Below are 339,372 nucleotides of genomic sequence, written 5' to 3'. Positions count from 1 at the left end.
ATTACAGTGAACATTAACACTGTTTATAGTGAACATTCTACTGGCTATAGTGAATAAAGTGCTGATTACAGTGAATACTTTGCTGATTATAGTGAACACGATCACCTTCTCAGCCCTTGTCCGGTGCGGCCTGCGACGATCCGGGATCTCTTAGGATCTCTTTAAGATCTATCTATGATCTTTCTTAGAGATCTAATCACTGTATAACTGAATAACTCTCAGAAAAATCCGCTGCATAGCAGACCAATCGCATATTCAGAAGCGGCAATGTCAGGGCGATATATTCAGGATCCAAACATTAGCGCGCTGCAAGCGACACTTCATCGTATTCATTTGCAGAGAAGAACTTCCTCATTAATATTCATTTTTCATCACTCCTGCCCAGGCGTAAGGTGGTTGCCAATCACCAGACAAACTTACGATGAAGGCACTTATGACTGACAATGTAATCTCACGCAATCCCACCAACGGCGAGATCCTTGCAAACTGGCCGCTGCAAAACCCTGCTGAACTGGAAACAGCATTACAACAAAGCGCTCAGGCCTTCAGCCAGTGGCGTAATACCAGCATGGAACAGCGCGTGAAAGTCCTGCGTCAGCTTGGCGAGCAAATTCGTCAGCGCCAGGACGAACTGGCGAGAATGGCAACGCTCGAAATGGGCAAACCGATTGCGCAAGCGCGTGCTGAAGTCCTGAAATGCGCCAACCTGTGTGACTGGTATGCTGAGCAAGGCCCGGCAATGCTGGCAGACAAACCTACGCTTGTGGAAAACCAACAGGCATGGCAGGCATTTCGTCCACTGGGTGTGATCCTGGCAGTGATGCCGTGGAACTTCCCTTACTGGCAGGTTCTGCGTGGAGCCGTCAGCATGTTGCTGGCAGGAAACACCTACCTGTTGAAACATGCACCCAGCGTAATGGGTTGTGCCAATCTGATCACCAGCCTGTTTGATGCGACCGATTTGCCTGAAGGAGCCTTCACTGTCATTAACGTGGATAACGATGGCGTCTCCATCGCCATCAAAGATCCACGTATCGCTGCGGTGGCGGTCACCGGCAGCGTACGTGCCGGGGGAGCTATTGCCGCACAAGCCGGAGCTGCACTGAAAAAAACCGTGCTGGAATTGGGTGGTGCCGATCCCTTTATCGTCCTTGCCGATGCTGATTTGGATGCCGCAGTGGCCTCAGCGGTCACAGGACGCTACCAGAACACCGGACAGGTGTGTATGGCAGCCAAACGCTTCATCATCGAAGAAAGTGTCTCACAAGCCTTTGAGGCGCGTTTTAGCGCAGCGGTACAGGCACTGAAAATCGGTGATCCGCTGGAGGAGACAACCTATATCGGACCGATGGCGCGTTATGACCTGCGTGATGAGCTGGATCGACAGGTACAGCAAAGCATCGCTGAAGGTGCACGCGTGGTGCTGGGTGGCCATAAAATTGAAGGAGTGGGTAACTACTATGCCCCAACGATCCTCGCCGATGTCACGCCTGAGATGACAGCTTTCCGTCAGGAGATCTTTGGTCCCGTGGCCGCCATCACCGTTGCCCGCGATGCGCAACATGCGCTGGAGCTGGCAAACAACAGCGAGTTTGGCCTCAGCGCCACCATCTGGAGCGGTAACGAAGCACTGGCAAACGAACTGGCAAGCCAACTGGAAACCGGTGCGGTATTTATTAACGGCAATGGCGCATCGGATCCGCGTGTCGCTATCGGTGGTGTGAAGAAAAGCGGCTATGGCCGTGAATTGTCCAGCTTTGGTGTCTACGAGTTCTGCAACATCCAGACGGTATGGAAAAATCGTCGCTAATCATAACGGGGCGCGCGATACTGTGCGCCCCGACTCAGTCATGATAGATCCTCAGATGAACACACCCGGAATTATCATTCTTGCCGCCGGATTGGGGGCTCGATTTGCTCGCGCCGGAGGGCTGGGCAATAAGCTGCTGGCTCCACAGCAGAACCAACAACCGCTGCTGGCCTTAACCCTGCAACAGGCGCAGAACTCTGGTTTGCCATTGCTGGTGGTTACCCGTCCTGAATATCACGCGATCCTCGATCTTGCACAACAACGCCACATTCCGGCGATCACCGTTGCCAGCAATGGCAGTGGCGAAAGCATCGCGGCGGCGGTTCGCCACACCAGAAACTGGCAGGGTTGGCTGATTCAACCGGGCGATATGGCATGGGTAACGGCAGAGGATCATCGTTGTGTAGCCGAGGCGCTGGCCGCAGGTGCTCAGCAGGTTCGGTTATGCTGGGACCAACAGCCAGGGCACCCGGTGGGATTTGCCACGGGTTATGGTCAGGCGTTGAGTGAGTTAACCGGTGATAATGGCGCACGCGCACTGCTGGAGCCGGGCATCCTGCAAACCATCCGCGCGCACGCCGGTGTCATTCGGGATGCAGACCTGCCGGAACCTACAAACCGTTCCTGACGCGAACAATATCTGCCAGCGTTGCCAGCGCAATCTCACCAGGGGTTTTGCTGCCAATTGGCAGGCCGATCGGCGCATGAATGCGCGCCAGCGCCTGATCCGATAATCCCCCCAGTTCAGCCAGACGTTGCAGACGTTTCTGGCTATTTTTTGCCGATCCCATCGCGCCAATGTAAAACGCCGGGGTATGCACCGCTTCCATCAGCGTTAAATCATCAACCCGTGGATCGTGAGTCAGGCAGAGGATCGCCGTTCCTGCCGACGCCCCCGACTGCTCCAGATAACGTGCCGGATGCAGCTGAACGCAATGGAGATTTTCACAGCTTCCCAACGCCGCCTGGAGTTGTTCGAATTCAGCATCACGATGTTCACACACCACCACGCGGAAACCGAGCATCAGCGCCAGACGGATACAGTCACTGGCGACAGCAGAATATCCGGCGATCAACACCGTGGTCACTGCGCCAACCGGGAGCACCACGCTGTCATCGTCATACCTGAGCGAGGGCAGGGGAGCGCCTTGCGCCAGGGGCTGCCACTCATGATCGCAGCCGAGGGTGATATAACGCGTCAGCAACGGACCGCCACTCAATGCCTGCTGCATGGCACGCAACAACGCCAGAGAATGTTCCTGCGGTTCAAGGCGTTCCACCAGCACATCCAGTACGCCGCCACAGGGAAGCTGAACCGGAGGCGCCAATCCCTCTGCGCCATAACGCACCCGTTCACTGGCGCGCGGATACGCGCCCTGTTGTACCCGTGCCAGGAAATCTTCCTCGATACAGCCGCCCGAGAGTGAACCGCTCCAGTGACCGTCAGCATCTGCCACCAGCATCGCCCCTGGCGAACGCGGCGCCGATCCCCAGCTATGCAGTACGGTGCACAGCCAGATCACCTTGCCTTGTTGCAACCACAGCAGCCCCTGGTCAATCACACGTTGATCGAGTGACAACATACCTTTCCTCCACCTCAGTGACTGCTGGGATTCGCGCGTACCTGCGCCACTTTTTCCGTTAAGTCAGCCCAGGCGGGTTCATCCGGGGCGTAACGCTGGCGCAGATATGCGGCGATATCAGCGACCTGCTTATCGGAAAGACTGGCGGCGAAGCCCGGCATATAACCCAGATCATCGGTGGCCGGTTTATCAATCCCGTGTAGCACCACCTGCAACAGGTTATCCGGTGTGGCGCTGGTCAGACTGCTGCTGTTCGCCATAGAAGGACTGACGCCAAACAGCTTCGGCCCCCCTTCGCTGGCACTATGACAGGCCTGGCAAGCACCCTTGAACAGGCGTTCCCCGGCGGCGGTGTTCCATGCGGGTTGCGCCAAAGGTTGTGCCACGGGCGCAGGCGTCTGACCATTGATATCCGCCAGATAGCTCGCCATCGCTCGCACATCCGCCTCCGGCAGCGTCGCCAGATGACTCACCACCGGTGCCATTGGCCCGGCCGCCACGCCATGTTTGTCGTCGTAACCGTTGCGCAGATAGTTGTAAAGTGATGCCGCCGTCCAGGGCTGCGGTGATTTACTCAATTGATTGAGTGCCGGAGCTTCCCAGCCATCAACCCAGCCGCCAGCAAGGAACTGATCGCCGCCTTTTTCTGCCCCCATCACATTGCGGGGTGAATGGCAGGCACCGCAGTGACCCGCGCCATTCACCAGATACGCCCCGCGATTCCATTCGGCACTTTTGCTGGGATCGTTCTGGTATTCGCCGGTGCGCAGATAAAGCGTATTCCAGCCAGCCATCAGGAAACGCATATTAAATGGAAAACGCATCTCATTAGCGGGCGGAGCCTGCTCCACTGCCGGTTGTGACATCAGGTAGGCGTATAACGCCTGCATATCGCCTTCACTCAGCTGACGGAATGACGTATAGGGAAACGCCGGGTAGAGATGATGCCCGTCGCGGCTGATGCCCTGGCGCATCGCCCGGTCAAAGGCGTTAAACGACCAGTTACCGATGCCGGTTTTTTTATCCGGGGTGATGTTGGTGGTGTAGAGCGTGCCAAATGGCGTATCCATCTTCAGCCCGCCGGCATTGGTGGCACCGCCTTCGGTGGTGTGGCACACCGCGCAGTCTCCGGCTGCCGCTACCTGACGCCCTCGTTCCAGCATCTCCAGCGACCAGCTCCCTGCCGCAGGCGGGGTAACCGGCGCGATAGCCGCACGCCACGGCAGGGCGTTAGTGGCGATGCCAATTGCTGCACCAAGTAATCCCGCCGCGCTACCAAACGCCCATTTGCGACGGCGCGTGGTTTTGTTACGCGCCGGCGCAGGCAGTTGTGGTTCAGGCTGTGGATCCGGTCCGTTGAGCGCCTGGCGCAGTTTATCTGAGGTGATCGGCAACTCGCGAAAACGGATACCGGTGGCATCAAATACCGCATTGGCGATGGCGGCGGCACTGGGCACCGAAGCTGACTCACCCGCGCCAAGCGGCGGCTCATACGGACGCGGCATCATCATCACATCGATATCCGGTACCTCCGGGAAGGTGAGGATCGGATAGCTACCCCATTCCTGACTGGCGATCATGTTGCTCTCGATCGTCACCTGTTCTTTCAACACGCGGCTGGTGGACTGAATCACGTTACCGTGGATCTGGTGCTTCACGCCGTCGGGATTGACCATCATGCCCGCGTCATGGCCGACGGTAATGCGCGTAACGGCAATCTCGCCGCTCTGCTTATCAATCGCCACATCGGCGACCCACGCCGCCCAGGCGGCGCCAAAGCCGGGAAATTTGCTGTGAATATAACGTGCATAGGCGAAGCCACGGCCACGTAACACGCCGGGTTCGCTGCTGCTTTGCATCGGTTCGGTGCGTGGTGTCCAGCCTGCGCGATCGGCGGTCGAGCGGATCAGCTCAGCCGCACGTTCGTCCTGGATATAGCGCAAGCGATATTCGACCGGATCGACCCCGGCTGCGTGCGCCAGTTCATCCATATAGGATTCGTGGGCGAAGGTATTAGGCAATGCCGAAACGCCGCGCATCCATGAAGCGCGCACAATCGGTGCCATATCTTCAATGGTGACGCGCATATGCGGAAAGTCGTAGGGTGGGATCGAGGTGCGGTCGCCCATCTCGTAGGCCAGCGCTACCGGGTCCACTCGCCCGGTCAACAGCAACGCCAGGGTTGGTGCGCCGTTGGAAGGGTAGGAGGTGGTGAAATCGTACACCTGCGGATTACCCTCAGCATCGAGGCCGCCATCCACATCCATCAACTGCGCGGTACCTTTCGGTTCCCAGACGTGTTCCTGGGCGCGCGTTAACTGGACGCGCACCGGCTGGCCTACGGCACGGGACAACAGCGCGGCATCGGCGGCGACATCATCGGCGCAGTTGCGGCCATAACAACCCGCCGCCTCCATGCGGTTCACTTCAATGTCACTTTCCGGCATCTCAAACAGCCAGGCGAGATCGGCGCGCAGCAGATGGGGGTTCTGTGTGCCGCTCCACACCTGCAAGCCAACCGCATCAAAGGCGGCGACCGCACAGGAAGGACCGATAGAACCGTGTAGCTGATAAGGCCAGACATAGTTGCGGGTAAAGCGTTGCGCGACATTATCCAGAGCGGCGTCCACCTCGCCAGTGTCGTGTACCACGCGCGAGGTGCGCGGATTATCGCGAATCGCTTTTTCCACGTCGCGCATATCCGGCAGCATATGCTCCCAGGGTTTCCAGCGTACTTTCAGGGTTTCCATCGCGGCGATGGCCTGATCTTCGCGTTCGGCGACTACGCCAACAAAATCGGCGATTTGCACCACTTTGACGATGCCTTCCAGATGGGCAATCGAACTTTCATCGATGCTGAGAAGCGAGGTCCCGACGAATTGCCCGGTGTCATAACCGGCATAAGGTGGGCGGATCACGCGACCATGCAGCATGCCCGGCAGACGCATATCGTGCACCCAGGTCAGTTCGCCGGTGGCTTTGCCCGGAATATCGACACGTTGTGAGCTGGTGCCCACCAGCCGGTATTCGCTGGCGGGTTTCAGCGGAGCATCATCTGAAATACGTAACTGGCAGCGCTGACCGTTAACCAGTTCGGCAAAATTCAGGGCGGTGCCATTGGCCAGGCGGAATTCTCCGGCATCCAGCGATAACTCGGCTTCGCCTACCTGTAAACGCGCTGCTGCCTGTTGCGTCAGCCAGCGGCGTGCTTCAGCGGCGGCTTTACGCAGCGGGACGGCGGATATCTGTAAGGTGGCGCTGGCGATGGTCGCGCCCTGATTGGGTACGCGCAACGTATCGCCCAGCACCATCTGTACCTGGTCCATACGCAGGTTGAGTTCTTCGGCAACGATTTGCGTCAGCGAGGTTTTCACCCCGGTACCAAGATCGACATGGCCGTTAAAAGCCCACACTTTGCCTTCGCCATCGATGGCGATAAACAACGCCAGTTCTTTGGGTTTGAGGGTGGGGGTCTGGCCTTTTGGCACCAGTCCGGGTGGTGGCTGGATCTCATCGACGATCAGCAGCACATTGTCAGCCGCCAGCAGTTGTTGCTGGGTGGGTACATCGGCATGGCTCATGGCTGCTCCTCCGCCTGTTGCAGGCAGAGTTGCACTGCGCGCTTCACCGCGCAGAGGATCTCCTGATGGGTGCCGCAGCGGCACAGATTGCCGCTCAGGGCGGAACGAATTTGTTGGTCGCTGGGGCAGGGGAGATCGCGCAACAACGCGGCGGTGGTCATGATCATGCCATTCAGGCAGTAGCCGCATTGTGCGGCCTGTTCTTCGATAAACGCCTGCTGCACCGGATGCAGCGCGTCACGGCTGCCTAAGCCTTCCAGGGTGGTGATAGCGCGCTGCCGCACGCCAAACGCCGGGATCACGCAGGCACGCGCGGCAACGCCATCAATCATCACGGTACAGGCACCGCATTCGCCCAGCCCGCAGCCATATTTCGGACCGTTAAGGGATAATTCATTACGCAGTACCAGCAATAACGAGGTGTCGCGATAGCTGGTGACTTCTCTCTCTTCGCCGTTAACCTTCAATGAATAACAGCGTAAACCTGCAGGTGAAACTGTCGTGGCAGACTGTTGTGCCATCATTTTCATTATTGACCGCCTTACCGAGGCGGCTCACTCGCCCCGGGTTATGACTGGCTCGTGTCGTCCAGCATTTTCCTGAGCAGATAAACCAGCGCGACTCGTTCGGCTGGATTCAACTGCCCATACGTCATTTCAGTAATGCGAACTGCGTTATCGGTGGTGTGCTGAATCAGCGCCTGTCCCGGCTCTGTCAGCATCACAATCACCTTGCGTTTGTCGGTGGGATCAGGGCCAAGACTGACCAGATCGCGCGCCTTTAAACGTTCAACCACGCCGCGGATGGTGGCCTGATCGACAGCGGTGTAACGCACTAAATCGTTCTGCGCGCTGGGACCGTGGTCGCGCAGTGCGCAAAGCGTAATAAATTGCACCGCCGTGATCTGTGAATCACCCACATGTTGTTGAAAAATCGCCACATGGCGCTGGTAAACCTTGCGCAGCAGATGGCCAACCTGTTGGGTGTAGTCGTAATTGTCTTCCGTGGGGGAAGTGTGGTCGTGCGACATAAAAAGGTCCTTTTTCCCGGATACTGCCAGGCAGTGTAATGCATTGTCACTGCGCTGACAGCCGCTCCCTGCGTATGATTAACGTGCGCGTGAGGCTTCGGGTGCCACCACTTCGCCTTCGGCGACCACCAGCAGATCATCAACTTTGATGTCACAACGGCGCAGCGCGATATCCATATGGCATGGCGTTTTACGTTTGCCGCCCACTTCGGTGTTCGGACCGGTGGAGAACAGGAAGTTGCCGTAAAACGCGCGTGCATCCATACACATGCCGTCGTTTTTGTCGTGCAGGCCCATAGCGGTCCACTGTGCGCGTGGCTGTAATCCCCAGCCGATATGTGAAATGCCATACACTTCCGGGTCGTTGAAATAGCTCATGTAATCACGCAGGTATTCCGCTTCGAAGCCACCGTGAATCTTTGTCACAAAGCCTTTCTCGATTTCCAGCGTGATGCGTTCACGGGCATAGGATTTAAACGGCAGCAGGATATCTCCCACTTCCAGCACCAGCACCCCTTCCGCCTGATCTTCGTTCGGCCAGGTGAACAGGAAACCGCTCGGCCAATGGTCCCAGCGGCCCGGTTCATCGGCATAACCGTACTCGGTCACCGTCGGATACTGTCCCAGCGGGGCACGGAAATCGCTGCCGGCCTGAGATTTCACCGTCATCATGCGCGCTTTCTCCAGCACCGCGGCCGCGGCCAGCACACGCGACTTGTCCTCTTCCGTTGGCAACATTCGTGCCAACACTTCCGGGGGTTCAACTGCCAGCAGGATACGGGTACCGGTTTTCAGGATCTGTTCCTGCTCCGGTGAGTGCAGCAACATCATGGTATCGACAATCAGGTCTGCCGCTTCCAGCGCGCGTTGCGCCGCAATGTTGCCGGTTAACGCGGTATCGCCGCAGTAGGCGGTCATGTCGTTGCCCATCGCGGTGGGATGATTAAAGGCTGGCAGTTCCACGCAATACACTTTCGCGCCCAATCGTAGTGCAGCATCGGTCGCGGCCTGCACGGTGCGTGCATCAGAATAGTGACTTTTCAGAATGGCGACGCTTTGTGTGGCATCGACTTTCGACAGACGTAACACCTGCTCAAACATCTGTCCTAACTGACTCTGGTTAACTGCCATTGCGGGTTCCTCTCGGGTTCGATGTTGTTGTCTAAAACTTCATCTTTTTATAGCGAATACGCTAGATATATTTGTTATAGACGTGTTGCGAAGAAGAGTGCAAGCATTTCTTTTTGTCATAAGAAAAGCCTATTTAACGCAGCCTGTATGCTGTGATTAACATCATGACATGCAGTTTTCACCACAATAACCATTGCAATTCACAAAAAAATAACGCCAATAATTATAGCGTACACACTAGATAATTTGAGCGGGGCTAGAAACCAATACCGCAGGTGTACCTTCAAATCAGCGTGAGTTTTGAGAGGAAAATATGAGCAATATGAAACGCATTGCGATCGTTGGCGCAGGTCTTGGTGGCCTGGCTGCTGGCTCGTTGTTACAGAAAGCGGGCTTCAATGTGCAGGTTTACGAACAGAGTCCGGCGTTTTCACGTCTCGGTGCGGGCATCCATATGGGACCGAACGTCCTGAAAGTGTTCCGTCGCATGGGGATCGAACAACAGCTGGAAGATCTGGCCTCACATCCGGATTTTTGGTTCAGTCGCGATGGCGAAACCGGTGAATACCTCTCGCGCATTCCGCTGGGTGAATTTGCGCGCAAGGAGTACGGCGCAGCATACGTCACCGTTCATCGCGGTGATTTACAGGCGATGCAGATGACCAGCCTGGAGCCGGGTTCGGTCCACTTTGGCAAATGCCTGAGCAGCGTGGAAGACAGCGGCAGCGATGTGGTACTGCGTTTCCAGGATGGTAGCGAAGAACGCGCCGATATCGTGATTGGTGCCGATGGTATCAACTCCAAACTGCGCGAACACCTGCTGGGCGTGGAAGCACCGACCTACAGCGGCTGGGTGGCGCACCGCGCGTTGATCCGTGGCGAACAACTGCGTAAGTACAACCTCGATTTTGAAGATTGCGTGAAATGGTGGTCGGAAGATCGTCACCTGATGGTGTACTACACCACCAAATCTCGCGATGAATACTACTACGTCTCTGGCGTGCCGCATCCGGCGTGGGATTTCAAAGGTAGCTTTGTCGACAGCAGCCAGCAGGAGATGCTGGAAACTTTCGGCCATTACCATCCGGTGGTGCAGGCGCTGATTGAATGCAGCGAAAACGTCACCAAGTGGCCGCTGCTCAACCGCCAGCCGCTGCCGGTGTGGAGTGAAGGGCGCATTGTGTTGTTGGGTGATGCCTGCCATCCGATGAAACCGCATATGGCACAGGGTGCCGCGATGGCGATCGAAGACGCCGCCATGCTGGCACGTTGCCTGACAGAAACCGGCCTGGAAGATTACAGCACCGCCTTCCGCCTGTATGAAGTTAACCGCAAAGAACGCGCTTCGCGCGTGCAGTCGGTGTCGAACGCCAACACCTTCCTGCGCACGCAGGAAGATCCGGCCTGGGTGTACGGCTACGATGTCTTCGCCGCACCGCTGAAAAGCGAGGGGGCGTGATGAGCACGTTTGTCAGCGGTGGCCAGGTGCAGGCGAACGGCATTCGCCAGCACTATCTGCGTTATGGCGGGAAAGGCCCGACTCTGATTCTGGTACCGGGTATCACCAGCCCGGCGATTACCTGGGGTTTTGTCGCGGAAGTATTTGGTCAGCAATTTGATACCTGGGTGCTGGATGTGCGTGGACGCGGTTTATCCAGCAGCGGTGAGGGGCTGGACTACGGCACCGAAAGCTGCGCCGACGATATTAACGCCTTCGCTGAGGCTCTGGGACTGACGCAGTACCACCTGGTCGGCCATTCAATGGGGGCGCGTTTTATCATGCGTGCTGCGGTGAAACAGCCAGACAGCGTGTTGTCGTTGTCACTGATTGATCCGCCAGTGTCGGGACCGGGCCGTCGTCTCTATCCGGGCCAGTGGCCGTGGTATCAGGACTCGATCCGCGAGGCGGAGCAGGGCATGGACGCGGAAGCGATGAAAAAATATTGCCCGAGCTGGACGGAAGAACAACGTCAGTTGCGCGCCGAGTGGCTGCACACCTGCTACGAACCGGCCATCCGTCGTGCCTACGACGATTTTCATCAGCTCGATATCCACCAATATTTTCGCCAGTTGCCCGCTAAAACCCTGCTGATGGTGGCGGGCAAAGGTGGCGTGATCCTGGCGGAAGATGAGGCCGAGATCCGCGAACTGCTGCCCTCAATTGAAATCGCTCACGTTGAAAATGCCGGACATATGATCCCCTGGGATGACTTCCCCGGCTTCTTCGCTGCCTTTGGTACCTTCCTCGGCGCAACCCTGCAACCGGAGATTCAGTCATGACCCGCCAGTACCGTATCGGCCAAATTGTGCCGAGTTCCAACATTACGATGGAAACTGAAATTCCTGCCATGTTGCAGGCTCGCCAGTTGATCCGCCCGGAGCGCTTTACCTTCCACTCCAGCCGCATGCGTATGAAGCACGTCAACAAAGATGAACTGGCGGCGATGGATAAGGAGTCGGACCGCTGCGCGCTGGAACTGTCGGACGCCAAAGTTGATGTGCTGGGATACGCCTGCCTGGTGGCGATCATGGCGATGGGCCCCGGTTATCACCGTCAGTCACAGGCGCGTCTTACCGCGGTCACACGAGAAAATGACGCGCTGGCACCGGTGATCACCAGTGCCGGAGCGCTGGTGGATGCGCTGCATATCATGGGTGCGAAAAAGATCGCTCTGGTCGCGCCCTATATGAAACCGCTTACCGAGCTGGTGGTGGATTATATCCAGCGCGAAGGGATTGAGGTGAAAGTGTGGCGCGCGCTGGAGATTGCCGATAACCTCGCGGTCGCTCGTCATGACCCGAACAATCTGCCGGGCATTGTCGCAGACATGCCGCTCGATGATGTCGATGTAGTGGTGCTGTCGGCCTGCGTACAGATGCCTTCACTGCCGGCGGTCGCCAAAGTGGAAGCACAAACCGGTAAGCCGGTGATTACTGCGGCGATCGCCACCACGTACGCGCTGCTGAAAGCGCTGGATCTGGAGCCGGTAGTACCCGGTGCCGGTGCGTTGTTGTCCGGTGCCTGGTAAGGAGCGAACTGATGACACAAAGCGCCAGTGACAACTATGCCGGTGTCTGGGGCAACCGCATCGGCTTTGGCAAGCGTCCGGCCCTGCTGATGATCGATTTTTTGCAAGGTTACACCACGCCGGGTGCCCCGCTGTTTGCACCGGGGGTGGTGGATGCGGTCCAGGAAGCGGAAGCCTTGCTGGCAACCGCACGCCGCTGCGGCATTCCGGTGATCCATACCCAAATCCGTTATCACCCGCAGCATCAACGTGATGGTGGCATCTGGGTACAGAAAGCGCCGGTGATGCGCGACATGGTGGAGGGCAATCCACTGGCGGCGTTCTGCCCCGGCGTGCTGCCGCTCGCGGATGAGGTGGTGATCACCAAGCAATATGCCAGCGCGTTTTTTGGCACCGCACTGGCATCGCTGCTGGTGACGGAAGGTATCGACACCCTGATCATCGCCGGGTGTTCCACCAGCGGCTGCGTGCGCGCCAGCGCCGTGGACGCGTTGCAGTACGGCTTTCGCGCGATGGTGGTACGTGAATGCGTGGGCGATCGCCACGCAGCGCCGCATGAAGCCAACCTGTTTGATATCGACAGTAAGTACGGCGATGTGGTGTCCAAAGCCACCACGCTGGAATATCTCGGACAGTTCAGCGCCCGTTAAGGGCGCTTATTCACCTGCACGGAGTGCGCAGACACAACAGGTTTCACGGTCAGTGAAACGCATAACAACACGCCCATCAGGGTTTATTGCGCCCGGAGAAAATCATGACTGTTGCTACAACCCGTCCTGCTGTGCTGGCAGCCGAGGACACTGCCGCGATTTACCGCAAGATCACCTGGAAACTGATTCCTTTTCTCTGTTTATGTTATCTGGCAGCGTATCTGGACCGTATCAACATCGGTCTGGCGAAGCTGCAAATGGCCAGCGACCTGTCGCTGAGCGAGACGGCGTTTGGTCTCGGTGCCGGGCTGTTTTTTGTTGGCTACATTCTGTTTGAAGTTCCAAGCAACCTGATTCTGCAACGCGTCGGGGCAAAAATCTGGATCGCGCGCATCATGATTACCTGGGGTTTGCTCTCCACAGCAACCTTACTGGTGCAAACGCCGATGCAGTTCTACATCATTCGTTTTTTACTGGGCGCGGCGGAAGCCGGGTTTCTGCCGGGCGTGTTGTTCTATCTCACTAAATGGTTTCCCTCCTGGCGTCGCAGCCGCATCATCGCGCTGTTTATGATTGGTCTGCCGCTCTCCAGTCTGATTGGCGGACCGCTTTCCGGTTGGATCATGGGCCATTTCCATGAGGTGTACGGGATGCGCGGCTGGCAATGGCTGTTCCTGCTGGAGGGTATCCCGAGCGTGCTGCTGGGGGTGATGACCTTCTGGTTGCTGCCGAATAGCGTGGAAAGCGCCAACTGGCTGAGTGCGGAAGAAAAGCAGGCGGTGCAAAACGACCTCGACAGAGATGAAGGCGAGGCGAAAGGGGTGAAGCATCGCCTGCGTGATGGTCTGCTGAATATCCGCGTGGTGATGCTCGGCGGGATCGACTTCTCCATTCTGCTCAGTGCCTATGCGATGGGCTTCTGGATGCCGACCTTTATTAAAAACGCTGGCACCACCGATATCAGCACCATCGGTTACCTGACGGCCATTCCCAGCCTGGCGGCGTTGATCGGTATGCTGGCCATTGGCAGCAGCTCGGACCGGACGCGTGAACGTCGCTGGCATATCATTGTGCCATTTATCATTGGCGCAGCGGCGATGGGAGCCAGCACCTTTTTCTCCCATAACGTGATGATGACGGTGCTGTTATTCTCGATTGCCCAGGCGATGATCATTGGCGCGGTGCCGGTGTTCTTCAGCCTGCCTGCGACCTTCCTGAAAGGCACGGCGGCAGCGGCCGGGTTTGCGCTGGCCTGCTCCATCGCCAATATCGCCGGACTGGTGAGTAACTCGGTGATGGGGATCGCACTGGATCTTACTGGCAGCGGCAATGGCGCGCTGTGGTTCTTTGCGGTCTGTCTGCTGTTGAGCTGCCTGCTGGTGATCGCTTTACCGGCCAAACTGGTTAACCGTTAATTCCTTCCTTTTCAGCGTGTGATACTGGTTCACACGCTGCCTGCTATAAAAATTCGCGCGATAAATCGCACCGCCACGGGCCAATGCTTACCTGTACCGGCGCGATTTATCGCGCGTTTTATCATCTCCAACCCTGTTAACCATCGGTTAAAATTATGTGGGTGAGGTCAAACTATCAGCTAAAGGTATTATAAAGGTATTGTTAGTGGTGTTAGATTGGTTCTACCAACACCGGGGAGTAAGTTCGATGAAAAATACAATGCCAAAACTGTCGTTCATGATGTTCCTTGAATGGTTTATCTGGGGGGCATGGTTCGTGCCGCTCTGGGCCTTTCTGAGTAAAAATGGCTTCACCCCGATGGAGATTGCCTGGTGCTATGCCTGCACCTCCATCGCCGCCATCCTGTCACCGATTCTGGTTGGCTCGCTGGCAGACCGCTTCTTCCAGGCACAAAAAGTCTTGTCGCTGCTGATGATTGTTGGCGCGATTCTGATGTTCTTCGCTGCGCAACAGACGCACTTCGGCAGCTTCTTCCCGCTGCTGCTGTTATATGCGCTGACCTATATGCCGACCATTGCGCTGACCAACAGCATTGCCTTCTCCCACGTTGGTGATGTTGAACGCGATTATCCACGCGTGCGCGTGATGGGGACCATCGGCTGGATCGCTTCCGGCATTGCCTGCGGCTTCCTGCCGCCGCTGCTTGGTTTTGGCGATATCTCGGCCAGTAATGTTCCGTTGCTGATCACCGCTGCCAGTTCGCTGCTGCTGGGTATCTTTGCCCTGATGTTGCCGGCCACAGAACCGAAAAGCACCGGCAAATTCAGCCTGCGCGTGGCACTCGGTCTGGATGCGTTGCATCTGTTGAAAGATCGTAGCTTCCTCGTGTTCTTTGTCTGCTCGTTCCTGTTCAGCATGCCGCTGGCCTTCTACTACATCTTTGCCGAAGGTTATCTGACCGAAGTGGGTCTGCCGCATGCCACCGGCTGGATGACCCTCGGCCAGGTATCGGAAATCTTTTTCCTGCTGGCGCTGCCGTTCTTTATCAAACGTTTCGGCATCGGCAAAGTGCTGCTGTTGGGACTGGTGACTGCCGCGCTGCGCTATGTCTTCTTCGTGTTCGGCGGCGATCAGAACCTGCTGACCTTCGGCCTGCTGTTTATGGGCATCCTGCTGCATGGCGTCAGCTATGACTTCTACTTCATCACCGCCTACATTTACGTGGATAAGAAAGCGCCGGTAGCGATGCGTAACGCGGCGCAGGGCCTGATTACGCTTGCCTGTCAGGGTATCGGCAGCCTGCTGGGCTACCGTCTTGGCGGCTATCTGATGCAGGAGATGTTTGCTTACGATAAGCCGATCAACGGTCAGACCTTCAACTGGGCCGGGATGTGGATGTTCGGTAGCGTGATGATTGTGATTATCACCCTCGCCTTTATCGTGTTGTTCCGTGACGGCAAAAAACGCAGTGATGAATTAACCGCTTTTGATACTTCAGCACCCGCTGAAAGCCATAAATAAGAGAAGTAGCGATGACAATGACACTCCAGGAAAAACGGATTTTGGGCGCCTTTTATGGCCAGGCACTGGGCGATGCGATGGGTATGCCGTCGGAACTCTGGCCGCGCAGCCGCGTGAAACAGCATTTTGGCTGGATCGATCGCTTTCTGCCTGGCCCGGCCGAAAACAATGCCGCCTGCTATTTTGGCCGGGCGGCCTTTACCGACGACACCTCGATGGCGCTGGCACTGGCCGACGCTATCATCACCCATGATGGCGACATCAATGCCGAAACCATTGGGGCCAATATTTTGCGCTGGGCAGAAGCGTTTGATGCCTTCAACAAAAACGTGCTCGGGCCAACCTCGAAAATTGCCCTCAACGCGTTGAAAGCCGGAACACCCGTCGCGCAACTGGAAAATAACGGCATGACCAACGGCGCAGCGATGCGGGTATCGCCGCTGGGCTGCCTGTTACCGGCGCGCGATCTGGCGGGCTTTATTGATGCCGTGGCGCTGGCGTCCAGCCCGACGCATAAATCCGATGTGGCGATTGCCGGGGCGACGGTTATCGCCTGGGCGGTTTCGCGTGCCATTGATGGGGCAAACTGGGCAACTATCCGCGATGAGTTGCCGTCGATTGCCCGAGCAGCGCAGGAAAAACGTGTCACCACCTTCAGTGCTTCGATGGCGGCGCGCGTGGAACTGGCGTTGCAGGTTGTGGCGCAGGGCAGGGGGACAGAATCGACCCTGCAACAGATTTATGATCTGGTCGGGACGGGGACCAGCACCATTGAATCAGTGCCCGCCGCGATTGCGATGGTGGAACTGGCTGCCTGCGATCCTAACCGCTGCGCCATTCTCTGTGCCAACCTCGGTGGCGACACCGATACCATCGGTGCAATGGCGGTGGCGATTTGCGGCGCCTTGCAGGGGATTGACGGCATCGATCCGGCATTAAAAGCTGAACTGGATGCTGCCAATAATCTGGATTTCACCCGCTACAGCAGTGCTTTCAGTCGTTTCCGTCAGCAGCGTGAGGCCGCCTATGCTGACGCCAGATGATCTGACACGACTGGCTGGTCGCCTGCCGGTTTGCGTGGTGGGTGCGGCGGTGGTGGATGTGATTGCCGATGCTTACTCACTGCCGCATCGCGGCAGTGATATCGAGCTGCATCAGCAGGGCGTCAATGTCGGCGGTTGCGCCCTGAATGTGGCGATTGCGCTGCATCGACTTGGTGTACCGTCGATCAATGCTTTGCCGCTGGGTAACGGCGTCTGGGCCGGGATTGTGCGCCAGAAACTGGTGGAATATGGCATCGAAAGCGTGCTGGAAACGGCATCCGGCGATAACGGTTGGTGCCTGGCGCTGGTGGAGCCGGATGGTGAACGTACCTTTCTTTCGGTCAGCGGCGTGGAAAATCAGTGGGACGCGGCGTTGCTTGATACGCTACCGCAACCGGCGCATCGCTGGATTTATCTCTCCGGTTATCAACTCACCAGTAAAAGTGGCGAGGTGTTGATTAGCTGGCTGGAACGGCAGCCACAACCCTGGCAGCTGCTGGTGGATTTTGGACCTCGCCTGGCGGATATCGCGGATGCACAATTCGCACGTATCATGGCGCTCAATCCACTGATTACAGTGAACAGACAAGAGGCGGAGTTGCTGTGGCGGGAGCGCCTTGGTGCATCTGAACCCTTTGATGCGCATGCGCTGCTGGCGCGCTGGCAGCAACGTTTTGGCAGCGCAATGGTGGTGCGACTCGACAGCGATGGGGCAGGATACAGCGATGCAGCAACCCAGGGTTGGGTGCCTGCGCTGGCGACCACGGTGGTGGATACCATTGGTGCCGGCGACAGCCATGCGGGTGGACTGCTGGCAGGTCTGGCGTCCGGTTGGTCGCTGGCCGACAGCGTGGCGCTGGGCAATGCGGTGGCGTCCTATGTTGTCTCACAGCGCGGTGGGGACTGCGCGCCGGATCGCGCAACGCTGACCGCTTACTGGCAGCAGCGTCTTACTCGGCAATAAACACGTACATATCGCTGCGACAGTAGCTGATGCTGTACTCCAGCGGATTGCCCTGAGCGTCGAGTGCCAGTTGCTTAATCACCAGCACCGGCACATTGGCGGGCAGGGCAATTTGCTGTTGCAGTGCTTCATCCGGCATACGTGCGCTGACACGGCTTTGTGATTTCACCGGCAGGATTTGTCGCTCACGAAAGTAGTCGTACAGCGAGATACCGATATCGTCAGCATCGGCAATCAGCTGGGTTGAAACCCACGACTCTTCCACTGACACCGCCTGTTGATCCACGTAGCGAATGCGTTTCAACTGCCAGACATCGCTGCCATTGTTCAGCCCCAGTTTCTCCGCAATCTCCGCGTTGCAACGGATTTTGCTTTTGTTGATCCACACCGTATCGGGCTTTTTGCCGCGTAATACCGCCTGCTGCGACAAACCTTTGGGTTCTTTCAGCGAATATTCGAACTGGCTACAGATTTGCGTACCGTAGCCACGCGACCGAAACACCACACCCTCTTTTTCCAGTTCATCCATCGCCTTACGCACGGTAATGCGCGAAATTCCCAGCGACTGGCTGAATTCGCGTTCTCCCGGCAGGATCTCTTCATGGACCAGCTGGCCTGCGCGCACCGCGTCTTTAATGGCAGCGGCAAAACGTTTATACAGTGGCGTGCGGCTTTCCTCCGCCAGAATGGCGGCAAGCTGTGCAAACAGGGAACTGTGTTGATGGGTCATACTCAATCCAGAAAACGACAGATCGGGCTATGATACTGAAAATTCGCTGGCTGCGAAGCGGAATTGCGGCGCTACGCATCTTTGTCAGTACAACCGTTACAGCGTTTTAATCATCTCATGCCACGCCATGCCGCCGTGGTCAGATTCCGACGGTTTGATATAAGCGAAACCAAACTTGCGGTACAGCTCGATATGTTGGGTCTTGCACATCAGGTGAATACTCTGCTTGCCCAGCGCTCGCTGCTCATCAATAAAGGTATGCATCAGCTGCGCCGCATAACCCTTGCCCTGCCACTGCGGGTCAACCACCACCGACATAATCACCACATTAGGCGCGGCTGCATCGTGTCCCACCAGTTCCTTAAAGGCTTCGTCGGACATCACCACGTCCCAGGCACAGCCTGAGTTGATAAAACCAACGGCCTGGCCATCCACTTCCAGCAGTAAAAAACCTTGCGGATAGTCAGCGATGCGGGTGGCGATCTTCTCGCGGGTTGCGGCTTCATCACCCTCATAGGCGGTGATTTCAATTTCAAAGCAACGGTCAACATCATTCAGAGTGGGGCGGCGGAACAACGGCAGGGACATTGAGACTCCAGAAGAAAGAAAAGTGCGTGTAGCGGCGTGATTTATCGCGCGGGTTTTCACACCCCACGCACAGAATTGCGCGATAAATCACGCCGCTACGAAGTTGTACAAGTTAAGCGGCCCTAGGGTAGCGATATTTGCAGACGGGATAAAGGTAAGAAAGGGAAATCCCGCCCATCAGGATCATGGGCAGGAGAGGGGGCATCCGTTAACGCTCGTCAAACGGAATGCCACCCTTCGATTTCATATGTAACGGCGTTTCGACAATTGACACCACCACGGAATTGGCATCGATCTCAAACGAATCAGACACGGCAGTGGTGATAGCTTTCAGCAGTTTCTTTTTCTGTTCAGTGGTGCGGCCTTCCGCGGCATAGACAACAACTTCTGGCATAACGTCTTCTCCTGTAAGGGTAAATGCTGCAATTCAGCATACTCCTGACCTTGATGGAAAAGCGTAGCCATTTGTTGCTTTCTGTGCGATTACGCGTCCACGGCGTCATGCTCGAACCATTCCGGCAGCGGATCAGGCATTGTCACCCAACTTGCCGGGCCAGCCGCCATCTCTGCGGGGGTCAGCAGGGCGTGCTCCAGCGCATTGCGTACCTGATCCTCATCCATCTCGATACCGATAAACACCAGTTCCTGACGCGCATCACCGATGCCTTCCTGCCAGTGACGGGCAATAAACGCCAGCGATTCTTCATCCTGCGGCCAGCGTTCACGCGGGATACTGGCCCACCAGTGTCCGGCATAGCCGTGGCGCGCCACGGCTCCAGCCTGTGACCACATTGCCGCATACTCCGGGCGGCTTGCCAGCCAGAAATAACCTTTTGAACGGATTACCCCTTCCAGTTGATGATTCACCGCATGCCAGAAACGTTGTGGATGGAACGGGCGACGCGCACGATAGACAAAACTGCGGATGCCGTACTCCTCCGTTTCTGGCTGATGTTCACCGCGCAGTTCCTGCAACCAACCGGGTGCCTGGGCGGCAGCATCGAAATCAAAACGCCCGGTTTCCAGCACCTCATCCAGCGGTACCTGTCCAAAGTGTGAAAATACAATCCGGGCGCGTGGATTAAGTGAACGCAGCATGGCGTACAGCGTTTGCTGATCGTCCTGATTAATCAAATCGGTTTTATTCACCACCAGCACATCGCAAAACTCAATTTGATCGACTAACAAATCGACCACCGAGCGGGCGTCGGCCTCGCCCAGTGATTCGCCTCGCGCTTGCAGGGAGTCGGTTGAACGGTAATCACGCAGGAAATTAAAACCATCCACCACCGTGACCATGGTATCCAGTCGGGCGAATTGTGACAGGCTCTGACCGTCTTCATCCGCGAATGTGAAGGTTTCCGCGACCGGCAGAGGTTCGGAAATTCCGGTGGATTCGATCACCAACTGATCAAAGCGGCCTGCCTCGGCCAGGCGACGCACTTCCAGCAGCAAATCCTCGCGCAACGTGCAGCAAATGCAACCGTTGCTCATCTCCACCAGCTTTTCATCGGTACGTGAAAGCTCCGCACCACCATTGCGAACCAGCGCGGCATCAATATTCACTTCCGACATATCATTGACGATCACCGCTACCCGGCGGCCAGCGCGGTTATTGAGAATATGGTTAAGCAGCGTGGTCTTCCCGGCACCGAGAAAGCCAGAAAGAACTGTGACGGGGAGACGTGAATCCTGAATTAACGACATAGCATGACCTCTGAAGTGCATATTGTTATGTTATAACATAACAATAATAACCCAGAAATGACAAGGGGGATTGTTTGTCGCGTTGCTGTTACGCCGGGAGCAGACCCGGCACAGACAGGATTACAGCAGACCCCAGTAAGCGCCGAATTCCGGCAGGATATGTCCCTGCAATGCCACCAACGCGCTGTCGTAGTCGTTATTACGCAGCGCGGTAACGATAGTGACGTGCTGATCCCATGAACGATGCATATGTTCGTCGTTACTGCCGAGATAATTACGGATAGTCGCCATGCGCGATGAGATCAGGGTGTAGGCTTGTTCAAGATAGGGATTCTGGCACCAGGTAAACAAGGCCTGATGGAACAGGTTATCCAGGCGGATATATTCGACGCTGGAGCCGTTATTGATGCAGAACTCCATGTTATCGAGGATCGCCGAAATCTCCTGCACCAACTGTTTCGGGTTCTTTTTCAGGGCCAGTTCCATCGCTTTCGATTCCACATAGAAGCGAAACTCGAGCAAATCTTTAAATTCCAGGTCATTAAGACTAAACACAAAGGTGCCGCTTTTGGGCTTAATCTGCACCAGGCCTTCACTTTGCAAACGACGTAAGGCATCGCGTACCGGGGCTTTACTGGCGGCTAAGCGAGTAGCAAGGGCAGATTCTGAAAGCTTACCGCCCATCGGCAGCGAACCATTAACGATCATGTCCTTGATTCGTTTGTACACCACATCTTTCAGAAGATCCTGCGCCATAGTTCTGCTATCTGCTCCACACTGATTAGAGGAGTATGTATACCAGAAATGGAGTCATTCGGACATGGAGGAAATCGCGCTATGTGCAGGCAGATTACGTAGCGACGCGATTTATCGCGCGGTAAAAATACGCGCAATAAATTGCGCTGCTACCGGTGTGTGCCTGCCGCCGCCAACTGCGCGCCATAATGCGCCACCAAAACCGAGAACGTCTCTTCCGCTTTGATGCGATAAAGTTGCTCCGAAGGATGAACACAATCTGGTGATAACAGCGACTGCCAGTTATTCATGTTCAGGATACGTTGGTATTGTCTCGACAATGGTACGGATTCTGCGCGCGCCAGCTTATCCAGTTGTGTGACATAAGGTCCGATATTCCACCTGGCTGCGCCGCCGCAAATAGGGTGGGGTTCCTGTAAAATCACCTCCTTACCGGCAGCACGAGCAATATTCACCAGTTGCGCCATGACCTTAATATATTGATCCGGGCTGACGCGATAGTCAGGTTCAATATCCTGGTAATGGAAATGCCTGGCATCGTTCGTGGCAAAGTTCAACAGGATGATTCTGGCCGGAGACTTTTTCATCTCCTCGCGCCAGCTTTTATTGTTCTTATAAAAGTATTTACCGTTCAACAGATCCATCGCCTGGGATGACGATGCGCCTTTATTCACAACCTGAATCCCATCGCCGTATTTGTCTTTGATAAATTGGTTGATCAGGCCTATTTCATTATTTTTTATAAAAATGGGGTGGACTTTGCCATTTTCCCGCACCGCCATTGCACCCTGAGTGCTGGAACCACCATAAGCTTCAATAATAAACTTATTGTCGGTATTTTTTGCTGCATAAACAAACGGACTCAATGCTGTGATGACAGGAGATAACGCGCTAAAGAAATAAAAAATTGCTTTCATCGCTAATCTGCCTTTTCTGGTGGAGTGTGAATAGCTTCTGATGAAAAGAGTATATATGCCATGTTCAGGCATGATAAATACCATAAGAGCATTCCTAAACCTTTTTGGATTATAAAAATATTGTTAGTTGATCCTGGTGTCCTTTTCCTCATTTGATTTAAAATCATGGTGATACGATTATTTCCCCTTTCCTTTTTGAATTATTTGTTTAGCTGCATTGATTTTTATTATTTTATTTTAATCGAAAACTGATTATATATTCTTTACATTGTCATCATATGCAAACCTATTGTAAGGATACCTGCTTTTTAGTGAAATGCTTTTGTCACATTAGATAAATCATCCAGTTAGTGCGTTTTATCTTAACCCCGGTGATATCACGTTAATTCATTGAGTTACGCTTCGCTTTATCAGTTTAATCTTATCAGGATTAGTTTTTCTTTAGGGTTGGCATGATTTTGCAATAGCGATTTTCCTAAAATGTGTAAACGAAAGGTAAACAACCATACGAGCTGTTAGCATCAATCTCATCAGCATCATGTCCTTTAAATAATTCATCTTCGAGGTGTGAACATGAATACGCCGTCGTTTTTGTCTGGCCGAAATATCGGCCTGGATTTGCTGCGCGCGGGATTAATTCTTGAGGGTGTTCTCTTACATGCTTCAAGAAGTCTTCCGGGTGAAAATGGCTGGTATTATGTTGCGCAGCGTGATCCATCGGAGTTATTTACCGCTTTCCTCAGCATGTTTCATACTTTCAGGATGGAGGTGTTTTTCTTTCTTTCGGGAATGTTTTCTGCCCTGGTGGTACTACGTAAAGGGCAACAGATGTTCCGTGATAATCGCTTGAAGCGAGTTCTGGCTCCGCTTATTACCGCGTATTTATTCCTGCCACCGCTGATGTATATTATTGCCTGGCAAATGAAAGGAACGCCGTTAACGTTAGCGGGCTGGTTACACAGTTATTCAATGATGCATCACTTGTGGTTCCTGGTTTCACTGTCAGTGATGTCATTAGTCATCCCCCCGGCCATATATCAATTTGCTGCCAGACAGCTCGAACGGTTTTCACTGCCGTGGCTACTGGTGACCCTGATTGCGCTTGCCAACATCTGCTTCTTTCTTAAGTTCCTGGTCAAAGGGCAGGGGGAGTTTATCGAGTTGGTGCCGGTGACTGCGCGTTTTATGGTGTATTATGCGGCTGGCTATGCGTTGTACGTTAATCGCGAGAAAATAGCCACTTACGTCAATTCCTGGGTAATAAATAAGTGGTTGATTGCGGGAATGGCGCTGGTTACCTGGCTGGGATTTTACGTCGTTGCTCATCATCATATTGCCAGCGCGTTAAAATATCTGCCGGTGCTGGCAGGTAGCGTTCTCTCGTTCCAGCTTGCTTACTGGCTGGTATTTGTCTTTGAACGCCTGCCGGTAAAGGAAAATCCGTTACTTACCGGCGTGGTCGATTCCGCGCTGATTATTTATCTGCTGCATTATCCGGTGGTGATCACTTTCTCCTGGCTGATGGATGTCTGGTTGCCAGCCAATCTGTCGATTATCTATGTCCTGATCAACTGCTTCATTGGCGTCGCTTTCAGTACCCTGTGCTATTTGCTCATCAAACGATCGCGCATCGCATCGATGTTGTTCGGGTTAAAGGTGAAGACGAAGAAAGCCGCAGTGCCGGTGGCGGCAAGGCTTTGAGGCCGTGCCAGCCCTGTCGAAAGTGGTGAGAACGGGCTGGCACAGGATTTAACGCGCCTGGTGTAAAAAGGCCTCAACCTGCGCACGGGTGGGAATTGGCGCGACTGCGCCATAGCCGGTGGTGGTAAGCGCGGCGGCCGCGTTAGCGTAGTGCAGGGCGTTTTGCGCGGCATCGCCCGCCAGCAATCGAGTCAGGAAGGCACCCGAGAAGCAATCGCCCGCGCCGGTTGCATCGACAGTGGCGACCTGGTGCCCGGTCGCCACCACGCGTTCCTCTGCGCTGGCATACATCGCGCCTTCACTGCCCATTTTCAATACGACGTGTTTCACGCCAAGATGCAGATAAAAATCGGCAATGGCATCGGCATCCTGTAAGCCGGTCAGCAGTCGCGCCTCATCAAGGCTTGGCATGCAAATATCCACCAGACGTGCAACTTCATGGATCACCGCACGAGCGCGGGCCAGCGGCCACAGTTTCAGGCGCAGATTGGTATCGAAAGAAGTCAACGTTTGATGGTTACGTGCCAGTTCCAGTGCGGCAAAGACGCTGTCGCAGGCGTTGTCACTGATCGCCAGGGTAATGGCGGAGGTATGCAGCAGTTTTGCCGCGGCAATCGCGGCTTCCGGTAAGTCCTTCGGACGCAGACGTGAAGCCGCAGAGCCTTGGCGATAAAAGGTGAAATGGTGGCCGCTGGCGTCGTGACTGATAAAATAGATACCGGTCGGCGCCTCTTCGTGGCGCAGCACCCAGTCGCATCGGACATTTTCCTGCTGCCACAACGCGACAAATTGATCGCCAAACACATCGTTGCCGAGCTGTGTAAACATCGCCACCCTGGCACCCTGACGAGCGGCGCTGACGGCAAAGTTCGAGGTGTCGCCGCCATAACCGCTAAGATAGCTGACCGGTTGTTGTGCCTGCGGTAACTGACTGAATTCGTACAGCGGTTCACCGAAGGAGAGAATATCCAGATCTTTCATTATGTTGTCCTGTCAGGCGGCCACAGCAGGGTGCCGGGCCGCTTCTCACGGTTAAATGCGGCCGTATTTAGCCAGGCCTTCGCGCAGCGATCCTGACTGGATAATCAGCTTGGCCTGCTCCAGCTCGCGCTGGTCGATGGATTTGGACAGTTCCAGCACCGCATCAACGTGGGCTTTTGGCACACAAACCACGCCATCAACATCACCTACAATCAGGTCACCAGGGTGAATGGTCACTTCACCCAGCTTCAGCGCGACATTCGCATCAAGGGTTTTGAAACGACCCAGCGTAGTGCCAGGGGTAACGGTTTTGGCGTAAACCGGGAAATCGTAATCACGGCGGATCTCAGTAAGGTCGCGTACGCCGCCCATCAGCACCGCGCCTTCATGTTTATTGGCGACCGCACCTGCGGTCATCAGTCCACCCCAGACGGCAACGTTCTCCAGCGCCGGGCTGCCGCCAATGACAATCACTGAACCCGCTTCGGACTCATCAATGGCATCCAGTGCGTGTTGCGGTGGTAATTTTTCGTCTGTGACATCTTCCAGAATCGTGACGGCCGGGCCAACGATCTTCTTGTCATTGATACGGTTTTTCACCTCAAACGGCAGAAACATGGTTTGACCGACAATCTGGTCGCAGGCATCGGCAATCGATGCGGTAGAAAAAATGGCGCGATAACCGTCAATAATCTCTTTGCTATACATCTTGTTTTCCTCTTGGCAGGGCGGGTGATTAGCGATTCACCCAATTCAGGGGTTTGTTGCCTTCAAAGACACGCAGCACTTCCTGCGCGGCTTTGCGTTGCAGTTCAATCACCGACTCTTCGGTGAACCAGGCGGTATGGTCGGTACAGATCACGTTGGATAACGTCAGCAGCGGATGGTCAGCGCGGATCGGTTCCTGTTCGAACACGTCAAGGCCAGCGGCAAATAACTGACGGTTTTGCAGTGCGTGGAACAGGGCGGTTTCATCGATCAGGCCGCCGCGTGACGTGTTCACCAGCACACTGGAGGGTTTCATCAGCGCCAACTGTTCAGCACCGATCAGATGGCGGGTTTTCTCCGACAACGGGACATGCAGGGAGATGAAATCGGCTTCGCGACACAGCGTTTCCAGCGAGACACGCACCACACCGGCATCTTCAGCGGCTTGCGCATCCAGCAGCGGATCGCACACCAGCAGGGAGCGAAAACCAATGCCACGCGCTTTGGCGGCGAGGCAGCGCGCGATGCGGCCAAAGCCAACAATGCCCAGCACTTTGCCACTCATGCGAAACATCGGTTCGGCCTGACCAATATTCCACTGGCCGTGATGGACCTGATGATCGCGCGAGGTTATGCGACGCGTAGCGGCCAGCAACAACGCCAGCGCGTGCTCGGCCACGTCTTCGGAGCCGTAATCCGGGACGTTCGCGACATAAATACCTTTCGCTTTGGCGGCCACGAGGTCGACGTTATCGACCCCCACGCCGTAGCGCACAATCACCTGACATTTATCGAGTGCGGCGATCAGGCTGCTATCAAGACGCGCTTCACGCAGCATTACGGCATCGGCGTCACGCAGCTGCTCCCGTTTCGTTTCCTGGGAGGCATTGGCAGGGACGACCACAAATTCAGGATAAAAGGCGGCGAGAATGGCTTCTTCTTCGTGGTAATGCTCGTAACCCGGTTCAAGAACCACAATCTTTTTCATGACGACCTTCTTAAAAACTGACATGTTAGTTTTAATTTATGTTGCCGATACCAACCGGTATCAGCAACGGTTTATTCTGATAATAGTGATTTACTTCACATTTATTGTTTGTATCTGAAATGTCAGATTAGTGACCTGGCATGGGGGCGGCGGTGGCCGGTTCGCGCTGGCGTTGCAGCCATTTGATGATCATCACGGTGCTGATCCCCCCGACCAACATGACGATGCTCAGATACACCATCGGTGCGGTCGCGCTTTGCATTTGGTCACGCACCAGTGGAATGGTGTTCTGGGCGAAGAAGCCGCCGAGGTTAGCCAGCGAGTTGATAATTGCGATTCCCGCCGCCGCTGAAGCACCGGAAAGGAATTTGGTCAGATTCCAGAAGCAGGGCTGGATAGCGAACACCGACAGCACCACCCCACAGATAAAGGCGAAACTAATGACCGGCTGGCTGGCGAACCACACCGAACCAATCAGACAGGCGGCGGAAGTGAACATCGGCAGGGCGACGTTAACGAACGGGTTATTGGTGCGTTCCGGTTTGTGCGTCAGCCAACGCAACATGATCATCACCAACGCCCAGGGGATCATATTGACGAAGCCGTTGGTCATATCAGAGACGCCGAAGGATTTGACGATGGTGGGCATCCAGTAGCTGATGCCATAGGCACCGAAGCAGATAAAACCGTACACCAGCGCCAGCGACAGCACGCGTTTATCGGTCAGCGATTTAAACAGGGTATCGACGGACTTATCGCTCTCCTGGCGGCGTTCTTCCTCCAGGCGCTGCGACAGCCACTGTTTCTGCTCGCGTGTCAGGAAGGTGGCATGGGTCGGGCTAATCGGGAACCAGGCCATCACCGGGATGATCAGTAAAATCGCCAGCAAACCGGTCATCAGGAACAACCACTGCCAACCCTCATAACCCATAATGCCGTGCATACTCAGCAACGCGCCGTTCAGCGGCGCGCCAATCATATTGGCGAACATGCTGGCGGTAACCAGAAAGCCGACAATGCGTGGGCGATATTTAGTCGGGAACCACTGCGTTGAGTAGTAAATCAGACCGGGGTAGAAGCTGGCTTCCGCCAGACCTAGCACGAAACGCAGGCTGTAGAACATGGTCAGGCTTTGCGTGAAGGCGAGGGCGACAGTGATGATGCCCCAGGCGGCAAGGCTTAAGGCAAACCAGCGTTTTGCCCCGACCTTCGACAGGATCAGGTTGCCCGGAACGCTAAAAATCAGGTAGCCGATAAAAAATAACGACGACCCTAAGCCAAAAGCCGATTCACTCCAGCCGAGGCTGCTGACCATCTGCAACTTGGCGAAACTGATGTTTTGTCGATCGATATAGGCCACCACATACATCGCCACCATCAACGGGACCAGCATGGTGATGATTTTACGGATGGTACTGTGTTCAAGGTCGCTAACGACGTCGCGCGCCTTATTCTCTGTCAAAGTGCTCATGGCTGCTTTCCTGATTCTTATACGATTGAATGACAGCGTGAGAAGCCGCGAAAAGCGAACGTCTGCTCCCTGGTGGGTGGCGGTACAAAGCAAGGTTGAGGTAATCCCTTTGCTTTGCGCTGACGTTAACTTCGCGCTGAATGTCACTGGGTTAAAACTGACATGTCACAAATCTATCAGGTGGCGGATATAAAGTTAGCTACATGTTAGTCATTTGCTAAATTGATCACAAAAACGGCAGCGGTTGACACGTTAGTGTGATGCTTATCACGCAGAGAGGCGGGTTGAGCATGGATTTTGCAGGATCAGGAAAAACTCAGAAAATCATCAGTAACATGTTAGTTTTGCGATTTCATTAATATCTTTGTTTATCATGTGGATAGATAATTTTTTGTTTCTTTAAATTCCCCGAGCCGACCAGGTGAGCGAATGCCGCCAGCAAACAGAAGTGGGTCCATTCTCTCATATCACCCCGAATGATGGCCGCTATAAGCCACGCTGATGTCTGCAATCGATTTTGTGAGGCCGTATGCAAAATCGCCAGTTACCCCCTTTACCTGTTGCCAATGAATGCTAGATTCTGACATGTCAGAATTCGACAAATAATCACAATAAAACCATCCTTCAGGGGTAAAACTATGTTCTATGCATCTCCCTCCTATCCGCTAAAAAAATGGTCTGCATCTCTCCTGCTGTTGACCGCAGTCGGCGTTGGCTTACCGGCACTGGCGGCGACGCAACCTAAACTGGATGTGGTCGCAGAATGGAATCGCCTGCCGTATGACCTGAGCGATCCGGCAGCGGCGGCCGCGTGGAAAAACAATGACACCAAAGCGATGCTGCACGGCGTGAAGGTTGATGCACAGGGTAACCTGTACGTCAGCACCGCCCGCTGGGGCGGCCCGGAAGTCCCGGCAACCTTGTCGAAACTGGTGAAAAAGGACGGGCAATGGTTGCTGCAACCCTTTCCCAGCGAAGCGATGAACGACGTACATAATCCACAGGGTTTAAAAGCGGTGCTGGGATTTGAAATTGATCGCAACAACGTGATGTGGATTCTCGATCAAGGGCATATTGCGGGTGCACCCAATAAAGCGGGTGATGAAAAGCTGATCGCCTGGGATTTGAATAAAAATAAAGAGGTGGCGCGTTATACCTTTACTAACGATCAAGTCGACTTTACCTGTTCGTTCCTGAATGACGTCGCAGTGGATAACGACGCAGGCGTGGTGTACATCACCGATTCCGGCATCATGTGTCATCCGCTGAAAGGCGGTTTGCTGGTGTATAAAATGAAGACCGGGGAGGCAAAACGGGTGTTATCTGCGCCGGAATGGGTCAACGATCAACCCGGTTTCACCTTCAGCATCCACGGCGAAAAGGTACTGAAGGATAAAGACGGCAAAGCCAATCCGATGTTGACCGGTGCTGACGGTATCGCGCTGTCTGGCGATAAGAAAACGCTCTACTGGACTAACCTTACCGGCAATCGGCTGCTGAAAGTACCGACTTCTGTGCTGCGCAATTTCAGCAACAGCGAAGCGCAAATCGAAAAGGCGATCAAAGTGGACACGGTGCTGCCGTCCAATACCGATGGCATCACGGCAGACCGTCAGGGCAATCTTTACCTGACGGCGCTGACGCTTAACGGCCTGATGAAACGGGATGGCAAAACCGGTAAGGTCACGCCTTTCGTCACCAGCGACGCGATTGCCTGGCCCGATACCATTGGTTGGGGACCGCACGGCGATCTCTATTTTGTCAGCAATCACCTTAACAGCTGGGTCGGTGGCGAGATGAATTTTGATAATCCGCCGGTGCCGAATTTCCGCATCTATAAAGTGCATGTGGGTGGCACACCATATACCGCAAAATAATCCTGTACTGACGGGAAATATTGGCTGATTCCGTAGCGGCGCAATTTATTGCGCAATGCTGTGCACGATGTCGGCAAACCCGCGCGGTAAACCATGCCGCAACGGGCAGAACGAAACCGTAGCGGCGCAATTTATTGCGCGATGCTGTGCACGATGTCGGCAAACCTGCGCGGTAAACCGCGCCGCAACGGGCAGAACGCAACCGTAGCGGCGCAATTTATTGCGCGATGCTGTGCACGATGTCGGCAAACCCGCGCGATAAACCATGCCGCTACGCGTCAGTCATTAATTTTGCTCCGACAACTGCACGGCCAGGGTGTTTGGCTCCAGCGCTTCAAACAGATGCGGTTCATCTGCGGGATAACAAATATAATCGCCGGGGCCGAGCAGCACTGGCGCATCGCTGGGACCGACCAGTGCGCGACCCTGCGCGATAATTACATGTTCCACCGAACCCGGCGGATGCGGTTTTGAGGCACGCGGTGCGCCTGGCTGGCTGGTGATCAGATAAAGATCGCGGCGGCCGCCCGGTGGGCAACTGGCCAGCAATGCGGCCTGATAATCGGCCAGTTCGGCAGACACCACCATCCCTTCACCTTTGCGGATCACCTGCAAACGCTTCACTTCCGGCTCCATCAGTCGGGCAAACGGAATATTCAGCGCGACACATAACGACCACAGCGTTTCGATGCTGGGATTGCCGTTGCCTGCTTCCAACTGAGAGAGGGTAGATTTAGCGACACCGGCGCGGCGTGCCACTTCTGTCAGCGAAAGCCCGGCGCGCTGGCGTTCACGCACTAATCCGGCGGCGATAATGTCAATCGGCGGGGTCACAGCTACTCCTGTTCGTTATATCGAACAAAACGTTCATCTTGTAAAACGGTGTCGGGCCGTTCATTATAACGGCTTTCTTGTTCGATATGAGATGATTTTGTTATGCGTCTGGGAACAGTGCCTCTGGATAAAGGGGTAATAAAAGCGATATTCCTCGTCTGTCTGGCTGACGGTATCGTCGGACTTTCTTATGGTTCACTGGCGGTGGCAGATGGTTTCCCGTTGTGGGTACCGATGGCGCTGTCTACCCTGGTGCTGGCTGGCGCATCCGAATTTCTGTTCATCGGCATTGTTGCCGGTGGCGGGAGTCCGTTTACCGCCGCCGCAGCGGGTTTATTGGTCAATGCCCGTCATCTGCCGTTTGGCATTGCGGTTAAAGATTTGGTTGGACAGGGTGGGCGGGCGTTGTTTGGCTGCCACATCATGAATGATGAAAGCGTGGTCTTTGGCATCTCGCAACCCAAACTGGCGCAGCGTCGCGCGGCCTACTGGATTTGTGGCCTGGGTATCTTCGCGATTTGGCCGCTCAGCGTGATCAGCGGCGCGGTGATTGGGCGTTTTATCCCGGATGTCTCGGTGATCGGTCTGGATGCGGTGTTTCCTGCCATCCTGATCGCATTGATTTTCCCGGCCCTGCGCCAGCGCCGCACCCGTATCCCGGCATCGCTCGGCGCGTTGCTTTCGGTGCTGGCAACCCCGTTTGTCCCTGCCGGTATGCCGGTGCTGTTTTCATTGTTAGGTTTGCTGAGCTGGCGGGAGCGTAAATAATGGAAAACGGATTAGTCATTGCGGGGATTGCGCTGCTGGCAACCGGAACTTACCTGATCCGCTTCGCCGGTTTCCGTCTCGGTAGTCGTATGCAGATGTCAGAGCGGGCGCGCAGCATGTTATCCGATGCCGCCACCGTGCTGCTGCTGGCGGTAGCGGTCACCACCGCGCTGTTTGAAGGTACGCATTTTGCTGGTGTCGCGCGAATCGCCGGGGTGTTGTTTGCGGTGTTCCTCGCCTGGCGCAAAGCCCCGTTGATTGTGGTGATCATCGGTGCGGCGCTGATGACGGCGATCCTGCGTTATCTCGGTGTGCCCTGATCGCGCCAGCTCTGCGCACGTAACTCATAAACCAGACTGGCGGGTGCGCCCGGTATATCTTCAACCCGGTCATAACAGCGCAAACCCGCCTTCTCCAGCACCTGCTGCGAGGCGAGATGATCTTCCCGCACCGCAGCATCAATCACCGGTAGCTGGCAGTGATCAAAGCCATAAGCAATCACCGTACGGGCAAACTCGGTGGCATAACCGTTACCCCACGCCGTTTTTGCCAGCCGGTAGCCCAAATTGTTTACCGGCCTGCCAGCAAACTCCCGCACCGTTAAACCACCAAATCCCAGTACCTCGTCGGATCGCTCGCGCAGGCAAATCGCCCAGTTGCCAAACGGATAGCATTGCCAGTGCGCCAGCCAGCGTGTTAACACTTCTTCGGTAAAAGCGAGATCAGGAAAGGGGCCGGCAGGATTAAACATTTGCGTGCCGGGATCACCATAGATGGCGAACAGCGTATGCAGGTCGCGCGCTTCAACCGGGCGCAAAAACAATCGCGATGACAACAGTTGCATAGGATGGCCTCGTTCATCTTCCTGATAGCGGTTTTCGATTATAGGCACACCAGGAGACACCATGACACCTCGTTTAGCCCGCACCGATGAAACCGCCACGTTGTGGCGGATTCGAAATCTTGCCATCCGTCACGGTTGCCAGTCGGTTTATCCCGCAGAGGTGATCACCGCATGGACACCTGATGCTCTGCCAGAGGGATACTTCGAGGCCGTGCGTGCTAATCCCTTCTATGTGGTGGACGACCCCGATTACGGTGTGGCGGCGACCGGTTTTCTCGATCTGACTGGCGGTAGCGTGGAGGCGATTTTCACCTTGCCGGTGTGCAACGGTAAAGGCTACGCCAGCGCCATTATGCAGACCCTGATGATGGAAGCACGGCAGCGTGGGTTCAGCCAATTGACGCTGGCGGCGACCCCTAACGCTTGTGGCTTTTATCAACGTCATGGCTTCAGCATCGTAAGGGAAAGCCTTTATCATTCGGCGTTGGCGGGGGCGGCGTTGCCCTGTGTTGAGATGATGCGGGAGCTTTAAGACTATGATTACAGGACGTCAGCCCTGGAAGGATCTGAAAAAGATGGTGATTAACTGCGTGGTCTACCGCCACGGACAGCGTGAAGAAAATGTCGATATCAGTGACATCAGTGAGGTGCTGAAAGAAGACAACACCTTTGTCTGGCTCGGTTTATACCAGCCCGATGCGGCCTTTATGCAGACGCTGCAACAGGAGTTCAGTCTGCATGAACTGGCGATTGAGGACGCGCTGGTGGCGCATCAGCGTCCGAAGATTGAACAATACGGCGAATCGGTATTTGTGGTGGTCAAAACGGCCCACCTGGATGCTCAGCAACGGATCAGCTTTGGTGAAACGCACTTCTTCCTCGGTAAAAATTTCCTGATCACCGTGCGACATGGTTCGACTGATGGTTACGGTGGTATCCGGGCGCGTGCGGAAAAAAACCAGGCGATGATGAGCGAAGGTCCGGCGTATGCGATGTACTGCATCCTGGACTGTATCGTAGATAACTACAGCAAAATCACCGCCAGCCTGAGCCAGCGCATCAGCGCGATGGAAGATGAGATGTTCAGCACCCGTTTTCACCGCGATACGCTGGAGGAGGTTTACCACCTGCGGCGCGAACTGCTGTCGCTGCGCAATGCGGCGATGCCGGTGACCGAAATCTGCCCGCAACTGGTGCGCTTCCATGAAGATCTGGTGCCCAAAAATCTGCGTGCCTACCTGCGTGATGTGCAGGACCATGCGCACCATGTCATGATCGATGCTGAAGATATGCGCGAAATGCTGACCAGCGCCATGCAGGTGAATCTGGCGCTGGTGTCGGTGCAGCAGAGTGAAGTGAACAAAAAGCTGGCGGGCTGGGGCGCGGTATTGATTGTACCCACCATCATTTTCAGCATGTACGGCATGAATTTTGCCGATATGCCGGAGTTACATACCCATTTTGGTTATCCGGTGGCACTGGGCGTCACCCTGACGATATGTGGTTTTATGTGGTGGCGACTTAAACGTTCGGGTTGGTTGTGATCGGCCATCAAACGATTTTGTTATCACTGCGCACGGTAAAGCGGCGATTTACGTGTCGCCGCACACTCCGCGCAATTATCCACCCGGCAACAGGCTGACTGACATCTGTCCCGGTCGCTGCCTTCTCGCCAGCGAAACATGCAGCTAACCGTCTCCTGAATAACATTTTCTGCTGTTTCCCGTCATCACCCTTTCTTATTACTCACCTGCAATAAATACAACATATCCCACATTAACAACATAATTCGGTCTTGCATCCTGCTGCGACTATGCCACTATCTGCTCAACAGTTAGTCAGCCGTGAAGAGTGTGAAATATGCAGGATATGCCGGATTTATTGACCGCTGCGGCGCAGATTCGTCAGGGTAAAAGCAGCAGCGTGGCATTGGTGGAATGTTGTTTACGTCAGATAAAAACCCACAATCCCACATTGAATGCGTTTGGCGATGTTTATGACCAGCAGGCGCTGGCGGAAGCGGAAATCTGTGACCGTGAGCGGCAGCAAGGAAAATTGCGCGGTCCGTTGCACGGTGTGCCGTTCGGCATTAAAGACCTGTTTGCCACTGCCGGATTACGTACCACAAAAGGTTCGCTGACGGCGCTGGATAACGTACCGGACAGCGATGCGCCGATTATTGCGCGCCTCAAAGCGGCAGGGGCGATCATTATTGGCAAAACCGCCACCACTGAATTCGGCTGGACTGGTTCCAGTTATTCGCGCGTGTTTGGTCATGGCCGCAATCCGTGGGATCCCACATTGACCAGCGGCGGCTCCAGTTCCGGGTCGGCGATCAGCGTGGCGGCACGGATGGTGCCAGCCGCACTGGGATCGGATGGCGGAGGATCGGTACGCATTCCTGGCGCATTTTGTGGCATTTTTGCGCTCAAAGCCTCGTTGGGGCGAATCCCCACCTGGCCGTGGTCTGCCACCGAGATGCTCAGCCATGCCGGGCCGATGACCCGCACGGTGCGCGACAGCGCGTTGCTGTTTGACTTGCTTTCTGGCCCGGATGCGCGAGATCACCAGGCGCTGCCCGCCAAAACGGAAAGCTGGCTGGCAAGGTGTGATGCGCCACTGCCCCGTCTGCGCGTGCATTACAGCCCGACCTTATTCAATACGCCGGTGGATGATCGCATCGCTGCCTGTGTTGAGCAGGCGGTTGAACACATGGCACACGCGCTGCCCGTGACGCTGACGGCCAAAGCGCTGAGCTGGCAAAGCCCGTTTGCCACCTTTGACACGCTGTGGAGCGGTGGGCGAGGGGTGGCGTATGGCGCGGCCCTGCAACACCAACATCATCAGCTGGACCCCGGTTTTGCCGCGCTGATTGAACGCGCACAACGGATTGAACTGGCGGATTACCTGGATGCGCAAAAACAGCGCGCCGCCTTTGCCGGTCAGGTGCATGCGCTCTTTGACGAAGTGGATTTGCTGATCACCCCGACGCTGCCGGTGCTGCCGTTTGCTGCCGATCGTCACGTTCCTGAAGGTCAGGCGGATGGCGACAGCGGTGTCGAGTGGGCGCGCTGGACGCCCTTTACCTGGCCGTTCAACCTGAGCGGCAATCCGGCCGCCACGGTGCCATGCGGATTTACCCCGGAAGGCTTGCCGGTGGGGTTACAGGTGATCGGTCGTCGTTATGCCGAAGGGGATGTGTTGCAATTCTGTGCCGCGCTGGAAGCGTTAATGCCGTGGGATCAGCATCAGCCCAAATTATAAACGTCGCGCGATAAATCGCGCCGCGACCATAACGCGCTCTTTTGTAATCGCGCCGCGACTATAACGCGCGCTCTTTTGTAGCGGCGCGATTTATCGCGCAAGGCAGAGGCAGGGGACGGGTATACTGCGGTTTTCGCCGCAGAAACAGAAGGGTAAGTATGATTAACCAGCCGCGACTCGATGAGATCAAACGGGTATTGAGCCACGACAAACGGGTGCGCGTCACCGAACTGGCGCAGAAGTTTGTGGTATCGGAAGAGACCATCCGCCGCGATTTGAAGTATCTGGAGGAGCAGGGCGTGCTGCGCCGGGTGCACGGTGGGGCGATTTTGCCGGTGCCAAGCGAGGAACAGCCGCTGCAAATTCGCAGCCGTATCAAACCGCGCGCCAAACTGCGCATGGGGCAGTTGGCAAGTGAGTTGGTGGAGGAGGGCATGGCGCTGTTTCTTGATACCGGCACCTCCACGCTGGCGCTGGCACAGCAACTGACGCGCTTCTCGCGGCTGAAGATTGTCACCAATTCACTGGATATCGCCACGCTGCTGACGCAGCAGAGCGAAAACGCTGTGACGCTAACACCAGGGCGCGTCAGGCGAAACGATAACGCACTTATCGGTCCCCATACGCTGGATTTTGCCCGGCAGTTCCATTACGACATCGCCTTTATGGGGATCGGTGCGGTGGACCGGGAAAATGGCTTTATGGACTACGAAGAACCGGAGGCGTTATTACGGCGCGTGCTGAGCACGCACTGCCGCCAGAGCGTGATTCTGGCGGATGAAGGCAAATTTGGACTGCGCACTTTTATTAACACGTTGCCGTTCAGCGCGGTGGACACCTTAGTGACCAACGCGCCGCCACCGGCAGCTTTTGTAGCAAGTCTGGAGAACGCACATGTCAACATCCTCCATCCCGGCAACGCTGCGGATGACGCCACGCGACTATCAGGCATTTGATGCGCTGTTTGAACTCAGCAGCCGCATTGGTGCCACGGCGGCGGGTGGTCTGCACCGCCTGACCGCCAGCGCCGAAGATCAACAGGTGCGTGATGCTTTTTGCACCTGGCTGAGCCGGCAGGGTTTTGACGTAAAGATTGATGAAATCGGTAATATTTTTGGCCTGATCACGTTGCGGCCGGGGGCACCCTGGTTGCTGTGCGGCTCGCATCTCGACAGCCAGCCGCTCGGTGGTCGCTTCGATGGTGCCTACGGTGTCACTGCGGCGGCAACCACCCTCGCGGCGCTGGCGCGGCAACTGCGTGAGCAGAACGAACCGGCGCAATACAACCTGGCGGTGGTCAACTGGACCAATGAAGAGGGCGCACGTTTCCAGCCCAGCCTGATTGGTAGTTCATTTTTCACCGGCGCGGTGACGCTGGATGAGGCACTGGCCTGCACCGACGCCGATGGCATCACGCTGGATGCGGCATTACAGGCAATTGGTTATCGCGGCACGGCGTTACCCCCGTTGCCGTTGCGCGCCTATCTTGAGCTGCATGTGGAACAAGGCCCGCACCTGGAACAGCAACGTAAGCAAATTGGCGTGGTGACCGAAACCTGGGCGGCGCTTAAATGGCAGGTGACGTTTCGCGGTGAGCAGAACCATACCGGTCCGGCATTGATGAGCCGTCGGCGCGATGCGTTGCTGGCGGCGGCCCAGACTATCGTGGCGGTACGGGCGGAAGCGGATCGTCACGGCGAGGTGCTGCATACTTCGGTGGGGCGTCTCGCCACCACCCCCAATTCGCCCAACGTGGTCACCTCCGAAGCCACGGTCTGGATCGAATTTCGCTCCGCCGACGAGGCGTTACTGCATCAGTTGCGCGCCAGTTTCAGCCAGCAGATGCAATCGATTGCTCTGGCAACGGCGACTGATGTCAGCCTGGATCGGGCGCAGTTCCGTCCCCGCCAGCAGTTGGATAGCCTGCTGGCACAACGCGCCCTGCACCTGGCGCAGCGCAGCGGCCTGAGCGCCATACCGCTGCGCAGCGTGGCGGGGCATGATGCCATCAGCCTGAGTTATCACTGCCCAAGCGCCTTGTTGTTTGTGCCAAGCGTGGGTGGCTTATCGCATAACGAGCATGAATTTACCGCCACCGAAGATCTTCACCGTGGCCTGGATTTGCTGATGGCGTTGTTAAGTGACCTGCTTCTGGAGGAGACGGCATGAACGCGCGTTTAGAACAGGTGTTGCAGCAATGGCAGCCCGGCCAGCGCTTCATTATTCAGCCAGGCACCGCCGGTGTTGCTTCCCCCCATCGTCTGGCGACCGAGTGGGCGGGGTTCTGGCTGGAGAGCGCCGGTCAACGTTTCTATGCCAAGGTGCTATGTGATGACCAACGCGCATTGCTCGACGTACGCCGCAGCGCAGAAATCAGCCGTCAGGCCGGTGAGCTGGGGATTGCTCCGGTACTGTGCCATGCCGATGAGGCGGCGGGCGTCCTGATTTTTGCGGCACTGGATGATGATTTTCGCTGGGCGAAGCTGGCGCACTTCAGCGATCCGAGACAGTTTGGTGCGCTGACCCGTACCCTGGATCGTTTGCATGAAGCGGCATTGCCGCTGCCTCAGCACTCGCGTCAACAGGACATGCTGGCCCTGCGCCAGCAACTTCAGCAGGCACAAGTGGTGCTGCCGGAGGAGATGGTGTGGTTGGGCGAGTGCGTGGATCTCGCCTGGCAGGCGTTAAATGCGTCGGCTTTTACCCCGGTATTGATTCACGGCGACCCGATCGCCAGCAACTGGATGGTGAACAGCCAGGGGGAGTGGCGTCTGCTGGACTTCGATTACGCAGCGCAGGGTGATGCCTGGCACGATATCGCCACCTTAATCCATGAACAGTTGCCAACCGATGACCGCTGGCGCGATGCCATCCGTAGCTGGCGTGGTGAATGCCGCGAAGCCGATGTGGCGCGCTGCCGCCTGTATGCGCTGGTGGATGATTATCACTGGACGCTGTGGGGCATGCTGAACGGTCACACCAGCCCGCGTGGGCTGGAATTTGCCAAGCTGGGTCAGTGGATGTTATTGCGCTGTCGCCAGAGCGCACGCGATCCCCGATTCGAACGTTGGTTAACCCTGACAGCGGAGCAGACAGCATGAGTAAACAACCCGGACAAGCCGTCAGTTGGCAGGAACAGCGTCTGGAACAGGCGATCGCCGCGATGTCAGGCTGGCAGAATAAAACCATCCACTATCGTCCGGTAAGCGGCGGGATTTCCAACGCCAACTGGCATGTTGCGGTGGAAGGTGCGCCCTGTGCTTATTTCGTCAAAATTCCCGGCGAAGGCACGGAACGTTTTATTAACCGCGACACGGCGCATGAGGCCAGCCTGAAAGCGGCACAAACCGGTTACGGCGTGCCGGTGGTCGCTTATCTGCGCGAGCTGGGGGTCGAAGTTTTTGAGTTTATCGACGGCTGGCGTGCCTCTTCCAATCTCGACTTTCAACAGCAGGCGGTTCGCCATCGGGCGCTGCACGCGCTGAAGAGTTTTAACGATCAACCGCTACTCACCGAGGACAAAACGGTGTTTGCTATGTTGAACGAACATATCGAACAGGTGCGCGCCCTGAATGCGCCATTCTCTGCTGATGCGGTGTGGCTGCATAAACAGGCGCAACGTGCACAACAGGCGCTGGAAGCGGCGGGTATCGATCGCGTGCCCTGTATGAATGACACCCTGGCGGGCAATTTTATGCTCAATGCCAGCAATGATATTCGGCTGGTCGATTTTGAATATGCCTCGAATAATGATCGTTGTTATGAACTGGCATTATGGTTCGGTGAGATGTTCTTTACGCCACAAATTGAGCTTGAATTGCTGGAGGATTATTTTGGTAAGGTGGATGGCGCGATATTTGCTCGCGTGCAAATCCATAAATATCTTGCCGATATGAAGTGGTCAACCTGGGCAATTATTCAGCATCAGGTCGCGGATATTGATTTCGATTTTTCTAAATATGGTCGCTGGAAAGAGTTGCGCGCCCGCAGCGTATTAAACCATCCCGACTGGGAAAATTGGTTGCGCGCACTGTAATCATCTTATTTATTTTTTAACACCACAGGGGAAGGCTGTCTGACAGCAGGTAAAGGAGTGCGCACACCGTCATTGTAAATTTCGGAGGGGATTATGAGTACCATGATCATGGCACAACAGTTGCGTGCCCGCATAAGCATCAAAAATAAAATCTTTGCCATCTATCTGCTGGCGTTATTACTTCTGGCGCTTTGTCCACCGTTATATTTAAGCGTCAGCGGAAGCGGTGCGTTATTTCTGGGTGTTCCGTTGCCAATTATCTACTGGCTTTCTATTGCGGTATTTCTTGGCGTCGGATTATGGGTGATGTATCTCGCTGAATGTGCTTTTGGCGAAATTCCCGCGGATGAGGAAGTATCATGAAAATTAGCACCGCAGAACCACATTATTTAATTACCTTTGGCATGATCGGATTATTTCTGGCGATCATGATTGCTGTCCTGTATGCCACGAACCGTAAAAGCACCTCGTTTTCCGATTATGCGGTGGGTGGACGCTCTTACGGTCCCTGGTACATCGCCATGAGCTACACCAACTCCTGGTGGCCGGGCGCAACCTTTACCGCGTTTTTTGCGCTGTCGGTCAGCGGCGTGATTGGCTTCTATGGCGCGGTTTACTCAACGCTCGGCGTCACCGCCATGTACCTGATGGCGCGGCGTGCCTGGAAGTGGGGGCAACACTTTAATTTGACCACGCAGCCCGACCTGCTGGGTATGCGCTACAACAGCCCGGCGGTGAAACGTGTGGCGTCAATTATCGGCATCATTTGTGTCTTCCCGTGGGTGGTGATGGGCATTCAGGCACTGGCGCTGCTGGTGGAGTTCGCCAGCTTTGGCCGCTGGGGCGTGACCACCTGTCTGATCGCCGGCGTGCTGCTGATCCTGGTGCGTCAGTACTGGACCGTCAGCATGGGTATGCGTGGTTTGATTATGACCGATATGTATCAGGGGATTATCGCCTATGGCCTCGGTGCGCTGGTTTGCGTGGTGCTGCTGTTCAGCGGTGATCACAGCTTTGGTCAGCTCTCGTCACTGCCGCCTGCGATGTTGCAGATCCCGGGTGCGGAAGGCTCCCATTACGGCCCCTGGTATATGTTCAGCCTGATTTTTACCGGTGTGGTTGGTTCGATGTGTTGGCCAATGAGCTTCCAGCGCATTTACACCGCCAGCGGTATTCGCGCGGTGAAGAAGGGGACATTGCTGACGATCCTGCTGGTGGGCGGTTTCTACGCCATTTTGATGTTGTTCGCCACAGCGGTGAGCCAGGACCCCAATGTACAGGCCAATCCGCAGAATGGTTTCTTCACGGCGTTGTTTGATCAGGGCGGTCCGTGGTTGCTGGCACTGGCGCTGGTGATTGTGCTGGCGGCGAGTATCGGCCATGTTGATGGTTGTGTGCAGGTGTGCGGTACGCAATTTGCCAACGATCTTGCTACCTGGAATAAGCCGCGCAGCGATCGTCAACTGACGGTACTGGCGAAGTCCGGCATGGTGGTGTTTATTGCAGCGGCAGCGCTGCTGGCTTATTTCACCTTTAACTACTCGCGTTTGCAGTTGCTGGCGCAGATCTCCTATCAGGGGATCATCCAACTGGCGGTGCCGCTGTTCTTCGGTATCTTCAGCCGCTTTGGCAACAAGCAGGGCGCGCTGCTGGGGATGATGACCGGCATCATTATTGCGATCGTGCTGACGGTGTTTTTCCCGGATGACATCCCGGTGCTTGGCTCACTCACCAGCGGCATTGTTGGCCTGGCGGGTAACCTGCTGGTGTTTGTCGCCTGCGGGGTGCTGGTGCCGGTGGATGCAAAAGAGAAAGCGCGGGTTGATGAGCTGTTTGCGCTGGCAGAACGCCCGGCCCAACCGATGGCGAAACCGGTACTGAATTAACGTGTATTGCGTAGCGGCGCGATTTATCGCGCTGTTTAAACAACGCGCGATAAATCGCGCCGCTACGAATGAATACAAATTCAGATCGCGAACACGTCAGGCCCCTTAATCGCCATCGTATTTAGTACCCGCAATGCGGCACCATTAGGTTTTTTTTCACCGCGTTCCCATTTAGATACGGTGACAACCGACATATTTACATACAGCGCCAGCATGGCCTGACTGAGATGGAAGCGATCGCGTAAAGAACGTATGGCTTCGCCGTTCATCTCTTTAATCACCGGGAGACTGGCACGTAGTTCACGTAACTGTACTCGGGCATCAATCTGTTTTACCAGATCATCAGAAATCACACCGATTTCGTTGAAGTCGTGAGCAATTTCCTGCAAATCTTTAAGATGATCAATCATCACACCTAACCTCTCTCATTTTCCCTGCCTTTAAGGCTATTTGTGTCTGCTCTGGCGTCATGCTCAGCATTTGTATCGCGATGGCTTTGTAGAACACCAGAACATCATCAGGGATCTCTTTACAGCCTTTCTTCACGACGTTTTTTATCCAGCCATTAACGAAAAACAAATCGTTGTCTGATTTAAATGCAATGATTGCGCGCGCGCCGCAACTTTTACCACGCATCAGCGGTATCCGTTTTTTGTAGAGATTACCGCCCAGATTCGCTTCAAACTGACCGGCTCTGAGTTCCCGTGCCGCGTTACATAATTTTTCGTCGTCAATTCCAACACTCTTAAGGCTTCTGTCGAACGGACGCAATACGTAATTTGCCATAACGCTTCCTTGTTGAAGTTTGAGTGGAGCTTCCTTGCCCGGGAAAACACATCTATGATACTTAGTATTATAGATGTGTTCAATAGTTTAAAATTCGCCCAATCAAACCAGATGCAACTTTCCCCAAACAAGTCCATGATAAGTCGATAATTCTCTCCCTGGAGTCGCTCATGGCAATGTCCACCCCCTTCAATATTGGTCTGCTGCTTTTCCCGGAACTGACGCAACTTGATCTGACTGGTCCGTGGGAAGTGTTTGCCCGTATGCCAGGCGTCAGCAACTATCTGGTGTGGAAAGACCGTCAGCCCGTGATGTCTGACCGTGGTCTGGCTATGGTGCCGACGACCACCTTCGCGGATTGCCCACCGCTGGATCTGATCTGTATCCCCGGCGGGCCGGGTCAGATTGCCCTGATGGACGACGAAGAGACGTTGGCTTTTGTGCGTCGTATGGCGGAAAACGCGCAGTGGGTCACGTCGGTTTGTACCGGGTCGCTGGTGCTAGGGGCGGCAGGGCTGTTGCAGGGCTATCGCGCCACTTCACATTGGGGATCGATTGATCAGCTCAGTTTGTTTGGCGCAACGCCGGTGCAGGAGCGGGTGGTGCGTGACCGCAACCGTATTACCGGTGCGGGTGTCACCTCGGGTATCGATTTTGCGCTGACGGTGGCTGAGGAACTCCTGGGACGTGATGCAGCGGAGGCTATTCAGTTGCAGATGGAATACGACCCCGCACCGCCTTTCGATAGCGGTTCACCGCGCAGCGCTTCAGCGGAAAGGCTGACACAGGCACAACAGCAGATGGCCGCGTTCATCGCCCGCCGTCGTGCGGCGAGCGAAAAGGCAGGGGAGCGCCTTAAGCGTTAATCAATTGGCCCAGTTCCAGTTTCAGGCAGCGATCGGCGAGGTGAAAATAGCGATCGTCATGGGTGATCACCAGCACCGTCTTGCCGCGGGCTTTAAGCGCAGGCAACAGTTGATGATAAAACACCTCGCGAAACGCCGGGTCCTGATCGGCGGCCCACTCATCAAACAGAAAGAACGGACGATCTTCCAGCCATGCCACCAGCAGCGCCAGCCGTTTGCGCTGTCCGGTGGAGAGCGCCAGCGTGGAGAACACGCCGTTTTCCAGCGTGACTTTGTGCTGTAGCTGCAAGGCTGTCAGCAATTGCTGCGCCTCGTCATTCCAGCGCGTGGCATCAATCCCCTGTAAATCATCAAACAGATGAAAATCGTTAAACACCGCCGAGAACAACTGGCGATAGCGTGCGCGGGTGGCGTCGGTGACGGCGACATTGTCGAGCAGCAACGCGCCGCCATCAGGTTGATACAGGCCGGTGATAAGCCGGGCGAGGGTCGTTTTGCCGCTACCGTTGCCCCCGGTGAGATACACCAACTCGCCGGGGGTGAATTGCAATGAAATCGGCCCAACCTGAAAGCCGTTTGGTGTGCCGTGATGATAGATCAGGTCGCGCAGCGCCAGCGTCTGAAAGGTTGACGGTGGCGTGTCGACGTGAGTTTGCTCCGGCGGCAGTTGCTGCTGCATGGTATTGATGCGTTTCAGGGCAACCTGGGTCAGCGTCAGGCTGGGCAAAGTGGAGAGGGCGCTCTCAATCGGCACAATCATGTAGAGAAACACCATTGCGAAACCCGAAAGCACTGCGCCACGCAGATCCAGCACCTGCGCCAGCAAAAACATCACCACGCCGATAAAAGCAAAAAAGAACACGCTGGCCCAGATGTTCGCCAGCGAGTACAACACATAACCGCGTGTGCGCTCGACGCGTACCTGTTCAATGGTGGTAAACAAGCGGTTGTGCAGAAACGCTTGTTTGCGTGCGGCGTGCAGGCGCAGTTCTTTGGCTCCGCTGAACAGCGCATTAACATCGCCAGTCAGGGTTTCTTCGCGCTGGCGTGACTGACGCATCAGTTGCAGAGCGCGGCGATGCACCCAACTGTAACCCAGCGAGCCGATAAATACGGTCACGATAGCAATCGCCATCACCGGCAGCGACAGATAGCCCAGATACGCCATGCAGCCGACAATCACCGCCAGCGACATAATGAACGCGGGCAGTGAGACAAAAAACACCACCACCTGATCGAGATCCTGCGTCAGGATACTGAGCGCGCGCGGCATGCCGTGTGTCTCCAGATCGGCGTAGCGTGCATCGGCAACCTGCTGCACCAGCATCCGGCGCAACTGTGCTTTGCTACGCTGCCCCATCGCCATAAACAGCGACTGACTCAGGGTGCGGGTGCCAAGCATCAGTAACGCCAGCAGGGCAAATTGCCACGCCAGCTGTAAACGTTGCGCATCGCTGGCGTTGAGTCCCTGGTTGATTAGCGCCAGTAGCCCGGCATTGCTTAAACCGCCCACCACGCTACAACCGAGCGCGAGAAAAAACAGCGCACCGGTGGTGCGCAGTAACATCAGGTAAATCGCCACCTCATCTCCTATGAGTTTGTACTATTCAGCGGACGCCATAGCAGCAGCGCCAGCCACGGGCCGCCAATCAACGTTGCCATCAGTCCGGCCGGAATTTGTCGTGGATACAAAAGATTATTGCCTGCCCAGTCAGCCAGCATCATTAACACTACCGCGATCAGCACTGCCAGCGTCAGTTGTTGGAGTGGTCGGCGCGCGCCCAGTTGCCGTGCCAGTTGTGGACCGAGCAGGCCAATAAACGACAGCGGGCCGACGATTAAGGTTGCGACGCCGGTCATGGTGGCCGCCAACACCATCAACAGCAGGCGCGCCTGCGTCACATCAAGCCCCAGCGAAGGGGACACGCTGCTCAAGGGTAACAACAGTAAGGCCCGCCTCAGCAACGGCGTCAGCGCCAGCAACAGCAGTGCCAGCACCAGCGCAATACCGGCGGTACTGGCGTTAACATAGTAGGTTGAACCGGTCATCAGTTGGCGCAGCATCGCCGCTGCCATGCCGTTATTACTCAGTACCACCGCTGCGACTGACTGGAACAACGCCGTGATCGCCAACCCGCTCAATAACATCCGTTGTGGATTCAGCGCGTAGTGGCGCGCCTGCCACAAGGTCAGCGCCAGCGTCAGTAACGCACCCACCGCACTGCTTGCCAGCATGGCGACGACGCCACCCAGCGGCCACAGCAGCAACTGCACGGTGATTCCGAACGCAGCACCCGCGCCAATCCCCAACAGTTCCGGGCTGGCCATCGGGTTGCGGCTGATGCGCTGAATAATCACGCCTGCTGCCGCCAGCAACATCCCGGCGGAGATCGCCGCCAGCAGACGTGGCAGGCGGAACGGTAGCATCGCCCGCAGTTCGTTAAGGGAACTCCAGTGCCAGCCGTGAATACCACGGGCAAAATCGAGCGACACCGCCAGCATCAGAAAAAAGAGCAGCGCGACCGGCAGCAGCGTATAGCGAGCGCCAGGATAGGGGGGCTGGTGTGGTTCACTGACATCGGGTTGGCAAATATGGCGCAGACGGGGTAAAAACCACAACAGCAACGGGCCACCCGCCAGCGCCGTCATCATCCCGGTGGGCAACAGCAGGCCGCCAATACCGTTAAGACGGCTGACGCCCTGATCGGTTAACCACAGCAGACCGGCGGCCAGCAGCGGTGACCAGATCAGTTTTTGTCGTAAGGTTTTTGCCCCGGCCAGCACGGCAAGATGGGGGGCGGCGAGGCCAATAAAACCAATCACACCCACCACGCTGATGACCAGGCTGCTGATCACTAACGCCGACAACAACGCCACGCCGCGCACGATGCCGGCAGGCAGACCAATGGAGCGGCTCACCTGTTCATTCAGTGTCAACAGCCGCAGCGGGCGCAGAATAAAGCATACCGGCAGCGCGGCTATCACGATCCTTGGCAGTAACCACGCTAGCTGGCTGGCGTTTTCCTGCGCCAGCGTGCCACCCCCCCAGATAAATACGGCGGCCAGCGAACGGTCATAAATCACTGACAACAGCAGATTGACCGATCCGCAATAGAGATTGACCAGCATACCCGCCAGCGTCAGCGCCAGGGGGGTGAAACCCTGGCGCAAACTCAGTAGAAATACCACGCCAAAGGCGAGCAGCGCGCCGCTGAACGCCACCCATTCACGCCCGGCCAGCAACCATGACGGACCAACCAGCGCGGCCAGCGACAATGCCAGCGTGGCCCCGGAGGCGATACCTAACGTCATCGGTTCGGCCAGTGGATTACGTAATGCTTGTTGCATCACCACGCCGGTAAAGCCGAGCGCCAGGCCGCACAGCCACGCCATGCCCTGGCGCGGTAGCCACATCTGGCTGAAGATTTGTTGTGCAAGGCTGAGTTGTGCGCTGCCCTGTAGCGCTTGCCAGGCGGCTGACCACGTCAGTTGTTGATGGATTTGGTGCAGGCTAAGGGCCAGCGCGACGGCAAACAGCAAACCACAGAGCCAGCCTGGATGTCGTCCGGTCATGCGTGGGCTTCCTGTAGCGCGTTCACCAGCGTTTCGGCAAAACGCACCGCCGTGAGTACGCCGCCTTCCGTCGATAGCCCATCTGGCAAAACCACTCTCTGATGGCCGCCACGCATCAGGGTATGCCACAACGGAGAGGTCAGCATCGGGCTAAGATCCACTTCCGGCCAGGACGGCAGCAGCACCAGCCAGCCAGGTGGCATTTGCGCCAGTTGCTCCAGTTCCAGCGTTGCCACGCCCTGCGCACCTACGGCAAACGGGACGTGATGACCCATGCCCAGCAACGCCAGCATGTCATTGAACAAACTACCCGGTCCGAACGCCAGTACATGCAGGGTATCCAGCGGATGCAGCAGATAGAGGGGACGAGGCTGAAAATGTGCGGCGCGCTGACGCGCCTGATCAAGACGTGCCAGCAGGGTGGCCATCACGCGATCCGCCCGACCGGGATCCCCTGCCAGTTCGGCCAATGCGTGCAGATTTTGCTGCGCCTGTTGCCAGGGATGTGGGCTGTAAGTCGCAAAGTAATGCAGCGGGGCGATACGCGATAACTGCGCTTCAGCCATGCGGTGCGCGGGCGTCACCAGCAACTGAGTGGGGCGCAGCTCAAACAAGGTTTCATAGTTGGGCTGAAATAGCAGGCCGACATCGACCACCTGTGACGGCAATGTTGGCTGGCTAAACAGGCGGCGATACCAGTCGGTCGCCGCAACCCCCACCGGTGTGATACCCAGCAGTAGCGCCATTTCGGTTAATCCCCAGTCGAGGATCACCCAGCGGGGCGCGCTGGCGGCCCGCAGTGGAAATGAAAACAGGGCAGCGCTTGCCAGCGCGCCCTGGATCAGTTGCCGACGACGGATTACCACTGATAACTCACCGTGGCGATCAACTGGCGGCGCAGGCCAAAGTGGCAACCAAGATCGTTACAGTTGCTGATGTACTGTTTATCCGTCAGGTTTTGCAGATTCAGCGCCAACTGCCACTCCTGCCAGCGATAACGCATCATCGCATCGTAGATGGTTCTGGCCGGGACTTTCAGGCTGTTGTCGGTGGTCGCGTAGTTGGTGCCGACATAGCGGGCGCCGCCGCCGAGGGTGATGCCATCGAAGATGCCGGGTAACGCGTACTCGGTCCACAGACTGGCGGTCTGGCGCGCAATCGCCACCGGCTGTTTGCCTTCGGTATCATCGTTTGCTGAGATCACTTTCGGGTTGGTCAATGCATATGACGCATTCACCAGCCAGCGCGAAGTAATATTGGCTTTACCTTCCAGCTCGAAGCCCTGCGAACGAATCTCACCGGTCTGCACCGAGTAGTTGACGTGATCCGGGTCAGCAGTCAGTACATTGGTCTGACGCAGGTCGTAAAGCGCAGCGCTGAACAATGCATTAAAGCCATTCGGCTGATACTTGATACCCACTTCCGACTGTTTGCCTTTGGTCGGTTTGAAGGGGTCCCCACCGTAAGTGGTGCCCGACTGTGGCTGGAACGACGTACCGTAGCTGATATAGGGGGCGATACCGTTATCAAAATGGTACATCAATCCGGCACGACCGGTGGTTGCATAGTCGTTCAACTCAGTGCGGGTTGCGGTGTTCCAGTTCTGCGCCCGACTCTGCGCTTGGTCATAACGGCCACCGAGGTTCAGGATCCAGTGGTTCCACTTCATGCTGTCCTGCATGTAAAAACCAAGCTGAGTCATAAAGGAACGGTTGTGATAGTCAATCGATGGACTGGCCACCGGGGTACTGTAATCCGGGTTGAGATAGCTGATATCGGACGCAGTACCGTAGCCGCTGTTTTGTCGCAGATCGTCATGTACATAATCCATCCCCAGCGTGACGGCATGATTAACCGGGCCGGTGTAGAGGTTGCCCTGCACATTGGTATCAACATCAAAGGCGTTAAAGGACTCGATGATGCGCATACTGTCGCGGCTGACGGTGGCCGATCCATCGACGTTGGTGCCGGTGGGATAGACCATCTGATAATCGCTGCTGGTATGCAGATAACGCAGATTCTGATGCACGCTCCAGGTGTCATCGAATTTGTGCATAAAGTCGTAGCCAACACTGGCCTGCTCGCGGCGGTAGTAATCAAAACCGGGCTGACCGCCGTAGAAGTTGTCGGAGAAATTCCCCTGTGCCAGGTGGATCAGGCTGCCTTCCAGCGGCATTTGATTGTAAAAACCGGTGTAAGGGTCTTTGCGGAATTGGGAAAGCAGCGTCAGTCGCGTGTCATCATTGGGCTGCCAGGTCAGCGCCGGGGCGATGTCATAGTGCTTGTATTTGGTGTAATCGACCTGAGTATCGCTGCGTGACCAGGTTCCGGTAATGCGTCCTAACCAATGTTCATCATTATCCAGTGCGCCTGAGAGATCTAACCCGGTTTCAAACAGATTATGGCTGCCGGTACTGACAAAAATCTGGTGGATCGGTTCGGCGGTGGGGCGCTTGCTTACCATATTGACCACACCGCCAGGGCTGGCCTGACCAAAGGTGACGGAGTCCGGGCCTTTGACCACTTCGACGCGATCCAGCAGGAAAGTATCGAAATTCGGACGCGACCAGTACGTCACCGTCGGCAAGCGCAGGCCATCGAGAAACTCATCGGCTGAAAAACCGCGAATGGTGATGTCATCAAAACGATAATCCGCACCGCCGCCCTCTGAGCCGATCCCGCTGTTGTAGCGCAACGCCTGCGCCACGTTCAACGCGCCTTGTGAGGCCATCTGCGCCTGGGTGATCACCGAAATACTTTGCGGCGTTTCGATTAACGGACGGCTGCTTTTGGTGACAGAATCGGCTTTCTTCGCCACCTGGTTCCAGCTATCGGCATCGCCGCCATCGCTATCGACATTATTATTGGCGGTGACGGTCAGCGTGGTGTCGTGCGTATTATTGTTATCTGCGGCCCATGCAGGTGCGCTGCTAAACAGAATCAGCAGCATTGCGCTCAGCGGTGTGCGCTGAAAAGTGCGATGACGCATTAAATTAATCCCCGATATAGTCCAATGCCCTAAAATAGTGATACAAATGATAATCATTCCTATTTTATTTCATAGCGCCCCGCTGGCGGCTTTGCGAGATCACTCACCGGAATGATGCAGAGCAGACAGCAATCGGCAATCTGACAGGATTGGGTGAGATGGTATTGAACAAACCACGGTTAGCTGACGATTCCCCGGCGCTACCGTTATTGACCACACGGGAAATGCATTATCACGCGGGACGTGAGGAGCGCTGGCATGCGCATGAAGTGGCACAACTGGTGTTGTGTTTACAGGGGGTGATGCGGGTACAGACGCACACCGCATCCTGGACCTTAACGCCGGGCAGGGCGTTATGGCTGCCGGGCACGGTTCCTCATGCGCTGACGGCGTTAAGCGATATTCGCAGTTTGAGTTTGTACCTGGAACCGGTAGTGGCACGCGCCTTTTGGCCGGAAGCGCGCAGCATGATGATTTCGCCGCTACTCCAGGCGTTGATGCAGACGCTGGTGGAGATTGGGTTGCAGCCACATCCCGATCTACAGCGTGTTGAACTGGTCACGCCGCTGCTACTGGATGAATTGCGCCGCGCCCCGGAGGGTCCGGTGTGTGTATTACCGTTACCCGCCGATCGTCGCCTGATGAACATTTGCCAGCAGCTACTGCAAAGCCCGGCCAGCAGTGACACGCTGGAGGAGTGGGGCAGTCGTGTTGGCGCCAGTTCACGAACTCTCGCGCGGTTATTCCGCGATCAAACCGGTATCACCTTTACCCAATGGCGGCAGCAGTTACGTTTGTCGGAAGCGTTGGTCCAACTGGCGCAGGGCCAGCCGGTGTTACGCATTGCCAGTCAGCTTGGCTATCAAAGCCCCAGCGCCTTTATCTCCATGTTCCGCCGTTCACTGGGCGATACACCGCAACGCTTTTTACGAATTTCAGGCTGAAATCGCCAGCCTGAAAGTCAGTTGTCCCCACGTATCACGCGGTTGAACCCAGGGATGGCGCTCTCAGGCTCGCCAGCAGTGTGGGATGGATTTTACACGCTGCGCGTCACGCCACCGTCGATAGATCGTGAAATGAGTGGCCGGGCGGGTCCGATTGCGATGGGATTTTTTGTTCAGTAACAAAATCAGAAATGCTGATGATTCCGGGCCAGTTATGAATGTTATAACTGGTTCATTTGCCTGACGTGGGGTTTTATCCTGCTTTCGCAGGGGATTAGCAAAATATCGCGAAAATTCAGCAAGTAACCCGCAAGATTGCGCGTTGCATTCTGCCAGGGGCTGTGAATAAATACAGAGACTTTCTTCATAAAAATGCCATAAAGGCCGGGCGTAAGCCTGAGAAAAGAACACCGCACTTATGACAGACCATAAAGCCACGTTGGCCCGGGAAATCAGCGCCAGAAGTGAAAGCCTCGAAGCGCATCTCATCGCTATCCGCCGTGATATTCACGCCCACCCTGAACTGGGTTTCGATACCATCCGCACCGCAAAAATTGTTGAGCAGGAACTGCTGGCACTGGGCCTGACGCCACAAACCGGCGTCGGCAAAACCGGTGTGATGGTGGATATCAAAGGTGAGTATCCCGGCAAGACCTTGCTGCTGCGCGCCGATATGGACGCGTTGCCGATTCACGAACAAACCGGATTGCCCTTCAGCAGCAACTATCCCGGTAAAATGCACGCCTGCGGGCACGATATTCATACCGCAACCATGTTGGGCGTGGCGGCGATCCTGCCGCATTACCGCCACCAGTTGCATGGCACTGTACGCCTGATTTTTCAACCCGCCGAAGAGACGCCGGAAAGTGGCGCGGAGGCGATGATTGCTGACGGTGCTGCCGATGGCATCGATCTGGCGGTGACGCTGCACAACAAACCTGAGCTGGCGGCCGGTGAAATCGGTCTGACGCGCGGTGCCAGCACGGCATCCAGCGATGAGTTTGATTTGGTAGTGCACGGCGTCTCTACCCATGCGGCACGCCCGCATATGGGGACCGACCCGATTATCGCTGCTGTGCATCTGATTACCCAGTTGCAGACCATCATCTCGCGTGAAGTCGATCCGTCGAACTCAGCGGTACTGACCGTTGGCCATATTCACGGTGGTACCACGCATAATATCGTCCCTGATAGCTGCCTGATTCAGGGCACGGTCCGTGCCAAATCACCGGCCACGCGCGCGCATATCGAGACGGCGTTTAAACGTATTTGTGCCGGGGTGGCGCTGGCGCTGAACACGCGTATCGAGGTCAATTATCAGCGCGGCGTGCCGCCCCTGATGAATGATGATGCGTTGATTGATCAGCTGGAAACCATTCTGTCGCACCAGTTCGGTAAAACGATTGTGGCGAAACCCAGTGCCAGTTTCGGTGCCGAGGATTTCTCGCTGTTTACTGAACGTGCGCCGGGTTGCCAGATCCATATCGGTTCTGGCGCACCGGGTCGCGACGATCATCTGCACAACTCGGACTACCAGCCCGACGAGCGCAGTATTCACGCAGGCACTCAGGCTTTAGCCCGTTTAGCCATCGATCTACTCTCCAACAATCAATAACAAACTTTGAGGTTTTATGATGCGTAAAGGGCTTTTTACTGCTTCCGTTGGCATGCTGCTGCTTGCCTCTTCTGCTCTGGTCCAGGCGAAAGATTTCGGCACCCTGAAATTTGCTACTGAGGCGGCTTATCCTCCGTTTAACCAGTCCACACCGAGCGGCAAAATTGTCGGTTATGAGCCGGATATGGTGGCGGAGCTGGCAAAGCGCGTTGGCTTTAAATATGAGCTGGTGGCGCAGAAATGGTCTGGCATGATCCCAGGCCTGGTAGACGGCAAATATGACGCAGTGGTTGATGCGGTGACCGTTACGCCGAAGCGTGAAGAGGTAGTGGATTTTACCCATCAGTACACCGTGAGTGTTTCAGGTTTCGTGACCCTGAAGGGCAGTGCGCTGGATACCCTGCCGGGTAACAACGAAGTGGTCACGGCGGGCGATGAAGCGGGTATGACCAAAGCCATCGACGCGCTGCGCGCGAAATTCAAGGGCAAAACCATTGCCGTGCAGGTTGCCACCATTCAGGCTGACTTCCTGAATAAATACCTGGCCGATGTTGCCACCATCCGTACTTATCAGGGCGGCCCGGAAACCTTCGCTGACCTGCTGAATGGTCGTGTTGATGCGGTAATGGCGTCACGCACTAACCTCAATGCCTACGTGAAAAAGCACGCGGATACCGTAAACAGCACCGGCTACGGTTTTGTCGGCGGTGTGCTGGGTCAGGGTTCGGCGATTGCCTTGCGTAAAAACAACCCGGAACTGAAAGCCGCGCTGGATGCTGCGCTGGTATCGATGATCAAAGACGGCACCCTGAAACAGCTTTCTATCAAGTGGTTCGGCGAGAACGTCGCGCCTGCGGAGTAATGCCTGACGCTTATGACTATCGACTGGCAACTGTTAGGGTTTGGTGACGAAGGCTGGGGCGGCGTGCTGCTCAATGCTGCCACCGTCACCGTGACCGTTTCTCTCTGCGCCTGGCTGCTGGGCGCAATTCTTGGCAGCCTGTTGTGCTGGATGCAGATTGGTGGATCGCGCTGGCAGCAAAAGCTGGCGGGGGGTTACATCACGCTGTTTCGCGGTGTGCCGGAACTGTTGGTGATTTACCTGTTTTACTTTGGTGGCCGCCAGGTGGTGGCCTTCTTTGGTGAAATCCTCGATATCGCCGGCCCCTACGATGTAAATGGCTTTGTTGCCGGGGCCATCGCTATCGGCCTGATCTCTGGTGCTTATCAAAGCGGCGTGTTTCGCGGTGCGTATCACGCCATTCCGAAAGGCACGCTGGAAGCGGCTACCGTCACCGGTATGGGTCGGTTAATGATGTTTCGCCGCATGATTGTGCCGCAGGCGCTGAAAACGGCGTTGCCCGGCATGGGTAATCAGTGGCAATCGGTGATTAAAGAGTCGGCCCTGGTTTCGGTCACTGGCCTGGTGGAAACCATGAACCAGATTTCGACCGCCTCCAACTCAACGCAAATGCCGTTCTTCTTTTACAGCGTGGGAGCGGTGATTTATCTGATCATCACCACCTGTTCCGATTTTGTCTTCCGCTATGTGGAAAAAGTGGCCATGCGCGGGCAACAACGCGCCCGGTTGTAAGGAGGCCTGATGGATTTTTCCTTTTTGCAGCACACTCTGGTGGCGCTGCTGCGCGGATTACCGCTGACGCTCAATCTTGCCGTGCTGTCGCTGGTTGGCGGTGGCGTGTTGGCGCTGCTGCTGAATCTGCTACGTCAGAACCGAGCAGGCAGCTACGTGGCGCGTTTTTACGTCTGGCTGTTTCGCGGAACGCCGCTGCTGATCCAGATTTTTATGATCTACTACGGACTCGGCAGCTTACCGGCGGTGCGCGAAAGTATTTTCTGGCCGCTGCTGCGTGATCCTTACTGGTGTGGCCTGATCGCGTTAATTCTTAATGATGCGGCTTATACCTCAGAAATTCTGCGCGGTGGTTTGAACGCGGTAAGCGTGCAATCGCTGGAAGCGGCGAAGGTGTGCGGCATGTCGCGCTTTACCACCCTGCGGCGCATCACGCTGCCGATTGCCATCCGTCAGGCGCTGCCGGCGTATAGCAATGAAATCATCTCGATGATCAAATCGACCTCTCTGGTCAGTACCATCAGCCTGATGGAGATGACCGGAATTGCCGATTCGATTGTCTCCGAGACGTTCCGCGCGCTGGAGGTGTTTCTCAGCGCGGCGATTATTTACCTGCTGCTGACCGTGCTGGTGAGCAAAGGTGTGGTGCTGCTGGAGCGCCGTTTGTCCCCTTACTACGCTGGAGCACGTTAATGAGCAAACCGACTATCGCCCTGAGCCATCTCAGAAAAAGTTACGGTGGCCATGAAGTGCTGCACGACATCAGTCTGACGGCGCAGGACGGCGACGTGATTTCGCTGATTGGTGCCAGCGGCTCGGGTAAAAGTACCTTGCTGCGCTGTATTCCGTTCCTCGAAGTGCCGCAGGGCGGTGAAATTGCGGTGGGTGACGAGTTGGTCACCATCGATAACCCGCATGAAAAGCTGAATCGCGAGCAGCGTCGCAGCATCAAATTGATGCGTATGCAGCTCGGTTTTGTCTTCCAGAGTTTCAACCTGTGGCCGCATAAAACCGTGTTGCAAAACATCATGGAAGCGCCGGTCCATGTGCAGAAGCGCAGCCACAAAGAAGCGCTGGAGGAAGCCGAAGCGTTGCTGCATAAAGTGGGCCTGTATGAGAAACGCAACGCCTGGCCGTCGCAGCTTTCGGGTGGTCAGCAACAGCGGGTGGCGATTGCCCGTGCCCTGGCGCAACAGCCCAAGGCGATTCTGTTCGATGAACCCACCTCAGCACTGGACCCGGAACTGGTGGGTGAAGTGCTGCGCGTAATCCGTGGTCTGGCGGAAGAGGGGCGTACGATGATTATCGTCACCCATGAAATGGGTTTTGCCCGTGATGTTTCCAATAAAGCGGTGTTTTTGCATCAGGGTAAAATTGAAGAATCCGGCTCACCGCAGCAGGTGTTCAGTGACCCGATCTCGCCGCGTTGTAAGGCCTTTGTCAGCAGCCATCTGCACCGCAACAGTTAAGTCCTTGTGCTGATCTGTAGCGGCGCGATTTATCGCGCGTTTATTTCCAGCAGTGAGCATGGAATTGCGCGATAAATCGCGCCGCTACAAATTGACACGACTTAAGTCATGAACCCTCTCTCATCTCACCTTCCTGTTGTCTGAAAATTTTCGTTATAAAAAAAAAGTGACATTTATCTCATCAGCGTAGCGCGGAAATAACGCGACCACTGAGGTGCTGGAGTCAGGCACCAACACGTCCATTATTGTTGACCCGAGGCGAAGTCACTGTTTTTTAAGGTGGAGCTATTATTGCGACCGGTTATGGTCACCACGAAAAACTAAGCGCGGCGGTAGGTTGTTTATCTGGTGGAGATGCGGCTACGCGCAGACTATTATCAGCCCTCGCGGCGCGAGATTAGGCTGATATTTCAACTGCGGGGTAGTTTGATGAGTGCAATAATCTGGCTGGTGGATGACGATACGCCATTACGCGAATCCATCGCGTTCCTGTTAAAAACGCTCGGTTACGACGTGGTGGATTTTGCCGAACTCGGCGGATTTGAAGCCTGTCTGCCCGACCCTGATGCGGAGCCTTTTTCGGGGTGTCTGTTACTTGATGTCCCGCTCGCCGATTTTAATGGCCCCGGTTGGCTGGAGGAGAACAAGCGGCGGCATCCGTTGCTGCCCGTCATCATGATGGCCGATCATGATATCCCGGAAGCTTTTCGCCAGGATGCTTTTGCCGCCTTTACCAAACCGCTTGATGTTGAACAACTGCTGGAGAGTATCAAACAGGCGATGGCGGAAAGCGCGCGACGTGTTGAGAGCTGGCGATCGGGATAATGTTAAACCAACACGTTTTTCCCTTGCTGCAACCGTCGCGAAGTGACGAAACACAGCAGCGGCACCGGCAGGGTAAAAAACAACAGCAACCACAACAGCACGTAAACCGCATCGACACCGTCATTTTGCAGGTTGTTGTACAGTTGCACCGGCATGCCCTGGGGAAAGTAAGCAAAGATCATCACAATGCCAAATTCACCCATGGCACGCACCCAGGCGAGGGCGGTCGCTGAAGCCAGACCGGGCGCGGCAATCGGTACTGAAAGCCGCCAGAAACGTTGCCAGGGCGGTGCGCCGAGGGTACGTCCGGCTTCGAGAATCTCTTTTGGCACGCCGGCAAAGGCGGAACGCGCGGCGGTGACGAAGTAGGGCAGTGCGCCATACCATTGCGCCAGCACAAAGGCTGCCGGGTTATTCACCAGCGTCATACCAAAACGGCCAAGCAGTTCGCCGGGCAGGCTGTAGGGCCCATAGGCGCTGACCAGCAATATCCCCATTGCCAGCGGCGGCGTCAACAGAGGGATTAGCACCACCAACTCCACGACCAGGCGCGCTTTGCCACGCGCCTGTGACAGCCACCAGGCCACCGGTAAACCGCTGATAAAAATCAGTAGCAAGGCCACCGCCCCCAAACTGAGCGACGTGGCAATGGCATGGCTATCGCCCCACGCCAGCCGCAGATGTTGCCAGTGCGTCACACCAATCAGGGTGACGAACGGCACCGCCAGCAGCAGTAAGGCAGGGAGGGAGAGCCACAGCGCGGTGGGCTGGCGTTTTCTCATTGCGCGTACAAGGCTCCGCCTTTCGGTGCGGCATAGCCATTCTGTTTAAACAGTGCCTGGCCCGGCTGGCTTAACATAAAGTCGACGAAAGCTTTACCGGCGGCAGTGCCATTCGGGGCATTCTTCAGCACGGCTGCGTAGTACACCATCGGCTGGGTATGCAGCGTTTTATCGTTGCCCTGGCTGTCTTTCACCTGGAAGCTGACGGTGTCATACCACTGTTTGGCTTGATCCGGGTTACTGAGGTTGATCTCATCCGGCAGTGCAATGTAAGGCAGATGGGCGGAGATCACTTCGCTTTCATAACCGGCAGCGGCATCCACCTGTCCACTTTCCAGACGCGCCAGCAGGCCACCTTCCAGATGGGTTTGCGCCGGGTTCTGTACGCCGCCCATGATTTTTTCTGCAATACCCGGCTGATGGTAATACTTCTCAGCCAGCAGCAGGGTAAACACGATGTTCTGACCTTTCGGATCGTTAATGGGGTCGGTGCGGCCAAATTTCAGACCTGGCGTTGCCAGTACCTTCAGCCAGCTGGCATCGCTGCCTTTGGCGTGCGCGAATTGCTGGGCATATTTCCCTTTCGGGCTATAGGCGATCACCATGCTGGTACTGGCGACCGGGACGGCGGTATCAATCAATCCGGCATCCTTCAGAATCTGCATCGGGCCGGGGGTGATGGAAACAAACACATCGGCGGTGATTTTCTTACTCGCCAGTAACCGCGCCATACCGTAAGCGCCCTGACCTTGACCCTGATAGTTGCCATTATGCTCTTTAGCAAAGGCTGGACCTAAAGCCTGGTCCATCACTTTACCCATCGAACCGGCGTAAGTGACGCGAATGTCGGTATTCGCCAGAGCATTGAGACTGACAGTTGCGCCCGCGGTGAGCAGTAGCGCGCTAAGAAGTTTAGATTGCATTCCATTTCTCGCTATATAATTAGGTAAATAACGATTAACAGGATAACCCCTTCAGGGCAAGGGGTAAACTATTGCGAAATATAGCGAAAGGCCCGCACCGGCGGGCCTGGTGGTCAGGCAAGGATGCGTTTTGCCCAGGATTCAATCTCATCACCGCTACCAATATCCAGTTGCACCAGCCCGTTGACAATAAAGGTTGGCGAAACGTGGATTCCGTTCTGGCGCGAATATTTGCAGTGCCATTTAATTTCATTCTGCAATTCGGCACGGTCAAAGGGCGCGCGGGCATTGATGCCGCTGTACTGCTCCAGACGGTCGATGATCTGATTTGGCGTGGTATCCATATTCGGTCCACGCGCGTGATCGGCGAACTCAAACTCTTCACGGTGATCAGCCACCGCTTTTAACACCGCTTTGGCGGCGGCTTTTCCTTCCGGCAAGGTGGATGCCGCGAGGATATAGCGCACAATCAGACCGGAGTACATATGCCAGGGCTGTGATTGCAAACGGATTTTCAACGTCATCTGATCTTCGCCGACCAGATTCAGCAAGGCATCGAACTTATTAAAGGCGCGAACGGAATACGGGCAGGTGGGTTCAAGAAACACTTCAAACACCTTCGGGCCGTGGCCCCACACCAGTGGATCGGCATGCAATGCGGTTGACTGACTCATCATGACTCCCTTGAGTGAGAAAAAGTTTTCCTACTTTGACAAAGCGTTGCGGTGACGACCAGCACAAGCTAAGGCTTTTTTGTTACAAAGCCATTCTCTTCCGTCATAATCCGTACCATAGAAAAATCAGGTTACAGATCCGAGAGCTACGAAATTGTCAGGCACGGCGCCGTCTGGGAGTGGAATAACCAACTATAGTTATCTTACTTTCTCTCTTTCAGACGCCGCGTTCGCCGCGCCTTTTTAACTCACTTGCCCGGAGCCGATAGCAAAAAAGAGGTTTACTGTGTTTGCCGATATTTCCTGGAAAAACATCCATCAGGTAATCAGTCAAACGATCGCGGAGATGGTGGATGAGCAGCAAACGCTGGATGTGTTAACCCTGCGTGGGCGGTTAAGGGAAATGGCCGAAAACGAAACCGATGAAGAGATGGTGCTGTGCTACTGGCAGGCGATGAAGGTGTTAACGCGGTTACCGCCTACGGTGACCGCCAGCCAGTTGATCGAAGCCGCACGTCATGCTTTTCGCAGTCCAATCAACCACGATCCGCTTTAACCCTGCGTGCTTTTCAACGCAACAGCAGCAGGTGCTGACGTAATCGCATGATTATTCGGCATAAAAATGGGCGATGGTTTGATAGACTCCTGTCATCAGAGACCAACCACTGAGGACAGCGATGAAAATTACGAGCTATGCCGCCATGCAGGCGGGTGAGGCGCTGGTGCCTTACGAATACGATGCCGGTCCACTGGCTGCTGAGGATGTGCAGGTCGAGGTGGACTACTGTGGCGTCTGCCATTCCGATCTTTCAATGATTGATAACGAGTGGGGCGGCTCAACCTATCCGCTGATTGCCGGTCACGAAGTGATTGGCCGGGTGGTGGCATTGGGCGACGCGGCGCAGCATAAAGGCTTGCGCCTCGGTCAGCGTGTTGGCATTGGCTGGACGGCCAAAAGTTGTCAGCACTGCGACGCCTGTATCAATGGCGATCAGGTTAACTGCGAGAATGGCAAAGTCTCCACCATTAATAACCACGGTGGTTTCGCCAGCCATTTGCGTGCCAACTGGCAATGGGTGATTCCGCTACCGGATGCGCTGGACATCGCGACCGCCGGTCCGTTGCTGTGCGGCGGCATTACCGTATTCAAACCGTTGCTGATGAACAACATCACCGCCACCAGCCGTGTCGGTGTGATTGGTATTGGCGGCCTGGGGCATATGGCGATCAAATTGCTGCGCGCAATGGGGGCAGAAGTCACTGCCTTCAGTTCCTCTGCGGCAAAAACCGATTCTATTCTGGCGATGGGGGCCGATCGTGTGGTGAACAGCCGCGACCCTGAAGCGTTGAAAGCGCTGGCCGGGCAGTTCGATCTGATTATCAGCACCGTCGCGGTGGATCTGGATTGGGCACCGTATTTCCAGGCGCTGGCGCGTCAGGGCAAGTTCCACACCGTAGGCGCGGTGATGAAGCCGTTCGAAGTGCCAGCGTTTAGCCTGATTGTCGGCGATCGTGCGGTCACGGGTTCGTCGACCGGTTCGCCGGGACAATTACGTGCGCTGCTGAAGCTGGCGTCGCGTGCCGATATTGCGCCAACGGTGGAAGAGTTTCCGATGTCGCAGGTGAATAAGGCGCTCGATCATGTACGCGCTGGTAAAGCCAATTATCGCGTGGTGTTGAAAGCGGATTTTTAACCGTTAAGTTACCTTCTGGCGACGCGATTCATCACGCCACCAGAAGGTATAAAACATTACGGATGATATTTCGTATTATGGCGTGTCAGATTACCTTTATTCTTATATGATAATCCGCATTCTACGCATAGATACTCCTGCCGCTCCTTGTGTGTTTTTTCATGAGCTTGTAAATTATACCGTGTCTTAAATTGTTTATTACACCCGGTCTCTGAGCAGTAAAAATTTTTACTGGTAGTATGTATTTCTGTATGTCGATCTAAATAACTTTCTGTGGTGAATTTCGCACCACATGAGGGCCAGTCGCAAATGAAAGTCTTAATACCATGCACTCTTTTTTCATGTTTCTGACGTAATTCCTGTATCTCGAAACTTTTATGACATCCCTTTCTGCAAGGATACAACTCCTTAATATGATTGATTTCATTATGCTTTATCCTTGCATATTTTGAAGGAAAGGCTTCGTCGCACTTTTTACAAACCCATTTTTTCTTAGTCAGGGAGGAGCCTGCTACTGGACTTGGCTGCGACGTTTCGGTATCTGGATTGATGTCGCCTGATATTCCAGGGAGTGGAGGTTCGAAAGTCGAGGCAGCTGTACTTATAGTATCCGACACGGAAATGTTGGCAGGTAAGACCGTCGCAGTTGGAGGCGATGAAAACAGTTCTGATTCCTGTTCATTGTGCAGTTGTAAGATATTTAGTCTGGCGGTTAAATCCATATGAATGGATCTGCTTAGTGCACCAATTAACCATCTTTCCATTCTCCCATCCCGATCAAACAGGGTGACGGGATTGTTGCTCACCATGCGGAACAGGTTTAGCCCGTCAACGGTGCCCGCCGGATCGCTATTCAACCAACGCATCAGCCAGGGGGCGTAGTAACGCCAGCCGTAAGCCATTAATCCGGTCGCATCGCGTTCTTTTCCCGCATAGCGCTGGAATTTTATCTCTGCGCCCGCCTGACTACCGGTTAACCAACTGGCGGTGCCGCCAAAGGGATACCAGGTTTCCTGGCTGACCCGTTCTCCCTGCGAATCCATGACCAGGCTGATATTACCGAGGCGATCGCACAGGTTAAAATGCGTCCTGGTATCGCTTCCTTGCTGATAAATACGGCAGTTTCCTGACACCAGCACCTGTAGCCGTGACGCTTCTCTGGTGCGGGTGGCGGATGTGCGGATCTCCAGACCTTGCAGATAACGTACCTGCTGTGGTTGGTGTGTGTGATGACGTTTTAAACTGCGCTCGCCGGGTGCGGCATAGCGGTAACACTCCTGATTGTGGGACATACGTTCTCTCCTGATGAGAAAGCAGCAAACGTAAATCAGCGGGTGTCTGTTAAATATATTGAACCGGTCATAGCCACGCGATTTTATCGCGCCGCTATGGCCGGTTAAGTTTATTGCTGTGACTCGTCCTTCTCGCCAAGGAACCAATACCACAATGGGATCGACATCAGCGCGGTAAACACCGTGGTATACAGCGCAATCATAAAGCCCTGCGTCAGATACATTGCCAGCGACCAACTCCCGAACGGAATACCGTATTGATCAATCACCCCACCAATGATGGCATTGCTGATCACCGTCCCCACAATCAGCGCCAGCACGCACAGCCCATAGAGGAAATGGCGCATCTCCTTGCGTTTCACGGCAAAACGCGCACGAATAATGCCAAGCGGAGATTGCTGGGAAGCCAGCAACGTCTGTTGATCAACCGGCTGGCGCTGTTGTTTGCGCCAGCGCAGAATATCGACCAGCAAAAATGCCAGCAGGCTGATCCCCATCACCGGCAACGCATAGCCCAGCGCCAGCGCTACCAACAGGCAGACACCTTGCACGTAATGAGGTAGCGCCAGCCAGGCGGCGGTGAGGGTTTGGGTTGGGCTGGCTTCGGCCTGCTGCGGGCGGCGCAGCCACCACATGCGGTAACCCAGTACAATCATGGTGCACAACCCAAGACCAAACGCCGCTAACAACAACTGATTTGCCAAACCGAACAACACGCCCATATGCGCATCCACCCCCCAGCGCGTTAGCCTGGCAACCAACGGGAAGCGATCAAACCAGACATGATCGACAATGGTGAAATCCTGCGGATTAACCGAAACGGCATCTACCTGAGTTGGCCAGCTACGATCAATTTCGCTCACCGTCCAGGCTTTACCGACGCTTTTCGGCTGACGCAGTTCAACTTTGGCGGCTGAGATACCGTTGGCACGCGCGGCGTTGAGTACGCGGTCCCAGTCAGCATCAGATCGGTTCACCGGTCCCTGTTGTACGGGCATCACCATCGTCGACATATCCATCCCCGGCATACTTTGATGGTCGGCATGGGGATCGGCAGGACGAGTCGGTTCATCGTTATTCAGCGCCGTGTTGACCTGCGGTGTCAACCAGTTCAGTTCGGTACGCCAGCGATCGATATTGCCGCCTGCCCACTGTGACCAGGTCAGCCCGGTTACCGAGAAAAACACCAAACCAAGGAGCAACGTCAGGCCGAGGGTGATATGCCAGTGGCGGCTGAAGGCAAAACGTCCTCGCGGTGCTTTCGCTTTACGGCGCGGGCGCGTACCCAGCCACAACAGCACGCCGCCCACTGCGGCCACCCACAACCAGGATGCCGCCAGTTCACTGTAATTACGCCCAAAATCACCCAGCAGCAGGCTACTGTGAAGCAGGTCCAGGGTGGTGCGCAGCGGCAACACGCCGCTGGTGCCGTACACCGTCATATCGCCTTTCACCTGCAAGGTATAAGGATCGATAAACACCGCCCGCGATTGTGACGCCCCCAGCGTCGGGTCGCTAAATTGCACCCGCGTGGTATCGCGGGCCTCGGGGGCCGGGCGTACCGCATAGATGCGTTTGTTCTCTCCTGCATAAGCACGGGCAGCCGTGATTTGCGCCGACAACGGCTGCGCCTCGCCGTTGGGTTGCACGTACAGCGCATCTTTATACAACAGGTTTTCCAGTTGCGGCGTCAGCACATATAAGGTGCCGCTCAGGGCGGCAACAAAGATAAAGGGAGCGACAAACAGGCCAATGTAAAAATGTAAGCGGCGTAACAGATTAAGCACCGCGCCGCGCGGTGCCGCAGAGTGAACAACAGACAAAGCCGTCTTCCTTCCGATAAAAGAATACGTAAGCGTCATCCTGGCGGATGCGCTGCGGATCAAATCGTATCAGCAGAAGGATGTTGCTGGCGGTGCCCGTGGTCGGTGGATGCCCGTCGGGCGGCGGATCACCGGGGTGATAAGGCAGGGGAGAGGCGGCGCGCGGGAGATCACCAGCATCAACCAGATGAAGGGGATAAATACCCACATCATCAGCGGCACATGTACCAGCAGGTCACAGTAGCCGCAGGCGAACTCACCTTCGTCCATCCTGTGATGGTCCATGCCAGGCATGGCCATATCCGGCATTGCCGCGTGGTGCATCGGCATATCAGCCATCATGCTTTGCGCACGGTTTTCTCGTTCCAACAGCGTTTTCGACACCACCGGGGCGACAAACAGCAGCAACACCGCCACGATGGCGATGCAGGCAGTCAGGCGCTGGCGAAATGTGGCTGAAAACGTCATGGCAAAAACGGAGGTGACTGATTAAATTGGGCGGAAGTGTAACGCGATTACCCTGGAAGGGTTAAAAAAACTGGCGGCATTTAAGAAAAAATTCGCACCTTTTGAAAATAATCACTTAACACCCAGCTTTTGTTAACCTTAATGCAACTTAATCAGATCACTACGGAAACAATAACGCGATGAAGATTGTTACCCTCGACGGCGATACCTTGCCGCATGCGCCACAACGCCCACATTGGTGCACCGACTGGCGCTATCGTGGCACCACCTCGCTGGCGGAGATTGTTCATGTGTTACATGATGCGGAAATAGTCATCACCAACAAGGTGCCGCTGCGTGCAGACACGCTACGCCAGTTACCCGCGTTACGTTACGTGTGTGTCGCGGCAACCGGTTACGACTGTATTGATCTGACCAGCTGTCGTGAACGCGGTGTGGTGGTGAGCAATGTGCCCGGTTACTCGACGCGTAGCGTGGCGGAAGGGGTGATCGGCTTTTTGTTTGCTCTGCGGCGTCATCTGGTTGACTACATAAACCACACGCGCAGCGCCTGGCCGGCCTCAACGCATTTTTGTGTCCATCGTCAGCCGATTCAGGATATCTGTGGCGCAACGCTTGGTGTTGTGGGTAAAGGCGATATTGGCCGCGCAGTGGGGGAGATGGCACAGGCGCTGGGGATGAAGGTGCTTTATGCCGATCGCCAGGGCAGTCAGGAAGTCCGTCCGGGCTATACCCCTTTCGAACAGGTGCTGGCGCAGAGCGATGTCGTGACGCTGCACTGCCCGCTGACGCCTGAAACCAAACAGCTTATCAATCTGGCGGCGCTGGCGCAGATGAAGCCGTCTGCCTGGCTTATCAACACCGCGCGCGGTGGGTTGATTAACGAAACCGATCTGGCCCATGCGCTGCGTCAGGGCGTGATTGCCGGTGCGGCGCTGGATGTGTTGAGTAGCGAACCCCCCGCAGCCTCTCATCCCCTGTTGCAAGCGGATGTGCCCAACCTGCTGTTGACCCCGCATATTGCCTGGGCCAGCCAACAGGGCGTCGCTAACCTGCTGCGCGGCATTGAAAACAACCTGGACGCATTTTGGCAGGGGACGGCGCGGAATGTGGTGAGTTGAAACTCAGAGCGCATACTCACTGTTCAAAATTGTATGTTATATTTAAAACATGTACCATTAACCTGTACATGTCGGAGGGTTTATGAATAAATTCACCTATACCAGCGCTCGTGAGAATTTAGCGCAGGTTTTGGATCAGGCGATTTCAGGAGAAGCGGTTGAGATCACTCGCCGTGGCGGAGACTCAGCAATTGTTATCAGTAAAACCAGTTTTGAGGCATTACGTAAAGCCAAATTAGATGCTGAATTCGCAGAGTTAATTGGTCAATTTGATCAATCTAATAAGGCGCTTACGGATAGATGAATCATGTTTCTGCAGAAGAAGTCATTGCATTACACGATTACATTTTAAAGCATTATGCGGGTATTGCGGGTATTGCGGGTATTGCGGGAATGCAAGACTCAGGTCGTGCTGAGGCCATCGTTACGCGCGTCATGAATCGCCAGTATTATGAAGGCGTTCAGGATATTTTTGAGATAGCGGCCACCTATTGGGTCGCAATTGCGCGTGGGCATATTTTTGCGGATGCCAACAAAAGAACCTCTCTGAATACCACGATGCTTTTTCTGAAGAGAAATAACATTAAGGTTTATGATCGACCAGAACTGGTGGAACTTACCGTTATGGCGGCGACCGGCGAAGCTGACATAGCATTTTTGGCCAGTCAGCTCCGCGTTTTTTTTGCTGCACATTAATCGGCGGATGCTAAAAAATCGATCGCCCCAGTCGCTCCGTTAGCTTCTCCAGCATCACCGTTCCCGCCAGTGAGTTGCCCGAACTATCCAGTGCGGGTGACCACACCGCGATACTCATCACGCCGGGGATCACCGCGACAATGCCGCCGCCCACCCCTGATTTTGCCGGCATCCCCACGCGCCAGGCGAATTCACCGGCACCGTCATACATTCCGCTGGTCATCATCAGGGCGTTCACCTGACGGGCATGGCGGGGAGAAATCACCGTGACATCCTCACCCAGGCTGCGCCCCTGATTGGCAAGATAGAAGAAGGTGCGGGCCAACTCATTGCAACTCATTGCCAGCGAGCAGTAGTGGAAATAGGTTTCCATCACTTTGCTGACATCATTGTGGAAATTGCCGAAGGATTTCATCAGCCAGGCAATCGCCGCATTACGTGCCGAATGTTCATACTCGGAACGTGCCACCACCCGGTCATAGTTGATGTCATTCTGCTGCGCCAGACGCCTTACAATCTCCAGCATACGCAGGCGCGGTGCGGTCAGACGGCTCTCCAGCAGATCACACATCACCAGCGCCCCGGCATTAATAAACGGGTTACGCGGCTTGCCCTGTTCCAGCTCCAGCTGCACCAACGAGTTAAATGCCTGGCCCGAAGGCTCTTTGCCAACACGCTGCCAGATCTCTGGCTCGTCATATAACGTCAGCGCCACCGTCAGCGACAGCACTTTCGAGATCGACTGAATCGAAAAACGCGTATCGGCATCCCCGGCCTGATAATGGTTACCGTCGGCGGTGTAGATTGCCATCCCGAGTTGATCGGGCGAGACGTCTGCCAGCGCCGGAATATAGTCAGCGACTTTTCCCTGGCGGGTAAGTGGCCGAACTTCTTCAATAATTTCTTCCAGCAATGCGTTACTGAGTTCTGACACCGTGATGCTCCATGCATAGCCATTTTCGGCGGGGATGATCGGGATTTGTGTGCTGAACGTCAATTGGTGCAACAAAAAACTGTGAGCAATCAGGGTGAAGCCTGCGTTACAGTGCAGCATATTTGCAGCCATGATGAGATCCCCGCATGTTAACCAACCTGTTGCAGGCATTCCCCGCCGCCGCTCAGGCAGGCAGTGCCGAAACCTTTGAACAACTGTTTTCCGCACCCAATTTGCTTATCGAACGTATCGTGTCGACCGGTCAGGCCAGCCCGCCGGATTTCTGGTATTGCCAGACACAGGGCGAATGGGTGTTGATCGTCCAGGGTGAAGCCGGATTGCAATTGGAAGGCGAGTTACAGGAGCGCCACCTGCGGGTGGGGGATTTCGTTGCTATTCCGCCCGGTTGCCGTCATCGCGTTAACTGGACGTCAGCAGAACCGCCAACCGTATGGCTGGCAGTGCATTACGGAGACATCGCCGACACGGCGGCGTGAAAAAACTGAGGATGGGTATGTCTGTTACAGAAAATTCGGCACAACCGATCATGCGTGAAGGACGCTTTTTGTTGCTGCAACGTTTATTGCGGCGCGATAAAACACCGGTGGCGTTGTTATTGTTGGCGGCGCTGGTTGGGGTGCTGACCGGGCTGGTGGCGGTGGCATTTGATAAAGCGGTGAACTTCATTTTTGCTTCGCGGGTGAACTGGCTGGCTGACCAGGCGGATAATCCGCTGCTGAATGTCTTGTGTGCCTTCTTTGCCGCCGCGCTACTCGGGGCGTTAGGTTACTGGCTGGTGCGACGTTTTGCGCCAGAGGCAGGAGGCTCCGGCATCCCTGAGATTGAAGGGGCGCTGGAGGAGTTAAGGCCGGTGCGCTGGTGGCGCGTGCTGCCGGTTAAATTTATCGGCGGCATGGGTGCGTTGGGTTCCGGCATGGTGTTGGGACGCGAGGGGCCGACGGTGCAACTGGGCGGCAATATTGGCCGCATGTGCCTGGATATGTTCCGGGTGAAGTCTTCTGAATCGCGTCATACCTTGCTGGCAACCGGTGCGGCGGCAGGACTCGCGGCGGCGTTTAATGCGCCTCTGGCGGGTATCCTGTTTATCATCGAGGAGATGCGCCCGCAGTTTCGCTACAGCCTGATTTCAATTAAAGCGGTGTTTGTCGGTGTCATTATGTCGAGCATCGTGTTTCGGTTGTTTAACGGCAATGAGGCGATTATCAATATCGGCCAGTTAAAAGATGCGCCGACGCAGACGCTGTGGCTTTATTTGCTGTTGGGCGTGGTGTTTGGGGGCTGCGGCGTGGCATTTAATCGCCTGATTTTCTGGACGCAGGATCAGTTTCAGCGCTTGCATCACGGACGCACTACCCCGTGGGTACTCTGGGGCAGCCTGCTGGCAGGCATATGCGGTGTGCTGGGGCTGGTGCTGCCGGAAGCGATTAGCGGTGGTATTACCTTGATCCCGGATTTCTCCGCCGGTCATTTCACTGCCCTTAGCTTGTTTGCCTTGTTCGCCCTGCGTGTGGTGATCACCATCTGCTGCTTTGCCTCCGGTGCGCCTGGTGGGATTTTCGCGCCGATGTTGACGCTCGGCACCTTGTTAGGCACCTGTTTCGGCCAGCTGTGCGTCCACTGGTTTCCTGGCTATCAGCTGGAAGCGGCGACCTTTGCTGTCGCCGGAATGGGAGCGTTGTTTGCCGCGTCGGTGCGTGCGCCACTGACCGGGATTGTGCTGGTACTGGAGATGACCAATAACTATCAACTGATTTTGCCGATGATCATCACCTGTCTTGGCGCAACGCTGGCGGCGCAATTCTTCGGCGGCAAACCCCTGTATTCCTCGCTGCTGGCCCGTACGTTGGCGAAAGCGCAACGCAGCGAGAATATGCCTGATAAGGCGTGATGTCACACGTATCGGCGCGATAAATCGCGCCGCTACGGATGGCGACCGATCAGGGGCGTTTACCCACGCTGTGCGTCAATGTGGTCCAGCGCCGCGCCTGTTCGCTCAGGCTGAAGCCGAGGCCGTGGCGGTCAGAGATCCACATCCGCCCGTCACGCAGCTCCAGCTGTTCATTAAACAGCGGATTGAGCCACTCAAAGTGTTCCAGCCAGGGTTCAATCGGATAGGTTGCCGCCAGATGGATATGGATTTCCATGGCAAAATGCGGTGCCAGCTTGCGTCCGTGGCGTGCGGCCAGATCCATAATCTTCAAAAAGGGCGTGATACCGCCGACGCGCGGCGCATCGGGCTGCACAAAGTCGCTGGCGTTACCGAGGATCAATTGTTCATGCTCGCGGAAGCTGGTGAGCATCTCACCGGTGGCGATGGGGGTATCCAGCGCGGCCGTCAGAGCAGCGTGCCCCTCCACGTCGTAAGCGTCCAGCGGTTCTTCAATCCATACCAGATTGAATTGTTCCATTTTACGGCCCATGCGGATGGCGGTTTCCCGATCCCACTGCTGATTGGCATCGACCATCAGCGGGAAATCGTCGCCTAATGTCTGGCGTACTGCCGTCAGGCGACGCAGATCCTCGGCAGTATTGGGCTGTCCGACTTTTATCTTGATGCCGCCAATGCCGTTTTCGCGTGAGATCGCCACGTTCTTGATCACCTGATCAAGCGGGGTGTGCAGGAAGCCACCAGAAGTGTTGTAGCACTGCACCGAATCACGATGCGCACCGAGTAGTTTCGCCAGCGGGAGCTGGGCGCGGCGTGCTTTCATATCCCATAGCGCGATATCGAACGGAGAAATCGCCTGTACCGCCATGCCACTACGGCCTACCGAGGCACCGGCCCACAGCAGTTTAGTGTAGATCTTGTCGATATCGTTGGGGTCTTCCCCGAGCAGGGCATCCGCGATTTCACAGGCGTGGGCATAAATACCCTGGCCCCCGGCACGTTTGGAGTAGCTAAAACCAATGCCTTCAAAACCATCACGGGTGGCGATCTCCGCCACGATGATCGCCACTTCGGTCAGCGGTTTTTGGCGCCCGGTCAGCACTTTGGCATCGCTTACCGGCGTTGCCAGCGGCAGGAAGGCCAGCGACAAATTGACCCAAACAATGCGATCGCCGCTCTCGGCAGCAGTGCCTGAACCCTGAGCTTTCGCATAACTCACTGCGGTGGAATTAACACCTGACATATGATTCTCCCGTTAAATGATTGCGCTAACATTTTTGTATTGAGAGGACTATGCGCCATTGTTACCCGCCATTAATGTCTTGCAGATCACACTTTAATCATTTTTGTGATTTTAATGATAGCCCTAACATTAACCGGGTTGTTTCGTTTTGCGTTATGCTGTGCACCTTCCATTTTGATTCTGAGCTGCCATGAAACAACGCAACCCGGCGCGCAAAAGTGCGCCTACGCTGGAGGATGTGGCGCGAGTCGCCGGCATTTCGCCGATGACCGTCAGCCGTGCGTTAAACTCGCCCCAGCAGGTACGTCCCGCTACCGTGGAGAAAGTGCTGGCGGCGGTGAGTGCCACCGGTTATATCCCCAATGCGCAGGCAGGTAGTCTGGCCAGCAATCGCAGTCGTCTGATTGCCGTGGTGGTGCCGCAAATCAATAACAACATGTTTGTCGATACCATCCAGAGTCTGAACGATACGTTGAGTGCGAACGGCTACCATATGCTGCTATGTGTCACCGGTTATGGCACCGAAACCGAGGCAGAAACCGTCGCCACTTTGCTGTCGCGACGGCCGGATGGCATCGTCCTGACCGGTATCCATCACAGCAGCCAACTGAAGAAAGTGTTACTTCAGGCTGATGTGCCGGTGGTGGAAATTTGGGACATGACGCCGACGCCGATAGATATGCTGGTGGGTTTCTCGCATGAAAAGGTGGGGGAGCGCGTTGCGGCTTATCTTGCGGAGCGTGGTTATCAACGCCCGGCGTTGATTTGGACCGATGACCGTCGTGCGCTGCAACGTAAGCAAGGCTTACTGGAGGCGCTTCAGACGCAGGGTATAGCACCGCTGGCGGATGCGGCGGTCGCGCTTCCGGCATTGATGGTACGTGGACGTGAGGCCTGTGCCGAGTTGCTGAATGCCGATCCGACGGTGGATGTGATGGTGTGCAGTTCCGATACCCTGGCACAGGGGGCGTTGATGGAGGCACAGGCGCGTGGTTTGGCTGTGCCGCAGCAACTGGCGGTGATTGGTTTTGGCGATCTCGATTTTGCTGCTGCAAACTTTCCAGCGATTTCGACGGTGAGAGTTGACCGACAAGCAATGGGACGACTGGCGGCGCAGCAGCTCCTGACGCGTTTGCAGGGGGACGCTGTCGCCACCCCGATTATCGATATGGGCTTCGAGATGATTTCTCGCGCTTCCGGTTAAGCCGTGTGATCCTTTTCACTTATGAAAAATATTTTCCATGTTATAAAATGTGGAAATTATATTTCATATGGAGAGGAAGTCGCTATGTCGTCATCGCCCAGTCTGGAAAGCCTGTTACAGCAGGAAGCGGAACATCGTCTGCCGCAGTTTGATTTTGACCTCGCCTGGCAGATTGGCCAGCGCATTCAGCAGCGTGCGCGTGAAGCGCAGGCACCGGTGTCCATCGAAGTCTATGGGTTTGGTCAGGTGTTGTTTCTGGCGGCCTTGCCGGGTTCCTGTGCGGAAAATCTCGAGTGGATGCGCCGTAAACGTAATACCGTGCTGCGCAGCGGTCACTCTTCGCTGTACGTCGGGCTGCTCAATGAGCAGAAAGGTGAACGGATGGAGAAACAGGCGTTTATTAATCAGGCAGATTACACCGATCACGGTGGTTCTTTCCCACTGCTCAATCCGCAAGGCGCGGTGTTTGGTGCGGTAAGCGTTAGCGGTTTACCGTCGGAAGATGATCACGCGTTAGCGCTGTGGGGCATTGCCCAGCTGCTGTGATGAACATCCGTAGCGGCGCGATTCATCGCGCGTATTTTAATATTTAGCGCGATAAATCACGCCGCTACGCTTCCTGCCTGACAAACTTGATGATTACTTCATGGCGGGTGTTTTTAATTTGTCTCCCGCGCCGGTGGTTTGACGCAATGTTGTGACATCGCTGGCCTTCACTTCCCCTGCCTGGTTACCCCAGGAATTCCGCACGTAATTCAGTACATCCGCCATCTCCTGGTCATTTAACTTCCAGGCGAACGCGGGCATCCCGGCGGCGGTTGGACGGTCTGCGGTATGCGGTGCGCGCGCACCATCCAACAACGCATGGATCATGTTGGTGGGATCGTTCAGCATCGCGCTGTTACCGGCAAAGGCGGGTACCATGCCATGAATCCCTTCACCCGCCAGACCGTGACATGCTGAGCAATCAACTTCATAACGCAGGGCCGCCAGGTCGTGACGGGTTTTATTCATCGCGAAGTGGGTGGGTTGCGGCGTTGTCGAAGCTGGCAGACTGCGCAGATAGGTTGCGATAGCTTTCAGATCCTGGTCGTTGAAATATTGCGTTGAATGTTCAACCGCTTCGGCCATTGGCCCGGCGGCCACACTGGTGCCGTTAGAGCCGGTTTTCAGGTAATCAGCGATCTCTTCGTTCGTCCACTTGCCGATTCCGGCATGGGGATTTGGTGAGATATCCGGTGCATACCAACTGCCAAGATTGCCGCCCTGCAAATACTGGCTACTGATTTCACCGCCAAGAGCATTACGCGCCGTATGGCAGACGCTACAGTGCGCCGGACCATCGACGATATATTTGCCGCGGTTCCACTCATCGTTCTGCGCGCTTTGTGGTTGAAATGCGCGGTTGTCAAAGAACAACAGGTTCCAGCCCGCCATCGCCAGACGGATGTTATACGGGAAATGCATCCCGGCATTTTCGTCGATGGCATTTTTCACCGGTTTCTGCGCGGAGAAATACGCCCAGAGATCGTGCATGTCCTGATCGCTCATCTGGGTGTAGGCGGTGTAAGGCATGGCCGGGTAAAGGAAGCCGTGTTTACCGCGTCCCTGACGTACCGCATTGAAGAAATCGCGTTCGGTCATGTTGCCAATCCCGGTGTCGCGATCCGGGGAGATATTTGACGTCAGTAACGCGCCAAATGGGGTATCGATTTTATATCCGCCGGAGAAGTCTGCGTTGTGGCAGGCGGCGCAGTCGGCGAGACGCATCACGTATTCACCGCGTTTGATGGCAGCATCGTCATTGCTGTGAAAATCCGCCAGTTGCACCTTATTGTCAGCTACGTCCGAGCGTGCGCTATCCAGCACTCCCCACATTCTGCCGGTCACGCCAAGCGCTGCCACCACCGCCAGCGCTGCGAAGGTATAAGTAATCTTTTTCGCCTTAGCCATGATTACGCTCCCACCAGCGGTGCCGGATTTTTGACGTAGGTCTGGTGGATGGCCTGCGCGGCACGCACCGCCAGCGCACCCACGGTAACCGTTGGGTTGTAGCCACCGTTATTCGGAAACGCTGACGCACCGACGACAAACAGGTTGTGCGCATCCCAGCTTTGCAGATACGGGTTCAGGGCGGAGGTGGTAGGATCGGCCCCCATCACCGCACCGCCAATGGTATGGGAACTGTGCTGCATATACGGGTTCCAGCTCTTTTCCGCCTGGTTGTCCACTACCAGATGCTGACCGCCGATCTCACGCATGATGTTGATGGCGCGATCGGTGACATATTTTGCCATACGCACATCGTTCTGATTCCAGTCAAAGGTCATGCGCAGCAGCGGCTGGCCGTGGCGATCTTTGTAGTGGGTATCGAGGTCAAGGTATGCCTCACGCATCGGCATTGAGGTGCCCTGGCAGAAAATGGTGCCTGCGGTCTGGTAATCGCGCGCATAACCGGCTTTCCATTCGCTGCCCCAGCGTTTGGTGCCGGGACGTAAGCCATTCATGTTCTGAATTGGGCGGCCATTGGTGGAGAAGCCCATAATTCCGGCTCCACCGATAAAATCGAGGTCACTATGGTCAAAGTTGTCGCCGTTGAAATCGTCGATTTGCACCGCCAGCGCGCCACCGCCGATAAACGGATTCATATATTCGTTATCAAAGAAGCCGGTGACGCTGGAGCAGGTTTGATAGTTGTAGTTACGGCCAATGGTGCCGCGTCCGGTGCGCGGATCGTATTGCTCGCCAACTTGTGACAGCAGCATCAGACGGACGTTATCCATCTGATAGGCGGTAATACAGACGATATCGGCGGGCTGGAAACCTTCCACCCCTTCTTTGGTGATAAATTTCACCCCCTTCACCGTCTTACCGTCGTCGTGTTTGACCGCGTGCAGCACTTCGGTCTCCGTCAACAACGTAAAGTTGGGACGGCGCATCAACACAGGGAGAATGCAGGCCTGCGGCGAAGATTTAGAGAAGTTGCCGCAGCCGTGAAAGTCACAGAAGCCGCAGTAGGTGCAGGGGCCCATGCTGACACCGAGCGGATTGACATAAGCCTGTGACAGATTGCCTGCCGGAACGGTAAACGGGTTATACCCCATGTTTTCCGTGGTCTGGCGGAATTTGCTCATCCAGTGGGTATCTTGCAACGGCGGAGTGGGATAGTCGCGGGTGCGCGCACCTTCGAACACGTTGCCGCCTTTGCGGCGTTCGCCGTTGAGATTGCCGGCATAGCCGGAGGTGCCCGCGATACGTTCGAAGCGATCGTAGAAAGGGGCCATTTCATCGTAGGTGACGCCCCAGTCCTGCAACTGTAATCCCTGCATTTTTCCTGCACCGTAGCGCTCACGCGTACGGGTGGCGACTTCAAAATCCCACGGGGTAAAGCGCCACGACATCCCAGCCCAGTGTGTACCGGCACCGCCGACGTTCCAGCCATACTGGAAGGCCGACCAGTTACGTACCGGTGCTGCCAGTTGATCGTGGCGATTGCGGAAGGTGGTGGTTTCCACGCTCATCGGTTGCAGAATTTTACGCCGGGTGTGGAAGCGCAGTTCATCGGCATCAATTGATACCGGAAAATCGGTTGAGGTATCACGCCAGGCACCACGCTCAATCGCGACGACATGTAATCCGGCGCGGGTCAGTTCTTCAGCCATCACCGAACCGGCCCAACCCAGACCGACGATAACCACGTCAGCCTTATTTCTGATTTGTGACATTAACTCAGCTCCGGCGTATTAATCGTTGGGAATCAGACTGACAGGAATAAGCGCCAGATTTTCATTGCGACGCGTAATATAAGGACGGTAATCATAGCGGGCGCCGGGGAAGCCAATCATTTTCCAACCCGCCATATTTTTATTGCCGCCGTAAATTGGATCCGCCAAATAGCTTTCGCGTGCGTTTTGTAGCATTAATTCAAAAAAATCCTGGCTGTTCACTTCACGGCCTAAATCAATCTTTCCGTCTTCCATATTTGTCAGGAATTCGTCGATTTGCGGTGCAGTTAAAGTATGAAATGATGCCTGGTGATTTTTTTGCGCCCAATTCTCTAATGCGGTCAGTCCGGTTAAATAACGTTCTTTAGGTGTGGCAAGAAATTGCGGACTACCCATGATTTTCTCTTCATTTTCCGGGTGCAAAGGTGCTGCTAAATAAAGTGCTGCCCCCGAGCCATAATCTCCGGCCAGTTGGTTATCGAGAAATTCGATAGCACCGGCCTCACTGGCCGCAGGGCCCAGGTTGTCGGCAGGGATCAAGCGGTCAAAAATCGCCGCCAGATTCTGGCGATCGAGCGGGCTGATTAAGACCTGATAGCCCTGCTGCCAGGCGGGTTGCGGCAGGTGGTCGGGACTCATTTGGGTGCTTAGCGGGACATTATGCAGTTCCTTCGCGCGCAGTTGCGGTGCCACGGCCAGTGACGCCACAATCGAACTGAGCGAAAAAAGCGCTTCTCTTCGGTTCATACAACTTTCCTTTCATCATTCCGTCTGATGACGGATACGGCAGATAAATTTTACAGAGCACGACGTTCAAAACATTCAGACGTAATTACGCCGCGCGATAATTCGCGTAGAGGCGTGGTGTTTATATTTATTCTGTAGCGGCGAAATTTATCGCACGGTGCGAGGTGCGCGATAAATCGCGCCGCTACAATTTTTGCAGAGAGTATTTAGATATGAGGCGGGCGATTCATCATGTGGTCGCCATTTATATTAATTAATATATTTTCTCATGCTGTCTAAACAACTGCGGGAAATATCCCACAAGTCGTGTTCCCAATGACGCGGGCTTAATAATTCTGGTGACCATACGCCGTCGTAACCGGTGGCTTTGACCGCCGCGACCCAGGCAGCAATATCAACATCGCCTTCACCCGGCGCATAGTTTCGTTGCACCCATTCATCCCAGGCTTCGTCTGGATGAGCCGCACGACCATCACAAAAGTGGACGCCGTAGATCAGGTTTTTATCCATCTGCGCCACCTCGTCAGGAGTGGTTCCACCTCCGGCATGCAGATGCCAGAAGTCGACCACTACGCCGAGGTTGTCTTTGCCGCTGCGGGCGATGAGGTCCAGTGCCTGTTGCAGGGAATTAAACGCGGTGAAGGCCACCACCTCGATTTGGAATTTGATACCGTGGGCTTTGCCGATATCGGCAATGGCGGAGATGTTGTCGAGCAGAATGGCATCACGCTCGGCAGCAGGCAGCTGATCCAGCTCGGTCAGCGCCATAATTTGCACCAACGGGCAGCGCAGCTCCACCGCCGCCTGACAAATCTGTTCCGCTTCGCGCAGCAATTCAGCGCGTGCTTCAGGTTGGTGGCGACCGATGCGTTTTAGCGCGTTGATGCAGGTAACGTCGATGTGATGTTGCGCCATCAGCTGACGAAATGCGGCGTAACTGCCGCCATTGTCGAGATAGCGATACAGATGCTCCGGCAGAATCTCCAGACCGCTAAAACCGGTTTCCTGCGCGATACGTAACTGGGTGACGGCATTGCTGTACCAGATAGAAACGCCATGTAACGACAACTTCATCTCTCCTCCTTTCGCTTACGGCTTCAGGTGAGAGCGTCGTACACGCAATTCTCCCTGAGACCAGGCACCACCCGGTGTGGCATGTTCATCAATCAGCCGGTTAAGGGCTTCTTCAATTAACAGGTCAATCCGCTGGCTCCAGGTGGTCAGTTGCCAGCCGGGCAGGGCGGCTTCGTCAATTCCGTCGAAACCCACCACCGCCATATGTTTGTTACCCGCGCCTTCGCGCAAGGCTTCGAGCGCACCCAGCGCCAGCGCATCGTTTTCGCAAAACAGCGCATCGATGCGATCGGCAGGCGCATGCGCGTTGAGATACTCCGTCAGAACCGCGTAGCTGCGTTCCTGCGCATAACAACCGGCGGTCAGCATCTCTTCCAGTGTCAGCCCGGCTTCGGTAAGCGCCTGCTGTAAACCCTCCAGCCGTTGCAAATGATTGCTGTTGGTCGCCGGGCCGCGCATGTAGCCAAAACGTGTATATCCCTGAGCCAATAGCAACTCGCCAAGCTGCTTACCGGCGTGGTGATCATCGATTTTCACCACATCAATGCCCGGTACATCGTTGTTGCGGCACAGCTGCACCAGCGGGATGTGGTGCAGGTCCTGTGCTATATCCACCAGTTCCTCGGTCAATACCGTGCCCAGAAACAACAAGCCATCAACCTGCAATTGATCGGCCAACAGCATCACCGATTTGTGGTTCTCGCTATTGGTGATGTTGAGCAACAACGCCATGTAACCGCGCTTTTGTAACTGGTTGGTCACTGTGTCGATCAACAGTAACGAGTGCGGGTTTCTCATCTCATCGATCACGACGCCAATAATGTGCGTTTTCTTCTGCGACAGACTGCGCGCCAGCAGATTGGGGCGATAGCCCAGCTCGGTGGCGACAGCCAGCACGCGTTCGCGCGCTTTGTCGGAGATGGATGCACCGGGCGTAAAGGCACGCGAGACCGTCCATTTCGACACACCAGCGTGACGAGCGACATCACTGGCGGTGGCTTTGTGAGATTTTGCGATGGGTTTGCTCATAGCACCTGCATATCGGAGTTGGCGAAAGACCCCTGCATTGAACGTGAATCCCAGTCGAAAATAAACACCCAAAGCGTAAGTGCGTTGAAACCTTATGCGAAATAACCCTGTTTTTATGATGTTGCGATTATGTTTGATCTTTGCACCCGATTGCAACGTTTTTTGCAATCGGGTGCATTTCATCAACATTTTGTGATCACCTCCGCTGATTTTCGTTTTGCCGGATTGACTAAAATGGCTGCATCGCTGACATTTTCGTCAGTAACTCGCCCGAAGATTTGACTGATCGTCTCTTTTTTTTACTTATATTGCACCCGGGTGCAAAAGTAAAAATCAGTAGTGTCTCTCTTCCGGTCGGATCATCACAACATGACCCTACAGGAAACGACCATGAAGACTTTGAAAACCCTGGTGCTGGTATTGAGTGTGCTGTCCATTGGCACTGCGCAGGCAAAAACCTGGCAAGTGGGCGTTGCGCTCGCCAATTTCGATCTCAATTTTGTTTCGATACTGCGTACGCAGATGGTGCATGAGCTGGATGCTTCCGGCATGAAAGGCCAGTTTTCTGATGCCAAAGGGGATGTGGCGCTCCAGGTGCAGCAGGTAGACGATTTTATCAACCAGGGCGTTGACGCAATAATCCTTAATCCGGTCGATACCCAGGGAGTACGCCCGATGATGGAGGCGGCCAAACGCGCCAATATTCCGCTGATCTTTGTCAATCGCAAACCCGAGGTAAAACTGGACGGGCAGATGGCGTATGTCGGATCCGACTCCGCGTTGAGTGGCAAAATGGAGATGGAAGCGCTGGCGAAGCGTATGAATTACAAAGGCAATGTCGCCATCATTATGGGGGCGCTGTCAAATGAAGAGGCGCGCGAACGCACCCGGGCAACGGAAGAAGTGATTGCCGCACATAAAGAGATGAAGGTGGTGGAGAAACAGACTGCCAAATGGCAGCGCAATGAGGCGGTAGATGTGGTTTCCAGTTGGTTGTTGAACGGCACGCCGATTGACGCCATCGCCGCCAACAATGATGAAATGGCGATTGGTGCCATCATGGCGCTGAAGCAGGCGAAGAAAAGCAATGTGCTGGTGGCGGGGATTGATGGCACACCCGACGGACTGCAATTTATCAAAAACGGCGACATGGCGGTAACCATCTTCCAGGATGCAAAAGGGCAGGCGACCGGGGCGGTGCAGGTCACGAAAGCGATGCTGGATAAGCAGAAAACCGCCGCCTATAACTGGATCCCTTACGCTACGGTGACGCAGGCGAATTATCAGCAGTTTGAACAGAAAAACCAGAAATAAACCCTTGTCTCTGACCTCATTTGCACCCGGGTGCAAAAATAATTAAGGAGTGACTATGCTCAATGGTGAAAAGAAAATCCCCCGCCCGTTACGCTGGGCAATGATCGGTGGCGGTCGTTTAAGTCAGGTTGGCTATAAACATCGCTCCGGCGCACTGCGCGATAACACCGCGTATCAACTGGTCGCCAGTGCCTTTGATATCGATGCCGAACGGGGGCGCGATTTCGGCGTCAATCTCGGGCTGGCAGCCGAACGTTGTTACGACAATTATCAGCAACTGCTGGCAGAAGAGGCGAAACGGGAGGATGGGGTGGAGGTGGTCACCATCGCCACGCCGAATGGCACCCATTATGAGATTACCAAAGCGGCACTGAATGCCGGTATTCATGTGATCTGTGAAAAACCGCTGTTTTTTACCACCGCCGAAGCACAGGAAATTAAAGCGTTGGCAGAGGCCAAAGGGCTGATCGTTGGTGTCACCTATGGCTTCTCCGGGCATCCGCTGTTGATGCAGATGCGTGCGATGATCGCCAAAGGCGAGATCGGCGAGGTACGCATGGTTGAGCTGCAATATACCCACGGCTTTAGTGCAAACGACAGTGCCGACAAGTTTAACGATGCGCAGAAGTGGCGCGTTGATCCCAAAATTGCCGGTCCCTCTTTCGTGCTGGGGGATATCTCCACCCATACCTTCTACATCTCACAACTGGTGCTGCCGCATTTGCAGATCACATCGTTGTTATGCGACCGCCAGAGTTTTATCCCGTCGCGCGCGCCGCTGGAAGATAACGCGATGGTGTTGATGCATTACGACAACGGCGCCGTTGGACGCATGTGGGCTTCCTCAATCAACGCCGGTTCTATGGACAGTCAGAGTATCCGGGTGATCGGCTCGCGCGCCAGTCTGGAATGGAGCGATTACAACCCCGGCGAGTTGAAATATGAAGTGCAGGGGCAACCTAATCAGGTGATGCATCACGGTATGCCGTATCTCGATGACAGCGCGCTGGCTGAGGAGCGTCTCGGGGCGTTGCATACCGAAGGGCTGGCAGAGTCCTGGGCCAATATCTACCTCAAATTTGCCATTGCCATCAGCGCTGCGCAGCGTGGCGATCAGCAGACGCTGGCGAACCTGATCTATCCCGACATTAACGCCGGGCTGGAAGGGGTGCGCTGGATTGAAAACTGCGTGCGCTCGGCGGATAACGGCGCGAGCTGGGTTAATTACCAATAAGGAAACGTCATGAGACTCTCATTTTGTACTGACAGCCTCGGGCATCTGCCATTTGAAGCGATGCTGGATAAATTACTCGAACTTGGCGTTTGTGGTGTGGAGATGACCACCGGTGGCTGGTCATCCGCCCCGCATCTGCGTACCGAGGAGTTGCTCGCCAGCGCCAGCCAGCGTCAGCAACTGTTGCGGGCGCTGGAGAGTCGCGGTATGTCGATCGCCGCGCTGAATGTCTCCGGCAATCCGCTCGACGTGGGCGAACTGGGCCAGCGCCATAAACGTGATACCGAACAGGCCCTGGCCCTGGCCGGTGAGCTGGGGGTGAAGAAAATTGTGATGATGAGTGGACTGCCGCCTGCCAGCCCGCATGACACCATCCCCAACTGGATTACTTATACCGTCAGTTGGCCGCCCACACTGAAGAATTGTCTCGATTATCAGTGGAACGAAGTGGCCATTCCTTACTGGCTGGGATTGGTGGAACGTGCCAGAAACCACGGCGTGGAACGTTTCGCGCTGGAGAATTTCAGTTCGATGCTGGTGTGGAACCCGGAAACGCTGTTCCGTCTGCGTGATGCGGTGGGGCCAATGGTGGGGCTGAATCTCGATCCGAGCCATCTGCTATGGATGGGGGGGGACCCGATTGCCGCGGCGCGGGCGCTGGGCCCGGCGATCCACCATGTGCACGGGAAAGATGTCCGGCTGGAGCGCGGGTTGGTGAATATCAACGGCTTGCTGGAAACCAAACCGGTGGAGGATGTCGCTAACCGTGCCTGGAACTATGTCGCGGTGGGCTGCGGCCAGGATCTGCAATGGTGGAAGGAATTCTTCTCAGTGGTGCGCATGATGGGATACAACGACTGGGTTTCGCTGGAGATGGAGGATCTCACCATGTCGGTTGAGGCGGGGGTGACATCCTCGATTGCCGCGCTTCAGCAAACGATCAGCCAGTAAGTCACCTATTCCGTAGCGGCGCGATTTATCGCGCGGGTTTTGATTTTCGCGCCAAAAACATTGCGCGATAAATCGCGACGCTACGGAAGGGTTGTTATTGCAACAGACACACGACAGTGTCTGTTGCAAATGCCACTGCATCACTCGCCTGAAATTGTGATGAAACCCAATAAATCAATGTCTTATTCGTACCTCAAAACTGGCATAGCCACTGCATAGCGATATATATCCAAAAGATTTAAGTGGTAATAAATCTTTTGATTTTCGATATAAGCCACCCATCGCATGAGGATTCGCTATGTCTGTACCACAACCTGCCAGTAAACCCCTGCAATTTGCCTATTGGGTGCCAAATGTCTCTGGTGGCCTGGTGATCAGCCAGATTGAACAACGCACGCGCTGGGACGCGGATTACAACCGTCAGCTGGCGAAAATCGCGGAAAATGCCGGTTTTGATTATGCGCTGACGCAAATCCGCTTTACCGCCGGATACGGCGCAGAAAATCAGCACGAATCGGTGACGTTTTCCCAGGACCTGCTCAGCCACACATCACGGTTAAAGGTCATCGCCGCGTTACTGCCTGGGCCGTGGAATCCGGTGCTGGCTGCCAAACAAATCGCCACTATCAGCCATCTTTACGGGCCGCGTATTGCGGTGAATATTGTGAGCGGTTGGTTCCGTGGCGAATTTAAAGCCATTGGTGAACCCTGGCTCGACCACGAAGAACGTTACCTGCGTTCGGAAGAGTTTATTCGCTGCCTGCGTGGTATTTGGGGAGAGGAAAGCTTCACCTTTGCCGGGGATTTCTATCGTTTCCGTGACTACGCGCTGAAACCGAAACCGCTGTCACCACAGCCGGAAATTTTCCAGGGTGGCAGTTCGCGTGCCGCGCGTGATATGGCGGCGCGGGTGTCCGACTGGTATTTCACCAACGGTAATACGCCGGAAGGGGTGCGCCAGCAAGTGGAAGATATCCAGGCGAAGGCGCGCGCCAGTCAGCACAGGGTAAAAATCGGCCTGAATGGTTTTGTCATCGCCAGAGAAACCGAACAGGAAGCGCAGGCGGTGTTGCAGGAAATCATCGCCAAAGCCAACCCGGATGCAGTGAAAGGCTTCCAGCATGAAGTGAAAAATGCAGGCAGCGCTTCGCCGGAAGGGGAAGGGAACTGGGCGAAATCCTCGTTTGAGGATTTGGTGCAGTACAACGACGGGTTTAAAACCAACCTGATTGGCACGCCGCAGCAGATTGCGGAACGCATTATCGCGCTCAAGCGTGCTGGGGTGGATTTGCTGCTGCTGGCGTTCCTGCATTTCCATGAAGAGGTGGCATTCTTTGGCCGCGAGATTATCCCGCGGGTACGCGAGCTGGAACGTCAGGAAGCGGCAGCGCTGGTGTGATCAAATATGACGGTCGCGGCCTGCCAGGGTCGCCACCACCATTTGTAGGGCAGAGATCACCAGCAGCAATGCCAGCGGTAGCATCCAGTTGCCGCTGGCATCATGCAGCATCCCGAAACACAGTGGTCCCAGTGCGGCGACGCCATAGCCGACACACTGCGCCATCCCCGAGAGCTTTGAAGCCTGACGATGATCCTGAGTGCGTAAATTAAACAGCGCCAGACAAGTCACCATCGATGCTCCGGCTCCCAACCCCGCCAACAGCAACCATATCAAGGCCCTTGTGGGGGCCAGCAGCAATCCCGTCACGCCAGTAAAAATTGCCAGCGATGCCAAAAAACCGATGGCGCGTTGATCGCGTAATCGTTTCAGCGCGTTCATGCAGACCAGGTTGGCGACAATCGCCACAATTTGATAGACGAACAGCAACCAGCCCGCCGCCAGTTGGCTGATCCCCTCATCCTGAGCAAAGGGGGTAAACCAACCAATCAGGGTATAAAACACCAACGACTGGCAGGCCATAAATAAAGATACCTGCCAGCCAATGGCTGAACGCCACGGCGAACGTTGCAACGGCTGCGAGACGGCTGGCTGCGCATGTCCGGCGGCGTGTTTGAGTTGCGGCAACCAGGCCAGCAACGCAACCACGCCGGGCACCAGCCAGATACCTAACGACAGAGGCCAGCCCGCGTCAGTGAGCTGCGCCAGTGGCACCGCCACGCCGGATGCGATGCTGGCGGTGATCGCCATAGTGGTGGCATACAACCCGATGTAACGCGCGGTATGCGCAGTGAAATCGCGCTTAATCAGTGGTGGCAATAAGACGTTAGCGGCGGCGATACCGGCGCTAAGCAGCAATGTCCCCGCCCATAACGCATTTTCGCTGCCGGTGATGCGCAGCAACGAGCCGAGGGTGATAAGCAGCAATGCGCTCCACAGGCTGCGTTCAAGTCCGAAGCGGTTGCCCAGCCAGGCGGCAGGTGGCGCAAGAGTGGCGAACATCAGCAGCGGTAAGAAATTCAGCACGCCAGCCGCGCTGGCACTCAACCCGAACGTCTGGCGAATGTTTTCCAGCACCGGACCGGTGGCGGTGATCGGTGTGCGCAAATTGGCCGCGGTCAACAGCAGCAAAAACAGGAAAAAGCCGGAACGACGCAGGACAGGATTTAAGCTAACAATGGTATGGGTCATCTTTTCGCACCATAGAAAAAAAGCAGAGTAATCCTGCACATGGTGCGTTGGTTAACGTTAACGCTTACGCAGCGACAGAGTGGCGCTGGGAGTCGGTCATACTAGCGGGGGATGATCGCGATGTAAAGTCGAGCTGTAACGGCGCGATTTATCGCGCGCCTTTGGCCTTAATGCCACGGGCAAAAGACGCGCGATAAATCGCGCCGCTACTCAAATTGAAACTCAGGCTGTGGTATTAATATTGCGCCCAATAGCCGGATTAGCAGGCAACTGCGGGATTGAGGCGAGGATACTGCTGGCCGCAGACTCCTGGTTATCCAGTGCCTTTTTCAATACCAGGGTATTCACCTGACTTTTCAGATCCAGGTTATCAAGGCCGGAAGCCAGTGAGGTCACTTGCGATACATCCATTTTGCTCTCCTGTTTAGCACAAACAAAAAGGGAACCTATTAAAGCTTCTCGGGTTATCGGCAACGCTGAAGAAGACTTTAGGGCTTATGCAAGAACATGTTCCTGATAGGTTTCAGTTAATTGTGTAATCTGGATTGGCTGCCCGATCAGATAGCCTTGTAAAGCATCACAATTGAATTTCTGCAATTGCTCTTTTTGTTGTAATGTCTCGACACCTTCGGCGGTGATCACCAGAGAATAGGCTTTGCCCAGACTTATCAGATTTTCGACGATTTTCAAGGCATTATCAGATTCATGCATTGCAAGAATAAATGATTTATCCAGCTTCAGACCATTAAATGGAAAGTTGCTCAGATAGCCAAACGACGCATACCCGGTGCCAAAATCATCGACATGGAAATTAATGCCAAGTTTATGTAATTCACGCATCGTTTTTAGGGCATCGTCTGGGTTTTTAACTAAGGCATTCTCAGTAATTTCAATCTCAAGGCGATGGCTTTCAAAACCCGTTTTCTCAAGGATCCTCGTTATCCGCTCAGTTAACCCACGGTCGCTAAACTCCAGGGCGCTGATGTTGACCGACACTTTCATTTGGTCAAAGCACGATTGCATATCAAAACAGGCGCGTTCTATCACCCAGTCAGTAATCTCTTTAATCAGCCCGGTCTCTTCCGCTAATGAGATAAACTGATCAGGCATGACTAACCCACGAACCGGATGGTTCCACCGTACCAGCGCTTCCACAGCGGTAACTTTTGCCAATTTCATATTGAGGCGTGGTTGATAAACAACGGCTAATTGTCCCGAGCGGATAGCTTCTCTTAGCTCGCTTTCCATTTCCCGACGTTGAACAATCTTATCGGTTAACTCCGTATGATAAAATTCATATTTATTACCACCGTTATTTTTTGCTTTATAAAGGGCAAAGTCTGAATATCTCAATATATCCGTAATATTGTCAGCATCTTTGGGGGTGGTAGCGATGCCCATGCTGACCCCAATAGAAATTTCAGTGCCATTGATGTGAAAGGGAGTGTTTATTTTCTCGATGATTTTATCACACAGGTTACTTATTTCTTCCGTGCCCATTGCGGGAACGATAATGACAAACTCATCACCGCCAAGACGAGCGGTAAAACCAACATCATCAACACAGTCGCGAAAACGCAAAGAAACCTCATGCAGAACCGCATCACCCATAGCATGACCATAAATATCATTTACCGGTTTAAATTTATCTAAATCAACCATAATCACAGCCAGGGGGTTGTCGCAGGTATGGTGAATTTCCAATTCGCCGGTTAGAAATTGCTTCATTTGTGTACGATTAGGTAAGCCTGTCAGGTCATCATGTAAGGCGAGGTATTTTGCTTTTTCTTCTGCTTCAACTTCGAGCGTGACGTCTGTCACGGTACCACGGAAACCTTGCCTGCCATTTGCCAGTTCAACCCGGCGGATGGTGAGATCGCAGTAGCGGATGTATTGTTGGGCTGAGAGATAGCGGCAACGTGACAGGTGAGTGTATTCACCGGGTTTGAGCTTGTCCTCAAGTGAGTTAAGCAGTGTATTCCCATTAAAAAGAAAATCTTGCAGGGTACGGTGAATCCATATATCGCTGCTGTAGCCCGTGATGGCAGAAAACCTTGATGATATCCAGTTGAATGCCAGATTGTTGTCAGCTTCCCAAATCCAGTCGGTACTTGTCTCAGCAACATCGCGAAAACGTTTTTCACTGGCCAATAAGGCAAGCTGGCTTTGCTGCAACATAAAGATGTTTTCATCCGAACTTTGGACTATTTTAATAATATGTTTCAATTGCATTATCGCCGCGAATAACATTCCCAAATAAATTACTACGGTTATTGGTAATAGTAATACGATGAGCTGTTTTCCTGGGTTCTCACTCTGCCATGTAAGAATGCCGCGTGCACCGAATTCAGACAGCGGAATCATATTGTTAGCACCATCATACGGAGTTTCTGACTCCTCATAATGAAGGTTATTGATTGTATAGTCAGCACCGAGTTTAATTAACTTCGCATCAGTCATATTAACGACGAATAGCAAAATAGAGTGCTGTTCTGAAACATTTTTGATTGTATTATCGCTACCTGGCGTGATCCATGCAGCGCTAACCAAAACCGGTTTCCCCTTGACCATCATGAATTGCGTTGAGGCCGATCCGTTGCTTTTTCTCAGTTGATGGAGAATGGCAGGCGTTGGATCGGTCTCCATCCATTGTTGGATGGAATCTGTACTTAATTTCCCATTTATTATGCTGTAAACTGTTTTTCCTGCTGGGTTAATCACAAATATCCCATTATAACCAAAATCCTTATATAAGGATGCGCCGAGGTTTTGTTGTTCCCATGCCCAGTTAAGGTTAACCTTCTCATGGAGGTTTTTATAAGATCCGCCCCAAACCGCATTGTCAGTCAAATGAGAACTGATGTCGTCTTGCTGATTCTGGATAAGTTTCCTTATCAGAACGCTATCCTCCGTATCTGAGATGGAATTTAAATCACTGGCGATAAAAAATATCATTCCCAACGTTATTATGAATCCAAAAAACATTAGGAGGATCATGATTATTAATGGTTGCCTGATTAATTTCCGGCTGCTTGCAGATGAAAAGTTCGTGAAGGATTTCAGCATATCGACAACCTTTGTAAGCTTCAGGATTTGAGTAAGGTTGGGATAATAGTCTAATGTTAAAATATATCTTATTGTTTGATAAGAACATTCCCACCTTTGATATCTCGTTATCGGTTTTTCCCCTGAGAACTTTAAGGTTATTGATTGGTGTTGCGTCATTAGTCACAATTTGGCGGGTTTATTATCAGGCTAAATATTTCATCCCTATCTATAACGCATTATCTTTTTTTGCAGCATAATTTATGTATTCCAGAATAAGGTGGAAGTTCCGAACTGAATCGCCGGGCAGCAGAAAATCGGTGCTGGCTAAGGGGGGCATGGTCAATAAATTGATCTGTGGCACGGCATTTTGGATGTTTGTCATGTCGACGGTGGTCATGATTTTCCTGGGCGTTAATGGCCTGTGGCCGTTGCAGGGCAAAGAAGTTTGCGTGTCATTGGGCTTTTTGTGTGCACCGGCATGCAAAAGTTACAAAAATCACTGCGTCAGCACCATGATAAAAAGCCTGCGTAGCTGCAAAGACGTAGTGTACATCGGCATTGTGTTTTACACTGCGCGCTGCAAAACTGAGTAGATAAACGATTAAATAGGCGGTAATGGCGATGAACGGTACGATCACAACCTGGTTTCAGGATAAAGGTTTTGGATTTATCAAAGATGAAAACGGTGATAACCGTTATTTTCATGTCATTAAGGTCGCCAACCCTGAACTGATTAAGAAAGATGCCGCGGTCACTTTCGAACCCACGACCAACAATAAGGGACTGTCAGCGTATGCGGTGAAAGTTGCACCTGAAAGTAAATACATCTTTATCGCCGGGGAGCGCATCAAGCTGACCTCGATTAAGTCTTACCTTGTTTACAGCGAAGAAGTGCCGGTCGAAACTCGCATCGATAAAGACAATGCGGTGCTGTCTGTCGGGGTACTGATGAGTAGCATCAGGCCCAAATCAGCCGCTCAACCAGGTGCCATGCGCTCACTGAAGAAACTGGCGATCACCACTTTCCAGGGCACGACGTTAATTTTCTCGGAAGAGGAGATCGACATAGACAGCACGGTGAAGTTGCTGAAGGTCTGATCCTGACTACCGGGCTGGATGACGAGATTAGCTTTGCTGTTTGTTCCAGGGCATGACTGCCAGCAACTTTGCCATCCCGCACCAGCCCGTCACCCCGGCAAACAGCAAGCCAGCCCCGACAAAACCAGGGATGATATAAAATTCCGGTGCCAGCGCCGCTCCGGCGAGCGTGCCTCCGAGCGCCAGTAACCCGGCTGATATTTGCACCTGCCGCATCAACGGTAGCGGCTGACGACGGTCAGTTATCACCGGATAACCGGCTGATTTCCAGGCGTTCAAGCCGCCCTGCATAATCAGAACCTTTGCCGGATGCACCGCTGCGATCAATTGTGCCTGGTATTGTTCGGTTCGCATGCCACTCTGACAATGAAAAATAACCGTATCAATCTGGCTCAACTCCTCCTTACTTAAACAACCAGGCGTGATGTCTTCTACTGGCAGAGAACGGGCACCGGATATATGTTCCCGACGCCATTCGTCTTGCCCTCTGATATCAATCAGCATGGCATGATCAGAAAGTGCATTTATCTCAGCGGGTGTCGCAAAAGTAGCAGGCATATTATTCTCCGGGACAGTAAATATTTTTAAGCGTTTGCACCACGGCGAATATCGCTTCGTTCTTAATGTGGTAGCGAATAAATCTGGCCTCGCGTATCCCTTCAATCAATCCTTCCGATTTCATTCTCGCCAGATGCTGAGAGGTTGCGGAGGCGCTCAAACCGCTGATCCTCGTCAGCTCTCCGGCTTCGGTCCCGGGTTTATCAATCAATACACATAAGATCATTAAGCGCTGGGTATGGCTCAATGTCTTAAGCAGAGCAGCAGCTTTATCTGCCTGTGTCTGTAGAAGGTTCAGCTCGGTCATAGCGCAACAATTTAGCGTTTTCTAAATTTAGATAATGCTAAAATGTTGCGACGGTTGTCAAGAGGACGTATTGAAGAAGAGGAGGTCAGGGGGTGACGCCGCGATCGCTTTCCCATCTGAGTTGATCCACGCGGAAACCGAGTTTACGCGCGGTGTTAACGTAATCCTGCTTGATGGCTTGCGGGATGTCAGGCGTGCGGGACAGGATCCACAGATAACCTCGGTCAGGACCGCTGACCAGCGCGTACTGATAATTTTCATCCAGTTTGATGACGTTATAGCCGCCATAGAAAGGGCCGAAAAACGAAACCTTAAGCGCCGCAGTGGTTGGGGCCCCGGTAAAGTACGCTTTGCCCTCACTTTCGCGCCATTTTTGTTGCTGCGGATCGTAGCCCCGGTTGAGAACGCGAATTCCGCCATCGCTACGTTTACTGTAGGTCGCCGTGACGTGATCCAGCCCTCGTTCGAAGCGATTTTCCAGACGGGCAACTTCGTACCATTTGCCAAGATAGCGATTGGCATCGAAGCCAGTGATCGGCTCGACACCTTTTGGTGGGGTTGGGGATTGGCAGGCAACCAGACTCAATGCAATGGCAACACCTGCCACAACAGGCCATAACTTCATGAAAACTCCTTTCAGCAGCACAGTTGGGGTTACAGTGTAGTGCAAAGCGCCTGGCGTGAATCGGCAGGGAGTGAAGTCATTGGGTATTTGCCTCGTCTGGGGAATAGCTGTTGCATTAGGACTGGGTGCCGTTATTGCAGCATCAAAGATAGCATTCGATATCATTCGGTTTTGCGGTGCAGCGTATCTTTGCTGGCTGGGTATTAAACTTATCCTTAGTCCACGTCGAGCTTTGACATCAACAGACATGTAAAGCGAACATCAGAACAGCTGGTTCTGGAAAGGCTTTCTTAGCAATCTTCTGAACCCAAAGGTTGGAATCTTTTATGTCTCATTTCTTCCCCAGTTTATCCCTGCGGGGGGAAATTTTATGGAATGGACCTTAACTCTGGTCACCATACATATCGCGGTTACAGCGCTATGGTTCAGTGTTCTGATCTTCCTTATGGCTCCGCTTTCTAATGTTTTACGGAACCCCACTGTCATCGGTGTCATGGACAGGGTCACGGGGTTAGTTTTCATAGGCTTTGCTGCGAAGCTTTTGTTGAGTAAACAATAGTAACAACGAACACAGCTGAGGAGCGTATCAGCTTTGTACTTTAGTAGCGGAAACACCAGCGGACATGCACTCGTAATCCTGCTTGCGCCTTTCGTCAGACATTTTTGCACAGCGGTGCCTTGTTTCATCACGAACATCGGGATGATTGTCATACCAGGTAACGTTGCGCTGATCACATCCCGTAAGCAAACATAAAATTAAGGCAATCAGGGTCAATCTGTAATTTTTCATAATCTCATTTAAGCCAATGTGTAATTATTTTACGGGGGTGTGTTTGAAAACATGAGTGATAAATGGAAGCGTAATCCCCGCCACGTATCTCTACTGTATCTTCAATAATAGTACCTGCTTTTTAAGGTATGCCTGATTGTAAAACCTTATGTAGTAGGCGAAGAGGATGGTTAAATTTTCCGTTAATCGTTAAATCTACCGATTGTGACTTTGAGTTAACAAAATAAACTGACTGAATCTCGATAGAGAAAGTATGTTTCAGTAAAAAAGACCCCTGCTGAAGGGGCCCCCGCCTCCTGAAAGTTTTCAGATTACTATTTTCATACGACTCTTGGTCTCGTATGAACAGCACACGCCAGAAGGGCAAGAATGGCTGCAAAAACGCTGACGGCATCCCACTTTCCATACTGCCATGCCAGACTTGAACCGGCAGAACCTAAAGCACCTCCGATAAACATTCCGCCCATCAGCAGGGCGTTCAGTCTACTCCGCACTTCAGATCTCAGCGCCTGAATGACATGCTGGTTAGATACCTGGGCACTCTGAGCCCCAAAATCCAGAAGGATTACGCCGACTATCATTCCTGCCATAGCAGACCAGATCCCCATGATGAACCATGAAGCAATTATTATGATCGTGGCCATTCCTATCACAAAATGTGGACCTTTTTTATCGGCGATCCTGCCCGCTATCGGTGCAAACACAACGCCGGCGGCACCGACTATTCCAAACAGGCCAGCAACTTCAGCACTGAGTTGATAGTCAGAATCCAGATGATAGGCAAGGGTAGTCCAAAGGGCGCTGAATGAACCAAACACGCAGGCCTGAATACAGGTGGCTCGTCTTAATAAAGGCTCTTCACGCCAAATCACTGCGAGTGATTTCAGAAGCGCTCCGTAGCTTGCATTGGTCTTGGGCGGGCAACCCGGAAGTGTTGAGGCAAGTAAGACGCCCATCAGACCCGCCAAAGCAAGGCCAAGCCAGAACATGGCACGCCAGCCGTAGTGTTCCCCGACATAACCTGACAGTACGCGGCTCAGCAGAATGCCACAAAGCAAGCCACTCATGACGACACCAATCGTTGACCCTCTGCGGGCAGGGGAAGCCAGTTCTGCTGCAAATGGCAGGATTTGCTGAGCAACACTTGCGGTTATGCCCACGCAGGCGGAAACCATTAGCAGGGTCCAGGCACTCTGAGCTGTGGCCATGCCGGCGAGAGAGAGGCCCAATGCAATGGTCTGGATCAGAATCAAGCGGCGGCGGTCGATTCTGTCACCGAGAGGAACGAGCATCAGCAGCCCCAGTGCGTATCCAAGCTGCGTAGCTGTCGCAACCAGGCTAGTCAGCGAACCCTGCCCCGGGAAAGATTGTTCAATGATCCCGAGAATAGGCTGGTTATAATAAATATTCGCAACGGACATTCCGCAGGCGAGAGCCATAATGAGGGTCATGCCCGGGCTGATATGCTTTTGTTCATCCGCAGCTTCCGTCATGGCTGAAAGTGGGCGGCTGTCTGTTTCGTTCATCCATTAATACCTTTTAGTCGCGCACACAGGCGCACCGGAATTTATCCGGGTTTGTTATGTTCTGAAAAATGAATGCCAGTAGGGCATAGCCCAACCAGCAGCTGTGATGAGGCGTCAGAGTGGAGTGGTAAAGCCGGTTACGCCATTGACCTCAAAAAGATTGGCCGTGTCGCCTGTATGAAGGAAGACAACGTTACTGCCTGCCTCAATCTGGCCGGAACGAAGATGGTCCAGCATGCCCGCAAACCCCTTACCCGAATATACCGGCCCCAGGAAAACGCCTTCGTTACTGGCAAGCTCTTTGATTGCAGCCAGGCTCTCACTGGTGGGAACCGCATAATTTTCACCAATGAAACCTCTGTCAACGTTGATTTCGCTGAGAATCTCCTCACGCGCAGGCACCTTTTGCCCCAGACCTGCGATTATGGCTTCAACGCGTTCTGCAATGATGTTTTCGTTGATCCAATATTCAGGACTGTAGTTCGAAATAGAAATTGACCTGAATTTTATAGGGCTTCCGGTCAGCAGTTTTGCCGCCAGCATTCCTGGGAGCGCGGTGCCTGTGCCGGTGGTGTGGTATATGTAATCCACGGAGACGCCTGCTGACTCAGACTGCTCAACAATCTCTTTAAACGTCAACATGTGGCCGACAAACCCACTGGGTAAGGCTCCGCCGGTTGGAACAATCATGACGTTGCATCCTTCAGACTCAAGCTCTTCTTTGCGTGCGAGCATGGCATTAAGAACCCGCTGCTTATCCTCTGGCGTGTTGATATAGGCACTGCCCGGTGCCTTCAGGTAATGCGTTTCGACATCCATCAACCTGTCGAGTAAGAGGTTCCCGCGATACTCTTCAAGCACCCCGTGTCGTGGCTCATCGCGCGTGAGAAACAGAATGGGTGTAATTCCCACCTTACGGCATGCCATAGCGAACTGCATGCCCGAGTTCGTCAGGAAGGCACCCTGCGTGATGATGGTGTCGATCCCCTTTTCAAGGGCATCACCGATGACAAACTCAGCCACACGAACTTTGCTTCCACTGAGCGAAGCAGGACCGGCCATATCCTCGCGTTTCATAAAGAGGTTAACGCCATACTGTCGGGAAAGGTTTTCCAGCTTATGGAAGGGGGTCGGGTAGAACCCGATACGGGCCCGCGGGTATACAGACAGCGCGAGTTCGATTTGATCTAACTTCATATTGGCCTCGGATCTTAGATTTTACTGATTTTGGTAGAAGACAATTTACTCAGGTAGGCTGTTTCCATTTCCCTGTCATGCTCTCCTTCCCATTTAGCGATTATTAAGGGGGCAAGCGCGTTTCCGACAACGTTCAATGCTGTCCTGCCCATATCCATGACTCGATCGATGCCGGCAATGAGCGCCAGTCCCTCAATTGGCAGTCCAGCGCTCGTTAAAGTCGCCAGAAGAATGACGAACATAAACCCGGGTACACCCGCCGCACCTTTACTGGTTACTACCATCGTCAGGACGAGGATGATCTGTTGTTCAAGGCCAAGGTGGATGCCATACAGCTGAGCGACAAAAAGCGTGCCTATACCAAGGTAGATTGATGCCCCGTCCAGATTAAAAACATAACCAGTCGGAACCACAAAGGTGGCGATGCCCCGGGGCGTGCCCAGCTTTTCGACTTTTTCCATAATCTGTGGAAGCACGGTGGCCGAGCTGCAGGTGGTGAAGGCAATCAGCAGTTCTGTCTTAATAACTTTCAGCAGGTTGAAAATATTGATGCCGAATATTTTTGCTGTGGTTCCCAGTACCACGATCGTAAAGAAAATAATCGCTAAATACGTAACGCCAACCAGCTTCAGCAAAGGAACCAGAGAGTTAAATCCAAAGTTTGCTACGGTGACGGCTATCAGAGCAGCAACACCCACAGGAGCGTAGTGCATCACCATTGCCGTCACCTTGAACATGGCATCAGAAATCCCCTTCAGGGTGCCCAGAACCGGTGTTCTCAGCTCGACCGGCGTTTTCTGCAGTCCGATGCCAAACAGTACGGCGAAGAAGATAACCGGCAGCAATTGTGCATTTACCATTGATGAAACGATATTGTCCGGGACCAGGCCCAGCAGGGTGTGCATAAAGCTGTGGCCTCCACCGCTGGCATCCGCGATATGGTTCACCCTGGACATGTCAGCAGCACCAAGTTTACTGATGTCCGTACCGGCACCGGGGGTTAGCAGGTTGCCAAACAGTAATCCTATGATAATGGCCAGCGTTGTTATGACTTCAAAGTAGATGATGGTTTTGATACCGATCCTTCCAAACGATTTACCATCGCCAACGCCCGCTATGCCCACGACCATACTGGTAAACACGATAGGTATAACGACCATCTTTATCATCCTGATAAAAAGATCGCCGGCAGGTTGCAGATAATCTCTTATTACTGCGTCGCGAAATTCCGGGTGCGTATTTAGAATCAGACCGATAGCTACGCCAGTAATCAGGCCGATGCCAATCTGCCAAGCGAGACCTATTTGCAGCCGTTTTGATTTTTTTGGTATAGAAGAGGAGTCTTTATCAATGTAATTGCTCATAGGAATACGGTTCTCTAGTGAAGGTTACATATTAAAATGTCGTATTCAGCCTCAGCGGAAAGTTTGTTGGAGCGTATTCAGTAATCGAGAGTGCCTGTTTTAGAGATGAATATTGACAACAACTGATACTCAGTTGTCTAAGACCGAGCCCTAGGAAAACAGGTGCTGAGATTTTCTTTCATTCACCTTCGGCTCTCAGCATGGCTACCGCACAAAAGTTACCGCCATAACTTCCGTAAAAATTGCTGAACTTCCCTGCTCAAAATCCTTTTTGCAGGTGCATCCCTGCCGATTTGAGGGTTTAGCTTAAGTTAAGGTTGTGTTGCCATCTACTGCTTGATGCGTCTATGGGTGGTGCATAAAATGCAACACAAAACGGGGGGATTAATCATGAAACACATACAAATACTTAAAACAATTAAAGTTATTTCTGAGGTCGGCTCAATCCGGAAGGCTGCTGAGCAGCTGAATATCACGCCTTCAGCTCTGACCAGAAAGGTTCTGGATTTCGAAGATGAGATCGGTATCGCGATTTTTGAAAGGATATCCCAGGGAGTTCGGCTGAACCCCGCTGGCGAGCTGTTGCTACGACACATCAATTTTCAGCTGGCTGATTATGATCTTTTCCGCTCGCAGATAGCCGATCTGTCAAACCTGAAGCGGGGGCATATCAATCTTGTCTGCAGCCAGGCATTTGCGGGTAATTTTGTTCCCGAACAGGTAGCAGCGTTTCGGAAAAAATACCCCGATGTCACCGTCAATGTTCTTGTGCGAGACCATATTCATGGCATTGCGTCACTGATTGATTACGAAGCCGACCTTGCTCTGCTGCTCAACCCGCCGCCATCACCTGAGATCCAAGAGCTTCTGACATCACACCAGCACCTTTGTGCGGTAATGAGTTCATCACATCCACTTGCTGGTCGGGACAGTCCTTTACGCCTGAGGGAATGCTGTGATTATTTGTTTGCATTACCCCTCAATTTTCTGGCGATCCGTTCAAACCTGAATGAAGCGCTGGCGGCGCAGGGGCTCACGCCCAGGACAGGTGTGGAATCCAGTTCCCTTGAGTTTCTTTTCAGCTATATCCTTAAGGAATCAGCGTTAACCTTTCAGATTGCTGCAGGGGTACCGCAAACAGAACCGACGCTCAAAGTAAAAAAACTTGCTGAGAGAGAGACGAGTCCGCTCAGGATTATGCTAGGTCAGCTACGCAACAGAACACTATCCCTGCCTGCAATTAAACTGGCCGAACAAATGGAAAGCGCTCTTGTTTGAGCGCCGCAGAGAAGCAAATGATTCAGAGGAGGCTTGCCTGCTAGACATTTGACCTGCTTCCCGTAATCCACTCAAAATGTTATTAGCAACTTCCGCTTTTGGCACACAGCAGACGTTCAGATGAAACTTTTTCTCCTTCGAGTGTACGATCAGATTTAGTTGTGGATGCTCAAGTAAATTGCCAACCGTCACCAGGTAAATTGCAAATAGCCAGCCAAGTCAGAGGCAATTCCGCCGTCAAGATACGGCGAGTCGTCACCCGCCGTTTACTGCGTTTATTTTGCCAACAACGGCGGAATACTCGGCACTTCCGGCGCATTATCGATATCGCTTTGCGTCATCCGAAATGCCTCCGGGTAATGCTCGCGTTGCGTGCGGCGGGCCGGTTCAGTATCACGCCAGGTGTAGAGGCAGTGCTGGCACTGGAATACCGTCCAGACCCCTTTCACCGGTGAGGTCGCCATGATTTCAATATGTTCTTCGGCACAACGTGGACAGATCATCTTTATCTCCTTATTTACGGTTGGCCAGTAAGGCGGTCAGTTTCTCTACCCATGCACCGGTTTCTGGCAAATCTTTTACCGGCTGGCTGTAGTGACCACGAGTATCCGGGGCGACCGGGGTGGTGGCATCAATAATCAGTTTGTCGGTGATCCCCGCCGGGCTGGAGCCGGGGTCCAGTTCCAGTACTGACATGTTGGGGAGTTGCACCAGGTCACCGGCTGGGTTCACTTTTGATGACAGCGCCCACATCACCTGCGGCAGGTTGAAGGGATCGACGTCTTCATCGACCATAATCACCATTTTTACGTAGCCGAGGCCGTGTGGCGTGGTCATTGCGCGCAACCCGACCGCACGGGCAAAACCGCCGTAACGTTTTTTCGTTGAGATAATGGCGAGCAGGCCGTGGGTATACATGGCATTGACCGCCTGCACTTCCGGGAAATCGGCTTTCAGCTGTTGGTAAAGTGGTACGCAGGTGGCAGGCCCCATCAGATAATCGATTTCGGTCCACGGCATGCCGAGATACAGCGATTCGAAAATCGGTTTTGTACGGTATGAAACCTTGTCGATACGGACCACCGTCATATTACGACCGCCGGAGTAGTGGCCGGTAAATTCGCCAAACGGGCCTTCGATTTCGCGTTTGCGCCCTTCAATCACCCCCTCGAGGATCACTTCAGAACCCCAGGGTACGTCGAAGCCGGTTAGCGGGGCGGTGGCGATAGGATAGGGGCTTTCTCGTAGTGCGCCCGCCATCTCGTATTCAGATTGGTCGTAGCGCAGCGGCGTGGCACCCATCAACGTGATGATGGGATCGTTTCCGAGGGTAATCGCGATCGGCAAATCCTCACCGCGCTCCTCGGCTTTATGCAGATGCAGCGCAATGTCATGCATCGGCACCGGTTGCAAACCCAGTTTGCGTTTGCCTTTGACCTCCATACGGTAAATGCCGACGTTCTGTTTACCAAAATGGTCAGGATCGAGCGGGTCGCGTGACACGACGCAGGCTTTATCAAGATAGAATCCGCCATCGCCGTCGTTCAGGCGAAACAGGGGCAAAATGTCGAACAGGTTAATCGCGTCGCCATCCACGGTGTTTTCTGACCAGGGGGCATTTTCCCGACGTTCAGGAGCAACCGGGAAGTTATCCCAGCGTCGAATAAATTCATCAATTTGCTGTTTCACCGGCGTATTTGCCGGAAGTCCGAGGGAAATGGCGTGGTTTTGCCATGAACCGATGGTATTCATCACCACATGTGCGTGGTTAAAACCCTTAATTTTAGTGAAGGAGATGGCGGGGGCACCTTCGCCGATACGCCCGGTAGCGTTGGCAGCGGCGGCGATATCCGGTTCTGCCTGGACTTCTTCATCGATATTGAGTAGCTGACCCTGTTCATCCAGGGCATGTAGAAAACTACGCAGGTCATCAAAGGCCATTCTTAACTCTCCTTTTGCAGAACATGTTGTGAAGTTGCTTCGCTTAAGCCTTGCCAGCGCCGGGCTTTGGGTGAAGCGATGCCGAATTGATCAAGCACGCGAGCTACGATGTGGTTGGTGACGTCATCTATAGTGGCGGGATGGTTGTACCAGGCGGGCATGGGCGGCACCATCGCCACGCCCATGCGGGACAGGGCCAGCATATTTTCGAGGTGGAGGGTACTGAGTGGGGTTTCGCGTGGCACCAACACCAGTTTGCGTCCTTCTTTCAGCACCACGTCAGCCGCACGTCCGACTAAACCTTCGGCGTAACCCGCGCGGATACCGGCCAGGGTTTTCATGCTGCACGGGATAATGATCATCCCATCGGTGTGAAAAGAGCCGGAGGAGATGGACGCAGCCTGATCCGCTGGGTTGTGTACCACATCGGCCATAGCAGCGACTTCGCGCGCGCTGTAACGCGTCTCCAGTTCAATGGTGGTTTTGGCCCATTTGCTCATTACCAGATGGGTTTCCACCTCTTTGATGGTTTGTAACGTCTGGAGCAGCGCCACGCCTAAAGGTGCACCGGTGGCACCGGTCATTCCGATTATCAGTTTCATCTCGACCCTCAAACATATTGTTCGTATACGAACGTTAAAATTAAAATAACGCCACGTTCAAGGATGCGCAAGGGGTGAGCACGAAAAAAGTTCGTGTACGAATTTTATGATTGCAACGATTGATGCAGAGGTTGTTGGCGCGAATTGTTGTTGCTGCATTACAATCAAACGCTTAGCGATCTTCTTCTTAACGTCAGGCGAACCTCATGCAAAAAGAGTTGGGCAATGTCTTCTTTCACCTGATGCGCGAGCTGCTTCAGGACCATACTGCGCTATGGCAGAAATCGTTGCCGGAACTCACCAAACAGCAATACGCGGTGTTGTGTGCGGTCGAAGCGGAACCGGGGATTGAGCAGCTCGACCTTACCGAAGCGGCCTTAAGCACCAAGGCGACGCTGGCGGAGTTGCTGGTGCGTATGGAGAAAAAAAACCTGATTGAACGACAGCAGGGCACCACTGACAGGCGTCGGCGGTTTATTTTTCTCACCACTGAAGGCAAACGTGTGTTGCAGGAAGCGCGTCCCATCGCCGAGCAGGTTGATACCTTTTTCCTTTCACGCCTTGGGGAGCAGCAGCAAAATGAGGTGGTTGTCCTGTTGAAATCCATGCTGGCGAAGGGGGAAAGTGGGCGATGAAATTACCTGTGGTGCTGATCCCCCGGACTTATCCGCGATCATATTACGCAGCACCCGATTCCTTGTCCGGTTGCTATTATTGCTGCTCAACAGGATCAATTACGTTCTTATCAGGAAGCGCTGGAACTCGCGCAACTGACCGGCAGCGGTGTCGAGTTGATTGAGGAGAGCGGACATATGATCCCATTGGAAAAACCGCAACAACTCGCTGCGCGGGTTGCGGCCTGGCTGAGAAAGGTTGACCTGTAAAAAGGAGGAACCATGATGTGGTTAGTCAATACCCTGATCCTGCTTTTCTCCGTGGTGCTGATGGAAGTCGTCGCAGCCCTGGCGCATAAATACATCATGCATGGCTGGGGATGGGGTTGGCATCTGTCGCATCATGAACCCCACGATGGCGGTTTCGAACTCAATGATCTCTACGCGGTGATTTTTGCGCTGATGGCGGTGGTGATGATTTACCTCGGCGTCAATGGGCTGTGGCCGTTGCAATGGGTCGGTGCGGGCGTGAGCCTGTATGGCGTGCTGTATTTTATGGTGCATGATGGCCTGGTGCATCAACGCTGGCCGTTTAAATACATTCCACGTCGTGGTTATCTGAAACGTTTGTATATGGCGCATCGCATGCATCATGCGGTGCGCGGCAAGGAAGGTTGTGTGTCGTTTGGTTTTCTGTATGCGCCACCGTTGCCGAAGTTGCAGCAGGCGCTGCGCCAGCGACAAAAACCGCCGCGATAAATCGCGTTACTACGGACGTTGCCACAGCCCTTCGGGCCGTTGCGCCGGGCGCGTTAAGCGTGAACTGAGTGCCAGGCCTGCCCCTTTTAGCAGTAAGCCCAGTTTTTCTCCCTTGCTGGTACGCTGGCGTTTGTCCCAGGCGAGTGAGCCGGCCTGCTGGACTTTGACGCCAATCTCACGATACACGCCATGCGCAGTGGCGATGGCCCATGCCGACCGCAGCGATAAACCCGGTAACCCGGCATGTGCTGACTGATAATAGGGTTCCGCCTCTGCCACCAGCCGTGCAGCCAGGGTGGCGAGCGCAGCACGGTGCTGCGTTTCCGCCAGATTCGCAGCGTGCAGACCCAGCGGATGCAGCCACTCTTCCGGCAAATAACAGCGTCCCTGGTGCGCGTCCTCCACGATATCACGGGCGATGTTGGTGAGCTGAAATGCCAGCCCCAAATCACAGGCGTGATCCAGTACGCGTTCGTCACGTACCCCCATCACACGGGCCATCATCAACCCCACAACCCCGGCAACGTGATAGCAATAGCGCAGGGTATCCTCAAAGCGCAGATAGCGCTGCTGGTGCACATCCATAGCAAAACCTGCGAGGTGGTCAAATGCCAGTTGCGGTGGAATCCGGTGCATCAGCGCCACCTCCTGAAAGGCGGCAAAGGCCGGTTCTTCCATAGCGGCCCCGCTGTAAGCTCGACGCGTTTCCAGCTCCAGATGCGCCATGCGCGCCTGTGCATCATCGCGCGGCTGCTGCACGGCGGATGCGCCTAACGTCTGTCCATCAATGACGTCATCGCAGTGGCGACACCAGGCATACAGCATCAGCGTGCTGCGTCGCGTTGAGGCATCAAACAGTTTGGCAGCGGTGGCAAAACTCTTAGAACCAACCGCCATAGTTTGGCTGGCATGTTCCATTAACGGCATACTCATCCTGCAATATCCTCCAGCATCAGTTGTGCAGTGGCTTTGGCGGAACCGATCACGCCAGGCACGCCTGCGCCAGGGTGGGTGCCTGCACCGACCAGATAAAGATTGCGAATCACATCGTCGCGATTATGTGGCCGGAACCACGCGCTTTGCGTCAGAATCGGTTCCAGCGAAAAAGCCGAGCCGTGGTGGGCATGCAGCCTGTCGCGAAAATCAAACGGGGTGAACATCCGCTCCGTCACCAGCTGGGAACGTAAACCCGGCATGTAATGCGTCTCCAGATAAGCAAAAATGCGGTCACGCAGGCGTGGTCCCTCTCGCCGCCAGTCAATATCTGCGGTGCCAAGATGTGGCACCGGGGTCAGCACATAAAAGCTGGCGCAGCCCGGTGGTGCCAGGCTCGGATCGCTATTGCTGGGCGCATGCAGATAAAGCGAAAAATCTTCCGCCAGCTGGCCGCTGTTGAAAATCTCATCAATCAACTGACGGTAGCGCGGACCAAAGCAGACGGTGTGATGCGCAAGCTGTGGATGCGGCTGGTTCAGCCCGAAATAGATCACAAACAACGAGTTACTCATTCGTTTGCGTTTCAGCGCTGCGGCGCGCTTTGCGACGGCTGGATGATGTGCCAGTAAACAATTATAGGTATGGACGACGTCGGCATTCGAGGCGACGGCCTGCGCATGAAAACGCCGACCATCGGTCAACTGCACGCCGCTGATACGATCGCCGGTGATATCGAGCCGTTGTACTTCGGCATTCAGCAACACCTCGCCGCCCAAATCCTGCAATAACTTCACCATGCCATTGACCAGCGCGCCGGTACCACCACGCGGAAACCACACGCCCCATTCACGCTCCAGCGCATGGATTAAGGTATAGATCGAGGATGTGGCAAAGGGATTACCACCCACTAACAAAGAGTGAAAAGAGAAGGCCTGACGCAAGTGGTCATCCTGAATAAACTTCGCCACCATGCTGTAAACGCTGCGCCATGCCTGCAACCGCCCCAGTTGCGGCCCGGCGCGTACCATATCGCGCCACGACAGAAAGGGCACGCTGCCCAGCTTGAGATATCCCTCGTTAAACACCTCGCGTGAATAAGCGAGAAACTGGCGATAACCGGCAACATCTTGCGGGTTAAAGGTGGCTATCTGCTGCTCCAGACGCTGCGGATGGTTATCGTAATCCAGCCTGCGTCCATCTTCCCAGCACAGGCGATAAAAGGGCGTCACCGGCATCAACTCGACATAATCGTGCAGGGATTTCCCCGCCAGGGTAAACAGCGCCTCGATGGCGCTGGGGTCGGTAATGACCGTTGGTCCGGCATCAAAGGTAAACCCCTGATCCTGCCAGACATAAGCGCGCCCGCCGGGTTTGTCGTGCTGTTCCAGTACGGTGGTGGCAATGCCCGCGGCCTGCAAGCGAATAGCGAGGGCGAGACCGCCAAAGCCTGCGCCAATAACAAAAGTCCGATTCATGGTTGCTTCCCTGTGTGTGTCGTCAGTAACGCGCGCAGCGCGGCACCCGGCGGGACCGGCGGTTTACCGCACATAATGCGGGCTTTGTCAGTCAGGGTGAGTTGACCGGCATAAAAGCGGGCGATCAAATCCGCATCAAGCTGGTAAAAACGTTGCATCACACGCCAACGCTGTTCCGGGCGGGCGGCGAGAAACAGCATGCGATTCAGCAGCCGAAAAAAACGCTGTTCGCGCCAGTGGCGGCGGGCGAAAGCCTCGATATGCTGGCTGAGGGTGCTGGCATCGCAGGGCAGCATCGCGACGATGAGCTCAGCCAGCCTGAGTGCGGTTGGCAGAGAATAACCGGTGGTGGCGTGAAACAAACCGGCGCGCAGACCGCTGCACGGCTGGCCGCGTTGTTGTTGCCAGAAAGCATCGATGTCGCCGCTCAGGGTGATGGGCAATGCGCCACGCTCTTCGCGCATCAGCAGGCTCAGACGCCAGCCTTGTTGCTGGGCGTAACCGGCGATATGTTTGCGCGTTTCGCTATCATCCAGCAGCGGGGTATCGATGTAGTGCGTATCTTCAATCAGCACGCGATCCGCGCTGAGCGGCAGGGTATAGACAAAGCGGTATCCCTGTTGCTGCGGCACGGTGGCATCCATCAGCAGCGGTTGCGTCAGGCCATGCGGTTTTGCCAGTTGCCACTCCTGACCGACAAAAACCTGATAGCCGAGACGCACATAGGGCGAGTAACGCACGCCGCGCCCATCAATCACCGCTCTGGCCTGTAACTGGCGGCCATCAGCCAGCGTCACGCTGGTGGGGGTGAGATGGTGTACCGCGCAACCGGTACGCAAATTATCCCCCAGCGCGGCAATCAGTTGACGGGCAAAGTGGGCCGATGAGATGGAAAAGTAGTCACCTGGCAAGTGACGTTGTAGCGCCGGGAAGCGCACCTGATAACCAGACCAGCGTGCGCTGACCAGGGGCGCGATCCAACGGTGCTGCCCGGCATGCAAATCCCCCTGATGAAATGACCAGGTATGATTGCTGTCAGCCTGTGGGCTGCTCTCCAGTAGCAGGCATTGCAGCGTGGGATGTTGTTGACGTAACCGCAGGGCTATCAGGCCGTTTGCCAGCCCGGCGCCCACCAGAATCACGTCATAGTGGTTGTTTAACGGCAATCAGTTGCGCCTCGCCAACTGTTGGTTAAACAACGCGTGCATATATTGGCGGGTAGCCATACCGCGATGGCAGGCGCAGGCCAGATGGGCATCCGCACTCCGCAGATGGTCTCGCAGGCGGCGTTCAGCACCCTCCGCCCCCAACATCGCCACCAGCGTGGATTTACCCTGATCCTGATGGCGATCTTTTCCGGTGTATTTATCGCCATCGGTCAGATCGTCGAGCAGTTGAAACGCCAGACCCAAATCCTGCGCAAAGGAGCGGAGATTTTGCCTTACCGTCGGGGGCGCATTGGCGGCGATCGCGGCCATTTGCAGCGTGGCGCGGAACAGCACGCTGGTTTTGAGCTCATTGGTTAGCTCAATCGCTTCTGCGCTGCGGGCGTGCGCGCCATCATGCAGGTCCTGAAACTGCCCCTGAACCAAACCCTGTAAACCGACCGCCGCAGAAAGCTCGGCGATGGCGTCAGATTTACGCTGTGCCGCCAGGCCCGGGGCCACGGCAATCACCTCAAAAGCGCGGCTCACCAGGGCAATGGCGGCGAGAATCGCGACGTTTTCACCGAACTCGCAGTGCACGGTGGGGCGACCTCGACGCATCTGCGCGTTGTCCATTGAAGGAATATCATCAAGGATCAGCGACGCCGCGTGGACCATCTCCACCGCACACGCCAGGTCAAGCAGGCCCGGTTGTCGGCTGTCACAACCCATATCGTGCGCCGCCAGCAACAGCAGCAGGGGGCGAATGCGTTTGCCCGGCGCCAGGGTGCCTGCCCGCATTGCCGCGCGCACCTGATCCGCCTGCTGCCCGCACGGCAGCAATTGTTCAAGGTGGATTTGCAGCCGCTGTTGCAACTGAGGTAATTCACTTTGTGGGTTCACAGCGGTATCGACACGGACGATCATAACGTCTTCCAAAAGTGGTGAGATCTTTGTGGTTTTTTTAACCGTAGTCTGCCGGGGGAGAGTTCGCCAGATAAGCGAAGCGATTTGTCCCGTGACTCTGGGTTGGGGTGGCACGATACGGCCAGGTCACCACATGGTGTAGCGGCGCGATTTATCGCGCAATCTCATGCACCCGACCAAAAAGACGCGCGATAAAACGTGTCGCTACGCGGCAGGACCAACGTGATCGCTGCGACGAAATAAGTAACCATTCGCCGTAACATAAAATTTATCCGTTAGTCTGACGCTAAATCCATTTGTTAACGCGGAAAGAAAAATGTCAATTACGTTACCTGAAGTTCTGATTATTCAACCGTTGATGCCTCAGTTGGATGAAAAGTTAACGCAACATTTCCACTGTCACCGTTTATATGAATATGCCGATCCGGCGTTATTTCTTCAGCGCCAGGGGAAATTAATTCAGACGATTGTTACGCGCGGTGATGTCGGGGTGGAAAATACCCTGCTGGAACAATTACCGGCTTGTAAAGCAATTGCGGTTTTTGGTGTGGGCACCGACCGTATCGACTTAAGCACCACCAAGGCACGTCAGATTCAGGTCAGTATCACCAAAAATATTCTTACCGATGACGTGGCCGATCTGGCATTAGGCTTGACGCTGGCATTCTCACGTAAGCTGCTGCAATACGATCAATTTGCCCGTTCGGGCCAGTGGGAAACGCAGGGACCGGTGCTTTCCAGTAAAGTCAGTGGCAAAAAGCTGGGGATCGCCGGTCTGGGTGCGATTGGGCTGGCGATTGCCCGTCGTGCAGAAGCCTTTGGTATGGAGGTGGCGTATACCGCGCGCAGTGCCAAAACCACGCCGTATCGCCGTTGTGACAACCTCGAACAACTGGCGGCATTCAGTGATTTTCTGGTGCTGGCCCTGCCGGGCAGTGCGGAGAATCAGCACATTGTCGACCACAACGTGCTGAAAGCGCTTGGTGCTGACGGGGTATTGATTAATGTGGCGCGTGGCAATGTGGTCAATGAAGCGGATTTGATTACGGCATTGCAGCAGGGGGTAATTAAAGGGGCGGCACTGGATGTGTATCCACAGGAGCCGGTTATTAATCCAGCGTTACGGCAGTTGGAGAATGTTATTCTGATGCCGCATATTGCCAGCGCCACGTTTGAAACCCGTGAGCAGATGGCAAATAATGTTTTGGAGAATTTGTTGTCATATTTTTCTACCGGAAAAATTATCAGCCCGGCATAATTTTTTAATCTGGACCCAGAGGAAAAACTTATATCCTTTGCATCATCGTGCGCGGCGGGAATTTCATTCCCGCTGTCTGAGATTGACCATGCTATGGTGAGTTTTTTTTCAGGGAGCCAGATATGACAGCACAGAAAATCGCAATTATTGGCGGCGGCGTCATCGGTATGGCGGTGGCGCGGGCGCTTGCCTTACAGGGGGCACAGATCACCCTTTTTGAACAACAGCACCTCGGGGCGGGCACCAGCAGTACCTCCTTTGCCTGGCTCAATTCCAACGGCAAACAGCCCGACAGTTACCATCAGCTCAATGCGCTGGCGATGGAAGAACATGTCAGGCTGCAACTGTCTCAACCCAACGGACTGCGCTGGCTGGAAACCTGTGGGACCTGGGAATGGGCGTCAGACAGCGACCAGCACGCATTGAAACAGCGAGCGGAGCGGTTGCAGGCTTTGGGGTATCCGGCGCGTGAAGTCACCTTCAATGAGTTGCAGCGCGAAGTCCCCGAATTACGCACTACCGCTGTCAACGGCAGTCTGTGGCATTTCCCTTCCGAATCGATTCTCTATCCATCGCTATATCTGGCGCGCCTGTGGGCCGACGCCCGCAGCTCCGGTGCGGTGCTGCATCAGCAGTGTCGGGTTATCGATGTGCAGGAGAGTGCAACGGAGGTCAGGCTAAGGCTGGATGATGGCGGGCAGTGGCGGGGGGATCGGCTGGTGGTGGCGAGTGGACGCTGGTCAGCGGAAGTGATGCAGCATCTTGGCCTGCAATTGGCGATGACCGACGCCAGCCAGCCGAATAAAGTCGCCTGTAGTTTCCTGGCGCGCACTGCGCCGCAGCCGCTCTCGCTCGCCACCAACCTGATTACCCCGCAGTTGAATGTACGCCCGGATGGCGGTGGGCGTCTGTTGTTACAGGCGCTGGATCTCGACGACCAGGCCGATCCCGCAGCGCCGCCCGCCGTTGATAGCGCCATCGCGCAGCAGATGCAGGCGCGTTACCGTGAATTGTTTGATGACGCCGGTTCGCTGCACATCGAACAGATTGTGGTGGGGCAGCGAGCGCGTCCCGCCGATGGGTTACCGGCGCTGGGCTTTGTCACGCCGCAGCAGCGAGTCTATCTGGCGGTGATGCACAGCGGGATGACGCTGTCGCCGCTGATTGGCCGCCTGGTGGCTGAGGAGCTGGGCAGCGATACTCCCAGCCCGTTATTGCGGGATTTTCGCCCGCAGCGGTTGCTGGGAAAAACCGCTGCCGATTTCCCCACGCCGGTTCATTATTTTCCGGCGGCGCAGTAAAAATATTCCGAAATCACACTTTGTGAAATTTCCGTGTTGTTTGCCAGTGGATTTTTGCTATCGTTGGCAAAGGGTACATCACCCGTCATCACACGGAGGGAGTATGAAAGTCGGATTAGTGGGTTATGGCACTGGCGGGCAGAATTTTCACGCCCCATTTATTAGCGCCGCTGAGGGGCTGGAGCTGGCAGGGATTGTGGCGCGGGCCTCCGCCACTATAGCAAAGGCGCAGGCTGATTTTCCCGATGTGCCGATTTATGCCAGCCTGACCGAACTGCTGGCGGCGGGGGTGGATATGGTCACCATCACCACCCCGCCACAAACGCGACGTGAGCTGGTGCTGGAGGCGATTGCGGCCGGTGTTGCCGTGGTGGCGGATAAACCCTTCGCGCCAGACGCCAAAACCGGACGCGAGCTGGCCGCAGCGGCACAGGCGAAAGGGGTGGTGCTGGGTGTGTACCATAACCGACGTTTTGATTCCGACATGCAGACCCTGCATCAGTTGATTGCACAACAACGGCTTGGCAAGCTGTGGCGCTTGCATAACCGTATGGATCTTGACGAACCTCATACCCTGGAAGGGGGCGCAACCGGCGGTTTATTGCGTGATATGGGTAGCCATCTGGTGGATCAGGCGCTGTGGCTGATGGGGCCGGTCACCTCGGTGCTGGCGCATCTGGATATTGTCGATCGTCCAGAAGGGGCGACCGATGCCAGTTTTGTCCTGACGCTGACCCACAGCAGTGGCGCGCACTCGTACATCTCCTCCAGTAAGATCAATTATCTTTCCTGCCGTGAACTGCGTCTGTATGGCGAGGCCGGTAGCTACGTTGCGCAAGGCTCGGACGTCCAGGCGCGCGATATCTTTGCCGGTAAACGTCCGGCTAACGATCGTGCTGGCTGGGGCTTTGAACCGCCAGAACACTGGGGCACGCTGCATACCGCTGCGGGTTATGAACGTATCCCGGCAGCGCAGGGCGCATACCATGATTACTACCAGGCCTTTGCTGCCGCGGTGAAAAATGGCAGCGCACCTCCGGTCACAACCGAACAGGCGATTCGCGTACTGGAAGTGCTGGATGCCGCGTTTATCAGTGCGCGGGAAGGGCGGATTGTCGCTCTCTGATTCCCACCGTTACGGGCTATTTACCTGCCAGCACCGCACCGCACGGTCCCCTTCCACCCCCCGTAATTGCTGCGGCGTACCACAGGCCTCCTCAGCCAGCGGGCAGCGATCGCGAAAATAACAGCCGCCGGGTAACACGCGATTGCCCGGCAAATCGGTTTTACGTAACGCGATATGTTCTGCCAGCGGTTGATGGATGTCCGGCACCGAGGCCAGCAGCAGTTGCGTATAAGGATGCTGCGGCTGCGTCAGGACGTCGTCGGCCTTGCCCAGCTCAACTATCTGCCCGAGATACATCACCGCCACACGATCGCTCATATGTCGTACCACCGAGACGTTGTGCGAAATCAGCACATAGGTCAGATTGCGCTGCTGCTGGAGCGTGACCAGCAGGTTGAGGATCTGTGCCTGTACCGATATATCCAGTGCCGAGGTAGGTTCATCCAGCACGATGATCTGCGGGTTGGAGGAGAGGGCGCGGGCAATGGCGATACGCTGGCGCTGACCACCGGAGAAGGCATGCGGCAGGCGATCAAGGTATTCAGGGCGAATTCCCACCAACTGAGCCAGTTCAGCGGCGAGCTGGCGACGCGCCGCCTCCTTCATACGCTGCTGAATCCACACCGGTTCCGTGATAATGCGCCACACCGGTAAACGGGGATCGAGAGACGACAAGGGGTCCTGGAATACCATCTGCATGGTGCCCGAGGCGGGTGCAGCGCGTTGGCACTGGCCCTGCTGCGGTTGCAACATCCCCATCAACAGTTGGGCGAGGGTACTTTTGCCACAACCCGATTCGCCCACAATACCCAGGGTTTCGCCGCGCTTAAGCCGTAAATCAAGACCATTCAGCGCATGGGCCTGTTCGGTGATGCGGCCCAGCCAGTTGCGACGCAGCGGAAAATTCACATGCACATCGCGCAGTTCCAACAGCGTCTCAGACATAAGTGTTCTCCCGTTGCGGATACCAGCAGGCGGCAGACTGGCTACCACAAGGTTGCAGTGTTGGCGTTTCGCTACAGCGCGGCCCGGCGGCAAAGCAGCGTTCACGGAAAGCGCACCCGGTGGGGAGATGCGCCAGATTTGGCACGGTGCCGGGGATAGCGGGTAGCGTTGAGCGGGGTTCACGTTGTTCCGGCGCGCACTGCAACAACCCCTGGGTATAGGGATGCACCGGGTGGCGAATCAAATCCTGTGTGGCCCCCTGTTCAATCACGCTACCGGCGTACATCACGTATAAACGATCACACAGCTGCGATACCACGGCCATGTCGTGGCTGATAAATAACACCGAAGTACCGCTGGTGCGGGCTTTCTGTTTCAGCAGGCGTAACACCTGGAGTTGAACCGTGACGTCCAGCGCGGTGGTGGGTTCATCGGCGATAATCAGCGTGGGATCGCAGGAAAAGGCCAGCGCGATCATCACGCGCTGGCGCATGCCGCCTGACAGTTCAAACGGATAACGTTTCATCACCTGGGCGGCATCGGGAATTTGCATCTCCTCCAGCAGGCCGATGGCTTTTTGCTGTGCCGCTTTGCGCGTCAGCGCCTGGTGATGGCGGATCACCTCCACGATTTGCCGCCCGATGCGGCGTGTCGGATTGAGCGCCGTCATCGGCTCCTGAAAGATCATCGCCACGCGCGAACCACGCCACTGTCGCAGTTGTTTCTCACTGGCGCGCAGCACATCTTCTCCGAGCAACGTGACTTCACCCTGCGGCACGCGGTAACGTCCCTCTGGCAGCAGGCGCATTGCCAGCATGGCCGTGACCGATTTACCGGAACCCGATTCACCCACCACGCCAACAATCTCGCCGCGTCCGACCTCCAGTGACACATGATTGAGCGCATGGACTTCACCCTGGTAGATCGGGAAGTTCAACTGCACATCGCGCATGGAGAGTACCTGAGTCACCATCAGTGTTGTCCTCCGGTTTTCGGGTCGAGCAGATCACGCAGACCGTCGCCAAACAGGTTAAAACCAACCGCAGTGATCAGAATGGCTCCGCCCGGGAATGTGCAGTACCACCACTGATCCAGCACATAATTACGCCCTACCGCCACCATCGCGCCCCATTCGGCCGTGGGTTGCTGCGCGCCCAGGCCGATGAATCCCAGCGTTGCCGCCATCAGAATCGCGCTGCCAATATCCAGTGATGCCTGCACAATCAGCGGTGGCAAAGCGTTACGCAGGATATGCCAGCTGATGAGATGCCAGCGTGAAGCGCCAAAGGTACGGGCGGCCTGAACATAGGTGAACTGGCGCACAATCAGCGTCTGGCCGCGTGCCAGCCGCACATAAAACGGAATACGCACGATGGCAATGGCCAGCATGGCGTTGACAAGGCTTGGCCCGAGTGCCGCCGCCAGCGCCATCGTCAGCACCAGCGAGGGAATCGACAGCATGATATCCATCAGCCGCATGATCAATGCATCACCGCGCCCACCGATCACCCCGGAGAAGCAGCCGAGCAGTGAGCCGATGCCGCCCGCAATCACCACCACCATCAAACCCGCCACCATCGATTGCTGGCTACCGACCAGCACGCGACTAAACAGATCACGGCCCACTTCATCGGTGCCAAACCAGTGCAGTGCGGAAGGGGCTTGCAGACGTGCGGTGAGGTCCAGTGCGTTGGGATCATAGGGGGCCAGCCACGGCGACAGGATCAGCAGCAGCAACATCAGCAGCATGATCACGCCGCCCACCAGGGTGAGCGGACTTTGCCGCAACAGCCAGAAGGTGCGTTTCAGGCTGGACCGCCAGCGGTGGTGGTTGCGTGTACGCGGTTCGACTTCCGTCATCATCATGCGTCACCTCCGCGACCGATGCGCGGGTCGATCCACAGGTAGATCAGGTCCACCGCCAGATTGACCAGCACATAAACAAAGGACACCACCACGGCAAACCCCATCACTGCCGGGAAATCAAGCGCCTGGATTGAAGCCACCACCCACGCCCCCATCCCCGGCCAGGCAAAAACCGTTTCGGTCAGAACCGCGCCGTACAACAGATCCCCCAGCGCCAGGCCCAGCACGGTGACGGACGGGATCAGCGCATTCGGCAGCGCATAGCGCAGGATAATCACCCGGTTTGGCAACCCGCTGGCGCGGGCGGTACGAATGTAATCTTCGCTGAGTTGCTCCAGCATCGCGCCGCGTATCTGGCGTGCCACAATGCCGAGATGGACAAACGCCAGCGTCAGCGACGGTAAAATCAGATGCTGCAAAGCGTTGAAAAACACCTCGCTGTCACCCGCCAGCAGCGCATCGATGGTGTAAAACCCGGTGATACGCGCCGGGGGATCAAGCCAGTCATCCAGCCGTCCACCACCGGGCAACAGTTGCAGATGACCGTAAAACAGCACAATCACCCCCAGCCCGAGCCAGAAGGCCGGGGTGGAGATGCCGGTGATCGCCAGCAAACGTACCAGATGGTCGAGCCAGCGATTGCGATACACGGCCGACAACACGCCGAGCGGGATACCGATCAACAACGCCAACAGCAGGGCGCAGCAGGCCAGCTCCAGCGTCGCGGGGAAAAAGGTACGCATCTCCTCCAGCACCGGTCGCCCGGTGCGGATTGAGGTGCCCAGATCGCCATGCAACAACGCCATCACATAGCGTCCAAACTGCACCCATAGCGGCTGGTCCAGCCCGAGTTGCTGGCGAATATGTTGCACAATCGCCTCGCTGGCGCGATCCCCGGCCAGCATCCGCGCCGGATCGCCCGGTATCAGATGCGAGATAATAAAGGTGATCACGCAGACCCCAGCCACCACGAGGAGAAGTCCCCAGCAGCGCTGGCGTAAAATTTGCCAGAGTGTCATCGGCGCTCCCTGAAGGCGTCGTTGTCGACGCCTTACGTTGAGTTGCTTACTTACTCATGTTGGCGATGTTGAACACCTGTTCCAGCATCGGATTAAACACAAAGCCTTTGACCTGTTTGTTCATCGCCAGCTGATAGTTTTTCTGGAACAGATAAACGTAGGCTGCCTGGTCGATGACGATTTTTTCCGCCTGCTGATAATCTTTGGTGCGGGCCTGTTGATCGGTGGTTGCCAGCGCGCTTTTCAGCAGCTTGTCGACGTCGGCGTTTTCATAGAAGGAACGGTTGCCCGGCAGCCCTTTCTTGTCCGACTCAAACCAGTAATTCATAAACATGTAGGGATCGGCAAAATCCGGGCTCCAGTTGCCGATCGCGATGTCGTAATCGCCTTTACCGACGCGTTCACGCATGGTGGCGTTGGCAAGTTTTTCCAGCTTCACATTGATACCGATTTTGCTGAGGCTGGCCTGAGTGGAAAGGGCGATAGGTTCCCAGTTGGGATCGTTATCTGAGTAGAGGAACGTCAGGCTGGCCGGTTTTTGTGGCACTTTGTCCAGCGCGGCTTTGGCTTTGGCCTCATCCATGTTGTATTGCATTGCGGAGGCATCATAACCCCACATGCCTTCGGGGATCGGCCCGCGCATCTGCTTGCCGTAGCCGCTCAGAATGCCTTTCACCATACCCTGATAATCGGTGGCCCAGGAGACGGCACGACGCAGATCCACCTGATTCATCGGTGCCTTGCTGTTGTTGAGGTAAAGGTAAGTAACGCGCAGCGACGGGTATTCCGCCACCTCGACTTTACCTTCCTGTTTCAGCGCGGTGAGTTGGTCAATCGGTAGCGAATCAGCGATATCGATATCACCGCGCGACAGTTGCAGACGGCGTGAGGCGCTTTCCCCAATAATCTTCACCGACACGCGTTTAAACGCCGGCTTATCCCCGGCGTAATGCGGATTAGGCACCAGCACCAGCTGCTGACCTTTCTGCCAGCTTTTCAGCATAAAGGGGCCGGAACCGGCGGTGTGTTCTGCCAGATAACCGCGTGCATCGTCAGCGGCATGTGCCTTCAACACCGCCGGATTAATGATCGATGCGCCATCGTTCGCCAGGGTGTAGAGAAAGGGAGCAAAAGGCTGGCTGAGGGTGAATTTCACCGTATGCGGGTCAACCACATCGATTTTCAAATCGGCCGGATAGGCTTCTGCCGGACCTTGTTTGATTTTGAGCAAACGTTCGAATGAGGCTTTTACCGCATCGGCAGTCACGGCGCTGCCGTCGTCAAATTTTTCATTATCTTTCAGTTTGAAGGTCCAGGTTTTCTGATCTTCCGAAGCCTGCCAGCTGGCGGCCAGATCCCCTTCCACTTCGGTAGAACCTTTGCCATCGACCGTTTTATAGCGCACCAGACGTTGATAAGCCGGGTAAGTGACGGTCCAGTCGTTATTATCAATGGTGACCGCCGGGTCAAGGGTTTGCGGATCGGCGGCTTTGCCGATCACCAGCATATCTTTCGGCACCGCCGCCTGTACGCCAGGGACAGCGAGCGCCAGCGCGCTGGTCAAAAGGGCCGGACGTAACAGCGAACGTAACAGGTGTGTCGTCTTCATCGCAAAGCTCCAGTTAACAGGAAAATAAGGTGTCGTCGTAACAGGAAAAACGATCGTCAAGCAGCGGATAGCGCAGCGCATCGGGCAACTCGAAGTGCCACCATTCGCTGCTCATGCCAACAAAGCCGCCGCCAAACATAATCGCGTTGAGCAACAGGCGATTACGCTGTGCGGCGACCGGCACGGAAGGGTGATATTGATGGGAACGTTCATGCATCTCATCGAAGCCGGCGCCCATATCAAGGATGTGTCCGTCCAGGTCCATCAGGGTCACATCAATGGCGACGCCCCGGCTGTGATTGGAACCCAGGGTAAGATCGGCGACATATTGCGGGTCGGGGCAGGCTTGCCACAGCAACGCCTGCGCCTGGCGGGGGCGATACGCGTCGTAAACGCGCAACTGAAAACCAGCCAGTGCCGCAATAGCGAGACTTTTTTCCAGCGCCGGTACCGCATCAGGATGCAGCAGGCAGCGCGCTTCGCGATAAATCGGACGGCCGGTCAGGTTATCCGCCGTGGCGTATTTCAGATCGATAGTTAATTGCGGGAAACGCGCAGTGAGATCGACCAGTTCACAATTGTCAGACATAGCAACCCTTAACGTTCAAATTGACCAAATTCCTGCTGTAACTGACGATTCGCCGCCAAACGGTTGGCAAGGTTGTCACCCAGTTGATCGACGACGCCTGACAACAGCAGGTTAAACAGGCAGGTGATTGGTGCCAGCGAATCCCAGAAATGGCCGGTATCGGTTTTCACCTGTAATAAATCCAGCGGGTAGTCACGCGCCCACGGACACCAGATATCGGTGATTAACGCCAACTGCACCTGTTGTTCGCACGCTACGCGGCAATACTGGCGGGCAATGGCGGAGTAGGCGCGGGTATCGGTGATCACCACATAGGGGCGTTCAAAGCCAGAATTCAGGGATTCCACCCAACTGCCCGAAAGCCCCTCGGCATAGCTGACGCGCGGTCGCAGGTATTCGAGATGGCTAAAAAAGGCATTAGCGATACCACGGGTGGATTGGATGCCGAGCACAAATACCGCATCGGCGTGCGTCAGTTGCTGCACCACGCGCTGAAACACCTCGCTTTGCGCCAGTTGATAGACATGCTGGATGGCGTCCAGCTCCAGTTCCAGCGACTGCTGCGAGCGGCGCGGCAGCCGATTCTGTTGCTGCCAGGCATCAAGACGTTCATTCATTCCCCAGGCCTGATAAGGGCTGGCGGGTACATCCCGCAGGCTTTGCTTAACGTCGTCCAGGTTGCGATAACCGAGCTTACGCAGATAGCGACCGACGGTAATTCCGGTAGTACCCGTAGCCTGCGCGATGCTGTCTGCCGTTTCAAACGGGATCTGCGCACTGTGCGTCAGCAACCAACTGGCGATGCGCTTCGCACTCGGCGTTTGCTGGTTGAAACTGGCTTCAATGCGAGCAATCAATTCGGGTTTAGCAGTCATCGCGGCCTCAATGTTAGCAAGCTGTCATTGGTTGGCATTTTGTTAGCTGAGTAACAATGCAGAACGCGTGCCAACGCGGCAGGGCGCGTCACACCTGCGGAATCGGTGGCGAGTGAATTAACAACAGATCAACATTTGTGCAGCGTAGTTCACTTTTGGTGCAACACGTCAGGGGATTAAGACGATTCTGTGCTGCGGCTCGGATATTTTTGATTTCACTGAAGTGAAAGTGTGAGTTGGTTATTTTTTGTTCCGAATTAAATTCTAAACTGACCAAAATCAATAAAACTTACTACTGGCGGCTCAAGATGGAGATCGAAACACAGGAGATATAGGAGGCTATGATGCGCACTTCAGTTATGACATTACCGGAAATGGCGCGCTATCTGGGCGTCCCCCCTGCGACCCTGGCTCGAGCAATCTGTAATCGGGGTACGCTGGAAAAATTACCGCTGCCGGAAGCGGTTGATGAGGATGTTCCCCTGTCACGTCGCTGCTGGTACCCGCACGACGTTAGTCAGTTCCGTCATGCGCTACAGCGGGCAAGGCATGGTGGCTAGCCCTCATTCTTACCCTCTCCCGCTTGCGGGAGAGGGTATCAAATGTAAGGAGCGAGACAGCTCTTAACTCCCCTGATTCACCATGATGAATATCTGATTTTTCTAACAAATGCTTCTGATATAGCTTTGTGTGGTTGAAAATTGATCTATCCTCCGCACTGCTAAAACATCCAAACCGCTAAAGCCCCCGTAACAGTAGTGACTACACCATTACGTCAAAGGAGAGATCGATAATCATGGAACAGATGAGATCAGACCTTGGTATTCTCGCTGGAAACTCCCGTGTTAAGAGGGATGGCTGTGGACTCATCACAGTTGAAGCACAATTGTTCGCTTTTGAGGCTGCTCTGAAGCTTGCGCGTCAGGAGTTGGATCGCGGGATGCCTTTGCCAGAACTTTCGGTTGCGTTCGATCATCAGGGTATTTTTCGCCTCCAGTTCCTTGCTGAAAATCTTTCAAATAGCCAAAAACGCCATCCGCGCCTCAGCCATTTGCATTCGTCAATACAACACGTATTTCTTCCCATCGCAGAAAAATACGCAATAGCCCTGAGTGATATTCATGCAATTCATGAAGATTCAGCCCGACAGCATTTGGCCCATCTTTTATCCACGCAAGAAATACCTGAAAGGCTTAGTCGGAGAATCCTCCATGAGTCACCGACACAGACCAATGCAGATAAAAAACTCACTTGTGCAGCCATTACGAAAGAGTATTTCGAGCGTGCTGTTGTGGGTGGGAAAAAATCATGTACGCAACTTGAAGTCTTCTTTGAAGAGTGTAAATGGTCTGAAAGTCTTGCTTATGTGCGAGGGTTGCAATTAAGTCATCTGCTCGGCGTATCTGCCCGTATTCGTCTTAACCTGGTCAATATATCTGGAGAAATCATTCAGGGAGAGTGGGCCTTTCCTCGTTCATTAAGCCAGTAAACGTTAACATCACCTTATGCATGAGAAAGGAGCTCATCATGTACCCATCGTCTCGACCAGTGTATCTGGATAATAATGCCACGACTGCGCTCGACCCTACCGTGCTGCAAACCATGATGCCCTGGTTAACCAATAATTATGGTAACGCTGCCAGTAACAGCCATAGCTTCGGTTGGAAAGCCCAGCGCGCTGTTGAACAAGCCAGAGTGTCAATTGCTCATGCCATCAATGCAGCAAGTCCTGCCGATATTATCTTTACCTCAGGGGCGACAGAAGCGAATAATCTGGCGCTAAATGGGCTTCAGCTTCTGCCGGGTAGAAGTCATATTATTACCTCAATGATTGAACATAGATCGGTGCTGGAGTGCTGTGAGCGCCTTGCAGCACAGGGTATGCCCATCACTTATTTGATGCCTCAATCAGACGGAATTGTTTCCCTGAATGAACTCAATAACGCCCTCAGACCAGAGACGGGTTTGGTTTCTGTCATGGCAGCCAATAATGAGACGGGTACGCTGCAAAAGATTGAGGAAATTGGCGCACTTTGCCGCGATAGAGGAATCTTATTTCACACTGATGCGACACAGGCTTTCGGGAAAATTGCCCTGGATGTCCAACGCATGAACATCAGTCTGGCCGCCTTTTCTGCTCACAAAATCTATGGACCTAAAGGTGTCGGTGCGCTTTATGTGAATACCGCAGATGAACGCCTGCGACTTTCACCACAAATTGTTGGGGGCGGTCAGGAACATGGTTTGCGGTCTGGCACACTTAATGTGCCAGGTATTGTCGGTTTTGGTCGTGCTGCTGAAATAGCAATGATTGATTTACCCAGCGAGTTAGTCAGATTATCTGGACTGCGTAACCGATTAAAACAGGCACTTTTCGATACCGTTCCCAACATCAGTATTAATGGCCATCCCCACGAATGTTTGCCCGGCGTGCTCAACATCGCCTTCTCGGGGGTTGATGCGAGTTCGTTGCTGCTTGAACTACCTGATATCGCGTTATCGTCAGCGTCGGCCTGTTCTTCTAAACATCAGACACCTTCTCATGTACTTCAGGCTATGGGTGCCAGTGTGGCGCAAATACAGGCCAGTGTACGAATCAGCATTGGGCGATTTAACAACGAAAAAGACATTGTCTGGGCGGGTGGGAGGTTGATCGACGCGGTGAGCTTATTAAGGTCAATGGCTCCCATTCCGCAGAAAGAGGGTAAATGATGCGCTGCTTATCTATGTCTTACCTTCTGTTGGGCACGCTGCTCACTGCCGGGGGATACGGAAGTACTTTCCTGATTTCGGCCTGGTTCCGTTTACATGGGGGGAGTGACATTGAAACCGGCCATGCTCTCAGCATGGCTTTAGTGGGGACGCTGATCGGGGTACCTTTAGTGGGCTGGGGGGCGGGTAAGATGGATGCCGCTCGTCTTGCGGCGATTGCTGCTCTGGTCATTGCTTGTGGCTACGCTGTGCTGGGTAATTTGCATGGGCTGGAGCCGGGATATCTCCCCCGTCTCGCAGTTTTACTGATGGGAATAGGGTGGGGGATGTTTTACCTTGGTGCACCATTAGCGTTGTCGGAGCGTCTGAATGATGCTGAACGCGGCAGTGGTTTCACGTTGTTCAGCGCTTTTCAAATGACCGGAATTTGTGGCATTCCGGTGATGCAGAGCATTTTGATTGCTCAGGCCAACTTATCACTGCAAATCACCTTTCTCGTTGTCGCAGCGATGTTGGCCGTCGCCTCATTCTTGTTGCTACTTTTTGGCCGCAGAGAACCACGTCCTTTGTACGAACGCGTTTTTCGCTCTTGGGTACGTAAACTACCGATATTGTTGGCTGGGCCAGCACGACGCCCGGTGATAATGGTTGGCCTGGGTGGGGCGGTATTTTCAGGCATGATGGCGTTCCAGGTCTCTCTGACGGAAGGTACGGATGCCAGTGCCGGGGTCTTTTTCTTCGTGCATGCCGCCACCGCTGTCACCACCCGCCTGATGCTGTTCCGGTACCTTGCCAGTTGGCCGCGCCAGCCGCTTATTATTGGGCTGCTTGGGTGCCTGATCATTGGTCTGGTCTGTCTGTCCGGGGTGGCGCTACACCCGGCATTCCATATTGTAGCGGCTATGTTGACCGGCGCGGGATATGGCCTGTTATATCCGGTCATTCAGACCTGGGCGGTGAACGATTCACAGCCCCAGCATCGGCATGCCGTTTTGACCTGGTTTGTGGTGTCCTACTTTGTGGGGATATTTGGTTTTCCCGCACTGGGTGGCTGGCTGTTGGTGGTTTCAGGAAAAACCTGGCTTATTGGTTCACTGGTCATCCTGGCGATGATTGAACTGGGAGTGGGGGTTATCAGGCGCCCACGGACAGCAAAAGTTGTAGCCTCAACCTTGGAATGATTTAATCCGGGTCACCACTTTTCAGCGGATTGCAGTTATGCGCGGGTAATTAACTGCTGCAATGCCGCTGTGCTGGCCGCATCGTCTGGCACATACACCAATAAACGATCGCCATTACGTGATGCTGACCACCAGTTATTCTGCCGCAGTGTCATTTCACTCACCCCAGGACGCCGGAAACGTTTCACACGGTTTTCCACCTTGCCCAGCTCGTAGCGCTGCCAGGTGCGGCCAAATTCATCGGAACTGGCGAGCAGCCGCGCGAGATAACTTTCCCAATGTGGGTCGCCAAGGTGTTCCCCCATCTGACCCCGAAACATCGCCACCATCTGAGGCATCACTTCATCCCAGTCGGCCATTGCGGCACGCCAGCCGGGATGATTGAACGCCAGCCAGATGCAGTTACGATCTTCCGGCGGAATTTCTGCCAGATCCACCCCCATCAGCGCACACCAGGCCGCGTTATAGCCAAGAATATCGAAACGCGGGGTTTCAATGATGGCGGGTAGCTGAATTGCATCCAGCATCTTTTGATTATGTTCGGCAATTTTGCAGCAAGCCGCCGCCACCCGCACCGAAGGCAGGTTATGCCCGGCAAGGGAAAACAGATGCTGTGTCTCGACATCGTTGCATTGCAACGCCGTCGCGATCGCCGTGAGGGTTTTTGGCGAGGCTTTGATATCGCGCCCCTGCTCCAGCCAGGTGTACCAGGTCACGCCAACATCTGCCAACTGTGCCACTTCCTCACGTCGCAGACCCGGCGTACGGCGATGGCGCATACGCGGCAGGCCGAGGCGATTTGGATCGAGACTTTCGCGTCGCGTGCGCAGAAAAGTCCCGAGCAATTTGCGGTTGTGATTGGCGGCGTTAGTGATGGGCTGCGTGCTGAGCATCGAAGGCTCTCCTGATAAGACGGGTAGAATTTATACCATGATAAACAAGAACTGGTACCCGTTTAATGGTTAGGTGATGCTATGCCTCACAGAAGACAAAAACAAGGGTAAAACCGATGCAATCATCGCAACTTCAACGGGCAGGATTGGTGGTCCTGCTGTCCGGGCAACTGCTGCCCATGATCGATTTTTCAATTGTAAACGTCGCACTCGACGCGATGGCGCATAGCCTGCATGCCACGCCCATTGAGCTGGCGTTGATCGTGGCAGTTTACGGCATTGCCTTCGCCATCTGTCTGGCGATGGGGGGCCGACTCGGGGATAACTATGGTCGCCGCCGGGTATTTCTGGCGGGCGTCTGGACATTTGGTTTTGCCTCACTGCTGTGCGGCATCGCCAGTCATGTCGGGGTATTGATGTTTGCCCGCGCATTGCAGGGGGTTGGGGCTGCATTTATCGTGCCACAGATTCTCGCCACATTGCATGTGTCCCTCAAGGGCAGAGCGCATGCACGCGCCATTGGTCTGTATGGCGGTATCGGTGGGCTGGCATTTATTGTGGGGCAGGTGCTGGGCGGCTTCCTGATTAAAGCCGACATCGGTGGGTATGGCTGGCGCAGTGTGTTTCTGATCAACCTGCCAATCTGCCTGTTTGTTCTGTTAACGGCACGCCGCTTTGTGCCAGAAACCCATAACAGCCAGCGCGTGGCGATTGATGTTAGCGGTACGCTGCTGCTGGCTGGGGCGGTGGGTTGTCTGATGCTGGCACTGGCATTGGGTCCGGTGTTGCACTGGTCGTGGCCATGCATCTTATTGTTGGCGCTGTTCCCGCTGTTTTTGCATCGCCTGCGTCAAAGCGCATTACGCCTGGAGGCCGCACAAGGCGCACCTTTGCTGCCGCCTTCGCTGTTGCGCCTGCCCGGGGTACGGTTTGGTTTAACTATGGCGGTGCTGTTCTTCTCCTGCTGGAGCGGTTTTATGTTTGCCGTGGCGCTGACGTTGCAATCAGGGCTGGGGTTGAGCGCCTTTGAATCGGGTAATGCGTTTATTGCGCTTGGCGTGGCCTATTTTATCGGGTCGATGCAGAGCACGCGCATGGTGGAACGCTTTGGCAAACGTGTCACGTTGCTGACCGGTTGTGCTATTCAGATGCTCGGTTTGCTGTTGTTGATCGCCACGTTGCATTACGCCTGGCCGAACGTGGGTATCGTCACACTGATCCCCTCCACGGTCCTGATTGGTTTTGGGCAGTCGTTTATCGTCAGCACCTTCTACCGTATTGGTATGACTGGCGTGCCGCATCATCAGGCGGGAGCGGGCAGCGCGATGCTTTCAACCGTACAACAATCGGCACTGGGTTTAGGTCCGATGTTACTTGGCGGCGTCTTCACACAAATCTGGTTACAGGGTACGCATCTGATGGCGATCACCGGAACGTTGATGGTCGAATGGATGTTAATGGCGGTGCTGGTGGTGTTAACCAGCCTGAGCCGTCGCTCCTTTCAGCCGGTCGTGACCGAAGGCTAATTGTTTCTGGGGCGTAATTCTTGTGGGGTAATTTCAGCAGTGGATTTTCAGCTTATTGTAAAATAACCGAAAATACGCCTGCTTCACTGAATTTACCTTTGGCTAAGCGGTCTTTTTTCCGGAACATAACGCCACTATCAATGGGCTGAACCCTGTGTTCAGCCCGTTTTTTGTGGTGCGGGAATTAAGGCAATCGCCACAGGCACAGGAATAGCGGCAGGCTCATAGCAGATGAAAAAGATGTTAACCGGGTTACTCTTTATGGTGACCACCACTGCCTTCGGTGCAGATGATTTCACCCTCAGGGATATTCATTTTGATGGACTACAGCGTGTCGCACCGGGTGCGGCGATGCTGAGTATGCCAGTGCGTGTCGGCGATCGTGTTAACGATGACGATATCAAAAATACCATTCGTGCCCTGTTTGCCACCGGCAACTTTGAAGATGTGCAGGTATTGCGTGATGGCGATACGCTGCTGATTAAAGTGAAAGAGCGTCCGTCGATTGCCAGCATCTCGTTCTCCGGCAATAAAGCGATTAAAGAAGATCAACTGAAACAAAACCTGGAAGCGTCTGGCGTCAGCGTCGGGAATGCGCTGGACCGCACCACACTCTCCTCGATTGAAAAGGGGCTGGAAGACTTTTACTACAGCGTGGGCAAATACACCGCCAGCGTCAAAGCGGTAGTTACCCCCTTGCCACGTAACCGTGTCGATCTGAAATTTATCTTTACCGAAGGTGTATCGGCAAAAATTCAGCAGATCAATATTGTCGGCAACCACGCTTTTTCTGATGATGAACTGATTACGCAATTTCAATTGCGTGACAGCGTGCCCTGGTGGAATTTTATCGCCGATCAAAAATACCAGAAACAAAAACTGGCTGGCGACCTGGAGACGCTGCGTAGTTATTATCTCGACCGTGGCTACGCCCGTTTTAATATTGATTCCACACAGGTCAGTCTGACACCGGACCGTAAAGGTATTTACATCACCGTGAATATTCACGAAGGCGATGTTTATCATGTTAGCGGTGTGGTGGTGAACGGTAATCTGGCGGGTCACTCTGCTGAAATCGAGAAACTGGCACAGATCCCAAAAGGGGGTCTGTATAGCGGTGCGAAGATCACCCAGAATGAAAATGCGATCAAAGATCTGTTAGGTCGCTATGGTTATGCCTTCCCGCAGGTCAGCACCCAGCCGGAAATTAACGATACCGATAAGACGGTGAAACTGCATGTCAATGTGGATGCTGGCAACCGTTTCTACGTCCGTAAGGTGCGTTTTGAAGGCAACGACACCTCAAAAGATTCCGTACTGCGTCGCGAAATGCGCCAGATGGAAGGGGCCTGGCTGGCGAACAACCTGGTTGATCAGGGCAAAGAGCGTCTGAACCGTACGGGCTACTTCGAAAGTGTGGACGTCGATACCCAGCGAGTGCCGGGCAGCCCGGACCAGGTTGATGTGGTCTACAAAGTCAAAGAGCGCAACACCGGTTCGTTCAATATCGGTGTTGGTTACGGTACCGACAGTGGCGTCAGTTTCCAGCTTGGCGTCAGCCAGGATAACTGGATGGGTACCGGCAATACCGTTGGCTTTAGCGGCACCAAAAACGATTATCAAACGTATGTTGAAGTCTCCGCCACCAACCCGTATTTCACGGTGGATGGCGTTAGCCTCGGTGGCAAGTTGTTCTACAACGACTATAAAGCCGATGATGACGATCTGTCTGAATATACGCTGAAGAGTTTAGGGGCGGGCACCACATTAAGTTTCCCGATCAGCGAAAATAACAGCATCAACACCGGGTTTGATTACGTCTACAACCGTGTCAGCAATATGGCACCGCAGGTGGCGATGTGGCGTTATCTGGGTTCTGTGGGCATACATCCGCGAGTGATCGAAACCGATGACGACGACGATGATGATTACGCCACCAGTTCCAATACCTTCAGTGCCAATGACGTGTTCTGGAATGTTGGCTGGGGATATAACTCGCTGGACCGTGGCTTCTTCCCGACATCGGGTGTAACGGCGGGTTTTAACACCAAAGTCACTGTACCGGGTTCGACCAACAGCTATTACAAAAGCACACTCAGCGCCAACGCCTATCTGCCACTCAGTAGCGATCACCGTTGGGTGTTGATGGGACGAACCAAAGCCGGTTACGCCGATGGTCTGGGCGGTAAAGACGTACCGTTCTACGACAACTTCTATGCCGGTGGTTCCAGCTCGGTGCGTGGCTTCTCCTCCAACACCATTGGTCCGAAAGCCGCTTATTACAGCTGTAGCGGCAGTGAAAGCAGCTACAGTGATTGTGCGGTGAAAAAATCTGATGATGCGGTGGGCGGTAACGCGATGGCAGTCGCCAGCGCCGAACTGATTGTGCCGACGCCGTTTGTCAGCGAACGCTATGAAAGTTCTTTGCGTACGTCGGTGTTTGTTGATGCCGGTACGGTATGGGATACCAAGTGGGAAAATACCGCCGCAACCCGCGCTGCCGGTATTCCGGATTACGGTGATCCGAATAATATCCGTGTTTCCAGCGGCCTTGCGCTGCAATGGCAGTCGCCACTGGGACCTCTGGTGTTCTCTTATGCCGTGCCGATTAAGAAATATGAAGGCGATAAGTCTGAGCAGTTCCAGTTTAATATCGGTAAGACCTGGTAACGGCGTGATTTAACACGTTGACATCCGTAACAGCGCGATAAATCGCGCCGTTACGGGACATTATGAAAAGGGTTTTACAGTTTCTTTAAACGACCAAGACAGACGAAAACATCTGTACTGGTAAAATAGTAAATCGTGCAATGCTTAGGGAAAGAGGGTTCGCGAAAACATCGTTGTTATGCGTTTTTAATTAACTGAATTTTATTTCGCCACCCTCATATTGAGGGTGGCTTTTTTATTTTTAGTGGCCGGATTCGGTTAAGCGATAACCCGTCTCAGCATCAAACAGATGTATTTTCTCGCTATTAAAACCGAGGATTAATTCATCGCCACTGTTGGCGGCGTGGCGTCCGGCGATCTGCATATGTAACGCGTGACCGTGCCAGTCGAGATGTAACAGGGTCGATTCCCCGGTGATTTCCACCACATTCACCCGCGCTGCGGCACCGTTATCCACTTCGCGCAGGTCGTGTGGACGTAAACCAATGGTAACCGGTTTACCGTCATGCTCGCGCGCCACCGCATGCCAGCGTGGCGGCAACGGTTGCCATAGATCCTGACACTGCACGCCTGGCACACCCTCATGGCTCACCAGTTGCGCAGGCAGCAGATTCATCGGCGGTGAGCCGATAAAGCGCGCCACAAAGGTGTTGGCGGGACGATCGTAAATTTCCAGCGGCGCACCTTGCTGCACGATATAACCAGCCTGCATCACCACAATCTGATCCGCCAGCGTCATGGCCTCGACCTGATCATGGGTGACATACACCATGGTGGTTTTAAAGCGCTGATGTAGTGATTTAATCTCCGCGCGCAACTCCATACGCAATTGCGCATCAAGGTTGGAGAGTGGTTCATCAAACAGGAACACCTGCGGGTTGCGCACCATCGCGCGCCCCATCGCCACACGCTGCCGTTGTCCCCCGGACAAGGCGCGCGGATAGCGCTGCAATAGCTGATCAATGCCGAGAATGGCCGCGATACGCTGAATTTTGCTTTGCTGCTCCTCGCGTTTGACCTTTTTCACCTGCATATGAAACGCCAGGTTTTCCGCTACCGTCAGATGCGGGTACAGCGCATAGCTTTGAAACACCATCGCGATATCACGGTCAGCTGGATCGCGATCGTTAATCTGCACCTGGTCCATCAAAATGGCGCCTTCGGTCAGGCTCTCCAGTCCGGCCAGCAAACGTAACAGCGTGGATTTGCCGCAGCCGGACGGCCCAACCAGCACGGTAAAACTGCCATCGGGAATGGTCAGATCGAGCGGATGCAGCACCGACTGTTTGCCGTAGCGTTTGGCGACTTTGATCAGTTCAACACTGGCCATGATTATTGTTCCTTTGCCGAAAGTTGGAGTTGTTGCCAGTTGGGGTAGCGACGTGGTGCGGTGCTGATCGCCAGCGCGGCTACCGCAATCCCCCATTGCAGAGCCGTGGTAACGTCCTGCTGATGGAGCAGGGCGGTGAGAAACCCGGCGTTAAAGCTATCGCCCGCGCCAATGGTATCCACCACCGTGACCGGACGAGCGGGTTGGCTGAGCTGTTGATCGCGCAGCCAGCAGCGCGCACCCTGTTCTCCACACTTCACCACGCAACCGCCGCGACCACTTAACTGCCGGGCCAGCTGCGTTGCGCTGGTGGAGAGCTGCGCCTGTGCCGCCAGCCCGAGGGTTTCCACTTCGTTCAGCAGCAACCAGTCGCACAGCGGCAGCCAACGGGCGATATCCTGCCGCACTTCCTCCGTCCAACCCTGCGGTGGCCAGCCGGTATCGACAGCAATCAGATAGCCACGCTGGCGCAGCTCAGTGAGTAACGCGGGATAGTCGCCATACAGATGCAGGCAGAGAAAAGTGCCGCACAGCAACACGATATCGCCCTCAGTCGCCTGCTGGGGCAGTTGATCCAGCACCTGCTGCGCGGTGAGCTGCACAATATGACCGTAGTTGCTGATAAAGGAACGCTCGTGGTCGGAGTGGGTGACGCCTACCGTCAGCGAGGTTTCGCACTGGCTACGCGGCCAGTGTGCGGCGCTGTGGGGAAAATGGCTCGCCAGCCACTGGCTGAGGCCATCGTCACCCTGATTGGCGATAGCGCGATGACGCACCTGCATTGCCTCCAGCGCCAGCGCGCAGTTACCGGCTGAGCCGCCGGGGCGCAACTCGCTGTGTTTGACCATGACTTCAGTGCCACGCTGTGGCCACTGATCCAGCGTGCCCATAATTAAATCGACATTGATATTGCCCACCACGTAAAGGGTGGCGGTGGTTGTGTTGATCATCCCTTACTCCCCCCGCTGGCAAGACCGCTTACCAGGGTTTTTTGTAGCCAGATAGCAATAAACAGGGGCGGTACTGAGGCCAGAATCCCGACCGCCGCAATTAAACCGTCATCGGTGGCACGTCCGGCGGTGAAACCGGCAATGGTCACCGGCAGGGTCTGCGCAGCGATGTTGCTGGTGAACAGCAGGGCATAGAAAAATTCGTCCCATGCCAGCAACCAGCCAAACAGCGCCGCAGCGCCCAGGACCGGTTTTGCCAGTGGCAAGGTGATGCGCAGCAATACCTGCCACACGCGCAGACCATCAAGACGAGCGGCCTGCTCGATATCCTGGGGCAGGGTGTCGAACTGGTTTTTCAGCATCCAGGTCAGAAACGGCAAAATCAGCGAACAATAAACGATGATCAAACCGGGTCGGGTGTTGAGCAAATCAAAGTGCTGCAACAGGAAGTAAAGCGGCAGGACAAAGGCGACCGGCGGCACCATATAGATGGCGAGGGAGGCAAACAGCCAGCCATCGCGTCCACGATAGCGTGAGAAGCTGAAGGCGGCCGGAATCGCCAGCAACAGGCAAATCACGGTCGCGCCGGTGGCGACGATCAGACTGTTACCCAGCGCATGCAGAAACAGCGTGCCGGGCTGATCCGGTGCCAGCGACAATAGCCTGCCGTAGCGGGTGAAATCCCACTGGCGCGGCAACCACTCCAGCGGGATGCGCGTCAGATCGCTGGTCGCGCTAACGCTCATCAGAAACAGCCAACTCATGGGTGCCAGTACCGATACGGCGACCAGCAGCGCGGCGAGGTATTTCGCCACCGTGCGTATTTTAGCCTTCATCGGCACTCCCGCGGCGACGCTGCCGCCACAATAACAACATGTAAATAGTGATCAGCACAGCACACAGTAGCGTCATCAGCATGGCGTAGGCGGCACCGCTGCCGGCACGCAGATAGCTGAATGACTCCTGATAGACGTAAAAGCTGAGGGTTTTGGTGCTATCGACCGGGCCACCGCGCGTCATGACGTAAATGATGTCGAAGATCTTGAAAGCATCGATGGTACGCAGTACCAGGGCAACGCTGAGTGGACCCACAATCGCCGGAAAGGTAATGGCGCGAAAACGTCGCCATGCTGATGCGCCATCCAGGCGTGCCGCTTCATAAAGGTCGTCAGGAATGGATTGCAGCGCTGCCAGCACCAGCAACGTCACCAGCGGGTAGTTTTTCCAGATATCCGCCAGCATTACCGCGTTAAGCGCGGAATCAGGTGATCCCAGCCAACTGCGGTAGCCATCAATAATCCCCAATTGGGTCAACAGGGCATTGATGCTGCCGTAGTCCGGGTTGAAATTGAGTCGCCACATCATGGCGTTGACGATGGTCGGTAGCGCCCACGGCAGAATCACCAGCACGCGCAGCATGTTGCGGCCGACAAATTTCTGGTTAAGCAGCAGCGCGACCAGCACGCCAATCACTCCTTCAATCGCCACCGACACCACGGTGAAGTACAGGGTGCGCCACAGCGAGCTCTGAAAATCAGCATCGGTTATGGCATACAGGTAGTTTTCCAGTCCAACCCAGCCGGGGGCTTCACCGCTGCCAATCAGGGCGGCATCGGTGAAACTCAGCCAGATGGTGCGTAGCAGAGGCCAGGCGGTGAGCAGCAGCATCACCAGTAACATGGGTGCCAGCAGCACCCATGCCTGCCGCTGTTCGCGTTGACGCAAACTCAGCATACTGACCCCTTAATGCAGACGTGCCGCGCTTTTATCCACTGTCTGCATCGCCGCTTCCGGCGTCACACTGCCCAGCAGCACCTGTTGCAGTTGCTGTTGCAGGGTATTGGAGAGACGGGAATAGTCGGCGGTTTCCGGGCGTGACAGCATCACGTTGAGTGATTTATCCGCCGCAGCGATCAGGCTTTCCTGATTTTTCAGCACCGCCGGATCCTGATAGGAGCTTTTCCAGATCGGCAGGCTTAGCGTGGCGTATTTATTCTGCACCGGCTGCGAGGTCATATAGCTGATGTATTCCCATGCCTGTTCCGGGTGGCTGCTGCCTTTGGCAATGCCTAAGCCCATTGACCCGTTAACTGCACCGACTTTACCCGGCGCATCGCCTGGTGCAGGCATGATGCCGACCTGACCAGCGACTTTGCTCTGTTTCGGATCATTCGCCATGTTGTACATATAGGTCCAGTTCAGAGCGAAGGCGGCGTCACCGTTGGAGAAGGATTTACGCACATCTTCTTCGAGGTATTCACGCGAAGCCGGATTGCTCAAACCTTCATCCAGCGAGCTTTTCATCAACTTCACCGCTTGCAATGACGCCGGGCTGGAGAAATCCAGTTTGCCGTTCTGGTAGAACTTGCCACCAAAGCCAGAGACCAGGGTGGTGTAATCGCACACCAGCGCTTCTGCTTGCGACCAGCTCCAGACCAGCGGATATTTCACGATGTTTTTCTGTTTGATGGTGCGCGCATCATCCATCACCTGTTGCCAGGTTTCAGGCAGGGTGGTGATCCCGGCTTTTTCCAGCATCGCTTTGTTGTAGTAAAGGTATTTGGTATCGAGGATCCACGGCATCCCGAGGGTTTTCCCTTTGAACACCACGGTATTCATCGCTCCGGGGAAGATCTGTGATTTTTCTTCCGGGGTAATACGGCTGCTCACGTCCTGCAACAGGTCAAATCGGGTGAATTCAGCCGGCCAGATGGCATCGAACAACACCACGTCATAGCCGTTGCCACCGGCACCGCGTGCGGCGACGATTTTATCGTGCAGCGCTTCGTAAGGAACAAACTCCAGATTGACCTGCACGTCCGGGTGCGCTTTTTCAAACTCCTGCGTCATGGCGCGAATATCATTTTCGCTATATGCGGCCTGGGTCATGAACAACGCATTAAGCGTGGTGGCCGCTGAGGCGCTTCCCGCGCTCGCTAACAGCAGGGCTGCAAAACATCCTTTCAGCGTGGGGGTGAATCGGGTTTTCATGGTTTTCTCCGCCTAAATGCAAAAAGAGGGTGTTTAATTAAATCAATTTGATTGATTTAATAACGCGCACAGGTTGTCAGATTGCTGCGGCTGACATCGATTAGCTTAAGCAAGTGACGTGCCAGGGCATACATCTCGCTTGCCACTGCGCTTAACTCTGCACAGATTTTTGCGTCTGTCAGGTGAACAACATGGAAAATGTGTAGCCGATCATAGATATTGATGCGATTGCGTCAGGAGCTTAGGAAGGACGATGAAAACCTCGGGAACCAATCTGGAACACGCGCGTGCGCACAACCGGCGCGTCATCATCGAAGCCATTCGCCTGCATGGTGAACTGACGCGCGCTGAGCTGGCGCGACTTACCGCCTTAACCCCGCAAACCGTCTCCAACATCGTGGCGGAACTGGAAGAAGCGGAGCTGCTCGCCAGTCGGCAGCCGCGTAAGCAGGGGCGGGGACAACCGGCGATCCCGGTGACATTGAATCCAGCCAGTGCCTGGTCGATCGGTATCCATCTTGATCATCAAACGCTACTGATCGTGCTGGTGGATTTAACCGGCGAAATTCATTTCCGTCGCCTTATTCTGGTGCAGAAGCCCCAACCTGATGCCACTTTAGCGCGCATCGCTGAGGTACTGGCGGAGATCAAAACGCAACTGGGCGCGCGCTGGGGGAAAGTATTGGGGATAGGAGTGGTGATGCCCGGACCTTTTGGTGTTGAAGGGATCTCGTCAGTCGGTCCCACCACGCTGAACGGTTGGGAAAACGTCAATATCGAGACAGAACTGGCGGCAATGAGTGGTTTACCGGTGACGCTGGAAAACGATGCCACGGTCGCGGCGATAGGTGAACGTTTCCACGGCGTGGCACGTCAGCTCAACTCCTTTATTTATCTCTACATCGGTACCGGACTGGGAGCCGGTATCTTCACCGACGGCCATATTTATACCGGCCATGCGCACAACGCCGGTGAGGTGGGGCATATCGTGATTGATCCGCACGGGCGTGAGTGCTACTGCGGCAACAAAGGGTGTCTGGAGCGGTATGTTTCGTTGCAGGCCGCCTATGAATTTTGTGGTCTGGACCCGATGAGCGCTCTGCCCGACGATTTACTTGAAGTGGACCCGGCATTGTTTGATCGCTGGATCGACAGCGTGTTAGCTCCGCTGCGCCAGGCGATCAATATGCTTGAGTGCGTTTTTGATGCCGAAAGTGTGATTATCGGCGGCATGATGCCCGCAACCCTGCTGGATAAAATCGTCCAGCGTTTGCCGCCGTTATATCAGTCGGTGCGCGGACGTTATCTCACGGGATCGCGCCTGAAGACCGGGATGACCGGTAGCGATACCGCAGCACTGGGAGCTGCGGCATTGCCGATCTTTGATGAATTTAATCCACAGTTTCAGGTGCTGATGAAATGAGGGTTAAAAGATCTCGGCAAATAACGCGAACATGCGTGTAAAAGCGCGCTCGGCCACCTGCGGATGGTACTGAGCCACGCCAGGATTATTGGCCTGTGGATCGGTAAAGGAGTGGGCTGCGCCAGCGTAGCTGACCAGTTGCCAGTCGATCTGACGGGCTGTCATCTCGCGGACAAACTCATTCAACTGCTCGCGCGGCACCAGCGGATCGGCTGCGCCGTCCAGCACCAGTACGCTGCCTTTGATTGAATCCATCGCGTAGTCACCTTTAGTGTCCAGCGAGCCGTGGAACGACACGGCGGCTTTGATATCGGCACCGCTGCGCGCCAGTTCCAGTGCGCAGTGACCCCCAAAACAGAAACCGACGGCGGCCAGTTTATCGTGTGCTACCGGAGCCTGCTGCTGTTCCAGCAATGCCGTCAGCGCCGCCTGCATGCGCGCCACTTCTGCGGGCGTATCTTTCACTGCCATCATCATGCTGCCCGCTTCTTCACCCGAAGTCGGGCGTTTGCCTTCACCGTAAAGGTCCGCCACCAACACTACAAATCCCTGCGCGGCAATTTTCCCGGCAACGTCTTCAGCCATACGGGTGACACCCATCCAGTTGGGGGCCAGCACGATGCCGGGACGTGTGCTGGTGATGTCGTTCTGGTAAACGAGGGAACCGGTGAAGGTGCTGCCGTTTGCCTGATAGGTGACGGGAGACGTGGTTAAGCTTGCCATAAATAAATCCCTGATAAATAAGTAAGTTAAGATCGAATACGTTGCAGGCAATTGGCAGGTAATGCAATGGTTTTAGTGCGTGACAGCAAGAAATGTTAACGGGAGGAATTCGCTGCGGTTCTGGCGGTTGCGGCGCGATTTATCGCGCTAACAGACAAATGGCAGGATCAGTTTGATGTAATTTAGGGGGAAGAAAAGCCAGTGGAGATTGCCAGATGTTTGCACATATGCGTATTGCTAAACCGGTCACCAACCTCGAACGTGCTTTCCTGATGTACAGCCAGGGATTGGGGATGAAAAAGATTGCTGATTTCACCGATCATGATGGTTTTAGCGGCATCATGTTAGGTCGGGAAGGGTTAGCGTGGCACATGGAGTTTACTGTTTGCCATCATCATCCCGTTCAGCCATTGCAGACAGCAGAAGACTTATTGATTCTTTATTATCCGGACAACGACGAATGGCGAGATGTCTGTGCCAGGATGATCACCGCAGGTTTTACCGTGACAGAATCATTTAATCCTTATTGGGAGGTTAACGGGCGCACGTTTGTCGATGCCGATGGTTATCGTGTGGTGATCCAGAACCGGGCATGGGATGTTGCCAGTACCATGATGGCACATCAGGCTGGTTATCAGGCGCGTGGTACTACAAGTGTTACTACTGGCAAAGAGGGGATAGGACGGCGAACGGTGGTGGGTTGGCACGAAAAAAATGGCTTATTGAACATGAAAGGAAACAGCGCTAAATAAAGGCGTAATGCTAATTAGTTAAGACATATTCTGTAGCGGCGCGATTTATCGCGCGATTAGCCAGCCAACGCGATAAATCGCACCGCTACGAATTAATGCACAAACATAAGTATCAGGCACTGCTATCAATCAGCGAGATAAGGGGGTTTTATGCAGGTATCAGCACGTAATCAACTGGTCGGCACGGTCAGTGCCGTTACCACCGGGGCAGTCAATGATGAAATCGAATTAACGCTCGCAGGGGACGTGAAGTTGGTGGCGGTCGTCACCCACAGCAGTAAAGAAGCATTAGGCCTGGTCGTCGGTAAAGAAGCCATCGCGTTCATCAAAGCGCCGTGGGTGACCCTTGCCACTGAAGAGTGTGGCCTGAAATTCTCTGCACGTAACCAGTTTGCCGGAAGCGTCAGCCGCGTTACCGAAGGTGCAGTTAACGCGACTGTTCACCTTGCAACTGACGCTGGGTTTGAAATTGTTGCCGTGGTCACCAACGAAAGCCAGCAAGAGATGAAACTCAATCAGGGCAGCCGTGTGATTGCGCTGATCAAAGCCTCCGCAATTTTGATTGCGACTCGTGCCTGACGCGTGTTTTAACCTCAGTTCCGTTGCTCAGGCCCTCCGGCCAGAAAGTCTCCACTTTCTGGCCTCTTTTAGTGATTTTCCGAACAGTCTGCGGGTGGGCCGGTTCTGCATTGGAGGGAGCAGCATGATCGGTCATTCAGGCAATTATCGAAGGCAAAATGTATTTGCTAAATACGCATCTAGATGATTATCCCACGATAAGCATAATTTTATGCCATTAAATTTACCCTAACTGATATTGGCAACGATTATTTTGTAAGATTAATCAGACATGCTGCACAATGCTTTAAGAGTACCAGGTCATGGCATAGTTAATTACAAGTATTTCAGGTGAAACTGGCACAAGCGCCAAGGAAACCAGTCCGGCTATTGTCTGTCCTGATCTAAAAACTCTATTAATAAATGGCATTATTAATAATAAATATTTGAAACTAATCTGATTAATTTAAAAAATCCTTCACTGTTTTTATATAAGCAGTCAAACTACCTGGAAAAAATGAATGAAGCGGGGCTGTTAGGATAATTAATACCCAGTCGGGTTTAATATCTTTCATTCATAAGGATATAACCAAGAATCATGTATATGTGAGACGTGAAATGTACACAAACGCATTATGGATCATGCTGGAGAAGTCAGTTAATATTATTGGATTGATATACATTAACTCGCTGATGGCAAAATATATTGGCCCTGACAATTTCGGCAAAATAAACATTTCAACCTCGCTTTTTATATTTGTACAAACATTGTCATGGTTTGGTGGCCAGAGCATTTTGTTTAAACGCATGAGCGAAAATACAAAATCCGGCATCGCAATGGCGATGAATACACAAAATCAACGGCGTTTATTCTTTCTCCTGTCATCAAGCGCAATTTTAATTTATCTTTATTTATTTACTGATTTTGTAGTGTTTTTATTTGGCGTGGCGAACTGCATTGCCACCTACTATATTGTGATGGACTTCTTTTCCATTTACAACAACACTCAGCTTAAGTCAAAAATAAATACGATAACAAATGTGATTGGGCTATCTTTAGCACTATTGATCAGGTTCTATATTTCACACTTCGAGTTGCCAGTTTACTACTTCACCATTCCAATTATCATAATCCCGCTCATACCCTACATCATGCGGCTGGTTTACTTTAAAAATACGACAGAGCTAAAAGACAATGGTAAAGGTTTTGGGCTGTATAATCGGCATATGCTTTATGCCGGAGGAGCGTTGATTTTATCAAGCCTGTCAGTTGATATATACACCCAGATTTCCAACATTTTTTTGGCTAAAATAATTTCTTACTCAGATCTCGGGGTTTATAGCGTAGCATTAACCATAGGAGGTGCCTGGTCATTTATTGTTTTGGCGTTAATAACAAGCTTTTTTTCAAAAATATATAGCGAAAAAAACCCAATAGCTATTGAGAGACTGCTGATTAAAATCAATCGAATTGTAATTCTGCTTTCCCTTATTGCTTTAGGCGGGTTCTATCTTTTTGGTGATTTCTTTATTCATAAGTTGTATGGCGATAAATATATGGATTCAGTGAGTATCATCCCCGTGATAATTATTGCCACCATGTTCTCTGCACTGGGAACGATTTGTTACAGGTATATGATAAAGGAATCCGGGTATAACTACCTGGCTAAGAAGATGTTTTTATGCTGTGTATTAACAATACCATTGTCCTGGATAATGATCAGTGCGTTCGGGATTAATGGCGCTGCATATTGTTTTTTGATTGTTGAAGTTTTGTCTTGCACTTTTCTTAATTACTTCTTCAAAGACAAAACAATCATCAAAATGCACCTTAATATTTTTAAATTGGGGTTGTTAAAATGAACGTGATAAAACAAACAGTAAAATCAGCTCTAAAGGTTGGCGCTAATGTTTTCCCTGAATTTTATGCTAAGACTCACTACCTGATCCGATTCAAGAAAAAATTAAACTTAAGGAATCCTGCCAGTTTTAATGAAAAAATACAGTGGCTCAAGTTCAATGAGCTAAATGATGATATTTACACGCTGTGCGCGGATAAATATAAGGTCAGGGAGTATGTTTCAGCTAAAGGCTGTGGGGACATCCTTAATACCCTGTATGGGGTGTACGATAACCCACAAGACATCGACTATAGTGCGTTGCCAGAAAAATTTGCACTGAAATGTAACCACGGTGCAGGTTATAATATCATATGTGACGATAAATCATCATTAGACATTGAAAAAACCAACAAAAAACTTAATGGATGGTTAAGGCAGGATTACTCAGTAAATTTTGTTGAGCCGCAGTATAAAAAAATAGAAAGAAAAATTTTATGTGAGAAGTATATTGAAAATGAGCGCGGTGGTTTTCCTGATGACTATAAATTTTACTGTTTTAACGGGAAGCCCTACGCGGTAATGGTTTGCGTGGGAAGAGAGAAGGGAACACCCAAGTTCTATTACTTCGATATGAACTGGAAGCCTCTTCCTTTCGAAGATACCATTGAGTTAATCAAAGAAAACCATTGTCCAGAAATGCCTGAAGGATTTAATAAGATGAAAGCCTGCGCGATTAAGCTGGCTTCTGATTTTAAATTTGTTCGGGCTGATTTCTATCTTCTTAATGGTCAGGTGATTTTTGGTGAGCTGACATTTACGCCTTCGGCAGGGTTGGATGTCACCTTACAGGAAGCCGATGTCTTTTTAGGAAGCCAACTGAAGTTATAGTTTGCACGACGTTAGAAAAACTCATCAATGGCACACGAAAAATTTAAAGGTTGAACCCGCTAGAAAATGGCGCAGTCGTGACATTCTCATCTCACAACTGCGCCATTTTTTTGGCTATTTCTCTGATAAATCATAACAGAAAAAACCAACTGAAAATGGTATCATCCCGGCCGAATGCTGCCCCGTAGTGGGCATAGACTGAAATCCCTGGGGGACACCTGATGAACAACGACGTACCGCTTAAATTTTATGACATCGTGGATGAGTACGAAGTAGACGCTGCCAAACCGGTCACAGAGTCAGAGCGAGACGCGCTGGCGCGCTATTTTCAGCTATTGATCACACGTTTGATGAATAACGAAGAGATCAGTGAGCAAGCGCAGCAGGAGATGGCCAATGAAGCCGGTATCGATGCGCTGCGTATTGATGAGATTGCGACTTTTCTCAATCAATGGGGCAATGAGTAGCTTTGTGTGTCGGGTTATAATCCCACAAATTATTCAACAGGTTTAGAAGCGCAAATGACAAAACTTACCTTACAAGAGCAGATGCTAAAAGCTGGACTAGTCACCAGCAAGAAAATGGCCAAAGTCCAAAGAACGGCGAAAAAATCACGCGTTCAGGCTCGTGAGGCAAGAGAAGCAGTGGAAGAGAACAAAAAAGCGCAGCTTGAACGAGATAAGCAACTCAGCGAGCAACAAAAGCAAGCGACGTTATCCAAAGAGTATAAAGCGCAGGTGAAGCAACTGATTGAGATGAATCGAATCGTCATTGCCAAAGGCGATATCGAATTTAACTTCACCGATAATAATTTAATTAAAAAAATTGTTGTAGATAAGTTGACTCAAGCGCAGTTGGTGAATGGCCGTCTTGCCATTGCCCGGTTGGTAGTTGATAACAGTGGCAAAAGTGAATACGCGATAATCCCTGCCGTCGTTGCCGATAAAATTGCGCAGCGAGATGCGAGCAGTATCGTATTAAATAGTGCGCTCAGCCAGGAACAGCAGGATGAAGATGATCCTTATGCTGATTTTAAAGTGCCTGATGATTTGATGTGGTAATCAGGCATCTTCGCATTCAGAACGGGCTACTATGAAGAGCGTTGATCGCCTCTTCACTGATGGGATGCACAAAATGCAGCTCACTGGCGTGCAGCATCAGCCGTGGGGTCTGTTCGGTGCCCGGCAACAAGCGACCACCATACAGGTCGCAGCCTAAAATAGGGTGGCCCAACTGCTGGCAGTGAATGCGCAGTTGATGGGTGCGCCCGGTCTCCGGGGTTAGCTGCACCCGCGTCAATGGCAGTCGAGTCCCATCCACCCACTCATGATAAAAGCGGTCAACCACCTGGTAACGGGAACGAGCAGGCTTGCCGTGAGTGGCACAAATCGACATCAGCGGAAAGCGTGCCGGGTCTTTGGCAATCGGCGCGTCTATCACCCCTTCATCGTCAGCCAGATGCCCACAAAGCAGTGCGCTGTACACTTTGGTCACGGTGCGCAGACTGAACTGCTGGCACAACGCGGCGTTGATCGCCTTATTGCGGGCAATCACCATCAAACCGGAAGTCCCAAAATCCAGGCGATGCACCAGGGTGCAGCCGGGGAATATCTTTACCAGCCGATGATGTACCGAATCGAGATTCTGCGGATTTTTGCCCGACAGACTGAGCAGTCCGGTGGGTTTATTGATCAGCACCAGGTGGTCGTCTTGATAGAGTGTCTCTATCTGGTCATGGCACGGTGGAGCGATAAAGGTATCGTGAATCACAGACATCAGGCCGTCCGGCAGTAAGAGTGGCAGCGGATAATAACGAATTTTCAGTTGAGTGACGATTCTTGTTGGTACAGCAGCCAAAACTCCATGACCGTTTACAGCGAGCACGTAACGGGAATCAGGCGCTTAATACTCATCCGGTTAACGCTTTTGGAGAGGTTATGGCTTATACCATTCGCGGTTTGAACAGCAGCGCATTTACCCATTTGTTTGGTCAGGATGAGAACTATCTGGCGCGACATTTGGCGAGACGGATGCGGGCAGATAAAAACTCGGGTTTTCCGGATCGCATTGCCTTGCGTGATGTGCCGGAGGGGGAGTATGCGATTCTGATCAATCATGCTTACCAACCTGCGGAAACCCCTTATTTTGGCAGACACGCCATCTTTATCCATGAGGGTTGCACCAGGCAAGGTGTCTATCAGGATGAAGTTCCGCCTTATCTGACTACCCGGCTACTCTCGATGCGGGCGTTTAATGCAGCAGATATGATTATTGCGGCGGAGGTTACTCAAGGAAGTGAAGCGGAGTCGTTAATTTTTCAGATGTTGCGTCAGCCTGAAACCGCCTACATCCATGTGCATAGTGCCCGATTCGGCTGTTATCTGTGTGTCATTGAACGCAGTTGAAGCAAAACAAAACCCCGCACCGGCAGGTGCGGGGTTTACGGATTACAGCGCCATATCGTGTTGCGGTGACGGTGCTGCTTTAGCCGGTGCGGCGGCCTGCGGCTGAGTCTCAGCGGCTGGCATATTGATTACCGGAGGTTTGGTCAGTTGCAGTGTCGCTGCGGTGTCATCCCAAACCTGCTGTGCCAGTGCTGGATTGTCGTTCAGCTTCTGGCCGTAGGCCGGGACGATCTGGTGAATCTTCTGCTGCCATTCCGGGCTGGCGAACTCAGTCGGGAACAGTTGTTTGATCACGTTGATGGCGATCGGTGCAGCCGTTGACGCACCCGGTGACGCACCCAACAGCGCGGCCACGGTTTTCTGCTGATCGGTCACGATTTCCGTACCCAGCTTCAGCACGCCACCTTTCTCGGCATCTTTCTTGATGATCTGTACACGCTGACCAGCCTGAATCAGTTTCCAGTCTTCTTTCTTCGCGTCCGGGAAGTACTCTTTCAGCGCGGCAAAACGGTCATCATCATTCAGCATCACCTGACCAATCAGGTATTTCACCAGGTCGAAGTTATCAATGCCCACATGGGTCATCGGCATAAAGTTGCTGGTGGTGGTGGTGCCTAACAGATCAAACAGTGAACCGTTTTTCAGGAACTTGGTTGAGAAGGTCGCGAACGGTCCAAACAGCACCACACGCTTGCCGTCGAGGAAACGTGCATCGAGGTGCGGTACGGACATCGGCGGCGCACCTACCGAAGCCTGGCCGTAAACTTTTTCCAGGTGACGGCTGGTGATGGCCGGGTTTTCAGTCACGAGGAACGACCCCCCCACCGGGAAGCCAGCGTAGTTTTCGCCCTCAGGAATACCGGTTTTCTGCAACAGCTTCAGCGCGCCGCCACCGGCCCCGATAAACACGTAACGTGCATCGATGGTGCGGTTCTCACCACTTTTCACATCCTTGATGGTGACATGCCAGCTGTTGTCGCTGTTACGTTTGAAATCGGTGACTTCAGAAGAGGTTTCCAGCGAGAAATTTTCGTTCTTTTTCAGGCTACCGATCAACTGACGAGTGATTTCACCGTAGTTAACGTCCGTACCCACTGGAGTCCAGGTGGCAGCGACTTTCTGCTGCGGATCGCGGCCTTCCATAATCAGTGGTGCCCACTGCTGAATTTGCGCGTGATCGGTAGAGAATTTCATGCCCTGGAACAGCACGGTTTTCTGTAATGCTTCATAACGCTTGGTCAGATACTCAACGTTTTTATCACCCCAGACAAAGCTCATATGCGGCGTGGAGTTAATAAAGTTGTGCGGAGTATTTAATACGCCACGTTTTACCTGAGCGGTCCAGAATTGACGCGAAATCATAAAGGCTTCGTTAATTTCCAGCGCTTTACTGACGTCAATGCTACCGTCCGGACGTTCTGGCGTATAGTTCAGCTCCATATTTGCGGAGTGACCGGTGCCGGCGTTATTCCAGCCGTTGGACGATTCCAGCGCAACGCCGTCCAGTTTTTCGACCATAACCTGTTTCCAGCTGGGTTGTAATTCTTCCAGCCAGGTCCCCAGAGAAGCACTCATGATGCCCCCGCCAATCAGCAGCACGTCAGTCTTTTCCGGCGTGTCGGCGGCATGAACGGCAGAGCTGACAAGTAATGCGGTGAGCGAAAGCGAGGTGATTAATTTAGTTGATTTTTTCATTGCGATAACAACGTTTCTTGGCGATGAGTAAAAAGTTCGCAACAAATTTAAAACATTGTTATTGAAATTTTAAAATTTATTTAGTTTAAAAACTATTGAATTAACAAGGCGGATTTATTTGGTTACAAATGTATTGCGCTATTTCCGCGTAAAATAAGCGGTTATTTTGTGTTGGCGTACACTATTTATAACCGCTATTTCGGCAGGGTCAATGGTGCAGGAGAAAATTAATTTCGCTTAAGGAAGTGGTGAAGCGGATGTATTTGTTGTCCACGACTGTCCATATTTTCTTCGCCAAGCCAGCGTGTTATTACCTGTTGAATGACGGGCCATTCCGTATCAATTACCGACAACCAGTCAGTGTCGCGGTTACGTTGCTTTCGTGTCATTGCCTGACGAAAACGGCCCTCAAACGTGAAGCCGAGACGTTCCGCTGCGCGACGCGAGGCGTGATTGGTTGAATCACAGCGCCACGCCACCCGGCGATAACCCAGCGTAAAAGCCTGGTTCAGCAACAGATAGATCGCTTCGCTGCCCAGCACGCTGCGCTGCATCAGTGGTGACCAGGTGACATGACCGATTTCAAGGGCACCATTTTGTTGGTCGATATTGGCGAAGCACACCAAACCGACCGCCTGCTGATGGGCATGGCTGAAGACCGCATAACAAACCAGCCCGATATCAGCCATTTTTTCGCCCACCCAGCGGGCCATTGCTGTCAGCGACCGAGGCTGATCCGCGCCGAGCCATGTCCAGTCGCGATCGTCCCCGGCCAGAGAAAAGGCCGCCAACAAGGGTGCGCAATGGGCGTCTTGCAAAGGTTGCAGGGTACAGAAGCGGCCCGTTAAGGCGATAGCCGCGGGACGTGCGACAGGCTGCCAATCTGGCAGGGCAAATCCAATGGGTTGACCGTATTGATTGAACTGAGACACACAACATTCCTCAGGTAATAGGGGGTTAATTTCGCAGCGGCGCGATAAATCGCGCCGCTGCGGAGGTTATGACAGCAGATAACCGCTGACCGCCTCGGCCATCAGTTGGCCCAGCAGTTGTTGCGCGGGATCTGCGCTATTTTTCTGCAACAACGCAACACCCAGCGTTCCAGGCGTCGGCAGTTGTCCGTTGATCACCCGCAATTCGGCAGGCAAGCCAATCTGGCTGCGCAGCGTGACGCCCAGTCCGGCCCGGACCGCCGCCCAGACGCCGCTCAGGCTATGGCTGGTAAACACCACGCGCCACGCCACTCCGGCCTGCTCCAACGCGCCAATGGCGCGCGTGCGCATCAGGCATGGCGCTTCGAACATCACCAACGGCAACGGTTCACCACAAGCCAGCAGCGCAGCCATATCCCATTCGGCAGCCGCAATCCACGCCAGGGGGCACTGGCCCAGGCGTTCGCTGCTGGCGGGCAAATTATCCCCCTGCCACAACAATGCCATATCCAGGCTGTCTGTGGCGATCGCCTGCAACAACGGTTGGTTGCGATCGACGCGCGCGCTAATCCGCACGCCAGCATGTTGACGGCTGAAAGGACCAAGAATTCCCGGCATCAGCGATTCACCAAAATCCTCCTGCATGCCGATGCGCACGTCACCCTGCAACAACTCGCCGCGTACGGCGCGCCAGGCTTCATCGTTCAGCGTCAGCAGACGACGCGCATAGCTCATCAGGATCTCGCCACCGGGTGTTAACACCAGATGGCGGCCACGTTTCTCAACCAACGGCGTGCCGCACTGTTGCTCCAGTTTTTTTAACTGGGCGCTAACGGCCGAGGTCGAGCGACATAACTGCTGCGCCGCCAGCGCAAAGCTACCTGTCTCAATACCCAGCACAAAGCTGCGCAACGCGTCGCTGTCGAGTGAGATCGGAACCTTTTCCATAACTGTCCTTAAAATCAGGATCGTCAGTCCTGAATAATGCGATTTTCAGGATTGTAGCAGCGCGCGAGACTGAGTGTCTGTTAAATCAAGGAGAACAGCTGATGCCCGTAACCCGAATTATGGTACGCGAAGGCTGGTGTGACGCAGATTTGCAAACCCTGTCCGAGACATTGCATGAGGTGCTGGTGGCGGAATTCAGCGTACCGCCAACCGACCGCTTTCAAATCATCGAAACCCTGCCAGCGTCACGATTTATTTATGACCGCCACTATCTGAGCGGCGGACGCAGCGATCGCTACGTGTTATTTAGTCTGGTAGCCGGGAAATCGCGAACGACTGCGCAGAAACGCACCTTTTACCGGGTATTAAGTGAACGTCTGCAACAGCGGCTGAACCTCGATCCTGATGACGTCATGGTGGTCATTCAACAAACCAGCGCCGAGGAGTGGAGCTTTAGCCGCGGAGAGATGTTTGATTTATCGATGATAAAATAACTTAGACCCTCACTCCATCACCCAATGTCCGGCGCTAACTTCGCGATAGCGCCGCGTTTTCGGGACATAATCTAACGGTCGGATCGGGCTTTTCAGCTCGCTGACCTCAATCTGTCGCTTTAACTGGCGTCTGGCGGGATCGGGCACCGGTACCGATGCCAGCAGCTTGCGAGTGTAGTCATGCTGCGGATTGTCAAAAATCGCGGCGCGTGGGCCAATCTCGACAATCTCGCCTAATAACATCACTGCTACCCGGTGGCTGATGCGCTCCACCACTGCCATATCGTGAGAAATAAACAGATACGACAACCCCAGGCTTTGCTGCAAATCCAGCAGCAGGTTGATGATTTGCGCTTTCACCGTCACATCCAGCGCCGAGACTGACTCATCTGCAATGATCATCTTGGGATCGAGCATCAGTGCACGGGCAATGCAGATACGCTGACGCTGACCGCCGGAAAACTCATGCGGATAGCGTTTCATCATCGCCGCCGCCAGCCCGACACGCTCCATCAATGCGGCGGCTTTCTGAATCGCCTGTGCTTTGCTGCCCAGTCGATGCTGCAAATACGGCTCGGTCAACGCTTCCTCCACCGACATCCGTGGGTTCAGGCTGGCAAACGGATCCTGGAAAATCATCTGCATCGCACAACGCAGTTTACGTAATTCGCTGGCGGAAAGGTTCAGCACATCGTAGCCGTCAAACTCGATCTGGCCGGATGTCGCGGCGGTCAGACGGGTGAGGGAACGCCCGGTGGTGGATTTACCACAGCCGGATTCTCCCACCAGTGACAACGTCTCACCCGGCAGCAACACAAAAGAGATATTTTCGACGGCGTGGACAGCACCGGTTTTACGGCTTAACAAACCTTCGCGGATGTCAAAGCGGGTGCTGAGATTTTTGACCGAAAGCAGCGGGGGCGCGGAGGCGGAGGGCAGGGTGTAAGTGGTTGTCGCGTCGTCAGCAAACTTACGTGGCCCGTCAATCCCGCGCATGGCTCCGAGCTGTGGCACGGTGGCGATCAGCGTGCGGGTATACGCCTGTGCCGGGGCGGAAAAAATCTCGGCGGTGGTGCCGCTTTCCACTTTCTCCCCCTGATACATCACCAGCGTACGATCCGCCACCTCGGCCACCACCCCCATGTCGTGGGTGATAAACAGGACAGCAGTGCCTTCCTCTTCCTGCAAGGTTTTAATCAGATCGAGAATTTGCCCCTGGATGGTGACATCCAGTGCGGTGGTGGGTTCATCGGCAATCAACAGCCTGGGACGCAGCGCCAGCGCCATAGCAATCATGACCCGCTGACGCATACCGCCGGAAAAATGGTGGGGATAGTCATCAAAACGTTTGGCCGCATTAGGGATGCGCACCTTTTCCAGCAGGCGGATGGTTTCTTCACGCGCAGCGCGTTTAGTGATTTTGCGATGGGTTATTAACGCTTCCGCAATCTGGTGGCCGATGGTAAAAGAGGGATTCAGGCTGGTCATCGGCTCCTGGAAAATCATCGCCACCGCATTACCACGGATATCGCGCATTGCCGCTTCGCTTAAACCCAGTAAATCCACCCCGTTCAGCAGCACTTTGCCGCTAATCCGCGCATGGCGAGCATTGAGCAGCCGCATGATCGCCATTGAGGTGACACTTTTACCTGAACCGGACTCGCCGACAATCGCCAGCGTCTCACCGGCGTGAATATCAAATGAGACGCCTTTGACCACGTCACGCCAGCCCTCATCATGGCGGAATGCCACCGTCAGGTTTTCAATGCGCAGCACGCTCATTGGTGTGTCTCAGGCACAAAACGGGCGGATAAGGTGCTAACCGGCAGAAAGTCAAAATCGGTGTCGAACGGGTAAGCCGGTTGGGTCTTGCGCTTACGCTCCAGCCGCTCAACGTATTGATCAACCACCCCTTCCGACAACGCCATCAGGTTAGGATTTGCCAGGGGGGCCAGTTCCGGCGACAGGTAGCCGGACTTTACCACCACAATTTTTGCGCTTGCCGGGTCGAGGCCGAGCAGGCTGAAATCCGCAAGATTGTGGTAAGGACGGCGTCGGTCGGCCACCACCAGGGTGATGCCGCCGGTTTGCAGCACCGCTTGTTTCGCGATAGAACGCGCATCATCCACCAGATTTTTTACCACAAATTCGGCGCTGGCTTTACCGCCAGCAGGATCGAGTGTGGCGCCAACGGTAAGCGACAACGTGGCACCCGGGCCGGCTGCAAAGGCCGCGTCGGTGGCCGGTTTATCGGTAATGCCCGCGACGATCACCCCTTGCGCCTGCTGACGGAGCAGTTCGGCCAGCATATCGGCGCGATCGCCGACTCCACCGCCGGTTGGATTGTCACCGGAGTCGGCGAGGATCACCGGATGGGTGGGGCTGGCAATCGCCATACGCACGCACTCCTCGGTGCTGCCGGTGACACAGCCAAACACGAATTCGTCCCGTGCCTGCCAGTAAGCCAGCGCGAGTTTTGCTGCCTGTTCCGCCAGCACATCGGCATCGGTGCCGGTCATGATCGCCGCTGCGGTGGCGCGCGGTTCGTCAGCCCAGACGTAGCCCACCATCAGGGAGGCATCCCACACCGTGTCGATGGCGTTAATCCCGGGCAGGCGTGCATACAGGCTTTTCGCCGGTTCATCTTCGGTACTGGTGCGCTCACCAGGCAGCACCACCGGGATCGGCGCCCAAACTACGCCGGGTTTCACGCCGCTGTGCAGGCTTTTCACCAACATCGACACCGAGCGACGCATGGTTTCTTCCACGTCGATATGCGGCGCGGTGCGGTAGGTGGAGAACATATCGATGGCATCGATAATGCGTTGGGTAACGTTACCGTGCAGGTCATAACTGACGGTGATCGGGCAATCGTCGCCGACCAGCTCGCGGGTAGCGGTAATCCAGTCACCTTCAGCGTCTTCCATCCCTTCAACGTAGACCGCGCCGTGCATCGCCAGATAGACACCATCAACTGGCAGCAGCGCGGCGAGGCGGCTGAGAAAATCCTGTTTAAAATCGTCGTACGTCACCCGCGCTACCGGACCACCGGCAATGGCGCGGGCGTGGAAGGTAGGCAGAAAAGTGGCATCGTAATCGGCCAGAAAGGCAAAGTACGGACTGGCCGTTAATTCATCACCGCGCAGAATGCGGAAGTCATCAGCATAATTCAGCACCGGGTTATAAGTACTGCACTCCGTATGAATACCACCAAAAGCAATGCGCATAGCAGCCTCCGCTACTCGGGTAAATGAATGAGGAATCGATAGGCCGCCACGCTGGCAGCGGCTCTGGCCCAGCTTTCATCGTCCAGTACGATGGTCGAAATCGGTGTTTTGCCCATGATGGAGGGCAGGACATTGGCATCAATTGCCTGCATCACCACCGTTTGCAGCAACCCATCAAACGCACCGGGATGATGGGCAATGACGATCAGTTCCGGGTCGTTCATCTGCACGATATTGGCGATGGCCAGGCCGAGAGCGTTCCCCGCCTGGTGCAGAATGGCAATGGCCGCGCTGCTGCCTTTCGCCGCCTGGATTTCCAGCTCTGGCAACGTCTGGGCCGCGATCGCCTTGTCACGCATGTTCTCGCGGATGGCAGTTAACGAGGCCAGCGTATCGAGGCAACCGCGCTTGCCACAACGGCAGGGGCGGCCACCCGGTTCAATGGTGCAGTGGGCAATTTCACCGGCTGCGCCATGCGCGCCACGGTGCAGTTGCCCCTGAAAAAAATGCGCAGAACCGATGCCGTCGCTGTGCGAAATCAGGGTGAAGTTGCGTACTTTTTTTGCCTGCCCGAAGATTTTCTCGCTGACCGCCAGAGCCTTAGCATCGTTTTCCAGCGATACCTCCAGCCCGGTGCGTGCTTTCAACATCTCCGCCAGTGGCACGTCTTTCCAGCCCAGCAGCGCAGACTGGACGCACACGGCCTGGTGTTCATCGACAAAGCCAGAAAGGGTGACGCCAAGACCGATCAATTGGTCAGTGGAAATCCCCTGTGCTGCCACCAGTGGGGGGATCGCGTCGGCAATCGCGTGGGTTAATTGCTCAGGATCGAGATTCAGTGGCAATACGCGGTTTGCCAGAGCCCGACCATGCATATCAATCAACACCAGGGTTATGGCCTCGCCGAGTAACGAGGCCCCGAGAAAATAGGCGCTGTCGGCACGCATTTTTAACAACACCGACGGACGGCCCTGGCCTGACGCTTCGGGAATACTCTCTTCCACTAAACCGGCATTCAGCATCTCTTTAATCAGGGTGCTAATCGCCGCCTTACTCAGTTTCATGTTCTGCGCGATAGCGGTGCGGCTCATGCCATGTGACGCGATAAGCAGACGGATAATTTGTTGCTGATGGGCATTGAGCATGCAGGACCTCAAAACAAGGCAGTGATGAACTGACAATAATAAGCCATGAAAACAAAGACAAGTTTATTTAGTTAATTTTCTGAACCTGGATCGAGATATAAGTAAAATATATGAACTAACGTATTGGCTTTTGTTTATGAAGTATGCCTTATATAACGCGGTTAATTCACCGATCGTATCTGAGGGCCTTCATGGAAAGCACACTTAAGCGTTTCAGAGTCATTACTCTCGCGGGCTGCATGATGTCGTTATTTGCCAGCGCCTCCGCCTTTGCCAGCCAACTGGTTATTATGCAGAACGAACCTCCGCGCAGCATGGATCCGGGCAACCAGACCGCCACCTTTACCGGTACCGTGTTGGATCCGATGTACGAAGGCCTGACGCGTCTCGGTGATGACGGAAAGATTGTCCCGGCACTGGCGTTATCCTGGAGCACGGATGCCAGCGGCCTGAACTGGACATTCAAACTGCGCCCGAACGTGAAATTCCATGATGGCACGCCGTTTAATGCCGATGCGGTGGTGGAAAACTTCCAGCGCCATCTCGATACCAAACGTGGTCTGGCGGCCAGCGGTAAAATTCGCACCTTTGTTCAGGATGTGAAGAAAATCGACGATCTGACGGTGGCTTTTCAGCTGAAGAAAATAAACCCGGCATTTTTAACCATTCTGGCTTCGGGGCCGGGCTTAATGGTGAGTCCACAGGCGGATAAAGCGGGCAGTATTAATAATAAGGCCGATGGCACCGGGCCGTATAAATTGGTGCAATACAAATCGGGTGAATTTGTGCTGGAGAAAAAGAACCCGGACTACTGGGGTAAATCATCCGGCCCGGACGAAATTAAATGGACATGGAGCAGCGAGCCTTCGGTGATGAATATGGCGTTGCAATCCGGGCAGGTCGATATTATTAACCCGGTGCCGCCTCAATTTGCGGGCATGTTAAAAAACAATCCCAACGTTAACCTAAAACAATCAGCGGGTGCCGCCGTGTTCTGGGTTGATCTGAATACCCAAAGTAAAGCGTTAAGCGATGTCCGGGTGCGTCAGGCGTTGAACTTCGCCACCGATCAGCAGGCGTTGAGTAAGGCGGTGATGTTTGGCTACGCACAACCCGCCAACTCGGCACTGGCCCCGGTCGATGCCAACTACGATAAAGACCTGCATGATTACCCGTATGATGTGCAAAAAGCCAAAGTTCTGCTGAAAGCGGCGGGTTATCCCGACGGTTTTGCCATGTCGATTGCCGTACAGGCACCCGATGCGCGTACCGCGCAGGTGTTACAAGGCATGTGGGCTAAGGTGGGGGTGAAACTCAACGTGCGCCAGATGGAAAGTGGCGTCTGGACCAAAGCGGCTTTTGCCGATGGTAAAGAGAAAACGGCGCAGGGCACCGATGCGGTACTGGCGTCCTGGTCCTCCGGTCTCTATGGCTCCGACCTGCAACTGCGCCCGCTGTACCACACCAACAGCTTTGCGCCTGGCGGTGCCAACTTAGGCTTCTTCACCGATAAGCAAACCGATGATCTGATCGACACTGCGGCGTCGACGATGGATGACGCCAAACGCAAGGCGTTGTACTTCGAGGCGCAAAAGCGCATCAGCGGCCTCGCCCCGCAGGTGTTGCTGTTTTATCAGGATGATCTTTATGCCGCGCGTAAAAATATCAGTGGTGTCACCATGCAGCCCGGCGGTCAGCTGGTGGTGCGCGACGCGGTAAAAAATTAATCCAGGGCCAGCCACATCTCGTAGCGGCGCGATTTATCGCGCTATTTTAAAACCCGCGCGATAAGTCGCGTCGCTACCCAGGGCAATCCGTTATGAAAGCCTATGTCGCGAAAAAGGTGCTGTCACTGCCGCTGATTATCTTTGGCGTGTCAATCATCGTGTTTATCGCCATCCGCGCGTTGCCGGGCGATCCGGCACGCCTGATGGCCGGGCCGGAAGCGCCGCAGGAAGCGGTGGATAATATGCGCATCCGGCTGGGTCTGGATCAGCCACTGCCGCTGCAATATGCCAGATTTGCCCTGGAAGCGTTGCACGGCAATCTTGGCATGTCGTTGCAGTCGCAGCGTCCGGTGATGACTGAAATCAGTGAACGCTTGCCCTATACCTTGTCGCTGGCGGCGCTGGCCTATCTGCTGGCCATCGCCATCGGTGTCCCCGCCGGAATGACCGGGGCAATCTATCGTCAGCGTATCCCGGATCAGGTGGTGATGGTGCTGACCATTGCCGGAGCCTCGATTGCCAACTTCTGGCTGGCATTGCTGGCGATGAACTATTTCGCGGTGCAACTTGGCTGGCTGCCATTGCTGGGGGCGGATTCGTGGCGCAACTACATTATGCCGACGGTGACGCTGGCGATTTTGCCAATGGCGATGATCGCCCGTATGACACGCTCCAGCATGCTTGATGTATTGAGTCAGGATTATATCCGCACCGCTAAAGCCAAAGGGTTATCGGCGCGCAGCATTCACTGGAAGCATGCCTTGCGTAACGCGTTGATCCCCATCGTTACCATTGTGGCATTGAACTTCGGTAGCCTGATTGGCGGGGCGGTCGTAACGGAGTCGGTGTTCAACTGGCCTGGCATTGGCCGTCTGCTGGTAGATTCAGTGCGCTATCGTGATTACCCGGTAATTCAGGGGGTGACGCTGGTGGCGGTGACCGGTGTGGTGTTGATGAACCTGGTGGGTGAGATTCTCATCGGGTTGCTGAATCCGAAAATAAGGTTCGACTGATGAACAGCCTCGAAACGACCGTGCTGCCGCGTCGCTCGCGCAGCAGAAAATTGCTGCACTCTCTGGCGATGTATCCGTCAATCGCGATCGGGGGCGGGCTGGTGTTGCTGGTGGTGCTGGCTGCGTTGCTTGCTCCCTGGATCACCCACTGGGACCCGATTGAACAGGATCTGCTTAACACCTTACAGGCTCCCTCCGCCGCCCACTGGTTTGGCACGGATGATTATGGTCGGGATATTTTCTCGCGCGTGATTTTTGGCGCGCGTATCTCGCTGTTTGAGGTGTGCCTGAGCGTGGCGATTTCGATGGTGATCGGTATTCCGCTTGGCATTATCTCGGGTCTGGCGGGGCGTAAACTGGATGCGGCAATCATGTGGCTGATGGACATCATCTTCGCCTTTCCCGGTATCGTACTGGCGATTCTGATTGTCAGCGTGTTGGGCGAAGGCTTAACCAATATGCTGATCGCCATCTCGTTGTTCTCCATCCCGGTGTATGCACGCCTGAGCCGCAACCTGACGCTGGGACTGAAAAATATGGAGTATATCGAGGCGGCGCATATGCTCGGAGTGCGCTATCCGCGCATTATCACCCACTATATTTTGCGTAACTCGATTGGCCCGCTGATTGTGCAATCCACCCTGACGGCGGGGGCGGTGGTACTCTCTGCCGCCAGCCTGTCGTTTCTGGGATTGGGGGTGCAGCCCCCCATGCCGGAATGGGGCACCATGATGAGCGATGGTCGCAATTTTCTCGGTCTGAATATCTACGTGTCACTTTTCCCTGGTCTGGCGATTTTGATTACCGTACTCGGCTTTAACGTGCTGGGTGACGGCTTACGCGATGTGATGGATAAGCGTTTATGAATACAGTGATTTGTTTCGATTTAGGTGGTTCGTTTATCAAACTGGGGAAAGTGCAGGGAGACGGTGAACTGACCTTGCTCGGTCAGGAGAAGATGCCGACCAGCGCCTGGCCTGAATTTATCCGGCTGATGCGCAGCATGATCGAGCAGCATCACGCGCATTTTAGCGCCAGCAGCCCGGTGGCGATCTCCACAGCCGGTATTGTCACACCGGATAGCGGTGAAATCTTTGCCAGCAATATTCCGGCCTTTCATCAACGTAAACTGGCGCAGGAGTTGAGCGTTGAATTACAGCGTCAGGTGGTGGTGCATAACGACGCTGATTGTTTCACCCTGGCGGAAGCGTTAGCCGGGGCGGGTAAGGGGCATAAGGTGGTGTTTGGTGCCATCCTGGGTTCTGGCGTGGGTGGTGGTCTGGTGGCTGATGGCCGCATTATCATCGGGCAAAATGGTTTAACCGGTGAATGGGGACATGGCCCGATCGCCCTGACCGAGGTAGAAATTGCCGGTGAGTGGCATCGCCTGCCTCGTTTGTCCTGTCCCTGTGGACAAAAAGGGTGTCTGGATAGCTGGGGCGGTGCTCGCGGCATGGAGAATCTGCACCGGGTGTTGCATGGCGAAATGGCGACCAGTATCGATATTATCGCGCGCTGGCAACAACAGGAGGCGCTGGCGGAGAAAACCATCACCGCCTGGTTGCAACTGGTGGGGCAACCGCTGGCGTACTGTATCAATATGACCGGCGCATCGGTGGTGGTGGTTGGCGGCGGGCTGGCATCTGTGACGCTATTGATTGCTGCGCTGGATGAGGTGGTGCAAGGGTATGTGTTACGCCGTAGCACCCAGCCGCTGGTGGTGCCGGGACGCTTTGCTCATGATGGCGGGATGCGGGGTGCGGCGCTGCTGGCAAAGCAAACGGGATGATATTCGTAGCAGCGCGATTTATCGCGCATTCAGTCCGCGTTCATGATGTCAAAGGCGCGCGATAAATCGCACCGCTACGGAATATAGCTACGTTTAAGCCAGCTTCTGCTGCAAAAACGCCATAAAAACCCGGTTCACCTCACTACGCTGACGATGCTGCGGATACAACGCATTCAGGCTCAACGAAGAAGGGTGCCAGTCATCCAGCACCGTCACCAGATCGCCACTGGCGAGGGCAGGGGCGACGATAAATTCAGGTAGCAGAATCAGTCCCAGCCCGGCCATCGCTGCATCGCGCAGCATCTCCCCGTTGTTGCTGACCATCGGTCCCTGCACGTTAATCACCTCACGCTGTTCACCCCGGAACAGTTCCCAGCCGGTCTGGCTCTCGCGACCATAGCGCAGACAGGCGTGATCGAGCAGATCGTCAGGTTTACGTGGTGCATCGGCTCCTTGCAGGTAGCGCGGGCTGGCACAAATCACCCGACGAAACTCACCCAACTTTTTGGCAATCAGGGTGGAATCGGGCAGGGTTCCGATGCGAATCGCCATATCAAAACCTTCGCCAATCATATCGACATAGCGGTCTGCCAGCTCCACCTGGAATTGCAACGCCGGATGCATGCTGAGGAATTCAGCGATATAGGGCGAAAGATGGCTGATACCAAATGACATCGGCACGCTGAGACGGAAACTGCCCTGGAGCACCTGACGGCGTCCGGATACCGCCAACTCCGCTTCCTGCACATCATCCAGAATGCGCTGCGCATGGCGGGCAAACAACTGGCCGTTATCTGTCACCGACAACTTGCGCGTGTTGCGATTGAGCAGGCGCGCCCCGAGTGACTCCTCCAGCGCGGCTATGCGGCGGCTGACATATTGTTTGGAAAGCATCAACTGCTCGGCAGCCGCAGTGAAGTTACCGGCTTTAATTACGGCGACATAAATGCGCAGGTCATCTATCTGCATATTGTCCACTTATTGGTGACAGTCATTGTCAATGCAACGCATTGTTGGGCGTTTCAGTTTACGTATACTGAGTCCCATCAGGAAGCGAAATCGTCTTCCACCAACAAATTTGAGGAGCAGACCATGATTGAACAAAGATTGTCAGCCCAGCGCGGCCTTGGTGACCACGGCTGGTTGCATTCACGCCATACCTTCTCGTTCGCTAACTACTGGGACCCGAAACAAACCGGTTTCTCAGATTTGCTGGTGATTAACGATGACCAGGTGGCACCGGGTCGCGGTTTTGGTGCGCATCCGCACAGCAACATGGAGATCATCTCTTATGTGCTGGAAGGCGCGCTGGAGCATAAAGACTCGATGGGCACCGGTTCGGTGATTGTCCCCGGTGACGTGCAGTTGATGAGCGCCGGTAGCGGCGTGACGCACAGCGAGTTTAACCACTCAAAAGCGGAAAACGTGCATTTCCTGCAAATCTGGATCGTACCGGCAGAACGCGGCACCCAACCTGGCTACCAGCAGATTTCGGTGGCAGAAGGTGACAAACGTGGTCAGCTGCGTCTGATTGTATCGCCCGAGGGTGATGCCGGTTCGCTGAGTATCCGCCAGGATATCCGTATCTATGCCGGATTGTTTGATGGTGCCGAGCAGCAGACCCTGGCGCTGGATGCCGATCGCTATGCTTACATCCATGTGGCGCGCGGCAGCATCGAAGTGAACGGTGTGGTGTTTAACGCCGGAGACGGCGCGCGCGTACGCAACGAAACCGCGCTGCAATTCGCTAACGGCAAAGATGCGGAAGTATTGGTGTTTGATCTGCGTCCGCTGGAAGTGAATCATCCTCAGCGTTAAGTTATAAAGGGGAGGCCTGATGGCCTCCTCTGTTCTCATTTGCGCGATAAATCGCGCCGCTTGTATCTTGAAGTTGTAACTGGTTAGCTACCCGTTACACGAAACGGAGGCAGCTTGTCGCGCCGCTTAAGACTCGATCTTGTGTCGTAGCTTAAAGCCCTCCGTTTCTCCTTTCACGCCAGCATCTACTCTGAACGGTAACCAGAAGCTCTGACTTCGTATGTACAAGGCAAGATGGCGTGATGGTTCATGTGAAAGGGAGCTGTCTTATGATTTATCTCGGTATTGATGTCAGTAAAAACAAACTCGACCTCTGCCTGTTGCCCGGCAACGGGAAAAAGAAAACCAAAACCCTCAAAAATCATCCCGACGCCGACCGGGAGATAAATGACTGGTTAATCAGGCAAAAATGCCATCCTGAACAGGTGATGGTGGTGCTCGAAGCGACCGGCATTTATCACGAAAACGTCGCCTTTGGTCTTCATGAAAATACCCCCGTCACAGTCTGCATCAGCAATCCTCAGCGGGTCAGGGAGTTCGCCCGTGGAATGGCTATCCTGACTAAAAACGACTCCGTTGATGCTTACATCCTGGCCCGTTATGGCGAGCTGAAACAGCCTGATGCCTGGGTGCCCCCCTCCCCGGAGGTCCGTAAACTTCGGGAGCTGGTGCGTCTGCGGGACTCACTTCAGGCTGATGTCCAGCGGGCGGAGAACCGACTGGAAAAGGCCCATTCAACCCGCACAGCGCCTGAAATCATTGACTCGCTGGAGAGAACCCTGAAAGCCCACAGGGACGAGCTGAAGCGTATTGAAGCGCTCATCTCAGACCACACAGATAATCATCCGGGTCTGAAGGAAGACCGTGAGCTGCTGGAATCGATAAAAGGAATAGGCAGCGTGGTGGGCACGACAATGCTGTCGGTGCTGCGCTCGTGTCCGTTCCGGAGTGCTTCACAGGTCGCTGCGTGGCTGGGTGTGGTACCGGTGGAAAAAACGTCCGGTAGCTCAGTCAGGGGGCGTGCACGGATGTCAAAAACAGGCCCGGCAGACGTAAGGGCGAAACTGTATATGGCGGCGATTGTAGCGATCAGGTGGAATGCCCCGGCGAAGGCGCTGTACCAGAGGCTAATCGCGAAGGGCAAAGCCAGCAAGGCTGCGCTTGGAGCGGTGATGCGCAAGCTGGTTCATCAGTGCTTCGGGGTGCTGAAAACGCGGATGAAGTGGGATGAAAATTACGCAGCTACCGCTTGACGTTCAAGACGGTAGCTACATAGGTGCAAAATTTTTTGCGTGATAAATCGCGCCGCGCCATCAGGTGCAAAATTTTATCGCTTATAACAACGATGCCGGTGCTACCGGTTTACCGGTTTTCAACGATGCCAGCGCCGCATCCGCCAGCAGCAGGGCCTGCAAGCCATCATTCCCACTCGGGTATTCTCCTTCCCCTTTTGCCAGTGCCTCAACAAAGGTCGCTAACTCGTTGCGATAGGCTTCGGCGTAGCGTTGCAGGAAAAAGTGCTGCGGTTTTTGCGCCACGACCCCCATCGCCACCGATTTCACCAACTGACTTTCCAGTTGATTGGTCACTGCTAACATCCCCTCGCTACCGTGGACCTCAATGCGTTGATCGTAACCATAGCTGGCGCGACGGCTGTTGGTGATCACCGCCATCTTGCCGCTGGCGCAGGTCAGGGTGACCACGGCGGTATCGACATCGCCTGCCGCTTTGATTTGGGGATCAACCAACGCTGAAGCGGAGGCATATACCGAGACGGGTTCCTCATCCAGTAACCAACGTGCCATATCAAAATCGTGAATCGTCATATCGCGGAACAAGCCACCGGAGACTTTCACGTATTCCGGCGGTGGTGCACCCGGATCGCGCGAGCTGATGGTCACCAGCTCGGTGCTGCCAATCTCCCCGGCGCGCAGGCTGGATTGCAGGTGTGCCATGCTGGGATCAAAACGGCGGTTAAAACCAATCATCAACGGCACACCTGCTTCCCGCACCGTGGCAAGGCAGCTTTGCACGCGCGCCAGGCTGAGATCGACCGGTTTTTCACAGAAGATGGCTTTGTTCGCTCTCGCGGCGGCTTCAATCAAATCGGCATGGGTGTTGGTGGCACTGCAAATCGCCACCAGATCGATGCTGCTGTCTGCCAGGATGGTGGCGAGGTCGGCAACTGTCGCGCCATACTTCTCGGCCAGCGCCGTCGCTGCCGGAACATAGACATCCATAACATACGCCAGCCGACACTGCGGATGGGCAGCGATATTTCCTGCGTGGATCTGGCCGATACGACCGGCACCCAATAAAGCGACATTCAGCATTGGTTATTCCTCGGGGGTAGAAAGGTTGTGGCGTTATTAATCGATGCGGGCGCAGATCAAGTCAAAACAAAGCCCCGGCGGCGTGATGAATTGATGAGGTAGATCACAGGCTTTTTTGATGTAACTAACATCAAATGTGAATAATTCGTTGTATTTCATGCATTTGATTGATTTTGCTTTTTGTCAGGATGTACGGATACTGATTGCCTGTGAGGTAGATGACATCAGGACATGCCATGAAGCAACATCACTGGAAATCGCCGTCGATCAAACAAATCGCGCAGGAAGCTGCCGTCAGTCCCGCCACCGTTGACCGGGTGCTGAATGGTCGCGAAGGCGTAAGGGAAGTGACGCGCAAAAAAGTGGCAGACGCGATGCAGCGGCTGGGATTGAACGCAGCTACCGGCAACCCGAGTGCTAACAGAACGCGCATTGCGATTATTTGCGAATCCGGTTCCAGTTTTCTCCATCAGGTGGAGCAACAGGTACGCGCTGCTATCAATGATTATCCCCAGCTCCATTTCAGCCTCGATAGCGTGCCGAACGTGCAATTCAATGCCGAACGCTTCAGCCAACTGATTACCCGGCGAGCCGCCACAAGTAGCGGCATCATCCTGGTGTGTCGCGATGAGGTAAAAATAAATCGTGCGGTTAAAGCGGCGATTGATGATGGAGTCCCGGTCATTTGTCTGACCAGCGATCTGCCCAATTCGCGGCGCAGCGCCTATGTGGGTATCGATCAGGTCGCTGCCGGAGCCACTGCGGGCTGGTTTATGGGCCGTATGCTGCCCGCACAGCAATCGGGCAATATTCTGCTGATTTGTAGTTCGACCTATCGTACCCAGGAGGAGCGTGAGATTGGCTTTCGCCGCGTGTTGCGCGAGGCATTCCCCTGGTTAACCATTCGTGATCGCGTCAACATTAACGACGAAGCGGAAACCGCGTATCTCAGCGTAAAAAAATGGCTGGAGCGGGGGAACCCGTTGGCAGGGATCTACAACACCGCAGGCGGTAACGAAGGGGTGGCGCGCGCGTTAACCGATTTTGGCGTACAGGATCAGGTGATATTTATCGGCCATGAATTGAGTGAAGCGAGCCGACTGCTGCTGGAGAACGGCACCCTGGATTTGGTGCTCGGCCATGATATTCGTCGGGAGATCGACCTGTGCCTCGCCCTGTTGCAACAGCCGGGCAGCGGTCAGTCGTTCAGTGACAGCAAAATTCCGCTGCTCACCTGGCATCGCTACTCTTATTTTGCCTGACGGCTCAGGGGCAGAACACCACCCACAAAATGATCACGCCGAATACACACACCAGAATGGCTGAAATGATTGAATCAGCACACATAATTTACCTGCCGGATTTCAGGATGAGGGGACGAGAATACGCGCAAATCATGGAGAAAAATGGATGAACCTGAAACAGGGAATTTTTAAAGGTTAGGCTTTGTTGCCGGGCTTACACTTGACGTAGCCTGGCGGCTGCAATACAAATAGACGCGTCGGGGGAGTCTCGCTCAAGAGACTGAGAGGCTAAAAGCGCAGTGCGCGGCTTAGCGACCCTTTGAACCTGACCCAGTTGATACTGGCGTAGGAAGACTGACAGCCTGTCATTGCGGCTGTCTGACATCGGGACGTTTTTCCGTTGCGCGTGTCATTTCCCTCCTCCTGTATCCCGGGTCTCAGTGCGAAAACTGAGAGGCCGATGTGAATTCTCCCCTTTGTATTACGGAATACCCGCTATGAGCCGCTGGTCTGTACTTGGTGGCGGTGTTGCGGGCCTGTGTGTTGCGACCTTACTCGCCGAACGCGGTGAACAGCTTGAAGTGATTAGCGATGACACGCGTCAGCCCGCCTCCTGGTTTGCCGGGGGTATGCTCGCACCCTGGTGTGAAGCGGAAAGCGCACCACGCGCCGTCATCGAGTTGGGACAGCACTCCGCAGCCTGGTGGCAGCAACGCGTCAGTTGCGTTGAACATCAGGGCACGCTGGTGGTGGCACCACCACGCGACAGCCAGGAACTGAACCGCTTTGCCCGCATGACCGAACAACATCAATGGATTGATCCGGCAGACGTGGAGCCAGCCCTCGCCGGGCGCTTTGCCCGTGGTCTGTTTTTTGCGCAGGAGGGGCATCTCGATCCTCGCCTGGCACTGAATGAAATGCGTGAAAAGTTGCAGCAACGTGGGGTGGCTTTTCACCACGGGAAGCCGTCGGGGCAGGTGATTGACTGCCGGGGCATCCATGCGGCAACAGCGTTGCCAGGCCTGCGGGCGGTGCGGGGTGAGATGTTGATTTTACACAGCGATGAGGTGCGCTTCTCACGCCCGATTCGTCTGCTGCATCCGCGCTTTCCGTGCTATCTGGTGCCGCGTCGCGGCGGCCATTTTATGCTCGGTGCAACTATGGTCGAAAGCCATGATGCCAGCCCGATCAGCGCCCGTGCCATGATGGAGTTGCTGAGCGCGGCCTGGGCCATCCACCCGGCGTTGGCCGAAGCGCGTATTGTCGAAAGCGCCAGCGGTTTGCGTCCGGCGTATCCGGCAAATCTGCCGGAAATCCACTATCAAAACGGGACATTTTACCTTAACGGGATGTACCGCCACGGCTTCCTGTTGGCTCCGCTGATGGCGGAACAACTGATGCAGCGTTTAACTTCGGAACAACTTCATGAATATTCAGCTTAACGGTCGCCCGGTGCTGACGGCCGCCGGTACCCTGGCCGAACTGCTGCGTGAGCAGCAGATTGACGCGGCCTGCGTGGCAACCGCCTACAACGGTACTTTTGTCCCCAAATCCCGTTACGACAGTCAGCAACTGGAAGAGGGTTGTCAGCTCGAAGTGTTATCACCGATGCAGGGGGGCTAATGATGTTTTATGGCTTTGAACCGCAATCCCGTTTTCTGCTTGGTACCGCAGGTTATCCCTCACCGGCGATTTTGCAGCAGGCGATTGCGGCTGGCGGCAGCGAGATCATTACCGTCAGCCTGCGGCGTGAAGGGGCCGCCGGGGCCGCCTTCCGTGAACTTCTTGCGCAACTGGATGTGCGCGTGCTGCCGAACACTGCCGGGTGCCACACGGTGCAGGAAGCCGTGACCACGGCGCAGATGGCGCGTGAATTGTTTAACACCCCGTGGATCAAGCTGGAGGTGATTGGCCATGCCGACACGCTACAACCTGATCCCTTCGCGCTGGTGGAAGCGGCGCGCATCCTTTGCGCCGATGGCTTTCAGGTATTCCCCTACACCACTGAAGATTTGATCGTCGGTGAAAAATTGCTTGAAGCCGGCTGCGAAGTGCTGATGCCGTGGGGCGCACCCATCGGTTCCGGCCAGGGGCTACGTAACATTGATGGCCTGCGCGCGATGCGGGCCTGGTTCCGTGATGTTCCATTGATTATCGATGCGGGCATCGGTGCCCCCTCGCAGGCAGCACAGGCAATGGAGCTGGGTTTCGATGCCATATTGCTCAATACCGCCGTGGCTAAAGCGGGTGACCCGGTGCGGATGGCAGGAGCCTTTCGCCAGGCGATCGAGGCAGGAAAAGCTGCGCATGACGGTGGCCTGATGGAGAAACGCGATATGGCTGCCGCCTCCACGCCGATCTTTGGCCTGGCGACCTTCGGCGGAGGGTACTAATCATGGATCGCTACCAACGTCAGATGATGTTGCCGGAAATTGGCGAGCAGGGGCAGCAGCGGCTGAGTCAGGCTCGGGTGCTAGTGGTGGGCGCGGGTGGGCTGGGTTCCACGCTCCTGCCGTTGCTGGTGGGAGCGGGTGTCGGTTATATCCGCCTGTACGATGACGATGAGGTGGCGCTGCACAATCTGCACCGTCAGACGCTGTTTGATATGCAGGATGTGGCGCAACCTAAAGTCATCAGCGCGCAGCGCGCGTTGCTGCGGCGTAACCCACTGGTGCGGGTGGAGCCGTTGCCGTTGCCGTTAACCGCCAGCAATGTGCAGCAGGCGCTACATAACATCGACCTGGTGATCGATGCAGCGGATAACTTCGCCGTGACCTATCAACTGTCGGATGCCTGCCATCCATTGGGTATCCCGCTGATCAGCGCGTCGGTACTGGGGCGACAGGGTTATGTCGGCGGATTTTGCGGCTCAGCACCGAGTTACCGCGCGCTATTTCCATGTTTACCCACCAGCGCAGCCAACTGCAACACCGCAGGCGTGATGGGACCGGCCGTCGCCGCGCTCGGGGCGTTACAGGCGCAGATGGCACTCAGCGTGTTGCTGGGGTTTGCACCTTCGCCGCTGGGTTGCCTGGTCAACTGCGATTTTGTGCACTGGCATTTTCGCCAGTTCCGTTTTGATGGCGCAGGCGAGCCGGATCAACCCGGCGTGCCCTTTATTGATACCCGACTTCTCAGCGCTGAGGATTGCATTGTCGAGTTGCGGAGTCGCGAGGAAGCCCCGGTTAGCGTGGCGGCCTGGGCGCAACGCATTCTGCCGCAACAACTTGATGCCTGGCAGCCACCTGCTGATCGGCGCATTGTGCTGGTGTGCGCCAGCGGTATTCGTGCTGCCCAGGCGGCAAGCGCGCTGGCGCAGCGTGGCTGCACCCGACTGGCGATTCTGGCGGCCAATCGACCATGAACCCGGATATTACGCTGCACGATCTCAGCTTTAGCTGGGGAGGGCACCCGCTATGTCAGCAGCTCGATTTGCGACTGCGTGGCGGTAAAACCACGGTGCTGCTGGGGCGCAGCGGCATTGGCAAAAGTACCTTGCTGCGTCTGGTGGCCGGTTTGCTGCAACCGCAACAGGGCAGCATACGCGGCATCAGCGACAGCGTGGCCTGGATGGGGCAGCAGGATTTGCTCTATCCGTGGCTGTCGGTGCAGGACAACGTGATGTTGGCGGCACGGCTGAATGGCGAAAAGCCAGACCGCGCACGGGCTGAGCATCTGCTCGAGCAGGTCAAACTGGCCGATGTTGCTCATGCCCGACCCGAGACGCTCTCCGGCGGTATGCGGCAACGCGTGGCGCTGGCGCGCACCCTGTACGCCGGACGCGATGTGGTGCTGATGGATGAACCCTTTGCCACTCTGGATGTGATGACCAAACTCAGCCTGCAAACGCTGACCGCGACCTTGTTGCAGGGAAAAACCGTGCTGCTGGTGACGCATGACCCGCTGGAAGCCTGCCGCATGGCGGATGACATTCTGCTGCTGAGCGGCCAGCCGTTGCGGATCGAAGCCTGGCCGGAGCCAGACGGCGCGGCTCCCCGCCCGATCGATGATCCCGGCCTGTTGCAGGCACAGGGCCAGTTGTTTACCCGATTGAATCAAGATGAAGAAAAATCTGTTTAGTGCCATCTACTTATTGGCGGTGTTGTTATGCGCCTGGCTGCTGGCGCGCCACAGTGGCGTGCCAAATTTTCTGTTGCCCGCGCCGCAGGCGGTGCTGGAGGCGTTGTGGCTGCATCGCGCGCTGCTGTGGCATCACTTGTTATATACCCTGGCGGAAATGGTGCTGGCGCTGTTGTTGGGCGTCGGTGCGGGGATAGTTTTTGCCGTGCTGATGGCGGGAAGTCCAACGATACGCCGCCTGCTGTTTCCGCTGGTCACTGCCAGCCAGGCGATTCCGGTGTTTGCGCTGGCCCCGCTGCTGGTGCTGTGGCTGGGGTTTGGCATCGCGTCCAAAGTGGTGGTGGCGGCGTTGATCCTGTTCTTTCCTCTGTGTCTCTCCTTGTTTGATGGCCTGTGCCGCACACCGCCGGGCTGGCTGGAGCTGGCGCAAACCCTCAACGCTTCACGCTTTCGCCTGTTCTGGCAGGTGCGCTGGCCCGCCGCGCTGCCGCAATTTTTCTCCGGTTTACAGATGGCGGTGGTGCTGGCGCCGATTGGCGTGGTGATTGGCGAATGGGTAGGGGCCAGCGAAGGACTGGGCTACCTGATGATGCAGTCCAACGCCCGGCTGGAAACTGCCACCAGCTTCGCCGCGCTGTTGTTGTTACTGATTCTGGCGTTGCTGTTGTCTGGCGGCGTCGCCCTGCTACGTAAGAAAACCCTCTGGCACTCAACATAAGGATGCATTTTGAAAAACCTCGGTACGGTGATAACCGCGTTATTGCTGCTGGTGACCTCCAGCGTTGCTCAGGCGAACGAAAAAGTTCGTCTGCTGCTCGACTGGTTCGTTAACCCGAATCATGCGGCCATTTTTGCCGCGCAATATAGCGGCGCGTTTAAAAAAGAGGGGCTGGATGTGGAGATGATCGCCCCGGCTGACTCCGCTTCAGTGCCCTTGCTGCTGGCGGCCGGTAAGGCCGATCTGGCGATCAGCTATCAACCGCAGCTCTACACGCTGGTGGATAAAGACGTCCCGGTCATTCGCGTGGGTACGCTGATCAATCAACCGTTAAACACCCTGACCACCGTTTCCGCTGATATCCATTCACTGAAGGATTTTGCCGGGAAATCGCTCGGTTATGCCATCCCTGGCTTTGAGGATGTCGCTATTCGCAACATGCTGAAATCGCAGGGGGTTGACCCGGATTCGGTCAAACTGATCAACCTTAATATGGATGCGGTGTCGGCGCTGCTGACGCACAAAATTGACGGGGCCATGACGGTGTACCGCAACTATGAGTTGCTGGACTTGCAAGACAAAGGCGCGAAGCCGGTAGTCTTTAAGCCGGAAGATTTTGGCGTTCCGGCTTATGACGAATTGATCATTCTGGCAAATCAGAAAACGGCGGCGCAGGATAAACGTATCCCGGCGTTTCTGCGCGGGTTGGATGCCGGTGTCGCCTGGTTACGCGCGCACCCTGAGCAGGCATGGCAGGCGTTTATTAAGCAATATCCTGAACTGAATACGCCACTGAATCGTCAGGGCTGGCAGGCGACGTTGCCGTATTTTGCCAGCCACAGCGCAACGCTGGATACGCAGCGTTATCAGGCTTTCGCGCAATATATGAAAGCGAATGGGCTGATTCAGCAGGTGGCACCAATGACGCGTTACGCGTTGCAGTAGCGGCGTGATGTATCACGCAATCATCTCAGGTCAGCAGGTGGCGGGAAAACCGCCGCCTTTTGGCATTGCGTGCGATGAACTGTTCGGATTGCGTCTGAATTCGGAAAATACTGGAATTGTGTGACTGTCATCACTTCTCGTCACACGCTAAAATAAATGCTTCTTATTCAGAATAGGTTTTTCGTCACGATGTTTTCGCGTCTTACACTTGCCAGCCTGATGGCTGCGACATTACTGACTGGTTGCGCGCGCCACGCCACCAGCAACACTGCGTCGACTACGACTCCGGCCCCTATCTCCACGAATGATATCGCGTCGCCGTTCGAGCAAGGCCCGACCATCATCAACGTTACCCATGAAGTGACACGTACCGACGATGGTTCTGCGATTTATGTGACGGTAGATGGTCAGGACGCCGGTCTGTTGACGAAAGGCGAAGATAAATTGATCCACGTTTCAGCCGGTAAACACAAAATCGGTGGCTACGTGCAAACGCTGTTTGGTTTTGGCCGTGTGACAATTCAGTCTGTGGACGTGACAACCGATCCGAAAGGTCCGAAAAACGTCGTTTATTCTGTGTCCAAACAGAAACCGGCGTTCAGTGAAGTGGCCGACAGCAAGCCGGGCAATTCCTGATTTTAAACAAAATTCGTAGCGGCGCGATAAATCGTGTGGGTGAAAAACAGCGCGATAAATCGCGCCGCTACGCAATGACGCCAGTGACTAAGTGCGGCTGAACACCAGTTTCAGCCCGGCAACCGCAAAGCAGCAGGCCAGCAATACGTCGAGACCGCGACGGATTTTACGATAGAATGTCGCCATCGGTGCCGTGGAAAACAGCAGCGCATATCCGCAGAACACCAGCACACAAATCCCCGCACATCCCGCGATAATTATCGGCAAGGTGGAAGCCGCCGCTTCCGGTTTCAATGCCACCGACATGATCGCCACCCAGGTGAGAATGGCTTTGGGATTACCGACATGCATCAGCAGCCCCTGGCGAAACATCCGGCCATAGTGCGCACTTCCACCGCTGCGCTGCGCAAACTCCAGGGCATCTGGTTTACGTAACGCAGAACGCCCGGCTTTGCTTGCCAGCCACAGCAGATACAACCCGCCGCCGATCTTCAGCGCCAGCAGCAACTGCGCAAAGGTTGCCAGTACGGTGAGCACGCCACAGGCCGCCAGCAGCGCCCACAGCATCGAGCCACTAATGACACCGCCCGCCAGTGCCAGGGCCGCACCACGCCCCTGTTTCATCGCTGTGCCCATAATCGCCATGTTGCTCGGACCCGGGCTGGCAGTAGCCACAAAATAGGTGGTGTAGATCAACATCAGTTCGTGTGAAAGCGCCATAATTTCCTCTGTGGCGGATTAAGTCCCGATTTAGGGTTATATCGTGCCAGGTGACATTTTTCTACGCCAGATCTGTTAATTAGGTGTTAATTCGCTATGCTGTGGCTCCACTTATCCGGGGTGTAACGCAGGAGAAAGGCTGTGAATCTGAGCCAGCGCGAACATATCGCCAACGTGGTTGCCAGCGTCGAGCAGGCGACGACGGCGCAGGTGTTGAATCCGCAAGGCAGTGATGCTGTTCAGGCATCCTGGTTACGCTGTGTCAATCACCACGGCCTCGATCCCAGTCGTTTGCAGGAAGCGCGGATTCTCCCTGCGGGACAGCTGCGTGAGCATCGTCAACAGCTGGAAGAACTGCGGTTTGTCGCGCAGCCGGGCCTGGATAAGCTTTATCAGCAGATTGCCCCGGCCGGTTACATTTTGCTGCTGGCCGATGCCCAGGGCGTTGCCGTTGATTATCTTGGCGACGTTGACGCAGAAATCAGCTTGCGGCGCGCGGGGCTGTTTCTTGGCGCGCAGTGGTCAGAAGCGTTATCCGGCACCTGTGCCGTGGGTACGGCGCTTGCCACGCGGCAGGCCATCACCATCCATCAAACCGACCATTTTGATGCGACTCATATTCCGTTGACGTGCAGCGCCGTGCCGTTGTTTGATTCCCAGGGGGATCTGCAGGCGGTACTGGATATTTCTGCGCTGACCTCACCTCAGCCGCGTACCAGCCAGCATCTGGTGATGCAACTGGCACAGCAGCAGGCACAGAAAATCGAAAATGCCTGGTTGCTGCACCGCCATCGTCACGACTGGGTGCTGAAGCTGAGCCGCAATCCTGCCTGGCATGATATTGAACCGGAGTTTTTGCTGGCGTTTGATGCGCATGGTCGTCTGACAGGACTGAATCCGGCGGCGAGGCATTGGCTGAAAGCGCACCCACAACCGCTAGGGTTACCGCTCTCCGCGCTGTTTCCCGGCCCGATGGAACAGTTGCTTTATACCCAGCAGTTGGAAGATATCAACGGACAGCAGCGTTTTTATGCGCAGACGATACATCCGGTGCGGCCAACGCCCGCAACAGGCGTGACGTTGTCACCTGAACTCGCCGCGTTAAGCGGTGGCGACCCGCAACTTGATCAACAGCTGCGCCGTGCCACGCGTTTGCTCGACTCATCGCTGCATGTGCTGGTGCAGGGTGAAACCGGTAGCGGTAAAGAGTATTTTGCCCGCGCTTTTCATCAGGCCAGCCCACGATGCAAAGGCCCTTTCGTTGCGGTTAACTGTGCGGCAATTCCCGCCAGCCTGCTGGAAAGCGAATTGTTTGGCCATCTGCCCGGCAGCTTTTCCGGGGCGGGGAGTAAAGCGCGACGTGGCCTGATCCAGGCAGCCGAGGGCGGTACGTTGTTTCTGGATGAAATCGGCGATATGCCGCTGGAGATGCAGACACGTCTGCTGCGCGTGCTGTCCGAGCAGGAAGTGACGCCCATTGGGGCGCGCCAGCCGCAAAAGGTGGATATCCGCGTGCTGTCGGCTTCGCACCATCCACTGGCGCAACGGGTCGCTGACGGGTTATTCCGCGAAGATTTGCTTTACCGCCTGCAAGGAGCCTGCGTTCACCTGCCGCCACTGCGAGAACGGAAAGATAGCAACTGGCTGATTGAGCAGATGCTGGCAGGGCGGGCGCAACTGAGCGATCGGGCGCGTCAGGCGCTGGTCAACTATCGCTGGCCGGGGAACCTGCGTGAGCTTAATCATGCGTTGCAGTACGCGCTGGCGATGTGTGAAAGCGGGGTCATTGAGTGGGACGACTTACCTGATACGCTGCGCTTTGTCGAGCCATTCCAGCCGCCTGCGAGCGATGACCAGCACCAAGCGTTGTTGCGTCAACTGCGCGCGGTGCACTGGAATATCAGCGCTGCGGCACGCCAGCTCGGTATCAGCCGCATGACACTGTATCGTCGTCTGCAACGGTTAGGTATTCAGTTGCCAGAGCGGCAATAGAGACGGGCCAGCCTGGCTGGCCCGAGGGTTATCACTGCGGTGGGCGCACCAGAATTTTGACCTGCTGTTTCTCTTTCACCAGCGCTTCAAATCCCTGTTCGACCAGGTCGGCCAGTTCAATACGTTTCGTCACCAGTTTGTCGGCCTGGAAGTAGCCCTGGGCCATCAGTTCCATCACCGCCGGGAAAATGTGGCGATAGGCAATGATACCTTTGACGCTACGTTCGCTCAGTACCACTTTGTTGGGATGGAAGGAGGCTTCGCCTTCCCAGATCGAGACGATGATGGTTTCGCCTTCGTAGGTGGTGCTGTCGATACATTGTTTCAGCACCACTGGAACGCCGGTCACTTCATAAGCCACATCCACGCCGCCGTTGCTCAACTCGCGGATCTTCGCCACGGCATCTTCTTTGCTGGGATCGATCACCACTTTGGCACCCAGTTCACGCGCTTTCTCTGCGCGCTGGGGGGACAGTTCCACCACGTAGATCTCGGCAGCGCCTGCGGCACGCAGTGCTTCAATCACCAGCAGGCCAATCGGACCAGCACCAAACACGGCGGCTTTATCGCCCGCTTTCAGTTTGCTCATGCGCACGGCATGCAACGCCACGGCCGCCGGTTCCACCAACGCGCCTTGCTCGTAAGAGAGGGCATCTGGCATACGGTGCACCATATGCTCCGCCACGGTGGTGAAGCTGGCAAAACCGCCGCCACCGCCGGACAGACCGTGGAAGCCGAGGTCGCCGCACAGGTTGTATTTGCCTTCGCGACAGGCCGGGCATTCGCCACAGGAGAGGATCGGCTCGACCACCACGCGGTCGCCGGGTTTCACTTTGGTGACACCTGCACCGACCTCAACAACCTGGCCGGAAAACTCATGGCCGAGGACGATAGGAGCGATGTCATGGCTGATTTTGTGGGGTTTTTCCACTGGGACGAAAATCGGACCCGCGATGTATTCATGCAAATCGCTACCGCAAATGCCGGTCCATGCGACTTTGATTTTAACTTTACCGGCAGTGACCTGGGGTTCTTCAATATCATCGACGCGAATATCGCGTGCTTTATACCAACGTGCCGCTTTCATATTGTTCTCCTTGAGGCTGGCATTATTTCTGTCCATTGCCACGCGGGTGGCCGGTGCAGAAGCTCAGCGTGGCTATAGCGAGAACTGTGCCAGGGTGAAGATGTAAGATAATTGATTGCTATTCAGTATGTTATGTTTTTTTTCGTGGTTCTGTATGTGTCTCATTGTGACAGGTGTAACAGCGACAGGTGTATCAAAAATATCTCATCTGCAAGGATTGTGATGCACATGGAGGGCATGTACTGGAAGAAGTGACGATTGTCGGCGTGCAGACAGGTTAAAGTGATATCGGCTTATGAAGACGGGATGCCAATAATTTGAGGGGGTTCTAAAAAAATCCCGCTCATGGCGGGAATCTGTGGCTATTAAAATATCTTTCGTTTGCCACGCATGCTGTGTGCAGCCAGCTCATAGAAAGTATGAACACTTAATTTAACTACAGCTAATAACCTCCCACAACGCCATACAGACTAAACCCTGTAGCGCTGGAAACGACAACTACATTGCGTCCAGCTCCCTTTGCCTCGTACAGTGCTTCATCTGCACGACGCAGCATGCCATCTCGGTTCCCGGCACAGTCATTCAGTGCTGCTACCCCCGCAGAAATGGTCATTCTTCCTACGAACGGAAAATCTGTAGTACTTACCACTTTACGAATACGTTCGGCTGTCTGTGCCGCATCCGTAAGTGATGTATACGGCAGCAACACAATGAACTCTTCTCCGCCAAACCGGCTGATAACATCACGCGTCCGGCATGTTCGGCGCATCAGGTCGGCCAGGCTTACAAGCACTTTATCCCCTGCATCGTGCCCATATCTGTCGTTTATATTTTTAAAGTGGTCGATGTCGATAGCCACTGCACACTGAACCATCTCGCCATCGAACTGTTTAGCAAGCACACTGAAACCGCGCCGGTTCGCGAGTCCGGTCAGCGGATCGGTCATGACTTCATCGTTGAGCTTCTCTATGTGTAAAGACACCACCTGACGATATTCCTGCATCGCTTCTTTAAGGCGATCGGCTTCATGATACCAGGCCTTCACAGATATGATGGATTCTGGCAAAGCATCAATGCCACCACTACGTACCATATCAGCAAGCTTACCCAGTGGAGAGGCTATGCTTCCGGCGAGAATGGCCATCAACACGGTTGTTATAGTGATAATGCCCAGCAAGAACCATAATGCTTTTTCAATCGTACGAATAAGGATTTCCCGGACTGTCTCTGAAGTACCCGAAATAAAAATATTCCAGTCGGTTTTCGTCAGACTGGCATAGCCCGTGAGCAAGTGCTGTCCGTTATATTCCATAGTGAAACGACCAGAGCGGGTAGTAGCCAGCCGTCTCTTCAACTCAGGACTTATTGCCAAACGCGTCCCCACACGCTCCGGATCTTGGTTGAAAATAACATCTCCGTTATTGCTCACTATGCTGACAACCGAGTCGCTGGAATAAAAGTGCTGACTTAGAATATCACTGAGCATACTCTGTTTTTTAAGATAAATTGTGCCGCCGATATAACCAAGGTATCCACTCTCAGGTGAGAAAAGGGGGTGAGAAATAAACACCACGTAATTACCTGATGCCGAGATATAGGGCGAAGATATGAAAGGCTTGTGAGTGGTGATAGCCTGTTGACTTGCCTCAGAACTCAGCTTCACGCCAACAAGATTAAGGCTTTCCGGCGAGGTGGCGGCGACAACAGCGTTCTGATTGACAACCACAACAGTGTTGAAAAATCCCGACTGAAGCCGAAGACGGTCAGTCTCCGCTTTCAAAAGATTGAGATCGGTAAGCCCTTTTATCTGACTGGCACTCCAGGCAAGTTCACGTTGGGCCGTGGAAAAATAACGATCGGTGGTGTCGGCGAGCTTTCGGGCATAAGCAATGTTATTTTCAAGAAGGGTGTCTTCAATATTTCCCTTCTGAAAAATCAGCAATGCTCCAAGCAGCAGGCAGGAGGTGAGTATTACGCCTCCGACAGAGAGTGTGGTAAGAAGTGTGCGGAGGCGAAATTTTCTCAGAAGCATGTTGGTGGAGTTTAATTGAAAATTTCCGTGAGTCTAGCATGCATCAGAAAAACCTGAACGAGAGAGTAGTCGGCAACAAGTATGCCGCGCAGAGGGATTGATTTGCTCTGGTTGTTAAAAAAACATGTTTTTTTAGCAGCTTACGCTTCACGCACTGATACAGTCAGTGAGCTTTTTATCACTTCATTGAGGGCGAAGATCTCCCGTTGAAAGTCACTAAGTATCTGCCGCTTCGTAACAGGTTATAGCCTTGCAGCACGGGCATTAATGTCTATCCATTTGACCGTTCAGCTTTTGTTGTCAATCAGTCTTTATTATTGATGGTGCAATAAGTGCCTAACCTCAAAGGATGTGAGTCACAGAAGGGCAGTATTTTATCTTAATGGAGGTTTAACTAATAAAAAAAGCCCGGATTTAGACCGGGCGGTATAATCTGTACCATTAACTCGGAACCAGCAAGTTCCTGTAAGTAACCATAGCTGGCAAGCATGAAATAATCAAATGACATTAATTAATTAACCTGACAAATAATTTTATTTGCAGGCGTTACTTTAATCAACATTACCAAATGCCCCGGTTGCTGAAGAGTGATTGATTCGTCAGATCGTAATCACCATGGCAATTATCCGAAATTCCTTCCCTTACGACATTTCGCGAATGCCTACCAGGAATCGCATTGAACTATTGATCTTGATATAGAATTTTAATGAATTTAAAACTTGCAGGGAATTCCGCGAAATGTCAGTTAATTAACGAATTTAAAAATCTGAAACAGCCACATGTGTGTCATAACGCAATACCATGAATTGACAAAATTTAAATGTTGTCTCTACTGATCGTTAGTGATGGCATGATTGTGAAGGTTAGATCTTGTGGAGGGGAACACAACCTGCGAAAAGCGCGTGTGGAATTTGCATCTTACAGGCAAGGAAGATAATACCTTTAACACCCAGGTTAATTCCTTTTAGCCTGTGGTGCTTATTTTTTTTTGACCTCAGTATCCTTATTTAATTTCGACGGGAGTTGGGACTGTATATGTACCATCAATCACTGACTCTCCTGGGCGATAAATACGCATGCCCAGATACCAGTTATCTCCAGGGGTCGGTAACCAGTTCTCAACATTTCCGCACTGTGCTTTAGGTCCGTAGTAAATCGTGAATTTTCCGTCTTTATCCATCTTGATATCACGATTACTTAGGTGCGAGTTTTCACTGTGCAAATATTTATCAGCCCCATACATAGTGAATGAGAAGAATCCACCTGGCTTGAAGTCAGGTTTATTGTAGGTCGCCTTGTAACATTTATTGCCACTCAGGCCAAAGTCTCGATAGATATAAACAGCATGCTCAGGGGGAAGTAGCCCAAGAGCTACGGATGCTCCCAGATTTAATTTCAGCGGGTCTACTTTCCCTCTGGCACCAGATGTTTCATTTAGGTTGGGTAATTTTGCTGCTTCTTTTTCATATTTGTGCCGTAACGCCATCAGGCTTTTCTGATCCCAGTCAACACGCTTGTATTCTTTGACTTTGGTTCCGGTAGGCCAATTGACGGAAATCTTGTCCTGAAGTTGGTGCACGTAGTTAATATCATCCGCGTCGTTTGGGTTGACCTGAGTGCGCACGACAATGGCGACAAATTCTGTCTGGGACTTTATATCAAATGTACCCGGTCCATAAAATACTTGATCCGTGTAGTCATCATTCTGCATGATCATTGCGGATTGATATCGGTCATCTTTCGATTTAGGTAATGTGATTGTTGTTCCTTTAGGAACATAATAGATACCGAAAGAATAAACCGTGTCGCGATTCATTGTTACAGCGGGTTGTTTATCTAAGGGGATAAGATTCCTGTCATGTCGGAATTTATTACTACCTACATCCTTTACGATATTTTGATAAGATAAATCAACTTCAGCTCTGGCATAATTCTCAGGTGTGACTTGCTGGGCTGCAATTGCGCTAAAACTTAGATTTAACCCAACAAAAACAACTGGCAATGTTAGTTTCATGATTATTCTCCCACGCTTGGTGATATTGGCTGGCTACTTTCACCTGGTGTCAATAATGAAAATAATGCTAATTGCATGTTATTGAATCTAATAAGAAACCAACTAACGGGTTTTGTGATGGAAGTATCAGTTTAACCTCAGTAAAGTCTGTAACTGAGGCGCGTCCGTTCTTTTATTTGACTACTTCCACTGTCGGGAATTTATATTCCCCATCCTGTATGGCTTTACTTGGCCCATAAAGGCGCATAATGATATAGGCGTCTTTTTCCGGAATCGGAAGCCAATTCGGGTTTTTCGGGTCCCCTTTGGCACTGAGTTCTATGGTGTACATGCCATCTGAACCTGGTTTGAGGGTACGGTCTCCTCGGCTGTGGCGATTAATTGTATTATGCGCCATCAACTTGTTATCAGTACCGTATATCGTGAATGACCAGAATTGACTTACATCAGGTGCTTTAAAATGCATACGGTATTTTTTACCGTTGGAACCATTGATAGTTTTCCCGTCAGACCCTTTAACTTCCTGTAGATATACGGACTCATCCGGTGGCAACCCCCACTGGCCCAGGTAAGTACCTTCCGCAAAAAGGTCTCGCTGGCCATTTTGTAACTGTTCACGGGTACCAAGCAATTTTCCGGCGTTTTGCATTTTGGGGGCCAATTCAGCCAAATAAGCCATACCCAGTTTTTCTCCTCGTTTTGCCGCATCCAACTGTTCCGTTGTGAAATCCTCTTTACAGGGTGCAATGCCAATATCCTTGAACTTATCAAGCCACTGTTTGTCCGTTGTGCCCATATCGCCTTCACACAACACAAAGTTCACGCGTTGCAACCAGTTAGTTTTTTCCGGATCGGGGAAAGTGCGTTCTTTAGGCTTCGGACCAGGTACGCCGAGATAGGCTGACAAGGTACGGATATTCCATTCATCCATATAATTAAGGGCTTTTTTCTCATCCTCTTTGCCGTTTGCCATTATGCGGCCCATCAGCTTAAGAAAATCAGAATCGACACGGATTACCTCCGTCACGCTGGCAGGCACTTCCCCTTTCCAGGAGCGGGCAGCAAACATAAAGTGTCCCCCTTTGGTGCCGCGCAAACGAGAGCCGATCATTGATGTGGTGTAATGCCCCATATCCATGGTATGTAAAATCCAGTAACGTCCTTTGTCCATATCCGGGATGCTGACAATGACTGGTTCTGCTGCTACATCCAGCCACCCCATAAGATGCAAGGTGTCATTATTGATGGTTGGGTGTGCAGTGTAGGTATCGTCTGCAATATGGCGAATGTTCTGGAACCGGTTCATCGGTGTATCCGTCTTGACCGCGGTTTCATAAAAAAACTTGTACGCTTCATCCATTGAGTACGCATAGATGAAAGCGTCTTCCGCATATTTATCAGGTATTTGCTGAGCGAGGGTAGTGCTACTTGCCATCATCAAAGCAAGGGAAAACATGGTTTTTTTCACGATAAATCCCCCTATTTGTAATAACTAATAAAGCGTAGTGAAAATTGCATACTTTGTGCCGGGGATTAAGAAATATTTCAGAAATTGTCATCTATACACAATCCGATGCTGTCCTGATGTGACAAGCGGGTATTTTGCATACCCTCTACGGGATATCAGCCATCCAAGTATCAGGCATTTTGGACAGCATGGCGTTAAATATGAGGAGAAGGTCAAATCGCGCAAACCCTTTCAGGCCGTTAATTGTTTGGTCAGCGCGCGCAGATGGGTGCGTAACACCTGATACAACGCGCGAATCGCCGGGGAGAACTGTTTGCGATGAGGGCAGATCAGATGCAGTGGGGTGCTTTCGCCAGGCTGGTGCGGAAGCACCACTTCCAGCCGCCCGGCCTGTACATCACCACAGACATCCAGCCAGGATTTATAGGCGATCCCCATTCCTGCCACCGCCCAACGGCGCGCCACGTCAGCGTCATCACATAATAAGCGGCTTTTTACCGTAATCTGACGACGCATGCCTTCCTGAGGAAAGGTCCATTTGTCATACACATGGCCGTTCATGACAAAGAGCAGGCAATGATGGTGGGCAAGATCCTCCAGTTTTTCCGGGCGGCCATGTTGATCGAGCCAGGCGGGCGCGGCCACCAGTACACGACGATTTTCCTCCGCCAGCGGCAGCGCGACGTAGCTGCTATCGTCAAGTTTGCCGTAACGGATGGCGATATCGACCGGATCACGGAATACATCACTGATCTGGTCGGAAAGGGACAATCGCACCGACAGGGACGGGTGTTCGCGGCAAAACTGGGTTATCAGCGGCAGCACGATATTGCGGCCGATATCGGACGGTAGCGCGATCTTGAGCTCACCGGACAACGCATCATCCTGGCTTTGCAAACTGTCAGCACCGGCCTGCATCAGTGCCAGCATCTCCTGTGCATAAGGCAGGTATTTCTCGCCTTCCGCCGTCAATCGCAGGCTTCGGGTGGAGCGAGCAAACAGCCGTTTATCCAACTCGCGTTCCAGGCGTTTAATTGCGGCGCTCACCTGGCCAGGCAACAGGTCGGCCTCACGCGCGGCACGGGAAAAACTGCCGAGCGCGGCGGAGCGTACAAATAAGGTCACATCTTCCAGTCGAATCATTGCATCATCCCAGCGACAGTGGATTTTCACTCTAAAAGTGAAAGTGTTGCTCTGCAAGTGGCGTTTTTAACCCTGCAAAGGCGGCGTAGGCTACGCGTTATTCGCTAAAACCCTTGAAGAATAAGGAACCTCAGCATGAAAGCCATTGTTTACAGCCAAAACGGTTTACCAATTTCTGATGAAAATGCCCTCTACGATCTCGATGTGGCGAAACCGCAGCCGGGTGCGCGTGACCTGCTGGTGAAAATTAACGCCATTGCCGTTAATCCGGTGGACACCAAGGTGCGTGCCGGTGCGCCAACCGATCAACCCCGCATTCTCGGTTGGGATGCGGTGGGTGTGGTGGAAGCGGTGGGCGAAGCCGTAACCTTGTTCAAACCCGGTGATGAAGTCTTTTATGCCGGTGATATCACTCGCCCCGGCAGTTACGCTGAATATGGCCTGGTGGATGAGCGTATCGCCGGACATAAACCGCAATCGCTGAGCGCCGCTGATGCCGCCGCACTGCCGCTTACCGCGTTGACCGCCTGGGAGTTGTTATTTGATCGCCTTGAAGTGCAGCCAGAAGAACATGCGGCGCTGCTGATTATTGGCGCAGGTGGCGGCGTAGGGTCGATGCTGACGCAACTCGCGGCGAAGCTGACCGGGTTAACGGTGATTGGCACAGCGTCGCGTCCGGAAACGGCAGACTGGGTACGTTCACTCGGCGCACACCATGTTATTGACCACCACAAACCGTTAGCTGAGCAGTTGGCCGCATCAGGCATTGCCGACGTACGCTATGTCGCCAGCCTGACCCATACCGACAGCTACTATCCACAGTTAATTGATGTGCTGGCTCCGCAGGGCAAACTGGCGTTGATTGACGATCCTGAGTCGCTGGACGTGGTGCCGTTGAAGCGTAAAGCCATCTCACTGCACTGGGAATTGATGTTTACCCGCTCGTTGTTCCATACTGCCGATATGCAGCGTCAGCATGATATTTTGCAGCAAGTCAGCGCGTTGATTGACGCAGGAACATTGCAAACCACCGCAGGTGCTCATCATGGCACCATCAATGCCGCCAATCTGCGTAAGGCCCATGCCTTAATCGAAAGTGGCCGAGCACGCGGCAAAATTGTGCTGAGTGGTTTTTAACGTATTGAAACACAATTCGTTAACCGCGGGGTTAGCGAAGCGGATAGGGTAGTGCCATCTCAACTGTGACTGTTCTGGAGAAGACTATGACGCTGAATGATGCCGTGGCGCGTCGCCATACGGTGAAAGCCTTTGCTGCGGGTAAAAACCTGCCGGATGCTGAGATCGAAACCCTGTTGAACGTGCTGCGTAACAGCCCGTCATCAGTCAATTCTCAGCCCTGGCACTTTGTGGTGGCTGCCACGGCGCAAGGGCGCGAGCAGATTGCTCAGTCGACCCAGGGGGCGTTCGTCTATAACGGCCCCAAAGTGCTGAATGCCTCGCACGTTATCGCGCTGTGCATGCGCACCGACCTTGATGACGCGCATCTGCAAAATGTGCTGGCGCAGGAAGAGAAGGATGGTCGCTTTCTGAAACCGGAGGCGAAGGCCGGGCAGGATAAAAGCCGTCGTGGCTATGTAGATATCCATCGCTATGAACAACGTGATATCCCGCAATGGATGGAAAAACAGGTTTACCTGGCACTGGGCGGCCTGCTGCTGGGTGCGGCAATGCTGGGTATTGATGCCACGCCAATGGAGGGTTTTGACCAGCGTGCGCTTGATCAGGCGCTGGGACTGCGTGAAAAAGGGCTGACCAGCGTGGTGCTGGTGTCACTGGGCTATCGCAGTGATGAAGACTTCAACGCGGCGTTACCGAAGTCCCGCCTGCCGCGTGACGAGATTTTCACTTTTATTTAATGAAAGTCGCCATCCAGGGAACTGGGTGGCGCGCATTTCTGTGCCGGGCAGAGACAACCGTCACAAAGGATAAAATTGTTGGACCATCTTGCGGATTTTTTCTCCTGACGCGGCACCTGGCAGCCAGGCACCAATTTTATCAGCCAAAATGGCACTGCATGGGAATGCATTCGAATCTCCTGGAAAAAGACACATTTTCCAGTGTTCTGCGGTTATTTTATCTATTATTCCCGGCCAGAATGCCACCAGGTCGTCGATAAGTATATCGGCCAACCTCCGTAACGCCTCGGGAGAGTCTTCTTCTATGCCACAATATCGCTTAGAGGACATTTCGGCGGCCATCCTTATCAGTAAAAGATAGGCGGCAACCTTTTTTTCGTTATCCTGGAGTTCGTTGCTTTTCTGCGCCAGTCGTTCCACGGTGAGAACGATCAGTTCATGGCGTAATTGTCTCGCGACTGCAACTGCGCTTTCTTCAGTGGCATAAAAGCGTCTCAGGACAGAACCTAACAAAAGTTGGTCATCGTGACCCGTAATTTTCATGGGGGCAGTGGATTTCCGGGTAAGCAGCGAAATCAGATGTTCTTTGATTTTCATAGCCCTGGCATTTTCATCATTGTTCCAGGCGAATTGAGCAGAGAACAAAAATGAAATAATCGGGGCGAGGTTCATACCGGCCCGACTCCATAAATCATGTAAGGCTGGGAAGTGAGTGAGGAAACTATGGAGTTTTTCCGGTGTGCAAGGGAAAAAGATGATTTTGTCTTCAGACTCAGGTTGATGCTTTAGCAGGGCATAATGCACCGGAGTTTGACTTTCAGTGATCAATAAGGAAAAATCGCTTGGGGAAATATACATCGATTCCCCATTTATATGGTTAAAGAAAATATTAGGGAAGATGTTTCCTTCATGGTTTGATTCGAAAATATGTTGTTCAATATAGGATTTTATTGCCGATACAGGATGGATTTTGAAGAATCTTTCTCGCAGGTCAGCATCTGTCCCAATGAATTGGTTCACCAGGAATTGATTGTGGATGAGATAGTTGTCATTTTTTTGTCTCAATAAATTTATTATTTCATTATGGAGTGTTTTGGGCAGCACTGACGTTTTTCCATAATCAGACAGCCATTTTTCTCGGAAGGAAATGATTAACGCTGAGTTCGCACATTTTTCGTTAAAGCATTGTGTAATGATGGATTCGCGCAGCGTAGCAGAACGCATCCATGCCTGTTGTAAACCAGCAATTGAACCGCTCCATTCCACAATTTGTTCTAACCAGTCAACCCAAATCGCGTCAATTTTAACGGTGTCCATAATTTTAAATAAAATTGCACCACTTCGTGAGTTATTGATGCTATCCAGGTAAAGGTCAATATTCTCATCATCTTTTACCATTACAGGACTGAGTCGGATGCTGCGAGGTTTATAATTTTCAGCAACCAAACCACTCAGGTCACTCATCTGTAAGAAAAGCAAGTTATCAATATTTGCATCAGTAAAATTGACATTGCTGACCAGCTTCACTTTATCAAACGTGAGGTTGGATGCTGTTATATTGGTAAAGCTTGTGTTCTCAAAGTTATAATATTCGTTATTGCATGTAAACTTGACATTCTCCAGTCGACTGCTGGTGAAGTTTGCGTTTTCTATACAGGTGTCATCATAGTCGACGATTATGATGTTTTTAAGCGAGCCATTAGAAATGTTGATATTGGAAAACTTCACATAATTCATTGTGGAAGGTTTTCCTTTATACAGTCCGTCAATGGTTGTTCCGATCCATAATACTTCACTCATAATAAACTTATGCCAATTTAAAGGCAGCATCCCAGCTTCAATGATGCTGTTCGTTATTTCATTTTTCTTGTTTAGAAAGGTAAAGCAATTAAAATGCATACCTTTGAAGTGATGCTTATTGAGCTTTACCACCCCCTTAAACCTTCCTGGTAGACCATTACCAATTGTGGAAAAATGAATATTGACGAAAATTCGTGTTTTTGTCTCTATTGGTAGAAATTTCTCCAGGTATATAATCAGATGCTTACCCTGCAACTCTCCATGCAAATAAATATCTATGTCGTCCAATCTGTCATCTTGAGTGACGTTGTTTGAGCCGGGCAGAGCTGAAACATTGGTTACCTGTGATACAGGCGTTGATGGTTGACGATTATCTTGTGATGAACAGGCAGGCACATTTACTGTAGGAAAAATTTTAATTCTATCCATGAAATTCGACCCTGAACATATTGTATAGATTTTATATCAACCATCCCTTTATCATCAGCTGACGCAGGCATTCGTGTTCTCAGGCTTATATATTAGACATCATACTTTTATTTGTGGTGAGAGTGGTATGATATTTTAATGATTAAGGAAAATTTAACGGCGTATAAAGCCAGGCTAACTGCCTGACAAATATAAGATTTTACTCTGAGTGGAACCGGGTAATTTGCTGGCGGGAATAACAACGTCATGTTATTTAATCTACATGTCGTGCTGAAACCCACCTGCATTTCGGAGTTTAAAATGAAAAAAAGCCTGTCCATCGCTTTACTGCTTTCGCTCACTGCATTTACCCACCTTGCTCAGGCGCAGCAAACTTTACGACTGGGTGTTGATCCCACATTCCCGCCATTTGAATCGAAAGCCGCCGATGGCTCATTACAGGGGTTTGATATTGACCTCGGAAACGCCATTTGTGCTCAGGCAAAGGTGAAATGCCAGTGGGTAGAAATGGGTTTTGACAGCAGCATCCCGGCGCTTCAGGCAAAAAAATTTGATGCGATTCTGTCCGCGATGGCGATGACCGATAAACGCCGTCAGCAGGTTGCATTTACCGATATGCTTTACACCACACCGAGCGCGTTGCTGGCACCTGCCGCCAGCAAACTGACTACCGATGTTGCCACTTTGCGTGGCAAAACCATCGGCGTAGCGCAGGGGACTATTCAGGAAACCTGGGCTAAAACCAAATGGGCACCGGAGGGAGTTAACGTGGTCTCTTATCCTAACCAGATGGAGGTCTACCCGGATCTGATCGCTGGTCGACTGGATGGTACCCTGAGTGATGCGGTTTCTGTCGAACAGGGTTTTCTCACTAAACCGGAAGGCAAAGATTACGTCATCAAAGGCACGGTGACAGATAAGAAGATCTTTGGCGATGGTGTTGGCATTGCATTACGTAAAGGGGACGAAGCCAATCTGAAAATGATTAACGCGGCATTGGCGGAAATACATAAAAACGGCACCTTCGACCAACTCACGAAGAAGTACTTCAAATTTAAAGTCTATCCCTGATTATCCATGTGACAGATGATCGCGCCGCTACGATCCGCAGGAAACCAAAAACCATGTTACTACCGCAATATTTACCCCAGCGTACCCGCTTCCTGACCGCCGCCGAACGCACAGGCGCGGTTATCTCATCCTACGCCCATCCGCTGCCAGGCCCACAAGGTGAAAACCTCTATACCGATGTGGCGTTGATTGGTCCGGCATCGGCTTCGCGACTGATGCTGGTGGTTTCCGGCACTCATGGCGTGGAAGGTTATTACGGCTCGGATTGCCAAATTGCCTGGCTGGAGGCGTTGGACGTCAATGCATTACCGGCAGACAGCGCCGTGCTGATGGTCCATCTGCTCAACCCGTGGGGGGCCGCGCATCTGCGCCGGGTCAATGAAGACAATATCGATCTCAACCGTAACTTTGTTGACTTCAACCAACCGCTACCGGCCAATCCGGACTACACGCAGTGGCACGATATCTACCACGGCGACCGCACCCGTGCCGACCAACTACTGACGACGGCGCTGGCGCATGACGGCTGGCAGGCGGTGAAACGCGTGGTGGAAGCGGGGCAATACGTTGCCGATGAGGGGTTCTTTTTCGGCGGCTATCAGCCGAGCTGGTCTTATCGCACCATGCAGACGATCATCACGCAGCATCTGTCACGGGCCACCACCATCCTCAGTTTTGATCTGCATACCGGGGCGGGGGCGTGGGGACATCCGATGCTGCTGTCGATCGCCGAACAACATTATCCGGCCCACGACTGGGGCAAAGATATCTACGGTGAGTGGCTGACGTTGTTGTTTACCGGTGCCGGGCGAGAGAGCGCAACCGGTGTGACCGCAACGGCTACCGGGTATCTGTCGCAATTTCTGCTGACCTCATTGCCGGATACCACCCTTCTACCGCTGGTGGTGGAGTGCGGTACCTATGCCGGAGAAGAGATGCATCAGCGGGTGCGGGAGGATCACTGGCTGCATCTGTATGGTGATCCTGCCAGCGCTGCGGGCCAGGTGATTAAGCAGGCGCTGGTGGAAGGCTTCTGGCCAGCGGATGCAGACTGGCGCGCGCTGGTGGCGTTTCGTACTCAGCAGATTTTTCTGCGAGGCTGGCGTGCGCTGAATACATCATTAACATGATGATTTCCCGGTAGCGGCGCGATTTATCGCGCAATCCTGTGCACGATGCAGGAAAAAGCCGCGCGATAAATCGCGCCGCTACGCAAGGGGTTATCGGTTTATAACCGTCCATAAAACGTCATACGCGCGGTTTCCGACAAGGCAATCCCTGGGGCGGTGTTATAAGCCAGCACCGCCAACATACGCGTCACCTCACCTTCGGTTGGGGTAACACGATGCAGTGAATTGCGACCACGAAACAGCACCAGATCGCCAGCGTCAATCGCCAGCGCATCCACCGGTTGACGTTGATCCAGCACGGCGGCAACGCCGTCATAGTTCATCTCACCGGCATCGGCGTCGCGCAGATCTTTCACGTACTGAAACACGCCGCCCGCCAGTGGTTTCTGCACCAGCAGCGTGATGGCAAACGACGAATTATCGAAGTGCCAGCCTAACTCCTGGCCGTGTGGCGCGTAGTGCAGATTGATGGATGATAGCGGATCGGCATAAGGATAGAGCGCCGCTTCGCCCAATACATCGCATAAAAACGACTGGAACAGCGCATCATTGTAAAGCAGGCGCAGGGGGGAATCCGCCTTAATGGCATCATCGGTGATACAGCCTTTGGTACTGATGACATCACGATTGCGAGGATGATCGGCACTCAATGCCTCATCAGGCTTCATCAGATAGACGTTATGTTTGCTGACGGTATGGTAAGCCAGATGGCGCTGCGCGTTACCTTCCTCAATGATCGCCTGTAAAGCGGCGGGCTGTAAAAATTGACGTAACACCAGCGCACCTTGCTGGTTGAGCTGCGTGCGACAGCGTTCACGCCAGTTGTGATCGGCCAGCGGATGCAGGTCCAGACGTACCAGAGACTCAGACATAGCAACAATTCTCATCATTAGCAGGTGTAATGCTACTCTAGCTGCGGCCTGCATAGCTGTGTAACGATAAATACTTAATACCCTGATAAGGAAGCCTTAATGCCTGCACAATCGCCGCGTTTGCCGAAAATCAGCGTCATCCAGTCATTTAAAGTGGCGGCCGAATTAGGCAGCCTGGCAAAAGCGGCTGCGCAGCTGGCGTTAACCCCGGCGGCGGTCAGCCAGCAGATTCGCCAACTGGAAGAACAGTTGGGCAGTGCGCTGTTTCTGCGCACACAAACTGGGGTGATGCTGACCGACACCGGGAAAGAGTATTTGCGCTATGTCACGGAAGCTTTTGATATCTTGCATCTCGGTCAGCAAAACATTCGCCATGCTGCTGTTGCCCCCAGACTGACGGTTTATGCGTTGCCAGCCCTGGCATCGAAATGGTTATTACCGCACCTGGCTGACTGGCGCGCCCACTGCCCTGATATCGATCTCTCGCTCCACGGCACCCACGCGCAAGTGGATTTCACCGCCATGCCTGCCGATTTTGTCATTTGTTTTGGTGAAGACCGTTATCCACAATTGGATAAGCAATGGCTGTTTCATGACGAGGTACTGCCCGTCGCCAGCCCGGCGCTCTTGCAGCGTTATGCCGCGGCTGACATCTTCAGCCACGCGCCGTTGATCCATCTCGACTGGGGCAATGAGGGGCGTTTTCTGCCGGACTGGCGTAGCTGGTTTCAGGCAAAAGGCAGGATAGAACCGACACCACAACCGGCGTTTAGCTTTAACCTGACCTCGCTGGCGATTGATGCCGCAGTGGCCGGTGCCGGATTGCTACTGGGACAGCGTCGCCTGATCGCCGCTGAACTGGCTCGCGGCGAACTGGTGGTGATTGACGAACTGAGCCTGCCCCTCAGTAAGCCGTACTTCCTCGCCTGGCCGCAGCGCACCCTGAGCCAACCCGGGAGCGAAGCCATGATTGGCTGGTTGCGTGAGTTGGGTGCGGCTAAGGGTTCTGGCTGCCGTACACCGCGAAGGTAAAGGCCAGATACGCGGCCAGCGTGGAGGTCATATCGCCGACATCTTTGGTTGGATTGACTTCCGTAATCGCCATCGCCGCACAATGGGGAGCCAACATACTCACCATCTGCAATGCCTGATCCGAGGTAATACCGCCCGGTTCGTGCGCACCTGCACCTGGCGCATAAGCCGGATCGACCGAATCAATATCGAAGGAGAGGAAAATATGATCGGCGTTTTTCACCCGTTCCAACGCTCGTCGTACCGTCTCTTCCGGGCCGATTTTCAGCACTTCGCGGGCGCTGAGGTGGATCAGGTCGTTGTCGTGTTTAAATTTGCCGGAAGCCGGGAAGTTGAAATGCCGTTCACACAGTTGAATACAATCGGTGGGGGCGATGCGTTCCAGCTCCAGTGAACGACGCATACCACTCGACTGGCTGTGGCGACCTTGCATGTCGCTCTCGTCCATCAGATCGAGATGCGCGTCAAAATGGATAATGCCGATACGGCCGGGCAGCGCATCATGCACACCCTGCGCCACCGGGAACAGCAGGCTATCGTCGCCGCCGATCATAATGGGAACCCGGCCAGCCGCAATGGACGCCATTACGGACGCGCGGGTCGCGGCAAAGGTTTTCAGGGTATCGCTGGGCACCACCGCCACATCCCCGCGATCCACCAGCAATTGCTCGCCCACCGTCATTTCACTGTCCGTTTCCAGACAATACACTTTTCCCTGCTGAATACGCATGTTGATCCAGCGTGCGCACTCGCGCACTTTGGCCGGTGCATAACGTGAACCCGGCCAGCCTAATGTGGCTTCTCCGTCAAAAGGGATACCCCACAAATCAAATTGTCGTGTGTTGGTTGTCATATTTTCCTCGATCCAGATTAACTACGCTTACCGTTGAGATAACCTGCGTAGCGTTTTTCAAAATAGCGGAATGCCATTACCAGAATCAGTGTCAGCACCAGATAAATTGCTCCGGCGGTGACATAGGGTTCAAACTGAATGTAATAATTCAGGCTGATATTACGCGCCACTCCAGTCACCTCCATTAATGTCACCGTGCTCGCCAGCGAGGTGGCGTGCAACATCATGATGGTTTCATTGCCATATAAGGAAAGTGAACGGCTTAACATCGCCGGAAATAATATTCTTCGCGCCAGTGTCGGGTAACTCATGCCGAACGCTTTAGCTGCTTCAATTTCCCCCGCTGGCAAGTGATGCAAACCGCCTGCGAATATTTCCGTGGTATAGGCGGCGGTATTAAGGACAAACGCCAGCAATACACAAACCAAAGGGCTGGAGAGCCACGGCCAGAGAAAACTGGCACGTAATAAATCGAACTGCGCCAGACCGTAATAAATCAAAAACAACTGGATTAATAACGGTGTCCCGCGAAAAGCGGTGGTGTAGAGAAAAATCAGCCAGCGCACAGGACGTGGTGCGCTGTCACGCGCCAGTGCCAGCAGCACCGAAATGACAAAGGCAATGACCAGCGATACCCCGGTAAGCAGCAGGGTTAGCGCGGTACCGTGCAGGTACATAGCAAGGTTATCGGCAATAATATCCCAGCTCATGGATTACCTCCACGGACCACCAGCGCATAACGCTGGCTGATACGGTGCAACGCCGCCACCGACAGCAGGGTAACGGCGAGATAAAACCCGGCCGCCAGCAGATAGAAGGTAAAAGGTTTACCGGTGGACTCCGCCGCCCCTTTGGCGCTAAACATGATGTCCTGCAACCCGAGTAACGATGCCAGCGCAGTCGCCTTAACCAGCACCAACCAGTTATTGGTAAAGCCGGGTAAGGCAAGGCGAATTAATTGCGGCAAAATAATCCGCAAGAAAATGGCGCGATGGGTAAAACCAAATGCCTGAGCAGCTTCAATTTCACCGTGGGGAATATTGGTTAACGCGTAGCGAAATGTTTCCGTCATATAAGCGCCAAAAATAAACCCCAGGGTAATCAGGCAGGCAATAAAAGGGCTGAACTCGATGGAGTAATTCAGCCCGACGCTTTCCATTCCACTATTTAACAGGGCGGGTACGCTGTAAAAAACCAGCAGCATCAGCACTAAATCTGGAATGCCGCGAGCCAGCAGGGTATAAGGCGTGACAATCGCCTTCACCCAGCGAATGCCGGATTGTTTTCCCAGTGCGCCCAGCAGTCCGAGAATGACAGATAATAACAGCGAGGCAAACGCCAGTTGCAGCGAAACCCATCCCGCATTCAGGACCATTAAATAGTAATTACCCGACATTGCCTTTACTCAGCTGAAAAATACTTCTTATTGAGTGCGTCCAGATCGCCATCGGCGCGAACTTTCGCCAGACCCTGATTAATCTTTTCCACCAGCGCGGTGTTTTTCTTATTCATGGCAATCCCGACCCCTTCACCAAATTCCGGTGCATCTTTACCTGTCAGGCGAGGGCCAACCAGTTGGTAGTCTTTACCGTCATCTTTTTTCAGGAAACTATAAATAATCTGCGCTTCGTAACTCATAAAGATATCCGCCCGACCGGCGGTTAAATCGAGGTAGGGCGCGCTGCCGCCGTCATAACGTTTGATGGTGCTGCCTGGATAATGTTTGGTGACGTAAGTATCCATCGGCGTGCCGGTCTGGACGGCGATGACTTTGCCTTTCAATGCTTCCGGGCTGGTGTCGGTGACGGTGCCTTTTTTCGCGACAAAGCGGAACACCGGATGATCGTAGATATCGCTGAAGGCCATCACCCGGCGGCGAGCATCGGTAACGGTCAACTGCGAAATCAGCGCGTCATATTTGTTGTTCATTAGGCCGGGGATCATACCGTCCCACGGGGCGCTGATGACGTTGCAATCCAGCGCCGCCGCTTTACAGATGGCGTGCATCAGGTCGACGTCATAACCCACCAGTTTGCCGCTGGCATCGATCGATTCAAACGGTGGGAAGGTGGCATCGGTGGCGATGGTGATCTTGCCGGGCGCGGCATATAACGACCCGGCCAGGCCCGCAGCAGCGAGGGCCAGCATCAATTTTGCTATTTTCATCATTATTCCTCTGGTGTGGTGGAAACGCGGATTAAAAAACAATGACAGGCCCAGGCACGCCTTAATTTCCCGACGGTGGCGGCACGATGACCCAAATGGCGGTACACATTTGGTCAGGGGAAATGTTGTGCCAGGTATGGGGCAGTGACGGTTTAAAGGTGAGGGTGTCGCCTTTTGCCAGCAGGTAGCGCTGCTCCTCCACCACAATCTCCAGTTCACCGCTCAGCACATGCACCATATCGGCGGCAGCGTTGAGGGTGTAAGGCTCCTCCCCGGAACCCCCTTGTGGATCGATCTCGGAGTACAGCACCATCATGTCGTCGTTGACGCCGCCGCTGATCAGATATTCGCGCATCTTTTCGCCCCCGAGGCTGATGGGCGTGCCTTTCCCGGCGGGCACGAAGCTGGTTGCGGGAGGATCGAACAGTTTGGCCGGGGTAATTCCGACCACTTCGCACACTTTAAGCAGGGTGGCGATGGATGCCTGGGTGACGTTGCGTTCCAGGCGGCTGATGAAGGACTTACTGACCCCGACTTTTTCCGCCACTTCCTCAATGCGCATTCCGCGTGCTTTACGCACCGCACGCAGGCGTATCCCGACATTGAAGTCTGCGCTATTATTTGCTTCCTGACCGTGATTATCCGCTTCGTCGTGTGACATATCCTGAACCTGAGTTGCGTATTAGGTAACTTTTTACCTTAAGCAAGGCGCATGCCAGAGGCAGGTTATGCGATGAGTTCTGTGGCGATTAATCAGTAATCAATTGATCTGGCGAACTAATATTCTTTTTTCTGCTTTTCTCGCGCCGCGAACGTTTCACCGCAAAAAGTTACCTGACGGGTAACAAGATCATTTTTGTGCACCTTCTGCACTAAAAGATGGCGCAGCCCCAGCCGCCGGACTGTCAGGGTTTTGGCTGCTTACGCCCCCCCTGATATAGTGTCAGCCTCATCGCCACACTTTTCAGGAGTCGTTATGTCAGCCAGAAATATCAATGCCAGCAACCGCGACTGGGTTGATTTTCGCCGTGATGACGAAACCGGTATCGAAAGTGTTAATGCGCATTTTTGCGGGCACGCTTACGATCCGCACGATCATGACGAGTTGCTGGTTGGCGTGACACAACAGGGGCTGCAACGCTTCAATTGCCACCGCGCACTTCACACCAGCACGCCAGGCCGCTCGATCCTGATTGAGCCGGGTGCAGTGCATGATGGTCATGCGCCGGATACCGCAGGCTTCACCTATGTGATGCTTTATCTACCCCAGACATGGGTGGCGGAGATGATGCAGCAACGTGGTCTTGGCAATATCGCCAATATCGAAGCCGCATTCCGCTCAACCCTTAATGATGATGCGCTCCTCGCCAGTGCCATTCAGCAGGCGTGGTATGCCGTACATCACGCGGAAGGGCGGTTGGCGCGCGACCAGGCGCTGGATCATCTGCTGACGATGTTGTCCCGTCATCTTGATCCGCGCCCTGGTCAGCCGCGTTCGGCTGCGCTGGCGTCAATGCAATTGCTCCGCGACTATCTGCACGATTTTATGGCCGAGGATATCGGGTTAGCGGACCTGTCGCGCTTGTCAGGCATTGATCGATTCCGTCTGACACGCCAGTTCAAACAGGCTTTCGGACAGTCTCCCCATGCGTATCTGGTGCGCCTGCGTCTGCGCAGCGCACGTAATTTGTTGGCGCAGGGCATAGAGCCTGCCAGGGTGGCGTTGCAGGTAGGCTTTTCTGACCAGAGCCACCTTGGTCGCTGGTTCCAGCGAGCCTATCGCATGACACCTGCCTCTTATCAGCGTCAGTGCACAAACGTTCTAGATCGCCTGTCGCAAACTTGACGATGATAGGGCTTTGACCCTAACGGAGAGTTGTTGCAGATGTTTGATACTAAAATCGCCCTGATCGTGCGTGATGATTTGGCAACCTGGCAGCGGTTAAATGTGGTGGCGTTTCTGGCGACCGGCATTGCCTCTGCGGCACCCGAGATGATGGGTGAGCCGTATGTGGATGCGCACGGGCGACCCTACGGCAACATGGCCGGGCAGCCGATGCTGATATTCGCCGGGGACTTGCCGGGTTTACAGCGCGCCCATCGCCAGGGGCTGGAACGTGAATTAACGATTATCCCCTATGTTCACGCCATGTTTTCCACCGGCCATGATGCGGCAAACCGCGAAGTGTTTTTGGCGCAGGACGCGGATAATCTGGACCTGGTGGGCATTGCCTTACGCGGGCCAAAAAAAGCCGTCGATAAAGCGATAAAGGGCTTATCGTTGCATAAATAATTGGGTTACTAACAGGAAAATAACCCATACGCCTTTGAGCTATGGGTCTTATTGCGTGTTATTAAAGGTCATATCTGGTCGATGTTAAGCTATCGACCGATGGCCGCCATCAGCTCCGCCGCCTGCAACAACAGATCCTCGCGACCGCGTAATGCCAGCAACTCCATACCAATCGGCAATCCCTGGGCGGTGAAACCGACCGGGATGCTGATGGCAGGCGCACCGGTGACCGCCGCGACCAGTGCGTTGCTGCCCGGCTGTAGTTCGCCATGTCTGACCGGCGGATGCTTCACTACCGGGTAAGCCAACAGATTGATTTTACGCTGGTTAAATAGCTGAACAAGGGTTTGATATAAGGTGCGCTGGCGCAGTTGCTGGATGGCGTAGCTGTCACTGGCTTTACCGGGATGGTTAGCGCGTGCGGTGAACACCGCTTCCAGTTGCGGATGATGACGGCCAGATGCCACCACCTCGGCCAGCGTGTGGCTCTTGGCCTGCGGTTTGTCGGCCAGCCACTCCGCCAGTGCTTCGGCAAATTCCCACGGGATGATGCTGGCTTCAGCAGCCAGGGTTTCAAGCTGTGGAAAGGCGATCGTCTGCTGATTACCCGTTTCCCCAACCAACGCCGTCACGGCGGTGTACACCGCCTGATTAATCGCTGCTTCCTCCGCGGCAAACCCCTCCTGCCACACACCGATGCGCAGTGGCTCCGCATGAGGCGGGAGCGTCTGTCCACTGAGGATCTCACTGGCAAGGCGCAAGTCGGCCGGATGGCGCACCAACGCGCCAGGGATATCCTGGCTGGGTGACAGCGGCACAATACCGTCAATGCTGATCGCGCCGTGGGTCATGCGCAGGCCATAAAGATGATTGAAAGCTGCGGGAATGCGCACGGAACCCGCGGTATCGCTGCCAATCGCCAGCGGAACATAACCCGCCGCCACGGCCACCGCAGAACCGCTGCTGGATCCTCCCGGTGAATGTCCTGCCAGCCAGGCGTTATCGGTAAAACCACTGAGTGATGATGCGCCGGTAATGCCCGCCGCCAACTCGTGCATCGCCGTTTTGCCGAGTAGAACCGCGCCCTCTGCACGCAGCGCCGTGACTAATGGCGCGTCCTGTTCCGCAATAACGTGGCGCAGCAGCACCGACCCGGCGCTGGTGGGCCAACCCTGCACCGCAATGTTGTCCTTGATGAGCACCGGAATGCCTTCCAGTCTGCGTGGGGCTTCCCCGTGACGACGGCGTGCGTCACTTTCAGTCGCCGCTGCCAGCGCCTGGTCGGCAAACAGCCAGGTGATGGCGTTGTAGCGCGGGCCATTTTGGTCGGCTTCGGCAATGCGCCGCAACGCGAATTCCGTAAGCTCACGGGCCGTCGTGGCCCCCTGTTGTAATGCATCGGTCATGTCGCTTAGCGACGCACGAAGATACTCAGCGTATTGCATCCGGTTCAGCCTCCAGCGGCATCCAGTGGGGCAGCTCAGGGGCAGCAGAAATCACCCTGCCGCATGAGCTGGCGGAAAAATGCGAACTGAACCAGATTGCCTGATGTTGCAGGCACCAGTCTATCGCCAGTTGCCTTGAACGCACGGCGAGCGCTTTATTCTCGCAAAACACCGAGTTCCACCGGGGAAACTGGAATTGCAGAGGATGGTGCATCACATCACCGGAAAAAAATGCCTGTTGGCCGCGGCTGGAGAGCAGCAGCGAAGCATGATCAATGCTGTGTCCGGGGGTTGGCAGATATCGCAGCACGCCAGCAAATAACGGCGAACCATCCACCGCCACTGTCTCAAGCTGGCCGCTGTTGATCAGCGGTAAAATGCTGTCGAGATACAACGCCTGCATGGCGGGATTCTCTTCACATCGCGCCAGTTCAGCAGCGGAGCAGATATAACGCGCGTTGGGAAACATCGGCTGCCAGCGGCCATCCCGCCAATGGGTATTCCAGCCGACATGGTCGGTATGAATATGCGTCATCAGCACCAGGGTCACGGCATGCGGGTCAACCCCCGCCCGTGCCAGACGTTGGGCATAGTCGGTTTGCAACTGATGAAACAGCGGCTTATGGTCGCGATCGCGCTGATTACCGGTCGCGGTATCAATAATGATGATGTCCTTGCCGGTCCTCACCACCCAACTGTGGATCGACAACGTCACCAACTGCGCAGCCAGGCCAACGGGCATCTGCGCAAGATGATCCGGGTACAGCGCGGCGAACGGCAGCGTAGCGGTTTGTTCAGTGACTTTTTCTATCAGGCAATCGCCCACTTGAATCTTCATTTATGCCTCCCGGCTAACCTGTATTGCCACTATACTCAGGCGAATATCATTATTTAAATCGATTAGAATCATGACAATCATCAACGAAAATGATTTAAGTCGCGTCGATCTTAACCTGTTGGTGGTGCTGCTGGTGATGTATGAAGCGCGCAGCGTGACAGGGGCGGCGCAGCGTTTATATCTCGGGCAGCCCGCGCTGAGTGCGGCATTGAAAAGGTTGCGTGCGATGTTTGGCGATCCGTTGTTTGTCCGTTCCTCACAGGGGATGATACCGACCCCGCGCGCCGAACAACTGGTACAACAATTTGCGCCCTTGTTGCAGGGGATGCATCGTGCGATTTTCAGCAAGCCCGCCTTCAACCCGCGTCAGGATCGCTACAGTTTTCGTCTGGCTATGAGCGACTGGATTGAGCAGTGGTTGATGCCGGATTTACTGGCTGAATTGCTGGTGGATGCGCCGCAGGTGGATATCACCGTTCTGACTGCCGATCCCTGGCAGGTCACACCCTTGATGGAGAAGCAACAGGCCGATGTGGCGGTGACGGTCGGCAACCCGGTCAGCCGCGATCTGACGCGCGCAGAGATTGCCAGCGCCGGATTCAGCACCCTGTGGGATAGCCAGCAAATTGCCCTGACTGCTGCGCTGACGCTGGCAGAGTTTGTCCGGTACGAGCATGTGCTGGTGTCATATCGCGGCGCAAATGAAAGCGCGCTGGATGAACAGCTCCAGCAGCAGGGTGTTGCCCGCCGCGTGCGTTACGTCACGCCGCATTTTTCCGCATTGCCGCTGATGCTGAAGCGTTTACCGTTGTTTGCTACCGTGCCGCAGGGGCTGGTGAGCAACTGGTGCGAGCGTTTTGGCCTGCGTGCGGCCCCGGTACCGGTTGCAATGCCCGATTATCAATTGTCCCTGTTGTGGCATAACGCGCGCCACGACGATGATGCGAATCGCTGGATACGAGACAAGCTGCATCAGCTATTGCTGCGCAAACTGTTATAGCCTGGTTACCACGGCACCACGCGACCCAGATAGTCGAGATAATGCAACCCGGTGCGACCTTGCCAGGCTTCCATCGTGTTCAGCAGGTTAGGGATACTTTCGTCAATACTCAGCCGGGCTTCCGGGCCGCCCATATCGGTACGTACCCAGCCGGGAGCCATCAGCAATAAGGTGCGTCCCTCGTCCTGATGACGTGCGGCAAAACTGCGCATCAGCATATTCAGGGCGGCTTTGCTGCCGCGATACACTTCATAGTTGCCATTGGTGTTATTGGTCAGGCTGCCCTGGCCGGATGACATCACCGCGATGGTACCGGAGGAGGTGACGTTATCTTTAAAGGCTTCGATCACCCGCAACGGGCTGAACGCATTGGTCACCATCACGCGAATAAATTCGTCGGTGCTGACATCAGCAATGGTTTCGCCATCGTTGTTTTTCACCCCGGCGTTCACAAACAGCATGTCGAACTCACACCCCAGCAGACGTTGATGCAGTGCCGACACCTGTTCCGGTACGGTGATATCGACGCGTTCCACACGCAACGTTGTCGGATAGCGCGTGGCCAACGCCTCCAGCCGCACCGTTGAATGTTGACGTCCGGTTGCTACCACCTGATAGCCGCGCTGCAACATGGTTTCGGCAAGGGCATAACCCAGCCCGCGCGATGCGCCAATCAGCAATACGCTTGGGGTTGATGATGTGGTCATAGAAATCTCCTGTGATGAGGTTTGCGTCAGTCAGTGTAGCGCTGCGGCATAGCAGGCGGAGCACGCAGGTTATGCATTGATTACTTGCATCAAACGCCTTGTTTCATGGCCAGCAATCAGCGAGGATGGAGGGCATGAATGAACCCGATCTGAATCTCCTGCTCGCGCTCGATGCGCTGCTGGCGGAAGGCAGCGTTATCGGTGCTGCCCGCCGTCTTGGCTTAAGTGAATCTGCCATGAGTCGCACGCTGGGCCGTCTGCGTATCACCACCGGTGATGCGCTACTGGTACGCGCCGGGCGTAAGATGGTTTTGACCCCTTACGCAGAGGCGATCCGGCAGCGTACGCAGCAGAGCCTGGCTGAGGCGCGGGCCTTGCTGCAACCGGCGGAAACCGTGCTGGATCTCGCCAGGCTGGAGCGACAGTTTGTGTTACGCACCAACGAAGGGTTTGTCGAAGCGTTTGGTGGCATCCTGATTGGAGCGGTCGCGCAGCTTGCGCCTGGGGTTCGGCTGGATTTCGTCGCCAAACCAGAGAAAAGTTCCCGCGATCTGCGCGAAGGCCGCATTGATCTGGAAATTGGCGTGCTCGGGAATATGGGGCCGGAAATTCGTATGCAGGCGCTGTTTCGCGACCGTTTTATCGGCGTGGTACGGCAAGGACATCCGCTGACCCAGCAGGTGACACTAAGCCAACTGGCCGCCTTCGGGCATATTGTTGCCTCACGACGTGGCGAACTGGGCGGGCCGGTACATGACGCGTTGGTGGCAGCGGGTTACACGCGCCAGATTGCCGCCGTGGTGCCCGCGTTTTCCGCAGCCGTTGCCATCGCCCAACACTCAGATTTGGTGGCGCTGGTGCCGCGCTCGTTGTTTCTCCATCATCCGTTAATTAAAAATAACCCGGCGCTGGCAAGTTTTGCATTGCCGTTCAGTACCCCGGAAATGACGGTGGCGCAGTTCTGGCATCCACGGCTGGACAATGACGCGGCTCACCGCTGGTTGAGAAGACGGCTACATGAACTGATCTCAGCCTGTTGCGAAACGTAGCGGCGCGATTTATCGCGCGATCCTCTGCGCGTTGCAGGAAAAATCAGCGCGATAAATCGCGCCGCTACCGGGGGAATTTAGGCTGATAACACCCGGCTGTTCGCCACATCCCAGTTCAACGATACCTGATCACCAATGGCCCCGGCAGACACGCCGCTGCTGCGCACAATAAAACGTGCACCGTTTGCAAGTGTCACCACCACACGGGTTTCTGAACCGGCATAGATACGCTCGCTGATCTTGCCATGCAACAACGCCTGGTCGGCAGAGCAGAGCTGAATATGCTCCGGACGGATCACCAGTGCGGCATTGCCACTGGCCGCCATCCCAGGCAGCGCAAAGGCTCCCTGCGGTGTTACCAGGCTGCCATTTTGCACTTCTCCCTGCAAAATATTCGACAGACCAATAAATTCGGCGACAAAGGTCGAATTCGGCTGTTGATAAATGGCTTCCGGTGTATCTATCTGGGCGATTTTCCCTTCGTTCATCAGGCAGATGCGATCCGATAACGCCAGCGCCTCTTCCTGATCGTGGGTGACGAAAATAATGGTCGCGCCGGATTCACGGTGAATGCGCTTAATTTCCATCTGCATGGTTTCACGCAGTTTACGGTCCAGCGCACCGAGCGGCTCATCCATCAGGATCACGCTCGGTTGATACACCAGACAACGGGCCAAAGCGACACGCTGCTGCTGCCCACCGGACAGCGCACGCGGAAAGCGTTTGGCGGCATGACCGAGTTCGACCATCTCCAGTGCCGCGTTAACTTTGCGCGCAATCTCTGCCGCAGGCATCCGCCGCATGCGCAGAGGAAAGCCGACGTTCTCCTCCAGCGTCAGGTGCGGAAACAACGCGTAGTTCTGAAACACCACGCCAATATCACGCTGGTGGACGGGCGTCCATGTCTCGTCGCGACCATCGATTAACAACCGCCCGGCGGTAGGCTCCGTCAGACCGCTGATGATTTGCAGCAGGGTGGTTTTACCGGAACCGGATGGCCCAAGCAGGGTCAGCAATTCCCCGCTGTGTACCGCAAGATCAAGGTTTTGTAACACCGTGGTCTGGCCATAGGCTTTGCCGATCTGTTCAGCCTGTACTTTGGTGGTTGTGGACATATTTTTCTCCTTACAAGGCTTCGGCTTTGCGGCGCGAGCGTTCAGCAACAATAAACAACAGCGTCACCACGGTGAGAATCAACACCGATGCGGCAGCCAGCGTGGGGGTGACTGACAGCAACACGTCATCCCACATTTGTTTCGGCAGCGTTTGTTTCACGCCACCCCCGACGAACAGCGCCACCGTCAACTCTTCAAACGAGTTAAGGAAGCCAAAGATAAACGCCGCCACCATGCTGCTTTTGATCAGCGGTAGGGTGATGCTCCAGATTACCCGCAGCCGGTTGGCCCCGAGCGTGCCCGCGGCCTGATCAAGTCGCCAGTCGTAATGTTTGAAGGTAGTGAGGATGATGATAAACACCACCGGAATCGCCATCACGGTATGGCCGAGAATGATGCCCAGATCCGACCCCACCAGCCCGAGCGTGGCAAATAAGTAAAACAGCGCCACGGCAGTCACGATATTCGGCACAATCATCGGCAACAGGAAGGTCATCACGACCAGGCTGCCGCTCTTGCCCTGATGACGCGCCAGACCAAAGGCGGCGGTGGTGGCAATCATCACCGCCAGCACACCGGTCACCAGCGCGATGCCAAAGGAGCGTGCGGTTGCCCCCATCCAGATCGGGGATGACAGATAGGTTTCCATCCAGCGAAGCGAAAAGCCGGGTGGGGGGAATTGCAGGAAGCTGGAGCTGCTGAACGCCATCGGTAAAAACGACACCACCGGTAACACCAGTACGGCAATCACCAGCGCACTAAATAACGTCAGCAGCCAGCCAAAGCGCGGTTTGCCCGGTAGCCGGTGCAGCAAGGTCGCGACGCCATCAAACAGTCGTGCCACCACCGCAACCAACGCAAAGCCCAGGGCGCGGATCCGCGGGCTGCTGGCGTGGCCTTCGCCACCGGCGATCGACGACATACCAAACAACTTGTCGTAGCAAAAACACACCAGCAACGTCACCACCAGCAGCATCATGGCGATAGCACCCGCCAGCCGCCAGTTAAGCAACTGCTGAACCTGAGTAATTAACAGTTGTCCGATCACCGAATCCTGCGGGCTACCCAGCAGCGCTGGAGTAATAAAGAAGCCGAGCGAACCAATAAAAATCAGCAGACAAGCCGCGACTAACCCCGGCATCGACAGGGGAAAGAAGATGCGCCAGAACGCATTAACGCGTGATGCCCCCAGCGTATGCGCGGCAGGCAGCAGACGACTGTCAACGTTGGTCATGGTCGGGAGCATGGTAATGATTGCCAGTGGCAGCATGCTATGCACCATCGCGAACACCACCACGCCGCGCGTATACAACACGTTGAGCGGTTGGTCGGCACCCAGACCCATCAGGATCTCGGACAAAATGCCACGGCGCGACAGCAGCACCATCCAGGCGAAGTTTTTCAGCAACGCGCTGGTCCAGAACGGCAGCAGGATCAGCCACATCAGACGGCGGCGGGTATTTTCACTGCGTTGCGCCAGCCAGTAAGCCACCGGATAGCCAATCACCAGGCAAGCCAGGGTGGTCTGCAAGGCAATGACGAAGGTGTTCAACGTCACTTTGACGTAAATACCTGCGCCAAACATCTGGCTCCAGACATCCAGTGAGAACTGACCATCGCTATTCTGAAAACTCAGCAACATCAGTTTGAGCGTTGGCCAGGCGAGAAAGATGGCCAGAAACAGCAGGCCAGGCGCGGTGAGCCACAATGGATGCAACCTTGGGCGCTGGCGACGGGCGTTGTTTTTCGCCGCAGGTGTAGCAAATTCAGTCAAGAATAATTCCTCCAGGGTAAGAGGGCGCAAGGCCCTCTACCGGATCAACTCATTACCCATTTCTCGAAGCGTTCAGTCAGCGCGACCTGATGTTCACCCCAATAATCAGCACCAATCAGTTGCAGCTGTTTGATGTGATCGGGCGCGGTCGGTAACAGCGCAGCTTTCTTTTTATCAATAAACTCATAGGCTTTGATGTTGGTCGGGCCGCAAGCCAGGTCGTTGGTGTAGAGTGACTGGCGTTTGGCGTCCATGCAGAACTGAATAAACTGGCGTGCAGCGTCCAGTTTCGGGCTACCGTGCGGGATGGTGAAGCCGTCGATATTGTACAGTCCCTGATCCCAGGCAATGGCGGCGGGCGCGCCACCGTCGATGGCAGTTTGCGCGCGAGTGCTCCAGATGCTTAGCATATCCAGCTCGCCGCTCTGCAACAGTTGGGTTGCCTGCGCACCGCCGGTCCACCAGATATCGATGCTCTTGCGGATTTTATCGAGGCTGCGGAAGGCACGATCAACATCCAGCGGATAAAGCTGTTTCGGATCGACACCGTCTGCCATCAGCGCCACTTCCAGCGTGCAGATCGGGCTGCGCCACAGGCCGCGACGACCTTTGAATTTTTCGGCGTTCCAGAAATCAACCCAGTTCTGCGGGCCATTGTTGCTGGCGAAGGTATCCGTGCGGTAGCCGAGCGCCAGCGCGAAGATGCTGACGCCGCCAAATTGTTTGGTGATGGAACCCGGCACATAGTCCTGCGGATTGCTCACCGTCACATTGATATCTTCCAGATAAGGTTTTGGCTCTTTATTGAGACGCACCAGATGTTCCGGATTAAGCAGTGCCACATCAAACAGATAATTTTTGGTATCGACCATCATCTGGAACTGTGGCACCGGATCGGGGCCGAGCACGGTATTGATGATTTTGATACCGGTGGCTTCCTCGAACGGTTGGTAAAATGCCTTGCTGAAGCCGGTGCCGTAAGCACCGCCCACGTCGGCCACCGTCAGGGTTTTCACCTCAGCAGCTCGCGCCGGACGGGTGATGATCATCGGTGCCAGCGATGCGACGGCCGCGGCCCCCAGACCCAGTTTCAGCGCGTCACGCCGGGTGTACTGACCTTTCTCTGTCATCTTTTTCATTAGTACCCTCTGCATAGCTTGTTGTTATTGGTGTAAATCCCCGGTGTTGGCAGGTTATGCCAGTTCCGCTGCCAAAATGGCCTCGTTAACTTCGTCAATCAGCGCATCCATCACCTGCATGTCAAAACGCTGGCGGAAGCGACGGTCAAAGGTGGTAACAATGCCGACGAACGAGTTGGTGCAGTGTTCCAGCATGCGGTCTGCATCCTGTTCAGAAATATTCAGTTGTTGTTGCAGGAAGCGATTGAAATAGCCACGCGCCAGTGGGTTTTCCAGAATGAAAATCGGCTGGGTATCGCGGGCAATCAGACGGTAGCGTGCCACCTTGTTCAGTGCGGTGACATTGGCCTGCAACGGCAGGTCGCGCGAATGTGGACCGACGCACAACTGCATCGCACCTTCTTCCAGAATCCACTGCTGACGGGCGGTGTCGTAGTAGCGCAAATCATCCACCGGGACGGTAAGGCTGATGCGGCGCGACTCACCGGGTTGCAGCTCCACTTTGCTGAAGGCGCGCAGCTCCTGCAACGGACGTTTCTGACGTGAGTGCAGGTAACGGCTGTAAAGCTGGCACACTTCTTTGCCGCTGCGTTCGCCGGTGTTGGTTAAGGTAAAACTTACCGTGACGTTGTCACCGGTTTTGAGGTTGTCGCGATCAACCGCGATATCGCTGTAAGCGAAGCAGGTGTAGCTCAGACCGAAACCGAACGGGAACAACGGCGCAATACGGCGAACGTCATACCAGCGATAGCCAACAAAAACCCCTTCGCTATACAGATGACGACCATTCTCTCCCGGATAGCTGTGCCAGCCAGGAATGTCTTCAATCTGCTGCGGGAAAGTTACGGTCAGTTTGCCGCTGGGATTGACCACGCCAAACAGCACATCAGCCAACCCGCCGCCCATCGCCTGACCGGCGTAGAAGGTTTCCACCACGGCGGCAACCTCGTTTAGCCACGGCATCACCACCGCGTCCGGGTTCGCCAGCACCACAATCACCTTGTTATTAACCGCCGCGAGGGCGCTGATTAAGGCATCCTGGCCGGCCTGTAAGTTAAGGGTGCGCCGATCGGATCCTTCACCGTCATAACCATCTTCGCTGTTGGCAAACACGATAACGCGATCGGCCTCGCGTGCTGCTGCACAGGCTTCGTCTCGCAGTGCAACGACCTGTTGTTGATCCAGTGAATCGCCCTGGCACCAGCTCAATGTCACGCCACCCGCCGCGAGCTTTTCCATCTCATCCCACGGGATATCAACCCGAGTAGGTAGCGTGGTGGCACAGCCCGACCCCTGAATCACCGGGGTTTTGGCACCGTTGCCGACCACCAGCAGACGCTCACCGCTGCGGCCATCGAGCGGCAACGCCCGGTTGTCGTTTTTCAGCAGCACGATGGATTCTGCCACCATGCGACGCGCAAGCAGATGGTGCTCCGCGTGATCAACCTGGGTTGCACGTTGTTCGCTGTGCAGCGCGCGGTGCACCATCTCCAGCACGCGCACGGCTGAGGTTTCGGCCTCGGCACGCGGTACGCGCTGTTCTTCAATGGCGGCCACCAGGGCGGCTTTACGCGTTTCGCTCTCTGGCATATCGAGGTCATTCCCCGCCAGCAGGGATTGGGGGCGATCTTTCACGCCGTGCCAGTCAGCCACTACCACACCCTTAAAGCCCCACTCATGACGCAATACATCGGTCAGCAACCAGCGATGTTCGGCGGTCTGGATACCATTCAGGCGGTTATACGAACTCATCACCGTCCAGGGTTGCGCTTGTTTAATCGCACGTTCAAAACCCCGCAGATAGATTTCGCGCAGCGCACGCTCATCGACCACCGAGTCCATGCTGGTACGTTCAATTTCGGAGTTGTTACAGGCGAAGTGTTTCAGCGAAGCACCGACACCGCGCTGTTGCAGGCCATTGATCACGCCGCTGGCGATTTCACCGGAGATCAGCGGATCTTCCGAATAGTATTCATAGCTACGGCCACCCAGCGGGGTACGACGGATGTTAATACCAGGACCCAGTAACAGATGGACGCCCATCTGCTGGCACTCTTTACCCAGGGCATCACCCAGTGTCTGGGCCAGTGCGCTATCCCAGCTACAGGCGAAGCTGGAACCATTGGGAAAGCAGGTAGCGGGTTTCATGGTGCCCCACGCCACTTCAACATCTTTGGCGCGCTGGTTGACGACGTTGAGAAAACCGGCGAAGTCCTGGCCGCCTTTCTCGTCCTGATCAATCTGTTGGATCGAATAGCGTACGCCGTAGGTACCATCCGTCATTACCATGCGTGGGATGCCCAGTCGTTCATTGGCTTCTGTTTTCCACATCCCGTGTCCACTGAGAATATCGCCCAACTCTGCCGGGGTCATGGCGTGGACCAGAGAGATAAAGTCTCCATTTTCGAACCGTTCTGAACGCATAGTGTTATTCCAAAGTTAGAGGAGGGTGACTGCCTGTTATCAAATTGTCAGACACTATGGCGGCAGGCTAAGGCAAGAGGCAATTATTAAATTTGTGGCCTTTAAATTGAAAAAAACTATTTAGTGGCTGGCGGGAAGTGAAGCCGATGAAATAGCGGGAAAGCATAACTGGTCTGCACTATCCAGGAGCGTTAAGCGCTTTAATCTGGCGCAGGATGCTAAATAATGGTGCGGTCGGCTGCATTAATTTCCCCCCAGGCTCGTTACTGAACAAATTATTCCTGACCGCCCAGGTTGTTAAGCTAACCAATGATTGCTGCGCAGATCGCATTTTAATGGCATGGAGTTTGCTTTATATACCCTGGATAGTTTAAATCTATTCAACACCTGCATCAGTAAATATTATTTAAATGGTTTTGATATGACGCATTTCACGCTTAAGCAACTCAAATACTTTGTCACCGTGGTGGAAACCGAAAGCATCGCCGAGGCCTCGCGGCAGTTACATATCGCCCAGCCTTCGATTTCGGTTGCGATTAAAAATCTCGAAGATGCCTTTGAACAACAGCTATTTATTCGCCACCATGCCCAGGGGGTTTCCCTCACTTCCAGTGGCCGACGTTTTTACGATAAGGCGAAGGAATTGTTGCGGTTATCCTATGAATTTGAACAAAGTTCGCGCGCGGAAAATGAATTAGTGAGCGGAACCATCGCCGTTGGCTGTTTCGAATCAGCCGCGCCACTCTACATGCCGAAATTGATCGCCGGTTTCAAGAAACTCTATCCAGAAATCAATATTCAGTTGTACGACGGTGAACAACATGAGTTGATGCATGGTCTGCATCGCGGTCGCTTTGACATGGCCTTTCTGTATGATCTGGATCTGGATAATGTGATTAAAAAAGAACCCCTTAACGCCCCGCATAAGCCCTATGCGTTGCTGCCTGCGGCACATCCGCTGGCGCAGAAAAGTGCGGTAACGTTACAGGAACTGGCGCGTGAACCCATGATTTTGCTGGATGCCGTCCCCAGTAAAAATTACTTCATTAATATTTTCAAAGAGAATGGCTATCATCCTGAAGTCGCCTACAGTTCGCCTTCCATCGAAATGGTACGTTGCATGGTGGGGCAAGGATTGGGTTTTTCAGTACTGGTAACACGTCCCTGTTCTGATATTACTTACGATGGGGAACGGTTGGTGCAACTGGATATTATTGATGAAATGGCCGATTCAACGCTGATTATGGCCTATCTGCAAAATAATGAGCCGACACGACCCACGCGTTTATTTATGGACTATTGCCGGAGTGTGGAGTTAACTCCAGTAAGTCATGCGCATTAATAACGTGTTTATACCCGACTGACTGATCGGGTATAAACAACGCTGAAGATTAGCGTAATTCGATCCAGGTGGTTTTTAGTTGCGTGAATTTATCAAAAGCATGCAAAGATAAATCGCGACCAAAACCTGACTGTCGATTGCCACCAAAAGGAACGGTCACATCCAGCGCATCAACGGTATTTATCGATACGGTGCCGACATGCAGTTTTCGGGCAACCCGATGCGCCTGGTTGAGATCGTCGGTCCACACCGAGGCAGCAAGGGCATAAATATGATTATTTGCCAACGCGATAGCCTCTGACTCGTCATCAAACACCATCACCGCCAGAACCGGGCCAAATACTTCATCGCGCCACAGCGAAATATTTTCTCCTGCCACTTCAATCACCGTCGGCTGAATGTAATTAGCCACCTGTTCAATAGTGAGCGATGCTCCGCCAGCGCGTAATATGCCACCATCATCAAGTGCGGCCTGAATAAAACGCTGCACTTTCTCTTTATGTGCTGCTGAAACCATTGCGCCCATTTTGGCGTCTGGATTCAGTGGGTGATCCGGTTGCCAGTCAGAGAGTTTATCGAGCAACTTCGCCATAAACTGGGGATAGATGGCACGTTCAACCAATAAGCGGGAGTTGGCAGAACAGACCTCGCCCTGATTAAAACAGATGCCAAAAGCCGCTTTTTCCGCCGCTAAGTCGAGATCTTTGCAATCGGCAAAGATGATATTGGCGCTCTTGCCCCCGCACTCCAGCCAGACCTGCTTCAGATTCGATTCTCCGGCGTAGGTCATAAACGCTTTCCCGACCGTGGTTGAACCGGTAAAGGTGATGACATCGACATCCCTATGTTTTCCCAGTGCCGCGCCAGCGTCTACGCCCAAACCGGTGACCACATTCAACACACCCGCAGGCAGACCCGCTTCCAGCGCCAGCTCAGCTAAGCGAATAGCGGTAAAAGGGGCATTCTCGGACGGCTTAAGAATCACGCTGTTACCCGCCGCCAATGCCGGGCCAATTTTCCACGCGGCGATATCCAGCGGGAAGTTCCACGGCACAATTGCGGCGACAACCCCGATCGGTTCACGGGTGATGGTTGCCAGCGTGCCCGGTCGGGTAGGGGCGACCTCATCGTAAATTTTATCGATGCTTTCAGCGTACCAGGCGATGACATGCGCCGCGCCAGGAATATCGATGTTGTAGGCATCCAGTACCGGTTTGCCCATGCTGGCGCTCTCAAGCAGGGCCAGTTCTTCACGATGTTCCAGTATCAAGGCGGATAACTTCAGCAACACCGCCTTGCGTTCCTGCAAAGGACGTTCTGACCAGATGCCAGAGCTGAAGGCCTGACGGGCCGACTGCACGGCAATGTCGATGTCCTCGGTCTGACAGGCAGTCACCTCGGCAAGGGCGGTGTCGGTGGCGGGATTTATCACGCCATAGGTGTTTGCGCTGCGTGCAACATAGCGTTTGCCATCAATAATCGCGTAGTCACAAAAAGCCTGCCGTTGCAGCAGCGTTTCCCAATATTGTCGGTTATGCATACGCACGTTCCTTGTTTGACGTTGTACTGGCGAGCGTGCCACCGCGCAGGATCATCTCTGCGGCACGTTCACCGATCATAATGGAAGGGGCATTGGTGTTGCCGCTAATCAAGGTCGGCATGATCGAGGCATCGGCAACGCGCAGATTATCAATGCCATGCACCTTCAGCGTATCCGGGGCGACCACGCTCATCGCATCCCGCCCCATTTTGCAGGTACCGACCGGATGGAACACCGTGGCGCAATACTCCTTCACGTATTGGTGCAACTGTTCGTCGCTCTGCACCTGTTTACCCGGCAGCATCTCCTCACCGCGAAGTGCTGCGAATTCAGGCTGGGCCAAAATTTTTCTGGCCGTTTTTATCCCTTCGACCAGCACCCTGGCGTCATACGGGTCAGCAAGAAAATTGAAATCAATCTCCAGTTGTTTTCCTGCTCCGAGGCGCAGGCTGCCAATCGATTTGGGACGCAACACGCAGGTATGGATGGCATAACCGTGCCCCCATTCGAACAGGCGTCCACGGTGGCTGCGATAACCTGGCACGAAGTGGAACTGGATATCCGGTTCCCCGGTCGCGAGTGGGGTTGAGGCAAAACCACCGGCTTCGACATAGTTGGTGGTTAACCATCCTTTGCGTGCGAACAGATACCTGAAGGGTGCCGTCAGAATCGGTTTCCAGGCCGCCAGAGAGAACCCCAGCGTCAGCGGAGATTTGCTACGCACCGTCACCAGCCCATCCAGGTGATCCTGAAGGTTTTGTCCGACGCCAGGCAGATCATGCACCACGGCAACGTCTGCCGCGGCCAGTGCTGCGCGGGGACCAATCCCGGATTTCATCAGGATATGCGGCGAGCCAATCGACCCGGCAGCCAGAATCACTTCTTTACGGCATCGCAGGGCGGTCGCGTGGGTTTCTCCAGCCGCGATCACCCGCACCCCGTGCACCGTTTTCCCGTCCATGATTAAGGTTTCCACCTGGCAATCGGTCATGACGGTCAGGTTGCTTCTGCCAAGATGAGGGTGCAGAAAAGCGCGGTAACTCGACAGGCGCTGACCCTCCTTCTGCGTCACGTTGTAGATCCCCACGCCGGAGAGCGCAGGACCATTGAAATCGTGGTTTTCAGGCAGACCAGCCCGGACGCCCGCGGCGACAAACAGGGCGGATACCGGATTAGGATCGCGCGGTTTATCGACCAACAGCTCACCCTCAACGCCATGATAGGCCACATCCTGTTGCAGAAGATTTTTCTCCGAGCGTTTGAACCAGGGCAAGACATGCTGCCATCCCCAGCCTTCGCAACCTGCCTGCTCCCAGCGATCATAATCCGAAGGTAAGCCACGGATATAAATCATGCTGTTCATTGAAGAGGAGCCGCCCAGCGCTTTGCCGCGCGGAACATGAATGTGTCGATTGCCAAGCCGTGGTTGCGGGGTGGAGTAATAATTCCAGCTAAACTTCTGACTTTTATACAGCGTGATGGTCCCGGCGGGTGTCTGAATGCGGGGTGTCTCGTCACTACTGCCAGCCTCAATCAGACAAACCTGGATATTTTCCTGTTCAGACAGACGCGCGGCCAGCACGGAACCTGCCGATCCCCCGCCAATAACGATGTAGTCGTATTCGTTGGTGTTGTTCATGGTTGGCTCACTTAACCATTGAGGTTTGGGCAACCGGCTGGCTACGACTCAGCAGATAATAAACCGGTGAGACAATGGCTAAACCAATAATCCAGGAGATGTCGGCTCCGCCTAACATATTCGCCGCCGGACCGGTATAAATGGCGGTCGACATAAATGGAATCTCCACCACAATTCCCAGCAGATAACAGAAAATGGCTTTGGTATTGAAGTAACCATAAATACCGCCGTCACGACGGAAAAATGACGCCACATCATAATTACCGTGCGCAACCAGGTAATAATCCACCAGGTTGATGGCAGTCCAGGGAACTAATACATACAACAGCATCAGAATGAAGTTGGTGTAATTCACCAGGAAGTTTTCCTGACCGTACACGGCAATCGCCACTTCGATAAGGATGGTGATAATCGAGACAACAATACGCGCACCGGAAAGGGGTGACCATTTCGGCAGGAATGTTTGCCCCAGCGTCAGGGTACAGAGCACGCCACAATAAAGGTTCATGGCATTGGTCGCCGCGATACCGATGGCAAAAACAATAATGACGGTTGAAGAGAGCCCGCCAGTCATATTCACAATACCGGCAATTAAATCGCCATCCACAATACAAACCGACACCAGAATGCCGAGAATCATCGGAAACAGTGAACCGAGCACGCAACCGAGATAACTGCACCAGAAGACACTTTTTTCGCTGATATCTTTCGGCATGTAGCGCGAATAATCGGACACGTAAGGGGCATAGGCCAATTGCCATAAAGCCGCAATTGAGATGGCACCGAGGAAGCCACTCAGGTTAAAGCCATTGCGGGCGAGAAAATCGCCGGGCAGGCCATGTACAAAAACAATCCAGACAAAGGCGGCGATCAGCACAATCCCCGATACCCAGGACATGATTTTGGTATAGGCATGAATCAGGTTGTAACCAAAGGCACAGGCAATCAGGCTGAGAATGGCCGAAACCAGAATCCCGGTATTGGTTGAAACCGGGGCGTAAATCGCATGCAGCGATTGACCACCCAGTACCAGGTTCGAGGCGAGAAAGCCGATATACATAATGACCACCAGCGCGACTACCAGTACGGAACCATAAGAACCGAACTGACCACGCGTCTGTACCATTTGCGGCACACCGAGTTGCGGCCCTTGTGCTGAATGCAGTGCCATAAACAAGCCACCGGCGAGGTTACCGATCAATACGGCGAGGGTGGCCCACATAAATGACAGGTGGAAAATGCTGACCGCCAGCGCCCCGGTGATCACCGTGAGTAACATGATGTTGGAACCAAACCAGATAGTAAAAAGATCCCGTGGTTTGCCGTGACGCTCATTTAGGGGAATCGGTTGAATGGTGCTCAACTCAATGGATGCTGCATTCGCATTATCTTTAGGATTGTTTGTCATCATCGTTATCTCAACAATTTTATCCGCAGGTTTTGGCTCCACCCGAAAATCCGGGTCGAAGTAACAGTAAGGTTGACTGGATGTTGCAACAGGAGGCTATTGAGAGAAATGACGAAAAACCGAGGCAAACCCTATAAAAAAAAGAGGCAACGTTGTCCGGCGATGTATTGCACCATAAAAGGTCAAATGGGGCTGGCTGAATAAAAACAATTTCATCGAAATAACTCACTGATTGTTCTTGGGGAATTTACGAGTTGACGTCGGGGTGCACCAATAAAGTGTGGCGGGTGCCTGCCAATGGTGCATTAAAGCGATTAAAAATATTTGCAAATTAATCCACCGATAAGTTTTTCCCTGTCTGTTATCGACTGGTTAAATATTTTCTATTCAGACACTCACTTTATAATATTTTACCGACATCATTCGCTCCCCTAGTCTTGGGTCCTTCTTAAGTAGTTAATTCCCGTCACCATGCGGGACGAAGGACATCAAAATGACGCCATTAAAAACTGAGATAGACACGCTTATTATTGGTGCGGGTCAGGCCGGGGTTGCCATGAGCGAGCACCTGACGCGCCTTGATATTCCGCATCTGGTACTAGAGAAAAATCGTATTGCTGAATCCTGGCGCAGCCGCCGCTGGGATTCGCTGGTTGCCAATGGTCCGGCATGGCATGACCGCTTTCCGGGCATGGAGTTTCCCGGTTGCTCGCCAGACAGCTTTGTGGCGAAAGAACAGGTCGCCGATTATTTTGTCAGCTATGCCGCTATGAATCAGTCACCGATTCGCACCGGTGTTGAAGTGCTGAGCGTAGAACGTAATCAGGGACAGGCCGGTTTCACCGTGACCACCTCTGAAGGCGTGATTAATGCACAACGTGTGGTGGCTGCCACCGGCCCGTTCCAGCGCCCGGTGATCCCGGCGATTGCGCCGCAGCTCAGCCGGGTGCAGCAGTTGCATTCAGCCGATTACAAAAATCCGCAGCAACTGCCGGAAGGTGGGGTGTTGGTCATTGGTGCCGGATCGTCCGGGGTGCAGATCGCGGATGAACTGCAACGTGCCGGAAAACCGGTATGGCTGTCGGTTGGGCCGCACGATCGTCCTCCGCGTGCCTATCGGGGCCGCGATTTCTGCTGGTGGCTGGGGGTGTTGGGATTGTGGGACGCCGCAGCCAGCCAGCCGGGTAAAGAGCACGTCACCATCGCAGTCAGCGGGGCGCGCGGTGGTCATACCGTGGATTTCCGCCGTCTGGCGGCGCAGGGTGTTAACCTGGTTGGTCTGACCGAAAGTTTTGACGATGAGACGGTACGTTTCCAGAACGATCTTGCTGTGAACATCCAACGCGGCGATGAAAACTATCTGGCGCTGCTTGACGCCGCTGATGCGTACATCGCCCGTAACGGCCTGGATTTAGCGCCAGAACCGGCAGCGCGTGAGTTCCTCGCAGATCCCGCCTGCGTCACGCATCCTCAGTTATCGCTGAATCTTACTGACGCCGGGATCACCAGCATTATCTGGGCCACGGGCTATGTTACCGATTACAGCTGGCTGAAGGTTAATGCCTTCAACGAACAGGGTAAACCGCAGCATCAGCGCGGCGTTTCCAGTGAGCCGGGCGTCTACTTCCTTGGCTTACCCTGGTTGTCGCGCCGGGGATCCACCTTTATCTGGGGCGTCTGGCACGATGCCAAATTTATCGCCGACCAGATTGCTATTCAGCGCCAGTATCAACAATACCGCGCACCTTCAGACTCGCTTTGATATCGACAGGAACCGTTATGCCAACTCATCAACGTATTCGTATGTTTAACACCAAAGAAACCTATCCCAATCAGACGCTGGACAACGACCTGTGTCAGGCGGTGCGCGCGGGTAACACCGTCTACGTGCGCGGTCAGGTCGGCACCGATTTTGAAGGCAACCTGGTGGGGCTGGGCGATCCGCGTGCGCAAACCGAGCAGGCGATGAAAAACCTCAAGCAACTGCTGGAGGAGGCGAGCAGCGATCTCAGCCATATCGTTAAAACCACCACCTACATCATCGACCCGCGTTATCGTGAGCCGGTTTACCAGGAAGTGGGTAAATGGTTGAAAGGGGTGTTCCCGATCTCCACCGGGTTGGTGGTTTCGGCACTGGCACAGCCGCAGTGGCTGATGGAAATTGACGTGATCGCGGTGATCCCGGACGACTGGGAGGCAAAATGACCTTATCGATTGCCGCCCGGTGCACCGAGTCTGGTCAGTTGGGTATCGCCATCAGTTCGTCCAGCATCGCTGTGGGCGCACGCTGCCCGTGGCTGGTGGCTGGCATTGGTGCCGTCTCCAGTCAGAACATCACGCTGCCCGCGCTCGGGCAGCAGATCCTCGCGCATCTGGAAGCGGGCCAGGCACCGGAACAGGCGCTGAAAAGCGCGCTGGCGGAAGACCGCTTTAGCGAATATCGCCAGGTGACGGTGATTGACGCCAGCGGCAAGATCGCGGCTTTCAGCGGCGATAAAACCCTTGGCATTTATAACGTGGCGCAGGGTGACAATTGCGTGGCTGCGGGGAATATGCTGGCGGATAAGGCGGTGATTAACGCCATGATAACCGCATTTGAAGCGGCGACCGGCGAACTCACCAGCCGACTGATTGCGGCATTGCAGGCCGGGATCAACGCCGGGGGCGAAGCCGGGCCGGTGCATTCAGCGGCGGTGAAGGTGGTGGATGATTACACCTGGCCGTTGGTGGATCTGCGCGTTGACTGGGCGGAACAGGACCCGCTGGCGCAACTGAATGCGTTGTGGCTGGCCTATGAGCCGCAGATGCAGGCCTATGTGACACGCGCGCTCGATCCGCGTGATGCCCCAAGTTACGGCGTACCCGGCGATGAATAATGCCGTTCGCGAGATCCTGACGGCGTTGCTGGCGTTTGATACCACCAGTCGCGAATCTAACCTGGCCTTGATTAGCTGGATTGAGGACTTTCTCGCCCGGCGCGGTGTTGCGTCTCAGCGCATCATGGATGACAGCGGGCGCAAAGCTAATCTGTATGCACGGCTTGGACCGGCGGGTGCGGGCGGGGTGATGCTCTCCGGTCATACCGATGTGGTGCCGGTCGACGGGCAGAACTGGTCCGTGCCACCCTTTGCCCTGACCGAACAACACGAACGTTATTACGGGCGCGGCAGTGCCGATATGAAGGGATTTCTCGCCTGCGTGCTGGCATCGCTGGATGGGTTTCTGGCGCAACCCTTGCGCATGCCGTTGCACCTGGCCTTCTCCTATGACGAGGAGGTCGGATGCCTTGGGGTGCGCAGCATGGTGGATTACCTGCGCGCTTCGGCTGAGAAACCCTTGATGTGTATCATCGGCGAACCGACGGAAATGCGCCCGGTGTATGGACACAAAGGCAAGATTGGGCTGCGTTGTCAGGTGCAGGGCCACGCCTGTCACTCCGCCTATGCGCCATCCGGGGTGAATGCCATCGAGTATGCAGCAAAGCTGATTAATCGTCTGGGTGAAGCGGCGCAGCAGCTCAAACAGCGCCAGGATACGCGTTTTGATCCACCTTTCAGTACCTTGCAAACCGGGGTGATTAAGGGCGGCAGTGCGTTAAATATTGTGCCGCAGGATTGTCAGTTTGATTTTGAGATCCGTTATCTGCCGGATGACGATGTGCAGGGGGTGATTGCCGAGGTTGAACAGTTTGCCCGGCAGGAATTGCTACCGCAGATGCAGGCGGTGGCGTTGGCAAGCGCAATCCGTTTTCTGCCAATCAGCCAGTATCCGGGGTTGCTGACCGATCCCCGGTCGCAATTCGCACAATGGCTGGCGCAGTGGAGCGGCAGCGATGAATTCTCCACGGTGGCGTTTGGCACCGAAGGGGGATTGTTTGATGAAGCAGGTATCGCCACGCTGATCTGTGGGCCAGGCAGTATGGATCAGGGCCACAAGCCGGATGAGTTTATCGCGGTTGAACAGATTGAGCGTTGTATGGCGATGCTGGCTAATTTGTGTCACTGGATGCAATAAGATAAAAAATGCGCGATAAATCGCGCTGCTATGAAACCGTGCACCTCTTTGGCGCGCGAGACAACAAGTCATAAAGATCTCCCTGACTTAGTGTTTACCCCCCGCGCACCGACCCACGCCACACGACATCCGGCTGATACAGGCGGGTGTCGTGCTGTTGTACCTCCAGCGACTCCTCCCGTTCCGCCTGCATCAGCCAGTCCACCGCATCGCGGGCAAATTGTTCCACCGGCTGGGCAAAGGTGGTGAGGTGGTACGAAGACCAGCCCGCCTGCGCAATATTATCGAAGCCGATCAGGCACAAATCCTGTGGTACGCGTAAGCCAAAACGATGGCGGGCTTCATCCATCAATCCACAGGCGACCAGGTCGGTGACACAGAATATGGCGTCCGGGCGCTGGGGGCGTGTCAGCAGGCGATGCGCCAGAATCTGACCGCTTTCATAGGAAGTAGTACCAAAGCGCTCAACCATCACCGGTAACCCGGCAGCCTGCGCTGCGGTAAGAAAATCACTCTCGCGTTTCATCAGGCTGGGTGTCCCGGCCAGTGAGTTAGCAAACGCCAGGCGGCGACACCCGGCGCGGGCAAATGCCATCACCGCCGTTGCCGCAGCGGCCGCCGAATCGAGATTGATGCAGAGGGAGCCGGGCACTGCCTCATCCCGGTTAATCAATATGATGCGCTGACCGTGTTTGTAGCATTGCCGGGTAATGGCGCTGTCGGGCATGCCTGACAAGATGATTGACGCATCGGCGCGGAAATTAATCGCCTGTTGCAGTGCGCCGGAGACGCTGTTGTCGGAACGATCGGTGTTGATCAGCATCGCCACTTTGCCCGCTTCCTGCAAAAACTGCGTTAACCAGCGCACCAGGCTGGCGCGGTAGGGCGTGGCAAGTTCTGAAACGATCAGGCAGACAATACCGCTGCGATTACGTACCAGGCCGCGAGCCAGATGATTGACGTGATAACCCAGCTCCTCAGCGGCTTTCATCACCCGAGCGCGGGTGGTGGCTGAAACGCTGGCGCCTGGCGTAAAAGCGCGGGATACCGCAGAGCGGGAGACACCGGCGCGATCCGCCACATCCTGGGCGCTGATCACTGTTTTCTCATTTTGCATCGCTCACCTCCCGCCCTTAACTGGTTGCAAAGCAGTCTGCCCGATTTTGCAAAGGTGTGCAAAATGATTCACGTCATAATTGTTTCAATTTTGTGACATGGTCTGTCAATTGCTCAGCAAGGCGATTGACAGGTTATTTTATGTTCTCTACAAATTTGCACACATGTGCAAATAACAAGGTGCCAGTGAAGCACCACCCTGCAAACCAAGGAGAACATCATGCGCTACACCCCTCTGTACGTCGCACTATCCGTCTGTTGCACTGCACTGCCGTTCACCGCCGCTGCGGCGGGTAATCTCAATATGATCTGTTCTGCGGATGTGGTGGTGTGTGAACACATGACGCGCATCTTCAGCCAGTCGCACCCGGATATTCAGGTCAATATGGTGCGGCTCTCGGCGGGTGAAGCCTATGCCCGCATCCGCAGTGAAGCACGTAATCCGCGCACCGATATCTGGTGGGCGGGGACGGGTGATCCCCATATGCAGGCCGCCGATGAGGGATTGACGCAGGTCTACAAATCACCGCTGCTGGACCAGCAACAGCCCTGGGCGCAGAAGCAGGCGGAGAACTCCGGTTACCGCACTGTGGGTATTTATGCGGGCGCACTCGGCTGGGGTTACAACACCAAATTGCTGGCGGATAAAAAATTGCCCGCTCCGGCCTGCTGGAAAGATTTGCTCAACCCGGCCTTTAAAGGGGAGATCCAGATTGCCAACCCAAACTCCTCCGGCACGGCCTACAACACGCTGGCAACGCTGGTGCAAATCATGGGTGAGGATCAGGCATTCGACTACCTGAAAAAACTCAACGCCAATATCTCGCAATACACCAAATCGGGTTCTGCGCCGGTTAAAGCGGCCGCGCGTGGGGAAACCACGGTCGGCATTGTGTTTATGCACGATGCGGTGGCGATGCAGGTGGATGGCTTCCCAATTAAAACCGTTGCGCCGTGCGAGGGCACCGGCTACGAAATCGGTTCGATGTCGATTGTTAAAGGCGCGCGCAATCTGGCGAACGCCAAAGTCTGGTACGACTGGGCGTTAAGCGCCGAGGCGCAATCGCATATGAAAGAAGCCAAATCCTTCCAGCTGCCGTCCAATCGCAACGCAGAAATCTCTGAATACGCGCCACGTTTTGAAAATATCAAACTGATCGATTACGACTTCAAAACCTACGGCGACTCCGCCAAACGCAAAGCACTGCTCAGCCGCTGGGACAAAGAGATCGGCGCCAGCGCGCAGTAACATCCATGCTGAGATGCGGTGGCTCCGGCCTGCTGTCCGCTTCAGCCTGAATTTTCAGGTCGAGGTGATTTATGAATGCGAACAATCGTCGTTTAGTCGGCGCGTTGCTTGCCGGTGCGCTAGCCCTGACGCTGCTCCCCTGGTACAGCCTCGAAAGCGGTTTCTTTTCCGGCGGCTGGATTCTCTCGCTGTGGAGCGATGCGGCTAATGCCCCGGCGCTCTGGCAGATGGTGGCTTTTCAGCATCCGTGGCTGGCGGTGACAGTGGCGCTTTATCTGCTGTGTGCTGCCTGTGGCCTATTGGCACCCGGTGGCATTCGTAGCCGTTTGTTGCTGTTGTTCAGCGCGCTCGGCGTACTGTTTCTGATTGTTGAAGGGCACGCCATTGGCTACAGCGGCTGGAGCTGGCTGTGGCTGGAAAACCAGTTTGGTGCGCTACAGCAGGGGCAACCGGCGATGGGTGCCGGTGCGTTGCTGATGCTGACGACCTTTCTGTTGTTGTTCTCTTTCGCGCTGGCCGAGCGCGGGGTATTGAAAGGCGACGCGTTTGTGGTTGCCTCGCTGGTGCTGCTGACGGCGCTGGTCAGCGTGTTTGTGCTTTATCCGGTACTGAGTATGTTTGTGGTGTCGGTACAGGATGTTGACGGCAGCTTCAATCCCAATGGTTTGATCAGCAATATCCAGGACCCCTCCATCTGGAGTTTCGGCTGCCTGACCGGCGGCACCTGTGGTACCGCGTGGCGCACGCTGTGGCTGGCACTGATGACCGCCAGCGGTGCGACGCTGCTCGGACTGGCTTTTGCGCTGGCCGCGACGCGCACGCCGTTGCCGATGAAAAAAGCGCTGCGGATGCTGACCATCCTGCCGATCATTACGCCACCGTTTGTTATCGGTCTGGCGCTGATTCTGCTGTTTGGTCGCTCCGGCGTGGTCACGGAACATCTGGCGGCGTTATTTGGCATCGAACCGGGACGTTGGCTGTACGGTCTTACCGGCATCTGGATCGCCCAGGTGCTGTCGTTCACCCCCATCGCTTTCCTGGTGTTGATTGGGGTAGTGGAGGGCGTCAGCCCCTCGCTGGAAGAGGCATCGCAGACGCTGCGTGCTGACCGCTGGCGTACCTTCACCCATATCTCGCTCCCGTTGATGGCACCTGGCCTGGCAAATGCGTTTCTCATCAGTTTTATTGAAAGCATGGCCGACTTCGGCAACCCGATGGTACTGGGCGGTAGCCACGGCGTGTTGTCGACGGAGATCTTCTTCTCGGTGGTCGGGGCGCAGAACGATCCCAGCCGCGCCGCGGTGTTGGCAATGATTTTGCTGTGCTTCACGCTGGCGGCTTTTATCCTGCAACGCCTGTGGCTGGGCGGGAAAAACTTCGCCACCGTCACCGGTAAAGGCGATGGCGGCAACCACGGTCAGCTACCGCGTGCGCTGCGCTATGGCGTTTACGGCATGGTGCTGCCGTGGGGCCTGTTCACGCTGGTGATCTATGGCATGATCCTGGTGGGAGGCTTTGTGCAGTCGTGGGGGCTGAACGATACGCTGACGCTGGAACATTACATCCGCGCATTCCGCATCACCTTCACTGACGGCCATCTGTTGTGGAGCGGGGTGGCATGGAACTCCTTCTGGACCACGCTGGAAATCGCGCTGATTGCTGCACCGTTGACCGCCATTGTTGGCCTGCTGACCGCCTGGCTGATTGTGCGGCAGAAGTTTGCCGGTCGGCAGACCTTCGAGTTTCTGTTGATGCTCAGTTTCGCCATTCCCGGCACGGTGATCGGCGTCAGCTACGTGATGGCCTACAACCTGCCGCCGCTGGAGATCACCGGCACCGCAATGATCCTGATTGCCTGCTTTGTGTTCCGTAATATGCCGGTAGGGGTGCGCGGCGGTATCGCCGCCATGAGTCAACTGGATAAAAGCCTCGATGAAGCCTCGTTGACGTTGGGAGCCAACAGCTTCCGCACGCTGCGCAAAGTGGTGCTGCCATTGCTGAAACCGGCGATCAGCGCGGCGCTGGTATATGCCTTCGTACGCGCCATTACCTCCATCAGCGCGGTGATCTTCCTGGTCTCCGCCCAGTACAACATGGCGACCTCCTACATCGTCGGGTTGGTGGAGAACGGTGAATACGGTGTGGCGATCGCCTATTCAACGGTATTGATCGTGGTGATGTTGCTGGTCATCGGCGTGTTTCAGTGGCTGGTGGGTGAACGTCGTCTGCGCCGTGTGGCGCGCCCGGTGGAGGCGGCCACGCCGCCTGCTGCTCCCTCATTAACTCAGGAAGGTGTCGTATGAACACAGGTTCCGTGGTGTTTGAACACGTCTCGAAACGCTTTGCCGGATTTACCGCGCTGCCGGATCTGTCGCTAACCGTGGAACCCGGTACCCTGGTGACGCTGCTCGGTCCTTCCGGTTGCGGTAAAACCACCACCCTGCGCCTGCTGGCGGGGTTGGAACATCCCACTTCCGGGCGGATTCTGATTGGCGGCAAAGATGTCACTCATCTGCCCGCCAACGAACGCGATGTGGCGATGGTTTTTCAATCCTATGCGTTGTTTCCGCATATGAGCGCGCTCGACAACATTATGTATGGCCTGCTGTCGTCGGGCATCAGCAAGCGCGAGGCGCAGGACCGTGCGCGTAACGGGTTGAAGCTGGTCGGGCTGGAACATCAGGGGGCGCGACTGCCGTCGGAGCTGTCGGGTGGTCAGCAGCAGCGTATTGCGGTGGCGCGGGCATTGGTACTGGAACCGCAGGTTCTGCTGCTGGATGAACCGTTGTCGAACCTCGATGAACGCCTGCGCCGTCGGGTACGGACCGATATTCGTGATTTGCAACAGCGCCTGGGTTTTACGGCGGTGTATGTCACCCATGACCAGGAAGAGGCGCTGGCGGTATCCGATAAAATTATTGTCATGAAAGAAGGGGATATTGCACAGCAGGGCGCGCCGGAAAGCCTCTACCTGACGCCCAACTCGGTGTTTATCGCCGACTTTATGGGAGAGGCGAATATCTTGCCGTGCGAAGTGGAGCAGGTGGAGGGCAGCGAGGCGCTGGTGCGTCTCGGTAGCCAGCGCTACCGCGTGCGCCATACCGCCGCTAAAACCGGTAGCGCACAGCTTTCGGTACGGCCGCAATTTATTACGCTGGGCCAGCAAAACGGTGGTGCCCTGCGTGGTGAAATCACCCACAGCACCTGGTTGGGCGACCATATCGAATACGAAGTGGCGACCGAATTAGGTTCGTTGTTTATCGTCGATGCACAGATGGAACAACAGCACCCGCTGGCGACCCCGGTCGCGATTGATTTTAAACCCCAGGGGCTTGCCCTGATTGCCGGATAACAAGGAGCAACAATGAGTAACGTGGAAAATAACGCCCTGCTGACGCGGCTGGCGCTGGCAGAAGAGGTGGCGCGCGCAGGCGGTGCAGCAGCGCTACGCTGGTTTGAACAGCGTGACAGCCTGGTGGTGGAAACCAAGCACGATTTACAGGATGTGGTGTCGCGCGCGGACCGCGAGGTGGAACAGATGATCGGGCAGCGTATTCGCGAACACTTCCCCGATGACGGCTTTCTCGGTGAGGAGTATGGCTTGCAGGCGGGCACGTCCGGCTACACCTGGGTGGTGGACCCGATTGATGGCACCAGCCCGTTTCTCAACGGTATGCCGAACTGGTGTGTCTCGGTGGCGGTGCTGCACGAGGGGGTGCCAGTGATTGGTGTGATTTTTGCCCCGACCTATCAGGAATGCTATGTCGCCGCGCTGGGCCGCGGGGCAACACTTAACGGCAAGCGTTTGCAGGTTGACCCGTCACGTACGTTACAAAACCATGTCACCGGTTTTGGTGCCAACAGCTACGTCAGCCCGGAAAAGGTCGGTGAGATCCTTGCCGCGTTGCTGGCAGCCGGCGGTAACTTTATCCGCATTGGATCGGGGGCATTAATGCTGGCGTGGGTAGCGGCAGGTCGGGTAGTGGGTTACTACGAACCCTATATGCATGCCTGGGACTGCCTCGCCGGATATTGCCTGGTGAAGGAAGCGGGCGGCTGGTATCACCCATTCGACACTACAGGTGAACGGTTATTGAAAGGGGCACAGGTGCTGGCGGTGGCCCCCGGCGCGGAAGCAGATTTAAAACGTATTGCCGGATTGTAATCTTTATGTCGCGGCGCGATTTATCGCGCTGCATTTTTTCTGCTATCAGTAAATTGTGAAAGTATCCTGATTTATCTCTTAGTTTCCCCGATCCCCCTGTCCCACAGACGGTATTTAATCAGATAATGTTAAATTAAGATTAAATTCGCAAAGGGAGAATATGATGACGGATATGTCTGTGTCCGGGGCTTCAGGTTTAATACCTACGTCAGGGAATGACGATATAACATCACCCCCAAATATTATCGTTCGTAATGTTGGTGATATAACGCTGCGTTCTTCTTATTCTTCCTCGGATGTCATTTATAAGCAGGTGTCAGCAAAGGATTTCAAAGAATTCTTCGAGGATTATATGGAGGGTGGGGGCAGCAAACTGAAAAGAAACTTCATAAATCTTGAGATTTCCTCTGTGGAGACTCAATATTTTGTCCTGAGTTCAAATGATGAGTTTAATTTTAACGAGCATGTTTTTACGAATCTTACATTTCATCGTCTAAAACATAATGGCATGAATCTGCAAGGATGTACTCTGACGTGCGACGAAAAGCCGATGCATTGGAATCAGGTTATCATTACCCGCGCCAACTTCGAAGATATGAAAATATATGGCATGGGGAAAAGTATGGCGTCTGATTTTATGGGGTTGACATTAAGTGATGTAAAAATGCAGCGGGCTGAAATTAATGATGTCAGGTTCCTTGGCGGTGATGACAGTTATCTGCGGGAGCTGAATCTGCATAAGGCTAAGTTAAATAACGTGGCTTTTCTTGGCAGTCCAGGTTCTCACTATGAGATTAAATCAGCTAATTTCTCTGAAGCAGAATTGAACAATCCAGTGCTTGGCTATGTTCGCTTTAGTCGGGATGTGAACATTTCACAAAGCAAATGGCGTGAACTGAAAATAAATGGTGTTGTTGATGGGGCTGGGTTGATTTATGAAAACTATCAGAAGGACGCCATTACCTGGCATCCTGATATGTTCCAAAAGATTGAAAGTTTAAGATGCTCGGTGTGCCCTGAGAAAGGGGCGTTTTTTATCCTTATGATGAGGAGCATGAAAGAAAAAAACAGCCATATTGTGGTGGATGCTGTCAATCAAATGGTAAGGCATATCAAGCAATCTACACCGGCGTTAACGGCCTGCCTGCGGGATAAATCGATACGGCGTGCATTAATTGCAGAGCTGCGTGATCCTCTCTATTCAGCTTGCACGGCAATACAAGATTTCAGAGCAAATCTATTATTTCAGCACTACCAATACGAGTTATTACGCCGCGAAAGCGCTGAGATGAATGATCTGACCTTGTTGCTGAAGACATTGCCCGTTGAGAAAGTCCTGCGTCTGCAAGTGGTGATCAATCAGCTGCCTGCCAGCAAGGAGATCTTATGCGGATCTTTGACGAAAAGTGCAAAGTTTGCCGAAATTATTGCGTATGCAGAACAGCACTTATCTCAGTACCCTTATCTTTTTATCAACGAAGAAAAGAGTGAGATTATCTGTCTTTCGGCAGAGGATTTTGATCGTTTACTTAATGCGGAAGCAGCCCCGAAATCCCCCCAGCTAATCCGCTATCATAAACAAATCGGGGAGGTTGAGAGGGTCAACGCTTCTAAAGGGGAAGTGGCCGATCTTCGCCAAAAAATACCTTTACTCAATACGCTATGGCGTCATGCTGAGTACTCTTCCCGGCCATTGATTAGCTTGCTTTTCGGCTATCGTGATACATTGTCAACGACGGAAATAAACGATGTGAATGATATCTCCGAGCATGTTCATTCTTTGCTACTCCACCGTAATGTGAAAAAGAATAGCCTGTTTCGCCACAGAAAATTATTGCCAAAGCTGCTATCACCTTTTTGCGGTTCTTCTTATCGGGAAAATTGCCAAAAATTGATTGATCAGGTGAGTAAACAGTTTTCAAATCATCCTGTTTACTCATCTTATACGACAGAGCAACAGCAATCAGTTGCAGTAATTGCATTAATAAAGCTATTCGTTGAGCTGTCAACTCAGCAATATTTAGGGACAAGCATGGAACTGGCAAAATGGTTGTTGGAGCCGATAAAGAAAATGTTTACGTATGCTTGCGAGAACTTCTCTGTATTGTTCAGTAAAAATGAAAGGGAGCAGTGGGAAAAAGCGTTAATAACGAAGGGGTTAGCGACGGAATACGATGCGCAAACATTCCTGTCAACAATAAAGCACTATAAATTTCCATTTTTGGCAGAACAGGAAAGCCAAAACCTACTCAATGAGTTATATCCCCTGGTTGCATTTGGCGGCGACTGATGCTGTTATACCACGCGTTATCCGCAACCGGATGGTTATTGTGCCGTTATCCGCTTCTGAATGGTTTGCCCGCAACGGGATAGAGTGTTCGCGTGTCACCGCCAGCGACAGCGCTTTTCCACGCCATTTGCACGACGAATATGTGGTTTGCGCCAATCTGAGTGGTCGTGAGGCGATCTGGCTGGATGGTAAGTCATACGAGGCGCAGGCCGGGCAGGTGACGGTGTACAATCCGGCCTCTGTTCAGGCGTCACAGTTCAGCGTGGAACCGGTAAGCTTTATCAGCGTGCATTTGCCTCAGTCGGTGCTGGCCGGGGCGCCAGCGCTGCGCGAAGGGGCGTTCCATCACGCGCCGTTGTTCGCGGCCATCTGCGATTATGCTGCCGCAACGCGTCAGTACGATGAAGGGTTACAGGAACAACAACTGATGTGGTTGTGTGGCGAATTGCTGGATGATTCAGCCAGCCGCCAGCAGGGGGATGCTCAGCTGATAGTACAGGTAAAAGAGTATCTGCGTGCTAACCTGAGCAGCAAACCGCAACTGGCAACGCTGGCACAGCAGGTGGGGCTGAGTAAATACCATCTGGTCCGGCGTTTCACCCAACTGACCGGCATGCCGCCGCTGCAATATCATATGCAGCTGCGGTTGCATCATGCGCGCGAGCTGTTACGACGGGGTGTGCATGCACAGGATGCCGCGCTGCAACTTGGCTTCTATGACCAAAGCCATTTTATCAATGCCTTCCGCAAAGTGATGGGCACCACGCCGCATCATTATGCGCATCAGCTAAGAATAAATTCGCGATAGCCCGAACCGATGACGTAAATTGCGAAGTAACAAAAGATCAGCGCTGAGGCGAGATAAGAATATTTGAGCAGGCGCTGACCCAGCAGTTTCCCGCCCATGCTACCCACCAGGCACAACACACATGTCCAGAACACCCCGGCGATAAAGAAGCCGCTCAGGAACCACGATGTCGATCCGGCATTGCCATGCCCCATGCGGGAAATCAGCGCGCCGCCGACGCTGGCAAACCACAAAATGGCGGTGGGCGATGACATCGCCAGCATGACTCCACGGCTGAACTCACGCAGCAGCGAACGTTGCGGCTGCTGTTCTGACATATTGATGGCGGTGACGGAACGATACGCGGCCAGTAGCATTTTCACCGCAAACCAAATCAACAACGCGCCGCCGCCAATCCATAACACCCAGCGCACGGCGGCAAATTGCAGCACCACCGCCATCCCTGCCAACGCCAGCAGCGCGTAGATTAAATCGCCAATGCAGGTGCCAATTCCCAGCCAGAAACCGTGGAAATAACCGCGCTGCATCGCCAGGGTGATCATGGCGATATTCGCCAGCCCGATATCGAGGCACAACGATAAACTCAACAGAAAACCATTTGAAAACTGCAACATAAGTAAACACGCATCCCGCGCTGGTAAGAGTGGCGCTATTAAACCATGTTGCGGCGGGCGGGTATTGGAAAGAATTGCGCGTGAAGGAGCCGACAGCAATCGACCTCTCCCGTAGCGGCGCGATTTATCTCTTTCCAGCACAACGCTCGGAATCGCGCGATAAATCGCGCCGCTACGAATGAGTGCAATCTTGTGGTGCTGAATGCTGCGAAAAAGTGCACCGCAGGTCTGACTGGTTGTGTTAAAGCGCGAATATTCTGAGCCTGGCTGGAAAATTAAATCTGGCCCGCTTATTGCTTGCTTAATCTTATTGCCCCAGCGTTGTGGCAATCACTTCTTTTTATGCAGACAGCGTTGTCTGCCAGCTGCTGGTTTCACCCTGTCCGGATCTCACCGGAAATCCATTCTTTCTAACTCATCACTTCTTTAAGAGGGTGCTATGGCTATTAGTCGTCGTTCATTTCTTCAGGGATCTGCATTATCGGCATTAGGTCTGGCTGCGGGCGTTGCGCCGAAAATGAGTTTTGCGGCAGACAATAAAGACGCGATTAAAGTGGCGACCATTCTTGACCTGTCGGGTGGCCTGGATATTTACGGTAAACCGATGTCGAACGCCATCAATCTGGCGGCGGATGATATCAATGCCGCAGGCGGCTTGCTGGGCCGCCCGCTTCAGATGATTAACTACGATGCGCAATCCAATATGCAGCTTTACGCGCAGTATGCGCAGCAGGCGGCGTTGAAAGATAAGGTTGCGGTGGTGCACGCCGGGATCACGTCCGCCTCGCGCGAGGTGATCCGTCCGGTGCTGGACCGCTTCCGCACGCTGTATTTCTACCCGACCCAATATGAAGGTGGCGTGTGCGACCGTAACTACTTTTCCACCGGTTCCACCCCGGCACAAACCGTGGAAAAACTGGTGCCTTATGCGATGAAAAAATGGGGCAAAAAAGTCTATGTGCTGGCTGCCGATTACAACTATGGGCAAATCGTCTCTGCCTGGGTGAAGAAGTCGGTACACGATAACGGTGGCGAATTGATGGCGGTGGAGTTCTTCCCGCTTGATGTCACCGACTTCGGTGCCGCCATCTCGAAAATCCAGAGCGCCAAACCGGATATGGTGTGGTCGGCGCTGGTGGGCGGCGCGCACATCTCCTTCTATCGCCAATGGCACGCCGCGGGGATGAGCGGCAAGATTCCGATTGCCTCTACGGTGTTCGGCGGCGGTAATGAACACATCATCCTGTCACCGGAAGAGAGCAACGGCATCCTGGTCGCGGCCAACTATATGCAGGAGATTGCCACCCCGGAAAACCAGGCATTTGTGCAGAAGTTCCATGCTAAATACGGTGCCAACACGCCCAATATCAGCGATCTGGCAATGGGAGCCTATCAGAGCATGCTGGTGTGGGCGGAAGGGGTGCGCAAAGCCGGTTCGGTGGACCGCATGAAGGTGATTGAAGCGCTGGAATCCGGCATCACCGTGGCGTCGCCGAGCGGCAAAGTCACGGTCGATCCCGCCACCCATCACTGCACGCTGGATGTGCATATCGCCGAAGTGGAAAACCATCAGATGAAGATTCTGGAAACCTTCACCGATCAGGCACCGAGTGATACCGCGATGGTGTGCGATCTGAAGAAAAATCCACGCGACACCAAACAGTATCAAATCGAGCTGTAACAGGAGCCACTATGGATCTGTTGATTATCTATGGCATTGAGGTGCTCAATGCCATCGCGGTGCTGATTATCATGAGCCTCGGCCTGGCGGTGGTGTTTGGCATGATGAAGATCGTCAATATGGCGCATGGCGAATTTATGATGCTCGGCGGCTACAGCGCGATTCTCGCTACCAACCATCTCGGTGTCCCCATCTGGATCGCCATGCTGGTGATTGCTCCGCTGGTGGTGGGGGTGTTCGGCATCGTGATTGAACGCGTGATTATCCGCCATCTCTATGGCCGGATGATTGACACCATGCTGGCGACCTGGGGACTGAGTCTGGCGTTGATCGGGGCGGCAACTATGGTGTTTGGCAACACCACGCTGGGTATCAGTTCGCCGCTGCCGAGCGTTACGGTTGGCAGCTACAGTACCAGCGGCTATTCGCTGTTTACCATCCTGTTTGCGCTGTGTCTGGTGGGGGCGTTGTGGCTGCTGTTGCGCTACACCACCCTCGGGTTGTGCGCGCGTGCCACCATGCAGAATGCGCGCATGGCGGCGGCACTCGGCACCAATCCTGGCAAAATCTATAGCCTGACGTTCGGACTGGGAGCGGCGCTTTCGGGCCTCGGCGGGGCATTGCTGGCCCCCATTACCGGGGTCATCCCGACCATCGGCATCAGTTTTATCGCCAAGGCGTTTATTACGGTGATTGGCGGCGGTAGCGCGATCATCGCCGGAACCCTCTCTTCCTCCACCCTGTTTGGCACCATCTCGCAACTGGCGACCTACGCCTGGACGCCGGTATTTGGCGCGGTGGCGTTGCTGTTAAGCGCCATTGTGTTGTTGCGACTGTTGCCGCAGGGCATCACCGGACGCTTTTTCAGGAGGTCGCTGTGATGAAACTGTTTACCGAACGCGTACAAATCATTGTGGTGGCGCTGGTGGTGATGCTGGGGGCGTTGTGGCTCTCCGGCACGCTGGAGTTGTATACGCTGCTGTCGGTCACGGTGTTTCTGGTGATGGGGTTGCTGTCGCTGAGTCTGGCGTTTATCTGGGGTTACGGCGGCATTTTGTGTTTTGGCCAGGCGGCGTTTTTCGGCCTCGGAGCCTATACCTACGCCATCTGCGCCATCAACTGGGGTGATTCCACCTGGGCGGTGGTGTTGGCGGTGCTGCTGCCGACCTTGTTCTCGCTGCTGCTCGGTTATGTGATCTTTTACGGCGGTGTCAGCGATGTCTACCTCGGTGCCATCACCCTGGCGGTGAGCCTGGTGCTGTTTAACTGGGTCAACTCGACGGCGGGCAGTGAATACCATATCGGCCAGGCGCTGTTGGGCGGCTTCAACGGTATTCCGTCGGTGCCAACGCTGAATATGCCGTTCCAGCCCGATGCGATCTTATCGCCAGAGGCGATCTTTATGGTGACGGCAGGGTGTCTGGCGCTGTGCTACGTGCTGCTGAAATTCACCTTACTCAGCCGTTTTGGCAAAACCGTCGTCGCGATTCGTGAAAATGAACAGCGTGCCGGTTTGCTGGGCTATAACGTCCCGGCGCATAAGCTGGCGACCTTCGCCATTGGCGCGGCGATTGCCGGACTGGCGGGTTGTTTGTACGTCAACTGGGGCGCGTTTGTCAGCCCTGGCGTGTTCAGCATCAGCCAGTCGGCGCAGATCATTATCTGGGTGATCGTTGGCGGGCGCGGCACGCTGATTGGCCCGGTGATCAGCTGCATTTTGTTGCAATGGATGGTCACCCGCCTCGGCGCGCAGCAGACGGTGGACGTCAATCTGGTGTTGGGGGTGATTCTGGCGGTCTTCGTGTTGTTAATCCCCGGCGGTATCCTGCCAACGCTGCAACGTTTGTGACGACGTAAACGTCAGTCGACGGTGCAGGCAGCCACGCCACAGGTGAGCGAGGTGAAACAATGAGCGCGGCAGTCCTGTTACAAACCAGAAAAATGGGGGTCAGCTTTGGCGGCGTTCATGCGGTGAAAGAGGTCGATTTCACCCTGCACGAGGGCGAACTGCGCTGCCTGATCGGCCCGAACGGTGCGGGAAAAAGTACCTTCTTTAAGATGTTGAGTGGTCAGGTGACGCCCAGTCGTGGCGAATGCCGCTATCGCGACCGGGTGATTTCCGGGCTGCGGCCGTGGGAGATTGCCCGTCTTGGTATCGGTATCAAGACTCAGGTTCCCAGCGTGTTTGAAGGCTTAAGCGTGCGCGAAAATCTGTGGCAGGCGGCAGCGAATAAAATGGCGAAATCCGCCGTGCCCGCCGCCATTGCACAGGTGTTGCAGGATATTGGCCTGCTGCATCTTGCTGACGCCACTTTGTCCGAGCTGGCGCACGGTCAGCGGCAGTGGGTGGAGCTGGGAATGATCCTGATTTCGCGCCCACAACTGGTGCTGCTGGATGAGCCTGCCGCCGGGATGACACATCACGAAGTCCGCAAAACCGCTGAACTGATCAAAGCTATCAACCAGCAAAGCACCGTGGTGGTGGTGGAACACGATATGGAGTTCATCAGCATGATTGCGCAGCAGGTGACGGTGTTTAATCAGGGCGCGGTACTGGCGGAGGGCAGCTTTCGCGACGTGACCAGCAACCCACTGGTCAAAGAGGCCTATCTCGGCAACGTGGAGATTAAACATGCTTGAAATCAAAGAGATGGTTTCTGGGTATAACAAAATTCCAGTGTTACATCTGTCCGAACTCTTTGTCGGGGCCAAATCCTTTACCGGCGTGCTGGGACGTAACGGCATGGGTAAAACCACGCTGCTGCGTACCATTATGGGTGAACTGCCCGCCTGGCAGGGCCGCATTGCGCTTAACGGCATCGATATCACCGCGTATCAGGCACATCAGCGGGCGGCGGCAGGCATCGGTTTTGTGCCACAGGGGCGGCAAATCTTCCCGTTGCTGACGGTAGAGGAAAATCTGCGCATGGGCTGCGTGAAGCACTTTTCCCGGGCCGGGCAGATTATCGAACAGATGCTGGAGATCTTCCCGCGTCTGAAACGCCTGTTGGCGCAGCCGGGGGGATCTTTGTCCGGTGGTGAACAGCAATTGCTGGCGCTGGCCCGCTGTTTATGTGGTCAGCCGCAACTGGTGCTGCTGGATGAACCCACTGAGGGGATCCAGCCGAATATCTGTGAGGAGATTATTGAGACGTTGCAACGACTCAGGCATGAGATGGATATCTCCATCATCCTGGTGGAACAGGATATTGAGTTTCTCTATGCGCTGTCGGACCAGATTCATGTGATTGAAAAGGGGGAAATTATTCACCATATCGATCCGCTAACCACCTCCAGTGCCAGCATTGCCGAACAGTTTTTGGGTTTTCATGCCTGATGGTCGTCCTTTAACGTAGCGGCGCGATTTATCGCGCAATGTCGTACGCAATAAATCGCACCGCTACGGATCGTGCTGTTGTCTCAACTGACACATTTCACGACCGCCACAACACAGCAGGCGCTTCCACACTTGCTTAGTGTAAAGCTTCACACTCCATTAACCCAGGGTGAAGCATGACTGAGCAATCCTTACTGGCTACACTGGCGGGCGTCCGGCTGCATCTTTTCCATCCCGATGCACAGAGCGTGCGCGCCTTCTGTGCGTCGTTGACGCAACTCGGCTGTCAGGCGCAGCACAGCTGGCCATTACCGGCACAGGCTCCCATTGACGTCCATCTGGTGATTGTGGCGGTTGAGCCTCACTATCAGCAGACCCTGCTACCGTTATTACGCGCCTGGCGTCAGGCCAATATTCCGGTGATCGCGCTGGCCGATTGCCAAAATGCGCGTCTGTTCCCCTTGTTAATTGAACTGCAACCGACCGCCATCGCCGAACGCACCTTGAATCCCTTTGCGTTGATTGTGCAGGTCATCGGCACCCTCCAGGCGACACGCCAGCACGCCCGGCAGCCGGTTAAAGTCAAAAGCGAGCGTCTGGCGCAGGCCAAAGGCATGCTGATGCGCGAATATGGTCTGGATGAATCCGGGGCGTACCGCTTTATGCGCAGTGAAGCGATGAACACCCGCAGCAGCATGGAATATACCGCTGAGCGGGTGATCAACAGCCTGCAAAAATAATCAGTTTTGCGGCGGGCGGATCAGGCTGCTGGGTGTATAACCAAAGGCCTTGCGGAACGCGAGGCTGAAGTGCGACATATCGCTAAAGCCGTGATCCATCGCTACCTGGGTGATATTGCGCGCTTTACCTTCGGCCAGCACTTTGTGGCTCGCCAGCAGGCGCTCCTGCCAGACAAAATTCATCGGCGTGGTGCCATGAGCGGCAAACACCCGGCTGACGGTGCGCGGGGAGACATGATGTGCGTTGGCAATTTGCGCCACTGACAATTCATGCTGGTGCAGGTTTTGCCGCAGATAACTCACCACGCGCGAAAACAGGTCTGGCTTCAGCGCGGCATCGCTTTTCTGCAAATTCAGGCTGACCGAAATCATATTCAGCAGCGTGTTGGCAAACTGCTCCGTCAGAAACGCATTTTCGCGTTCGGCATTAAAGGCAAACGCCTCGGTCAGCATGTGTTTCAGCGAAGTCATACCCGGACGGCTGAGGTCCAGCGTTTTTCCTGCCAGCCGGGCGATAGCCGGTGCCTCTTTCTCAATCATCTGGCGCGGCAGATGGACGATATTGATGGCGACATTCTCCATGGCAAAATCAAACGGGGTGGCGGCATCATAAATCACCACATCACCGGCATGGACGCGTGAATGGTTGTCATTCTGGCTTAAGGTGCCGGAACCGGCGCAAATATAGCCCAGATAGAAATCATGATTGGGATGGCGGCGAATGCACTCTGGTGTGCGTTGCCACACCAGCGCGGTACGCGAGATATGATTGGCGATATCCACATGTCCCAGCATCGAATAGCCGAAACTGCCAGAGAACTCCCCGGCGTGGGTTTGGCGTGCCTCGGCTTTGATCAAACGCGAGCAGACCGCGTCACGCCAGGCGTCAAAGCGATGACGATTTTCCAGGTTATCGGTGGTGAAATTTTCTTTCATGACAACGTCCCCTAAACATGGCGAAAAGGGCGGAAGTGGAAAAAAATAAAGCAATTATTGGGCCATGAAAGCGACAAAAGGCCGCCGCAGCGGCCAGTGAGGAGGTTACAGCGTCGGGTGTTGTTTATGCCAGTCGGTAACGTGCTGGTAGGCCCAGGCACCCTGAATCATGGTGGCTTCGGCAAAGTGCGCCGCCACCAACTGGAAGCCAATCGGCGCACCAGCAGCGGTCATGCCACAGGGCAGAGTGATAGTGGGATGGCCGCTGGCATCGAATGCACTGGTATAGCGCAGCACGCCGTTAAACAGTGCCTGATCAGTACCAAAACGGGTCATGGTGTCCCAGGTTAAACCGGCAAAAGCGGTGGCCGGGGCCAGCAGCAAATCGACTTTGCTGAACAGGGCGGAGATGTCACCACGCAGCGCCGCCCGACTGAGCAGCAGGCGTTGATACTCCAGCGCCGTGACGCGATGGCCGAGATCGAGTAAACCCGCCAGCCCTGGACCGTATTGATCTTTTTGAGCCGGCCAGGTTGCTTCGTGCGCCAGCGCGGTTTCGACGGCACACAACGCGCTCCACTCCTCGGCGGCTTTTTCGGTGTCCGGCATGGTGATATCCACAAAGGTGGCACCCAACTCGCTCAGGGTCGCAATCGTAGCTTGCAATGCGGCGCGAGTCTCATCATCCACTTTGTCCAACGCCCAGCTTTTATCGAGGCCGATGCGCAGGTGGCTGACGCCGCGCGTCATCAGCGCCAGATAGTCCGGCACTGGCTCGCTGCTGGAGGTCGGATCTTTCTCGTCGCGCCCGGCAATGGCCTGTAACATGGCGGCAGCATCGGCGGCGGAACGCGCCATCGGGCCAATATGATCGAGCGAAGCTGCCAGTTCACAGGCACCGTGGCGGGTGACGCGGCTCCAGGTGGGTTTGATGCCCGTCAAACCGTTAGCGTTAGACGGAAAACGGATCGAGCCGCCGGTATCGGTACCGATGGCCCCGAAACACAGGCCCGCCGCCGTGGCGACGCCGGAGCCGCTGGAGGAGACGCCGGTCCACAGCGCGCTGCCCCACGGGTTGGTCGGGCGGGTAATCTCTGGGTGGTGATCGGCAAAGGCGCTTTCGGTTTGCGCCAGTTTGCCGAGAATGACCGCCCCTGCCGCGCGGAAGCGCTCCACCACCGTCGAATCCTCCGCCGGATAGTGATCCTTATGAATGATCATGCCGTGAGTGGTGGGGGCGTCTTTGGTCCAGATCAGGTCTTTCAGCGCAATCGGCACCCCATGCAGCGGGCCACGAAGGATCCCACTGGCGATCTCCTGGTCGGCTTGAGCCGCCTGTTGCAGCGCGCTGTCGCGCATCACATAAAAATAGCTATGCAGTTGCTTATCCAGCGTATCAATTCGCGCCAGCAGGGCGTTGGTGACCTCTACCGAGGTGATGTCACGCGACTGAATCAGGCGGCCAATTTCCAGCAAACTTTTGTAATGCAGGTTGTTCATCGTGCGCTTACCTCACAGAGAAAGTGTTAAAGAACAACCTAAAGCAGACGTGATGGACGGGCTTTGTTAAGCCGGACAATCGTTGTGTCGGGAGTGACAAGGCAAATCAAGCCACCCCGGCCTGCTGGTGTCGCCACTCCTGAGTCCGTCCACCGTAGCCATAGGCGGCCGCGCGGGCGTCAATCAGGTGGATATAGCTGACCTCATGCAGATCCGGGCGTAGCACCGCCAGTGCCTGATACAGCTCACGCACAAAACGCGCTTTCTCTGCCTTGGTGTTAGTTTCATCGGTGATGCTGATATCCAGATGAAAAGCGCTGCGTGCCAGGGTTTTCAGCGTTTCACCGCCGATAAACCACTGGTCATCTGCAATGAACTGTACGGTGGTGGCCATTACCGGGCGGTCTTTTCCCAGAACGGTTGCGGTCAGATCCTGAATGACCTGGACGGCTTGATGCATCAGCGGGGCGTTGTGCTCGCCTGATAACTGTAAAACGATATGCGGCATGTTTTCTTCCTCGTCATGTGAACTGAGAGGGAGTATTCCGCTTTCCTTTCCACCATAAAAGCGGGAAGATTGGTTATCATCCATTAATAAAACCGTTGGATAAGATGAACACCTTCGATATGGAACAGTTGCGCAGCTTTGTGGCTGCGGTAGACGCCGGTAGTCTGACAGCCGCTGCACCGCAGCGTTGTCTGTCACAATCAGCACTGAGCGAGCAGTTGCGTAAACTGGAGCAGCGGGCCAATCAAACCTTGCTGGTGCGCAGTAAAAGCGGCGTGACGCCAACCGTAGCCGGAGAGAAACTGTTGCATCATGCCCGCCATCTGCTGGCGCTGGCAGATTTGGCGTGGCGCGATTTGCAGGGAGTCACACTCAGCGGGGAGATTCGTCTGGGGATCACCGATTATTGCCGACCAGATGCTATCGTCGCGCTACTGGCACGTTATGCGCGTGACTATCCTCAACTTCGCTTGCGCACCACGATGGGCAAAAGTGCCGAAATCGATGCGGCATGGCAGCGTGGCGAGCTCGATCTGGCGGTGGTGATGCGGGTGCCTGGCTTTAGCCGGGCAGGGGACGCCAGACAGGAAAAGCGACTTTTTCGTGAACCGCTGCTGTGGGTGGGTGCCGCCGGATTGTCGTTGACGCAACCGCTGCCGCTGGTGTTGCTGCCGGAAGGGTGCATGCTGCACCGTGCAGCCTGTCAGGCGTTAAGTCGCGAGCATCAGGCCTGGTTTATCCGTCACATCTCATCGGGCGTGCGTGGATTACAGGATGCGGTGGCGGCGGGGCTGGGTGTCGCGTGTCTGAATCGTTCGGCAATGCCGCGCGAAGGCGTAGTGGTGCTGCAACAACCTGTGTTACCGAGCCTGCCTGAAGCGGAATTTGTCCTGCTGAGTCGACCCGCAGATCACCGTGAGCAGGGGCAAATCTGCGTTGCCTTTGGTGAGATTTTGCAACAAACGCTGGCTTACTGATTAATCTGCCCCGAGGAGTAAAAATAATGATTGCGCGATTTCCCCTGGTCCTTATTAATAAAATAACATTGGATTTCGATATTTCTTCTTAGGAAAATGAGCACGCTGAAATACCTGCTTTCAGCGTGCTTTCTTTATCCGTATCTATTTATCTGAATAACAATAAACCTTGTGCAGATATAGCATAACCTCACTATTTACTTGCTTCAGACCGCCTGATTATTATCCCTGCCAATCTGTTATTTCTGTTGTGAAATAAACCATGACGCAAACTTTAAGCAAAGATAACCCCGCTGCGGCGGTGTTAACCCATGATGCTGACGCGATCAATGCTGCCCGCCATCTGGCGGAGCAGGCCAAAGTTGGGGCAGTCGAGCGCGATCAGCAACGTATTTATCCGCGTGAACTCCTTAATCAATTTACGCAACTGGGCCTGGGCAGTATTAGCGTGCCACGCCAGTTTGGTGGGGGAGGATTGTCATTCCAGACGGTGGCTGAAGTTTTTCGCCTTATTTCCGCCAGCGACCCTTCGCTGGGACAAATTCCGCAAAATCATTTTGGTTTGATTCAGTTCATTCTTGGCGAAGGAACGTCGCACCAGCAGCAGCAATTATTGCGCGCGGTGGTCAACGGGCAACGCCTGGGTAACGGTGGCCCGGAGAAAAATACCCGGCATACCCGTGATGTGCAGACGCAACTGGTGACAACGTCACAGGGGCTGCGCCTCACCGGCGAAAAATTCTACTCAACCGGTGCGTTGTTCGCCGACATTCTGGTGACCACGGCGCTTCAGGATCAACAGCAACCGGTGATGGCGTTTATCCCACTGCCGGCGGCGGGGGTGGAGATTGTTGATGACTGGTCCGGTATCGGTCAGCGCACCACCGCCAGCGGCACCGTACGTTTGCAGCAGGTGGCAGTGGATGCGCAATGGGTCATCCCGCTGCCCGCGTCAGACAAACCCACGTTGCGCGGCGCGGTGTCGCAGTTGATTCAGGCCGCAATTGATGCCGGTATCGCCCAGGGGGCGCTGGATGATGCGCTGGAGTTTGTGCGCAGTAGCTCGCGTCCGTGGGTGGATGCAGGCGTCAGCCGTAATGCGGATGACCCCTACATCCTGGCCGATATTGGTCGTATCAGCACCGAACTGACGGCGGCCAATGCGCTGCTGGCGCACGCGGCGCGCGTGCTGGACGCTATCGATCAACCGTCACTGAACGCGGAAAACGGTGCACGGGCGTCGATTGCGGTGGCGGAAGCCAAGGTGCTGACCACGGAGGTGGCGCTGCGTGCCAGCGAGAAGCTGCTCGAATGGGGCGGCAGTCGCGCCACCTTGCTGCGGCATGGTCTGGATCGTCACTGGCGTAATGCGCGCACCCATACCCTGCACGATCCGGTGCGCTGGAAAACCCATGCCATCGGCAATTACTACCTCAATGATGCGCTGCCCGCGCGCCATGCCTGGATTTAAGGAGCGAACATGACGCAGGTTCAGCCTAAACAGCCCGCCACGCGGATTAACGATGTGCAGCAGGCGCTGGCGGTGGCACAGCAACTGGCGGAGCAATTCCGACGTGATGCCGCGCTGCGCGATCGCGAACGTCAACTGCCGCATCATGAACTGGCACAGTTTTTCGCCTCGGGTCTGGGAGCGATTACCGTGCCACGGGCATTCGGTGGGATAGCCATCCCCTCGGCACAGTTGGCGGCGATTGTGGCCATCCTCAGTGAAGCGGATGCTGCTATCGGTCAGGTGCCACAAAACCATTTCTACGCGCTGGAAGTATTACGGGTTAACGGCAGCCCGGCGCAGCAGCAGCGGCTGTATGACGAAGTGCTGGCCGGGGTACATCTGGGCAATGCGCTGGCAGAGTTCAACTCGCCCTCGGCGCACCAGCGCAGCACCCGTGTGACAGCGGGACGCCTTACCGGTAGCAAGTTTTACGCTACCGGCGCGTTGTTTGCTGACCGCATCCCCACCGCCGCGCGCGGTGATGACGACAAAGAACAGCTGGTCTTTGTCCCGCGCCACCAGGCGGGTGTCAGCGTGATTGATGACTGGAGCGGCTTTGGTCAGCGCACCACCGGCAGCGGCAGCGTGCAGTTTGTCGATGTCATCGTTAGCGATGAAGATGTGGTGCCATTTCAGACCGCGTTTGAACGGCCCACTGCCGTTGGTCCTTTTGCACAGATTCTGCATGCGGCAATCGATCAGGGTATCGCCCGTGCGGCCTTCAATGACATGCTCGATTTTCTGCGTAACCGCGCCCGTCCGTGGCCGGACAGCGGGGTTGAGCGCGCCAGCGACGATCCCTTGACGCTGGATCGTACCGGTCGTCTGGCCGCACGGTTATCCGCCGGAGATGCCCTGCTGGCGCTGGCGGGCGATGCGGTGGATCGCGCTCAGCAACACGCCACGGCAGAAAACGTGGCGGCGGCCTCGGTCACCGTGGCGCAAGCGCGTGCCTGGACCACCGAAGTCTCGCTGGAGGCGGGCAACCTGTTATTTGAGTTGGGTGGCTCGCGCGCCAGCCTGCGCGAACATAACTTCGACCGCCACTGGCGTAATGCACGCACCCATACCTTGCACGATCCGGTGCGCTGGAAATACCCGGCGATTGGTAACTACCTGTTGAACGGCGTGTTACCGCCGCGCCGGGGGACGCTATGAGTCAGCAGCATATCCTGCTTAACGCCTTCAATATGAATTGCGTCGGTCATATCCATCACGGCATGTGGACGCATCCGCAGGACAAATCGGTGGATTTCAACTCACTGGCCTACTGGACCGAGCTGGCGCAACTGCTGGAGCGCGGCCTGTTCGATGGCCTGTTTATCGCCGATATTCTGGGCGTGTATGACGTCTATCAGCAGGGTATCAACCTGACAGCCAGTGAGTCGATTCAGCTTCCGGTCAACGATCCGCTGATGCTGGTTTCAGCGATGGCGGGCGTCACGCAGCATCTGGGCTTCGGCGTCACCGCGAATCTGAGCTACGAAGCGCCGTATCCCTTTGCGCGTCGTTTGTCCACTCTCGACCATCTGACCGAGGGACGTATCGGCTGGAATATCGTGACCGGCTACCTCGACAGCGCGGCGCGGGCCGTGGGGCAGCGCGAACTGCTGGCACACGATCGTCGTTACGATCAGGCTGATGAGTTTCTGGATGTCAGCTATCAATTGTGGGAGGGCAGTTGGCAGGATGACGCGCTGGTGGTGGACCGCCAGCGGCGCTTATATGCCGATGCGCAGAAAATTCATCACATCAATCATCAGGGCGAATTTTACCAGGTGCAGGGTTATCACCTCAGCAGCCCGTCACCGCAACGCACGCCACTGCTGTTTCAGGCGGGTAGCTCGCCACGCGGTATCCAATTTGCGGCGCGTCATGCCGAATGCAGCTTTGTCAACGCCAGCTCCCCGGCACTGATGCGCCAGCAGACCCAGCGTCTGCGCCAGGCCGCAGTCGATGCCGGGCGGCGCGCCGACGATTTGCGCATCTTTATGGGTGTCAGCGTGATTGTTGCTCCCAGCGAACGCGAGGCGCAGGAGAAGCATCGCAGCTACCTCGAATACGCCAGCCCGGAAGCGGGCATCGCTCATTTCTCCAGCTCAATTGGGCTGGATTTGGCGGCTTTCGGCCTCGATGAACCCATTACCAGCGGTGACACGCGGGCGATTGAATCGGTAAGCAAAGCCTATAGCGGTTGGACGCGGCGGCGCTTGTTGGAACAACACGCGATGGGTAGTCGCTACCCCCTGATTGTGGGGAACCCGTCGCAGGTGGCGGATCAACTGATCCACTGGATCGACGAGGGCGATATTGATGGATTTAACCTGACGCGCATTCTCAACCCGCAAAGTTACCGTGACTTTATCGATTTGGTCGTGCCGGAACTGCAACAACGTGGACGCTTTAAGACCGCCTACCAGCCTGGCTCACTGCGTAAAAAGATTTTTCAGCAACAGGATCGTCTGCCTGACCGCCATCCGGCGGCGCAGTGGCGACCTGCCGCCAACCGTCGTTAATCCATTTACCTCAGGGAATTATCATGAAAATTTCATTAAAACTGGCAGCCGCGTTGCTGGCCGTAAGCGCACTGGCGCATGCCGCCAATTACAGCGGGCCGTTGAAAGTCGGCACCACCGCCGCCTTTGCGCCACCGCTCGAAACTGCCGTGGCAGAGGCGAAAAAACAGGGACTGGAGGTCCAACTGGTGGAGTTTACCGACTGGACCGCGCCTAATGTCAGCGTGGAAAATGGTGACATCGACGTTAACCTGTTCCAGCACAAACCTTTCCTTGAGAACGCCAATAAAGAGGGCGGTTTCCACCTGGTGCCTTATGCGCCAGCCATTATTAATAACATCGGCCTGTACTCGAAAAAACATACCTCGCTGGACCAGATTCCCCAGGGCGGTACGGTGGCGATTGCCAATGACCCGATTAACGGCGCGCGTGGTCTGCTGCTGTTGCAGAAGGCCGGGTTGATCACCCTGAAGCCTGGCGTGGGGCTGAAAGCCACTGTCGATGATATTGCCAGCAACCCGAAAGATTTGAAGATTATTGAGGTGGAAGCGGTACAACTGTCGCGTTCACTGGACGAGGTCGATTTGGCGCAGGGCTACCCGCATTATCTGCGTCTGGCAAAAACCATTGACCCGGAAAAAGCGCTGCTGTTTGACGGGCTGGAACACCCGGAATATGTCATCCAGTTTGTGATTCGTGACGGTCATCAGGACGACCCGCGTCTGGCGAAGTTTGTGGATATCTATCAGCATTCGCCAGTGGTGCGCGCCAAACTGGATAGCTTTTACGGCAAGCTGTATCAGCCGGGCTGGAGCCAGTAATCATGGTGAGCCTGACGTTACCCGGTGAACAGGATGCTGTGCTGGAGCCTGCGCATGAAGGATCGGGTAAGGCGCATGTACAGATACTGGGTCTGAGCAAACGCTATGCCGGACAGACGCAGGACGCGTTAAAAAACATTAACTTGCAGGTTAGACGCGGCGAAATTTTCGGCATTATCGGACGCAGCGGTGCCGGTAAATCGACCTTGATCCGCTGCCTCAATCGGCTTGAAGCACCGAGTGCCGGGCAGGTGGTGATAGATGGCATCGACATCGGTACGTTGCGTGACCGGGAGCTGGTGCAGTGGCGACGCCGCACCGGCATGATTTTTCAGCACTTCAATCTGCTGTCGGCGAAGACGGTGCGGGAAAACATTGAGCTGCCAATGAAAGTCGCCGGGGTGCCTGCCGCCGAGCGTCAGCGCAAAGTGGATGAACTGCTGGCGCTGGTGGGGCTGGAGCAGCGTCAGCACGCCTGGCCTGCTCAGCTCTCTGGCGGCCAAAAGCAACGGGTCGGTATCGCACGCGCGCTGGTACATGATCCGGAATTGTTGTTGTGTGATGAGGCTACATCGGCACTCGACCCGGAAACCACCCGCGCCATCCTCGCGCTGCTGAAGAAGATTAATCAGCAGCGCCATATCACCATTGTGTTGATCACCCATGAGATGGATGTCGTGCATGACTTATGTCATCAGGTGGCGGTGATTGATCAAGGCGAAATCATCGAACGTGGCCCGGTGTGGCGTGTGTATAGCGACCCGCAACAGGAGACGACCCGACAGCTCCTCAACCCACAACATCAGGCATTACCGGAATATCTTGTGCCGTTGCTGACATCGCAACGCCAGAATACGCAGTCGCGTCTGCTGGTTCGGTTACGCTACACCGGTCAGGGAGCTTCGCCGGATCTTGGTGCGCTCAGCCGTCGGCTCGCAGGTGAGGTTACGTTGCTGTTCAGCGCGATTGAATGGGTGGAAAACAAAGCTACCGGCCAGCTGTTGTTGTTGCTGGATGCGAGCCATGACCGCGCGGCGACACAGCAGGCATTAAACGGCATCGCCGACCAACTGGAGATTGCAGGATATGTCACTGGGCTTTGAACGATTGTGGACCGGATTGTTGGACACGCTGTTGATGGTAGGCGTGTCGTCGCTGTTTGCGCTGGCGCTGGGATTACCGATGGCGGTGATCCTCGTGGTGACCGGACGTGGCGATCTGTTCCCCAATCCCTTGTTGAACCGGTTGTTGGGCTGGGTGGTGAATCTGTTTCGCTCTATCCCGTTTCTGATTCTGATGGTGGCGCTGATCCCTTTTACCCGCTGGGTCGTCGGCACCACCTACGGCGTATGGGCGGCAACGGTGCCACTGACCCTGGCGGCCACGCCGTTTTTCGCGCGTATTGCCGAGGTGAGTTTACGCGAAGTGGACAAAGGATTGACCGAAGCAGCGCAGGCGATGGGGTTCCACCGCTGGCATATCGTCTGGCATGTGCTGCTGCCGGAAGCGCGACCAGGCATCGTCAGCGGTTTTACCATCACGTTAGTCACAATGATCAACGCCTCTGCTATGGCCGGAGCGATTGGCGCGGGTGGACTGGGTGACCTGGCATATCGCTACGGTTATCAGCGCTTTGATATGCAGGTGATGCTGACGGTGATTGTGGTGCTGGTGGCACTGGTCACGCTGTTGCAATTCTTTGGCGACCGTTTATCGCGTCGTCTCAATCATCGTTAACGAATCGTCAGTTGGCTGAGTGTCTCAAGCAGCGCATCCACTTTCGGCAGCAGTTGCTTGCGGCGCGGCCATACCAGCGTCAGCATCAGGCCATCAGGTTGATGGGCGGGCAGGATAATCTCCAGTTCGCCGCGCGCCAGCGGTTCGCGTATTAGCCAGGAGGGCATCTGCGCAACGCCCAGTCCGGCGCGCACCGCCTGCACCTGTGCATCCACATCTCCCATCGCCATACGGTGCGGTACGCTGCGCCATTGCACATGACCATCCTCCGCTTGCAGTAACCAGGGTTTGGTACTGCCATCGATGCGCTCGTATAAAATCGCCGGATGTTGCAACAGAGCGTGGCTGTTGGTGGGACGACCGGCGCGCGCCAGATAATCCGGCGCAGCGCAGAACACCATGCGTTCGCGCCCCATCTGACGGCAGGCGAGTGAGACAGGAATATTCGGCGTATCGCCAATACGCACCGCCACATCAATCCCTTCATCGAACAGATCCACCATCCGATCGGAAAAACGCAGGCTCAGTTCCAGTTCAGGATGTTGCTGGCAAAACGGCACCAGCAGAGGCATCACTGCCAGACGACCATAAGTGTTGGGCACCGCCAGCCGTAATTTGCCAGACGGTATGCTGCGCTGAGCCGCCAGCACTGCCTCGGCCTCTGCCAGTTCTTCCATAATGCGGAGACAGGTCTGGTAGTAAGCATTACCGGCATCGGTCAGCTTCAGACTGCGCGTGGTACGTTCCAGCAGTCGGGAGCCGAGGCGTGTTTCCAGCCGGGTGACGCTTTTGCTCACCGCCGAGCCGGTGATATGCAGGCGTTCTGCCGCCGCTGCAAAGCTGCCGCATTCGACGCTGGCAACAAAAGGGACGATATCTTTCAGACGTTGATCGTGCATTTATTCATGAACTCAGGTTGGGAATGATGTGAATTAATGCCAGAGATGAGAATTCAATTCTTCATTACGCTAATGATTACGCAAACTGAGGAGAAATGAAATGCAGAAGCAGGCGTTAATTGTTGGTATCAGCGGCGTGATTGGTCGTGCGCTGGCCGAGAAACTGTTACGTGAAGGTTGGCAGGTGACCGGGTTGTCGCGTGGGCGTGGCGCAGTGCCAGAAGGATGCCACAGCCTGACCGCCGATCTGACCGATGCCGTAGCAGTAGGTCAGGCATTGGCTGGAGTGAAGCCGGATGCGGTGTTCTTCAGCGTCTGGGCGCGGCAGGCAAATGAGAAAGAGAACATTCGCGTTAACGGTGCGATGGTGCGCAACGTGATTGAGGCGCTGGGCGAGCGGTTGCACGGCGCACATGTGGCGCTGGTGACCGGATTGAAGCACTATCTCGGGCCGTTCGAAGCCTATGGCAAAGGGGCGGTGCCGGTTACGCCGTTCCGCGAGGAGCAGGGGCGTCAGCCGGTCGATAATTTCTATTACGCGCAGGAAGATGAGATCTTTGCCGGTGCGGAGAAATACGGTTACCGCTGGAGCGTGCACCGTCCTCATACCATCATCGGTTATGCCCTCGGCAACGCGATGAACATGGGCCAGACGCTGGCGGTATATGCCACCTTATGCCGCGAGCGGGGCTGGCCGTTTATTTTCCCCGGTTCGCCGGAGCAGTGGCACGGCGTATCGGATGTCACCGATGCCGGACTGCTGGCCGAGCAGCTGGTATGGGCGACGACCGCACCCGCAGCCGCCAATCAGGATTTCAATGCGGTAAATGGCGACGTATTCCGCTGGAACTGGCTGTGGCCGCGTCTGGCGGCGTATTTTGGTATTGAAGCTGCCGACTATCCGCCACAGATGATGCCGTTGGAAGGACGTATGCAGGCAGCAACTGACGCATGGCGCGAGATTGCGCAGCGTGACGGATTGCGCGAGGCGGATATCGATAAGTTGGTTTCCTGGTGGCATACCGATGCCGATTTAGGCCGTCCGATGGAAGCTTTTACCGATATGAGCAAGAGTCGCAAAGCCGGGTTTATTGGCTATCGCAGTACGCTGGATGCGTTTGTTCAGTTGTTCGAAAAGCTCAAAGCGGAGCGGGTAATTCCATAACGTTACATAAGAAGTTGTCACGGATCGCATAACAGGAAAAAAAGCACGAGTTAGCGCAGCGGTATGGATAAAAATTTGGGATAAGTCAGACCGTTGGATTAGAATCGCGGCGGGTGCTTGAGGCTTTCTGCCTTAAGCATTTGCCAACGGCAGAAAGAGAAAAGCCCCAGTTAACATAGGACGTCTTGCAGGACGTTTTACATTAAACTGAGGCCACTTCTAATGCCACACGCATTTAGAGTAGCCTCTTACGGACCTTCGGGTCAAGGAGAAGTAGGCTATGAAGCAGCATATGGCGCGGATTGTCGCCCTGATCGTTATCTGTACCGCCGTTGTAATGGCGGTGCTGGTTTTGAGGAAAGACCTTTGTGAGGTCCGCATCCGAACCGGCGATACGGAGGTTGCTGTTTTCACAGCTTGTGAATCTGTCAAGTAAGAGAGCCGGCGGGGAGCGATCCCCGCCAACTCTTTAGGTTGTTGTTACGGCTGGCCTCAATGCACCCGCTCCTCAACATTTACCTTATCGCCACCCAACGTTTCCCCACCAGTACCGTCAGGACCACAATGCTGGCAATCGCTGCCAGATGCATAAAAAAATCCACCTTATGCAGGTGCACCGGATGGCAAAACGCCAGCAGCGTTACCGCCATGCAGGCGACACCGAATCCGGCCATTGCCAGGCTGCGTACCGGATTTAGCGCCCGGGTGCGGCGCAGGCTGGCAATCATCATCACCATCATCGGCGTGCTGACCACCAGCAGAAAGGTATAACAGTTGGTGCCGTCCCCAACATGCAGCGGCGGCTCGACGCGGGGAATATTCAGGATACTGAGTGCCAGCCACAGCAACCCCAGCGGCAGCAAGGCTTTCCAGCTGATGCTACGGCGTCCGGCAATGCTCATATTAAAGGCGCTACTGATCGCCAGCCAACCGAGCAGGAACGCCAGCGCCAGTTGCACCATTGCCCAGTGCGCACCGGGTTGTGACCAGTCCGTCAGGCTACGTTGTACCAGCAGGCTGGCGAGCACGCCGCACGGCAATGCAATCGCCAGCCAGACCAGCACGCGCCACCGGGTGGGTAACGGACGCTTCACCGGCTGTGCGGCCTGGCTGAGTTTTTCTATCAACAGGTTGTGGTCAGTCATGATGTGCTCCAAAGCGGCGTAAATTGGTCAGCGCGCGATGCAGTAACGATTTCACTGCGGCGACGCTCAGGTTGTTATGCGCAGCCGCTTCCATCAGGCTCATTTCGCGTAAATGAACATGTTCGACAATCTCCCGCTGGCGTGAAGGCAGCTGGCGCAAATAGCCGGCCAGCTCCTCCTGTGAATCCTGACGCGGTGGCGACAAAGGGGCAGGCACGTCAGCCAGATGATCGTCGGCCACCTCCCAGCGTTGATGCCGCCCACGACGGCGCAACGCATCCACGGCGCGTGCCGAAATAATCGCCATCAGCCAGGGTAAGAACGGATACGCGGGATCGTAGGTATGACGTACCCGATGCACCGTTAGCAGCACATCCTGAATGACGTCTTCGGTCAGCGCGTCGTCAGCGAGCTGTTTTCGTACCTGCGATCGAATCACCGGCACCAGCGCTTTCAGCAGTCGGGTATATGCCGACTGGTCGCCCGCCTGCGCCCGTTCCATCAGTGCAGGCCAGTTGTCGCGCTCGGTATCGCTTGTATCCATATTCCGCCTTGTTGGGTCAGGCTTTTTTGTTCGCCGCCTGAGTCAGCGCATCAACCACAATGCCGGGGGTAAGCACCTGCGGCAGTACTTTTGGCGGCCCGCCATTGGCCGGATATACCAGATACATCGGCAGACCGCCCTGGCCGAACTCACCCAGTGCGTCATCGACATCGGGGTTAAATTTGGTGGAATCAGCCACCATGTAGACGGTGCCGGTTTTTGCCAGCGCCTCTTTCACGGCCTGGGTTGATAGCGAGGTTTTCTCGTTAACCTGACAGGTTATACACCAGGATGCGGTGAAATCGACAAAAATGGCTTTACCGTGCCCGCGTTGCTCGGCGAGGGTTTTCGGCGTCCATTTTTCTTTGGTCAGGGTGGCGGCAGCCTGATCGCCTGGCAATGCGGCTCCTGGCTTGATCATCCCCGGCAGAGGGGCCAGCACCGCCATCACCAGCACGGCGGTGATGGCAAACAGCACCTTATGGCCTTTACCGGCAAAACGGCGTTTCTGCGCCATGCCGTATAACCATCCGGCAAAACTCAACACCACCGAACCGGCCAGCAAGGTTGCCAACGCGCCACTGCCTGCCTGCTGTGCCAGGATCCACACCAGCCAGGCATAAGCGCCAAACATCGGAAAGGCGAGGCCGCGTTTCAGAATATCCATCCAGGCGCCAGGACGCGGCAGGAATTTTGCCAGCGCCGGAAACAACGACACCAGGGTAAAAGGGGCAGCAAACCCGAGCGCCAACGCAAAGAAGATCACCAGCGCTACAGCCGGGGGCTGGACCAGTGCATAACCGATGGCACTCGCCATAAACGGCGCAGCACAAGGGGTGGCGACGATGATCGCCAGTGCACCGGTCAGGGCTGAGCGCACAAAGGCACCGCGTCCGATATCGATCGCGCCGACCTGCTGTACCGACAGACCCACTTCAAACACGCCCAACAGATTGAGGGCTGCCGCGAGAATCACCAACGCCAGCAGAGCGATCACCAGGGGGGATTGCAACTGGAAACCCCAGCCCACAGCCGCACCACCGGCGCGCGCTGCCAGCAAGATACCTGCCAGCGCCATCATGGTCACCACCACACCGAGCAAAAACGCCAGTCCTTCACGGCGGGCGCTGGCGCTGTTATCGGCATGGCGTAGCAGACCCAGTGCTTTCAGCGAAACTACCGGAAAAACGCAGGGCATAAAGTTAAGAATAATGCCGCCAATAAAGGCGGCCAGCATGGCGGTTAACATCGCTGGCCTCGTCGATTAGTTAGTCGCGGTTTGCGGGTGGGCGTCGCTGTACTGCTTCACCGCTGCAAGGGCTTTCTCGATATGGGTATCGGGGTTTCTGTCAGTATAACTCAGCAAAATGTCGCCATTTGGCGCGATCACGTAGGAAGTACGATCGGACAGGGTTTTCCCTTTCATCTGCATGGTGGTCTGATATTCCGCTGCCACTTTGGCTCCCGGATCGGCCGCTACCGTGAATTTATCGCGACACTCCAGTTTCGAGAAGTCGCTCACCTGGTCGGTATTTCCGGCAGTGACGCCCACCACCGTCGCGCCCATTTTTTTGAAGTTATCGGTAGCTTCAGCAAAATCATGGGCTTCGAGGGTACAACCCTTGCTGAACGCGGCCGGGAAGAAGTAAAGCACCACCGGACCTTTCTGCAACGCCTGTTGCAGTGAGAAGGTCAGCGGTTTACCCGCCAGCGCGCCTTGCAGTTCAAAGTTGGGGGCTTTGGCTCCGACCGGCAGCGCGGCCAGCGCCGAGGTGGAGAGGCCCAGCGCGGCAGCCATAGTCAGGGTACAAACGAGATGTTTCATGCGTTTCATTATCTGCTCCTGCGGGGTTGAGGGTATTCCGGTTGTGTGACGCTGTTAATTCAGTTCGCTGGAGCTGTCAGGAAAGTTTCGGTGTGAATAAATTTTTTTTTTGCGGGTGTGTCAATCTGCGGAAAAAAGTGCCGATAACAGGGCTGTGATTTTTTATGCGGTAGAAAAGGGAGAAAATTTCAATGCGTGTTACACATAAAATCAGCCTGGTGGCGCTGATGTTGTTTTCATCATCAACCTTCGCGGCACCCATAGACGGGGTGGCTGGTGAGCCATTTAAAGTCGACAACGAAGTTATCTGTCTGAAGGAAATTCAGCAGCAGATGACGCCATATCTTAAATCCTTCGAAGAAGAGAAGGGCGTTAAATATAAATTTATCGTCAAATCCGGGCTGAGTTATCAAGAGATGGCGGGTTTACGTCTGGAAGTTAAACGTATTGATGGCGGATTGAACGATCACATCGCCGATATGGATTATTACTGGGTGCAGGAGCGTGGCAGCATGTGCCAGCCCGCTTATCTTATTCTCGACAGAACAGAGAAATAACTATCCACGGCGATGACTGGCGCGTGGTTGTTGGCAGAACGTTTATTGCTGCAATCGCGCCAGCATACGCAGGCTATTGGAAAACAATGCGTCGGCGATACGTGGTGGAAAATCAGCCGGTAAAATACGCTCTACATGGTGGATCGCGGTGGGTAATTGCGCAATAAAGAAATCAATAATGTCCACCATCCGGTTTGGGTCGAAATTCACCGCTTTGGCGGTTGCGATAAAGTGACGCGGGAATATTTTATCGATCTCCATTTTTTTGCCTTTCGTCGCTTTCAGTCCCATCGCCAGTTTCAGGTCACGGATATTTAATCCCGTGCCGCCCAGCACAGGATAAGCAGAGATAACATCATAGAAAGGCGTCAACCGATAGCTACCGCCTCTTTCAATAAATACCGAGAAGTTTTTCGCATGTCCGTCTGTGGCGCCAATCAGCCATTGGAAGACCTGGAATTTCATAAATGCATCACGATCTTCCAGTGCCTGGCTCGACCCCATCAGGAACGCCATGATATCGGCAATGCCTGGACCACCATCAGATTCATACTTCAGAGCAGAAGGCAGCCCAAAGGTTTGGCACATGTCCTCCTGGGGTAAACGCAGGAGTTGTGTTTTGTGGGCATTCCAACGGCGATCAAAACGCTCCACCGCCAGGGCACGGATATTACCGGCATGAATAATGGTGGCCGCAGGCACATTGAAACCGAGCGCACGGGCAAGGGCCAGACAGGCATATTCATTCTCAACACTTTCGCGCATATCCAACGTTGCGAAGGGTTGTTTAATCTCGCCAATTGGTAATTTAATGATATGTGAGGTGGGGGTGGAGCCGTGCGGGATACTCCAGCCTTCGGCAGTTTTCAACAATGCCGTTTTTTCCTGGGCACCCGCCACCGAAATGCGAAAATCTTCTTCATCCCGGATCATACCGAGCGGTATATCCGCCTGGTATGCCGATAAAACGCGGATCAGTTTCTCTTCATTGAGCGTTTCATACTGTAAACCCTGGTTCGAAGGGAAACTGTCTGTGGGGAGTAACATCACGGCACCCACGCTGTCTTTGCCAACTTCACGTAACAGGTCAAAAGGTTGGCGTGATTTTGCCCTGTAACGGGCAACAATCCGGTCGCGAATCAAGGGACTATCTGGCAGCAGGTTATCAAAATAGTTGATAACGCTCTCTGAAGTGATAACCGGTAATTGCAGCGGCAGCGACAACGAAAGTGGGCGTGCGAGCCGGTTATCCAGCCAACTCTCGGCATACTGGAAGGTATGCGCACCATTGCTTTGTCGGGTGAACACGCCAACACGTTCACCATTCATCCATGCCATCAACGCCTGTTTCACCAGTCATTCTCCTGATCGTAAATCGCTGGTGTTTCGTTTGCCTCAAGCTTCTCGTAGATATCCAGCTTCAGTTCGAGGGATTGCAGGATCTTAAATAGCGTCGCCAGGGTTGTCAGGTCGGGATTATTTTCAAAATGGGAGATGGTGGCTTGTTTCAACCCCACTTTTTTGGCGAGTTGCGTCTGCGTCCACTGATTTTTCTGCCGTATCAACCGGACGTGGTTAGCAAGTTGTTTTGGACTATAAATCATCGTGAATCCTTACAGTATTCAGGATCGGGCTGGACAGATGACGGATTATCCCCTGGTCAGGATATCATCCAAACTATCCCTCCTGGAGGATAAAGTCAAGATTATCCCCTTTAGAGGATAATGATACTTTTATCCCCTAAAAGGGATAAGCGCAGTGAGCACCTTTTACTTATAACCCCAACTAAACTCCCTATGTCCTGTGCAGCGGGGCGCTCTGCTATAACAACACCCGTTATGTTAATGAGCACGGACCCCGTTTATGGATATTCGTAAAATCAAAAAACTGATCGAGCTGGTGGAAGAGTCCGGCATTGCTGAGCTGGAAATCGCGGAGGGCGAAGAGTCGGTTCGCATCAGCCGTTCACCTGCCAATATCAGCTACCCGGTGCAGCAGCAGGCCTATGCTGCGCCTGTGATGCAACCCGCCGCCGCTGTCCCCGTTACCGCTCCGGTAGCGGAAGTCGCTAAACCTGACATCAGCGGTCATATCGTACGCTCACCGATGGTCGGCACCTTCTATCGTACCCCGAGCCCGGATGCGAAAGCCTTTATCGAAGTCGGCCAGAAAGTTAACGTCGGCGACACCCTGTGCATCGTTGAAGCGATGAAAATGATGAACCAGATCGAAGCCGATAAATCCGGCGTGGTGAAAGCGATTCTGGTGGAAAGTGGCCAGCCGGTTGAATTTGACGAGCCGCTGGTTGTCATCGAATAACGAGGCGAACCATGCTGGATAAAATTGTCATTGCTAACCGCGGTGAGATCGCGCTGCGCATTCTGCGTGCCTGTAAAGAGCTGGGCATCAAGACTGTGGCGGTTCACTCCACGGCAGACCGCGACCTGAAGCACGTACTGCTGGCTGACGAAACCGTCTGCATCGGTCCGGCGCAGTCGGTCAAAAGTTACCTCAATATTCCGGCCCTGATCTCCGCCGCCGAAATCACCGGCGCGGTCGCGATCCATCCGGGATATGGCTTCCTGTCTGAGAACGCCGATTTTGCCGAGCAGGTCGAACGCTCCGGCTTTATCTTTATCGGTCCGAAAGCCGACACCATCCGCCTGATGGGTGACAAGGTATCGGCGATCACCGCGATGAAAAAAGCGGGTGTACCGACCGTACCGGGTTCTGACGGCCCACTGACCGAAGACATGGAGAAAAACCGTGCCTTCGCCAAACGCATCGGCTACCCGGTGATCATCAAAGCCTCCGGTGGCGGTGGTGGTCGTGGTATGCGCGTGGTGCGCAGCGACAAGGATCTTGAGCAGTCCATCAACATGACGAAAGCGGAAGCCAAAGCGGCTTTCAACAACGACATGGTGTACATGGAGAAATATCTCGAGAATCCGCGTCATATCGAAATCCAGGTGATGGCCGACGGCCAGGGCAACGCCATCTATCTGGCGGAGCGCGACTGCTCGATGCAGCGTCGTCACCAGAAAGTGGTGGAAGAAGCGCCGGCACCGGGTATCACCCCGGAACTGCGTAGCTTTATCGGCGACCGCTGTGCCAAAGCCTGTGTCGATATCGGCTACCGTGGCGCGGGTACCTTTGAGTTCCTGTTCGAAAACGGCGAGTTCTACTTTATCGAGATGAACACCCGTATTCAGGTAGAACACCCGGTCACTGAGATGATCACCGGTGTTGACCTGATCAAAGAACAGCTGCGCATTGCTGCCGGTCAGCCGCTGTCCATCCGTCAGGAAGATGTGGTGATCCGCGGTCATGCGGTGGAATGCCGTATCAACGCCGAAGACCCGAACACCTTCCTGCCGAGTCCGGGCAAGATCACGCGCTTCCACGCGCCGGGTGGTTTCGGAGTGCGCTGGGAATCGCATATCTATGCCGGTTACAGCGTGCCGCCGTACTACGACTCCATGATCGGCAAGCTGATCACCTACGGTGAAAACCGTGACGTGGCGATTGCGCGCATGAAGAATGCGCTGGCGGAGCTGATCATCGACGGTATCAAGACCAACGTCGAACGGCAGATGAAAATCATGTCCGACGAAAACTTCCAGCAGGGTGGAACCAATATCCACTATCTGGAGAAAAAACTGGGACTTAGCAACCTGTAAACCGGAGGTCAGTTTTGTCAGCACTTTCCTATGTGACGGGCGACCGTCACTCTGCCTGGTCAACCTATCTGACCCAGGTCGAACGCGTATTGCCGTTGTTGGGCGATCTCAGCCACTGGGCAGATACGCTAACCCACCCTAAACGCGCGCTGATCGTTGATATTCCGCTGGAAATGGACGATGGCACGGTACGTCATTTTGAGGGGTATCGCGTACAGCACAACCTGTCGCGCGGGCCGGGTAAGGGGGGCGTGCGCTTCCATCCTGACGTCACTCTGGAAGAAGTGATGGCGTTGTCAGCATGGATGACCATCAAATGTGCCGCGCTAAACCTGCCGTTTGGCGGCGCAAAAGGGGGGATACGTGTCGACCCTGCGCAGCTTTCACGGAAGGAGCTGGAACGTCTGACGCGCCGCTACACCAGCGAGATTGGCAACATGATCGGGCCGCAGCAGGATATCCCGGCCCCGGACGTGGGTACCAACGCGCAGGTAATGGCGTGGATGATGGACACCTGGTCGATGAATGTCGGTGCGACCACGACAGGCGTGGTAACCGGTAAACCGGTGCATCTGGGTGGTTCGCTGGGACGCGTGAAAGCCACCGGACGCGGGGTGTTTGTTACCGGTTGTCGTGCGGCGGCGATGTTGGGGCTGGATGTTGCGCACAGCCGCGTGGCGGTGCAGGGCTTTGGCAATGTGGGTAGCGTCAGTGCGGAGCTGTTTCACGCGGCAGGGGCGAAAGTGGTCGCGGTGCAGGATCACAGCGCGACGCTCTGGCTGGCAAGCGGGTTGGATATCCCGGCATTACAGGCATGGCAGCAGACCCACGGTAGTATCAAAGGTTTTCCACAGGCAGACCATATTGCTGACGAAAGCTTCTGGACGCAGGATTTCGATATCCTGGTGCCTGCCGCGCTGGAAGGGCAAATTACCGCCGAACGCGCCAGTGGGTTAAGCTGCCGCCTGGTGATTGAAGGGGCGAATGGCCCGACGCTGCCGGAAGCGGATGATGTATTGCAGCAGCGTGGCATAGCCGTGGTGCCGGATGTCATCGCTAACGCGGGTGGGGTGACGGTGAGCTACTTCGAATGGGTGCAGGATTTTTCCAGCTTCTTCTGGAGTGAAGAGGAGATTAATCAGCGCCTCGACGGCATTATGCAGGGTGCGATTGATACCGTCTGGCAAAAAGCGGGGGCGTTGCAGGTCACGCTACGCACTGCGGCATATGCGTTGGCCTGTGAGCGTATTCTGCTGGCGAGGAAAGATCGCGGGTTATATCCGTAAAATACCTGGCTAATATTGCGCGATAAATCGCGCCGCTACTGATGAGGAGAGTTGTAGCGGTGCGATTTATCGCGCATTTTTAAGCAGAGTGCAGGACATCTCCCGCACTCGCTCTTCACATCAGAACTGATACACCAGTCCCAGCGCTAACTGGTCGTCATTCGGCAGACCAAGCTTGTTATTGTCGTCGAGCAGGTTGATTTTCCATGCAACAAACGTCTTCATATTTTTGTTGAAGTAATACGTCAATCCGGGTTCGAGGAACTTCAGCAGATACTCATCGCCAACACCTTCAATATCTTTCGCTTTGGTCTGTACCCAGGCGATAGACGGGCGAATACCGTTGATAAATTGATACTGCAAAGTGGCTTCAAAACTTTCGGTCTTGTTCGCGAAACCGCTCTCGCCAGTCAGGCTGTTGCTGATGGCATAGGCGTTACGTGTCTGGCCGTAAAAAGTGCCGAAATACCACTGATTGTTGTCATATTTCGCGCCAACTGCCCAGCTCTCGCCGTGCGCACCATGACCATAAACACCGTCAGCATTTTGCGCATTGGTGCGATCAAGATTGGCATAACCACCGACAACGCTGATGCCTGAGTCCAGCGCATAACCCAGAGACGTGGCCCAGCCATCGCCGTTGGAGGTACTGATGGCATCACGCTCGTTTTTGCCCTGATATTGCAGACCGAAGCTCAGACCATCCACCAGACCGAAAAAGTCACGGTTACGGTAAGTCGCCACGCCAGTAGAGCGGCCTCGCAGGAAGCCATCCGCGCTGCCGGTTGCACCACCAAACTCTGGCAGGACGTCGGTATAGGCAATGGCGTCATACACCAGACCATAGTTGCGGCCATAATCGAAGCTGCCGTACTGGCCCACTTTTAAACCAGCAAAGCCCAGACGGCTTTTGTTGCCCTTCTGCGCATCGCTGCCACCTTCGCTGTTATTCAACTGAATTTGTTGTTCCCACTGACCATAACCGGTAATCAGGTCGTTAACCTGGGTTTGGCCTTTGAAACCAAAACGCATATAGGATTGATCGCCATCGAGGCTATCGTTGTTGGAAATATAATTTTCAGCCTGTACCTTGCCGTACAGATCGAGTTTATTTCCATCCTTGTTATAAATTTCTGCCGCATGGCCCACACCAGAGATTAACAGGGCGCTGGCGATACAGGATTTAATCGAAAGCTTCATCATTTATTCCTCGTTTTTTGCATTTGTCATCTTGTTGGGATAATTCATCTCACTAACTTAATAATTAGCAATGAAATTAAGTTCGAAAAAGCGCCGCTGGCAGGCAGCCAGCGGTGAAGCGCATACACAGGTTTTTGCAAATGAATACAGATGATGAGGGTCGAGAGGTTTATATTTCTTATGTTTTAGTCATCTGTTAAGCGCGTTAACGAAACGTGCTAAATACCGTCCTACCATAGGGGCAGAAATAAAGGTTGCGATAAGATAATTTTGTTTTGGCTGGATAGTATTTACTTATTGCCTGCTCAGGCCTTTTCTTGTGGGCGCTCATATAAAACACCTATCTGGCGAAAGGCATTCCTTCTTACCGGTAAAAAAATAAAGCCGATATATTCATGAAATAACAACGCAGGCGTTAACCAGCGATGAGAATAAGATGAATATACGGCGTCTGAAGTCATTTATTACCATTGTGGATATGGGTAGCATTACCCGTGCGGCGGATGCGTTGCATATTGCGCAACCGGCACTGAGCCAACAACTGGTGGCGCTGGAGGAACACTTTAAACGGCAGTTGTTGATTCGCAGCCAGCAGGGCGTGGTGCCTACCGAGGCGGGAAAAGTGTTGTATGGTCATGCCAATGCCATGCTGCGTCAGTTTGCGCAGGCGGAGGTGGATGTCCTGAGCGCCGGGCAGTTGCTATCAGGACGGGTATCGGTCGGGCTGGCACCGTTCAGTGCCGCTTCCACGCTGGCGATGTCGTTGTTGAGCGAAATGCGGCAACGCCATCCGGGCATTCTGCTGCATTTGGTCGAAAGTGTCGGGCAAGCCTATAGCGAGTTGGTCGCAAACGGGCGGCTGGAGATGGCGCTGTTGCACGGTTGTGGCGGCATCAAAGGGCTGCATTACCAACCGCTGCTGGAAGAGTCTTTGTATTTTGTCGCCCACGCTGATTTTGATTTCGACGATGACGGCGGTCCGTTGCAGGTTAGCCAGCTCGCGGTTATGCCGATGGTACTGCCACCCGCTTACAACTTTGTGCGTCGTGCAATAGATGAAGCCTTCAGCCTGCACCAGCAAACCATCAATATTGTCGCTGAACTGGAAGCAGTAAAAAGCATCGGCAGGGTCGTGGATGCTGGCCTGGGTTGCACCATCATGCCAAAGGCGATTGCCGAGCATATTCAGTCGGAGTCGCGCAATGTGATTATTCGATCCATCAGTGGCCCGGCCATCAGCCAGACGCTATCGCTCTGTGTATCGGACCGCACGCCGTTATCGGAACCGGCAGCGGCGGTACGCGAGCTGTTAATTGAGCTAACGTCGGGGTTGACGCAGGTAGGGAGGATCCTTAGCTGACTAAACAGGCCTGATGCCGCGACAAAACAAACTCAGCGTGTGGGCGACAATCTTTTCACGGTTGAACGCCGGATCGTTGGCAAAGCGTGAGAAGGGCACCAGCACCATACTGAGAATTGACGTCATCAACAGTTGCGGCTCCAGATCCGGGTTGAGTAGACCTTGCTGCTGCCAGCCCTCAATCAGGCTTTTAACTTTATCGCGCTCCGTATGACCGAAGCGATTTTTAATATGCTGGCCTAACCCTCCCTGACCTTCGGTAACTTCCTGCATCCACAGCGGCCCAAACCAGTGATGGGTGGCGATAATATCGGCAATCTCGCGGATAAACGCGCTGAAAGTAGTGACAGGGTCACGCGGCTCATTAACGAAATGCGCCACCAGACGCTGGCGCAGCGGCAAAAAACGTTCCTCAACCACCACATCCAGCAGGGCTTCGCGCGACTTAAAGTAATAATTCAGCATTGCCGGGCTAACGCCTGCCTTACGCGCAATGGCATTCAACGACGTCTCCGCAATGCCGTGTTCCGCATACAACGACAGGGTGATATCCAGCAAATGTTCGCGCTGTTGGACATTGATTGCGCCGCCGCGTGGACGACCGGGACGGCGAGGTTCGGATTTAGCTGATTTTCCCTCAGAAGGGACTTTCTGTGCGGTCATTTTTGCTTACTCACTTGTATCCTGTCAGACTTCGATTAATATTAATTGTGTATTTAATTAATTTCAATCTGGTGTCCCCTATGAAATCCGAATCTTTGGCACAACACGCTGCCAGCGGCGACCCGGCGCGTCAGTCTTTTGGCTGGTTACTGGGCGCATTAATGCTGGTAATGCTGTTATCGGCCCTGGACCAAACCATTGTTTCCACAGCCTTACCGACCATTGTGGGTGAGCTGGGCGGGTTGGATCGCCTGTCATGGATTGTGACAGCCTATATGCTGGCTTCAACCCTTGTTGTACCGCTGTACGGTAAATTTGGCGACCTGTTTGGCCGTAAGCGCGTGCTGCAAATCTCGGTGATTTTGTTCCTGGCAGGCTCCGCGCTCTGCGGGTTGGCGCAGAACATGGAGCAGCTGATTTTTACCCGCGCCTTACAGGGGCTGGGCGGTGGCGGCCTGATGGTGGTGAGCATGGCCGCAGTGGCCGATGTGATCCCGCCTGCTGAACGCGGTAAATATCAGGGATTATTTGGTGGCGTGTTTGGTCTGGCAACGGTGGTTGGCCCGTTGCTGGGTGGTTTTATCGTGCAACACGCCTCCTGGCGCTGGATTTTCTATATCAACCTGCCGCTGGGTTTGTTTGCGCTGCTGGTGATCAACGCGGTGTTTAAGGCCGACAGCAAACGCAAAGCACATGAAATTGACTATCCCGGTGCGTTTTTCCTCAGTCTGGCGCTGGTGGGGATCACCCTGTTCACCAGCGAGGGCGGTTCGGTGCATGCCTGGTCCGATCCACAACTGTGGTGCATCCTGGCATTTGGCGTGGTGGGGTTGATTGGTTTTGTTTACGAGGAACGTCGCGCCTGGGAGCCAATTATCCCGCTGACGCTGTTCCGCAACCGCAGCTTCCTGCTTTCCAGCCTGATCGGTTTTATTGTCGGGATGTCGCTGTTCGGCAGCGTCACGTTTCTGCCGCTTTACTTGCAGGTGGTAAAAGGGGCCACGCCTACCGGAGCCGGATTGCAGTTGTTGCCGCTGATGGGCGGCTTGCTGGTGACCTCGATTATCAGCGGTCGCATTATCAGTCATACCGGCAAATATCGCCTGTTCCCGATTGCCGGTACTTTGCTGGCAACCGTCGGCATGGTGCTGCTGACTACGTTGACGCTGGACGATCCCACCTGGCATATCTGGCTATTCTCCAGCATTCTCGGGATGGGAATGGGGATGGTGATGCAGGTATTGGTGCTGGCGGTGCAGAATACCGTCTCGCCGGACAGCATCGGTGTGGCAACCTCATCGGTGACCCTGTTCCGCTCGGTTGGCGGCTCAATTGGCGTGGCGTTATTTGGCGCGATATTCAGCCAGGTGCTGAAATCAGGCCTGACAAAGCTGGTGGAAAAGGGGGCCGAGCTACCGCGCAGCCTCGACCCGGAAGCCATCCACCATCTGCCAATTGAGGTACAGACGCCGTATTTGCAGGCCTTCGGTGATGCGGTACACGCCGCTTTTATGATGGCAGCGGCCGTGATGTTGCTGGCATTTTTGTTGTCGTTGTTTATGCCGGAATCGACGTTACGACACAAAAACGCCGGATAACTTTTCAGGCCATCGCTTTTGCGGCATAGTAGTGCCGCATCGCGATGCGCCTGGATCAGCAGACAGGCAATAACTGAGCTGGCTAACCCTTATGTTTATCAACTGAGAGGAGCCAGCCATGTGCGCTGCCCGTATCTGGATCAAAAACCCCTTAGCAGTCTTTCTCCCTGAACAACTCGATGGCCGTGGTGGTCTGGTGATTGAAGATTCGCGTATCAGCGAAATTCTTCCTCTCGGCGCGTCACCGTCGCAGCCTTGCGATAATGTGGTGGATGCGCGTGACCATGTGGTGTTGCCTGGCCTTATCAACGCCCATCATCACTTCTATCAAACCCTGACCCGCGCCTGGCTGCCGGTGGTGAACCAACCGCTGTTTCCGTGGCTAAAAACCCTCTACCCGGTGTGGGCGCGTTTAACGCCGGAGGCGTTGCATCTGGCTAGCCAGGTGGCAATGGCGGAGCTGTTGCAGTCCGGCTGCACCACCGTCAGCGATCATCATTACCTGTTTCCGCAGGGCATGGAGCAGTCTCTGGATGTGCAGGTCGAGGTGGTGCAACAGTTGGGTATGCGCGCCTTGCTGACGCGCGGCTCGATGAATCTGGGCGAAGAACAGGGCGGCCTGCCGCCGCAGCACACCATCCAGGATGCTGACACCATTTTGCAGGACAGCCTGCGCCTGATTCAGCGCTATCACCAGCGTCATGACGGCGCGCAAATTCAGATTGGCCTTGCGCCTTGTTCACCGTTCTCCGTCACCACCGATTTGATGCGGGAGATCGCCCGTCAGGCGCAGCAGCACGATGTCCGTCTGCATACTCACCTTGGCGAAACGCTGGATGAAGAAGCCTTTTGCCAGCAAACCTTTGGGATGCGCACCGTCGATTATCTGGAGCATGTGGGCTGGCTGAGCGATCGCACCTGGCTGGCACATGGTATTCATTTCAATGACGACGAAATCAAACGCCTTGGTGCCGCCGGAACCGGAATCTGCCACTGTCCGGTATCCAATATGCGGCTGGCGTCGGGGATTTGCCCGACGGTGGAGCTGGAAGCAGCAGGCGCACCGGTAGGGTTAGGGGTTGATGGTTCGGCCTCGAACGATGCCTCGAACCTGATGTACGAAGCGCGCCAGGCGTTATATCTGCAACGGCTACGTTATGGCGCACAGCAGATCACACCACAACGGGTATTGCGCTGGGCGACCGCAGGTTCCGCCCGTCTGTTGGGGCGCAGGGATATTGGTGAGCTGGCGGTCGGAAAGCAGGCCGATCTTGCGCTGTTTAAACTGGATGAGCTGCGTTTCAGCGGCAGCCACGATCCGCTTTCGGCGTTGATTCTGTGTGGCGCGGAGCGGGCAGACAAGGTGATGGTGGGGGGCGAGTGGCGCGTGTCGGACGGTGAAATTATCGGGCTGGATAGCGAGGCGTTGATGGTAAAACATCGCGCTGCCGCCAGGGCCTTGATTGCCGGAATGTAATCCATGACCCCTTATCGGCGCGATAAATCGCGCCGATACGAGGCGTTACCCTGTCACATTAGCGCGGCGTTGCAGCGTTTTCACCGCATCCGCGGCGGCTTGTCCCAGCTCGCGCAAATCCAGACCCGCAATCAGATCATCCTGCATAATGATGTTGCCCTGGCAGAGCAGCGCTTTGATGCGCGCCCGTCCACCGCAGGCAATTGGCCCAATCGCCATATCATGCAGGCCGAAGTAGCGCGGATCGTCCAGTTGGTAGATGGCGATATCTGCCGCCATGCCCGGTGCGATTTCCCCGGTGTGCAGTCCCAGCACCTGAGCGCCACCCTGCGTTCCCCAGCGCAGGACATCTTCAATGCTGGCGGCATCGCCACCCCCTTCAAACCGGCCACCGGCATAACGCGGTTGCGCCAGCATGCCTTTACGCGCACGTTGCAATTGCCAGGCTGCGTGCGTTTCGCTTTGCATATCGGCCGCTTCGTTCGACGCCGCACCATCGACACCAATGGAAACGTGCACACCAGCCTGTTCCAGCGCCACCAGGTCGGCAATGCCACTACCCAGACGGGCGTTGCTTTGCGGGCAGTGGGCGATGCCACTGCCAGCGGCACCCAGCAAGGCAATCTCCTCAGGCAACAGTTTGACCAGATGGGCGAACCAGACATCGCTGCCAATCCATTCATGTTCGGCGCAGAACTGCAAAGGCGTCATACCAAATTTGGCTTTAGCGGCATCGAGATAATCCACGGTTTCCGACAAGTGGCTGTGCAGACGAATGCCAAGCTGACGCGCCAGACGGGCGCTGTCGCGCAGTTCCTGTGGCGTGGTGGAGTGCAACGTGGTGGTGGGAGCCATCACCACCTGGCGCATGGCGAGGGCATCCGCCTGATGATATTGCGCCACCAGCCGTTCAACATCGGCCATCATGGCATCGAATTTTTCCGGGCGCAGCGCGGTGGGCAGATCACTTTCCAACCCACGGCTTTGGGTTGCGCCACCCCGGCATAAGACAAAACGCACGCCAAGACGCTGCGCCTCTTCAAACAGGATCTGCGCGCCATCGAACGGCATATCCGGCCAGTAAAGGTAGTGGTGATCGGCAATGGTGGTACAACCGGAACGCACCAGTTCCACCAGCCCGATCCGTGCTGCAATGCGGAAGGTGTGTTCATCAAACGCGCCGCGAAAACGGTAGGGCGTGGCCGCCAGCCAGGCTCCGAGGCTTTGATTTAATCCCTGGGGCTCACCCTTCAGCAACGACTGGAACAAATGATGATGGGTATTCACCCAGCCGGGATAGACGACACAGTCGCGCGCGTCGATGACCTGCTCACCGGCCTGGGCGGTCAGGCTACCCATTTCCAGGATCAACCCCTGGTCGATTCGGATATCACGCGCCGGACTGCGCGGCTGCTGGCGGTTGCCGGTGAGAATGGCAGAACAGTTTTTTATCAGCATCTTGCGACCTGCCTTACATCGCCGCCTGGCGATAGAACTGGGTGGTAAAAGCTTTTTGCCACGGGGTGGCGGCATCCAGCAGTCCGGCTTTCACCATAAAGTCGCGTGTGGTTTGCCAGCGTTGTGGCGTCATCACCCCCAGCCCCTGTTTCGCCGCATCCCCACCATCAATCAGATGCAGCGCCTTCATCTGGGAAACGCCAAACGCGAGGATGGCATCGGTCATCTGCGGGTTCTCTTTTTTGATCAGCGCATTCCCGGCAGCAGGATCGGCGAGGTAAGATTTCCAGCCCTCCATCGAGGCTTCCACAAAACGTTTCATCACGTCAGGTTTTTGCTGCAACAGGTCGTCACGGGTAACCAGAATGCCGCCGTAGGCCGGATAACCGTAATCGGCAAACAGGTAAAATTTGCTGTCCGGCTGCGCGGCTTTGATCTGCTGCACTTCCGAGGTGGCGTAAGCTTGCTGGGCGGTATTTTTATCGGCGAGGAACGGTTGCATATTGAAGGTATAAGGGCGCACCTGACCATCGCTGAGTTTATATTTCCCCTTTAACCAGGGCCACCAACTGGCCTGGCCGCTGGCGGACACCAGCACGGTTTTGCCTTTCAGCCCTGCCAGATCCTTCACGTCACCGTGGGTCATGATGCCCTGAGGATCAAACTGGAATGGCGCAGCGATGGCTTTTAACGGGAAATTACGCTGGATGCCCTGCAACACCTGAAGATCGTAACTGACGATCACATCGGCGCGGTTAGCCAGCAGCAGCGTCATATTGTTCAACTGTGGCCCGCCGGATTTTACCTCGACATCTAAGCCATATTTTTTATAGATACCGGTTGCGACGGCCTGGTAATAACCCCCTTGCTCGGCTTGTGCCACCCAGGTGGTTTGCAGCACCAGCTTATCTGTCGCATGGGCGAGGGCAGAGGCAGCGATAAGCGCTGTAAACAGGGACAAACGGAAGGACGACATTGACATAACAAACCCCCAAAGCAAACGCATACATTGTGTCTGTTATCAGGGGATGATGCGGTGTATGAACCTGCTCACGATGCATAGCACCGTCCCCTGACGAGGTACAGCCGAAGCTGTAGAGCAATGTTCCGCATGACGAGGCCGCCACGCTAACCGCTTATACTCTGCATCGAATTTAGCAAAGCCCATGCCATTCTCATGTTTATTGCTTATCCGAATGAATTTATTAAAGAAACGTGATGGCAGGGTGGGTATGTTGGTGTTGTTTTGCTTTTTTGTGATGCATTAGTTGCTGATTTGCACTTTCGTGGTGCGTCTGCGCCCGTAGCGGCACGATTTATCGTGCGTCTTTTGCAAGTGATGCCCAACATCTGCGCGATAAATCGCGCCGCTACGGGCGATGCGGTTTCTGGCATAGTTATTGCCTGTGATAAAAATGAGTAGAAGCTGTCAGCCGCGGTGATTACCCGGTAGGTCATTGCTCGATCGCCCGCCAGACGGGCGCGGGGATGGCCTGTCCGTTGTTGCGCAGGTCATCCGTTATCTGTTTATAACGAGGTGTACCAATGGAAAAGACAACAGCTTACGCCATGCATGAACTCACCAAAGAATCACGCATGGGCGCGCGTGGCAGTGAAGCGGCGCGCGAAGTTCGTATTATCGACCTCTCCGATTTCGACCAGCGCAAGCATGAAATAGCCGAACAACTCTGGCAGGCCGCTACCGATATTGGTTTCTTCCAGGTGACCGGTCATGGCATTCCACTGGACGATATTAACGCCGCCTTTGCCAATGCCGAGCGCTTCTTTGCGCTGCCGGAAAGCGACAAGGCGCGTCATCCCCTCAGTCGCAATGCAGGCTGGGAATACCGCGCACAGATTCGTCCTTCCACTGGCAAACCTGACCACAAAGAGTCGTACCAGATCACCCTGCCGCGTATGGATGGCCTGTGGCCGGATGACAACACCTTGCCCGGCTTTCGCGCTGAAGTGATGAAATTCGAACGTCAGTGCTGGGCGGTGGGGATGCAACTGCTCTCCTGCTTTGCCCTGAAACTCGGTTTCCCGGAGGACTTCTTCACCCGTGCACATGAACCTTCCCGTGAGACTTACCAAAGTACGCTGCGTATGCTGCATTACTTTGCCATCACCGGGGAGGTGGACGGCCCGTGGCGTGCCGGTGCGCATACCGATTTCGATTGTCTGACCTTGTTATTTCAGCGTGACGGGCAGGGTGGTTTACAAGTGTGTCCCGGCAAAGAGATGGAAGACCAGGTATGGACGCCCATTACCCCACTGGAAGGGGTGATTACCTGCAATATTGGCGACATGCTGATGCGCTGGAGTGATGATAAATTGCCGTCGAATTTCCATCGTGTCGCCAATCCGCTGCCTGGTGTTTCCGTACCGGCGCGTTATAGTCTGGCATTTTTCTGTCAGGCAAATGAAGACGTGATAATTGAAGGACCGGAGAAAAAATATCCGGCAATTTCCGCTCAGGATTATCTGGCGCAGCGTATCAGCGCGAACTTTTCCGGTAAATATTGAGCCATAATTTGAGCTAAGTTTTATTTCTGGCCGGCAGGATGGTGATAATCATCCTGCCGATGCTGACTATTTCACCAAAATAAGTTTTAACTATTTACCGCAGGAAATATCCTGGTATTGTGGTGTAAGCTGTAGTAAGTCTAAGGTAAGGTCGTGTAAGTCCGGTTGATTCTGATTTTCCGGTAATCGGTCCTGCGGTATAAACCTGAATCTTTATTGAGCGAGTGCCATGAACCCCTCTGCCATTAGCCAAGCGCTGGTCGCTATAATTTTTCTCTCTGTCGCGGGCTGTTCATCCCATCGTGCTGAGCAGGTTAATAATGATTCAACAGAGCAACAGCCCGATCTTATTCCGGTGATCGCTGCGCTGCACGATCAAATGCATTCCTGGCAGGGAACGCCTTATCAGTGGGGCGGCACGCAATTGTCGGGCGTGGATTGTTCAGGCTTCGTCTGGCGAACATTAAAAGATCGTTTCAATATTCCCATGGAGCGCGTCACCACCCGTGAATTAATTCAAATGGGTGAACGGGTAACTCCGGGACATTTGCAACCAGGTGATCTGGTCTTTTTCCGCATCAAGAATGAGCTTCACGTTGGTTTTTACGATACCGATCAACAATTTCTCCATGCCTCGTCCAGCCAGGGCGTGATGCGCTCATCATTAAACAATCCGTACTGGAAATCGGTATTTATTCAGGCGCGCAGATTACACAAAGAATACAACGCCGAAATTACGCTGAATAAAACAACGTAACAGTTCGGCGCTTCACTTTATTGTGCCTGTGGACAAAGCTTCGGATCAAATACTTGATTCCAGTCTTTTTTCATATCGACCACGGTCCAACCATAGTGTGGTGCCAGAGTCAGACCATTTACCAGCTTGCCGCTGGCGCTGGGATGGGCATCGTAAGCATACTCCCGGACACCGTCGGTATGGTGTATCAACAGGCCAAAAGTTTTGGCTGCCGGATTGCCGGAGGTGTACTGCAACATCGGCACATCCCCATCGCTGTTGCCAAATGCAGCGACAGGACGATGCCCCATGAACAAATGAATGGCAACCGGTTTCATCGCTTCATCATCGTAAAACGCGCCGTTCATGGTCTTGCGTAGCTGAGTTCCGTTGTTTGTCAGCGCAAACTCTGCGAGAGAGAATGATCCAACAACCTGTTCAGGCGGAATGCCATACATCTTTTCAGCCACCTGACGCATAAAATCAATGCCGCCACCAGAGATGATCCAGGTTTTAAAACCATGAGATCGCAGGGTATCGAGCAGTTGGCGCATCGGCAGATAGCCGAGTTGGTCATAGCGGCATCCGAAGCGTGGATGGCGTTCGCGTGCCAACCATTGCGTGACGCGTTGGTCAAATTCATCGGTAGTCATATTGCTGTGGGTTAAGGTCAACAGATGCATGAGTCCTGACTGGCCCGATTTTGCCACCGTTGCCAGATCATTTTTCAAAATCGCGTTTACCAGGGCATCCTTTTGCCACTCTGGATGCTGAGGAGCCAGTCGTTTGATTTCATCAAAGGCAAATTGCAATTGAAAAGTCATGGGCGCTTCTGGCCATAGGGTACCGTCATTATCAAATACGACATAACGCTGTTGTGGCGGAATATAACCGGGATTACCTTCGGTGGTGGCATCGGCCAGCCAGCGTTCAATTGTCTGGCGAGACGGAGTATTGTTCCAGGCGCTAAGGGCGTCGCCAGTGTCTGCGAGCAATCCCGAGGTTGGTAAAAAGAGTGCGAGAAAAAGTAACACTTTGGTCATGATTTTCTCCTGTCTGGTATCAGATTAGGTAAGGGAATAACGCGATAAATAAAGCGTATGCGCTGCCACAGAAAGCGGCAGGCACGGAACAGGGGTTGGCGACAAAACCACAACAGTATGAGAAAAAGTAGTGCCAACAGTAGCCACAATGCATCACTCGCCCAGGCAAAAGGTATTTTTGCGCGCAGGATTTTTTCGCTCCCGACATCCCGGGCAGGGACGAAACGATACTGTGCGCCCGGTAAGATGGCCTGCTGCCACTGCTGGTGCGTGGTATCCCACCAGCGTAGTTGCAGGGGGGGGATCGACAACGATCCTGGTTGTGTTGGTAAATATCGCAGCCGTTCCACCCGTGCGACGCCAACTTGCTCATCACGTCCTCGTGTCAGCACCGTGTTTTGTACAGCCATTTTTTGCGTTTCGCTTCCGGGGATGGCATATAGCAATGTGGGGATTTGTGATGATGTCACATCTGTCGCTTTTAGTGTCACGATCCGCTCCACGACATCACCAACATGCAGTTGTTTATCGGATGTGGCCGGGTAGGTCTGCCATTCTTGCTGTAACGACAGACTACTAGCCGGTAAAAAGCGATCGGGTTGTTCCACTCCACTGGGCCAGCTCACCTTTCTTGCCAGTGCAGTAAGTTGCACAGTCTTTGGCGGTTGACCGGAGGAGTGCAGGGTAATTTCCAGCGCAGGCAGGTGCAGTTCACCCTGATCCCACGCCACCACTTTTCGTTCCAACCGCACACCGCTCCAGCTGATACCCCGGCTCTGACGGCTGACCAACTGATTGGGTGGTGTGGCGTTGAGCAGATTGCCATTCTCCACCGGCATGACTGGCCAATCAGGAGCCGGGTTGAACCAGCTATCCGTCCAGAATGTGATTGCGACGGTTGCGGGCTGGCCGGGGACCAGATGATCAGGGGCGACCAGCTCTCGCGTTACGTCCATTTCCGCATAGGCAACGGGTAACCATAGCAGTAAAAGCGCAATAAAGGCTTTCATGGTGTCTCCTCTGGCGCAGCATGATAGAGGTTTTCCAGCAGGCCGCCGGGGGACAATGAAAGATTGTCATACCATTGCGATAGCTGCGGGCTGGCACTCGCCAGCGGCTTGATATCCTGTTGATTTACACCTTCATCAGCCTTCAGATCTTGCTTAATCGCATCCGGGTCTTCATCAGCTTGTTCGCCCTGACTCGCCTGACGCTCCCGTTCTTTTTTTCTCAACTCCATGATAATAAGTGATATTTTTCTGCGATTTTCGCGTGCCATAGACCAGTCGGGACGCAGGCTCAATGCCTGGTCATAGCTATTTAGCGCTTGCTGCCATTGCTTCATCTGCGCATAACAATTACCGGTCCACAGCAGGTTATCGGCTGAAGCGGGAAGCTGGCGAAATGCGTTAAGTGCTGCCGTATAGTCAGCGGCGAAATAGAAGGCGACCGCCCGGCGCAGGGGATCGTGATAATGTGCCGCCGCTGTAGCGTAATCACCACGGTCAAAGGCATGTTGCCCCTGAATGTCGGGGGGAACCCAGGCATCAAGCCAGGCCGCCTTGCTGTAGGGGGCTGTCATCAGCAATAGCGGCAGTAATACCAGGCAGAGTAGTTGCCTGCGCCACATCAGGAGGAGCGCCATCATCGGCAAAAGCAACCAGTAGCCACTATTCTTCCACTGTAAATCTTTCCGTGCATTTTGTTGTTCGCTGGCGGTTTGCTGGATATGTGCGATCAGCGCCTGTAAATCCTGATTATCGGTTACTGACAACAAGGTCACCGGGATTCCGCTGTCCTGCATTTGTTCAAAGCGTGCAACGTTCAGGCGCGAGTCAATACCCCGTCCAGCCAGAGCCTCTGGCAGGGGGCCGCCCCGCGATGTGCCAGGCACCCAAATCTGTAATGGTAAGGACTGCTGCTGTAACCAGCGGGCGTCTTCACTGCTGAGACTATCGGCTACTAACACCAGAGCGCGGGGCGACTGGTCGTCATTGGGCAGATATTGATTTGCCAGTCGAAAGGCGGCCTGTAGACCAGAGCCCTGTGCGTCAGGTAACTGTTGTGGCTGCTGGGCGTATAAAAACAGTGAATAAAACGCCAGGTCATCAGTGAGCGGAGTAGTGAGAAAAGCCTGCGCGCGATAAACCACCAAGCCAAAACGGCTACCGGGCATCTGCTGCATCAGCGCCATCAGCTTTTGTTGAACACGCTGCTGGCGGTTGGGGGGTAAGTCCTGCGCCAGCATGCTGAGATCCTGTTGCAGAATTACCATCACATTGCTCTTGGGAGTCAAGGCATCAGGTAAAACCTTTTGCCAACTAGGACCAGCCAGCGCGAGGATCGCCAGGGCGAACAGCCAGGGTAAACTCTGCTGCCAGCGGCGTGATTTTTTGACGACCAGTGCATCCGCCAACGATTTATCCATGATGCGATACCAGGCGCTTTTTGCCCGGAAAGTTATCAGGAATAACAATGGGCATAAAAGCAGCGCCAATAATCGCCACGGATAAAGGAAATGAAAATCACTCATGACCGCCCCTCTTTAATGCGTTGTAACAGCGTCACAAGTAATAAAAGGAGTAGCGCCGCAGTAAGGGGCCAATGGAACAACGGGCGGTGCCATGACCACCCCAGTGTTTTGACCTGCTGAGGCGTCAATGCATCGATTTGTTGCCAGACCTGATCCAGTGACTCGCCGCCTTTGGCGGCCTGCCACATCCGCCCACCGGTTTGCTGTGCAATCTGTTGCAGCAGTTCGAGATCAACCTTGTCCTCGCCGCTGCTGTCACTGTCACCAAACGCGATGGTATGCACCAGAACGTGGTGAGCCGCAGCCAGCTGTGCGGCCAGTATCGGGGGGAGTTGAGAGGCGGTATCATTACCATCGGTCAGCAGGATAACCATTTTGCCGGCATCCGTAGCCAGGCTGCTATCCAGTTGTTTGACGGCGACACCCAGCGCATCACCGATCGCGGTTTGCTGACCGATCATGCCAGGACTTAATTGGGATATGCGTGTCAGCAGCGCGTTCTTATCAGCGCTGAGGGGGGCGAATGGCCACGCCTGGCTGGCAAAGATCACCAAACCGATGCGATCATCTTTGCGTTTGGCAATAAAGGTTTTCACTGTTTTTTGTACTGCCTGTAAGCGCGTTATACGTCCATCTGCATCATTTTTTTCCATTGAGCCGGAGACATCCAGAGCGAGCACGATATTACGCATAGGTTGAATCATCTGCTGCGGTGGCATGATATATTCCGGGCGTGCCAGCGCGCACACCAGCAGAAGCCAGATCGGCCAGAATTGCAAACGCGTCCGAATATCAGATACGGCATGTGGGCTTGTGGGCTTGAGTGTCTCGATCAGTTCAGGCAGAAAAGGGACTCGAACAGAATCCTGCTCGGGGGGATCGCCTGGCAATAAGAACTGCACTAGCCAGGGAAGTGGCAACAGCAGCCATGCCCATGGCCAGGCAAAATCGAGACGTGCAAGCCATTCAGACATCAGGTAGTCCCTCCAGCCAGTGGCTGACCTGTTGACGAACGTGCCGGTTCAGTTCTGGTTCCAGCATGGCATCGCGCTGGCAATAGCGCTGACTTAGTTGTTGGCAAGATGCATCGTCAAGCGGTGTCTGTTGCAGAATGGCTTGTGCCGACAGTAACTCGCTGACAGCCGCTCGGGCGTGATGCACCAGCAACACTCGTTTAATTAGCCAAAGCCACTCATCGGCGCTGTGAATATTTTGTAATGTCCGCCGTGCTTCACGTCGCCAGCGGTTGCGGCGATAGCGTACCAACCGCTGGCTGAGCCAGATAAACAACAGAGCGAATAATATCACTGCCAACACGCTCCAACCGGGCGGTAACGGGAACCATGTAGGGAAAGCGGGCAATGCTGGGTGCTGTAAATCCGGTACGCTAAATCCTTTTGCCAGCATGGAAGTCCTCCTGCTGTAGCTGCGGTAGCAACGGTTGTCCAACCACAATATTTCGCACCGCAATACCGGGTCGTTGCAGACGCTGTTTTTGCGTGGCGAGGCGGGCTGAAACTTTGTCCTGCAACGCAGTGCGTAGCGCTGGTGTGAGTGCGAATGCCACTTCGTCGCTGGCGTAATGTGCGGTTAAATTGCCGCTGGCAGGTAAATGTAAATGCAGATCGTCGAGGGTGACCCAGGCGGTCATTTCCGCACGTTGCCTCAAGCTGGCCAGCAAAGCTTCGCTTTGGCGATCCAGATCGTGAAAATCGCTGATTAACGCCAGCCAACTTCCCGGCGGAAGCAGGCTCGTGAGGCGCTGTAGCACCGCGGCCAACCGCACTGGCCCAGTGCGATTGGCGCGGAGGCGCTCAGGCAGTTGCTGATTAAACTGGCTAAGATCGTCAAACAGACGTGGCAGCGTAACGCGTGGTGAACGGCAGGGGTGAACCCGCATTTCGTCATCGTTAAACACTACCGCGCCAAGACGATCGCCATCATGCCAACTGCGCCAGGCCAGTAAAGCAGCGACCGAAGCAGCGGCGACGGATTTAGTCTGATTGCGGGTACTAAAAAACATATCGAGCCGCTGGTCAACGAGTAAAAAAACCGGGCGTTCGCGTTCTTCGTTATAGAGTCGAATCCATGGCGAACGTAAGCGTGCGGTGGCTTGCCAGTCAATTAAACGTACATCGTCGCCGGGTTGATAGCGGCGCAGGCTGTCAAAGTTAAGGCCACGTCCCTGCTGACGTGATGTACGTTCACCGGACATCGCGCCTGGGGGAATTTGGCCGGGTGGGTTGTTGAGCTGATGTGCTGCACTGGCTAACGCCATGAGTGCGGCTTTATCGATGGTCACTCCGCCGCTCATCAGGCCACCACCGCGTCAAGCAGCATACGGACAGCATCATCGGCGAGACAGTTATCTGCGGCAGCCTGGTAGCTCAGCAGCAGACGATGGCGTAACACTGCTGGGGCAATACGGCGGATGTCTTCAGGCAGAACCGCATCACGCCCCTCAAGCCAGGCGTAAGCTCGCCCGCAGCGGTCCAGTGCAAGGGTGCCGCGTGGGCTGACACCAAGGCTGATATAACTGGCAAAAGCATCGCTTACCTGCTGTGGCTGGCGTGTCATCTCAACCAAATTCACAATGTAATTTTCCACCGCAGGCGCGACATAAATGCTGGCTATAGCACGCCAGCATTCAGCAATGCTTTGCTGGTCGAGAGTGATGTCAGTTTGGTGTTTGGCCGGTGTGCTATCAGCCGTCTGGTACTTCGCCTGTTGTTCAGACCGGACCAGTTGCATCACTCGCTGCTCATTCTCTCTGGAGGGATAGTCAACAATGACTTTCATGAGGAAACGATCCAACTGTGCTTCCGGTAGTGGCCAGGTACCTTCCTGATCCACCGGATTCTGCGTTGCCAGCACCATAAATACGCCAGGCAGAGGCCATGTCTTCCCTGCAACGGTAACATGACGTTCCTCCATCGCTTCCAGTAGCGCTGACTGGACGCGGGCAGAGGCGCGATTTATTTCATCTGCCAGGATAATGTTGCCAAACACCGGGCCAGGACGAAACCGGAACTGATCTTCTTCTCGCTCGGCATGCTGTTGATAAATCTCGCTGCCGGTTATGTCGGAAGGCAACAGGTCAGGTGTAAATTGAATACGACGATATTCCCCTTCAAGGTGACCTGCCAGTGCGCGCACAGCTCGCGTCTTGGCAAGACCAGGTAAACCTTCCAATAAGACGTGCCCATCACACAACAAGGCAATGAGCAGCATGCGAACCAATTCGTGCTGGCCGATCACTTGCTCATTCATGCTGGCTTCCAGTGCCAGCAGTTTTTGGCGTAATTCCATCAGGCATGCTCCTGCTGTTGTTGCTGGATCAGAGTGGCGATACCTACCAGGATCGGTTGGGCATAATCAAAAAAGGCTTTGATACCGGGGCAGAGATAATTGAGACCAAGCTCGCCATCACTGCTGCGCACGATGCGATTTTTTGGGCACTCACCCCAGCACAGTTTCAGATAAGGGCACTGTTTGCAGGCACGCGGTAGCGTGTCGCGCTTGCCCATACCAAAGGCTTTTTGCCGCTCGGAAAAGGCAAGATGTGCCAGCGAGTTGGTGTGAATATTGCCCAGTTGATACTCAGGATAGACATAGTGATCGCAGGCAAAAATGTCGCCATTCTTCTCAATGGCCAATCCTTTGCCACAGAATTCAGACGTGACGCAAATCTGTGCCGGTTTGCCCATCGTTTGCGCCACGGCCGTTTCAAACAGATTGACCTGGACCCGGCCCAGATCGTTATTGACCCACTCTTCAAATACCTTGATCAGAAAACGCCCCCAGTCATCCGGGTCAACTGACCAGTCGGTGACGATAGAGTCGAGATCCCCGGGATGGGCACGACGTGTCCCGGTTACCGGGATACTGTCATCGCGCCAGAAATGAGGCGCAGTTTGTTGAAACTCTCGCGGTTCGACGCAGGGATTGAACTGAATATAGGTTGCGCCCAATTCACGGGTAAGAAAGCGGTATACTTCCAGCGGGAAGCGCGCATTGGTACGGTTGACGGTCACCAGCGCATTGAACGGCACCTGATGGCGTTTTAGCGCCGCTACCCCCTCCATGACTTTGTCGAAAGTGGGTTTACCGCTGCGGGTAATCCGATAACGATCGTGTAATTCTGCCGGGCCATCAATGGACAGGCCAACGAGAAAGTGATGTTGCTTGAGAAATCTCGCCCAGTTGTCATTAATCAGGATGCCATTGGTTTGCAGATCATTTTCAATGCGCTGACCGGGTTTTTGGTATTTCTTTTGTAAAGTAATCACTTTTTCGAAATACTCCAGTCCCATCAGGGTCGGTTCACCTCCCTGCCACGAGAACACCACCTGTTCACCGTCCTGGCCATCAATATATTGGCGGATAAACTGTTCCAGTACCTCGTCGCTCATTCCGGCAGAACGCTCCTGGTGCAACAGGTTTTCTTTGTGCAGATAAAAACAGTAGGTACAGTCAATATTGCATCGCGATCCGGTGGGCTTGGCCATCACATGAAAGCGGCGCTGATAAGCCGGTCCTTTGCCGTTGTACTTTTCGGCCGAGGGTAACGGACGTAAAGGAAGCGTCGTAGTGTATTTCATCATTCCCTCCAGATACGGGCGGAGACCCGCCCGTCTTATTGATGATGGCCTTAGTTATTTCCTGGACTGCCTTGTTCAATCAGTGACTGGACATCAGACACGGTGAAGGAACCTGGCTTCTGGCGCGGTGGGAATTCTTTGAAGCTTTGCAGCATTTCCCCTACATATTTCTGCGCACCACCCAACAGGAACAACCTGCTATAGAACCAGTTGTTGTAATCCATACCGGTATCGCCTTTTTCCAGAGGATCCACTTCCAGATCGAACAGCAACGGCGAGCGCAATTTGGTGAAGGGGTAGCGCCATACGTCGATACCGCTGTGCTCCTGAATCATAAAGTGCGCTTTCCAACGGCTATAGCGGATGGCGAGCAGATCGCCATCATCACTCCAGTAGAAGAACTCTTTACGCTGATCCGGTCCCTTGCCCTGGAGGAAATCAAGTTGGTTATACCCGTCCAGATGTACCTTATAGGTCATGGCACTGGTCTTATAGCCTTTCAACAACTCTTGGGTGATGTTGGGATCGCCTGCTGCTGCGACCAGAGTTGGGAACCAGTCATAGCTGGCGAAAATATCGTTGATCACCGTGCCGGGTTTAATATGCCCAGGCCAACGGATCATCGCCGGTACGCGGAAGCCACCCTCCCAGCCGGTATTTTTCTCACCCCGGAACGGGGTCATCCCTGAGTCCGGCCAGGTAGCCAACATTGGACCGTTATCGGTGGTGTAGATAACGATAGTGTTATCCTCGATACCGAGATCTTTGATTTTCTTCAACACTTCGCCGATGGTCTTATCGTGCTCCACCATGCCATCGGCATAGGTACCTAACCCGGTCACACCAATACTGTCCGGTTTGAGGTGGGTTTTGTTGTGCATACGCGTGGTGTTGTACCAGGCAAAGAAGGGTTTACCGGCTTTAACCTGACGTTCCATAAAATCATTGTTCGCTGCCAGCGTCTCATCATCAACCGTTTCCATGCGCTTAACGGTTAAGGCGCCGGTGTCTTCAATTTTTCCGTCGGCCGTACTTTTGATGACCCCGCGCGGACCGAATTGCTTACGGAACGCAGGGTCTTTCGGATAATCTGGATTTTCCGGTTCTTCTTCCGCGTTCAGGTGATAGAGATTGCCCATAAATTCATCGAAGCCATGGGCGGTGGGGAGAAATTCATCGCGATCGCCAAGGTGGTTCTTACCAAACTGGCCGGTGGCGTAGCCCAGTTGTTTAAGAATATTGGCAATGGTGGGATCTTCTTTCTGTAAACCTTGTGGTGCGCCCGGCATTCCCACTTTACTCAGGCCAGTACGAAAAGGCATCTGGCCTGTAATAAAAGCGGAACGGCCCGCAGTAGAACTTTGTTCAGCGTAATAAGAGGTAAATTTGGCACCTTCGGCAGCAATACTGTCTATATTCGGTGTCTTATACCCCATCATTCCCTGGTTATAAGTACTGAGATTCCAGTAACCGATATCATCACCAAAAATCACCACAATATTGGGTTTAGCTTTGTTCTGTTCTGGTGCGGTTGTCTTTGTACTGTTATCTGGTGCTGCATATACACTCCAGGAACAGCACGCCGCAGCCAGCAGAGAAGAGGCAAGCAACGATTTGCAAAAAGGTATTTGTGACATTTCTGCGCTCCGTGACAAGTGGGTTCGGATTTACGGCTTAAAAGTAATGCCTGTCAAAATAGGGTCACCTCCTTGATAAAAAATCAGTCTTACGGACCGCATAAAATTGCGGTCTGGCCAAAATAGACTGGTGCTTAACAAGGAATGTAAAAAATGGGTGGCAGATTAACCCCCCTGTTGAGTACTGGTAATTTATTTCAAATTATTGATAACAAGAAAAATGTATATGCCTGGAAATAAAACACTGGCTTGTTTTTCTATGTAAGATTAACGATAGTCCTTCCTTAAGAAAATTCAAAGGGCCGAGAGTAAATCATGATTTAAATCAATAAATATAATGCTTCGTTGAATCCAGGATTAACCTTAGTATCTTTTCAGCCTGAATCCGCTCTTTTTGCCGGGGGACTGTACCAGTTCTCCGGCTTCACTATCACCACCGTCTCTGGTTGAGCAATAAAGTTTGGTGACATAATCTGGACGCCAAACTCATTGAATACATCCTGAATATTACAATGCAATTCACTTCTGGCAGCAGCCAGCACCGCATCCTTAGGTAAACGCACCTGGAGTTCATAGGCGACATACCAGTCCATCAATGCCAGTTGTCTGACAATCGGCTGTATATGGTGGTCAATAGCTCGGGTTCGGTTTGCAGCCAGTTCCAGCATACTGTGCACCTGCCGCCATGGGGTGTCATAGCCAATAGTGACACTGGTGGTCAGAGTGAGTCCTCCTCCTTTCAAGGGGGCACTCAGGTTAGTGATCTTGCCGCTGACCACCACCGCATTGGGGACGGTGACTTCGTGATTCTCTCGTGTTAAAAGTTTGGTTGCCAACATGCCGACTTCCGTTACCACCCCCTCATTATCGTTGATGCGGATAACATCACCTTTGCGTAGTGCGCGCGAATAGGTTAGCACCAGACCGCTCATTGCATGGTTCATCACACCAGCTGAACCCAGTGTTAGCATCAAACCGAAAAATACACTTATCCCCTTGAATGCCAGTGAATTAGCACCGGGTAGAAAGGGATAAGCGGCAGACAGGGCAAATAACCAAATAACTACGCTGATTAACCGCCGGGTCACTCCCACGGTTTCTGGGTGCAATCCGGGAATACTGAGACTTCCGGTTTCAACCCGGCGTAAAATCAACCGAATCATGCGTGTGAAAAAGGCGGTGATGAGGAAAATAACGGCGACAATAAACAACCCTGGCAGGGCGGAGAGAATGTTGAGTCCCAGACTCTGGAGCAGGGAGAGGGCATAGCCCCCAAGCTCCATCCCCCATTTTCGTGTGTAGGGAAACAGGCGAAGCACCCAGCTTAACCAGAGATAGCTGGCCCCAAGGCAAATTATCGTCAGAACCGTCTGGCAGACGCGTAATTTGAATGGTCCTAAAAAGCTGCGCATCGGAGCAGGTAAAATGTGTTTACGTACTGTGTCGTCAGAAATGTCAACCCGTGAAATCAGCCGTGTCGCACGCCAGCATAAGATGATTAACCCGGCGAGAGCCACTGCACCTGCAACACTTTTTGCCAATGCCTGCCACTGGTACTGCGATGAATATTGTTCTTTTAGCGAGGTGCGTAAAGCTTCAAGACGCTGTCTCACGCGTTCGGCTGCCTCGGTGAGCGTCAGGTCATCTCCTTCATCAAGATCGGACTGTACCAGCAACATAAAGGGCTTGTGATTGATAGAAAACAACACCCCTGATTGGTTATAACGCGTCAATAATTGTGTCTGGACCGGATGCTGCAAATCAGCCTCGTCAAGGCTGCGAAGTTGTAGCATGATGCGCCGCACGCGTTCTTGCGGCGTAGTCAGACCGAAGCTGGCTTGCAACATGACAACCGGTTGGTTGAGTAATGTCAGCGTGCGGGCTTTTTCTTCAGGCGAGGGAGCCTGGCGTGGTTCGGCCCCCCAGATAATAGTTGAGAACAGCAGCAGGCAACATCCCAGGTAAACCCCCCTCCTCATCGTCCATTCTCCCTCAGAACTGGTAGCTGTAGTTCATGCTAAAAAAATAGAGATTGGGATCATGGTAGGTACCCTTCAGTAACGGGGAAGAGACAGACGACGATGCCATATTGACATACTCAAATGCGGCCCCAATGTTGCTGGACGCTGTTAATTGATATTGGGCACCTATGCCATAACGCCAGGCTGCGCCGGAAGGCATGGTCATTGAGGTATCATCCTGATCTTTATAGAAACTACTGTCGTATGCGATACCTGTATTGAAGCGCCATTGATCATCCGGACGAAATTGCACACCGAAAGCGGTATGCCAGGTATCCTGAAGTTTATTTTCTCGTGCCGGGACTTGTCCGTTGACTGTGATTTGATTGCTGCCATATGTGCTCCAGTTCTGCCAGCCAAGATCGCCCAGCAATGACCATTGTGGGTTGAGGTCATGGACCACACTCAACATCAGTTGATCTGGGGCGTTCACTTCGGCGGAAATTGGCAAGCGCCAGGAGAGATTGTTAAGTTGCGGGAAGCGCACCTCAGGAGCCACATTAAAGTGGTATTGCGTTTTGCTGGTATAGGCGAGACCGACACGGGTGGCATCAGTAACCTGCATCAGCAGCCCGGTACGGAAGTTTAGTGCCCAGTCATGGTCGGTGGTCTTAGCATCCTGACCATCAACGTTGCGAGTCAGAGATAAAAAACCGTAGTTAATGCCGAGCCCCAGTCCCCATGAGAGACGGTCATTGATTTTCCAGGCAACGGCAGGACTTAATGTCATCGCCAGCAAAGTGCTTTTTTTAATCAGCTGTTCCCCGGCCCAATTGCCAAAATCAAGCCCTAGCCCGTAATTGCCATAAAGACCGATACCCGCGGACCAGCGGTCATTAATGCGTTGATGGTAGAACATGCTGGCTGCGGGAAACCATCCAATCGTGTTGCCAGGGCTGTTTCCTTTAAGGGCAGCATCACTGTCCAGTGTATACGGAGTATCGCCATAGAGTGCCTGTAAGCCAGTGGTAAGCATGTGATCAGGGAGACGTGTCATACCCGCCGGGTTGGTCATGAGGGTCGAGGCATCCTGGGCGCGAGCAGCCTGTCCTGCGCCTGCCAGACCGACATCCTCAGTGCCGATTTCATACAGATACAGACCACTGGCTTGGGTCAACATCGGTACACCCATGACCAGTAACAATGCAAGACGACGCATAATGCCTCCCGAGGAAGGTTATGGGGCTGTTGGCCCGTCAGGGCAGGGAACGTCAGTAATGTGTTGACGATATTCCTCTTGCTTGCCAGCCTGAAGTGCTTTCGCTGCCAGAATAATCGGGGGATGGCTGACCGTCTTATCCACAAACTGCTTTTTCAGCATCTCATCGGTAATGTTGGCATCAACGTGACAGTGCACTCGGAGATCTTGCAGAATAGTCTGTACACGCAGCGCCCAGGCAAGGTTTTCATAAGGTGCTGCTAATAAGGGCTGTAGAGGAAAAATAAAAAATGCCAAAGTTAAAAACATGCCACGCATTTGATGCTCCTCAATTGACCAATATAATAATTCTGCATATTGAAGACAGTCATGTTAACAACTGGGTTATTGACCAGGGCTATATCACTCGATGCCATCTGGTATTGATTCACCAGTAAGTATGGATAAGACGTTGCTATTCCTGGAAAAATCCCCCGCCCCTGATTGCTCCATTCCGGAGTTGGGAAAATAAACAATTGGTATTATCGGATGTTTCAACAGATTGAAAAGGATAAGTCATTCATGTTGTTAAACAAACATAGAAAGAAAAAATAAAAGTAGCAAGGGAGAGTGAGTCTGAAACTTGCATTTAAGATTCCCGCTGCCTGGTTTAGGGTGTTCTCCATGACGTTCATTTCATACTTTAGCTAATTCAATCAGATTGTTGTATGAATTCACGCTTCGCTTATTTTTGATGTGATATTTTTAGTGCCAGAGAATAGGCTGGTCGTTCATTCTGTTTTTTTTGTGCTTGCGTAAACTTCTTCAATTTACCATTTGAAATTTTCAACAACCGCGTCTAAGAATTTATAGGTGCTTATAACCTGTTATATTTCAAACTATCTTTGAGGATAAATGATGAAAAAAGCCTACGGTGCCATGGTGGCATTTGTTGCCACTTCGTTAATTGCTTTCTCTGCATTTGCTGCTACTGAAATTACCAAAGAAGAAGCCAAAAAGTACGAGGAAATCGGGAAGGTGAGTACGACCAAAGAACATACCTCACCTCATGATGCGATGGAGGAGATCTCTAAGAAAGCCGATGAGATGGGCGGCAAGTATTTTGTTATCACATCGGGTCAGGAAGGGGACAAAGTTCGCGGAACAGCAACAGTCTACAAATGATTTCATTGCGCCCTGGTGGCCAGGGCGCAAAATTTTGCCATCAGAACTGATAAGCCACGCTAACCGAGACGTTACGCGGTTCACCGTAGACGTAGTTGTTCATGTACGTGTAGTAGGTGCGATCAAACAGATTATTGATATTCGCCTGCACCGATACCTGCTTGCTGACCTGATAGCGGGCAAACAGGTTAGCCAGGGGATAGCTACCCTGATAAACGCGTTGCGTGCTGCCATCCGGTGCGGTGTCATCTTCAAACACACGATTCTGCCAGTTGATACCGCCACCAATGGTGAGGTCCTGGAGCATCGGCAAGCGATAGCTGGTGAACAACTTGAAGTCAGTTTGCGGTTGATCCGGGTTATAACGGCCTTCCGAATCGCGCGCGACATAACGTGTTGCACCAAAAGTCATTTGCAGATTATCGGTGATCGCGCCGTTTAACTCGAACTCGGCACCCTTGCTGCGAGCGCCTTTAGTGGCGCTATAGGCCTGTTCGCTGCTGTTGTTGACGTACTCGCCATTAATGGCTTCACCAACGTTATTTTGCTCAATGCGGAAGATCGCCATCGTCGCGGTCAGGCGACCATCAAACCACGCGGATTTCAGGCCGGTTTCATAGCTTTTTCCGGTAACCGGTGACAGGTAGTGACCGCTGCTGTCGCGATAGGTTTGCGGTTGGAAGATGGAGGTATAGCTGGCGTAAGCTGACCAGGTATCGTTGATGTCATACACCACACCCGCATACGGCGTGATGTTGTTTTTATCCATATTACCGCTGCTGCCGTTGGTACTGTATTGGGTGTAACGGGCACCGAGGATCAGTGACAGTGGGTCAGCCAGTGAGAAACGTGCGGCGGTGTAAACGGATTTCTGACGGATCACATCGTCAGCATTCTCATACCAGTCGCTCCATTCAGGTTCCGCAATGTTGCCATTCCAGTGATTATTGAACACGCCAATATCACCGGTAGCGATATCGTAAGCATCCTGGTCGGTGACGCCATCGCTGCTGTAGGTTTTGTTGTGCTGGCGGCTGTAACTGACACCCGCCATAAGCTGGTGTTGGCGTCCGAAGAGTTCAAACGGACCGCTGGCATAGCCATCCACCGAGGTCAGCTCACGTTTGCCACGGTCCATACTGCCGAACCCGTCGGCCCCTTCGCCAGTATCCTGGTCAGGTAAAGACAGATAACCGGTGTACAGCAATTTGTCGCTAAAGGTATTTTCTGCATGGGTACCGTTTAAGCGGAAAGACCAGCCGTTATCAAAGTTATGTACCAGGTCGGCATACACTTTCCGCACGGTGGTGTGGTAATAAGTCCAGTCTGCCGAGGAGTTCAGGCTGCGATCGTAATGAGTCAGTGAACCATTGCTGTAAAACACCGGATTACCACCCCAGGTGGGGTTTTTAGTATCCGCGTCCTGATAGTCATAGGCTAACGACAAGGTGGTGTTATCAGTGATATCGGCATCGATCGTGCCATAGAGGAATTTGGTGTTTTTACGATAACGGTCCAGCCAGCTGTCCTGATTCTGATAACCCGCAATAACACGACCACGTACCGAACCCGACTCATTTAAAGGAGTAGAAACATCAGCAACATAGCGCTGTTTGTTCCAACTTCCGTAGCTGGCCGTCAAATTCCCGGTGAACTCTTTACTGTCGGCGTGTTTGCGTACCATGTTGACGGAGGCTGCCGGGCTACCTGCGCCGGTCATCAGTCCGGTCGCGCCACGTACTATTTCGATGCGGTCATAAATCGCGGTATCCGAGGCAGTGTCACCGTAGTTCCATGAATCCCCCATTGAAGTGGGGATGCCATCATAGGTGAAGTTGGTCAGTAAAAAACCGCGGGAATAGTAGTAAGCGCGTTCGCTGTCATCCTGGCTACTGGTAATCCCGGTGGTATTTTTCAGCACGTCACTAATGGTTTGCAACTGCTGATCCTGCATACGCTGCTGGGTAATCACGCTTACGGACTGCGGTACATCGCGCGGCGTCAACAGCAGCTTGGTCCCGGCACGCGTGGTTTTCACCTGGTAATCTGTCTTGTCCTGCGCGGTAGTGTTGCTATCGGTATTGGCATTCACCACCAGGTCCGGCTGCGTCGTGGTGGTATCCGCCGCCAGGGCTGGGTTGAGAAGGGCGTGTACCGCCATTGCCAGTAATGACACGGTAAAGGTTTTACGGATGCCAGGTGCGCGAGATCCCGCACAAGTTTCCCTGCGATTCAAAGACATAGTATTTCCCGCCAAAAAATAACGTGGTTTGCTGTTGTGTCGCTTCTGATTTTTATTACACCGCGTACGTCATGCTGCGGCATTTAACGCTAAGAAGCGCATAAATTGAGAAAGCCAATGATAATCATTTGCTTTAAAAATTCTAAAAAGGTTTCATTCAAATGTGTAAGTATTTATATAAATGATATAAATCATATGGATATACAAAAACTAAACCTTTTAGTTGCGGACGTTTACGTTTTTTGATCGTGAATTCATCGTTAAAACCGCGCGATTCCCCGCTAAAAATCGCGTATGCGCTGAGATCTGACGCGGTGTAGTTACCCGTTGTTTGCCACACATTTGCTTAGTTTTCGTTAATACGTATGATTCTCATTCTTTCTACGATCCTTCCGTTATGGCGGCTACCGCCTGCCGGAATCCGTTTATCCATTGATGGAGTTCAGAATGAAATCGTTTTTCAGTCCGCGTCAGGCCGCCATTGCCGCCGCAGTCATCGCCGCCTTAAGTCTGACGGCATGCCAGGCTCCGGCCAAAAAAGCAGAAGTGCCTGCCGCCGCAGTGAAGCCCGTGGATACGCGACTGACTCAGCGTGTACTGGGCGACGGTCTGTATGAACTGGCGTATTCTCCAGCAGTGAATGCGTTGTATGTCGCCAGCGCTCAGGGCTTTAAAGACGTGAACGGCGGGATGATCTATCGTCTCGATCCAGTGACCCTGGCGACCCAGGGTGAAACCCACACTGATCTGAAGAACTTCGGTATGGCCATTGAGGGCGAAGGACGCGTGTTCTACACCACCAATTCGCTCGATGGCGGGGTGTCTAAAGTGGATGCACAAAGCGGTAAGGTGCTGGAGCGCCTGATGCTGGGTGGCAAGAAGGATAAAGAGGGCGATGTGCCGGGCGCGCGTGAAATGTTGCTGCATGGCAATGAATTGTACGTAGGCCGCGTGGCGGATCCGGGCTTTATCTCAGTGGTGAATACCAAAACCTTCAAACTGAAAACCACTATCAAGAATGCCGGTAAGTGGGTGACGGGGATCATTTACTCGCCGCTGACCGATCGTGTTTATGCCGCCAATGGCGCAGGTGAGATTGTGGTGATTAATCCGCGCACGCATAAAATCGAGCAGCGTTGGACAGCGGGTGATGGCAAGGAATATCTGTTCCTGAATATGGCCGAAGATCCGGCCACCGGTCGTCTGTTCGTCACCGACGATTCCAAAGGCAAAACCACCCTGGTATTCGACGAACACAGCGGCAAAGTGATCAAACGTATTCCGGGCGATGCGCTGGGTATCAAATTCAACGCCAAACGCAATGAGATCTATATTTCGCAGCGTGAGTCGAAGAAAGTACTACAACTGGATGCCACCAGCTACGCAGTGAAAAACAGCTGGTCATTCGATACCAACCCGAACAGTTTGCTGGTTTCGGCTGATGGTCAGACGTTGTATGTCTCTCTGAAGCAGGCGTTTAATAAAGACAATTCCACGCAGGGCAAAGATAGCGTGGCACGGATTGCGCTGAAGTAAATCTACAAGGGGAGGCTTGAGTGCCTCCCTCTTTTGCAAAATGCTAAAGCGGGGAAATCCTGCGCCAGATCAGATTATCGACCAACCCGCTGGCATTCATTGCTGCTGAAATATCACTGCTAACCATTGCCGCACAAGGAAACGTGGTTTTGTTGGTGGGTAAAAGTCGCTCCTGCCAGTCTTCAACACGTCCTCTGGTTTTTAATTGATCGTCTTCCCTATATTGTGTCAGGCCAAATGAGGCTACCAACTCAGGCCATAAATGACGCAGATCACCAAGAAAAGCATGAGCCAGCGCACGGAAAGGGGTAGGTGATAAATATTCAGAACCACAATAATAGTTTGAAGCGAGTTTTATTAAAAAGTCAGCGATACTCAGGGATAAAATGGCCTTTTGTTGGTTAACACGCAATCTATCACCCGTGCTGTTTAATGCTGGATGCTGACAGGCAGTTGCCAGAAGCGTATCTCGTTTGGCACTGGAGTTATCTTTATCGGCAACATCAAAATATAAGTGTAATGCTTTTTTTAACAGGATTTCATCCGCCAATGCCGTAAGTTCCATTTTTGTTGTTGGTTTATGGTGAACCAGGGCGTTGATATGTGAATGTATAACTGTAAGGCGGATAATATCTGAGCTGGTGAGTGTTTCCGTTACTGTGCCAGGAAGGTTATCAATATTCAGGAGTGCGTCAAGAATATGATATGTTTCCTTATCGAGTTTAAAATGTCGAATCATAAACGGAAATCTTGCACAAATACTATCATTGAGGCTCTTTTCTGCCGGAAGATAAAAAACGCGCATCTCTTCATCAACACCAATCGGAATGATATGGCTGTAATCAAACGCGTTGTGATGTTGCAATGAATGCACAGCATCAGACGACAAATAAAAGCCATTCACCCCGGTTGCTGAACGCCAGCGGTGATGGATGAACACCCAATGAAAATCATCAGGTTCATCAATGCCAAGCGTGCCGGAAATATATTCTCTTGCTGCCTGTGTCTGTGGTATTTCGATGCTGAAGTTTTGCTTGAGTTCAGGATGCTGCTTATACAATTGATAAGCTAAAAATTGATATTTTAGGCGATGATTACTTTTAGCAGAAAATTTCATCAGGTAATCAGCACACATAGACCTGAAATGATCTGGGTAATCTGACAATAAGCGATCACTCAACGGATGCAACATAACTGAGATGAGCTTATCGCAGAAATTACGAATACATTCGATATCCTGATAGTCTGGTTGCGTCAGATGCTGAAGTAACCCATTTACCGCAGCCGGCGGGATAACGGTTCTGCGATTGACGAAAACCTGATCAATGAGTACCTGGACCATTTGTTGAGCGAAATCTTTTTTAACTTTAATATTATTAATGCTGTCAAACATTGCAGGGATATCTCCTTGCGCACCCTCTTGTCGACTATACATTCTCTCCCAATTGTTAAACTGTTGCTTGTTAAGTTTTATATCACCGGCCTCGTAATCATCATCAAAGTAGGCTTCAGAAAAATCACAACGAATGGCGGTAAAATCTTGAATTTTGGGTTTGTAAAAAAAGGTTTTTTTAAAGTCAATGTCAGCGAAGACCAGAGAGTCAGCTGTAATATGATTGAATTCAATATTCATCATGGATTTTCGCATGTTGCGTAAAGAACTATCAATCATGCCGAAATTGTTTTTTCTGACAATCTCTGCGGGTAACGAAGAAAATAGCACAGAGTCCAGGCTGGAATGATTAAAGGAGACATCTGACATAACATCATCAGAAGGAAGAATAAAATCGACACCGCGCCAGGTGTTTTTACTGGCATTGACATGCTTGAACAGCGTGGGGGCGACTCTGATCGGCTGAGTTGATGAGCCGTCAAGCTGTAAGTTCTGCATCTGAAAGTCTGAAAAAGCACCGGATATTTCAGCCGAATGCCTGGTGTTCGGGTAACTGATGCTGCAATCAGTCAATGTTGTCACCACGTTGCCAATGGCACCCGCCAAATTACAATTCATAAAACGGAACCCTCCTGACGCAAAACTATCACGGGGGAAATGTGCAATATGCCTGGAGTTCATATTCTTGCTATTGATTTGAATCTGATTAATGTCCTGCATCGGAACACAAGATTGCGGCCAGGTTTTCATCATGTCGGTGCAAAAATTCTTGTGACTGGCATTGGCTAAGTACATCGCCGTTGCATCAAGAATGTCTGCGAGGTTCAAATCTGGCGCGACAGGGTTCCTGTATTGCTGGGCGGCATAGCTATACAAGATGTCATGGTCTTTTTTATCGCTAACCTGCGTTGCTAAATGGGTTAAATCAGTAATGTAAGGCGATAGTAACTTTTTTATCACTGTTGAAAATTCTGGGCGGCGTTTGGGGCGGGAATCAAGACAGGATGTTATTTCTTCACAATAGGGAAAGTCACTAACATCCATATCTACCTCAAATATTTTTTCCCATATGACGCCCATGTTATATACATCGGTGCTGGCGGTATACTTTCCACTCCTGACCTCAGGGGAAAGGCACGTTATATTCAACATGCCGATTGAACTAAGATGGCTAACTGCCACATTATTATCTACTGTCAATTTTCGGCGCTGAAGTAACTGCCAGATTATTGGCGTGGGATTTAGATGCATATTAAGGTCGCGCGTTCTTAACATGATATTATCAAGATTAAGATAACCATATGATTCTGTATTTAATTCAGGCGTGAGGCGAAGTTTCTGACGAAATTCAGCGATTGCCGCCAGGATTTTGATAAAAACATTCTTTTTATTGACATAGGTAACAACGGCTGAAGGGAAACCGCGCTTAATCCGGTTGTTCTCTTTTTCACACCATTCTCGCAGTGTGGTAAGTCCATCTGTTTCCATCAGCGTAATGATAACGGTGCGAGAGATACCATTGTTGTCGGGGAGGTCCAGTCCGGCGACAGTTATTCTCTCGTCGTCTGCGTACAAAGTCTGAAAAGGTTTAACGATCGAACTGAGATCTTCATGTGATATAGACTTTTTTATATCAAATAATGTGGCTTCAAAACATCGGTGTCTTTCGCCTGTCAGGTAATAGGTTTCAACCGGCAATCCGGCCTTGTAATTAAATATTCCAGTTTGAATCCCCCAGTGTTGACATGATGGAAATAATTGTTGCCCCATGAGTTCCAGTGCCAGTGATTTTTCGTTGCGCGCGTTAAAAATCCGTCTAAGGTGTTCTTCATTGTTATCCATAAAGGCCATAATTTGCGGGTAATGTGTCCTCTTCAGGGTGTTTTTGTCTTTAATAAAGGTGGATAATAGCCCTTGTTTGTATGTGGGGTGTAACTGTTCAAAAACCACCTCCACGGCAGGCTTTAAATAAAAAGATAACGCCCCCGGCCCCGGTTTTTCTTTGTCGAGAGAGAAAAGCAAGGCTTCAAAATGAGAAAGATGATTCGAACCTCTGCTGGCAAAGATATTAATAATTCGCAGCAAAATATTGCCTGATTGTCCGGGGCTTTCAGCAAACCACGCTTTCAGGCATTTAATGATTTCCTGAATATCACTGGAGCTATATCTCAACAGTTGGTGTAACATCTCACCCCTTTTCGATTCGGTAACATTGTTTGTAGTGCCAGAGGTCGAAGGGCGAACAGCGCTATTATGAAGTGCGGTAACCGGTAAGCGTGAAGTAGCAGCATCTTGCGGTGTGTGAGAGGCAGAGGTGCTGAGGGTATTTACAGAGTTAAGCATAGTTATGTTTCGAATTCTTTATCCTAAATGATTCATTCTGAACATTTACCAAAAAAGAATTATTAAAAAAACTGATTTTTACATGAAACACGACATTTGATTTCTGAATAAGAAAAAAATTATGATGGCGTTCATTGACGGAGGGTAAGGGTAATGTCGCAACACTATTTCTCTCAGCAAAACTTCGATATTCGCCTTGAATGGGGAAGCCTTGCTGCTGAATACCTGGCGCAGGATGCAGAATGCGTCATTATCGTTGATGTCATGTCGTTCTCCACTTGTGTTAGCCTGGCGAATGATCAGGGGGCTTTGATTGCGCCCTGGCCGTGGAAAGATGACTCCGCCCGGCGTTATGCCACCGACATTGGCGCGCAAGCCGCCAGTATTGATCGTCGTTTCTCTGAGCACACATTTACCTTATCTCCCGCATCGTTGTTAAAAATCCCTTCTGGCTCAAGGCTGGTGCTGCCATCGCCCAATGGCTCAACTGTCGCATTCAAGGCACGAGAGAAGGGGGTAACGGTGTTCAGCGCCGGGCTGCGTAATTGCCAGGCTACGGCCAATGCCTGTCGGCATTTTCACTCGATCCTGCTCATCCCCTGTGGCGAACGCTGGCCGGATGGCAGTTTACGTCCGGCGATTGAAGATTATGTCGCGGCGGGTGGCATTATTGCGGCCTTGGGTGAACGTTGTCGTTCACCGGAAGCGGAAATGGCGCTGGCGGCGTATCAATCTGCGCGGCAGCATGATTTTGCTGCTCTACGCCAATGCGCATCGGCGCTGGAGTTGATTGAAAGAGGCTTTGCCACAGATGTTGACCTCTGTCTGGCACAGGATAAGAGCCAGGTTGCCTGCCAACTGATTGACAACTTTTTTACCCCTCAGCCAGTCCCGTAGCGGCGCGATTTATCGCGCGTCCTTTTCATGGGCATATAGAAAACTGCGCGATAAATCGCGCCGCTACGCCTGCAACGGTGTTTTAAGCTTCGCGCTCACTTCCTGACCAATATCACTCATCTTTGACGCAAAAAGTTCATCTCGTATGGAATTTGTTTAACTTTCATTTAATATATTAATAACCAGCGCAATTATGAGTCATTTAATTAATGTTGCGTTGCGTGATTGTTAATATTCGAAGCAAATCAATAACAGCGAATCATGATGTCTTTCGCCTCCGCACTGGCGGGGGTGTTGAGTAATGTGAAAAAGTCAGGGAAACAACATGTTGCAGTCAGACGATCTTTCCGTCGGGAAGATCCAACTCTCACGCCGGAAAGTGCTGCTTTCTGGCGCGGTGATCATTGCCGGTGGCCTGGTCACCTCCGCGCTGCCGTCATTTGCGATGGTGCAGCCGTCAAAAAGTTTTGTTCCTTTTATGCAAATTTCCCGCCTGCTGGTAAACCATCAACTGGATGACGCAGTGGGGCAACGCATGCTGGCGCTGCTGGAAAGCGAAGAGCAGGGGTTGCCGGATAACATTAACCAATTGCTGACCATCGCCCGTGCGCACAATGCCTTCAAAGTAGAAGATTTCTTCCCGGCAATCCCGCAGGGCGCGTTGCAGGATCTGGCCCACAAAATCATCTTTGGCTGGTACACCGGCAGCCTTGCCCCCACGCGATCGGCTAAAACCTTCGCCTATGAACAGGCACTCACCTGGCATACCACGCTGGATGTGATCACCATTCCGTCTTACGGCATCAGTGGTCCCAACAACTGGCAGCGTGCTAACACCCCGGTCCTTCCCGTACCGCAATTCTGAATCTGATAAGAAGACAATTATGGCAGCCCCAAATCAGTCACCTGTGGTGATCGTCGGTACCGGCGTGGTCGGTGTGGTGATCGCAGAGCAACTGCTGGACGCCGGTATTCCAGTCCTGATGCTGGAAGCCGGTCCGCGCGTCTCGCGTGCCGAGATCGTGGAGAACTACCGTAATCTGCCGCTGGCAGCCAAAGGTAACCCGATAGAGTGTTATCCCTCGCGCGAATGGGCGCCGCACCCGGAACCGGCGGGTGCAGGCAAAGGCTATCTGCAACTCAGCGGTAATGATTCCTATGCGCAAAGTTATGTGCGTTATGCCGGTGGTTCAACCTGGCATTGGGCGGGTACCTGCTGGCGTCTGACGCCTGCGGATATGCAGCTACACAGTCGTTATGGCGTGGGCCGCGACTGGGCCTTCGACTATGACACGCTCGAACCTTACTACGTGCGCGCCGAGTACAAACTGGGGATCTGCGGCCCGGATGATCCGGCGCTGCAATGGCCGCCACAGCGCTCGAAACCCTATCCGATGCCAGCGCTGCCGTTTGGACCAGGCGAAGCGCGTTTTACTGACGTGGTGCGTGAGAAGCTGGGCCTGCATAACATCCCGACGGCGCAGGCACGTAACAGCGGCACCTCATACGATGATCGTCCAGCCTGCTGCGCCAATAATAACTGCGTGCCGGTGTGTCCGGTTGGGGCCAAATATGATGGCGCCACCGCGTTGTCGCGCCTGGAAGCCAAAGGGGCAACCATTCTCTCGAACGCCGTGGTGTGGCGCATTGAAACCAACGCAAAAAACCACATCGAAGCGGTGCATTACTATGACCAGCACAAGCAAACCCATCGCGTCAGCGGCAAGCTGTTTATCATCGCCTGTAACGGGCTGGAGACGCCCAAACTGCTGCTGATGTCGGCAGATGCCCGCAATCCGAACGGTATTGCCAACAGTTCGGACCAGGTCGGACGCAACATGATGGATCACCCGCAAATCACCATGACGGTGACGCTGGATGAACCCTATTGGGCGGGTGTGGGGCCGGTAGTGAACAGCGGCATTATGGAAACCTCGCAGGGCGATTTCCGTTCCGAGCACGCCGGAGCCTATTTCCGCTTCAACAACTTTGCCCGCAACCGCTTTGTCACCTTTGGCGCGTTACAGAAAGGGCTGGTGGGCAAAGCGCTGGATGAAGAGATCCGCCGCATGACCGCCTGCACCGCTGACATTGTGCTGGCGCATGAGATCCTGCCGGATGCCAACAACCGTCTGACGCTTTCCGACAAAAAGGACTGGCTCGGCTTGCCGAAACCGGCAATTCATTACGACGTTGGTGACTACGTCCGTCGTTCCTATAACGACTACTCAAAGCCGATTGCCGACCGTATCGCGGAGGCGATGGGCGCTATCGATAAGAAGTTTTCCAAACAGTTCAACCAGAGCAAACACATCATGGGCGGCACCATCATGGGCAACGACCCGGCCAATTCGGTGGTGGATAACGTCTGTCGTGCGCATGATCACCGCAACCTGTTCCTGCCGGGCGGCGGGGCAATGGCGAGCACCGCCTGCGGCAACAGTACCCTGACTATGGTGGCGCTGGCGTTCAGGGCCGCTGATGCCATCGTCAAACAGGCACAGGAGGCGTGATGATGCTGAAGTTCAAACTCAATACGCTGGCGTTGATGCTGGCACTCGGCTGTGGCGCAGCCCATGCCGCCAGTGATGATGCGCTGATCAGGAAAGGTGAATATCTGGCGGTGGCTGCCGACTGTACCGCCTGCCATACCGCATCAAGTACACAGCCTTTTGCCGGGGGCAAGGCCATTGCTTCGCCGGTTGGCGCTATCATCGCCACCAATATCACGCCGTCGAAAACCGACGGGATCGGCGATTACAGCGAGCAACAGTTTGCCGATGCGCTGCGTAAAGGCATCCGCGCTGACGGCGCACATCTCTATCCGGCGATGCCTTACACCGCGTATGCCACGCTGACTGACGACGATATTCATGCGCTGTATGCGTATTTTATGTCGGGCGTGCAGGCGGTCGATCACCCCACGGCACAGACGCATCTGCCGTTCCCGCTGAACCTGCGGTTTTCCATGATGTTCTGGAATGCGTTGTTCCTGAAAGCGCCGGGTTATCAGCCGGACGCCGCACAAACCGCCAGCTGGAACCGGGGGCGTTACCTGGTGGAAGGGGCGGCGCACTGTAGCACCTGCCATACCCCGCGTGGTTTCCTGATGCAGGAGAAAACCGCTGAGGCCTTTACCGGTGCACAGGTGGGGTCGTGGTATGCACCGAACATTACCGCTAATCCGGTCAGTGGCATTGGCCAGTGGTCGCAGCAAGAATTGGTGACATACCTGCGAACAGGTCGTCTGGCTGGCAAGGCGCAGGCGGCGGGTAGCATGGCAGAAGCCATTACCCACAGCTTCCAGCATCTGTCGGATGCCGATCTGACGGCGATCGCCGAGTATATGCAGAGCGTGCCGGATCATACCGCCTTCGCTTCCGGCCCTGCGCGATTCACCCAGGGAACGCCCGGCAACAACCTTGTCGCCTTCCGGGGGCAGGCTTTTACGCAACCGGTCAGTGATGAGGGAGCACGGCTTTTCTCGGGTAACTGCGCCTCCTGCCACGGCAGCAGTGGGCAGGGTACCAAAGATGGTTTCTATCCCAGCCTGTTCCATAACAGCGCCACGGCAGAGCGTAATTCTTCTAATCTTATTGCGACTATTCTGTTTGGTGTCGAGCGTGAGACCGCGCAGGGCAACGTGTTTATGCCGCCCTTTGGTGCACAACCGAACGCACTTAACCACCTGAATGATCAACAAGTCGCCACCTTGTCGAACTGGATTCTGCATCGCTACGGCAATCAAGGCGTGACGGTGTCACCTGAGCAGGTGGCTGAAATCCGCGCTGGCGGTCCTTCGTCGCCGCTGGTCCTGCTGGCACAGTTCGGGGTTGCTGGCGCTGTGCTGATCGCGATCATCGTGCTGATTTGGCTGTTATGGCGTCGTAAACGTTAACTCCTTACCACTGGAAAATTGTATGAAGCTCTACTCACGCCGTCGTGTGCTGAAGATGGCCGGCCTGGTGGTCATCACCAGCGCCGCAGGTCATCTGTTGCCGCTCCCGCGTCTCAATGCCGCGCAATCGCTGGCCAATGCATCCGCGCAGGCGGATTTTATCCAGGTTTCTCAATGGCTGACGCAGCAGGAGAACCTTAACAGCGCCGTTGCTCATGCGTTGCTGATTGCCCTGAATCAAACCCAACAGAATTTCATGGCCGGACTGACGCAGCTTAAAGCCTTGCTGCAAAGCCAGCCGGAGCTGCTGCAACAGGAGCAACTGACCTTTGCCGCCAGTGATGCGGCCAGCGAGAAACTGGCGCAAGCGATTCTCGGCGGTTGGTACAACGGCGTGGTCGGCAAAGGCAAACATGCGCTGTACGTCACTTACGTAAATACGCTCGCCAACCAACTGGTGAATGACAAACTGGTGCCACCGAGTTTCTCGTATGGCAAATGTGGCAGCTGGGCGCAACAGCCCTGATTTTTAAGAGCAATGTCGTTAATGAATAATAAAAATTCTGCCGATGTGGTGGTGATTGGCGCGGGCGTCAATGGATCACTGCTGGCAACCCGACTGGCAAAAGCGGGTAAATCGGTTCTGTTGCTGGAATCGGGTCCGAAAGTGGGTCGTGACGAGCTGGTGGCGCGTTTTCGCGCCTCGGCGTTCAAATCCGATTTTATGTCGCCATATCCGTTTTCCGAGCTGGCACCGCAGCCGCGTTACACGCCGGAACCGAATGATTACCTGCATCAACTGGGGCCGCACCCGTTTGCCGCTCAGTACATCCGTATGTTTGGTGGGACCAGTTGGCACTGGGCAGCGCAGTTATGGCGTTTTGTTCCCAACGATTTCCGTCAGCAAACGCAATATGGCGTGGGTAAGGACTGGCCGTTTGGTTATGACGAGCTGGAACCTTACTACTACGAAGCGGAAGTCATTGCCGGAGTGGGTGGATCACCCGATAACGGCTCTCCGCGCAGCAAACCTTACCCGATGGAACGCGTACCGGCCTCCTGGCTGCAACAGCGCGTCACTGCGCGGCTGGCACCGGATTTTACCGTACTGGATGACAGCACCGGGCGTAACAGCCACAGCTATGATGGCCGTCCCGCCTGCTGCGGTAATAACAACTGCATGCCCGTGTGCCCGATTGATGCGCAGTATCACGGCGGTCTGGCGGCACAACAGGCACAGGACAGCGGCGTGCAGGTGATCACCGAAGCGGTGGTCTATCAACTGGAGCATGATGCACAGGGCAAGATTGTCGCCGCCAACTACTACGACTGGAATAAGGTCAGCCATCGCGTAACCGCAGAAACTTTCGTGCTGGCAGCCAACGCCATTGAAACGCCAAAGCTGCTGCTGATGTCGGCCAGCGACAGGTTTCCACAGGGGATTGCTAACGCGCGCGATAACGTGGGGCGCAACCTGTGTGATCACCCGGCCATTGGTGTCACCTTTGATGTGGATGAAGAAATCTGGCCTGGCCGTGGACCGGTCAGCCCGTGCTCCATCGGTCAGTATCGCGATGGCGATTTCCGCCGCGAACATGCGCCATTCCGTATCGATATCTCCAACGCCTCCCAGGTCGCGGCAGTGACCAAAGAAGTGCTGGCGGAAGGCTTCTTCGGTAAGAAATTGCAGGAGGAGATCCGTTTTCGCGCGGCGCGTCGCCTGAGTATCAAAAATGCGATGGAGCAGCTTCCCGATCCAGATAACCGTGTCACGTTGAGCAGCAACAAAGATGCGCTTGGCTTGCCGACACCGGCGCTGTTCTGGAATGTCAGCGATTATGAGTTGAAGGGGACAGAAAAAACCCGCGCGTGCTATGACGCCATCGCGGCAAAGCTGGGGGCGACCAACATCAAACACAGCAAAAGCGGCAAATTTTCCAACCGTCAACATATCACCGGCACGCTGTCGATGGGGATCGATCCGGCGACCAGCGTCACCGATGCCTGGGGACGCGCGCACGATCATCACAACCTGTTTATGGTTGGCACTGGCGTGATGCCCACGGTCGGCACCTGTAACGTGACACTGACTGCGATGGCGCTGGCGCTGCGCACCGCCGATAAAATTTTGCAGGAGACGCAACATGGCTAAGCAATGGAAAGCATGGCTGGCTGCGGGTGTGCTGGCTGTGGTCGCAGGCCAGGCTCAGGCTGCCGATCAACAGGCGCAGATCAAACGTGGCGAATATCTGGCGATTGCCGGTGACTGCGGCGCCTGCCACAGCGAGGAAGGTAAAGCGCCGTTTAGCGGCGGGCATGCTATCGCCAGCCCGTTGGGCACGATCTTCAGCACCAATATCACGCCGTCGAAAACCGCCGGGATTGGGAATTACAGCGAAGCGCAGTTTGCGGCTGCGTTGCGTCAGGGGGTACGCGGTGACGGCAGCCAGCTCTATCCGGCGATGCCGTACACCGCCTATGCGAAACTGAGCGATGAAGATGTGGCGGCGTTGTACGCGTATTTTATGCACGGCGTGCAGCCGGTGGATGAGCAGCCGCAGAAAACCGCGTTGCCATTCCCGTTCAATCTGCGTTTCAGCATGGCGGCGTGGAACTGGCTGTTCCTCGACAAACAACCCTTCCAGCCTGACGCCACGCAATCGGACGAGTGGAATCGCGGTGCTTATCTGGTGCAGGGGTTAACCCATTGCAGCACCTGCCACACGCCGCGTAACTTCCTGATGGCGGAGCAGTCGGCAAAAAATCTTCAGGGGGCTTCGCTGGGTACCTGGTTCGCGCCGGATATCACCGCCGCCACGTTGCAGGGCAAACCGCACTGGACGCGTGAGATGCTGGCTGACTACCTGGCGACCGGCCATGCCAGCAATGGCGCGACGGCGGGTGGACCGATGCTGGAAGCGATCGATAAAAGCTTCTCACGCATGACGCCGGAAGATCGCCAGGCGATCGCCACTTATCTGCTGCCGGCAGAGGCGGCGACCCAGGCGAGCGCGGCGAAACCGGGCCTGACGCCGGTGCAGGGCGATGACACGCCACAGGCCAGCCTCAGCAATGGTGCCGTCCTGTATCGTAGCAACTGCGCCGCCTGTCATAACCTCGCGGGTCAGGGATTGAATGGTCTGCCCGCGCTGCAAAATCATCCGGTGCTGAATAAGCCAACGGCAGATAACGTAGCAATGGCGGTGTTGCAGGGTGTCTGGCCGGAAAAAGGTCAGGGGATGATCGGTTTTGCCGCGTCGCTCAGTGACGCGCAGATTGCCGATATCACCAATTACGTGATGCAGGATATCGGGCACAATCAGGTGCAGATCAGCGCCGACCGGGTGAAAACCCTGCGGGCGGGTGGAGCCGCATCACCCTTAATGTGGATGGCGCGAGCGGGTATGACGCTGGCGGGGGTGGTGATCGTGCTGGTGTTGTGGTGGTGGCGCAGAAGAGGCCGTTCTCGTCGCTAAATCTCAACCTGCCTGCCAGGCGGTGCGCACGTTCGTACCGCCTGGCAGGGTACCGTCGCTGTTTCTCAGCCACACTTTCCGCGCTTTTAATTTGCAAATCCTTCAGAAATTTCCCAGAATTTAAGCTCTATTTAAGTGTTTTTTAAGGATAAACCATGCGAAGTTTTCTGGCGGCTTTGTATGTGGTTCTGTTTTTCTCTGTGGCCCCCGTTCAGGCTGAAGGCACCCTCAGCAACGGATGGAACTGGTTAACCAATGATATTTCCCAGACCTGGGAACAACCGCAAAATTACGATCTCTATCTACCGTTTATCGCCTGGCATGCCCGTTTCGCCTACGACAAAGAGAAAACCGATAACTATAACGAAACGCCGTGGGGCGGTGGTTTCGGTGTCTCCCGTTATAATGAAGAGGGTAACTGGAGTGCGCTCTACGCCATGATGTTTAAAGACTCGCATAATATGTGGCAGCCGATTGTCGGTTACGGTTGGGAAAAAGGTTGGTATCTCGATAATGCGCATGATTTTCGCCTCGGGCTTGGCCTGACGGCGGGTATCACCGCGCGTGATGACTTTGCGAATTACGTGCCGCTGCCGATTGTGCTGCCGCTGTTCTCGGCGGGTTATAAGCGCGCAACCGTGCAATTTACCTATATCCCCGGCACCTACAATAACGGCAATGTGCTGTTCGCGTGGCTACGTATCGGTTTTTAAATCACGGGAAATTATATGGCGATGTCGCGCGTGCAACAGTGGCTGAACCGGCCAGGGCCGACCCTGATCTCGTTGCTAAAACTTCTCCTGGCGGGCATCGTGATCATCGCTGTCATTTTCCTGATTGCGCGTATTTATCAGTCTGAACGTGGTGCGCCGCTACAAAGCTGGCATACCTGGTCAGCGGATGAGATGAACGAAAAAGAGATCGACCACGCTACCTTCGCCGACTATCAGGCGCGGGAAGCGGCGATTTTCGCCGAGATGCAACGCGACATCACCAACACCCTGGACGACGCAGAAAAAACACCTCTCAATCGCTACTACGCACAAAGCCTGGTTTATCCGGCGCGCTTTCAACCAGACTGGAATCGTTCATTTATTCTGATGCCGCAAAGCACGCCGCGCGGCGCGGTGGTTCTGCTGCACGGTCTGACCGATTCTCCCTACAGCATGCGCTATCTGGCGGAAGATTATCGTCAACAGGGATTCGTGGCGGTGGTGCCACGTTTGCCGGGGCATGGCACGGCACCGGGCGCGTTAACCCGCGTCAACTGGGAGCAGTGGCTGGCGGTGACCCGACTGGCGGTGCGCGAAGCGACAAGGCGTGCCGGTACAGCGGTGCCGCTGCACCTGGTGGGATATTCCAACGGCGGAGCGCTGGCAATGAAGTATGCGCTGGATGCGCTCAACGATCCTGCGCTGCGCCAGCCGCAACAGATTGTGCTGCTGTCGCCCATGATTGGTGTAACGACCTTCGCCCGTTTTGCTGGCCTGGCGGGCCTGCCTTCGGTGTTACCGGCTTTTGCCAAAGCGGCCTGGCTGAATGTGATGCCGGAGTTTAACCCCTATAAATACAACTCGTTTCCGGTCAAAGCGGCGCGCCAGTCGTGGCTGCTGACGCAGGCGCTACAACAACAAATTTTGTTGCAATCACGCCATCAGGGGCTGGCTAGCCTGGCGCCGGTATTAACCTTCCAGTCAGTGATGGATTCCACCGTCAGCACCCGCGCGGTAGTGGCATCGTTGTACCGTCATCTGCAAAGTCGCGGCAATCAGTTGGTGATTTTCGATATTAATCAGGCCGCTGAACTGCGCGCCTTATTACGTCCTGATTTGAACAACGCCGTCAGCAACCTGTTACCGCCTGCACCGCGTCCCTATGCGACAACGGTGATCACCAATGCGACACCCGCCACCGCCGACACGGTGGCGCGCAACACGCCGGCCAATCAACGGACGGAAACGGTGCAGCCGCTGCATATCGCCTGGCCGCCTGGGATGTACTCCTTGTCTCATGTGGCGGTGCCATTCCCGCTGACGGATTCGTTGTACGGGCTGCAACCTGCGGAGAAGAACCAATTTGGCATTAGCCTTGGCGCGATTTCATTACGTGGTGAGAGCAATACGCTGAGCGTCGGGCTGGATACCCTGATGCGCGCCAATTCGAATCCGTTTTTTGACTATATGATGGCGCGAATTAACCACCATATTGCCTGTAGTCACCAGCCTGATATCGCAACCTGTTTTGGCGAGCAGTAAAAAAAAGCAAAAATGTTCCGAATAGAAATGGCGGCTGCGCTGTTTACTCTCTGACAAGGTCACTTCGATGCCATTTCGTGAGGATACATGATGAAAACGAACAACAGGGTTCGCTGGTTAATCCTGCCTGCTTTGCTGATGGCGCTACATCTCCCTGCCGCGCTGGCTGCCGGGGACGATAGCAGCGAAAGCAAAACGCCAGATTGCCCGAAAGGCCAGGTATGGGACAGCAAATCCAAAAGCTGTGTACCAGATAAAACCAGCTCGCTGAGCGATGAAGACAAAACCAATTACGCTTACCATCTGGCGAAAAAGGGGGAGTATCAGGCGGCAATCAACCTGCTGGATACGCTGAAAAATCCCAACACCAAAGAGGCCTGGAATTATCGTGGTTACGCCACGCGTAAGCTGGGACGTACCGACGAAGGGATGAGTTACTATCAACGTTCCATCGCCCTCGATCCGCACTACGCCAAAGTGCGTGAGTATCTGGGGGAAGCCTGGATGACCAAAGGCCGACCGGATCTGGCGACGGAACAACTATCCATTATCAAAACCCTGTGTGGCGTGAGCTGCGAGGAGTATCGCGATCTGCAAGCCGCCATTGAAGGGCATCCGGAATCGTGATGTTTCCGCTGCGTGGAGGAGCGAAAAATCACCAGCTCTGAGGTTCGTCAGCAGCTTGCGGCGCATTTGGTCCGTTTGTGGCGGTACGCGATGGTGTTATCGCGGAACCGCGACGTGGCCGAAGAGCTGGTGCAATCCACCTGCGTGCGGGCGCTGGAGCGCAGCGCCCAATTTACCCCGGGAACGCGCATCGACCGCTGGCTGTTTAGCGTGTTGCATTCGGTGTGGATTAATGAACTGCGCGCCCGGCGGGTGCGCATGGGGCAGGGATTTGTCGCCAGTGACGAGTTGATAGCGCCGGATCATCAGCAACATGATGAGGAACGTATGCAGTTTGTGCAGGTGATGCAGCGTGTCGGTCAGTTGCCGGAAGCGCAACGCAACGCGGTGTTTCTGGTGTATGTCGAGGGTTTTACTTATCAGGAAGCGGCGGAAACGTTGGCGGTGCCCGTCGGGACCATTATGAGCCGTCTGGCTGCGGCGCGCGCCACATTGGCAAACGCGGTTAATGGTCGGTCATCGACCCAGGAGAAACGGCTGTGACTGCGATCCGATTTAGTTTTCCTTATCCTGATGAAGCGATCGTGGCCTGGCTCGATGGCGAAATGCGACCGGATGATGCGCAGGCATTTGAAAAAGAACTGAAGCGCAATCCTGAACTCTCCGCCCGAACGGCGGAACTGATGAAAAGCAATCAACCCTTTGCCGAGGCGTTTGGTTTGATGCTGGCACAGGCCCCGGAACCGCGTATGCAGCAGCAGTTGGCTGGCTTGCTGGCACAGACGCCCCCCATCCCAGGGTCGCCCACTGCGCAGGTCAGTCGTCGTGCCTTGATTGCTGCGTCGCTGGGGTTTCTGCTGGTGGGGACGGGTGTCGGCTATCTGGCTCGCCCACGGGTAAAACCGGATGAAAGTGCCGTTATCCGCGAACTGGAGGCACAATATATGTCGCTCTACAGCCCGGAAACCCTGGCGGATGTCGATAACTCACCGCAGATGTTGCAGCACTCGCTGGCGCGCACCGCGCGCGACCTCGACATCCATCTGACGCTGGCGCAGTTAACCTTGCCGGAAGCGGAATTGAAAAGCGTCAGGATGCTGCGTTATGACGATGCGTTGATTTCTCAAATCGCGTGGAATCACAACGATTATGGCCCGATGGCGTTATGCATTTCACGCGAGGAACAGACGCAAACCAGCGCGCTGACCGAAGAAAAACGCCACGGGATGAATCTGGTCTGGTGGCGTAATGCGGGATACCAGTTTGTCCTGATTGGCCGTAGTCCCAGTGCGCAGTTGATGCGCACTGCCACAAGGTTAAGCCATATCCTGTAACGGCGCGATGTATCGCGCGGGTTTAAAAACGCAGCGACAGGCAGGTCAATCCGCCATCCATCTTGCGAATTTCACTGGTATCCAGCGCGATGATGGGCATATTTAGGGTACGCAACTGCGCCAGCGTTGCCGGGTAACCGGTTGGGGTAATCAGCGTATCATTGATCAGCAGGGTATTTCCGGCGTACATTTCGTCGTCTGGAATAACCAGATGATTGTATTGCGCAAATTGCGGCAGGCGCGCAAATTTTTCTGTGGAAATCAGCGTGTTTTTTCCGACATAGTTTATCGCTGACTTCAGATGCAATCCCTCATCCACCTCAACAGACGTGACACTGTAACCATAAGGTTCCACCAGACTGGCAAATTCGCGGATCCCGGCCTCATTGGTCCGTGTGGTCAGCCCGATATAAAACGCCTTATCGATCAGCATGACGTCGCCACCTTCCAGCGTGCCTTTGTCACTCATCATCTTCAGTGGGCGAAAATCCTTCAGCACCGCTTTCATCGACTCGACTTCACCCGCGCGGGCGGGCGCACCAGGATGGGTGATCACCGCCAGTTCCGGGATCACCACGGCGGTATCTTCAACAAAATGTGCATCGGGAAAATCCGCCTCGGCGGGTAACAGCGTTACCTTCAATCTGAGCGTTAACATGGCGTTGAGATAATCCCAGAACTGACGGCGGGTGAGTTCAGCGTCCGGTGCGCCCAGAGAAGCGGTGGTCAGGCCCGCCGCGCAGTTTTCAGCCGGGAGTCGAGCAATAATTTGCGTAAAAGCCATCTGTTTATCCTTAAGTCGTGGGGTGTCTGACCACAAATCTATCCTTTTCAACTGGCTAAAGACAACTTGACAACGCGGTCCGTAGAATGGTTGTATCATACAACCTTGTTTAACCGACGTTGATTAACATGACAGATACCACCCTTATTCAGACCATTCGTGCCGCATCACGCCTGATGGTGCGCGAACTGGGCTTTATGCAAACCACACTGGCGGCGACCAACTATTCCGCTTCGGCGGTGCATACCTTGCTCGAAGTCGCCAACCACCATGCAATCACGGCCGCCCAGCTGGTACACATCCTTGGTCTGGAGAAATCCACGGTCAGTCGGATGCTGGGGAAATTGATCAACGCCGGTGAGCTGGCCGAGTTGCCTTCTGATCAGGATGCCAGGGTGAAGCAACTGGTGTTGACTGAACAGGGCAAGGCCAGTGTCGCCAGAATCAATGCTTACGCCAGCGCGCAGGTGGAACAGGCGTTGGTGCAATTAAATCGGGAGCAGCAGCAGGCGGTTGCCCAGGGGCTATCCGCGTACGCGCAGGCATTACAGGCGCGCCGCGATCATCTACCCACCACGCCGGAGATCGTCATTACCACCGGTTATCAGCCTGGCTTGATTGGCCGGATCGCAGAAATGCACGGCAGCTACTACGCGCGGCAACACGGGTTTGGTCATTTTTTTGAAGGCAAAGTCGCCAGTGGTCTGGCTGAGTTTACCGGTCGCCTGACCTCACCGCGTAATCAAATCTGGGTCGCCAGTCAGCAGGGCCGTATTGTCGGTTCAGTGGCGATAGATGGTGAAGATTTAGGTAACAACGAGGCGCATTTGCGCTGGTTTATCCTCGACGATGGCTGCCGTGGCGCGGGAGTGGGGCGTCAGTTGCTCAGTGCTGCCATGACATTTTGTGATCAGCAGGCGTTTGCTGCGGTTCAACTCTGGACCTTCCGTGGCCTGGATGCCGCCCGTCGGCTGTATGAATCCTTTGGTTTCACCCTGACAAACGAATGGCAGGGCGACCAGTGGGGGCAAAGCTTGCAGGAACAGCAGTTTACGCGTCTGGCTGGTGCATCGGCGGGCGCGGATAATGATGTACGATTGGGCAGGAGGCGGCCTTGACTATCTTTACCCTTGTCGAATTGATCCCCACTATTCAGGTTTAATTATCCAGACACACAGAAACGAAAGGTTTTTGTGTGTCCAGTCGTGGTGTTTATCCTTTCCTGCCAATACGGCGATGGCGCTATCATTTCCCTGCTGAATAGCGATGGTAACCCTCGAGAAAAATATGCAAAATGCCCATTGCGCCATGTGCATAAAAATAGATTTCAATAAAGGTGGTGAGAAATTTATGCCAGTGGAGCAGGGAATGCGCCAGCGTGGAAGATGCGCCCTGGCTATTATAAACGGCAAACCATAATCCGCCGATAATGGCTACCGCCAACAATGAAACAACACCCAGTCCCTGAATGGTGGCGGCAATTCCACCTGACTGCGCCTCCGGGAGTCGCCCTTTCGCCAACGTCAGTAAATCCTGACGGATAGCGCGAAAGTCGGCCCTTAGCCAGGCAAAGTACCAGCTAAATCCGCGTTGGGAAAACATCCACGCCAGCATGACCGCGCCCAGCACAATCAATCCCAGACCAGAAACAATATGCAACCAGGTGATAACCGTTTCCAGCGAGTGGCCGTCTATTGCTTCTCGCTCGGTGAAATTGGAATTAATAATTTGTGCCAGAATCAGGGCGGCCACAATAATATGTAATATTCTAAAGAAAGGGGCATCTTCATGGGGCAGACTGCGCCAGAACGTGACTTTCATACGATTAACCTTAGGAGAATGTAAAGTGATGGCATGAATCATTTCAGATGAAGATTAATCGAACCTTAATATTGGTATTTACTCAGGTTAAGCTGCAACGGAGAGGGTTCAGAGCGGTTCCGAATCTGGCAGGCAGTTGTGTAACTGAACCTGAATAAACTTCTAAAAAATGAATTCCTTTTATTTATCAGTGAAGTGGGGCAGGGTTCGGTCATCAATGATTTCCTGTTTCATTCCTTTACCTTATCTGGCTGGGAATTTATTTTTTCTTCTTAATATTAAGGTTCAATTAATCTTTGGGAGCGATACTTGACTTTATCCTCACCAGAAGTGAAGGAATGGGAAAAACTATGCTGAAATCTCTGTATCAGGAATATTCGTTTTTTTCTATCGGGATTCAGCTCTATATCTATTGTGTAATGATAATGATTCATATTCCCCCCCTATGAAAACGGTGGTTAGATAAATTTTTTCAGCAGTAAGGTGATTTCATGAGAATAAAGCCAGTGTGTTCCCTGAAATGGGCAGTGGGCTCGTCATCCCTGAATAGTGCCACCGAGTTTATTCGCGATCATTATCATCAGCATTTTGGCGCCAGTATTTTCGCACTGTTGCCCTATATTTTGACGCTTTGTGATGGTGAAGGTCATTTGCTGGCAACCTGTGGTGTTATGCCTGCTTCGCAAGGCACGTTGTTCCTGGAACAGTATCTGAATCAACCGGCTGAAATCACTCTCCAGCAGCATGGATTTAGCAATACCGGGCGTGACGGTATCGTAGAAGCAGGCAATTTTGCGGCAGTTGATGGCGCTGCGACACGCGTTATGTATGCCGCCGTCTGCCTGCTGCTCAATCATTACCGCTATCGATACATCATGTTTACCGGTACGCGGAAAATCCGTAATACCTTTTCCCGACTCCATTTGCAGCCGGTCTGCCTTGCTGCTGCCGACCGCTCGCGTCTGAGTGATAACCCGGAGGGATGGGGGCGCTATTACGAGCATACACCTCAGGTTATGGCTGGTGACCTGTCTGGCGGGCAGAAGGCGCTGGCTGAAAGTTCGTTGTTATTCAATCTTTTTGGTGAGTTACCCGCCGCGCCCTGGCAACCCTCTCAGGAGATTGTCTGTCATGCTAATTAATACACTCAGCAGTCATGCATACCATAAACCTGGCGCCACTGCGCTTGTCAGCAGCGAACGAAGCTGGACATGGCTTGATTTTGAACGGGCTGTCCGGGACTTTGCATCAGAACTGCAACAGGCCGGTGTAAGACGGTTGGGACTTGCGCTGGATAACGGTCCGGCATGGTTGATTGCCGATCTGGCCTGCCTGAAAGCTCACGTCGTTTCAGTGCCAATCCCCCCTTTTTTCTCGCAGCAGCAGCGAGAGTGGGTCATGGCATCCGCCGGTATTGATGGGGTGCTGGGCGGCTCGTCCCCGGCAGGTTGGCATTCAGCGAACATCTCACTGGGGATGCTGCATACATGCGCATCTGTCGCCATGCCGCCTCTCCATCAGGATACGGTGAAAATCACCTATACCTCAGGGACTACCGGCAATCCTAAAGGCGTTTGCCTGACACAACGCGGTATCGAATGGACAGCCTCCACGTTGGCTACATTGATGAAGCCATTGGCGCTGAGTCGCCATCTGGTCATGTTGCCACTGAGCACGTTGCTGGAAAATATCTGTGGTGGCTATGTCCCACTGTTGCTCGGTGTGACTACGGTTATCCCCAGTGCGGCTGAAGTCGGTTTTACCGGCTCCAGTCAGTTCAGTCATGACGTTTTTGCACAGGCTTTAGTGCGCTGGCATCCGCAGAGTCTGGTTCTGGTCCCTGAGCTGGTGCGCGTGCTCAGTATCGTACATCGCCGCCTGCCAGCAGCCACGTCACCGCTGAAGTTTGTCGCCGCTGGTGGCGGGAAAGTGGCTTCCGGCCTACTGTACGCAGCCCGACAGGCGGGACTGCCAATCTATGAAGGCTATGGACTTACTGAGTGTGGCTCGGTTGTCACGCTGAATTTACCTGATAGTCAGGCGCTGGGCAGCACCGGGCGCCCTTTACCGGGGATTGAGCTATCTGTGGACTCCGCAGGCAATTTACTGGTTGCGAGTCCGGGAAATGCCGCAGGTTACCTTGGTGAAGCGCCTTTTGGTCCGCTAATTAATACCCGCGATATTGCGGAACAGGATGCCGCAGGGTTTATTCACATCAAGGGGCGGGCGCGTAATGTGCAGATCACCGCCTTCGGTCGTAACTTCTCGCCAGAATGGATTGAGGCCGAGGCGATGAGCTGTACTGCTGTCCGGCGCATCGTCATGTTTGGTGAAGGCCTGAAAAGCAATGTCGCGCTGATTCATGCCTTTGATGGCATGGAAGTGTCTGCTCGCGAACAGTTAATGGCGTTAGCGGCGATATTGCCGGATTACGCGCGTCCCCATCGTCTTATTTTTACCCCGTTAATTTCATCACCCGATCTTATCACCGCAAACGGCCGTCCACGTCGCGATGCAATCTGGACGTTGATGAAGCAACACATACTCAGTACTGAGGAGTACATTTAAATGGCCTTTTATCAACAGTTGCAGGATCAGACGCAACAGGCGCGCGATGCCATGTTAAACAACCCCGTTATTGCACGCAGTGCGCAGGGGGCGGTTACGCGGGAGATGTACATTGCATTTCTGGCACAGGCCTATTATCACGTCAGCCATACGGTCCCGCTGCTGATGGCAGCAGGAAGCCGCCTGCCTGCGGAGAAAGAGTGGTTGCGTGCTGCGATAGCGGAATATATTGAGGAAGAATATGGGCACCACGAATGGATCCTCAACGATATTCGCGCCTGTGGCGGTGATGCCGACAGTGTACGGCAGGGCCAGCCAGGACGGGCTATTGAGTTGATGCTCGCGTATCTGTATTACCGCATTGAACGTGTCAACCCGCTCTGTATCTTTGGCATGGTTCATGTGCTGGAGGGGACCAGCGTCAATATTGCTACACCAATTGCAGCATCACTACAGCAGTCGCTGAGTTTACCGGAAGAAGCCACGACCTATCTGCGTTCACACGGCGCACTTGACCTCGAACATTTGAAGTTTTTTGCCAGCCTGATGGACCAGGTAACGAACGAATGTGATCAGCAGGACATCATTCATACTGCTCGCGAAGTTTATGCACTTTACGGCGATATGCTGAGTGCGCTTGCAGAGGTGCCCCGTGGAACTGCGTAACAAAAATATCATGCTAACCGGAGCCAGCGGCGGCATTGGTCAAGCTCTGGCTGCGCGGCTGGCTGCCAGCGGGGCGTCTCTGTGGCTGGTCGGACGCAACCAGGCTGAGCTGGAGGCGTTGCGCCTCGGAATTCAGCACCCTGAACGGCATACCGTCTGTGCTGTGACCAACTACAATGACGATGAAATCCTGTCACTCGGCCATTGTTTTCATGCCGGACAACGTCTCGACGTCCTGATTAATAATGCCGGTACCAGCCGCTTTGCACTGCTTGAACAGCACAGTTTTGCTGACGTGCGTGATCAGTTGCGGGCTAATGTGGAAATTCCATTATTGCTTACGCGTGCGTTGATTCACCAGTTCAGCGCGGGGGGCACCATCCTAAACGTAGGTTCGATCCTCGGCGAGTTGGGACATCCGGGATATAGCGTCTACTGTGCATCCAAAGCGGCGTTGCACCGCTTTTCCGAAGCCCTTGGCCGTGAACTGAGCGCTACGGGCATTCAGGTTTTGTATGTTGCGCCCCGATCAACTCAGACTCCACTGAATTCACCTGCGGTAAATGCCATGAACCGAGCGCTGGGTAATAAAAGTGATGCACCCGAAACCGTTGCCGAATTTATTTCAGAGACGCTGCTACGGGGCCGACGCAGAGCGCGAATTGGGGTTATGGAGCGCTTCTTCGTCCGTATTAACGCAATTTTTCCGGGGCTGGTTGATCGGGCGCTATTAAAAAAACTACCGCTTATTACCCGCTTTCTGCGGTCAGATGATGTCGTGGAGATGAAATAAATGAAACCTCGTTGCGCAATGTTATCCCTGGCGCTGTTGACGCTGCCAGGTGTCGCCTGTGCTGAAGTGACACTGGCCTCACTACAGCAGGGCTGGTCGGTCTGCCAGTACCGTTCACTGGAAAATCAGAAGCAAAACTGCTTCAGCACACTCAGTCAGCAGGCGCACGGTGTTTCAGATCGGGAAAATGATCCTGCTTTACTGATCTGGAGTGCAATCATTGACAGCAGTTGGGCCGGAGCCAAAGGTGGGCTGGGCGCACTTAGCCTGGTTAAGCAGGCTAAAGCCGATCTGGAGAAAGCGCTGGCGCTGAATCCGGCAGCCTTGCAGGGATCAGCCTATACCAGTCTGGGTGCCCTCTATTACCAGGTACCGGGCTGGCCGATTGGCTTTGGTGATAATAAAAAAGCGGAAGAGATGCTGCAAAAAGCACTGGCTATCAACCCGGACGGCATCGATCCAAACTATTTTTACGGTGATTTTCAGCTCGAACAAGGAAATAAGGCAGTCGCAAAACGGTACCTGGAGAAAGCACTCGAGGCAGCACCACGCCCGGGGAGAGAAATTGCCGACAGTGGCAGGCATGCCGATATTCAGCGTGATTTAAACAAACTGGAATAGGCCGGGACAGATTCCTGTTATGATTTGGTTAAAATCGACCTACAGGAGCGCCCCATGCTGGACATCATGCATTTCCCTCTTTTTCTCGCCTCGGTGTTTTTACTTTGTATTACGCCCGGCCCTGACCTGGCGTATGTGGTGGGGCAAAGCGTGGCGAATGGACGACGTTCCGGGGTGATCTCGGCGGCAGGCGTGGCGCTGGGTAGCTGTACCCATGCGATTGCCAGCGCCATTGGATTGACCGCGCTGATTGCCGCCTCGCCGTTGCTGTTTACGGTGATCAAATATATCGGTGCCGCGTATCTGATTTTTCTCGGCAGCAAAATGGTGTGGGGCACGCTGATGCGGCGACAGGCCGCATCCAGCGCTGACGAGTTGGTCGCCAAAACCACCGCCAGCACCCGCAGCCTGCTGTCGCGTGGCCTGATCACTTCCATTACCAATCCCAAGGTTTTACTGTTTTTTATCGCCTTCTTCCCACAATTTGTGGTGATTGACGGCGCGCATCATGCGCAATCCTTCCTGATTCTGGGCCTGACCTATGCCTTGATTGGTTTCGCCACCGATACCTGTTTTGCGCTGTTAGCCGGTGGGGCTGCCAGCGCGGTCGCGAAAAATGCTGCGATGCAGCGCCTGCTGGATCGGGTGGTGGGCATCACCTTTATTGGCCTGGGGATTCGTCTGGCGTTGACCCGTCGCGGCTAACCTTTTTTCTGGAGAGGCAATTCATGGCAACAGCGGTTATTGGCATCGTCAGTGACGAGTTCACCAATCCCAACAGCGTAAAGATGCTGAATGAAGTGACGCGGCAATTGAACGCGCGGGGTTGTCTGAGCCTGCTGCTCAACGTCGATTCACGCGAGCATTACCTGACGTTACTCAATCAGGCTGGCGAGTTGGGGATCACGGGATTGATTTTCCTCACCGCCCTGTATGGCGAAGAGACGACGTCGATCCCGGCTATCTGGCTGAGTGGTGAGCGGGCGCTGCGCGTGGATGGCTACGCGGCGGGGGAAGAAATAGGTCGCCTGTTATTGGCTCAGGGGCATCAGCGCTTTGGTTTTATGCATGGACGTGAAACCCAGACGCAATCGCGTCAGATGCAGGGCTTTGCCGCCAGTCTCGAGGCCGCAGATAAAACGCTGGATCAACAATTCGTGGCGGGTAACGACGACCGTGAGTTGGCGTACCAGGCGATGATGGCCTACCTGAAAAAAGCGCGTGCATCAGAACGTATCAATGCTTTGTTTTGCGAGAATGATGTGCTGGCTTTCGGTGCCATGCAGGCGGTGCGGGACTTCGGTCAGGGCGTGCATATCGGCGTGGTCGGTTTTGATGATGTCGACGAGGCGCGTTCCTCTGCCTGGCATCTCACCAGCTGGACGCAGCGTCGCGATTTGCTGGTGGCGGAGGCGTTAAATCGCCTGCTGGACAACCGTATCGACAACAGCGGGGCATGGCAACAGGGCGAATTGCAGGTGCGTCATTCGCATCATGGCAAACACGTTCATGGCGAAATGTCACAATGCGGTTGTGCCAGCCGCCATTAATCGAAAAAAATCGCGCCCCTGTCTGTAGCGGCGCGATTTATCGCGCGGGTTTTACGCCAGCGCGATCGGAATTGCGTGATTAATCGCGGCGCGACGGATTTTGTGAATTAAATCGCGTCAATCATCCCGCCATCCACCCGTAATACCGTGCCGGTGATATAACTGGCTGCCTGGCTGGCAAGAAACGCCGCCGTCGCGCCGTACTCTTCCGGCGTACCGTAACGACCTGCCGGGATCCCCTGGCGACTCTTTTCCGCTACCGCATCCGGCGTGCTGTTTTCGCGCTTCGCTTTGATGGCGTCCAGTTGGCTGACACGATCGGTGGCGATACGTCCCGGCACCATCACATTCACCGTCACCCCATCCGCTGCCACTTCGGTTGCCAGCGTTTTTGACCAGCCGAGCAAACTCATACGCAGCGCATTGGACAGCGCCAGATTCGGGATGGGGGCAATCACCCCGGAGGAGGTTGAGGTGATAATGCGGCCCCAACCCTGCTGACGCATGGCGGGCAGCACTTTGTCCGTCAGCGCGATCAGTGAGGATACCATCAGGGCAAACTGCTGCTGCCAGACGGCGGTGGCAGTGCCCTGGGCGCTGGCGGGTGGTGGGCCGCCGGAGTTGTTCACCAGAATATCGATATCGCCCCAGTGCTGACGAATCGCATTCAGCACCGCATCAAAGCTGTCGGGTGCCGCCAAATCCAGTTGCCAGGCGTGCGCAGTGCCACCCTGTTGTTGGATCTGACTGACGGTTTCGCCCAGCTTTTCCAGATTGCGTCCGGTCACTGCAACCTTGACCCCTTCATGCGCCAGTGACAGCGCCATCGCCCGGCCTAAACCGCTGCCCGCACCGCAAACCAGCGCGACCCGATGTTGTATTTGCAAATCCATAAAACCACTCCTGATTGTATTTTCAGGATCATGATGTGCAAAAATGATGCCGGTTATTTACGTGGCTGCTTAATATTCACCTGGTCATAGGCAAATTGCAGATGTTGCTGCATCAGACTGGCGGCCAGTTCCTGCTTGTTTTCCCGCAATGCATCAATGATGGCGACATGTTCTTCGCACCACTCTTTCACGCGGCGTTTGTTGTGGTAGCTGCCGAACTCCATCAGGCGGCGGAGGCGGTTCTGCTGCTGAATCGCCTGCAATACAAACAGATTACCGCTGGCCTCCGCCAGCAACTCGTGGAACGAGGCATCGGTTTCGAAGATATCTTTCGCCGGAACCTGGGTGATATCCGGGTGGGTAATCAGCCACAGATGCTGGGCGCGCAGGCGTTTCAACAGCTGGCGATCAACCCGTAGCTGGGGCGTCAACAGGGCAGCGGGTTCAATCATCAGGCGAAAACCGTAGCTGTTACGCAGCGCGACCTCGGAGTTGAGTGTTTGCAGGAAACGCCAGCCGTGCCCGGCATTGCGTGCAATCAGGCCATCCTCTGACAGCTTCACCAGCGTGCGCGTCAATACGCCACGATCGACGTCATAGCGCTGGGCAATTTCGGTCTGGGTAAAGGATTCCGGCAGAGTACCGGCAATGCGATCCCGCACCAGCAATTCATACAGGGTTTGATCATTACTTTTGGTTTGTTCGATGTTGAGTTGTTGCAGCGCATCGGCACTTTTTAGCAGGAAGAATCCCTGATTTGGCCGGGCTTCCACTGCCCCCAGCCGTGTCAATTCTTTCAATCCGGCGCGAATTGGCGTGCGCGACACCCCCAGCGCATCGGCCAGATGTTGTTCACGTAAATGATGACCTGGATCGAATCTTGCTTCATATATCAGGTCAAGGATTTGCCGGGCGATCCGGCGACTGCTCGCAGTTGAGTCAGGCTGCATGGAGAGCTTGTACCTTAAGTGTATTGTTGTGATCTGAATATACAATAACACGGGAAAAGTTTTGCAGCGAAATAAAGCAGGAACTGCACGATAAGCGTGCAAGTGCACCAGGAAGGGACGTGTTCTTGTCATCATGATTGTATTTGTTGATTCACAAAATCCAATATATTAACCAGGAGACGACGATGCCCAGCTCTTATTTCACCTTAAACCGCCTGCGCGGAATGATGTTCAGCCTGGCGTTGCTGCCAGTGGTCAGCCATGCCGCGGTGGAAAGCGTCAGCCCCGGCAAACTGACCTATGGCACGGCAGCCACCTTTATGCCGTTCGAGTTCGTCAAAGACGGCAAGCTCACCGGCTTTGATATCGATTTAATCACCGCGCTGAGCAAACACCTTGATCTGACGCCCGCGCCGATGGCGATGGAGTTCAAAGGCCTGATCCCGGCGTTACAGGGTAAACGCCTCGACATCATTAACTCGGCGATGTACGTCAACCCGACCCGTGCCGCGCAGGTCGATTTTGTGCCTTATCTCAAGATCGGCAGTCGCGTGGTGGTACGTAAAGGCAATCCCGCCGGGATCACCGGTCGTGATATGTCGCTGTGCGGTAAAAACATCGCCGTCACCCTCGGCGGTGTCGAAGAGAGCCAGGCGCGTGTGGACAACAAAAACTGCGTCGCGGCCAACAAAGCTGCCATCAATGTGCTGACCTTCCCGGCCGCCACGGACTCCGCCGTGGCGGTGGCGCAGGGCCGCGCCGATGCCGAATTCCTCTCCACGCCGGGGACTCTGGCGCTGTTCAGCGAGAAACCCGATGTGTTCGAAGCGGTTGGCCCGGAGTTCGAAGCCGACACCCATATCGCGTTTGCGGTACGTAAAGGCGATGCCGAAACCAAAGCGCAACTGGAGAAGGGTCTGCAAAGCCTGGTGAAAGATGGCACCTACAAGCAACTGATTGAGAAATGGAACTTCCCGGATTCCGTTGCCATTTTTTGATGCGTTTCAAGCCGTTAACCGGAGATAGCTATGTCGATTGATTTAATGTGGCAGTACTTCCTTTCCCCTGAATTTCTTAAGGGCGCCTGGATGACACTGTTAATCACCCTCTGCTCACTGTTGTGTGGCGTGGTGCTGGGTCTGGTACTGGCCCTGCTACAGGAAGCGCCTTTCCGCGCCGGAAAGGGGCTGGCGTTTTTCTACCTGTGGCTGTTTCGTGGCACGCCAGTGCTGTTCCAGATCATCTTTGTCTACAACGTGCTGCCAGGCTTCGGCTTACGCTTCTCCGCGTTTACCTGTGCAGTGCTGGCGCTCTCACTCAACGAGGGCGCGTATATGGCGGAAATCCTGCGCTCCGGCTTACAGGCGGTGAAAAGCGGGCAACGTACCGCAGGCATGGCGCTGGGGATGACCAACGCGCAGATCATGCGCAAGATCGTGTTGCCACAGGCGGCGCGCATTGTGCTGCCGCCGATGGGGAATCAGATGATCAGCATGCTCAAATCGAGCGCGCTGGTGTCAGTGATTGCGGTACAGGAGCTGCTACTGGTGGCGAACCAGACCGCCAGCGCCAGCTTCCGCTACTTCGAAGCGCTGTGCGCCGCCGGTATCTACTATCTGCTGCTCACCACGCTGTTCATGATTTTCCAGTCATGGCTGGAACGCACGCTCGATCCGAAACAGCGCCGTCGTAAAAGCCAGAAAGCGCAATCCCACGACCTGAAACTGCCTAAACCCGCCCGGGAGGTGTCATGAACCATGAACGCAAACCGTTGCTGGAGATGATCGGCATCGACAAAACCTTTGGTCGTCAGACCGTACTGAAAAATTGTTCGCTTAGCGTCAATCGTGGCGAAACCGTGGTGCTGATCGGCCCCTCTGGCTCCGGCAAATCTACGCTGCTGCGCTGTGTCAATTTGCTGTCGCCTGCGGATAGCGGTGACGTGTTCTTTGCCCGTCAGAACATCAGCCGGGGAGAGGTGCCACCGCATCAGCTTCGGCAGCGCATTGGCATGGTGTTTCAGAATTACGAATTGTTTTCGCATCTCACGGCGGCGGAAAACATCATGCTGGCGCCGATGACGGTACTGGGCGTCAACCGTATCGAGGCACGTAAGCAGGCGGAAGCGTTGCTGGCGAAAGTGCGCATCAACGATCGTGCCGACCACTTCCCGGATGAGTTGTCCGGCGGTCAGCAGCAGCGCGTGGCGATCGCCCGTGCGCTGGCAATGAAACCGGAACTGATGTTGTACGACGAACCTACCTCGGCACTCGATCCGGAGATGATCCGTGAAGTGCTGGATGTGATGGCGGAACTCAGCGCCGAAGGCATGACCAGCATGGTGGTCACCCATGAGATGGGGTTTGCCCGCCGTGCCGCCAATCAAATTCTGTTTATGGAAGAGGGCGAAATTCTCGAACGCGCCAGCGCCCAGGACTTCTTTACCGGCCAGGTCAGCGAACGCGCCAAACGTTTCCTCGACCAGATCTTACATTAATAGCGGAGTACCTATGAGTCGTTACCAGGCAGACAGTGTGCGCATGAAGCGGGATCTTGCCGCGCTGGTCGCCATCAATACCGAAAACCCGCCGGGCCATGAACGCGAGGCGGCAGAATGCGTCGCCGGCTGGTTACGTGAGGCGGGTTTTGATCTCTCCTTCAGCGAATACGCACCGGGACGCACCAACGTCATCGCGTTGCTGAAAAACGGCGACGGTCCCTGTTTCGCCTTCAATACCCATCTCGACACCGTGCCCGCAGGCAGTGGCTGGTCGAGCGATCCCTTCACCCTGACCGAACGCGACGGGCGTTTATACGGTCGCGGTGCCTGCGACGCCAAAGGTCCGCTGGTGGCGATGGTTGAGGCACTACGCATGCTGGCGGCCAACCGCCATAGCTGGTCCGGCACCCTGATGGGGGTGTTCACCGCCGACGAAGAGGTGGCTAGCGAAGGGGCGAAATTTTATGTGCGCGACCAACCACCAGCCATCGACTTTGCGGTGATTGGCGAGCCGACCTCCAACGCGACGTTCTCGGCACATAAAGGCAGCCTGCGTCCGCGCGTGCGGGTCAAAGGGGTGACGGCGCATTCCGGGACGCCGGAGCTGGGTATCAACGCCATTTACCAATCGGCGAAGCTGCTGGGGTTAATCGAAGAAGCCCATCATCAGCAGGTGCGTTGCCGCTGCCATGCGCTGGTTGGGAATGCCAGCCTGACGGTGACCCGTGTACACGGTGGCCATGCCGATAACGTGGTGCCGGATAGCTGTGAACTGCTGCTGGATCGCCGCATGGTGCCGGGGGAAGACGAGGCGGTGGTCAAAGCTGAGTTGCAACAACTGTTGGATCATGCCCACGCGCAATCCGGCGTTGAGGCGGAAATCATCGCCTGGCAGCCGACCACCGGCGGTGCCACCGAAACCGACAGCAGCGAAGCCATTGTGCAGCACAGCCTGGCGGCCTGCCGTCGCCACGGTCAGCCGGAGCCCGGCCCGTTTGGTTTTCAGGGCGGCTGCGATCTGGTGCATTTCCGCACCCTCGGTGCGAAAGGTGTGGTGATTGGTCCCGGTGCGCTGGCGGTGGCGCATAAGCCAGATGAATTTGTCCCGGTGGAAGAGTTTATCGCCGCAGCCAGCATCTACCTGGATATCGCGCTGGCGCTGCTGCCTGTGGAGGTCACCGCGTGAAGGCGCAACTGTGGCGCGGCGACCTGCATTACGCCGGGGTGACGTTGCATACCGCCGCGTCTGGCGCGGTACATGCGCTTGATACCTTGTGGTTGCAACTGAGTGACAACGTCACAACAGGGGTGGGCGAGGTGCGGCTCAATATCGCCTATCTGCACGGCTACAGCGAACAACAGGTGTTAGACAATCTGCTGTCGATGCTGACGCAGTGGGACTGGCGCGCCGATGCCCGCACCCTGCTGGCGGCAGTACATGCGGCTGACAGCCCGTTGCTGGCACCGTCGCGCATGTTGCTGGATATGGCGCTGCACGATCTGCTGGCGCGTGAGCAGGGTGTCAGCCTGGCAGCCTGGCTGGGTGCACCGGCGACGATGCCGCGTTTTGCCACCAACCAGACGCTGTTCTGGGGCAGCGAAGCGCAGATGCTGACGCAGGCGCAGGACTATGTCGCTCGCGGTTTTACCCAGCTCAAGCTGCGCACCGGCGTGGCAGATTTCGCCACCGATCTGGCGCGTTTACAGGCGCTGCGTAACACCTTTGGCGATCGCATCTCACTGGCGATTGACGTCAACGGCCAATGGTCGCTGGCCGATGCGCATCACGCGTTGCCGCAGTTGCAAGCCCTGGGGCTGAGCTATATCGAGCAACCGCTGGCCCCGGCTGACGATCGCCATCTGGCCGAACTGGCGCAGTACGCCATCCCGATCATGCTGGATGAAAGCCTCAACAGCGCAGCGGCGATTGATCGGCTGATCGCGGCACAGGGCGCGCTGTGGGGCCATCTCAAGCTGGTGAAGTTAGGCGGCCTGGCCCCAACGCTGGCGGCGGCACGTCGTCTGCAAGATGCGGATATTCCCTTCATGATCGGCCAGATGAATGAAGGCCACGCTGCCACAGCGGCGGCATTGCAGCTGTGCCGCGTGCTGCAACCGGCGTTTGCCGAACTCTACGGCGCGGATGGTCTGATTGACGATCCGGTCAGCGGTCTTTCCTATACCTGCGGCTTGGTTGCCGTAAATGATTCTCCCGGCCTGGGCGTGCAGTTTGCTGCCGCTCGCGCCACTTTCCTCCAGGAGTTTAGTGATGCAACAGCTTAATAATGTGGTTCAGGGCAGTGAATCTGCGTTCAGCGCGGATGAGTACGCGCTGCGTATCCAGCGCACCCGCGAGCGTCTCAATGCTGCCGGTGTTGATGTGATGATCGTCACCGGGCCGGAAAACATTTTCTGGCTGACCGGGCAACAAACCCCCGGTTATTACACTTTCCAGGCGCTGCTGCTGCCGGTCGAAGGGGAACCGGTGTTTGTCATTCGCCAACTGGAATACTTCAACTTTATCGCCAACACCTTTATTTCTGACGCCGCTATTTATCAGGACGGTGATAACCCGGTGGATTTCCTCGTCGGCATGCTGCAACAAAAAGGCTGGCTGAATAAGCGCATCGGGCTGGATAAACGCGGCTGGTTCCTGCCAATCGCCGTGTATGAACTGCTGCAAAGCAAACTCGGCGCCATCGCCGACACCGCCGGGGTGATCGAACCGCTGCGCGCGGTGAAATCCGCCGCTGAAGTGGAAAAAATTGCCACTGCCGCCCGCTACGTTGATGCCGGGATGCGTGCTGGCATGGCGGCGATCCGAAGCGGCAGCGACGAGAACGCGCTGGTATCGGCAATGATGGGGGCGGCGATCGCCGCCGGTTCTGAATATGTCGGCATGGAGCCGCTGGTGTCCAGCGGTCCGCGCAGTGGCGTGCCGCACGGCACCTGGCGTCGTCGCGTGTTGCAGGATAACGAACCGGTGTTCCTCGAAATGGCCGCCGCGCATGATCGTTACCACGCCGCGCTGATGCGTTCGGCGTGGATTGGCCGCCCACCGGCGATTGCCATCGAGATGGAAAAGGTGTGTCAGGAGGCTTTACAGGCCGCGCTGGATGCCATCCGTCCGGGAGCCACCTGCGCTGAGCCGCATCTGGCCTGCCAGAAAGTGATTGATCGCGCAGGCTTTACCGACAACTTCAAAAAACGTACCGGCTACTCCATCGGTGTCTCGTTCGCACCTGACTGGGGCGAAGGCGGCATCCTCAGTCTGTACAGCGGTGTCACCACCGAATTGCAACCCGGTATGACCTTCCATATCCCGCCTGCGCTGCGTATTTACGGTGAATTCACCGTTGGCGTCAGTGAAACCGTGGTGGTGACGGAAACCGGTTATCGCCAGCTTGGCAGTCTCGCTCGTCCATTAACTTTGTTGTAAGGAATTCTCATGAAAGACATTAACGAATGCCGTGAACGCCTGCGTGGCATTTTCAACATCACCGTCACGCCGTTTGATGCCACAGGCGCGATCGACTTCGCTGCGCTGCGCGAAAACATTGAGCGCGTCATTGGTCTGGGTTATGACGGCATTCTGATTGGTGGAACCTACGGTGAATTCCCGGTGATGTCGCTGGCGGAACGTCGTGAACTGTTCCATCAGGTGATGGACTGCGTCCAGGATCGCATCCCGGTGATGCTGTGCAGCGCCAGTTCCGATCCGCGCGATGCGCGTGAGCTGACGACTCTGGCGGGTGACCTCGGTGGCTTGCCGATGGTCACCGCACCTTACGTCAGTGAAATCACCGATGCGCAAATTCTGGCTTATTTCAAAGAGATGGCCCCGTTATCCAAAACCGGCATCCTGGTGTACAACGCGCCGGGTATTGGCATCACGCTGTCGCCAGCCTTGCTGGAGCAGCTGGCTGATGTGGCCGGTGTGGTGGGGATCAAGCAGGGCGATCTCAACCCGACAGCCATTGACCAGATCGCTAACCGTCTGCGCGGTCGCCTGCGCCTGTTCTGTGCTTCGGATCTGGCGTTCTTAGGCCCGATGATGGCCGGTTTTGATGGCATCAGCACCACCAATAGCGGCGCGCTGCCGGAGCTGGTGTTAGCCACCTTCCGTGCCGTGGAAAAAGGCGATGCGGCGACGGCGCGCGATCTTCATCAGCTGTGGTACGACTACCGCGCGCTGGCGCGTCAGCACGGTCAGCCGCAACTGGTCAAGGCAGCGATGGCGCTGCGGGGCTTTAACGGTGGTCGCGTCCGTGCGCCGCTGCTGCCGATCTCTGCCGATGCGCAGGCGCAACTTGCCAGCGTGATGCGTAAGCTGGCAAGCGATGCGCGTACCGGCGTCAGCCTCGCTGACTGAGTGCCGCCAGCAGGAACGCGGTAATCAGCGGGTGTGGGGCATCCGGGCGTGACGCCAGTTCAGGATGCCCCTGTACACCTTGCCAGAATGGATGATCGGGCAGGGTAATCGCCTCAACGATATCGTCGGTATGGGCGTTAACCTGCACGCCGCTGGCCTTCAACTGCGGCAACAGCGCCGGGTTGAAGCGATAACGGTGGTTGTAGTGCATCTCCCCGTCAGCAAACGGCAGTACGCCGCAACGATGACGGTGATCGGCAAAGGCCACAAAGCTATGCAAGGCGGCATCGGGTGCCACTTCTGCGAGGATCGCTCCGGCATAACCCGGCTGCTGGCGGACTGCGGCAGTGCTCATGCTCTGCATACCCAGGCACAGGCCGAGGCTGGGGAGTACGAGGCTTCGGGTCGCTTGCGCCACGCGGATTTGCCCCTGCACCGCCGCCATCGAGGAACCGCCCGGCAGCAGCACGCCATGCAGGCCGTCCAGTTCGTGCAGGTCGATGGATAAGGTGGCAGGCGGCAAAAAACGGATGTCGAGTGTCAGATGCAATGCCGCTGCGGCATCGCCCAGCGCCGCCAGCGTGGCGGGATAGGCCTGGCGATGATCGGCTTCCCGGCCAATCAGACCAATGCGCAGCCCAGGGGGTGTTTCCACGGTTGGCGTGGCTGACCAGCGACCATAGTGGTCGGCGTGCAGCGTCAGCAGGGGGGGCGCATTATCGCGCAGCGTCAGCGCCTGACCGCCATCGTGGCTGTACAGCCGCGTACCCGGCAGATCGGCGATATCGGCGGCGCGCGTGGCGGGTAAGACAATCACCGCGTCTGCCGTGGGCAGTGCGCTGACCGTGCTGACTTCCTGTTGCAGCGTATCGCTGCGATACAGGCCGCTGGTAACGCAGTAACCGGCTCGCGCCACATGTTGATGGCTATCGGGCACATCGCCGCAGAAGTCAGGGCGCAGGCTCCATAACGGCAGCCTGTGTTGGTTAGCCCAGTGGCTGGCGGTGACACCGTAACGAGCTGGTAAGGGTGAATCATCAAGAATGAATATGAGTGACACGGCGATTTCCTGCTGATGTTGGGTGAATAATTGTATTAGTTGAATCATCAGATACAAAAGAGGATTTATGAATATCAGTCAAACGGCCCGGCGTATGCAGCGGGTACGACCTTCGCCCACCGCCACCATTTCTGACCAGGTGCGTGAACTGGAGGCCGCAGGAAAAGCGGTGATCAATTTAGGGGAAGGTGAGCTGGATTTCGCCACGCCAGCAGCCATCAGTTATGCCGGGATTGAGGCGATTATCCAGCAGCAAACCAAATACACTGCGGTGGCGGGTACGGCGGTATTAAAAGCAGCGATTGCCGGAAAGTTTGCCCGTGACAATCAACTGCAATTCGCCCCGGATGAAATCATTGCCGGGAGCGGTGCCAAACAGCTGATTTTCAATGCGTTGCTGGCAACGGTGGATGTCGGGCAGCAGGTGATCATCCCGGCCCCTTATTGGGTGTCCTATCCCGATATGGTGACGCTGGCTGAAGGTGAGCCGGTGATAGTGCCCTGTGATGAACAGCATGGCTGGAAACTGCAACCGGCCGCGCTTGCCGCGGCGCTGACGCCAGAGACGCGCTGGGTGATCCTCAATTCACCCGGCAATCCAACCGGCGCGATTTACAGCGCGCAGGAACTGCGCGCGCTGGCAGCGGTACTGTCCGATCATCCTCAGGTGTTGATCATGGCAGATGATATCTATGAACCGCTGCGTTATGACCAGACGCCATTTGCCACCTTTGCGGAAGTGGCTCCGCAACTGGCGCATCGCACCCTGACGGTGAACGGAGTATCGAAAAGCCATGCCATGACCGGCTGGCGTCTGGGCTACGCCGCGGGACCACGCTGGCTGATTGCGGCAATGCAGGTGCTGCAATCGCAAAGCACCTCCAACCCCAGCAGCATCGCCCAGGCGGCGGCAGTCGCCGCGCTCAATCAACCGGCGGATTTTCTGGTGGGCTGGCTGGAAAAGCTGGATCAGCGCCGCCAGCAGGTGCTGGCGATGGTGGCAGCGGTTGACGGCCTGAGCGCCAGCGCCCCGCAGGGCGCATTTTATGTGTTCGCCAATTGCCAGGGGTTGCTCGGACGACAGACGCCGGACGGCGAGCGGATCGCTGACGATAAGGCGCTGGCGTCCTGGTTGCTGGCAGAAGCGCAAGTGGCGGTGCTGCACGGTTCAGCATTTGGTACGCCGGGTTATCTGCGTATCGCTTATGCGGTAGATGATGCGCTGCTGGCAACCGCCTGTCAGCGACTGACGGCGGCGTGCGGCAAACTGCGTTAGGTGTATTGCGCGATAAATCGCGCCGCTACGGAATTCTGCACGTACCGTTCCGCAATTCTGCACACACCGTAGCGGCGTGATTTATCACGCATAATTAATGGCGATATAATTAAATTCGGTCCTAATCAGTTTCTCGCTGAAATTATCCACAAGTTGAATGATGATTAATTTAATTGTGACGCCTTGCACACATCACAAATAATAACAGGATAAATATCGTTCGTTAGCGGGGGGAGTTATTAAGCTTAAGGGCGCAGAGTATGTCTCTATGCTCAACTGCGACATTCAAAACTTAATAACCAGCCAACTATCTGAAAGGTACTCACATGTCTGAAAATCGTGGAGTGGTCTACATAGGTAAAGGTAAAGTTGAAGTCCAGTCGATTGATTATCCAAAAATGCACGATCCCCGAGGGAAGAAAATAGAGCACGGGGTGATCCTCAAAGTGTTATCCACCAATATCTGCGGTTCCGATCAACATATGGTGCGTGGGCGAACTACCGCCCAGGAAGGCCTGGTACTCGGCCATGAAATCACCGGCGAGGTGATTGAACTCGGGCGCGATGTCGAAAGGTTTGCTATCGGCGATGTGGTGTCGGTGCCGTTCAACGTGGCTTGTGGCCGTTGCCGTTCCTGTAAAGAACAACATACCGGCGTCTGCCTGACGGTCAATCCGGCCCGTGCCGGGGGCGCGTATGGTTACGTGGATATGGGCGATTGGGTCGGCGGCCAGGCGAAGTATGTGCTGGTACCTTATGCCGATTTCAACTTACTCAAGCTGCCGGATCGTGAGCAGGCGTTAGAGAAAATCAAAGACTTAACCTGTCTTTCCGATATTCTGCCGACCGGCTTTCATGGCGCAGTCACCGCTGGTGTCGGCCCCGGCAGCACCGTCTATGTGGCCGGGGCCGGTCCGGTGGGGATGGCGGCTGCGGCGTCAGCCCGTCTGCTGGGGGCGGCGGTGGTGATTGTCGGTGATATGAATGAGGCGCGCATTAAACATGCGGCGCAACAGGGTTTCGAAGTGGTTGATCTCAGTAGAGATACCCCGTTGCATGAGCAGATTGCTGATATCCTCGGCGAGCCAGAAGTGGATTGCGCCATCGATGCCGTTGGTTTTGAGGCGCGTGGACACGGCCATGAAGGCGCGCAGCATGAAGCCCCGGCCACGGTGCTTAACGCGCTGATGCAGGTGACGCGGGTGGCAGGAAAAATCGGGGTGCCCGGTCTGTACGTCACCGAAGATCCGGGTGCGGTCGATCAGGCTGCCAAAATGGGTAGCCTGAGCATTCGTCTCGGACTGGGCTGGGCGAAATCACACGCCTTCCAGACCGGTCAGGCACCGGTGATGAAATATAATCGCCAACTGATGCAGGCTATTCTGTGGGATCGCATTCCGATTGCCAAAATAGTGGGTGTTGAAGTGATTTCTCTGGAAGATGCACCGCGCGGTTACAGTGAATTTGATTCCGGCGCACCGAAAAAATTTGTTATTGATCCGCATTTTTCTTTCTCGAAACCCTAGCCAGAGAACCTATTTTTTGTGTGAGAATGTCATCGGGTAATTGTTAGAAAACTGCGCCAGTATTTAGCAGAGAAATAGGGTGCTGGCGCAGGGTGAGATTCAGGTTAAATAATTTACCTTTCCTGATAATTTATTATTCGCCATCGGTGGAACGGGTTAATTCCTCCCAGCGATCCATCTCCTCATGTAACGTTGCCAGCTTATTTCGCACCAGCGTCAGCGCATCACTGCCCAGTAACAAATGCGACGGCGGATTGTCGCTGGCGATAATGGCCAGCATCGCCTGTGCGGCTTTTTGCGGATCGCCCAATTGTTTGCCGCTTTTCTCCACGCGCGCCTGGCGGATAGGATCAAACAAGGTATCGTAATCAGGGATGCTGCGCGCGCTACGTACCATTGAACGTCCCGCCCAGTCGGTGCGGAATGAGCCGGGTGCCACGGCAGTGACGAAGATGCCAAAAGGCTGGAGTTCTTTGCCCAGCGCTTCGGAAATGCCTTCCAGCGCAAATTTACTGCCGCAATAATACGTAATGCCGGGCATGGTGATAAATCCGCCCATCGAGGTGATGTTGATAATGTGGCCGCGACGGCGCTGGCGCATATACGGCAGCACCGCTTTGATCATCGCCACGGCACCAAACACGTTGACGTCAAACTGACGGCGCATCTCCTCCAGCGAAGACTCCTCCATCACCCCTTCATGGCCGTAACCGGCATTGTTGACCAGCACATCAATCGCTCCCTGGTGGGACTCCACGGCATTGACGCAATCTTCAATGGCGGAGAAATCGGTCACATCCAGCAGGCAGGCGCTGGCATAGCCGGGTTTCAGCGCTTCAAACGTCTGCTTTGCCGCCTGATTGCGTACGGTGCCAATCACCCGATGGCCCTGGCTCAATGCCTGTTGTGCCAGCGCACGACCAAAGCCGCTGCTGACGCCGGTGATAAACAAGGTCTTGGTTGATGACATTAGATTCGCTCCCTATAAACGTGAAAATGCATAATATTCTCACCCATGACTTGTATTGAGGCCGTATCTTCTGCTTTTATTGCCTAATCTTATGAGGGGTGGGTTATGAGCGATAATATCCAGGCGCAGATGGTGACGTTGCTGCGGGCGCTGGCTCCGCAGGAAGGCTATAACCTGACCGCGCTGGAGCAGGTACGTATCCTGCGTTCTGACCGTCCGCTGGCGCGCACGCCGGTGCTGTACGATCCGGGCATCGTGATTGTTTGCCAGGGCAGCAAACGCGGTTATCTGGGCCATCAGGTTTATCTTTATGACGAGCAGCAATACCTGGCGGTATCCGTACCGGTGCCTTTTGTGATGGAAACGGCGGCGTCAGCCGAACGGCCATTGCTCGCCATCTACCTGCATCTGGATTTCGCGGTGGCGGCGGAGCTGATGCTGCAACTTGATCAGCAGGGCGGTACACAGCCGATCCCTGCGCCGCAAAGTATGATGTCCAGCCCGATGGATGCCGTAATGAAAAGCACCGTGTTGCGTTTTTTGCAGGCGCTGCATGACCCGCGTGATGCGGTGATCCTCGGGCCAGCATTGATGCGTGAGTTGTATTATCGCGTATTGACCGGCGCGCAGGGCAGCGTATTGCGCGCTGCGTTAAGTCAGCAGGGGCAATTTGGTAAAGTCAGTAAAGCGTTGCGCCATATCCACGCCTGCTATGCGCAGCCGCTGCAACTGGCGCAACTGGCCGCCGAAGCGGGGATGAGCGTGCCGACTTTCCACAGCCATTTTAAAGCGATAACCGGCGTTGCCCCGATGCAGTACGTGAAATCAGTGCGGCTGCATCAGGCGCGGATGTTGATGGTGCGCCAGACGCTGACCGCGGCAGCGGCCAGTTTCGCCGTGGGATATGAAAGCCCATCGCAGTTTAACCGTGAATTTAAACGCCTGTTTGGCCTGCCGCCCGCCGAGGAGAGCCGCAGGATGCAGCAACATTTTGCCGTGCCGCCGGAACAGCCAGACGCGATATTTATTTCATCGCATTAACCACGCGCGATAAATCGCGCCGCTACGGACCGGTTTGCGTAGCGGCGTGATTTATCACGCCCCGTCCGTCATCCACTGCACAATAATCTCCCCGTATAACGCCTCCGCTTCCGCCAGCCGTGACAGCAGGCAATATTCATCGGTCTGATGCGCCAGGGTCGGTTCACCCGGCCCCAGGATCACGCAGGGCGGTGAACCGAGTGCCGGGAGCAGCAGCGAGGCATCGGTAAAGTAAGGCACAATGCGCGGCGTAAGGGCTTCATTGTGCAGCGGCTGACATAACTGGAAAATCTGCTGTATCCAGCGTTGCTGTGCGGCACTCAGCACCGCTGGCAGATCCACCAGGGTGGTGATAAACACCGTTTCACCCAGGGTGGTGGCCAGGCGCTGGCGGATCTCAGCATGTTGCAGATTCGGCGCGGTGCGGATATCCACATCAAAGACGGTGCGGTCCGGCACCGAGTTGATATTTAATCCGCCCTGAATGCGGCCGACGTTGAGCGTCGGCTGCTTCATTAACGGATGCGGCGCACCCGGTGAGAAATGCTGAATCTTGCCCAATGCCTCGGCTGCGAGGTAGATGGCGTTGATACCAAGATGCGGCATCGCGCCATGAGCGGTTTTGCCACGCGTTTCACAACGCAGCCACAGCGCGCCCTTATGCCCGATCACCGGATAGTTGGCGGTCGGTTCACCGACAATCAACGCCCCCGGCTGGGGCAGCGTTTGGCTGGCAATCAAGGCGCGAGCGCCGTCACAACCGGTTTCTTCGCCGCCGGTGAGGTACAACACCACGCCGCTGCCCGCCATGATGGCATCTTTATGTCGGACGCAGGCAAGAATAAACGCGGCAATCGCCGCTTTCATATCGCTGCTGCCTCGACCATACAGGCGGTCATCGCGCACATCGGTACCAAAAGGATCGAACTGCCATTCGGCGTTACCGAGCGGGACGGTATCCAGATGGCCGGTAAAACCGAGTGGCGCTCCACCCGCTGCACCGGGCAGGGTAGCGATGAGATTGACGCGCCGATCGCCGAAGCTGTGGCGCTGCACGGTAAATCCTGCCTGTTCGAGGTAATCTGCCAGCCAGGCCATGCAGGCGGCCTCGTCACCCGGTGGATTGATGGTGTTAAAACCCAGCAATTGCTGGGTTAAAGCGACGACTGCGCTCATGCGTGTGCCCCGGTGAGCCAGTCGAGACAGTTGATCCACAGCTGGCGAAAACCGGACCATTGGGCAAACTCCGGCGGCAGCCAGTGGGCCGACATGTCGCTGGTCCACACCAGGGTGCGTCCCTGTTGGTACTCACGCACCGCCAGCAGCGGATGGGCGGTGCCCGCCACCGTCGCCAGCAACTGACCTTCCGGCTGCATCTCCACCTCGTTGTAGCCCAGCAGCCACGGCATATCGCCAGGCAGATTCTCCAGCACCGCATGGGGGGTGGTCTGCTCCAGATAACAACCTTCCGGTCGCTCCACCCGGTCATCCCAGGCGAGACAACGTACCGGCAAGGTCTGCTCCACTGCGGTGTTGCGATAACGCGCGCCACCGTTAATGCCCTGGAAGCTGTAGTAACCGCCAATCATCATCAGTGCGCCGCCCTGCGCGACATAATCATGCAGCAGCGTCAGGCGGTTGGCGGTGCGCTGGCTTTTCAGCCAGGTGGCCGGATGCAGCAACAGGGTATTGGCCCCGATATCCGACAGAATAATCACATCCCACGCCTGCAAAGCTTCCAGCGTCAGCGGAAACTGCTCCGGCGCTTCATGTACCGGCATATGGGTGATCTGATAAGCGCTATCCGCTAACGCGGCAAGAAAATCTACCGCGCCGTTGTGCCAGGTGGCGGTAGCAAACTGATCAAAGCCTTTGATATGTGTCGCGGTGCTGGTCCAGGATTCACCTACCAGCAAAACCTTTTTCGTCATGATTTTCTCCATTACGCGCCAAATACCCGCTGCGGGTTGGCGATCATCAACGTTTCTAACTGCTCGCCGCTGACGCCATGACGGCGCAAACGCGGTACGAAGTTTTTCAGGATATGACCGTAGCCGTGCCCGCCGTAACGGGTCAGCATGGTTTTCAGGAACACATCCTGCGATAACAAGATCTGATTGATGTAACCGTCGTCGATCAGGGCACAGATGGCGCGGGCGTTCTCTTCATCCGATGGCGATTGCGCCTCTTCATCGGCGTAGTAATAGCCCATGCCGATCATGTCGTACTCGAGATACGCGCCGCGATCCGCCAGCTCACGCTGATAGGTTTTATCGGCGTGGCTGGGGTTCATATGGCACAGCACGGTATGCCGCAGATCGGCCCCTTCCTGTTCCAGGATGTCCAGCACCTTGTGGCCCAAACGTTCCCAGCCGGGCAGATGTACCTCAATGGGCACGCCGGTCGCCGCGCTGGCGCGCCCGGCAGCACGCAGGGATTTCTCCTCGTCTGCCGTGAAGCGGCTGGACACGCCAATCTCGCCAATCAACCCGGCCAGCACTTCGGGTTTCTCCGCCAGGCCACCCAGGTCATAAATCAGTTTCTCGGTGAGTTGTTCCACGCTGGTGGTTTTCACCCACTCCGGGTGCGAGGGTTGCAGATACAACCCGGTGCCCATCACGATATTCAGGCCGGTCAGACGCGCGATGCGTTGCAGGGCTTTGGGATCGCGTCCAATGCCGATATTGGTGGGATCGACCACGGTTTCCCCGCCCAGCGCGCGGAACTTGATCAGCTCCTCGATCGCCACGTCGACGTCAAACAGCTGGCAGTTATCTCGGCTCATTAGCGGATTCAGTGACAGATCACCGAGATTTTCGATGCGAACCGGCATCTCGGCGATATGGCGATCGCTGCAACAGCAGGGCGGTACCCACTTACCCGAGGCATCGAGCAAAATATGTTCATGCATCAAGGTGACGCCCATCTGATCCAACGGCAACGGGCCGAGGACGGTCATCACGTAACCACTCTGCACGCCGAGCGGCAGGGGGGCGGGATGACGGAAAATCGAACCTTTCATCAGCTATCCTTTGGCGGTGGCGCGGGCCGGGTTGAGAATGCGCGTGTTAATCCAGATGGCGAGCAGGATGATCGCGCCGGTGGCGATTTGCGTGTAGAACGGCGAGATATGCGACAGGATCAACCCGTTCTGGATAATGGCGATGGAAAGTGCACCGAGCAGCGTGCCGATCACCGTACCAAATCCGCCAAACAGGCTGGTGCTACCCAGCACCACCGCCGCAATCACCTGCAATTCAAAGCCTTCGCCCTGGTTGGAGGAACCGCTACCGAGGCGGGCTGTGATGATCATCCCGGCCAGCGCGGCGGCCATACCGCTGATGATGTACACCCGCATCACCACCGCTTTGGTGTTGATGCCGCTGCGACGCGCCCCTTCCGCATTCGCGCCGATGGCGGTGACGTAGCGGCCAAAACGCATATGGTTCAGCACCACATGACCGACAATCAGCACCACAATGCCAATCAGCGCTGGCATCGGAATACCCACCACCCACGCACGCCCCATAAAGGTGAAGGGGCTGTCGCCAGGAACCGGAATCGAATAACCCTGGGTGATCAACAGCGCCACACCACGTACCACCGCGAGGGTGGCGAGGGTGACGATAAACGCCGGGATCCCTTCATACGCGATAAAGAATCCATTGATCGCCCCGACCAGCGCGCCCATTGCCAGCCCGCCGATCAACACGCAATACCACGGCCAGCCCCAGCTGTTGAGGGCAATGGCGGATAACGCGCCCACCAGCGCCAGCGTCGAACCGACCGAGAGATCAATACCGCCGGTGGTGATCACCAGCGTCATTGCGGTGGCGACAATCAGTAACGGCGCGCTCTGGCGAATGATGTTGAGCCAGTTAGGCGTAGTAAGAAAATTGCTGGTGATCAGCGAAAACACCACGCAGCAGAAAACGAAAAACAGCGCAATGCTGACCACGCCTGAATGGTTGTGTAGCAGGCGTTTGGGTAGCGAATGCTGAATCATGCGTGTACCGGAGAGGTTAACCATACTCATACTCGTTCCCTTAGTGGGCGTGGGCAGACGGCGCGCTGAACTTCTCACCGACGATCAGGTTGACGATTTCACTCAGGCTGGTGTCGGCCACCCGACGATCCGCCACGTTGGTGCCTTCGTACATCACCATGATGCGATCGCACACCAGGAACAGATCCTGTAACCGGTGGGTGATCAGGATGACGCTGACGCCACGCGCGCTGACGCGTTTGATCAGCGCCAGTACTGCCTCCACTTCGGCCACTGCCAGCGCGGCGGTCGGCTCATCCATGATCAACACTTTGGGGTTGAAAGCGGCTGCACGAGCAATGGCGATCGCCTGGCGCTGTCCTCCGGAGAGATTACGCACCAACAGCCGGGTATCGGGAATCGAGATCCCCAAACCCTTCAGCATTTCGCGTGCATCGGCGTGCATTTTTTGTTGATCGAGAAAGGGCACACCCAACAGGCGTTTCATGGGTTCACGCCCCATAAACAGGTTACCCGCCACGTCTACCGTGTCGCACAGTGACAGATCCTGATAAACCATTTCGATATGGCAACGACGGGCATCGGCCGGATTGGCAAAACGCTGCTCCTCGCCATCGATGCGAATGGCACCGCTGGTGGGGACCACCGCGCCAGAAAGCACCTTGGTCAGCGTGGATTTACCGGCACCGTTGTCGCCTACCAGACCCAGCACTTCGCCGGGGGCCAGCTCCAGATTGACGCCGCGTAGCGAGCGAATCGAGCCGTAGGTTTTGGTGATATTGACCATCTCAACCCGTGCCGGGGCGGCACGTTGCTGCTGTTGCATCTCAACACTCCCCTTGTGAATCAAACGGAGACGTTGCATCAGCGGGCGTATCACGCGGTAAAGGTTCACATCTTGTAAACCGGTTTACCCGATGCGCGTAATACGTGCCGCTGACCAACGCATGTCTTGCAGAGATATTTGTTCGCCAGGAGAAAGATAGCAGAGACTGTGCCAGGTGAAAAAATCACCTGATTAAATGCTGTCTAACCGATTGTTTAAATGGATGAAAAATTTTTATTTTTCGAGTAAACCGGTTTACTAAACAGCAGGGATTTTGCTGATGCTGAGCCAGCAGGGTGCAGCGATGCGCCATTTTAGCGCACAGGGTTTAACCGGCTGATGGAGTCACGGGCGATCCATTCCACCGGAAAGCGGGTTTCCTGTGCAGCGGGAAGATCGCCGTGCAACAGCGCCAGCATCTGCTCCACGGCGGCACGCCCCATTTCGCGTGCAGGCTGGCGGATGGTGGAGATGCGCGGTTGCGTGAATTCGGCATAGCTGGCGTCATCGAAACCCACCAGCGACAATGCATCCGGGGCGCGTAAGCCCTGTTCACGTAACCCATCCAGCAGGCCAAGCACCAGGTAGTCACTGGCGGCAAACACCGCAGTGGGACGCTGTTCGGCGGCAAAGAAGTGGTGCAGCGCCTGGGCACCAAAACTGCGTTCATATTTGCCAAACAATACCCACTCCGGCACCACTTCCAGCCCGGCTTGCTGCATGGCGGCGCAAAAACCCTGGTAGCGTTCGCGCACGCTCATCAGCGCATCCGGCCCACCGACAAAAGCGATATGACGATGGCCGGCAGCGATCAGTTGTTCGGTTGCCAGCTTGCCGCCCTGCACGTTGTCGGCGAACACTTTGGGTACGCTGCTGCCAGGGATATCTTCGTCGAGTAACACAATTCGCTGCTGACGCTGCACCTCTTTGCGCAGCAGGCCGTTATCCGGGCGGTTGGTGGTAAACAGCAGGCCATCCACCTGGCAGGTATCCAGCCAGCGGATAAACTGGCACTCCTTGTCGGGATTGTTGCGGGTGATGCACAGCACCAGGCTGTAGCCATGCTGTGAGGCGGCTTCTTCGGCGGCATCCGCCAGTTCAGCAAAGAAGGGGTTGGTAATATCGGGCAGCACCAGGCCCAGGGTTTCGCTGCCGCCTTTGCTCAGGCGACGCGCCAGTGAGTTGCCACGATAATCGAGCTGGCGGATCGCATTTTCGATACGTGTGACGGTATCCTGCGGCAGCACCAGCGAATGATTAAGATAACGCGACACGGTGGCTTTGGATAAGCCAGCCAGTTGCGCGACATCGGAAAGTAATACGCGTTTTTTTGTCATGAATGCACACCTTTTATCGGCACAGCATTAACACATTTTTCCCTGCCAGCGACAGCGTTTTAATACAAAATATTTACTTGACATTGTTTGGTGTTCAGAGAATGTTAATAGCCAGTTTACCCGATGTCGTTTTTCCTTTAGCGCTTTTCACTCGCTCACTGAACGGAGTTCATGACGGAAAAGTAATAAAGGCCGCCTGTGCAGGCAGCAAAGTTATTCTTTGCTGTTAAAGATATTTGTCCCGCAAAAAACTTACCCACTTGGGGTGCAGACTCTTTTTGACGAGGGCAACGATGATGTTATTTAACACCAGCAAGAAAAATGTGTTTTCCTGTGTTGTGCTTCTCTCTTCATTAATCACCACTTCCGCGCTGGCGGCATCAGCAGATTATGCGTTGGTGCAAATCAACCAGCAGGCGCTATTTTTTAATCTGATGAATAAAGGTGCGCAGGAATCGGCCAAGGCCAGCGGTAAAAATGTCGTTATCTTTAATGCCAACGATAATCCGGTTTCACAAAATGATGCCATCGAAAACTATATCGAGCAGGGCGTAAAAGGCATTATGGTGGACGCCATCGATGTCAATGGCATTATGCCAGCGATTAAAGAAGCGGCGGCGAAAAATATTCCGGTGATTGCCATCGATGCGGTATTACCGGCAGGCCCACAAGCGGCGCAGGTCGGGGTGGATAACGTCGAAGGCGGTAAGATCCTCGGTAAATATTTCCTCGGCTATGTCGACAAAAGTATGGGCGGCAAAGCACGAGTCGGCGTGGTTGGCGCGTTGAACTCCGCCATCCAGAACGCTCGCCAGAAAGGCTTTGAAGATACGATTAAAAGTAATAAAAACATCAGCGTGGCGGATGTGGTCGATGGTCGCAACATCCAGGATGACGCGATGACGGCAGCGGAAAACCTGATCACCGGCAACCCGGATCTGACCGCCATTTACGCCACCGGTGAACCGGCGCTGCTGGGCGCGATTGCGGCGGTAGAGAACCAGGGCCGCCAGAAGGATATCAAGGTGTTTGGCTGGGATTTGACCGCGCGCGCGATCAACGGCATCGACCAGGGTTATGTGGTGGCGGTGCTGCAACAAGACCCGGAAAAAATGGGTGAGGAAGCGGTGAAGGCGCTCAACGCCCTGACGTCGGGTAAGACGGTAGCCAAACAGATCCAGGTTCCGGCGACGGTCGTTACTAAAGAGAACGTGGGCAGCTACCGCTCAATGTTTAAATAAAACCCTGACGTAGCGGCGCGATTAATCGCGCAGCTTTTTCCTGCATCGCGCACAGGATCGCGCGATAAATCGCGCCGTTACGGTTGCGGGATACGAGAAAGAAGGGTTTGCAGTTCTGCGCGTGTCGGGAAGGCACGCCAGGTGCCGCGTCGGCTGACGGTAATGGCGGCGGCGGCAGTCGCGTGGTGTAACGCCTGGCTATCCGGCGCGGTCTGCCGCAGCAGGCTGGAAGCAAGCAGCACGGCGAGGAAGGTATCACCTGCGCCGGTGGTATCAATAACCTCCGCCTGAATGGCTGGCACCTGCCAGTGCTGTTGGTCACGTTGTAATTCGGCACCGGATGCACCAAGGGTGGTGATTAGACTACCGTGTGGTGGCAGCCTGGGTTGCAGCAACGCCGCTTCGCCCTGGTTAACTACGGCGATATCGACCCACGGCCAGCAATCCACAAACGCCGGGTTGACCGGGGAGGGGTTGAATACCGTGGTCATGCCACGCGATTTTGCCAACTGGAATAGCGCCAGCGTGGTGGGTGCGCTGAGATTGCCCTGTTGCAAAAAAATATCGCCGGGTTGTGCGGCCTTTAACCAGTCGCTGACCCGTTCCGGCGTCAGGCTATTTGCCGCGGCGTTGCTGGTCATAATGGCGTTATCACCGTTAGCGGTGGTGAAAATAACCGAGTTATCACTGAAGGGAACACTGGCAACGGCAGGTAATAACAGCAGATTTTCATCACTGGCGCGCTGGCGTAACCATTCACCCTGTGAATCTTCGCCGGTCGCGGTGATTAATGATGTGGTAAGACCACAGCGGGATAATATCATGGCCTGATTGGCACCTTTACCGCCAACATCGCTATGAACTTTATTTCCCAGGGCGGATTCGCCCTCGGCAGGAAAATGATCAACCTGCCAGAATTCATCGACGGTAATATTACCGCATACGTAAATATGCATGGTTTTCTCGAAAAGGTGATTAAGATGGCAGTTATCTCAGCAGAAAAGGGTAATGCAATACAAGCGATATTTTCGCGTCAAAAAGCAGTGATTGGCGTTATTCATTGCGATGCTTTCCCCGGCACGCCAAAATATCGTGGTGCGTTAGTGGGTGATATTATTGATCGCGCGTTGCGTGATGCAGATAATTATCTCTCCGGCGGCGTGCATGGTTTGATTGTTGAGAATCATGGTGATATTCCGTTTTCTAAACCCGAAGATATTGGCCCGGAAACCTCGGCGCTGATGGCGGTGATTACCGAAAAGATTCGCAGTCGCTTTGGCGTGCCGTTGGGTATTAACGTGCTGGCGAATGCCGCTATCCCGGCGCTGGCAACGGCACTGGCGGGCGGGGCCGATTTTATCCGGGTTAACCAGTGGGCCAATGCCTATGTGGCCAACGAAGGATTGATCGAAGGGGCTGCCGCGAAAGCGCTGCGTTATCGCAGCCAGTTACGTGCCGAGCATATCCGGGTGTTTGCTGACAGCCATGTCAAACATGGTAGCCACGCCATTGTTGCCGATCGTTCCATCCCCGAGCTTACCCGTGACGTGGAGTTTTTTGAGGCGGATGCGGTGATTGCTACCGGGCAACGCACCGGCGACAGTGCCACCCTGAGCGAGATCGACGAAATTCGCAGCGCCACCTCGCTGCCGCTGCTGGTGGGGTCGGGCGTGACACCGGGTAATGTGTGCGAAATCCTCGGACGAACTCAGGGGGTGATTGTCGCCAGTGCGCTGAAGCGGGACGGCGTATGGTGGAACGAAGTGGAACTGGCGCGCGTGAAGCATTTTATGGGCATTGCGAAAGCGGCGTTGGGGGAATAACCATGTCATTCACTGACCGCTTATTACAGGAGCATCAGGGGTTATGGCAGGCGATGCAGCAGCATCGCTTTGTGCTGGATATTGAACAGGATCAGCTGGATAGCGCGGTATTCAATCGTTACCTGGTGTTTGAAGGCAACTTTGTCGCCACCGCGATTGCCATCTTTGCGCTGGGTATCAGTAAAGCCCCGGATATCCGTCAGCAGCGCTGGTTGATCACCGTGTTAAACGCACTGGTGGATACGCAGATTGCCTGGTTCGAAGAGGTGTATACCCGGCGCGCTATCGATCCCGCCAGCGTACCCGCAGACGTACCGGGGGTGAAACGCTTTGACGCCGGGATGTTACACACAGCGCAGCAGGGAAGTTATGCCGAGATCATCACCATCATGTTTGGCGCGGAGTGGATGTATTACCACTGGTGCGCGCGGGTGGCGCAACAACATCAACGCGATGCGGATATCCGCCGCTGGGTCGAACTGCATGCGGAAGAGGCGTTTTACCAACAGGCCAGTTGGTTGAAAGCGGAACTGGATGCCTGTGCGCTGACGTTATCGGAAAGCGAACAACAGCGACTGTCGTCGCTGTATGCCGATGTGCTGCGCTGGGAAATCGATTTTCACAGCGCCGCCTATGGTGATTAAACGAGGTTAGCCGGGAAGTCGGCGGGCAGCTCGCTCGCCGCACAGGCAATCACGCTGTCGTCATCAGGACCGCAGTCGCGCACAAAGGTAATGGTGGCAAACTCGTCAATGACGGTGGTGGGATAAACCGGTCCCTGTTCGCGATACGCCGCCATTTCTTGCAAATGGTCGTTCTGGAAATAGACGGTTTTTTCCGGATTCAGCATCACCCATTGCGGGAAGAAAATGGTGCCGTGGAACACGCGGTCAGCAAGGTTAGCAATCAGGCTGACGTCGGTGCCGGTCGGTTCCGTCCAGGAAATTTTATACACCTCAGCCGCCACCCGTACGATATACGCCTGTTGACCTTTCACCCAACGGTTACCCACCAGCCCGCTGTGAATGCGGTAATCCAGCGTGGTGGCATTTTTCACGTAGATCTCATAGTTCCAGCCATTGTCGTAGGTGTAGACCAGATGTTTACCGATAAAACCGCTCAAATCTTCTTTATTGAAATTGCTCATTGTTGATCTCCTTCAGTTGATGCACCTACGATATCGCTGTAAAAATTGAATGAATAACGCTAATTTTGGATGGTTTTCATCTAAAAATTGGATGTGTTTATGTTCAGAACCACGCTGGAGCAGTGGGCAATCCTCGATAAGGTGGTGGAACTGGGGGGATTTAATCAGGCGGCAGAGGCGATGAACCGCAGCCAGTCCTCCGTCAGCTACAATCTTTCGCTGTTGCAGGAACGTCTGGGCATTGCGCTGTTACGTATCGAAGGGCGTCGGGCATTGCTCACCGCACAAGGCGAAACCTTACTGGCGCAGGTGCGCCCGTTGCTCAATGCTTTTCACGCGCTGGAAGTGCGCGCGGCCAGCCTGCATAACGGAGCGCGCACCCAACTGGAACTGGTGGTGGATAATATTTTCCCGCGCCAGACGTTGTTCCGGGTGTTGCAGCAGTTCCAGCAGTGCTATCCGGCCACACAAATTCAGCTTACCGAAGTGCTGGAATATGACGATCCCCTGCATCCCGCCGTTCCCGATGCGGATGTGATGGTGATGACGCGACGTGAAGATGTCTCCGGGCGGGGACAATGGCTGATGAACGTCGATTTTCTGGCGGTGATCCACCGTGATCACCCGCTGCTGTCGCTGCCGCAGCCGCTCACCGAGTATGATCTGTCGCGCTATCCGCAAATTCGCATCGGCACTTCGCGTTCGCAGGCACCGCATGCCTCGGTGGGGCAATCCGAGCAGTGGTTTTTCTCCACGGTGGATACCGCCATTGAGGCGGTGATGCATCAGGTGGGGTACGGCTGGCTACCGCAGGGGCGCATCGCCGAGGCGTTGCAGCTTGGCGTGCTGCAACCGTTGCCGCTCAATCACGGGGGCCGCCGGAGTACGCCAATGCATCTGATTGTAAAAAAGGAGCTGATTCCGCTGGATGATCAGGTGATCGCCTTGGTTAACCTGTTCACCCGTTATTGTTCAGGGCAGGGTGCTGTCACCGGCACCTAAGGCACGTTGCATAATCACCGTGTCCAGCCAGCGGCCATGTTTGAAGCCGACCGAGTGTAAGGTGCCGGTCACGGTAAAGCCGGCAGAGCGGTGCAGGGCGATAGAGGCGCTGTTCTCGCTGTTGCCGATCACGCCAACCATCTGACGATACCCCTGTTGCTCGGCCCATTGCAGTGCCCGCGCCAGCAGCTGACGGCCAATGCCGCGTCCGGTGAAGCGCTGGTCGATATACACCGAATCTTCCAGACTGAAGCGATAGGCAAAGCGTTCACGCCAGCGCGACAGGTAGCAGTAGCCGAGTACCACGCCATCTTCCACCGCCACTAACCACGGCAGTCCGGCGGCCGTGATTTTGTGCAGGCGCGCCAGCATGGTGGCATCATCCGGGGGATCGGTTTCAAAGGTGGCGCAACCATGCAGGACATGGTGGGCATAAATTTGTTGGATGCCTGGGATATGTTGTTCTTCTGCCTGCAAAATTTCCATCGTTACCGCTCTCGTTTGTTATCTGCTTTCAGGCTACCCTGTTGGCTTACTCAATGGCAGCGCGACCTGCTTATGCGCGCTATAAGGAATTTTTAGAGATGGCCAGTCTCAATCTTGATCATCTGGACACCTTCCGGTTAGTGATTAGCCGGGGAAGTTTTTCCGGTGCCGCCGATGTGCTCGGCCTGTCGCAACCGGCGGTCAGTCTGCAAATCCGTCAACTGGAGCAATCGCTACAAACCCGGCTGATTGAACGCACCGGGCGTGGGGTGCGCGCTACGGCGGCGGGGCTGGCGTTGCTCGAGCATGGCGAACATATTGCCAGCGCTATCGCTGCCGCGCTGGCGGCGGTGACGCAGCAGGCGGAGGAAATCAGCGGGACGGTGATCATCGGGACGGGCGCGACCGCCTGCATTCATCTGCTGCCGCCCTTGCTGCAACAACTGCGCCAGCAGCACCCGCAGTTAAAAGTGGATGTGCGCACCGGCAACACCGCGGCCATTATACGTGCGGTGGAGGAAAATCAGGTGGATATTGGCCTGGTGACGCTGCCGGTCGCCAGCCAGAGCGTGCATGTCAGCGCGTTATACGATGAAAAGTTCCGACTAATAATGGCGCGCGACAGTGCAGCGGCGGTCGAGCCTGCGGAACTGGCCCCGTTGCCCCTGATTGTGTTCGAACCGGGTAGCGGTACACGCGCAGTGATTGATGGCTGGTTTCGCGAGGCCGGGGTGCGCGCCACGCCGGTGATGGAGTTGGGTAGCATTGAGGCGATCAAGCGGATGGTTAGAGCCGGGCTGGGTTACAGCCTGGTGCCGGCTATGGCGCTGGCACAACCGGAGGATCGGGCGGGATTGTGCGTGCTGGAACCGCAGCCCGCCTTACAGCGTACGCTGGGTACGGTGATGCGCCAGGACCGCATTGTCAACCGTGGCATGACGGCGGTGCTGGAGCTGTTACGTCATGCATGTACAGGCCCGTAGCGGCGCTATTTATCGCGCAATCACTCGCGCGCTGACGTTAAAACCCGCGCGATAAATCGCGCCGCTTGTATCTTGAAGTTGTAACTGGTTAGCTACCCGTTACACGAAACGGAGGCAGCTTGTCGCGCCGCTTAAGACTCGATCTTGTGTCGTAGCTTAAAGCCCTCCGTTTCTCCTTTCACGCCAGCATCTACTCTGAACGGTAACCAGAAGCTCTGACTTCGTATGTACAAGGCAAGATGGCGTGATGGTTCATGTGAAAGGGAGCTGTCTTATGATTTATCTCGGTATTGATGTCAGTAAAAACAAACTCGACCTCTGCCTGTTGCCCGGCAACGGGAAAAAGAAAACCAAAACCCTCAAAAATCATCCCGACGCCGACCGGGAGATAAATGACTGGTTAATCAGGCAAAAATGCCATCCTGAACAGGTGATGGTGGTGCTCGAAGCGACCGGCATTTATCACGAAAACGTCGCCTTTGGTCTTCATGAAAATACCCCCGTCACAGTCTGCATCAGCAATCCTCAGCGGGTCAGGGAGTTCGCCCGTGGAATGGCTATCCTGACTAAAAACGACTCCGTTGATGCTTACATCCTGGCCCGTTATGGCGAGCTGAAACAGCCTGATGCCTGGGTGCCCCCCTCCCCGGAGGTCCGTAAACTTCGGGAGCTGGTGCGTCTGCGGGACTCACTTCAGGCTGATGTCCAGCGGGCGGAGAACCGACTGGAAAAGGCCCATTCAACCCGCACAGCGCCTGAAATCATTGACTCGCTGGAGAGAACCCTGAAAGCCCACAGGGACGAGCTGAAGCGTATTGAAGCGCTCATCTCAGACCACACAGATAATCATCCGGGTCTGAAGGAAGACCGTGAGCTGCTGGAATCGATAAAAGGAATAGGCAGCGTGGTGGGCACGACAATGCTGTCGGTGCTGCGCTCGTGTCCGTTCCGGAGTGCTTCACAGGTCGCTGCGTGGCTGGGTGTGGTACCGGTGGAAAAAACGTCCGGTAGCTCAGTCAGGGGGCGTGCACGGATGTCAAAAACAGGCCCGGCAGACGTAAGGGCGAAACTGTATATGGCGGCGATTGTAGCGATCAGGTGGAATGCCCCGGCGAAGGCGCTGTACCAGAGGCTAATCGCGAAGGGCAAAGCCAGCAAGGCTGCGCTTGGAGCGGTGATGCGCAAGCTGGTTCATCAGTGCTTCGGGGTGCTGAAAACGCGGATGAAGTGGGATGAAAATTACGCAGCTACCGCTTGACGTTCAAGACGGTAGCTACAAAATGATGCTGGCATCGTAGCGGCGCGGTTTTTGCGGCTAGTTGCCCTCACCCCGGCCCTCTCCCGCAAGACGGGAGAGGGAGCTTTACCCTAGATTGGCAGGCGGTACATCTTCTGTTGCATCAACTCTGCCTGGCGGCTGTTCATCACCGGCCACGCCTGGTGGGGGAACAGATACAGACGTACGCTGGCGAGATGGAACAGCGGCGTCAGCAGGCTTTCATCCCACATTGCCAACCGTTCCAGCATCAGCAGCAGGATATCGATTTCATCCAGCAGGTCCGGGTGCGGCGGAGTCTGTAGCGATTTGAGGCGGCGTTTCAAAAACAGCCCCAGTTCGTGAAACATCTGTCCACTGTCGAGCTGATATTTTGCCAGCAGATCCTTATGGCGCGCGTAGTAGTCAAAACTGTTTACCCCCAGCCACACCTCGGTCAATAACATGCCGGCAGCGGTCATATCAGGTTGCGGATCGAGGCGCAGACGCGGCAGCACCACGTTCAGCTTATCCAGCATCAGGCCGATATAGCGCTGACGTCCGAGCAGAGAAGAACCATTTCGCTCCGTCTCTTTGATAAAGCGCAGCAGCTCACGCAAACCGATACGTACCGCACGACGCGCGGTCCAGGACGGGCGCTTGTTACGCATAATCGCCGTCAGGATCACCGCAAACAACACCCCGGTCATTGAGGCGATGGCGGTGTTAAACAGCGCCACCAGGTCGGGGCGCAGATGGTGACCGAGGCCGATAAAACCGGGGATCTGGATGGCGACGCTCAGGCCGATCATATTGGTGGTGGGACGGGCAATCATCATTCCCAGCAGAATAAGGCCGGGCGCCAGACAAATCATCAGCGCCTCAAATGAGGTGGCCTGGGGCAGCAGAATTGCCACATACACCACGCTGATAATGATGGCGACGATCACGCCACGCACAAACAGCTTCATCGAGGTGAGCGGGGTATCGAGACTGGCAAAAAAGGAGCTGAGGATTGCCGCCATTACTGGCGCGGAGGCCCCATCACGCCAGCCAGTCGCCATCCACAGCAGACAGGAGCCGAAGGTGGCGCAAAACGCGGTTAACGCCGAGAGGCGAATTAAACCCTTGTCATAAAAGCGATGGGTGCGTTTGCCGCGTGCCAGCGAGGTGTCGCCGGACAGGTCGCTGACCAGCCCTCCCACACTTTGATACGCCCCGGCAATGCGAACAAAATCCGTCAACCTCTCCAGCACGCCAGTCAGCAACAAACAGGATTCAGTGGGTAATTCCCCCTGTCGCCAGGCTTGGTTGAGTTCCGCCTGACAGGCGGCCAGCGCTTGCTGAATGTCGTGGGTGTCGCCTACCGCTTCTCCATCATGCAACCACAGCAAAAACTGGCGAAAGGTTTGCGCCACATTTTCCGGGAAGGTGATGTTCAGTTCTGCTAAGCGTTGCAGGCGAATCTCGATGGCGATCAGTGTCGGGATCAGATACGACAGATGTTGGTACTGCACGCTGACGAGGCGAATCAACTGGCGTGCGGCATTCCCTTCATACACGCAGTGGGTGATCAAAATTTCCACCTGCTGCGGGTTGGTCGCCATGCGGATCAGAATATCGTCACGTTCCGGTGATTTTGCAGTCGGGATACCGGAGAGCAGGTCGCCGCACAGCTTACGGGCGTTGAGATACCACTGGCTGACGCTTTGTTCCAGCAGGCTACGCATCGACACCGGAAACAACAAACCGTGCACCAGGCTGCTACAGACGATGCCGAGGGTAATCTCCTCAATACGTGACAACACCGTACTGGTGATCCCCAGCGGGGTGGTGACTTCCGGGAAGCCCATGATCGCCGCGCTGTAACCGGCCAGCATAAAGACATAGCTTTTCGGTGTGCGGTCGTGCAGCGACAGATACAGGCAGACGCTGACCCACAGCGAGACGCACAGGCTGAACAGCAGCGGGTGTTCAACCGTCAGCGGAAAGATAAAAAAGATAAACACCCCACCCAGCAGCGTACCGAGCAGACGGAACACCGATTTGGAGATGGTCGAGGCGGAATAGAGTTGCGACGCAACAAACACGGTGGTCAGTGCCCAGGCCGGTTTGTCCAGATTCAGTTCCAGTGCAAAATACAATGCCAGAAAGGCGGCCAGACAGGTTTTTACAGCAAAAAAAACGGCGTTTTTTGAAAACCACGGCATGACAGTAATAAGACCAGGAGACGCTAAGTGCGGCGTATCCTGCCAGAATAAAAAAACTGCTCACCTCGATAAATACGACAAATTGTTTCGTAATAAAAAAAGATGTTTTTACGGGGTGATCTATTGAGGGCTAATTATTAAATTTCCCTAATGCGGGATGGAGCATAAAAGGCAGGAGAATGGGCCGATTAGACGCTATTTTGTCCATCTTGCAGCCTTTGTGGGGTTTTAAGCGTCCTCGGTCATCAGTGTGGTAAATGTGATCTGGATCATGTTTTTCCGTAAAAGCGCCTTCAGCGCGCCATAACCATAAAATAATTTCGCGCTGAAGGCGGCGTTTCCCTGCGCCAGATCAAGCCATTACGGGTAAAAATCCGTTTTGACTTAAAATCTGTTGGGCGACAGGGGATTGCAGAAAATCTGCCAGTGACTGTGCTGACGGCTGACAAAGCGCCCAGGCGTATTCGGCCCGAATGTTACAGGCTGGCGGAATGGTGAAGATGTGCAGCTCAGGACATGCGGCCAGGCGCGGTGCGTAGCTGGTGTAACCGATAAACATATCCGCATGATCCTGAGCCAGCAGCCATCGGGCAGCCAACTCGCCGGGTGGTACGATCAGGCTTTGTGGCCCACCGACCAGGCAACGGGCTTTGTTCTCCAGTAAGCGACCCATGCCGTGCTGCCGCTGTTCAATGGCGGCAAATAATTGCCAGGTATAGTCGCCGGAAGGATCGCTATGCGGGGTGGAGGTGCCAAGTCGCAGGTCAGGGCGAGTCAGCACGGTTAACCAATCTTCCCCCGGTCTGACCCGATCGCGCTTCACCGTCAGGCACAGGCTATTGGCGGCAAAGAGGCCGGTTTGTTGCGCCAGCCCGCATTGCCGCAAGTGCTCCGCATGGGCGGTGTTCGCAGAGGCGAACAGGTCACAGCTTTCCCCGGCCAGGATACGTTCACGCAGCAAACCCGCCGGGCCGAAATCAGTGTCGACCGGTGATCCCCAGGCCGCCACTAACGCTGGCCAGACGGGCCGCAGGCTACCTGCTGCCAGGACGCGCAGCGTTGTCATGATAATGTGTCCGGTAAAATTGTTGATACCAACGATCGGCTTCCTTCTGCATGTTGATGTCGCGGAATTTTTCCGGGTAGAGTTTCTTCGCCATCCACAATTCACCCAGCCCGATGGCTTCCGGCATCGGATAACCCCAGGCTTTGGCATATTCCGGCATCAGCCAGACACGGTGGTGCTTCACCGCATCGATGCTCTGCCATTGCGCGCTGTGCGTGATCTCATCCACCACCTGTGGGTAGCGGTCCTGCACAAAAATGACCTGCGGATTCCAGGCAATCACCTGCTCCATGCTCACCTGTTTGAAACCCTGAATGGTGGCGGCGGCGACATTCAACGCCCCGGCGTGAGACATCATTAGCCCGGTATATTTTCCGGCACCGTAGGTGGTGAGATCCGGGTTCGCCATATAAGCCCGCACCCGTTGTTGCGCGGGCACGGAACGCAGACGATCGGTGACCTTCTGACGACCGGCGAACGCGGCGGCAATCAAGGCTTTGGCCTGCGCTTGTCTGTTGACCACTTCGCCAATCAGCGTGATGCCTTCCTTAATCCCCAGATTGTAGGCCTGCTCCTCATCCTGCATGGCGGGGTTGATTTTGCCTTGCTGACCGGCGTCGTCATGGCGCAGCGAGATGGCGATCACCGGAATGCCCAGCGCGGAAATTTTATCGATCATCTCCTTCGGCGCGTAGTTGGTGACAAACACCACCTGCGGGTGCAGCGCCACCAGGCTCTCCATATCAACATGAGTGAGATCGCCGAGCATCGCTTTGTGATTCAGTTCCGGCACCAGCGTGGCGTAGCCATCGCCGAGTTGTTGTTTCCAGTTGGCGAGAATGCCGACGATTTTGTCGGTGGCATTGAGTTGCACCAGCAAATTGAGGGTTTGATGTTGCAGTACCACCACGCGGTCAACCTGATCGGGAATGGTCACCTGACGGCCAATCTGGTCCGTGACCACCCGGCTGGCAAAACTGGATAAAGAGGTAAGCAATAACACGCCCGCCAGGGCGTAACGGTAAAAAGGGCGATTCATAATAACTCCTGGTTTCGATATGTGCGGAAGTATATAGCGATGGAGGTGGAGGGGATATACAGCATTGCCCTTTTAATTTTTATCGATACATAATAATTTACACAACGATAATAATAACCTTACAAAACAATATCATAAGTAAATATTTTATTAATCCAGGCAATGGCAAGGTAATGGAAATTAAATCGCGTAACACCCCGCTTATCAGTCTGATTAGCGTCAGCATACTGATGGCGATTCACGCCCAGGCGGCGGAACAACCCGCTCTGACCGTCACCGCAAACCCGAATAACACCCCGTCATCAGTCGAGAAAAAAGCCACGTTAGGTAATGCAGGCAGCCAGGAAATCCGTAATACGCCCTGGTCAGTGCAAACGGTTTCACCGCAATTAATGAAACGCCAGCAGCTAAAAAGTATCAGCGATATTTACCGCTATATGCCTTCGGTGCAGGGGGATGGTGCCCGACCGCAAACGCGCGGTATGCAAGGTAGCGTGGTGCAGAACAGCATGATTGACGGATTGAATGTCGTCTCCACCACGGATTACGCCGCCGCGCAGTTTGACCATCTGGAAGTGCTGAATGGTCTGGCCGGTTCGCTATATGGACCGGCTAATCCGGCGGGATTATTTAATTTTGTCAGCAAACGTCCCACCGATTCCCCACAACATAGCGTCACTATCGGCGCGGGAACCGGCATCAGCCATTTGCTGGCGGGGGATTTTAGCGGTCCACTGGATGATAACGATCGGCTGCGTTATCGCCTCAATCTGCTGGATGATGAAGGCAGTGGCTACGTCACAGGCAGCAAAAAGCGCCGCCAACTGGTCAGCTTCGCGCTGGATGCCAACCTCACCGATCAGACGGTGCTGGAAACCAATTTTAGCTACTACCATTTTTACGACAAAGGGCTGCCGGGTAAATTCGCGCTGGGTAGCGGTCTGACCCTCCCGGCAGCGCCGGATCCGAAAACCGCCCATCTCGGTCAATCCTACGCCGGGGACAATAACCACACCCTGACGGCGGGCGTGCATCTGAAACACGATTTCGATGGTAACTGGCAAGGCGAGGTGGCCGTGCTGCGTCAAATTGCCGACCGTGAATCAACAGCGGTGACCAATACCTTTACCGATAACCAGGGGCATTACACCACCACCACCTCATCCGCCACTGCCAGCCGTTTTACCATCAACAGTTACCTGGCAAACCTCAATGGTGAAGTAGATACCGGCTGGATCCACCAGCAAATCGCCGCCGGGGTACGGGGGTTCGTCTGGAAAAATATGAACCCGAAAGCCGGTGGCACCAGCACACTGGGCAGCGCGTCGTTGGATAATCCCCAGGCATTTGCCGAGCCGGACTATCCCGATTTTACCGATCGCTATCACTCGGCCACCGCCACACAACATGCGTTTTTGCTCAGCGATAATCTGGCATTTTCTCCGCAGTGGAGCCTGTTGCTGGCGGGCAGCGAAAGCCTGCTTAGCTCGGCCAACTACAGCAAAACCGGCAGCCGCAGCAGCGAGTCGTCAAATAGTGGTTTTAGCGGCTCAGCCAGCCTGATGTATAAGCCGGTTGATCCGCTGACGCTGTATGTCAGCTACGCCGACAGCCTGCAACAGGGCGACACCGCACCCGCACCCGCCAACAACGCAGGCAACATCCTGGCGCCGTATCGTAGCCGTCAGGTTGAGGTGGGGAGCAAGCTGGCGGTCAATAAATTGCTGCTGACCGCCGCACTGTTTCAGATCAAGCGTCCTTATGCCTATACCAACGCCAACGGTGACTATGCGGTGGACGGTGAGCAGCGTAACCGGGGCATTGAGCTGATGGCCGACGGCGATGTCACCGAGCGTTTACACGTTTATGGTGGCATGACCTGGCTGGACCCGCGTCTGCTGAAAACCGCCAGCGCGCAGACGGAGAATAAACAAATCGTCGGTTTGTCGCGCTATGTTGCCAGCCTGTTTGCCGCTTACGACCTGCCAATGCTGAGCGGTACCGATATTCACGGCGGCATGCATTATGTCGGGCGTCGTAGTACCGACAACCAGAACGAAGGTTGGGTCAGCGGTTACACCACGCTGGATGCGGGGGCGGCGTGGAAGACGCAACTGTTCAACACCGCCACCACCTTCCGCCTTGATGTCACTAACCTGACCAATCGCCACTACTGGACCAATATCGTGCCGGGTGGGCTAAACGGCTACAGCGGTTCTGGCTATGCCAGCGCGCAACTGGGCGAACCGCGTATGGTTCAGGTTTCCATGCAACTCAATTTCTGATCGGGAGCAAGGCCATGTTAAAACCTTTCTGCGGGCTGGCGCTGCTGGTCATCAGCGCCGTGGCTCAGGCCCAAACGGTGACGGACGATGTGGGTCAGCAGGTGGCAATTAGCCATCCGGTGACGCATATCGCCGATGCCTGGTTCGCTCACCATTCATTGCTGATGACGCTGGGAGCGGGGGACCGGATTGTGGCGACGGTGAATCATCCGACCGATCGCCCCTGGATGTTTAAGGTGCAGCCAACGTTGTTTCAGGCGTTACAGGCGCACGGTAAAACCTTCGCCAGCGAAGCGCTGGTGGCGCGTCATGTCGATGCGATTTTCGTTCCGGCCCATGATCCTGATGCCCAGTCTTACCGGCTGGCGGGGATCCCGGTGCTGGAGATGCAATTTGATGACTTTGCCTCGCTGCGCCGCTCCCTCACCACCACCGCGCAGGTGGTGGGTACGGCTGAGGCCGAGGCACGCGCGGTGGCGTATAACCACTATCTGGATCAGCAAATTACCCGCATTCAGGCGAAAACCCAGGGACTGAGCGCCAGCCAGCGCCCCCGCGTGCTGCATATTCAGTCGCTCCATCCGTTGAAAGTGGATGGCCGCGCTACCCTGATCGATAGCTGGATCACGCTGGCGGGCGGGCGCAATGTCGCGGCGGGCATTGAAGGCAATATGAAGCCGATCTCCCCAGAGGAGGTGATTCGCTGGAACCCGGATGTGATCATTATTGGTGCCGGTGCGGGAACCTTGGCGGATTCCGATTACGCTGCGCTGTTTGGCAGCGTTAATGCGGTGAAAAATCATCGGGTGTGGCAGAATCCGGCAGGGGTGTTTCCGTGGGATCGCTATGGCACCGAGGTGGCGCTCCAGATTCAATGGGCCGCAGCCAAATTGCATCCTGAGCTGTTTCCCGATCTGAATATCGTCGACGCCACGCGCGATTTTTATCGCCAGTTTTATGCGTATCCATTGAGCGCCGCTGAGGCCGGACGCATCTTACAGGCGCTGCCGCCTGCAACCTAAAACCGCAGCGAATAAAATGCTACAGCAAATGAATCAACAATTTTAAGCGTGAAAGAAAGCCGTACCTGTTGGAGCAATAATTCAGCAGTTAAATAAAATTACAAGTCATATCAAGCTGTTCCCTTTACATATCTCTACAATCAACGAAATAAGCACCGGGGATGGCGGCATCTCTCCCCGGTTGCGTAGCAGCGCGATTTATCGCGCTGTTTTTTTAGGGTTAAAATCGCGCCGCTACCTTGTGTCTTTTAACGGAGTCGCCTTAATTCTTAAGGTTAACTTAATGTTGAGATGTGGCTCACATCAGGAAGCAAAATAATATCTGGCAATGTCACGAGCAAATAGAGTTTTTCCTTTTTTTACTATGCTGGTTAGCGGGAATGTTTATTATTCTCACGGGGAGTGATACTAATAATTATTATCATTTCGCTTTTAGCCACTTTTGGGAGCACTCTACTTGCTGGCCACGTTCATTATCGCATTGCGCGAAGGCCTTGAAGCCGCATTAATCGTAGGCATTATCGCCGCTTTCTTACGCAAAAATGGCCGTTCGCTCACCGCGATGTGGTTGGGTGTCGGTTGTGCGGTGATCCTCTCCCTTGGCGTGGGTTTTGTGCTGAACCTGACCGAAAACGCGTTACCGCAGGCGCGTCAGGAAATGATGGAGTCCATTATCGGCCTGGTGGCGGTGTTTTTTGTCACCGGCATGGTGATGTGGATGAACAATCATGCGCACAACCTCAAGCGTCAGTTGGAAACCGAAGCAGCAGAAGCCATCAGCCATTCCAGCGCCTGGGCGTTGACCAGCATGGCGTTTCTCGCGGTACTGAAAGAAGGCTTCGAAACCAGCGTATTTCTGCTGGCGACTTTTTCCGCTTCACAGTCGGCTGCCTGGGCGGCGGTGGGTGCCGTATTGGGGTTACTGGCCGCCGTGCTGGTAGGATGGGGCATCTATGTCGGTGGCATCCGTATTAACCTGTCGCGTTTCTTCCGTCTTACCGGGTTGTTCCTGATCCTGGTGGCGGCCGGTCTGATTATCTCCGCGTTACGCAGCGCGCATGAAGCGGGATGGTTAAATACCGGACAACAACGCATTGTTGACCTGAGCTGGCTGGTCACTCCCGGCACCGTACAATCGGCGTTGATTACCGGCGTGCTGGGTATTCCGGCAGATCCGCGGCTGGTGGAATTCGCAGGCTGGATTATCTATATCGTGGTGGTCGCGGCGATGATCTACTGGCCTGCCCACTTAAGACCGACACCAAAAAGAGCCGCACAGTTCACCACTGTGACCGGCGCGGGCCTGACAATCACCGCGTTGTTACTGTTCTTTGGCTATCCGGCACCGGATGTGGACATTCCCGATCAAATTCCGTTGGTCAGCCGCACCTCGCAGCAACCGGTCGGCCATATCAGTAGCCAGCCAGGCGCGGGCAAACAGTTTGCCGTCACGCTTGAGGGACAGGCAGCGGAAACGCTGGTGGTGCCTGCCGATCAGCTCAGCAACGTCAGCACCTCGGGGCGTCAGGAGTGGCAGGCGAGTTTCAGCTATGAACCCGCCGATGCCAGTTCACCGCTGACGCTCGACCAGGTCATGGCCGCCTATGGCAACCGCATCCCGGTGGGCTTAAGTCCGTCACAACATCCCGGTCCTTATGACGCCAAATGGACGGTGAATTGCCGTGTTGATGCCGCCATGAGGCGTGGCGTGTTGGTGAGCGCGGAATCTCAGGCCGGCACCTTTATCACGTTATCGGGCGGTGGCCTCCAGTCTCCCCGCACCATCAGCGCGCGGGCGCGCACCGCAGAAGCCGGGTGCGACTGGCAGATCAGCCCGACCTGGTCACAGGATATTGAACAACGCTTGCGAGATGCGGTTGTTGCTCATGATATCTGGCACTTCTGGGCCGTTATTTTACCTTCACTTTTTGCCATTCTGGCCTTCACCTGCTTTTTCTCAGCCAGTCGCCAGTTCCGGCGACTGAAAGGTGTTCGTGCCCGAGGACGCAGCAAACAGGGACTGCTGGACAGTTCAACTCACCAACTGCCTGAAAAATAAACAGGAAGGCACGATGAAGACAAAACCGTTCTCTACAAAATACGCGCTGATTGCAGCAGGGATTTCTGCGGCTTTAATGCTGTCCGTGGATGCGCAGGCGGCTACGGCAGCGCCGGTGAAAAACGGCGCTTCACAGGTCAACATCACCATGACCAGTGAAGGCGATGGCACCTGCCATATCGACCATACTTCGGCGAAAGCGGGTCCGGTCACCTTCACCGTGGTCAATAAAACCGCGACCTCACTGACTGAGTTGGAACTGTTAAGCGACAACCGTATTCTGGGCGAAAAAGAGAACCTCGCACCGGGCCTGCCTGCGGTGAAATTCACCGTCACGCTGGACGGCGGCACCTACCAGATTTATTGCCCGGGGGCGAAACAAGAGTTGACTAACTTTACCGTCACCGGTAAAGCGGCGGCAGCTCCGACCGGCAGCGTCGCGACGCTGTTGGAAGAGGGCACCAAAGGCTACGCCAGCTATGTTAACGGCGTAGTGGATGCCATGGTGGTGGCGGTCGATCGTCTGAAGGCCGACATTGATGCGGGCGATCTGGAAAAAGCCAAAGCAGACTACGCCAAAGCGCGTCCGTTCTACGAACGTATCGAATCTGATGTCAGCGGCTTCGTGTTACCGGGCTTCAAAGCCACCGATAATGCAGGCAACCTTGACTACTTAGTTGACATGCGTGCGTCCAACATCGACCCGAAAGTGGGCTGGCATGGTTTCCACGCCATTGAGCGTGAGCTGTTCAGCAAAAAAGCGATTACGCCGGAAACCAAACAACTGGCAGCTGAACTGCAAACCAACGTACACAAACTGGATGAGCAGGTTAAGCAACTGACTTACAAACCGGAAGACCTGGCAAACGGTGCTGCGGATCTGCTGGAAGAAGTTCAGAGCAACAAAATCAGTGGCGAAGAAGAAGCCTTCAGCCATCTCGATCTGATCGATTTCGCCGGTAACATCGAAGGTGCCGAGCAGGCATTCGCCTTCCTGAAACCGGGTCTGGAAAAAATCGATCCCGATCTGACCAAGCGTGTCACCGAGCAGTTCGCGGCAGTGCGCGCGTTACTGGAAACTTACCGCGACCCGGCGATTCCGGGTGGCTACAAGTACTACACCGCCGAACTGAAAGCCTCAGAGGGTGCAAAACTGAGCCGTGCTGTACAGGCGTTGCAGGAACCGTTGTCCAAAATCGCTGAAAAAGTCGCAACCAGCGGAAAATAATCGATGAAAGATAAGTCCAAACCGGCCAGGGAGGCCGGTAATTTCACCCGGCGAGATTTATTGAAAGGGGCGGTCGCCAGCGCCCTGACGATTCCGGCTGTCAGTTCGGCGCACGGACAGATTGAAGCGCAGCATAATCCCGAAGATCGTGTTGACCTGTCGCGCGAACATGCTTTTTATGGCACCGGTGGACAGGTGGGTATCGAAACACCCCCGCAGCGCCATATTATGTTTATGGCGTTTGACCTGACCTCGCAGAATCCGCGCGATCTCCAGGTTTTGCTGGCGCGCTGGTCATCCGCCATCGCGCAGATGATGCGCGGCGAAACCATTGGTCAGATTGAACCCGCGCGCAACAGCGGAGTGGGGGGCGATACCGGCGAAGCGATGGATCTGGGGCCCGCCTCGTTAACCGTCACCGTCGGTCTGGGGCCGCGTATTTTCAGTGAAGCAATGGGCCTGGCAGGGAAGAAGCCGCCGCTGATGCGCGAGTTGATTCA

The 339,372-nt window shown here is 54.6% G+C and carries 317 protein-coding genes, 2 pseudogenes and 1 riboswitch (1 of these 320 running past the window's edge); of the genes and pseudogenes, 171 read left to right on the top strand and 148 right to left on the bottom strand.

Annotated elements, in window-relative coordinates:
• Positions 1 to 433: 433 nt before the first annotated feature.
• The gene (locus AC6I8R_RS23630) at positions 434 to 1,810 is read left to right on the top strand and encodes an aldehyde dehydrogenase family protein (protein ID WP_415172997.1); all 1,377 of its coding nucleotides are present in this window, start codon (positions 434 to 436) and stop codon (positions 1,808 to 1,810) included.
• A gap of 55 nt (positions 1,811 to 1,865) precedes the next feature.
• Positions 1,866 to 2,438 carry a nucleotidyltransferase family protein gene (locus tag AC6I8R_RS23625; protein WP_415172998.1) on the top strand — a complete coding sequence of 191 codons (573 nt, stop codon included), beginning with the start codon at positions 1,866 to 1,868 and terminating at the stop codon, positions 2,436 to 2,438.
• Here the strand turns inward: AC6I8R_RS23625 and AC6I8R_RS23620 are convergent.
• The 5 genes from AC6I8R_RS23620 to AC6I8R_RS23600 form a co-directional block, all read right to left on the bottom strand.
• Positions 2,422 to 3,393, bottom strand: a complete 972-nt coding sequence (locus tag AC6I8R_RS23620) for an XdhC family protein (protein WP_415172999.1) — start codon at positions 3,391 to 3,393, stop codon at positions 2,422 to 2,424. The genes AC6I8R_RS23625 and AC6I8R_RS23620 overlap by 17 nt on opposite strands.
• 14 nt (positions 3,394 to 3,407) lie before the next feature.
• Positions 3,408 to 6,974 (bottom strand): molybdopterin cofactor-binding domain-containing protein, encoded by a 3,567-nt coding sequence (locus AC6I8R_RS23615; RefSeq protein ID WP_415173000.1) that lies wholly within the window; start codon positions 6,972 to 6,974, stop codon positions 3,408 to 3,410.
• Positions 6,971 to 7,498, bottom strand: coding sequence for a (2Fe-2S)-binding protein (locus AC6I8R_RS23610; protein ID WP_415173024.1), 528 nt, complete (start codon positions 7,496 to 7,498; stop codon positions 6,971 to 6,973). Before AC6I8R_RS23610 ends, AC6I8R_RS23615 begins: the two co-directional genes overlap by 4 nt.
• 44 nt (positions 7,499 to 7,542) lie before the next feature.
• On the bottom strand, positions 7,543 to 8,004 hold the full coding sequence (locus AC6I8R_RS23605) for a MarR family winged helix-turn-helix transcriptional regulator (RefSeq protein WP_208726053.1): 462 nt from the start codon (positions 8,002 to 8,004) through the stop codon (positions 7,543 to 7,545).
• 78 nt (positions 8,005 to 8,082) lie between these two features.
• Positions 8,083 to 9,135: a 2,5-dihydroxypyridine 5,6-dioxygenase NicX family protein gene (locus AC6I8R_RS23600; protein WP_208726051.1), complete on the bottom strand. Its 1,053-nt coding sequence runs from the start codon at positions 9,133 to 9,135 to the stop codon at positions 8,083 to 8,085.
• A gap of 313 nt (positions 9,136 to 9,448) precedes the next feature.
• Here AC6I8R_RS23600 and AC6I8R_RS23595 point away from each other — a divergent pair, with 313 nt between their 5' ends.
• The 8 genes from AC6I8R_RS23595 to AC6I8R_RS23560 all read left to right on the top strand — a co-directional run bounded on the left by AC6I8R_RS23595 (position 9,449) and on the right by AC6I8R_RS23560 (position 17,758).
• Complete coding sequence (locus AC6I8R_RS23595) at positions 9,449 to 10,594, top strand: FAD-dependent monooxygenase (RefSeq protein WP_415173001.1); 1,146 nt, start codon at positions 9,449 to 9,451, stop codon at positions 10,592 to 10,594.
• Positions 10,594 to 11,415, top strand: a complete 822-nt coding sequence (locus AC6I8R_RS23590; protein ID WP_415173002.1) for an alpha/beta fold hydrolase — start codon at positions 10,594 to 10,596, stop codon at positions 11,413 to 11,415. Before AC6I8R_RS23595 ends, AC6I8R_RS23590 begins: the two co-directional genes overlap by 1 nt.
• The gene (locus AC6I8R_RS23585; protein ID WP_497833049.1) at positions 11,412 to 12,164 is read left to right on the top strand and encodes a maleate cis-trans isomerase family protein; all 753 of its coding nucleotides are present in this window, start codon (positions 11,412 to 11,414) and stop codon (positions 12,162 to 12,164) included. The genes AC6I8R_RS23590 and AC6I8R_RS23585 overlap by 4 nt, the downstream gene beginning before the upstream one ends.
• 11 nt (positions 12,165 to 12,175) lie before the next feature.
• Positions 12,176 to 12,814 carry an N-carbamoylsarcosine amidohydrolase gene (locus tag AC6I8R_RS23580; protein ID WP_497833048.1) on the top strand — a complete coding sequence of 213 codons (639 nt, stop codon included), beginning with the start codon at positions 12,176 to 12,178 and terminating at the stop codon, positions 12,812 to 12,814.
• A 104-nt stretch (positions 12,815 to 12,918) separates the two neighbouring features.
• The gene (locus AC6I8R_RS23575; protein WP_208726036.1) at positions 12,919 to 14,229 is read left to right on the top strand and encodes an MFS transporter; all 1,311 of its coding nucleotides are present in this window, start codon (positions 12,919 to 12,921) and stop codon (positions 14,227 to 14,229) included.
• 247 nt (positions 14,230 to 14,476) lie between these two features.
• Complete coding sequence (locus AC6I8R_RS23570) at positions 14,477 to 15,751, top strand: nucleoside permease (RefSeq protein WP_208726035.1); 1,275 nt, start codon at positions 14,477 to 14,479, stop codon at positions 15,749 to 15,751.
• A 17-nt stretch (positions 15,752 to 15,768) separates the two neighbouring features.
• Positions 15,769 to 16,794 (top strand): ADP-ribosylglycohydrolase family protein, encoded by a 1,026-nt coding sequence (locus AC6I8R_RS23565; RefSeq protein ID WP_497833067.1) that lies wholly within the window; start codon positions 15,769 to 15,771, stop codon positions 16,792 to 16,794.
• A complete protein-coding gene (locus AC6I8R_RS23560) occupies positions 16,778 to 17,758 on the top strand; it encodes a PfkB family carbohydrate kinase (RefSeq protein WP_497833047.1) in 981 nt (326 codons plus the stop codon). Before AC6I8R_RS23565 ends, AC6I8R_RS23560 begins: the two co-directional genes overlap by 17 nt.
• On the opposite strand, the gene AC6I8R_RS23555 is transcribed toward AC6I8R_RS23560, so the two are convergent.
• The 6 genes from AC6I8R_RS23555 to AC6I8R_RS23530 form a co-directional block, all read right to left on the bottom strand.
• Positions 17,745 to 18,488 carry a GntR family transcriptional regulator gene (locus AC6I8R_RS23555; RefSeq protein ID WP_415173006.1) on the bottom strand — a complete coding sequence of 248 codons (744 nt, stop codon included), beginning with the start codon at positions 18,486 to 18,488 and terminating at the stop codon, positions 17,745 to 17,747. The genes AC6I8R_RS23560 and AC6I8R_RS23555 overlap by 14 nt on opposite strands.
• Before the next feature lie 96 nt (positions 18,489 to 18,584).
• Positions 18,585 to 19,076: a GNAT family N-acetyltransferase gene (locus tag AC6I8R_RS23550; protein WP_415173007.1), complete on the bottom strand. Its 492-nt coding sequence runs from the start codon at positions 19,074 to 19,076 to the stop codon at positions 18,585 to 18,587.
• A 208-nt stretch (positions 19,077 to 19,284) separates the two neighbouring features.
• Positions 19,285 to 19,470, bottom strand: coding sequence for a tautomerase family protein (locus AC6I8R_RS23545; RefSeq protein ID WP_208726031.1), 186 nt, complete (start codon positions 19,468 to 19,470; stop codon positions 19,285 to 19,287).
• Positions 19,471 to 19,559: 89 nt separating this feature from the next.
• Positions 19,560 to 20,783 (bottom strand): zinc metallochaperone GTPase ZigA, encoded by a 1,224-nt coding sequence (gene zigA, locus AC6I8R_RS23540; RefSeq protein ID WP_415173008.1) that lies wholly within the window; start codon positions 20,781 to 20,783, stop codon positions 19,560 to 19,562.
• Positions 20,784 to 20,903: 120 nt separating this feature from the next.
• Entirely contained in the window at positions 20,904 to 21,539 is a 636-nt protein-coding gene (locus tag AC6I8R_RS23535; protein ID WP_208726029.1) for a GntR family transcriptional regulator, read from the bottom strand.
• Between the two features lie 149 nt (positions 21,540 to 21,688).
• Complete coding sequence (locus AC6I8R_RS23530) at positions 21,689 to 22,540, bottom strand: SGNH/GDSL hydrolase family protein (protein WP_497833046.1); 852 nt, start codon at positions 22,538 to 22,540, stop codon at positions 21,689 to 21,691.
• A 489-nt stretch (positions 22,541 to 23,029) separates the two neighbouring features.
• On the opposite strand from AC6I8R_RS23530, the gene AC6I8R_RS23525 reads away from it, so the two are divergent.
• The gene (locus AC6I8R_RS23525; RefSeq protein WP_497833045.1) at positions 23,030 to 24,157 is read left to right on the top strand and encodes an acyltransferase family protein; all 1,128 of its coding nucleotides are present in this window, start codon (positions 23,030 to 23,032) and stop codon (positions 24,155 to 24,157) included.
• 48 nt (positions 24,158 to 24,205) lie between these two features.
• On the opposite strand, the gene AC6I8R_RS23520 is transcribed toward AC6I8R_RS23525, so the two are convergent.
• The 4 genes from AC6I8R_RS23520 to AC6I8R_RS23505 form a co-directional block, all read right to left on the bottom strand.
• Complete coding sequence (locus AC6I8R_RS23520; protein WP_497833044.1) at positions 24,206 to 25,138, bottom strand: sugar kinase; 933 nt, start codon at positions 25,136 to 25,138, stop codon at positions 24,206 to 24,208.
• A gap of 51 nt (positions 25,139 to 25,189) precedes the next feature.
• Positions 25,190 to 25,846 carry an RraA family protein gene (locus tag AC6I8R_RS23515; protein ID WP_208726025.1) on the bottom strand — a complete coding sequence of 219 codons (657 nt, stop codon included), beginning with the start codon at positions 25,844 to 25,846 and terminating at the stop codon, positions 25,190 to 25,192.
• Between the two features lie 28 nt (positions 25,847 to 25,874).
• Positions 25,875 to 26,834 carry a C-terminal binding protein gene (locus AC6I8R_RS23510; RefSeq protein ID WP_497833043.1) on the bottom strand — a complete coding sequence of 320 codons (960 nt, stop codon included), beginning with the start codon at positions 26,832 to 26,834 and terminating at the stop codon, positions 25,875 to 25,877.
• A gap of 127 nt (positions 26,835 to 26,961) precedes the next feature.
• A complete protein-coding gene (locus AC6I8R_RS23505) occupies positions 26,962 to 28,305 on the bottom strand; it encodes an MFS transporter (RefSeq protein ID WP_497830910.1) in 1,344 nt (447 codons plus the stop codon).
• Positions 28,306 to 28,943: 638 nt separating this feature from the next.
• Between AC6I8R_RS23505 and AC6I8R_RS23500 the strand changes: the two genes are divergently transcribed.
• Positions 28,944 to 30,182 carry an L-dopachrome tautomerase-related protein gene (locus AC6I8R_RS23500; RefSeq protein ID WP_497830909.1) on the top strand — a complete coding sequence of 413 codons (1,239 nt, stop codon included), beginning with the start codon at positions 28,944 to 28,946 and terminating at the stop codon, positions 30,180 to 30,182.
• A 285-nt stretch (positions 30,183 to 30,467) separates the two neighbouring features.
• Here AC6I8R_RS23500 and AC6I8R_RS23495 read toward each other — a convergent pair whose 3' ends face one another.
• Positions 30,468 to 31,016 carry a helix-turn-helix domain-containing protein gene (locus AC6I8R_RS23495; RefSeq protein WP_013511189.1) on the bottom strand — a complete coding sequence of 183 codons (549 nt, stop codon included), beginning with the start codon at positions 31,014 to 31,016 and terminating at the stop codon, positions 30,468 to 30,470.
• 102 nt (positions 31,017 to 31,118) lie between these two features.
• On the opposite strand from AC6I8R_RS23495, the gene AC6I8R_RS23490 reads away from it, so the two are divergent.
• Both AC6I8R_RS23490 and AC6I8R_RS23485 read left to right on the top strand, forming a co-directional pair.
• Positions 31,119 to 31,784, top strand: a complete 666-nt coding sequence (locus tag AC6I8R_RS23490; protein ID WP_415173015.1) for an AzlC family ABC transporter permease — start codon at positions 31,119 to 31,121, stop codon at positions 31,782 to 31,784.
• Positions 31,784 to 32,104, top strand: coding sequence for an AzlD domain-containing protein (locus tag AC6I8R_RS23485; protein WP_013511191.1), 321 nt, complete (start codon positions 31,784 to 31,786; stop codon positions 32,102 to 32,104). The genes AC6I8R_RS23490 and AC6I8R_RS23485 overlap by 1 nt, the downstream gene beginning before the upstream one ends.
• Here the strand turns inward: AC6I8R_RS23485 and AC6I8R_RS23480 are convergent.
• Positions 32,086 to 32,628 (bottom strand): GNAT family N-acetyltransferase, encoded by a 543-nt coding sequence (locus AC6I8R_RS23480; protein WP_208726560.1) that lies wholly within the window; start codon positions 32,626 to 32,628, stop codon positions 32,086 to 32,088. The two genes, AC6I8R_RS23485 and AC6I8R_RS23480, sit on opposite strands and share 19 nt — an antisense overlap.
• A 61-nt stretch (positions 32,629 to 32,689) precedes the next feature.
• Between AC6I8R_RS23480 and AC6I8R_RS23475 the strand changes: the two genes are divergently transcribed.
• The 9 genes from AC6I8R_RS23475 (at position 32,690) to AC6I8R_RS23435 (ending at position 41,814) form a co-directional block, all read left to right on the top strand.
• The gene (locus AC6I8R_RS23475) at positions 32,690 to 33,160 is read left to right on the top strand and encodes a GNAT family N-acetyltransferase (protein WP_497833042.1); all 471 of its coding nucleotides are present in this window, start codon (positions 32,690 to 32,692) and stop codon (positions 33,158 to 33,160) included.
• 43 nt (positions 33,161 to 33,203) lie between these two features.
• Entirely contained in the window at positions 33,204 to 34,172 is a 969-nt protein-coding gene (gene corA, locus AC6I8R_RS23470; protein WP_208726558.1) for a magnesium/cobalt transporter CorA, read from the top strand.
• Between the two features lie 325 nt (positions 34,173 to 34,497).
• Entirely contained in the window at positions 34,498 to 35,892 is a 1,395-nt protein-coding gene (locus AC6I8R_RS23465; RefSeq protein WP_497833066.1) for an amidase, read from the top strand.
• 158 nt (positions 35,893 to 36,050) lie between these two features.
• A complete protein-coding gene (locus AC6I8R_RS23460; RefSeq protein WP_415173018.1) occupies positions 36,051 to 36,848 on the top strand; it encodes a DeoR/GlpR family DNA-binding transcription regulator in 798 nt (265 codons plus the stop codon).
• The gene (locus AC6I8R_RS23455) at positions 36,787 to 38,061 is read left to right on the top strand and encodes a Zn-dependent hydrolase (RefSeq protein WP_415173019.1); all 1,275 of its coding nucleotides are present in this window, start codon (positions 36,787 to 36,789) and stop codon (positions 38,059 to 38,061) included. The genes AC6I8R_RS23460 and AC6I8R_RS23455 overlap by 62 nt, the downstream gene beginning before the upstream one ends.
• On the top strand, positions 38,058 to 38,993 hold the full coding sequence (locus tag AC6I8R_RS23450) for a phosphotransferase (RefSeq protein ID WP_497833041.1): 936 nt from the start codon (positions 38,058 to 38,060) through the stop codon (positions 38,991 to 38,993). The genes AC6I8R_RS23455 and AC6I8R_RS23450 overlap by 4 nt, the downstream gene beginning before the upstream one ends.
• Positions 38,990 to 39,928, top strand: a complete 939-nt coding sequence (locus AC6I8R_RS23445; RefSeq protein ID WP_415173021.1) for a phosphotransferase — start codon at positions 38,990 to 38,992, stop codon at positions 39,926 to 39,928. Before AC6I8R_RS23450 ends, AC6I8R_RS23445 begins: the two co-directional genes overlap by 4 nt.
• A 93-nt stretch (positions 39,929 to 40,021) precedes the next feature.
• Entirely contained in the window at positions 40,022 to 40,291 is a 270-nt protein-coding gene (locus AC6I8R_RS23440; protein ID WP_208726015.1) for a hypothetical protein, read from the top strand.
• Positions 40,288 to 41,814, top strand: coding sequence for a sodium:solute symporter family protein (locus tag AC6I8R_RS23435; RefSeq protein WP_497830905.1), 1,527 nt, complete (start codon positions 40,288 to 40,290; stop codon positions 41,812 to 41,814). Before AC6I8R_RS23440 ends, AC6I8R_RS23435 begins: the two co-directional genes overlap by 4 nt.
• Positions 41,815 to 41,894: 80 nt before the next feature.
• Here the strand turns inward: AC6I8R_RS23435 and AC6I8R_RS23430 are convergent, their stop codons facing one another.
• Positions 41,895 to 42,224: a helix-turn-helix domain-containing protein gene (locus tag AC6I8R_RS23430; protein ID WP_415175443.1), complete on the bottom strand. Its 330-nt coding sequence runs from the start codon at positions 42,222 to 42,224 to the stop codon at positions 41,895 to 41,897.
• A complete protein-coding gene (locus AC6I8R_RS23425) occupies positions 42,217 to 42,600 on the bottom strand; it encodes a type II toxin-antitoxin system RelE/ParE family toxin (protein ID WP_497833040.1) in 384 nt (127 codons plus the stop codon). Before AC6I8R_RS23425 ends, AC6I8R_RS23430 begins: the two co-directional genes overlap by 8 nt.
• A gap of 176 nt (positions 42,601 to 42,776) precedes the next feature.
• On the opposite strand from AC6I8R_RS23425, the gene AC6I8R_RS23420 reads away from it, so the two are divergent.
• The gene (locus AC6I8R_RS23420; protein ID WP_415175453.1) at positions 42,777 to 43,466 is read left to right on the top strand and encodes a DJ-1/PfpI family protein; all 690 of its coding nucleotides are present in this window, start codon (positions 42,777 to 42,779) and stop codon (positions 43,464 to 43,466) included.
• Here AC6I8R_RS23420 and AC6I8R_RS23415 read toward each other — a convergent pair.
• The 4 genes from AC6I8R_RS23415 to AC6I8R_RS23400 are packed head-to-tail and all read right to left on the bottom strand — an operon-like array spanning position 43,456 to position 50,028.
• Positions 43,456 to 45,048: a cyclic peptide export ABC transporter gene (locus AC6I8R_RS23415; RefSeq protein WP_497833039.1), complete on the bottom strand. Its 1,593-nt coding sequence runs from the start codon at positions 45,046 to 45,048 to the stop codon at positions 43,456 to 43,458. The genes AC6I8R_RS23420 and AC6I8R_RS23415 overlap by 11 nt on opposite strands.
• 8 nt (positions 45,049 to 45,056) lie before the next feature.
• Complete coding sequence (gene fhuB / locus AC6I8R_RS23410; protein ID WP_497833038.1) at positions 45,057 to 47,039, bottom strand: Fe(3+)-hydroxamate ABC transporter permease FhuB; 1,983 nt, start codon at positions 47,037 to 47,039, stop codon at positions 45,057 to 45,059.
• A complete protein-coding gene (locus AC6I8R_RS23405; RefSeq protein ID WP_497833037.1) occupies positions 47,036 to 47,905 on the bottom strand; it encodes an ABC transporter substrate-binding protein in 870 nt (289 codons plus the stop codon). Before AC6I8R_RS23405 ends, fhuB begins: the two co-directional genes overlap by 4 nt.
• Positions 47,899 to 50,028: a TonB-dependent siderophore receptor gene (locus tag AC6I8R_RS23400; protein ID WP_497833036.1), complete on the bottom strand. Its 2,130-nt coding sequence runs from the start codon at positions 50,026 to 50,028 to the stop codon at positions 47,899 to 47,901. Before AC6I8R_RS23400 ends, AC6I8R_RS23405 begins: the two co-directional genes overlap by 7 nt.
• A gap of 158 nt (positions 50,029 to 50,186) precedes the next feature.
• Between AC6I8R_RS23400 and AC6I8R_RS23395 the strand changes: the two genes are divergently transcribed.
• From AC6I8R_RS23395 to AC6I8R_RS23365, 7 genes are all read left to right on the top strand, one after another.
• Complete coding sequence (locus tag AC6I8R_RS23395) at positions 50,187 to 50,972, top strand: AraC family transcriptional regulator (RefSeq protein ID WP_415175449.1); 786 nt, start codon at positions 50,187 to 50,189, stop codon at positions 50,970 to 50,972.
• Positions 50,973 to 51,390: 418 nt separating this feature from the next.
• A complete protein-coding gene (locus tag AC6I8R_RS23390; protein WP_208726008.1) occupies positions 51,391 to 52,587 on the top strand; it encodes a M20 metallopeptidase family protein in 1,197 nt (398 codons plus the stop codon).
• Between the two features lie 16 nt (positions 52,588 to 52,603).
• A complete protein-coding gene (locus tag AC6I8R_RS23385; protein ID WP_208726007.1) occupies positions 52,604 to 53,449 on the top strand; it encodes a transporter substrate-binding domain-containing protein in 846 nt (281 codons plus the stop codon).
• 12 nt (positions 53,450 to 53,461) lie between these two features.
• The gene (locus AC6I8R_RS23380) at positions 53,462 to 54,181 is read left to right on the top strand and encodes an ABC transporter permease (protein WP_497833035.1); all 720 of its coding nucleotides are present in this window, start codon (positions 53,462 to 53,464) and stop codon (positions 54,179 to 54,181) included.
• 9 nt (positions 54,182 to 54,190) lie between these two features.
• Positions 54,191 to 54,874, top strand: a complete 684-nt coding sequence (locus AC6I8R_RS23375) for an ABC transporter permease (protein WP_497833034.1) — start codon at positions 54,191 to 54,193, stop codon at positions 54,872 to 54,874.
• Positions 54,874 to 55,650, top strand: coding sequence for an ABC transporter ATP-binding protein (locus tag AC6I8R_RS23370; RefSeq protein ID WP_013511216.1), 777 nt, complete (start codon positions 54,874 to 54,876; stop codon positions 55,648 to 55,650). Before AC6I8R_RS23375 ends, AC6I8R_RS23370 begins: the two co-directional genes overlap by 1 nt.
• Positions 55,651 to 56,079: 429 nt before the next feature.
• On the top strand, positions 56,080 to 56,475 hold the full coding sequence (locus AC6I8R_RS23365; RefSeq protein ID WP_497833033.1) for a response regulator transcription factor: 396 nt from the start codon (positions 56,080 to 56,082) through the stop codon (positions 56,473 to 56,475).
• A 2-nt stretch (positions 56,476 to 56,477) separates the two neighbouring features.
• Here AC6I8R_RS23365 and AC6I8R_RS23360 read toward each other — a convergent pair whose 3' ends face one another.
• From AC6I8R_RS23360 to AC6I8R_RS23350, 3 genes are all read right to left on the bottom strand, one after another.
• Positions 56,478 to 57,257, bottom strand: coding sequence for a molybdate ABC transporter permease subunit (locus tag AC6I8R_RS23360; RefSeq protein ID WP_415173330.1), 780 nt, complete (start codon positions 57,255 to 57,257; stop codon positions 56,478 to 56,480).
• Positions 57,254 to 58,180 (bottom strand): extracellular solute-binding protein, encoded by a 927-nt coding sequence (locus tag AC6I8R_RS23355; RefSeq protein ID WP_415173331.1) that lies wholly within the window; start codon positions 58,178 to 58,180, stop codon positions 57,254 to 57,256. Before AC6I8R_RS23355 ends, AC6I8R_RS23360 begins: the two co-directional genes overlap by 4 nt.
• Before the next feature lie 113 nt (positions 58,181 to 58,293).
• The gene (locus tag AC6I8R_RS23350; RefSeq protein WP_208726553.1) at positions 58,294 to 58,854 is read right to left on the bottom strand and encodes a DsbA family protein; all 561 of its coding nucleotides are present in this window, start codon (positions 58,852 to 58,854) and stop codon (positions 58,294 to 58,296) included.
• A gap of 286 nt (positions 58,855 to 59,140) precedes the next feature.
• Between AC6I8R_RS23350 and AC6I8R_RS23345 the strand changes: the two genes are divergently transcribed.
• Complete coding sequence (locus tag AC6I8R_RS23345) at positions 59,141 to 59,410, top strand: hypothetical protein (protein WP_013511221.1); 270 nt, start codon at positions 59,141 to 59,143, stop codon at positions 59,408 to 59,410.
• 121 nt (positions 59,411 to 59,531) lie between these two features.
• Complete coding sequence (ahr, locus tag AC6I8R_RS23340; protein ID WP_208725999.1) at positions 59,532 to 60,548, top strand: NADPH-dependent aldehyde reductase Ahr; 1,017 nt, start codon at positions 59,532 to 59,534, stop codon at positions 60,546 to 60,548.
• A 56-nt stretch (positions 60,549 to 60,604) separates the two neighbouring features.
• Here the strand turns inward: ahr and AC6I8R_RS23335 are convergent, their stop codons facing one another.
• The 3 genes from AC6I8R_RS23335 to AC6I8R_RS23325 all read right to left on the bottom strand — a co-directional run bounded on the left by AC6I8R_RS23335 (position 60,605) and on the right by AC6I8R_RS23325 (position 64,131).
• Positions 60,605 to 61,840 (bottom strand): RHS repeat-associated core domain-containing protein, encoded by a 1,236-nt coding sequence (locus AC6I8R_RS23335; RefSeq protein WP_497833032.1) that lies wholly within the window; start codon positions 61,838 to 61,840, stop codon positions 60,605 to 60,607.
• Between the two features lie 110 nt (positions 61,841 to 61,950).
• Positions 61,951 to 63,702, bottom strand: a complete 1,752-nt coding sequence (locus AC6I8R_RS23330) for a DUF2534 family protein (protein ID WP_497833031.1) — start codon at positions 63,700 to 63,702, stop codon at positions 61,951 to 61,953.
• Positions 63,703 to 63,732: 30 nt separating this feature from the next.
• Positions 63,733 to 64,131 (bottom strand): DUF2946 domain-containing protein, encoded by a 399-nt coding sequence (locus AC6I8R_RS23325; RefSeq protein WP_208725996.1) that lies wholly within the window; start codon positions 64,129 to 64,131, stop codon positions 63,733 to 63,735.
• 179 nt (positions 64,132 to 64,310) lie between these two features.
• Between AC6I8R_RS23325 and AC6I8R_RS23320 the strand changes: the two genes are divergently transcribed.
• The 3 genes from AC6I8R_RS23320 to AC6I8R_RS23310 all read left to right on the top strand — a co-directional run bounded on the left by AC6I8R_RS23320 (position 64,311) and on the right by AC6I8R_RS23310 (position 65,948).
• Positions 64,311 to 65,252: a D-2-hydroxyacid dehydrogenase gene (locus AC6I8R_RS23320; RefSeq protein ID WP_415173334.1), complete on the top strand. Its 942-nt coding sequence runs from the start codon at positions 64,311 to 64,313 to the stop codon at positions 65,250 to 65,252.
• Positions 65,253 to 65,334: 82 nt separating this feature from the next.
• Positions 65,335 to 65,556, top strand: coding sequence for a type II toxin-antitoxin system Phd/YefM family antitoxin (locus tag AC6I8R_RS23315; RefSeq protein ID WP_415173335.1), 222 nt, complete (start codon positions 65,335 to 65,337; stop codon positions 65,554 to 65,556).
• The gene (locus AC6I8R_RS23310; protein ID WP_415173336.1) at positions 65,553 to 65,948 is read left to right on the top strand and encodes a type II toxin-antitoxin system death-on-curing family toxin; all 396 of its coding nucleotides are present in this window, start codon (positions 65,553 to 65,555) and stop codon (positions 65,946 to 65,948) included. The genes AC6I8R_RS23315 and AC6I8R_RS23310 overlap by 4 nt, the downstream gene beginning before the upstream one ends.
• Before the next feature lie 10 nt (positions 65,949 to 65,958).
• Here the strand turns inward: AC6I8R_RS23310 and glsB are convergent, their stop codons facing one another.
• Positions 65,959 to 66,882, bottom strand: coding sequence for a glutaminase B (gene glsB / locus AC6I8R_RS23305; RefSeq protein WP_497833065.1), 924 nt, complete (start codon positions 66,880 to 66,882; stop codon positions 65,959 to 65,961).
• A 146-nt stretch (positions 66,883 to 67,028) separates the two neighbouring features.
• On the opposite strand from glsB, the gene AC6I8R_RS23300 reads away from it, so the two are divergent.
• Positions 67,029 to 67,379: a cupin domain-containing protein gene (locus AC6I8R_RS23300; RefSeq protein ID WP_415173337.1), complete on the top strand. Its 351-nt coding sequence runs from the start codon at positions 67,029 to 67,031 to the stop codon at positions 67,377 to 67,379.
• A 17-nt stretch (positions 67,380 to 67,396) separates the two neighbouring features.
• Positions 67,397 to 68,791, top strand: a complete 1,395-nt coding sequence (gene clcA, locus AC6I8R_RS23295) for a H(+)/Cl(-) exchange transporter ClcA (protein ID WP_415173338.1) — start codon at positions 67,397 to 67,399, stop codon at positions 68,789 to 68,791.
• A gap of 49 nt (positions 68,792 to 68,840) precedes the next feature.
• Here the strand turns inward: clcA and AC6I8R_RS23290 are convergent, their stop codons facing one another.
• A complete protein-coding gene (locus AC6I8R_RS23290) occupies positions 68,841 to 70,034 on the bottom strand; it encodes an L-talarate/galactarate dehydratase (RefSeq protein ID WP_208725992.1) in 1,194 nt (397 codons plus the stop codon).
• Between the two features lie 190 nt (positions 70,035 to 70,224).
• Here AC6I8R_RS23290 and AC6I8R_RS23285 point away from each other — a divergent pair, with 190 nt between their 5' ends.
• The gene (locus tag AC6I8R_RS23285) at positions 70,225 to 71,238 is read left to right on the top strand and encodes a LacI family DNA-binding transcriptional regulator (protein WP_497833030.1); all 1,014 of its coding nucleotides are present in this window, start codon (positions 70,225 to 70,227) and stop codon (positions 71,236 to 71,238) included.
• A gap of 84 nt (positions 71,239 to 71,322) precedes the next feature.
• The gene (locus tag AC6I8R_RS23280) at positions 71,323 to 71,784 is read left to right on the top strand and encodes a heme-degrading domain-containing protein (protein ID WP_497833029.1); all 462 of its coding nucleotides are present in this window, start codon (positions 71,323 to 71,325) and stop codon (positions 71,782 to 71,784) included.
• Between the two features lie 93 nt (positions 71,785 to 71,877).
• On the opposite strand, the gene AC6I8R_RS23275 is transcribed toward AC6I8R_RS23280, so the two are convergent.
• From AC6I8R_RS23275 to AC6I8R_RS23255, 5 genes are all read right to left on the bottom strand, one after another.
• The gene (locus tag AC6I8R_RS23275) at positions 71,878 to 73,191 is read right to left on the bottom strand and encodes a cytochrome c (protein WP_415173342.1); all 1,314 of its coding nucleotides are present in this window, start codon (positions 73,189 to 73,191) and stop codon (positions 71,878 to 71,880) included.
• Positions 73,192 to 73,193: 2 nt separating this feature from the next.
• Entirely contained in the window at positions 73,194 to 74,963 is a 1,770-nt protein-coding gene (locus tag AC6I8R_RS23270; RefSeq protein ID WP_415173343.1) for a GMC family oxidoreductase, read from the bottom strand.
• Between the two features lie 18 nt (positions 74,964 to 74,981).
• Positions 74,982 to 75,710 carry a gluconate 2-dehydrogenase subunit 3 family protein gene (locus AC6I8R_RS23265; RefSeq protein ID WP_415173344.1) on the bottom strand — a complete coding sequence of 243 codons (729 nt, stop codon included), beginning with the start codon at positions 75,708 to 75,710 and terminating at the stop codon, positions 74,982 to 74,984.
• Positions 75,711 to 75,959: 249 nt separating this feature from the next.
• Positions 75,960 to 76,784 (bottom strand): sugar phosphate isomerase/epimerase family protein, encoded by an 825-nt coding sequence (locus AC6I8R_RS23260; protein ID WP_497833028.1) that lies wholly within the window; start codon positions 76,782 to 76,784, stop codon positions 75,960 to 75,962.
• A 15-nt stretch (positions 76,785 to 76,799) separates the two neighbouring features.
• Entirely contained in the window at positions 76,800 to 77,813 is a 1,014-nt protein-coding gene (locus tag AC6I8R_RS23255; protein WP_415173346.1) for a LacI family DNA-binding transcriptional regulator, read from the bottom strand.
• Positions 77,814 to 78,203: 390 nt separating this feature from the next.
• On the opposite strand from AC6I8R_RS23255, the gene AC6I8R_RS23250 reads away from it, so the two are divergent.
• The 4 genes from AC6I8R_RS23250 to sfnG all read left to right on the top strand — a co-directional run bounded on the left by AC6I8R_RS23250 (position 78,204) and on the right by sfnG (position 82,711).
• Complete coding sequence (locus AC6I8R_RS23250) at positions 78,204 to 79,127, top strand: substrate-binding domain-containing protein (RefSeq protein ID WP_497833027.1); 924 nt, start codon at positions 78,204 to 78,206, stop codon at positions 79,125 to 79,127.
• 55 nt (positions 79,128 to 79,182) lie between these two features.
• Complete coding sequence (locus tag AC6I8R_RS23245; RefSeq protein WP_415173348.1) at positions 79,183 to 80,361, top strand: Gfo/Idh/MocA family protein; 1,179 nt, start codon at positions 79,183 to 79,185, stop codon at positions 80,359 to 80,361.
• Between the two features lie 9 nt (positions 80,362 to 80,370).
• On the top strand, positions 80,371 to 81,312 hold the full coding sequence (locus tag AC6I8R_RS23240; protein WP_415173349.1) for a sugar phosphate isomerase/epimerase family protein: 942 nt from the start codon (positions 80,371 to 80,373) through the stop codon (positions 81,310 to 81,312).
• Positions 81,313 to 81,610: 298 nt separating this feature from the next.
• On the top strand, positions 81,611 to 82,711 hold the full coding sequence (gene sfnG / locus AC6I8R_RS23235) for a dimethylsulfone monooxygenase SfnG (RefSeq protein WP_208726124.1): 1,101 nt from the start codon (positions 81,611 to 81,613) through the stop codon (positions 82,709 to 82,711).
• On the opposite strand, the gene AC6I8R_RS23230 is transcribed toward sfnG, so the two are convergent.
• The 4 genes from AC6I8R_RS23230 to AC6I8R_RS23215 all read right to left on the bottom strand — a co-directional run bounded on the left by AC6I8R_RS23230 (position 82,712) and on the right by AC6I8R_RS23215 (position 87,347).
• The gene (locus tag AC6I8R_RS23230; RefSeq protein ID WP_415173351.1) at positions 82,712 to 83,902 is read right to left on the bottom strand and encodes a CynX/NimT family MFS transporter; all 1,191 of its coding nucleotides are present in this window, start codon (positions 83,900 to 83,902) and stop codon (positions 82,712 to 82,714) included.
• Positions 83,903 to 84,124: 222 nt separating this feature from the next.
• Positions 84,125 to 84,313 (bottom strand): YjfB family protein, encoded by a 189-nt coding sequence (locus AC6I8R_RS23225; protein WP_208726128.1) that lies wholly within the window; start codon positions 84,311 to 84,313, stop codon positions 84,125 to 84,127.
• An 84-nt stretch (positions 84,314 to 84,397) separates the two neighbouring features.
• Positions 84,398 to 86,968: a bifunctional diguanylate cyclase/phosphodiesterase gene (locus AC6I8R_RS23220; RefSeq protein WP_497833026.1), complete on the bottom strand. Its 2,571-nt coding sequence runs from the start codon at positions 86,966 to 86,968 to the stop codon at positions 84,398 to 84,400.
• Positions 86,969 to 87,176: 208 nt separating this feature from the next.
• Positions 87,177 to 87,347, bottom strand: coding sequence for a hypothetical protein (locus AC6I8R_RS23215; protein WP_497833025.1), 171 nt, complete (start codon positions 87,345 to 87,347; stop codon positions 87,177 to 87,179).
• A gap of 218 nt (positions 87,348 to 87,565) precedes the next feature.
• Here AC6I8R_RS23215 and AC6I8R_RS23210 point away from each other — a divergent pair, with 218 nt between their 5' ends.
• Positions 87,566 to 88,048 carry a cold-shock protein gene (locus tag AC6I8R_RS23210; protein WP_415174797.1) on the top strand — a complete coding sequence of 161 codons (483 nt, stop codon included), beginning with the start codon at positions 87,566 to 87,568 and terminating at the stop codon, positions 88,046 to 88,048.
• A gap of 27 nt (positions 88,049 to 88,075) precedes the next feature.
• Here AC6I8R_RS23210 and AC6I8R_RS23205 read toward each other — a convergent pair whose 3' ends face one another.
• The 3 genes from AC6I8R_RS23205 to blc form a co-directional block, all read right to left on the bottom strand.
• Entirely contained in the window at positions 88,076 to 88,606 is a 531-nt protein-coding gene (locus AC6I8R_RS23205) for a rhodanese family protein (protein WP_497833024.1), read from the bottom strand.
• A 1-nt stretch (position 88,607) separates the two neighbouring features.
• Positions 88,608 to 88,913: an ArsR/SmtB family transcription factor gene (locus AC6I8R_RS23200; RefSeq protein WP_208726135.1), complete on the bottom strand. Its 306-nt coding sequence runs from the start codon at positions 88,911 to 88,913 to the stop codon at positions 88,608 to 88,610.
• A gap of 85 nt (positions 88,914 to 88,998) precedes the next feature.
• Complete coding sequence (gene blc / locus AC6I8R_RS23195; RefSeq protein WP_208726136.1) at positions 88,999 to 89,538, bottom strand: outer membrane lipoprotein Blc; 540 nt, start codon at positions 89,536 to 89,538, stop codon at positions 88,999 to 89,001.
• Between the two features lie 55 nt (positions 89,539 to 89,593).
• Between blc and AC6I8R_RS23190 the strand changes: the two are divergent.
• Positions 89,594 to 90,097, top strand: a pseudogene (locus AC6I8R_RS23190) (LysE family translocator).
• Positions 90,098 to 90,124: 27 nt separating this feature from the next.
• Here AC6I8R_RS23190 and AC6I8R_RS23185 read toward each other — a convergent pair.
• The 4 genes from AC6I8R_RS23185 to AC6I8R_RS23170 all read right to left on the bottom strand — a co-directional run bounded on the left by AC6I8R_RS23185 (position 90,125) and on the right by AC6I8R_RS23170 (position 94,415).
• Positions 90,125 to 90,328 (bottom strand): EexN family lipoprotein, encoded by a 204-nt coding sequence (locus AC6I8R_RS23185; RefSeq protein WP_497833023.1) that lies wholly within the window; start codon positions 90,326 to 90,328, stop codon positions 90,125 to 90,127.
• A gap of 320 nt (positions 90,329 to 90,648) precedes the next feature.
• Positions 90,649 to 91,854, bottom strand: a complete 1,206-nt coding sequence (locus AC6I8R_RS23180; protein ID WP_497833022.1) for an MFS transporter — start codon at positions 91,852 to 91,854, stop codon at positions 90,649 to 90,651.
• Positions 91,855 to 91,968: 114 nt separating this feature from the next.
• Positions 91,969 to 93,051, bottom strand: coding sequence for a 1-aminocyclopropane-1-carboxylate deaminase/D-cysteine desulfhydrase (locus AC6I8R_RS23175; protein ID WP_415174802.1), 1,083 nt, complete (start codon positions 93,049 to 93,051; stop codon positions 91,969 to 91,971).
• A gap of 14 nt (positions 93,052 to 93,065) precedes the next feature.
• Positions 93,066 to 94,415 carry a cation:dicarboxylate symporter family transporter gene (locus tag AC6I8R_RS23170; protein ID WP_497833021.1) on the bottom strand — a complete coding sequence of 450 codons (1,350 nt, stop codon included), beginning with the start codon at positions 94,413 to 94,415 and terminating at the stop codon, positions 93,066 to 93,068.
• A gap of 390 nt (positions 94,416 to 94,805) precedes the next feature.
• Here AC6I8R_RS23170 and AC6I8R_RS23165 point away from each other — a divergent pair, with 390 nt between their 5' ends.
• Positions 94,806 to 95,693 carry a LysR family transcriptional regulator gene (locus AC6I8R_RS23165; RefSeq protein WP_497833020.1) on the top strand — a complete coding sequence of 296 codons (888 nt, stop codon included), beginning with the start codon at positions 94,806 to 94,808 and terminating at the stop codon, positions 95,691 to 95,693.
• Between the two features lie 275 nt (positions 95,694 to 95,968).
• Here the strand turns inward: AC6I8R_RS23165 and AC6I8R_RS23160 are convergent, their stop codons facing one another.
• The 3 genes from AC6I8R_RS23160 to AC6I8R_RS23150 are packed head-to-tail and all read right to left on the bottom strand — an operon-like array spanning position 95,969 to position 98,236.
• Positions 95,969 to 96,196 (bottom strand): non-oxidative hydroxyarylic acid decarboxylases subunit D, encoded by a 228-nt coding sequence (locus AC6I8R_RS23160; RefSeq protein WP_415175620.1) that lies wholly within the window; start codon positions 96,194 to 96,196, stop codon positions 95,969 to 95,971.
• A gap of 10 nt (positions 96,197 to 96,206) precedes the next feature.
• Positions 96,207 to 97,634 carry a non-oxidative hydroxyarylic acid decarboxylases subunit C gene (locus tag AC6I8R_RS23155; protein WP_497833019.1) on the bottom strand — a complete coding sequence of 476 codons (1,428 nt, stop codon included), beginning with the start codon at positions 97,632 to 97,634 and terminating at the stop codon, positions 96,207 to 96,209.
• Positions 97,635 to 97,636: 2 nt separating this feature from the next.
• Positions 97,637 to 98,236, bottom strand: coding sequence for a non-oxidative hydroxyarylic acid decarboxylases subunit B (locus AC6I8R_RS23150; protein WP_208726146.1), 600 nt, complete (start codon positions 98,234 to 98,236; stop codon positions 97,637 to 97,639).
• Positions 98,237 to 98,442: 206 nt separating this feature from the next.
• On the opposite strand from AC6I8R_RS23150, the gene AC6I8R_RS23145 reads away from it, so the two are divergent.
• From AC6I8R_RS23145 to AC6I8R_RS23135, 3 genes are read left to right on the top strand one after another with little or no spacing between them, the layout of a single operon-like run.
• The gene (locus AC6I8R_RS23145; RefSeq protein WP_415175618.1) at positions 98,443 to 98,871 is read left to right on the top strand and encodes a MarR family winged helix-turn-helix transcriptional regulator; all 429 of its coding nucleotides are present in this window, start codon (positions 98,443 to 98,445) and stop codon (positions 98,869 to 98,871) included.
• Positions 98,872 to 98,901: 30 nt separating this feature from the next.
• Positions 98,902 to 99,120 carry an alpha/beta fold hydrolase gene (locus AC6I8R_RS23140; protein WP_415175630.1) on the top strand — a complete coding sequence of 73 codons (219 nt, stop codon included), beginning with the start codon at positions 98,902 to 98,904 and terminating at the stop codon, positions 99,118 to 99,120.
• Between the two features lie 12 nt (positions 99,121 to 99,132).
• Positions 99,133 to 99,609 (top strand): sterol desaturase family protein, encoded by a 477-nt coding sequence (locus AC6I8R_RS23135; protein WP_415175617.1) that lies wholly within the window; start codon positions 99,133 to 99,135, stop codon positions 99,607 to 99,609.
• 9 nt (positions 99,610 to 99,618) lie between these two features.
• On the opposite strand, the gene crtB is transcribed toward AC6I8R_RS23135, so the two are convergent.
• The 4 genes from crtB to AC6I8R_RS23115 are packed head-to-tail and all read right to left on the bottom strand — an operon-like array spanning position 99,619 to position 104,092.
• Complete coding sequence (gene crtB, locus AC6I8R_RS23130; protein WP_415175616.1) at positions 99,619 to 100,542, bottom strand: 15-cis-phytoene synthase CrtB; 924 nt, start codon at positions 100,540 to 100,542, stop codon at positions 99,619 to 99,621.
• The gene (locus tag AC6I8R_RS23125) at positions 100,539 to 102,020 is read right to left on the bottom strand and encodes a phytoene desaturase (RefSeq protein ID WP_497833018.1); all 1,482 of its coding nucleotides are present in this window, start codon (positions 102,018 to 102,020) and stop codon (positions 100,539 to 100,541) included. Before AC6I8R_RS23125 ends, crtB begins: the two co-directional genes overlap by 4 nt.
• Positions 102,017 to 103,186: a lycopene beta-cyclase CrtY gene (gene crtY, locus AC6I8R_RS23120; RefSeq protein WP_497833017.1), complete on the bottom strand. Its 1,170-nt coding sequence runs from the start codon at positions 103,184 to 103,186 to the stop codon at positions 102,017 to 102,019. The genes AC6I8R_RS23125 and crtY overlap by 4 nt, the downstream gene beginning before the upstream one ends.
• A complete protein-coding gene (locus AC6I8R_RS23115) occupies positions 103,187 to 104,092 on the bottom strand; it encodes a polyprenyl synthetase family protein (protein ID WP_415175613.1) in 906 nt (301 codons plus the stop codon).
• A 316-nt stretch (positions 104,093 to 104,408) separates the two neighbouring features.
• On the opposite strand from AC6I8R_RS23115, the gene AC6I8R_RS23110 reads away from it, so the two are divergent.
• The 3 genes from AC6I8R_RS23110 (at position 104,409) to AC6I8R_RS23100 (ending at position 107,777) form a co-directional block, all read left to right on the top strand.
• On the top strand, positions 104,409 to 105,350 hold the full coding sequence (locus AC6I8R_RS23110; RefSeq protein ID WP_497833016.1) for a 2-hydroxyacid dehydrogenase: 942 nt from the start codon (positions 104,409 to 104,411) through the stop codon (positions 105,348 to 105,350).
• Between the two features lie 122 nt (positions 105,351 to 105,472).
• A complete protein-coding gene (locus AC6I8R_RS23105) occupies positions 105,473 to 106,651 on the top strand; it encodes an NAD(P)/FAD-dependent oxidoreductase (RefSeq protein ID WP_497833015.1) in 1,179 nt (392 codons plus the stop codon).
• Positions 106,652 to 106,754: 103 nt separating this feature from the next.
• Positions 106,755 to 107,777 carry a Gfo/Idh/MocA family protein gene (locus AC6I8R_RS23100; RefSeq protein ID WP_497833014.1) on the top strand — a complete coding sequence of 341 codons (1,023 nt, stop codon included), beginning with the start codon at positions 106,755 to 106,757 and terminating at the stop codon, positions 107,775 to 107,777.
• Positions 107,778 to 107,786: 9 nt separating this feature from the next.
• Here AC6I8R_RS23100 and AC6I8R_RS23095 read toward each other — a convergent pair whose 3' ends face one another.
• The 7 genes from AC6I8R_RS23095 to AC6I8R_RS23065 are packed head-to-tail and all read right to left on the bottom strand — an operon-like array spanning position 107,787 to position 114,680.
• Positions 107,787 to 108,722: an oligopeptide/dipeptide ABC transporter ATP-binding protein gene (locus AC6I8R_RS23095; protein WP_497833013.1), complete on the bottom strand. Its 936-nt coding sequence runs from the start codon at positions 108,720 to 108,722 to the stop codon at positions 107,787 to 107,789.
• Positions 108,715 to 109,695: an ABC transporter ATP-binding protein gene (locus AC6I8R_RS23090; RefSeq protein WP_497833012.1), complete on the bottom strand. Its 981-nt coding sequence runs from the start codon at positions 109,693 to 109,695 to the stop codon at positions 108,715 to 108,717. The genes AC6I8R_RS23095 and AC6I8R_RS23090 overlap by 8 nt, the downstream gene beginning before the upstream one ends.
• The gene (gene ddpC, locus AC6I8R_RS23085) at positions 109,695 to 110,588 is read right to left on the bottom strand and encodes a D,D-dipeptide ABC transporter permease (RefSeq protein ID WP_497833011.1); all 894 of its coding nucleotides are present in this window, start codon (positions 110,586 to 110,588) and stop codon (positions 109,695 to 109,697) included. The genes AC6I8R_RS23090 and ddpC overlap by 1 nt, the downstream gene beginning before the upstream one ends.
• Positions 110,585 to 111,607: an ABC transporter permease gene (locus tag AC6I8R_RS23080; protein ID WP_208726173.1), complete on the bottom strand. Its 1,023-nt coding sequence runs from the start codon at positions 111,605 to 111,607 to the stop codon at positions 110,585 to 110,587. The genes ddpC and AC6I8R_RS23080 overlap by 4 nt, the downstream gene beginning before the upstream one ends.
• Before the next feature lie 46 nt (positions 111,608 to 111,653).
• On the bottom strand, positions 111,654 to 113,216 hold the full coding sequence (locus tag AC6I8R_RS23075) for an ABC transporter substrate-binding protein (RefSeq protein ID WP_497833010.1): 1,563 nt from the start codon (positions 113,214 to 113,216) through the stop codon (positions 111,654 to 111,656).
• Between the two features lie 13 nt (positions 113,217 to 113,229).
• Positions 113,230 to 113,805: a D-alanyl-D-alanine dipeptidase gene (gene ddpX / locus AC6I8R_RS23070; protein WP_497833009.1), complete on the bottom strand. Its 576-nt coding sequence runs from the start codon at positions 113,803 to 113,805 to the stop codon at positions 113,230 to 113,232.
• An 8-nt stretch (positions 113,806 to 113,813) separates the two neighbouring features.
• Positions 113,814 to 114,680 carry a MurR/RpiR family transcriptional regulator gene (locus AC6I8R_RS23065; protein ID WP_415175604.1) on the bottom strand — a complete coding sequence of 289 codons (867 nt, stop codon included), beginning with the start codon at positions 114,678 to 114,680 and terminating at the stop codon, positions 113,814 to 113,816.
• 341 nt (positions 114,681 to 115,021) lie between these two features.
• Here AC6I8R_RS23065 and AC6I8R_RS23060 point away from each other — a divergent pair, with 341 nt between their 5' ends.
• From AC6I8R_RS23060 to AC6I8R_RS23045, 4 genes are all read left to right on the top strand, one after another.
• A complete protein-coding gene (locus tag AC6I8R_RS23060; protein ID WP_415175603.1) occupies positions 115,022 to 115,240 on the top strand; it encodes a hypothetical protein in 219 nt (72 codons plus the stop codon).
• A gap of 236 nt (positions 115,241 to 115,476) precedes the next feature.
• Positions 115,477 to 116,169, top strand: coding sequence for a hypothetical protein (locus AC6I8R_RS23055; RefSeq protein ID WP_415175602.1), 693 nt, complete (start codon positions 115,477 to 115,479; stop codon positions 116,167 to 116,169).
• 38 nt (positions 116,170 to 116,207) lie between these two features.
• Complete coding sequence (locus AC6I8R_RS23050) at positions 116,208 to 117,392, top strand: cysteine desulfurase family protein (RefSeq protein WP_497833008.1); 1,185 nt, start codon at positions 116,208 to 116,210, stop codon at positions 117,390 to 117,392.
• The gene (locus AC6I8R_RS23045) at positions 117,392 to 118,573 is read left to right on the top strand and encodes an MFS transporter (RefSeq protein WP_497833064.1); all 1,182 of its coding nucleotides are present in this window, start codon (positions 117,392 to 117,394) and stop codon (positions 118,571 to 118,573) included. The genes AC6I8R_RS23050 and AC6I8R_RS23045 overlap by 1 nt, the downstream gene beginning before the upstream one ends.
• Positions 118,574 to 118,608: 35 nt before the next feature.
• On the opposite strand, the gene AC6I8R_RS23040 is transcribed toward AC6I8R_RS23045, so the two are convergent.
• Positions 118,609 to 119,466 (bottom strand): helix-turn-helix transcriptional regulator, encoded by an 858-nt coding sequence (locus AC6I8R_RS23040; protein ID WP_415175601.1) that lies wholly within the window; start codon positions 119,464 to 119,466, stop codon positions 118,609 to 118,611.
• 116 nt (positions 119,467 to 119,582) lie between these two features.
• Between AC6I8R_RS23040 and AC6I8R_RS23035 the strand changes: the two genes are divergently transcribed.
• Positions 119,583 to 120,992 (top strand): MFS transporter, encoded by a 1,410-nt coding sequence (locus tag AC6I8R_RS23035; protein WP_415175600.1) that lies wholly within the window; start codon positions 119,583 to 119,585, stop codon positions 120,990 to 120,992.
• 231 nt (positions 120,993 to 121,223) lie between these two features.
• Positions 121,224 to 123,662, top strand: coding sequence for an outer membrane protein assembly factor BamA (gene bamA / locus AC6I8R_RS23030; protein ID WP_208726199.1), 2,439 nt, complete (start codon positions 121,224 to 121,226; stop codon positions 123,660 to 123,662).
• A 241-nt stretch (positions 123,663 to 123,903) separates the two neighbouring features.
• On the opposite strand, the gene AC6I8R_RS23025 is transcribed toward bamA, so the two are convergent.
• The 5 genes from AC6I8R_RS23025 to AC6I8R_RS23005 are packed head-to-tail and all read right to left on the bottom strand — an operon-like array spanning position 123,904 to position 128,933.
• Positions 123,904 to 124,992, bottom strand: a complete 1,089-nt coding sequence (locus AC6I8R_RS23025; protein ID WP_497833007.1) for an ABC transporter ATP-binding protein — start codon at positions 124,990 to 124,992, stop codon at positions 123,904 to 123,906.
• A 2-nt stretch (positions 124,993 to 124,994) separates the two neighbouring features.
• Positions 124,995 to 125,942 (bottom strand): carbohydrate kinase family protein, encoded by a 948-nt coding sequence (locus tag AC6I8R_RS23020; RefSeq protein WP_497833006.1) that lies wholly within the window; start codon positions 125,940 to 125,942, stop codon positions 124,995 to 124,997.
• On the bottom strand, positions 125,939 to 126,778 hold the full coding sequence (locus tag AC6I8R_RS23015) for a carbohydrate ABC transporter permease (protein ID WP_415175596.1): 840 nt from the start codon (positions 126,776 to 126,778) through the stop codon (positions 125,939 to 125,941). Before AC6I8R_RS23015 ends, AC6I8R_RS23020 begins: the two co-directional genes overlap by 4 nt.
• A complete protein-coding gene (locus tag AC6I8R_RS23010) occupies positions 126,768 to 127,676 on the bottom strand; it encodes a carbohydrate ABC transporter permease (RefSeq protein ID WP_415175595.1) in 909 nt (302 codons plus the stop codon). The genes AC6I8R_RS23015 and AC6I8R_RS23010 overlap by 11 nt, the downstream gene beginning before the upstream one ends.
• A gap of 9 nt (positions 127,677 to 127,685) precedes the next feature.
• A complete protein-coding gene (locus AC6I8R_RS23005; protein WP_415175594.1) occupies positions 127,686 to 128,933 on the bottom strand; it encodes an extracellular solute-binding protein in 1,248 nt (415 codons plus the stop codon).
• A 253-nt stretch (positions 128,934 to 129,186) separates the two neighbouring features.
• Between AC6I8R_RS23005 and AC6I8R_RS23000 the strand changes: the two genes are divergently transcribed.
• Entirely contained in the window at positions 129,187 to 130,356 is a 1,170-nt protein-coding gene (locus AC6I8R_RS23000; protein ID WP_208726216.1) for an ROK family protein, read from the top strand.
• A gap of 3 nt (positions 130,357 to 130,359) precedes the next feature.
• Here the strand turns inward: AC6I8R_RS23000 and AC6I8R_RS22995 are convergent, their stop codons facing one another.
• Positions 130,360 to 131,079 carry a dienelactone hydrolase family protein gene (locus tag AC6I8R_RS22995; protein ID WP_415175593.1) on the bottom strand — a complete coding sequence of 240 codons (720 nt, stop codon included), beginning with the start codon at positions 131,077 to 131,079 and terminating at the stop codon, positions 130,360 to 130,362.
• Between the two features lie 215 nt (positions 131,080 to 131,294).
• On the opposite strand from AC6I8R_RS22995, the pseudogene AC6I8R_RS22990 reads away from it, so the two are divergent.
• From AC6I8R_RS22990 to AC6I8R_RS22965, 6 genes and pseudogenes are all read left to right on the top strand, one after another.
• Positions 131,295 to 131,675, top strand: a pseudogene (locus AC6I8R_RS22990) (VOC family protein); the annotation flags it as partial.
• A gap of 306 nt (positions 131,676 to 131,981) precedes the next feature.
• Complete coding sequence (locus tag AC6I8R_RS22985) at positions 131,982 to 132,410, top strand: TOBE domain-containing protein (protein ID WP_497833005.1); 429 nt, start codon at positions 131,982 to 131,984, stop codon at positions 132,408 to 132,410.
• Between the two features lie 585 nt (positions 132,411 to 132,995).
• Entirely contained in the window at positions 132,996 to 134,252 is a 1,257-nt protein-coding gene (locus tag AC6I8R_RS22980; protein ID WP_497833004.1) for an oligosaccharide flippase family protein, read from the top strand.
• Positions 134,249 to 135,118 (top strand): ATP-grasp fold amidoligase family protein, encoded by an 870-nt coding sequence (locus AC6I8R_RS22975; protein WP_497833003.1) that lies wholly within the window; start codon positions 134,249 to 134,251, stop codon positions 135,116 to 135,118. Before AC6I8R_RS22980 ends, AC6I8R_RS22975 begins: the two co-directional genes overlap by 4 nt.
• Positions 135,119 to 135,339: 221 nt before the next feature.
• On the top strand, positions 135,340 to 135,585 hold the full coding sequence (locus AC6I8R_RS22970) for a YmjA family protein (protein ID WP_208726229.1): 246 nt from the start codon (positions 135,340 to 135,342) through the stop codon (positions 135,583 to 135,585).
• 54 nt (positions 135,586 to 135,639) lie between these two features.
• Entirely contained in the window at positions 135,640 to 136,179 is a 540-nt protein-coding gene (locus AC6I8R_RS22965) for a DUF2058 domain-containing protein (RefSeq protein ID WP_208726231.1), read from the top strand.
• Between the two features lie 16 nt (positions 136,180 to 136,195).
• Here AC6I8R_RS22965 and AC6I8R_RS22960 read toward each other — a convergent pair whose 3' ends face one another.
• A complete protein-coding gene (locus tag AC6I8R_RS22960) occupies positions 136,196 to 136,894 on the bottom strand; it encodes an RluA family pseudouridine synthase (RefSeq protein WP_497833002.1) in 699 nt (232 codons plus the stop codon).
• A 161-nt stretch (positions 136,895 to 137,055) separates the two neighbouring features.
• Here AC6I8R_RS22960 and AC6I8R_RS22955 point away from each other — a divergent pair, with 161 nt between their 5' ends.
• A complete protein-coding gene (locus AC6I8R_RS22955) occupies positions 137,056 to 137,523 on the top strand; it encodes a DUF1203 domain-containing protein (RefSeq protein ID WP_208726235.1) in 468 nt (155 codons plus the stop codon).
• Between the two features lie 42 nt (positions 137,524 to 137,565).
• On the opposite strand, the gene mqo is transcribed toward AC6I8R_RS22955, so the two are convergent.
• From mqo to AC6I8R_RS22940, 3 genes are all read right to left on the bottom strand, one after another.
• Positions 137,566 to 139,218: a malate dehydrogenase (quinone) gene (gene mqo, locus AC6I8R_RS22950; RefSeq protein WP_415174377.1), complete on the bottom strand. Its 1,653-nt coding sequence runs from the start codon at positions 139,216 to 139,218 to the stop codon at positions 137,566 to 137,568.
• Positions 139,219 to 139,445: 227 nt separating this feature from the next.
• Positions 139,446 to 140,150 carry a GNAT family N-acetyltransferase gene (locus tag AC6I8R_RS22945; protein ID WP_497833001.1) on the bottom strand — a complete coding sequence of 235 codons (705 nt, stop codon included), beginning with the start codon at positions 140,148 to 140,150 and terminating at the stop codon, positions 139,446 to 139,448.
• A 66-nt stretch (positions 140,151 to 140,216) separates the two neighbouring features.
• Complete coding sequence (locus AC6I8R_RS22940; RefSeq protein ID WP_497833000.1) at positions 140,217 to 141,098, bottom strand: LysR substrate-binding domain-containing protein; 882 nt, start codon at positions 141,096 to 141,098, stop codon at positions 140,217 to 140,219.
• Between the two features lie 101 nt (positions 141,099 to 141,199).
• Between AC6I8R_RS22940 and AC6I8R_RS22935 the strand changes: the two genes are divergently transcribed.
• Complete coding sequence (locus AC6I8R_RS22935) at positions 141,200 to 141,592, top strand: tautomerase family protein (protein ID WP_415174374.1); 393 nt, start codon at positions 141,200 to 141,202, stop codon at positions 141,590 to 141,592.
• 9 nt (positions 141,593 to 141,601) lie between these two features.
• Here AC6I8R_RS22935 and AC6I8R_RS22930 read toward each other — a convergent pair whose 3' ends face one another.
• From AC6I8R_RS22930 to AC6I8R_RS22920, 3 genes are read right to left on the bottom strand one after another with little or no spacing between them, the layout of a single operon-like run.
• On the bottom strand, positions 141,602 to 143,374 hold the full coding sequence (locus AC6I8R_RS22930) for an ABC transporter ATP-binding protein (protein ID WP_415174373.1): 1,773 nt from the start codon (positions 143,372 to 143,374) through the stop codon (positions 141,602 to 141,604).
• A complete protein-coding gene (locus AC6I8R_RS22925; protein ID WP_497832999.1) occupies positions 143,371 to 144,819 on the bottom strand; it encodes a M81 family metallopeptidase in 1,449 nt (482 codons plus the stop codon). The genes AC6I8R_RS22930 and AC6I8R_RS22925 overlap by 4 nt, the downstream gene beginning before the upstream one ends.
• An 11-nt stretch (positions 144,820 to 144,830) precedes the next feature.
• Entirely contained in the window at positions 144,831 to 145,964 is a 1,134-nt protein-coding gene (locus AC6I8R_RS22920) for an ROK family protein (RefSeq protein WP_497832998.1), read from the bottom strand.
• A gap of 191 nt (positions 145,965 to 146,155) precedes the next feature.
• Between AC6I8R_RS22920 and AC6I8R_RS22915 the strand changes: the two genes are divergently transcribed.
• The 4 genes from AC6I8R_RS22915 (at position 146,156) to AC6I8R_RS22900 (ending at position 150,493) form a co-directional block, all read left to right on the top strand.
• Positions 146,156 to 147,691 (top strand): ABC transporter substrate-binding protein, encoded by a 1,536-nt coding sequence (locus tag AC6I8R_RS22915; protein WP_497832997.1) that lies wholly within the window; start codon positions 146,156 to 146,158, stop codon positions 147,689 to 147,691.
• Positions 147,692 to 147,783: 92 nt separating this feature from the next.
• Positions 147,784 to 148,704 carry an ABC transporter permease gene (locus AC6I8R_RS22910; protein ID WP_497832996.1) on the top strand — a complete coding sequence of 307 codons (921 nt, stop codon included), beginning with the start codon at positions 147,784 to 147,786 and terminating at the stop codon, positions 148,702 to 148,704.
• A complete protein-coding gene (locus AC6I8R_RS22905) occupies positions 148,704 to 149,570 on the top strand; it encodes an ABC transporter permease (RefSeq protein WP_497832995.1) in 867 nt (288 codons plus the stop codon). The genes AC6I8R_RS22910 and AC6I8R_RS22905 overlap by 1 nt, the downstream gene beginning before the upstream one ends.
• Positions 149,567 to 150,493, top strand: a complete 927-nt coding sequence (locus tag AC6I8R_RS22900; RefSeq protein ID WP_497832994.1) for an ROK family protein — start codon at positions 149,567 to 149,569, stop codon at positions 150,491 to 150,493. The genes AC6I8R_RS22905 and AC6I8R_RS22900 overlap by 4 nt, the downstream gene beginning before the upstream one ends.
• Positions 150,494 to 150,586: 93 nt before the next feature.
• Here the strand turns inward: AC6I8R_RS22900 and AC6I8R_RS22895 are convergent, their stop codons facing one another.
• Positions 150,587 to 151,462 carry a LysR family transcriptional regulator gene (locus tag AC6I8R_RS22895; protein ID WP_497832993.1) on the bottom strand — a complete coding sequence of 292 codons (876 nt, stop codon included), beginning with the start codon at positions 151,460 to 151,462 and terminating at the stop codon, positions 150,587 to 150,589.
• A 123-nt stretch (positions 151,463 to 151,585) separates the two neighbouring features.
• On the opposite strand from AC6I8R_RS22895, the gene AC6I8R_RS22890 reads away from it, so the two are divergent.
• Positions 151,586 to 152,311, top strand: a complete 726-nt coding sequence (locus AC6I8R_RS22890; RefSeq protein ID WP_415174366.1) for a pirin family protein — start codon at positions 151,586 to 151,588, stop codon at positions 152,309 to 152,311.
• 269 nt (positions 152,312 to 152,580) lie between these two features.
• Positions 152,581 to 153,564, top strand: a complete 984-nt coding sequence (locus tag AC6I8R_RS22885) for an IS110 family RNA-guided transposase (protein WP_497831835.1) — start codon at positions 152,581 to 152,583, stop codon at positions 153,562 to 153,564.
• A gap of 81 nt (positions 153,565 to 153,645) precedes the next feature.
• Here the strand turns inward: AC6I8R_RS22885 and iolG are convergent, their stop codons facing one another.
• Entirely contained in the window at positions 153,646 to 154,644 is a 999-nt protein-coding gene (gene iolG / locus AC6I8R_RS22880) for an inositol 2-dehydrogenase (RefSeq protein ID WP_497832992.1), read from the bottom strand.
• A gap of 236 nt (positions 154,645 to 154,880) precedes the next feature.
• Between iolG and AC6I8R_RS22875 the strand changes: the two genes are divergently transcribed.
• The 9 genes from AC6I8R_RS22875 to AC6I8R_RS22835 all read left to right on the top strand — a co-directional run bounded on the left by AC6I8R_RS22875 (position 154,881) and on the right by AC6I8R_RS22835 (position 162,267).
• Positions 154,881 to 155,906: a LacI family DNA-binding transcriptional regulator gene (locus AC6I8R_RS22875; protein WP_497832991.1), complete on the top strand. Its 1,026-nt coding sequence runs from the start codon at positions 154,881 to 154,883 to the stop codon at positions 155,904 to 155,906.
• Positions 155,907 to 156,137: 231 nt separating this feature from the next.
• Positions 156,138 to 156,257: riboswitch (TPP riboswitch) on the top strand.
• A gap of 128 nt (positions 156,258 to 156,385) precedes the next feature.
• On the top strand, positions 156,386 to 157,330 hold the full coding sequence (locus AC6I8R_RS22870) for an FAD-dependent oxidoreductase (RefSeq protein ID WP_497832990.1): 945 nt from the start codon (positions 156,386 to 156,388) through the stop codon (positions 157,328 to 157,330).
• On the top strand, positions 157,314 to 157,511 hold the full coding sequence (thiS, locus tag AC6I8R_RS22865) for a sulfur carrier protein ThiS (protein WP_497832989.1): 198 nt from the start codon (positions 157,314 to 157,316) through the stop codon (positions 157,509 to 157,511). Before AC6I8R_RS22870 ends, thiS begins: the two co-directional genes overlap by 17 nt.
• A 2-nt stretch (positions 157,512 to 157,513) precedes the next feature.
• A complete protein-coding gene (locus tag AC6I8R_RS22860; RefSeq protein ID WP_497833063.1) occupies positions 157,514 to 158,281 on the top strand; it encodes a thiazole synthase in 768 nt (255 codons plus the stop codon).
• A 2-nt stretch (positions 158,282 to 158,283) separates the two neighbouring features.
• Complete coding sequence (locus AC6I8R_RS22855; protein ID WP_415174362.1) at positions 158,284 to 159,252, top strand: ThiF family adenylyltransferase; 969 nt, start codon at positions 158,284 to 158,286, stop codon at positions 159,250 to 159,252.
• On the top strand, positions 159,249 to 159,968 hold the full coding sequence (locus AC6I8R_RS22850) for an ABC transporter ATP-binding protein (protein ID WP_497832988.1): 720 nt from the start codon (positions 159,249 to 159,251) through the stop codon (positions 159,966 to 159,968). Before AC6I8R_RS22855 ends, AC6I8R_RS22850 begins: the two co-directional genes overlap by 4 nt.
• Positions 159,949 to 160,686 (top strand): ABC transporter permease, encoded by a 738-nt coding sequence (locus AC6I8R_RS22845; RefSeq protein WP_497832987.1) that lies wholly within the window; start codon positions 159,949 to 159,951, stop codon positions 160,684 to 160,686. Before AC6I8R_RS22850 ends, AC6I8R_RS22845 begins: the two co-directional genes overlap by 20 nt.
• A gap of 9 nt (positions 160,687 to 160,695) precedes the next feature.
• Complete coding sequence (locus AC6I8R_RS22840; RefSeq protein WP_497832986.1) at positions 160,696 to 161,631, top strand: ABC transporter substrate-binding protein; 936 nt, start codon at positions 160,696 to 160,698, stop codon at positions 161,629 to 161,631.
• 189 nt (positions 161,632 to 161,820) lie between these two features.
• Positions 161,821 to 162,267 (top strand): hypothetical protein, encoded by a 447-nt coding sequence (locus AC6I8R_RS22835; protein WP_208726290.1) that lies wholly within the window; start codon positions 161,821 to 161,823, stop codon positions 162,265 to 162,267.
• 87 nt (positions 162,268 to 162,354) lie between these two features.
• Here AC6I8R_RS22835 and AC6I8R_RS22830 read toward each other — a convergent pair whose 3' ends face one another.
• The gene (locus AC6I8R_RS22830) at positions 162,355 to 162,987 is read right to left on the bottom strand and encodes a LysE family translocator (RefSeq protein ID WP_497832985.1); all 633 of its coding nucleotides are present in this window, start codon (positions 162,985 to 162,987) and stop codon (positions 162,355 to 162,357) included.
• 141 nt (positions 162,988 to 163,128) lie between these two features.
• Between AC6I8R_RS22830 and AC6I8R_RS22825 the strand changes: the two genes are divergently transcribed.
• Positions 163,129 to 164,979, top strand: coding sequence for a sigma-54-dependent Fis family transcriptional regulator (locus AC6I8R_RS22825; protein WP_497832984.1), 1,851 nt, complete (start codon positions 163,129 to 163,131; stop codon positions 164,977 to 164,979).
• A 31-nt stretch (positions 164,980 to 165,010) separates the two neighbouring features.
• Here AC6I8R_RS22825 and AC6I8R_RS22820 read toward each other — a convergent pair whose 3' ends face one another.
• The 5 genes from AC6I8R_RS22820 to AC6I8R_RS22800 all read right to left on the bottom strand — a co-directional run bounded on the left by AC6I8R_RS22820 (position 165,011) and on the right by AC6I8R_RS22800 (position 172,723).
• Entirely contained in the window at positions 165,011 to 166,066 is a 1,056-nt protein-coding gene (locus AC6I8R_RS22820; protein ID WP_415174357.1) for a 2,3-butanediol dehydrogenase, read from the bottom strand.
• A 442-nt stretch (positions 166,067 to 166,508) separates the two neighbouring features.
• Positions 166,509 to 168,098 carry a diguanylate cyclase gene (locus AC6I8R_RS22815; RefSeq protein WP_497832983.1) on the bottom strand — a complete coding sequence of 530 codons (1,590 nt, stop codon included), beginning with the start codon at positions 168,096 to 168,098 and terminating at the stop codon, positions 166,509 to 166,511.
• Between the two features lie 1,003 nt (positions 168,099 to 169,101).
• Entirely contained in the window at positions 169,102 to 170,112 is a 1,011-nt protein-coding gene (locus AC6I8R_RS22810; RefSeq protein ID WP_415174355.1) for a DUF1214 domain-containing protein, read from the bottom strand.
• 172 nt (positions 170,113 to 170,284) lie between these two features.
• Positions 170,285 to 171,550: a DUF1254 domain-containing protein gene (locus tag AC6I8R_RS22805; protein ID WP_497833062.1), complete on the bottom strand. Its 1,266-nt coding sequence runs from the start codon at positions 171,548 to 171,550 to the stop codon at positions 170,285 to 170,287.
• 261 nt (positions 171,551 to 171,811) lie between these two features.
• Positions 171,812 to 172,723: a LysR family transcriptional regulator gene (locus AC6I8R_RS22800; protein WP_415174353.1), complete on the bottom strand. Its 912-nt coding sequence runs from the start codon at positions 172,721 to 172,723 to the stop codon at positions 171,812 to 171,814.
• Between the two features lie 135 nt (positions 172,724 to 172,858).
• Here AC6I8R_RS22800 and AC6I8R_RS22795 point away from each other — a divergent pair, with 135 nt between their 5' ends.
• Together AC6I8R_RS22795 and nfsB are read left to right on the top strand one after the other, a co-directional pair.
• Positions 172,859 to 173,860, top strand: coding sequence for a zinc-binding alcohol dehydrogenase family protein (locus AC6I8R_RS22795; protein ID WP_415174352.1), 1,002 nt, complete (start codon positions 172,859 to 172,861; stop codon positions 173,858 to 173,860).
• Positions 173,861 to 173,946: 86 nt separating this feature from the next.
• Positions 173,947 to 174,600 (top strand): oxygen-insensitive NAD(P)H nitroreductase, encoded by a 654-nt coding sequence (gene nfsB, locus AC6I8R_RS22790; RefSeq protein WP_415174351.1) that lies wholly within the window; start codon positions 173,947 to 173,949, stop codon positions 174,598 to 174,600.
• A gap of 60 nt (positions 174,601 to 174,660) precedes the next feature.
• Here nfsB and AC6I8R_RS22785 read toward each other — a convergent pair whose 3' ends face one another.
• Complete coding sequence (locus AC6I8R_RS22785) at positions 174,661 to 176,829, bottom strand: hypothetical protein (protein WP_497832982.1); 2,169 nt, start codon at positions 176,827 to 176,829, stop codon at positions 174,661 to 174,663.
• Between the two features lie 300 nt (positions 176,830 to 177,129).
• On the opposite strand from AC6I8R_RS22785, the gene AC6I8R_RS22780 reads away from it, so the two are divergent.
• Positions 177,130 to 177,900, top strand: coding sequence for an ABC transporter substrate-binding protein (locus AC6I8R_RS22780; protein WP_415174349.1), 771 nt, complete (start codon positions 177,130 to 177,132; stop codon positions 177,898 to 177,900).
• Between the two features lie 53 nt (positions 177,901 to 177,953).
• Positions 177,954 to 179,030: a DUF2817 domain-containing protein gene (locus AC6I8R_RS22775; RefSeq protein ID WP_497832981.1), complete on the top strand. Its 1,077-nt coding sequence runs from the start codon at positions 177,954 to 177,956 to the stop codon at positions 179,028 to 179,030.
• 98 nt (positions 179,031 to 179,128) lie between these two features.
• Here the strand turns inward: AC6I8R_RS22775 and AC6I8R_RS22770 are convergent, their stop codons facing one another.
• Positions 179,129 to 179,902, bottom strand: a complete 774-nt coding sequence (locus tag AC6I8R_RS22770) for a HalD/BesD family halogenase (protein ID WP_415174347.1) — start codon at positions 179,900 to 179,902, stop codon at positions 179,129 to 179,131.
• A gap of 99 nt (positions 179,903 to 180,001) precedes the next feature.
• On the opposite strand from AC6I8R_RS22770, the gene AC6I8R_RS22765 reads away from it, so the two are divergent.
• On the top strand, positions 180,002 to 180,934 hold the full coding sequence (locus AC6I8R_RS22765; protein WP_497832980.1) for a LysR substrate-binding domain-containing protein: 933 nt from the start codon (positions 180,002 to 180,004) through the stop codon (positions 180,932 to 180,934).
• Here AC6I8R_RS22765 and AC6I8R_RS22760 read toward each other — a convergent pair.
• The 5 genes from AC6I8R_RS22760 to AC6I8R_RS22740 form a co-directional block, all read right to left on the bottom strand.
• The gene (locus AC6I8R_RS22760; protein WP_497830825.1) at positions 180,900 to 181,787 is read right to left on the bottom strand and encodes an arginase family protein; all 888 of its coding nucleotides are present in this window, start codon (positions 181,785 to 181,787) and stop codon (positions 180,900 to 180,902) included. The genes AC6I8R_RS22765 and AC6I8R_RS22760 overlap by 35 nt on opposite strands.
• A 17-nt stretch (positions 181,788 to 181,804) precedes the next feature.
• Positions 181,805 to 182,497, bottom strand: coding sequence for an ABC transporter permease (locus AC6I8R_RS22755; RefSeq protein WP_497832979.1), 693 nt, complete (start codon positions 182,495 to 182,497; stop codon positions 181,805 to 181,807).
• Positions 182,494 to 183,183: an ABC transporter permease gene (locus AC6I8R_RS22750; RefSeq protein ID WP_497832978.1), complete on the bottom strand. Its 690-nt coding sequence runs from the start codon at positions 183,181 to 183,183 to the stop codon at positions 182,494 to 182,496. The genes AC6I8R_RS22755 and AC6I8R_RS22750 overlap by 4 nt, the downstream gene beginning before the upstream one ends.
• 5 nt (positions 183,184 to 183,188) lie before the next feature.
• Positions 183,189 to 183,953, bottom strand: coding sequence for a transporter substrate-binding domain-containing protein (locus AC6I8R_RS22745; RefSeq protein WP_497832977.1), 765 nt, complete (start codon positions 183,951 to 183,953; stop codon positions 183,189 to 183,191).
• 61 nt (positions 183,954 to 184,014) lie between these two features.
• Complete coding sequence (locus tag AC6I8R_RS22740; protein WP_208726318.1) at positions 184,015 to 184,614, bottom strand: helix-turn-helix domain-containing protein; 600 nt, start codon at positions 184,612 to 184,614, stop codon at positions 184,015 to 184,017.
• A gap of 315 nt (positions 184,615 to 184,929) precedes the next feature.
• On the opposite strand from AC6I8R_RS22740, the gene AC6I8R_RS22735 reads away from it, so the two are divergent.
• Positions 184,930 to 185,799 carry an AraC family transcriptional regulator gene (locus AC6I8R_RS22735; RefSeq protein WP_415174345.1) on the top strand — a complete coding sequence of 290 codons (870 nt, stop codon included), beginning with the start codon at positions 184,930 to 184,932 and terminating at the stop codon, positions 185,797 to 185,799.
• 39 nt (positions 185,800 to 185,838) lie between these two features.
• Complete coding sequence (locus tag AC6I8R_RS22730) at positions 185,839 to 186,246, top strand: DUF2000 domain-containing protein (RefSeq protein ID WP_208726322.1); 408 nt, start codon at positions 185,839 to 185,841, stop codon at positions 186,244 to 186,246.
• A gap of 89 nt (positions 186,247 to 186,335) precedes the next feature.
• Here the strand turns inward: AC6I8R_RS22730 and AC6I8R_RS22725 are convergent, their stop codons facing one another.
• Together AC6I8R_RS22725 and AC6I8R_RS22720 are read right to left on the bottom strand one after the other, a co-directional pair.
• A complete protein-coding gene (locus AC6I8R_RS22725) occupies positions 186,336 to 187,691 on the bottom strand; it encodes an amidase (protein WP_497832976.1) in 1,356 nt (451 codons plus the stop codon).
• On the bottom strand, positions 187,678 to 188,529 hold the full coding sequence (locus tag AC6I8R_RS22720; RefSeq protein WP_497832975.1) for an MBL fold metallo-hydrolase: 852 nt from the start codon (positions 188,527 to 188,529) through the stop codon (positions 187,678 to 187,680). The genes AC6I8R_RS22725 and AC6I8R_RS22720 overlap by 14 nt, the downstream gene beginning before the upstream one ends.
• A 70-nt stretch (positions 188,530 to 188,599) precedes the next feature.
• Here AC6I8R_RS22720 and AC6I8R_RS22715 point away from each other — a divergent pair, with 70 nt between their 5' ends.
• Positions 188,600 to 189,529 carry a LysR family transcriptional regulator gene (locus AC6I8R_RS22715; protein ID WP_497832974.1) on the top strand — a complete coding sequence of 310 codons (930 nt, stop codon included), beginning with the start codon at positions 188,600 to 188,602 and terminating at the stop codon, positions 189,527 to 189,529.
• A 5-nt stretch (positions 189,530 to 189,534) separates the two neighbouring features.
• Here AC6I8R_RS22715 and AC6I8R_RS22710 read toward each other — a convergent pair whose 3' ends face one another.
• Positions 189,535 to 190,236, bottom strand: a complete 702-nt coding sequence (locus AC6I8R_RS22710; protein ID WP_497832973.1) for an SDR family NAD(P)-dependent oxidoreductase — start codon at positions 190,234 to 190,236, stop codon at positions 189,535 to 189,537.
• Between the two features lie 134 nt (positions 190,237 to 190,370).
• Between AC6I8R_RS22710 and AC6I8R_RS22705 the strand changes: the two genes are divergently transcribed.
• The gene (locus AC6I8R_RS22705) at positions 190,371 to 191,285 is read left to right on the top strand and encodes a LysR family transcriptional regulator (protein ID WP_497832972.1); all 915 of its coding nucleotides are present in this window, start codon (positions 190,371 to 190,373) and stop codon (positions 191,283 to 191,285) included.
• 77 nt (positions 191,286 to 191,362) lie between these two features.
• Here AC6I8R_RS22705 and AC6I8R_RS22700 read toward each other — a convergent pair whose 3' ends face one another.
• From AC6I8R_RS22700 to AC6I8R_RS22685, 4 genes are all read right to left on the bottom strand, one after another.
• Positions 191,363 to 192,400: an ABC transporter ATP-binding protein gene (locus tag AC6I8R_RS22700; RefSeq protein ID WP_415174338.1), complete on the bottom strand. Its 1,038-nt coding sequence runs from the start codon at positions 192,398 to 192,400 to the stop codon at positions 191,363 to 191,365.
• Between the two features lie 10 nt (positions 192,401 to 192,410).
• Positions 192,411 to 194,174, bottom strand: a complete 1,764-nt coding sequence (locus AC6I8R_RS22695; protein WP_497832971.1) for an ABC transporter permease subunit — start codon at positions 194,172 to 194,174, stop codon at positions 192,411 to 192,413.
• A 44-nt stretch (positions 194,175 to 194,218) separates the two neighbouring features.
• Positions 194,219 to 195,304 carry an ABC transporter substrate-binding protein gene (locus AC6I8R_RS22690; RefSeq protein ID WP_497831170.1) on the bottom strand — a complete coding sequence of 362 codons (1,086 nt, stop codon included), beginning with the start codon at positions 195,302 to 195,304 and terminating at the stop codon, positions 194,219 to 194,221.
• 63 nt (positions 195,305 to 195,367) lie between these two features.
• Positions 195,368 to 197,737 (bottom strand): glycoside hydrolase family 3 C-terminal domain-containing protein, encoded by a 2,370-nt coding sequence (locus tag AC6I8R_RS22685; protein ID WP_497832970.1) that lies wholly within the window; start codon positions 197,735 to 197,737, stop codon positions 195,368 to 195,370.
• A gap of 421 nt (positions 197,738 to 198,158) precedes the next feature.
• Here AC6I8R_RS22685 and AC6I8R_RS22680 point away from each other — a divergent pair, with 421 nt between their 5' ends.
• Entirely contained in the window at positions 198,159 to 199,079 is a 921-nt protein-coding gene (locus AC6I8R_RS22680) for a LysR substrate-binding domain-containing protein (RefSeq protein ID WP_208726348.1), read from the top strand.
• 49 nt (positions 199,080 to 199,128) lie between these two features.
• Here the strand turns inward: AC6I8R_RS22680 and AC6I8R_RS22675 are convergent, their stop codons facing one another.
• Genes AC6I8R_RS22675 through AC6I8R_RS22665 form a run of 3 tightly spaced genes read right to left on the bottom strand, consistent with a single transcriptional unit; the run spans position 199,129 to position 203,669 of the window.
• Positions 199,129 to 200,619, bottom strand: coding sequence for an aldehyde dehydrogenase (locus AC6I8R_RS22675; RefSeq protein ID WP_497832969.1), 1,491 nt, complete (start codon positions 200,617 to 200,619; stop codon positions 199,129 to 199,131).
• The gene (locus tag AC6I8R_RS22670) at positions 200,612 to 202,258 is read right to left on the bottom strand and encodes a GMC family oxidoreductase (protein WP_497832968.1); all 1,647 of its coding nucleotides are present in this window, start codon (positions 202,256 to 202,258) and stop codon (positions 200,612 to 200,614) included. The genes AC6I8R_RS22675 and AC6I8R_RS22670 overlap by 8 nt, the downstream gene beginning before the upstream one ends.
• 7 nt (positions 202,259 to 202,265) lie before the next feature.
• Complete coding sequence (locus AC6I8R_RS22665) at positions 202,266 to 203,669, bottom strand: purine-cytosine permease family protein (protein WP_415174333.1); 1,404 nt, start codon at positions 203,667 to 203,669, stop codon at positions 202,266 to 202,268.
• A 490-nt stretch (positions 203,670 to 204,159) separates the two neighbouring features.
• On the opposite strand from AC6I8R_RS22665, the gene AC6I8R_RS22660 reads away from it, so the two are divergent.
• From AC6I8R_RS22660 to argE, 4 genes are read left to right on the top strand one after another with little or no spacing between them, the layout of a single operon-like run.
• Positions 204,160 to 205,428, top strand: coding sequence for a flavin-containing monooxygenase (locus tag AC6I8R_RS22660; protein WP_497832967.1), 1,269 nt, complete (start codon positions 204,160 to 204,162; stop codon positions 205,426 to 205,428).
• Between the two features lie 17 nt (positions 205,429 to 205,445).
• Positions 205,446 to 205,871 (top strand): RidA family protein, encoded by a 426-nt coding sequence (locus AC6I8R_RS22655; RefSeq protein WP_497832966.1) that lies wholly within the window; start codon positions 205,446 to 205,448, stop codon positions 205,869 to 205,871.
• Positions 205,868 to 206,542, top strand: coding sequence for a DUF1028 domain-containing protein (locus tag AC6I8R_RS22650; RefSeq protein WP_208726357.1), 675 nt, complete (start codon positions 205,868 to 205,870; stop codon positions 206,540 to 206,542). The genes AC6I8R_RS22655 and AC6I8R_RS22650 overlap by 4 nt, the downstream gene beginning before the upstream one ends.
• On the top strand, positions 206,535 to 207,680 hold the full coding sequence (gene argE / locus AC6I8R_RS22645; RefSeq protein WP_497832965.1) for an acetylornithine deacetylase: 1,146 nt from the start codon (positions 206,535 to 206,537) through the stop codon (positions 207,678 to 207,680). Before AC6I8R_RS22650 ends, argE begins: the two co-directional genes overlap by 8 nt.
• Positions 207,681 to 207,774: 94 nt before the next feature.
• Here argE and AC6I8R_RS22640 read toward each other — a convergent pair whose 3' ends face one another.
• Positions 207,775 to 208,797, bottom strand: coding sequence for a LacI family DNA-binding transcriptional regulator (locus AC6I8R_RS22640; RefSeq protein WP_415174330.1), 1,023 nt, complete (start codon positions 208,795 to 208,797; stop codon positions 207,775 to 207,777).
• A gap of 219 nt (positions 208,798 to 209,016) precedes the next feature.
• Between AC6I8R_RS22640 and AC6I8R_RS22635 the strand changes: the two genes are divergently transcribed.
• The 6 genes from AC6I8R_RS22635 (at position 209,017) to AC6I8R_RS22610 (ending at position 217,308) form a co-directional block, all read left to right on the top strand.
• On the top strand, positions 209,017 to 210,045 hold the full coding sequence (locus AC6I8R_RS22635; protein WP_415174329.1) for an ABC transporter substrate-binding protein: 1,029 nt from the start codon (positions 209,017 to 209,019) through the stop codon (positions 210,043 to 210,045).
• Positions 210,046 to 210,116: 71 nt separating this feature from the next.
• Positions 210,117 to 212,348 (top strand): ABC transporter permease, encoded by a 2,232-nt coding sequence (locus AC6I8R_RS22630; protein ID WP_208726365.1) that lies wholly within the window; start codon positions 210,117 to 210,119, stop codon positions 212,346 to 212,348.
• A complete protein-coding gene (locus tag AC6I8R_RS22625; RefSeq protein ID WP_497830810.1) occupies positions 212,345 to 213,397 on the top strand; it encodes an ABC transporter ATP-binding protein in 1,053 nt (350 codons plus the stop codon). Before AC6I8R_RS22630 ends, AC6I8R_RS22625 begins: the two co-directional genes overlap by 4 nt.
• Positions 213,398 to 213,409: 12 nt before the next feature.
• Entirely contained in the window at positions 213,410 to 214,210 is an 801-nt protein-coding gene (locus AC6I8R_RS22620; protein ID WP_497832964.1) for an inositol monophosphatase family protein, read from the top strand.
• 160 nt (positions 214,211 to 214,370) lie between these two features.
• Positions 214,371 to 216,500: a pentapeptide repeat-containing protein gene (locus tag AC6I8R_RS22615; RefSeq protein ID WP_497832963.1), complete on the top strand. Its 2,130-nt coding sequence runs from the start codon at positions 214,371 to 214,373 to the stop codon at positions 216,498 to 216,500.
• Between the two features lie 40 nt (positions 216,501 to 216,540).
• The gene (locus AC6I8R_RS22610; protein WP_415174384.1) at positions 216,541 to 217,308 is read left to right on the top strand and encodes a helix-turn-helix transcriptional regulator; all 768 of its coding nucleotides are present in this window, start codon (positions 216,541 to 216,543) and stop codon (positions 217,306 to 217,308) included.
• Here the strand turns inward: AC6I8R_RS22610 and AC6I8R_RS22605 are convergent.
• Positions 217,284 to 217,922, bottom strand: coding sequence for a LysE family translocator (locus tag AC6I8R_RS22605; RefSeq protein ID WP_415174325.1), 639 nt, complete (start codon positions 217,920 to 217,922; stop codon positions 217,284 to 217,286). The two genes, AC6I8R_RS22610 and AC6I8R_RS22605, sit on opposite strands and share 25 nt — an antisense overlap.
• A gap of 439 nt (positions 217,923 to 218,361) precedes the next feature.
• Here AC6I8R_RS22605 and AC6I8R_RS22600 point away from each other — a divergent pair, with 439 nt between their 5' ends.
• The 6 genes from AC6I8R_RS22600 (at position 218,362) to AC6I8R_RS22575 (ending at position 223,680) form a co-directional block, all read left to right on the top strand.
• A complete protein-coding gene (locus tag AC6I8R_RS22600; protein ID WP_415174324.1) occupies positions 218,362 to 219,603 on the top strand; it encodes an urea ABC transporter substrate-binding protein in 1,242 nt (413 codons plus the stop codon).
• A gap of 11 nt (positions 219,604 to 219,614) precedes the next feature.
• Positions 219,615 to 220,484 (top strand): branched-chain amino acid ABC transporter permease, encoded by an 870-nt coding sequence (locus AC6I8R_RS22595; protein ID WP_208726385.1) that lies wholly within the window; start codon positions 219,615 to 219,617, stop codon positions 220,482 to 220,484.
• Entirely contained in the window at positions 220,484 to 221,452 is a 969-nt protein-coding gene (locus AC6I8R_RS22590; RefSeq protein WP_497833061.1) for a branched-chain amino acid ABC transporter permease, read from the top strand. Before AC6I8R_RS22595 ends, AC6I8R_RS22590 begins: the two co-directional genes overlap by 1 nt.
• Positions 221,453 to 221,511: 59 nt before the next feature.
• Positions 221,512 to 222,243 (top strand): ATP-binding cassette domain-containing protein, encoded by a 732-nt coding sequence (locus tag AC6I8R_RS22585; RefSeq protein ID WP_415174323.1) that lies wholly within the window; start codon positions 221,512 to 221,514, stop codon positions 222,241 to 222,243.
• Entirely contained in the window at positions 222,236 to 222,940 is a 705-nt protein-coding gene (locus AC6I8R_RS22580) for an ABC transporter ATP-binding protein (protein WP_415174322.1), read from the top strand. The genes AC6I8R_RS22585 and AC6I8R_RS22580 overlap by 8 nt, the downstream gene beginning before the upstream one ends.
• 176 nt (positions 222,941 to 223,116) lie before the next feature.
• Positions 223,117 to 223,680 carry an ANTAR domain-containing response regulator gene (locus AC6I8R_RS22575; RefSeq protein ID WP_497832962.1) on the top strand — a complete coding sequence of 188 codons (564 nt, stop codon included), beginning with the start codon at positions 223,117 to 223,119 and terminating at the stop codon, positions 223,678 to 223,680.
• Here AC6I8R_RS22575 and AC6I8R_RS22570 read toward each other — a convergent pair whose 3' ends face one another.
• From AC6I8R_RS22570 to AC6I8R_RS22560, 3 genes are all read right to left on the bottom strand, one after another.
• Positions 223,681 to 224,616: a helix-turn-helix domain-containing protein gene (locus AC6I8R_RS22570; protein ID WP_497832961.1), complete on the bottom strand. Its 936-nt coding sequence runs from the start codon at positions 224,614 to 224,616 to the stop codon at positions 223,681 to 223,683.
• A gap of 105 nt (positions 224,617 to 224,721) precedes the next feature.
• Positions 224,722 to 226,116 (bottom strand): amidase, encoded by a 1,395-nt coding sequence (locus tag AC6I8R_RS22565; RefSeq protein ID WP_497832960.1) that lies wholly within the window; start codon positions 226,114 to 226,116, stop codon positions 224,722 to 224,724.
• 106 nt (positions 226,117 to 226,222) lie between these two features.
• Positions 226,223 to 226,624, bottom strand: a complete 402-nt coding sequence (locus AC6I8R_RS22560; protein WP_415174318.1) for a tautomerase family protein — start codon at positions 226,622 to 226,624, stop codon at positions 226,223 to 226,225.
• A 104-nt stretch (positions 226,625 to 226,728) separates the two neighbouring features.
• Here AC6I8R_RS22560 and AC6I8R_RS22555 point away from each other — a divergent pair, with 104 nt between their 5' ends.
• The 7 genes from AC6I8R_RS22555 (at position 226,729) to AC6I8R_RS22525 (ending at position 234,188) form a co-directional block, all read left to right on the top strand.
• Positions 226,729 to 227,601, top strand: coding sequence for a LysR family transcriptional regulator (locus tag AC6I8R_RS22555; protein ID WP_497832959.1), 873 nt, complete (start codon positions 226,729 to 226,731; stop codon positions 227,599 to 227,601).
• Positions 227,602 to 227,863: 262 nt separating this feature from the next.
• On the top strand, positions 227,864 to 229,072 hold the full coding sequence (locus tag AC6I8R_RS22550) for an SfnB family sulfur acquisition oxidoreductase (RefSeq protein WP_497832958.1): 1,209 nt from the start codon (positions 227,864 to 227,866) through the stop codon (positions 229,070 to 229,072).
• A 9-nt stretch (positions 229,073 to 229,081) separates the two neighbouring features.
• A complete protein-coding gene (locus AC6I8R_RS22545; protein ID WP_497832957.1) occupies positions 229,082 to 230,272 on the top strand; it encodes an SfnB family sulfur acquisition oxidoreductase in 1,191 nt (396 codons plus the stop codon).
• Entirely contained in the window at positions 230,269 to 231,630 is a 1,362-nt protein-coding gene (locus tag AC6I8R_RS22540) for an LLM class flavin-dependent oxidoreductase (RefSeq protein ID WP_497830799.1), read from the top strand. The genes AC6I8R_RS22545 and AC6I8R_RS22540 overlap by 4 nt, the downstream gene beginning before the upstream one ends.
• Positions 231,631 to 231,653: 23 nt before the next feature.
• Positions 231,654 to 232,451 carry a MetQ/NlpA family ABC transporter substrate-binding protein gene (locus AC6I8R_RS22535; protein ID WP_208726408.1) on the top strand — a complete coding sequence of 266 codons (798 nt, stop codon included), beginning with the start codon at positions 231,654 to 231,656 and terminating at the stop codon, positions 232,449 to 232,451.
• Positions 232,452 to 232,453: 2 nt separating this feature from the next.
• A complete protein-coding gene (locus tag AC6I8R_RS22530) occupies positions 232,454 to 233,554 on the top strand; it encodes a methionine ABC transporter ATP-binding protein (protein WP_497832956.1) in 1,101 nt (366 codons plus the stop codon).
• Positions 233,538 to 234,188: a methionine ABC transporter permease gene (locus AC6I8R_RS22525; RefSeq protein ID WP_208726411.1), complete on the top strand. Its 651-nt coding sequence runs from the start codon at positions 233,538 to 233,540 to the stop codon at positions 234,186 to 234,188. The genes AC6I8R_RS22530 and AC6I8R_RS22525 overlap by 17 nt, the downstream gene beginning before the upstream one ends.
• On the opposite strand, the gene AC6I8R_RS22520 is transcribed toward AC6I8R_RS22525, so the two are convergent.
• Entirely contained in the window at positions 234,185 to 235,087 is a 903-nt protein-coding gene (locus AC6I8R_RS22520) for a LysR family transcriptional regulator (RefSeq protein WP_497832955.1), read from the bottom strand. The genes AC6I8R_RS22525 and AC6I8R_RS22520 overlap by 4 nt on opposite strands.
• 100 nt (positions 235,088 to 235,187) lie before the next feature.
• Here AC6I8R_RS22520 and AC6I8R_RS22515 point away from each other — a divergent pair, with 100 nt between their 5' ends.
• Entirely contained in the window at positions 235,188 to 236,252 is a 1,065-nt protein-coding gene (locus AC6I8R_RS22515) for an SDR family oxidoreductase (protein ID WP_497832954.1), read from the top strand.
• A gap of 280 nt (positions 236,253 to 236,532) precedes the next feature.
• Positions 236,533 to 236,688, top strand: a complete 156-nt coding sequence (locus tag AC6I8R_RS22510) for a Hok/Gef family protein (RefSeq protein WP_013511466.1) — start codon at positions 236,533 to 236,535, stop codon at positions 236,686 to 236,688.
• 79 nt (positions 236,689 to 236,767) lie between these two features.
• On the opposite strand, the gene AC6I8R_RS22505 is transcribed toward AC6I8R_RS22510, so the two are convergent.
• The 4 genes from AC6I8R_RS22505 to AC6I8R_RS22490 are packed head-to-tail and all read right to left on the bottom strand — an operon-like array spanning position 236,768 to position 239,775.
• Complete coding sequence (locus tag AC6I8R_RS22505) at positions 236,768 to 237,397, bottom strand: NrsF family protein (protein ID WP_415174309.1); 630 nt, start codon at positions 237,395 to 237,397, stop codon at positions 236,768 to 236,770.
• Positions 237,390 to 237,941, bottom strand: a complete 552-nt coding sequence (locus AC6I8R_RS22500) for a sigma-70 family RNA polymerase sigma factor (protein WP_415174308.1) — start codon at positions 237,939 to 237,941, stop codon at positions 237,390 to 237,392. The genes AC6I8R_RS22505 and AC6I8R_RS22500 overlap by 8 nt, the downstream gene beginning before the upstream one ends.
• A 16-nt stretch (positions 237,942 to 237,957) precedes the next feature.
• Complete coding sequence (locus tag AC6I8R_RS22495) at positions 237,958 to 239,190, bottom strand: protein-disulfide reductase DsbD family protein (protein WP_415174307.1); 1,233 nt, start codon at positions 239,188 to 239,190, stop codon at positions 237,958 to 237,960.
• A 15-nt stretch (positions 239,191 to 239,205) separates the two neighbouring features.
• Complete coding sequence (locus AC6I8R_RS22490) at positions 239,206 to 239,775, bottom strand: peroxiredoxin (protein ID WP_415174306.1); 570 nt, start codon at positions 239,773 to 239,775, stop codon at positions 239,206 to 239,208.
• A 182-nt stretch (positions 239,776 to 239,957) separates the two neighbouring features.
• Here AC6I8R_RS22490 and AC6I8R_RS22485 point away from each other — a divergent pair, with 182 nt between their 5' ends.
• A complete protein-coding gene (locus tag AC6I8R_RS22485) occupies positions 239,958 to 240,323 on the top strand; it encodes a hypothetical protein (protein WP_415174305.1) in 366 nt (121 codons plus the stop codon).
• A 42-nt stretch (positions 240,324 to 240,365) separates the two neighbouring features.
• Here the strand turns inward: AC6I8R_RS22485 and AC6I8R_RS22480 are convergent, their stop codons facing one another.
• A complete protein-coding gene (locus tag AC6I8R_RS22480; RefSeq protein WP_497833060.1) occupies positions 240,366 to 241,661 on the bottom strand; it encodes a type II toxin-antitoxin system HipA family toxin in 1,296 nt (431 codons plus the stop codon).
• Between the two features lie 11 nt (positions 241,662 to 241,672).
• Positions 241,673 to 241,927: a type II toxin-antitoxin system antitoxin HipB gene (hipB, locus tag AC6I8R_RS22475; protein WP_208726431.1), complete on the bottom strand. Its 255-nt coding sequence runs from the start codon at positions 241,925 to 241,927 to the stop codon at positions 241,673 to 241,675.
• Between the two features lie 259 nt (positions 241,928 to 242,186).
• On the opposite strand from hipB, the gene accB reads away from it, so the two are divergent.
• From accB to AC6I8R_RS22460, 3 genes are read left to right on the top strand one after another with little or no spacing between them, the layout of a single operon-like run.
• Positions 242,187 to 242,642 carry an acetyl-CoA carboxylase biotin carboxyl carrier protein gene (accB, locus tag AC6I8R_RS22470; RefSeq protein ID WP_208726434.1) on the top strand — a complete coding sequence of 152 codons (456 nt, stop codon included), beginning with the start codon at positions 242,187 to 242,189 and terminating at the stop codon, positions 242,640 to 242,642.
• Positions 242,643 to 242,653: 11 nt separating this feature from the next.
• Positions 242,654 to 244,003, top strand: a complete 1,350-nt coding sequence (gene accC, locus AC6I8R_RS22465) for an acetyl-CoA carboxylase biotin carboxylase subunit (RefSeq protein WP_497832953.1) — start codon at positions 242,654 to 242,656, stop codon at positions 244,001 to 244,003.
• A gap of 14 nt (positions 244,004 to 244,017) precedes the next feature.
• Entirely contained in the window at positions 244,018 to 245,289 is a 1,272-nt protein-coding gene (locus AC6I8R_RS22460) for a Glu/Leu/Phe/Val family dehydrogenase (protein WP_415173432.1), read from the top strand.
• A gap of 120 nt (positions 245,290 to 245,409) precedes the next feature.
• Here the strand turns inward: AC6I8R_RS22460 and AC6I8R_RS22455 are convergent, their stop codons facing one another.
• Positions 245,410 to 246,492 (bottom strand): porin, encoded by a 1,083-nt coding sequence (locus AC6I8R_RS22455; RefSeq protein ID WP_302474918.1) that lies wholly within the window; start codon positions 246,490 to 246,492, stop codon positions 245,410 to 245,412.
• Positions 246,493 to 246,925: 433 nt separating this feature from the next.
• Here AC6I8R_RS22455 and nac point away from each other — a divergent pair, with 433 nt between their 5' ends.
• A complete protein-coding gene (gene nac, locus AC6I8R_RS22450; protein ID WP_415173431.1) occupies positions 246,926 to 247,849 on the top strand; it encodes a nitrogen assimilation transcriptional regulator NAC in 924 nt (307 codons plus the stop codon).
• Here the strand turns inward: nac and AC6I8R_RS22445 are convergent, their stop codons facing one another.
• Positions 247,850 to 248,512, bottom strand: a complete 663-nt coding sequence (locus AC6I8R_RS22445) for a TetR/AcrR family transcriptional regulator (RefSeq protein WP_415173430.1) — start codon at positions 248,510 to 248,512, stop codon at positions 247,850 to 247,852. It abuts the gene before it with no gap.
• 80 nt (positions 248,513 to 248,592) lie between these two features.
• On the opposite strand from AC6I8R_RS22445, the gene AC6I8R_RS22440 reads away from it, so the two are divergent.
• Both AC6I8R_RS22440 and AC6I8R_RS22435 read left to right on the top strand, forming a co-directional pair.
• A complete protein-coding gene (locus AC6I8R_RS22440) occupies positions 248,593 to 250,110 on the top strand; it encodes an MDR family MFS transporter (protein WP_415173429.1) in 1,518 nt (505 codons plus the stop codon).
• A gap of 118 nt (positions 250,111 to 250,228) precedes the next feature.
• Positions 250,229 to 251,587 (top strand): 8-oxoguanine deaminase, encoded by a 1,359-nt coding sequence (locus AC6I8R_RS22435; RefSeq protein ID WP_497832952.1) that lies wholly within the window; start codon positions 250,229 to 250,231, stop codon positions 251,585 to 251,587.
• A gap of 45 nt (positions 251,588 to 251,632) precedes the next feature.
• Here AC6I8R_RS22435 and AC6I8R_RS22430 read toward each other — a convergent pair whose 3' ends face one another.
• Together AC6I8R_RS22430 and AC6I8R_RS22425 are read right to left on the bottom strand one after the other, a co-directional pair.
• Entirely contained in the window at positions 251,633 to 253,045 is a 1,413-nt protein-coding gene (locus AC6I8R_RS22430) for an amidohydrolase family protein (RefSeq protein WP_497832951.1), read from the bottom strand.
• A 13-nt stretch (positions 253,046 to 253,058) separates the two neighbouring features.
• Positions 253,059 to 254,021, bottom strand: a complete 963-nt coding sequence (locus AC6I8R_RS22425; RefSeq protein ID WP_244634076.1) for an ABC transporter substrate-binding protein — start codon at positions 254,019 to 254,021, stop codon at positions 253,059 to 253,061.
• A 569-nt stretch (positions 254,022 to 254,590) separates the two neighbouring features.
• On the opposite strand from AC6I8R_RS22425, the gene AC6I8R_RS22420 reads away from it, so the two are divergent.
• Together AC6I8R_RS22420 and AC6I8R_RS22415 are read left to right on the top strand one after the other, a co-directional pair.
• Positions 254,591 to 255,571 carry an isopenicillin N synthase family dioxygenase gene (locus tag AC6I8R_RS22420; protein ID WP_497832950.1) on the top strand — a complete coding sequence of 327 codons (981 nt, stop codon included), beginning with the start codon at positions 254,591 to 254,593 and terminating at the stop codon, positions 255,569 to 255,571.
• 229 nt (positions 255,572 to 255,800) lie between these two features.
• Positions 255,801 to 256,328 (top strand): C40 family peptidase, encoded by a 528-nt coding sequence (locus AC6I8R_RS22415; protein ID WP_415173425.1) that lies wholly within the window; start codon positions 255,801 to 255,803, stop codon positions 256,326 to 256,328.
• A 17-nt stretch (positions 256,329 to 256,345) separates the two neighbouring features.
• Here the strand turns inward: AC6I8R_RS22415 and AC6I8R_RS22410 are convergent, their stop codons facing one another.
• From AC6I8R_RS22410 to AC6I8R_RS22355, 12 genes are all read right to left on the bottom strand, one after another.
• Positions 256,346 to 257,350, bottom strand: coding sequence for an HAD family hydrolase (locus AC6I8R_RS22410; RefSeq protein ID WP_415173424.1), 1,005 nt, complete (start codon positions 257,348 to 257,350; stop codon positions 256,346 to 256,348).
• Positions 257,347 to 258,360, bottom strand: coding sequence for an oxygen tolerance domain protein (locus AC6I8R_RS22405; RefSeq protein ID WP_415173423.1), 1,014 nt, complete (start codon positions 258,358 to 258,360; stop codon positions 257,347 to 257,349). The genes AC6I8R_RS22410 and AC6I8R_RS22405 overlap by 4 nt, the downstream gene beginning before the upstream one ends.
• Positions 258,357 to 259,883: a VWA domain-containing protein gene (locus AC6I8R_RS22400; protein WP_415173422.1), complete on the bottom strand. Its 1,527-nt coding sequence runs from the start codon at positions 259,881 to 259,883 to the stop codon at positions 258,357 to 258,359. The genes AC6I8R_RS22405 and AC6I8R_RS22400 overlap by 4 nt, the downstream gene beginning before the upstream one ends.
• Positions 259,880 to 260,857, bottom strand: a complete 978-nt coding sequence (locus AC6I8R_RS22395) for a VWA domain-containing protein (protein ID WP_415173421.1) — start codon at positions 260,855 to 260,857, stop codon at positions 259,880 to 259,882. The genes AC6I8R_RS22400 and AC6I8R_RS22395 overlap by 4 nt, the downstream gene beginning before the upstream one ends.
• Positions 260,850 to 261,290: a DUF4381 family protein gene (locus AC6I8R_RS22390; protein ID WP_497832949.1), complete on the bottom strand. Its 441-nt coding sequence runs from the start codon at positions 261,288 to 261,290 to the stop codon at positions 260,850 to 260,852. The genes AC6I8R_RS22395 and AC6I8R_RS22390 overlap by 8 nt, the downstream gene beginning before the upstream one ends.
• Positions 261,271 to 262,197 carry a DUF58 domain-containing protein gene (locus AC6I8R_RS22385; protein ID WP_415173419.1) on the bottom strand — a complete coding sequence of 309 codons (927 nt, stop codon included), beginning with the start codon at positions 262,195 to 262,197 and terminating at the stop codon, positions 261,271 to 261,273. The genes AC6I8R_RS22390 and AC6I8R_RS22385 overlap by 20 nt, the downstream gene beginning before the upstream one ends.
• The gene (locus AC6I8R_RS22380; protein WP_497832948.1) at positions 262,197 to 263,192 is read right to left on the bottom strand and encodes an AAA family ATPase; all 996 of its coding nucleotides are present in this window, start codon (positions 263,190 to 263,192) and stop codon (positions 262,197 to 262,199) included. Before AC6I8R_RS22380 ends, AC6I8R_RS22385 begins: the two co-directional genes overlap by 1 nt.
• Positions 263,192 to 264,484, bottom strand: a complete 1,293-nt coding sequence (locus AC6I8R_RS22375) for an anaerobic sulfatase maturase (protein ID WP_415173433.1) — start codon at positions 264,482 to 264,484, stop codon at positions 263,192 to 263,194. The genes AC6I8R_RS22380 and AC6I8R_RS22375 overlap by 1 nt, the downstream gene beginning before the upstream one ends.
• A 50-nt stretch (positions 264,485 to 264,534) precedes the next feature.
• Positions 264,535 to 266,121, bottom strand: coding sequence for an arylsulfatase (locus AC6I8R_RS22370; protein WP_415173417.1), 1,587 nt, complete (start codon positions 266,119 to 266,121; stop codon positions 264,535 to 264,537).
• Positions 266,122 to 266,495: 374 nt separating this feature from the next.
• Positions 266,496 to 268,100 (bottom strand): mechanosensitive ion channel family protein, encoded by a 1,605-nt coding sequence (locus tag AC6I8R_RS22365; RefSeq protein WP_415173416.1) that lies wholly within the window; start codon positions 268,098 to 268,100, stop codon positions 266,496 to 266,498.
• A 13-nt stretch (positions 268,101 to 268,113) separates the two neighbouring features.
• Positions 268,114 to 269,301 (bottom strand): OmpP1/FadL family transporter, encoded by a 1,188-nt coding sequence (locus AC6I8R_RS22360; protein WP_415173415.1) that lies wholly within the window; start codon positions 269,299 to 269,301, stop codon positions 268,114 to 268,116.
• An 18-nt stretch (positions 269,302 to 269,319) separates the two neighbouring features.
• Positions 269,320 to 269,619: a YicS family protein gene (locus tag AC6I8R_RS22355; RefSeq protein ID WP_415173414.1), complete on the bottom strand. Its 300-nt coding sequence runs from the start codon at positions 269,617 to 269,619 to the stop codon at positions 269,320 to 269,322.
• Positions 269,620 to 270,198: 579 nt separating this feature from the next.
• On the opposite strand from AC6I8R_RS22355, the gene AC6I8R_RS22350 reads away from it, so the two are divergent.
• A complete protein-coding gene (locus tag AC6I8R_RS22350) occupies positions 270,199 to 270,465 on the top strand; it encodes a YdgH/BhsA/McbA-like domain containing protein (protein WP_497832947.1) in 267 nt (88 codons plus the stop codon).
• Between the two features lie 40 nt (positions 270,466 to 270,505).
• Here AC6I8R_RS22350 and fhuE read toward each other — a convergent pair whose 3' ends face one another.
• Positions 270,506 to 272,707: a ferric-rhodotorulic acid/ferric-coprogen receptor FhuE gene (gene fhuE, locus AC6I8R_RS22345; protein WP_415173412.1), complete on the bottom strand. Its 2,202-nt coding sequence runs from the start codon at positions 272,705 to 272,707 to the stop codon at positions 270,506 to 270,508.
• Positions 272,708 to 273,154: 447 nt separating this feature from the next.
• Between fhuE and AC6I8R_RS22340 the strand changes: the two genes are divergently transcribed.
• Positions 273,155 to 274,243 (top strand): YncE family protein, encoded by a 1,089-nt coding sequence (locus AC6I8R_RS22340; protein WP_497832946.1) that lies wholly within the window; start codon positions 273,155 to 273,157, stop codon positions 274,241 to 274,243.
• 43 nt (positions 274,244 to 274,286) lie between these two features.
• On the opposite strand, the gene AC6I8R_RS22335 is transcribed toward AC6I8R_RS22340, so the two are convergent.
• A complete protein-coding gene (locus AC6I8R_RS22335) occupies positions 274,287 to 277,823 on the bottom strand; it encodes a hypothetical protein (protein ID WP_497832945.1) in 3,537 nt (1,178 codons plus the stop codon).
• Positions 277,824 to 278,132: 309 nt separating this feature from the next.
• Here AC6I8R_RS22335 and AC6I8R_RS22330 point away from each other — a divergent pair, with 309 nt between their 5' ends.
• From AC6I8R_RS22330 to AC6I8R_RS22275, 12 genes are all read left to right on the top strand, one after another.
• On the top strand, positions 278,133 to 278,876 hold the full coding sequence (locus tag AC6I8R_RS22330) for a 2-phosphosulfolactate phosphatase (RefSeq protein ID WP_497832944.1): 744 nt from the start codon (positions 278,133 to 278,135) through the stop codon (positions 278,874 to 278,876).
• A gap of 325 nt (positions 278,877 to 279,201) precedes the next feature.
• A complete protein-coding gene (locus tag AC6I8R_RS22325) occupies positions 279,202 to 279,741 on the top strand; it encodes a sugar dehydrogenase complex small subunit (protein ID WP_415175656.1) in 540 nt (179 codons plus the stop codon).
• A gap of 19 nt (positions 279,742 to 279,760) precedes the next feature.
• The gene (locus AC6I8R_RS22320) at positions 279,761 to 281,389 is read left to right on the top strand and encodes a GMC family oxidoreductase (protein ID WP_497832943.1); all 1,629 of its coding nucleotides are present in this window, start codon (positions 279,761 to 279,763) and stop codon (positions 281,387 to 281,389) included.
• The gene (locus tag AC6I8R_RS22315) at positions 281,389 to 282,774 is read left to right on the top strand and encodes a c-type cytochrome (protein ID WP_497832942.1); all 1,386 of its coding nucleotides are present in this window, start codon (positions 281,389 to 281,391) and stop codon (positions 282,772 to 282,774) included. Before AC6I8R_RS22320 ends, AC6I8R_RS22315 begins: the two co-directional genes overlap by 1 nt.
• Positions 282,775 to 282,796: 22 nt before the next feature.
• Complete coding sequence (locus AC6I8R_RS22310; protein ID WP_497832941.1) at positions 282,797 to 283,300, top strand: sugar dehydrogenase complex small subunit; 504 nt, start codon at positions 282,797 to 282,799, stop codon at positions 283,298 to 283,300.
• A 21-nt stretch (positions 283,301 to 283,321) separates the two neighbouring features.
• Positions 283,322 to 284,926, top strand: a complete 1,605-nt coding sequence (locus tag AC6I8R_RS22305) for a GMC family oxidoreductase (protein WP_415175652.1) — start codon at positions 283,322 to 283,324, stop codon at positions 284,924 to 284,926.
• Positions 284,919 to 286,250, top strand: a complete 1,332-nt coding sequence (locus AC6I8R_RS22300) for a cytochrome c (protein ID WP_497832940.1) — start codon at positions 284,919 to 284,921, stop codon at positions 286,248 to 286,250. The genes AC6I8R_RS22305 and AC6I8R_RS22300 overlap by 8 nt, the downstream gene beginning before the upstream one ends.
• 155 nt (positions 286,251 to 286,405) lie before the next feature.
• Positions 286,406 to 286,963: a lipid IV(A) palmitoyltransferase PagP gene (pagP, locus tag AC6I8R_RS22295; RefSeq protein WP_415175650.1), complete on the top strand. Its 558-nt coding sequence runs from the start codon at positions 286,406 to 286,408 to the stop codon at positions 286,961 to 286,963.
• Between the two features lie 15 nt (positions 286,964 to 286,978).
• Positions 286,979 to 288,505, top strand: coding sequence for an alpha/beta hydrolase (locus AC6I8R_RS22290; RefSeq protein ID WP_415175649.1), 1,527 nt, complete (start codon positions 286,979 to 286,981; stop codon positions 288,503 to 288,505).
• A gap of 90 nt (positions 288,506 to 288,595) precedes the next feature.
• Positions 288,596 to 289,132 carry a tetratricopeptide repeat protein gene (locus tag AC6I8R_RS22285; protein WP_497832939.1) on the top strand — a complete coding sequence of 179 codons (537 nt, stop codon included), beginning with the start codon at positions 288,596 to 288,598 and terminating at the stop codon, positions 289,130 to 289,132.
• Positions 289,133 to 289,144: 12 nt separating this feature from the next.
• Positions 289,145 to 289,675 carry a sigma-70 family RNA polymerase sigma factor gene (locus AC6I8R_RS22280; protein ID WP_497832938.1) on the top strand — a complete coding sequence of 177 codons (531 nt, stop codon included), beginning with the start codon at positions 289,145 to 289,147 and terminating at the stop codon, positions 289,673 to 289,675.
• Positions 289,672 to 290,466, top strand: a complete 795-nt coding sequence (locus AC6I8R_RS22275; protein WP_497832937.1) for an anti-sigma factor family protein — start codon at positions 289,672 to 289,674, stop codon at positions 290,464 to 290,466. Before AC6I8R_RS22280 ends, AC6I8R_RS22275 begins: the two co-directional genes overlap by 4 nt.
• Before the next feature lie 22 nt (positions 290,467 to 290,488).
• On the opposite strand, the gene AC6I8R_RS22270 is transcribed toward AC6I8R_RS22275, so the two are convergent.
• Positions 290,489 to 291,250 (bottom strand): dimethylarginine dimethylaminohydrolase family protein, encoded by a 762-nt coding sequence (locus AC6I8R_RS22270; RefSeq protein WP_415175646.1) that lies wholly within the window; start codon positions 291,248 to 291,250, stop codon positions 290,489 to 290,491.
• A gap of 128 nt (positions 291,251 to 291,378) precedes the next feature.
• On the opposite strand from AC6I8R_RS22270, the gene AC6I8R_RS22265 reads away from it, so the two are divergent.
• The gene (locus AC6I8R_RS22265; RefSeq protein ID WP_415175645.1) at positions 291,379 to 292,368 is read left to right on the top strand and encodes a bifunctional helix-turn-helix transcriptional regulator/GNAT family N-acetyltransferase; all 990 of its coding nucleotides are present in this window, start codon (positions 291,379 to 291,381) and stop codon (positions 292,366 to 292,368) included.
• A gap of 127 nt (positions 292,369 to 292,495) precedes the next feature.
• On the opposite strand, the gene AC6I8R_RS22260 is transcribed toward AC6I8R_RS22265, so the two are convergent.
• A complete protein-coding gene (locus AC6I8R_RS22260; protein WP_497832936.1) occupies positions 292,496 to 293,071 on the bottom strand; it encodes a cytochrome b/b6 domain-containing protein in 576 nt (191 codons plus the stop codon).
• A gap of 491 nt (positions 293,072 to 293,562) precedes the next feature.
• On the opposite strand from AC6I8R_RS22260, the gene AC6I8R_RS22255 reads away from it, so the two are divergent.
• The 7 genes from AC6I8R_RS22255 to AC6I8R_RS22225 are packed head-to-tail and all read left to right on the top strand — an operon-like array spanning position 293,563 to position 299,269.
• Complete coding sequence (locus tag AC6I8R_RS22255) at positions 293,563 to 294,213, top strand: thermostable hemolysin (protein WP_497832935.1); 651 nt, start codon at positions 293,563 to 293,565, stop codon at positions 294,211 to 294,213.
• The gene (locus tag AC6I8R_RS22250; protein WP_497832934.1) at positions 294,203 to 295,639 is read left to right on the top strand and encodes an AMP-binding protein; all 1,437 of its coding nucleotides are present in this window, start codon (positions 294,203 to 294,205) and stop codon (positions 295,637 to 295,639) included. The genes AC6I8R_RS22255 and AC6I8R_RS22250 overlap by 11 nt, the downstream gene beginning before the upstream one ends.
• Entirely contained in the window at positions 295,640 to 296,305 is a 666-nt protein-coding gene (locus AC6I8R_RS22245) for an iron-containing redox enzyme family protein (protein ID WP_497832933.1), read from the top strand.
• A complete protein-coding gene (locus tag AC6I8R_RS22240) occupies positions 296,292 to 297,098 on the top strand; it encodes an SDR family oxidoreductase (protein ID WP_497832932.1) in 807 nt (268 codons plus the stop codon). The genes AC6I8R_RS22245 and AC6I8R_RS22240 overlap by 14 nt, the downstream gene beginning before the upstream one ends.
• Positions 297,099 to 297,719, top strand: a complete 621-nt coding sequence (locus AC6I8R_RS22235; protein ID WP_497832931.1) for a tetratricopeptide repeat protein — start codon at positions 297,099 to 297,101, stop codon at positions 297,717 to 297,719.
• Positions 297,720 to 297,773: 54 nt separating this feature from the next.
• Positions 297,774 to 298,424 carry a LysE family translocator gene (locus tag AC6I8R_RS22230; RefSeq protein WP_497832930.1) on the top strand — a complete coding sequence of 217 codons (651 nt, stop codon included), beginning with the start codon at positions 297,774 to 297,776 and terminating at the stop codon, positions 298,422 to 298,424.
• Positions 298,425 to 298,447: 23 nt separating this feature from the next.
• The gene (locus tag AC6I8R_RS22225; RefSeq protein ID WP_497832929.1) at positions 298,448 to 299,269 is read left to right on the top strand and encodes a substrate-binding domain-containing protein; all 822 of its coding nucleotides are present in this window, start codon (positions 298,448 to 298,450) and stop codon (positions 299,267 to 299,269) included.
• Positions 299,270 to 299,376: 107 nt separating this feature from the next.
• Here the strand turns inward: AC6I8R_RS22225 and AC6I8R_RS22220 are convergent, their stop codons facing one another.
• Together AC6I8R_RS22220 and AC6I8R_RS22215 are read right to left on the bottom strand one after the other, a co-directional pair.
• Positions 299,377 to 300,162 (bottom strand): SDR family oxidoreductase, encoded by a 786-nt coding sequence (locus AC6I8R_RS22220; protein ID WP_497832928.1) that lies wholly within the window; start codon positions 300,160 to 300,162, stop codon positions 299,377 to 299,379.
• Between the two features lie 53 nt (positions 300,163 to 300,215).
• A complete protein-coding gene (locus AC6I8R_RS22215) occupies positions 300,216 to 301,112 on the bottom strand; it encodes a GntR family transcriptional regulator (RefSeq protein ID WP_415175640.1) in 897 nt (298 codons plus the stop codon).
• A gap of 185 nt (positions 301,113 to 301,297) precedes the next feature.
• Here AC6I8R_RS22215 and AC6I8R_RS22210 point away from each other — a divergent pair, with 185 nt between their 5' ends.
• The 7 genes from AC6I8R_RS22210 to AC6I8R_RS22180 are packed head-to-tail and all read left to right on the top strand — an operon-like array spanning position 301,298 to position 307,984.
• Positions 301,298 to 302,110, top strand: a complete 813-nt coding sequence (locus tag AC6I8R_RS22210; protein WP_497832927.1) for an ABC transporter substrate-binding protein — start codon at positions 301,298 to 301,300, stop codon at positions 302,108 to 302,110.
• A gap of 30 nt (positions 302,111 to 302,140) precedes the next feature.
• On the top strand, positions 302,141 to 302,866 hold the full coding sequence (locus tag AC6I8R_RS22205; RefSeq protein WP_208725653.1) for an amino acid ABC transporter permease: 726 nt from the start codon (positions 302,141 to 302,143) through the stop codon (positions 302,864 to 302,866).
• The gene (locus AC6I8R_RS22200; protein WP_013511539.1) at positions 302,863 to 303,609 is read left to right on the top strand and encodes an amino acid ABC transporter ATP-binding protein; all 747 of its coding nucleotides are present in this window, start codon (positions 302,863 to 302,865) and stop codon (positions 303,607 to 303,609) included. The genes AC6I8R_RS22205 and AC6I8R_RS22200 overlap by 4 nt, the downstream gene beginning before the upstream one ends.
• A 13-nt stretch (positions 303,610 to 303,622) precedes the next feature.
• Positions 303,623 to 304,798, top strand: a complete 1,176-nt coding sequence (locus AC6I8R_RS22195) for a M20 family metallopeptidase (protein WP_415175639.1) — start codon at positions 303,623 to 303,625, stop codon at positions 304,796 to 304,798.
• The gene (locus AC6I8R_RS22190) at positions 304,795 to 305,895 is read left to right on the top strand and encodes a mandelate racemase/muconate lactonizing enzyme family protein (RefSeq protein ID WP_497832926.1); all 1,101 of its coding nucleotides are present in this window, start codon (positions 304,795 to 304,797) and stop codon (positions 305,893 to 305,895) included. Before AC6I8R_RS22195 ends, AC6I8R_RS22190 begins: the two co-directional genes overlap by 4 nt.
• The gene (locus tag AC6I8R_RS22185) at positions 305,882 to 307,051 is read left to right on the top strand and encodes a M24 family metallopeptidase (RefSeq protein ID WP_497832925.1); all 1,170 of its coding nucleotides are present in this window, start codon (positions 305,882 to 305,884) and stop codon (positions 307,049 to 307,051) included. The genes AC6I8R_RS22190 and AC6I8R_RS22185 overlap by 14 nt, the downstream gene beginning before the upstream one ends.
• Before the next feature lie 9 nt (positions 307,052 to 307,060).
• Entirely contained in the window at positions 307,061 to 307,984 is a 924-nt protein-coding gene (locus AC6I8R_RS22180) for a dihydrodipicolinate synthase family protein (protein ID WP_497832924.1), read from the top strand.
• On the opposite strand, the gene AC6I8R_RS22175 is transcribed toward AC6I8R_RS22180, so the two are convergent.
• Positions 307,968 to 309,044, bottom strand: coding sequence for a glutamine amidotransferase-related protein (locus tag AC6I8R_RS22175; RefSeq protein WP_497832923.1), 1,077 nt, complete (start codon positions 309,042 to 309,044; stop codon positions 307,968 to 307,970). The two genes, AC6I8R_RS22180 and AC6I8R_RS22175, sit on opposite strands and share 17 nt — an antisense overlap.
• A 67-nt stretch (positions 309,045 to 309,111) precedes the next feature.
• Between AC6I8R_RS22175 and AC6I8R_RS22170 the strand changes: the two genes are divergently transcribed.
• Both AC6I8R_RS22170 and fdhA read left to right on the top strand, forming a co-directional pair.
• Entirely contained in the window at positions 309,112 to 310,320 is a 1,209-nt protein-coding gene (locus tag AC6I8R_RS22170; RefSeq protein ID WP_497832922.1) for a pyridoxal phosphate-dependent aminotransferase, read from the top strand.
• A gap of 326 nt (positions 310,321 to 310,646) precedes the next feature.
• A complete protein-coding gene (gene fdhA / locus AC6I8R_RS22165; RefSeq protein ID WP_497832921.1) occupies positions 310,647 to 311,846 on the top strand; it encodes a formaldehyde dehydrogenase, glutathione-independent in 1,200 nt (399 codons plus the stop codon).
• 133 nt (positions 311,847 to 311,979) lie between these two features.
• Here the strand turns inward: fdhA and AC6I8R_RS22160 are convergent, their stop codons facing one another.
• The gene (locus AC6I8R_RS22160) at positions 311,980 to 312,816 is read right to left on the bottom strand and encodes an oxidoreductase (protein ID WP_415175632.1); all 837 of its coding nucleotides are present in this window, start codon (positions 312,814 to 312,816) and stop codon (positions 311,980 to 311,982) included.
• A 105-nt stretch (positions 312,817 to 312,921) separates the two neighbouring features.
• Between AC6I8R_RS22160 and AC6I8R_RS22155 the strand changes: the two genes are divergently transcribed.
• Entirely contained in the window at positions 312,922 to 313,857 is a 936-nt protein-coding gene (locus tag AC6I8R_RS22155; protein WP_415175631.1) for an AraC family transcriptional regulator, read from the top strand.
• 54 nt (positions 313,858 to 313,911) lie between these two features.
• On the opposite strand, the gene AC6I8R_RS22150 is transcribed toward AC6I8R_RS22155, so the two are convergent.
• From AC6I8R_RS22150 to AC6I8R_RS22125, 6 genes are all read right to left on the bottom strand, one after another.
• Positions 313,912 to 315,033, bottom strand: coding sequence for a M20 family metallopeptidase (locus tag AC6I8R_RS22150; protein WP_497832920.1), 1,122 nt, complete (start codon positions 315,031 to 315,033; stop codon positions 313,912 to 313,914).
• On the bottom strand, positions 315,030 to 315,788 hold the full coding sequence (locus AC6I8R_RS22145; protein WP_208725641.1) for a glutamine amidotransferase: 759 nt from the start codon (positions 315,786 to 315,788) through the stop codon (positions 315,030 to 315,032). Before AC6I8R_RS22145 ends, AC6I8R_RS22150 begins: the two co-directional genes overlap by 4 nt.
• 11 nt (positions 315,789 to 315,799) lie before the next feature.
• Complete coding sequence (locus AC6I8R_RS22140) at positions 315,800 to 316,879, bottom strand: phosphotriesterase family protein (protein WP_497832919.1); 1,080 nt, start codon at positions 316,877 to 316,879, stop codon at positions 315,800 to 315,802.
• Between the two features lie 3 nt (positions 316,880 to 316,882).
• On the bottom strand, positions 316,883 to 317,893 hold the full coding sequence (locus AC6I8R_RS22135) for an ABC transporter permease (protein WP_208725639.1): 1,011 nt from the start codon (positions 317,891 to 317,893) through the stop codon (positions 316,883 to 316,885).
• Between the two features lie 10 nt (positions 317,894 to 317,903).
• The gene (locus AC6I8R_RS22130) at positions 317,904 to 318,650 is read right to left on the bottom strand and encodes an ATP-binding cassette domain-containing protein (RefSeq protein ID WP_415174439.1); all 747 of its coding nucleotides are present in this window, start codon (positions 318,648 to 318,650) and stop codon (positions 317,904 to 317,906) included.
• A 353-nt stretch (positions 318,651 to 319,003) separates the two neighbouring features.
• Positions 319,004 to 320,026 (bottom strand): LacI family DNA-binding transcriptional regulator, encoded by a 1,023-nt coding sequence (locus AC6I8R_RS22125; RefSeq protein WP_208725638.1) that lies wholly within the window; start codon positions 320,024 to 320,026, stop codon positions 319,004 to 319,006.
• 293 nt (positions 320,027 to 320,319) lie between these two features.
• On the opposite strand from AC6I8R_RS22125, the gene AC6I8R_RS22120 reads away from it, so the two are divergent.
• Complete coding sequence (locus AC6I8R_RS22120) at positions 320,320 to 321,267, top strand: ABC transporter substrate-binding protein (protein ID WP_497832918.1); 948 nt, start codon at positions 320,320 to 320,322, stop codon at positions 321,265 to 321,267.
• Between the two features lie 77 nt (positions 321,268 to 321,344).
• On the opposite strand, the gene AC6I8R_RS22115 is transcribed toward AC6I8R_RS22120, so the two are convergent.
• Positions 321,345 to 322,223: a PfkB family carbohydrate kinase gene (locus AC6I8R_RS22115; RefSeq protein ID WP_497832917.1), complete on the bottom strand. Its 879-nt coding sequence runs from the start codon at positions 322,221 to 322,223 to the stop codon at positions 321,345 to 321,347.
• A 24-nt stretch (positions 322,224 to 322,247) separates the two neighbouring features.
• Between AC6I8R_RS22115 and AC6I8R_RS22110 the strand changes: the two genes are divergently transcribed.
• Positions 322,248 to 323,090: a BtpA/SgcQ family protein gene (locus AC6I8R_RS22110; RefSeq protein ID WP_497832916.1), complete on the top strand. Its 843-nt coding sequence runs from the start codon at positions 322,248 to 322,250 to the stop codon at positions 323,088 to 323,090.
• 2 nt (positions 323,091 to 323,092) lie between these two features.
• A complete protein-coding gene (locus AC6I8R_RS22105) occupies positions 323,093 to 323,734 on the top strand; it encodes a TenA family protein (RefSeq protein WP_497832915.1) in 642 nt (213 codons plus the stop codon).
• Here the strand turns inward: AC6I8R_RS22105 and AC6I8R_RS22100 are convergent.
• Positions 323,731 to 324,237 (bottom strand): phenolic acid decarboxylase, encoded by a 507-nt coding sequence (locus tag AC6I8R_RS22100; RefSeq protein ID WP_497832914.1) that lies wholly within the window; start codon positions 324,235 to 324,237, stop codon positions 323,731 to 323,733. The genes AC6I8R_RS22105 and AC6I8R_RS22100 overlap by 4 nt on opposite strands.
• 99 nt (positions 324,238 to 324,336) lie before the next feature.
• Between AC6I8R_RS22100 and AC6I8R_RS22095 the strand changes: the two genes are divergently transcribed.
• Positions 324,337 to 325,239, top strand: a complete 903-nt coding sequence (locus AC6I8R_RS22095; protein WP_415174437.1) for a LysR family transcriptional regulator — start codon at positions 324,337 to 324,339, stop codon at positions 325,237 to 325,239.
• Here the strand turns inward: AC6I8R_RS22095 and AC6I8R_RS22090 are convergent.
• Positions 325,210 to 325,725 carry a GNAT family N-acetyltransferase gene (locus AC6I8R_RS22090; protein WP_415174438.1) on the bottom strand — a complete coding sequence of 172 codons (516 nt, stop codon included), beginning with the start codon at positions 325,723 to 325,725 and terminating at the stop codon, positions 325,210 to 325,212. The genes AC6I8R_RS22095 and AC6I8R_RS22090 overlap by 30 nt on opposite strands.
• 98 nt (positions 325,726 to 325,823) lie before the next feature.
• Here AC6I8R_RS22090 and AC6I8R_RS22085 point away from each other — a divergent pair, with 98 nt between their 5' ends.
• On the top strand, positions 325,824 to 326,708 hold the full coding sequence (locus tag AC6I8R_RS22085) for a LysR family transcriptional regulator (RefSeq protein ID WP_208725630.1): 885 nt from the start codon (positions 325,824 to 325,826) through the stop codon (positions 326,706 to 326,708).
• Positions 326,709 to 326,982: 274 nt separating this feature from the next.
• The gene (locus AC6I8R_RS22080) at positions 326,983 to 327,966 is read left to right on the top strand and encodes an IS110 family RNA-guided transposase (RefSeq protein WP_497831835.1); all 984 of its coding nucleotides are present in this window, start codon (positions 326,983 to 326,985) and stop codon (positions 327,964 to 327,966) included.
• Between the two features lie 110 nt (positions 327,967 to 328,076).
• Here the strand turns inward: AC6I8R_RS22080 and AC6I8R_RS22075 are convergent, their stop codons facing one another.
• The 3 genes from AC6I8R_RS22075 to AC6I8R_RS22065 all read right to left on the bottom strand — a co-directional run bounded on the left by AC6I8R_RS22075 (position 328,077) and on the right by AC6I8R_RS22065 (position 332,278).
• On the bottom strand, positions 328,077 to 330,173 hold the full coding sequence (locus AC6I8R_RS22075) for an FUSC family protein (RefSeq protein ID WP_497832913.1): 2,097 nt from the start codon (positions 330,171 to 330,173) through the stop codon (positions 328,077 to 328,079).
• A gap of 352 nt (positions 330,174 to 330,525) precedes the next feature.
• Positions 330,526 to 331,239, bottom strand: a complete 714-nt coding sequence (locus tag AC6I8R_RS22070) for a substrate-binding domain-containing protein (protein WP_497832912.1) — start codon at positions 331,237 to 331,239, stop codon at positions 330,526 to 330,528.
• On the bottom strand, positions 331,208 to 332,278 hold the full coding sequence (locus AC6I8R_RS22065; RefSeq protein WP_497832911.1) for an ABC transporter substrate-binding protein: 1,071 nt from the start codon (positions 332,276 to 332,278) through the stop codon (positions 331,208 to 331,210). Before AC6I8R_RS22065 ends, AC6I8R_RS22070 begins: the two co-directional genes overlap by 32 nt.
• 173 nt (positions 332,279 to 332,451) lie before the next feature.
• On the opposite strand from AC6I8R_RS22065, the gene AC6I8R_RS22060 reads away from it, so the two are divergent.
• The 5 genes from AC6I8R_RS22060 to efeB all read left to right on the top strand — a co-directional run.
• Complete coding sequence (locus tag AC6I8R_RS22060) at positions 332,452 to 334,563, top strand: TonB-dependent receptor (RefSeq protein WP_497832910.1); 2,112 nt, start codon at positions 332,452 to 332,454, stop codon at positions 334,561 to 334,563.
• A gap of 14 nt (positions 334,564 to 334,577) precedes the next feature.
• Positions 334,578 to 335,585: an ABC transporter substrate-binding protein gene (locus AC6I8R_RS22055; RefSeq protein WP_497832909.1), complete on the top strand. Its 1,008-nt coding sequence runs from the start codon at positions 334,578 to 334,580 to the stop codon at positions 335,583 to 335,585.
• A gap of 457 nt (positions 335,586 to 336,042) precedes the next feature.
• On the top strand, positions 336,043 to 337,644 hold the full coding sequence (gene efeU / locus AC6I8R_RS22050) for an iron uptake transporter permease EfeU (protein WP_415175459.1): 1,602 nt from the start codon (positions 336,043 to 336,045) through the stop codon (positions 337,642 to 337,644).
• 13 nt (positions 337,645 to 337,657) lie between these two features.
• On the top strand, positions 337,658 to 338,872 hold the full coding sequence (gene efeO, locus AC6I8R_RS22045) for an iron uptake system protein EfeO (RefSeq protein WP_415175460.1): 1,215 nt from the start codon (positions 337,658 to 337,660) through the stop codon (positions 338,870 to 338,872).
• A gap of 3 nt (positions 338,873 to 338,875) precedes the next feature.
• Positions 338,876 to 339,372: the start of an iron uptake transporter deferrochelatase/peroxidase subunit gene (efeB, locus tag AC6I8R_RS22040; protein WP_415175461.1), read on the top strand. Its footprint extends 766 nt past the window's final position; 497 of the gene's 1,263 nt are visible here — the first part of the coding sequence; its start codon is at positions 338,876 to 338,878; the stop codon falls past the right edge of the window.

This window comes from Pantoea sp. X-Soil-OKNW-713, from assembly GCF_059730685.1.
The sequence above is the reverse complement of the archived record's forward strand: the minus strand, read 5'-3'. Positions and strand labels throughout refer to the sequence as shown.

Excerpts from the sequence above, each read along its gene's own strand:
- AC6I8R_RS23155 (WP_497833019.1), bottom strand. The coding sequence starts at position 97,634 with ATGGCCTTTGATGACCTGCGTAGTTTTCTACATGCCCTGGATGAACAG.
- AC6I8R_RS22215 (WP_415175640.1), bottom strand. The coding sequence starts at position 301,112 with ATGCAGCCTGACTCAACTGCGAGCAGTCGCCGGATCGCCCGGCAAATC.
- AC6I8R_RS23465 (WP_497833066.1), top strand. The coding sequence starts at position 34,498 with ATGCCGGATTTATTGACCGCTGCGGCGCAGATTCGTCAGGGTAAAAGC.
- AC6I8R_RS23575 (WP_208726036.1), top strand. The coding sequence starts at position 12,919 with ATGACTGTTGCTACAACCCGTCCTGCTGTGCTGGCAGCCGAGGACACT.
- AC6I8R_RS22350 (WP_497832947.1), top strand. The coding sequence starts at position 270,199 with ATGAAAAAAGCCTACGGTGCCATGGTGGCATTTGTTGCCACTTCGTTA.
- AC6I8R_RS23300 (WP_415173337.1), top strand. The coding sequence starts at position 67,029 with ATGTTAACCAACCTGTTGCAGGCATTCCCCGCCGCCGCTCAGGCAGGC.
- AC6I8R_RS22065 (WP_497832911.1), bottom strand. The coding sequence starts at position 332,278 with ATGAATCGCCCTTTTTACCGTTACGCCCTGGCGGGCGTGTTATTGCTT.
- AC6I8R_RS23425 (WP_497833040.1), bottom strand. The coding sequence starts at position 42,600 with ATGGCAAATTACGTATTGCGTCCGTTCGACAGAAGCCTTAAGAGTGTT.
- AC6I8R_RS22155 (WP_415175631.1), top strand. The coding sequence starts at position 312,922 with ATGAGCGATAATATCCAGGCGCAGATGGTGACGTTGCTGCGGGCGCTG.
- AC6I8R_RS22080 (WP_497831835.1), top strand. The coding sequence starts at position 326,983 with ATGATTTATCTCGGTATTGATGTCAGTAAAAACAAACTCGACCTCTGC.
- AC6I8R_RS22405 (WP_415173423.1), bottom strand. The coding sequence starts at position 258,360 with ATGAAAGCCTTTATTGCGCTTTTACTGCTATGGTTACCCGTTGCCTAT.
- AC6I8R_RS23365 (WP_497833033.1), top strand. The coding sequence starts at position 56,080 with ATGAGTGCAATAATCTGGCTGGTGGATGACGATACGCCATTACGCGAA.
- AC6I8R_RS22755 (WP_497832979.1), bottom strand. The coding sequence starts at position 182,497 with ATGAGCTGGGATATTATTGCCGATAACCTTGCTATGTACCTGCACGGT.
- AC6I8R_RS23585 (WP_497833049.1), top strand. The coding sequence starts at position 11,412 with ATGACCCGCCAGTACCGTATCGGCCAAATTGTGCCGAGTTCCAACATT.
- AC6I8R_RS22910 (WP_497832996.1), top strand. The coding sequence starts at position 147,784 with ATGAAAGCCTATGTCGCGAAAAAGGTGCTGTCACTGCCGCTGATTATC.
- AC6I8R_RS23260 (WP_497833028.1), bottom strand. The coding sequence starts at position 76,784 with ATGAAGTTGTCGTTACATGGCGTTTCTATCTGGTACAGCAATGCCGTC.
- AC6I8R_RS22965 (WP_208726231.1), top strand. The coding sequence starts at position 135,640 with ATGACAAAACTTACCTTACAAGAGCAGATGCTAAAAGCTGGACTAGTC.
- AC6I8R_RS23265 (WP_415173344.1), bottom strand. The coding sequence starts at position 75,710 with ATGAACCGAAGAGAAGCGCTTTTTTCGCTCAGTTCGATTGTGGCGTCA.
- AC6I8R_RS22110 (WP_497832916.1), top strand. The coding sequence starts at position 322,248 with ATGGCAGTTATCTCAGCAGAAAAGGGTAATGCAATACAAGCGATATTT.
- AC6I8R_RS23025 (WP_497833007.1), bottom strand. The coding sequence starts at position 124,992 with ATGGCCAGTGTTGAACTGATCAAAGTCGCCAAACGCTACGGCAAACAG.
- AC6I8R_RS22330 (WP_497832944.1), top strand. The coding sequence starts at position 278,133 with ATGTCGCAACACTATTTCTCTCAGCAAAACTTCGATATTCGCCTTGAA.
- AC6I8R_RS23430 (WP_415175443.1), bottom strand. The coding sequence starts at position 42,224 with ATGATTGATCATCTTAAAGATTTGCAGGAAATTGCTCACGACTTCAAC.
- AC6I8R_RS23570 (WP_208726035.1), top strand. The coding sequence starts at position 14,477 with ATGAAAAATACAATGCCAAAACTGTCGTTCATGATGTTCCTTGAATGG.
- AC6I8R_RS22875 (WP_497832991.1), top strand. The coding sequence starts at position 154,881 with ATGAAGCAACATCACTGGAAATCGCCGTCGATCAAACAAATCGCGCAG.
- AC6I8R_RS22140 (WP_497832919.1), bottom strand. The coding sequence starts at position 316,879 with ATGAAAGGTTCGATTTTCCGTCATCCCGCCCCCCTGCCGCTCGGCGTG.
- AC6I8R_RS22800 (WP_415174353.1), bottom strand. The coding sequence starts at position 172,723 with ATGATTCGACTGGAAGATGTGACCTTATTTGTACGCTCCGCCGCGCTC.
- bamA (WP_208726199.1), top strand. The coding sequence starts at position 121,224 with ATGAAAAAGATGTTAACCGGGTTACTCTTTATGGTGACCACCACTGCC.
- AC6I8R_RS23350 (WP_208726553.1), bottom strand. The coding sequence starts at position 58,854 with ATGAGTCAGTCAACCGCATTGCATGCCGATCCACTGGTGTGGGGCCAC.
- accC (WP_497832953.1), top strand. The coding sequence starts at position 242,654 with ATGCTGGATAAAATTGTCATTGCTAACCGCGGTGAGATCGCGCTGCGC.
- AC6I8R_RS22580 (WP_415174322.1), top strand. The coding sequence starts at position 222,236 with ATGCTTGAAATCAAAGAGATGGTTTCTGGGTATAACAAAATTCCAGTG.
- AC6I8R_RS23165 (WP_497833020.1), top strand. The coding sequence starts at position 94,806 with ATGAAACACATACAAATACTTAAAACAATTAAAGTTATTTCTGAGGTC.
- AC6I8R_RS23555 (WP_415173006.1), bottom strand. The coding sequence starts at position 18,488 with ATGACCCATCAACACAGTTCCCTGTTTGCACAGCTTGCCGCCATTCTG.
- AC6I8R_RS22235 (WP_497832931.1), top strand. The coding sequence starts at position 297,099 with ATGAAACCTCGTTGCGCAATGTTATCCCTGGCGCTGTTGACGCTGCCA.
- AC6I8R_RS23400 (WP_497833036.1), bottom strand. The coding sequence starts at position 50,028 with ATGCGTCATCGCACTTTTCAGCGCACACCGCTGAGCGCAATGCTGCTG.
- AC6I8R_RS22220 (WP_497832928.1), bottom strand. The coding sequence starts at position 300,162 with ATGGATTTGCAAATACAACATCGGGTCGCGCTGGTTTGCGGTGCGGGC.
- AC6I8R_RS23090 (WP_497833012.1), bottom strand. The coding sequence starts at position 109,695 with ATGGTGACTCAGGTACTCTCCATGCGCGATGTGCAGTTGAACTTCCCG.
- AC6I8R_RS23600 (WP_208726051.1), bottom strand. The coding sequence starts at position 9,135 with ATGGCAGTTAACCAGAGTCAGTTAGGACAGATGTTTGAGCAGGTGTTA.
- AC6I8R_RS23125 (WP_497833018.1), bottom strand. The coding sequence starts at position 102,020 with ATGAATCGGACTTTTGTTATTGGCGCAGGCTTTGGCGGTCTCGCCCTC.
- AC6I8R_RS22520 (WP_497832955.1), bottom strand. The coding sequence starts at position 235,087 with ATGCACGATCAACGTCTGAAAGATATCGTCCCTTTTGTTGCCAGCGTC.
- AC6I8R_RS22090 (WP_415174438.1), bottom strand. The coding sequence starts at position 325,725 with ATGGAAATTTTGCAGGCAGAAGAACAACATATCCCAGGCATCCAACAA.
- argE (WP_497832965.1), top strand. The coding sequence starts at position 206,535 with ATGAATAATGCCGTTCGCGAGATCCTGACGGCGTTGCTGGCGTTTGAT.
- AC6I8R_RS22735 (WP_415174345.1), top strand. The coding sequence starts at position 184,930 with ATGTCAGCCAGAAATATCAATGCCAGCAACCGCGACTGGGTTGATTTT.
- AC6I8R_RS23625 (WP_415172998.1), top strand. The coding sequence starts at position 1,866 with ATGAACACACCCGGAATTATCATTCTTGCCGCCGGATTGGGGGCTCGA.
- AC6I8R_RS23220 (WP_497833026.1), bottom strand. The coding sequence starts at position 86,968 with ATGCTGAAATCCTTCACGAACTTTTCATCTGCAAGCAGCCGGAAATTA.
- AC6I8R_RS22340 (WP_497832946.1), top strand. The coding sequence starts at position 273,155 with ATGAAATCGTTTTTCAGTCCGCGTCAGGCCGCCATTGCCGCCGCAGTC.
- AC6I8R_RS22585 (WP_415174323.1), top strand. The coding sequence starts at position 221,512 with ATGAGCGCGGCAGTCCTGTTACAAACCAGAAAAATGGGGGTCAGCTTT.
- AC6I8R_RS23315 (WP_415173335.1), top strand. The coding sequence starts at position 65,335 with ATGAATAAATTCACCTATACCAGCGCTCGTGAGAATTTAGCGCAGGTT.
- AC6I8R_RS22205 (WP_208725653.1), top strand. The coding sequence starts at position 302,141 with ATGTCGATTGATTTAATGTGGCAGTACTTCCTTTCCCCTGAATTTCTT.
- AC6I8R_RS23440 (WP_208726015.1), top strand. The coding sequence starts at position 40,022 with ATGAGTACCATGATCATGGCACAACAGTTGCGTGCCCGCATAAGCATC.
- AC6I8R_RS23370 (WP_013511216.1), top strand. The coding sequence starts at position 54,874 with ATGAGCAAACCGACTATCGCCCTGAGCCATCTCAGAAAAAGTTACGGT.
- fhuE (WP_415173412.1), bottom strand. The coding sequence starts at position 272,707 with ATGTCTTTGAATCGCAGGGAAACTTGTGCGGGATCTCGCGCACCTGGC.
- AC6I8R_RS22100 (WP_497832914.1), bottom strand. The coding sequence starts at position 324,237 with ATGAGCAATTTCAATAAAGAAGATTTGAGCGGTTTTATCGGTAAACAT.
- AC6I8R_RS22590 (WP_497833061.1), top strand. The coding sequence starts at position 220,484 with ATGAAACTGTTTACCGAACGCGTACAAATCATTGTGGTGGCGCTGGTG.
- AC6I8R_RS22935 (WP_415174374.1), top strand. The coding sequence starts at position 141,200 with ATGCCCGTAACCCGAATTATGGTACGCGAAGGCTGGTGTGACGCAGAT.
- ddpC (WP_497833011.1), bottom strand. The coding sequence starts at position 110,588 with ATGATGATGACGGAAGTCGAACCGCGTACACGCAACCACCACCGCTGG.
- AC6I8R_RS22170 (WP_497832922.1), top strand. The coding sequence starts at position 309,112 with ATGAATATCAGTCAAACGGCCCGGCGTATGCAGCGGGTACGACCTTCG.
- AC6I8R_RS22160 (WP_415175632.1), bottom strand. The coding sequence starts at position 312,816 with ATGTCATCAACCAAGACCTTGTTTATCACCGGCGTCAGCAGCGGCTTT.
- AC6I8R_RS23290 (WP_208725992.1), bottom strand. The coding sequence starts at position 70,034 with ATGTCAGGTGTTAATTCCACCGCAGTGAGTTATGCGAAAGCTCAGGGT.
- AC6I8R_RS22920 (WP_497832998.1), bottom strand. The coding sequence starts at position 145,964 with ATGCTCAATGCCCATCAGCAACAAATTATCCGTCTGCTTATCGCGTCA.
- AC6I8R_RS22500 (WP_415174308.1), bottom strand. The coding sequence starts at position 237,941 with ATGGATACAAGCGATACCGAGCGCGACAACTGGCCTGCACTGATGGAA.
- AC6I8R_RS23320 (WP_415173334.1), top strand. The coding sequence starts at position 64,311 with ATGAAGATTGTTACCCTCGACGGCGATACCTTGCCGCATGCGCCACAA.
- AC6I8R_RS23200 (WP_208726135.1), bottom strand. The coding sequence starts at position 88,913 with ATGACCGAGCTGAACCTTCTACAGACACAGGCAGATAAAGCTGCTGCT.
- AC6I8R_RS22485 (WP_415174305.1), top strand. The coding sequence starts at position 239,958 with ATGCGTGTTACACATAAAATCAGCCTGGTGGCGCTGATGTTGTTTTCA.
- AC6I8R_RS23015 (WP_415175596.1), bottom strand. The coding sequence starts at position 126,778 with ATGAAGGCTAAAATACGCACGGTGGCGAAATACCTCGCCGCGCTGCTG.
- AC6I8R_RS23205 (WP_497833024.1), bottom strand. The coding sequence starts at position 88,606 with ATGCCTGCTACTTTTGCGACACCCGCTGAGATAAATGCACTTTCTGAT.
- AC6I8R_RS22225 (WP_497832929.1), top strand. The coding sequence starts at position 298,448 with ATGGCAACAGCGGTTATTGGCATCGTCAGTGACGAGTTCACCAATCCC.
- AC6I8R_RS22655 (WP_497832966.1), top strand. The coding sequence starts at position 205,446 with ATGCCAACTCATCAACGTATTCGTATGTTTAACACCAAAGAAACCTAT.
- AC6I8R_RS23145 (WP_415175618.1), top strand. The coding sequence starts at position 98,443 with ATGCAAAAAGAGTTGGGCAATGTCTTCTTTCACCTGATGCGCGAGCTG.
- blc (WP_208726136.1), bottom strand. The coding sequence starts at position 89,538 with ATGAAGTTATGGCCTGTTGTGGCAGGTGTTGCCATTGCATTGAGTCTG.
- AC6I8R_RS22995 (WP_415175593.1), bottom strand. The coding sequence starts at position 131,079 with ATGGCAAGCTTAACCACGTCTCCCGTCACCTATCAGGCAAACGGCAGC.
- AC6I8R_RS22860 (WP_497833063.1), top strand. The coding sequence starts at position 157,514 with ATGTTTTATGGCTTTGAACCGCAATCCCGTTTTCTGCTTGGTACCGCA.
- AC6I8R_RS22325 (WP_415175656.1), top strand. The coding sequence starts at position 279,202 with ATGTTGCAGTCAGACGATCTTTCCGTCGGGAAGATCCAACTCTCACGC.
- AC6I8R_RS23605 (WP_208726053.1), bottom strand. The coding sequence starts at position 8,004 with ATGTCGCACGACCACACTTCCCCCACGGAAGACAATTACGACTACACC.
- AC6I8R_RS22640 (WP_415174330.1), bottom strand. The coding sequence starts at position 208,797 with ATGCAAAATGAGAAAACAGTGATCAGCGCCCAGGATGTGGCGGATCGC.
- AC6I8R_RS23520 (WP_497833044.1), bottom strand. The coding sequence starts at position 25,138 with ATGAAAGATCTGGATATTCTCTCCTTCGGTGAACCGCTGTACGAATTC.
- AC6I8R_RS22925 (WP_497832999.1), bottom strand. The coding sequence starts at position 144,819 with ATGCGCATTGCTTTTGGTGGTATTCATACGGAGTGCAGTACTTATAAC.
- hipB (WP_208726431.1), bottom strand. The coding sequence starts at position 241,927 with ATGATTTATAGTCCAAAACAACTTGCTAACCACGTCCGGTTGATACGG.
- AC6I8R_RS23080 (WP_208726173.1), bottom strand. The coding sequence starts at position 111,607 with ATGACACTCTGGCAAATTTTACGCCAGCGCTGCTGGGGACTTCTCCTC.
- AC6I8R_RS23355 (WP_415173331.1), bottom strand. The coding sequence starts at position 58,180 with ATGCAATCTAAACTTCTTAGCGCGCTACTGCTCACCGCGGGCGCAACT.
- AC6I8R_RS22550 (WP_497832958.1), top strand. The coding sequence starts at position 227,864 with ATGACGCAAACTTTAAGCAAAGATAACCCCGCTGCGGCGGTGTTAACC.
- AC6I8R_RS22290 (WP_415175649.1), top strand. The coding sequence starts at position 286,979 with ATGGCGATGTCGCGCGTGCAACAGTGGCTGAACCGGCCAGGGCCGACC.
- AC6I8R_RS23020 (WP_497833006.1), bottom strand. The coding sequence starts at position 125,942 with ATGATCAACACAACCACCGCCACCCTTTACGTGGTGGGCAATATCAAT.
- AC6I8R_RS23250 (WP_497833027.1), top strand. The coding sequence starts at position 78,204 with ATGAAGACTTTGAAAACCCTGGTGCTGGTATTGAGTGTGCTGTCCATT.
- AC6I8R_RS23630 (WP_415172997.1), top strand. The coding sequence starts at position 434 with ATGACTGACAATGTAATCTCACGCAATCCCACCAACGGCGAGATCCTT.
- AC6I8R_RS22905 (WP_497832995.1), top strand. The coding sequence starts at position 148,704 with ATGAACAGCCTCGAAACGACCGTGCTGCCGCGTCGCTCGCGCAGCAGA.
- AC6I8R_RS22835 (WP_208726290.1), top strand. The coding sequence starts at position 161,821 with ATGTTTTCGCGTCTTACACTTGCCAGCCTGATGGCTGCGACATTACTG.
- AC6I8R_RS23115 (WP_415175613.1), bottom strand. The coding sequence starts at position 104,092 with ATGATCGTCCGTGTCGATACCGCTGTGAACCCACAAAGTGAATTACCT.
- AC6I8R_RS23375 (WP_497833034.1), top strand. The coding sequence starts at position 54,191 with ATGGATTTTTCCTTTTTGCAGCACACTCTGGTGGCGCTGCTGCGCGGA.
- AC6I8R_RS22060 (WP_497832910.1), top strand. The coding sequence starts at position 332,452 with ATGGAAATTAAATCGCGTAACACCCCGCTTATCAGTCTGATTAGCGTC.
- crtB (WP_415175616.1), bottom strand. The coding sequence starts at position 100,542 with ATGAGTATGCCGTTAATGGAACATGCCAGCCAAACTATGGCGGTTGGT.
- AC6I8R_RS23215 (WP_497833025.1), bottom strand. The coding sequence starts at position 87,347 with ATGACCACCGTCGACATGACAAACATCCAAAATGCCGTGCCACAGATC.
- AC6I8R_RS22255 (WP_497832935.1), top strand. The coding sequence starts at position 293,563 with ATGAGAATAAAGCCAGTGTGTTCCCTGAAATGGGCAGTGGGCTCGTCA.
- AC6I8R_RS23245 (WP_415173348.1), top strand. The coding sequence starts at position 79,183 with ATGCTCAATGGTGAAAAGAAAATCCCCCGCCCGTTACGCTGGGCAATG.
- AC6I8R_RS22210 (WP_497832927.1), top strand. The coding sequence starts at position 301,298 with ATGCCCAGCTCTTATTTCACCTTAAACCGCCTGCGCGGAATGATGTTC.
- AC6I8R_RS22595 (WP_208726385.1), top strand. The coding sequence starts at position 219,615 with ATGGATCTGTTGATTATCTATGGCATTGAGGTGCTCAATGCCATCGCG.
- AC6I8R_RS22545 (WP_497832957.1), top strand. The coding sequence starts at position 229,082 with ATGACGCAGGTTCAGCCTAAACAGCCCGCCACGCGGATTAACGATGTG.
- AC6I8R_RS22070 (WP_497832912.1), bottom strand. The coding sequence starts at position 331,239 with ATGACAACGCTGCGCGTCCTGGCAGCAGGTAGCCTGCGGCCCGTCTGG.
- AC6I8R_RS23485 (WP_013511191.1), top strand. The coding sequence starts at position 31,784 with ATGGAAAACGGATTAGTCATTGCGGGGATTGCGCTGCTGGCAACCGGA.
- AC6I8R_RS23620 (WP_415172999.1), bottom strand. The coding sequence starts at position 3,393 with ATGTTGTCACTCGATCAACGTGTGATTGACCAGGGGCTGCTGTGGTTG.
- AC6I8R_RS23490 (WP_415173015.1), top strand. The coding sequence starts at position 31,119 with ATGCGTCTGGGAACAGTGCCTCTGGATAAAGGGGTAATAAAAGCGATA.
- AC6I8R_RS22410 (WP_415173424.1), bottom strand. The coding sequence starts at position 257,350 with ATGACCAAAGTGTTACTTTTTCTCGCACTCTTTTTACCAACCTCGGGA.
- AC6I8R_RS22385 (WP_415173419.1), bottom strand. The coding sequence starts at position 262,197 with ATGAGCGGCGGAGTGACCATCGATAAAGCCGCACTCATGGCGTTAGCC.
- AC6I8R_RS22710 (WP_497832973.1), bottom strand. The coding sequence starts at position 190,236 with ATGACCACATCATCAACCCCAAGCGTATTGCTGATTGGCGCATCGCGC.
- AC6I8R_RS22505 (WP_415174309.1), bottom strand. The coding sequence starts at position 237,397 with ATGACTGACCACAACCTGTTGATAGAAAAACTCAGCCAGGCCGCACAG.
- AC6I8R_RS22620 (WP_497832964.1), top strand. The coding sequence starts at position 213,410 with ATGAGTAACGTGGAAAATAACGCCCTGCTGACGCGGCTGGCGCTGGCA.
- AC6I8R_RS23150 (WP_208726146.1), bottom strand. The coding sequence starts at position 98,236 with ATGAAACTGATAATCGGAATGACCGGTGCCACCGGTGCACCTTTAGGC.
- AC6I8R_RS22245 (WP_497832933.1), top strand. The coding sequence starts at position 295,640 with ATGGCCTTTTATCAACAGTTGCAGGATCAGACGCAACAGGCGCGCGAT.
- AC6I8R_RS23460 (WP_415173018.1), top strand. The coding sequence starts at position 36,051 with ATGATTAACCAGCCGCGACTCGATGAGATCAAACGGGTATTGAGCCAC.
- fhuB (WP_497833038.1), bottom strand. The coding sequence starts at position 47,039 with ATGACCGGACGACATCCAGGCTGGCTCTGTGGTTTGCTGTTTGCCGTC.
- AC6I8R_RS22700 (WP_415174338.1), bottom strand. The coding sequence starts at position 192,400 with ATGTCCACAACCACCAAAGTACAGGCTGAACAGATCGGCAAAGCCTAT.
- AC6I8R_RS22480 (WP_497833060.1), bottom strand. The coding sequence starts at position 241,661 with ATGGCATGGATGAATGGTGAACGTGTTGGCGTGTTCACCCGACAAAGC.
- AC6I8R_RS23045 (WP_497833064.1), top strand. The coding sequence starts at position 117,392 with ATGCGCTGCTTATCTATGTCTTACCTTCTGTTGGGCACGCTGCTCACT.
- AC6I8R_RS22095 (WP_415174437.1), top strand. The coding sequence starts at position 324,337 with ATGTTCAGAACCACGCTGGAGCAGTGGGCAATCCTCGATAAGGTGGTG.
- AC6I8R_RS22305 (WP_415175652.1), top strand. The coding sequence starts at position 283,322 with ATGAATAATAAAAATTCTGCCGATGTGGTGGTGATTGGCGCGGGCGTC.
- AC6I8R_RS22940 (WP_497833000.1), bottom strand. The coding sequence starts at position 141,098 with ATGGAAAAGGTTCCGATCTCACTCGACAGCGACGCGTTGCGCAGCTTT.
- AC6I8R_RS23590 (WP_415173002.1), top strand. The coding sequence starts at position 10,594 with ATGAGCACGTTTGTCAGCGGTGGCCAGGTGCAGGCGAACGGCATTCGC.
- AC6I8R_RS23475 (WP_497833042.1), top strand. The coding sequence starts at position 32,690 with ATGACACCTCGTTTAGCCCGCACCGATGAAACCGCCACGTTGTGGCGG.
- AC6I8R_RS22605 (WP_415174325.1), bottom strand. The coding sequence starts at position 217,922 with ATGTTGCAGTTTTCAAATGGTTTTCTGTTGAGTTTATCGTTGTGCCTC.
- AC6I8R_RS22310 (WP_497832941.1), top strand. The coding sequence starts at position 282,797 with ATGAAGCTCTACTCACGCCGTCGTGTGCTGAAGATGGCCGGCCTGGTG.
- AC6I8R_RS22665 (WP_415174333.1), bottom strand. The coding sequence starts at position 203,669 with ATGATGACAAACAATCCTAAAGATAATGCGAATGCAGCATCCATTGAG.
- AC6I8R_RS22930 (WP_415174373.1), bottom strand. The coding sequence starts at position 143,374 with ATGAGCGTGCTGCGCATTGAAAACCTGACGGTGGCATTCCGCCATGAT.
- nfsB (WP_415174351.1), top strand. The coding sequence starts at position 173,947 with ATGACGCTGAATGATGCCGTGGCGCGTCGCCATACGGTGAAAGCCTTT.
- AC6I8R_RS22725 (WP_497832976.1), bottom strand. The coding sequence starts at position 187,691 with ATGCAATACGCTGAGTATCTTCGTGCGTCGCTAAGCGACATGACCGAT.
- AC6I8R_RS22850 (WP_497832988.1), top strand. The coding sequence starts at position 159,249 with ATGAACCCGGATATTACGCTGCACGATCTCAGCTTTAGCTGGGGAGGG.
- clcA (WP_415173338.1), top strand. The coding sequence starts at position 67,397 with ATGTCTGTTACAGAAAATTCGGCACAACCGATCATGCGTGAAGGACGC.
- AC6I8R_RS23360 (WP_415173330.1), bottom strand. The coding sequence starts at position 57,257 with ATGAGAAAACGCCAGCCCACCGCGCTGTGGCTCTCCCTCCCTGCCTTA.
- AC6I8R_RS22365 (WP_415173416.1), bottom strand. The coding sequence starts at position 268,100 with ATGAGGAGGGGGGTTTACCTGGGATGTTGCCTGCTGCTGTTCTCAACT.
- AC6I8R_RS23255 (WP_415173346.1), bottom strand. The coding sequence starts at position 77,813 with ATGAGCAAACCCATCGCAAAATCTCACAAAGCCACCGCCAGTGATGTC.
- AC6I8R_RS22370 (WP_415173417.1), bottom strand. The coding sequence starts at position 266,121 with ATGTCACAAATACCTTTTTGCAAATCGTTGCTTGCCTCTTCTCTGCTG.
- AC6I8R_RS23240 (WP_415173349.1), top strand. The coding sequence starts at position 80,371 with ATGAGACTCTCATTTTGTACTGACAGCCTCGGGCATCTGCCATTTGAA.
- AC6I8R_RS23035 (WP_415175600.1), top strand. The coding sequence starts at position 119,583 with ATGCAATCATCGCAACTTCAACGGGCAGGATTGGTGGTCCTGCTGTCC.
- AC6I8R_RS23170 (WP_497833021.1), bottom strand. The coding sequence starts at position 94,415 with ATGAGCAATTACATTGATAAAGACTCCTCTTCTATACCAAAAAAATCA.
- AC6I8R_RS22745 (WP_497832977.1), bottom strand. The coding sequence starts at position 183,953 with ATGAAAATAGCAAAATTGATGCTGGCCCTCGCTGCTGCGGGCCTGGCC.
- AC6I8R_RS22760 (WP_497830825.1), bottom strand. The coding sequence starts at position 181,787 with ATGACAACCAACACACGACAATTTGATTTGTGGGGTATCCCTTTTGAC.
- AC6I8R_RS22750 (WP_497832978.1), bottom strand. The coding sequence starts at position 183,183 with ATGTCGGGTAATTACTATTTAATGGTCCTGAATGCGGGATGGGTTTCG.
- AC6I8R_RS23560 (WP_497833047.1), top strand. The coding sequence starts at position 16,778 with ATGCTGACGCCAGATGATCTGACACGACTGGCTGGTCGCCTGCCGGTT.
- AC6I8R_RS23075 (WP_497833010.1), bottom strand. The coding sequence starts at position 113,216 with ATGAAGACGACACACCTGTTACGTTCGCTGTTACGTCCGGCCCTTTTG.
- AC6I8R_RS22690 (WP_497831170.1), bottom strand. The coding sequence starts at position 195,304 with ATGACAGAGAAAGGTCAGTACACCCGGCGTGACGCGCTGAAACTGGGT.
- AC6I8R_RS22685 (WP_497832970.1), bottom strand. The coding sequence starts at position 197,737 with ATGCGTTCAGAACGGTTCGAAAATGGAGACTTTATCTCTCTGGTCCAC.
- AC6I8R_RS22320 (WP_497832943.1), top strand. The coding sequence starts at position 279,761 with ATGGCAGCCCCAAATCAGTCACCTGTGGTGATCGTCGGTACCGGCGTG.
- AC6I8R_RS22195 (WP_415175639.1), top strand. The coding sequence starts at position 303,623 with ATGAGTCGTTACCAGGCAGACAGTGTGCGCATGAAGCGGGATCTTGCC.
- AC6I8R_RS22560 (WP_415174318.1), bottom strand. The coding sequence starts at position 226,624 with ATGCCGCATATCGTTTTACAGTTATCAGGCGAGCACAACGCCCCGCTG.
- AC6I8R_RS22185 (WP_497832925.1), top strand. The coding sequence starts at position 305,882 with ATGCAACAGCTTAATAATGTGGTTCAGGGCAGTGAATCTGCGTTCAGC.
- AC6I8R_RS23110 (WP_497833016.1), top strand. The coding sequence starts at position 104,409 with ATGTCAATTACGTTACCTGAAGTTCTGATTATTCAACCGTTGATGCCT.
- AC6I8R_RS23180 (WP_497833022.1), bottom strand. The coding sequence starts at position 91,854 with ATGAACGAAACAGACAGCCGCCCACTTTCAGCCATGACGGAAGCTGCG.
- AC6I8R_RS22335 (WP_497832945.1), bottom strand. The coding sequence starts at position 277,823 with ATGTTACACCAACTGTTGAGATATAGCTCCAGTGATATTCAGGAAATC.
- AC6I8R_RS23060 (WP_415175603.1), top strand. The coding sequence starts at position 115,022 with ATGATGCGCACTTCAGTTATGACATTACCGGAAATGGCGCGCTATCTG.
- AC6I8R_RS22115 (WP_497832917.1), bottom strand. The coding sequence starts at position 322,223 with ATGCATATTTACGTATGCGGTAATATTACCGTCGATGAATTCTGGCAG.
- AC6I8R_RS22230 (WP_497832930.1), top strand. The coding sequence starts at position 297,774 with ATGCTGGACATCATGCATTTCCCTCTTTTTCTCGCCTCGGTGTTTTTA.
- AC6I8R_RS23445 (WP_415173021.1), top strand. The coding sequence starts at position 38,990 with ATGAGTAAACAACCCGGACAAGCCGTCAGTTGGCAGGAACAGCGTCTG.
- AC6I8R_RS23050 (WP_497833008.1), top strand. The coding sequence starts at position 116,208 with ATGTACCCATCGTCTCGACCAGTGTATCTGGATAATAATGCCACGACT.
- AC6I8R_RS22575 (WP_497832962.1), top strand. The coding sequence starts at position 223,117 with ATGACTGAGCAATCCTTACTGGCTACACTGGCGGGCGTCCGGCTGCAT.
- AC6I8R_RS23310 (WP_415173336.1), top strand. The coding sequence starts at position 65,553 with ATGAATCATGTTTCTGCAGAAGAAGTCATTGCATTACACGATTACATT.
- AC6I8R_RS22105 (WP_497832915.1), top strand. The coding sequence starts at position 323,093 with ATGTCATTCACTGACCGCTTATTACAGGAGCATCAGGGGTTATGGCAG.
- AC6I8R_RS23005 (WP_415175594.1), bottom strand. The coding sequence starts at position 128,933 with ATGAAAACCCGATTCACCCCCACGCTGAAAGGATGTTTTGCAGCCCTG.
- AC6I8R_RS22250 (WP_497832934.1), top strand. The coding sequence starts at position 294,203 with ATGCTAATTAATACACTCAGCAGTCATGCATACCATAAACCTGGCGCC.
- AC6I8R_RS23010 (WP_415175595.1), bottom strand. The coding sequence starts at position 127,676 with ATGCTGAGTTTGCGTCAACGCGAACAGCGGCAGGCATGGGTGCTGCTG.
- AC6I8R_RS23065 (WP_415175604.1), bottom strand. The coding sequence starts at position 114,680 with ATGACTGCTAAACCCGAATTGATTGCTCGCATTGAAGCCAGTTTCAAC.
- AC6I8R_RS22805 (WP_497833062.1), bottom strand. The coding sequence starts at position 171,550 with ATGATGGCAAGTAGCACTACCCTCGCTCAGCAAATACCTGATAAATAT.
- ddpX (WP_497833009.1), bottom strand. The coding sequence starts at position 113,805 with ATGTCTGACAATTGTGAACTGGTCGATCTCACTGCGCGTTTCCCGCAA.
- iolG (WP_497832992.1), bottom strand. The coding sequence starts at position 154,644 with ATGCTGAATGTCGCTTTATTGGGTGCCGGTCGTATCGGCCAGATCCAC.
- AC6I8R_RS22770 (WP_415174347.1), bottom strand. The coding sequence starts at position 179,902 with ATGTCTGAGTCTCTGGTACGTCTGGACCTGCATCCGCTGGCCGATCAC.
- AC6I8R_RS22600 (WP_415174324.1), top strand. The coding sequence starts at position 218,362 with ATGGCTATTAGTCGTCGTTCATTTCTTCAGGGATCTGCATTATCGGCA.
- AC6I8R_RS22075 (WP_497832913.1), bottom strand. The coding sequence starts at position 330,173 with ATGCCGTGGTTTTCAAAAAACGCCGTTTTTTTTGCTGTAAAAACCTGT.
- AC6I8R_RS23580 (WP_497833048.1), top strand. The coding sequence starts at position 12,176 with ATGACACAAAGCGCCAGTGACAACTATGCCGGTGTCTGGGGCAACCGC.
- AC6I8R_RS22540 (WP_497830799.1), top strand. The coding sequence starts at position 230,269 with ATGAGTCAGCAGCATATCCTGCTTAACGCCTTCAATATGAATTGCGTC.
- AC6I8R_RS23480 (WP_208726560.1), bottom strand. The coding sequence starts at position 32,628 with ATGCAACTGTTGTCATCGCGATTGTTTTTGCGCCCGGTTGAAGCGCGC.
- AC6I8R_RS23380 (WP_497833035.1), top strand. The coding sequence starts at position 53,462 with ATGACTATCGACTGGCAACTGTTAGGGTTTGGTGACGAAGGCTGGGGC.
- AC6I8R_RS22740 (WP_208726318.1), bottom strand. The coding sequence starts at position 184,614 with ATGTCACACGACGAAGCGGATAATCACGGTCAGGAAGCAAATAATAGC.
- AC6I8R_RS23185 (WP_497833023.1), bottom strand. The coding sequence starts at position 90,328 with ATGAAAAATTACAGATTGACCCTGATTGCCTTAATTTTATGTTTGCTT.
- AC6I8R_RS22670 (WP_497832968.1), bottom strand. The coding sequence starts at position 202,258 with ATGAACAACACCAACGAATACGACTACATCGTTATTGGCGGGGGATCG.
- AC6I8R_RS22495 (WP_415174307.1), bottom strand. The coding sequence starts at position 239,190 with ATGTTAACCGCCATGCTGGCCGCCTTTATTGGCGGCATTATTCTTAAC.
- AC6I8R_RS22985 (WP_497833005.1), top strand. The coding sequence starts at position 131,982 with ATGCAGGTATCAGCACGTAATCAACTGGTCGGCACGGTCAGTGCCGTT.
- nac (WP_415173431.1), top strand. The coding sequence starts at position 246,926 with ATGAATATACGGCGTCTGAAGTCATTTATTACCATTGTGGATATGGGT.
- AC6I8R_RS23055 (WP_415175602.1), top strand. The coding sequence starts at position 115,477 with ATGGAACAGATGAGATCAGACCTTGGTATTCTCGCTGGAAACTCCCGT.
- AC6I8R_RS22200 (WP_013511539.1), top strand. The coding sequence starts at position 302,863 with ATGAACCATGAACGCAAACCGTTGCTGGAGATGATCGGCATCGACAAA.
- AC6I8R_RS22915 (WP_497832997.1), top strand. The coding sequence starts at position 146,156 with ATGGAAAGCACACTTAAGCGTTTCAGAGTCATTACTCTCGCGGGCTGC.
- AC6I8R_RS22355 (WP_415173414.1), bottom strand. The coding sequence starts at position 269,619 with ATGCGTGGCATGTTTTTAACTTTGGCATTTTTTATTTTTCCTCTACAG.
- AC6I8R_RS22555 (WP_497832959.1), top strand. The coding sequence starts at position 226,729 with ATGAACACCTTCGATATGGAACAGTTGCGCAGCTTTGTGGCTGCGGTA.
- AC6I8R_RS22975 (WP_497833003.1), top strand. The coding sequence starts at position 134,249 with ATGAACGTGATAAAACAAACAGTAAAATCAGCTCTAAAGGTTGGCGCT.
- AC6I8R_RS22395 (WP_415173421.1), bottom strand. The coding sequence starts at position 260,857 with ATGTCTGAATGGCTTGCACGTCTCGATTTTGCCTGGCCATGGGCATGG.
- AC6I8R_RS22440 (WP_415173429.1), top strand. The coding sequence starts at position 248,593 with ATGAAATCCGAATCTTTGGCACAACACGCTGCCAGCGGCGACCCGGCG.
- AC6I8R_RS23225 (WP_208726128.1), bottom strand. The coding sequence starts at position 84,313 with ATGGATGTATCGCAAGTGACCTCACTGGCTTCCGGCCTTGATAACCTG.
- AC6I8R_RS22445 (WP_415173430.1), bottom strand. The coding sequence starts at position 248,512 with ATGACCGCACAGAAAGTCCCTTCTGAGGGAAAATCAGCTAAATCCGAA.
- AC6I8R_RS23335 (WP_497833032.1), bottom strand. The coding sequence starts at position 61,840 with ATGTCCCACAATCAGGAGTGTTACCGCTATGCCGCACCCGGCGAGCGC.
- AC6I8R_RS23275 (WP_415173342.1), bottom strand. The coding sequence starts at position 73,191 with ATGGCTAAGGCGAAAAAGATTACTTATACCTTCGCAGCGCTGGCGGTG.
- AC6I8R_RS22430 (WP_497832951.1), bottom strand. The coding sequence starts at position 253,045 with ATGCTGATAAAAAACTGTTCTGCCATTCTCACCGGCAACCGCCAGCAG.
- sfnG (WP_208726124.1), top strand. The coding sequence starts at position 81,611 with ATGTCTGTACCACAACCTGCCAGTAAACCCCTGCAATTTGCCTATTGG.
- AC6I8R_RS23395 (WP_415175449.1), top strand. The coding sequence starts at position 50,187 with ATGGTATTGAACAAACCACGGTTAGCTGACGATTCCCCGGCGCTACCG.
- AC6I8R_RS22420 (WP_497832950.1), top strand. The coding sequence starts at position 254,591 with ATGGAAAAGACAACAGCTTACGCCATGCATGAACTCACCAAAGAATCA.
- thiS (WP_497832989.1), top strand. The coding sequence starts at position 157,314 with ATGAATATTCAGCTTAACGGTCGCCCGGTGCTGACGGCCGCCGGTACC.
- AC6I8R_RS22120 (WP_497832918.1), top strand. The coding sequence starts at position 320,320 with ATGATGTTATTTAACACCAGCAAGAAAAATGTGTTTTCCTGTGTTGTG.
- AC6I8R_RS22785 (WP_497832982.1), bottom strand. The coding sequence starts at position 176,829 with ATGGATAGAATTAAAATTTTTCCTACAGTAAATGTGCCTGCCTGTTCA.
- AC6I8R_RS22795 (WP_415174352.1), top strand. The coding sequence starts at position 172,859 with ATGAAAGCCATTGTTTACAGCCAAAACGGTTTACCAATTTCTGATGAA.
- AC6I8R_RS22530 (WP_497832956.1), top strand. The coding sequence starts at position 232,454 with ATGGTGAGCCTGACGTTACCCGGTGAACAGGATGCTGTGCTGGAGCCT.
- AC6I8R_RS22515 (WP_497832954.1), top strand. The coding sequence starts at position 235,188 with ATGCAGAAGCAGGCGTTAATTGTTGGTATCAGCGGCGTGATTGGTCGT.
- AC6I8R_RS22565 (WP_497832960.1), bottom strand. The coding sequence starts at position 226,116 with ATGAACAACCTGCATTACAAAAGTTTGCTGGAAATTGGCCGCCTGATT.
- AC6I8R_RS22435 (WP_497832952.1), top strand. The coding sequence starts at position 250,229 with ATGTGCGCTGCCCGTATCTGGATCAAAAACCCCTTAGCAGTCTTTCTC.
- AC6I8R_RS22705 (WP_497832972.1), top strand. The coding sequence starts at position 190,371 with ATGAATGAACCCGATCTGAATCTCCTGCTCGCGCTCGATGCGCTGCTG.
- AC6I8R_RS22730 (WP_208726322.1), top strand. The coding sequence starts at position 185,839 with ATGTTTGATACTAAAATCGCCCTGATCGTGCGTGATGATTTGGCAACC.
- AC6I8R_RS22615 (WP_497832963.1), top strand. The coding sequence starts at position 214,371 with ATGATGACGGATATGTCTGTGTCCGGGGCTTCAGGTTTAATACCTACG.
- AC6I8R_RS22130 (WP_415174439.1), bottom strand. The coding sequence starts at position 318,650 with ATGGTCAATATCACCAAAACCTACGGCTCGATTCGCTCGCTACGCGGC.
- AC6I8R_RS22180 (WP_497832924.1), top strand. The coding sequence starts at position 307,061 with ATGAAAGACATTAACGAATGCCGTGAACGCCTGCGTGGCATTTTCAAC.
- AC6I8R_RS22125 (WP_208725638.1), bottom strand. The coding sequence starts at position 320,026 with ATGACAAAAAAACGCGTATTACTTTCCGATGTCGCGCAACTGGCTGGC.
- AC6I8R_RS22870 (WP_497832990.1), top strand. The coding sequence starts at position 156,386 with ATGAGCCGCTGGTCTGTACTTGGTGGCGGTGTTGCGGGCCTGTGTGTT.
- AC6I8R_RS23210 (WP_415174797.1), top strand. The coding sequence starts at position 87,566 with ATGGCGATGAACGGTACGATCACAACCTGGTTTCAGGATAAAGGTTTT.
- AC6I8R_RS22715 (WP_497832974.1), top strand. The coding sequence starts at position 188,600 with ATGACAATCATCAACGAAAATGATTTAAGTCGCGTCGATCTTAACCTG.
- AC6I8R_RS23455 (WP_415173019.1), top strand. The coding sequence starts at position 36,787 with ATGTCAACATCCTCCATCCCGGCAACGCTGCGGATGACGCCACGCGAC.
- AC6I8R_RS23135 (WP_415175617.1), top strand. The coding sequence starts at position 99,133 with ATGATGTGGTTAGTCAATACCCTGATCCTGCTTTTCTCCGTGGTGCTG.
- AC6I8R_RS22360 (WP_415173415.1), bottom strand. The coding sequence starts at position 269,301 with ATGCGTCGTCTTGCATTGTTACTGGTCATGGGTGTACCGATGTTGACC.
- AC6I8R_RS22780 (WP_415174349.1), top strand. The coding sequence starts at position 177,130 with ATGAAAAAAAGCCTGTCCATCGCTTTACTGCTTTCGCTCACTGCATTT.
- AC6I8R_RS22895 (WP_497832993.1), bottom strand. The coding sequence starts at position 151,462 with ATGCAGATAGATGACCTGCGCATTTATGTCGCCGTAATTAAAGCCGGT.
- AC6I8R_RS23270 (WP_415173343.1), bottom strand. The coding sequence starts at position 74,963 with ATGTCACAAATCAGAAATAAGGCTGACGTGGTTATCGTCGGTCTGGGT.
- AC6I8R_RS23330 (WP_497833031.1), bottom strand. The coding sequence starts at position 63,702 with ATGACGCTTACGTATTCTTTTATCGGAAGGAAGACGGCTTTGTCTGTT.
- AC6I8R_RS23500 (WP_497830909.1), top strand. The coding sequence starts at position 28,944 with ATGTTCTATGCATCTCCCTCCTATCCGCTAAAAAAATGGTCTGCATCT.
- AC6I8R_RS23280 (WP_497833029.1), top strand. The coding sequence starts at position 71,323 with ATGTCGTCATCGCCCAGTCTGGAAAGCCTGTTACAGCAGGAAGCGGAA.
- AC6I8R_RS22970 (WP_208726229.1), top strand. The coding sequence starts at position 135,340 with ATGAACAACGACGTACCGCTTAAATTTTATGACATCGTGGATGAGTAC.
- AC6I8R_RS22890 (WP_415174366.1), top strand. The coding sequence starts at position 151,586 with ATGATTGAACAAAGATTGTCAGCCCAGCGCGGCCTTGGTGACCACGGC.
- AC6I8R_RS22525 (WP_208726411.1), top strand. The coding sequence starts at position 233,538 with ATGTCACTGGGCTTTGAACGATTGTGGACCGGATTGTTGGACACGCTG.
- AC6I8R_RS22380 (WP_497832948.1), bottom strand. The coding sequence starts at position 263,192 with ATGGAATTACGCCAAAAACTGCTGGCACTGGAAGCCAGCATGAATGAG.
- AC6I8R_RS22415 (WP_415173425.1), top strand. The coding sequence starts at position 255,801 with ATGAACCCCTCTGCCATTAGCCAAGCGCTGGTCGCTATAATTTTTCTC.
- AC6I8R_RS22535 (WP_208726408.1), top strand. The coding sequence starts at position 231,654 with ATGAAAATTTCATTAAAACTGGCAGCCGCGTTGCTGGCCGTAAGCGCA.
- AC6I8R_RS22260 (WP_497832936.1), bottom strand. The coding sequence starts at position 293,071 with ATGAAAGTCACGTTCTGGCGCAGTCTGCCCCATGAAGATGCCCCTTTC.
- AC6I8R_RS22775 (WP_497832981.1), top strand. The coding sequence starts at position 177,954 with ATGTTACTACCGCAATATTTACCCCAGCGTACCCGCTTCCTGACCGCC.
- AC6I8R_RS22635 (WP_415174329.1), top strand. The coding sequence starts at position 209,017 with ATGCGCTACACCCCTCTGTACGTCGCACTATCCGTCTGTTGCACTGCA.
- ahr (WP_208725999.1), top strand. The coding sequence starts at position 59,532 with ATGAAAATTACGAGCTATGCCGCCATGCAGGCGGGTGAGGCGCTGGTG.
- AC6I8R_RS22955 (WP_208726235.1), top strand. The coding sequence starts at position 137,056 with ATGGCTTATACCATTCGCGGTTTGAACAGCAGCGCATTTACCCATTTG.
- pagP (WP_415175650.1), top strand. The coding sequence starts at position 286,406 with ATGCGAAGTTTTCTGGCGGCTTTGTATGTGGTTCTGTTTTTCTCTGTG.
- accB (WP_208726434.1), top strand. The coding sequence starts at position 242,187 with ATGGATATTCGTAAAATCAAAAAACTGATCGAGCTGGTGGAAGAGTCC.
- AC6I8R_RS23510 (WP_497833043.1), bottom strand. The coding sequence starts at position 26,834 with ATGAAAAAGATTGTGGTTCTTGAACCGGGTTACGAGCATTACCACGAA.
- AC6I8R_RS22675 (WP_497832969.1), bottom strand. The coding sequence starts at position 200,619 with ATGCATAACCGACAATATTGGGAAACGCTGCTGCAACGGCAGGCTTTT.
- AC6I8R_RS22300 (WP_497832940.1), top strand. The coding sequence starts at position 284,919 with ATGGCTAAGCAATGGAAAGCATGGCTGGCTGCGGGTGTGCTGGCTGTG.
- AC6I8R_RS23610 (WP_415173024.1), bottom strand. The coding sequence starts at position 7,498 with ATGATGGCACAACAGTCTGCCACGACAGTTTCACCTGCAGGTTTACGC.
- efeO (WP_415175460.1), top strand. The coding sequence starts at position 337,658 with ATGAAGACAAAACCGTTCTCTACAAAATACGCGCTGATTGCAGCAGGG.
- AC6I8R_RS23160 (WP_415175620.1), bottom strand. The coding sequence starts at position 96,196 with ATGATCTGTCCACGTTGTGCCGAAGAACATATTGAAATCATGGCGACC.
- AC6I8R_RS23000 (WP_208726216.1), top strand. The coding sequence starts at position 129,187 with ATGAAAACCTCGGGAACCAATCTGGAACACGCGCGTGCGCACAACCGG.
- AC6I8R_RS22820 (WP_415174357.1), bottom strand. The coding sequence starts at position 166,066 with ATGAAAGCGGCACGTTGGTATAAAGCACGCGATATTCGCGTCGATGAT.
- AC6I8R_RS22055 (WP_497832909.1), top strand. The coding sequence starts at position 334,578 with ATGTTAAAACCTTTCTGCGGGCTGGCGCTGCTGGTCATCAGCGCCGTG.
- AC6I8R_RS22400 (WP_415173422.1), bottom strand. The coding sequence starts at position 259,883 with ATGAGTGATTTTCATTTCCTTTATCCGTGGCGATTATTGGCGCTGCTT.
- AC6I8R_RS22845 (WP_497832987.1), top strand. The coding sequence starts at position 159,949 with ATGAAGAAAAATCTGTTTAGTGCCATCTACTTATTGGCGGTGTTGTTA.
- AC6I8R_RS22625 (WP_497830810.1), top strand. The coding sequence starts at position 212,345 with ATGAACACAGGTTCCGTGGTGTTTGAACACGTCTCGAAACGCTTTGCC.
- AC6I8R_RS22885 (WP_497831835.1), top strand. The coding sequence starts at position 152,581 with ATGATTTATCTCGGTATTGATGTCAGTAAAAACAAACTCGACCTCTGC.
- AC6I8R_RS23175 (WP_415174802.1), bottom strand. The coding sequence starts at position 93,051 with ATGAAGTTAGATCAAATCGAACTCGCGCTGTCTGTATACCCGCGGGCC.
- AC6I8R_RS22270 (WP_415175646.1), bottom strand. The coding sequence starts at position 291,250 with ATGGCTTTTACGCAAATTATTGCTCGACTCCCGGCTGAAAACTGCGCG.
- AC6I8R_RS22265 (WP_415175645.1), top strand. The coding sequence starts at position 291,379 with ATGACAGATACCACCCTTATTCAGACCATTCGTGCCGCATCACGCCTG.
- AC6I8R_RS23105 (WP_497833015.1), top strand. The coding sequence starts at position 105,473 with ATGACAGCACAGAAAATCGCAATTATTGGCGGCGGCGTCATCGGTATG.
- AC6I8R_RS22680 (WP_208726348.1), top strand. The coding sequence starts at position 198,159 with ATGACGCATTTCACGCTTAAGCAACTCAAATACTTTGTCACCGTGGTG.
- AC6I8R_RS22455 (WP_302474918.1), bottom strand. The coding sequence starts at position 246,492 with ATGATGAAGCTTTCGATTAAATCCTGTATCGCCAGCGCCCTGTTAATC.
- AC6I8R_RS23040 (WP_415175601.1), bottom strand. The coding sequence starts at position 119,466 with ATGCTCAGCACGCAGCCCATCACTAACGCCGCCAATCACAACCGCAAA.
- mqo (WP_415174377.1), bottom strand. The coding sequence starts at position 139,218 with ATGAAAAAATCAACTAAATTAATCACCTCGCTTTCGCTCACCGCATTA.
- AC6I8R_RS23390 (WP_208726008.1), top strand. The coding sequence starts at position 51,391 with ATGACAGACCATAAAGCCACGTTGGCCCGGGAAATCAGCGCCAGAAGT.
- AC6I8R_RS23515 (WP_208726025.1), bottom strand. The coding sequence starts at position 25,846 with ATGTATAGCAAAGAGATTATTGACGGTTATCGCGCCATTTTTTCTACC.
- AC6I8R_RS23385 (WP_208726007.1), top strand. The coding sequence starts at position 52,604 with ATGATGCGTAAAGGGCTTTTTACTGCTTCCGTTGGCATGCTGCTGCTT.
- AC6I8R_RS22660 (WP_497832967.1), top strand. The coding sequence starts at position 204,160 with ATGACGCCATTAAAAACTGAGATAGACACGCTTATTATTGGTGCGGGT.
- AC6I8R_RS22900 (WP_497832994.1), top strand. The coding sequence starts at position 149,567 with ATGAATACAGTGATTTGTTTCGATTTAGGTGGTTCGTTTATCAAACTG.
- AC6I8R_RS22490 (WP_415174306.1), bottom strand. The coding sequence starts at position 239,775 with ATGAAACGCATGAAACATCTCGTTTGTACCCTGACTATGGCTGCCGCG.
- AC6I8R_RS23525 (WP_497833045.1), top strand. The coding sequence starts at position 23,030 with ATGAATACGCCGTCGTTTTTGTCTGGCCGAAATATCGGCCTGGATTTG.
- AC6I8R_RS23535 (WP_208726029.1), bottom strand. The coding sequence starts at position 21,539 with ATGGCGCAGGATCTTCTGAAAGATGTGGTGTACAAACGAATCAAGGAC.
- AC6I8R_RS22375 (WP_415173433.1), bottom strand. The coding sequence starts at position 264,484 with ATGAAATACACTACGACGCTTCCTTTACGTCCGTTACCCTCGGCCGAA.
- fdhA (WP_497832921.1), top strand. The coding sequence starts at position 310,647 with ATGTCTGAAAATCGTGGAGTGGTCTACATAGGTAAAGGTAAAGTTGAA.
- AC6I8R_RS23615 (WP_415173000.1), bottom strand. The coding sequence starts at position 6,974 with ATGAGCCATGCCGATGTACCCACCCAGCAACAACTGCTGGCGGCTGAC.
- AC6I8R_RS22510 (WP_013511466.1), top strand. The coding sequence starts at position 236,533 with ATGAAGCAGCATATGGCGCGGATTGTCGCCCTGATCGTTATCTGTACC.
- AC6I8R_RS22285 (WP_497832939.1), top strand. The coding sequence starts at position 288,596 with ATGAAAACGAACAACAGGGTTCGCTGGTTAATCCTGCCTGCTTTGCTG.
- AC6I8R_RS22855 (WP_415174362.1), top strand. The coding sequence starts at position 158,284 with ATGGATCGCTACCAACGTCAGATGATGTTGCCGGAAATTGGCGAGCAG.
- AC6I8R_RS22830 (WP_497832985.1), bottom strand. The coding sequence starts at position 162,987 with ATGGCGCTTTCACACGAACTGATGTTGATCTACACCACCTATTTTGTG.
- AC6I8R_RS22150 (WP_497832920.1), bottom strand. The coding sequence starts at position 315,033 with ATGAGCGCAGTCGTCGCTTTAACCCAGCAATTGCTGGGTTTTAACACC.
- AC6I8R_RS23100 (WP_497833014.1), top strand. The coding sequence starts at position 106,755 with ATGAAAGTCGGATTAGTGGGTTATGGCACTGGCGGGCAGAATTTTCAC.
- zigA (WP_415173008.1), bottom strand. The coding sequence starts at position 20,783 with ATGTCGTTAATTCAGGATTCACGTCTCCCCGTCACAGTTCTTTCTGGC.
- AC6I8R_RS23450 (WP_497833041.1), top strand. The coding sequence starts at position 38,058 with ATGAACGCGCGTTTAGAACAGGTGTTGCAGCAATGGCAGCCCGGCCAG.
- AC6I8R_RS23325 (WP_208725996.1), bottom strand. The coding sequence starts at position 64,131 with ATGACGTTTTCAGCCACATTTCGCCAGCGCCTGACTGCCTGCATCGCC.
- AC6I8R_RS22085 (WP_208725630.1), top strand. The coding sequence starts at position 325,824 with ATGGCCAGTCTCAATCTTGATCATCTGGACACCTTCCGGTTAGTGATT.
- AC6I8R_RS23595 (WP_415173001.1), top strand. The coding sequence starts at position 9,449 with ATGAGCAATATGAAACGCATTGCGATCGTTGGCGCAGGTCTTGGTGGC.
- AC6I8R_RS22570 (WP_497832961.1), bottom strand. The coding sequence starts at position 224,616 with ATGAAAGAAAATTTCACCACCGATAACCTGGAAAATCGTCATCGCTTT.
- AC6I8R_RS22315 (WP_497832942.1), top strand. The coding sequence starts at position 281,389 with ATGATGCTGAAGTTCAAACTCAATACGCTGGCGTTGATGCTGGCACTC.
- AC6I8R_RS22135 (WP_208725639.1), bottom strand. The coding sequence starts at position 317,893 with ATGAGTATGGTTAACCTCTCCGGTACACGCATGATTCAGCATTCGCTA.
- AC6I8R_RS22650 (WP_208726357.1), top strand. The coding sequence starts at position 205,868 with ATGACCTTATCGATTGCCGCCCGGTGCACCGAGTCTGGTCAGTTGGGT.
- AC6I8R_RS22960 (WP_497833002.1), bottom strand. The coding sequence starts at position 136,894 with ATGTCTGTGATTCACGATACCTTTATCGCTCCACCGTGCCATGACCAG.
- AC6I8R_RS23230 (WP_415173351.1), bottom strand. The coding sequence starts at position 83,902 with ATGACCCATACCATTGTTAGCTTAAATCCTGTCCTGCGTCGTTCCGGC.
- AC6I8R_RS22815 (WP_497832983.1), bottom strand. The coding sequence starts at position 168,098 with ATGCTTCTGAGAAAATTTCGCCTCCGCACACTTCTTACCACACTCTCT.
- AC6I8R_RS22425 (WP_244634076.1), bottom strand. The coding sequence starts at position 254,021 with ATGTCGTCCTTCCGTTTGTCCCTGTTTACAGCGCTTATCGCTGCCTCT.
- corA (WP_208726558.1), top strand. The coding sequence starts at position 33,204 with ATGGTGATTAACTGCGTGGTCTACCGCCACGGACAGCGTGAAGAAAAT.
- AC6I8R_RS23435 (WP_497830905.1), top strand. The coding sequence starts at position 40,288 with ATGAAAATTAGCACCGCAGAACCACATTATTTAATTACCTTTGGCATG.
- AC6I8R_RS22765 (WP_497832980.1), top strand. The coding sequence starts at position 180,002 with ATGCCTGCACAATCGCCGCGTTTGCCGAAAATCAGCGTCATCCAGTCA.
- AC6I8R_RS23095 (WP_497833013.1), bottom strand. The coding sequence starts at position 108,722 with ATGTCTGAGACGCTGTTGGAACTGCGCGATGTGCATGTGAATTTTCCG.
- AC6I8R_RS23505 (WP_497830910.1), bottom strand. The coding sequence starts at position 28,305 with ATGAGCACTTTGACAGAGAATAAGGCGCGCGACGTCGTTAGCGACCTT.
- AC6I8R_RS22630 (WP_208726365.1), top strand. The coding sequence starts at position 210,117 with ATGAATGCGAACAATCGTCGTTTAGTCGGCGCGTTGCTTGCCGGTGCG.
- AC6I8R_RS23420 (WP_415175453.1), top strand. The coding sequence starts at position 42,777 with ATGTCCACCCCCTTCAATATTGGTCTGCTGCTTTTCCCGGAACTGACG.
- AC6I8R_RS23550 (WP_415173007.1), bottom strand. The coding sequence starts at position 19,076 with ATGTCCCTGCCGTTGTTCCGCCGCCCCACTCTGAATGATGTTGACCGT.
- AC6I8R_RS22390 (WP_497832949.1), bottom strand. The coding sequence starts at position 261,290 with ATGCTGGCAAAAGGATTTAGCGTACCGGATTTACAGCACCCAGCATTG.
- AC6I8R_RS23565 (WP_497833067.1), top strand. The coding sequence starts at position 15,769 with ATGACACTCCAGGAAAAACGGATTTTGGGCGCCTTTTATGGCCAGGCA.
- AC6I8R_RS23530 (WP_497833046.1), bottom strand. The coding sequence starts at position 22,540 with ATGGTATTTATCATGCCTGAACATGGCATATATACTCTTTTCATCAGA.
- AC6I8R_RS23285 (WP_497833030.1), top strand. The coding sequence starts at position 70,225 with ATGAAACAACGCAACCCGGCGCGCAAAAGTGCGCCTACGCTGGAGGAT.
- AC6I8R_RS22810 (WP_415174355.1), bottom strand. The coding sequence starts at position 170,112 with ATGAAACTAACATTGCCAGTTGTTTTTGTTGGGTTAAATCTAAGTTTT.
- AC6I8R_RS23545 (WP_208726031.1), bottom strand. The coding sequence starts at position 19,470 with ATGCCAGAAGTTGTTGTCTATGCCGCGGAAGGCCGCACCACTGAACAG.
- AC6I8R_RS22720 (WP_497832975.1), bottom strand. The coding sequence starts at position 188,529 with ATGAAGATTCAAGTGGGCGATTGCCTGATAGAAAAAGTCACTGAACAA.
- AC6I8R_RS22145 (WP_208725641.1), bottom strand. The coding sequence starts at position 315,788 with ATGACGAAAAAGGTTTTGCTGGTAGGTGAATCCTGGACCAGCACCGCG.